Annotated in this window: 437 protein-coding genes, 4 tRNA genes and 4 pseudogenes (2 of these 445 cut by a window edge); 246 read left to right on the top strand and 199 right to left on the bottom strand. The window is 64.0% G+C overall.

Annotated features, from left to right (window positions below; translation table 11 throughout):
* Window positions 1-130, top strand: partial view of a sacsin N-terminal ATP-binding-like domain-containing protein gene (locus JLZ96_RS07875; protein ID WP_201010683.1) — the final stretch only. The gene continues 2,597 nt to the left of window position 1, outside the view; the window shows 130 of its 2,727 coding nt (coding positions 2,598-2,727); its start codon lies beyond the left edge, outside the window; it ends in the stop codon at window positions 128-130.
* Entirely contained in the window at window positions 120-671 is a 552-nt protein-coding gene (locus JLZ96_RS07870; RefSeq protein WP_236253856.1) for a phosphatase PAP2 family protein, read from the top strand. Before JLZ96_RS07875 ends, JLZ96_RS07870 begins: the two co-directional genes overlap by 11 nt.
* Here the strand turns inward: JLZ96_RS07870 and JLZ96_RS07865 are convergent.
* Together JLZ96_RS07865 and JLZ96_RS07860 are read right to left on the bottom strand one after the other, a co-directional pair.
* Window positions 640-783, bottom strand: a complete 144-nt coding sequence (locus tag JLZ96_RS07865; RefSeq protein WP_167327272.1) for a hypothetical protein — start codon at window positions 781-783, stop codon at window positions 640-642. The two genes, JLZ96_RS07870 and JLZ96_RS07865, sit on opposite strands and share 32 nt — an antisense overlap.
* A 141-nt stretch (window positions 784-924) precedes the next feature.
* Window positions 925-1,164: a DUF2530 domain-containing protein gene (locus JLZ96_RS07860; protein ID WP_201009809.1), complete on the bottom strand. Its 240-nt coding sequence runs from the start codon at window positions 1,162-1,164 to the stop codon at window positions 925-927.
* A 59-nt stretch (window positions 1,165-1,223) separates the two neighbouring features.
* Here JLZ96_RS07860 and JLZ96_RS07855 point away from each other — a divergent pair, with 59 nt between their 5' ends.
* From JLZ96_RS07855 to JLZ96_RS07845, 3 genes are read left to right on the top strand one after another with little or no spacing between them, the layout of a single operon-like run.
* Complete coding sequence (locus JLZ96_RS07855) at window positions 1,224-2,675, top strand: NCS2 family permease (protein ID WP_027495904.1); 1,452 nt, start codon at window positions 1,224-1,226, stop codon at window positions 2,673-2,675.
* Between the two features lie 52 nt (window positions 2,676-2,727).
* Complete coding sequence (locus tag JLZ96_RS07850; RefSeq protein WP_027495905.1) at window positions 2,728-3,156, top strand: MarR family winged helix-turn-helix transcriptional regulator; 429 nt, start codon at window positions 2,728-2,730, stop codon at window positions 3,154-3,156.
* Between the two features lie 57 nt (window positions 3,157-3,213).
* Window positions 3,214-4,485 (top strand): MFS transporter, encoded by a 1,272-nt coding sequence (locus tag JLZ96_RS07845; protein ID WP_032365881.1) that lies wholly within the window; start codon window positions 3,214-3,216, stop codon window positions 4,483-4,485.
* Window positions 4,486-4,491: 6 nt separating this feature from the next.
* Here JLZ96_RS07845 and JLZ96_RS07840 read toward each other — a convergent pair whose 3' ends face one another.
* From JLZ96_RS07840 to JLZ96_RS07820, 5 genes are read right to left on the bottom strand one after another with little or no spacing between them, the layout of a single operon-like run.
* A complete protein-coding gene (locus tag JLZ96_RS07840) occupies window positions 4,492-5,097 on the bottom strand; it encodes a response regulator transcription factor (protein ID WP_032385742.1) in 606 nt (201 codons plus the stop codon).
* Window positions 5,094-6,230 (bottom strand): sensor histidine kinase, encoded by a 1,137-nt coding sequence (locus tag JLZ96_RS07835; protein ID WP_094716697.1) that lies wholly within the window; start codon window positions 6,228-6,230, stop codon window positions 5,094-5,096. The genes JLZ96_RS07840 and JLZ96_RS07835 overlap by 4 nt, the downstream gene beginning before the upstream one ends.
* 36 nt (window positions 6,231-6,266) lie before the next feature.
* Window positions 6,267-7,040 carry an ABC transporter permease gene (locus JLZ96_RS07830; RefSeq protein WP_032385741.1) on the bottom strand — a complete coding sequence of 258 codons (774 nt, stop codon included), beginning with the start codon at window positions 7,038-7,040 and terminating at the stop codon, window positions 6,267-6,269.
* Window positions 7,037-7,987 (bottom strand): ABC transporter ATP-binding protein, encoded by a 951-nt coding sequence (locus JLZ96_RS07825; RefSeq protein ID WP_032381662.1) that lies wholly within the window; start codon window positions 7,985-7,987, stop codon window positions 7,037-7,039. The genes JLZ96_RS07830 and JLZ96_RS07825 overlap by 4 nt, the downstream gene beginning before the upstream one ends.
* On the bottom strand, window positions 7,984-8,211 hold the full coding sequence (locus JLZ96_RS07820; protein WP_027495910.1) for a hypothetical protein: 228 nt from the start codon (window positions 8,209-8,211) through the stop codon (window positions 7,984-7,986). The genes JLZ96_RS07825 and JLZ96_RS07820 overlap by 4 nt, the downstream gene beginning before the upstream one ends.
* A 167-nt stretch (window positions 8,212-8,378) precedes the next feature.
* On the opposite strand from JLZ96_RS07820, the gene JLZ96_RS07815 reads away from it, so the two are divergent.
* The 3 genes from JLZ96_RS07815 to JLZ96_RS07805 are packed head-to-tail and all read left to right on the top strand — an operon-like array spanning window position 8,379 to window position 10,717.
* Window positions 8,379-8,933, top strand: a complete 555-nt coding sequence (locus JLZ96_RS07815; protein WP_027495911.1) for a CcdC protein domain-containing protein — start codon at window positions 8,379-8,381, stop codon at window positions 8,931-8,933.
* Window positions 8,930-10,048, top strand: a complete 1,119-nt coding sequence (locus tag JLZ96_RS07810) for a sensor histidine kinase (protein WP_201009808.1) — start codon at window positions 8,930-8,932, stop codon at window positions 10,046-10,048. The genes JLZ96_RS07815 and JLZ96_RS07810 overlap by 4 nt, the downstream gene beginning before the upstream one ends.
* A gap of 21 nt (window positions 10,049-10,069) precedes the next feature.
* Window positions 10,070-10,717 (top strand): response regulator, encoded by a 648-nt coding sequence (locus tag JLZ96_RS07805; protein ID WP_201009807.1) that lies wholly within the window; start codon window positions 10,070-10,072, stop codon window positions 10,715-10,717.
* A gap of 4 nt (window positions 10,718-10,721) precedes the next feature.
* Here JLZ96_RS07805 and JLZ96_RS07800 read toward each other — a convergent pair whose 3' ends face one another.
* The gene (locus JLZ96_RS07800) at window positions 10,722-11,921 is read right to left on the bottom strand and encodes a GNAT family N-acetyltransferase (RefSeq protein ID WP_094716695.1); all 1,200 of its coding nucleotides are present in this window, start codon (window positions 11,919-11,921) and stop codon (window positions 10,722-10,724) included.
* A 75-nt stretch (window positions 11,922-11,996) separates the two neighbouring features.
* Between JLZ96_RS07800 and JLZ96_RS07795 the strand changes: the two genes are divergently transcribed.
* The gene (locus tag JLZ96_RS07795; protein ID WP_032385739.1) at window positions 11,997-12,800 is read left to right on the top strand and encodes an RNA methyltransferase; all 804 of its coding nucleotides are present in this window, start codon (window positions 11,997-11,999) and stop codon (window positions 12,798-12,800) included.
* Window positions 12,797-13,060 carry a DUF2537 domain-containing protein gene (locus JLZ96_RS07790; protein ID WP_201009806.1) on the top strand — a complete coding sequence of 88 codons (264 nt, stop codon included), beginning with the start codon at window positions 12,797-12,799 and terminating at the stop codon, window positions 13,058-13,060. Before JLZ96_RS07795 ends, JLZ96_RS07790 begins: the two co-directional genes overlap by 4 nt.
* A gap of 95 nt (window positions 13,061-13,155) precedes the next feature.
* On the opposite strand, the gene JLZ96_RS07785 is transcribed toward JLZ96_RS07790, so the two are convergent.
* From JLZ96_RS07785 to JLZ96_RS07765, 5 genes are all read right to left on the bottom strand, one after another.
* The gene (locus JLZ96_RS07785) at window positions 13,156-13,923 is read right to left on the bottom strand and encodes a DUF6928 family protein (protein WP_155290175.1); all 768 of its coding nucleotides are present in this window, start codon (window positions 13,921-13,923) and stop codon (window positions 13,156-13,158) included.
* Between the two features lie 63 nt (window positions 13,924-13,986).
* Window positions 13,987-14,886 (bottom strand): septation protein SepH, encoded by a 900-nt coding sequence (sepH, locus tag JLZ96_RS07780; RefSeq protein WP_032371303.1) that lies wholly within the window; start codon window positions 14,884-14,886, stop codon window positions 13,987-13,989.
* 111 nt (window positions 14,887-14,997) lie between these two features.
* Window positions 14,998-15,669, bottom strand: coding sequence for a rhomboid-like protein (locus JLZ96_RS07775; protein ID WP_094666164.1), 672 nt, complete (start codon window positions 15,667-15,669; stop codon window positions 14,998-15,000).
* Window positions 15,670-15,760: 91 nt separating this feature from the next.
* Window positions 15,761-16,882 (bottom strand): phosphoserine transaminase, encoded by a 1,122-nt coding sequence (gene serC, locus JLZ96_RS07770; protein WP_032365891.1) that lies wholly within the window; start codon window positions 16,880-16,882, stop codon window positions 15,761-15,763.
* A gap of 69 nt (window positions 16,883-16,951) precedes the next feature.
* Entirely contained in the window at window positions 16,952-18,070 is a 1,119-nt protein-coding gene (locus JLZ96_RS07765) for a citrate synthase 2 (RefSeq protein ID WP_201009805.1), read from the bottom strand.
* A 134-nt stretch (window positions 18,071-18,204) separates the two neighbouring features.
* On the opposite strand from JLZ96_RS07765, the gene pdxH reads away from it, so the two are divergent.
* From pdxH to JLZ96_RS07740, 5 genes are all read left to right on the top strand, one after another.
* Entirely contained in the window at window positions 18,205-18,822 is a 618-nt protein-coding gene (pdxH, locus tag JLZ96_RS07760; RefSeq protein WP_141214505.1) for a pyridoxamine 5'-phosphate oxidase, read from the top strand.
* A gap of 5 nt (window positions 18,823-18,827) precedes the next feature.
* A complete protein-coding gene (locus JLZ96_RS07755) occupies window positions 18,828-20,150 on the top strand; it encodes an MFS transporter (protein WP_052068960.1) in 1,323 nt (440 codons plus the stop codon).
* Window positions 20,134-21,063, top strand: coding sequence for an aldose 1-epimerase family protein (locus JLZ96_RS07750; protein WP_032385849.1), 930 nt, complete (start codon window positions 20,134-20,136; stop codon window positions 21,061-21,063). The genes JLZ96_RS07755 and JLZ96_RS07750 overlap by 17 nt, the downstream gene beginning before the upstream one ends.
* Window positions 21,060-22,031 carry a carbohydrate kinase gene (locus tag JLZ96_RS07745; RefSeq protein WP_201009804.1) on the top strand — a complete coding sequence of 324 codons (972 nt, stop codon included), beginning with the start codon at window positions 21,060-21,062 and terminating at the stop codon, window positions 22,029-22,031. Before JLZ96_RS07750 ends, JLZ96_RS07745 begins: the two co-directional genes overlap by 4 nt.
* A 70-nt stretch (window positions 22,032-22,101) precedes the next feature.
* Window positions 22,102-23,400 (top strand): citrate synthase, encoded by a 1,299-nt coding sequence (locus tag JLZ96_RS07740; RefSeq protein ID WP_027495925.1) that lies wholly within the window; start codon window positions 22,102-22,104, stop codon window positions 23,398-23,400.
* Window positions 23,401-23,702: 302 nt separating this feature from the next.
* On the opposite strand, the gene JLZ96_RS07735 is transcribed toward JLZ96_RS07740, so the two are convergent.
* Window positions 23,703-24,503, bottom strand: a complete 801-nt coding sequence (locus JLZ96_RS07735) for a carbon-nitrogen hydrolase family protein (protein ID WP_236253855.1) — start codon at window positions 24,501-24,503, stop codon at window positions 23,703-23,705.
* A 46-nt stretch (window positions 24,504-24,549) separates the two neighbouring features.
* Between JLZ96_RS07735 and JLZ96_RS07730 the strand changes: the two genes are divergently transcribed.
* Window positions 24,550-25,191 (top strand): GntR family transcriptional regulator, encoded by a 642-nt coding sequence (locus JLZ96_RS07730; protein ID WP_027495929.1) that lies wholly within the window; start codon window positions 24,550-24,552, stop codon window positions 25,189-25,191.
* On the opposite strand, the gene JLZ96_RS07725 is transcribed toward JLZ96_RS07730, so the two are convergent.
* Window positions 25,163-26,512: an MFS transporter gene (locus JLZ96_RS07725; RefSeq protein ID WP_027495930.1), complete on the bottom strand. Its 1,350-nt coding sequence runs from the start codon at window positions 26,510-26,512 to the stop codon at window positions 25,163-25,165. The genes JLZ96_RS07730 and JLZ96_RS07725 overlap by 29 nt on opposite strands.
* Before the next feature lie 130 nt (window positions 26,513-26,642).
* Here JLZ96_RS07725 and JLZ96_RS07720 point away from each other — a divergent pair, with 130 nt between their 5' ends.
* Together JLZ96_RS07720 and JLZ96_RS07715 are read left to right on the top strand one after the other, a co-directional pair.
* Window positions 26,643-27,317, top strand: a complete 675-nt coding sequence (locus JLZ96_RS07720; RefSeq protein ID WP_167326614.1) for a DUF2848 domain-containing protein — start codon at window positions 26,643-26,645, stop codon at window positions 27,315-27,317.
* Window positions 27,318-27,401: 84 nt separating this feature from the next.
* Window positions 27,402-27,761: an FKBP-type peptidyl-prolyl cis-trans isomerase gene (locus tag JLZ96_RS07715; protein ID WP_027495932.1), complete on the top strand. Its 360-nt coding sequence runs from the start codon at window positions 27,402-27,404 to the stop codon at window positions 27,759-27,761.
* 11 nt (window positions 27,762-27,772) lie between these two features.
* Here JLZ96_RS07715 and JLZ96_RS07710 read toward each other — a convergent pair whose 3' ends face one another.
* Genes JLZ96_RS07710 through JLZ96_RS07700 form a run of 3 tightly spaced genes read right to left on the bottom strand, consistent with a single transcriptional unit; the run spans window position 27,773 to window position 30,015 of the window.
* Entirely contained in the window at window positions 27,773-29,074 is a 1,302-nt protein-coding gene (locus JLZ96_RS07710) for a sensor histidine kinase KdpD (RefSeq protein WP_201009803.1), read from the bottom strand.
* On the bottom strand, window positions 29,071-29,799 hold the full coding sequence (locus JLZ96_RS07705) for a response regulator transcription factor (protein ID WP_032381674.1): 729 nt from the start codon (window positions 29,797-29,799) through the stop codon (window positions 29,071-29,073). The genes JLZ96_RS07710 and JLZ96_RS07705 overlap by 4 nt, the downstream gene beginning before the upstream one ends.
* Window positions 29,800-29,808: 9 nt before the next feature.
* The gene (locus JLZ96_RS07700; protein ID WP_032365896.1) at window positions 29,809-30,015 is read right to left on the bottom strand and encodes a hypothetical protein; all 207 of its coding nucleotides are present in this window, start codon (window positions 30,013-30,015) and stop codon (window positions 29,809-29,811) included.
* A 151-nt stretch (window positions 30,016-30,166) separates the two neighbouring features.
* On the opposite strand from JLZ96_RS07700, the gene JLZ96_RS07695 reads away from it, so the two are divergent.
* The gene (locus tag JLZ96_RS07695) at window positions 30,167-31,495 is read left to right on the top strand and encodes a deoxyribodipyrimidine photo-lyase (RefSeq protein ID WP_201009802.1); all 1,329 of its coding nucleotides are present in this window, start codon (window positions 30,167-30,169) and stop codon (window positions 31,493-31,495) included.
* Between the two features lie 6 nt (window positions 31,496-31,501).
* Here JLZ96_RS07695 and JLZ96_RS07690 read toward each other — a convergent pair whose 3' ends face one another.
* Window positions 31,502-32,404 carry a DMT family transporter gene (locus JLZ96_RS07690; RefSeq protein WP_201009801.1) on the bottom strand — a complete coding sequence of 301 codons (903 nt, stop codon included), beginning with the start codon at window positions 32,402-32,404 and terminating at the stop codon, window positions 31,502-31,504.
* A gap of 70 nt (window positions 32,405-32,474) precedes the next feature.
* Window positions 32,475-34,331 (bottom strand): propionyl-CoA synthetase, encoded by a 1,857-nt coding sequence (locus JLZ96_RS07685; RefSeq protein WP_201009800.1) that lies wholly within the window; start codon window positions 34,329-34,331, stop codon window positions 32,475-32,477.
* Between the two features lie 192 nt (window positions 34,332-34,523).
* Here JLZ96_RS07685 and JLZ96_RS25205 point away from each other — a divergent pair, with 192 nt between their 5' ends.
* Window positions 34,524-34,922, top strand: coding sequence for a hypothetical protein (locus JLZ96_RS25205; protein ID WP_201009799.1), 399 nt, complete (start codon window positions 34,524-34,526; stop codon window positions 34,920-34,922).
* Window positions 34,923-34,940: 18 nt separating this feature from the next.
* On the opposite strand, the gene JLZ96_RS07675 is transcribed toward JLZ96_RS25205, so the two are convergent.
* The 7 genes from JLZ96_RS07675 to JLZ96_RS07645 form a co-directional block, all read right to left on the bottom strand.
* Window positions 34,941-36,434, bottom strand: a complete 1,494-nt coding sequence (locus JLZ96_RS07675) for a carboxyl transferase domain-containing protein (protein WP_094694793.1) — start codon at window positions 36,432-36,434, stop codon at window positions 34,941-34,943.
* A gap of 10 nt (window positions 36,435-36,444) precedes the next feature.
* A complete protein-coding gene (locus JLZ96_RS07670; RefSeq protein WP_032390771.1) occupies window positions 36,445-37,644 on the bottom strand; it encodes an ABC transporter permease in 1,200 nt (399 codons plus the stop codon).
* A complete protein-coding gene (locus JLZ96_RS07665; RefSeq protein WP_201009798.1) occupies window positions 37,641-38,534 on the bottom strand; it encodes an ABC transporter ATP-binding protein in 894 nt (297 codons plus the stop codon). The genes JLZ96_RS07670 and JLZ96_RS07665 overlap by 4 nt, the downstream gene beginning before the upstream one ends.
* Before the next feature lie 16 nt (window positions 38,535-38,550).
* Complete coding sequence (locus tag JLZ96_RS07660) at window positions 38,551-39,102, bottom strand: hypothetical protein (RefSeq protein ID WP_027495943.1); 552 nt, start codon at window positions 39,100-39,102, stop codon at window positions 38,551-38,553.
* A 4-nt stretch (window positions 39,103-39,106) separates the two neighbouring features.
* Window positions 39,107-39,634 (bottom strand): hypothetical protein, encoded by a 528-nt coding sequence (locus JLZ96_RS07655; RefSeq protein ID WP_027495944.1) that lies wholly within the window; start codon window positions 39,632-39,634, stop codon window positions 39,107-39,109.
* Entirely contained in the window at window positions 39,631-39,903 is a 273-nt protein-coding gene (locus JLZ96_RS07650) for a helix-turn-helix transcriptional regulator (protein WP_032365905.1), read from the bottom strand. Before JLZ96_RS07650 ends, JLZ96_RS07655 begins: the two co-directional genes overlap by 4 nt.
* 64 nt (window positions 39,904-39,967) lie before the next feature.
* Window positions 39,968-40,423: a MarR family winged helix-turn-helix transcriptional regulator gene (locus JLZ96_RS07645; RefSeq protein WP_201009797.1), complete on the bottom strand. Its 456-nt coding sequence runs from the start codon at window positions 40,421-40,423 to the stop codon at window positions 39,968-39,970.
* Between the two features lie 81 nt (window positions 40,424-40,504).
* On the opposite strand from JLZ96_RS07645, the gene JLZ96_RS07640 reads away from it, so the two are divergent.
* On the top strand, window positions 40,505-41,335 hold the full coding sequence (locus JLZ96_RS07640; RefSeq protein ID WP_236253854.1) for an alpha/beta fold hydrolase: 831 nt from the start codon (window positions 40,505-40,507) through the stop codon (window positions 41,333-41,335).
* Between the two features lie 16 nt (window positions 41,336-41,351).
* On the opposite strand, the gene JLZ96_RS07635 is transcribed toward JLZ96_RS07640, so the two are convergent.
* Window positions 41,352-42,983 (bottom strand): ABC-F family ATP-binding cassette domain-containing protein, encoded by a 1,632-nt coding sequence (locus tag JLZ96_RS07635; RefSeq protein ID WP_201009795.1) that lies wholly within the window; start codon window positions 42,981-42,983, stop codon window positions 41,352-41,354.
* Between the two features lie 57 nt (window positions 42,984-43,040).
* Between JLZ96_RS07635 and JLZ96_RS07630 the strand changes: the two genes are divergently transcribed.
* A complete protein-coding gene (locus tag JLZ96_RS07630) occupies window positions 43,041-43,889 on the top strand; it encodes an aldo/keto reductase (protein WP_032385721.1) in 849 nt (282 codons plus the stop codon).
* A gap of 69 nt (window positions 43,890-43,958) precedes the next feature.
* Window positions 43,959-44,780 (top strand): uroporphyrinogen-III synthase, encoded by an 822-nt coding sequence (locus tag JLZ96_RS07625; protein ID WP_201009794.1) that lies wholly within the window; start codon window positions 43,959-43,961, stop codon window positions 44,778-44,780.
* On the opposite strand, the gene JLZ96_RS07620 is transcribed toward JLZ96_RS07625, so the two are convergent.
* Entirely contained in the window at window positions 44,777-45,850 is a 1,074-nt protein-coding gene (locus tag JLZ96_RS07620; protein WP_032371564.1) for an NAD(P)-binding domain-containing protein, read from the bottom strand. The genes JLZ96_RS07625 and JLZ96_RS07620 overlap by 4 nt on opposite strands.
* Window positions 45,851-45,905: 55 nt before the next feature.
* Between JLZ96_RS07620 and JLZ96_RS07615 the strand changes: the two genes are divergently transcribed.
* From JLZ96_RS07615 to JLZ96_RS07605, 3 genes are all read left to right on the top strand, one after another.
* A complete protein-coding gene (locus JLZ96_RS07615) occupies window positions 45,906-46,637 on the top strand; it encodes an enoyl-CoA hydratase (protein WP_201009793.1) in 732 nt (243 codons plus the stop codon).
* Window positions 46,634-47,968 carry an ammonium transporter gene (locus JLZ96_RS07610; RefSeq protein ID WP_032381687.1) on the top strand — a complete coding sequence of 445 codons (1,335 nt, stop codon included), beginning with the start codon at window positions 46,634-46,636 and terminating at the stop codon, window positions 47,966-47,968. Before JLZ96_RS07615 ends, JLZ96_RS07610 begins: the two co-directional genes overlap by 4 nt.
* A 192-nt stretch (window positions 47,969-48,160) precedes the next feature.
* Entirely contained in the window at window positions 48,161-48,835 is a 675-nt protein-coding gene (locus JLZ96_RS07605; RefSeq protein WP_027495954.1) for a hypothetical protein, read from the top strand.
* Between the two features lie 67 nt (window positions 48,836-48,902).
* Here JLZ96_RS07605 and JLZ96_RS07600 read toward each other — a convergent pair whose 3' ends face one another.
* A complete protein-coding gene (locus JLZ96_RS07600) occupies window positions 48,903-49,850 on the bottom strand; it encodes an alpha/beta fold hydrolase (RefSeq protein ID WP_201009792.1) in 948 nt (315 codons plus the stop codon).
* A 196-nt stretch (window positions 49,851-50,046) separates the two neighbouring features.
* Between JLZ96_RS07600 and shbA the strand changes: the two genes are divergently transcribed.
* Window positions 50,047-50,628: an RNA polymerase sigma factor ShbA gene (gene shbA / locus JLZ96_RS07595; protein ID WP_027495956.1), complete on the top strand. Its 582-nt coding sequence runs from the start codon at window positions 50,047-50,049 to the stop codon at window positions 50,626-50,628.
* Window positions 50,629-50,741: 113 nt separating this feature from the next.
* Window positions 50,742-52,388: a cytosine permease gene (locus tag JLZ96_RS07590; RefSeq protein ID WP_201009791.1), complete on the top strand. Its 1,647-nt coding sequence runs from the start codon at window positions 50,742-50,744 to the stop codon at window positions 52,386-52,388.
* A 70-nt stretch (window positions 52,389-52,458) separates the two neighbouring features.
* On the opposite strand, the gene htpG is transcribed toward JLZ96_RS07590, so the two are convergent.
* The gene (gene htpG / locus JLZ96_RS07585) at window positions 52,459-54,384 is read right to left on the bottom strand and encodes a molecular chaperone HtpG (RefSeq protein ID WP_032385717.1); all 1,926 of its coding nucleotides are present in this window, start codon (window positions 54,382-54,384) and stop codon (window positions 52,459-52,461) included.
* A gap of 94 nt (window positions 54,385-54,478) precedes the next feature.
* Here htpG and JLZ96_RS07580 point away from each other — a divergent pair, with 94 nt between their 5' ends.
* From JLZ96_RS07580 to JLZ96_RS07515, 14 genes are all read left to right on the top strand, one after another.
* The gene (locus JLZ96_RS07580; RefSeq protein ID WP_236253853.1) at window positions 54,479-55,594 is read left to right on the top strand and encodes an MBL fold metallo-hydrolase; all 1,116 of its coding nucleotides are present in this window, start codon (window positions 54,479-54,481) and stop codon (window positions 55,592-55,594) included.
* Between the two features lie 20 nt (window positions 55,595-55,614).
* Complete coding sequence (locus JLZ96_RS07575) at window positions 55,615-58,029, top strand: HAD-IC family P-type ATPase (protein WP_201009790.1); 2,415 nt, start codon at window positions 55,615-55,617, stop codon at window positions 58,027-58,029.
* A gap of 41 nt (window positions 58,030-58,070) precedes the next feature.
* Window positions 58,071-58,259, top strand: coding sequence for an antitoxin (locus tag JLZ96_RS07570; protein WP_032371276.1), 189 nt, complete (start codon window positions 58,071-58,073; stop codon window positions 58,257-58,259).
* Window positions 58,260-58,335: 76 nt separating this feature from the next.
* Complete coding sequence (locus JLZ96_RS07565) at window positions 58,336-59,961, top strand: Na+/H+ antiporter (protein ID WP_032373083.1); 1,626 nt, start codon at window positions 58,336-58,338, stop codon at window positions 59,959-59,961.
* Window positions 59,962-59,990: 29 nt separating this feature from the next.
* Complete coding sequence (locus JLZ96_RS07560) at window positions 59,991-61,172, top strand: S9 family peptidase (RefSeq protein ID WP_201009789.1); 1,182 nt, start codon at window positions 59,991-59,993, stop codon at window positions 61,170-61,172.
* Complete coding sequence (locus JLZ96_RS07555; RefSeq protein ID WP_201009788.1) at window positions 61,169-62,341, top strand: sensor histidine kinase; 1,173 nt, start codon at window positions 61,169-61,171, stop codon at window positions 62,339-62,341. Before JLZ96_RS07560 ends, JLZ96_RS07555 begins: the two co-directional genes overlap by 4 nt.
* Window positions 62,338-63,141, top strand: a complete 804-nt coding sequence (locus JLZ96_RS07550) for a LytTR family DNA-binding domain-containing protein (protein WP_201009787.1) — start codon at window positions 62,338-62,340, stop codon at window positions 63,139-63,141. The genes JLZ96_RS07555 and JLZ96_RS07550 overlap by 4 nt, the downstream gene beginning before the upstream one ends.
* Window positions 63,142-63,154: 13 nt before the next feature.
* A complete protein-coding gene (locus JLZ96_RS07545; protein WP_027495968.1) occupies window positions 63,155-63,514 on the top strand; it encodes a hypothetical protein in 360 nt (119 codons plus the stop codon).
* 6 nt (window positions 63,515-63,520) lie between these two features.
* On the top strand, window positions 63,521-65,263 hold the full coding sequence (locus tag JLZ96_RS07540; protein ID WP_201009786.1) for a cation acetate symporter: 1,743 nt from the start codon (window positions 63,521-63,523) through the stop codon (window positions 65,261-65,263).
* Window positions 65,264-65,464: 201 nt separating this feature from the next.
* Window positions 65,465-65,764: a DUF485 domain-containing protein gene (locus JLZ96_RS07535; protein WP_236254075.1), complete on the top strand. Its 300-nt coding sequence runs from the start codon at window positions 65,465-65,467 to the stop codon at window positions 65,762-65,764.
* Window positions 65,764-67,431 carry a cation acetate symporter gene (locus tag JLZ96_RS07530; RefSeq protein ID WP_236253852.1) on the top strand — a complete coding sequence of 556 codons (1,668 nt, stop codon included), beginning with the start codon at window positions 65,764-65,766 and terminating at the stop codon, window positions 67,429-67,431. The genes JLZ96_RS07535 and JLZ96_RS07530 overlap by 1 nt, the downstream gene beginning before the upstream one ends.
* An 84-nt stretch (window positions 67,432-67,515) precedes the next feature.
* Entirely contained in the window at window positions 67,516-67,947 is a 432-nt protein-coding gene (locus JLZ96_RS07525; protein WP_027495972.1) for an SRPBCC family protein, read from the top strand.
* A 20-nt stretch (window positions 67,948-67,967) separates the two neighbouring features.
* Window positions 67,968-69,599: a substrate-binding domain-containing protein gene (locus JLZ96_RS07520; protein ID WP_201009783.1), complete on the top strand. Its 1,632-nt coding sequence runs from the start codon at window positions 67,968-67,970 to the stop codon at window positions 69,597-69,599.
* A gap of 148 nt (window positions 69,600-69,747) precedes the next feature.
* Window positions 69,748-71,358 carry a VWA domain-containing protein gene (locus JLZ96_RS07515; RefSeq protein ID WP_230591951.1) on the top strand — a complete coding sequence of 537 codons (1,611 nt, stop codon included), beginning with the start codon at window positions 69,748-69,750 and terminating at the stop codon, window positions 71,356-71,358.
* 1 nt (window position 71,359) lies between these two features.
* Here the strand turns inward: JLZ96_RS07515 and JLZ96_RS07510 are convergent, their stop codons facing one another.
* Window positions 71,360-72,097: an energy-coupling factor transporter transmembrane protein EcfT gene (locus JLZ96_RS07510; RefSeq protein ID WP_032388623.1), complete on the bottom strand. Its 738-nt coding sequence runs from the start codon at window positions 72,095-72,097 to the stop codon at window positions 71,360-71,362.
* Complete coding sequence (locus JLZ96_RS07505) at window positions 72,094-74,124, bottom strand: DUF2232 domain-containing protein (RefSeq protein WP_236253851.1); 2,031 nt, start codon at window positions 74,122-74,124, stop codon at window positions 72,094-72,096. Before JLZ96_RS07505 ends, JLZ96_RS07510 begins: the two co-directional genes overlap by 4 nt.
* 39 nt (window positions 74,125-74,163) lie before the next feature.
* On the opposite strand from JLZ96_RS07505, the gene JLZ96_RS07500 reads away from it, so the two are divergent.
* Entirely contained in the window at window positions 74,164-75,420 is a 1,257-nt protein-coding gene (locus tag JLZ96_RS07500) for an MFS transporter (protein ID WP_032365954.1), read from the top strand.
* 29 nt (window positions 75,421-75,449) lie between these two features.
* Here JLZ96_RS07500 and JLZ96_RS07495 read toward each other — a convergent pair whose 3' ends face one another.
* Complete coding sequence (locus tag JLZ96_RS07495; protein WP_027495978.1) at window positions 75,450-76,832, bottom strand: DEAD/DEAH box helicase; 1,383 nt, start codon at window positions 76,830-76,832, stop codon at window positions 75,450-75,452.
* A 223-nt stretch (window positions 76,833-77,055) separates the two neighbouring features.
* Entirely contained in the window at window positions 77,056-78,411 is a 1,356-nt protein-coding gene (locus tag JLZ96_RS07490; RefSeq protein ID WP_201009781.1) for an HNH endonuclease signature motif containing protein, read from the bottom strand.
* Window positions 78,412-78,683: 272 nt separating this feature from the next.
* Between JLZ96_RS07490 and JLZ96_RS07485 the strand changes: the two genes are divergently transcribed.
* The 8 genes from JLZ96_RS07485 (at window position 78,684) to JLZ96_RS07450 (ending at window position 84,649) form a co-directional block, all read left to right on the top strand.
* Complete coding sequence (locus tag JLZ96_RS07485) at window positions 78,684-79,805, top strand: site-specific integrase (RefSeq protein WP_201009780.1); 1,122 nt, start codon at window positions 78,684-78,686, stop codon at window positions 79,803-79,805.
* A 715-nt stretch (window positions 79,806-80,520) separates the two neighbouring features.
* The gene (locus tag JLZ96_RS07480; RefSeq protein ID WP_201009779.1) at window positions 80,521-80,847 is read left to right on the top strand and encodes a hypothetical protein; all 327 of its coding nucleotides are present in this window, start codon (window positions 80,521-80,523) and stop codon (window positions 80,845-80,847) included.
* A gap of 40 nt (window positions 80,848-80,887) precedes the next feature.
* Window positions 80,888-81,580, top strand: coding sequence for a hypothetical protein (locus JLZ96_RS07475; protein ID WP_201009778.1), 693 nt, complete (start codon window positions 80,888-80,890; stop codon window positions 81,578-81,580).
* Window positions 81,581-82,071: 491 nt separating this feature from the next.
* Window positions 82,072-82,374 (top strand): hypothetical protein, encoded by a 303-nt coding sequence (locus JLZ96_RS07470; RefSeq protein WP_201009777.1) that lies wholly within the window; start codon window positions 82,072-82,074, stop codon window positions 82,372-82,374.
* Window positions 82,371-82,721 (top strand): hypothetical protein, encoded by a 351-nt coding sequence (locus tag JLZ96_RS07465; RefSeq protein ID WP_201009776.1) that lies wholly within the window; start codon window positions 82,371-82,373, stop codon window positions 82,719-82,721. Before JLZ96_RS07470 ends, JLZ96_RS07465 begins: the two co-directional genes overlap by 4 nt.
* Window positions 82,718-83,227, top strand: a complete 510-nt coding sequence (locus tag JLZ96_RS07460; RefSeq protein ID WP_201009775.1) for a hypothetical protein — start codon at window positions 82,718-82,720, stop codon at window positions 83,225-83,227. The genes JLZ96_RS07465 and JLZ96_RS07460 overlap by 4 nt, the downstream gene beginning before the upstream one ends.
* A 289-nt stretch (window positions 83,228-83,516) precedes the next feature.
* Window positions 83,517-84,353 carry a phage major capsid protein gene (locus JLZ96_RS07455; protein WP_201009774.1) on the top strand — a complete coding sequence of 279 codons (837 nt, stop codon included), beginning with the start codon at window positions 83,517-83,519 and terminating at the stop codon, window positions 84,351-84,353.
* Window positions 84,350-84,649: a hypothetical protein gene (locus tag JLZ96_RS07450; protein ID WP_201009773.1), complete on the top strand. Its 300-nt coding sequence runs from the start codon at window positions 84,350-84,352 to the stop codon at window positions 84,647-84,649. The genes JLZ96_RS07455 and JLZ96_RS07450 overlap by 4 nt, the downstream gene beginning before the upstream one ends.
* A gap of 164 nt (window positions 84,650-84,813) precedes the next feature.
* Here JLZ96_RS07450 and JLZ96_RS07445 read toward each other — a convergent pair whose 3' ends face one another.
* The 11 genes from JLZ96_RS07445 to JLZ96_RS07395 all read right to left on the bottom strand — a co-directional run bounded on the left by JLZ96_RS07445 (window position 84,814) and on the right by JLZ96_RS07395 (window position 93,855).
* On the bottom strand, window positions 84,814-85,068 hold the full coding sequence (locus tag JLZ96_RS07445) for a hypothetical protein (RefSeq protein ID WP_201009772.1): 255 nt from the start codon (window positions 85,066-85,068) through the stop codon (window positions 84,814-84,816).
* A gap of 94 nt (window positions 85,069-85,162) precedes the next feature.
* On the bottom strand, window positions 85,163-85,390 hold the full coding sequence (locus JLZ96_RS07440) for a hypothetical protein (protein WP_201009771.1): 228 nt from the start codon (window positions 85,388-85,390) through the stop codon (window positions 85,163-85,165).
* 339 nt (window positions 85,391-85,729) lie between these two features.
* On the bottom strand, window positions 85,730-86,263 hold the full coding sequence (locus JLZ96_RS07435) for a hypothetical protein (protein WP_201009770.1): 534 nt from the start codon (window positions 86,261-86,263) through the stop codon (window positions 85,730-85,732).
* Window positions 86,241-87,212, bottom strand: a complete 972-nt coding sequence (locus tag JLZ96_RS07430) for a hypothetical protein (protein WP_201009769.1) — start codon at window positions 87,210-87,212, stop codon at window positions 86,241-86,243. The genes JLZ96_RS07435 and JLZ96_RS07430 overlap by 23 nt, the downstream gene beginning before the upstream one ends.
* Before the next feature lie 62 nt (window positions 87,213-87,274).
* Window positions 87,275-87,634, bottom strand: coding sequence for a hypothetical protein (locus JLZ96_RS07425; protein WP_201009768.1), 360 nt, complete (start codon window positions 87,632-87,634; stop codon window positions 87,275-87,277).
* Window positions 87,635-88,114: 480 nt separating this feature from the next.
* A complete protein-coding gene (locus JLZ96_RS07420) occupies window positions 88,115-88,264 on the bottom strand; it encodes a hypothetical protein (RefSeq protein ID WP_201009767.1) in 150 nt (49 codons plus the stop codon).
* 141 nt (window positions 88,265-88,405) lie between these two features.
* Window positions 88,406-88,481, bottom strand: a tRNA-Arg gene (locus JLZ96_RS07415).
* 115 nt (window positions 88,482-88,596) lie between these two features.
* Window positions 88,597-89,223, bottom strand: coding sequence for an isochorismatase family protein (locus tag JLZ96_RS07410; protein WP_201009766.1), 627 nt, complete (start codon window positions 89,221-89,223; stop codon window positions 88,597-88,599).
* A 152-nt stretch (window positions 89,224-89,375) separates the two neighbouring features.
* Complete coding sequence (locus JLZ96_RS07405) at window positions 89,376-91,847, bottom strand: FtsX-like permease family protein (RefSeq protein ID WP_201009765.1); 2,472 nt, start codon at window positions 91,845-91,847, stop codon at window positions 89,376-89,378.
* Window positions 91,844-92,548, bottom strand: a complete 705-nt coding sequence (locus JLZ96_RS07400) for an ABC transporter ATP-binding protein (RefSeq protein ID WP_176456678.1) — start codon at window positions 92,546-92,548, stop codon at window positions 91,844-91,846. The genes JLZ96_RS07405 and JLZ96_RS07400 overlap by 4 nt, the downstream gene beginning before the upstream one ends.
* Before the next feature lie 74 nt (window positions 92,549-92,622).
* Window positions 92,623-93,855 (bottom strand): CdaR family transcriptional regulator, encoded by a 1,233-nt coding sequence (locus JLZ96_RS07395; RefSeq protein WP_027495984.1) that lies wholly within the window; start codon window positions 93,853-93,855, stop codon window positions 92,623-92,625.
* A 334-nt stretch (window positions 93,856-94,189) separates the two neighbouring features.
* Between JLZ96_RS07395 and JLZ96_RS07390 the strand changes: the two genes are divergently transcribed.
* Window positions 94,190-95,095, top strand: a complete 906-nt coding sequence (locus JLZ96_RS07390; RefSeq protein ID WP_201009764.1) for an acyl-ACP desaturase — start codon at window positions 94,190-94,192, stop codon at window positions 95,093-95,095.
* Between the two features lie 103 nt (window positions 95,096-95,198).
* The gene (locus JLZ96_RS07385; protein WP_201009763.1) at window positions 95,199-96,059 is read left to right on the top strand and encodes a universal stress protein; all 861 of its coding nucleotides are present in this window, start codon (window positions 95,199-95,201) and stop codon (window positions 96,057-96,059) included.
* Here JLZ96_RS07385 and JLZ96_RS07380 read toward each other — a convergent pair.
* The 3 genes from JLZ96_RS07380 to JLZ96_RS07370 are packed head-to-tail and all read right to left on the bottom strand — an operon-like array spanning window position 96,052 to window position 97,739.
* On the bottom strand, window positions 96,052-96,378 hold the full coding sequence (locus tag JLZ96_RS07380) for a cupin domain-containing protein (protein WP_027495987.1): 327 nt from the start codon (window positions 96,376-96,378) through the stop codon (window positions 96,052-96,054). The two genes, JLZ96_RS07385 and JLZ96_RS07380, sit on opposite strands and share 8 nt — an antisense overlap.
* Window positions 96,379-96,432: 54 nt before the next feature.
* Window positions 96,433-96,942, bottom strand: coding sequence for a dihydrofolate reductase (locus tag JLZ96_RS07375; protein WP_201009762.1), 510 nt, complete (start codon window positions 96,940-96,942; stop codon window positions 96,433-96,435).
* Window positions 96,939-97,739, bottom strand: a complete 801-nt coding sequence (locus JLZ96_RS07370; protein WP_308436820.1) for a thymidylate synthase — start codon at window positions 97,737-97,739, stop codon at window positions 96,939-96,941. The genes JLZ96_RS07375 and JLZ96_RS07370 overlap by 4 nt, the downstream gene beginning before the upstream one ends.
* Window positions 97,740-97,768: 29 nt before the next feature.
* On the opposite strand from JLZ96_RS07370, the gene JLZ96_RS07365 reads away from it, so the two are divergent.
* Window positions 97,769-98,635, top strand: coding sequence for a DNA-formamidopyrimidine glycosylase family protein (locus JLZ96_RS07365; protein ID WP_032390788.1), 867 nt, complete (start codon window positions 97,769-97,771; stop codon window positions 98,633-98,635).
* Here the strand turns inward: JLZ96_RS07365 and JLZ96_RS07360 are convergent.
* Window positions 98,628-100,172, bottom strand: a complete 1,545-nt coding sequence (locus JLZ96_RS07360) for a carboxylesterase/lipase family protein (protein ID WP_201009760.1) — start codon at window positions 100,170-100,172, stop codon at window positions 98,628-98,630. The genes JLZ96_RS07365 and JLZ96_RS07360 overlap by 8 nt on opposite strands.
* A 74-nt stretch (window positions 100,173-100,246) precedes the next feature.
* Between JLZ96_RS07360 and JLZ96_RS07355 the strand changes: the two genes are divergently transcribed.
* The 5 genes from JLZ96_RS07355 to JLZ96_RS07335 all read left to right on the top strand — a co-directional run bounded on the left by JLZ96_RS07355 (window position 100,247) and on the right by JLZ96_RS07335 (window position 105,475).
* The gene (locus JLZ96_RS07355; protein ID WP_032365947.1) at window positions 100,247-100,807 is read left to right on the top strand and encodes a molybdenum cofactor biosysynthesis protein; all 561 of its coding nucleotides are present in this window, start codon (window positions 100,247-100,249) and stop codon (window positions 100,805-100,807) included.
* 125 nt (window positions 100,808-100,932) lie between these two features.
* The gene (locus JLZ96_RS07350; RefSeq protein WP_201009759.1) at window positions 100,933-102,324 is read left to right on the top strand and encodes a GntP family permease; all 1,392 of its coding nucleotides are present in this window, start codon (window positions 100,933-100,935) and stop codon (window positions 102,322-102,324) included.
* Between the two features lie 29 nt (window positions 102,325-102,353).
* Window positions 102,354-103,565: a CaiB/BaiF CoA-transferase family protein gene (locus tag JLZ96_RS07345; RefSeq protein ID WP_032365946.1), complete on the top strand. Its 1,212-nt coding sequence runs from the start codon at window positions 102,354-102,356 to the stop codon at window positions 103,563-103,565.
* Window positions 103,566-104,489 (top strand): hydroxymethylglutaryl-CoA lyase, encoded by a 924-nt coding sequence (locus tag JLZ96_RS07340; protein WP_201009758.1) that lies wholly within the window; start codon window positions 103,566-103,568, stop codon window positions 104,487-104,489.
* A complete protein-coding gene (locus tag JLZ96_RS07335) occupies window positions 104,486-105,475 on the top strand; it encodes a D-glycerate dehydrogenase (protein WP_201009757.1) in 990 nt (329 codons plus the stop codon). The genes JLZ96_RS07340 and JLZ96_RS07335 overlap by 4 nt, the downstream gene beginning before the upstream one ends.
* Here JLZ96_RS07335 and JLZ96_RS07330 read toward each other — a convergent pair.
* Entirely contained in the window at window positions 105,463-106,236 is a 774-nt protein-coding gene (locus tag JLZ96_RS07330) for an IclR family transcriptional regulator (protein ID WP_228139160.1), read from the bottom strand. The two genes, JLZ96_RS07335 and JLZ96_RS07330, sit on opposite strands and share 13 nt — an antisense overlap.
* A gap of 90 nt (window positions 106,237-106,326) precedes the next feature.
* Here JLZ96_RS07330 and JLZ96_RS07325 point away from each other — a divergent pair, with 90 nt between their 5' ends.
* Entirely contained in the window at window positions 106,327-107,733 is a 1,407-nt protein-coding gene (locus JLZ96_RS07325; RefSeq protein WP_201009756.1) for an APC family permease, read from the top strand.
* 5 nt (window positions 107,734-107,738) lie between these two features.
* Here JLZ96_RS07325 and JLZ96_RS07320 read toward each other — a convergent pair whose 3' ends face one another.
* Window positions 107,739-109,169 carry an NAD(P)/FAD-dependent oxidoreductase gene (locus tag JLZ96_RS07320; RefSeq protein WP_201009755.1) on the bottom strand — a complete coding sequence of 477 codons (1,431 nt, stop codon included), beginning with the start codon at window positions 109,167-109,169 and terminating at the stop codon, window positions 107,739-107,741.
* Between the two features lie 29 nt (window positions 109,170-109,198).
* Here JLZ96_RS07320 and JLZ96_RS07315 point away from each other — a divergent pair, with 29 nt between their 5' ends.
* Window positions 109,199-109,957 carry an SDR family oxidoreductase gene (locus JLZ96_RS07315; protein WP_048319414.1) on the top strand — a complete coding sequence of 253 codons (759 nt, stop codon included), beginning with the start codon at window positions 109,199-109,201 and terminating at the stop codon, window positions 109,955-109,957.
* A 32-nt stretch (window positions 109,958-109,989) separates the two neighbouring features.
* Here the strand turns inward: JLZ96_RS07315 and JLZ96_RS07310 are convergent, their stop codons facing one another.
* The 3 genes from JLZ96_RS07310 to JLZ96_RS07300 are packed head-to-tail and all read right to left on the bottom strand — an operon-like array spanning window position 109,990 to window position 112,269.
* Complete coding sequence (locus tag JLZ96_RS07310) at window positions 109,990-110,235, bottom strand: DUF2630 family protein (protein WP_027496002.1); 246 nt, start codon at window positions 110,233-110,235, stop codon at window positions 109,990-109,992.
* A 16-nt stretch (window positions 110,236-110,251) separates the two neighbouring features.
* A complete protein-coding gene (locus JLZ96_RS07305; protein WP_201009754.1) occupies window positions 110,252-111,508 on the bottom strand; it encodes a hypothetical protein in 1,257 nt (418 codons plus the stop codon).
* Complete coding sequence (locus JLZ96_RS07300) at window positions 111,505-112,269, bottom strand: crotonase/enoyl-CoA hydratase family protein (RefSeq protein ID WP_094714937.1); 765 nt, start codon at window positions 112,267-112,269, stop codon at window positions 111,505-111,507. Before JLZ96_RS07300 ends, JLZ96_RS07305 begins: the two co-directional genes overlap by 4 nt.
* 60 nt (window positions 112,270-112,329) lie before the next feature.
* Here JLZ96_RS07300 and JLZ96_RS07295 point away from each other — a divergent pair, with 60 nt between their 5' ends.
* Window positions 112,330-112,932, top strand: a complete 603-nt coding sequence (locus JLZ96_RS07295; protein WP_027496005.1) for a TetR/AcrR family transcriptional regulator — start codon at window positions 112,330-112,332, stop codon at window positions 112,930-112,932.
* Window positions 112,919-114,535, top strand: a complete 1,617-nt coding sequence (locus JLZ96_RS07290; RefSeq protein ID WP_201009753.1) for an acyl-CoA dehydrogenase family protein — start codon at window positions 112,919-112,921, stop codon at window positions 114,533-114,535. The genes JLZ96_RS07295 and JLZ96_RS07290 overlap by 14 nt, the downstream gene beginning before the upstream one ends.
* A 10-nt stretch (window positions 114,536-114,545) precedes the next feature.
* Here the strand turns inward: JLZ96_RS07290 and JLZ96_RS07285 are convergent, their stop codons facing one another.
* On the bottom strand, window positions 114,546-115,556 hold the full coding sequence (locus tag JLZ96_RS07285; RefSeq protein WP_201009752.1) for a hypothetical protein: 1,011 nt from the start codon (window positions 115,554-115,556) through the stop codon (window positions 114,546-114,548).
* Window positions 115,557-115,695: 139 nt separating this feature from the next.
* Window positions 115,696-117,345: a glucose-6-phosphate isomerase gene (gene pgi / locus JLZ96_RS07280; protein WP_201009751.1), complete on the bottom strand. Its 1,650-nt coding sequence runs from the start codon at window positions 117,343-117,345 to the stop codon at window positions 115,696-115,698.
* Between the two features lie 83 nt (window positions 117,346-117,428).
* Here pgi and JLZ96_RS07275 point away from each other — a divergent pair, with 83 nt between their 5' ends.
* Window positions 117,429-118,880, top strand: coding sequence for an NAD-dependent succinate-semialdehyde dehydrogenase (locus tag JLZ96_RS07275; RefSeq protein WP_027496009.1), 1,452 nt, complete (start codon window positions 117,429-117,431; stop codon window positions 118,878-118,880).
* 44 nt (window positions 118,881-118,924) lie between these two features.
* Here the strand turns inward: JLZ96_RS07275 and JLZ96_RS07270 are convergent, their stop codons facing one another.
* The gene (locus tag JLZ96_RS07270) at window positions 118,925-119,215 is read right to left on the bottom strand and encodes a chorismate mutase (protein WP_027496010.1); all 291 of its coding nucleotides are present in this window, start codon (window positions 119,213-119,215) and stop codon (window positions 118,925-118,927) included.
* 328 nt (window positions 119,216-119,543) lie between these two features.
* On the opposite strand from JLZ96_RS07270, the gene pcrA reads away from it, so the two are divergent.
* The gene (gene pcrA, locus JLZ96_RS07265; protein ID WP_032388643.1) at window positions 119,544-122,033 is read left to right on the top strand and encodes a DNA helicase PcrA; all 2,490 of its coding nucleotides are present in this window, start codon (window positions 119,544-119,546) and stop codon (window positions 122,031-122,033) included.
* A gap of 73 nt (window positions 122,034-122,106) precedes the next feature.
* Here pcrA and JLZ96_RS07260 read toward each other — a convergent pair whose 3' ends face one another.
* Window positions 122,107-123,111 carry a M23 family metallopeptidase gene (locus tag JLZ96_RS07260; protein WP_201009750.1) on the bottom strand — a complete coding sequence of 335 codons (1,005 nt, stop codon included), beginning with the start codon at window positions 123,109-123,111 and terminating at the stop codon, window positions 122,107-122,109.
* 232 nt (window positions 123,112-123,343) lie between these two features.
* On the opposite strand from JLZ96_RS07260, the gene JLZ96_RS07255 reads away from it, so the two are divergent.
* From JLZ96_RS07255 to sucD, 3 genes are all read left to right on the top strand, one after another.
* Window positions 123,344-125,206: a hypothetical protein gene (locus JLZ96_RS07255; protein ID WP_201009749.1), complete on the top strand. Its 1,863-nt coding sequence runs from the start codon at window positions 123,344-123,346 to the stop codon at window positions 125,204-125,206.
* A 146-nt stretch (window positions 125,207-125,352) separates the two neighbouring features.
* Complete coding sequence (gene sucC, locus JLZ96_RS07250; protein ID WP_201009748.1) at window positions 125,353-126,516, top strand: ADP-forming succinate--CoA ligase subunit beta; 1,164 nt, start codon at window positions 125,353-125,355, stop codon at window positions 126,514-126,516.
* 8 nt (window positions 126,517-126,524) lie between these two features.
* Window positions 126,525-127,436: a succinate--CoA ligase subunit alpha gene (sucD, locus tag JLZ96_RS07245; RefSeq protein ID WP_027496015.1), complete on the top strand. Its 912-nt coding sequence runs from the start codon at window positions 126,525-126,527 to the stop codon at window positions 127,434-127,436.
* A 118-nt stretch (window positions 127,437-127,554) separates the two neighbouring features.
* On the opposite strand, the gene JLZ96_RS07240 is transcribed toward sucD, so the two are convergent.
* Entirely contained in the window at window positions 127,555-127,728 is a 174-nt protein-coding gene (locus tag JLZ96_RS07240) for a hypothetical protein (RefSeq protein ID WP_201009747.1), read from the bottom strand.
* Window positions 127,729-127,883: 155 nt separating this feature from the next.
* Here JLZ96_RS07240 and JLZ96_RS07235 point away from each other — a divergent pair, with 155 nt between their 5' ends.
* The 11 genes from JLZ96_RS07235 to JLZ96_RS07185 all read left to right on the top strand — a co-directional run bounded on the left by JLZ96_RS07235 (window position 127,884) and on the right by JLZ96_RS07185 (window position 140,717).
* Window positions 127,884-128,372, top strand: a complete 489-nt coding sequence (locus tag JLZ96_RS07235) for a hypothetical protein (protein ID WP_201009746.1) — start codon at window positions 127,884-127,886, stop codon at window positions 128,370-128,372.
* Window positions 128,373-128,381: 9 nt separating this feature from the next.
* Window positions 128,382-128,723, top strand: a complete 342-nt coding sequence (locus tag JLZ96_RS07230; RefSeq protein ID WP_094716660.1) for a DUF2200 domain-containing protein — start codon at window positions 128,382-128,384, stop codon at window positions 128,721-128,723.
* 65 nt (window positions 128,724-128,788) lie between these two features.
* Window positions 128,789-130,012: an acyl-CoA dehydrogenase family protein gene (locus JLZ96_RS07225; RefSeq protein WP_201009745.1), complete on the top strand. Its 1,224-nt coding sequence runs from the start codon at window positions 128,789-128,791 to the stop codon at window positions 130,010-130,012.
* Window positions 130,013-130,035: 23 nt separating this feature from the next.
* Window positions 130,036-131,160, top strand: coding sequence for a dimethylsulfone monooxygenase SfnG (gene sfnG, locus JLZ96_RS07220; protein WP_201009744.1), 1,125 nt, complete (start codon window positions 130,036-130,038; stop codon window positions 131,158-131,160).
* Between the two features lie 93 nt (window positions 131,161-131,253).
* Window positions 131,254-132,462 carry a DUF5336 domain-containing protein gene (locus tag JLZ96_RS07215; RefSeq protein ID WP_201009743.1) on the top strand — a complete coding sequence of 403 codons (1,209 nt, stop codon included), beginning with the start codon at window positions 131,254-131,256 and terminating at the stop codon, window positions 132,460-132,462.
* A 72-nt stretch (window positions 132,463-132,534) separates the two neighbouring features.
* Complete coding sequence (locus tag JLZ96_RS07210; RefSeq protein ID WP_201009742.1) at window positions 132,535-134,004, top strand: DUF6350 family protein; 1,470 nt, start codon at window positions 132,535-132,537, stop codon at window positions 134,002-134,004.
* A 79-nt stretch (window positions 134,005-134,083) separates the two neighbouring features.
* Window positions 134,084-134,698, top strand: coding sequence for a phosphoribosylglycinamide formyltransferase (purN, locus tag JLZ96_RS07205; RefSeq protein ID WP_201009741.1), 615 nt, complete (start codon window positions 134,084-134,086; stop codon window positions 134,696-134,698).
* The gene (purH, locus tag JLZ96_RS07200; RefSeq protein ID WP_201009740.1) at window positions 134,695-136,251 is read left to right on the top strand and encodes a bifunctional phosphoribosylaminoimidazolecarboxamide formyltransferase/IMP cyclohydrolase; all 1,557 of its coding nucleotides are present in this window, start codon (window positions 134,695-134,697) and stop codon (window positions 136,249-136,251) included. The genes purN and purH overlap by 4 nt, the downstream gene beginning before the upstream one ends.
* Window positions 136,252-136,399: 148 nt before the next feature.
* A complete protein-coding gene (locus tag JLZ96_RS07195) occupies window positions 136,400-137,107 on the top strand; it encodes a hypothetical protein (RefSeq protein WP_201009739.1) in 708 nt (235 codons plus the stop codon).
* A 278-nt stretch (window positions 137,108-137,385) separates the two neighbouring features.
* Window positions 137,386-138,771 (top strand): sigma 54-interacting transcriptional regulator, encoded by a 1,386-nt coding sequence (locus JLZ96_RS07190; RefSeq protein WP_201009738.1) that lies wholly within the window; start codon window positions 137,386-137,388, stop codon window positions 138,769-138,771.
* Complete coding sequence (locus JLZ96_RS07185) at window positions 138,771-140,717, top strand: VWA domain-containing protein (RefSeq protein ID WP_201009737.1); 1,947 nt, start codon at window positions 138,771-138,773, stop codon at window positions 140,715-140,717. Before JLZ96_RS07190 ends, JLZ96_RS07185 begins: the two co-directional genes overlap by 1 nt.
* Here JLZ96_RS07185 and JLZ96_RS07180 read toward each other — a convergent pair whose 3' ends face one another.
* The 7 genes from JLZ96_RS07180 to rpmB all read right to left on the bottom strand — a co-directional run bounded on the left by JLZ96_RS07180 (window position 140,718) and on the right by rpmB (window position 143,815).
* Window positions 140,718-141,290, bottom strand: a complete 573-nt coding sequence (locus tag JLZ96_RS07180; RefSeq protein ID WP_027496025.1) for a DUF1707 domain-containing protein — start codon at window positions 141,288-141,290, stop codon at window positions 140,718-140,720. It lies immediately after the preceding gene.
* 25 nt (window positions 141,291-141,315) lie between these two features.
* A complete protein-coding gene (locus JLZ96_RS07175; RefSeq protein ID WP_201009735.1) occupies window positions 141,316-141,780 on the bottom strand; it encodes a hypothetical protein in 465 nt (154 codons plus the stop codon).
* Window positions 141,781-141,826: 46 nt separating this feature from the next.
* On the bottom strand, window positions 141,827-142,753 hold the full coding sequence (locus JLZ96_RS07170; protein ID WP_032390811.1) for an AEC family transporter: 927 nt from the start codon (window positions 142,751-142,753) through the stop codon (window positions 141,827-141,829).
* Window positions 142,754-142,833: 80 nt separating this feature from the next.
* On the bottom strand, window positions 142,834-143,088 hold the full coding sequence (gene rpsR, locus JLZ96_RS07165) for a 30S ribosomal protein S18 (protein ID WP_008719028.1): 255 nt from the start codon (window positions 143,086-143,088) through the stop codon (window positions 142,834-142,836).
* 14 nt (window positions 143,089-143,102) lie between these two features.
* On the bottom strand, window positions 143,103-143,408 hold the full coding sequence (gene rpsN, locus JLZ96_RS07160; protein WP_032365916.1) for a 30S ribosomal protein S14: 306 nt from the start codon (window positions 143,406-143,408) through the stop codon (window positions 143,103-143,105).
* Between the two features lie 3 nt (window positions 143,409-143,411).
* Complete coding sequence (gene rpmG, locus JLZ96_RS07155) at window positions 143,412-143,582, bottom strand: 50S ribosomal protein L33 (protein WP_170944568.1); 171 nt, start codon at window positions 143,580-143,582, stop codon at window positions 143,412-143,414.
* Window positions 143,579-143,815 carry a 50S ribosomal protein L28 gene (gene rpmB / locus JLZ96_RS07150; protein WP_032365915.1) on the bottom strand — a complete coding sequence of 79 codons (237 nt, stop codon included), beginning with the start codon at window positions 143,813-143,815 and terminating at the stop codon, window positions 143,579-143,581. Before rpmB ends, rpmG begins: the two co-directional genes overlap by 4 nt.
* A 137-nt stretch (window positions 143,816-143,952) precedes the next feature.
* Here rpmB and mrf point away from each other — a divergent pair, with 137 nt between their 5' ends.
* The 5 genes from mrf to JLZ96_RS07125 all read left to right on the top strand — a co-directional run bounded on the left by mrf (window position 143,953) and on the right by JLZ96_RS07125 (window position 148,253).
* Window positions 143,953-145,185 (top strand): ribosome hibernation factor-recruiting GTPase MRF, encoded by a 1,233-nt coding sequence (mrf, locus tag JLZ96_RS07145; RefSeq protein ID WP_201010679.1) that lies wholly within the window; start codon window positions 143,953-143,955, stop codon window positions 145,183-145,185.
* Entirely contained in the window at window positions 145,182-145,442 is a 261-nt protein-coding gene (locus JLZ96_RS07140) for a type B 50S ribosomal protein L31 (RefSeq protein WP_032365913.1), read from the top strand. The genes mrf and JLZ96_RS07140 overlap by 4 nt, the downstream gene beginning before the upstream one ends.
* 3 nt (window positions 145,443-145,445) lie before the next feature.
* A complete protein-coding gene (rpmF, locus tag JLZ96_RS07135; protein ID WP_027496033.1) occupies window positions 145,446-145,613 on the top strand; it encodes a 50S ribosomal protein L32 in 168 nt (55 codons plus the stop codon).
* A 78-nt stretch (window positions 145,614-145,691) separates the two neighbouring features.
* Window positions 145,692-146,756 carry a VIT1/CCC1 family protein gene (locus JLZ96_RS07130; RefSeq protein WP_201009734.1) on the top strand — a complete coding sequence of 355 codons (1,065 nt, stop codon included), beginning with the start codon at window positions 145,692-145,694 and terminating at the stop codon, window positions 146,754-146,756.
* Window positions 146,757-147,071: 315 nt separating this feature from the next.
* Window positions 147,072-148,253 (top strand): RtcB family protein, encoded by a 1,182-nt coding sequence (locus tag JLZ96_RS07125; RefSeq protein WP_201009733.1) that lies wholly within the window; start codon window positions 147,072-147,074, stop codon window positions 148,251-148,253.
* A gap of 88 nt (window positions 148,254-148,341) precedes the next feature.
* Here the strand turns inward: JLZ96_RS07125 and JLZ96_RS07120 are convergent, their stop codons facing one another.
* Window positions 148,342-148,638 (bottom strand): hypothetical protein, encoded by a 297-nt coding sequence (locus tag JLZ96_RS07120; RefSeq protein ID WP_032373046.1) that lies wholly within the window; start codon window positions 148,636-148,638, stop codon window positions 148,342-148,344.
* A 444-nt stretch (window positions 148,639-149,082) separates the two neighbouring features.
* Between JLZ96_RS07120 and JLZ96_RS07115 the strand changes: the two genes are divergently transcribed.
* Window positions 149,083-150,801, top strand: a complete 1,719-nt coding sequence (locus JLZ96_RS07115; RefSeq protein WP_201009732.1) for a metallophosphoesterase — start codon at window positions 149,083-149,085, stop codon at window positions 150,799-150,801.
* Between the two features lie 64 nt (window positions 150,802-150,865).
* Here the strand turns inward: JLZ96_RS07115 and JLZ96_RS07110 are convergent, their stop codons facing one another.
* Window positions 150,866-151,882 (bottom strand): magnesium and cobalt transport protein CorA, encoded by a 1,017-nt coding sequence (locus tag JLZ96_RS07110; protein WP_027496037.1) that lies wholly within the window; start codon window positions 151,880-151,882, stop codon window positions 150,866-150,868.
* 78 nt (window positions 151,883-151,960) lie between these two features.
* Between JLZ96_RS07110 and JLZ96_RS07105 the strand changes: the two genes are divergently transcribed.
* Window positions 151,961-152,389 (top strand): VOC family protein, encoded by a 429-nt coding sequence (locus JLZ96_RS07105; protein WP_032373044.1) that lies wholly within the window; start codon window positions 151,961-151,963, stop codon window positions 152,387-152,389.
* Here JLZ96_RS07105 and JLZ96_RS07100 read toward each other — a convergent pair.
* A complete protein-coding gene (locus tag JLZ96_RS07100; RefSeq protein ID WP_032373043.1) occupies window positions 152,386-152,667 on the bottom strand; it encodes a PASTA domain-containing protein in 282 nt (93 codons plus the stop codon). The genes JLZ96_RS07105 and JLZ96_RS07100 overlap by 4 nt on opposite strands.
* A gap of 114 nt (window positions 152,668-152,781) precedes the next feature.
* Here JLZ96_RS07100 and JLZ96_RS07095 point away from each other — a divergent pair, with 114 nt between their 5' ends.
* The 7 genes from JLZ96_RS07095 to JLZ96_RS07065 all read left to right on the top strand — a co-directional run bounded on the left by JLZ96_RS07095 (window position 152,782) and on the right by JLZ96_RS07065 (window position 159,953).
* The gene (locus JLZ96_RS07095) at window positions 152,782-153,396 is read left to right on the top strand and encodes a trimeric intracellular cation channel family protein (protein ID WP_032373042.1); all 615 of its coding nucleotides are present in this window, start codon (window positions 152,782-152,784) and stop codon (window positions 153,394-153,396) included.
* 76 nt (window positions 153,397-153,472) lie between these two features.
* Window positions 153,473-154,159 carry a response regulator transcription factor gene (locus JLZ96_RS07090; protein WP_027496041.1) on the top strand — a complete coding sequence of 229 codons (687 nt, stop codon included), beginning with the start codon at window positions 153,473-153,475 and terminating at the stop codon, window positions 154,157-154,159.
* A 56-nt stretch (window positions 154,160-154,215) separates the two neighbouring features.
* Window positions 154,216-155,610, top strand: coding sequence for a HAMP domain-containing sensor histidine kinase (locus tag JLZ96_RS07085; RefSeq protein WP_230595145.1), 1,395 nt, complete (start codon window positions 154,216-154,218; stop codon window positions 155,608-155,610).
* Window positions 155,611-155,710: 100 nt separating this feature from the next.
* Window positions 155,711-157,234, top strand: a complete 1,524-nt coding sequence (locus JLZ96_RS07080) for a trypsin-like peptidase domain-containing protein (protein ID WP_080733202.1) — start codon at window positions 155,711-155,713, stop codon at window positions 157,232-157,234.
* Window positions 157,235-157,323: 89 nt separating this feature from the next.
* Window positions 157,324-157,821 carry a molybdenum cofactor biosynthesis protein B gene (locus tag JLZ96_RS07075; protein ID WP_197077495.1) on the top strand — a complete coding sequence of 166 codons (498 nt, stop codon included), beginning with the start codon at window positions 157,324-157,326 and terminating at the stop codon, window positions 157,819-157,821.
* 764 nt (window positions 157,822-158,585) lie between these two features.
* On the top strand, window positions 158,586-159,383 hold the full coding sequence (locus JLZ96_RS07070) for an MspA family porin (protein ID WP_032373040.1): 798 nt from the start codon (window positions 158,586-158,588) through the stop codon (window positions 159,381-159,383).
* 120 nt (window positions 159,384-159,503) lie between these two features.
* Window positions 159,504-159,953, top strand: a complete 450-nt coding sequence (locus JLZ96_RS07065; RefSeq protein WP_032373039.1) for a hypothetical protein — start codon at window positions 159,504-159,506, stop codon at window positions 159,951-159,953.
* A gap of 109 nt (window positions 159,954-160,062) precedes the next feature.
* On the opposite strand, the gene mscL is transcribed toward JLZ96_RS07065, so the two are convergent.
* The 4 genes from mscL to JLZ96_RS07045 all read right to left on the bottom strand — a co-directional run bounded on the left by mscL (window position 160,063) and on the right by JLZ96_RS07045 (window position 162,473).
* Entirely contained in the window at window positions 160,063-160,542 is a 480-nt protein-coding gene (mscL, locus tag JLZ96_RS07060) for a large conductance mechanosensitive channel protein MscL (RefSeq protein WP_032371230.1), read from the bottom strand.
* 94 nt (window positions 160,543-160,636) lie between these two features.
* Window positions 160,637-161,299: an RcpC/CpaB family pilus assembly protein gene (locus JLZ96_RS07055; RefSeq protein WP_032373038.1), complete on the bottom strand. Its 663-nt coding sequence runs from the start codon at window positions 161,297-161,299 to the stop codon at window positions 160,637-160,639.
* An 89-nt stretch (window positions 161,300-161,388) separates the two neighbouring features.
* Entirely contained in the window at window positions 161,389-161,733 is a 345-nt protein-coding gene (locus tag JLZ96_RS07050; protein WP_032373126.1) for an FmdB family zinc ribbon protein, read from the bottom strand.
* 143 nt (window positions 161,734-161,876) lie between these two features.
* Entirely contained in the window at window positions 161,877-162,473 is a 597-nt protein-coding gene (locus tag JLZ96_RS07045; RefSeq protein ID WP_045842041.1) for a 5-formyltetrahydrofolate cyclo-ligase, read from the bottom strand.
* Between the two features lie 106 nt (window positions 162,474-162,579).
* Here JLZ96_RS07045 and JLZ96_RS07040 point away from each other — a divergent pair, with 106 nt between their 5' ends.
* The 5 genes from JLZ96_RS07040 (at window position 162,580) to JLZ96_RS07020 (ending at window position 166,662) form a co-directional block, all read left to right on the top strand.
* Window positions 162,580-163,533, top strand: coding sequence for a UTP--glucose-1-phosphate uridylyltransferase (locus JLZ96_RS07040; RefSeq protein ID WP_027496052.1), 954 nt, complete (start codon window positions 162,580-162,582; stop codon window positions 163,531-163,533).
* 33 nt (window positions 163,534-163,566) lie between these two features.
* Window positions 163,567-164,826 carry a gephyrin-like molybdotransferase Glp gene (gene glp, locus JLZ96_RS07035; RefSeq protein WP_027496053.1) on the top strand — a complete coding sequence of 420 codons (1,260 nt, stop codon included), beginning with the start codon at window positions 163,567-163,569 and terminating at the stop codon, window positions 164,824-164,826.
* A gap of 37 nt (window positions 164,827-164,863) precedes the next feature.
* Window positions 164,864-165,511 (top strand): GNAT family N-acetyltransferase, encoded by a 648-nt coding sequence (locus JLZ96_RS07030; protein ID WP_032364078.1) that lies wholly within the window; start codon window positions 164,864-164,866, stop codon window positions 165,509-165,511.
* Between the two features lie 149 nt (window positions 165,512-165,660).
* Window positions 165,661-166,533, top strand: a complete 873-nt coding sequence (glpR, locus tag JLZ96_RS07025; RefSeq protein ID WP_032373037.1) for a gephyrin-like molybdotransferase receptor GlpR — start codon at window positions 165,661-165,663, stop codon at window positions 166,531-166,533.
* 56 nt (window positions 166,534-166,589) lie between these two features.
* A tRNA-Ala gene (locus JLZ96_RS07020) sits at window positions 166,590-166,662 on the top strand.
* Window positions 166,663-166,711: 49 nt separating this feature from the next.
* Here JLZ96_RS07020 and JLZ96_RS07015 read toward each other — a convergent pair.
* Window positions 166,712-167,260 (bottom strand): hypothetical protein, encoded by a 549-nt coding sequence (locus JLZ96_RS07015; protein WP_201009731.1) that lies wholly within the window; start codon window positions 167,258-167,260, stop codon window positions 166,712-166,714.
* A gap of 82 nt (window positions 167,261-167,342) precedes the next feature.
* Here JLZ96_RS07015 and JLZ96_RS07010 point away from each other — a divergent pair, with 82 nt between their 5' ends.
* The 10 genes from JLZ96_RS07010 to JLZ96_RS06965 all read left to right on the top strand — a co-directional run bounded on the left by JLZ96_RS07010 (window position 167,343) and on the right by JLZ96_RS06965 (window position 175,450).
* Entirely contained in the window at window positions 167,343-168,476 is a 1,134-nt protein-coding gene (locus JLZ96_RS07010; RefSeq protein WP_201009730.1) for a hypothetical protein, read from the top strand.
* A 261-nt stretch (window positions 168,477-168,737) separates the two neighbouring features.
* Complete coding sequence (locus JLZ96_RS07005) at window positions 168,738-169,580, top strand: glycosyltransferase family 2 protein (protein ID WP_141214811.1); 843 nt, start codon at window positions 168,738-168,740, stop codon at window positions 169,578-169,580.
* Window positions 169,577-170,197, top strand: a complete 621-nt coding sequence (locus JLZ96_RS07000) for a DapH/DapD/GlmU-related protein (RefSeq protein WP_235580006.1) — start codon at window positions 169,577-169,579, stop codon at window positions 170,195-170,197. The genes JLZ96_RS07005 and JLZ96_RS07000 overlap by 4 nt, the downstream gene beginning before the upstream one ends.
* A 149-nt stretch (window positions 170,198-170,346) precedes the next feature.
* Window positions 170,347-171,249: a glycosyltransferase family A protein gene (locus JLZ96_RS06995; RefSeq protein ID WP_308436819.1), complete on the top strand. Its 903-nt coding sequence runs from the start codon at window positions 170,347-170,349 to the stop codon at window positions 171,247-171,249.
* A 222-nt stretch (window positions 171,250-171,471) separates the two neighbouring features.
* Window positions 171,472-172,344 carry an SGNH/GDSL hydrolase family protein gene (locus tag JLZ96_RS06990; protein ID WP_201009729.1) on the top strand — a complete coding sequence of 291 codons (873 nt, stop codon included), beginning with the start codon at window positions 171,472-171,474 and terminating at the stop codon, window positions 172,342-172,344.
* Window positions 172,345-172,507: 163 nt separating this feature from the next.
* Window positions 172,508-172,960 carry a GyrI-like domain-containing protein gene (locus JLZ96_RS06985; protein ID WP_027496057.1) on the top strand — a complete coding sequence of 151 codons (453 nt, stop codon included), beginning with the start codon at window positions 172,508-172,510 and terminating at the stop codon, window positions 172,958-172,960.
* A gap of 116 nt (window positions 172,961-173,076) precedes the next feature.
* Window positions 173,077-173,394: a GyrI-like domain-containing protein gene (locus JLZ96_RS06980; protein ID WP_228139163.1), complete on the top strand. Its 318-nt coding sequence runs from the start codon at window positions 173,077-173,079 to the stop codon at window positions 173,392-173,394.
* A gap of 190 nt (window positions 173,395-173,584) precedes the next feature.
* Window positions 173,585-174,259 carry a ScbR family autoregulator-binding transcription factor gene (locus tag JLZ96_RS06975; protein ID WP_201009728.1) on the top strand — a complete coding sequence of 225 codons (675 nt, stop codon included), beginning with the start codon at window positions 173,585-173,587 and terminating at the stop codon, window positions 174,257-174,259.
* A gap of 70 nt (window positions 174,260-174,329) precedes the next feature.
* Window positions 174,330-174,473 carry a hypothetical protein gene (locus JLZ96_RS06970; protein ID WP_201010779.1) on the top strand — a complete coding sequence of 48 codons (144 nt, stop codon included), beginning with the start codon at window positions 174,330-174,332 and terminating at the stop codon, window positions 174,471-174,473.
* A 74-nt stretch (window positions 174,474-174,547) separates the two neighbouring features.
* Window positions 174,548-175,450 (top strand): SDR family oxidoreductase, encoded by a 903-nt coding sequence (locus JLZ96_RS06965; protein ID WP_201009727.1) that lies wholly within the window; start codon window positions 174,548-174,550, stop codon window positions 175,448-175,450.
* Here the strand turns inward: JLZ96_RS06965 and soxR are convergent.
* Window positions 175,366-175,866: a redox-sensitive transcriptional activator SoxR gene (soxR, locus tag JLZ96_RS06960; protein WP_135046493.1), complete on the bottom strand. Its 501-nt coding sequence runs from the start codon at window positions 175,864-175,866 to the stop codon at window positions 175,366-175,368. The genes JLZ96_RS06965 and soxR overlap by 85 nt on opposite strands.
* A 64-nt stretch (window positions 175,867-175,930) precedes the next feature.
* Here soxR and JLZ96_RS06955 point away from each other — a divergent pair, with 64 nt between their 5' ends.
* Complete coding sequence (locus JLZ96_RS06955; protein ID WP_201009726.1) at window positions 175,931-177,169, top strand: arginine deiminase; 1,239 nt, start codon at window positions 175,931-175,933, stop codon at window positions 177,167-177,169.
* Between the two features lie 13 nt (window positions 177,170-177,182).
* On the opposite strand, the gene arsC is transcribed toward JLZ96_RS06955, so the two are convergent.
* Window positions 177,183-177,530 (bottom strand): arsenate reductase (glutaredoxin), encoded by a 348-nt coding sequence (arsC, locus tag JLZ96_RS06950; RefSeq protein ID WP_201009725.1) that lies wholly within the window; start codon window positions 177,528-177,530, stop codon window positions 177,183-177,185.
* 63 nt (window positions 177,531-177,593) lie between these two features.
* Here arsC and JLZ96_RS06945 point away from each other — a divergent pair, with 63 nt between their 5' ends.
* From JLZ96_RS06945 to JLZ96_RS06935, 3 genes are all read left to right on the top strand, one after another.
* Window positions 177,594-178,262 (top strand): SDR family oxidoreductase, encoded by a 669-nt coding sequence (locus JLZ96_RS06945; RefSeq protein ID WP_032385673.1) that lies wholly within the window; start codon window positions 177,594-177,596, stop codon window positions 178,260-178,262.
* Window positions 178,263-178,269: 7 nt separating this feature from the next.
* Window positions 178,270-178,638, top strand: a complete 369-nt coding sequence (locus JLZ96_RS06940) for a GntR family transcriptional regulator (RefSeq protein ID WP_027496064.1) — start codon at window positions 178,270-178,272, stop codon at window positions 178,636-178,638.
* A 69-nt stretch (window positions 178,639-178,707) separates the two neighbouring features.
* Entirely contained in the window at window positions 178,708-179,130 is a 423-nt protein-coding gene (locus JLZ96_RS06935; protein ID WP_027496065.1) for a DoxX family protein, read from the top strand.
* Window positions 179,131-179,154: 24 nt separating this feature from the next.
* Here the strand turns inward: JLZ96_RS06935 and JLZ96_RS06930 are convergent, their stop codons facing one another.
* Window positions 179,155-180,666: a dolichyl-phosphate-mannose--protein mannosyltransferase gene (locus JLZ96_RS06930; RefSeq protein ID WP_094714988.1), complete on the bottom strand. Its 1,512-nt coding sequence runs from the start codon at window positions 180,664-180,666 to the stop codon at window positions 179,155-179,157.
* Window positions 180,667-180,773: 107 nt separating this feature from the next.
* Between JLZ96_RS06930 and rsmI the strand changes: the two genes are divergently transcribed.
* Window positions 180,774-181,598: a 16S rRNA (cytidine(1402)-2'-O)-methyltransferase gene (rsmI, locus tag JLZ96_RS06925; RefSeq protein WP_027496067.1), complete on the top strand. Its 825-nt coding sequence runs from the start codon at window positions 180,774-180,776 to the stop codon at window positions 181,596-181,598.
* A gap of 3 nt (window positions 181,599-181,601) precedes the next feature.
* On the opposite strand, the gene JLZ96_RS06920 is transcribed toward rsmI, so the two are convergent.
* Together JLZ96_RS06920 and JLZ96_RS06915 are read right to left on the bottom strand one after the other, a co-directional pair.
* Window positions 181,602-182,030 (bottom strand): SRPBCC family protein, encoded by a 429-nt coding sequence (locus tag JLZ96_RS06920; RefSeq protein WP_027496068.1) that lies wholly within the window; start codon window positions 182,028-182,030, stop codon window positions 181,602-181,604.
* A 14-nt stretch (window positions 182,031-182,044) separates the two neighbouring features.
* Entirely contained in the window at window positions 182,045-183,049 is a 1,005-nt protein-coding gene (locus JLZ96_RS06915; protein WP_201009724.1) for an alpha/beta hydrolase, read from the bottom strand.
* A gap of 187 nt (window positions 183,050-183,236) precedes the next feature.
* On the opposite strand from JLZ96_RS06915, the gene JLZ96_RS06910 reads away from it, so the two are divergent.
* Window positions 183,237-184,616, top strand: a complete 1,380-nt coding sequence (locus JLZ96_RS06910) for a wax ester/triacylglycerol synthase family O-acyltransferase (RefSeq protein ID WP_201009723.1) — start codon at window positions 183,237-183,239, stop codon at window positions 184,614-184,616.
* Window positions 184,617-184,668: 52 nt separating this feature from the next.
* On the opposite strand, the gene metG is transcribed toward JLZ96_RS06910, so the two are convergent.
* The gene (metG, locus tag JLZ96_RS06905) at window positions 184,669-186,219 is read right to left on the bottom strand and encodes a methionine--tRNA ligase (protein ID WP_032364126.1); all 1,551 of its coding nucleotides are present in this window, start codon (window positions 186,217-186,219) and stop codon (window positions 184,669-184,671) included.
* A gap of 21 nt (window positions 186,220-186,240) precedes the next feature.
* Here metG and JLZ96_RS06900 point away from each other — a divergent pair, with 21 nt between their 5' ends.
* The 3 genes from JLZ96_RS06900 to rsmA all read left to right on the top strand — a co-directional run bounded on the left by JLZ96_RS06900 (window position 186,241) and on the right by rsmA (window position 189,192).
* Window positions 186,241-187,068, top strand: coding sequence for a TatD family hydrolase (locus JLZ96_RS06900; RefSeq protein WP_032371220.1), 828 nt, complete (start codon window positions 186,241-186,243; stop codon window positions 187,066-187,068).
* Between the two features lie 102 nt (window positions 187,069-187,170).
* Window positions 187,171-188,298 carry a resuscitation-promoting factor gene (locus tag JLZ96_RS06895; RefSeq protein WP_201009722.1) on the top strand — a complete coding sequence of 376 codons (1,128 nt, stop codon included), beginning with the start codon at window positions 187,171-187,173 and terminating at the stop codon, window positions 188,296-188,298.
* 18 nt (window positions 188,299-188,316) lie between these two features.
* Window positions 188,317-189,192 (top strand): 16S rRNA (adenine(1518)-N(6)/adenine(1519)-N(6))-dimethyltransferase RsmA, encoded by an 876-nt coding sequence (gene rsmA / locus JLZ96_RS06890; RefSeq protein ID WP_032364124.1) that lies wholly within the window; start codon window positions 188,317-188,319, stop codon window positions 189,190-189,192.
* A 10-nt stretch (window positions 189,193-189,202) separates the two neighbouring features.
* Here the strand turns inward: rsmA and JLZ96_RS06885 are convergent, their stop codons facing one another.
* Together JLZ96_RS06885 and JLZ96_RS06880 are read right to left on the bottom strand one after the other, a co-directional pair.
* Window positions 189,203-190,018 (bottom strand): DNA/RNA non-specific endonuclease, encoded by an 816-nt coding sequence (locus tag JLZ96_RS06885; protein WP_201009721.1) that lies wholly within the window; start codon window positions 190,016-190,018, stop codon window positions 189,203-189,205.
* Between the two features lie 12 nt (window positions 190,019-190,030).
* Window positions 190,031-191,020: a YafY family protein gene (locus JLZ96_RS06880; protein WP_094622328.1), complete on the bottom strand. Its 990-nt coding sequence runs from the start codon at window positions 191,018-191,020 to the stop codon at window positions 190,031-190,033.
* A gap of 211 nt (window positions 191,021-191,231) precedes the next feature.
* On the opposite strand from JLZ96_RS06880, the gene JLZ96_RS06875 reads away from it, so the two are divergent.
* From JLZ96_RS06875 to JLZ96_RS06860, 4 genes are all read left to right on the top strand, one after another.
* On the top strand, window positions 191,232-192,167 hold the full coding sequence (locus JLZ96_RS06875) for a 4-(cytidine 5'-diphospho)-2-C-methyl-D-erythritol kinase (RefSeq protein WP_032364121.1): 936 nt from the start codon (window positions 191,232-191,234) through the stop codon (window positions 192,165-192,167).
* On the top strand, window positions 192,167-193,963 hold the full coding sequence (locus JLZ96_RS06870) for an ABC-F family ATP-binding cassette domain-containing protein (protein WP_201009720.1): 1,797 nt from the start codon (window positions 192,167-192,169) through the stop codon (window positions 193,961-193,963). Before JLZ96_RS06875 ends, JLZ96_RS06870 begins: the two co-directional genes overlap by 1 nt.
* A gap of 78 nt (window positions 193,964-194,041) precedes the next feature.
* Complete coding sequence (locus tag JLZ96_RS06865; protein ID WP_032364166.1) at window positions 194,042-194,725, top strand: DUF4166 domain-containing protein; 684 nt, start codon at window positions 194,042-194,044, stop codon at window positions 194,723-194,725.
* A gap of 45 nt (window positions 194,726-194,770) precedes the next feature.
* A complete protein-coding gene (locus JLZ96_RS06860; RefSeq protein WP_201009719.1) occupies window positions 194,771-195,769 on the top strand; it encodes an enoyl-CoA hydratase/isomerase family protein in 999 nt (332 codons plus the stop codon).
* An 11-nt stretch (window positions 195,770-195,780) separates the two neighbouring features.
* On the opposite strand, the gene JLZ96_RS06855 is transcribed toward JLZ96_RS06860, so the two are convergent.
* The 3 genes from JLZ96_RS06855 to JLZ96_RS06845 form a co-directional block, all read right to left on the bottom strand.
* Window positions 195,781-196,392 (bottom strand): hypothetical protein, encoded by a 612-nt coding sequence (locus tag JLZ96_RS06855; protein ID WP_201009718.1) that lies wholly within the window; start codon window positions 196,390-196,392, stop codon window positions 195,781-195,783.
* A 147-nt stretch (window positions 196,393-196,539) separates the two neighbouring features.
* Window positions 196,540-197,193 (bottom strand): nicotinamide mononucleotide transporter family protein, encoded by a 654-nt coding sequence (locus JLZ96_RS06850; protein ID WP_032364119.1) that lies wholly within the window; start codon window positions 197,191-197,193, stop codon window positions 196,540-196,542.
* A 9-nt stretch (window positions 197,194-197,202) separates the two neighbouring features.
* The gene (locus JLZ96_RS06845; protein WP_027496083.1) at window positions 197,203-198,885 is read right to left on the bottom strand and encodes a peptide chain release factor 3; all 1,683 of its coding nucleotides are present in this window, start codon (window positions 198,883-198,885) and stop codon (window positions 197,203-197,205) included.
* Between the two features lie 129 nt (window positions 198,886-199,014).
* Here JLZ96_RS06845 and JLZ96_RS06840 point away from each other — a divergent pair, with 129 nt between their 5' ends.
* Window positions 199,015-200,649: a fatty acyl-AMP ligase gene (locus tag JLZ96_RS06840; RefSeq protein WP_201009717.1), complete on the top strand. Its 1,635-nt coding sequence runs from the start codon at window positions 199,015-199,017 to the stop codon at window positions 200,647-200,649.
* Here the strand turns inward: JLZ96_RS06840 and pth are convergent, their stop codons facing one another.
* The 3 genes from pth to JLZ96_RS06825 all read right to left on the bottom strand — a co-directional run bounded on the left by pth (window position 200,650) and on the right by JLZ96_RS06825 (window position 202,781).
* Window positions 200,650-201,243 (bottom strand): aminoacyl-tRNA hydrolase, encoded by a 594-nt coding sequence (gene pth / locus JLZ96_RS06835; RefSeq protein ID WP_027496085.1) that lies wholly within the window; start codon window positions 201,241-201,243, stop codon window positions 200,650-200,652.
* Window positions 201,244-201,324: 81 nt separating this feature from the next.
* The gene (locus JLZ96_RS06830) at window positions 201,325-201,987 is read right to left on the bottom strand and encodes a 50S ribosomal protein L25/general stress protein Ctc (RefSeq protein ID WP_027496086.1); all 663 of its coding nucleotides are present in this window, start codon (window positions 201,985-201,987) and stop codon (window positions 201,325-201,327) included.
* A gap of 185 nt (window positions 201,988-202,172) precedes the next feature.
* Window positions 202,173-202,781 carry a TetR/AcrR family transcriptional regulator gene (locus JLZ96_RS06825; RefSeq protein WP_201009716.1) on the bottom strand — a complete coding sequence of 203 codons (609 nt, stop codon included), beginning with the start codon at window positions 202,779-202,781 and terminating at the stop codon, window positions 202,173-202,175.
* 74 nt (window positions 202,782-202,855) lie between these two features.
* On the opposite strand from JLZ96_RS06825, the pseudogene JLZ96_RS06820 reads away from it, so the two are divergent.
* A pseudogene (locus JLZ96_RS06820) lies at window positions 202,856-203,686 on the top strand (DMT family transporter); the annotation flags it as partial.
* Window positions 203,687-203,731: 45 nt separating this feature from the next.
* Here JLZ96_RS06820 and JLZ96_RS06815 read toward each other — a convergent pair.
* Window positions 203,732-204,901, bottom strand: a complete 1,170-nt coding sequence (locus tag JLZ96_RS06815) for an aminotransferase class V-fold PLP-dependent enzyme (protein ID WP_201009715.1) — start codon at window positions 204,899-204,901, stop codon at window positions 203,732-203,734.
* 143 nt (window positions 204,902-205,044) lie between these two features.
* On the opposite strand from JLZ96_RS06815, the gene egtA reads away from it, so the two are divergent.
* The 4 genes from egtA to egtD are packed head-to-tail and all read left to right on the top strand — an operon-like array spanning window position 205,045 to window position 209,303.
* Window positions 205,045-206,286, top strand: coding sequence for an ergothioneine biosynthesis glutamate--cysteine ligase EgtA (gene egtA / locus JLZ96_RS06810; protein ID WP_201009714.1), 1,242 nt, complete (start codon window positions 205,045-205,047; stop codon window positions 206,284-206,286).
* A complete protein-coding gene (egtB, locus tag JLZ96_RS06805) occupies window positions 206,283-207,587 on the top strand; it encodes an ergothioneine biosynthesis protein EgtB (protein ID WP_201009713.1) in 1,305 nt (434 codons plus the stop codon). Before egtA ends, egtB begins: the two co-directional genes overlap by 4 nt.
* On the top strand, window positions 207,588-208,328 hold the full coding sequence (gene egtC, locus JLZ96_RS06800) for an ergothioneine biosynthesis protein EgtC (RefSeq protein ID WP_201009712.1): 741 nt from the start codon (window positions 207,588-207,590) through the stop codon (window positions 208,326-208,328).
* Between the two features lie 9 nt (window positions 208,329-208,337).
* Window positions 208,338-209,303: an L-histidine N(alpha)-methyltransferase gene (egtD, locus tag JLZ96_RS06795; protein ID WP_201009711.1), complete on the top strand. Its 966-nt coding sequence runs from the start codon at window positions 208,338-208,340 to the stop codon at window positions 209,301-209,303.
* Window positions 209,304-209,410: 107 nt separating this feature from the next.
* On the opposite strand, the gene JLZ96_RS06790 is transcribed toward egtD, so the two are convergent.
* The 9 genes from JLZ96_RS06790 to JLZ96_RS06750 form a co-directional block, all read right to left on the bottom strand.
* Window positions 209,411-210,268, bottom strand: a complete 858-nt coding sequence (locus tag JLZ96_RS06790; protein WP_201009710.1) for a DUF559 domain-containing protein — start codon at window positions 210,266-210,268, stop codon at window positions 209,411-209,413.
* Between the two features lie 196 nt (window positions 210,269-210,464).
* Entirely contained in the window at window positions 210,465-211,847 is a 1,383-nt protein-coding gene (locus JLZ96_RS06785) for an ABC transporter permease (RefSeq protein WP_201009709.1), read from the bottom strand.
* A complete protein-coding gene (locus JLZ96_RS06780; protein ID WP_032364109.1) occupies window positions 211,844-212,599 on the bottom strand; it encodes an ABC transporter ATP-binding protein in 756 nt (251 codons plus the stop codon). Before JLZ96_RS06780 ends, JLZ96_RS06785 begins: the two co-directional genes overlap by 4 nt.
* Window positions 212,600-212,680: 81 nt before the next feature.
* A complete protein-coding gene (locus JLZ96_RS06775) occupies window positions 212,681-213,340 on the bottom strand; it encodes a response regulator transcription factor (RefSeq protein ID WP_032364108.1) in 660 nt (219 codons plus the stop codon).
* Complete coding sequence (locus tag JLZ96_RS06770; RefSeq protein WP_032364107.1) at window positions 213,337-214,536, bottom strand: sensor histidine kinase; 1,200 nt, start codon at window positions 214,534-214,536, stop codon at window positions 213,337-213,339. Before JLZ96_RS06770 ends, JLZ96_RS06775 begins: the two co-directional genes overlap by 4 nt.
* 18 nt (window positions 214,537-214,554) lie before the next feature.
* A complete protein-coding gene (locus JLZ96_RS06765; protein WP_027496099.1) occupies window positions 214,555-215,196 on the bottom strand; it encodes a hypothetical protein in 642 nt (213 codons plus the stop codon).
* Between the two features lie 148 nt (window positions 215,197-215,344).
* A complete protein-coding gene (locus JLZ96_RS06760) occupies window positions 215,345-216,328 on the bottom strand; it encodes a ribose-phosphate diphosphokinase (RefSeq protein WP_027496100.1) in 984 nt (327 codons plus the stop codon).
* On the bottom strand, window positions 216,325-217,797 hold the full coding sequence (gene glmU / locus JLZ96_RS06755; RefSeq protein ID WP_027496101.1) for a bifunctional UDP-N-acetylglucosamine diphosphorylase/glucosamine-1-phosphate N-acetyltransferase GlmU: 1,473 nt from the start codon (window positions 217,795-217,797) through the stop codon (window positions 216,325-216,327). Before glmU ends, JLZ96_RS06760 begins: the two co-directional genes overlap by 4 nt.
* A gap of 53 nt (window positions 217,798-217,850) precedes the next feature.
* A tRNA-Gln gene (locus tag JLZ96_RS06750) sits at window positions 217,851-217,921 on the bottom strand.
* 253 nt (window positions 217,922-218,174) lie between these two features.
* Here JLZ96_RS06750 and JLZ96_RS06745 point away from each other — a divergent pair.
* From JLZ96_RS06745 to JLZ96_RS06730, 4 genes are all read left to right on the top strand, one after another.
* The gene (locus JLZ96_RS06745; RefSeq protein WP_032364106.1) at window positions 218,175-218,813 is read left to right on the top strand and encodes a TetR/AcrR family transcriptional regulator; all 639 of its coding nucleotides are present in this window, start codon (window positions 218,175-218,177) and stop codon (window positions 218,811-218,813) included.
* A 188-nt stretch (window positions 218,814-219,001) separates the two neighbouring features.
* Window positions 219,002-219,646, top strand: a complete 645-nt coding sequence (locus JLZ96_RS06740; RefSeq protein ID WP_027496103.1) for a ScbR family autoregulator-binding transcription factor — start codon at window positions 219,002-219,004, stop codon at window positions 219,644-219,646.
* 186 nt (window positions 219,647-219,832) lie between these two features.
* The gene (mfd, locus tag JLZ96_RS06735) at window positions 219,833-223,498 is read left to right on the top strand and encodes a transcription-repair coupling factor (RefSeq protein WP_032364105.1); all 3,666 of its coding nucleotides are present in this window, start codon (window positions 219,833-219,835) and stop codon (window positions 223,496-223,498) included.
* 2 nt (window positions 223,499-223,500) lie between these two features.
* Window positions 223,501-224,415, top strand: a complete 915-nt coding sequence (locus tag JLZ96_RS06730; protein ID WP_201009708.1) for a MazG family protein — start codon at window positions 223,501-223,503, stop codon at window positions 224,413-224,415.
* On the opposite strand, the gene JLZ96_RS06725 is transcribed toward JLZ96_RS06730, so the two are convergent.
* Window positions 224,404-226,383 (bottom strand): heavy metal translocating P-type ATPase, encoded by a 1,980-nt coding sequence (locus JLZ96_RS06725; RefSeq protein WP_201009707.1) that lies wholly within the window; start codon window positions 226,381-226,383, stop codon window positions 224,404-224,406. The two genes, JLZ96_RS06730 and JLZ96_RS06725, sit on opposite strands and share 12 nt — an antisense overlap.
* 89 nt (window positions 226,384-226,472) lie before the next feature.
* Between JLZ96_RS06725 and JLZ96_RS06720 the strand changes: the two genes are divergently transcribed.
* Window positions 226,473-226,841 (top strand): metalloregulator ArsR/SmtB family transcription factor, encoded by a 369-nt coding sequence (locus tag JLZ96_RS06720; protein WP_027496107.1) that lies wholly within the window; start codon window positions 226,473-226,475, stop codon window positions 226,839-226,841.
* A gap of 114 nt (window positions 226,842-226,955) precedes the next feature.
* Here the strand turns inward: JLZ96_RS06720 and JLZ96_RS06715 are convergent, their stop codons facing one another.
* The 4 genes from JLZ96_RS06715 to efeU form a co-directional block, all read right to left on the bottom strand.
* Window positions 226,956-227,597, bottom strand: a complete 642-nt coding sequence (locus tag JLZ96_RS06715; RefSeq protein ID WP_032373013.1) for a dihydrofolate reductase family protein — start codon at window positions 227,595-227,597, stop codon at window positions 226,956-226,958.
* 202 nt (window positions 227,598-227,799) lie between these two features.
* On the bottom strand, window positions 227,800-229,050 hold the full coding sequence (gene efeB, locus JLZ96_RS06710) for an iron uptake transporter deferrochelatase/peroxidase subunit (protein ID WP_201009706.1): 1,251 nt from the start codon (window positions 229,048-229,050) through the stop codon (window positions 227,800-227,802).
* Window positions 229,031-230,170, bottom strand: a complete 1,140-nt coding sequence (gene efeO, locus JLZ96_RS06705; protein WP_201009705.1) for an iron uptake system protein EfeO — start codon at window positions 230,168-230,170, stop codon at window positions 229,031-229,033. Before efeO ends, efeB begins: the two co-directional genes overlap by 20 nt.
* A gap of 14 nt (window positions 230,171-230,184) precedes the next feature.
* On the bottom strand, window positions 230,185-231,066 hold the full coding sequence (efeU, locus tag JLZ96_RS06700; RefSeq protein WP_032373011.1) for an iron uptake transporter permease EfeU: 882 nt from the start codon (window positions 231,064-231,066) through the stop codon (window positions 230,185-230,187).
* Window positions 231,067-231,255: 189 nt separating this feature from the next.
* Here efeU and JLZ96_RS06695 point away from each other — a divergent pair, with 189 nt between their 5' ends.
* The 7 genes from JLZ96_RS06695 (at window position 231,256) to JLZ96_RS06665 (ending at window position 237,264) form a co-directional block, all read left to right on the top strand.
* Window positions 231,256-231,966: a lytic transglycosylase domain-containing protein gene (locus tag JLZ96_RS06695; protein ID WP_045842124.1), complete on the top strand. Its 711-nt coding sequence runs from the start codon at window positions 231,256-231,258 to the stop codon at window positions 231,964-231,966.
* A gap of 121 nt (window positions 231,967-232,087) precedes the next feature.
* Entirely contained in the window at window positions 232,088-233,374 is a 1,287-nt protein-coding gene (gene eno, locus JLZ96_RS06690; RefSeq protein WP_027496113.1) for a phosphopyruvate hydratase, read from the top strand.
* Window positions 233,375-233,408: 34 nt separating this feature from the next.
* Window positions 233,409-234,122 (top strand): septum formation initiator family protein, encoded by a 714-nt coding sequence (locus tag JLZ96_RS06685; protein ID WP_236253850.1) that lies wholly within the window; start codon window positions 233,409-233,411, stop codon window positions 234,120-234,122.
* Window positions 234,119-234,649, top strand: coding sequence for a DUF501 domain-containing protein (locus JLZ96_RS06680; RefSeq protein ID WP_027496115.1), 531 nt, complete (start codon window positions 234,119-234,121; stop codon window positions 234,647-234,649). The genes JLZ96_RS06685 and JLZ96_RS06680 overlap by 4 nt, the downstream gene beginning before the upstream one ends.
* Complete coding sequence (locus tag JLZ96_RS06675) at window positions 234,646-235,590, top strand: Ppx/GppA phosphatase family protein (protein WP_201009704.1); 945 nt, start codon at window positions 234,646-234,648, stop codon at window positions 235,588-235,590. Before JLZ96_RS06680 ends, JLZ96_RS06675 begins: the two co-directional genes overlap by 4 nt.
* Window positions 235,591-235,706: 116 nt before the next feature.
* Window positions 235,707-237,143 (top strand): short-chain fatty acid transporter, encoded by a 1,437-nt coding sequence (locus JLZ96_RS06670; RefSeq protein WP_201009703.1) that lies wholly within the window; start codon window positions 235,707-235,709, stop codon window positions 237,141-237,143.
* A gap of 44 nt (window positions 237,144-237,187) precedes the next feature.
* A tRNA-Leu gene (locus JLZ96_RS06665) sits at window positions 237,188-237,264 on the top strand.
* A gap of 151 nt (window positions 237,265-237,415) precedes the next feature.
* Here the strand turns inward: JLZ96_RS06665 and JLZ96_RS06660 are convergent.
* Complete coding sequence (locus JLZ96_RS06660) at window positions 237,416-238,843, bottom strand: short-chain fatty acyl-CoA regulator family protein (protein WP_201009702.1); 1,428 nt, start codon at window positions 238,841-238,843, stop codon at window positions 237,416-237,418.
* A gap of 180 nt (window positions 238,844-239,023) precedes the next feature.
* Here JLZ96_RS06660 and prpD point away from each other — a divergent pair, with 180 nt between their 5' ends.
* The 6 genes from prpD to JLZ96_RS06630 all read left to right on the top strand — a co-directional run bounded on the left by prpD (window position 239,024) and on the right by JLZ96_RS06630 (window position 245,889).
* Window positions 239,024-240,526 (top strand): 2-methylcitrate dehydratase PrpD, encoded by a 1,503-nt coding sequence (gene prpD, locus JLZ96_RS06655; RefSeq protein WP_201009701.1) that lies wholly within the window; start codon window positions 239,024-239,026, stop codon window positions 240,524-240,526.
* The gene (gene prpB / locus JLZ96_RS06650) at window positions 240,526-241,440 is read left to right on the top strand and encodes a methylisocitrate lyase (RefSeq protein ID WP_201009700.1); all 915 of its coding nucleotides are present in this window, start codon (window positions 240,526-240,528) and stop codon (window positions 241,438-241,440) included. The genes prpD and prpB overlap by 1 nt, the downstream gene beginning before the upstream one ends.
* A complete protein-coding gene (locus JLZ96_RS06645; protein WP_201009699.1) occupies window positions 241,437-242,549 on the top strand; it encodes a bifunctional 2-methylcitrate synthase/citrate synthase in 1,113 nt (370 codons plus the stop codon). The genes prpB and JLZ96_RS06645 overlap by 4 nt, the downstream gene beginning before the upstream one ends.
* 130 nt (window positions 242,550-242,679) lie before the next feature.
* A complete protein-coding gene (locus JLZ96_RS06640) occupies window positions 242,680-243,633 on the top strand; it encodes a LysR family transcriptional regulator (RefSeq protein WP_201009698.1) in 954 nt (317 codons plus the stop codon).
* Window positions 243,634-243,862: 229 nt separating this feature from the next.
* Complete coding sequence (locus JLZ96_RS06635) at window positions 243,863-244,834, top strand: putative oxygenase MesX (protein WP_201009697.1); 972 nt, start codon at window positions 243,863-243,865, stop codon at window positions 244,832-244,834.
* 26 nt (window positions 244,835-244,860) lie between these two features.
* Window positions 244,861-245,889 (top strand): methionine synthase, encoded by a 1,029-nt coding sequence (locus JLZ96_RS06630; protein ID WP_201009696.1) that lies wholly within the window; start codon window positions 244,861-244,863, stop codon window positions 245,887-245,889.
* An 84-nt stretch (window positions 245,890-245,973) separates the two neighbouring features.
* Here JLZ96_RS06630 and JLZ96_RS06625 read toward each other — a convergent pair whose 3' ends face one another.
* Window positions 245,974-247,572, bottom strand: coding sequence for an MFS transporter (locus tag JLZ96_RS06625; RefSeq protein WP_201009695.1), 1,599 nt, complete (start codon window positions 247,570-247,572; stop codon window positions 245,974-245,976).
* A gap of 97 nt (window positions 247,573-247,669) precedes the next feature.
* Here JLZ96_RS06625 and JLZ96_RS06620 point away from each other — a divergent pair, with 97 nt between their 5' ends.
* Window positions 247,670-248,209: a TetR/AcrR family transcriptional regulator gene (locus JLZ96_RS06620; RefSeq protein ID WP_032385632.1), complete on the top strand. Its 540-nt coding sequence runs from the start codon at window positions 247,670-247,672 to the stop codon at window positions 248,207-248,209.
* A gap of 344 nt (window positions 248,210-248,553) precedes the next feature.
* Here JLZ96_RS06620 and JLZ96_RS06615 read toward each other — a convergent pair whose 3' ends face one another.
* A complete protein-coding gene (locus tag JLZ96_RS06615; protein WP_236253849.1) occupies window positions 248,554-249,489 on the bottom strand; it encodes a LysR family transcriptional regulator in 936 nt (311 codons plus the stop codon).
* 26 nt (window positions 249,490-249,515) lie between these two features.
* Here JLZ96_RS06615 and JLZ96_RS06610 point away from each other — a divergent pair, with 26 nt between their 5' ends.
* The 3 genes from JLZ96_RS06610 (at window position 249,516) to JLZ96_RS06600 (ending at window position 252,366) form a co-directional block, all read left to right on the top strand.
* Complete coding sequence (locus JLZ96_RS06610) at window positions 249,516-250,544, top strand: nitronate monooxygenase (RefSeq protein ID WP_167329237.1); 1,029 nt, start codon at window positions 249,516-249,518, stop codon at window positions 250,542-250,544.
* 95 nt (window positions 250,545-250,639) lie between these two features.
* Entirely contained in the window at window positions 250,640-251,080 is a 441-nt protein-coding gene (locus JLZ96_RS06605; RefSeq protein ID WP_027496129.1) for an Rrf2 family transcriptional regulator, read from the top strand.
* Between the two features lie 35 nt (window positions 251,081-251,115).
* On the top strand, window positions 251,116-252,366 hold the full coding sequence (locus JLZ96_RS06600) for a globin domain-containing protein (protein ID WP_167329246.1): 1,251 nt from the start codon (window positions 251,116-251,118) through the stop codon (window positions 252,364-252,366).
* A 28-nt stretch (window positions 252,367-252,394) separates the two neighbouring features.
* On the opposite strand, the gene JLZ96_RS06595 is transcribed toward JLZ96_RS06600, so the two are convergent.
* On the bottom strand, window positions 252,395-253,030 hold the full coding sequence (locus JLZ96_RS06595) for a hypothetical protein (protein ID WP_201009694.1): 636 nt from the start codon (window positions 253,028-253,030) through the stop codon (window positions 252,395-252,397).
* Window positions 253,031-253,164: 134 nt separating this feature from the next.
* On the bottom strand, window positions 253,165-254,601 hold the full coding sequence (locus JLZ96_RS06590; RefSeq protein ID WP_167329235.1) for an MDR family MFS transporter: 1,437 nt from the start codon (window positions 254,599-254,601) through the stop codon (window positions 253,165-253,167).
* 86 nt (window positions 254,602-254,687) lie between these two features.
* Between JLZ96_RS06590 and JLZ96_RS06585 the strand changes: the two genes are divergently transcribed.
* Window positions 254,688-255,338, top strand: coding sequence for a TetR/AcrR family transcriptional regulator (locus JLZ96_RS06585; RefSeq protein WP_236253848.1), 651 nt, complete (start codon window positions 254,688-254,690; stop codon window positions 255,336-255,338).
* Window positions 255,339-255,723: 385 nt separating this feature from the next.
* Window positions 255,724-256,581, top strand: a complete 858-nt coding sequence (locus JLZ96_RS06580; protein WP_201009692.1) for a MerR family transcriptional regulator — start codon at window positions 255,724-255,726, stop codon at window positions 256,579-256,581.
* A 53-nt stretch (window positions 256,582-256,634) separates the two neighbouring features.
* On the opposite strand, the gene JLZ96_RS06575 is transcribed toward JLZ96_RS06580, so the two are convergent.
* Window positions 256,635-257,798: an epoxide hydrolase family protein gene (locus JLZ96_RS06575; RefSeq protein ID WP_201009691.1), complete on the bottom strand. Its 1,164-nt coding sequence runs from the start codon at window positions 257,796-257,798 to the stop codon at window positions 256,635-256,637.
* A gap of 299 nt (window positions 257,799-258,097) precedes the next feature.
* Here JLZ96_RS06575 and JLZ96_RS06570 point away from each other — a divergent pair, with 299 nt between their 5' ends.
* The 3 genes from JLZ96_RS06570 to phnA are packed head-to-tail and all read left to right on the top strand — an operon-like array spanning window position 258,098 to window position 261,770.
* Window positions 258,098-259,489 (top strand): cation:dicarboxylate symporter family transporter, encoded by a 1,392-nt coding sequence (locus JLZ96_RS06570; protein WP_179274201.1) that lies wholly within the window; start codon window positions 258,098-258,100, stop codon window positions 259,487-259,489.
* Complete coding sequence (locus JLZ96_RS06565; RefSeq protein WP_094718644.1) at window positions 259,486-260,415, top strand: LysR family transcriptional regulator; 930 nt, start codon at window positions 259,486-259,488, stop codon at window positions 260,413-260,415. The genes JLZ96_RS06570 and JLZ96_RS06565 overlap by 4 nt, the downstream gene beginning before the upstream one ends.
* Entirely contained in the window at window positions 260,412-261,770 is a 1,359-nt protein-coding gene (gene phnA, locus JLZ96_RS06560) for a phosphonoacetate hydrolase (RefSeq protein WP_094694670.1), read from the top strand. Before JLZ96_RS06565 ends, phnA begins: the two co-directional genes overlap by 4 nt.
* A 184-nt stretch (window positions 261,771-261,954) precedes the next feature.
* On the opposite strand, the gene JLZ96_RS06555 is transcribed toward phnA, so the two are convergent.
* On the bottom strand, window positions 261,955-263,694 hold the full coding sequence (locus JLZ96_RS06555; RefSeq protein ID WP_057473798.1) for an amidohydrolase: 1,740 nt from the start codon (window positions 263,692-263,694) through the stop codon (window positions 261,955-261,957).
* Window positions 263,695-263,991: 297 nt separating this feature from the next.
* Here JLZ96_RS06555 and JLZ96_RS06550 point away from each other — a divergent pair, with 297 nt between their 5' ends.
* From JLZ96_RS06550 to JLZ96_RS06535, 4 genes are all read left to right on the top strand, one after another.
* On the top strand, window positions 263,992-265,554 hold the full coding sequence (locus tag JLZ96_RS06550; protein WP_201009690.1) for an amidohydrolase: 1,563 nt from the start codon (window positions 263,992-263,994) through the stop codon (window positions 265,552-265,554).
* A gap of 547 nt (window positions 265,555-266,101) precedes the next feature.
* Window positions 266,102-267,160 carry a sugar ABC transporter substrate-binding protein gene (locus JLZ96_RS06545; protein WP_201009689.1) on the top strand — a complete coding sequence of 353 codons (1,059 nt, stop codon included), beginning with the start codon at window positions 266,102-266,104 and terminating at the stop codon, window positions 267,158-267,160.
* A gap of 39 nt (window positions 267,161-267,199) precedes the next feature.
* Window positions 267,200-268,699 carry a sugar ABC transporter ATP-binding protein gene (locus tag JLZ96_RS06540; protein ID WP_201009688.1) on the top strand — a complete coding sequence of 500 codons (1,500 nt, stop codon included), beginning with the start codon at window positions 267,200-267,202 and terminating at the stop codon, window positions 268,697-268,699.
* 73 nt (window positions 268,700-268,772) lie between these two features.
* Window positions 268,773-269,735 carry an ABC transporter permease gene (locus JLZ96_RS06535; protein WP_057473804.1) on the top strand — a complete coding sequence of 321 codons (963 nt, stop codon included), beginning with the start codon at window positions 268,773-268,775 and terminating at the stop codon, window positions 269,733-269,735.
* 242 nt (window positions 269,736-269,977) lie between these two features.
* On the opposite strand, the gene JLZ96_RS06530 is transcribed toward JLZ96_RS06535, so the two are convergent.
* The gene (locus JLZ96_RS06530; protein ID WP_201009687.1) at window positions 269,978-270,892 is read right to left on the bottom strand and encodes an SDR family NAD(P)-dependent oxidoreductase; all 915 of its coding nucleotides are present in this window, start codon (window positions 270,890-270,892) and stop codon (window positions 269,978-269,980) included.
* Between the two features lie 67 nt (window positions 270,893-270,959).
* On the opposite strand from JLZ96_RS06530, the gene JLZ96_RS06525 reads away from it, so the two are divergent.
* Window positions 270,960-271,370 (top strand): MarR family winged helix-turn-helix transcriptional regulator, encoded by a 411-nt coding sequence (locus tag JLZ96_RS06525; RefSeq protein WP_201009686.1) that lies wholly within the window; start codon window positions 270,960-270,962, stop codon window positions 271,368-271,370.
* A gap of 91 nt (window positions 271,371-271,461) precedes the next feature.
* Here the strand turns inward: JLZ96_RS06525 and JLZ96_RS06520 are convergent, their stop codons facing one another.
* The 4 genes from JLZ96_RS06520 to JLZ96_RS06505 all read right to left on the bottom strand — a co-directional run bounded on the left by JLZ96_RS06520 (window position 271,462) and on the right by JLZ96_RS06505 (window position 278,157).
* Window positions 271,462-273,015 (bottom strand): APC family permease, encoded by a 1,554-nt coding sequence (locus JLZ96_RS06520; RefSeq protein ID WP_201010676.1) that lies wholly within the window; start codon window positions 273,013-273,015, stop codon window positions 271,462-271,464.
* A gap of 23 nt (window positions 273,016-273,038) precedes the next feature.
* Window positions 273,039-273,923, bottom strand: coding sequence for a universal stress protein (locus tag JLZ96_RS06515; RefSeq protein WP_201009685.1), 885 nt, complete (start codon window positions 273,921-273,923; stop codon window positions 273,039-273,041).
* 144 nt (window positions 273,924-274,067) lie between these two features.
* A complete protein-coding gene (locus JLZ96_RS06510; protein ID WP_201009684.1) occupies window positions 274,068-277,178 on the bottom strand; it encodes an NAD-glutamate dehydrogenase domain-containing protein in 3,111 nt (1,036 codons plus the stop codon).
* Between the two features lie 142 nt (window positions 277,179-277,320).
* Complete coding sequence (locus JLZ96_RS06505; RefSeq protein WP_201009683.1) at window positions 277,321-278,157, bottom strand: alpha/beta hydrolase; 837 nt, start codon at window positions 278,155-278,157, stop codon at window positions 277,321-277,323.
* Window positions 278,158-278,569: 412 nt separating this feature from the next.
* Between JLZ96_RS06505 and JLZ96_RS06500 the strand changes: the two genes are divergently transcribed.
* Window positions 278,570-280,018: an APC family permease gene (locus JLZ96_RS06500; RefSeq protein ID WP_032385621.1), complete on the top strand. Its 1,449-nt coding sequence runs from the start codon at window positions 278,570-278,572 to the stop codon at window positions 280,016-280,018.
* A 4-nt stretch (window positions 280,019-280,022) separates the two neighbouring features.
* Window positions 280,023-280,859 carry an alpha/beta fold hydrolase gene (locus tag JLZ96_RS06495; protein ID WP_230591082.1) on the top strand — a complete coding sequence of 279 codons (837 nt, stop codon included), beginning with the start codon at window positions 280,023-280,025 and terminating at the stop codon, window positions 280,857-280,859.
* A gap of 72 nt (window positions 280,860-280,931) precedes the next feature.
* Here the strand turns inward: JLZ96_RS06495 and JLZ96_RS06490 are convergent, their stop codons facing one another.
* On the bottom strand, window positions 280,932-282,905 hold the full coding sequence (locus JLZ96_RS06490) for a GMC family oxidoreductase (protein WP_201009682.1): 1,974 nt from the start codon (window positions 282,903-282,905) through the stop codon (window positions 280,932-280,934).
* 281 nt (window positions 282,906-283,186) lie between these two features.
* Between JLZ96_RS06490 and JLZ96_RS06485 the strand changes: the two genes are divergently transcribed.
* From JLZ96_RS06485 to JLZ96_RS06465, 6 genes and pseudogenes are all read left to right on the top strand, one after another.
* A complete protein-coding gene (locus tag JLZ96_RS06485) occupies window positions 283,187-285,124 on the top strand; it encodes a primary-amine oxidase (RefSeq protein ID WP_167325245.1) in 1,938 nt (645 codons plus the stop codon).
* Window positions 285,115-285,630: a hypothetical protein gene (locus tag JLZ96_RS06480; protein ID WP_201009681.1), complete on the top strand. Its 516-nt coding sequence runs from the start codon at window positions 285,115-285,117 to the stop codon at window positions 285,628-285,630. Before JLZ96_RS06485 ends, JLZ96_RS06480 begins: the two co-directional genes overlap by 10 nt.
* A pseudogene (locus JLZ96_RS06475) lies at window positions 285,605-286,855 on the top strand (multidrug effflux MFS transporter); the annotation flags it as partial. The gene JLZ96_RS06480 and the pseudogene JLZ96_RS06475, both read left to right, overlap by 26 nt.
* Before the next feature lie 75 nt (window positions 286,856-286,930).
* Window positions 286,931-287,737 carry a 2-keto-4-pentenoate hydratase gene (locus tag JLZ96_RS24930; RefSeq protein WP_236254071.1) on the top strand — a complete coding sequence of 269 codons (807 nt, stop codon included), beginning with the start codon at window positions 286,931-286,933 and terminating at the stop codon, window positions 287,735-287,737.
* An 80-nt stretch (window positions 287,738-287,817) separates the two neighbouring features.
* On the top strand, window positions 287,818-289,341 hold the full coding sequence (locus JLZ96_RS06470) for an aldehyde dehydrogenase (protein ID WP_057473821.1): 1,524 nt from the start codon (window positions 287,818-287,820) through the stop codon (window positions 289,339-289,341).
* Between the two features lie 35 nt (window positions 289,342-289,376).
* Window positions 289,377-289,952 carry a TetR/AcrR family transcriptional regulator gene (locus JLZ96_RS06465; protein WP_201009680.1) on the top strand — a complete coding sequence of 192 codons (576 nt, stop codon included), beginning with the start codon at window positions 289,377-289,379 and terminating at the stop codon, window positions 289,950-289,952.
* Window positions 289,953-289,956: 4 nt separating this feature from the next.
* Here JLZ96_RS06465 and JLZ96_RS06460 read toward each other — a convergent pair whose 3' ends face one another.
* The gene (locus JLZ96_RS06460) at window positions 289,957-290,292 is read right to left on the bottom strand and encodes a ferredoxin family protein (RefSeq protein ID WP_032385615.1); all 336 of its coding nucleotides are present in this window, start codon (window positions 290,290-290,292) and stop codon (window positions 289,957-289,959) included.
* Between the two features lie 43 nt (window positions 290,293-290,335).
* Complete coding sequence (locus JLZ96_RS06455) at window positions 290,336-291,331, bottom strand: NAD(P)/FAD-dependent oxidoreductase (RefSeq protein WP_032385614.1); 996 nt, start codon at window positions 291,329-291,331, stop codon at window positions 290,336-290,338.
* A 255-nt stretch (window positions 291,332-291,586) separates the two neighbouring features.
* Here JLZ96_RS06455 and JLZ96_RS06450 point away from each other — a divergent pair, with 255 nt between their 5' ends.
* From JLZ96_RS06450 to JLZ96_RS06415, 8 genes are read left to right on the top strand one after another with little or no spacing between them, the layout of a single operon-like run.
* Window positions 291,587-292,855: a Rieske 2Fe-2S domain-containing protein gene (locus JLZ96_RS06450; protein WP_080731842.1), complete on the top strand. Its 1,269-nt coding sequence runs from the start codon at window positions 291,587-291,589 to the stop codon at window positions 292,853-292,855.
* A 42-nt stretch (window positions 292,856-292,897) separates the two neighbouring features.
* A complete protein-coding gene (locus JLZ96_RS06445; RefSeq protein ID WP_032385613.1) occupies window positions 292,898-293,851 on the top strand; it encodes a catechol 1,2-dioxygenase in 954 nt (317 codons plus the stop codon).
* On the top strand, window positions 293,848-294,744 hold the full coding sequence (locus JLZ96_RS06440; RefSeq protein WP_048319519.1) for an alpha/beta fold hydrolase: 897 nt from the start codon (window positions 293,848-293,850) through the stop codon (window positions 294,742-294,744). Before JLZ96_RS06445 ends, JLZ96_RS06440 begins: the two co-directional genes overlap by 4 nt.
* 22 nt (window positions 294,745-294,766) lie before the next feature.
* Window positions 294,767-294,910, top strand: a complete 144-nt coding sequence (locus JLZ96_RS06435; protein WP_155288885.1) for a hypothetical protein — start codon at window positions 294,767-294,769, stop codon at window positions 294,908-294,910.
* Between the two features lie 30 nt (window positions 294,911-294,940).
* Entirely contained in the window at window positions 294,941-295,816 is an 876-nt protein-coding gene (locus tag JLZ96_RS06430) for an alpha/beta fold hydrolase (RefSeq protein WP_032385612.1), read from the top strand.
* On the top strand, window positions 295,813-296,799 hold the full coding sequence (locus JLZ96_RS06425; RefSeq protein ID WP_228139169.1) for an alcohol dehydrogenase catalytic domain-containing protein: 987 nt from the start codon (window positions 295,813-295,815) through the stop codon (window positions 296,797-296,799). The genes JLZ96_RS06430 and JLZ96_RS06425 overlap by 4 nt, the downstream gene beginning before the upstream one ends.
* Before the next feature lie 5 nt (window positions 296,800-296,804).
* A complete protein-coding gene (locus tag JLZ96_RS06420; RefSeq protein WP_176458037.1) occupies window positions 296,805-298,124 on the top strand; it encodes a M20 family metallopeptidase in 1,320 nt (439 codons plus the stop codon).
* Window positions 298,108-298,878, top strand: a complete 771-nt coding sequence (locus tag JLZ96_RS06415) for an IclR family transcriptional regulator (RefSeq protein ID WP_201009679.1) — start codon at window positions 298,108-298,110, stop codon at window positions 298,876-298,878. The genes JLZ96_RS06420 and JLZ96_RS06415 overlap by 17 nt, the downstream gene beginning before the upstream one ends.
* A gap of 8 nt (window positions 298,879-298,886) precedes the next feature.
* Here JLZ96_RS06415 and JLZ96_RS06410 read toward each other — a convergent pair whose 3' ends face one another.
* From JLZ96_RS06410 to JLZ96_RS06385, 6 genes are all read right to left on the bottom strand, one after another.
* Window positions 298,887-299,663: an enoyl-CoA hydratase/isomerase family protein gene (locus JLZ96_RS06410; RefSeq protein ID WP_094693255.1), complete on the bottom strand. Its 777-nt coding sequence runs from the start codon at window positions 299,661-299,663 to the stop codon at window positions 298,887-298,889.
* Window positions 299,660-301,942, bottom strand: a complete 2,283-nt coding sequence (locus JLZ96_RS06405; protein WP_201009678.1) for a CoA transferase — start codon at window positions 301,940-301,942, stop codon at window positions 299,660-299,662. Before JLZ96_RS06405 ends, JLZ96_RS06410 begins: the two co-directional genes overlap by 4 nt.
* A gap of 10 nt (window positions 301,943-301,952) precedes the next feature.
* Window positions 301,953-303,494 carry an AMP-binding protein gene (locus JLZ96_RS06400; RefSeq protein ID WP_201009677.1) on the bottom strand — a complete coding sequence of 514 codons (1,542 nt, stop codon included), beginning with the start codon at window positions 303,492-303,494 and terminating at the stop codon, window positions 301,953-301,955.
* Window positions 303,491-304,516 (bottom strand): 4-hydroxy-2-oxovalerate aldolase, encoded by a 1,026-nt coding sequence (dmpG, locus tag JLZ96_RS06395; protein ID WP_201009676.1) that lies wholly within the window; start codon window positions 304,514-304,516, stop codon window positions 303,491-303,493. Before dmpG ends, JLZ96_RS06400 begins: the two co-directional genes overlap by 4 nt.
* Window positions 304,513-305,466 carry an acetaldehyde dehydrogenase (acetylating) gene (locus JLZ96_RS06390; protein ID WP_201009675.1) on the bottom strand — a complete coding sequence of 318 codons (954 nt, stop codon included), beginning with the start codon at window positions 305,464-305,466 and terminating at the stop codon, window positions 304,513-304,515. Before JLZ96_RS06390 ends, dmpG begins: the two co-directional genes overlap by 4 nt.
* Before the next feature lie 111 nt (window positions 305,467-305,577).
* Complete coding sequence (locus JLZ96_RS06385; RefSeq protein WP_094693263.1) at window positions 305,578-306,411, bottom strand: IclR family transcriptional regulator; 834 nt, start codon at window positions 306,409-306,411, stop codon at window positions 305,578-305,580.
* A gap of 238 nt (window positions 306,412-306,649) precedes the next feature.
* Between JLZ96_RS06385 and JLZ96_RS06380 the strand changes: the two genes are divergently transcribed.
* Window positions 306,650-308,095 (top strand): aldehyde dehydrogenase, encoded by a 1,446-nt coding sequence (locus JLZ96_RS06380; protein WP_032385791.1) that lies wholly within the window; start codon window positions 306,650-306,652, stop codon window positions 308,093-308,095.
* 87 nt (window positions 308,096-308,182) lie between these two features.
* Here JLZ96_RS06380 and JLZ96_RS06375 read toward each other — a convergent pair whose 3' ends face one another.
* The 5 genes from JLZ96_RS06375 to JLZ96_RS06355 all read right to left on the bottom strand — a co-directional run bounded on the left by JLZ96_RS06375 (window position 308,183) and on the right by JLZ96_RS06355 (window position 312,619).
* On the bottom strand, window positions 308,183-308,995 hold the full coding sequence (locus tag JLZ96_RS06375; protein WP_179275106.1) for an IclR family transcriptional regulator: 813 nt from the start codon (window positions 308,993-308,995) through the stop codon (window positions 308,183-308,185).
* A 201-nt stretch (window positions 308,996-309,196) separates the two neighbouring features.
* Window positions 309,197-310,003: a class II aldolase/adducin family protein gene (locus JLZ96_RS06370; RefSeq protein ID WP_032385607.1), complete on the bottom strand. Its 807-nt coding sequence runs from the start codon at window positions 310,001-310,003 to the stop codon at window positions 309,197-309,199.
* Window positions 310,003-310,836 (bottom strand): ABC transporter permease, encoded by an 834-nt coding sequence (locus JLZ96_RS06365; RefSeq protein ID WP_032385606.1) that lies wholly within the window; start codon window positions 310,834-310,836, stop codon window positions 310,003-310,005. Before JLZ96_RS06365 ends, JLZ96_RS06370 begins: the two co-directional genes overlap by 1 nt.
* Window positions 310,833-311,639, bottom strand: coding sequence for an ABC transporter ATP-binding protein (locus tag JLZ96_RS06360; protein WP_057473835.1), 807 nt, complete (start codon window positions 311,637-311,639; stop codon window positions 310,833-310,835). Before JLZ96_RS06360 ends, JLZ96_RS06365 begins: the two co-directional genes overlap by 4 nt.
* Window positions 311,636-312,619, bottom strand: a complete 984-nt coding sequence (locus JLZ96_RS06355; RefSeq protein ID WP_094718621.1) for an ABC transporter substrate-binding protein — start codon at window positions 312,617-312,619, stop codon at window positions 311,636-311,638. Before JLZ96_RS06355 ends, JLZ96_RS06360 begins: the two co-directional genes overlap by 4 nt.
* A 289-nt stretch (window positions 312,620-312,908) precedes the next feature.
* On the opposite strand from JLZ96_RS06355, the gene JLZ96_RS06350 reads away from it, so the two are divergent.
* Window positions 312,909-313,883: an ABC transporter substrate-binding protein gene (locus JLZ96_RS06350; RefSeq protein ID WP_201009674.1), complete on the top strand. Its 975-nt coding sequence runs from the start codon at window positions 312,909-312,911 to the stop codon at window positions 313,881-313,883.
* A gap of 80 nt (window positions 313,884-313,963) precedes the next feature.
* Here JLZ96_RS06350 and JLZ96_RS06345 read toward each other — a convergent pair whose 3' ends face one another.
* Window positions 313,964-314,629: an SDR family NAD(P)-dependent oxidoreductase gene (locus tag JLZ96_RS06345; protein ID WP_057473838.1), complete on the bottom strand. Its 666-nt coding sequence runs from the start codon at window positions 314,627-314,629 to the stop codon at window positions 313,964-313,966.
* Between the two features lie 118 nt (window positions 314,630-314,747).
* On the opposite strand from JLZ96_RS06345, the gene JLZ96_RS06340 reads away from it, so the two are divergent.
* Window positions 314,748-315,320 (top strand): TetR/AcrR family transcriptional regulator, encoded by a 573-nt coding sequence (locus JLZ96_RS06340; RefSeq protein ID WP_201009673.1) that lies wholly within the window; start codon window positions 314,748-314,750, stop codon window positions 315,318-315,320.
* A gap of 37 nt (window positions 315,321-315,357) precedes the next feature.
* On the opposite strand, the gene JLZ96_RS06335 is transcribed toward JLZ96_RS06340, so the two are convergent.
* Together JLZ96_RS06335 and JLZ96_RS06330 are read right to left on the bottom strand one after the other, a co-directional pair.
* Window positions 315,358-316,158, bottom strand: coding sequence for an MBL fold metallo-hydrolase (locus JLZ96_RS06335; RefSeq protein WP_057473840.1), 801 nt, complete (start codon window positions 316,156-316,158; stop codon window positions 315,358-315,360).
* Window positions 316,158-317,663 (bottom strand): cytosine permease, encoded by a 1,506-nt coding sequence (locus tag JLZ96_RS06330; protein WP_201009672.1) that lies wholly within the window; start codon window positions 317,661-317,663, stop codon window positions 316,158-316,160. The genes JLZ96_RS06335 and JLZ96_RS06330 overlap by 1 nt, the downstream gene beginning before the upstream one ends.
* 163 nt (window positions 317,664-317,826) lie before the next feature.
* On the opposite strand from JLZ96_RS06330, the gene JLZ96_RS06325 reads away from it, so the two are divergent.
* Window positions 317,827-318,474: a TetR/AcrR family transcriptional regulator gene (locus JLZ96_RS06325; protein WP_201009671.1), complete on the top strand. Its 648-nt coding sequence runs from the start codon at window positions 317,827-317,829 to the stop codon at window positions 318,472-318,474.
* 8 nt (window positions 318,475-318,482) lie between these two features.
* Here the strand turns inward: JLZ96_RS06325 and JLZ96_RS06320 are convergent, their stop codons facing one another.
* Entirely contained in the window at window positions 318,483-319,862 is a 1,380-nt protein-coding gene (locus JLZ96_RS06320) for a S9 family peptidase (RefSeq protein WP_201009670.1), read from the bottom strand.
* Window positions 319,863-319,961: 99 nt separating this feature from the next.
* Between JLZ96_RS06320 and JLZ96_RS06315 the strand changes: the two genes are divergently transcribed.
* Window positions 319,962-320,555 carry a TetR/AcrR family transcriptional regulator gene (locus JLZ96_RS06315; RefSeq protein WP_201009669.1) on the top strand — a complete coding sequence of 198 codons (594 nt, stop codon included), beginning with the start codon at window positions 319,962-319,964 and terminating at the stop codon, window positions 320,553-320,555.
* A gap of 28 nt (window positions 320,556-320,583) precedes the next feature.
* Here the strand turns inward: JLZ96_RS06315 and JLZ96_RS06310 are convergent, their stop codons facing one another.
* Window positions 320,584-321,330, bottom strand: a complete 747-nt coding sequence (locus tag JLZ96_RS06310) for a ferredoxin reductase (RefSeq protein WP_374758046.1) — start codon at window positions 321,328-321,330, stop codon at window positions 320,584-320,586.
* A 7-nt stretch (window positions 321,331-321,337) separates the two neighbouring features.
* The gene (locus JLZ96_RS06305; protein WP_057473846.1) at window positions 321,338-321,937 is read right to left on the bottom strand and encodes a sulfite oxidase-like oxidoreductase; all 600 of its coding nucleotides are present in this window, start codon (window positions 321,935-321,937) and stop codon (window positions 321,338-321,340) included.
* A gap of 167 nt (window positions 321,938-322,104) precedes the next feature.
* Between JLZ96_RS06305 and JLZ96_RS06300 the strand changes: the two genes are divergently transcribed.
* Together JLZ96_RS06300 and JLZ96_RS06295 are read left to right on the top strand one after the other, a co-directional pair.
* Window positions 322,105-322,593: a nucleoside deaminase gene (locus tag JLZ96_RS06300; RefSeq protein WP_057473847.1), complete on the top strand. Its 489-nt coding sequence runs from the start codon at window positions 322,105-322,107 to the stop codon at window positions 322,591-322,593.
* 60 nt (window positions 322,594-322,653) lie between these two features.
* Window positions 322,654-323,979, top strand: coding sequence for an alpha/beta hydrolase (locus JLZ96_RS06295; RefSeq protein ID WP_201009667.1), 1,326 nt, complete (start codon window positions 322,654-322,656; stop codon window positions 323,977-323,979).
* Between the two features lie 31 nt (window positions 323,980-324,010).
* Here the strand turns inward: JLZ96_RS06295 and JLZ96_RS06290 are convergent, their stop codons facing one another.
* On the bottom strand, window positions 324,011-324,886 hold the full coding sequence (locus JLZ96_RS06290) for a helix-turn-helix transcriptional regulator (protein ID WP_057473849.1): 876 nt from the start codon (window positions 324,884-324,886) through the stop codon (window positions 324,011-324,013).
* Window positions 324,887-324,987: 101 nt separating this feature from the next.
* On the opposite strand from JLZ96_RS06290, the gene JLZ96_RS06285 reads away from it, so the two are divergent.
* Window positions 324,988-325,683, top strand: coding sequence for an SDR family NAD(P)-dependent oxidoreductase (locus JLZ96_RS06285; protein WP_048319550.1), 696 nt, complete (start codon window positions 324,988-324,990; stop codon window positions 325,681-325,683).
* 21 nt (window positions 325,684-325,704) lie between these two features.
* Here JLZ96_RS06285 and JLZ96_RS06280 read toward each other — a convergent pair whose 3' ends face one another.
* The 7 genes from JLZ96_RS06280 to JLZ96_RS06255 all read right to left on the bottom strand — a co-directional run bounded on the left by JLZ96_RS06280 (window position 325,705) and on the right by JLZ96_RS06255 (window position 332,905).
* Window positions 325,705-327,150: an amidase gene (locus JLZ96_RS06280; RefSeq protein WP_201009666.1), complete on the bottom strand. Its 1,446-nt coding sequence runs from the start codon at window positions 327,148-327,150 to the stop codon at window positions 325,705-325,707.
* Complete coding sequence (locus tag JLZ96_RS06275; protein ID WP_201009665.1) at window positions 327,147-327,992, bottom strand: ABC transporter ATP-binding protein; 846 nt, start codon at window positions 327,990-327,992, stop codon at window positions 327,147-327,149. The genes JLZ96_RS06280 and JLZ96_RS06275 overlap by 4 nt, the downstream gene beginning before the upstream one ends.
* A complete protein-coding gene (locus JLZ96_RS06270; protein ID WP_201009664.1) occupies window positions 327,989-329,683 on the bottom strand; it encodes a dipeptide/oligopeptide/nickel ABC transporter permease/ATP-binding protein in 1,695 nt (564 codons plus the stop codon). Before JLZ96_RS06270 ends, JLZ96_RS06275 begins: the two co-directional genes overlap by 4 nt.
* A complete protein-coding gene (locus JLZ96_RS06265) occupies window positions 329,676-330,695 on the bottom strand; it encodes an ABC transporter permease (RefSeq protein WP_201009663.1) in 1,020 nt (339 codons plus the stop codon). Before JLZ96_RS06265 ends, JLZ96_RS06270 begins: the two co-directional genes overlap by 8 nt.
* Window positions 330,695-330,823 carry a hypothetical protein gene (locus tag JLZ96_RS25125; RefSeq protein ID WP_268963036.1) on the bottom strand — a complete coding sequence of 43 codons (129 nt, stop codon included), beginning with the start codon at window positions 330,821-330,823 and terminating at the stop codon, window positions 330,695-330,697. Before JLZ96_RS25125 ends, JLZ96_RS06265 begins: the two co-directional genes overlap by 1 nt.
* Before the next feature lie 34 nt (window positions 330,824-330,857).
* Window positions 330,858-332,387, bottom strand: a complete 1,530-nt coding sequence (locus tag JLZ96_RS06260; protein ID WP_201009662.1) for an ABC transporter substrate-binding protein — start codon at window positions 332,385-332,387, stop codon at window positions 330,858-330,860.
* A gap of 77 nt (window positions 332,388-332,464) precedes the next feature.
* Window positions 332,465-332,905: a DUF3237 family protein gene (locus JLZ96_RS06255; RefSeq protein WP_053068792.1), complete on the bottom strand. Its 441-nt coding sequence runs from the start codon at window positions 332,903-332,905 to the stop codon at window positions 332,465-332,467.
* A gap of 156 nt (window positions 332,906-333,061) precedes the next feature.
* On the opposite strand from JLZ96_RS06255, the gene JLZ96_RS06250 reads away from it, so the two are divergent.
* Window positions 333,062-333,736 (top strand): TetR/AcrR family transcriptional regulator, encoded by a 675-nt coding sequence (locus tag JLZ96_RS06250; protein ID WP_057473856.1) that lies wholly within the window; start codon window positions 333,062-333,064, stop codon window positions 333,734-333,736.
* A 1-nt stretch (window position 333,737) separates the two neighbouring features.
* Here JLZ96_RS06250 and JLZ96_RS06245 read toward each other — a convergent pair whose 3' ends face one another.
* Window positions 333,738-334,340, bottom strand: coding sequence for a TetR/AcrR family transcriptional regulator (locus JLZ96_RS06245; RefSeq protein WP_053068793.1), 603 nt, complete (start codon window positions 334,338-334,340; stop codon window positions 333,738-333,740).
* Between the two features lie 100 nt (window positions 334,341-334,440).
* On the opposite strand from JLZ96_RS06245, the gene JLZ96_RS06240 reads away from it, so the two are divergent.
* The 13 genes from JLZ96_RS06240 (at window position 334,441) to JLZ96_RS06180 (ending at window position 347,591) form a co-directional block, all read left to right on the top strand.
* Window positions 334,441-335,892, top strand: a complete 1,452-nt coding sequence (locus JLZ96_RS06240) for an APC family permease (protein WP_082519265.1) — start codon at window positions 334,441-334,443, stop codon at window positions 335,890-335,892.
* A 103-nt stretch (window positions 335,893-335,995) separates the two neighbouring features.
* Entirely contained in the window at window positions 335,996-336,673 is a 678-nt protein-coding gene (locus tag JLZ96_RS06235) for a TetR/AcrR family transcriptional regulator (RefSeq protein WP_057473982.1), read from the top strand.
* Between the two features lie 170 nt (window positions 336,674-336,843).
* Window positions 336,844-337,692: an ABC transporter substrate-binding protein gene (locus JLZ96_RS06230; protein WP_236253847.1), complete on the top strand. Its 849-nt coding sequence runs from the start codon at window positions 336,844-336,846 to the stop codon at window positions 337,690-337,692.
* Window positions 337,693-337,706: 14 nt separating this feature from the next.
* Window positions 337,707-338,492, top strand: a complete 786-nt coding sequence (locus JLZ96_RS06225; protein WP_094693289.1) for an amino acid ABC transporter permease — start codon at window positions 337,707-337,709, stop codon at window positions 338,490-338,492.
* Between the two features lie 23 nt (window positions 338,493-338,515).
* Window positions 338,516-339,295 carry an amino acid ABC transporter ATP-binding protein gene (locus tag JLZ96_RS06220; RefSeq protein WP_094693397.1) on the top strand — a complete coding sequence of 260 codons (780 nt, stop codon included), beginning with the start codon at window positions 338,516-338,518 and terminating at the stop codon, window positions 339,293-339,295.
* A gap of 49 nt (window positions 339,296-339,344) precedes the next feature.
* Window positions 339,345-340,946, top strand: coding sequence for a gamma-glutamyltransferase family protein (locus JLZ96_RS06215; protein ID WP_094693291.1), 1,602 nt, complete (start codon window positions 339,345-339,347; stop codon window positions 340,944-340,946).
* A gap of 126 nt (window positions 340,947-341,072) precedes the next feature.
* Window positions 341,073-341,873: an SDR family NAD(P)-dependent oxidoreductase gene (locus JLZ96_RS06210; RefSeq protein WP_094693293.1), complete on the top strand. Its 801-nt coding sequence runs from the start codon at window positions 341,073-341,075 to the stop codon at window positions 341,871-341,873.
* 87 nt (window positions 341,874-341,960) lie between these two features.
* Complete coding sequence (locus JLZ96_RS06205; RefSeq protein WP_201009661.1) at window positions 341,961-343,367, top strand: cytosine permease; 1,407 nt, start codon at window positions 341,961-341,963, stop codon at window positions 343,365-343,367.
* A 23-nt stretch (window positions 343,368-343,390) separates the two neighbouring features.
* Complete coding sequence (locus tag JLZ96_RS06200; protein ID WP_179274123.1) at window positions 343,391-344,479, top strand: histone deacetylase family protein; 1,089 nt, start codon at window positions 343,391-343,393, stop codon at window positions 344,477-344,479.
* The gene (locus JLZ96_RS06195; RefSeq protein ID WP_201009660.1) at window positions 344,437-345,123 is read left to right on the top strand and encodes a TetR/AcrR family transcriptional regulator; all 687 of its coding nucleotides are present in this window, start codon (window positions 344,437-344,439) and stop codon (window positions 345,121-345,123) included. The genes JLZ96_RS06200 and JLZ96_RS06195 overlap by 43 nt, the downstream gene beginning before the upstream one ends.
* Window positions 345,124-345,228: 105 nt before the next feature.
* Complete coding sequence (locus tag JLZ96_RS06190) at window positions 345,229-345,747, top strand: hypothetical protein (protein WP_143544763.1); 519 nt, start codon at window positions 345,229-345,231, stop codon at window positions 345,745-345,747.
* A 184-nt stretch (window positions 345,748-345,931) separates the two neighbouring features.
* A complete protein-coding gene (locus JLZ96_RS06185; RefSeq protein ID WP_082519267.1) occupies window positions 345,932-346,720 on the top strand; it encodes an N-acyl homoserine lactonase family protein in 789 nt (262 codons plus the stop codon).
* A gap of 115 nt (window positions 346,721-346,835) precedes the next feature.
* On the top strand, window positions 346,836-347,591 hold the full coding sequence (locus JLZ96_RS06180) for an alpha/beta fold hydrolase (RefSeq protein WP_201009659.1): 756 nt from the start codon (window positions 346,836-346,838) through the stop codon (window positions 347,589-347,591).
* A gap of 9 nt (window positions 347,592-347,600) precedes the next feature.
* Here JLZ96_RS06180 and JLZ96_RS06175 read toward each other — a convergent pair whose 3' ends face one another.
* On the bottom strand, window positions 347,601-348,887 hold the full coding sequence (locus tag JLZ96_RS06175) for a competence/damage-inducible protein A (RefSeq protein WP_094693303.1): 1,287 nt from the start codon (window positions 348,885-348,887) through the stop codon (window positions 347,601-347,603).
* Between the two features lie 140 nt (window positions 348,888-349,027).
* On the opposite strand from JLZ96_RS06175, the gene JLZ96_RS06170 reads away from it, so the two are divergent.
* Entirely contained in the window at window positions 349,028-349,435 is a 408-nt protein-coding gene (locus tag JLZ96_RS06170) for a DoxX family protein (RefSeq protein ID WP_201009658.1), read from the top strand.
* A 30-nt stretch (window positions 349,436-349,465) separates the two neighbouring features.
* Here JLZ96_RS06170 and JLZ96_RS06165 read toward each other — a convergent pair whose 3' ends face one another.
* The 5 genes from JLZ96_RS06165 to JLZ96_RS06145 form a co-directional block, all read right to left on the bottom strand.
* Complete coding sequence (locus JLZ96_RS06165) at window positions 349,466-350,953, bottom strand: FAD-dependent oxidoreductase (RefSeq protein ID WP_094693305.1); 1,488 nt, start codon at window positions 350,951-350,953, stop codon at window positions 349,466-349,468.
* Between the two features lie 63 nt (window positions 350,954-351,016).
* Entirely contained in the window at window positions 351,017-352,075 is a 1,059-nt protein-coding gene (locus JLZ96_RS06160) for a GGDEF domain-containing protein (RefSeq protein WP_094693307.1), read from the bottom strand.
* A gap of 49 nt (window positions 352,076-352,124) precedes the next feature.
* Window positions 352,125-352,658: a DUF6924 domain-containing protein gene (locus JLZ96_RS06155; RefSeq protein ID WP_094693309.1), complete on the bottom strand. Its 534-nt coding sequence runs from the start codon at window positions 352,656-352,658 to the stop codon at window positions 352,125-352,127.
* 42 nt (window positions 352,659-352,700) lie between these two features.
* A complete protein-coding gene (locus JLZ96_RS06150) occupies window positions 352,701-353,651 on the bottom strand; it encodes an alpha/beta hydrolase (protein ID WP_094693311.1) in 951 nt (316 codons plus the stop codon).
* A 45-nt stretch (window positions 353,652-353,696) separates the two neighbouring features.
* A complete protein-coding gene (locus JLZ96_RS06145; RefSeq protein WP_032393382.1) occupies window positions 353,697-354,491 on the bottom strand; it encodes an SDR family oxidoreductase in 795 nt (264 codons plus the stop codon).
* 79 nt (window positions 354,492-354,570) lie between these two features.
* Between JLZ96_RS06145 and JLZ96_RS06140 the strand changes: the two genes are divergently transcribed.
* Window positions 354,571-355,137 (top strand): TetR/AcrR family transcriptional regulator, encoded by a 567-nt coding sequence (locus tag JLZ96_RS06140; RefSeq protein ID WP_052053757.1) that lies wholly within the window; start codon window positions 354,571-354,573, stop codon window positions 355,135-355,137.
* A gap of 19 nt (window positions 355,138-355,156) precedes the next feature.
* Here the strand turns inward: JLZ96_RS06140 and JLZ96_RS06135 are convergent, their stop codons facing one another.
* From JLZ96_RS06135 to JLZ96_RS06085, 11 genes are all read right to left on the bottom strand, one after another.
* Window positions 355,157-355,738, bottom strand: coding sequence for a TetR/AcrR family transcriptional regulator (locus JLZ96_RS06135; protein ID WP_032393383.1), 582 nt, complete (start codon window positions 355,736-355,738; stop codon window positions 355,157-355,159).
* A 201-nt stretch (window positions 355,739-355,939) separates the two neighbouring features.
* Window positions 355,940-357,391, bottom strand: coding sequence for an APC family permease (locus JLZ96_RS06130; protein ID WP_032393245.1), 1,452 nt, complete (start codon window positions 357,389-357,391; stop codon window positions 355,940-355,942).
* A gap of 75 nt (window positions 357,392-357,466) precedes the next feature.
* Complete coding sequence (locus tag JLZ96_RS06125; RefSeq protein ID WP_094693313.1) at window positions 357,467-358,306, bottom strand: MoaF C-terminal domain-containing protein; 840 nt, start codon at window positions 358,304-358,306, stop codon at window positions 357,467-357,469.
* A gap of 305 nt (window positions 358,307-358,611) precedes the next feature.
* Window positions 358,612-359,148: a MarR family winged helix-turn-helix transcriptional regulator gene (locus JLZ96_RS06120; protein WP_032393384.1), complete on the bottom strand. Its 537-nt coding sequence runs from the start codon at window positions 359,146-359,148 to the stop codon at window positions 358,612-358,614.
* A 59-nt stretch (window positions 359,149-359,207) separates the two neighbouring features.
* The gene (locus tag JLZ96_RS06115) at window positions 359,208-360,614 is read right to left on the bottom strand and encodes an aldehyde dehydrogenase family protein (protein ID WP_094693315.1); all 1,407 of its coding nucleotides are present in this window, start codon (window positions 360,612-360,614) and stop codon (window positions 359,208-359,210) included.
* 35 nt (window positions 360,615-360,649) lie between these two features.
* Window positions 360,650-361,453, bottom strand: coding sequence for an HpcH/HpaI aldolase/citrate lyase family protein (locus tag JLZ96_RS06110; RefSeq protein ID WP_094693317.1), 804 nt, complete (start codon window positions 361,451-361,453; stop codon window positions 360,650-360,652).
* On the bottom strand, window positions 361,438-362,223 hold the full coding sequence (gene hpaH / locus JLZ96_RS06105) for a 2-oxo-hept-4-ene-1,7-dioate hydratase (RefSeq protein ID WP_094693319.1): 786 nt from the start codon (window positions 362,221-362,223) through the stop codon (window positions 361,438-361,440). Before hpaH ends, JLZ96_RS06110 begins: the two co-directional genes overlap by 16 nt.
* 34 nt (window positions 362,224-362,257) lie before the next feature.
* Window positions 362,258-363,409 carry a 3,4-dihydroxyphenylacetate 2,3-dioxygenase gene (hpaD, locus tag JLZ96_RS06100; protein WP_057473875.1) on the bottom strand — a complete coding sequence of 384 codons (1,152 nt, stop codon included), beginning with the start codon at window positions 363,407-363,409 and terminating at the stop codon, window positions 362,258-362,260.
* A gap of 45 nt (window positions 363,410-363,454) precedes the next feature.
* A complete protein-coding gene (gene hpaE / locus JLZ96_RS06095) occupies window positions 363,455-364,987 on the bottom strand; it encodes a 5-carboxymethyl-2-hydroxymuconate semialdehyde dehydrogenase (protein WP_032393251.1) in 1,533 nt (510 codons plus the stop codon).
* 37 nt (window positions 364,988-365,024) lie between these two features.
* The gene (locus tag JLZ96_RS06090) at window positions 365,025-365,696 is read right to left on the bottom strand and encodes a GntR family transcriptional regulator (protein ID WP_032385579.1); all 672 of its coding nucleotides are present in this window, start codon (window positions 365,694-365,696) and stop codon (window positions 365,025-365,027) included.
* Entirely contained in the window at window positions 365,693-367,189 is a 1,497-nt protein-coding gene (locus tag JLZ96_RS06085) for a fumarylacetoacetate hydrolase family protein (RefSeq protein WP_052053759.1), read from the bottom strand. The genes JLZ96_RS06090 and JLZ96_RS06085 overlap by 4 nt, the downstream gene beginning before the upstream one ends.
* 127 nt (window positions 367,190-367,316) lie before the next feature.
* Here JLZ96_RS06085 and JLZ96_RS06080 point away from each other — a divergent pair, with 127 nt between their 5' ends.
* The 6 genes from JLZ96_RS06080 to JLZ96_RS06055 all read left to right on the top strand — a co-directional run bounded on the left by JLZ96_RS06080 (window position 367,317) and on the right by JLZ96_RS06055 (window position 375,542).
* Window positions 367,317-369,242, top strand: coding sequence for an FAD-binding monooxygenase (locus JLZ96_RS06080; protein ID WP_201009657.1), 1,926 nt, complete (start codon window positions 367,317-367,319; stop codon window positions 369,240-369,242).
* Window positions 369,239-370,711 (top strand): NAD-dependent succinate-semialdehyde dehydrogenase, encoded by a 1,473-nt coding sequence (locus tag JLZ96_RS06075; protein ID WP_201009656.1) that lies wholly within the window; start codon window positions 369,239-369,241, stop codon window positions 370,709-370,711. The genes JLZ96_RS06080 and JLZ96_RS06075 overlap by 4 nt, the downstream gene beginning before the upstream one ends.
* A 227-nt stretch (window positions 370,712-370,938) precedes the next feature.
* A complete protein-coding gene (locus JLZ96_RS06070) occupies window positions 370,939-371,526 on the top strand; it encodes a TetR/AcrR family transcriptional regulator (protein ID WP_032393386.1) in 588 nt (195 codons plus the stop codon).
* A gap of 140 nt (window positions 371,527-371,666) precedes the next feature.
* Window positions 371,667-373,625 carry a primary-amine oxidase gene (locus tag JLZ96_RS06065; RefSeq protein ID WP_201009655.1) on the top strand — a complete coding sequence of 653 codons (1,959 nt, stop codon included), beginning with the start codon at window positions 371,667-371,669 and terminating at the stop codon, window positions 373,623-373,625.
* Window positions 373,618-375,057 (top strand): APC family permease, encoded by a 1,440-nt coding sequence (locus tag JLZ96_RS06060; RefSeq protein ID WP_201009654.1) that lies wholly within the window; start codon window positions 373,618-373,620, stop codon window positions 375,055-375,057. The genes JLZ96_RS06065 and JLZ96_RS06060 overlap by 8 nt, the downstream gene beginning before the upstream one ends.
* Complete coding sequence (locus JLZ96_RS06055) at window positions 375,054-375,542, top strand: hypothetical protein (protein ID WP_201009653.1); 489 nt, start codon at window positions 375,054-375,056, stop codon at window positions 375,540-375,542. Before JLZ96_RS06060 ends, JLZ96_RS06055 begins: the two co-directional genes overlap by 4 nt.
* Before the next feature lie 37 nt (window positions 375,543-375,579).
* On the opposite strand, the gene JLZ96_RS06050 is transcribed toward JLZ96_RS06055, so the two are convergent.
* The 3 genes and pseudogenes from JLZ96_RS06050 to JLZ96_RS06040 all read right to left on the bottom strand — a co-directional run bounded on the left by JLZ96_RS06050 (window position 375,580) and on the right by JLZ96_RS06040 (window position 378,499).
* Window positions 375,580-376,341 carry a hypothetical protein gene (locus JLZ96_RS06050; RefSeq protein WP_236254069.1) on the bottom strand — a complete coding sequence of 254 codons (762 nt, stop codon included), beginning with the start codon at window positions 376,339-376,341 and terminating at the stop codon, window positions 375,580-375,582.
* A gap of 403 nt (window positions 376,342-376,744) precedes the next feature.
* Window positions 376,745-378,142: pseudogene (locus JLZ96_RS06045) on the bottom strand (LLM class flavin-dependent oxidoreductase); the annotation flags it as partial.
* A 69-nt stretch (window positions 378,143-378,211) separates the two neighbouring features.
* The gene (locus JLZ96_RS06040; RefSeq protein WP_032383925.1) at window positions 378,212-378,499 is read right to left on the bottom strand and encodes a hypothetical protein; all 288 of its coding nucleotides are present in this window, start codon (window positions 378,497-378,499) and stop codon (window positions 378,212-378,214) included.
* A 301-nt stretch (window positions 378,500-378,800) separates the two neighbouring features.
* Between JLZ96_RS06040 and JLZ96_RS06035 the strand changes: the two genes are divergently transcribed.
* The 10 genes from JLZ96_RS06035 to JLZ96_RS05990 all read left to right on the top strand — a co-directional run bounded on the left by JLZ96_RS06035 (window position 378,801) and on the right by JLZ96_RS05990 (window position 391,148).
* Window positions 378,801-380,093 carry an alpha/beta hydrolase family protein gene (locus JLZ96_RS06035; protein WP_201009652.1) on the top strand — a complete coding sequence of 431 codons (1,293 nt, stop codon included), beginning with the start codon at window positions 378,801-378,803 and terminating at the stop codon, window positions 380,091-380,093.
* Window positions 380,090-382,657, top strand: a complete 2,568-nt coding sequence (locus tag JLZ96_RS06030) for a DUF2156 domain-containing protein (RefSeq protein ID WP_201009651.1) — start codon at window positions 380,090-380,092, stop codon at window positions 382,655-382,657. The genes JLZ96_RS06035 and JLZ96_RS06030 overlap by 4 nt, the downstream gene beginning before the upstream one ends.
* Before the next feature lie 58 nt (window positions 382,658-382,715).
* The gene (locus tag JLZ96_RS06025) at window positions 382,716-383,945 is read left to right on the top strand and encodes a cation:proton antiporter (protein WP_201009650.1); all 1,230 of its coding nucleotides are present in this window, start codon (window positions 382,716-382,718) and stop codon (window positions 383,943-383,945) included.
* 48 nt (window positions 383,946-383,993) lie between these two features.
* A complete protein-coding gene (locus JLZ96_RS06020; protein WP_236253846.1) occupies window positions 383,994-384,683 on the top strand; it encodes a response regulator transcription factor in 690 nt (229 codons plus the stop codon).
* Window positions 384,680-385,789 carry a sensor histidine kinase gene (locus JLZ96_RS06015; protein WP_201009648.1) on the top strand — a complete coding sequence of 370 codons (1,110 nt, stop codon included), beginning with the start codon at window positions 384,680-384,682 and terminating at the stop codon, window positions 385,787-385,789. Before JLZ96_RS06020 ends, JLZ96_RS06015 begins: the two co-directional genes overlap by 4 nt.
* 51 nt (window positions 385,790-385,840) lie before the next feature.
* Complete coding sequence (locus tag JLZ96_RS06010) at window positions 385,841-386,500, top strand: response regulator transcription factor (RefSeq protein WP_032385566.1); 660 nt, start codon at window positions 385,841-385,843, stop codon at window positions 386,498-386,500.
* A gap of 1 nt (window position 386,501) precedes the next feature.
* Entirely contained in the window at window positions 386,502-387,917 is a 1,416-nt protein-coding gene (locus JLZ96_RS06005) for a HAMP domain-containing sensor histidine kinase (RefSeq protein ID WP_236253845.1), read from the top strand.
* Between the two features lie 123 nt (window positions 387,918-388,040).
* Complete coding sequence (locus tag JLZ96_RS06000; RefSeq protein WP_032372988.1) at window positions 388,041-389,405, top strand: MFS transporter; 1,365 nt, start codon at window positions 388,041-388,043, stop codon at window positions 389,403-389,405.
* A 25-nt stretch (window positions 389,406-389,430) separates the two neighbouring features.
* Window positions 389,431-390,369, top strand: a complete 939-nt coding sequence (locus tag JLZ96_RS05995; RefSeq protein ID WP_201009647.1) for a TAXI family TRAP transporter solute-binding subunit — start codon at window positions 389,431-389,433, stop codon at window positions 390,367-390,369.
* 86 nt (window positions 390,370-390,455) lie between these two features.
* Window positions 390,456-391,148, top strand: a complete 693-nt coding sequence (locus JLZ96_RS05990; protein WP_032393394.1) for a ZIP family metal transporter — start codon at window positions 390,456-390,458, stop codon at window positions 391,146-391,148.
* A 31-nt stretch (window positions 391,149-391,179) separates the two neighbouring features.
* On the opposite strand, the gene araA is transcribed toward JLZ96_RS05990, so the two are convergent.
* From araA to JLZ96_RS05945, 9 genes are all read right to left on the bottom strand, one after another.
* Window positions 391,180-392,664 (bottom strand): L-arabinose isomerase, encoded by a 1,485-nt coding sequence (araA, locus tag JLZ96_RS05985; RefSeq protein WP_032393257.1) that lies wholly within the window; start codon window positions 392,662-392,664, stop codon window positions 391,180-391,182.
* Window positions 392,665-392,700: 36 nt separating this feature from the next.
* Window positions 392,701-393,378 (bottom strand): L-ribulose-5-phosphate 4-epimerase, encoded by a 678-nt coding sequence (locus JLZ96_RS05980; protein WP_032393258.1) that lies wholly within the window; start codon window positions 393,376-393,378, stop codon window positions 392,701-392,703.
* Window positions 393,375-395,048: a ribulokinase gene (gene araB, locus JLZ96_RS05975; RefSeq protein WP_201009646.1), complete on the bottom strand. Its 1,674-nt coding sequence runs from the start codon at window positions 395,046-395,048 to the stop codon at window positions 393,375-393,377. Before araB ends, JLZ96_RS05980 begins: the two co-directional genes overlap by 4 nt.
* A complete protein-coding gene (locus JLZ96_RS05970; protein ID WP_230591075.1) occupies window positions 395,038-396,099 on the bottom strand; it encodes a LacI family DNA-binding transcriptional regulator in 1,062 nt (353 codons plus the stop codon). The genes araB and JLZ96_RS05970 overlap by 11 nt, the downstream gene beginning before the upstream one ends.
* The gene (gene yjfF / locus JLZ96_RS05965) at window positions 396,096-397,121 is read right to left on the bottom strand and encodes a galactofuranose ABC transporter, permease protein YjfF (protein ID WP_080729065.1); all 1,026 of its coding nucleotides are present in this window, start codon (window positions 397,119-397,121) and stop codon (window positions 396,096-396,098) included. Before yjfF ends, JLZ96_RS05970 begins: the two co-directional genes overlap by 4 nt.
* An 8-nt stretch (window positions 397,122-397,129) precedes the next feature.
* Complete coding sequence (locus JLZ96_RS05960) at window positions 397,130-398,194, bottom strand: ABC transporter permease (RefSeq protein WP_080730100.1); 1,065 nt, start codon at window positions 398,192-398,194, stop codon at window positions 397,130-397,132.
* On the bottom strand, window positions 398,191-399,822 hold the full coding sequence (locus tag JLZ96_RS05955; protein ID WP_236253844.1) for a sugar ABC transporter ATP-binding protein: 1,632 nt from the start codon (window positions 399,820-399,822) through the stop codon (window positions 398,191-398,193). Before JLZ96_RS05955 ends, JLZ96_RS05960 begins: the two co-directional genes overlap by 4 nt.
* A gap of 10 nt (window positions 399,823-399,832) precedes the next feature.
* Window positions 399,833-400,834 (bottom strand): ABC transporter substrate-binding protein, encoded by a 1,002-nt coding sequence (locus JLZ96_RS05950; RefSeq protein WP_032368885.1) that lies wholly within the window; start codon window positions 400,832-400,834, stop codon window positions 399,833-399,835.
* 116 nt (window positions 400,835-400,950) lie between these two features.
* Window positions 400,951-401,961 carry an aldose epimerase family protein gene (locus JLZ96_RS05945; RefSeq protein ID WP_201009645.1) on the bottom strand — a complete coding sequence of 337 codons (1,011 nt, stop codon included), beginning with the start codon at window positions 401,959-401,961 and terminating at the stop codon, window positions 400,951-400,953.
* Between the two features lie 207 nt (window positions 401,962-402,168).
* On the opposite strand from JLZ96_RS05945, the gene fdhA reads away from it, so the two are divergent.
* The 4 genes from fdhA (at window position 402,169) to JLZ96_RS05925 (ending at window position 407,430) form a co-directional block, all read left to right on the top strand.
* Window positions 402,169-403,386, top strand: a complete 1,218-nt coding sequence (gene fdhA, locus JLZ96_RS05940; RefSeq protein ID WP_032385562.1) for a formaldehyde dehydrogenase, glutathione-independent — start codon at window positions 402,169-402,171, stop codon at window positions 403,384-403,386.
* A gap of 201 nt (window positions 403,387-403,587) precedes the next feature.
* Window positions 403,588-404,142, top strand: coding sequence for a nuclear transport factor 2 family protein (locus tag JLZ96_RS05935; protein ID WP_032385561.1), 555 nt, complete (start codon window positions 403,588-403,590; stop codon window positions 404,140-404,142).
* Window positions 404,143-404,313: 171 nt separating this feature from the next.
* Window positions 404,314-405,681 (top strand): MFS transporter, encoded by a 1,368-nt coding sequence (locus JLZ96_RS05930; RefSeq protein ID WP_094693349.1) that lies wholly within the window; start codon window positions 404,314-404,316, stop codon window positions 405,679-405,681.
* 48 nt (window positions 405,682-405,729) lie between these two features.
* The gene (locus tag JLZ96_RS05925; RefSeq protein WP_201009644.1) at window positions 405,730-407,430 is read left to right on the top strand and encodes an amidohydrolase; all 1,701 of its coding nucleotides are present in this window, start codon (window positions 405,730-405,732) and stop codon (window positions 407,428-407,430) included.
* Window positions 407,431-407,528: 98 nt separating this feature from the next.
* Here JLZ96_RS05925 and JLZ96_RS05920 read toward each other — a convergent pair whose 3' ends face one another.
* The 6 genes from JLZ96_RS05920 to JLZ96_RS05895 form a co-directional block, all read right to left on the bottom strand.
* The gene (locus JLZ96_RS05920; protein ID WP_201009643.1) at window positions 407,529-408,485 is read right to left on the bottom strand and encodes a PDR/VanB family oxidoreductase; all 957 of its coding nucleotides are present in this window, start codon (window positions 408,483-408,485) and stop codon (window positions 407,529-407,531) included.
* 9 nt (window positions 408,486-408,494) lie between these two features.
* On the bottom strand, window positions 408,495-409,235 hold the full coding sequence (locus tag JLZ96_RS05915) for an SDR family NAD(P)-dependent oxidoreductase (RefSeq protein ID WP_094718580.1): 741 nt from the start codon (window positions 409,233-409,235) through the stop codon (window positions 408,495-408,497).
* Window positions 409,232-409,744, bottom strand: a complete 513-nt coding sequence (locus tag JLZ96_RS05910; RefSeq protein ID WP_032385556.1) for an aromatic-ring-hydroxylating dioxygenase subunit beta — start codon at window positions 409,742-409,744, stop codon at window positions 409,232-409,234. The genes JLZ96_RS05915 and JLZ96_RS05910 overlap by 4 nt, the downstream gene beginning before the upstream one ends.
* A complete protein-coding gene (locus tag JLZ96_RS05905; RefSeq protein WP_201009642.1) occupies window positions 409,737-411,035 on the bottom strand; it encodes a Rieske 2Fe-2S domain-containing protein in 1,299 nt (432 codons plus the stop codon). The genes JLZ96_RS05910 and JLZ96_RS05905 overlap by 8 nt, the downstream gene beginning before the upstream one ends.
* Window positions 411,036-411,135: 100 nt before the next feature.
* Window positions 411,136-411,501: a hypothetical protein gene (locus tag JLZ96_RS05900; protein ID WP_032385555.1), complete on the bottom strand. Its 366-nt coding sequence runs from the start codon at window positions 411,499-411,501 to the stop codon at window positions 411,136-411,138.
* Window positions 411,502-411,518: 17 nt separating this feature from the next.
* Entirely contained in the window at window positions 411,519-412,673 is a 1,155-nt protein-coding gene (locus tag JLZ96_RS05895; RefSeq protein ID WP_094718579.1) for an acyl-CoA dehydrogenase, read from the bottom strand.
* A gap of 210 nt (window positions 412,674-412,883) precedes the next feature.
* Here JLZ96_RS05895 and JLZ96_RS05890 point away from each other — a divergent pair, with 210 nt between their 5' ends.
* From JLZ96_RS05890 to JLZ96_RS05860, 7 genes are all read left to right on the top strand, one after another.
* Entirely contained in the window at window positions 412,884-414,407 is a 1,524-nt protein-coding gene (locus JLZ96_RS05890) for a PAS domain-containing sensor histidine kinase (RefSeq protein WP_201009641.1), read from the top strand.
* A gap of 122 nt (window positions 414,408-414,529) precedes the next feature.
* Window positions 414,530-414,799: a hypothetical protein gene (locus JLZ96_RS05885; RefSeq protein WP_201009640.1), complete on the top strand. Its 270-nt coding sequence runs from the start codon at window positions 414,530-414,532 to the stop codon at window positions 414,797-414,799.
* Entirely contained in the window at window positions 414,796-416,073 is a 1,278-nt protein-coding gene (locus JLZ96_RS05880) for an amidase (protein WP_201009639.1), read from the top strand. The genes JLZ96_RS05885 and JLZ96_RS05880 overlap by 4 nt, the downstream gene beginning before the upstream one ends.
* Before the next feature lie 85 nt (window positions 416,074-416,158).
* Complete coding sequence (locus JLZ96_RS05875) at window positions 416,159-417,622, top strand: aldehyde dehydrogenase family protein (RefSeq protein ID WP_201009638.1); 1,464 nt, start codon at window positions 416,159-416,161, stop codon at window positions 417,620-417,622.
* 80 nt (window positions 417,623-417,702) lie between these two features.
* Window positions 417,703-418,323 carry a response regulator transcription factor gene (locus JLZ96_RS05870; protein WP_032385764.1) on the top strand — a complete coding sequence of 207 codons (621 nt, stop codon included), beginning with the start codon at window positions 417,703-417,705 and terminating at the stop codon, window positions 418,321-418,323.
* A gap of 126 nt (window positions 418,324-418,449) precedes the next feature.
* Window positions 418,450-419,643, top strand: coding sequence for a flavin reductase family protein (locus JLZ96_RS05865; RefSeq protein WP_201009637.1), 1,194 nt, complete (start codon window positions 418,450-418,452; stop codon window positions 419,641-419,643).
* 97 nt (window positions 419,644-419,740) lie between these two features.
* Entirely contained in the window at window positions 419,741-419,944 is a 204-nt protein-coding gene (locus JLZ96_RS05860; protein ID WP_027496168.1) for a zinc-ribbon domain-containing protein, read from the top strand.
* Window positions 419,945-420,000: 56 nt separating this feature from the next.
* On the opposite strand, the gene JLZ96_RS05855 is transcribed toward JLZ96_RS05860, so the two are convergent.
* Window positions 420,001-421,158 carry a beta-ketoacyl synthase N-terminal-like domain-containing protein gene (locus JLZ96_RS05855; protein ID WP_201009636.1) on the bottom strand — a complete coding sequence of 386 codons (1,158 nt, stop codon included), beginning with the start codon at window positions 421,156-421,158 and terminating at the stop codon, window positions 420,001-420,003.
* A gap of 191 nt (window positions 421,159-421,349) precedes the next feature.
* Between JLZ96_RS05855 and JLZ96_RS05850 the strand changes: the two genes are divergently transcribed.
* Both JLZ96_RS05850 and JLZ96_RS05845 read left to right on the top strand, forming a co-directional pair.
* Window positions 421,350-422,957 (top strand): diguanylate cyclase domain-containing protein, encoded by a 1,608-nt coding sequence (locus JLZ96_RS05850; protein WP_032408124.1) that lies wholly within the window; start codon window positions 421,350-421,352, stop codon window positions 422,955-422,957.
* Between the two features lie 112 nt (window positions 422,958-423,069).
* Window positions 423,070-423,972, top strand: a complete 903-nt coding sequence (locus tag JLZ96_RS05845) for an arabinofuranosidase (RefSeq protein WP_037220078.1) — start codon at window positions 423,070-423,072, stop codon at window positions 423,970-423,972.
* A gap of 15 nt (window positions 423,973-423,987) precedes the next feature.
* On the opposite strand, the gene JLZ96_RS05840 is transcribed toward JLZ96_RS05845, so the two are convergent.
* From JLZ96_RS05840 to JLZ96_RS05830, 3 genes are all read right to left on the bottom strand, one after another.
* A complete protein-coding gene (locus tag JLZ96_RS05840; protein WP_032364697.1) occupies window positions 423,988-425,007 on the bottom strand; it encodes a phosphotransferase family protein in 1,020 nt (339 codons plus the stop codon).
* Window positions 425,004-426,212 (bottom strand): acyl-CoA dehydrogenase family protein, encoded by a 1,209-nt coding sequence (locus JLZ96_RS05835; protein WP_032364698.1) that lies wholly within the window; start codon window positions 426,210-426,212, stop codon window positions 425,004-425,006. Before JLZ96_RS05835 ends, JLZ96_RS05840 begins: the two co-directional genes overlap by 4 nt.
* Window positions 426,213-426,294: 82 nt before the next feature.
* A complete protein-coding gene (locus tag JLZ96_RS05830; RefSeq protein ID WP_094718667.1) occupies window positions 426,295-426,924 on the bottom strand; it encodes a TetR/AcrR family transcriptional regulator in 630 nt (209 codons plus the stop codon).
* A 153-nt stretch (window positions 426,925-427,077) separates the two neighbouring features.
* Between JLZ96_RS05830 and JLZ96_RS05825 the strand changes: the two genes are divergently transcribed.
* The 4 genes from JLZ96_RS05825 to JLZ96_RS05810 all read left to right on the top strand — a co-directional run bounded on the left by JLZ96_RS05825 (window position 427,078) and on the right by JLZ96_RS05810 (window position 431,265).
* A complete protein-coding gene (locus tag JLZ96_RS05825) occupies window positions 427,078-428,715 on the top strand; it encodes a class I adenylate-forming enzyme family protein (RefSeq protein ID WP_201009635.1) in 1,638 nt (545 codons plus the stop codon).
* Window positions 428,712-430,004, top strand: coding sequence for an MFS transporter (locus JLZ96_RS05820; RefSeq protein WP_201009634.1), 1,293 nt, complete (start codon window positions 428,712-428,714; stop codon window positions 430,002-430,004). The genes JLZ96_RS05825 and JLZ96_RS05820 overlap by 4 nt, the downstream gene beginning before the upstream one ends.
* A gap of 70 nt (window positions 430,005-430,074) precedes the next feature.
* A complete protein-coding gene (locus JLZ96_RS05815; RefSeq protein WP_135046238.1) occupies window positions 430,075-430,410 on the top strand; it encodes a DUF2834 domain-containing protein in 336 nt (111 codons plus the stop codon).
* Between the two features lie 30 nt (window positions 430,411-430,440).
* The gene (locus JLZ96_RS05810) at window positions 430,441-431,265 is read left to right on the top strand and encodes a dienelactone hydrolase family protein (RefSeq protein WP_032364700.1); all 825 of its coding nucleotides are present in this window, start codon (window positions 430,441-430,443) and stop codon (window positions 431,263-431,265) included.
* 41 nt (window positions 431,266-431,306) lie between these two features.
* Here the strand turns inward: JLZ96_RS05810 and JLZ96_RS05805 are convergent, their stop codons facing one another.
* Window positions 431,307-431,672 (bottom strand): DUF1330 domain-containing protein, encoded by a 366-nt coding sequence (locus tag JLZ96_RS05805; RefSeq protein ID WP_201009633.1) that lies wholly within the window; start codon window positions 431,670-431,672, stop codon window positions 431,307-431,309.
* 159 nt (window positions 431,673-431,831) lie between these two features.
* On the opposite strand from JLZ96_RS05805, the gene JLZ96_RS05800 reads away from it, so the two are divergent.
* Window positions 431,832-432,731, top strand: coding sequence for a 3-hydroxyacyl-CoA dehydrogenase (locus JLZ96_RS05800; protein WP_080966328.1), 900 nt, complete (start codon window positions 431,832-431,834; stop codon window positions 432,729-432,731).
* 113 nt (window positions 432,732-432,844) lie between these two features.
* On the opposite strand, the gene JLZ96_RS05795 is transcribed toward JLZ96_RS05800, so the two are convergent.
* A complete protein-coding gene (locus JLZ96_RS05795; RefSeq protein ID WP_201009632.1) occupies window positions 432,845-434,047 on the bottom strand; it encodes a helix-turn-helix domain-containing protein in 1,203 nt (400 codons plus the stop codon).
* 128 nt (window positions 434,048-434,175) lie between these two features.
* Between JLZ96_RS05795 and JLZ96_RS05790 the strand changes: the two genes are divergently transcribed.
* The 6 genes and pseudogenes from JLZ96_RS05790 (at window position 434,176) to dctA (ending at window position 441,343) form a co-directional block, all read left to right on the top strand.
* Window positions 434,176-435,840, top strand: a complete 1,665-nt coding sequence (locus tag JLZ96_RS05790) for an FAD-binding dehydrogenase (RefSeq protein WP_201010671.1) — start codon at window positions 434,176-434,178, stop codon at window positions 435,838-435,840.
* 2 nt (window positions 435,841-435,842) lie between these two features.
* Complete coding sequence (locus JLZ96_RS05785) at window positions 435,843-436,772, top strand: MBL fold metallo-hydrolase (RefSeq protein ID WP_236254067.1); 930 nt, start codon at window positions 435,843-435,845, stop codon at window positions 436,770-436,772.
* A 114-nt stretch (window positions 436,773-436,886) separates the two neighbouring features.
* Entirely contained in the window at window positions 436,887-437,933 is a 1,047-nt protein-coding gene (locus JLZ96_RS05780; RefSeq protein ID WP_027496182.1) for an ABC transporter substrate-binding protein, read from the top strand.
* Window positions 437,934-437,992: 59 nt separating this feature from the next.
* Window positions 437,993-438,982 (top strand): annotated as a pseudogene (locus JLZ96_RS05775) (FecCD family ABC transporter permease).
* The gene (locus JLZ96_RS05770; RefSeq protein WP_201009631.1) at window positions 438,979-439,758 is read left to right on the top strand and encodes an ABC transporter ATP-binding protein; all 780 of its coding nucleotides are present in this window, start codon (window positions 438,979-438,981) and stop codon (window positions 439,756-439,758) included. The pseudogene JLZ96_RS05775 and the gene JLZ96_RS05770 overlap by 4 nt, the downstream one beginning before the upstream one ends.
* Window positions 439,759-439,912: 154 nt before the next feature.
* Window positions 439,913-441,343, top strand: a complete 1,431-nt coding sequence (dctA, locus tag JLZ96_RS05765; RefSeq protein WP_201009630.1) for a C4-dicarboxylate transporter DctA — start codon at window positions 439,913-439,915, stop codon at window positions 441,341-441,343.
* Here the strand turns inward: dctA and JLZ96_RS05760 are convergent.
* The 7 genes from JLZ96_RS05760 to JLZ96_RS05730 all read right to left on the bottom strand — a co-directional run bounded on the left by JLZ96_RS05760 (window position 441,265) and on the right by JLZ96_RS05730 (window position 447,491).
* Window positions 441,265-442,545 carry a PP2C family protein-serine/threonine phosphatase gene (locus JLZ96_RS05760; protein ID WP_080966330.1) on the bottom strand — a complete coding sequence of 427 codons (1,281 nt, stop codon included), beginning with the start codon at window positions 442,543-442,545 and terminating at the stop codon, window positions 441,265-441,267. The genes dctA and JLZ96_RS05760 overlap by 79 nt on opposite strands.
* A 17-nt stretch (window positions 442,546-442,562) precedes the next feature.
* The gene (locus JLZ96_RS05755; protein ID WP_032368860.1) at window positions 442,563-442,997 is read right to left on the bottom strand and encodes an ATP-binding protein; all 435 of its coding nucleotides are present in this window, start codon (window positions 442,995-442,997) and stop codon (window positions 442,563-442,565) included.
* The gene (locus JLZ96_RS05750; protein ID WP_027496186.1) at window positions 442,994-443,383 is read right to left on the bottom strand and encodes an STAS domain-containing protein; all 390 of its coding nucleotides are present in this window, start codon (window positions 443,381-443,383) and stop codon (window positions 442,994-442,996) included. Before JLZ96_RS05750 ends, JLZ96_RS05755 begins: the two co-directional genes overlap by 4 nt.
* A gap of 31 nt (window positions 443,384-443,414) precedes the next feature.
* Window positions 443,415-443,765, bottom strand: coding sequence for an STAS domain-containing protein (locus JLZ96_RS05745; protein ID WP_139278545.1), 351 nt, complete (start codon window positions 443,763-443,765; stop codon window positions 443,415-443,417).
* Between the two features lie 157 nt (window positions 443,766-443,922).
* Entirely contained in the window at window positions 443,923-445,515 is a 1,593-nt protein-coding gene (locus JLZ96_RS05740; RefSeq protein WP_032408119.1) for an NAD(P)/FAD-dependent oxidoreductase, read from the bottom strand.
* The gene (locus JLZ96_RS05735; RefSeq protein WP_052053773.1) at window positions 445,512-446,882 is read right to left on the bottom strand and encodes an APC family permease; all 1,371 of its coding nucleotides are present in this window, start codon (window positions 446,880-446,882) and stop codon (window positions 445,512-445,514) included. Before JLZ96_RS05735 ends, JLZ96_RS05740 begins: the two co-directional genes overlap by 4 nt.
* A 171-nt stretch (window positions 446,883-447,053) precedes the next feature.
* A complete protein-coding gene (locus JLZ96_RS05730; RefSeq protein WP_027496188.1) occupies window positions 447,054-447,491 on the bottom strand; it encodes an SRPBCC family protein in 438 nt (145 codons plus the stop codon).
* Window positions 447,492-447,729: 238 nt separating this feature from the next.
* On the opposite strand from JLZ96_RS05730, the gene thiD reads away from it, so the two are divergent.
* From thiD to JLZ96_RS05715, 3 genes are all read left to right on the top strand, one after another.
* On the top strand, window positions 447,730-448,521 hold the full coding sequence (gene thiD / locus JLZ96_RS05725) for a bifunctional hydroxymethylpyrimidine kinase/phosphomethylpyrimidine kinase (protein ID WP_032364704.1): 792 nt from the start codon (window positions 447,730-447,732) through the stop codon (window positions 448,519-448,521).
* A gap of 154 nt (window positions 448,522-448,675) precedes the next feature.
* The gene (locus tag JLZ96_RS05720; protein WP_032364705.1) at window positions 448,676-448,981 is read left to right on the top strand and encodes a membrane protein; all 306 of its coding nucleotides are present in this window, start codon (window positions 448,676-448,678) and stop codon (window positions 448,979-448,981) included.
* Window positions 448,978-450,483 (top strand): Mur ligase family protein, encoded by a 1,506-nt coding sequence (locus JLZ96_RS05715; protein ID WP_139278546.1) that lies wholly within the window; start codon window positions 448,978-448,980, stop codon window positions 450,481-450,483. Before JLZ96_RS05720 ends, JLZ96_RS05715 begins: the two co-directional genes overlap by 4 nt.
* Before the next feature lie 11 nt (window positions 450,484-450,494).
* Here JLZ96_RS05715 and JLZ96_RS05710 read toward each other — a convergent pair whose 3' ends face one another.
* From JLZ96_RS05710 to JLZ96_RS05685, 6 genes are all read right to left on the bottom strand, one after another.
* Window positions 450,495-450,710: a hypothetical protein gene (locus JLZ96_RS05710; RefSeq protein WP_032364706.1), complete on the bottom strand. Its 216-nt coding sequence runs from the start codon at window positions 450,708-450,710 to the stop codon at window positions 450,495-450,497.
* A gap of 28 nt (window positions 450,711-450,738) precedes the next feature.
* Complete coding sequence (locus JLZ96_RS05705) at window positions 450,739-450,996, bottom strand: lipopolysaccharide assembly protein LapA domain-containing protein (RefSeq protein WP_174557318.1); 258 nt, start codon at window positions 450,994-450,996, stop codon at window positions 450,739-450,741.
* A gap of 88 nt (window positions 450,997-451,084) precedes the next feature.
* A complete protein-coding gene (locus JLZ96_RS05700) occupies window positions 451,085-451,255 on the bottom strand; it encodes a CsbD family protein (RefSeq protein WP_008718579.1) in 171 nt (56 codons plus the stop codon).
* 114 nt (window positions 451,256-451,369) lie between these two features.
* Window positions 451,370-452,176: a transglutaminase family protein gene (locus JLZ96_RS05695; RefSeq protein WP_027496193.1), complete on the bottom strand. Its 807-nt coding sequence runs from the start codon at window positions 452,174-452,176 to the stop codon at window positions 451,370-451,372.
* Window positions 452,177-452,260: 84 nt separating this feature from the next.
* Window positions 452,261-453,280 carry an LLM class flavin-dependent oxidoreductase gene (locus tag JLZ96_RS05690; RefSeq protein WP_027496194.1) on the bottom strand — a complete coding sequence of 340 codons (1,020 nt, stop codon included), beginning with the start codon at window positions 453,278-453,280 and terminating at the stop codon, window positions 452,261-452,263.
* Between the two features lie 81 nt (window positions 453,281-453,361).
* On the bottom strand, window positions 453,362-453,943 hold the full coding sequence (locus tag JLZ96_RS05685) for a TetR/AcrR family transcriptional regulator (RefSeq protein ID WP_230074079.1): 582 nt from the start codon (window positions 453,941-453,943) through the stop codon (window positions 453,362-453,364).
* A gap of 93 nt (window positions 453,944-454,036) precedes the next feature.
* On the opposite strand from JLZ96_RS05685, the gene JLZ96_RS05680 reads away from it, so the two are divergent.
* The 4 genes in view from JLZ96_RS05680 to JLZ96_RS05665 are tightly spaced (at most 43 nt apart) and all read left to right on the top strand, a layout consistent with a single transcriptional unit that may run on beyond the window.
* Entirely contained in the window at window positions 454,037-455,179 is a 1,143-nt protein-coding gene (locus JLZ96_RS05680; RefSeq protein WP_032364707.1) for an acyl-CoA dehydrogenase family protein, read from the top strand.
* A gap of 43 nt (window positions 455,180-455,222) precedes the next feature.
* Complete coding sequence (locus tag JLZ96_RS05675) at window positions 455,223-456,833, top strand: acyl-CoA carboxylase subunit beta (protein WP_201009629.1); 1,611 nt, start codon at window positions 455,223-455,225, stop codon at window positions 456,831-456,833.
* Window positions 456,830-457,084 (top strand): acyl-CoA carboxylase epsilon subunit, encoded by a 255-nt coding sequence (locus JLZ96_RS05670; protein ID WP_201009628.1) that lies wholly within the window; start codon window positions 456,830-456,832, stop codon window positions 457,082-457,084. Before JLZ96_RS05675 ends, JLZ96_RS05670 begins: the two co-directional genes overlap by 4 nt.
* A 14-nt stretch (window positions 457,085-457,098) precedes the next feature.
* Window positions 457,099-457,819, top strand: partial view of an acetyl/propionyl/methylcrotonyl-CoA carboxylase subunit alpha gene (locus tag JLZ96_RS05665; protein WP_201009627.1) — the beginning only. 1,076 nt of this gene lie beyond the right edge of the window; the window shows 721 of its 1,797 coding nt (coding positions 1-721); the start codon lies at window positions 457,099-457,101; its stop codon lies off the right edge, out of view.

The following is a 457,819-nucleotide window of genomic DNA, read 5'->3' as shown; positions in this document are numbered from 1 at the left end:
GGTGGTGCACCGCGAACTCGTGGTGCGGTTGTCGGGGGCTGTCAGCGGTGACCGCGCTGTGCCGTGGTGGGTGACCGCAGACGGGACAGTGCATTGTGTGGAAAGTTGGGAGCGACCTCGTGGGGCCTGATCATGCCGTGCTGGAGTGGATGGTCGAGCATCGAGTCGGGTGGGTCACGACGATGTTCTGGATCATCACCACGGTGGGGAACACGTTCATGATGTTCGTGTTGTCCGCGGGAGCGTGGGGCGCGTTGCTGACGTCCAAGAGGACTGTCGACGCGTGGATGGTCGCGGGGTCGATGCTCACCGGGTGGGGGCTGATGAATGCGCTCAAGTTTGCGTTCGAGCGAGAGCGTCCACCGATTCCTGAACGCCTGGTGGAGATTTCGAGCCATTCGTTTCCGTCCGGCCACGCGACGATGTCGATGTTGCTTGCCACGGTGGCGATCGCGGTGATGCTGCGATCGTCCACTCCGTGGCTGCATCGGCCGGTGCTACTGACGTTGCCTGTGGTCGCGGCCCTGCTGATCGGATTCTCTCGGATCTATCTGGGTGCGCACTGGACGACGGACGTGCTGGCCGGCTGGGTGTTCGGTGCCCTGTGGGGGCTGGGTTGGATCTACGCCGAAAAAGCGATCAGCGCGAGAAATCCGAGCGCTGCGCGATGACGAGGAGCTCGTCACGCATGGCCGGGCTGGAGACAGCGTTGGCGCGTGCGTAAAGGGCGCGGAGCGAGCGGACGTGGTTGCGGCGGTTGCGGTACTGAGCGACGAACTTCATGGCCTGTGCTTTCGTGGATCAAAGGTTATCGAAACTGACATAACCTATGCTCCACGTTAACTCTGTGTTACTCAACCGGCTGAGGGGTTAGTTTGCCCACGTCAGAAGGGTTTTCGTGATCGGGCTAACGTGATCCTGATCTCAATCGAGGCCGCGTTGGGCGGTTCTGCTGCCGCGTCGTGACGCGGCTCTCTGCGCCAGGAACAGAGCGAACCCGACAGCGCCGACCGCGATGCCGGACCAACACGTCGCCACCGCGTCGCCGCTGCGGTCGCCGGTGGCGGTGAACACGACCAGCGCAACGATCCAACCGAGGATGCCGATCGTCAACACCGGCACCGGATCGGTGAGGCGGGGCGGGATCTGCGGGACGTCGGCCACGTATTCACGCTACGCCACCATATTTCGCCAACCCTCGCGGTGTGCTTTATCTTTCACTCATGCCTATGTCGTCGCGATTACTCGACAACTACTTCAAGATCACCGAGCGCGGCTCGACTGTGGGTTCCGAGGTTCGCGGCGGTGTCGTCACTTTCGTGGCGATGGCCTACATCGTCGTGCTCAACCCGCTGATCCTCGGTAGTTTCTCCGCCGACGACGCAGCTGCCAAGACCGACGTGCTCGGCAACATCCTGCCCGTCGCCCAGGTTGCCGCCGTGACGGCACTGGTCGCCGGCTTCATGAGCATCGCGTTCGGCATCATCGCGAACTACCCCTTCGGTATCGCGGCCGGCCTCGGCATCAACACTCTCCTGGCCGTCACCATCGCTCCTCAGGTCAGTTGGCCCGAGGCCATGGGCCTGGTCGTCATCGACGGCATCATCATCGTTCTGTTGGCCGTCACCGGCTTCCGGACGGCGGTGTTCAACGCGATTCCGCCCGAACTGAAGGCCGCGATCGCCGCAGGCATCGGTGCCTTCATCGCGTTCATCGGCTTGGTCGATTCCGGCTTCGTACGCCGGATCCCCGACGCCGCAGGCACGACGGTTCCCGTCGGCCTCGGCATCGACGGGTCCATCGCGTCGTGGCCGACGGTGATCTTCGTGTTCGGGTTGTTGCTGATGGGTGTGCTCGTGGTGCGCAAGGTCCGCGGCGGTCTGCTGATCGGCATCGTGGTCACGACGGTGTTGGCGGCCATCATCGAGGCGGTCACCGACGTGGGGCCGTCGAACGGCGTCGACCCCAAGGGCTGGAACCTGTCCGTGCCTCAGCTGCCCAGCGTTCTCGTACAGTCGCCGGACCTGTCGCTGGTGGGCAACGTCGACCTGTTCGGTGCGTTCACCCGCATCGGTGTGCTGGCCGCGAGTCTGTTGGTGTTCACGCTCGTCCTCGCGAACTTCTTCGACGCGATGGGAACGATGACGGGTCTGGGTAAAGAAGCGAATCTCGACAAGGACGGCACGCTGCCCAACATCGGCAAGGCGTTGGTCGTCGAAGGTGCCGGAGCCATTGCGGGCGGCGGCGCGTCCGCATCGTCGAACACGGTGTTCGTCGAGTCGGCCTCGGGAATCGCGGAAGGCGCACGCACCGGACTGGCCAACGTCGTCACCGGCCTGCTGTTCCTGCTGGCAATGTTCTTCACCCCGCTCACGGCTGTCGTGCCCATCGAGGCGGCTGCTCCGGCGCTGGTGGTGGTGGGTGCACTGATGATCGGTCAGGTTCTCCACATCGACTTCAAGCGCTTCGATTACGCGCTGCCGGCCTTCCTCACCATCCTGGTGATGCCGTTCACGTACTCCATCGCGAACGGTATCGGCGTCGGTTTCATAACGTGGGTCGTGCTCGCCGTCGGTTCGGGCCGAGCGAAGACGGTACATCCCCTGTTATGGGTCGTCGCGTTGCTGTTCGTAGCGTTTTTCGCAGTCGGTCCCATCACGGATGCGGTTACCTGATGCTGGGTCGGTACCAGGGCGTATTCTCTGCGCTGTGACGTCGGGAAACAGTGTGAAAGACAATCGGGAATTGGCAAGCGACCTGTCGCTTGCGGTGGTGAGGTTGACTCGCCACCTTCGAGGTAGGCGAGTGGACTCGCAAGTGTCGCTCACTCAGCTGTCGGCTCTGGCCACGCTGAGTAGGGAGGGCGACATGACGCCTGGCGCGTTGGCGGCTCGGGAGCGGGTTCAACCCCCGTCGATGACGCGGGTGATCGCGTCGTTGGCCGAGCTGGGTCTGGTGGAGCGCACGCCGCATCCCACCGATGGCCGTCAGGTGATCGTGTCGTTGTCGGCGGCCGGCAAGGAACTGATCGCGGACGAGGCGAGTGCTCGCGAGGCGTGGATGACCGCACAGCTGGCAGGCCTCGGACCCGAGCAGCTCGCGACGCTGCGAGATGCAGTGAGCATCATCAGCGCATTGGTCAGCGACTCCGAGTAGTTACCTAGGTTTATTATTTGACCTGTGGCTCCAGTTTCACGTACGTCCGGCGCGACGATGTTCGCTGCTCTGAAGACTCGCAACTACCGATTGTGGGCGTCGGGGCAGATCGTCTCGCTGGTCGGAACGTGGATGCAGCGGGTGGCCCAGGACTGGCTCGTGCTGACGCTGTCCGGCGGCAACGGCTTTGCCGTCGGCATCGTCATGGCCCTGCAATTCGGGCCGACGCTGTTTCTGTCGGTGTGGGGCGGAGTACTCGCAGACCGGTACGACAAGCGCAAACTCCTCATGATCACCCAGGTGTTCGCCGCAGTCTGCGGTCTGGTGCTGGGTGTGCTCGATGTCGGCAACATGGTCGAGCTCTGGCACGTCTATGTCATCGCCTTCATCCTCGGCTGCTCGTCCGCCATCGACGCGCCGGTGCGGCAATCGTTCACCATCGAGATGGTAGGCAAGGAAACTCTGTCCAACGCGATCGCGTTGAACTCGATGACGTTCAACATGGCGCGGATCGTCGGGCCTGCGGTGTCGGGAGTGCTCATCACCCTCGTCGGTACCGGCTGGGTGTTCCTGATCAACGCGGTGTCGTTCGCCGCGGTGTTCGGTGCCCTCCTGGCGATGAACGTCGGTCAACTCTTCCGTGTCGAACCGGCACCGCGCGCCAAAGGGCAGGTACGGGAGGGCTTTCGCTACGTCTGGGGGCGGGGAGACCTACGAGTGTTGCTGGCGACGGTGTTCATGGTCTCGACGTTCGGTCTCAATTTTCCGCTGAGTCTGTCGGTGCTGGCGCGCAACACGTTCGGCAGCGGAGCCGACGCATACGGGTTGCTGTCGACCACCCTCGCGGTCGGCACGCTCGCGGGAGCGACCCTGGCGGCCCGGCGCGCCACCGCCCCTCGATTGCGGCTCTTCATCGGTGCGGTCATCGCGTTCGGTCTGTTCGAGTTACTCGTGGGATTGATGCCCAATTACGTTCTCGTGGCAGTGCTGTTGGTGCCCACCGGCGCATTGACGCTGACGTTCACGACGTCGGCGATGAACATTCTGCAGATGTCGGTGCCGTCCGACATGCGCGGCCGCGTGATGGGCATCTACATGCTGTGCTTCCTGGGCGGAACTCCGCTGGGCAGCCCGGTGCTCGGCTGGCTCGCCGACGCCCTCGATCCACGCGCACCGCTGTTGTTCGGCGGTGTCATCTCATTGGCGACGGGACTTTTCGCTGCCGTGTATCTGCTGCGGCACAACAACTTGCGGATCACCGTGGTGCCGCCCGCCGACGGGCACCGGCTGCCCACCCTCGACACGGTGGCCGCAGCCGCCAAGGTCTGACGCTCCTCAGATCCACCCGTGGCGTCGGGCCAGTGCGCAGGCCTCGTGCCGGTTCGCCGCCCCGAGTTTCGCGGCCGCCGCAGACAGATAGTTGCGGGTGGTCCCGGGTGACAGATGCGCGCGCTGCGCGATCTCCGCGATCGATGCGCCGTCGGCGGCGAACTCGAGCACATCGGCTTCTCGCGGTGTGAGCGGTGAGTCCCCGGCCCCGATGGCTTCCGCGGCGAGCGTCGGGTCGACGTACCGCCCGCCGCCGTGCACGGTGCGCACCACCTCGGCCAGGGTGGCGGCCGAGGTGGTCTTGGGGAGGAACCCGCGCACGCCGGCCTCGAGCGCCTTCTTCAGGTAGCCCGGCCGACCGTGGCTGGTGACGATGATCGACGCGCAGGTGGGCAGTGTCTCGGCAATTTTCTGCGCCGTCTCGATGCCGTCGATCCCGCCCATCTGCAGGTCCAGCACTGCCACATCGGGTGCCAGGGTCGCGGCAACCGTCAGGGCCTTCTCGCCCGAATCGGCCTGTCCGACGATCTCGATGTCGTCCTCCAGATCGAGCATGGTCGCCAGCGCCGATCGAATGAGGTTCTCGTCGTCGGCCAGTAGAACTCGAATCATGGTGTGGTCCTCGGGTTCTGGGGCGATGTGGGCAACACTGCGATGAGGGTGAATTTCTCGGTTGTCTGCTCCGTGCGCAGTTCCCCTCCGACCGCGACCAAGCGTTCCCGTAGGCCGCTCAGACCCGTGCCGTCGTTGCGGCCGTTCGGCGCACCGGGGTGGTCGTTGGTCAGTCGAATACTGCTGTCGGTCAGTTCGATTCGGCAATAGGTGGCCGCGGAGTGACGCAGTATGTTCGTCACGCCTTCACGAACCACCCAGGCGGCCGCCTCGGCCGCGCGCTCGGACAGTGCCGAGGTCTCGCCGGTGAGCTCGGTGGATATCCCGGCCGCCGACAGGAGCGAGCGGGCACCGTCGAGTTCGCCTGCGACATCCACCGATCGATAGCCGCGCACCAACTTTCGGGCGTCGGTCATCGATTCCTGCGCCAACGCGCGCACCTCGTCCATCTGCGTCGCGGCGCGGTCGTCACCCCGACGGGCCAGCGTCGCGGCAAGTTCGCTCTTGACCGCGATGGCCGAGAGCGCGCGTCCGACGACGTCGTGCAGATCGCGCGAGAACCTCAGGCGCTCCTCGGCGACGGAGAGAGCTGCGGCTGCGTCGCGGGTGGCGTCGAGTTCGGTCACGATGCGCAGCAGCCACGCCGACAGTTGCACGGTGAAGGCCATGAAAGCGATGAAGAGGCCGAGTATTACCGTTTCCAGCGCCGGGGTTCCCACGGCCGCGGCAATCGCGGCGGCGGCCACGGCTGCCGCGAGAGACCAGCGCAATCGAATCAGGGTCGCGACCGCGGTGGTGACGAGTACCGCGGCCCAGAGCGCGTTGCTCGTCGTCCCTCCGGCAACCAGCACCACAGCGGCGACGGCCATGATCGCCAACGGGATTCGAGGGTTGGCCGTCGACTCGCCGCCGAGTGCCGGGGTGCGCTGAACGACCACGAAAGCGGCGGCGGCACACACCGCTGCCGCCACCGTCGATCGATAGTCGTCGTACTGAAGCGTCGTCAGCATCGCGCCGACGGCGACACCGACGGTGATCAGCAGGAACGATTGGCGGGTGTAGACGCGTACCTTCTCCACTGCACTGCTGTCGTTCCAGCCGTGCAGTGGATTGAGGTACTCGTACAGCTTCATGATCTCCAGCCTTGCAGACGGACGACGACAGTGCGATCAGGACCGCGGTTCCCAGCGGAAGTGGGTGCGAGCGATCAGCAGGCTGCCGAGAATCCAGGCCAGCATCACCGCCACCGGCATGGCGGCCTCGCCGAAGGTGGCGGCGAACCCGACCGACGCGTCGCCGGGGGTGGTGGTACCGAACCAGCCCAGATTCAACAGGTCCGACACCGCGGCCATGGGAGTCAGGTCGATGACGTTGCTCAGCGAATCCGGAAGAACACCGCGGAGCAGTGACGACCCTGCCATCGCGACCAGAATGACCGGCAGACTGGTGATCTGCGCTGCTTCCGCATTACGGGTGAAGGCAGACGTGATCAACGCCAGTGCGGCGAACAGTGCAGCGCCGCCGAGGAGGGCAACAGCAACGAGCAGGACGTTGGTGGGAACCGGGCCGCCGAAGGCCAGCACGACGGCCCCGACGATCAGGCCCAGTGTGACGGTGAGGATCAGCGAGGGTATCGCCGGGCCGAGCAGTATCTGAATGTCCGAACTCTCTCCGGTGCGAAGTCGCTTGAGTACCAACTCGTCTCGCCGCGTGGCGTAGATCGAGAGCATGTTGTAGTAGACCATGAACACCAGGAGGAACAGGGCGAAGATCTCGAGCGCCGCTCCGACTCCGGTATCGGTCAATCCGTTGTCGGACCGGCTGCCGACGATCAGCAGCACGATCGGGAAGATCAACGGCATGACGACCGCATTGAACAGCAGTACTCGGTTGCGTCCGAGCAGTGTGAATTCTGCTCGCGACAGGGCGGTCATCGTACTCATGCGCTCATCACCTCGGTCTTGTCGGTAGCTGGGTCGTTCACATCGGAGTTGTCGAATTCGTCTGCGATGGAGAGGAACACGGTTTCGAGCGATGCCGCGCGGGCGTCCAGGCCGTGCAGGGTGACGCCGTTGGTGCGAGCCCACATCAGTAGATCGGTCAGCGTCTCCTGAACCGAGGACGTCTGGATCGAGACCGTCTCTCCCGAGACGTCCATGGATGTGCCCGGCAGCGACGGCAGTGCCGTTCCAGGGGCCTTCAGTTCGATCTTCGCCGGATGGTCGGCGACCACCTCGTCCACCGTGCCGCTCCGAACGACTTTGCCGCGGTGCATGATCGCCAGTCGATCGCACAGCGATTCGGCCTCGTCGAGGTAGTGCGTCGTCAACATGATCGTGACGCCGGAGTTCTTCAACTCCTGGATCAACCGCCATGTGTTGCGGCGACTTTCGGGGTCGAGACCGGTGGTCGGCTCGTCCAGGAACAAGATGCGTGGACGGCTGATGATCGCGCATGCCAGGTCCAGCCTGCGCTGCTCGCCGCCGGACAGGAATTTGACCCGCGTATCGGCACGGTCGGCCAGGTCCACGCGACCGAGCACCTCCGCCACCGGCAGCGGATGGCTGCAGGTGCCGGCCCACATCCGAAGACTCTCGGCGGTGGTCAGATCCTGAGGCAGGCCACCCTTCTGCAGCATGATTCCCAGAGCAGGCCGGACCTTACGGCGATCGGCCACCGGATCCATTCCCATGATCCGCACCGTGCCCTTGCTGGGTCGCGAAAGGCCCTGAATCACTTCGAGAGTGGATGTCTTGCCCGCACCGTTGGTGCCCAGTAGGCCGAACAGCTCACCCTCCGCGACATGGAGATCGAGAGCCTGGACGGCCTCGTAGGCGTTCTTGCCCGATCCGTACCGGCGCGTCATCCCGTCGACGTCGATGATGGTCATGATTGCGTCCCCCAATGGCGCAGTCCGATGACGAACCGGACACCCATGAAGGCCACGATGACGCCCAGTGCGACGAACGCCGGAACGGACGGCCCCACAATCGCGAACAACACGGCGATGATCGCGATGCTGATGACGATGACGACGATCTCACGCGCCATCGTCGGAGCAGGCCCGAGCTCCATCAGATCGGTGAACAGATTTCCTTCGTCTGGTTGCTTCATGACTACGATCCTGCTGCGCGTCGAGCCCCGAAAACAGTGCAGCGCATCATGACCTGAGGTGACAGCGTCACGGTCCAGCCATGACAAACGTCATGCGCGCGTGTCTCCACCCGATCTCCACCCGTGGGTCGATGTGCCCCCACCGCGATCTTCGTAGCGTTGCTGCCATGAACATTGCAACGATTGCTCTCGTAGTCCTTCTGGTCGGATACCTGCTGGTGCGGCGCATGACCGGCCAGCTCATGGAAGCTCGGCGCATGCTGGTGCTTCCGGCGATCCTCGCCGTCGCCGGACTGGCGTCACTGAATTCGACGGCGCTCTCGGCCACGGCGATCGGGTTCTTGCTCCTCGGCTGTGTCGTCGGAGCCGTGTTCGGGGTGGTCCGCGGCTACACCGTCCGGATCGCCGAGCGGGACGGAGCGGCATGGATGCGTTACTCGTTGGCGTCGGTCGGCCTGTGGGTGGCCGCGATCGCGGTGCGCCTCCTCCTCGTGCCGGTGGAGAATGTCGTGGATCCGGCAGCAGCGTCGGTCGCCGGGCAGGCCACCATGTTGGCCGTGGGGGTCGGATTCCTCGCCGAGTCGGTCGTGGTGCTCTACCGAGCCATGCATTCCGAGGCCACCATCGTGTGGCGAGCCGACAAGTCCGGCAACCACACGTTGTCGCCTACGCTGGCCGACATGCACAGTCGGGTTCGCGAAGGACGGGCGAAGATTCGGTGACGTCGGCACCCACGCCGGACGTACGGTTACCCGCACTCGACAGCTTCCGGCTGTCGAGTCGGCCGTATGTCACGGCCGTCGTCGTCGTGGCGGCGTTCGCGACGTCGGATCTGCACGATCCGCTCGTGCTCACGCTGCTCGTCGTCAACAGTCTCGTACTGGCGGCCTCGACGGTGTCGCGACGGTCGACCGGTCTCCGGCTCTCGCTCGCCGGGGCCGGCATCGCACTGGTCGCCTCCGCCGCGATTCTTCCTCTGGGCGGAACCGGGGTCGCAGCAGCGTTTCCGTTCCTGTTCGCCGGACATGCCGGGTGGCGGTTCAAGCCGTCGATTGCGTTTCCGTATGCGGTGTCGCTCAGCGTGGCGTGCGCGTGCGCGCTGTGGATCGCCGATCACCACGGTGTCGACGGGTGGCCATGGGCCGCCGGTCTTTTCGCCGGGTGGCCGGTACTGATCGGGTATTCACGACGCAGTCGTCTGGACGCACTGCGCAATGCCCGGCGCGCCACCGACGCCGAATTGCGCGAGCATGCCCTGGCCGAGCGGGCCCGTATCGCACGCGACATCCACGACGTTCTCGCGCATTCGCTGTCCGGGGTCAACATGCAGCTCGAAGTCGCCGACGCGTTGCTCGACGCCGGTCGTGCCGACGAGGCCAGAGCCGCGGTGAGCAAGGCGCAGAGCCTCGTTCGCGAGGGCCTCACCGAAACCCGCAGGGCCGTGCAGACTTTGCGTCAGGACGTGCTGCCCCTGGTGCCGACGATGGCCGCTTTGGTGGACGCGGACGGGAACTTCCGGATCGAGGGCGAGGCTGTCGATCTCGATACGCCGCAGTCGCAGTTCCTGGTTCGGTGCGCGCAGGAGGCGCTGACCAATGCCCGTACTCATGCCCCCGGAGCGGCAGTCGACGTAGTGCTTCGCTTCGCGGCAGAACAAGTGGAGCTCTCCGTGACCAACGGCCCGGCTCCGTCGCCGCCGAAACCGGTCGACAGTACCGGAATGGGATTGGTCGGCATGCGCGAGCGCGCCGCACTGGTCGGCGGGTCGATCGCGGCGGGTCCGGACGGGCGAGGTTGGACGGTCCGTGCCACAGTTGCTGTGCCGCAACCACACTGAAGACAACACGAAGGTGAGGGTATGAGCATTCGGATAGTGATCGCCGACGATCAGGCGTCGGTGCGCGAGGCGCTGGCAACGATGCTCGATCTGATCGACGACATCACCGTCGTCTCGACCGCGACGGACGGCGACAGCGCGGTCGCCGCAGTGCAGGCCGCGATGAGTACCGAATCCCTCGATGTCGTGCTGATGGACCTGCGGATGCCGGGCACCGACGGGATAGAGGCGACCCGAATCCTGAAGGGGCTCTTCCCCGATCTACCCGTGGTGGTGTTGACGACCTTCTCCGACGAACGTTCGATACTCGATGCACTCGGTGCGGGCGCACGCGGATATCTCACCAAGGACGCCGGACGGGTCGAGATAGCGGCGGCATTGCGGGCAGCGGCTGCCGGGCAGGCGGTGCTGAATCCGGAGGTACAGGCGCGGCTGCTCGGAGCCGTCGAGCACTCCCGTCCGCCCGAGATCCCAGCTGGTTTGACCCCGCGTGAGGTCGAGGTCCTACGCGCGATCGCGGCCGGTTTGTCGAACCGCGAGATCGCGCAGCAGATGTTCGTCAGCGAGGCGACGGTCAAGACACACATCAACCATCTGTTCGCCAAGGCGCAACTACGTGACCGGGCTCAGGCCGTGCACTTCGCCTTCACGCACGGGCTGGCAGGGTAGTCGCTCAGAAACCCCAACCCATGACGGCGGGACGCGCTGTTCCGAACGTCAGATCGAGTGCGTGCAGGGATTCTTCGTTGCGGGCGGTGAGGCGATTGGCCGCGGCGAACAATCGGGCACGGTGCGTTCCGAAGTAGATGCTGGCGAGCACATCGATGTCGAGTTCGATGTCCGGCTCGGATTCCACCCGCGTGCAGGTGGCTCTGCCGTTCGTGACGGTCAGCGAATAGGTACCGCCTGCGTCGAGGAAGGGATCCCGGACGGCGATGATCAGTGATGTGTCGAGGGCATAGGTGCGCGCCTCGAGGGCAGCCTCGACATGCATGATCCGGGCCCACAGAGCGTCGTGGTGAGCGGTGACCTTCGGCAGCCGGTTGTTGGTCAGCAGGAACGGCAGTGCCTCGTCGCGTGCCTGCCGTACCTCGATGGTGTCTACCAGGTCCACGCCGACGAGGATCTGCCACAGCGCGGCGTAGGCGTCGTCGGTCACCGCGATGAATTCCTCCACCACGACCCGGCTCGGGTTGCGTCCGCGTCGGTAGGCGACGTAGCCGTCGGGATGGGCGATGAAGAACAGTGCGGTCAGTCCGCCGCGTCGGTTCTCGCGATCGGCGAAGAATCGTTCCCACCGAATCGGCGGCTTGGGCTGCGCGCCTGCGGTCTGCTGCTGCCACCGGTGGTAGATGTCCGGGAGCAGTTCGGTGGCCTCGGCCGATTCGATCAGCCGCACACCCGTCGCCGGGGGAGCGTCCTTGCGGAACTGCGCGAATCGACGGTCGATCGAGACGCTGATCTCCTCGGTCACCGGCCCGTACCCGAAGCGCCCGTAGATCGTCGCCTCGCTGGCCGTCAGCAGTGACAGCGGCGCACCCGCGTCGTTCAGAGCGCGGTGCTGCTGGGTGAACATCGATCGCAGGATGCCGCGTCGGCGATGTGTCGGCGCGACGGACACCCAGGACACTCCCGATGCCTCGACCTGAGCTCCGCCGGGAACGGTCACCGACATCGGGAAGTGCATGGCCACACCGACCGGGGTCTCGCCGTCCCACGCCAGGTAGACGTGCTCGGACTTCGTCAGGATCTGCGTCTCGGCCAGGTCCTCGGCGTTCTGGTGCTCGCCGAACGCATGGGCGTCGAGCAGCGCGACGGCATCCCAGTCGTCGTCGGTGGCGGTACGGATGGTGATCGATTCGTCGGTAGTCATCACTCACAACTTTTCCATACCGGGGTGGTGGTTCGCCGAGGGACTGCCAGAAATGCCGGGTGAGAAGATGAGCAGGTGGTGCATGTAATCGACATCGACGATCCCCTCGACCCGCGGCTCGACGACTTCCGCGACCTCAATTCCTCGGACAGGCGCCCCGATCTGCCAGAGGGCAAAGGGTTGGTGATCGCGGAGGGCGTGCTCGTCGCGCAGCGCCTGCTGAGCTCGCGTTTTCCGATGATCAGCCTGCTCGGCGTGGATCGACGGCTCGACGCGTTGCGCGAGGACCTCGCCGATTCGGACGTTCCGTTCTATCGGACGTCGGCCGAGGTGATGGCCGAGGTCGTCGGCTTTCACCTCAACCGTGGTGTGTTGGCGGCGGCGAACAGGCCGCCGGCCCTCGATCTGGACGACGTATTGGCCGGCGCGAACACGGTCGCAATTCTCGAGGGCGTCAACGATCACGAGAATCTCGGGTCCATGTTCCGCAATGCGGCCGGTCTCGGGGTGGACGCGGTGTTGTTCGGTGCCGCCTGCGCCGATCCCCTGTACCGACGGTCTGTCCGGGTGTCGATGGGGCATGTGCTCCGAGTGCCGTTCGCGAAGGTGCCCGAGTGGCCTCGTGGCCTCGATCGGGTGCGGCGGCACGGCTTTCAGCTGATCTCGCTGACGCCGAACCCGGAGGCGGTGTCTCTGGCGACGGCGATGACGGGGGAGAAGGTCGCGTTGCTGCTCGGTGCCGAGGGGCCCGGCCTGACCGAACATGCCATGCGCGCCACCGATATTCGCGCTCGTATTCCGATGGCTCCCGGTACCGATTCGCTCAATGTCGCGACGGCCGCGGCGATGGGCTTCTACGAACGGGTGCGTCTGACGTGAAGGATCCGGACGTTCGCTGGACCGGTGTCCCGGTTGCCGTGATCGCGGCGATCCTCGTCGCGGTGGCACTGACGGCGTTCGGCCTGGAACTGGCCAGAGTTCATCCGCTGCTCGCGATCGGCCTCAACCTCGTCGTCGTGGCAGGCGCAGCCCCGACGGTCATGCGGTGGTTCGGCGTTCCGGTATGGCGTTGGGCCGTGTACGGAGCGAGCGCCGGTGCGCTTCTGAGTTTCGTGGCCCTGGTGCCTCTGGCGTTCTGACCGCCCGGCCCGGGCATGGGTGCGCACTACCGGCGACGTTCGGCGGAATCCCGTCGATTGCCGGTCGTTGTGTGCAACGGTGCCCACCCGAGCCACTATTTGCGGGAGAACCAGCGCTTCTTCGGTCGCGGTGCGGGCTCGGCCGAGTCCGCTGCGGGCGCATTCTGGACCGGAACGTTCTGGGGCTGCGGCTCTTGGCCCGGTACGTACATGGTGAAGCCGCAGACAGGCAGCGCATTCGGGTCGAGCTCGCCGGGCTTCGGGGCACCGGTGTAGCGGAAGCCGAGCCATTCGGCGTTGGCGGCTTCGGCGAATTCCTGGGGGTGGAACGGTAGTGACTGCGGATCCGGCATCACTCCGGGAGGGTAGATCAGCGGGTGGTCACCGGCCCAGAACGGACGCTCCCACACCAGAGGCAGACCGACGTCCTCGTAGATGTAGACGGGGGTGGCGCTGAACGAGCGTCGGAATTCACCGCGCTCCCAGTAGGCGAACGCACCCCAGGCATGCTCGGGGTCCGAGGCGACGAGGTAGGTGTGCTCGGAGGCCAGTGGGCGGGTGACGGATTCGGGAAGGGTCGACGGCGTGGGCACCGACAAGTTGGATCCGCAGACGACGGTGACGCCGGGGTAGCACCCGATGAACACGTGATCGTCGTCCACGCCCGCCGAGGTCGAGATGGGACCCTGCTCGAGAGGGACGGCCGTGAGATGGGGGTAGAGCCGTCCGACGAGCGCACTGGCGGCGTTCCAGTCGGAGGTGGTGGCTTCTCGCAGTACCGATATGGGATCCGGCGCGTCCACGTACCAGATCGTTGATGCTTTGGCCCCCACTACCGGCACCTCTCTCTCCGTGACTTCCATCGAAGCCTACGGTGTGGGTGTCGACACTCCGACATCGCGCGGCACATCGGTCACACGAAGAACTCAGTTGTGACCGCTGCTGCGCACACCGAGCAGGACGTCTTCCCACGATGGCATGGCCGGCTTGCCGCGCTTGTCCTTGCCGCTGGTGTGACCGGCGGCAGGCTTGGGTGCGGGCCTGGGCTCCCTGGCCACAGGTTCGCGCGGCTGCTCGGGCTCGGGAGTCGGCGCATCGTCCACCTCGACCTCGATGGTCTCGGCGTCGATCTCGCTGTCGGCGGTGGTGCCGTAGTACTCGTCGAAACTCTGCTGCGAGGTCTCGTCGTCGGAATCCTCGGCGGAGGTGAGTGCACGTACCGGGGCCAGGCCGCGGAGTTGACGTCCGAAGTCCGGGTCGATCAGTTCGCGTGCGGTGTCGTCGAGTGGTGCGATGGTGCCGCCGTGACCGTCGGGCAAGAACTGCCAGTGCGCTTTGTTGGTGGTGCGACCTGCCTGCCACTTCAGCTGGGCGACCCACTTGTTGTCCTCGTCGCGCCAGGCGTCCCACGCCGCGTCGTCGAGGTTGTGTCCGCGAGCGCGGAAGGCGAGGGTGACGATGTCGAGCAGGGTCTGCACAGCCGGGCCGTCGTGCCGCAGCGGATGTCCGGCCTGGGCCATCGACGCTGCCTGCGAACGCTCGAGCAGTACGGGGTGCGCGAACACCTCGACTCGGCTGATGGCCATTCCGGAATCTGCGGCGACCTGTTCGATGGTCGCGCCGCTGCGGATACGGGCCTGAATTTCCTTCGGCCGGAGCAAGCTGTCCATTTCGATCTCAATCTGTCCTAGTCGAGCGATGTCTCCGCGTGAGGCTGCGCGGAGTTTGTCGTCGGCTGGAAGCCGGAATCTGTCGCCGGTTTTGGGATCTGCGCACACGACGAACTTTCCGTCGGCCTCGAGACCCACCACACGTAAGTCTCGCACCTTGACCTCCTCATCGCGCCGGCTCGCGATACCGTCGAATTCGAGCCTAGTTCACCTACCGTATTCGGCGGGTGTCCGACACGCCTCGCGGCGGTGGCGTCGGTTTCTTTCTCAGAGAGTAGACAGCTGCGCGCTCGGTTGCACCCGATCGGCCGAAGTCGAGTCGATTCGATTGCGCGACAACGGCATTGAATCTCGACGAAGAAAGAATACGCCGAGTCCGAGCCCGATGATCAGCGCCAGTGCGTGGCCGGCAGCGGTGAACGAGGGATCGGTGATGGCTCCGGCGGCGACAACGGCGATCCACAATGCGCCCCACACTGCGCGCCACGGCATCGTCAGGTATCGAATCAAGGACCCCGCCACCGCAGCTGCGGCATAACTGACCCCGACGTCGACGGCCACGGCCAACGAGTCGGCAAACCAGTCGACGTGAATGCCGACGAACAGCCCGACAGCCACCAGTGCCGTCGCGCCGATGTGCCCGGCGCAAAACGTGAGCAGAAACCGGCGCCACCCCGAGACCCACTCGGCGACGGCGAACAGGATGGCGACCGAGGCGAGCCACCACCAATCGGGCCGGCCTTCGGTGAGGAAGGCACTGGTGACGAGCGTGGCGAGATGACCGTCGGTGAGATTGTGCAGGTTGGTGCTCGCGGCGTGCAGCACATGCCAACGATCGTGCGGCCCGATCTGCCCGAGAGTGACGGTTCCTGCGGCGGTGAGCAGGCAGAACACGAGCGTCACCCGCAGTCGTAGAACAACGGAGAGGAGCCTGGACATACGAATGCTCCCTCCGAGGTCGTTACGCTTGCGTAATTGATAGCAAGTGTAGGCCTCGGAGGGAGCGCTGTAGCTGTGAGTTGGCTGCCGACTAGCTCAGCGTGGACACGACCCAGTCGATGCTCTTGGTCAGTGCGGTGATGTCGTCCGGCTCGATGGCGGGGAACATACCGACACGCAGCTGGTTGCGGCCGAGCTTGCGGTACGGCTCGGTGTCGACGACGCCGTTGGCGCGCAGGATCTTGGCGACCTGGGCCGCGTCGACCTTCTCGTCGAAGTCGATCGTGCCGACGACCTGGCTGCGGTGATCCGGGTTGGTCACGAACGGCGTTGCGAAGTCACTGTTCTCGGCCCAGTCGTACAGGCGTGAGGACGAGTCCGCGGTCCGCTTGGTGGCCCAGTCCAGGCCACCCTGGGAATTGAGCCATTCGATCTGGTCCGCGAAGAGCAGAAGCGTCGCCACTGCGGGGGTGTTGTAGGTCTGGTCCTTGCTGCTGTTGTCGACGGCGATCGGCAACGACAGGAAGTCCGGAACCCACCGGCCACTGGAGGCGATCTCGTCGACGCGGGCTAGCGCGGCAGGGCTCATCAGCGCGACCCACAGGCCACCGTCGGCGGCGAAGCACTTCTGCGGAGCGAAGTAATAGACGTCGGAATCGGCGACGTTCACCGGCAGACCGCCGGCACCGGAGGTGGCGTCGATCGCGATGAGGGCGTTCTCCGAGCCGGCCGGACGGCTGACCGGGATGGCCACGCCCGTCGAGGTCTCGTTGTGGGCCCAACCGATGAGGTCCACGGACGGATCCGACGTGGGCTCGGGCGCGCTGCCGGGCTCGGCCTTGACGACGATCGGATCGCCGATGAACGGGTTGTTCTTGGCCACCGAGGCGAACTTCGAGCTGAACTCACCGTTGGTCAGGTGCAGCGACTTCTCCCGGATGAGACCGAACGCAGCGGCATCCCAGAACGCGGTGGTGCCACCGTTGCCGAGCACGACCTCGTAGCCCTCGGGGAGCGAGAACAGGTCTTTCAGACCACTGCGTACGCGTCCGACGACGTCCTTGACGGGCTTCTGGCGGTGGCTGGTGCCGAACACGGACGCACCGACGTCGACCAGGGACTGCAGCTGCTCGGGGCGAACCTTGGACGGGCCGCAACCGAAGCGTCCGTCGGCGGGAAGAAGATCGGCGGGAATGATCGGCAAATCGGCCATGGAGTAGCGCGTCCTAGCGTCGATGGAATATGGCCTCCACAGGCTAGTCGGGTGTCATGACACCGTCGACTACCGGATCAGGTCCCAGCCGTCGACGGAGTCGGGGGTGCGCGGTTCGGGGCCGGTGTAGAGGGCAGCCGGGCGCACCAACTTGCCCAGGCGCTTCTGCTCGAGAATGTGAGCACACCAGCCGGCGGTACGCCCGCAGGTGAACATTGCGGGCATCATGTGTGCCGGGACCTCGGCGAAGTCGAGGATCACGGCGGCCCAAAACTCGACGTTGGTCTCGATGGCTCGATCGGGGCGGCGTTCGCGCAGTTCCGTCAACGCGGCTTTTTCGAGCGCGGCGGCAACCTCGTAGCGCGGAGCGTTCAGGCGCTTGGCGGTGGCGCGCAGCACGCGGGCTCGGGGGTCCTCGGCGCGGTAGACGCGGTGCCCGAAGCCCATGAGCTTTTCCTTGCGGTCGAGGATCCCGGTGATCAGCGCGCGGGCGTCGCCGGTCTTCTCGACTTCTTCGATCATGGGCAGTACGCGGGCCGGCGCGCCGCCGTGCAGCGGGCCGGACATCGCGCCGATGGCTCCGGAGAGACATGCTGCGACGTCGGCTCCGGTGGAGGCGATGACTCGGGCGGTGAACGTCGATGCATTCATGCCGTGTTCGGCGGCCGACACCCAGTAGGCGTCGATGGCGGCGACGTGGGCGGGGTCGGGCTCGCCCTTCCAGCGGACCATGAAGCGCTCGGTCACGGTGGCCGCCTGATCGATGCGGCTCTGGGGCACAGCGGGCTGGTAGATGCCGCGAGCGGACTGCGCGACGTAGGACAGCGCCATCACCGAGGCGCGGGCCAGGTTGTCGCGGGCGGTGCTGTCGTCGATGTCGAGTACCGGCTGATACCCCCAGATGGGAGCGAGCATCGCCAGGCCTGCTTGCACGTCGACGCGAACGTCACCGGTGTGGATGGGCAGGGGGAACGGCTCGGCCGGTGGCAGGCCGCGGCCGAATTCGCCGTCGACCAACAGTGCCCACACGTCGCCGAAGGTGACGCCCTGTGCAACGAGTTCTTCGATGTCGACTCCGCGGTAACGCAGTGCGCCGCCGTCCTTGTCGGGTTCGGCGATGTCGGAGGTGAAGGCGACCACACCTTCGAGACCGGGAACGAAATCTTCGGGAACGTGTTGAACAGCCATGGTCTGTGGACTCCCTCGTCGCGACTGCGCCCGGCTCTGCGCCGCATCCGGGCGTGCTTGCGGAAACCATAGCGAGCTTTTACGCGGGAGTAGCGTCTGGGTTCGTGTCTGCAGACGAACAGCGCCTGGCCACCATGCGAGTGGACTACGGCGAGCCCAAGGATCTCGACGTCGACGCCCTGAGCGACGGCTGGTTGCCACTGGCCCGGCAGTGGCTCTCGGACGCCGTTGCCGCGAATCTGCCCGAGCCCAACGCGATCGTGCTCGGCACGGTCGACGCTGCCGGTAGGCCCGCGACCCGCACCGTCCTGTGCAAGGACCTCGACGCCGAGGGCGTGGTGTTCTACACCAACTACGACTCGGACAAGGGCCGCGCACTGGCGTCGACGCCGTACGCGTCCATCACCTTTCCGTGGATCGGCATCGCCCGTCAGCTCACCGTCCGCGGACCGGTCACCAGAGTCGACCGCGACACCACCGAGGCGTACTGGCGGACGCGACCGCGCGGCTCGCAGCTGGGCGCATGGGCGTCGGAGCAATCGCGAACCGTCGTGTCTCGCGACGCCCTCGCCGCGCAACTGGCCGAGGTCACCGCGACGTTCGACGGACGCGAGGTGCCGGTACCGCCGAACTGGGGCGGCATCCGCGTCGAACCGGAGGTCGTCGAATTCTGGCAGGGTCGAACCAGCCGGATGCACAACAGAATTCGAGTGATGCCGGCGAGCGGTGTGATCGAGCGACTGCAACCGTGAGCGGGCTGCGCGGCATCCTGGCCGACACGACCCCGCTGAAGACTCCCGCATATCGCCGCCTGTGGCTGGCTAACATCGTCACCGTCATCGGCGCGCAGCTCTCGATCGTCGCTGTGCCGCAACAGGTTTATCAGATCACCCTGAGCTCGGCCTACGTCGGCTTGACGGGCGTGTTCGCTCTGGTGCCCCTCATCGTGTTCGGGCTGTGGGGCGGGGCCCTGGCCGACGTGATGGACCGCCGAACCTTGTTGATGATCACCACGTTCGGTCTGATCGGAACATCGGCACTGTTCTGGTTGCAGGCGTTCCTGGAACTGAACAACGTGTGGATAGTGTTGGTGCTGTTGGCAGTTCAGCAGGCCTTCTTCGCCGTCAATCAGCCGACCCGCAGTGCGGTACTGCCGCGAATCCTGCCCGCGGCGCAGCTGCCCGCCGCGAACTCTCTGAACATGACGGTGATGAACTTCGGTGCCATCGCCGGTCCGCTCAGTGCAGGCATCCTCATCTACTACATCGGACTGGAGACGCTCTACCTGATCGACACCATCGCACTGTTCGCCACGCTGTGGGCGGTGATCAGGCTGCCGGGCATTCCGCCGGCCAAGTCCGGTCAACGCGCCGGATTGCGTTCGGTGTTCGAGGGTTTCGCGTATCTCGCGACCCAGAAGGTGCTGCTGGCGTCGTTCGTCGTCGACATCATCGCCATGGTGTTCGGAATGCCTCGGGCGCTGTTCCCGCAGATCGCCCACGACAGTTTCGGGGACCCGGCCTCGGGTGGGCCGGTGCTGGGCATGCTGTTCGCGGCGATGTCCGCGGGAGCGGTGCTCGGTGGAGTGTTCTCCGGTTGGCTACCGCGCGTGCGGCGTCAAGGTCTGGCGGTGTTGATCTGCATCGTCGTCTGGGGCGTGGCGATGATCGGATTCGGGCTCGCCGTCGGTGCGGCGACCGACGGAGCGACGACGGTTGCCCTGTGGTTCGCACTGGCGTTTCTGGCGCTCGGTGGTGGTGCCGACATGATCTCGGCGGCGTTCCGCAGCACGATGCTGCAGACGGTGGCGACCGACGAGATGCGCGGCCGACTGCAAGGCGTCTTCATCGTCGTCGTCGCGGGAGGGCCCCGGATCGGCGATGTTCTGCACGGCGCGGCAGCGGCCTCGGTGGGGACAGCCGCGGCCGCCGCAGGAGGTGGTGTGCTGGTGGTCATCGGTGTCTCGATCGCGGCCCTCGCGCTACCGGCATTCATTCGCTACCGAGTCGGCGCAATCGTCGGTAGCAAGACGGTGGACGACACCGTCGTGGACAATGGCTCGCATGGCTCCCACAGCTGAGGCGCAGACGTATTCGTTGACGAGCGGCAAGTATCGCGCCGACGTCGCTGCTGTCGGAGCGGGCCTGCGGGTCCTCGAATACGACGGCTCACCGCTCACCGAAACGTGGGAGGCGGGCACCAAGCCGCCGCTGTCGGCGGGACTGGTGTTGGCCCCGTGGCCCAATCGAACGGCCGACGGAACGTTCACGTTCGAAGGCGTCGAACATCGGTTGGAGATCACCGAACCGGCCCGCAACAACGCGAGCCACGGTTTCGTCCGACGGGTGGAGTGGACTCTCGACGAGCACACCGAGTCTCGCGTCGAGCAGAGCGTGGACATCGGTACGCACGAGGGTTGGCCGTTCTCGTTGCGATTGACGGTGGCACACGAGCTGTCCGACGACGGTCTGACGGTGACCGCGTCGGCGACCAACACGGGCGAATCGGCTGCGCCGTACGGAATGGGATTCCATACCTACGTGCGTGTGGGGGACGTACCCCTCGACGAATGCACGCTCGAACTGTCCGCGGGTACGCGGCTGCCGCTCGATCCGGTACGCAATCTGCCCGTAGGGCTTTCGGTGCCGACGGCCGATACCGAGTACGACTTTCGGCAGCCTCGGAACCTCGAGGGCGTGCAGCTCGACACTCCGTTCAGTGCCTCGGTGCCGGACGTAGACGGACGCGCGAAGCACACACTGCGTGGCCCCGACGGCACCGCGACGGTGCTGTGGACCGACAGCAACTTCGGGTGGGTGCAGGTGTTCACCGCCGATCCCGCCAACGATCAGGCGTACCCGGATCGGGGACGCGCGTTGGCGATCGAACCGATGACCTGCCCGCCCGACGCGTTGAATTCCGAGATCGATCTGATCGTGCTCGACCCGGGGCAAACCTGGTCCGGCAGCTGGGGAATGGAGTACGAGAAGTGACGATTCTGGTGTGCGGCGAAGCATTGGTGGATCTGGTGCCGGTGCACGAGGGGCCGCTGCTCTCACCGAAACTCGGCGGCGGGCCGTTCAACGTCGCCATCTCGATCGGTCGGTTGGGGTCGCCGGTTGCCTATCTCTCCCGGATCTCTCGCGACTCGTTCGGCGAGCAGATCCTGGCGAGTCTGCGCGATGCCGGTGTCGACATCTCGTGGGTGCAGCGCGGTGACGAGCCGACGACGTTGGCGATGACGACCCTCGCCGAGGACGGCAGCGCCGAGTACTCGTTCTACGCCGATGGCACGGCCGATCGACTCGTCGCCGATCCCGGTGATCTGCCCGACGAGATCAGCGTTCTGTCCTTCGGCACGTTGTCGTTGCTGTACGAGCCCGGCGCGTCGGTGTACGCCGAACTGCTGCATCGAGCTCGGGCCGCGGGCAAGCTGACGATGCTCGACCCCAATATTCGTCCGGCCGCCATCGACAGCACCAGCGGCGACATCACCGCCGACGGATTCCGCGATCGCTTTCGCTCGTGGTTGCCGAGCATCGACATTCTCAAGGTGTCCGAGGACGACTCGCACTGGCTGGGGCTGGGCACCCAGGGCACCACCGTCGACGACTGGCTCGCCGCCGGGGTGACCGCGGTGGTGATGACCCGCGGCGGAGACGGAATCTCGGTGTTCACCGCGTCCGGGGAGACGGCGGCCACGGGAGTGACAGCAGCCGAGGAGGTGTCGGTACCGGGCGTTGCCGTCGACGTCGTCGACACGATCGGCGCTGGTGACACCGTGCACGGCGCACTGTTGAGCTACCTGGAAAAAGAGACCATTATCACATCGAAAGCGGTACAGGAGATGACCGGGGAGGATTGGCGGCAAGCTCTTTCGTTCGCTGCCACGGCAGCCGCGATCACGGTTTCACGACCCGGTGCCGACCCTCCCTGGGCGTCCGAGGCACCGAGAGACTAGTTTCACTAGCGACGTTAGAACTGTCCGTTTTAAGTACGTGTCCGTTACACGAGTTCGAGAGGGACCATTCGTGCCCGCTGAGAATGATGCCAAAGCCACCCTCACCTACCCCGGTGGCGAATATTCCATGTCGATTGCCGAGGCCAGTGAAGGCAACAACGGTATCGAGCTGGGAAAGCTGCTGGCGACCACCGGCTACACGACGCTGGACGGCGGGTTCGTCAACACCGCGTCCACCAAGTCGGCCATCACGTACATCGACGGTGACGCGGGGATCCTGCGCTACCGCGGTTACCCGATCGAACAGCTTGCGGGCAAGTCGTCGTTCATCGAGGTCAGCTACCTGTTGATCTACGGGGAGCTGCCGTCCGAGGACGAGCTCGAGACGTTCACCGACCGCATCCGTCGCCACACGTTGCTGCACGAGGACCTCAAGCGTTTCTTCGACGGCTTCCCGCGCAACGCCCACCCGATGCCGGTGCTGTCGAGCGCGGTCAACGCACTGTCGGCGTACTACCAGGATTCGCTCGAGCCCAACGATCCCGAGCAGGTCGAGCTCTCCACGATCCGTCTGCTGGCCAAGCTGCCGACGATTGCGGCGTACGCCTACAAGAAGTCGGTCGGTCAGCCGTTCCTCTACCCGGACAACTCGAAGAGCCTGGTCGAGAACTTCCTGCGCATGACGTTCGGCTTCCCCGCCGAGCCGTACGAGGTCGATCCCGAGATCGTCAAGGCACTCGACATGCTGCTCATCCTGCACGCCGACCACGAGCAGAACTGCTCGACGTCGACGGTCCGCCTCGTCGGATCCTCGCAGGCCAACCTCTTCACCTCGATCTCCGGCGGCATCAACGCACTGTGGGGCCCGCTGCACGGCGGTGCCAACCAGGCCGTGCTCGAGATGCTCGACAAGATCAAGGCCGAGGGCGGCGACGCCACCGACTTCCTGCGTCGAGTGAAGAACAAGGAAGACGGCGTCAAGCTCATGGGCTTCGGACACCGGGTGTACAAGAACTTCGATCCGCGCGCGACGCTGGTCAAGGAAACCGCACACACGATCCTGGGCAAGCTGGGCAACGGCGACGAACTGCTCGAGATCGCCCTGAAGCTCGAAGAGACCGCGCTCACCGACGACTACTTCGTCGAGCGCAAGCTGTACCCCAACGTCGACTTCTACACCGGCCTGATCTACCGCGCGATGGGCTTCCCGCCGCGCATGTTCACGGTGCTGTTCGCGATGGGCCGTCTCCCGGGCTGGATCGCGCACTGGCGCGAGCAGAACGAGGACACCACCGGCAAGATCGGCCGTCCGCGCCAGATCTACACCGGCTACACCGAGCGCGACTACCAGGACGTCAGCTCCCGCTAGTTCTTGCTGCACGACAACGCCGCCGACTCCCTCGGGAGCCGGCGGCGTTGTCGTTGTCGGCCTGCGTATCCCGCCGAGTTCGCAGTTACGCAGGCGATATGGGCTGTTTCGTCGACATAACTGCGATCTCGCTGTGTGACGGGCGCGTTCGCGCGCCGAGTTCGCAGTTACGCAGGTGATATGGCCACTTTCGGCTGCACAACTGCGATCTCGCTGCGTGACGGGCGCGTTCGCGCGCCGAGTTCGAAAGTATGGACGAGATTCGGCCGGAATTCGTCCATAACTTCGAGTTCGCGGCGCACTCAGGCGTCGAAGTGCTTGCGGTTGTTCAGCACTGGCAGGTTCTTGCGCACGGCGTCGACCAACTCGGTATGAATGTCGATCGTCAGCATTCCGGGTGTCGCGTCGAGTTGGCCGAGGATCTCGCCGGTGGGGGAGCAGACGATGCTGTGGCCGACGCCCAGTGGGGCATTGCCTTCGGCGGCAGCAGGTTCGGCTTGATCGCAGGCCGCGATGAATGTTGTCGAGTCCAGGGCGCGTGCGCGGGCGAGCAGGGTCCACTGCTCCACTTTGCCGTCACCCGATCCCCAGGACGCCGGTACCACGACGAGTTCGGCACCGAGGTCGCCGAGTTTCTGGAACAGGGCAGGGAAGCGAATGTCGTAGCAGGTCGCGAAGCCGACGCGGACTCCCGCGATGTCGAGCACGAGCGGGTCGGAACCCGGTGCGACGGTATCGGATTCGGCGAATCCGAACGCGTCGAACAGATGAATCTTGTCGTAGATCGCCTCGACGCCCGGGCCGGTGACGAGCAGTGTGTTGGTCACTCTGTCGTCGGGCGCGGGAGTGAACATTCCGGCGACGACGGTGATGCCGGCGTCGGACGCGATCCGACGAACGGTCTGTGCCCATTCGCCGTCCAGTGGCTGCGCGAACTTTCGGATGGGTCCGCCGAAGCAGCGCATCATCGCCTCCGGGAACACGACGAGGTCCGAGCCTGCGTGCGCCGCGGCGCGGGTGTGGGTCTCGATGAGTTCGAGGTTCTGGGTGGGATTTTCGCCACTGGTGATCTGGGCCAGGCTGATGCGGATAGTCGAGCTCACGGTGTGACTCCTGGTTTCGTCGGGGGAAGACAGGTATACATATCGTATGCAACCACTGTCGGGGAGGGACAAGGCGTACCAGTTCGTCCGTGATCAGGTGTTGTCGTCACCGGCCGCCACCGGCACTTTTCTGAACGAACAGGAACTTGCGACTCGAATCGGCGTATCGCGCACGCCGGTGCGTGAGGCGTTGCTGATGCTGCAGTCCGAGGGTCTGGTCGAGATGGTGCCCAAGCGCGGTGCCCATGTGCCGGCGATGTCCGGACGACAGATCGGCGAATTGATGGATCTGCGAGGCGTTCTGGAACGACACGCGGCATCGCGGGCGCTGCGTGCCGGTGACGCTCCGATCGCGGCGATGCAGCATGCGTTGCATCAGCAGGAGCTGCTGATGAATTCCGACAGCACCGACGCTCCCAAGGAATTCATCGACTGGGACGGAACGTTCCATCAGAGTTTGATCGATTCGGCGGGCAGTGATCTGCTCTCGCGCACGTATGCCGGTTTGCGGGCGCGTCAGCTCCGAGTGGGCTTGAGTGCGTTGTTCACCGCCGCCAACCGGCAGCACCGGGTGTGCGCCGAGCACCAGGCCATCATCGACGCACTGAGTGCCGGCGACGAGGGCCTGGTGCACGAGAAGATCGACGCTCACCTCGAGGTCACGCTTCAGACTCTGTTGCGCGCGTAGCGTTTTCGTGCTGCTGGCCCAGCAGCACGTAGTGCTCGTCCTCGGTGGGGTCCGGGTTGCGTCCGAGGGCGAGGCCGACGAGTGTCACGGCGCCGACAACGACGATGTACCCGGCGATCGGCACCCAGCTGTCCGTCTTGTCCAACAGGTAGACGAAGATCAGCGGGGCCATCGCACCACCGAAGACACCGGCGATCGTGTACGCCAACGAGCTGCCGGTCGAGCGCAATCGAACGCTGAACTGCTCGGTGACGAATGCTGCCTGTGGCCCGTACATGAACGAGTGGAACGCCAGGCCCACAACCACACCCAGGATCAGCAGCGGTAGCGATCCTCCGCCGATGACGAGGAAGAAGATCGCACTCCACGCGACACCGCCCACGGCTGCGACGCCGTAGACGAGGCGTCGGTTGATGCGGTCGGACACTGCTCCCGCGAGCGGGATCAGGCCGAGTTGGCATGCCGACCCGATCAGAATGGCGGTCAGTACCTCACTGCGCTCGAAGCCCAACTTCTGTGTGCCGTAGGTGATCGAGAAGACGGTGAACAGCGCGTAGATGACGTCCGGCGCGACACGAGACATGATGCCAGCCACCAGGGGTCGTAGCTCGGTCTTGAACACTTCGCTGATCGGTGCCTCGGAACGTTCGCCGCTTTCCTGCAGCGCCTTGAACACCGGGGTGTCCTCGAGCTTCAACCGGATCCACAGACCGAATCCGACGAGTACCGCGGAGAACAGGAACGCCACGCGCCATCCCCAGGACTCGAACTGCTGGTCGGTCAATGTCAGCGTCAGAACGGCAAGTGCGCCGTTGGCGAGCAGGTTGCCTGCTGGTGGTCCGATCTGTGCTGCCGAGGACCAGAATCCGCGTTTGCGGGGATCTCCGTACTCGCTCGACAGGAGAACGGCTCCGCCCCATTCGCCGCCGACGGCGACGCCCTGACAGAAGCGCATCGTGACGAGAATGATCGGTGCCGCGATGCCGATGGAGTCGTATCCGGGGATCAGACCGATGGCGAAGGTCGTGACGCCGATCAACATCAGGGTGATGACGAGGAGCTGTTTTCGTCCGATGACGTCGCCGAGCCGTCCGAAGACGAACCCTCCGACCGGACGAGCGACGTACCCGACGGCGTATGTCGAGAAAGCCAGCAGAGTCCCGGTCAGTGGGTCACTGTCCGGGAAGAAGACCAGCGGAAACACCAGAGCTGCGGCGGCCGAGTAGACCGCGAAGTCGTACCACTCCAATGCCGTTCCGGTGAGGCTGGCCGCAAAGGCCTTGGCCAGGCCTTTTCTATCTACCGAAACAGGTTCGGTCATGACGACTCCTTCGTGTGCCTGGGATCACTCTATCCGTTGTACGTGCTCCATACTTGCTGTATACAAGACGTATGCGCAAGCCTTTGGGCGCATCGGAAACAGAAAATTTACGAGGAGAGGGTCCTTACTGATGCTCACATTCACGCTGCCCGACGGCACCTCCGAATCGGTCGAGGTGAAGGCCTTGCTCAACGCCGGGTACGCCGGACGCAACCAGGAGGAGGTGGCGTCGCACATCGCGGAGCTGGCCGAACTGGGCGTCCCTGCCCCGACGGTGACGCCCGCGCTGTATCCGATTTCGCCATACCTGGCGCAGCAGACGGACGCCGTTGCCGTCCAGCACGGCCGTACGTCGGGCGAGGCCGAGTGGGCGCTGGTGATCCTGGGCGACACGGTCGACGACGTGCTTCTGACGGTCGCCTGCGATCACACCGACCGTGACCTGGAGGTGCACAGTGTCGCGTGGAGCAAGAACGCGGCTCCCGATGTGCTCGGCACCGGCGCGTGGCGTCTGTCGGAGGTCGCCGATCGGCTGGACGAGATCACCTTGACCGCGTGGGCGGACGGCGTCGCAATTCAGACCGGAACACTCGGTGATCTTCTCGCTCCGCACTACTGGCTCGACGTGCTCGCCGACCGTGGACTGTTCACCCGTGGAACCGTGTTGATCTCCGGCACCATCTCGATGCACCCCGGTGTGAACCAGTTCGCCGACACCTGGAAGGTCGAGATGGCCGACCCCGCAACCGGCAATACGCTGACCTGCGAATACAAGACGATGTTGATGCCAGCTCCGATCGGCTGACCGTGACGACGTAAAATCGGTGCCGACCATGCCCAGAACACCGCAGTCGGCGTCGGCGGGCCGGCACAACCGCAGGAGACTTCAGTGACGAAGCCAGTGATCGAATTTCAAGCCGGACCGGCACCGTTGGATCTGGTGACGGTCGACCTCGTCGAAGGTGACGGCGCAGAGGCAGTACCGGGCGGAAACGTAGAGGTGCACTACGTCGGCGTCGAGTTCGACACCGGCGAGGAGTTCGACTCGTCCTGGAACCGCGGCGAGTCCATCCAGTTCCCGCTCCGAGGCCTCATTCAGGGCTGGCAGGACGGCATCCCCGGGATGAAGGTCGGCGGACGCCGCCAGCTCACCATCCCGCCGGAGCTCGCGTACGGCCCCGCCGGCGCAGGTCACCGTCTGTCCGGCAAGACGCTCGTCTTCGTCATCGATCTGCTCGACGTCAAGTAGCAGATCTCTCGTCAGCGGTCCTGTAGCTCGAGCACCAATCGGGCACCCCCGAGGGGGCTGTCTGCCAGATATGCGCGGCCACCGTGCAATTCGGCCTGCTGGGCCACCAGCGCGAGACCGAGGCCGGAGCCGCCCTTCGCGGCTCCGGCTCCACGCTCGAAGCGTCCGAACACCGACTCGCGTTCGTCCATCGGAACGCCGGATCCATTGTCGTCGATCAGGATTCGGACCAGCGCGTCCGCGCGCTCGACGCGAATGACGACGGTGCTCGCCCCGCCGTGCCGGACGGCGTTGCCGATCGCGTTGTCCACCGCGAGTCGAACTCCGGTGGGGAGTGCGCGAATCGTGATCTCGCACTCCGGTTCCGACTCCACTCGAACGTCCAGACCCGGGTGCTGACGCTGCGCATCCTGCGCGGCGACGTCGCAGATGTCGATGATGTCGGTCTCGACCCGGTCGCCCTCGCTGGACAATTCACCCGACGCCAATCGTTCGAGCGCGGTCAGCGTCGTCTCGACTCGGCCTTGGGTGCGCTCGAGGTCGGTCAGAATTTCCTGTTGCTGCGCGCGCTCGAGGTCGAGGGTGCGCAACACTTCGATGTCGGTACGCATCGCAGTCAACGGGGTGCGCAGCTCGTGGGCCGACACGGCCGCGAAATCGCGCGCCGTGTCCAGGGCGGCATTGGTGCGTTCCTGTGCCTCGTTCAGTCGGGTGAGCATGCCCCCGATCGCGACCGCGAGCTCGTCGGCCTCGGTGACTCCGGTTCGGGTCTGCGGCGCCGACGGAGGCTGAGCGCTGACCTGCCGCGTCAGCGTCACCAGCGGTTTGACGGCACGTCCTCCGAACAGCCAACCCAGGCCCGTCGACACGGCGACCGCCGCCAGCCCCAGCAGGATCACCTGTCTCTGTTGCTCGTCGGTCACCTGCTGCGCCTCGATGGCTGGGACGCCGATGGAGATGGACACGGACGAGACGACGGTCGAGGTCGCGGTGTAGACCCGAAAACGCTGACCGTCCACATCCACTGTCTGAGAACCGGTGTCGAGGGCCGGCAACCGCGTCGGCGTCGAGGCGACGACGATGTCTCCGCTGCGAATGGTGACAGCGAACGCTCCGGACAGCTGATCGATGAAGGCTTCCAGCGTCGACGAGTTCGGGACCAGCACCTGCGATGCCGTCGTCAGACGCTCGTCGAGCTGGTTGACGTTGTTGCGGGAAATGGCCACCGACGTCACCACGGCCAGGGCCGCCACGACGAGGGTGGCACCGAGGGCCGTCGCCGCCGCGACCCGGGCGCGAAGCGAAAAGCTCATGCCGACTCCCGCACGACGAAGCCCACACCGCGGACGGTGTGCAGGATGCGCGGCGAGCCGTCGCTCTCGAGTTTGCGGCGTAGATAGCCGACGAACACGTCGACGACGTTGGTGTCGGCAACGAAGTCGTATCCCCAGACCAATTCGAGGAGTCGCTCGCGCGTCAGTACGACGCCTTTGTTGCGCGCAAGAATGGCCAGCAACTCGAACTCGCGCTTCGTGAGATCGATGTCGACGCCGCCGCGGTGCACTCGGTACCCGGCGATGTCGACGACCAAAGTGCCAACGGCGACAGCCGAATTGGGGATGCCAGGATCGGCTGCGGGAATGACCGGACTGGTGCCGCGCCGTCGGAGCATGGCCCGGATGCGGGCAACCAGCTCGGCGAGCACGAACGGTTTGGTGAGGTAGTCGTCGGCACCGGATTCGAGACCGGCGATGCGATCGTCCACGGAGCTGCGGGCACTGAGAACACAGATCGGAATGTCGTTCCCCATGGCGCGCAATGCAGTCACGACGCTTGCGCCGTCGAGCACCGGCATGTTGATGTCCAGCACGATCGCGTCGGGCGAGGTGCGCGACACCACGCCGAGCGCCTCGGCCCCGTCCGACGCCGTGATGACCGTGAAGCCGGACAGGCGTAGGCCGCGCTGCAACGACGACAACACATCGGTGTCATCGTCGACGACGAGGACGGTGGCGGGGGTGCTCGGCGATTCGGTCACCTCCCAATGCTAGGCAACCCAGCTGTCGACGGTGGTACGCCGCTCCTCGGGCGTCTTGGCAAAGAATTCTTCCAGGGCCGTGCGGCGATCGACGTCGGCGTCGAGGGTCCAGGCGAGGGCGGGTGCCTTGGCATAGAGCTGCTCGTAGTACTTCTCGAACGTGCAGGTGCTCTCGACGAGGGAGAGGGCACCGGGGAAGGGGCGGATGTTCGTCATGATGTTCTCTCCTCTGCTCGCGGCTGATCGGCGTATTTCCCAAGGTAGGGGCCGATGTTGCGGCGGCGGTGAGCATGGATTGGCGATTCTCTGAGAATCCCCGAAACAGCGATGGGGGTTGCTCGTAGCCGGGTTGGGTAAGACTGACGGCATGTCGCTCGTTTGGTTTCGCCGTGATCTCCGACTGGGGGATCTGCCCACCCTCACCGCCGCTGCCGAGTCCGGGGATCCGGTACTGGGGCTCTTCGTACTGGACGACCGTTTGCTGAAGCCCTCCGGCGGTCCGCGCAAGGACTTCCTGTTCCGGTCGCTCGAGGCACTGAACGAGCAGCTCGACGGCAGACTGATGGTGGTACACGGTGACCCCGAGACGGTGGTGCCGAAGGTGGCGAAGGCGATCGACGCCGACGAGGTCCACATCAGCGCCGATTACGGTCCGTACGGCCGGGAGCGGGACCAGCGCGTCGGAGAGAAGGTGACGCTGGTCGAGACCGGTTCGCCGTATGCCGTTGCGCCCGGACGAATCACCAAGGACGACGGTGAGCCGTACAAGGTGTTCACGCCGTACTCACGGCAGTGGATGGAACACGGTTGGCGTGGACCGGCCGATACGTCCGCGAAAACCGTGACGTGGATCGACCCCGACGACGTGAAAGGCGTGAAGAGGGCGAAGATTCCGAGCGAGACGGAAACCTCCGACGCCGATGCAGGCGAGCAAGCCGCACGGGCGCAGTGGAAGGATTTTCTCGAGGACGTCTCGAAGTACGACGACGAACGCAACCGCCCCGATCTCGATTCGACGAGCCGGATGTCGGTGCATCTGAAGTACGGCACCATTCACCCGCGAACCATGCTGGCCGACCTGGGCAAGCTCCGCAACGAGGGTGCCTCTGCGTATCGGAGGCAAATCTGCTGGCGAGACTTTTACGCCGACATCCTGTTTCAGCGCCCCGACAGTGCGCGCGAGAACTACGTCAAGAAGTTCGACAAGATCGAACTGGACTCGGGCAAGCACGCCGACGAGCTGTTCGAGGCCTGGTGCAAGGGCGAGACCGGCTTTCCGATCGTCGATGCCGGTATGCGGCAACTGAACTCGGAGAAGTGGATGCACAACCGGGTCCGTATGATCGTCGCGTCGTTCCTCGTCAAAGACCTGCACCTGCCGTGGTGGCGAGGTGCCCGCTATTTCATGCAGCATCTCGTCGACGGCGATCTGGCCAACAATCAGCACGGTTGGCAGTGGACCGCGGGCACCGGTACCGACGCCTCGCCGTACTTTCGGGTGTTCAACCCGATCACCCAAGGTGAGAAATTCGATCCGACAGGCGATTACGTGCGGCGCTGGGTGCAGGAGCTACGCGGTGAGGAGGGAAAAGCCGTGCACACGTTGAAGTTCGGCCGACCCAAGGAGTACGTGGATCCGATCGTCGACCACAAGCACGAGCGTGAGGTTGCTATTGCTCGGTTCAAGGCGCTGTAACGGCTGCTATTTCCTGCGGGACAATCCGACACCCACGAGGCAGATGACACCGCCGACGACGGCGAGAATGTGCGGTATCTCGCCGAGCAACAACCAGGCCAGAGTGATGGTGATCGGCGGCACCGCATACGTGGTGATGCCGAGCTTGCCTGCGTTCATGCGCGTCAGCGCGTAGGCCCAGGTGCTGAACGCCAGCGCGGTGGGAACCAGGCCGAGGTAGACCAATCCGCCGGTGGCTCCGGCCGAGGCGGTGGACAGGTCGTCGAGCAGAGCAGGCGCGAACGGGAGTGTGCAGACCGCGCCGATGGTGCAGGCCATCCAGGTGACCTGCAGCCCGGGGACCGTGCGCAGTACCGGCTTCTGGCTGAGTACTCCGATCGCATAGGTCACCGCCGATATCAGACACAGTGCGATGCCGAGGAAGTCGGCGTCCGTCCTGGTGGTCGAGGTGGTGGTGACGGCGGTGACGACGCCGACCATGACGGCACCGGCGAACGCGATACCGGCACCGATCACCAACCACTTCGGAAAGCCCTCGCCCAGAAGCAGACCGGCGAACAGGGCCACCAGGATAGGGCCGATCTGAATGATCATCGACGTCGTTCCGGCGTCTACACGTTGCTCGGCGGCGTTGAGGGCGACGTTGTAAACGCCGAACCAGAACACGCCGACGCTGGCGATCTGTAACCACTGCGTGCGGTTCGGCTTGACCCACTGTCTCCTGATCAACACGATCACACCGAGTGCGCACGATCCGATGAGCAGCCGGCCCAGAGCCAGTGGGCCGGCACCGAACGATTCACCGACGCCGCGGATGGCGACGAAGGCCGAGGCCCACGAGATCACCGTGACGGTGACCGCACCGAGGGCGAGCCAGTCGACGGCGGGGCGGGTGTCGAGATCTGTCATGCCGAGGACGCTATCGTGCGGGAGTGCCCCATGGCGCGCGGGTTTCGGCCATGGTTGCTTCTGTTTCCGCCTATCTGCCGAGGAGCTTCTCCAGTGCATCGAGGACCGCGGGATCCTCGATGGTCGACGGGACCCCGTACTGCTCACCGGCGACGATCTGTCGCATCGTCTTTCGGAGTATCTTGCCCGAGCGGGTTTTCGGCAGAGCTCCGACGATCGTCACATCGCGGAACGTCGCCAGTGCACCGATTTGATCGCGGACCATGGCCACCAGTTCGGTACGCAATTGCTCCTGGGAGATGTTCTCGCCGGCCTTGAGAACTACGTATCCGCTGGGACGCTGGCCTTTGAGGTCGTCGTGGATACCGATGACGGCGCATTCGGCGACGGCGGGATGGCCCGCGAGCACCGCCTCCATCGACCCGGTGGACAGGCGGTGGCCGGCGACATTGATGACGTCGTCGCTGCGACCGAGTACGTAGACGTAACCGTCGGCGTCGATGTAACCGGAGTCGCCGGTGAGGTAGTAACCGGGGAACGTATCGAGATACGAACGCTGGAAACGTGATTCGTCGTTCCACAGTCCAACCAGTGCACCTGGCGGCAGTGGCAGCTGCACGACGATGTTGCCCTCCGAGCCTGCGTCCACAGGATTACCGGACGCGTCGAGGATGCCCACCTGGAATCCCGGTACCGGTACGGTCGGCGATCCGGGTTTGATCGGAAGTGGTTCCAGCCCGCGAAGATTGGCGCAGATGGCCCACCCGGTCTCGGTCTGCCACCAATGATCGACGACGGGTCGATCGAGGGTGCGTGAAATCCACTCGTACGTATCGGGATCGAGGCGTTCACCGGCGACGAACAGTGTCTCCAGTGAGGACGTGTCGTACTTCTCGAGCTCGGCGGCGTGCGGATCGACCTTGCGGATAGCGCGTAGCGCGGTCGGTGCGGTGAACAGAGCCCGCACACCGTGGTCCTGGATCACCCGCCAGAACGCGCCTGCATCGGGAGTCCCGACGGGCTTGCCCTCGTAGAGAACCGTTGTGGCGCCAGCAAACAGTGGGCCGTAGACGATGTACGAGTGTCCCACCACCCACCCGACGTCGGAGGCCGTCCACATCACCTGACCGGCATTCACGTCGTAGATGTTGCGCATCGACCACGTCAACGCGACGGCATGACCGCCGTTGTCGCGCACCACACCCTTGGGTTTCCCCGTCGTACCCGACGTGTAGAGGATGTACAGCGGATCCGTCGCCGCCATCGAAACCGGTTGTGCCGCTGAGGCGTCGGCGATGAGGGTGTCCCAATCCAGCCACTCGTGTTCGCCGGGAATGCCCTCTCGTGCTTTCACGATCACGGCCGGTGTGTTCGCGGTCGTGAGCGTCAGGGCACGCTGCACCAACGGCAGATACTCGATGACGCGCCCCGGTTCGAACCCACCGCTCGCGGTGATCAGCAGTACCGGCTCGGCGTCGTCGATGCGGGCAGCGAGTTCTTTGGCGGCGAATCCGCCGAACACCACCGAGTGCACCGCACCGAGTCGCGCACACGCGAGCATCGCGATGACGGCCTCGGGAATCATCGGCAGATAGATGACCACGCGGTCGCCCGGTCCGACGCCCTGCGCGCACAGCACCCCGGCGAAGCGCGCGACCTGGTCGAGAAGTTCGGCGTAGGTGTAGCTCCGGGTGAGCCCGAGCATCGCAGAGTCGTAGATCAACGCGGTCCGGTCACCGTGCCCGGCATCGACGTGCCGGTCCAGAGCGTTGACGCAGGTGTTCAGGCGGGCTCCGGGAAACCAGCGCGAGCCGTCGAACGCCGTGGTGGGAGGGGTGTCCCAGTCGACTCCCGACGCGGCCGCCAGCCAGAAATCCTCGCGGTTGTCGATGCTGCTGTCGAACGCCTGCCGATACTCGCCACTCATGTCTGCGAGCGTAGTTCGAGGTGGGGTGGTCCGGGCCGGGTTGCGCACTACCGGCGACGACCGGCGGAATCCCGTCGACCGGCGGTCGTACTGTGCACTCCTGCCCACACGCCGTCAATATTCACCGCCGGGGCGTCAAGATTGCGTCAACACCCCTGTTCGACGCCACCGCCCGGCGCAAGACTTCTTCTCATGACTCTTGTGGACATACTTCCGTCTCTCGGTGCCGCCTACGTCTCGCGGTGCGATCCAGCGCTCTGGCCGGCGGACACTCACTGTGTGTGCGGCCGCATCACCGTCGACGGCGTCGCGCTCGAGGATGTGGCCGATGCCGAGGGCACTCCGGTGCAGTGGGGTCGGATTCTGATCACTCGCGTGCGGTCGGTCATTGCAGGCGAGGTGGGCGTCGATGCGGAGTTCGGTGATCTTCAGCAGGCAGTGGTGGTCAACCGGCACTCGGTGGGTCAGGTGGTCAAGGTCGACGTGCACGGTCCGGGGCGCAGTTGCGTCAGTCCGGTCGAGTTGCCAGCCGACCTGCGTGCGGGCGACGTAGTAGCGCTCGTGACCTCGCACGTGCGTGAAAGTTCGTAGCAGGGGTCGAGTTTCCACTCACAAGGCGACCCCGAGAGTGCGGTAGCGGCCGAGTCGCGCACTCGTCCGAGCTGCCGCTTCGAGGGTCGACAGCTCGCGTAGTTCGCGGACAATGGCATCGGCGATGCGACCGGAGAACGCGGCCGGTTCGTCGGCCGCGTCGGGGAGTTCGGGAACGATGGCGTCGACGATGCCGTCTCGCAGCAGGTCGACCGACCTGATGCCCTGAGCCTCGGCCATGTCCGGTGCATGGGCGGTGTCGCGGTGCACGATTGCGCTGGCTCCCTCGGGTGGAAGCGGTGCGAGCCAGGCATTCTGGGCACACAGGACGCGGTCCGCGGGCAGCAATGCGAGTGCTCCGCCGCCGGTGCCCTGGCCCAGTAGTACCGACACCGTCGGGGTGTTCACGGTGACCAGGTCGGAGATCGACCGCGCGATCTCGGGAGCGAGACCACCCTCCTCGGCTTCTTTGGACAGTGCTGCGCCGAATGTGTCGATGACGAGCACCAGAGGTAGCCGGAGTTCCTCGGCCAGGCGCATGCCGCGGCGAGCTTCTCGTAGTGCTGCCGGACCCATCGTTGCCGTGGCGGTGCTGCTGCTTCGGTCGTTGCCGAACAGCACGCAGGAGACACCGCGAATGCGGCACAGGGACAACAGGATCGAGGTGTCGGCCTCGCCCTGGCCGGTGCCGCTGAGCGGAACATGTTCGGCCGCAGCATGTTCGATGATCTGCCGAATCCCTGGACGATCGGCGCGGCGCGACGACTGCACCGAGTGCCAGGCCGATTGCTGGGGAATGCTCGTACGTTCGACTTCGGGAACGTCCGTCCACACGGATGCGTCGACGATCACTCGCAGCGTGCGGATCAGCAAGTGACGCAATTGCTCGACCGGCACCACACCGTCGATGACACCGTGCTGGTACAAATTCTCGGCGGTCTGGACGCCATCGGGAAATGGCTTGTCGTACAGGGCCTGATACACCCGCGGGCCGAGGAACCCGATGAGGGCCTCGGGTTCGGCGACGGTGACGTGGGCCAGTGAACCCCAGGATGCGAAAACGCCTCCCGTCGTCGGATTGCGGAGATACACCACATACGGCAGGTGCGCCGCTTTGTGTGCGGTGACGGCCGAGGCGATCTTGACCATCTGCACGAAGGCCAACGTTCCCTCCTGCATGCGCGTGCCACCGGAGGTAGGGGAGGCAATGAGTGGCAGGCCCTCTGCAGTGGCGCGCTCGATTGCGGAGGTGATGCGCTCGGCCGCCGCGACTCCGATCGATCCGGCGAGAAACGCGAACTCGCAGGCGATGAACGCGACGCGTCGGCCGTCGATGGTGCCCTCGCCGGTCAACACCGATTCGTCGACGCCACTCTTCTCGCGAGCCTTGGCCAGATCCTTCAGGTAGGACTCCCCAGGATGGACGTCCACGGGCGTGGAGTCCCACGACACGAACGATCCGCCGTCGAGAACGGAATCGAGAATCTCGGCGGCGGATGTCCGTGGGCTCATGGCGCGAACTCTATCGAGCGAAAGCTTCCTTCCACGAGACGGTCTTGCCGATCCGGAGAATGGAGCGCTGATAGATCTTCGCCGCGCCCATGGCCAGAATCGCGGTGGTGACGATCATCAGGACCGCCGAGCCGACGATCTGCACCGGCGAGGTCACGCCGGCCGCAATCCGCAGCGGCATCATGATCGCGGAGAACGGAGGAACCCAGCTCAGCGTGTTGGCGAGAGTGCTCTCCGGATCGCTGACGGAATAGAAGGCCGCGAAGAACATGGCCATGATCAGGATCAGCAGTGGCATGGTCGTCGAGTTCACGTCCTCCTGCCGCGAGACCATGGATCCGCCCGCTGCGTACAGCACCGCGAAGAACGCGAAGCCGAGAATGAACCACGCGAGTGTGGCCGCGAAGACACTCACCGCGGCACCGGTGACGGTGAGTACGCCTGTGCCCAATCCTGCTCCCACACCGGCGATTCCGTACAGAGCGAGCTGCAGGATGCCGACCGCACCGATGCCCAGAATCTTGCCCCAGAGCAACTGCAGGGGGCGAACGGTGGAGAGCAGCAGTTCGACCACGCGCGAGGACTTTTCTTCGACGACGCCCATCGCGACGTACATGCCGAAGCCGATGATCTGTGCGTACAACAGGAACACGGCCGACAGGGCCAGGGCGGTCCGCTGACCGGCCTCGGGGTCGGGCGGATCGATCGCGTCGACGGTGACCGTGGCGGCACTCGTCGCTGCCCCGAGCTCGTTCTGGTCGACACCCTGTTGCGCCAGTGCAGCATTCGTGGCCTGCGTCGCGACACTGCCCTCGACGACGGCGCGCAACGTGCCGGTCAGATCGGACTCGGTGACGGCGGTGTATGCGCCTGCGTTGCCGTCCGGAACCAACGCCACGTCGAGATCCCCGGATTCGACGCCACTGCGCGCGGCCGCCGCGTCGGCAACGTCACGGACTTCGACGGGACTTCCGACGGCGTCGCCGGTCGCCTCCAATACAGCCGCGATCGACTGATCTCCGGCGACGCCGATCACGTCGCGTTCCTCGTCGCCGCTGCCGGAGAAGATCGAGAACGCGATGATGCCGCCGACGATGACGGCCAGGATGATCACGTTGCTGATGACGAAGCTCTTCTTCATCACCTGAACGGTGAACTCGCGCTTGGCGATCAGTGAGACCGCGCTGAAGGAATTCAGTTGTGAGCTCATGCCACTACCGCCTCTCGGAACAGGTCGCTCAGGGAAGGTTTCTGGATCGAGAATTCGTGGACCGCTCCGGTCGCGAGAGCGGCCCGCAGGACTTCTTGATCATCGGCTCCCGGTGCCAGCCCGAGAACGGTGACGCCGTCGCTGTGCCCGAGTGTGCTCACTCCGGCGATGCCCGACGCCCATCCGGGCGCAGCGTTCGGTGCGTGGACGTGCAGGTGCGAACCTCCTGATCCGCGTAGTTCGTCGACGGTACCGACGGCTTTCATCGAGCCGGCGGCGATGATGCCGACGCGGTCGCACAGGCGTTGCACCAGATCGAGTTGGTGGCTCGAGAACACCACCGGCACTCCGGCAGCGGCCTTTTCGCGCAGTACCTCGCTCATGACATCGACGGCGATCGGGTCGAGGCCGGAGAACGGTTCGTCCAGCACGAGCACTGCGGGGTCGTGCACCAGCGCGGCTGCCAACTGCACGCGCTGCTGATTCCCCAGGCTCAGTGCGTCGACGGTGTCGTTCACTCGCTCGTCGATGCCGAGGCGTTCGGTCCAGCGAATCACTGCGGCTTTGGCATCCCTCGACGAGAGGCCGTGTAGCTCGGCCATGTACGCCAATTGCGGGCCGACCTTCATCTTCGGGTACAGCCCGCGTTCCTCCGGCATGTAACCGATGGTGCGGCGAACGTCGAGGTCGACGGGCTTGCCGCCCAACAGAACCTGGCCGGAATCTGCCGACAGCACGCCCAGCGCGATGCGCATCGTGGTGGTCTTGCCCGCGCCGTTGCTGCCGACGAAGCCGAACAGTTCGCCCGGCCGGACGTCGAAACTCAGGTTGTCCAAGGCGATCTTGTCGCCGTATCTCTTGGAGACGGAGTCGATCGTGAGGGTGCTCATGGTGCCCTTTCGGTCGTTACTGCTGTTCGAACTCTTCGGTGTCTTCTGGTTCGGGGTCAGGGGTTATCCACGCGAGAATGATTGCCGGGGTAGATATTCCGATCATCAAGGCTGCGAGAGTCCATCCGCCGCCGGCGTAGGCGAGACGGGGGAGGTCCGGAAAGGTCGTGGACAGGACGATCAGCGCGAAGGCCGCAGCCATGACCAACCCCTGCGTGACGGTGAGGCCGATGGATCGAGCTTCGTTGCGCTGCTGTACTTCCCATTCGTCCAGTGCTCCGACGGGTGCATCGCTGTGGCGGCCGGAGACCGTTTGTAGAGCGGTCCAGATCGGTATGAAGATGAGTGCGGCGGGAATCCAGGCGATTGCGGCCCACGAGAAGAACAGCGTCGAGATGCTTATGACGAGGAACGTCATGTCGGCAGCCATCACTGCGATGGCGAGAATGCGGCGTCGATGTTGCGTGCGCCATTTCGGAAGCCAGTGTCTCGTGTTGGCGTCGTTCTCGAGGAATCGCCGGGTGCGATAGGCCTGATAGCGGGTGAGGATGTCGGGTTGCGGGGTCATGGTCTCAGCCGTCCTCTGGGTCGTAGTCCGGAGTAGTCCACGCGAGAAGCATTGCGGGGGTGGCCCCTCCAGCGCTCAATGCGGTCAGCATCAGTGCGCCGCCGGAGATCCCGAAATTCGTTGCCCCGAAAATTGATCCGAGGAACAGGTACGCCGCGGCAGCGGTGCCCAACGCTTGAGTAACCGTCAGGCCGATGGATCGGGCTTCGTTGCGGAGCTGGACTTCGAGCTCGTCGAGCGCATCCACGGGGGCTTCGGCGCGCCGATTCGACACGATGCCGAGGACGATTGCCGCGAACGTGAACACGATGTAGCAGATCCCCCAGGATCCGATCGCCCAGTCGAACACCGGTTCCGAGAGTGCGAATCCCGCAGATGCCGCGAGCAGTACCAGAAGGAACGCAACGAAGGCTCGGCGTCGTTTCTGGGGTCGCAGTCCCGGTAGCCAATTCGCATAGGTCTTTTCGTTCTCCAGGAATACTCTCGTCCGGGCTTCCTGATATCTGCTGAAGATGCTGGGACCAGTGTTCATCGATCCTTTTCCTTTCGGAAGAGTTCGGCCGAGAGTGGTCCGAGTTCGGTGCGTGAGAACACCGCTTCGATCGGCAGATCGAAGACGTCGCAGATGCGCATCGCGAGGTCCAAGCTCGGGTAGTGGTCGCCTCGTTCGAGGGCTCCCACCGTCTGGGGATTCACTTCGACGAGTTCGGCCAGTTGCGCGCGGCTCATCTTTCGTTCTGCCCGCAGAACACCCACCCTGTTGTAGATCGGGAGCGCGGTACCGCGCTTGACGGGGCTCATGACAATGAAGTGTTGTATAAACCCAACGATGTGTCAACCGTTAATAACAAAACTGCTGATTTGTCTACGGTGTCTGCTGCTCCCGAGCGGAGGCGACGATGGCGCGCATCGTGGTCAGAAACTCATCGATCGTTGCCCGCTGCTCTGGCGTGAAGCGGGCGAGCTCGTCGACGGCCTGGCCGATGACGGGGCCGAAGAACGTTGTCCCGAGTTCCGACGCGTGCGCAGTCACGTGCAGCAGTACTCGCCTGCGGTCGGACGGGTCGGGTTCGCGTAACGCCAAGTCACGCTTGGTCATTCGATCGATCAGGGCAGTGATCGACGCGGATTCCAGACCCAGCTGTCCGCCGAGCCAGCCGGGTGTGGCACGCGTTCCGGCTCGGTCCGCGTCGAGGAGACAGATCAGCGCCCGGATATCCGTCGGGTGGAGCGCATGTCTCTGCGCGAATTCTGCGCCCAGAAGATCGAGGTCGACCGTCAGTGCGCGTAGCTGATGGACGGTGGAGGCGGGCTCGGTCATGTGCTGATCCCTCGGGAGATGCTGGACGAGATGTCTCTCCATTGTCTACTATCTCGATCATCGAGAGAATGGAGGGTTGCAGTGACGCTGGACGAATTCTTCTCCGCCTACGACCGGGTGCTGCAGAAGTGGCCGGCGGATACCCAAGCCATCGACGTGAACACGGTGCACGGTGCCACACGAATCAACGCTTGCGGGCCCGTCGACGGTCCGGCGCTGGTGTTGCTGCCGGGCGCGGGTGCGACGTCGACCGTCTGGTTCGCCAATGTCAACGCGGTCTCAAGGCACTATCGGGTGTACGCAGTGGACCTGATGGGCGACGTCGGACGGAGCGTGCCCGGTGAACGCGCCATCGACTCTGTCGAGGAGCTACTGGATTGGCTGTCGGCCGTCCTCGACGAGTTGAACCTGCCGACCGTGGCACTGTGCGGCCATTCCTACGGCGCGATTATCGCACTGGCCTATGCGCTACGTCACGAGAACCGCGTGGATGCGTTGACCCTACTCGATCCCAACGCATGCTTCGGCTCCATGAGTCCGCGCTACCTGCTGCACGCCCTACCGATACTGCTGTTTCGCAACGAGAAACGGCAGCGTGCTTTCGTCCGATGGGAAACCGATGGCGCGCAGTTGGATCCGGATTGGCTCGACGTACTTGCTCTGGGAGCCGCGCATGCTCCGACCACAAAAACCATTGTTCCGAAACGGCCGAATCCTGCTACGTTCGCGAACTTCGGTGTAGCGACAACCGTGGTGCTGGCAGGGAATGGCAAGGTGCACAATGCCGCTCGGATCGAATCGGCGGTCCGAACCGCCCTGCCTGCAGCGCGGACCGTGATACTCGACGGAGCCACGCATCACACGTTGCCGATGCGTCCCGCCGCCGAGGTGAACGAAATCCTGCTGAGCTGACGTGATTCAGCGCGACCTACTTCTCGCTCAGCTGCCCATCGTTCATCGTCCAGTGACGAGTGCTGCGAACGGTGTCGAGCATGCGGCGATCGTGCGTCACCAGCAGCAGGGTGCCCTCGAAGTTTTCCATCGCGCGTTCGAGTTGTTCGATGGCGGGCAGGTCGAGGTGGTTGGTGGGCTCGTCCAGAACCAGCAGGTTCACGCCGCGGGCCTGTAGCAATGCGAGTGCGGCACGGGTTCGTTCACCCGGCGACAGGGACGACGCCGGCCGCAGTGCGTCGTCGCCGCGCAGCCCGAACTTGGCCAACAGTGTGCGGACCTCGGCGTCGGGCCACTCGGGAACTGCTGCACTCAAGGCGTCGGACACCGTGCCGTCACCGACGAAATATGCGCGTGCCTGGTCGATTTCGCCGATCGCCACACCCGAACCCAGTGATGCCGTTCCCTCGTCCGGCGTCAACCGGCCCAGCAGTACCGACAGCAGCGTCGTTTTGCCGGAGCCGTTGGGTCCGGTGATGAGGATGCGATCGCCCCAGTCGATCTGCGTCGTCACCGGACCGAAGGTGAAGTCCGATCGGCGTACGACGGCTCCGCCCAACACCGCGACAACGGTCCCGCTGCGAGGAGCCGCCGCGATCTCCATCCGCAGTTCCCATTCCTTACGGGGTTCCTCGACCACCTCGAGTCGCTCGATGCGGCGCTGTGTCTGACGGGCTTTCGCAGCCTGCTTCTCTGTCGACTCGGCGCGGGTCTTGCGGGCGATCTTGTCGTTGTCGGTGGCCTTGCGTCGCGCATTACGGACGCCCGATTCCATCCAGTTTCGCTGCATCTGAGCGCGAGACTCCAACGCGGACTTGGTGTCTGCGAACTCGTCGTACTTCTCCCGTGCATGCTGGCGCGCAATTTCACGTTCCGCGAGATAGGACTGGTAGCTGCCGTCGTACACATCGATGTGACGCTGCGCTCGATCGAGCTCGACGACACCGGTCACCGTCCGCGCCAGAAACTCGCGATCGTGACTGACGACGACGATGGCCGCCCGTGTCGCGACGACGAATTGTTCGAGTTGCTCGAGGCCTGCGAGGTCCAGGTCGTTGGTGGGCTCGTCGAGCAGAAGAATGTCGTAACGCGCGAGGAGAATCGCGGCGAGACCGGCGCGGGCAGCCTGCCCACCGGACAGCGCCGTCATGAGCGCAGACCCGTCGACATCGAGGCCCAGATCCGCGAGCACCTTCGCCGTTCGCTCCGCCAGATCCGCGCCGCCGAGAGCCAGCCACTTCTCCAGCGCCGGGGTGTAGAGGTCCTCGTCACTCGAGCCCAACGCCTCGGCGGCTGCGTTCATGGACGCTTCGGCCGAAGTGACCCCGGTCCGCCGGCCGAGGAAATCCAACACCGTCTCCCCGGCGATGCGCTCGGGCTCCTGCGCCAGATAACCGACGGTCGCGTCGGGCGGGCTGGTGTAGATCTCACCCTCGTGATCGGCCGTTCCCACGCCCGCCAGCAGCGTCAACAGCGTCGATTTACCGGCACCGTTCGCACCGACCAACCCGATCACATCACCCTCGGCCACCGTCAGATCGAGTCCGGAGAACAGGGTTCGATCGCCGTGAAAGGCGGCCAGATCGTCGATGCGGAGCGTGGCAGTCACCGGACCAGTATCCCCGGGACCGGGAACAGATTCACAACGCCGTCCGTTGGCATTCGTATGACGTATTCAGCCGAGACCAGTACTGTCCCGACCATCGTGCTCAACGACGGCACGTCGATTCCCCAGCTCGGGTTCGGTGTGTGGCAGGTTCCCGACGACGGTGCCCAGGCCGCCGTGTCCGAGGCGCTGAAGGTCGGATACCGCAGCATCGATACCGCCAAGGTGTACGAGAACGAGGCCGGCACCGGCAAAGCCATCGCGGAGTCCGGCATCGCGCGCGACGAACTGTTCGTCACCACCAAGCTGTGGAACGACGATCAGGGCTACGACTCCACCTTGAAAGCCTTCGACGCCAGCATGGACCGTCTGGGCCTCGAGTACCTCGACTTGTACTTGATTCACTGGCAGCAGCTCGATCGTGACAAGTACATCGACACGTTCAAGGCGTTCCAGAAGCTGAAGTCGGACGGCCGCATCGGTTCGATCGGCGTCTCCAACTTCACCATCCCCACGCTCGAGAAGCTGATGGACGCCGTCGGTGAAGTCCCGTCGGTCAACCAGGTCGAGCTGCATCCGCGCTTCATCCAGGAAGAACTGCGCGCTTTCCATACCTCGAAGGGCATCGCCACCGAGGCGTGGAGTCCGCTGGGCTCCGGCACCGTGCTGGACGACCCGGCCTTCGCGCCCATCGCCGAGGCACACGGCGTCACCCCGGCGCAGGTGATTCTGCGCTGGCACATCCAGCTCGGCAATGTCGTGATCCCCAAGTCGGTCACCCCGGAGCGGATCGCGAGCAACTTCGACGTGTTCGGCTTCGAGCTGAGCAACGACGAGATTCAGCAGATCAACGCTCTGGACACCGCCGACGGCCGCACCGGCCCGGACCCGGACAAGTTCAGCAGCTGACCCGCCATGTGAGTGGAACTTCGTAGTGGACTACGAAGTTCCGTGCACATGGGGGCCTAGTCTGTATCCATGTCGGAACCGCTCGCAGGCAAGACCGTTGCCCTCACCGCCGAGCGGCGTGCAGACGAATTGGCCACCATGCTCGAACGCCGCGGCGCGAACATCGTTCACGCCGCGGCGATTCACGTTCTACCCCTGATCGACGACTCGGAGCTGAAGTCGGCTACCGAAGGCATTGTCGATCGTCCCCCGAAGATCGTGGTGATCAGCACCGGTATCGGCTTCCGTGGCTGGCTCGACGCGGCGGCCGAATGGGGTGTGCGCGACGACCTACTGGCAGCGCTCGGGCACACGCGAATCATTGCGCGTGGCCCCAAAGCGCGTGGTGCGATCCGGGGTGCCGGGCTGCGTGATGAATGGTCGCCCGCCACCGAAGCATCGCAGGAAGTCGCCGATCATCTTGCTGCCCAGGGTATTTCCGGTGCCGACATCGCCGTGCAACTGCACGGCGTCATCACCGAATGGGAACCGACGATTCACCTGAGCGATGCTCTGAGCGAACTCGGCGCGCATGTACGCCCGATCCCCGTGTACCGCTGGATCCGCCCCGTCGATCAGGCCCCGCTCATCGACTTGTTGGCACAGATCATCGAGCATCGAGTGGACGCAGTGACGTTCACGAGCGCTCCCGCCGTCGCCTCCCTGCTGTCGACGGCCAAGGACAACGGCATGCTCGACGCCTTCCTCGCCGCACTTCGAGGCCCCGTCGCCGCGATCTGCGTGGGGCCGGTGACGTCGGCCCCGTTGGATGCGTTGGGCGTTCCGACGTCGATGCCGGACCGTGCGCGTCTCGGCTCCCTGGCCAAGTTCGTCGTCGAGCAGCTGGGTTAACCCAGAGTCTCGAGCAACTCCGTCACCGCTGCTCGCCCGGCCCGGTTCGCCCCGATCGTGCTCGCGGACGGGCCGTACCCCAGCAGGTGGACGCGATGGTTCGCGGCCACCCGGGTGGTCAGCCTGCCGTCCATGACGATTCCGCCGCCGTGCCCGCGCAGTCGCAGCGGGGCAAGGTGATCGAGGGCGCTGCGGAATCCGGTGGCCCACAGGATCACGTCGGCGTGCTGGGTCGAACCGTCCTCCCAGACAACGGAATCGGCGGTGATCGAGGAGAACATCGGCTTGCGTTCGAGAGCGCCACGTTCGCGGGCGGCAGCCAGCGACGGGGTGAGCAACAGGCCGGTCACCGAGACGACCGAGCCCGGCGGCAGGCCCGCACGCACCCGCTCCTCGACCATGGCGACGGCTTTGCGTCCGGCGTCGTGGTCGAACTGGCTGTCCCGGAACACCGGTGGTCGACGCGTCACCCATGTTGTTGTGGTGACCTGCGAGATCTCGTCGAGTAGCTGCACGGCCGAGATTCCGCCGCCGACCACGACGACGTGTTTGCCGACGAACTCGTCCGCGGTTCGGTAGTCCTTGGTGTGCAGTTGTCTACCGGTGAAGGTCTCGGCTCCGTCGTAGTGCGGAACGAACGGCTTCTCCCACGTTCCGGTCGCATTGATGAGGCCCTCGGCCATGACGACCGTGTCCCCGGCCTCGACCCGAAAGAGTGGTTCGCGGTCGCACACGACCGTCACCGTGACGGGGCGTCGGACATTCAGTTCGAACCGTTTCTCGTACGCGCGGTAGTAGCGGGGAACCGCGTCGGCTGCCGCGATGGATTCGGGTGGCTCGTCTCCCAGCGTGTCGGCGAACGGCATCCCGGGCAGATCGTGCACTCCGTTGACGGTGCTGAGCGTCAGCGACGGCCACCGGAACTGCCAGGCACCGCCGGGTCCGGGGGAGCGGTCGAGCATGACGAAGCCCGCACCTGCGGCAAGTCCGGCCCGCCTGAGGTGGTAGCCGGCCGAGAGCCCGGCCTGGCCGGCACCGATGACAGCAACCCGAGTGTCGATCACGAGTATCAGTAGATCAGGCCCCGCCCTGTGACCGCCGCTACCAGCCGGTAACCTGCTCGGCGTGATCGGACACACTCGTGACGGCGATGTCGTCATCCTGGAATTGCAGCGACCGGACAAGCGCAATGCGCTGAGCACGGATCTCTGTGTCGCGCTACGACGCGAAGTCGAGCAGGCGGATGCCGACGGCGCGCGGGTCGTGGTGATCACCGGGCAGGGCAGTAGCTTCTGCGCCGGTGCCGACCTGACCGGAGATGCGTTTCCCGACGCGTTCGGCGAGACGCTGGAAGGCATGCTCACCGCCATCGAGCGAGTGTCCGTTCCCGTCGTGGCGGCGATCAACGGGCCTGCCGTCGGAGCGGGGACGCAACTTGCCATTGCCTGCGACCTGCGGGTGGTCGCACCCGAGGCATTCTTCGAGATTCCCTCCACGCGTCTCGGAATCGCAGTGAGCAACTGGACGATCAAGCGGCTGGCGGCATTGGCCGGCGGCGGCGTGGCGCGCACGATCCTGCTCGGCGCCGAACGGGTGCACGCCGATCAGGCGTACACGTGCGGTCTGGCCAACAAGCTCGGCGATCGCGATGTTGCCGTGCAGTGGGCGCACTCGATCACTGCCCTTGCACCCCTGGCGCTGCGACACCTCAAACTGGTGTTCAACGACGACGGCGCGCACGACGATCCGACGCCCGCACAGCGCGCGGCATTCGAGGCCGCGTGGAGCAGTGCGGACATGAAGGAAGCGCGCCGCGCGAGAGCCGAGAAGCGCGCACCGAAATTCGCGGGCAAGTGATCAACGGAGCGCCCGACGCGGGCGACACGGCCTGGTTGCTGGCGAGCACCGCGCTGGTTTTGCTGATGACGCCGGGCTTGGCCTTCTTCTACGGCGGCATGGTGCGCTCGAAGAGCGTGCTGAACATGATGATGATGAGCCTGTCGGCCATCGCCGTCGTATGGCTGCTGTGGTTGGCGTTCGGGTTCTCGATGGTGTTCGGCGACAACGTGATCGGCGGCTGGATCGGAAACCCGTTACAGTACGCCGGTTTCGAGGGTTTGCTCGGCGGCGTGTACACCTCGGCGGCGGGCACGGTGTCGATTCCGTTGGTGGGGACCGTTCCGGCGTTGGTGTTCGCAGCGTTCCAGGCAGGATTTGCCATGGTGACGGTCGCGCTGATCTCCGGTGCCGTCGCAGACCGGATGCGGTTCGTGCCGTGGGTGCTGTTCGCGGCCCTGTGGTCCACGCTGGTGTATTTCCCTGTGGCGCACTGGGTTTTCTCGCTCGACGGGCTCACCAGTGAGTTCGGCGGGTGGATCACCAACAGGCTCGGCGCGATCGACTTCGCCGGTGGCACGGCCGTGGAGATCAACGCGGGTGTGGCCGGGCTGGTGCTGGCCCTCGTGGTCGGCAAGCGGAGCGGGTGGCCGCGAGATCCCATGCGTCCGCACAATCTTCCGGCCGTCATGCTCGGAGCCGGACTGCTCTGGTTCGGCTGGTTCGGTTTCAACGCGGGCTCGTCGTTGGCGGCCGACGGCGTCGCCGCAGTGGCGCTGGTGAACACGATGGGCGCGGGCGCGCTGTCGATGGCGGCGTGGCTCGTCGTCGAGAAATGGAGGGATGGGCACGCGACGTCGTTCGGCGCGGCGTCCGGAGTGGTGGCCGGACTCGTCGCGATCACGCCGTCGTGTACTGCCGTCACACCGATCGGTGCAGCCGCGATCGGCATCGTCTCGGGTGCGTTGTGCGCGTTGGCGATCGGCCTCAAATATCGCTTCGGCTACGACGATTCACTCGACGTCGTCGGTGTGCATCTCGTCGGCGGTGTCGTCGGAACGCTGATGATCGGACTCGTCGCCAGTGCGCAGATGCCGGCGGGCAAGGACGGTTTGTTGTACGGCGGCGGTCTGCATCAACTCTGGGTGCAAGCCATCGCCGTCGTGGCGGTGTTCGCGTACACGGCAGTCGTCACCACCGCTATCGCGTTCGCAATCAAGGCCGTCATGGGCGTGCGCGCCGACGCGCAGCACGAGGCCGACGGCCTGGACGAGCACGAGCACGCCGAGTCCGCCTACGACTTCGGAGTGGGCCACGGAGGCAGCAACAAGCCTGGTCTTTTCGGTAAGTAGGGGCAAACCCTGCGCGTCCTTTACGAACCGATCGGTCGATGAAAGTCGTTCTGTCCCTTTCGCGTTGATGCGATCGATCGTTGTTCGGTTCGACCCCTCTCGTTCATCTTCGGTTCGCTCTTCACGCTCGTTGTGCCCATAGCTTTTCGCTGCTCGGTATCGAGAGATGGACACGACGAAAGACTGAGGAACATGAAGCTGACTCGATTCGCGGCAACGTCCGCATTGGTCATTGCAGCGATGACGACCGCCATGGGCACCGCCTATGCGGATCCGGCACCGGCTCCCGCCGCTGCCGTCGGGTGGAACGTCACCCAGGCCGGCAACCAGGTCCTCGTCGACACGACGGCCGGCACCCTGAGCAACGAAGACAACCACCTGGTCGTCCGTGACGCCAACGGCGCACTCGTCGACTCCGTACCGCTCGCCATCGCCGCCGACGGATTCTCGCACCCCGTCGCTGCCGACATCGACGGCAACCACGCCACTCTGACCGCTGATGTCTCGCCTGCCGCGGCAACCCCGGTCTCCACCTCCCTTCCCGGCCTGCAGCAGGTCGACCTGCCCGCCGCAGTCGCAGGCGTCAAGGACAACCTCAGCCTCACCGCCTCCGTCGGTGGATTCCTCGGTGCTGCAACCGGAATCGTCGGCGGGTGCATCCTCGGAATCATCACCGGAGTCGTCGTGACCGCACCGGTCGCGACTCTTCTCGGAGCAGGCCCCATCGGCGGCTGCGTCATCGGCGCAATCGCCCTCGGTGCCATCGGATCGCTCGCCGGCACCTCTGCCGGTGGTCTCGGCGCAGTCATCGGTAACGCCGGACAGTTCATCCAGCTGCTCAACGCTCCTCCCGCAGTGAAGAAGTAACACCGCCTCGACAACAGTGCTGTGGCCCGCATCGGATATCCGGTGCGGGCCACAGTCGTCGAAAGGTCTAGCGAGCCAAGGCGAGATCCCCCACGTGAGCTCGCCGAGCTGCCGTCACGAGTTCGACGATGGCGTCCGCCACCTCGTGTGCTCGTTCGAGAATCACCATGTGTCCGGCCTGCGCGATACTTACCAACCGTGCGTCGGGCAGGTGGGCGGCGAGGGTTTCCGAGTGTCGCATCGGCGTCATCAGGTCGTCCGAACCGCACAGCACCAGGGTGGGAATCGAGGCCAGCGCGGCCAGACTGGCCACCTCGTCGAGTCCGCGGAACGCGCCGAGGAAGCCGGCCATCGTCACGATGGACGTGTCGCCGAGCATCGCCGTCGCCAGAGTGACCACCCGCGGGCTGACTTTGTGGGAGCCGCATCCCGCCGTCCTGACGATGGGCGCGCACACCCCGCGACTGAGCCTCTTGGCACCCGACATCAATCGAGGGGCCCGTCGAACAGCTGCCTGAAACGCCGACACGGCCGGATGCGCGAGGCAGCGACCGAGCCCGTCGTCGGTGATCCCGCCTGCGGATGTCGCGATCAACCCGACCCCGACGAGGCGCGAGCCGACGGCATCCGGGTACTGACGCGCGTAGGAGAGCGCCGTCATGCCGCCCATCGAGTGTCCGATCAGAACGAACGGCCCGACCGGTACGACAGCGCGGATCACGTCGGCCAGGTCCTCGCCGAGCTGATCGATGGTGCAGCTGTCGGGCGTTGCGGCACCGGATTCGCCGTGGCCGCGGTGGTCGTACAGAACGATTCGCGTGTTCTCGCCCCAGACATCCTCGACGTGGGTGCGCAGCTCGGTCCACGACTGCATCCGCAGGCAGTGTCCATGGACGAACACCACGGTCAGAGCCGCATCGGGCCGTCCGAACTCGCGCACTGCGAGCGTGGTTCCGTCCCCTGCGGCGACGGTGCTCCGGCGACCGACCAGGTGGTTCTGCTCACTCGTACTCATGTGCGCTCCGCGGTGTCAGGGTCACGTGACGCGACGTGGATGTTGTCCGGTACGTCGCTCGTACGACACGCCGTGTTACCTGAGTCACGTTCTTCTCGATTGTGGTAACCGATTCGACCAAGCCGAACGGTCGGCTGCCTCGAAGTACTGGTGAGCGTTCAGGTGAGGGCGCGCGTTGCCAAGAAGGAGATCGGCCATGAGCACTTCCATGGACACGCTCGAAGACGTCGTACCGCGGGCCGTCGCGGGTGACCGCGCCGCACTCGAACGCGTACTGGTGTTGATCCAGCCTCCGATTCGCCGCTACTGCGCCTCTCGGATCGGCAATCTCGATGTCGCGGCCGACGACGTGGTGCAGGACGTCTGCCTCGCTCTGGTCACCGCGATACCCAAGTACCGCGACATGGGCAAACCGTTCATGGCCTTCGTCTACGGCATCGCTGCTCACAAACTGGCCGATGCCGGCCGACGATCGGCTCTGCGGCAGACGTTCTCGACGGCCGAGCTGCCCGAGGAAGTGTCGGGTGAGGACGGTCCCGAGCAGGTCGCGCTCGGCGACGAACTCCGCTCCCATGCGCAGGCCCTGATGAACACCCTGCCCCCGAAGTACAGCAAGATCATCCTGATGCGAGTGGTGTGGGGCCTGACCGCACCGCAGACCGGCGAAGCTCTGGGAATGACGGCCGGTGCAGTGCGGGTCGCCCAGCACCGGGCGATGAACATGCTGCGCGCCGAACTGTCGAACTTCTCGCTACTGGCGGCCCGCACAGCTGCCTGACACCGCCCGGTGGATGGGTGTCCGAGACGTATGTCCGAATCGCCGGATTGAGTAACACCAGCTACATCGGCTCAAGACACGTCGGCAACGTGGCGGTTCTAGGTTACTGAACCATGAACGCCGTACAGTCAGCGCCGACAGACACCGCGCTGAAAGAGACGCTCGAGGACTACACGCTGCGCTTCGCGCCGCGTAGCTACCGTAAGTGGGGGACCGGTGTTGTCGCGACGTCCGCGCTCGGCGGCATCGCGTATCTCGCGGATTTCGCCATCGGTGCCAATATCGGAATCTCGTACGGAACCGGCAATGCACTGTGGGGCATTCTGGTGTTCGCTGTCGTCATCTTCCTGACCGGCCTTCCGCTTGCCTACTATGCGGCCCGTTACAACATCGACCTCGACTTGATCACGCGTGGAAGCGGTTTCGGCTACTACGGATCGGTCGTCACCAACGTCATCTTCGCGACGTTCACGTTCATCTTCTTCGCGCTCGAAGGTTCGATCATGGCGCAGGGACTCGAACTGGGGCTGAGCATCCCGTTGCCCATCGGGTACGCGGTCTCGACCATCATGGTCATCCCGCTGGTCATCTACGGCATGAAAGCCCTTGCCAAACTTCAGGTCTGGACCACCCCGCTGTGGCTCGTCCTGATGGTACTGCCGTTCGTGTACCTGGTGATCAGCAATCCCGACTCGGTCGGGGAGTTCTTCGCCTACGGCGGTCAGGACGGGGCCGACGGCAAGGGCGTCAACATCGGATCGGTGATGCTCGCGGCCGGAGTCTGTCTCTCGCTCATCGCGCAGATCGCCGAACAGATCGACTACCTGCGCTTCATGCCGCCCAAGACTCCCGAGAACTCCCGACGCTGGTGGACCGCAGTGCTTCTCGCCGGCCCCGGCTGGGTCATCTTCGGTGCCCTCAAGCAGGTCGTCGGCCTCTTCCTCGCCGTGTACCTGATCGCCAACGTCGTCGACGGATCCAACATCGCCAACGAGCCGGTGCACCAATTCCTGGAGATCTACGAGAACTTCATGCCGGGTTGGCTCGCCATGACCCTCGCGGTGATCCTGGTCGTCATCAGCCAGATCAAGATCAACGTGACCAACGCCTATTCCGGATCGCTGGCGTGGACCAACTCGTACACTCGCCTCACCAAGACGTATCCGGGCCGCATGGTGTTCGTGCTGTTCAACCTGGCCATCGCGCTGATCCTGATGGAAGCCAACATGTTCGACTTCCTCAACAGCATCCTCGGCTTCTACGCCAACTGCGGTATCGCGTGGATCGCAGTGGTGGCCTCGGACATCGTGTTCAACAAGTACATCCTCAAGCTGTCGCCCAAGGTGCCCGAGTTCCGACGCGGCATGCTCTACAACATCAATCCGGTCGGCTTCGGATCGATGGCGGTGTCGGCGATCCTGTCGATTCTGGTGTTCTTCGGGGCATTCGGGTCTGCGATCAAACCATATTCGCCCATCGTGGCTCTCGTTCTCGCACTCGTTCTTCCGCCGATCCTGGCGGTGGCGACCAAGGGCAAGTACTACCTGCGACGCACCGACGACGGTATCGATCTGCCGATGTTCGACGAGCACGGCAATCCGTCCGACGAGCTCGTTATGTGCCACGTCAGCGGCATGGAATTCGAGCGACCCGACATGATCGCGTCCAACGTGCCGGGGCCCAACGGAGAAAAGCAGTACATCAGTTCGCTGTCACTGAGCACCGACAAGACGGGGGAGCACATCCTGCCTCCGCAGTGAGTGCGGCTGCGCCGCAGTGGTGTGGTTATGTGCCGCCTGGGGCACCTAACCACACCACTGCCGCAGGCACTCAGATGGTGCGCGTCAACCGATCGGCGAGCAACTTGGAGAACTTCGCCGGATCCTTCAGCTCGGTTCCCTCGGCGAGAAGTGCCGTCGCATAGAGCAATTCGGCGGTCTCGGCGAGGTGCGGATCGTCGCTGCGATCCTCGCGGGCCTTCTTCAGTCCCGTCACCAGGTCGTGGTTCGGGTTGAGTTCGAGGATGCGCTTGGAGGTCGGCACGAACTGGCCCGAGGCCTTGTACATCTTCTCGAGCTGCGGGGAGAAGCTGAACTCGTCGCCGACGACGCAGGCCGGTGACGTCGTCAGGCGCGTCGACAGACGCACCTCCTTGACGTCCTCGCCGAGGGTGTCGGTCAGCCAGGTGAGCAGGTCCGCGAATTCCTTGTCCTGCTCCTCGCGCTTGGCCTCGGACTCCTTCTTTTCTTCCTCGGTGTCGAGGTCCACCTCGCCCTTGGCGATGGACTGGAACGACTTTCCGTCGAAGTCGGTGACGTTGCCGACCCACACCTCGTCGACCGAATCGGTGAGCAGCAGCACCTCGAGCCCGCGAGCCTTGAACGCCTCCATGTGCGGCGAGCTCTCGATCTGCTGACGCGATTCGCCCGTCATGTAGTAGATCTGCTGCTGGCCGTCCTTCATCCGGTCCACGTACTCGGCGAGGGTCGTCAGACCCTCTTCGGAGTGGGTGGACGCGAACGACGAGATGCCCAACAGGGTTTCGCGGTTGTCGGAGTCGGAGATCAGGCCTTCCTTGAGGACCGTGCCGAACTGCGACCACAGCGTCTTGTACTTGTCGGGCTGCTCGCTCTGCAGCTCCTTGACGGTCGAGAGCACCTTCTTGGTCAGGCGTCGGCGGATCGCGCGGATCTGCCGGTCCTGCTGCAGGATCTCGCGAGAGACGTTGAGCGAGAGGTCCGCTGCATCTACGACACCCTTGACGAAGCGCAGGTACTCGGGCAGCAGTTCCTGCGAGTCGTCCATGATGAACACGCGCTTGACGTACAGGTGTACGCCGGCCTTGCTCTCGCGCATGAACAGGTCGAACGGTGCCTGCGACGGAATGAACAGCAGCGCTTGGTATTCGAAGGTGCCCTCGGCCTTGAACGGAATGACCTCGAGCGGCTCGTCCCAGGCGTGGCTGACGTGCTTGTAGAACTCCTTGTATTCCTCCTCGGACACCTCGTCCTTGGAGCGGGTCCACAGCGCCTTCTGCGAGTTGATCGTTTCCGTCTCGATAGTGACGGTGTCCTCGCCGCCTTCCTCTTCGCTCTTGACGCGCTTCTCGACGTCGATGCGAATGGGCCAGGCGATGAAGTCGGAGTACTTCTTGACCAATTCCTTGATCTTGCGCTCGGACGCGTAGTCGTGGAGGTGGTCTTCCTCGTCGGCGGGCTTGAGAGCGAGCGTGACCGAGGAACCCTGCGGGGCGTCGTCGACGTCGGTGATCTCGTAGGTGCCCTCGCCGGTGGATTCCCACTTGGTGGCAGTGCTTTCGCCTGCCTTGCGGGTGAGCAGCGTGACCTTCTCGGCCACCATGAACGTGGAGTAGAAGCCGATGCCGAACTGGCCGATCAGTTCCTCGGAGGCGGCGGCGTCCTTGGCTTCCTTGAGCTTCTTGCGAACTTCTGCGGTGCCGGACTTGGCGAGTGTGCCGATGAGGTCGATGACCTCCGAGCGCGACATGCCGATGCCGTTGTCCCGGATGGTGAGGGTACGAGCGGAGGAGTCGATGTCGATCTCGATGTGCAGATCCGAGACGTCGACGTCCAGATCCTTGTTGCGGTACGACTCCAGGCGCAGCTTGTCCAGCGCGTCCGAGGAGTTCGAGATCAGTTCACGGAGAAAGCTGTCCTTGTTGGAGTAGATGGAGTGCACCATCAGATCCAGGAGCTGACGCGTCTCCGCCTGGAATTCGAGCTGTTCGGTACTCAATGTCTCCCCTTCTAGCAGCAAAACCGACGCGAATATTCTACGGCAAGGCTACGGGTGAGCTGCGAAGACGTCGGCGCCGCCTACTGTGGTGCCCGTGACGAAGACGAAGTTGGCAGCAGGAGCAACCGCAGCGTTGGGCGGGGCATGGTTGGCGCGTGCGCTGTGGGGTCTTCCGTCGGCCATCGGTGCCAGACGCGTGCACATCACTCCCTACGCGGCCGGGTCGCCGCGCTACCGCGACCGCCGATTCCACAATTCGGACCCCAGTTCGAGTTACGTCCCGGGCCGCGGCGAGAAGGGGCAGAAGAACATGCTCGTCTCGCTGTTCACCGAGCGAGGTAAGGGCAGGCCGCAGCGGCCGATCCCACTGGCACCGCCGATCGCGCCGGTGGACGCGGGCGAGCTGGCGGTCACCTGGTACGGACATTCGAGTGTGCTCGTCGAGGTCGACGGGTATCGCGTTCTCGCCGATCCGGTATGGAGCAAGCGCGTGTCCCCGTCCTCGGTGGTGGGGCCGGCACGGCTGCATCCGACGCCGGTCGCCCTGACCGATCTACCGCGGGTCGACGCCATCGTGATCTCCCACGATCATTACGACCATCTCGACAAGGCGACCGTGCAGAAGCTGGCGAGCACGCAGTCGGCCCCGTTCGTGGTGCCGCTGGGTATCGGCGCGCACCTGCGCAAGTGGCGGGTGCCCGAGGAACGCATCATCGAGCTGGACTGGGACGAGCAGACGAACATCGGCGGCCTCACCGTCACCTGCACCGAAGCTCGACACTTCTCGGGCCGCGGTCTGACCCGGGACTCGACGCAGTGGGCGTCCTGGGCCTTCGCCGGTCCGATTCGTCGGGTCTTCTTCGGCGGCGACACCGGCTACACACCGAAGTTCGCCGAGATCGGCAGCAACTACGGACCGTTCGATCTGACGCTTCTTCCCGTCGGTGCCTACGACGTTCGGTGGCCGGACATCCACATGAATCCGGAGGAAGCTGTCACGGCGCACGTGGATCTGACGCCGGCGGGAATCTTCGTGCCGATCCACTGGGCGACGTTCAACCTGGCGTTCCATCCGTGGTCCGAACCGATCGTGCGGCTGCACGCCGCCGCCCAGGACGTGGGTGTGCAGGTTGCCGTACCGATGCCGGGTCAACGCGTCGACGGTACGAGGGCCGTGCACGACGATCGCTGGTGGACCCGTCTGGGCTGAGTCCCAACTAGGCTGCACCCATGTCTATCGACGCCGATGCACAGCGGGACACCGGGCTGACCGCGGCGGAGGTCGCCGCACTGCGGGCCGAGGGGAAATCGAACGACGTTCCCGCTCGTGCTTCACGTTCGGTTCGCGACATCGTCCGGGGCAATGTGTTCACCCGGATCAACGCAATTCTCGGGGTGCTGCTGATCATCGTGCTCTCGACCGGTTCGGTGATCGACGGCATGTTCGGGCTGTTGATCGTCGCGAACAGTGGCATCGGAATCATTCAGGAGATCCGCGCGAAGCGCACGCTGGATCGGCTGGCCATCGTCGGCCAGAACAAGCCGCAGGTGAGACGTGACGGTGTCTCGCAACAGATTCCGCCCGACGAGGTCGTCCTCGGTGACATCGTCGAACTCGGACCGGGTGATCAGATCGTCGTCGACGGCGAGGTCATCGAGACGGCAAGCCTGGAGATCGACGAGTCGCTGCTCACCGGTGAGGCCGATACGGTGCACAAACTCGAAGCAGCGCAGGTACTTTCGGGCAGCTTCGTCGTCTCGGGCAGTGGGGCCTACCGGGCAACGAAGGTCGGACGCGACGCCTATGCTGCCAAGCTCGCCGAAGAGGCCAGCAAGTTCACCCTGGTCAAGTCCGAGCTGCGCAGCGGTATCGACAAGATCCTGAAATTCATCACCTACCTGATGATTCCGGCCGGGGCGCTGATCATCTACAACCAATTGTTCTCCAGCGGGCAGGCTCTGCGGCCTGCCTTGAACGGTATGGTCGCGGCGCTGGTCCCGATGGTCCCCGAGGGTCTGGTGCTGATGACGTCGATCGCTTTTGCCGTGGGCGTCATCAGGCTCGGTCAGCGGCAATGTCTGGTGCAGGAGTTGCCTGCCATCGAGGGGCTCGCGCGCGTCGACGTGGTGTGCGCCGACAAGACCGGCACTCTCACCGAGAACGGCATGCGGCTCTCGGAATTGGTGTTGATCGACGAGCACGACTCCGACTCGGTGCCAAAAGTATTGGCGTCTCTGGCGTACGACGACCCGCGGCCCAATGCCAGTGTGCAGGCCGTAGCCGAGGCGTACCCCGACGCGCCGGGGTGGACGCAGAGCGCGGTGGCCCCGTTCTCCTCGGCCAAGAAGTGGAGCGGTCTGTCGTACGGCGAGCACGGTAACTGGCTGCTCGGTGCCCCGGACGTGTTGCTCGACCCGACCTCGGAGACCGCTCGACAGGCCGAAGATGCCGGCTCCAAGGGTCTGCGGGTACTGCTGCTCGCCAGCAGTGACCTCGCCGTCGACGACACCGCGGCGCCGGGAGTCGTCACCCCGCGGGCTCTGGTGATTCTCGAGCAGAAGGTGCGCGAGGACGCCCGAGACACGTTGGAGTACTTCGCAAGTCAGCAGGTTCAGGTCAAGGTCATTTCCGGGGACAACGCCGTGTCGGTCGGCGCGGTGGCCGGCTCGCTCGGACTTCCCGGTGGCGACGCCCCGATCGACGCACGTGACCTGCCCGAGGATTCCGAGCAACTGGCCGACTCCGTCCAGAACTCGACGACGTTCGGCCGCGTTCGGCCGGACCAGAAGCGTGCGATGGTGGGCGCGTTGCAGTCTCGAGGTCATACCGTTGCGATGACCGGTGACGGCGTCAACGATGTGCTCGCATTGAAGGACGCCGATATCGGTGTCTCGATGGGCTCGGGTAGTGCGGCCACGCGTGCCGTCGCGCAGATCGTGTTGTTGGACAACAAGTTCGCCACGCTGCCCTATGTGGTGGGGGAGGGGCGACGCGTCATCGGCAACATCGAGCGCGTGTCCAACCTGTTCCTGACCAAGACCGTGTACTCGGTGTTGCTGGCGTTTCTCATCGGGCTATCGGGAGTGCTGTCGCAGGTCTTCCATTTCGAGCCGATCCCGTATCCCTTCCTGCCGAGGCACGTGACCATCGCCGCGTGGTTCACCATCGGCATTCCGGCGTTCGTGCTCTCGCTGGCCCCGAACAACGAACGGGCACGCAGCGGGTTCGTCTCGCGGGTGATGCGGTTGGCCGTTCCGTCCGGGTTGATCGTCGGCTCGTGCACGTTCGTGTCGTATCTGCTGGCCTACGCGGGTCCGAACGCCACCGAGACTGAGGTGACCCAGGCGAGCACCACCGCACTGATCACGTTGATCATGATCGCGCTGTGGGTCCTGGCCGTCGTCGCGCGGCCGTACACCTGGTGGAAGGTGGTGCTGCTCGCGGGATCCGTCGGCGGATACCTGCTGTTGTTCGCAATCCCGTTCTGCCGCACCTTCTTCAAGCTCGATCCCTCGAACGTCGGTGCCACCACGAGCGCGTTGATCATCGGCGCTGTCGGTATCGCACTCGTCGAGATTGCCCACCGATTCGGATCGGTACTGCGTAATCGAACGACTCTGCGTAACGGACAGAACGAAACGTAGACTGGGGGCGTTCCGTTTCACCCGACTGGCAGGAGAGTTTCATGGGCTTCGCAGACAATTTGAAGGGCATGGTCGACAAGGGCAAGAACCTTGCGGCAGAGAACGCGGACAAGATCGACGACGTCGTGGAGAAGGCCGGGGACTTCATCGACAACAAGACCGGCGGCAAGTACGCCGACAAGATCGACAAGGCGCAGGAAGCCGCCAAGAAGGCAATTCCGGACAAGTAGGTCGATTCGGACCGTCCACCCGGTGTTCGGGTCGTCGGTGGTGCCGTAGGGCGCTGCGGGCGGCAGAATCGGGCGGGTGGACGGACCGGTACTTCTTCTCGTAGTCATCTTCGCGATCGCGGTCGCGGGATTCGCCAAGCGTCTGGACCTGCAGGTCCCGCTCGTTCTGGTGACCGTCGGATCCATCGCATCGTTCGTGCCCGGCGTGCCGCACATCAGTCTCTCGCCCCAACTCATCCTCGGTGTCGTGCTGCCGCCGTTGCTGTATTCCGCGGCGCTGAACTACTCCTTCGTCAGTTTTCGCCGCAACATCGGCCAGATCCTGCGCCTCGGTCTGGTGATGGTGATCGTGACGACCGTGGCCGTCGGGTACTTCGCCAACCTGCTCGTTCCCGAGCTGACTCTGGGTGCGGCCCTCGTGCTCGGTGCCGTCGTGGCCCCACCCGACGCGGTCTCTGCGATCGCCGTCGGCCGCAAGCTCGGCCTGCCCGCGAGAATGATGGCCATCCTCACCGGGGAGAGCCTGGTGAACGACGCGGCTGCGTTGACCCTGTTCACCTTGACCGTTGCGTCGGTGACGGGCAGTCGCATCGAACTCGGCTCACCGGTTCTGTTCTTTCTGTACGAGATCGTCGGCGGCGTGCTCGTCGGATTCGTCCTCTCGCGCATCGTTCGTTTCGTGCGAAACCGGATCGCCGATTCGGCGCTCGAGACTGTGCTCGGACTCGTCCTACCGTTCGCGGCGTATCTCGCAGCGGAAGAGATCCACGCGTCCGGCGTGTTGGCGGTCGTCACCGCAGGTTTCGTACTGGGCCGTGTCACGGCCGACGTGTCGGTCTCGACCCGGGTGCAGGAGCGCCAGGTGTGGCCCACGGTGGACTTGCTGCTGGAAGCATTCGTGTTCGCGTACATGGGTTTACAGCTGAAGTTCGTCATTTCCGAGGTGCAGCGCGAGGGTCTTCCGGTGCATCACATCTTCGGGTACGCGCTGCTGGTGCTGCTCGTGGTCATCGTCGTTCGTCCGGCCTGGATCTTCTTCAACTCGGGGAGAAACCTGCTCTTTCGCACGGTGTTTCGCCGCGAGGGGGTGGCCGACGGCCTGACGTGGCAGCAGAACCTGGTGCTGTCGTGGGCCGGGATGCGCGGGGTGGTGACTCTCGCCGCAGCCGCGGGTGTTCCGTTCACCACCGTTCTCGGCGACGAATTTCCCGGGCGGGCGGTGATTCAAGCCGTCGCGTTCGTCGTCGCAGTCGGAACGTTGCTGCTGCAGGGCCTGACGCTCCCGCTCCTTATTCGGAGGTTGGACGTCGCCGATCCACTCGAGCAGCAACGCAACGACAACCAACGATTGCTCTCGCAGGCCATCGCCCGCACGGCTGCCGAGACCTACCTCGAGCGGGCCGCGAAGGACGGCATCTCCGGCGTCGACAGTGACCGGGTAGCCGAGGTGATCGCGCGCGTGCGGCGGTCGGTGCGAGCCCGGATGGACGCGGACGAGACCGAGGACCGGGAGAAGCGAATCGCGGCGGCCGGCGCGCTGTTCGACACCCTGCGGCACAATGTCCTGGTCGCGCAGCGGGCCGCACTGATCGCCGCCCGCGACTCGGGGGAGTTGGACGACGAAGCCCTACGCGCAGTGTTGAATGGTCTGGACGTGGAAGAGATCGCGGCCGAGGCACGCATCGAACGACGCACGACGTAGACGACGAACACAGTGGGAGCGCTGAGACAGTGAGGTCGACCGGACTGGTGGCCGCCGCGGCACTCGTGTTCGCCCTCGCCGCGTGCAGTTCGCCTGCCGTGCCTCCCGTGGCTCCGGCACCCACGTCGAATCCGGCACCCGAGGGCTCCGACCGCGGGTCGATCGTGTCGTCGATGCCGCTCGGTCAGGTCGACATCGGTGTCGCCTTCCTGGGTGGATCCGCCACGAAGATCGTCTACCGCACCACCGACGGCGTCACCGGAGGCGGAACCGAGACATCGGCAACCGTGTTCGTGCCCAAGGGTTCTGCGCCTGCCGGTGGCTGGCCGATCGTCTCGGTCGGGCACGGTACCACCGGTGTCACCGACGAGTGTGCGCCCTCGCTGTATCCGAACCTGTTGGGCACCATCGGCCTGGTGACGCCCTTCCTCGAGCGCGGCACCGTCGTGGTGGTGACGGATTACCAGGGTCTGGGGACTCCGGGAGATCCGGCGTATCTGAACATCGATGCTGCGGCCTACGACGTCATCGATGCCGTGCGCGCCGCGCGTACCGTGGTGCCCGACGTCGGAACCCGATGGGGTGCCATCGGCACTTCTCAAGGGGGACAAGCGGTCTGGGCCGCTGCCGAGCGTAATGCGGAGTACGGCGACGGTTTGGAACTGGTCGGAGTCGCCGCGCTGTCGCCTGCAGCCGATCTGACGCGGTACTTCGCAGCCGACACCGAACAGACCCTGTCCCGTCAGTTGCTGGTGCCGTTTCTCTACGAGGGTCTGCACGTCACGGATCCGAGCGTCGAGCGCTCCGACTACATCCGCGGCACCTTCGCCGACAACGTGACCGCGCTGACGGCGTGCAGCGATCTGCTCGGTTTCTCCAAGGCCGACGCGGGTGCCGTCATCGATCCGGCCGATGCCGTCCCGGCCGATGACCGGGCCGCGAATCGAATGACGGACTGGCTCCGATCGGTGGCGCTGCCGACGTCCCGCACCGATGTTCCGCTGTTCGTTCTGGTCGGCGAGCGCGACGACCTGATCGATCCGCAGTGGACTCGCGACGCCGTAGCGAAAGCCTGCGGACTCGGCGACGACGTGGAACTGCGTGCGGAACCCGAGCAGGGGCACGCGGATCTGGCCGCCAACGCGATCGGCGTCGACTGGCTCGTCGAGCGTTTCCTGAACGTGCCCAACTCGACCACCTGCGCACGATGACCGCGGCACTGGCGTGGATGGCGGTGATCGTGGCGGCGATCGTCACCGCCATCGCGCTGATCAGCTTGCGTGGGCGACGCGATCTGACCACCCCGGAGGAGCGAGCGGTTCACGCCACCCTGCATACCGCGTCGTTGGCGGCGAAGCCGCTGCGGAACGGTCTCGATGCCCGCTCGGCTGCCGCCGCTGCTCCCCATCTTCGGGTCCTGACCGGGGCGGATGCATTGGGTATCTGCGATCCGAGTGCGTCGCTGCTCGCCTGGGACGGGCCGTGGCAGGAGTTGACGCCGGCGTTCGTGGAGGCGGCCAGACGCGCCGTCGACGGGCAGCGCCGCGTGCTCGTGAGGCTTCCGCTCGGCTCGATTCACGAGGTCAAAGCGCTGGTGGTGCAGCCGTTGATCGACGAGGATTCGCCGGTGGCGGGGGTGCTCGGTGCCGCGGTGGTGGCCGAACCAGGGCCGGGCATGCTCGGGGCCATCGCCGAGGTCGCGCGCTACGCGTTCGGTCAGATCGAACTCGCCGAACTGGACGCATCGCGGGCGCGGTTGGACCGAGCCGAGGTGCGTGCACTCCGGGCCCAGATCAGCCCGCATTTCATCTACAACGCGCTGGGCACCATCGCGTCGTTCGTCCGTACCGACCCGGATCGGGCACGGGAACTGGTGCTCGAATTCGCCGACTTCACCCGGTACTCATTCCGCAACGCCGGGGAATTCACCGTGCTCGCCGACGAACTACGCAATATCGATCGGTACCTGACGCTCGAACGGGCCCGGTTCGGCGATTCGCTGCAGGTCACGCTGCAGGTGGCTCCCGAGGTGCTCGGGGTGGCCCTGCCGTTTCTGGCGCTGCAGCCACTGGTGGAGAATGCCGTCCGGCACGGGTTGTCGGGCAAGGCCGACGGCGGTCGCGTCACGATCATCGCCGCCGACGAGGGCACCGACGCCGTGATCAGCATCGAGGACGACGGAGTGGGAATGGACCCCGAGGTACTGCGATCGGGCAGCCTGCACACCGAGGATGCGGCCCACGTCGGACTGGCGAACGTGGACGATCGGCTGCGGGCGGCCTTCGGAAACGACTACGGTCTCGTCGTGGACACCGCACCGGGAGCAGGCACGAAAGTGAGCATGCGGGTGCCCAAGTTCAGGCCGGGGGTGCGGGCATGACGCATCCAGCGAACTCCGGTTCGGCGCGCGGGCTGGTTGTGCTGGCGGTCGACGACGAGCGGCCTGCCCTGGACGAGCTGGCTTTCCTGCTGCGCGAGCAGGAGGCCGTGGCCGAGGTGTACACCGCGCAGGACGCGACCACCGCCCTGCGCCAACTCAAGCAGACCTCCGGTCAATCCATGGTCGATGCAGTGTTCCTCGACATCAACATGCCCGGCCTCGACGGCCTCGAGCTCGCCGGAATCCTGTCGGCGTTCGCTCGGCCACCTGCGGTCGTGTTCGTCACCGCGCACGACGATCGGGCATTGGCTGCCTTCGATCTGGGCGCGGTGGACTACCTCCTCAAGCCGTTGCGCGACGACCGCTTGGCCGAGGCCGTCCGACGTGTTCTGCTCGCCCGTCGTCGGCCCGCCGAGTCGGCCGAATCGGCTGCCGACGAGGTCATTCCGGTCGAGCTCGGTGGAACCACCACGCTGGTACATCGGTCGTCGGTGGCGTGGGTGGAGGCCGACGGTGACTACGCGCGGCTGCATACCGCCACCGGTTCGCACCTGGTGCGCATTCCCATCTCGGCTCTCGAAAGCCGTTGGGCCGATGCCGGTTTCCTGAGAGTGCATCGTTCGTATCTGGTGTCGCTTCCGTTGGTCACCGGAATCAGAAGCGTCGGTTCGGGCTTGGTGGTGTGTCTGCGCGCCACCGGCGCGCTGCCGGCCTGTGAACTCCCGGTGAGCCGGCGGCACACCAGAGAACTCAAGGACCGGCTCGTGCGCGGTCCGCTGCAGTCGTGGTCGTCGCGGTGACGAGAGGTGCGCGGTGAGTCAGCCGCACCGGGAGCGGGTGGTGCTCTCGCAGCGCCGCGGCGCGCGCCTGGTGCGCACCCGCGTCGAGGTGCAGGAGCAAACCGAGGTGGGCGACGCGCTGGTGCGAAGCCTGGTGCGTGCGCAACTCCTGCTGTCGCTGCGCCTGGCAGTGATGACGTTGTCGATCCTGTTCGCGATTCCCCTGCTGGGCATGCTGCTCACCCGTTTCACCGATGTCGCGCCGTTCGGTATCGGGTTGCCGTGGTTGCTGCTGGGGGTGGCCATCTATCCGTTGCTGTTCGGCGTCGGCCGCGCGTACGTGCGCCGCGCCGAGCGTAACGAGGCCGAGTTCGTCGGCCTGGTCGAGGACTAGGCGCCGGTGAACGGATCGATACCCGTCGCGACATTGATTGCGTTGATCGTGGCCGCGGTGGCCACCGTCGGCATCGGTGTCTACGGAGTTCGGTTGGCGCGCACCACCTCCGACTTCCTGGTGGCCTCTCGGACCGTCGGACCGCGATGGAACGCCGCGGCTATCTCGGGTGAATACCTTTCTGCCGCATCGTTTCTCGGTGTCGCGGGGCTCATCGCCAAGTACGGTGCCGATGCGCTGTGGTATCCCGTCGGCTTCACCGCAGGCTATCTCGGTCTGCTGCTGTTCGTCGCCGCTCCACTGCGCAGGAGCGGTGCGTACACGGTGCCCGACTTCGTCGAATTCCGGCTCGGCGCACCATGGTTGCGCACCGTGGCCATGCTCGTGGTGGTGGTGATCTGCGCGTTGTATCTGGTGCCGCAGTTTCAGGGCGCAGGTCTGACGCTGAACATCCTCCTCGGAGTGCCGGGCTGGGTGGGAGCACTCGCGGTCGGTCTGATCGTCATCGCGAACGTCGTCGGCGGCGGAATGCGCTCGATCACCTTCGTGCAGGCGTTCCAGTACTGGCTCAAGCTCACCGCGATCGCAATCCCCGCACTGGTGCTGACCGTCCACTTCGTCGCCGACGACCGCAGCGTCGGTAGCGCGGCCCCGCCGACCGTCGCCGAGCAGACCCGGGTCGACATCACTACCGACGTGCTCGTGCAGGTCGACTCACCGATCGTGGTGTCCGTGACAGGAACCCTGGACGAGCAGAGCGTCGATGGACGTGTGACTCTCGATGCAGGCGAACACCGGCTCGGGTCCGGGACACTGCTCACCCTCGACGCAGGCTCGCCGGTTCCGGTGGTCGCCGGCGCACCGACCACCGACCGCGCCTGGGCGATGCCCGGCGGGGGACTGGGCGGTCAGCACCCGCTCTACCAGGTGTATTCACTGATCCTGGCCACGTTCCTCGGCACCCTCGGGCTGCCGCACGTGCTGGTGCGGTTCTACACCAACCCCGACGGCCGAGCCGCGCGATTGACCTCGCTGACCGTGCTGGCCCTGCTCGGCACGTTCTATCTGTTCCCGACTGTCCTGGGAGTGTTCGCCCGGCTCTACGTGCCGCAATTGCTGATCACCGGTGCCTCCGACGCCGCAGTGTTGCTGCTGCCCGGCTCCGTGCTGTCGGGGGTACCCGGCCAGTTGCTGGCCGCACTCGTCGCCGCCGGTGCCATCGCCGCCTTCCTCTCCACGTCGTCCGGCCTGCTGGTCAGCATCGCGGGTGTCCTGAGCACCGACGTGCTCTCGGGCAAGGTCCGAGACTTCCGTGTCGCGGCCGTCCTTGCCGGCGCAGTGCCACTTGCACTGTCGATCGGCGTTGTCTCGCTGGATCTCTCGCGTACCGTCGGGCTCGTGTTCGCCGTCGCCGCGTCCACGCTGTGTCCGCTGCTCGTGCTCGGCATCTGGTGGCGCGGACTCACCGCAGCAGGAGCCGCGGCCGGGCTGTTCCTCGGCGGCGGACTCTCCCTCGTCGCCGCGTCGATCTCCGTCGTCACCCCCATCTCCGACGGCGTCCTCGGGGGCTGGGCGGCAGCGATACTCGGCTACCCGGCCGCGGTCAGCGTTCCCGTGGCCTTCGCCGCGATGATCGTCGTCAGCCTCGCCACCCGGCGAACGGTGCCATCGGACATCTCCCGAATCTTCGCCCGACTGCACCTGCCCGAAGGCCTCGACATGGGCAAAGACCGAGAGCGCGAGCTGTAGCGAGAGGAGGCCGTTCGTCGGGTCTGCGCTACCGCTCGTCGCACACTCCCGCAGCCCGTCGTGTGATCGACGCCACCCCCTGATGTTGTGACCTGACTCTCACTACTGTTCCGAGTCAGCTACAGCTCACATCAACTTCAGGAGTCCAAGGTGACCGCACCGGAAACCAATTCGCCACCGGACGCGCAAGCGTTCGTCGACATGCAGGCCAGTCCCGAGTTCCAGGAACTCCGGCACCGCCTGCGTAGCTTCGTGTTCCCGATGGCCGGGTTCTTCCTGGTCTGGTACGTCATCTACGTGCTGCTCAGCACCTACGCCGTCGACTTCATGTCGACCAAGGTGTGGGGCAACATCAACGTCGGTCTACTGCTCGGCCTCGGCCAGTTCGTCACCACGTTCGCCATCACCGGCATCTACGTGCGGTTCGCCAACCGTGAACTCGATCCTCGCGCCGCAGCCCTGCGCGCCGAAATGGAAGCCTCCCAGGGAGCGCAAAACTGATGATTGGTCATTCCGCAGGCTCCACTCCCTCCGTGATCACACTTGCCCAGGCCGCCGACACCACCGTCGGTGAACCGCTCGTCAATATCGCGATCTTCGGCGCGTTCGTCCTCATCACGATGGCCGTCGTCATTCGCGCCTCCAAGAAGAACGCGACGTCTGCGGAGTTCTTCACCGCGGGCGGCGGATTCTCCGGACCGCAGAACGGCGTCGCCATTGCCGGTGACTACCTCTCGGCCGCAAGCTTTCTCGGTATCGCCGGTGCCATCGCCGTCTACGGCTACGACGGCTTCCTGTACTCCATCGGGTTCCTCGTCGCCTGGCTCGTCGCGCTCCTGCTCGTCGCCGAATTGCTCAGGAACACCGGCAAATTCACGATGGCGGACGTGCTGAGCTTCCGGCTCAAGCAAGGCCCGGTGCGTACCGCGGCCGCACTGTCGACGCTGACCGTGTCGCTGTTCTACCTGTTGGCTCAGATGGCAGGCGCAGGCGGACTCGTCGCACTGCTGCTCGACATCTCCGATCGCACCGGGCAGTCCATCGTGATCGCCATCGTCGGTGTGTTGATGATCGCGTACGTGCTCATCGGCGGTATGAAGGGCACCACCTGGGTGCAGATCATCAAGGCCGTTCTGCTCATCGCCGGTGCCGCATTCATGACCGTGCTCGTGCTCGCCAAGTTCGGCCTGAACTTCTCCGAGCTTCTCGGTAGCGCGCAGGCGATGGTGTCGAGCTCGGCCGACCCGATCGTCGGCGCTCGCGACGTCATCGAACCCGGTGCCCAGTACGGCGGCAGCGCCACCTCGAAGATCAACTTCCTGTCGCTCGGCATCGCACTCGTCCTCGGCACGGCAGGTCTGCCGCACGTGCTGATGCGCTTCTACACGGTGCCCACCGCCAAGGAAGCTCGTCGCAGTGTCGTGTGGGCCATCGCGCTCATCGGTGCGTTCTACCTGTTCACCCTCGTGCTCGGCTACGGCGCCGCAGCGATCGTCGGACCCGACCGCATCCTGGCCTCCGCAGGCGGCCAGAACTCCGCGGCTCCGCTGTTGGCCTTCGAGCTCGGCGGCGTCATTCTGCTCGGCGTCATCTCTGCGGTCGCCTTCGCGACCATCCTCGCCGTCGTCGCCGGATTGACGATCACCGCGTCGGCGTCGTTCGCTCACGACATCTATGCGAGCGTCATCAAGAAGGGCCAGGTCGACGACAAGAAGCAGGTCAAGGTCTCGCGCATCACGGCCGTCGTCATCGGCATCCTGGCCATCGGCCTCGGCATCCTCGCAAACGGGCAGAACATCGCCTTCCTGGTGGCGCTGGCGTTCGCCGTCGCAGCGGCCGCGAACCTGCCGACCATCCTGTACTCGCTGTTCTGGCGTCGCTTCACCACCACGGGCGCACTGTTCAGCATGTACGGCGGCCTGATCTCGACGATCGTGCTGATCATCTTCTCCCCGGCCGTGTCGGGATCGAAGACGTCGATGATCCCCGGCTCGGACTTCGCGTGGTTCCCGCTGTCCAACCCCGGCATCGTGTCGATCCCGTTGGCATTCATTCTCGGTATCGTCGGAACGCTGATCTCGAAGGACACCGAGAACACCGACAAGCAGGCCGAGATGGAGGTTCGCTCTCTCACCGGCATCGGTGCGGAGAAGGCCAGCGCCCACTGATCCACCTGTAGAACTGTTCGCGAAGTGCCCGTGTGAGCAAGGCCTCACACGGGCATTTTTCGTCCAGCGGTTACCATCCCTGCTGTGGCCAAGCTGAAGGTTTCCCTCGACGTCCCGCTGACCCCCGAGCAGACGTGGGCGCATGCGTCCGATCTGTCCGGCTACGAGCAGTGGCTCTCCATCCACGAAGCGTGGCGCGGTGAGCTACCCGAGCAGCTGGCCGTCGGCACCACCCTGGACTCCATCGCCAGCGTGAAGGGCATGCGCAACCGCGTCTCGTGGAAGATCGAGTCCTACGACCCGCCCCGGAAGCTCGAGCTCAAGGGCAACGGCAAGGGCGGAGTGAAGATCGGTCTGGACCTGTCGGTGAAGTCCAAGGGCGACGGGTCCGAGATCACGATCGACGTCAATCTGGGCGGTGCCCCGTTGTTCGGACCCATCGGGTCCGGTGTCGCTCGCGCACTCAAGGGCGACATCGAGAACTCGCTGAAGACGTTCGTCAAGATCTACGCCTGACGGTGTAGGAGTGGAGATGCATGCCCGGTAGGCACAGTGCGCCGTCGTCCGCGACGGGCAACAGAGGGTTCGCCAAGTACGTCGTCGTTGCCGTCGTCCTGCTTCTGATCGTCGCAGGCGGAGTGTTCGTGGCGCAGAAGGTCTTCGGCAGCGACTGCGGTGACCCGTCGAACTACACGTTGGCTGCCGACCCCGCGATCACGCCGGTACTGCAGAAGATCGTCGACGACTCCGCGCCCGAGGATCTCGGTTGTGCCGAGGTGACGGTGACGGCGATGGAGTCGGGTCAGGTGTCGGCCGCAGTAGCCAAAGGCGACGACGTTCCCTCGCTCTGGATTCCCGATTCGTCGCTGTGGGTCGGCAAGACAGTGCGATCGACCGCGTCGCTGATCGACCTGGCGAGCCAGTCGGTGGCGAGCACCCCGGCCGTCCTCGCAACCCGCAAGGACGAGGTTCCGTTCTTCGACACGTGGCTCACCGCACTGAAGCTCGAAGGTTTGCGCATCGGTAATCCGTTGGCCAACACCATCTCCGACGCGGCGATCCTCGGGGCGGTAGCCGAGGCGGGTGGGGACGAGAAGGCCCTCGATGCGGTGTCCACGGCGCTCGTGCCGATCGCTCAGGCTCAGGCCGCCACCCGAGGCGAAGCCGATCCCACCACCCGGTTGGACGATCTGGTGGCCGACGGCGGCGTGGCCGTGGTGTCCGAGCAGACCATGTTGCAGTACCGAAACGACACCGGTGCCGAACTCGGTGCGACGGTGCCGCCGACGGGCAGCATCTTTCTGAACTTCCCGCTGGCCGTCACCGAGCCTGCAGGCGAGCGGCACGACAGCGCGAAGTCGGTCGGCACCGCACTGGCCGCGGTCATCGAATCCGATCGAGGTCGGGAGATGTTGTCCGAGGCCGGTTTTCGGTCGGACGACGACGCGCCCCTCGATTCGGATCGTGGTATCGGTGCCGTCGAGAGTCTGGCGATCGGCGACCAGCAGGCTGCCGAATCGGTGCTGCGTCAATACCAGGTGCTGGCGCTCCCGTCGCGAACGCTCGTGATGGAAGACGTGTCCGGCTCGATGAACTACAGCGCCGGGGCGAACACCCGGATCGCGATGACGGTGCAGGCCAGCGAGACCGGGAATCGACTGTTTCCAGACAACGCGTCGATGGGATTGTGGGCCTTCTCCATCGGACTCGGCGGCGGCGATCAGGATTACCGTGAGCTGGCTCCGATCCGGCGGATGGACGAGAAGGTCGGCAACACGACCCAGCGGGAAGTGCTGCTGCAGCAGACTCGCACCCTTCCGTCCCTGGTCGGTGGTGGAACCGGACTGTACGACACCACGTTGGCCGCGTTCCGCACCGTGCAGCAGGGCTACGACCCCGACGCGGTGAACAGTGTCATCATCCTCACCGACGGTGCCAACGAGGACCCGAACAGCATCTCGCTAGACGAGCTGCTGGCCACACTGCGTACCGAACAGGACCCGTCTCGTCCGGTCGTCATCGTCACCATCGGTATCACCGACGACGCCGATGCGGGTGTGCTGCAACAAATTTCTGCTGCCACCGGGGGCACCAGCTTCGTAGCGCGAAACCCCGCCGAAATACCGAACGTCTTCGTCAATGCACTGAGAAGCCGTTCCGGTCGCTGACGGGAGCGGCTATGCTGTGCGCCGCGTGCTCTCCGTCACGTGGGGTAGTGCGGAGAAGTCCCGCAACACAGTCGTGTCGGGGGTATAAGTAGGGGAGTCAGCGATGTCAGGACGTCACAGCGGCAGTAGTCGCAGGTTCAGTCCTGTCGTGACCTGGGGTGCGGCCGCGCTGGCAGTAGTCGTGGTCGCGGCCGGAGGCTGGTTCGGCGTCCAGGCCGTACGCGCAGCGGGTTCGGACTCGTGCGATTCGCTGGACACGGTCTCGCTCGCGGTGGACACCTCGATCGCCGAACCGGTGCAGCAGATCCTGGCCCAGGCGGGCGAGGTGGACCGCGGCTGCGTCGACTTCGAGGTGCGGGCCGAGCGCCCCACCGACACGGCGACCGAGATCGCAGGTACCGACGAGAACCGCCCCGACCTGTGGATCCCGGACTCGACGTTGTGGCTGCTCAAGACTTTGCGTTCGACCGGAGCCCTGCCCGAACTCGCCAAGACGTCGGTGGCGAACACACTGCCCGTGCTGGTGTCGGCCTCCGATACCGCCCCGGTGACCGACACCTGGCTCAGCGTGCTGCAGATGCCGGGCCAACGCATCGGCGATCCGCTCACCAGTAGTGCGTCCAACGCTGCGATCCTCGGTGCGCTAGCCGAGTCCGAGGTCGCGATCTCCGACGCCAAAGCCGTGTCTGCCGCTCTGGTGCCCATGGCACAGGACTTCGGCCGGATAGCCGACACGCCCCACGACACCCCGGACCTCGTCGCCCAGGTGGCGACCGAGGGCGGAACCAGCGTCGCCACCGAACAGGCCGTGCTGGCCTACGAGGCAGCGAACCCCGGATCGTCGCTCACCGAGTCGGTGCCGTCGACGGGCAGCTACTTCCTCAACTACCCCCTCGCCGTCACGGCTCCGGCCGGGCCGGAGTACGACCGCGTCAAGGCCGCCGGGGCCGCGTTGGCGTCGGTGCTGGCCTCGCAGTCGGCGACGGACACACTCGTTGCAGCAGGCTTCCGAACGTCGAGTGGAACCCCCTTGGCCGACGGCAGAGGCGTCGGCTCGGTCGCCGCGTTGGAAATCAAGAATCCGCTGTCGATCGAGACGACGCTGCGCGATTGGGCGGTGCTCGCGTTGCCGCTGCGGACCCTCGTCGTCGAGGACGTATCGGGTTCGATGGCGGCGAAGTCCGGCGACTCCACCCGCATCGCGTTGACCGTCGATGCGTCGCTCGGTGCCAACGATCTGTTCAGCGACCAGACCCAGATGGGGCTCTGGGCCTTCTCCATCGGACTCGGTGGTGGAAAGCAGGATTACCGAGAACTGGTGCCGCTCGGCCCGGTGAGCAACACGTTCGACGGTAAGCCGCAGCGTCAGGCCATTCTCGATGCAGTCCGTGGGCTACCGGCTCTGGTCGGAGGCGGGACCGGACTCTACGACACGACGCTGGCGGCGTTCCGACGTGTCAAGGAAGGCTACGACCCCGATTACGTCAACAGCGTCATCATTCTCACCGACGGCGCGAACGAGGACAACGGCAGCATTTCTCTGGACCAGCTTCTCGCCGCCCTGCAGAAGGAGCAGGATCCGGTGCGTCCCATCGTGATCATCACGGTCGGCGTCACCAGCGACGCCGATCCGGTTGCGCTGCAGCAGATCTCCGCGGCCACCGGTGGTACGAGCTATGTCGCGGAGGATCCCCGCGATATCCCGGACGTGTTCGTCAAGGCTTTGAACTCGCGCACCGAGCGTCTCGCGGGGGAGTAGCTCACCGCAGCAGGAAGCTGATCGTGATCGCGGCCGCGCAGGCCAGCGTCACCACCACCAGTGTCGCCGCGTCCGAGCCCTTGAAACGTGCCTCGGTGGCGGTGATCATGCCGGTGCCCCCGCGTGCGGTGATGGCCTCACCCATTTCGTCCGCGCGCCTGATGGCCACCGACATCACCGTGGTCACGATGTCGACCAGCGAATTGTCCGACGCACTGTTGACCACGGGTTTCGGTCGCAGCCGCCGGGCGGCGTTGAGGGTGCGCATCTCCTCGATGAGCAGCGGAAGCGACCGCAGGCTGAGCGCCACGGCGATCGCCCACTCGTCCACCGGCAGCTTCAGCTTCTTCAGCGGTGCACCGAGTTTCGACACCGCCGGAGCGATGTCGCTCATCGACGTCGTCCACCCGATCATCATCGATGCGCCGAGCAGAACGAACACGAACAGCGTGGCACGGAAGTACAGCAGAACCGCTGCGCCGCCGATGGGCAGATTGATCAGTGCTCCGACACCGAAGAGCGCCCAGATCCACCACGGTGGCCGAGGTAGAGCCGTGATCGGAATGTGGGCGATGACAGCCGCGACGACCAGCAGTGCGAACACGATGCCGAGGGCAGGCCACGTCGGAGCCACGACGAGGGTGATGCTGAGCAGCAACACCACGATGAGCTTGGTGCCCGCCCACAGCCGGTGAATGGGTGAGAACCGCGGAACCTGGCGCAGTACGACGGTCGTCACGAATGCACGCTCCCATGAATCGAATCGGAGACGATGTGGCCGTCGGCCATCGTGATGGTTCGACTGCAGACGGCGTCCATACCGTCCACGTCGTGCGAGATGACCACGATCGATACGCCGCGCTCACGCAGGCCGGCGAGGACGCCGATGATGTCGTCGCGTCCGGGCGGGTCGAGTCCGGCCAGCGGCTCGTCGAGCACCAAGATGCGGGGTCGACGAGCGATCAGACCGGCCAGCACCACGCGTCGCATCTGTCCGCCGCTGAGCGAGTCGACGTCGCGTGCGGCCAGTGACCGGTCGAGGCCGACGGCATCCATCGCGGCCGACACTGTGGCAGAACCGGTTTCGGGCCCCGCGGCCGCGGCGATGTCCTCGGAGACGGTCCGCCGCTGCAACTGCAGGCGCGAATGCTGAAAGGCCAACCCGACGTCGCCGACTCGCGACGTCATCGCCTTTTCGTCGAGCTGCGCGACGCCGGTGGTGGGCCCGGTAAGCCCGGCCATGATCCACGCCAAAGTCGACTTGCCCGAACCGTTTCCGCCGAGAACGAGAATTCCCTCGCCTCGCTTGACGGTGATGTCGACGCCGTTCAACGCCGATTGTGCCCACGGGGTGCGCCTGTTGTAGACGTGCCGCACGTCGCGTAGTTCGAGCAGGCGCGGGCTCGAATTGTCGTGCAGAACAGCAGCGTTGCCGGTCCTGGTCTGCATCCACAGAGTGTCGTGCTCCACCTGCATGCCCTCGTGTAGATGTACGACGCGATCAGCGGCAACAGTTTCCGAGACATGATGGGTGACGAGTACGACCGACATCCCGTGCCGACGGGGCAGTGCCGCGAGTAGCGAGACCAGATGTTCCCGGCCCGAGGCGTCGATCATGGCGGTTGCCTCGTCGGCAATCAGTAGAGCGGGACGCCGAGCCAGGGCCGCGGCGACAGCGAGTCGCTGCATCTCGCCGCCGGAAAGCGAGGCCGTGTCGCGAGCACCCATGCCGCTCAACCCCACCTCGTCGAGCAGGGCGTCGACGTCGGGGCGAGAGTCGCCGGGTGGCAGTCCCCATACGACGTCGTCGGCGACGCGGGTACCGAGGATCTGACTTTCGGGTCGCTGCAACACCACTGCGGTGCCGCCGTACCGTCCGAGTCCGGTGGAGCCGGGACGAGTCACCGAGCCCTCGGAGGGTTCACGGCCTGCGAGAATTCGCGTCAGCGTGGATTTGCCGGATCCGTTGTGGCCGACGATCGCGACGAATTCTCCCGGTTCGATGTGCAGGTCGATACCGCTCAACGCTGCCGATCTGCTGCCGGGATACCGGTAGCCCACGGCGGTCAGGGTGACGGGCAGTGGCGCGATCTCGTCGTCGATGCCCGAGACGAACGGCTCCGGGGTGGGGATGGCCGAGAGGCGATCGAGGATGGCGGTGAGGATCAGCCACGCGAACAGCGTTCCAGTGACGATGCCGAATGCGATGGATCCGCCGACCCACCACCACCAGTTGTCGAGTACCGCTGTGCTGCTGCTGCGAATCACATCGGGGATGGCCTGCGGGGCGGATACGCGCTCGAACAGTCGGGAGATGCCTTCGATGGTGTTGCGGAGCGTCTCGAGAAACAGCTGCCGTAGCGGGACGAGGATCAGCAGCAACAGCACCGCGAGGGCTCCGAGTGCCGGTCCGACGATTGCCGACGTGACGAGCACGCCGAACAGGCCTTGTTTCCGGCGCTTCGCCCGGCCGACCAGACCGCCCAGCAATGCCGCACTGGCCACGGTGAGCGCCGTCTGAGTGCCGGCCGCGACGAATCCTACGAGTATGCCCGCCACCGCTGAGGTGACCAATGCTCGCGTGCGATAGCGAAGGGCCACCACCGACATGGGAATAGCGGCGACTACCTGCAGAATCGCTGCCATCGGCACCAGCACGCCGATCACCGTCAGCGCGACGGTGAAGCTGCTCATCACCGCAGCGGTCGCCAATTCTTGCGGACCGAGGGGCCCGGACTCGGGACGGTGGGCAGCGCTGACGGTCACCGCTCCAGTGTGCCAGCTCGACTGAGGCACACTGTCTGCGTGACTTCCGAGATCGCGACCCGCAGGCGACTTCATCCGGCATGGATCGTCGCCGCGGTGGCCTTCCTCGCTCTCGTCGGTGCGGCCGGGTTCCGGGCCGCACCGAGTGTGTTGATGGTGCCGCTGCAGGAGGAGTTCGGTTGGCCGCGGTCGATGCTGTCGCTGGCGGTGGGCGTCAACCTGGTGCTGTTCGGTCTGACGGCACCGTTTGCCGCGGCGTTGATGGAGCGTTTCGGGATCCGAGCTGTGACGTCGACGGCGTTGGTCGTCGTGGCCGCGGGCAGCGCTCTGAGTGTGTTCGTGACCCAGGCATGGCAGTTGGTGTTGACGTGGGGCGTCATGATCGGGTTGGGCACCGGGTCGATGGCTCTGGTGTTCGCGGCGGTGGTGACGAATCGATGGTTCGTACAGCGTCGCGGGCTCGTCTCGGGCGTGTTGACCGCGGGCAGCGCGACGGGGCAGTTGATCTTTCTGCCGTTGATCGCTCAGCTGGTCGACCGATCCGGTTGGCGCGCAGCGTCGTTCCTCATCGCCGGGGGCTCGCTGATCGTGGTGCCGTTCGTGTTGCGGTGGCTGCGCAACATGCCGGCCGATGTCGGCGTGACTCCGTACGGCGCACCCGCCGACTACGTCCCGCCGGCGGCGGTGTCGACCGTGAACCCCGCGCGCGCAGCGGTGCAGGCTCTACGCGACGCGAGCCGAGTACGAACCTTCTGGGCGTTGGTGCTCGGATTCGCGATCTGTGGCGCAACGACCAACGGGCTCATCGGAACTCACTTCATACCGTCTGCGCACGACCACGGAATGCACGAAACCACCGCAGCGGGTCTGCTGGCGGTGGTGGGAATCTTCGACATCGTCGGGACGATCGCATCGGGTTGGCTGACCGATCGGGTGAATCCGCGGTATCTGTTGGCGGCCTATTACGGCTTTCGCGGAATCTCGCTGCTGTTTCTGCCGTGGTTGCTGTCGGCGACCATCCAACCGTCGATCGTCATCTTCGTGGTGATCTACGGATTGGATTGGGTGGCAACGGTTCCGCCCACGATTGCTCTGTGCCGAGAGGTGTTCGGCGACAAGGGTTCTCTGGTGTTCGGGTGGGTCTTCGCCTCACACCAGATCGGAGCGGGCATCGCGTCCGTCGTCGCGGGCATTGTGCGTGACGCCACCGGCGCATACACGATGGCGTGGTTCGGCGCGGCCGGCTTGTGCGCGGTTGCTGCCGTCGTGAGCATCAGAACAGGAAAGCCCTCGTAGCGAGGGCTTTCCTGTTTCAGAGGTTCGGGTCAGCGGCTGCGCTGGCTCGTTGCCGGGCCCGCTGCGCGACGGCTGTGGCCACCGCCACCGCTACGCGGCTGACCACCACTGCGCGGCTGGCCACCACTGCGCGGCTGTCCACCCGAGCGGGCCGGGCCGCCGCGTCGCGCGTTGTTGTTGCGCGGGGCTCCGGTGCGGGCCGGTGCCGGCTCTGCCTTCGGTGCAGGCTCGACGTAGCGGGCCTGCTCGCCGACGAGGTTCGCCACTGCAGGCGAGTCGGCGGTGACGCGGATCGGGGTGACCTTGATGTCGGCCTTGCGCAGCAGAACTGCGGTGTCCTTGCGCTGCTCGGGCAGAACCACGGTCACGACGTCGCCTGCGCTGCCGGCGCGCGCGGTGCGGCCGGAGCGGTGCAGGTATGCCTTGTGCTCGGCTGGGGGATCGACGTGGACGACCAGCTGAACGTCGTCGACGTGGACGCCGCGGGCTGCGACGTCGGTGGCGACGAGCACGCGGGCCTGGCCGGAGGAGAAGGCCGCGAGGTTGCGGTCACGTGCGGCCTGCGAGAGGTTGCCGTGCAGGTCGACGGACGGGATTCCGGCGTCGGTGAGCTGCTTGGCGAGCTTGCGGGCCTGGTGCTTGGTGCGCATGAACAGGATGCGGCGTCCGGTGCCGGAGGCGAGCTGGTGAACCAGCTTCTTCTTGGCTTCGACGCCGTCGACCTCGAACACGCTGTGAGTCATGGCCTCGACGTGTGAAGTGGCCTCGTCTACGGAGTGCGTGATCTGGTTGTGCAGGAAGCGCTTGACCAGTTTGTCGACACCGTTGTCCAGGGTCGCCGAGAACAGCATCCGCTGACCCTTGTCGGGGGTAGCGGCGAGGATCCGGGTGACGACGGGCAGGAACCCGAGGTCGGCCATGTGATCTGCCTCGTCGAGGACGGTGATCTGTACGCCGTCGAGCGTCAGGTGGCGCTGCTTCATGAGGTCTTCGAGGCGTCCGGGGCAGGCGACGACGATGTCGACACCCGACTTGAGTGCGGACACCTGGCGAACCTGCGAGACACCGCCGAAGATCGTCGTGACCTTCAACGAGTATGCGGCGGCGAGGGGTTCGATCGCGACGGCGATCTGGGTGGCGAGCTCACGCGTCGGCGCAAGGATCAGTCCGCGCGGGCGGCCGGGCTTGCGGTTGCCGGGGAGTTGGCCGGCGAGGCGCGCGACCATGGGGATGGAAAATGCGAGTGTCTTTCCGCTGCCGGTCTTTCCGCGTCCGAGTACGTCGCGTCCCTGCAGTGTGTCGGGGAGCGTGTCGGCCTGGATGGGGAAGGCCTCGGTCTTGCCCTGGCTCGCGAGTACGTCTGCGATGGCCTGGGGTACTCCGAGTGCAGCAAAAGTCTGTGGGGTCGTCATTGTGATGAAAAGTGCCTTTCGGGCAGGGTGTTGCACCTGCGGGCCTTCGGGCCGAGATGCAAGGTGGCGAGACTGCCGGTAGGCAGTTTCGATCGCCGTAAGAGAAGCCTGTGCGGGGTGCACATGGTGATTCGGGAGCATTCCACGACGTCTGACGTGCAGTTACGCGCGTCGATACCGAGTGTAACCGAGTGCGGACCCGATCTCTTCCCGCGGTCGACGGTCACGCGGCGTCGGAGCCGAACAGTCCGTCGATGTAGACGTTCTCCGCCGGCGAGCTGTAGAGCTCGACCACCGGCATCGGCGGCGCGCTCGAATCGTACGTGTGCCCGGTGGGTGAGATGAGCCTGTACCGATGTCGCGCGTTCCGTTTGTCTCGTAGTGCTTCGGCCGTCCAGCCTTCGCCTTCTTTCGCGTAATTGCATGCGGCACAAAGACCTGCGCCGTTTTCGGCGCTTGTCGCTCCGCCCGCGGTGTGTGCGGTGATGTGGTCGTGGTGCCGGATGGGCGCGTCGCACCACGGGGTGCGGCACGTGCGATCGCGGAGATCGATGAGGCGTCCCAATGCGGTGGGAAATGCGCGGGATGTGGATTCGACGGCTGTCAGTGCGCCGGTTTTCGGGTGGGCATAGAGGCGACGTAATGCGACGCGCGTCTCATTGCCCTGTGTGCCGTCGAGTGCGTCGCGCACGAGTTGGCGTGCGACGTCCGACGGGATGTCGCCGTAGCCGTGCAGATATGCGGACGTGTCGCCACCGGCGAGCAGGGCGGAATCCGAGATGACGATGTCGACGGTGACCGGTGGACCCTGAGCGGCCGATGCGCCGGTGACTCGCTCGAACACCAGGTCGGCCATGATCTGGTCGCGGCTGCGTGTGTCGCCACCTGCGTTGATGACGGTGTCGGCGTCGCGCCGCAGGGTCGCCCACATGCAGACGGTCTTCTCCATCGAGGTGAGCGCGGTGAAGAATCCCATCGATTCGGGTGCGGGGCGGGTGCTGACTCGGCGTGCTGCGTATGCCTTTGCACGCCGCTTGACCTGGGAGGCGGCGTCCAGTTCGTTGGCGAGTGCGCGGGCGCGACCTTCGATGGTGCGATCTCCTGCACCGGCGAGGGTGGCGGGGTCTGCGCACAGGCGTTCGTCGATGGTCCGGCGATCTTCGACGGTGAGGCATGCTGTTTCGCGGACGAGAATCATGACGCGCCACTCGTTGAGTTCGCCGGCTTTCAGGCGGGCCAGGGTGTGTGGCATTTCGTGAACGAGTGCACGAGCAAGCCCGAGATGAGTGCCGCCGCGGTTGGGTGACTCGCGTCGGGCCAGGCCGATCTGCGACGCAATTCCGGTGCGCCACTGCGTTTTCGGTTTGCCACGTTCACGACGTTCGGTGCTGATTACGGTTGCAACGGCATCGGTCACCACGGCTTGGGTTGCCACACTGACGCATTTGACGGTTTCGAGAGCAGAGATGAGATCGATGCCTGCTGCTGCGTCGACAACTATGTCGGACGCCTGAAGACGCGCAACGAACCTCAACACCTCGGCGGATGTGAGCGGTGATTCTTGTATAGCTGAGACCACGAGTTCCTCCCCGGTACTCGAATGCATGTTCGAATGTACGCCGGTTCGGAAGGTAGTGCAATAGGGCGGGGTGTGAAATCTGAGAGTGCGCGACGAAAAGCGGGGCTGGTGCCCTCGGCAGGATTCGAACCTGATTAGGATGCCTCGTAGCTTGGTGGTCCCACCAGGCTAAACAGGTTGTTTAGCTGGTAGAATGGCAATATACACGGATGACCGGATTGCACGCAATGTGACACATCTGCACTCCCTTATTGCACGAGGATTGCACGAATATGGCAGCCAAGAAGGGCATGCGTGGCTGGGGTCGAGTCCGGCAACTTCCGTCGAAGCGGTATCAGGCCAGCTACATCGGCCCCGATGGTCGGCTCTATAAGGCACCTGCAACGTTCGCGGCAAAAATTGACGCGGAGGGCTGGCTGAGCACCGAGCAGCGTAAGATCGAGTTGGGTATCTGGCGCGACCCGCGCGAAATGCCGAAAATGACACTCACAGTGCGGAATTACGCCGAACGATGGCTGTCCGAGTCGAGTTCGCGACTCAAGCCCAGAACTCGTGATCTTTATCTAAGTCATCTGAACCTAGTGATTCTTCCGGTTCTGGGTGACGTGGCGCTGAATCGCCTGTCTGCGAACGAAGTCCGAGCCTGGTTCGCCGGGCTGGAGTCGTTCCCGACGCGGAACGCGAATGCATACTCACTGCTGAAAACAATCCTGAACCAAGCGCTCGATGACGAGCTGATAGCTGTGAACCCATGCCGGATCAAACGTGCCTCTGTGAAGCACCGGGTAGCTGAGCCGGTTGCTCTGTCTGCCAACGAGATTCGGTCGCTCGCGGAGTCCATGACGGTTGACCGTTGGAAGGTATTGCTGCTCGTAGCTGGGTTCTCGGGGCTCAGGTGGGGCGAGCTTGCCGCGTTACGTCGCTCGGACTTCGTACTCTCGGGAAGCGAGAACTCGGTCACCGTTCGACGGTCTGTAACTAGGCAGGCGGGCAGGTTCGTCGTGGGCAGGCCCAAGTCGGCAGCTGCGCTGCGCACAGTCCCGCTGCCGTCAGGGCTGGCTTCCGAAATCGTTGCGCACCTGGAGGGGTTTGCTCTGGCTGGCAGCTCGGGCCTGGCGTTTCCGTCCCTTACGGGCGACTTTCCGCACGAGAATACTGTCCGACCTCATTTGAAGCGCGCAGCGCTGTTGATCGGTTACGACAGCTTCCGGTTTCACGACCTGCGACACAGCGCGGCCACACTGTTTGCGCAAGCAGGGGCAACCCTCGCTGACCATATGGCGCTCATGGGGCACACTTCGCCCGCCATGAGTGCGCGGTACACACATTCGACCGCCGCGAGAAACAAGGATCTCGTGGAGGGTATGTGGCCAACTGAGGCTGTCGCTCGGTAGATGTGTGATTTGCGTCATATCGATGTGCGGTTTCTTAGTACCCACCTTGCACTGACCTCTACAGAGCTTTCCGCAGCGTTACATGAGTCTGTGATCGCTCAGAATGAAAAGGTACCTCTTGACTCACTGTGACAGGCTTGTTCTGGAATGGCCTGGAACATCTGGCGGCGTCAAATGTCCTGTGAAATGCTAGAACTCGCAGAACAATGACACAACAGAACGGACGCACACATGGCACGCCAGAGGGCAAGACTTGCAAGCATTGAGGTGGCAGCAGAGGCATGGGTGCTGTCCCCCCGGACAATTCGACGCCGCATCGCAGACGGAACCATCAAGGGATACAAAATCCCTGGGACAAGGGCTATCCGCGTCGATATGAACGAGATTGAGGCGCTGACTCAGCCGATGGTCCACGCCGCCTGACAGTCCAGGCTCCCCGATTCAAGCTCGACCACACAACTGAATATCGAATGGACACAGCATGACTGCTTATGACGACGGTTACACCCCTGCTCGAATCCTTGCTGAGCAGTTAGGCGTCCCTCGCAGTAGAATCGTCCGCTTGGCGATTGGCAGAAAAATCATTGCCTTCCAAGGCGGTTGCGACTGGTACGTCCAGCCCGAGTCCTTGAGCGCGCACCTCGATGCGCTCGGACCCCAGTAACACACATTCTTCGCCGCATTATCGCGGCCCGCACACCCCGAGGTACCTACCGTGACTTCCCCTGCGACTTTCCCGACGATCACCGAGCTTGCACCGAACAGCCGAGTACTCGCGGTACTCGATCACTGCCCGCTCTGCGGTAAGGAAAACGTCAAGCTGCAATCCGACTGGTCGGCGTACGTGCACGGATCTGCCGTATCGGACGACATGTGCAACGGCCCGCACCCCGAGGCGATGTTCACGCTCGCACTGCGTGCCGAGGGGTTGGACGCCCGCACTGAGCGCAACCAGATCACCCACGCGGGATTCTGCGACGACGAGTGGACCCGCAAGCACCGGGAGGCCGTTGTCCGAATCGAGCAGGCTCGGAAGCGCTGACCGTTGACGATCACCCACAACTGAAGATGGACGACCAAAAATGACCGATGAAAACATAGTCGGCACGCCGGGTTTCTCGAAACTTCGGTGGCTCCAGACTGTCCACCGAGGGCCGAAACTCACGGCCTCTCAGTACCGAATCCTGGTGGAGGTGTTCAACCGGGTACAGAGAAATGGGCGGGGAGGCATGGTGTCGATGGACACGCTGATCTCTCGTGCGTCGGTGACGTCGCGCACTGCGAAGGATTCTGTGCGGACGCTTCAGGAACTCGGCTACATAAAAGTGACCAAACGTGGCAGCGCATACAGCGGCAAGGCGAACACCTACACGCTGGGTAGTCCCATGCTCGGTGCCGACAAGCGGCCCGACATTGCGTGGGAGGAAGTCGAGCACGGTGATTCGGACGTGTTCCCGAAGCTGCGATTTCTGGACACGCTTCACAAGGGCTCAACTCTCACGGCCAGCCAGTTCCGCGTACTTGTCGAGATCCTGAATAGCACCACTCCGTCCGGTGGCTATGCCGAATTGGGTTGCAAGGATCTCATGGCGCTGACCGAGGCTGCGCGGGGAACGGTAGAGGCCGCGATATCGGAGCTGCGACGGTCTCAGTGGATCGAAGTGCAGAGCGATGACAGAAAGGGTCTGAAAAATATTTACGCAATCACACGGCCTGACGCTCTGACCTGGGTTTATGACCAGATAATGGTGCCGAATGCGCTAGCGAATGCTTAAGCAGGTGCTAGCCGAAATGTTTTTTCCATGACCCACCCCACTTTTTTCCGCTACCCACCCCATTTTTTTCCATGACCCACCCCAATGAGGGGCCCTCTCTAAGGTATTACTCCGGTAATAGTCAGGTACCACTCAGGGTTCACGTCTTCGACGCGAACCGCGCGCACCTCGCACCGAGACTTCGATAAGTGAATCGAATACAGGAACTACACCGGACTGGGTAGGCGCAAACCCCAACCCGCTCGGTACAGAACAAAAACTCTCGACACAACTTTCTCCCCCGTCCAGGCATCTTTTCAATCAGCGACAGAGCAAGAGCACTTCGCTTCGCTCACCACCGAACCCCCAACCCCCTCATTGCGGCCGTCCCCCTTCCCCCGCTGATGCCGATTGCTGGGGTCCTTGGGAGGGGGTAGCGCCGCCCAGAACGTCGATTGGGCACCCGAGTCTCAGATTTCGATTCCAACCGCAGATTCCTACAGGGAGATCCCGTGACCATTTCCATGACAGTGCCACCCCGCTCACCGATTGCGTGGGCCGCTCGACTGTTCGACAGCCGCCTACCCGCCGATGTGAAGGGCGTAGGCGCATTCCTAGCGGAGCGGGCCGACGACAAACTCGTTTCTGCGCCTGGCATTGCTGCGATCCGAGCCGCGACCGGACTTCTGGAGTGGCGGTGTATCCGCGCTCTCCATGACCTCCAGATGACCGGCTACATCGTGAAGGTGGCGAGTGCGAAACCGTTCCAAGCGGAGTCCCACGACGCCTACCGACTCGAAGCGCCGAGCCGATGAACGACGACGCCGTACAGCTCCCGCCGAGGCTCACGAAACCGGACGGCAGCCCGGACGTTCGAGGCATCTTGGCGTTCGCGTCGCCACTGCCCGACGAACTCCAGAACGCCGAGGACTCGACCGCAGAGAACGATCTTTACGCCCGCCCTCGCAATCGCAGACGGCCCGCCACAGCCACAGAGCGAACGTTGTTGCGGCTGCTCGGCTTCACCCTCCCGGACGAAGTGCCGGGATACGCCGGTGTGCCGCTCAAAACCCACGTGACCTATGCGGGCAATACGGTGCGCATCCGCACCTGGCCCTCACTCAAAGACCAAATCCCCACCGCAGGAGTACACAAAGCATGATCACCACGACCCCCAACGTGACACCCTCACAAGCACCTAGCGCCGACGAAAATGGAGCCGACGACACCCAGGTAACCCCCGAGTCGTCTGTCAGCTCCGAATCCCAGGAGAGCGCCGACGACACAGCCGGCAAGGGTCCGAACGCCGAGGCCGCGAAGTGGCGCACAAAGCTACGCGCAGCCGAGGGTGAGCGAGATGCGTTGGCTGCGACGGTGGAGACGATGCAACGCGCCGAGGTGGCGCGCTTGGCGGGCGTCTTTCTGTCCCAGGGCAACGATCTGCTGGAGCTGGGCGGACACGAGCTTGCGGACCTAATCAGTGAGGACGGCACGGTCGATCCCGAGCGCGTCGCCGAGCTGGCCAAGGAACTCCAACTGTCCCGGCCCGGCCTGTCGAAACACGGCGTCGGGGCTACACACCAGAATTTTGGGCAGGTGGCAGTGGGACCGGCGGCGTCTCGTGGCGGCAGCAAAGCCAGCTGGGGCGCAGTGTTGAAAGGTCGCTAGAACATCTGGCGCGCGCCCACACAGTCATTAGAATGGTTCTAGCAGGTCACAGCGCCCGCACCTGAGCGTGCAGAGCAACCGGCCAATCCTTGAGCAGAGTCCACCGTGAATTGCTCGCGGCCTGCATCCCGAGTCCGACCCAACCGCACCGATTGACTCGGTAGCGGCTGGCGTCGGACTCGGTACAACTTCATAAAACGCGTCTGTGGCGCGACCGGATTGCCCTTGGTGGGAAACGGATCGAAGTTTCTTCAAATTCGTTACACCCCAACTTAATAGAGGCACAATCATGGTCAACACAACCGCCACAGCCGTACCACTTCTCACCGCAGCTCAGCTCCACGAGCTCCTGATCCAACCTGTGTTGGCCGAGTCCGTAGCGGCTCAGGTCAGCCGCGTCGTTCTCACTAATACCGCCGAGTACCGGGTACCCATCATCACCGATGACCCCGCCGCTAGCTGGGTGGCAGAAGGTGCCGAGGTGCCGATAGATGACCTCGGTGTAGATGAGCTTATCATCAAGGCGCACAAGCTAATTGGACTCAGCTTCGCAACAAATGAACTACTGGCTGATTCCGGCCCCGACGCCGCTGCCGAGGTTGGTCGGGGCATCGCGCGCGACATCGCAAAGCGGATCGACCTCGCCTACTTCGGCGCTTCGGTCGCCAACGGGCCTTCGGGTCTCGCAGGGCTGTCCGGTGTCCAGGCGGTCGACGCAGGCGATGACTTCGACGGACTCGACTGGGCAGATGACGCGCTCATGCTCGCTGAATCGGTCGGGGCTACTGTCGGGGCGTTCGTCACCTCGCCCGCCGTGGCATTGAAGCTCGCCAAGCTCAAGGCTGGCGCAGGATCGAACGTCAAGCTCCTCGGATCGGACCCCACCGCACCAACTAAGCGGCTCATTTCTGGTGTGCCGCTCTATGTTTCGGCGGCAGTTGGCGAAGGGACGGTCTGGAGTATCCCCACCGACCGCGCCATCGTCACGCTCAGAGAAGACGCTACCGTCGAAACAGACAAGTCTGTGGCCTTTACTAGCGACCGCACGGCCATCCGCTGCAAGACTCGCGTGGGTGTCGGTTTCCCGCACCCGCAGGCAGTGGTGAAGGTGTCTACGACGCCGTGACCCACCGCTCGCAACCTGTAGCCACCGAGGACGCCGTTCGGTGTCGAGTCCTACCGCCGTTCGTGGTGTTCGACATCGCGACTCAGCGGCAAGTCGGCCCCGGCTCACTCGTGGACGTTCATCCCGGCACCGTTCGTGGCTGGGTACGGAACCGATGGGTGGAGGTCGCGGACGACGACCCGACCGAAGCCGAGGCCGAGGATGACGACAAGCCTGCCCCGGCAGAGTCCGTCGCCAAGGCACCCACCGCACCACGCCGCCGCGCAGCGAACAAGAAACCTGCCAGCGGCAACTAGTAAGCCTCCTGGTCACCGTTGCTCATGCGGGCGACCAGGACCATCAGGAAGCGACCTCAGTCATCGCTCCCTGAACCCCGCAACGGCACGCACCCTGGTTTCCCTCCTGTTCCCGGGTGCGTGCCGCTTGTGGTTGAGGGGCGCAGAATTGTGCTCGGCTTTCCTCAGTATCCCATCGCTTTACGACGCTGGAGGACTTCGTGAGTCGCTTCGGCGTAGGCGTCGTTCATCGCTGCCACCATGTTCCAGCATTCGATCGCGTAGTCGTATTGCCCGGTCGCCGCTGCTAGTTTGGCTTCCTTCCGCCAGTGTTCGGCCTCGTCCTTCACATGCTGGCGAGCGCTTTGGGCGTAGCCGATCCGACGCTCCTGCGACGCCTTGGCCCGCTTCTTCTGGAGTCGATCTGTGTAGTACCCCATGGTGATTCACTCATTTCATTGGCGATGTCGGACTGTGGAAAAACGTGTCCAGGCAGGGAATCGAACCCTGCTGCAACCATTCGGGACTCTCCAGCTACAGCAGTTCCGTGGGGATTGGCTGTCCGAGCTGCATGCAGCGCAGGACAGTTCGTGTGATGTCCCGCGATTCGACGGCCTGGGCGTAAGCGATCGAGTCGATACCCCAGCGGTCGGCGCAGGTTTGGACCCACTCGCGGGCATCCCAGAGTTCTTCTTCCATCTCAGCGATGTCGGCAGCGGGGTAATCGATGAAGTCGGGTGTCTTGGCGAGAGAAACGGACATGCGGGGGCTCCTTCGTGAGCGGGAATGTGTCGGCAGGCACCGGAAGGTATTGCGTGGCAACGGAGTTCGACTCGGTGCCCAATAAACGTAGCAAGCCGGTCCCGGACGAGCCAAGGAACGGGTGGGACGGGTGAAGGAAACGCGCAGACACCCGTACGAAGAGCGAAAGCTAGGGGTGGGCGGGGGACCCCTCCCACCCGGTGCGATGCCTCTACGCATCGCCCACTGGCTCGGTGGATGTACGGGTTCCAAGGTTTTTTGGCCAGGCGCTCAGTGGGTACCAGATGTACGGGTTCCGAGGGCCTTTGGCCGGACCGGGTGTTTAGCCAGCGGTAGCTGCTACGATTTCTCGCGCCGCTGTCGTCGGGCTTCTTCCTCTTTCAGGTAAAGAATACGAGCAGACCGGGCCATGTGGCGTTTTGTTATCGAAATAAGGGATATAAAACCGAGGAGAACATAAAGTCCGATTGCAATATATCCCGAGGTCAAAATCACCAACGCCCAGGTGCCGCTAATAATTGTCGATATGAAGGCTAGTGCAATTGCATATATAGCAGCACCCACGCTTGCATAGATCACAACTAGATATGGACGCATGGCAGTCTTCAGATGTTTGTCGACAGTCGATCTGATAAGTGAGCCATAGTCGTCTTTTAAATGGTCGTAGAGCCAACGCGACAGCACCGCCGTCGCAAACGCTGCGGCAAGCCCCCCTGCGATTCCAGCAGCGAGATAGGGCGTTATGTTGTCGACGGTCCGCCCAGTTCCGAGAGTCGCCACGGCGAAAACCGCCGCAACTAGGACGCTCGTGGTGGCGTCCCAGTTCTGTCGCACCGCGACTATAGCCTTCCTAGCTTTCGAGTGCTTCATCATCGGATTGGTCCAAATCGACTGCTTGTGCGCCTGCTGGAACGCGCGTAAGTGCAATTCTCAGAGCTTCGAGCGGGGCTTCGGCACCCGGACCCAACGAAGGTACTTTGACGCGGGCTAAGGTTCTAGCCGTCGAGTTCTTTGGCTTAGTCCAAACGGTTTCGTTATTCGACTGGTCAGAGCCGGTAATAGTAGCTCGCCCATAGTTGCGGGAAACGTGATCCAAAGCCTGTTTAAAGGCGTCGGAGTCGGTGTTAAGACCTTTGCCTGACTGCGCCTGACCGGTGAGGCGAATGTACTCGGCTTCCGTTTCCTCGACGATTCTCTCCACTAGGTCGTCGTCGTGATAGTGGGGATTCGGCCGTTCGAGTGTGAAGTCGAATCGACTTACCTTGGCAATGTCGGTGACCCAGTTCGCATAATCGATCTCGATAGAGATTGGTGTAAGTATCCAGTCGAAGAGCTGGGCACCCTGATTGATGATCTCAGAGAATGCGCGGAGGAAAGTAGTTTCTCTAACGGTGCCCGATAAAAGCTGGTACGCCAACTGGCCCGAGGTGGTTAGAAAGAAGGGGACAACTACGCCGGAAGAAGTGGACCCCTGAATAAAGTCCTTGACTTCTTCATCGAACATCACGGTACTTATCTCGTCCTCTCGGACGAACCCCAACTTTCCAAAGTATCCATTGCCGGTGTCTTCGATGATTTTCGTTATAGTCCAACGGCGACCGTACAGGATTTTCCCGCCGCCCGCCGTCCAGGATTGCTTAACCGCGTCCGAGACGCTATCGGGATTGTCAAGCCCCTCGAAATGCACCTGAGCTAGTCCGATTAGGTAGTCACTTGCATTTCCCGGCAACGGCGCTGGCGCGGTCTCTGGCTCCAGGGCCGATTTTGCGACAGTCCCGCCCACGCCGTCGTTGCCTCCGGTGACGTCCACTTCGTTGCTCAAGTCTTCCTCGGCTCCTCGTTTTTCATGGGTTAACAGAGCCTACACATGTGTGCAATTGCGCTCTACTGTTCTGTAGCGCGCACTGTTTCGGTGATCTGATCGGCCAGCGTGTCAGCATCTCGCGGGGACAGTTCGATGTGGTCTGAGCATGCGTCCGACCACTCGATAATCACGGCGTGGATCTCCTCGAGCACAGCACTGCTCACACGGAGCGTTGCTTGCATTGCGGGGATCAACTGCGCGAACCCCGGTGCGGCGGCTGCAGATCGAAGTCCGTCGGCCAAGCTCAGTGCGTCGGGGCATTCATGCATCGTCTGGGTCTGATAGTTACCTTCCCAAGCGACAGTCACGAATCGCATGTGAGCGGCTCTTGCTTCACGGACCTCGACCAGCTCACCAATGCTGTTTACAACGGTATTCATCGTCTTCCTCCTGTTGGGATGGTATCGGTTCTAGAGATGGAGAGCGCGGAGCTTCGCCCTGTGTCTGATTGCCCCAGTGGAGCTGCCCCAGTTGTCCCGCCGACCGTTCGCACCCACGACTCCAAGCCGCTCCCGCGTGAAAGCGTGAGCGGCCGAGAGTTGACCGAAGCCGCGATGATCGGGCGAGGCTACGGCTCCCGCAGCCTGGACTGCGGGATTGTCGACACTTCAACAGGACGAGGCTGGTTTACGTCGGGCGCTCGCAGAGAACGACGTGGAGCGTCGAACTATCGAGTCAGGTTGCTGGGGTGCACGGCTTCGATACCGCCGTCAGGCCAGCGGACAGCGACGAGGACGCCGCGCCGCTCCAAGACGGTGCACGGCGTGCGGTGGCGACCTGAGATGCCGACGTAGACGGCGCGAAGGCGCGGGGTGCAGTCAGTGAGAGTGAGCCGGGCCGATTCAGCGGCTTTCGCGGCGTCAGGCACCGACGTACCACCCGAGGATGAGGACCATGCGCATCACGACGATGACGAGGGCGTAGGCGGCAATGACGCCGAGGCACATGAGAACGCCTGCAATGGTCTCAGGCTGGATCTGGGCGTGCAGTATTCTGCGAGCACGGTTCATACGGCTTACTCCGTTTGTTCCGAGGCTCCGTGCAAGTGCTGGAACACTTGCCGGGGCCGACTGGAGCCGGAGGCTCGTAACCGGATCTAATCGCACGGAGATTGCACGAATCGTCGCTCAGCATTAATTCTGCTGGTCAGATGGTGCCCTCGGCAGGATTCGAACCTGCGACCTACCCTTTAGGAGAGGGTTGCTCTATCCCCTGAGCTACGAAGGCTGGTGATCGAACGAGTGCGCCAAAGTCCCTGGCCAGCAAGGTCTTTCGATCAGTCGAACAATCGGGTTGCGGGTGGGTCACTGTGGTACTGCACAGCGGGCCCACATCGCGGTCGTCAGTCTAGCGGTCCGCACCGCAGATCGTGAAGCAGGTTCGCGCTGCTGGTCACCACACCGGTCAGTGATGTGATCAGATTCAGGGCGGTGCGGTGCTGGTGGGCGGTGTAATCGGCGACCGATTCGATGCCGACGAAGCACTGAATGTCGCGGGCAAAAGCGTCGAACGTCGTCGCGAGAATTCCCGCCGAGGCGAAGACACCCACAATGACCAGCTGGTCACGGCCTCGTCGGCGTAGTTCGACCTCGAGATCGGACGCGTAGAACGCGCTGTAGCTGCGCTTCGCGATCGGAACGAAGTCCGATTCGGTGACCGCCACGTCGTCGGCAGACGGGCCCAACCCCCACATCGGCCCCAGCAGTCCACGCTGTTCGATCGCCTCAGCCGCCCGTGGACCGCTCGCCAGAATCGGCACTCCGGCAGACCTGGCGCGCGCGACCACCGCCGACGCTTCCTCAGCCACCCGCGCACGAACCGAGGAGTGCAGCACGTTCAGGTAGTACGGCTGCATGTCGTGGACCAGAAGTGCCGCGCGCTCGGGCCGCAACTCCCACTCGGGACCACCCACACAGTCGCGCAGAGTCTCGACCGCGTACTTCTCTACTTCGACGCTGAATGTGGCCACGTCGGTCATCCTCGTACAAACGCGCGCGCATGTGCCAGACGCGCGCAGAGTCGTCAGCCGCTGGCTGTCTATTTCGCTCGCACCTGACGAACGCGCGCGCGTTTGCGGATCCCTAGGCCCCAGCACCCCAGAACGAGCCCGATCCCCACCACTCAATCCGCGGCAATAGCATCCACGATGTTCAGGCGTGATGCGTGTACCGCAGGCGGAGCCGATCCCAGTAGCGAGAGGCCCAACGCGACGAGTCCGTACAACAGCACCGTCCAACTGGCGTTGTACTGCACTGGAATTCCGATGCTGGCACCGAGGATCAGCGTGCTCAGGTATTGCAGGCCGGCACCGATGATGAGGCCGAGCACACCGCCGACGATGCCCACAGACAGTGCCTCTGCGAGCACCATGCGTGCCAGGGTTCCTCGGCCGCCGCCCATGGCGCGCAGTACTCCGAGTTCACGTCGACGTTCGAGTACCGACAGCGTCAATGTGTTCAGCAATGCGACGGCAGCGACCAGTGCGACGATCCACTGCAGTGCGATGGCCAGCGCACCGGATTGGCGGATGGCCGCGCTGGTGCCCTCGAGTGCCGCGGCGCCCGTGTACACGAATGCTTCGGGCGGCAGCGTCGACCGCAGCGAATTCTGCACGGCTGCAACGTCTCCGTCGACGGTGATCTCGAGGTACGTCGCACCCGGGCGGTCGTAGAAGCGCTGCATCGACTCCAGCGAGATCGCCATCGTGCCGCCGGCGGCGTTGATATAGTCCACGAGATCGAGCACGCGTACGTCCTGCACCCCGGTCGGCGTCGGTAGATCGATGGAGTCTCCCGCCGTCACGCCCAGCGTCGTACCGAGCGCCTTCGAGAGCACCACCCCGTCGCCCGCGAGCAATCCCGCGCGTACGTCTGCGGGGAGCGAGGCCAGCGTCACCGCGTTGCTTCCGTCGGCGACGCCTTGGATGGAGACCAGCTCGTCGTCGATGGTCGCGTAGGCCCACTGCCCTTCGACGACGCGGGAGACGCCGGCCGTCGCCCGCACGGCCTCGTCTACGGCGGTGGGAACGATCGGGCCCGACGGTATGGCGTCGGGTGAGCTCATCGATACGTACAGGTCCGTGTCGGCGAGCGACGACAGTGATTCGGCGGCGGAGTCGGTCATGTTCGTCAACGAACCGGACACTCCCACACTGACTCCCACGGCGATGACGATGGTCATCACCGTCGCCCAGATGCGCCGCGGGGCGCGTTCGATCGTCGCGGTGGCGAGCCGTCCGGCACCACCCCATCGGCGGGGCACAGCGCCGGTGGCCCAGACGATCGGCCCGGTTCCGCCGACGCACAGTGCGACGACGCCGAACATGAACAGGGCACCGGCACCGAGGGTCAGTTGCCCGTCGACGTTGACGGCGAACACGAACGATCCGGCGATGGCGAGCAGACCGAACACGCCGGCGGCCAACGTGAACGACAGCTTTGGGCCGCCGGATGTTTCTCCGCCGCCGACCGCCAATGCTTCGATCGGCGAGATGCGATACACCTGAACGGCAGCCAGAGCGGACGCGCCGACGCAGGCCAGCACGCAAGCCACGATCGCGACGGGAATGGCGAAGCTCGGCAACACGTATTCGATTCGCGCATCGAATGCTTGCGACAGGAACGGCGGCAGGCTCTCGATGGCGATGCGGCCCATGATGATTCCGAGAGGTACCCCGACGGCACCGCCGACGAGACCCACCAGCACCGACTCGAACAACAGGTCGCGGACGATGTCCGCGCGCCGACCGCCGACCGCTCGGAGCAGGGAAATGGTGGGGCGACGCTTGGCGATGGCCATGTTCATGACGTTGAACACCAGGAACGCCGCGACGACGAACGCAATGAGGGAGACCATCAGCGTCGCATTGCGCGTCAGACTCATGGCCTGATCGGCTCTGTCGGCCCGGAATTCCGGATTCATCACCGAGACTCGGCCGGCCAACGCTGCGTCCAGGTCGGACCGCAGCGAATCCCCGCCACCGAGAACGAAGATCGAATCGAGCTGGCCCGGCCGGTCGGTCAACGCCTGCGCGGTGGGCAGCAACGTGACGGCGAACATGCCTCCACCGATACGCTGCGTGCCAGGGCCGTCGATCACGCCCACTACCGCAGTGGGTCTGTCGGCGATCGTGACCGTGTCACCCTGCGTCAATCCCGTTGCTGCTCCGACCAATACGCCCGACGGGTCGGACAGCAGACCCGCCGCGTTGCCGACCGCACCCTGCAGATCGGACTGCAGTGCCGTGATCGATGAATCGACACCCAGTACCGTCAGCTCGCCGACATCGGATCGCACGATGCTGCGGAGCAGGGGTACCGCCGCATCGACGCCCGCAACACCGCGTACGACGTCGAGTTCGTTCTGGTCGAATCCCGAATCGGTCACGCCGACCACTTCGTACTGCGCATTGCCTGCGATCGAGACCGCCAGACGTTCGACGGATCCGGTCAGCGATCCGTAGGTGCCGAGGACGGCGATGAGCAAACCCGCGGCGACGGCCACGACTCCCGCCGAGACCAGCGAACGCACCCAGTGCATTCGGAGGTCTCGGAGGCTGATGACGCGAAATCTGCTGAGCGCGGTACCGATCACCGAGGTGTACCAGCGGTGTCGGTGTCGACGCGGCCGTCGATCATGCTGACGACGCGATCGGTCGACCGAGCCGCCTCGAGGTCATGGGTTGCCATCACCACTGCCCGACGCCCCTCGCTGCCGTGGGCTACGTCGGCAAGAATCTCGAGGACGTTGTGGGAGGTCTTGGAATCGAGGTTGCCCGTCGGTTCGTCGGCGATCAGCAGCGCCGGGTCCATCATCAGGGCTCGCGCGATGGCGATGCGTTGAATCTGGCCGCCCGACAGTTGTGCCGGGCGGTGTTCGGACCGCTGCGCCAGCCCCACCATGTCCAACAGCCGCATCGCGTCGGCTTTCGCCTTCTTGATGGGGGTGCCGTCGAGCAGCTTCGGAACGGCGACGTTCTCCCACGCCGACATGGTCGGCAGCAGGTTGAAGAACTGGAAGACGAAGCCCACCTGATGGCGTCGGAAATCGGACTGTGCGTTGTCGTCGAGGGTGGTGACCTCGACGTCGTTGAATCGAATGGACCCGGCCGTCGGAGTGTCCAGCGCGCCGAGCATGTGCAGCAGTGTCGACTTACCTGCTCCGGACGGCGCGACCAGCGACACGAACTGACCACCGTCGATCGTGAGATCGATGCCGTCCAACGCGCGGACCGGTTGTTCGCCGGTGGGGTACTCCTTGACCACGCCGGACAACTGGAGCTTCAACTTCGTCATGCATGATCCCCTGCTTCTCGAATACTTCCGACGCTACCTGCCGTCGGGTCGAGAAACCGGTCGGAGTTCTCAGATCACGCTGCGCCGCGCGAGGATTCGAGCCGCCTGGCCACCAGTGCCGCCTGGAGGTGGCGGATACCGGACGGACGAGTCGGGTCGAACCCGGTCAGTTGTGCGATTCGCTTGAGGCGGTAGTCGACGGTGTTGGTGTGCAGATGGAGTTGCCGGGCGGAGCGCTGACGGTTGAGGTCGTGCGAAATGTGGATCTCGAGGGTCTCGAGCAATTCGGGTGACGAATCGAGTGGCTCGAGGATCTGGGTGAGGTGGCGTCGACCCGGTCCGGGACGAGTGAGCTGGTACTCGAGCACCAGGTCGTCCATCCGGTACAACCCGGACGGGCGGTGCAGCTGATGAGCCAGGGACAGCAGTTCGTGGACCTGGTCTGCTGCGGTGGGAATGTCGGCTGTCGCAGCCTGCTCGGCGGTGGCGGTGACGGGGACCTCTGCGGCGGTACCGATGCGGTGCACCAGCGCCTCGACCCACTCGTCGTCGTGGACGCCGGGGATCAGGACGGTTCCGCCCTCGGTGCTGAGCAGCGACAGGGGAGTGCGTCCGCACACGGTGGCCAGTTCGGCCTGCACGCGACGCAGCTTGCGCCGTGCAGCCACCGTCTTCTGGATGTTGGGGTCGTTCTCGTCGGGGTGCGGCGGTACCGACAGTGCGAGCACGAGGTAACTGTCGGCGAGTTCGATGCCCGACTGGCGGGCCATCGAGACGGCGTTGTGTCCGCTCAGCAACGAGGTGACCAGCGTGTGCGCGGCTGTGTGATGCTCGCTCGCCACCGCCTGAAGCTCTTCGACGTAGCTCTTGCTGGCCGCGATCGAGACCTTCTCCGACAGCAGCACGAACATGCGCGCAGCCTCGATCAACTGGGCGGCGTCGCCTTCTCCTGCCCGCTTGGACACCAGATTCCAACCGATCTGAATGCCCTCGTGGTAGACGCTGAGGACGGACTCGAGCGGGACACCCTCACGAGCCCATTGACTGGCCTTGGCGCGCAGTTCGGCCAAGTCGGACTCGGCAGGTGCGCGCCGCTCGTCGAGCATCTGCACGGCGATGCTGATGCATTTGACGGTGAATTCGGTGACGTCTCCGTGGAGTTGTTCACCGGGAAGTGAACCGCAGGGAGTATTGGCGGCGAAGTGGCCTACCAGGAGGCGCGCCACTGCGCGAAAATCGCGAAGGGGAGCCGAAGCAGGCTGCCCTGCGACCATGATTCCGAGGCCAGTCGAGTTGTGAACGGTCACAGATCAACCCTTCGTGTTGGATTCTTCAGGTTTTGAGAGAGCTACCGTACTCACGCGTAGAAACGCGCTTCCTGTCGTGAATCTATGCAACTTCAGCCAAAATGGCAGGTTTTTCAAACTTCAAGTTTGTTTCCTGGCCTCTAACAGGATCGATCATAGGTTGTTATCTACGTGTGATCCATGGTTTCGGCAAAACTCGTTGTGATTTATCTCGAGCGGGCCACGAGAGGCCTTGCGACTTGCCCTAAACAATGCAGAAGGCGGTCCCATCGCCTGCGCTACGCGCCTACCTTGATCTCGGATCGGTCCGGACGAGCGGGGTGAGAGGACGAGTATGCGCAGCGACATCGGGCAGTTCACGGTTCTACGGGAACTGCAGCCGACGATCGACGACAACCTCGCGCGCCACCGCTCGACAGCTGTCTCCTGGCAGCCCACGGATTTCGTCCGGACCGAGATGTACTGGGGAACGCGTACGTCACCGCTGACCGAAGCCGCCAAGGCGGCACTGGTCACCGATCTCCTCACCGAGCAGAACATTCCGCTGTATCGGTGCGAGGTCGCGGCGTCGGGTACCGGCTCATGGCCTGCCTGGCTCGCCGAGTGGAGCGCCGAGCGCACCCGGCATGCTGCAGCCGTCACCGACTATCTGGTCGCCACGCGCAGCGTCGATCCGACGGCACTCGGTCGAGCTCGCGCACAGTGCAAGACGGTGGGATTCGACTCCCCGATGAACGGCGCTCACCTCCTTCGTTCTCTGGCGCAGGTGACCCTCGACGAAACGATCAGTAGCGTCTGCCATACGAATACCGCGCACCAGTGCCACGATCCGGTTGCCGATCGCTTGCTCGGCCGGATAGTCGACGACCAGAAACTGCACGTCACCTTCTTTGCGAATCTGGTGTCGGCAGCGCTCGACGTCGCCCCCGCTCCGACCGTCACGGCGATCACCGAAGTAGTCATGAACGCGCAGTTGCCGGGTACCAACCTGCCCGGCTTCGGTCGGAGCGCCATGCTCATCGAGCGGGACGAGATCTTCGATCTTCGACGTCATCTCGACGAGGTGCTGCTGCCGACGCTCGCTCGGTGGCGCGTCTTCGAGCGGACCGACCTGGGCGTCGGTGTCCGCAGCCGCGACCAATTGGCCGACTACCTGGTCCATCTCGACACCCGGGCCGCGGCAGCCGAGGCGAACCGCACCCGAACTCCGGGGTACGCAGACGCGCTGCGCGCCAGCTGAGGTGAGTGCATCACGCCTTCGGCGACCATTCATCGACTAGCCTGAACCCCTGTTCGTCATTCACCGAGCCACCGGGCTCGGGGCTACTACCGGAGGCCGACACGTGACAGGGCATCGACCGATCATCGTCGGCATCGACGGTTCCGCTGCGGCCGACAAGGCTGTGATCTGGGCGGCCCTGTGCGCTCGGCGACGGGATCGGCGATTGCACATCGTGACGGCCGTCGACATGCCAGGCGTTGTCGATCTGAGCGAATTCGCAGGCGAGGCAACCGAATTCGTCGCCACGGCTAAATCCCGGCTCGCAGCCGCGGAAACGCTGGCCGTGTCGGTCGTCGACGACCCGACGTTCGAGGTGACCTCGAGTGCCGTCGAAGGCGGCGTGATGGACGTACTCATCGGCGTATCGGCCCAAGCCGAGCTCCTGGTGATCGGAGCGAGCGAAACGGGCGCTGTCACACTCTCTCTGGCCGCCCACAGCGTGTCACCCGTCGCCGTCGTACGCGGCCGGGACATCGACGGCCGTCCCGTCGCCGAGGGCCCGGTCGTCGTCGGCGTGGACGGATCCGACGTCAATCAGGCAGCGGTCGAGTGGGCGTTCGCCGAGGCCTCGGCGCGTGATGCTCCGTTGATCGCGGTACACGTGTGGTCCGACGTGGATCTGACGCGCTCGTTCGGTCGCGCGCCCGCGGATTGGCAGGCCATCGCCGACACCGAGGAAGCGGTGCTGGCGGAAAGTCTCGCCGGGTGGCAAGAGCGGTTCCCGGAGGTCGACGTCCAACGCGTCGTCGCCCAGGATCGCCCCGTTCGAGTGCTCAGCGGACTGTCCGAAACGGCAGCGGTGATCGTGGTGGGTAACCGGGGGCGCGGCGGATTCGGGGGAATGCTTCTCGGGTCGACGAGCTTCGCTCTGGTCAACACCGCAGATTGCCCGGTGTTGGTCGTCAGGAAAGCGGTCACATAGCGACGGTCAGCAAGAAGCTGACGTCTTCGAGAGCTTCGACGCTGTGCCGTGCGTCGGGGATGACGAGGAGATCGCCGGTTGAGCCCTTCCAGGTCTTCTCACCGCTGATCAGTTCCAACTTGCCGCTGAGGACGAGGACGGTCGACTCACCGCTGAGATCGTGTTCGGCCAGCTTGTTACCCGCGGCCAGCGCCACGACGGTCTGCCTCAATTTGCGGCTGTGGCCGCCGTACACCGTCTGCGAACTGCGGCCACTCGACGCGCCGACTGCGAGCTTGAGTTGCTGACGGGCAAGTGCGGTGAGTGACTTCTTGTCCATAGCCGCCAGTATGACGCACCACCCGCAGCCGCGATGGGGGAATCATGAACGCGCTCAAACAGTTTGGGTAGGCTTCCCGTACTCCACATATCTGAACTGTCTACCGTCCACTCTGCTGGTGAGCCAGTCACCCGTCTTCTTGATCCAATCGCCTTCCACCGTTGGCGCATCCGTATCGCCCGGTACCTCGACATCGATTTCGGTCACATGCAGGGTTGTGGCGAATGGCATTGCCGATCGGTAGATTTCACCACCGCCGATTATCCACACGGTCTCGTCTCCGACCAGGGCCAGGGCATCGTCCACCCCGCCACAGGTCTCGGCACCGGGTGCCTCGAGCGAGCGGTTTCGAGTGACCACTATGTTGCGACGGCCCGGAAGCGGTCGAAACCTTTCGGGCAGAGATTCCCACGTTTTGCGCCCCATGATGACCGGATGATTCATCGTCACGGCTTTGAACCGGGCCATGTCCTCCGGTACTTCCCACGGAATCCTGCCGGCTTCGCCGATTTTGAGGTTGGAACTCTGCGCCCAGATCAGGCCGACTTCTCTCGATGCACTCACACCGCTACCGGGGCCTTGATTGCAGGGTGGTGCTGATAGTCGACGATCTCGACGTCGTCGAAAGTGTAGTCGGAGATCGAATCCCTTTGTGCCAGTTTCAGAGTCGGGTAGGGGTACGCCTCGCGGGAGAGCTGCTCGGCAACCTGGTCGCGGTGGTTGTCGTAGATGTGGCAGTCGCCGCCGGTCCACACGAACTCGCCGACGTCGAGGCCGGTCTGTGCGGCGACCATGTGGGTCAGGAGTGCGTAGCTGGCGATGTTGAAGGGGACGCCGAGGAACATGTCTGCGCTGCGTTGATACAGCTGGCACGAGAGCTTGCCGTCGGCGACATAGAACTGGAAGAACGCATGGCACGGCGGCAGGGCCATCTGTGGGATTTCGCCGACGTTCCACGCCGAGACGATCATTCGCCGCGAATCCGGATCGGTCTTCAGAGTCTCGATGACCTGGCTGATCTGGTCGATGTGCTCGCCCGACGGGGTCGGCCACGAACGCCACTGCACTCCGTAGACGGGGCCGAGTTCGCCGTCCGGAGCTGCCCACTCGTCCCAGATGCTGACGCCGTGTTCCTGCAGCCACGTGACATTGGAGTCTCCGCGCAGAAACCACAGCAGTTCGTAGACGATCGACTTGAGATGGACCTTCTTGGTGGTGATCAACGGGAAGCCCGCGGCCAGATCGAAGCGCATCTGATGCCCGAACACGCTGGTCGTCCCGGTTCCCGTCCGGTCGGATTTGGCTGTACCGGTGTCGAGGATGCGGCGCAGCAGATCTTCGTACGGAGTCGGAACCATCACGACGGCCATCGTAGCTGCATACTGGACGCATGCCGGAATTACCCGAGGTGGAGGCCCTTGCCGGCTTCTTGCGCGAGCATGCCGTCGGTGCCGTGATCGGCCGCATCGACATCGCGGCGCTCAGCGTTCTCAAGACCTTCGATCCGCCGATCACCGATCTGCAGGGTCGCGACGTCACCGATGCCGCGCGGTTCGGAAAGCATCTGGCGCTGCAGGCGGGTGACCTGTGGCTGATCACCCACCTGTCGCGAGGGGGTTGGCTGCGATGGGTGGACAACCCCAGTGTTGCTCCGCCGAAACCGGGTAAGGGGCCGTTGGCGCTGCGGATCCACTTCTTCACTCCCGAGGGCGCGACGCCCGCCATCGACCTGACCGAAGCCGGTACCAAAAAGCGATTGGCGGTCTGGGTGGTCCGTGATCCTCAGGAGGTTGCGAGCATCGCCCGGCTCGGGCCGGACGCGATGACGGTCACCGAGCTCGAATTCGCCGAGATTCTGGGCAGCACCACAGCTCGTCTGAAGACCTCGTTGGTGGACCAATCGTTGCTCGCCGGAATCGGCAACGCCTACTCGGACGAGATCCTGCACGTCGCCAAGCTCTCGCCGTTCGCGTCGTCGAGCAAGCTCGACGCGGAATCCGTCGCGGTTCTCTATGCCGCGATGCGCTCGGTCCTGTCCGACGCGGTGGACCGCTCGGCCGGGCAGGATGCGGCGCGTCTGAAGGGGGAGAAGCGATCCGGCATGCGGGTGCACGCCAGAACCGGGCTACCGTGCCCGGTCTGCGGAGATCCGGTGCGCGAGGTCGCCTACGTGGACCGCTCTTTTCAGTACTGCGCGACGTGCCAGACGGCCGGCAAGATTCTTGCCGACCGCCGAATGTCGCGGTTGCTCAAGTAGCCGGTTCGAGCGTCTGGCTGGCGTAGCCGCGATAGCCTTCCCACGCTTTGCGGCGATCGCTGCGCGGATCTTTCTGCACCCGAGTTCGCGTGTCGAAGATCAATGTCTTGCGCTCGGTTTCGTCGTAGGCCGGCCACGATTCCAACGGCTTTCCGTTGGTGGCGAACGCAATCCAGTGTGACTGCACCTGCTCGGTGACCTCCGCGAACGACTTTCGTCCCCCTGTCGCGGTCAGGGCCTTGCCGAACAACGTCTCGTTGATGCCGAAGACTGCGAACAACTCGAACCCGTGAGTAGCGTCGAGGCCCAGCAACTTCATCGACCGAGGGGCGAAGTCGAAGCGATAGAAGTACGTCGGTGCGTGACGCGAATGTCCTTCGGCCACTTCGAGAGACGGCTTCCAGAACGTGAAATCCCCGCCGAAGTCGATGGCGGCCCGCTCGCTTGGGTATCCACGGTATCCGCCGGTGACAACCGGTTCCGCCGAGGGATCGGTGAGGGAGAAGAGTTTGGAAATGCGTTCGGGGTTGGTGGGCAACGCGTCCAGAAACTTCGGAAACAGTGTTCCCTCACGGGCATTGGTGCCGATGATCAGCGGCACGTCGTGTGCGGTGCCGTTCGCGTACGCCTCGACCGGATCGACAGGAAGGAAATCACCGTCGATCACCGGGCCGAAGGGGAGCAGGCCGGGAGTGCGGTGCAGCGTGGTGAGTCCGAGCTTGGTGCCTGCTCGGCCGAGTGCCAGTACCTCGGCGTTCTCCAGGGTTTCCACCGCGGTCTCGGCGGTGCCTCCGAGGTACCCGACGTACTCGCTCGCCCACTGGTCCGCCCGGTGCTTGGCGGTCGTCATGCCCGGTGCCGAGCTTTCGGCAATTGCCTGGGCGAAAAGGCCGTTCGCGGCGGGCACTGTCATCAGGGTGGTGACGGCATTGCCGCCTGCGGACTCGCCGAAGACGGTGACGTTGTCGGGATCTCCGCCGAACTCGGCGATGTTGCGCTTTACCCACTCCAATGCCGCCACCTGGTCGCGTAGTCCCAGGTTGGAATCGAACGGCCGCTCGGGGGTCGAGAATCGCGACATGTCGAGGTAGCCCAAAGCGCCGAGTCGGTAGTTGACCGACACGTAGATGATGCCGTCGCCGTCCTGCAGCGAGCGCCGGACCAGCGAACCTCCGCCGTACAGCGGGGTGGCCGACGTGCCGAGGGTGTACGCACCGCCGTGGATGAACACCATGACCGGTCTGGGTGTCGTGCTCGGCGTGCTCGGTGCCAGGACGTTGAGTGTCAGGCAGTCCTCGCTCGACGGTTGGTACTTGCCGATTGCGAGCATCGTGCCCCGCTTGTGCTGAACGGATGCGTTGCCCCACTCGGTCGCGTCGCGCACGCCCTGCCACGGCTGGGTGGGTTGAGGTGCGCGGAACCGGAGCGGACCGACGGGAGGGGCGGCGTAAGGAATGCCCCGCCAGGTGGTGAGATTGCCGACCGGCTTTCCCTCGATCATGCCGTCCGTAGTGGTCACGCGTGTTTTCACAGCCATTTCGCGATACTACCGGGCGCTTCTTACCCGGTGGTAAGAACCGGCAGGGTCGGGTACCGGGCAGACTCGAAAGCATGCCTTTCGAGTATCGAGCCGAGATAGTGGAGCTGCTGCGAGCGCCCTCGCACGCGTACTTCGGGAGATCCAAGGACGGCCCAGCCGAGGTGCCGACCGAATTGCCGGACAGCGTCGAGATCGTCGCCCACAAGGGCATCCGCGGCGATCGGTTCTTCGGGGTCAAGGCTCATACCGAGGCAGCGGTGAGCTTTCTGGCACTCGAAGCCTGGGACGCCGTCGGCGAGGTACTGGGCGTCGACGTTCCCGACCCGGCCGTGGCCAGACGAAACGTTGTGGTCCGCGGGTTGGAACTCGACCCACTGCGCGGACTGGAATTCGAGCTCGATTCCGGTGACGGCTGGATTCGCTTCCGGGGCGGCCGACCTGCCCATCCGTGCGCGTGGATGGACCGCATGGTGGTCGACGGCGCTCGCAAGGCACTGATCGGTCGCGGTGGATTGCGGGTCGAGCCGCTCTCGGACGGAATCCTGCGAGTCGGGCCGCTGTCGGTGCGTTCCCCGGTCGAACTGGATGCCTCGCGAGCTGCGCTGTCGATTCGGCGCGCGCAGCCCATCTGACGCGAAGCCAGGGGTCGCTCTTGCTCACGAAGTAAATCTGTGCCCATAATGTGAGCAATGGTGCGACGCATCACACCGGCCCGTCATGCATGGCGGCGGTCACTCTCTGGTGGAAAGACCTACCGATGTCCGATTTGTGGATCGTGATCAACACCGTCGTCGCAGTACTGGCGGTGGTGGTCTTCATCGTTCGTTTCCATTTCAACCCGGTGATTTCGCTGGTGCTCGGGGCTGCGTACCTGGGCCTGGCGACCAAGCTGGGAGTGTCGACCACTGTCGACACGATCACTGGCGGATTCGGCGAGATCATGGCCGAGGTCGGATTGCTCATCGCGTTCGGCGTCCTGATGGGTTCGGTGCTGCAGGAGATGAGCGCCATCCAGCGTCTCGTCGGCACCTTGCTGAGAGCCTTCGGCCCCAAGCGGCTCCCGTACGCGCTGTCGCTGACCATCGCGACTCTGTTGCAGTCCATCTTCCTCGACGTGTTGCTCGTGATCTCCGCACCGCTCGCACGCAACCTCGCCCCTAAGATCGGCAAATACGGCACGGCGAGGATGGCCACGGCGCTGGCCATCGCCCTGGAGTGCGGCATCGTGTTCATGGTTCCCGGAGTCGCGACGCTGGCGCTGGCCGGATTGCTCGGCGTGCCGTTGGGCAAGATGATGATCTACGGACTGATCCTCATCGTTCCTGTCGTCGTGCTGTCGGTGGCCATCATGTCGTTCGTCTTCCGCCACGGTTGGTGGAACGAGGAGAAGGACGAGCAACAGATCGTCGCGGTGTCGGAGCCGGTGGTCTCGGAGCCCGTCGAGTCCGACGACGAGCCCCTCGGTGCCGGCGGCGGCGTGGCCCAGAAGGTGCGCACCGAGAAGCAGACCTCGCTGCTGGTGTTGCTCTCGCCGTTGCTGCTCGCGCTCGTCCTGATCGCGATCGGTGCCGTTCTCGAAGTCGCCGAGATATCGGTTCCGGTAGTCGAATTCATCGCCAGCCCGGTCATCGCGCTGCTCCTCGGACTGGTCGGGACGTGCCTCATCGGCCGTTACCACGTCGGCCAGCAGCGGGTGGAGAAAGCTCTCGCTCGTGGTTTCGCGGAGAGCGGTCAGATCCTCATTCTCACCGGTGTCGGTGGATCGCTCGCAGCCGTCATCAACGAGGCGGGTCTCGGCGACATACTGGGCCAGTACTTCACGGCCAGTACCGCGGCTCCACTGTTGATGGTGTGGGTCATTGCGGCCGCGTTGCATATCGCGGTCGGATCGGTGACGATCTCCGCCATCACCTCGGCCGGCATCCTCGCGCCTGTCGCGCCCCTGATCGGTCTCGACCCGGTGTTCATCGCGCTCGCCGCCGGTGCCGGATCATTGTTCGCCGTGCACGTCACCAGTAACACGTTCTGGCTGCTGCAGTCCTTGATGGGCCAGTCGACGAGGGGCACGCTCAAGACGTGCTCGGTGGGCGTGTCGGTGGCATCGGTCATCGCCATCGCCTTGATCGTGCCGATGAGCTGGATCCTGTGACCTCTTCCGCGAATACAGAAAGGAACACGATGGCATTGCCGCTCAGTGGAGTTCGAGTTCTCGAACTCGGCAACTACATCGCCGCACCCACGGCGGCCAGGATGCTCGCCGATTTCGGTGCCGAGGTGATCAAGGTCGAAAGGCCGGGTACCGGTGACGAATTGCGCAATTGGCGGCTGTATTCCGGTACGACGTCGATGCTGTACCGCACGATCAACCGGAACAAGAAATCGATCGTGCTGGACCTGCGCACCGAGCAGGGACGCAAAGATGTGGTCGACCTCGCCGCGCACTGCGACATCGTGCTCGAGAACTTCAGACCCGGCACACTCGAGAAGTGGGGGATCTCGCCCGAGGTTCTCAGTGCCGCCAACCCGGAGCTGATCATCACGCGTATCTCGGCATTCGGGCAAACCGGTCCGATGTCGCAGCGACCCGGATTTGCCGCTGTGGCAGAGGCGTACGGCGGCTTCCGCAACCTCGTCGGTGATCCGGACAGGCCGCCCGTGCGGGTCGGTGTGTCGATCGGCGACTCGATCGCCGGTCTCTATGCGGCGTTCGGATGTGTCATGGCGTTGTTCCAACGACAGACGCAGCGTGCAGCAGAGAAATCGGACCCGTTGTCGCTCGAACAGCGTTCCATCGACGTGGCCTTGAACGAATCCATTCTGTCGATGATGGAGTCGCTGATTCCGGATTATCTGGCGTACGGCGTCGAACGCGAACGGACGGGCGGCCGAATGGAGGGCATCGCGCCCTCGAATGCGTACCCGTGCAACGACGGTCACTCGATCATCATCGCCGGTAACGGCGACGCCATCTTCCAGCGCTACATGGAGACCATCGACCGTCCCGATCTGGGAGCCGATCCGGACCTGGCGACCAACGCCGGCCGGTGGCGTCGCCGGGACGAGCTGGACGCCGCGATCTCGGCTTGGACCGGATTGCGTTCGCGCGCCGAGGCATTGAAGATACTCGATGCCGCGGGGGTGCCGTCGGGTCCGATCTACACCGCTGCGGACATCGTCGCCGACGAACAGTACGCGGCCCGCAACATGATTCAGCACTTTCCGGTCGACACCGGCCAGGGAGAGCCCACCGACGTCGGGTTCGTCGGAGTTGTCCCGGTGATCGGTGATGCATCCCTGCCGATCCGTTCGGTCGGGCCGGATCTGGGCGAGCACACCAGAGAAGTACTGTCGACGCTGCTCGGCCGGACCGACGAAGAGATGGGCCTGTAGATGTACGGTTTCACCCCCACCGCGGAGCTACGCGACGTCACGATGCGCGACGGACTGCAGCTCACCGGCAAGATGCTCTCCACCGAACGCAAACTCGAGATCGTCAGGGCCCTCATCGAACTCGGCGTGCCGGCCCTCGAGATCGGTTCGATGGCACGCGGCGACAAAGTGCCGCCCATGGCCAACACCCTCGAGGTCATCGGCGAGCTGACCGCCGAGGAACGCGAGCGATGCTGGGTGTGGGTCGCCACTCCACGCCACGTCGAGAAGGCCGCTGCTGCAGGCGCTCGCAACTTCCAGTACTGCTTCTCCGCGTCGGACTCGCACAACCAGGCCAACATCGGGCGCACCACCGAGGTATCGCTGGCCGCGATGCCCGATGCCGTCGACATCACCCGCTCGGTGGGCGGACAGATCGAGCTGTGTATCGCAACGTCGTTCACCTGTCCTTTCGAGGGACAGGTACCGCCCGATCGGGTCATCGAGATCGCCAACGACGAACGAGCCACGGGCGCAACGGATATTGTCATCTGCGACACCCTCGGACAGGCAGTACCGGTTCAGGTGTCGTCGCTGATCTCACGGGTACGCGCGGAAACTCCGGACCGCCGGGTGGTGTTCCACGGTCACGACACGTGGGGTCTGGGCGTCGCGAACACTCTGGCCGCCATCTCGGCCGGAGCCGCGATGGTCGACGGTTCGCTCGGCGGACTGGGCGGCTGCCCCTTCGCCCCCGGTGCCAGTGGCAACACCTCGTCCGAGGACATTCTCTTCGCGACGAGGCCGGACTGGTTCGAGCCGAAGACGCTGGCACGCATGGTCTCTCTGTCGGAGGGCCTGCTGGCCGAACTGGAGGAGCCCATGCGATCGAAAACCGTGCAGGGTGCCAGGTCCGAGGCGCACGTGTTCGAGTGGGTCGTATGAGCCGCATTCTCGTCACGTCGGAAATCCCGGCTCCCGGCATGGACATTCTGCGGGCCGCCGGCGAGGTCGACCTCCGCGAGTTGGACCACGAGCAGTTGGTCGAGGCATGCGCCTCGGGGGATTACTCCGTCGTGGTCTCCCAGCTACGCGACCGGTTCGATGCGAAGCTGCTGGCCTCGGCATCACTCGTCGGGATATCCAACTATGCCGTCGGATTCGACAACATCGACATCGCGGCCGCCACACGCTACGGAATCACCGCCGCGAACACTCCAGGTGTGCTGACGGATTCGACCGCAGACATCGCGATGCTCCTCATTCTGTCCACGGCCCGCCGCGCCGTCGAGGCCGATGCCTTCGTTCGGTCCGGATCCTTCACCGGGTGGGAGCCCGAACTGTTGCTGGGCAGCGATGTCTCGGGCCGTGTGCTCGGCCTTGCCGGTTTCGGTCGTATCGCTCGGGCCACCGCTCGGCGGGCACTGGGTTTCGGCATGACGGTGAAGTTCTGCCCCCGGCCGCCCGGCGACCGAGAGGTCTCCGACGACGAACTCGGTGAGTTCGCCGGCCGCGTCGAACATGCGGCGTGGGACGAGATCGTCGCAACGAGTGACTTTCTGTCGCTGCACGTCCCGTTGTCGGACTCCACCCGGCATCTGGTCGATGCTGCCGTGTTCGAGGCCATGAAGCCGTCGGCGATTCTGATCAATACCGCCCGTGGGCCAGTGGTCGACGAGGCAGCGCTGGTGATTGCTCTACGTGAGAAATCGATCGCTGCAGCAGGATTGGACGTCTACGAACGCGAACCTGCGCTCGAACCGGGCCTGGCCGAACTGTCCAATACCGTGCTCCTACCGCACGTGGGCAGCGCGACGGTCTCGGTGCGCTCGGAGATGGCGCGCCTGTGCGCCACCAATGCCGTGGCGATGCTGCGCGGTGAGCTCCCGCCGCACCCGGTCAATCCCGAGGCCTGGGGTCACGCGGGGTAGCGGCCGCCGAGGGTCCGGGTGATCTGTTCGGCATGCGAGATCAGCAGGTCCACCCAGGCCTCGCACTGCGACTGCGGCATCCGTAATGTCGGGCCGCTGATGGTGACGGCACCGACGATGTCCGAGGCCGAATCGAACACCGGAGCGGACAGCCCCGATGCGCCGGTCTCGCGCTCACCGGTGGTGATCGCGTAGCCGTCGGACCTTGTCTGCGCCAACAGTTCCCGCATCGTCTCGGCCTCGGTCACCGTCTGCTCGGTCAGCGATTCGAGTTCGCGGGACAGAACACGCTCTGCCAGTTCCGAGTCCCAGGCCAGTAGGACACGGCTGGCCGATCCTGCGCTGAGCGGAATGACCTTGCCGACGTACATGTCTCGTCGCAACGCATGCCGCGTCTCGGCAATGGCCACGCATACACGGTAGTTCTGCTCGGGCCGAAAGAAGCACGCGGTCTCGGTCGTCAGATCGCGCATGTCCTTGAGGATCGGGTTGACGACCGACAACACGTCGAGATCCTTGGTCGCCGTCGCGGCCCAGTACGCCATCCGCACCCCGATGCGGATGCGATCGCCGCCTCGATCCAGAAAGCCCTGTTGAACCAGGTTGGTGACCAGACGCTGCACCGTCGAGGTGGGCAGCCCGGTGCTCTGCTGAATCTCGCCCAGCGTCATGGCCGGGCGATCGAACGAGAACGCATCGAGAATCTCGGTGATCTTGCCCAGCACGAGAAGCGGCTGCTGCTTCGGCGAATTCTCGGTCACTCGACCAATCTACTCGGCAACGCGGGAGACGACCCGAGTGATCGCGTTCGGTGTCAGCATTGTGCTCCCAGTACGGGTAGCGTCCCAACGATGTCCGAGCGACGTACTCTGACCACCGGGCGAGTGGTATTTCTGGTGGTTGCTGCCGCAGCACCGATGGCGGCCATGATCGGTAATGTGCCACTGGCCTTGATTCGCGGAAACGGGGCGGGATTGCCTGCCGCGTACGCGATCAGTTCCGTTGTGCTGCTCTGCTTCTCGGTCGGGTTCGCGGCGATCGCGCAGCAGGTCTACAGTACCGGGGCGTTCTACACCTACATCGGTCTCGCGTTGGGTAAACCGCCCGGAATTGCTGCCGCGTATGTCGCAGTTGTCGCATATACGTCACTTGCGTGCGGGCTTTCGGGAGCATTCGGCTATTTCACCCATCTGGTCTTCGCCGATTCGGGCATCGATATTCCGTGGTACGTCTTCACCGGCGTTGCCGTGGTGATCGTGGCAATTCTCGGGTTCCGAAATGCCGACCTCTCCGCCAAGGTCTTGGGGACACTGATGGTGCTGGAGTTCGCTTTTCTGGTGGTGTTCGACGGCTTGGTCGTCGTGCAGAAGGGTGCTGCCGCAGTGCCACTGGAGTCGTTCACACCCACTCAGGTGTTCTCCGGTTCGCTCGGTATTGCCATGATGTTCGCCTTCTCGAGCTTCATCGGGTTCGAGTCCGCAGCGTTGTACGGGGAGGAGACCAAGGACCCGCGGCGAAGTATCCCGCGTGCGACGTTCATTGCGGTGTCGATCATCGCGGTCTTCTACGTCTCGACGAGCTGGATCGTCGTCGGTGCGGCAGGCGGCGTCGACGCTCCGGCGCTGGCCCAGACCGAACTGGGCAACCTACTGTTCACGCTGGCGCGTGAGTACGGCGGAACAGTGCTGTACGACGGAACCGCAGTGCTGCTGTGCACCAGCGTGCTCGCGTCGTATCTGGCGGTGCACAACGCCGCCAGTCGTTATCTGTTCGCGCTGGGGCGTGAGCGGGTACTTCCGGTGTGGCTCGGCCGAATTCACCCGCGGCACGCGAGCCCGCATATCGGGAGCATCACCGCATCGGTGGTAGCAGCGGTATCGCTGACGGGCTTCGCGGTGGCCGGTGCCGACCCCTACCTGAGTTATGCGGCCGGTGCCATCGGCCTCGGCACTCTGGGTGTCATTGCGCTGCAGGCCGCCGCGGCACTGTCGGTGGTCGTGTTCTTCATCGGCCATCCCGATCGATCCGTGTGGCGCACCGCGATTGCCCCGGGCATCGGATTTCTCGGGTTCACGACCGGATTGATTCTCGCCGGAACGCATTACAGCGTGCTCACCGGATCCGATTCTGCCGTCGTCAACGCGGTACCGGTCGTGCTCATCTTCGCAGCGATCCTCGGAGTCCTGGTGGCTCTACGCCTGAGGCGAACCGACCCGACAACTTACGCCGGCATAGCTGCGGCATATGCGCGGAGCTGAACCTGTCACCGGCGCGATTCGAGTAGTCGGAGCCAGATTTCGCTGACCGTCGGATACGACGGCACCGCATGCCACAGATCGTCGAGCGATACCTTCCCGACCACGGCAACGGTGGCCGCGTGTACCAACTCGGCCACACCCGGACCGACGAAGGTCGCCCCGACGAGAGTGTCGGTGGCCCTGTCGATCACCAACTGCGCACGACCCGAATAGTCGTCCTGCTGTAGGGAGGAACCCGCGACGGCGATGTCCTGGGCCGCGATCTCGACGTCGATACCGGCTTCGCGCGCCTTGGCCTCGGTGAGCCCGACCGAGGCGACCTCGAGGGGCGTGAACACGACCTGGGGAATCTGTCCGTGGTCGGCGGTGGCGCGAAACTTTCTGTGATCGAGCGGCTTTCCCTCGGCCCGGGCGGCGATGACGTCACCGGCCACCCGTCCCTGATACTTGCCCATGTGCGTCAACGGTGCCCGGCCGTTGAGATCGCCGACGGCATAGAGCCAGTCGTGGTCCCCCACAGTGAGGTGGTCGTCGACGTCGACGTATCTGCCGTCGGGAAGACCGACGGTGGACAGTCCCAGATCCGAGCTCGCCGGGGAGCGGCCCGCCGCGACCAGCACCTCGTCCACGACGAGGTCCTCGCCGCCGACCGTGAGAGTGACCGGACCACCGTGGATTCGGCCGACGCCGGTGTCGGCGGGATCTTGTCGCGACACAGCCGTCAGGGACGCGTCGAGCATGATCGTTGCGCCGCGTTGTTTCAGTGCATCGGCGACGAGCTGCCCGGCGAACGGCTCGGAGCCGGCCAGCAGGGACGAGCCGCGCACGATCATCGTGACTTTCGCCCCCAGGGACAGCAGCCACGTCGCTGCCTCGCTCGCCACGACACCGCCGCCGATGATGGCCACGTGGCCGGGGGTCTCGTGAATGTTCGTGGCGTCGCGGGAGATCCACGGTCGGGCGTCGCGAAGGCCAGGCGTGTTCGGTACCGACGCGGTGGTGCCGGTGGCCAGAACCACTGCGTGCCGGGCCGTGAGCGTTCTGCCGTCGACCTCGACGGTCTTGACCCCGCTGAGCCGTCCGTGGCCCCGGATCACCGAGATGCCCGCGGACTCGGCCCACGACACCTGCGACGAGTCGTCGAGGCCGTGAGTGAAGGATTCGCGTCGGGCCAATACGGCGTCGGCGTCGAGGGGCTGATCGCCGACCAGTTCTTTCACACCCGGCATGTTTCGGGCGGTATCGAGCACCTCGCTCGGCCGCAGGAGCGCCTTGCTGGGCATGCATGCCCAGTACGAGCATTCGCCGCCGACGAGTTCGTGTTCGACGATGGCGGCGGTGCGGCTGCTGCCTTGTATCGCGTACTGCGCGGCATTCTCACCGACGGGTCCTCCGCCGATGACGATCACATCGAATTCCGAGCTCTCTGGGGCCATTGCTCCACAGTGACATAGGCTCCCCGCTTATGGCGACCACTCGGAGCAAGATTCTGATCACCGGCGCGAGTTCAGGACTCGGTGAGGAGATGGCGCGCCGCTTCGCGGCCATGGGCCGGGATCTCGCTCTCTGTGCGCGACGGGTCGAGCGGCTCGACGAGCTTCGTTCCGAACTGATGACGCAGCATCCCGGGATCACCGTGGCGGTACGCGCCCTCGACGTCACCGATCACGATGCCGTGGTGACGGTGTTCGGCGAACTGCGCGACGAGTTGGGCGGCCTGGATCGAGTTGTCGTCAATGCCGGACTCGGCAAGGGTGCGAAGATCGGATCCGGTCGCTCGGACGCCAATCTGCAGACCGCGCGCACCAATTTCGTCGGTGCGCTGTCGCAGGCCGAGGCTGCGTTGGCGATATTCCGGGCCCAGAAGCACGGGCACCTGGTGTTCGTCTCGTCCATCAGCGCCGATCGGGGTCTGCCCGGTGCCAAGGCGACCTACTCGGCCAGCAAAGCGGCGGTGGCCTCTCTGGGCGAATCGTTGGCCACCGAATTGGCTCGCACCGACATCGTCGTCACGACGCTTCTGCCGGGTTTCATCGCCACCGACATGTCGGCCGGCGCAGGCGACAGTGCTGCTCTCACAGCCACTCTGGACGAAGGCGTCACCGCGATGGTCCGGGCCATCGAGAGCGAAACGCGCCGCGCCGCGCTGCCCGGCCTGAAATGGCGAGGCATCGACGCGGCGCTGCGGTTCCTGCCGAACGTGCTGACGGATCGAATGGTCTGAGCGCAGGAGTGGAGCTTGGGGAATGACCGGAACTACTGCAGGTATCCCTCGACCTGGTTGACGCTGTTGGCCGTCGCGGAGTCGGGGTCCTTGCCTGCGTCGATGCGTGCGCGGCGCTGCCGGAGCAGGTCCCAGCACTGATCGAGAGCGTGTTCGAGTGACGCGAGCTGCGCCTTCTCGGTGTCGGGGTCGATCTCCCCGGCCTGGGTGTCGGTGCGCAGCTTGTGCTCGGTGGCGATCAGCTGCTGAATCTTGGTGTGGATATCGTGCTCGTTCATGGCTGCAACGGTAGACCTACCAGGGTGTACCGGCCAGGTTTCGCCGCGCCAGAGCGCGGTGCACCGCTGCGGTGAGCTCTGCCGCCGATCCGACCAGCGCGTCGTCGGTGCACACCAGGGAGAGTGTGTAGCGCCCGTCCATCCGGGACAGGTAGGTCGACAGCCTGATCGTCGACAGCGGGATCGGTCCCGTCGGTGCGGGGTGGATCGCGCGGGTGGCCAGACCGCAGGATCGATGCGGCCCGAGGGTCGTCAGCGCATGCGGAATGTCGCCGATGTTGGAGCACAACACTTCTCCGCGCCCCGGCGTCGAGGTCAACTTCGCCGCAAGGCGGTGGGGGAGCAGTTGGACAACCTCGGGTGGGTACCCCGCGGGCGCTCCGACGGGCGCGGCGAAGGCAGCTTTGCACGCCGCGCGCACTGCCGCCGGTGAGTCGTCTCCGCGAACGTCGACGGTGGCCATCCCGATCGAGTTCGCGTCGCCGGATCCGGTGCGGAAGGGGATGTCGACGGTCACCGTGGGTGAGCCGAGTTCTGCCATGGTCGCGGCGACGACGCACACGAACAACGAATTGGGTGAGCCACCACCGAGCTCGGCAGCCGAATCCCACTGCGCTGCATCGACGTCCACGACCACCGAGAAGGCCCGTCGAACACGTTGGGGGCGTGTGCGATTCGAGTCGGATGCCGTGAACGCGCGCAGCTCGGCCCGAGCCTTCGCGCTCACCCACAGTCGAGCGGTCGCGACGATCGACCGCACGAGCACGGTGACGATCATGCGCAGAGCGTCCGCTGCGTCGGAACCGGGGGAGGCGATCGGTTCGGTTTCTACCGAGCCCGAAAACGACTGTGCGGCAGCGTCGATGAGCCCACGGGCATCGGCGAGCGCATGCGAGCACACCAGCGATACGACGGTACCGCCGCCGGTCAGCGGAGCTGCCGTCAACCGCCAGCCCGGTCCGTATTGCGGATCCAACTGCACATCGGCCTGGTGGTCGGCCCACTCGATGGCGTCGTCGACCGGCTCGGAGGCGACCGTCAGCGGCAGCGAGGTGGAACAGACGTCCCATCGGAGCCTGGCACCGGGGATGCGAGGCACGCCGACCTGTCGACCCAGCTGCCCACGTTCGAGCGCAGCGTGTACCCGATCGAGTTCGTCCTGGGTCACCGACTCGGCAGTACGCCAAATACCCTGCAGTGCAATCGGTGTGCCGTACCCGCGGTGTGTGCGGAGAAAGATTTCGTCGATCACCGACAGGCGGGTCGAGGTCACGGACTGGGGGTACCGTGTCGCCCCGCGCCCGAGGCGAACCGACTCGCTCCGGTGAGCGCGTCGGCGGTGATCGAGATGGCACCGTGCCGAAACTCGTTCTTCAGCGCGGCTTCCTCGTCGAGGCCGTCCTGCTCGAGGACGGACAGTCGATCCTCGCGCATGCAGGTCTGGGGCAGCAATGCCAGTTCGGCGGCCAATGCCTCGGCCTCGGATCGGGCACGGCCGACCGGAACCACCCGGGTAACCAATCCGATGTCCAACGCCTCCTGGGCGGCCACGGCACGACCGGTGAGAATCATGTCCATCGCTCGTCCGGTACCGATGATGCGCGGCAATCGCACTGTGCCGCCGTCGATCAGAGGCACGCCCCAGCGCCGACAGAACACGCCGAACGTGGCGTCGTCCTCCGCGATGCGTAGGTCGCACCACAGGGCGAGTTCGAGCCCGCCCGCGACGGCGTATCCCGACACCGCGGCGATGACCGGCTTGGACAACCGCATTCGCGTCGGGCCCATCGGACCGTCGCCGTGTTCGGTCGCGTGGTTCGACCTGGGTGTGCCGAGCGCCTTCAGATCGGCACCCGAGCAGAAGGTTCCTCCTTCGCCCCACAACACGGCAACCGACGCGGATTCGTCGGCATCGAATTCCTCGAAGGCCTGGGTGAGTTCCTGAGCAGTGGGCCCGTCGACGGCGTTGCGTGCCTCCGGGCGTGAGAGGACCACGGTGGTGACGGGGCCTGATCGTTCGATCCGTACCGGCATGGTTACGAACCTACTCGAGTCCCCTTGCGTGAAGCACTGAATCAGTGCTTCAATCCTTCAATGCCCTACCGGCGAACACCCGCAGTGCAGGCCCGGCTCGATGCCGGCCGAACGAAACTGCTTGCTGCCGCCGTCGAGGTCCTGTCCACCAAGGGATACGCGGGCCTGTCGGTGGCCTCGGTCGCCGCGGCCGCAGGCGTGTCCGCGGGCAGCGTCTACACGCACTTCGACGGCAAGTCCGACCTGGTCGTCGAGATCTTCCGGCAGGTCTGCACCCGAGAAGTGGCTGCGGTGGTCGCCGTCGCCGCACACGGCAGCACATCCGAGCGAGTCGCCGCGGTGGTGCAGACCTTCGCCGGGCGGGCCCTGAAGAACCGCACGATGGCCTACGCGCTGCTCGCCGAACCGGTCGATCCAGCAGTGGACGCCGAGCGGTTGGTGTTCCGGCGCAAATTCACTGCTGCGTTCGCCGACGCGATTGTGGCAGGAATCGCGGCCGGGGAAATTCCCGATCAGGACGCGGCGATCTCGGCCGCCGGGCTCGTGGGTGCCGTCGGCGAAGTGCTGGTCGGTCCGTTGTCCTCGCACGAGTCCGTGGACGTGGTCCCCGGTCTCGTCGCTTATTCGTTGCGTGCGTTAGGAGTTCGAGATGAACACACATGAGGTCTTCAATCAGGCGACCGACCTGACGCCCTACGACGTGTCCGACGACGCCTCGCTGCTGGACGGTCTCGACCGAGCCGGCGGCGGCTGGGCGCGCGACGAGGTGCGTCAATTGGGCGCTCTCGCAGGCGGAGTCGAGGCCCAGGAGTGGGGCAGGCTCGCGAACGAGAACCCACCGGTGCTCAGAACACACGATCGGTACGGCCATCGCGTCGACGAGGTCGAATTCCACCCGCACTGGCATGATCTGATGACCGTCGCGGTGCAGCACGGACTGCACGCCAGCCCGTGGACGGACGACCGAGTGGGTGCGCACGTGGCCCGCGCCGCGAAATTCTATGTATGGGGACAGGCCGAAGCAGGCCACATGTGCCCGATCTCGATGACCTACGCCGTCGTACCGGCGTTGCGGCACAACCCCTCTCTCGCCGCGCAGTTCGAGCCTCTGCTCGCGTCCCGGGAGTACGACTTCGGGCTGCGCGAACCGTCGAGCAAACGCGGACTGATCGCCGGTATGTCGATGACGGAGAAGCAAGGCGGATCGGACGTTCGCGCCAACACCACCACGGCCACCCCGTCGTCGGACGGCACCTATTCGATCGTCGGCCACAAATGGTTCACCTCTGCGCCGATGTCGGACATGTTCCTCACCTTGGCCCAGGCACCGGGCGGGCTGTCGTGCTTCATGTTGCCGCGGGTGCTGCCCGACGGCACCCGTAACCGAATGATGTTGCAGCGCTTGAAGGACAAGCTCGGCAACAAGTCCAACGCCTCGGGAGAACTGGAGTACGACGGTGCGACCGGCTGGCTCGTCGGCGAGGAGGGCCGCGGGGTGCGCACCATCATCGAGATGGTGAACATGACCCGGCTGGACTGCGTCATCGGCTCTGCTGCCGGTATTCGCAACGCCACCGTCCGCGCGGTGCATCACGCACGTCACCGAGCTGCCTTCGGTGCGCAACTGATCGATCAGCCTCTGATGCGAAACGTGTTGGCAGACTTGACCCTCGAATCCGAGGCCGCCACCGCCGCCATGATTCGCCTGGCGCAGGCCACCGACGGTTCCGCCCGCGGCGACGAGCAGGAGAGCGCGCTACGCCGAATTGCGTTGGCCATCACCAAGTACTGGGTGTGCAAACGCGCACCGGCCCACGCGGCCGAAGCACTCGAATGCCTGGGCGGCAACGGTTATGTCGAAGAATCGGGCATGCCTCGGTTGTTCCGCGAATCGCCATTGATGTCGATCTGGGAAGGGTCGGGCAACGTCGCCGCACTCGATTCCCTCCGCGCACTGGCCCGTCAACCCGACAGTGTCGAGGCCTTCTTCGGTGAGATCGGCAAGGCGTCGGGTGTGGACTCTCGACTGGACGACGCCATCGCCCGCGTCGGGAAAGAACTCTCCGACACCTCCAACATGGAATACCGCGCCCGCCGCGTCGTCGAACTGATGGCACTGACCTTCCAAGGTGCGCAGCTGGTGATGCACGGGAATTCCGCTGTTGCCGATGCTTTCTGCGCCAGTCGACTCGACCGAGACTGGGGCATTGCCTTCGGCACCCTGCCCGTCGGAGTCGATACCTCAGCTGTGTTGACTCGGGTGTGATGCGGCGGATCTACGCCCCTCGTGGGAATTCGCACCGCCTGTAGGGTGCGCATATTCCTACGAGCGCCGTAGCTGTGGGGAGGGGTAGCTCGGCGTACCGTCCACTCGGCGGGCCGAGGAGCAACGCGCGCCGATAGGCAGCATCAAGCCGGTCGACGATGACGTGCGGAGTCGACAAGTCCCGCCAGTCGAATCTGAAGACGGTCCTGCCTTGCTCGGCGAGCCGGTTGTGGCGATTCTTCTCCGCGATGATTGCTTGCCGTGGCTGCGGACCGTACTTGTCTTCCCCGTCGAACTCGGCGATCACCTCGGCCAGGTCGGGAAACAGGAAGTCGGTACGGGCGATGCGTCGACCGCCTTCGTCGAAGATCGTCTGATTGGACAGCGGAGTCGACACTGTCTGCAGGATCAGTCGCGATCGACTTTCGCCGACACTGTCGCTGCGCGCACTCATCGCGCTGACAGCACGTCTGGCGCGTCCGGCACCACTTCGGTGTTGCGCTGCGTCGCAATACTTCTCGAGTTCCTCGATCGTGGTGAGGCCGTGGCGCAATGCCCGATCACCGAGACACACCGCAACCTCGAGTGGATGAGTCCTGGCGACGTCGACGACTGTGCGCGCTGGGCCTGTGACACGCATACCGTCGAGATGAAGCCACTCGTCGTCCAGTAGATCGGTGCCGTGGAGGAACCGGCGTCGACTGCGCTTGCCCGAGTGGCCGCGACGGTTGGTCATCGTCACCGTGTCGAGCGGCAACTTCCACACGTCGAGTCCGAGAACCACTGCTGCGGATACGTGGCTGAGTACGACGTCGTCGCCGGAATCGGTATAGGTCGCCTGCGCCAAGAGTGCATGCTGCTGCGCAGAGTTCAGTGTTGCGAACACATCCCCTCGAACGAACCAGCCTCTACGGATTGCAACGATGGACTTGTGTGCGCGTGCCCGGCGAAGGTCGTCATCGGTGAAGCCCGACGTGAGCGCGTCGGCACGGGTGAAGAGCCCACGTTGGTCGAAGTTCATGCTCGATTGGACGCACGACCGACCTGTTTGGATCCGCCGAGCGGCAATCTACGGCCCGTCCAGGAATCCGCACCGCCTGCAGGGTGCGTAGATTCCTACCAGGGCCGTAGATCCACCGACCGACCTCAGGCCGACCGACCTACTTCGCGCGACCCCGCTGATCGCGGTACCAGCGCACCAGGGCGTCGGTCGAGGAATCCGATTGCACGGCAGGGGCTTCGGCGTCGGTGAGTACCGGGGTCAGTTCGAGTGCCTGGGTCTTGCCGAGTTCGACGCCCCACTGGTCGTAGGAGTCGACGCCCCAGATGACGCCTTCGACGAAGACCTGGTGTTCGTACAGGGCGATCAATTGTCCGACGACGGACGGGGTGAGTTTGGGGGCGAGGATCGAGGTGGACGGTCGGTTGCCCGGCATCACCTTGTGCGGCACCACATCTTCCGGTGTGTCCTCGGCGGCGATCTCCTCGGCCGTCTTGCCGAAAGCGAGCACCTTGGTCTGGGCGAAGAAGTTGCTCATCAGCAGGTCGTGCATCGAGCCGCTGCCGTCGCGGGTGGGCAGATCGTCGGTGGGCTCGGCGAAGCCGATGAAGTCGGCGGGCACCAAACGTGTTCCCTGGTGCAGCAATTGGTAGAAGGCATGCTGTCCGTTGGTGCCCGGTTCGCCCCAGAAGATTTCGCCGGTGGAGGTGGTGACGGGTGAGCCGTCGGCCTTGACGGACTTGCCGTTGGACTCCATGGTCAGCTGCTGCAGGTAGGCCGCGAAACGGGAGAGGTCGTTCGAATACGGCAGCACTGCACGGGTTTCCGCGCCGAAGAAGTTGCTGTACCACAGGCCGATGAGGCCGAGCAGAACCGGTGCGTTCTCGGCGAGAGGCGTCAACCGGAAGTGCTCGTCGATCCGATGGAAACCGTCGAGGAATTCGGCGAACGCCTCTTTGCCGACGACGGCCATGACCGACAGTCCGATTGCCGAGTCCACGGAATAGCGTCCGCCCACCCAGTCCCAGAAGCCGAACATGTTGTCGGTGTCGATGCCGAAGTCCGCGACGCGTTCGGCGTTGGTGGACACGGCGACAAAGTGCTTGGCGACGGCGTCCTCACCGAGTGCGTCGACGAGCCATCGACGGGCCGCGGTGGCGTTGGTCAGCGTCTCGAGGGTGGAGAACGTCTTGGAGGCGATGATGAACAGCGTCGACGCCGGGTCGAGTCCGTCGAGTGCGCCGACCAGATCCGCGGGGTCGACGTTCGAGACGAACTTCGCCGAGATCCCCGCGTCGGCGTAGTGACGGAGTGCGTTGTAGACCATGACCGGGCCCAGATCGGATCCACCGATACCGATGTTGACGACGGTGGAGATCTTCTCGCCGGTGGCACCGACCCATTCGCCCGAACGCACGCGATCGGTGAATTCGCCCATGGCCGTGAGGACTTCGTGTACATCGGCGACGACGTCCTGGCCGTCGACGGTCAACGACGCGTCGGCGGGAAGGCGCAGCGCGGTGTGCAGAACAGCGCGATCCTCGGAGGTGTTGATGTGTTCGCCTGCGAACATGGCGTCGCGCTTGCCTTCGACGTCTGCGGTGCGGGCCAGTTCGATCAGCAGGGCGAGAGTCTCGCTGGTGACGCGGTGCTTGCTGTAGTCGATGTGAAGATCCGCGGCGGCGAGGGTGAAGGTGCGCCCTCGGTCGGCGTCATCGGCGAACAGAGTTCGGAGATGAGTATCGGCAATCTCGGAGTGGTGATCGGTCAGTTTCTGCCAGGCATCCGTGCCGGTGATATCGACGCTCATACGATCCAACAGTAATGCGGGCCGGTGCCGCGCGCGCGTCGTTTGTCGTTTGCGACGGGCACTGCGGAGGCATCATGGACGGTATGGACCAACGTGCATTGATCGAATCGATTCCGGCAAAACTGTGGATCGGCGGCAAGGCCGTCGACGCCGAGGGCGGTAAGACGTTCCCGGTGAACGATCCCGCTACAGGTAAGCCGTTGACCGACGTGGCCGACGCATCCCCGGCCGACGCGATGAAGGCCCTCGACGCGGCTGCTGCGGCGCAGAAGAGCTGGGCGGCAACACCTGCCCGCGAACGCAGTGAAATTCTTCGAGCGGCGTTCGAGAAGGTCACCGAACGTGCCGACGACATCGCGCTGCTGATGACCCTGGAGATGGGCAAGGCCCTTGCAGAGTCGAAGGCCGAGGTGAAATACGGTGCGGAGTTCTTCCGGTGGTTCGCCGAGGAAGCGGTGCGCATCGGTGGTCGCTACACCCCGGCCCCGGCGGGCAACGGCCGCATTCTCGTGACCAAGGCTCCGGTCGGCCCGGTACTGGCGATCACCCCGTGGAATTTCCCGTTGGCGATGGGCACCAGGAAGATCGGCCCTGCCCTGGCCGCCGGCTGCACAATCGTGGTCAAGCCGGCACGAGAGACCCCGCTGACGATGCTGCTGCTCGCGCAGATCTTCGACGAGGTGGGTCTACCGGAGGGCGTGCTCTCGGTGCTGACGACCTCGAAGTCCGGCGACGTCACCGGGCCGCTGCTCGAAGACCCGAGGCTCCGCAAACTCACCTTCACCGGATCCACCGGCGTCGGCAAATCGCTAGTCGAGAAGTCCGCGACGAGGTTGCTGCGGACGTCGATGGAACTCGGTGGCAATGCCCCGTTCGTCGTGTTCGACGACGCGAACATCGACGACGCGGTGGACGGCGCGATGCTGGCGAAGATGCGCAACGGCGGCGAGGCCTGCACGGCGGCGAACCGTCTGCACGTGCACAACAGCGTGCGTGAGGAATTCACCACCAAGTTGGTGGCGAAGATGTCCGAGATGAAGCTCGGACCCGGCGTCGACCCCGACACCAAGCTCGGACCGCTGATCAACGCAGACCAGCTCGAGACCGTGCAGGAGCTCGTCGACGATGCAGTGGAGAAGGGTGCGACGGTAGCGCTCGGCGGTAGCGCACCGGGTGGCGACGGCTATTTCTACCCGGCGACCGTACTCACCGACATGCCGACGTCGGCCCGCATTCTGAAGGAAGAAGTGTTCGGCCCGGTGGCCCCGATCGTCGGATTCGACACCGAACAGGAAGGAATCGACGCAGCCAACGCCACCGAGTACGGATTAGCGTCGTACATCTACACCGAGAGCCTGGACCGTGCGCTACGGGTGGCCGACGCGATCGACAGCGGCATGGTGGGTGTCAACCGCGGAGTGATCTCGGACGCGGCAGCACCGTTCGGCGGAGTCAAAGAATCCGGATTCGGCCGTGAGGGCGGATCCGAGGGAATCGAGGAATACCTCGAGACCAAGTACATCGCTCTGAAGTAGAGCATCGGTTGGGCGTGCATCCTGCGCGCCCAACCGGGGTTCGGTCAGTGGCCGAGGCGACCGCGGCCGAGGCGCAGCAGGAGCATGGCCAGCGTGTGGCCTTCCTGACCGAGGCTGCTGAAGCGCTCGAGAACTTTCATCTCACGGCTGTGCACGAGGCGCGGGCCGCCGGACGCCATGCGGGTGCGTCCGATGATCTGCGAGACCTCGGAGCGACGCCGCACTGCCGCGAGGATCTCGGCGTCGAGACGGTCGATCTCCTGACGCAGGTCGTTGATCTCGGCTTCGCTGGAAGGCAATGCAGTCTCTGAATCGATCTTCGTCGTCATAGCCATCGTCTCTCCTCGGGTCACATCTTGGATCGTTGCGTCGTCCGGCACCGTTACGCCTTTCGTATTCGGAACTGCAGCGGCTGTCGGCTGGGTTTCGTCTCGAAGGACCGAGATCGACGAGATTCCCGCCGGGAAAGCTGGGGCGTTACGACTGTCGACAGGCTCCCGCTCGTCCGGCTGCGCAGTGGCCGATCCGACGCAAGCGATGACGCACGACTTTTTCGATCACCGATCCAGTGTGCCACGGGGTAACCGTCCTGAAAAGTCGGAGATGACGCCGACGACCACGGGATGTGGGTTTGTCGGTACGCGCCGGTAGCCTGGCCAGACGATGAACACATTCCTCCAGGGCCTCGAGTCCCGTAAGAACACCTCGTCCGACGCACTGCTGGAGGGGCTCAATCCTCAGCAGCGTGAGGCCGTCGTGCACACGGGATCGCCGCTGCTCATCGTGGCCGGTGCAGGCTCGGGCAAGACAGCGGTGCTGACGCGTCGCATCGCGTATCTGCTCGCGGAGCGGGGGGTGTCGCCGGGGCAGGTCCTGGCGATCACGTTCACCAACAAGGCCGCCGCGGAGATGCGCGAGCGAGTGGCAGGTCTGGTGGGGCCGCGGGCGAACGCCATGTGGGTGTCGACGTTCCACTCCAGCTGCGTGCGCATCCTGCGCGCCCAGGCGGCATTGTTGCCGGGATTGAACTCCAACTTCTCGATCTACGACGCGGACGACTCACGCCGGCTGCTGACGATGATCTCCAAAGACCTGCAGATCGACACCAAGAAGTTCTCGGCTCGTCTGCTCTCGACGGCGATCTCCAACCTCAAGAACGAGCTGATCGGCCCGGACAAGGCCGCCGAGGACGCCGACGGCGACCCTGCCGAGCTGCCCCGACTCGTCGCGAAGGTCTACCGCATCTATCAGCAGCGTCTGCGCGCAGCCAACGCCATGGACTTCGACGACCTCATCGGCGAAACGGTGGGCATTCTGCAGGCCTTCCCGCAGGTGGCGCAGTACTACCGACGCCGGTTCCGGCACGTACTGGTCGACGAGTACCAGGACACCAACCACGCCCAGTACATGCTGGTTCGCGAACTCGTCGGCACGCCCGATGCAGACGGCGCGCTCGAGGGCACCGTCGCGCCGGGTGAACTCTGCGTGGTGGGTGACGCCGATCAGTCGATCTACGCATTCCGCGGCGCGACCATTCGCAACATCGAGGAGTTCGAGCGCGACTACCCCGACGCTCGCACCATTCTGCTCGAGCAGAACTACCGATCGACGCAGAACATTCTGTCGGCGGCCAATGCCGTCATCTCGCGCAACATCGGACGGCGCGAGAAGAAGTTGTGGACCGACACCGGTGAAGGCGAACTGATCGTCGGGTACGTCGCCGACAACGAGCACGACGAGGCGTCGTTCGTCGCGTCGGAAATCGATCGTCTCGTCGACAGCGGGGATGTGCGTTTCGACGAGGTGGCGGTGTTCTACCGGACCAACAACTCTTCGCGCGCGCTCGAAGAGATCTTCATTCGTCTCGGCCTGCCGTACAAGGTCGTCGGCGGCGTCCGGTTCTACGAGCGCAAGGAAGTCCGGGACCTCGTTGCGTACCTGCGCGTGCTGTCCAACGAAGACGACACCGTCAGCATGCGGCGCATCCTCAATACCCCCCGACGCGGCATCGGAGACCGCGCCGAGGCGTGTGTGGCCGTGCACGCCGAGCAACGCGACATCAGCTTCTCACGAGCGCTGCACGACGCGGCCGCGGGCAAGGTGGCGTTGCTCAACTCGCGGCAGCAGAAGTTGATCGCTCAGTTCATGGAGCTGCTCGACGAGTTGCGTGCCGTACTGACGGCCACCGACGGAGACGGCAACGACATCGCCGATATCGGCGACGTGGTCGAAGCAGTTCTGGACCGCACCGGCTATCGCGCCGAGCTCGAGGCCAGTAGCGACCCGCAGGACGGTGCTCGCCTGGACAACCTCAACGAATTGGTCAGCGTCGCACGGGAGTTCACGTCCGAGGCGCGTAACCAGGCCGCAGTGGCCGAAGAGGCGCTTGAGACAGGTGACGACCGAAACGACGACGACGGCGGGGTCGACGGTCTGGCCGAGCCGGGTTCGTTGGCCGCGTTCCTCGAACGGGTTTCTCTGGTTGCCGATACCGATCAGATCCCCGACTCGGGCACCGGCGTCGTGACGTTGATGACGCTGCACACCGCCAAAGGGCTGGAATTTCCGGTTGTCTTCGTCACCGGGTGGGAGGACGGCCAGTTCCCGCACATGCGTGCGCTCGGTGATCCGAACGAGCTGTCCGAGGAACGACGGCTGGCGTACGTGGGCATCACTCGCGCGCGGCAACGGCTCTATCTCACGCGCGCGATCATGAGGTCGGCGTGGGGTCAGCCCATCGCCAACCCGGAATCACGCTTCCTGCAAGAGGTTCCGCAACATCTGATCGACTGGCGTCGCGAAGACCCGGGCACCGGCGGCGGCCGCGCAATCGGCGGCGGTAGATCCGGCAGCTACGGATCGAACAGTTACGGCTCGGGCGGCGGTTACGGCTCGGGCAACTACGGCTCCGGTAGCTACGGCGGGTCGTCGAGTCGTGGCCAGAGTTCGTCTCCGAGCTTCGGTGCCGCGAAGGGCCGAAACTCCAATCTGGTTCTGGCTGTGGGTGATCGAGTCAGCCACGACAAGTATGGACTGGGTACGGTGCTCGAATCCACCGGTGCCGGAGTCAAGGCGATGGTCCTGATCGATTTCGGCTCGGCAGGTCGCGTCAAGATGATGCTCATCGGCGGCGTCCCGATGACCAAGCTGTAGAAGTCCCGACAACGCGAAAGCCGGGCCCTGCGAAAGCGGGGTCCGGCTTTGTTGTGAAGCGGTGGAGAAGGACTCAGTCCATTTCGGGTCCGAGGGAGATTCCTCGGGACGCGAGCCAGGGGAGCGGATCGATCTTGACCTCACCCGGGAGATGAACCTCGAAGTGCAGGTGCGGGCCGGTGGAGAAGCCACGGTTGCCCATGGTTGCGATCTGGTCGCCAGCCATGACGTCCTGGCCCACGGTGACTGTCGAGGTGTCGATGTGGCCGTAGACCGTGATCGTGCCGTCGGCGTGCTGCAGGCGAACCCACATTCCGAAGCCCGACGCGGGACCGGAATCGATCACCTTGCCGTCGGCGACGGCGTAGATGGGGGTTCCGATGGCATTGGCGACGTCGACGCCGGCATGCAGGACGCCCCATCGAGTGCCGAAGTTGGAGGTGTACGTGCCCTGAGCCGGGAGGGAGAACAGCGGGCGACGGGCCGCGGCCTCGCGGGCGGCACGCTCTTCGCTGAAACGCTGGCCCTTGGCGAGCAGGTCGTTGAACTGGCTGAGGTCGACCGGTGCGGCGACGCTGAGGATCTGCGGTGCCTGCGAGGGAGTTGCGCTCGAAACGTCGGCTACCGGCTCGTCGGCCTGCGGTGCGGTGGTGGCCGCGAGTGCTGCGGCGGCCGGTGCTTCACCCGCGGCGAGTGCGTACTCGGAGGTGGCGACTGCGGTGGGCGCATCGTCGTTGATGACGGCTTGCCCTGCGGCAACAACGGCACCGGCGGCCACGGCCAAGACGGCGGCGCGACCCTTCAGTGCAGTCGGAGGAACGGGGATGCGGTGCGCTCCGCCGCGACGAGCCACGGGTGCAGCGTCTGCAGTGGTTGCGTAGGTCGTGAAGACGGTCGGTGTCTCGTCGGCTGCTACTGCACCGGCGAAATCGGCTTCGACGTACTCGTACGTGGGGTAGGAATAGGCCTCGTATGCACTCGGCTCGGTGGTGGGCTCGTAGCTGTACACCGTGGTCGCGTCGTCCGCCGTCGGGCGAGAGAATCGGCTGGAAGTAAAGGACGCGCGGTGCTGCTGCAAGACCTACAACCTCCGATATCTGTGACCTGGCCGTTACTGAAAGACTCGGCAGACGGTAACGAAATGGTTGCGGCGCGCGCAAGTTAACAGCCGAAACCAGGGCAATATGTGAGATGGCTCACAGGGTGACCAGGGTTTATGTGGTGACACGCCACATCCGTAATCGGACACGAATGCGGCACGCACCGTGACCGACGGCTGGGGACGCGACCGAGCCGATACCGTCCTACGGGTGCCGACCCCCACCTTCGACGAATCGTCCGCCCACGGCTCCGACCGAGCCGAACCGCAACGTATCGCGCCGCAGGACGCCCGCGGCGGCGTGGAGGATCATTCGCCCACGTCGCGCATCGTCGTCGCCGTCGTGCTCGCTGTCGTCGCCGCACTGTGTGCCGCTGCAGCTCCGTTGATCGGCGTCGTCCAGGCCGTCGACGGTTCGCCGGTGGGCGACGGGGTCTCGTCGGCCGCTGTGCTGGCCGTTGCGCTCCCGGTCGTGGTGGCGGTTGCCGCCGCCGTCAGTGCTGCGATGCGACGCGTCGAATTCGGTGCCGCTCTGCTCTCAGGCTTCGGCGCGGTGACGCTCGGAATCGCGATCCTCGATCTCGCTGTGCTGTCCGATCCGATCGATGCGAACCGGCTCGAGCTGTTCCGTCCCCTGAGCGCCGCGATGCTCGACGCCACCCTCGGCTCTCATGTTCTGCTCGCCGGTCACGCTGCGTCGGTTCTGGCGGGTGCGGCGGGGTGGTCCGCAGTGCATCGCGCAGCGCTCGGTGACGGGTACGGACATTCGGTCTACTCGGAGCACGTGGGACGAGCGACCGCGGGCCGGGTGGGTCCGCTGTTGTCGATCCTGCTCGGAGTGTTCGGTGTCGTGGCCGCCGCAGCGGCATTCGCCTCGCTGTACCGGTCGGCCGATCCGGTGGTGATCGTCTCGGCGGTGGTGGAGTCGCCGGTGTTCGTGGCGGTGGGGTCCGCGCTGGTCGGAATCGGCGCACTCGTGGTCACGGCCTCGGCGTTGGCGTCGCTCTCGCCGGTGGTCGCGTCCGGTGCCGCCGTCGGCGCGGGTCTCGGGGTCCTCTCGTTCGCGGGTGTCGGTCTGCTCGCTGGAGTGGCTACCGGTGCTCGGATCGAGGCCGGCCTCGGGGCATACCTCGGCACCGTTGCCGGGCTCGGATTGACCGTCGGAGGCGCTGTACTCGCACCTATTGCCTCCGGCCGTGATCGCCACGCTCTGGCGGCGGCGCGATCCGTCGCCGAGGGTGGTCGGGGTCCGCGCGGGGTCTCGGGGCCCGGCACCACGAGGTGGCATGCGGCAGCAGGCAGTGCGGGCGTAGTTGCCGGCGTACTGCTGGTGGTGGGGTCGCTGCTGCCGATTCTCGAGACCGACGCCGCGGGAACTGCGCCCACGATCCTGGCGACCCGCGTGGTGCTCATAGCGGGCTTCGTCTCGATTCTGGCCTCGGTGCCGCTGCTGTTCTCCGAGTTCGCTGCGGCGGCTCGTCCGTTCTTGTCCGTCTTCTGGCTCGCCGCGGTGTCGGCCGCGGCGGCCGTGTTGCAGTCGGTGGTGCTGGCCGAGGACCTCGCGGGCGTCGATACCGGGACGGGTGCTCTGCTGATCATCGCGGGCGTCGTGTTCGCGGCCGTCGCCGGACTGCTGGCCCTGTTCGCCGGATCGGCCGAGCGTGACGACGTCGACACGTCCGAGGATGCGGCCACCTACTTCCCGGTGCTGGGAACTGCGCTCGTCGGGGCCCTTCTACTGGCAGTCGGATTGGCCCTGCCCCTGTATCGAGGCAGCGATCTGACCGCGGCGACCATCACCGAGTTTCCGTGGGGTTGGGACACCTGGGGGCAGCTGCTGCTCGCTGTCGGCGTCGTCGTCGCCGCCCTCGTTGCCGCCCGGGCCCGCCCCGCGCGTGGCAGCGTTCTGCTCGCCGGTGCGGCCGTCGCGGGTGTCGTTCATCTCGCGTCGTGGCCACTGACGTCCGCTCGCGCAGCCGACCCGGAGATGGGACCCGGTGTGGTGCCATCGGTCGCCGGAATCGTCGTTCTCGGTGTCGCGGCGGCACTTTCGGTTCGTCGCACCGATCGGTGACGCCGGTTTCACTGCGGCCGCAGCGGTGAGATAGACCACATAGCATCCATGCGCCCGATGCGCCGTCGGGGCACCTGGATAAAGTCCATGCTCAGACCCGCTCACACCCCTGGAGCGGGCGTCAACGTAGACGAGACGGTGAGCTGATGGATCTCTTCGAATACCAGGCGAAGGAATTGTTCGCCAAGCATGGCGTACCCACCTCCGCCGGTCGTGTCACCGACACGGTCGCCGGAGCAACACAGATTGCCGAAGAAATCGGCAAGCCAGTAATGGTCAAGGCGCAGGTCAAGGTCGGCGGCCGCGGCAAGGCCGGCGGCGTCAAGTACTCCAAGGACGTCGCAGCAGCAACCGAGAACGCAGAAGCGATTCTCGGACTCGACATCAAGGGCCATGTCGTCAAGAAGCTTCTCGTCGCAGAAGCCTCCGACATCGCCGAGGAGTACTACATCTCCTTCCTGCTCGATCGCACCAACCGCACCTACCTCGCGATGTGTTCGGTCGAAGGTGGAGTCGAGATCGAGGTGACGGCGGAGGAGAACCCCGACGCACTCGCACGTATCCCCGTCGACGCAGTCAAGGGCGTCGACCTCGCGTTCGCTCGTGAGATCGCCGAGAAGGGCAAGCTGCCCGCCGAGGTGCTCGACGCCGCTGCGGTGACCATCCAGAAGCTGTGGGAGGTCTTCATCAACGAAGACGCTCTCCTGGTCGAGGTCAACCCGCTGGTTCGCACCCCCGACGATCGGATCCTCGCCCTCGACGGCAAGGTCACGCTCGACGCCAATGCAGACTTCCGCCAGCCCGGCCACGCCGAGTTCGAGGACAAGGACGCAGCCGATCCCCTCGAGGCCAAGGCCAAGGAGAACGACCTCAACTACGTCAAGCTCGACGGACAGGTCGGCATCATCGGAAACGGTGCCGGACTGGTCATGTCGACCCTCGACGTGGTCGCATACGCAGGCGAGGCACACGGCGGCGTCAAGCCGGCCAACTTCCTCGACATCGGCGGCGGCGCTTCGGCCGAGGTCATGGCCGCAGGCCTCGACGTCATCCTCGGTGACGAGCAGGTCAAGAGCGTGTTCGTCAACGTCTTCGGTGGCATCACCGCGTGTGACGCAGTGGCCAACGGCATCGTCGGCGCGCTGAAGAAGCTGGGCGACGACGCCAACAAGCCGCTGGTCGTCCGTCTCGACGGCAACAAGGTCGAAGAGGGCCGCAAGATTCTCGCCGACGCCGCGCACCCGCTGGTGACGCTCGCCGGAACCATGGACGAGGGCGCCGACAAGGCCGCCGAGCTGGCAGCGAAGTAGAGGAAACAATGTCTATCTTTCTGAACAAGGACAACAAGGTCATCGTCCAGGGCATCACCGGCGGCGAAGGCACCAAGCACACCGCCCTGATGCTCAAGGCCGGCACCCAGGTCGTCGGTGGCGTCAACGCACGCAAGGCCGGAACCACGGTCAAGCACGTCGACGCACAGGGCAACGACATCGAATTGCCGGTGTTCGCTTCGGTTTCCGAGGCCATGGAGAAGACCGGAGCCGACGTGTCCATCGCGTTCGTGCCGCCGGCATTCTCCAAGGACGCCATCGTCGAAGCGATCGACGCGGAGATCCCGCTGCTCGTCGTCATCACCGAGGGCATCCCCGTGCAGGACTCCGCATACGCGTGGGCCTACAACGTGGAGAAGGGCAAGAAGACCCGCATCATCGGCCCGAACTGCCCCGGAATCATCACTCCCGGTGAGGCATTGGTCGGCATCACGCCCGCCAACATCTCGGGAACCGGCCCCATCGGCCTGGTCTCCAAGAGTGGCACGCTGACCTACCAGATGATGTTCGAGCTCCGCGACTTCGGATTCTCGACGGCCATCGGCATCGGCGGCGACCCCGTCATCGGAACCACCCACATCGACGCCATCGAGGCGTTCGAGGCGGACCCCGATACCAAGATCATCGTCATGATCGGCGAGATCGGTGGCGACGCCGAAGAGCGTGCAGCCGACTACATCAAGGCCAACGTGACCAAGCCGGTCGTCGGCTACGTCGCAGGCTTCACCGCTCCCGAGGGCAAGACCATGGGCCACGCCGGCGCCATCGTCTCCGGCTCGCTGGGAACGGCACAGGCGAAGAAGGACGCACTCGAGGCCGCAGGCGTCAAGGTCGGCAAGACGCCGTCCGAGACCGCTGCCCTCGCGCGCGAAATCCTGGAATCGCTGTCCGTCAAGTAGGACTCGCTTCTGAAAGAGCCCGCCACCGATTCGGTGGCGGGCTTTTTCGTGCCCCAATCCCTTGTGCGCGTTTTGCGTACCTGAAGGTACGCAAAACGCGCACGACGTATGGGCAGCGCTATTCGGTCTCGAACTTGTCCACTCGCCACAGGACGAACACTGTTATCGCTCCGAACAGCGCCGCCGCGAGTGCGTAGCAGAGCGATTCGAAAGTTCCTGCAGCCCATGCCAGGACGATCGCGGACATCAGAAACAACGCGACTTTGAAGTACTCGAACCTCTTGCGTGTCATGTCTTGCCCTCCCGTTCGACGATGTCGCTGCCCATTCTTCCTGAAAAGTGTTGTGTTGCATAGTAATTGAAATTCACAATGAAGGTAAAGGGGAGTCAATAGCTAAAGTAACGACATCATGTCACAATTTCTGTGACACCGTTCGGGGAGGGCTGATGTCGGAATTTCTGCACCGTCTGTATCGACAGGGGTGGCACGCGGACCCGGCTGTACGACCGGTCGGCCGGTTGATGATCGCGGCCATGGTGGTCTCGTGTCTGTATGCACTCGCCTCGGTGGCGCTGGCGAAGTCGCTGGCGGATTTCCAGATGCATCGACAGGGCATGGACGACGACTCCCTTCCGGCCTCGGCGAAAGCGATCGTCTACGGGGCCTACTCGCTGCGGGTGATCACTGCGGTCAGCCTGATCTTCGGCTACTCGTATCTTGTCCAGCGACTCTCCAGGCGCAGTCCATCCGAACATCGGCTCTTGTTGAGCTGGAGCATCTTCGGAGTTGCTGCCTACTCCTACCTGATCTTCACCCCGAATCTTCCGTGGACCCACGTGGTGCAAGCGATTCAAGTGGTCATCCTGCTGGCGGTCGCAGTGCTGCTGTTCACGCCTCGTGTGCGGGCCTACTTCGCGGGCGCGTCGGTGGACTAGATTGGCCCCGTGCACAACATCTTCACCACCGCCTTCGTGACGGTCCATCGGCTCTACATCAACAAGGTGGAGCGAAAGGGCCGCACCGAAGCGGAGGTCGACGAGATCGTCCGGTGGTTCACCGGGTTCGATCAAGCGACACTGAAAAAACACCTCGAGGCGGAGACGACATTCGAGGACTTCTTCGCGGCGGCGAACCTGAACCCGAACGCGACACTGATCACCGGAGTGGTCTGCGGCATCCGCGTCGAGAACGTCGAAGATCCCTTGATGAAGAAAATCCGATTGCTGGACAAGCTGATCGACGAGCTGGCCAAGGGCAAGAAGATGGAGAAAATTCTGCGTGGGTGAGCCCGTTAGAATCACGCTGAATCGAACTGTGGTCATTGCTTCGACGCGGGACTTCACTGTGCGTCATGACAACTACCGAAAATCGTGCACTTACCAAGGACTGGCCCGACGCTCCTACCACTGCCGCCGGATGGGTGTCCCGCGCAGGTGAGGTAGCGCAGCTTCTCGCTGTCGACGCCGTGGCCCGCGACAAGGGCCGCGAGCTTCCGTCCGCCGAGGTTCAGTTGCTCAAGGACGCCGGGCTCGTCACGCTGCTCGGTCCCGTCGAGCACGGTGGCGGCGGCCAGGATTGGCCCACGGCCTACCAGGTGATTCGCACCGTCTCGAAGGCCGACGGCTCGATCGGTCAGCTGCTGGGCTACCACCTTCTCTGGTTCTGGGCCGCGCGTCTGGTCGGTACCCCCGAGCAGATCGAGGCCGTCGAGGCCGACGCCACGAAGAACAAGTGGTTCTTCGGCGGGGCCGTCAATCCGCGGGACAACGACGTGTCGGTGACCGACGAGGGCGAGACCATCGTGTTCGACGGTTCCAAGACGTTCTCCACCGGCAGCCGTGTCTCGGACGTGACCGTGCTCGAAGGTGCGCTCGAGGGCAGCACCGATCACGTGTTCGCTATCGTGCCGTCGAACATCGAGGGTCTGTCCTTCCACGACGACTGGGACAACATCGGCCAGCGTCAGACCGAAAGTGGCAGCGTCACGATCGACAAGGTTCGCGTCGACTGGGCAAGTGCAGCGGGGTTCGTGGACAAAGTGTTTCAGCCACGTGTCTACAACACCCTCAACGTGCCGACCATTCAGTTGGTGTTCGTCAACTTCTACCTCGGGATCGCGAGGGGTGCTCTCGAGGAAGCCGCGTCGTACACCAAGGACAAGACTCGCGCGTGGCTGCACAGCACGGTGGACAAGGCCGTCGACGAGCCGTACATCATCGACATCTACGGCGATCTGACCGCCAAACTGTGGGCCGTCGAAGCGCTGGCCGACGCAGTGGCGTTGGAAGGCCAGAAGATTCACGACAACGCGTGGAACGTCACCGCCGAGGAGCGCGGTGACCACGAGGTCCGGGTGGCCGCAGTCAAGGCTCGCGCCACCGAAGTCTCGCTCGAGATCACCTCGACCGTGTTCGAGGCCCTCGGGGCCCGCGCCACGGCCAGCAAGTACGGGTTCGATCGCTTCTGGCGCAACGTCCGTACCCACACCCTGCACGATCCGGTTGCCTACAAGCGACGCGAAGTCGGCCGCTGGGTGCTCACCGGTGAGCTGCCCGAGCCCACCTGGTACTCGTAGAACACGTCCATAGGAGCAGAACCGTGAGCACCGAAAAGATCGCCGACGCAATCAAGTTCGCGTACTGGGTTCCCAATGTCTCGGGTGGCCTGGTCACCAGCACCATCGAGCAACGGACCAGTTGGGACTACGAGTACAACAAGAAGCTGGCGCAGACCGCCGAGAACAACGGCTTCGAGTACGCGCTCAGTCAGGTCCGTTACGAGGCGAGCTACGGGGCCGAGTTCCAGCACGAGTCGACGAGTTTCTCGCTCGCGTTGCTGTTGGCCACCGAACGTCTGAAAGTCATTGCCGCCGTGCATCCCGGGCTCTGGCAGCCTGCCGTGTTGGCCAAGCTGGGAGCGACGGCAGACCACCTCTCGAACGGCCGTTTTGCGGTCAACGTCGTCAGTGGTTGGTTCAAGGACGAATTCACCCACCTCGGTGAGCCGTGGCTCGAGCACGACGAAAGATACCGTCGCAGCGCCGAATTCCTGCAGGTACTGCGCAAGATCTGGACCGAGGACGACGTGGATTTCCGGGGCGATTTCTATCGGATCCACGATTTCACGCTGAAGCCGAAACCGCTCAACACCCCGGAACGGCCCAATCCTGAACTCTTCCAAGGTGGTAACTCGTCCGCTGCGCAGGAGAATGCCGGCCGGTACTCGGATTGGTACTTCAGCAACGGCAAGGATTTCGACGGCGTCACCGAGCAGCTCGACAACCTGCGTCGGGTCGCGCGCGATCACCGACGTGAGGTCAAGTTCGGGCTCAACGGATTCATCATCGCGCGAGACAGCGAGAAGGAAGCGCGAGATACGTTGCGAGAGATCATCGACAAGGCCAACAAGCCTGCCGTCGAGGGTTTCAGAGGTGCGGTGCAGCAGGCGGGCAATTCGACGGCCGACAAGAAGGGGATGTGGGCCGACTCGACGTTCGAGGACCTCGTTCAGTACAACGACGGGTTCAAGACGCAGTTGATCGGCACCCCGGAGCAGGTTGCCGAACGCATCGTCGCCTACCGACGCCTCGGCGTCGACCTCGTTCTCGGTGGCTTCCTGCACTTTCAGGAGGAAATCGAATACTTCGGAGCGAAGGTGCTGCCGCTGGTGCGGGAGCTCGAAGCGGCCGAATCGAACGACCACGAGTTGGTCGCGTCCCACTGACCTGGAGTTCCTCGAGCGGTCGGGTCCGTGCAGTAGCGTGAGATCTCGGACCCGACCGACCTGGGTACGGCACTATCAGGATGAGGAGACGCGATGACCTACTCGCCCGGCAGCCCTGACAACGGGGGCTCCAACTCTGGTGGCTACGGCGGAGGCGGACCGTCCTACGGCCCCCCGTCCACGCCGAATCAGTCCACGCCGAATCAGCCGTCATCCGGTGCCTACACACAGCCCGGTCAGAACCAGCCGTTCCACCAGCCGTCGGTATCCAACCCGTTCGGCCCGCCCGTGCCAGGAACCTCCGCACCGAGCGGGTCCGCGCCGGGCACATCCGGGCGCCCGACGAAGCCGTCCGGTGCCGGGCTGGCAAGTCTGCCGAGGATTCTGACCTTCGTGGTGCTGGGGCTCGGTGTCGTCAACTTCCTGCTCGGCCTGCTCGATTTCGTCACCGCCGAAGTGTCGTCGTCCGAGCAACTGCCCAGCGGCATCCAGACCTCGTTCAGCACCAACTTCTTCGAGTCCGGCGGAAGTGCGGCGTCGATCGCGTTTCTGCTCGCCGCCGGTCTGATCGCAGGTGCGTCGCTGCTGCAGAAGGACGCCCGGAACCAGGCCGTGATCGCGGCACTGGCCATCGCTGGATTCCTGGTGCTGGTCTTCCAATCGTTCAGCCTGCCCAGTGCCGAGGGCAACGAGTTCGCCAGCACCACCAGTTCGCTGGGGATCGGCGCGATCCTGGTGCTCGTGTTGGGCTTCGTGCAGGCGGCTGCCGCTGTGGTTGCGCTGCTGCTCGATGCAGGCATCGTCAAGGCCCCGGCACCCAAGCAGTCCGGCTACGGGAACCAGAGTCAGCAGTCCGGTTACGGCCAACAGAATCCGTACAACGCGCCGACGACGTCGTTCGGTGGACCGTCCGGACCGCAGAACTACAGCAACCCGCCGGCCTATGGTCAGGCCCCGTCGAACACAGCAGGCTCGTCGAATTTCGGGCAAGCGCCGAGTGGACAGACGTCCGGCCAGCATTCCTACGGTCCCAGCGCACAGTCGCCGTACGGCAATCAGCCTGCGCCGAACACCGGACCGCAGGGTGGCTATTCGCCGCCGCCCTACACCGGTCCGAGCGGTCCGCCCGCTGGGCAGGCGTACCCGCCGAACCAGTACCAGTACGGCAACCAGCCGTCCGGTTATGGTCAGCCGTCGAGCACACCCGACGAGTCCGAGTCGGGCTCACAGTCGACGCCGTACGGCGCACCGACTCAATCGTTCGGCGCGACTCCCGCGGAAGACGACAACAAGCGCGACTGATTTCGCACGTCACACTCGACTTCGCGGCGCGCCTGACCGGCGTGCCGCGTCGTTGATGCGAATCTCGTAGTGATGAGCGATCTATTGAACCGAGATACTCGACGCGCGGCCGCACGCAGTTCCCGTGTGAGCACCGGGCCTACGCCCGATCAGTCACGAACGCTCGCTGCAGTGGCCTTCAAAACCTCCGGGTTGGTGGTGGTCATCGCCACGACGCTGGTTCTGATCACCCTTGTCTCGGTCAACAGCGATCTCACCGGAACCCTCGGTGCCATCGCCGGTTCCTGGTTCGCGGTGCACCTGGTGCCGCTGAGTATCGGTGGCACGTCGATGGGCGTCGCCCCGATGCTTCCCACCCTCGTCGTCGCCTGGTCCGTCGCACGCACGGTTCACCACTCGGTGGACGAGACCACCGACCGCCGCATGGTCAGGTGGGTGTTCGCCGCGTCGATGGCCGGACCCCTCGCCGTCACGGCCATCGCTCTGGCCGTCGCCAAGGATGCGTCGACGGTCATCGGATTGTCGAGCCCCAACGCACTCGTCGCTTTCTCGTGGGTGGCCGGAGTACACGCAGCGGCGTCGGGCACCGGCCTGATCCTCGCTCGCTGGGATTCCCTGGTGATCGATCGACACCTTCCAGACTGGGTACGCGCACTCGTCGCACCACTCGTGCGGTCCGTTTCGGTGCTGACGGCAGGCGGTGCCGCCATCGTGCTGCTGGCTCTGCTCGCCTCCTGGGACACCGCCGGTTCACTGCTCGACAACGGACGCACCCTCGTCGGCATGCTGGGACTGACCGTGCTGTCGGTGCTGTACCTGCCGAACATCGTCCTCGGTGCCCTCGCCGTCGCGACGGGGTCCTCGGCGAGTTTCGGAGACGCATCGGTCAGCCTGTTCTCGACGACCGGCGGGCCGCTGCCACCGCTCCCGATCCTCGCCGTCCTCCCCGAAGGATCCGCGCAGACGATCTGGATCGTCCTGTTCGTCGTTCCCATCGCAGCCGGGCTACTCCTGGGACGCGACTGCGCGATCCGAAGCGTGGACGTCCAGGTCGCGGTCTCCTCGGTGTGGGCGGTAGCCGCCGTCATCGGTGCCCTCGCCGCGGTGTTCGGCTACGCCGCAGGCGGGAACCTCGGCACGTTCGGCACAGTCGAAGTCACCGTGTGGAGCTTCGCACTGCTGACCTTCGCGTGGCTCGGCGTCGTCGGATCCGCTTCGGCGGCCCTCGTCGTGTGGCGTCGAGCAGACCCGGAACCCGACCACGAACCCCACGACCGATCCGGTACCGAGCAGCCCGTGCCGGCGACCGTGCCCGCAGTAGAACTGGCCATTCGAGCGCCTGCGTCGGAACCGGACGAGGCTGTCGCGGACACCGTCGTCGAGGCCGAGGTCGTCGACGAGAAGCCGGTCGCGACAGTGGAAGCAGACGATCCGATCGCGGCAGACGCCGAATCCGAGGAACCGCTCGAGGCCGAGATCGTCGCTCCGCCCCCGGCCCAGGACGACGCGTCGAGCACTGCGGAGGACGGACCTGCCCGGTAGGGGCGCGGGTCGGAGCGACTAGGCTTTCTGCTGGCTCGAACGATCCCCTCGATACCTCAGGAGTAGTGCGCTGACTGCCTTGCGTGAGACACCCGCGCGGGTCGTCGTCCTCGCGTCGGGGACCGGCTCGCTCCTGCAGTCGCTCGTCGCCGCGACAACTGCCGAGGACTACCCGGCACGCATCGTGGCCGTCGGAGTCGATCGAGAGTGCGCGGCCGCTAGTCATGCCGACGATGCCGCGATCCCACATTTTCGTATCGGCTTGCGAGACTTCGCCGATCGGTCGGCCTGGGATGCGGCGCTCACCGACGCTGCACTGGGGTTCGAGCCCGATCTGATCGTCACCGCAGGGTTCATGAAGATCCTCGGCCCTCGATTTCTCGACGCGTTCGCCGGCCGGATAGTCAACACGCACCCCGCGCTGTTGCCGTCGTTCCCGGGTGCGCACGCCGTTCGCGACGCGCTGGACCACGGCGTGAAACTGACCGGTTCGACGGTGCATCTGGTCGATTCCGGCGTCGACACCGGGCCGATCCTGGCTCAGGAAGCCGTGCCCGTTCTCGACGGCGACGACGAAGCGGCATTGCACGAACGCATCAAGACTGTGGAACGACGGTTGCTGGTCGACGTGATCGCAGCGGTCGCAGCCAAAGGTGTCACCTCCGATGGACGAAAGGCTCAGATAATCCGATGAGTGAACGTAAAGCGGTGCGCCGCGCACTGGTCAGTGTCTACGACAAGACCGGACTGATCGAACTTGCGACCGGTTTGCATGCCGCGGGCGTCGCTCTGGTGTCCACCGGATCGACGGCGAGCAAGATCGCCGACGCCGGAATCCCGGTCACCAAGGTCGAGGACCTCACCGGATTCCCCGAAACCCTCGAGGGTCGCGTCAAGACGCTGCATCCTCGCGTCCATGCCGGGGTTCTCGCCGACACCCGCAAGCCCGAGCACCTGGCTCAGCTGGACGAGCTGGGCATCGAGGCGTTCGAGCTCGTCGTGGTCAACCTGTACCCGTTCACCGAGACCGTCGCCAGTGGTGCGACGCCCGACGAATGCGTCGAGCAGATCGACATCGGCGGCCCCTCGATGGTGCGCGCCGCAGCCAAGAATCACCCGTCGGTCGCGGTTGTCGTCGACCCGAGCCGGTACGACGACGTACTCTCCGCTGTCTCCGGTGGCGGATTCACGCTCGCCGAGCGCACATCTCTTGCCGCGCAGGCATTTCAGCACACCGCGGCGTACGACGTCGCAGTGGCGTCGTGGATGTCGAGCGTCCTGACCCCCGACACCGAGACGGTGTTTCCCGAGTGGATCGGCGGCACCTGGGACCGCTCCGCAGTACTTCGGTACGGCGAGAACCCGCACCAGAAGGCTGCCCTGTACGTCGACTCCTCCGCTGCTGCCGGCATCGCGCAGGCCGAGCAGCTGCACGGAAAAGATATGTCGTACAACAACTTCACCGATTCGGATGCGGCCTGGCGGGCAGCGTTCGATCACTCGGAGCCCACCGTCGCGATCATCAAGCACGCCAACCCGTGCGGCATCGCCGTCGGCACCGACATCGCCGAGGCGCACCGCAAGGCGCATGCGTGCGATCCGGTGAGCGCCTACGGCGGCGTCATCGCGGCCAACCGTGAGGTCACCGTCGAGATGGCCGAGCAGGTCGCCGAGATCTTCACCGAGGTCATCATCGCGCCGTCCTACGCCGACGGCGCACTGGGAGTGCTACAGCGCAAGAAGAACATTCGAGTTCTGCTCGCAGAAGCGCCGCCCACGTCGGGCGTCGAACTCAAGCCGATCTCCGGCGGGGCACTGCTGCAGCAGAGAGACGTCATCGACGCCGACGGCGACGATCCGGCCAACTGGACCCTGGCTGCGGGCGAACCCGCCGACGAGCAGACCCTCAAGGATCTCGAATTCGCTTGGCGCGCAGGACGAGCCGTCAAGTCCAACGCAATTCTGCTCGCTCACGACGGCGCGTCGGTCGGCGTCGGAATGGGCCAGGTCAACCGCGTCGACGCCGCCCACCTCGCAGTCCAGCGTGCCGGGGATCGCGTCGTCGGTTCGGTCGCATCCTCCGATGCCTTCTTCCCGTTCCCCGACGGCTTGCAGGTCCTCATGACCGCGGGCGTCAAAGCCGTTGTGCAGCCCGGTGGTTCGGTCCGCGACAACGAAGTGATCGCTGCTGCCCAGGACGCGGGCGTGACGCTGTATCTGACGGGTTCGCGGCACTTCGCCCACTAGCTGCTCCGTCGAGATCGCAGTTGTGCAGCCTTTTACACCATTTCCGCTCGCATAACTGCGATCTCGGCGATCTGTGGATGACCGAATAGTTGTCCACAGATCGCGCTGCTGGCCGTGTCGAGGGGCTCGACCCTGCCAGGGTTGAGCGATGGGGATCGAGTCAGGACCGTTTCGTGGGTCGGTTGCAGTGCAGTCGGGAGCATTGAGTCGTCATCGACTGAGCCGCGACTATGTACGAGTGTTCAGTGACACGTATGTGCCCGCGGGAACCACCCTGGATGCGCGGACCCTGGCTGCGGCGGCATCTGTGTGCGTCGGCAACAGCGCAATTGTCGCGGGTACTTCGGCGGCCGCCATACATGGCGCGCGATGGTTCGACGCCTCGGTGCCGCCCACTGTGCTTGCGCTGAAAAAATCACATCGAATACCAGGGCTGATCCTCCGGCGCGACTCGATCGAGCCTGCCGATGTGCTCGTTGTCGGCGGGGTGGCGGTGACCAACCCCGTACGAACCGCGTTCGATATCGGGCGATGGGTTTCGCCACCGCAGTCCGTGATCTTCCTCGATTCACTCATGGCCGCGACCGGCCTCGAGCGGGATGCGGTGAGTGCATTCGCGTCACTGCGTCCGAGGTGTCGGGGTATCCGGGTGCTGCTCGACGCCCTCGGTCGTGTGGATGGAGGCGCGGAATCGCCGCAGGAGACGCGCACACGCCTGTTGCTGATCGATGCTGGACTCCCGAAACCCACCACCCAGATCGACATTCGAGATGCGCGTGGTCGATTTGTCGCGCGGATCGACATGAGGTGGGAGAGGTGGCGTGTCGGGGTGGAATACGAGGGGGTGCAGCACTGACTCGACGAGCGTCAGCGGACCCGCGACATCGAGAGGTACGAGGACTTGCAGCAGTGCGATTGGCATATCGTTCGGGTCAATTCCGAACAACTCCGCCGTCGTCCCGACGAAGTCGTCCGTCGAGTTCGGGCCAAGCTCCGTGAGGCAGGAGCACCGATCTAGCGAGATCGCAGTTGTGCAGGGGAATTGTCCAGTTCGGGTGGCATAAGTGCGAACTCGACGGAACCACAACGGACCACTAGATGGCAGCAATCGTCAAACGCTCGTAGCGTGGAGAAGTGACCTCCACCAAACCTGGCATCTCCACTCTCGGCGAACTCAAGGCATCCGGACATCGGCAGCGGTCGATCAAGGAAGAGCTCCGCGAAAATCTTTTGACGGCGTTGCGTGACGGCGAGGATCCGTGGCCGGGGATCGTCGGCTTCGGGTCGACGGTGCTGCCGCAATTCGAGCGCGCGATTCTGGCCGGTCATGACGTCGTTCTGTTGGGTGAGCGCGGGCAGGGCAAGACGCGTTTGCTGCGTACCCTCAACCTGCTGCTCGACGAGTGGGTGCCGGTGATCGCCGGGGCCGAACTGGGCGAGCATCCGTACGAGCCCATCACCCCTGCGAGCATTCGTAGAGCGAAGGAACTGGGCGACGGCCTGCCCATCGAGTGGCGGCACCGCAGCGAGCGGTACGCCGAGAAGCTCGCCACCCCGGATACCTCGGTGGCCGACCTCGTCGGCGATGTCGATCCGGTGAAGGTCGCCGAGGGCCGCAGCCTGGGCGACCCGGAGACCATTCACTTCGGTCTGGTTCCGCGGAGTCACCGCGGCATCGTGGCCATCAACGAACTTCCCGACCTCGCGGAGCGCATCCAGGTGTCGCTGCTCAACGTCATGGAGGAGCGCGACATTCAGGTCCGCGGCTACACCCTGCGGCTCCCGCTCGACGTCATGTTGGTGGCCAGTGCCAACCCCGAGGACTACACCAATCGCGGACGCATCATCACCCCGCTCAAGGACCGCTTCGGTGCCGAGATCAGGACGCACTACCCGCTCGAGCTGGACGACGAGGTAGCCGTCATCGATCAGGAAGCGGACCTGCAGGCCGAGGTCCCGGCATACCTGCTCGAGGTGCTCGCTCGGTTCACTCGACTGCTGCGCGAATCGCCGTCGGTCGACCAGCGCTCCGGTGTCTCGGCACGATTCGCGATCGCCGCTGCCGAAACGATCGCTGCCGCAGCGGTTCACCGCGCCGCGATACTCGGCGAAGCGGACGCCGTGGCGCGGCCGGTGGATCTGGGAACGATCATCGAGGTGCTGCGCGGCAAGGTCGAATTCGAGTCCGGCGAAGAAGGCCGCGAAATCGAGGTTCTCGAACACATGCTGCGACGCGCGACGGCCGATACCGTCCGGGCACACCTGGGCGGCCTGAACCTCGCGGCGTTGGTGACGGCCGTCGAGACCGGCGACCCGATCGTCACCGGCGATCGCATCACCGCAAAGGCTCTGCTCGACGAGCTGCCCGACGTATCCGTGATCGGCGACATCACCGAGCGGTTGAAGGCGACCTCGGACGGCGAGAAAGCAGCCGCCGTCGAACTGGCGCTCGAAGGTCTCTACCTCGCGCGGCGAATCTCGAAGGATCCCGACGACGACGGCCAGACGGTGTACAGCTGATGCGTCGCTCCAGGTACGGGCGCTATCACGAGGGCCCGGATCCACTGGCTCCTCCCGTCGATCTGCGGGAGGCGTTGGATGCGATCGGCGAGGACGTCCTCGAGGGGGCGTCGCCTCGCCGGGCGTTGCAGGAGATGCTGCGGCGCGGAACGAAGAACATGCGCGGGCTCGACGACCTCGCGGCCCAGGCTGCCAAGCGTCGCCGAGATCTGTTGAAGCAGAACAACCTCGACGGCACGCTGCAGGAAGTGCGTGAGCTGCTGGACAAGGCGGTGCTCGAGGAGCGCAAGGCGTTGGCGCGTGCCCTCGACGACGATGCGCGGTTCCAGGAGATGCAGATCGGTGATCTCTCGCCGTCCACCGCGCAAGCGGTGCAGGAGCTCTCGGACTACGACTGGCGTTCGTCGGAGGGGCGCGAGAACTACGAGAAGATCAAGGATCTGCTCGGCCGCGAGATGCTCGATCAGAGATTCGCCGGCATGAAGCAGGCTCTCGAAGGTGCCACCGAGCAGGATCGTCAGGCCATCAGCGAGATGCTGAAGGACCTCAACGAACTGCTCGACGCCCACAACAAGGGCGAGAACACCGACGAGCAGTTCGACGAGTTCATGAACAAGCACGGTCAGCATTTTCCGGAGAATCCGAAGAATGTCGACGAGCTACTCGATTCACTGGCGGAAAGGGCTGCCGCCGCGCAGCGACTACGCAACTCTCTGACTCCCGAGCAGCGAGCCGAGTTGGATGCGTTGGCCCAGCAGGCCTTCGGTGATTCGAACCTGCTGGATCAGCTCGATCAACTGGATCAGAATCTGCAGCAGGCCCGGCCCGGTGAGGACTGGGACGGTTCGCAGAACTTCCGCGGCGAGAACGGAATGGGCCTCGGTGACGGTACCGGGGCACTGCAGGACATTGCCGATCTCGAGAACCTGGGAAACCAGCTCTCGCAGCAGTACAACGGCGCGGCGCTGGACGATATCGACGCCGATGCCCTGCTGAAACAGCTCGGACCGGAGGCTGCTGCCGATGCCCGGATGCTCTCGGAGCTCGAAAAGGCGCTGCAGCAGCAGGGTTTCATGGACAAGGGAGCCGATGGTCAGTGGCGTCTGTCGCCGAAGGCCATGCGTCAATTGGGGCAGTCGGCGTTGAAGGATGTCGCTGGAAAGCTGTCTCGACGCGGCGGCGAGCGAGATACTCGTAAGGCCGGCGCGATGGGTGAGCCGACGGGAGCGTCGCGCACCTGGGAATTCGGCGACACCGAACCGTGGGACGTGACCCGCACGGTCAACAATGCCGTCTTGCGTACGGCTGCACAGGGATCGGGCTTTCCGGTGCAGCTGCAGGTGACGGATGTGGAGATCAGCGAAGCCGAAACCCGAACGCAGGCTGCGGTGGCGTTGTTGGTCGACACGTCGTTCTCGATGGTGATGGACGGCCGCTGGGTACCGATGAAGCGCACCGCACTGGCTCTGAATCATCTGGTGAGTACTCGTTTTCGCGGTGACGATCTGCAGCTGATCGGATTCGGCAGGCATGCACAGACTTTGACGGCGTCGGAGCTGGCCGGCCTGGACGGTGCCTACGATCAGGGCACCAATCTGCATCACGCGTTGATGCTCGCAGTGCGACATCTGCGTCGTCATCCCAATGCGCAGCCGGTGGTCTTGATCGTCACCGACGGTGAGCCGACGGCTCATCTCGAGCCGGACGGCCATGCGTATTTCGATTACCCGCCGTCGTCGAAGACGTTGGGGTTGACGGTGCGTGAGCTCGATACCGTCGCGAAACTCGGTGCGCAGGTGACGATTTTCCGACTCGGTGACGATCCAGGTCTGGCCCGGGTGGTCGACAAGATGGCCGAGCGGGTCGGCGGCCGGGTCATCGCGCCGGATCTGGACGGATTGGGTGCTGCGGTGGTGAGCGACTACCTCAAGCGTCGACGGTCGTAGTCACTTCTCTGCTGCCTTGATGTCCACCGAGACTCCGCCCCAGAAGGCGAGTCCGGTGATGACCACTCGGGGCGCACCGGGGTGAGTGGCGCTGACGTGCTCGAATCCGCCCATGATTCCGGTGCCGCGGACCTCGACGCCGATGCCGGGCGGCACGGTGATCTCGATGCCGCCCATGATCGCGACGCAGTTGATCGTGGTTTCCTGGGCCGAGAACGTCGCTCGGCGTAGGTCGAGTTGCACTCCGCCCCAGAAAGCGAGGGCGTCGATGCGTGCGGCGACGGTCCATTCGCCTTTGCGTACCGATCCGCTCATGATCGCGATGGCCCGATCGGTCTGGGGCGCACCGGTCTGCGTCGTCTGCGGAGGTGGGGTGAGGGCCAGATCGTCGGTCAACAGGTCCAAGTCGCCGTAGGTCTTCGCTCGGTACGCCGCGGCCGTCCGCTCGTCGTACTCGGTGACGGTCAGTTGACCGTTGGCGAACGCGTCGCTCAGCAGCTGCGCCACGAGGTTGCGATCGGCATCGGCAGCGCGCACCGTACTTCGATTTCGGTCGGGTAGTTGGTCGCTCACCGGTCGGACATTACCGGCGACCGGGTCAGGCCGCATTCAGGATTGCGCGATGACCCAGCGGCGACGCCAGCGTGATCTGCATGGTGGCGTAGACGGCAACCATGATGCAGGACTTGTCCTCGGCGTCCGGTCTGGTCCCGGTCCGCAGTTCGATCGTGACGGCCGTATCGGTCTCGGTCACCGTCGCGTCGGCTCCGTAGCACTCGGGCGTGCCGGTGACGAAGTGCACCGCGATGGTGTTGGGGGACACCTGGCTCCACGACTCGAACGGAGTGGTCGTCGCACGGATCAGATCCGGGGTCGACTCGAACATCGTGCCGACGTCGCCGACGGGAACCTCGTGGGGGACGGGCGGCGCGCTGGGTTGCTGGACGAACCCGATGGGGGTGGTGGAGTTCGTTGCCGGTGTCGTCTCGTCGTCGTCACCGGCGGCGGTGCTGCAGCCGGCCAAGAGCAGGCACAGCATGACACCTGCAGCGAGAAACCTCATGAACCCAAAGTAGCGCTGGGAGCTGAGGAGAACCTTTGTGTTCGTCTCATGCCAGCAGCACCGTGACGAGTGCGATGACGGGAATCGAGACCAGGGTCGTGACGAATGCCGTGTCGCGGGCCAGAACGACCCCTCGCTGGTAGCGGCTCGCGAAGACGAAGACGTTCTGCGCCGTGGGCAGTGCCGAGACAACGACGATGGCGAACAGGTCGTGCCCGTCGAGGCCGAAGACGAATCGGGCCATCAGATACCCGAGCAGGGGCTGCAGCGCCATCTTGAACAGGGTCGCCAGAGCCACGTCTCGTCGCGGGCTGATGCCCTTCTGCAGTACCCGCGCGCCGTACAGCGACAGTCCGAACGCGAGCAGTGCACCCGGAACGGACAGGTTGCCGACGAGTTGGAACGGCTGCATGAGCGCCTCGGGGAGCTCGAATCCGGTGATCGACAGTACGAGACCCGCAGCCCCGGCCAGCACGATCGGGTTTCGGAACGGTGTCGTGACCGTCTTGAACAGTGAGACCTCGTCGATCTTGGTGGAGATGTCGAGGACGGTCACCGCGATCGGCGTGTAGATCATGATCTGGAACAGCAGCAGGGGAGCGACGAAGTTGGCGTCGCCCAGAACGAACACGGCGATCGGGATACCGAGGTTCGCGGCATTGACGTAGGAGCTCGCGAGTGCGCCGACGGTCGCGTCGGGCACGGCGCGTTTCAGCGCGAGCTTCGCGATGAGGAAGTAGATGGCCCCGACGAGCAGCGCAGTGGAACCGGCGACGGCAAGAACGGGGGACAGGATGACCGACAGGTCCGAATTGGCCAACGTGACGAACAGCAGCGACGGCGTCGCCACGAAGAAGACCAGTCGGCTCAGAACGAACTGGCCGTGTTCGCCGAGGATTTTCAGATGGGCGAGCAGGTAGCCCAGTGCGATGACGACGAAGATGACGGTGAAGCCTTCGAGAACGCCGGACATCGTAGAACTGCTCGTTTCTTGCTGGGAACGACAGAAAGGCCACGTAGCCCAGGGCTACGTGGCCTTTCTCGAAAGCTGATTCAGCGGCTGGTGAACGGCAGCAATGCCATTTCACGAGCGTTCTTCACTGCGACAGCGACCTGGCGCTGCTGCTGCGGGGTGAGCCCGGTGACCCGGCGGCTACGGATCTTGCCGCGGTCGGAAATGAACTGACGAAGAAGGTTGATGTCCTTGTAGTCCACCGTGGTGACCTTGGCGGCGTTCAACGGGTTCTTCTTCGGTCGACGACCCGCCTCTGCGCGGACCTTCTTCGACGGTGCTCTCTTGACTGCCATCTCTACCTTTTCCCTTACCAGCTCGACTTGTGGACGCCTGGCAGCTCCCCGCGGTGAGCCATCTCGCGCATCTTCACGCGGGACAGCCCGAATTTCCGTAGGTAACCGCGCGGACGTCCATCCGCAGCGTCACGATTGCGCAATCGTACCGGACTCGAATCGCGTGGCAGACGCTGCAGTGCCGCCTGGGCCCCCGCGCGCTCGGAATCGCTGCTCGAGGGCTTGCGAATGATCTCTTTGAGCTCGGCGCGACGCGTTGCCCAGCGGGCGACGACGACCTTGCGTTGCTCGTTCTTCGCGATCTTCGATTTCTTGGCCACCGGTCAGCGCTCCTCTCGGAAATCGACGTGCTTGCGGACGACCGGGTCGTATTTCTTCATCACGAGTCGGTCGGGATCGTTCCGGCGGTTCTTGCGGGTGACGTAGGTGTAGCCGGTACCCGCGGTCGACTTGAGTTTGACGATGGGGCGGACGTCGGTGCTCTTGCCCATCAGATCTTCTCCCCACGTGCGCGGATCTTGGCCACCACGGCGTCGATTCCGTCGCGGTCGATGGTCTTGATGCCCTTGGCCGAGAGCGTGAGGGTGACGCGGCGTCCGAGGCTGGGCGCGTAGTAGGTCTTGCGCTGGATGTTGGGATCCCACCTGCGGCTGGTGCGCACGTGGGAGTGCGAGACCGACTTTCCGAAGCTGGGGGTGCGGCCGGTGACTTGGCAGTGCGCTGACATGAGCACTCCTTTCTTGCCGTTATGACAATCGTTTTCGACAAAGCGTTCAAGCGAATGTAGCGTGCATCCTCAGAGAATGACAATCGTTGTCGAGAAGAAAGGCGCTCGTGAACACATCACCGGACGATCGAACCCCGATGGTCCTCGTCTCCGGCTGGACCGGAGCCATGGACGCTGTCGTGACATCGCTGCTCGCGCCGGGAACTGTCGCAGTCCGCCACGACCTGAGCCGCGTCACCGAGGGCGTCGTACGCCGAACGTTGTTCGTCCTGGGTGAGAACCCGCGCGAGACGATCTTGGAACTGGCGCACGGCTGTGTCTCCTGCACGCTGCGCGAGGACCTGCTGCCGCTGCTACGTGCACTGTCGAGTCGCAGCAGTGTCGATCGCATCGTGCTCGTTCTGGACCCTGCACTCGAGCCCGAGGCGTTGTGCTGGGCGGTGGACAACGTCATCGTCGCCGACGTGGTGGGGCAGATCGACGGACCGGCCTCGAGGGACGTCCGTATCGAGGCCGTGATCGGCTGCCTCGACGCCGCAACCTGGTTGGCCGACGCCACCGGCGACGACACCTTGGCAGACCGAGGCATCGTCGCCAGCGGCGACGACGATCGAACCGTGGCGCAGTTGGTAGTAGGCCAGGTGGACTACTCCGACGCGCTCGTCGTCACCGCAGGTCCCGATGTCGACGCGTGGGAGCGCGCCAGGCTCGCGGCTGTCCTCGCGCGGTTGGCGCCGAACGCACCCGTCGTCTGGGTTTCGCAGGACTCGATGGTCGACGGCCCAGCAGTTCTCGCGTCCGTTCCCTTCGATGCCCGGCGCGGTGAGATCACCGACGCCCACTCTCCGCTGTTGCGCGGCCAGCCGCCCTTGTCCGTCGACTGCGGAGTCGCACTCGTGGAGTTCACCGCAACTCGGCCGTTCCATCCCGAACGACTCCACGAGGCCATCGACGTGTTGCTCGACGGCGTCGTCACCGCTCGCGGACGGGCATGGGTGGCCACACAACCCGACGAAGCGCTGTGGATCGAATCGGCCGGCGGCGGACTACGGGTGGCGAGCGCCGGAAAGTGGCTTGCGGCAATGACTCCGGTGGAACAGGATCGCGTCGACACCACCCGACGAGCGATGGCTGCACTGCGGTGGGACGAGCAATTCGGTGATCGCGACACGTCATTGGTGATCTTGGTGCATCAGGCCGACCCCACCGAGATCGACCGAACTCTGCAGTGGGCGTTGGTGTCCGACGACGAGATGACCGATCCCGATCAGTGGGCCACGTGGACCGACCCGTTCGGCCAGTGGCACGAAGACCCCTGCGAGAGCAGCGAATCCCCGTACGCAGACCAGTCACGAGAGGCAACAGAATGAAGCCAGGCATCCACCCCGATTACCACCCGGTGGTGTTCCAGGACTCGAGCACCGGAAACAAATTTCTCACTCGATCCACCGTCACGTCCGCCCGCGAGACCGAGTGGGAAGACGGCAACACCTACCCCCTGATCGTCGTCGACGTCTCGTCCGAATCGCATCCTTTCTGGACCGGGGCGACACGCGTCATGGACACCCAGGGACGCGTCGAGAAGTTCGAGAAGCGCTACGGCCGTCGAAGCCGAAAGGAGGCGTGAGACATGGCTGTTCCGAAGAGAAAGATGTCGCGTTCCAACACGCGTAGCCGACGGGCACAGTGGAAAGCCGTCGCCCCGGATCTCGTGACCGTGCGTTTTCAGGGCCGAGAGTTCCGAGTGCCGCGCAGGTTGGTCAAAGCGGTTCAGGCCGGCGTCTACGACCCGAGCTGACCCCCCCGCTCGTGCGCGTTGTGCGTCCTTCCAGGTACGCACAACGCGCACGAGGGCGGAGCCCGGTACGTTTGCTCGATGGACGGAACGGAACCCTCGTCGAAGGACGTCAAGCGATGGCGGCAGTACCTCGCCGACGAGCGGGCCGAGGCCGCCGTCTATCGCGACCTGGCGGGTAGGCGCAGCGGTGAGGAACGCGACATTCTGCTCGAGTTGGCCGACGCGGAAGGTCGCCACGAACAGCATTGGCGCAATCTGCTCGGCGATCGCGTCGGGATGCCGCTCAAAGGCGACATTCGTACCCGGATCCTCGGCGTGCTGGCGCGCCGCTTCGGATCGGTGTTCGTGCTCGCCCTCGCGCAACGCGCCGAGACCCGATCGCCCTACGCGACCGACGCGGATGCCACCGACGCGATGACGGCCGACGAGCAAATTCACGCCGAGGTGATCCGGGCACTGGCTGCCCGTGGCCGAAATCGGCTGTCGGGAACCTTCCGCGCCGCGGTGTTCGGTGCCAACGACGGATTGGTCAGCAACCTCGCCTTGGTGCTCGGCATCAGTGGATCCGGAGTGTCCAACCAGATCGTGTTGGTCACCGGACTCGCCGGCCTGCTTGCCGGTGCGCTATCGATGGGAGCAGGCGAATACGTCTCGGTGCGCTCACAACGCGAACTGCTCGAGGCATCGTCGCCCGACAGCGCCGCGAATGAGGCCGTTCAACACCTCGACGTCGACGCCAACGAACTCGCCCTCGTCTACCGCGCTCGCGGAATGACCCACGAGGAAGCCGACGCGAAAGCAGCGGACGTCATCCGACTCCTCCCCGCCGTCGAAGAACCGGCCACCGACATCGACGAGCACGAATCCATCGGAACCGGACTCGGTGCCGCCGCAGCGAGCTTCTGCTTCTTCGCCTCGGGTGCCGTCATCCCGGTGTTGCCGTACCTGTTCGGTCTCGAAGGCTATGTCGCCCTTGCCGTTGCAGCGGTGCTCGTCGGACTGGCGCTGATCTGTACGGGCCTGATCGTCGGACTGCTCAGCGGCGGCCCGCCCGTCAAACGTGCACTGCGACAACTCGCCATCGGATACGGCGCGGCCGGGGCGACGTATCTACTGGGACTCGCATTCGGTGGGGGAGCGTAGGTTCCGCTCTGCGTTCTGGGCAGGAATGCACAAATGCGACGCACATCGACGGGATCCCGTCCGAGCGGCGCACTTCTGTGCATTCTGTCCCGTCTGCCATCCTCGCGTTCGAATTAATTAGCTCGCGTCGGAGACTTTCAGCTCGATAGGGTCATCGCCATGCGCGCCACTTGTCTGCCCTGCGCGGCTCTCGACACGAGAGTCCGTCCGAGCATTGTGCTGCGCGCATATTCATCCGAGCTGTGTGCTGCTCTCACCGGCAAACAGCGACCCATCGAATAGCTCTCTCTCGTCGAGGGGGCAGGAAGGAACATCATGCCCCCGAACAAGGTGGGCTTACGGCTGCTCAATTGGGCGTCACAGCTCGAGGACAAGACGCTCGAGCAGGCTCGCGAAACAGCATCGATGCCGTTCGTGCATCCGCACGTCGCTCTGATGCCCGACGCACACAGTGGAATGGGTAGTGCTGTAGGAACAGTCATTCCGACGTTGGGTGCCGTGATTCCCGCCGCCGTCGGTGTCGACATCGGCTGCGGAATGATTGGTGTCCGAACAGGATTCACCCTCGATGACCTCGACGGACGGAACCTGAAGGATTTGCGACTCGCCATCGAGGCCAGCATCCCCCTCTCGCCCGGCAACTACAACGTCGGTGTCGATCGATGGCAGTTCACTGCGCCAAAGCTGCTCGAACTCGAGGAGTTGGCGGTCAGGGACGGTGTAGAGCTGAACCACTCACCTCAGTGGCGGGAGCAGCTCGGTTCGTTAGGCGGCGGCAATCACTTTGCCGAGTTGTGCCTCGACGAGACCGATCGAGTGTGGCTGTTTCTGCACAGTGGGTCGAGGGGCGTCGGCAACAAGATCGCGAAGAAGCACATCGGGATTGCGCAGCGTCTGTGTGCGCAGTGGTGGATCTCGTTGCCGAACAAAGACTTGGCGTACCTGCCCGAGAGCTCCCGTGAATTCGGGCAGTACATCAGAGATCTGAGGTGGGCGCAGCGGTTCGCGTACCTGAACCGGGCCGAGATGATGGACCGGTTCGGCGCGGAGTTTGCCGATTGGATGGGAACGGACGACCATCGCGAGGTCGAGCGGATCAATTGCCATCACAATTACACGGTGAAGGAAACGCACTTCGGCAAGGACGTGTGGCTCACCCGTAAAGGTGCGGTGGACGCACACGAGGGTGTGAAGGCGATCATTCCCGGATCAATGGGAACGCGCTCGTACGTGGTGGTCGGAAAGGGTTCCAAGGCCGGCCTCTGCTCGGCTCCTCACGGTGCCGGTCGGCAGTTCTCTCGGACCGAAGCCAGGAAGCGGTTCACCCACGAGAACCTGCAGGAGCGGATGAAGGGGATCGAGTTCCGGGACAGTGCCGACTTCATCGACGAGATTCCCGACGCCTACAAGTCCATCGATGTCGTGATGGAGGACGCCCGCGACCTGGTGAGCGTCGAGCACGAGCTACGCCAGATTCTCAACGTCAAGGGGACCTGAGGGTGCAGGGCCCTGTTGAACGACGAAGGACGCGCACCGAGATCACTCTCGGTGCGCGTCCTTCGTGTCGTTCAGGGGAGGAGAAGACTCACTCCTCTTCGGGGCACGAGAAGGTGATGGTCACGTTGCTGCGGTCGATGGGCGCGAAGTACACCGAGCGCAGGGCAGTTGCTGTGCGATCTGCGAGTGCGCAATCGTTGATGGGGCCGTCGAGCTTGACCAGCATCAGGTTGCCGCTGTCCTTGATGATTGCTCGCGCGGCGGAGATCGACTTGCCCTCGATCTTGTCCTTGAAATCGGGCACATCGGCGGCCTGCGCCAGCGGGGCGAATCCGAGCGCACAGGCAATGGACAGTGCAGCTACGGTCAACGACTTCTTCAACATGACATCTCCTCGGTTTTCAACTGTTGGCTCCCGCTGACTGGCTGCAGCCACAGGGGCGCGTGCAATCACCGGAGGTGTATAACTCACGTCGAACTTCAGCCAACGGGCGCTGACCTCAAGTTTCGTGCTCACAGTAGCAGTGCGTACGGCCATCGGCGCGCTGGTTGTCCACTGAATGGGCAAGCAAATTGTCGCGATTATCCACTCGGATATCTCAAGAGCTCTGACTGGCGCTCGTGTGGCTGGATATCTACCGATCTTTACCGCAGTGTTGCGTGAGGTTGCGGCCTTTCTGAACCGCCGTTGCCCTTGGTCCGGTGGGGCCTTCCTTCTCGACGGGATTGTCCCCGTTCGTCCTGTTGTGCCTCGCTGTTCTCCGTCTGTTCACCTGCAATGTGCTCTGCTGTTCAGCGTCCGAGGGGGCTCGGCGGTCACCATCGATTCATGACGCTCAATCCCGCAGGCGAGACCGTCGCGACCGGAATTCCGGGGACGCTCGCCGAGAACATGACGATGGCCGAGCAACACGACTGGCATCGGTCGTTCCTGCGGCGGCACCCGGTGAGTCGACGCAACTTCCTGGTCGGTGCCGCAGCCACGGCAGCCGCGGTGGGCGTCGGTAATTCGGCGTTCACGCGCACCGCCTATGCGCAGGACGCCCCGCTGGCGGTGGCCGGTCGACACATGGGCTTCGGCAACGACCCGGCGACGCAGTTGCGATTCTCCGCTCAGCTTTTCCGTAATCCCGGCATCACCGGTGTCTTCCTCGATCACGGCCCGACGCCTGCGTTGGGAGCCACGACCTCCGCCGAGGTGCGCAACCTCGTCAGCCAGGTTCCGCAGACCGATGGCGGCATCCTGTCGGCCGAGCAGTACTACGTGCACGTGCCCGTCGACAATCTGACGCCCAAGCTGCCGCACTATTACCGATGGCGTACCGCGGACGGTTTCGTCAGCGACATCCGCAGCGCATCTCCGGCGCTGCCGACCGGACGCATCGCTCCGTTCCGCTTCACCATGATGGGGGACCAGGGCGTCGACGAAACCCCTTCGCAGCCAGCCGGTCTGGTGGCCGGTGATTACGACGACCTGTACTACAAGGCCGACAACGAACCGTCGGTCAAGCACGCGCGCAACATCAATCGCCAGATCGAGGCGTCGCGTCCGGACTTCCACATTCTCGCCGGCGATATCGCCTACGCGGACCCGTCGGGTGCCGGTCTGCCACCGCAGTTCGCCGGCCACGGCAAGACGCCGCCGAAGGGATTCGACAAGTTCAATCCCTTCGTCTGGGACGGCTACTTCCAGGCGATCGAGGCCAGCGCGTCGACGACACCGTGGTTGTTTGCCACCGGCAACCACGACATGGAGGCGCTGTACAGCCCCAACGGATACGGCGGCCACGCGGCACGTCTCGATCAACCGAGCACCGGGCCGAAAGGCTGCCCGTCGGCATATTCGTTCGTGTACGGCAACACCGCGGTGCTCTCGCTCGACGCGAACGACGTCAGCTACGAGATCAAAGCCAACACCGGCTACAGCGGCGGAGCCCAGAACACCTGGGTGGAGCAGACTCTCGCCAAGTATCGGGCGGACCCGAACATCGACTTCATCGTCTGCTTCTTCCATCACTGCGCCTACTCGACCACCTCGACGCACGCGAGCGACGGCGGCGTACGCGACGCGTGGGTATCGCTGTTCGACAAGTACGAGGTCGACGTGGTGCTCCAGGCGCACAACCACGTGTTCGAGCGCACCGATCCGATCCGCTCCAACCGTGCGACGCGGGTCGCCGGCGACAACGCCACGGTTCGCGGAAAGACCGACGGCACCGTGTACTACACCGTCGGCGGGGGTGGTCGTCCGCGTTACACGTTCCAGGACGGCGAGGGCGTCAGCTACCGGGGCCACGAATTGCCGGACACGGCTGTTCCGAACAGCTACGTCTGGGCGCCCGACGGCACCAAGTCGGCGGAGTCGATCACGTGGTCGCGAGTGAGATTCCTGAACTACTCGTTCGTGAGAGTCGATGTGGTGCCGGGTATTCCGGGCATCAAGGCCAGCGCGATGTCCATCGGAGCGATCGACGAATACGGCAACGAATTCGATCGCCTCACCTTCGAGCGCGATATCCCGGTGGGCCCGATCTTCGGTTCCTCCTGAGTGCCCATGTGAGTGGAACTTCGACCCCTGCTACGAACTTCCACTCACGTGCGGCGCAGCCGCTCTACAGCCACTTCTGACGTTTGAACACCACGTAGAGCGCGCTGGAGCAGATCACCATGGCGACCAGCGCCAGCGGATAACCCAAGTGCCACTTCAGTTCCGGCATGTCCTCGAAGTTCATGCCGTAGATCGCGGCGATGAGCGACGGCGCGAACAGGATTGCGCCCCAGGACGAGATTCGTTTGACCTGTTCGTTCTGCTCGAGGCTGACCTGCGTCATGTTCCGCATCTCTTCGTTCTGCTGCTGCGCCACCATGGTGGAGTGCACCGTCATCGCGTTCTGCAGGTTGGATCGGAACGATTCGATGCGGTCGGAGATGCGAATTGCGTGGTCCAACACGTCCCGAAGGTTTCGTTGCAGCTCGACATCGACGTGATACTTGTCGGACCCGCGCTTGAGGGATTCGATCATCTCCACCAGAGGTTTTGCCGCACGGTCGAATTCGGACACCTCACGCAGCAGTGAGTAGATGCGCCTCGATACGCTGGGATCGCCGGTGAACAGCTGATCCTCGATTTCGTCGATGTCGGTCTGCAGTCCCTTCACCACCGGGACGTACTCGTCGACCACCTGGTCGAGGATTCCGTACAGGATGGCCTCGGGCCCGAGCGCGAGCAACTCGGGCGATTCCTCCAGTCGATGTCGGACGAGACCGAGTTCGGGTGATTCGGCGTGGCGGATCGTGACGACGAAATCGGCTCCGAGAAAAATGTGCAATTCACCGAATTCGACCTTTTCGGTCTCGTCTATGTACCGCGCGGGTCGCAGAACGACGAACAATTGCTCGGCGTAGCGTTCGAGCTTCGGCCGCTGATGCGCCGCGATGGCATCCTCGACGGCGAGTCGGTGCAGCCCGAATTCCGTTGCTACTGCGTTGATTTCGCTGATCTCGGGACGGTACAGGCCGATCCACGCCATACCGTGGCGGTCACGCATGCACTCGAACGTGATGTCGAGACTCTCCGGATTCGCGGTCCGCTTTCCCTCGACATAGACGGCATTGTCGACGATCGGCACTTCGGGTCACCTCGGTTCGAGAACTTCTAATGTGCCGGACGGCACCCGACCGAGACTATCGCCTGAAACAATGGGGCGATGCAGCAGCAAGTTCATTTCACCACTCTGGCCACTGCGGATCTCGATGCCGCTCGAACGTTCTATTGCGACGGCCTGGGGTGGACGCCGTTGCTCGACGTTCCTGGCGAGATTCTGTTCTTCCAGATCGGGCCCGGTGCGGTGCTCGGTCTGTACGACGCCACCGCGTTCGACGGGGATCTGGGACGGCCGCCGCGCGAACACGATCTCGGCTCGGTCACGTTGGCGCACAACGTCGACGACGCGGCGGCCGTCGACGCGATGTTCGCGGCCACTCTCGCGGCCGGCGCGACACCGATCAAGGCACCGGAGCGGACATCGTTCGGTGGCTATCACGCCCACATCGCCGACCCCAACGGAGTCATCTGGGAAATCTGCCACAACCCCGGTTGGCGCGTCGACGACGACGGGACGGTTCGGCTGACTTAGCCGGCACCGACTATCAGTAGAAGGGAGGCGTTCTCACTGACCTTGTCGCCGGCTTGAAAGTTGGTTCCGACAACCGTCGCGTCAGGACGGTCGTAGTCACTGTTCACGTCGGAGAAGCCTGCATCCGACAATGCCTGCTCCGCGTCCGATTCGGTCAGTCCGGACACTGCGGGAAGCGTCGCGCGGTCGGGCGCTGCGTCGGCGATGGCACCGCCGCCGAGAGTGAGTGCCCCAGCCACCGCGAGGGTGGCGATCGTCTTCTTGAATCCGATGCCCATGTCTTCGTCCTTACTCGTCGGCCCTGTATGACAACGCAACCGTGCTCCCGAAGGCTGTGACGCCGTTTCGATGTTGCTGTGAAGCTGCTGTCAGTCGCATGACATGCTCGTTCGGTGCTTCTCGACCTCCTCGGATACATCGGTATCGCAGTCTTCGCGGCGTCCGGTGCCTTGGTCGGCGTACATCGACGACTCGACCTGTTCGGGGTCTGCGTCGTCGGAATCACGACGGGTATCGGGGGCGGCATCGTTCGCGATCTGCTGCTCGGTATCCATCCACCGACGTCACTGGACACCTGGCCGAACGTCACCGTCGGCTTCTTCGCCTCGCTGGTGGTGTTCGTCGCGCATCGGCAGATGGGCAAGGTGCGCCGAGGCGTGCTCGTGCTCGACGCGTTCGGGATGGGCCTGTTCGCGTCGACCGGCGCGACGATCGCCTTGGGTGTCGGCGGTAGCGCCCTATCGGGAGCGCTGATCGGGACGACGACGGCCGTGGCCGGTGGCGTCATCCGGGACGTCCTCGTCAACGACGTTCCCCTGCTGCTGCACCGCGACCTGTATGCCCTACCTGCGCTGCTCGGTGCGACGGCCGTCGTGGTGGCCGAGGCGCTCACCCTGCCGGAGAACGTCGGGTTGGTCGCGGGGACGGTACTGGCGACCGGCCTGAGATTGCTGGCCCTGTGGCGTAAATGGAACCTGCCCCAGGCTCGGAACCTACCTACGTTGTGAGCTTCGACTGCCGGTGCGCGTACCGACCGACCACCCCTCTCAGCCGTGTCTCAGTCGACCAGGACAAACTGTACCGATGCGGATACTGGTGGTCGACGACGATCGAGCGGTGCGCGAATCGCTGCGCAGGTCGCTCACGTTCAACGGGTACACCGTGGACCTGGCGGTCGACGGCCTCGATGCCCTGGAACAGGTAGCTGCGGCGCGTCCCGATGCGTTGGTGCTCGATGTGATGATGCCGCGTCTCGACGGCCTCGAGGTGTGTCGGCGATTGCGCAGCGTGGGCGACGACCTGCCGATCCTGGTGCTGACGGCGCGTGATTCGGTGTCCGAGCGCGTAGCCGGTCTCGACGCCGGTGCAGACGACTACCTGCCCAAGCCGTTCGCGCTCGAGGAGCTCCTGGCTCGGCTGCGGGCATTGTTGCGGCGCACAGCTATGGAAGCCGGCATCGACTCGGAGACCATGACGTTCGCGGACCTGTCGCTGGACCCGGTCACCCGTGAGGTCTCGCGCGGCGAGCGTTCGATCAGCCTCACCAGGACCGAGTTCTCGTTGCTCGAGATGCTCATGACCAATCCGCGCCGAGTGCTCACCAGAAGTCGCATTCTCGAAGAGGTCTGGGGCTACGACTTCCCGACTTCCGGCAACGCGCTCGAGGTGTACGTCGGGTATCTGCGGCGCAAGACCGAGGCCGAAGGGGAGTCGCGACTGATCCATACCGTTCGCGGTGTCGGATACGTCCTGCGCGAGACGCCCCCGTGATAGGCAGTTCGTTCGGGCGCAAGACGCCCGACGGCGGCGCACTTCCGCCTCCGCCGATGCGGCCACCGACGCCGTTGACGAGATCGGTGTCGTTGCGGTGGCGGGTGACGCTGTTGGCTGCGTCCGTCGTGGCGATCGCGGTGGCCGTCATGGCCATTGCGGCCTACACCGTGGTCTCGCGCGCGTTGTACGGCGACGTGGACACCCAGTTGCGTTCTCGCGCATCGGCATTGGCGGAATCGGACCTGGTGTCCTACGACCCACGGTTCGTGGCCGGTGCCACGTTGTACAGCACCGACGTCAGTGTGGCGTTGATCTACCCCGACATGACCAGTTACAATCCGCCCGGACCCAAGGTGCCCGTCGGCGATTCGGAACTTGCTGTGGTGCGCGGAGAGCAGGCCTCGTCGCTGCGCACACTCGACGATCAGCGAGTGCTCGCGCTGCGCACCAAGGACGGCAGCACCCTGATCGTGGCGCAGCGACTGCTGCCCACCGGGGAAGTGCTGGATCGATTGGCGTGGGTTCTACTGGTCGTCGGTGCGTGCGGTGTGGTGTTGGCGGCGGGTGCCGGCATGGCCGTGGCGCGCACCGGGTTACGGCCGATTGCACGATTGACCGCGGCCGCAGAGCGGGTGGCGCGTACCGACGATCTGACGCCGATTCCGGTGACCGGCGACGACGAATTGGCCCGATTGACCGAGAGTTTCAACACGATGCTCCGAGCCTTGGCCGAATCTCGCGGCAGGCAGAGCAGATTGGTCGCCGACGCCGGGCACGAACTTCGCACGCCGCTGACGTCGCTGCGCACCAACATGGAACTGTTGATCGCGGCGGGACGTCCGGGTGCACCGTCCATTCCCGACGAGGACATGGCCGAGCTGCGAACCGACGTGGTAGCTCAAATTCAGGAATTGTCCACGCTGGTAGGTGATCTGGTGGATCTTGCACGCGAGGACGCACCCGAGACGGTGTTCGAGCGGGTCGATCTGGCCGATGCCGTCGAGCGCAGCCTCGAACGAGCTCGCCGTCGCCGCAACGAGATCGACTTCGATGCCACGCTCATGCCGTGGTTCGTCTACGGAGATCAGGCGGGCCTGTCGAGGGCAGTGCTCAATGTGCTCGACAACGCGGCCAAGTGGAGCCCCAGTGGCGGAGAAGTGCGAGTTGCCATGCGGCAGATCGGTGACGGCCTGCTCGAGCTGACAGTGGACGATGCGGGCCCCGGCATTCCGGAGGAAGACCGCGAACTCGTCTTCGAGCGCTTCTATCGCTCGACGGCATCGCGTTCCATGCCCGGATCCGGTCTGGGACTTGCCATCGTGCGGCAGGTGGTCGTCAAACACGGCGGCACGATTGCCGTCGAGGTGTCCGAGCGGGGTGGAGCTCTCATTCGAATCGTGTTGCCCGGTGAGGGTGCCGCGGACCCCGAGACACTCTCGGCAAACTGATAGGCGAGTCTCAGCGCGCTCTCAGTACCGCCCTGCACAGTGAGTAGCAAGAAGGCGGGCGACCTCGAAGCCGAGGTCTCTATCGAAGGAAGCAACAGCGATGAGCGACGACCGTAACGAACCAGAACAGCCCGGACGGGATGCCGGTGCACAGCATCATCCTGCGGACCGGGCTTCACACGGCGGCGAGCACGATCCCTCGACTCAGCACCAGCCCACCCAACACCAGCCCACCCAGCAGCAGCCGGCTCAGCAGAATCCGACGCATCAATTCCCGCCGCAGCAGGCGCACCCCCAGCAGAGCTACCCACAGCAGTACGCGGGCTACGGGCAGAATCAGTACCAGCCCGGCTACGGCCCCTACGGTCAGCACGGCGACTCGCAGGCCGGTCAACACAACCCCGGTCAGCATGCGCAGCCCCAACAGGTTGCGCCGCAGCCTCATTCGGCATCGGGCACCGTCAAGTCCCGGCCGGGCCGTTCCGCTCTGGTGGCCGGAGCGATTGCTCTTGTCCTCGTGGGCGGCGGAATCGGCGGCGCGGTCGGTGCCATCGCGACCAACAACGCCAACGGCAACAACGCCGGTGTCACCAATTCGCTGAACTCGCCGATCACCGCCGCGCAACCGGCCGCCAACTTCCCCGACGGTTCCGTTCAGGCCGTCGCGAACAAGGTGCTGCCGAGTGTCGTGCAGATTCAGGTGAAGGGCTCACAGCAGGAAGGTGAGGGCTCCGGCGTCATCCTCAGCAGTGACGGCCTGATCCTGACGAACAACCACGTCGCCACCGGCGCAGGGGCCAACGGCAAACTGACCGTCGCGTTCGCCGACGGGTCGGTGGCCGACGCCACCATCGTCGGTGCGGACTCGGTCTCGGACATGGCCGTCATCAAGGCCGAAGGAAAGACGAATCTGACCCCGATCGAGTTGGGCAGCTCGTCCAACCTCGAGGTCGGCCAGCAGGTCGTCGCCATCGGCTCGCCTCTCGGTCTCGCCGGAACGGTCACCACCGGCATCGTTTCCTCACTCAACCGCCCGGTATCGACGTCCGGTGAGTCCGGCAACCAGAACTCGGTGATCGACGCCATTCAGACCGACGCGGCCATCAACCCCGGCAACTCCGGCGGCGCTCTCGTCAATACCGATGGCCAACTGATCGGCATCAACACCGCCATCGCCACTCTGGGCGGCAGTGAGGGCTCCGGCGCACAGAGCGGCTCGATCGGTCTCGGATTCGCGATCCCGGTCGATCAGGCCAAGCGGATCGCCGACGAGCTGACCACCACCGGCAAGGCCACCCAAGCGATGATCGGTGTGCAGGTGCCGTCCAAGGACGATGCCAACGGCGCAACCGTCGTCGAGGTCACCGAGGGTGGCCCGGCTGCGTCGGCAGGCATTCCGAAGGGCGCGGTCATCACCAAGGTCGACGATCGGATCGTTGCCAGTGGTGACGCGTTGATCGCCGCCGTGCGTTCGCACGCACCCGGCGATTCGGTGAAGATCACCTACACGGACGGCGGCAGCGAGAAGACCGTCGACGTGACGCTGGGCACGGCCGAGCCGGCTGCGGCACCGGCTGCGCAGGTTCCTTCACTGCAGATCCCGTCGTTCCCGGGCGGTCGCTGATGCTCAGGGAAGCCGGCAGGCAAGGCACCATTGCAACTATTTACGCACAGCGTGAGCCGGGTACGGGCCTTACTACTACGGTGAGCGGTATGGAACTCGACGCACCCTTGGCCGGCCGCGCGTTGGTCGTCATCGTGGACGACCGGACAGCTCACAGCAACGAGAAGGATTCGACGGGTCCGCTGGTGACCGAACTGTTGACCGAGGCCGGATTCTTGGTCGACGGTGTGGTGGCAGTGACGGCCGACGAAGTGGACGTGCGGAACGCGCTGAACACCGCGGTGATCGGCGGTGTCGATCTGGTGGTGTCCGTCGGCGGCACGGGTGTCTCGCCTCGCGACGTCACTCCCGACGTCACGGCCGAGGTGCTCGATCGCGAGATACCGGGAATCAGTGAGGCGCTGCGCTCTTCCGGCCTGGCAGCCGGATCGTTGGACGCGGGCCTGTCTCGGGGACTGGTCGGAGTATCGGGCAGCACGCTGGTGGTCAACCTTGCGTCGTCCCGTGCGGCCATCCGTGACGGCATGGCGACGCTGACTCCGCTGGCGAGTCAGGTCATTGCCGAGCTGTCGGGATTGGACGCGTAGTCACTGCGATGAACGACGAGCCGATCGAGAATCGACCGGACGACGAAGCGAGCCGGGCCCGAGCAGAACGGGCCCGGCTCGCTCGTATCTTCGGAGACGTGTTGCCGGACGCGACGGGAGACGACCGGGGCGACGGTCCCGATGGCGACTCTTTGTCGGTCGATTGGTTGAAGCAGCAGCGACCACCCCATTACTTTTAGTGTGATCCACAACACATTTCGCTGCCTGGAATGACAGCTCTGTTAGTTAGTCGTTTACCTGTCGTTAGCGACCTACCGGGCGGTATCGCTGGGCGAAGCCGCCGAAAACGGACACCACAGACCGGGTGTGGGCCGGGCTTATCGCGCAATCCGGACAGGGCTCTCGTCACGTCTTCCCATATCAGGGTCGTTTTACTCCTGATCGGCACCTGTAACGGTTTCGACTTCTCGGGAGATGCTGTGACGCAGGTTATCGCTAACACGGGTGTGAAAGATGTTCACGCCGACGAAACACATCACGAGATGGCAACGTTTGAGCGTCGATCGTAGGGATTGTCACGGTCAGGCATCTCCTCTAATGTTCCCCTCAGCTTCCAAGGGATCAGGGCGTGGGACCAACCGGTGCCGCGCCCTTCATCTCGGAACTGAACAAACGAGGATGTGGCCTTCAGGCTCCATCCGGCTCGGGCTCGCACACACTGACGCGTGCGATTCAGTTCGAGGGTGAAAGCCACAAGCTTCCCCGTGCGACACCGCGCTGGGACTGAACATGATGAGGAATAAATGACGGAGATCCAGAAGTCGCGGCGCAGCCGGGGACTCAAGTCCATGAGCGTCGCAGTTGCTGCCAGCGCTTCGGTAGTCGGCCTGGTGCTCGGTACCGGGACCGCTTCTGCCGCTGTCGACAGCGCGAAGTCCATCGTCGACGCCGATGGCAACACCGTGACGTTGACGCTGTCCGACTCCTTCGTCAGCGGCGTTGCGCCTCTCGACGGAAACCCGCTCACCCGTGAGTGGTTCTACGACGGCCGCGCATCCTTCGACGTTCAGGGACCCACGGCTGACGACTTCGAGGGCACCCTCACCGCCGGCCTGCAGATCGGCTACCCGTTGAGCCTCGATGGCGGCGTGTCGGTCGAGTGGGCTTCGCCTTCGGCCAACTTCGGCATCGGCTCGAAGAACACGACCACCGGAACGCTCGCGACGACTGCGGGCGACCTGCTCGACCCCACGGGCGCTCTCGAGGGTCTCGCTGACGTCCCGCTGACAGGCGTTGCAGAGAGCAAGTCCAACCTCGACGTCGGCGTTCAGCTGATCCCGCAGGCAACTGCGACCATCGATCTCGCTCCCGGCGGCGGCGTCGTTCAGTCCGAGAGTGCAATCGCCACCTTCAACGAAGAGGCGAACATCTCCAAGACCGAGGGTGACGCTGCAGGCGCTCAGGGCTCCATCCAGCTCGCCGGCGTCCACGGCACCGCTACGGGCATCCTGGGCAACGTCACGGTTCGTCCGTACGTCACCCTGCTCAGCGCAAAGGGTGACTCGATCACCACGTACGGCCCGGCAACTCGCCTCAACTGATCTCGATCGGTTGATTCTGGTTTCCTAGTTCTTCCGGTTCAGGCCCGCACGGATTCTCCGTGCGGGCCTGAACTATGTTCGGCTCGAACGCAGTTCGACATGTAGAGAGGCGCAGAAGCAGTGACTTACCCGAAAGCCCGTTTCACAGTGTTCGCCGCCGGAGCCGTCGTTGCTCTCGGGTTGCTCACCGGTTGCAGTGGTGGTGACGACTCGGCAGCCACCGATCAGAACACCGACGTGTGCAACTCTTTCGCCGCCGACCACAATGCGTTCGTCGGTCTGGTGAAGGCGGGCCCGGGGTCGGCAGCCAACATCGAGCAGTGGACTGCGGACAAGCAGGCGGCCGTCGACAAGGTGAAGTCACTGTCCGGCACCGCGTCCGGTGACGTCGCCAGCGCGATGACGACGTTCGCGGACGCCATTCCGGCTGACACGCTCGAACTGTCGGAACCCGACAGCGAGTCGGGCAAGGCGTTCGTCGACAACGGCGCAGCAGTGAAGTCCGCCTGCGAGGCGGATGGCACCTCGATCACGCTCGACGAGCTACCGCTGACCACGTTCACCAACTGATCGCCTGACGGGCCCTCTCGGCCTGTCGCACGCCCCACAACGAATGAATGCGCCATTAACGCTGTCAGACAGCGTGAATGGCGCATTCATTCGTTGAAGCAGACCGGTGTCAGTCCTTCGAGTGCTTGCCGAGGTCGGGGGAGGAGGAATCGATTGCTTCGCCGCTGCCGCCGGTGGTGTCGGCCGCGGTCGAAAGCTTCTGTCCTGCAGTGGTTCCACCCGCGAGAATGTCGCGGATCTGCACCAGCACGTCGACGTCGCTCAGTTCCTTCTCCGGCTGGCTGACGAAGCGCTTCTTCGCGGTGTTCACCGGCAGGATCAGCACGAAGTACACGACCGCGGCGATGATGATGAAGTTGATGATCGCCGTGATGACCGCGCCGATATTGATGAACGTGGCGTCGTTACTACTGAGGATCTTGATTCCCCACCCGAGTTCGTTGCTGCCACCGACAGCGGCGACCAACGGGTTGATGATGTTCGTGGTGAACGCCGTGACGATCGCAGTGAATGCTGCGCCGACGACGACAGCGACCGCGAGGTCGACCACGTTGCCTCGCAACAAAAAGTCCTTGAATCCCTTCAGCATGAGCCGCTCTCCGATCTCTTGGTATGTTTCGGTCTCGCCAGACGTTAACCCAGATCGATCGACTTCGGACTCCGTGAACCGCCCGGGCACCGGCTCAATGCAATGTCACCGTCAAAGCGCTCACCAGCGACGCGGCTGCCACCGTCGTCGCATCCTCGGTCGGTAGGGCGAGCAGCACCACCCGATCTCGTTGCCGACCTCCACCGGCCTCGGCGGAGACGAGCACCACCATCGCCCCCGATGCCAGTATCCGAGCCGCAGGTGGGGCGTCGGGATTCTCCTGAGTCTCGACGGTCAGGACGTCCACCCGATCGCCTTCTCTGAGTAGGTCGGTCACGCCCGCATCGGCGAGATGGACCGGTACGACGCGTGCCTCGGCCCCCAGCGCCGCGGAGGCTGTTCGCGAGCCCAACAGCCGGACGTCGGTGAGCAATTCGCCTGCTCGAACCGGTCCGGTCAGTGTCCGTCCGTCCACGTCGGCGGAATCGAGCACTGCGCCGTTGGGCACCGTGGCCGAATCCCATTCGGCGACGGCAACATCGGCCGGCGTCAGTATCGTTCCCGGCGTCAGGTCGCGGCCGGCCGTGACGACGCGGACGCGATCGTCGCCTGCGGCGTCGTCGACGAACAGCAGGACTGCGACGGCCACCAGAATGCCCGCTGCGATGCGTCGAACTTTCACCGATCCCACCCACGCGGGACGCTGAGCGAAGCGGTCGAGCAGCGTCGAGTCCAGTCGGTTCTTGCGGGCAGCCATGACCGGAACGGTAGCGGTCCCAACTGGCCTGAATAGACCGAAAAGGCCGGCCTGTGGATAACAGACCGGCCTGTGGATGGATCCGAAAACTACTGGCTGGCAGCAGCTTTCGTGGAGGAGGACGAGGAGGAGCTGCTCGACGAGGACGAATCCGACGACTTCTTCTCGGCCGGCTTCGAGTCGCTCTTGGTCTCCGACTTCGTGGCCGCGGCGTCGGACTTCTTCTCGCTCGCGCCTTCGCTGGCGGTGCCGGAGTTGCCCCGACTGTCGGTGCGGTAGAAGCCGCTGCCCTTGAAGACGATGCCGACCGAATTGAACAACTTGCGGAGCTTGCCGGAGCATGCCGGGCATACCGTCAACGTGTCGTCGGTGAAGGACTGGACGATGTCGAAGCGGTTGTCGCACTCGGTGCAGGCGTATGAGTAGGTGGGCATCGTGTTTCCTCCGCGCTGGTCACCGAGGAGGTTCGCGCTCTGCTGGCCGAGGCCGAACACCGCCGGTGTCTTGTCTGTTCGTCGAAACTGGGGAGAGCATTAGCACTCTACAGTCAGGAGTGCCAACGAATCGAATCGTAGCGTTATTCCGTACTCAAGCGTACGAGCCCGCCCCCGGGAGTCAGCGCGTGCGTCACGCGGCGGTCGTGCGGTTCGGCCGGTAGCCGGGAGAACAGCTCCTCGTCGCGCACGATGGCGACCAGCATGGCCTCGGGACCGCACAGGTCGAGAGTCCGGTCGTAGAACCCGGCTCCGCGGCCCAGCCGGACACCGCGGCGATCGACGGCCAGCGCAGGTAGCAGCACCACCGAGCATTGCCCGACGGCGTCGGGCTCGAGTAGTGGACCCGACGGCTCGAGCAGCCCGTACGGTGCCCGCACCAACGCATCGCGACCCGCGTAACGCGCCCACTTCAGCGGCCCCGGCTCATGGGCACTCGGCAGCAGAACCGTGGCTCCGGCCGCGGCCATCGCGTCGAGCATCTCGATCGACCCCGGCTCCCGGCCGATCGGAACGTACGCCGCCACGACCGAGTGTTCGGCCGCCAATTCGCCGACGGCATGGCAGAGTGCGGAGGACTCCATCGCGCGTTGCGCATCGTCGAGCAGTCGGCGTTCGGCGAGGACATGCTCCCGCCACAGATCCTTCGGCGTGTTCTCCGAAAATTCGGGAACGCTCACAACGGTTCACTCTCCCTCTCGTGCTGTCGTTCAACGATATGCACTCGGGGGTCGAACGGGGCACACGCCGAGCCAATCTCCAGAAACCACGGATAGGGTGAGCACCATGACAGAAGCCGCTTCAGCGACGACCGCCGCCACGCCTGTGCACTTCCGCACGGCCATCGTCCCCGCCGCAGGCATGGGTACCCGGTTCCTGCCGGCCACGAAAACCGTTCCGAAGGAACTACTTCCGGTCGTCGACACTCCCGGTATCGAACTCGTCGCCGGAGAAGCGGCAGATTCCGGTGCACAACGGTTGGTCATCGTCACCTCTCCCGGCAAGGACGGCGTCGTCGCCCACTTCGTCGAGGACCTCGTTCTGGAAAAGAAGCTCGAAGCGAGCGGAAAGCTCGAAATGCTCGAGAAGGTACGCGTCGCCCCCAAGCTTCTGGACGTGCAATCGGTCATTCAGCACGAACCGCTCGGACTCGGCCACGCCGTCGCATGTGCCGAGGAAGCACTCGACGACGACGAGGATTCGGTCGCGGTGCTGCTGCCCGACGATCTGGTGATGCCGCGTGGTGTGCTGGACGTCATGGCCCGGGTGCGCGCCAAGCGCGGCGGCTCGGTGCTGTGCGCCATCGAGGTTCCCGACGACAAGGTCTCGTCCTACGGCGTCTTCTCCGTCGAAATCGTGCCCGATGCCGTCAATCCGAACGTCCTCAAAGTCACCGGCATGGTCGAAAAGCCGAAGAAGGAAGAGGCACCGTCCAACTTGGCTGCCGCGGGCCGCTATCTGCTCGACCGCGCGATCTTCGACGCGTTGCGACGGATCGAGCCCGGTGCCGGCGGCGAATTGCAGCTGACCGACGCCATCGCACTTCTGATCGAGGAGGGCCATCCCGTTCACGTGGTCGTGCATCGTGGATCGAGACACGACCTCGGAAATCCCGGGGGATACCTACGCGCTGCGGTTGACTTTGCTTTGCAGCGCGACGACTACGGTCCCGCGCTGCGTGAATGGCTGAACGAACGCTTGAGCGACAGCTGGGCACCGGAACTGACGACGTACGAATAGCATCGCGGGTCGATGCCATAGAGGAAGGGCCAGATGCGCTCGGTCGAAGATCAACAGACCAGGGTGACCGCAGCGGCGGTGGCTCCACGGCCTGTTCGGGTCGCCATCTCGGAAGCGCAGGGTCTGCTCTGCGCCGAGGAAGTGGTCACCGAGCGTCCCCTTCCCGGCTTCGACCAAGCCGCGATCGACGGTTACGCCGTACGCAGTGTCGACGTCGCTTCCGCAGGTACCGACCTGCGTAACGAGGAAGACGAGCGCATCGACCTGACGCTGCCCGTCGTCGGCGAGGTCTCCGCGGGTTCGCGTCAGCCCATCCGGCTGCAGCCGCGTCAGGCCGTGCGGGTCGATACCGGCGCGCCGCTGCCCACGTTGGCCGACGCGGTCCTGCCGCTGGATCGCACCGACAACGGCCGCGCCCGGGTCAAGGTGTTCCGTCCGGTGCGCTCGGGCGACTATGTGCGCAAGATCGGCGACGACGTCCAACCCGGCGACGTCGCCGTGCGGGCGGGAACGATCATCGGTGCCGCGCAGGTCGGCTTGTTGGCCGCCGTCGGACGCGACAAGGTGCTGGTGCATCCGCGTCCGCGATTGTCCGTCATCTCGGTGGGCGGGGAACTGGTCGATACCGATCGGACTCCCGGGCCCGGCCAGGTGTACGACGTCAACTCCTACGCGCTCGCTGCTGCAGCGCGCGATGCCGGAGCCGACGTGAACCGCGTCGGCATCGTGAGCACCGACCCCAAGCGACTGCGTGAAGTGGTCGAAGGCCAGTTGATCCGCTCCGAGATCGTCGTCATCGCAGGCGCGGTCGGCGGAGGTGCGTCCGATGGCGTCCGTGAGGCTCTGGGCGAACTCGGCGACATGGAAGTCGAGCGGGTAGCCATGCACCCTGGCTCGGTGCAGGGATTCGGTCAGCTCGGACGCGACGAGGTGCCCACGTTCCTGTTGCCTGCCAACCCCGTCAGCGCGCTCGTGGTGTTCGAGGTGATGGTCCGTCCGCTCATTCGCATTGCACTCGGCCGTCGCCAGCCGCTGCGCCGGACCGTCACCGCGCGGACCGTCGCACCCATCACATCGATCGAGGACCGCAAGGGATTCCTGCGAGGACAGCTGATGCGCGACGAGGGCACCGGCGAATATCTCGTCCAGGCTCTCGGCGGTGCACCGGGCTCGTCGTCGCATCTGCTCGCGACACTCGCGGAGGCGAACTGCCTGGTCGTGATCGATCCCGACGTCACCGAGATCCGCACCGGCGAAGAAGTGAAGGTCTCGTTCCTCGCTCAGCGCGGCTGACGCACGCGCTCACACGCGCAGCGCATACGATCGACTGATGCCGCGAACGTGGTCGAGCCACCCGGGTTGGCCGGCGAAATTGGGTCCAGTGCGAGTGGCCGGGGGAACGGTGACCGTCCGGCCCGTCCGCATGCGCGACGCAGCCTCCTGGAGTCGAATCCGCACCCAGGACCGCGCACACCTCGAGCCGTGGGAGCCGAGCGGTGAGGGCAGTTGGAATTCCCGACACCACATCTCCTCGTGGCCCACACTGTGCTCGGGCCTGAAGTCCGAGGCACGCAAGGGACACATGCTGCCTATGGTGATCGAGGTCGACGGCGAATTCTGCGGGCAGATCACCACCGGAAACATCGTGCGCGGCGCGCTCCGGTCGGCGTGGATCGGGTACTGGGTGTCCAAGGAAGTCAACGGCAAAGGCGTCGCCACCGCGGCGCTGGCGCTCGGACTCGATCATTGTTTCGGACCGGTCGGGTTGCACCGCGTCGAGGCAACGGTGCGTCCGGAGAACCTCGCCAGCCAGGCCGTGCTGCGCAACGTCGGTTTCCGCGAAGAGGGCCTGCTCTACAAGTACCTCGACGTCGACGGCGAGTGGCGCGACCACAAACTCGTCGCGATCACCTCGGGAGAGGTGCAGGGTTCGGTCGTCGATCGATTGGTCCGCGCGGGCAGGGCTGCGTGGGCATAGCGCTCACTCCACAGTGTTCGGTTGCAGATGTTGTCAAAGTGACAGGAGTGTAATTCGAGTCGGCGCGTCTGCGGGGTTCTCGCACCTGCTCCACATAACCTGAGGGCGTCTCGACTGTCGCTGTCGCCTGAGGAAGGAGAACATCGCCGATGCCGAACTCGATCATCTGGATCGGTCTCGTGGCCGTCTGGCTCTTCGTTCTTCTTCCCATGCTGATGACCAAGCGTCCGCAGATCATGCAGACCACGGACGCAGCACTCGCCACGCGCGTGTTGCATCGGGGTGGCACCAAGCGCAAGCAGCGCGGCCCCGCGACCGGCCACCGCAGTGATCCCGACTGGCGGCCGGAGGACGACCTGCGGGTCTCCGCGCCCGCCAGCGAGATCTTCGGCCCGAAATTCGCGTCGATTCGTTCGGACTCACCCGATCTACCCGGTACCGCGGAGGACCCCATGGACACTCACGCTGAAGAAGAAAACGACCTCGAACACGACGAACCGGTCCACGACGCACCTCGCGCGAGCTCTCCCGCACACGAGCCGGGAGTCGTCGACGACGACTTCGTGCCTCGCCGACGCGGCCGCGGCGGATTCGATCCCGAGGCCGACGCCATCGCCCGGGCCGCCCGATACGCCTTCCGTCAGCGCGCGGTTCTCGGCTTGGTGTTCGCCGCTATCACGACCGCGGCACTGGCGTTCATCATCTCCCCGACGGTGTGGTGGCTGTGCGGGTTGTCCGTCGCAGTCCTCGTCGGGTACCTGTACTACCTGCGCAGGCAGGTGCAGATCGAAGAAGAGATTCGTCGACGACGACTCACCCGCATGGGTCGCTCGCGCCTCGGTGTGGAATCGGAGACCGACGAAGAGCTCGAACTCGTGCCGCAGCGTCTGCGTCGACCCGGAGCTGTGGTGCTCGAGATCGACGACGAGGATCCGGAGTTCGAGCATCTCGATCATTACGAGGAGCCGTTCCAGGCACGCCGCGACGATGACGGCGATTTCCGTCGGGCACAGGGCGCGTAACAGCGGTCCCGAGGGGCTTTGCTAGAGTTGCCCAGCCGGTCGAGACGACGGCAAACGGGGCTGTGGCGCAGTTGGTAGCGCGTCTCGTTCGCATCGAGAAGGTCAGGGGTTCGATTCCCCTCAGCTCCACCCGAAACGAAAGCCGCCACTCACCTCGAGTGGCGGCTTTCGTTGTGAATCAAGGCAATACAGAGCTCAGCGCACTCATTGCGATCGTGGTGACGGACAGTCCGCCGGTGCCGAATGCCGCTGCGGCGGTCATGCCGACCAACACTTCGTCCGCCGTTGGCGTCGGCGGTTCGAGCTTCGCGCGCAAGAACGTGAACGGTAGGCCCCAGAACGCGCTCACCCCGCCGTCGTACTCGCGAGTGAGGTCGCCGAAAGAGTCGTTGCCGTTGTCCCTGTCGCCGCGGATCAGTGCGCTGGACTCGAGATCTTTCGCGGCAAGTACCACTACCCGGTCTCGATAGGCCAGACGTACTCGATACGAGCGTTTCATTACTCGTGCGGACCCCAGTTGCACCGCAATCGGGTCACCGCCGACCGTCGCGCGAATATCTGTCGACCGTCGGGTGCCCAGGGGAGTTCTTTCCGCGGTCTGCGGTCCGGTGCGGACGAACGTGACGCGGCTGGATGGCGTCGACAGGTAGGAGCCGGCCACGAAGTCGTTCTGATAGACCAGTTCGACGTCGTCGTACAGGGCAGTCTCGATCCTGACCGTGTGCACACATCCGACCCTACCGACCAGCCGGTTCCGTAAGTTGTCGGTGCGGCGTTACGTCGCCAGCGCATGTGTCACACTTCATACGGTGACCAGCCAGATGACCGTGCATGTCGAGGACACCGAGGCTCATCGAATTGCGGCCCGGATAGTGACGCCTCTCGGCAAAGAGGCTGTGGTGACCACCGCGTCGAATTACGAGTTGGACCATTCGGCGACTCCGTGGCTTCCGCCGATGCTGGTAGCGGGAATGCGAAAGAACTGGAGTATCGCTTTCGACAGCCCGGTGGATTCGATGGCACTTCGAGGCGCTCCCGAGGCGCAGAGAGTGTTTCTCGACTGGTATCCCAGACGGTTTCATGGGATATCGGTATCGGCTGACCCTTCCGACGCATTGTCCGACGGCCGAGGGGTGGGTTGCTTCTTCAGTGGAGGCGTGGACAGCTTCTATTCGGCAATCACCGAATCCGATCGCATCACCCATTTGATATTTGTTCACGGTTTCGACATCTCCGCCGGGAACGAGGAATTGGCGGGTCGAGCACTGGCCAGTGCCCGAGACGCGGCCGCGGAGCTCGGCAAGCCGCTGATCGAGGTCAAGACCACGTTGAGGTCGGCGTTCGGAGACCGGTTGCCGCTCGATTGGGGATACGACCTTCACGGAGCCGCCTTGGCCCATGTCGGGCTGGCGTTGTCCGGTCACCTGAGCACCGTCATGATTCCGTCGTCCAACAGTCGCTGGGATCTGCTGCCGTGGGGTTCCCATCCCGATCTGGACCCGCTCTGGTCGAGTAGCAGTGTCACGTTCGATCACCACGAGTTGGAGGTGAATCGGCTCGGCAAGCTCCGGCGGATAGGTCTGGACGAGACGGCGATGAAGCATCTACGGGTGTGCTGGGAGAATCGCGACGGTCGATTCAACTGCGGAGTGTGCTTCAAGTGCATCAGGACGAAGATCGGGTTGGCCGCTGCAGGTGCGGAGAGCGAGGCCCTTCCTGGACCCATCGATCTCCATGCGGTCAGGTCCTTGACGTTGACGAACCGTCAGTGCCACCACCTGCGAAACGGGCTTGCTGCCATGGAAGAGGCAGGCGTGACCGACGATGGTGTGGTTGCGGCAGTGGACACGGCGATCCGCCGAAGACACTGGCGACAGGCCGTGTCGTATTTACGACGATCACGATCGATATCCATCGGCCTCATACGTCGTCGCGTGAGCTGAGGCATTTCCGGCAATATGGCGTATTCGGACAACATTCGATCATTAACGAGAATCGAATTCTTTCGAACGTCTTATGAGCACCATTGACTTGAAACGGTCTTTTGGATTGCTTAGCGCCTGTAACCGCGTCACGTTGCAGTTTTCGGTGCTCTGAGCTGGGGCTGCTTCTTCGGCTGACTTTAGTGTTCGCGTGGCTGATGTCGTATCTTTATACGCGTGCCTGCGCGTTCGGTAGGTGTCGAATTCAATCAGGGGATCGAAATGAACACTCTCAGTGTGGTAATTCCGGTGCTCGACGAGGTCGACCACATCGGCGAATGCTTGAATTTGCTGCTCGATCAGGGAAACTACATAGACCGTATCGTCGTGGTGGACAACGGCTCGACCGACGGGACGCTCGATCTGGTCGAGACCCTGTGCGAGGTCAATGACAAGGTCCAGTTGGTGCACGAGCCGAATCGGGGCGTCGTGCATGCCCGGAACACAGGCTTCGATCTCGTGCAGTCGTCCATCATCGGGCGCATAGACGCCGATACGCGCGTCCGGCCCGGGTGGGCCCGCTCCATCATCGAATTCTTCGGAGAGCACTCCACGGTTGCGGCAGCGGGCGGGCGAACCTACTTGTACGAGTCGCCGTGGGCCCGGCCTCTGGCGTGGCAACATGCACGAGCGGAGCAGCGTGACCCGTCGGTGCGCAGCGCCTTGGCGGTATCGGGCAACAATTTCGCGATCCGCGCATCTGCCTGGCACCAGGTTCGGGATGTGGTCAGCGACAAGACCTGCGTGCACGAGGACATCGATCTGTGCTTGTCGTTGGTCGGCCAGAAGTTGCCGCTTGCTCTGAACGGCCGTATGAAGGCTGCGGTATCCGGCCGGCGATCGGCTACGTCTCCGGTGAAGTACGTGAACTACGCGATCGCGGGCTACCGTTCCTACAAGGAGCATGGGCTCGCATCGGCCAAGCTGGCCCGGATCGTTGCGATGGATTGGCTCCTGCACACGCTGCGCTGGCCCATCTCGAGAATGTTCTCGGCGGTGCCCTCGCGCGCACTGCCCGTCGACGACCGTGCGCTGTCCGACGAACGGATGCGAGAGGCCGCGTGAACCTGCGCTCCCTGATCCCGACCTGGGCGAGCGACTCATCGAACGTCAAGTGGGCCCTCTTTCAAATGCGTCAGGCAACCCTCGTGTCGGTGGCGAACCTGCCGTTCGTTCCGGCGGTTCTGCGGGCGACCTTGCTGCGGCCGGCGGGGGTCCGGACGGACGGGCCGTGCTTGATATACGGCGGCGCGATGATCCAGGGTCGCGGGTCGGTACGGATGGGCACCGGGGTCTTCGTGAATTTCGGGTGCCACTTCGACACTGTTGCCGACATCGTGATCGGTGACGATGTGTTCCTGGCGGACCACGTTCGGATCATCACCAGTACCCATGACGTCGGACCGTCGTGGCGACGGGCAGGCTTGCTGAGGGGCGAGTCGGTCACCATCGGGCGAGGCACGTGGATCGGGTCCGGTGTGGTGATCATGCCCGGGGTCCGCATCGGTGAGGGATGCATCATCGGGGCGAACTCGTTGGTGACCAAGGATTGCGAACCGGACGCGGTGTACGTCGGCAGCCCAGCCGCTCGTCGCCGGGAGTTGAACGATCTACCCGACGCGCGAGCCATAGCGGGCGCGACGCCTGATTTCGAGAGCAATACTCTGACGAACGATCGATAAAGCACTTGCCGATATCGACAAAAGACTATTATCGATCCGAAATTGGACGACTTATTTCGTCTAATTGATGATGTAGCATCATCAGCGTCAGAGGCTCGGCACTCTTTGCATACGCTTCGGAAATTGTCGAGCTACGCATTGCCAAAAAGGTGTCAGGGGTTGGCGTTGTGAACACTCTTTCTGTTGTTGTGCCCGCATTCGACGAACAGGCGCATTTGGGTGGATGCCTGGACGCTTTATTGGCGCAACGTGAACACATTCACGAAATAATCGTGGTGGACAACAATTCCACCGACGATACCGCCGGCGTGGTAGCGAGCTACAGCCGACGGTTTCCGGAGATAGTTCTGGTCCGGGAGTCGAAGCGAGGCGTCGTTCATGCGCGCAACGCCGGTTTCGATCGGGCCGAAGGATCCATCATCGGACGTATCGATGCGGACACTCGGGTAGCTCCGGATTGGGCCGAGTCGATTCTGGATTTCTTCGACCGCAGACTGGACTACGCGGCGGTGACCGGGCCGATCTACCTGTACGACTCCCCGTGGGCTGCACCGTACGGCGCGTACGTGGACTACTCCACCAAGCGCAAACCCGACGAGTTACGGGTCTCGGCGGCCTCGGGTAACAACTTCGCCATTCGCCGCTCCGCTTGGGAAGCCGCCCGCGACCGCGTGAGTCTGCGTACCGACCTGCACGAGGATATCGATCTCTCGCTGTGCCTGTACCGCGTCGGTCTACAGATCGCTCTGATCAAAACGATGTGCGTCGAGGTGTCCGGTCGGCGGCTGCTGACTCCGCCCCTCGAATATCGTCATTATGTGCTGAGTTCCTACCGAACATGGGCCCACCACGATTTGGCGAACAAGGCGCTGCGTCGACTGTTGATCGCGGACATGATTCTGCATACCGTGCATTGGCCGTTGACTCGAATTTTGTCCGGATGCGAGTCGCGAATTCTGCCGGTGTCGCATTCGAACGAGGGCGTGACATCGCAACAATATTCGTCACCTGTTCGCGATGGCGAATATGCCACCACGGCGTCGGCCGAGTAAATTCACGGCTGATTCGAGCGGTACGCGACAATTGTCCGATCGGTAGCGCCGATCTACTCCTTGTATCTGCTGCCGCCCCCGGAACCGGTCCCACGGTTCCGATACAGGCCCGCGTGATCGCCGACGCGGTGTTACTGTCTCGTAGTTCTTCGACCCGCGGGCATCCGAGAGTCGAGTCGGGGTGGGCCGGTCGGGCGGCCGTGTAGCAGGCGGGGGCGTGTCGTGCGCTTCGATGTTCGGACGTTCGTCGTCGGTCTTGCCGTGTCTCTGCTGACGGGACAGCTCGTCGGGACAGCGTCGGCGGACGTCGTCGTCGACAACCCCGTCCACTACGTCGCTCTGGGCGACTCCAGGGCTGCCGGGCCCGCGTGGTTGTCCTATGCCGGCGGAGACGGTTGTGGACGATCCGACGCGGCGTATCCGGCCATGATCGCGAGCGCACTGCACCCTGTGTCCTTCGCCAGCGTGGCGTGCAGTGGGGCGACGAGCGCACACGTCGTGTCCACGCCGCAGAGCACGTACACGCCACTGCCTCATCGTGTCCCGGTTCAGATCGATGCGCTGCGGCCTCATACGACGCTGGTGACCCTCTCGATAGGCGGCAACGACCTGAATTGGGCGCAGTTGATCGGGCCGTGCCTGCAACCTGTGCCGCAGGAAGATCCTCGGTGCCGGAACAACCCCGTGGTCCTCCAGGAGATCGATCAGAGGCTCGGGCAGCTGGGGCCGGTGTTGGACGGGGTACTCGACGCCATTACGCAGCGTTCACCACTCGCCGTCGTCGTGCTGGTCGGTCACGGTGGTTACTTCGACCATCAGGGCTGTTTCCCGGACTCGAATCTGCACGGTGCCGACGCGGCGTTCGTGCAGGATTTCTTCGTCCGGTTCGATTCCGTGCTTCGAGACAGTGCCGTCAGGCATGGGGCGACGTTCGTCGATGTGGCGGGGCCGGCCGTCGGCCACGACGCATGCGCACCGATTTCCGAGCGCTGGTTCACGGGCTCGATGACGTTCGGTCCGACACCGTTCTTGCATCCGACCCCGCTGGGCAGCGCTGCGATGGCGGGATTGGTGCTCGACGCAATCGGTCGGTGATGTCGCGTCGTCGGTGACAATGCGCGGGGACAACGCCCGGTGACACATCCTGTTGAACAAACGATCATCTGCGTACCGGTCGGCCCGGTAGATTGACGGGTTATATCGTGAACCGACGATCCGAGCGCTGGATCTGCCCCTGCAACTTCCATACGGAGTGTGAATGTCGTTCGAGATCGTCGACCTCCCCGAAACGTGGGTCGCCGGTCTCCCCGTTCGCAGTCCCAAACGAGCACTCGGGCGGTTGAACGATCCTGCCCTCAACCAGGCGTGGTCCGCAGTGCTCAATCAGGAGACTGCCGGACCGCTCGCGTCGATCTACACGGACTTCGCCCCTGGAATCGGATCGTACAATACACAGATAGTCGGTTACCAGTGCTCGTCGCTCGGGCAGGTGACGCGTGGGCATTTGATCGCAAAAGTGCCGTCTGCAAAATATGCCCGATTCTCCGCGGTGGGTTATTTTCCCGACGTTCTCACTCGATTGTGGAATCAGATCGATCACGCCGAGGAGAACGGGGAGATAGTGCGATCGTTCACCGGTGATTACGAGTGCTACCCGCACGCCTACAAAGTCGACCTGTATTTGGCCATCACGCAGCCCGGCGGTTCGTGATGAGCTTTCGGATCACCGCGCGCAGTGCCGAATTGTTCGGTGGGTTGGTGGCACCGCGGGTGGAGCCCGGTGCCGAGGCCAGTTGCAGCGAATGGATGGGATTCCTCCGAGATCGTGTGCGCGAGAAGAACATCGACGCCACGGAGGTGACCACCGTGTATGTCCCCGATGCGCACGGCACCGTCAATGCACTCGTCGGTGTCCCGCTGGACTCGCCGAGTGACGTCGCTGTGGGAGATGTGTTCGTATCCATACCGACTGGTGTGTTTGCAGTGTTCGTGCCCAGTGGTGGTCTCGCGGATCCGATCGAAGACGTCTGGGCGCAAGTCGACGAGTGCGTTCGATCCGGGACGCTATTCCGTGCTTACGCCGAGGAAGTAGAAGTCGTTACGAATGCTGGAGAAGTGGAACTTTTCGTTTCGATCGTTTTGTAAACGAGGTCTTCTTCATGTTTTTGTCACTTTCGAATCACAAAATCGCCGACGAACCGGTTACTATTGGCAAGCGCTGACAAGCCCGTATAGGGAACGTGAATTCGAGTTCGTGGGTTCAGCACCCGGGAGCCAGCGCGGACCACAAGGTGTCGATGTCATCGCACGATCGACTGAGCAGGGGTGTAGCAACATGGTGAGACAACTCAGGGCAGAAGCCACTCGCGCGGCGGCGCTGCGCGCTGCAGCAGATCTCTTCCTCGACGTCGGGCATGCCAATGCCACGCTGAGTCAGGTGTCGGCGCAGTCCGGCGTGACCAAGGGCGCGCTGTACTTCCATTTCGCGTCCAAGGAAGAACTCGCTCGCGCCATCGTCGACGAAGGTCACGAGCGCGTGTCCACGGCCTGCGCGGGGCTGGTGGACAGCCGCAGCCCAGCCCTCGAGTCCGTCATCGGAATCTCGTACTCGGTTCTCGAACTGGCAGCGTCGGATCCGCTCGTTCGTGTGATGTACCGGTTGCAGATGGAGATCGACGGGTCCGATACCGCTCGCGGAAGCGTGTTCGGCACGTGGGGCAACATCTTCGAGCACCTATTCGAACGGGCCATCGAGCACGGCGACGTCGCCCACCACCTGGACGCCGGAAACGCGGCACTGCTGGTGTGCGAAATGCTGGCCGGAGTACTGATGGTGTCCGAGGCGCAGTCGCGTCTGGGGGATGCGCCGTCGCGTATGGAGAAGGTGTGGAACACCGTGCTGCCATCGTTGGTGCCCGCCGACAAGCTGGCCTACTTCCGTGAATTCGCAGCTCGCAGCCTCTCGAGCTTCGTGCGCGAGAACATCGACTCGAGCTCGGTCACCGTCTGACTTTCCTTCTCGCCCGGGGTGCTTGCTGCACGCCGGCGTGAGGCGCACACTGTGTGACATGGAACACAGGATGTCGGACACTGAGCTACGGAAAGCAATCGGCACCTTGCAGCACCGCGCGGACGATGCGCGAAAACGAGGTGCCGACGACGAGGCGACGCGTATCGAAAGCACCGTCGCCGATTACCGAGACGAGATGTCGCAAAGATTGTGACGGCCCTGTCGGTCGTCACCGCGTAGGGTCGGAATGGACCTGACACGTGGCAACCGGTGGGGGAACAAGCTTCGATGGCTACATACGATCTGCGCGGCAAGAAGACGTTGATCACGGGAGCGGGCAGCGGAATCGGCCGGGCGACGGCCATCGCGGCTGCGGCCGTGGGAGCAGAACTGTTCCTCACCGATATCAATGCCTCCGGGCTTGCCCAGACCGTCGACCTGGTCGGGCGTGCGGGCGGAACGGTGAGTCACTCCTTACCGTTCGACGTCTCCGACTTCGACGCGGTGACCGCCTTCGCAGATGATATTCACGCCGAGTTCGGCAGCCTGGACGTTGTGATGAACGTCGCGGGCATCTCGGCGTGGGGCACTGTGGAGAATCTGGAACATCGGCATTGGAAGTCGATGGTCGACGTCAACCTCATGGGTCCCATCCACGTCATCGAGAAATTCATGCCGCCGATGATCGAGGCGGGCCGCGGTGGGCATCTGGTCAACGTCTCGTCCGCGGCGGGATTGATCCCTCTGCCCTGGCACGCTGCATACAGCGCCAGCAAGTACGGCCTTCGTGGCGTGTCCGAAGTTCTTCGATACGACCTCAAGCGCCACGGAATCGGCGTCAGCCTCGTCGTGCCCGGTGGCGTCAAGACCGGTCTGGTGCAGACACTGCAGATAGCCGGCATCGATCGAGACGATCCTCGCGTGCAGAAGCTGCAGCACCGGTTCGAGAAGCGTGCCGTCGAACCGTCGGTGGTGGCCGATGCGATTCTCGCCGGCATTGCCAAGCGTAAGTACCTCGTCTACTCCTCCAACGACATTCGCTTCGGTTACTGGATTTCGCGAAAGTTTGCGCCACCGTACGAGTTCGTACTGCAACGAGCGAACGATCAGTTCTCCAAGCTGCTCGAGCCGCGTCGCGCCGACGGGGCGTCGAAGTCGACGTCCAGTGTGCGGGCACCGGGGCCGGAGTAGGAGAGCCGGTCGTGTGGGTTGGCCAGAGCGCAGCCGGCCAACGACAGACAACCACAGCCGATGCACCCGGTCAGGTCGTCCCGTAAGCGAACCAGTTGCTCGATGCGCGAGTCCAGTTCGCGATGCCACCGCGTCGACAGTCTGGCCCAGTCCTCGCGGGTGGGCGTTCGCTCGTCGGGAAGTTCGCTCAACGCCTGACGGATGGTCGCGAGAGGGATTCCCACCTTCTGTGAGATACGAATGAATGCCACTCTGCGCAAAGTCTCGCGGTGAAACCTGCGCTGGTTGCCCGATGTTCGTCGACTGCTGATCAGGCCCTGCTTCTCGTAGAAATGCAACGCGGACACGGCGACGCCGCTGCGCTCCGACAGCTGGCCTGGGGTCAATTCACGGACGTTCCACTCGGGCATCGGCACGACCTCGACATTACTTCAGGTCCGGATGCCAGCGCTGAACGACGAATGGGTTTACCGTTCGTTCATGAGCGTCGACTCCGCTGCGGGCCCGTTGGGAGCCAATTCCGAGGTAGGTGTGCTCCGCACTGTGATGCTGCACCGCCCGGGCGACGAGCTGCGGCGCCTGACTCCGAGAAACAACGACCAGCTGCTGTTCGACGGATTGCCGTGGGTGGACCGGGCACAGGACGAGCACGATGCGTTCGCGGAGTTGCTCCGGAGCCGCGGCGTGACGGTGCTGCTGCTCGGCGAACTCCTCACCAAAGCGATGACGGTCAGCGGTGCCGCTCGGATGCAGGGCATCTCGGCTGCCGTCGACGCCCGCCGGCTGGGACGGGCGCTCGCCGAGGATCTCGCGCAGTACCTGCGCGGTATCCCGGCAGCCGAACTGGCCCAGATCCTGATGGCGGGCATGACGTTCGACGAGTTGCTCGAAGCCGAGTCGGATGAGGCCGAGCCCAGTGGTGCCTCGCTGGTTCGCCGCATGCATCACGGGGGCGACTTCGTCATCGATCCGCTGCCCAATCTGCTGTTCACCCGTGACTCGTCGTTCTGGATCGACAACCGAGTGGCGATCACCTCCCTCGCCTTGCCTGCGCGAGTACGGGAAACGTCGCTGACCGACTTGATCTACGCATTCCATCCCATGTTCAAAGGCGTGCGACGTGCGTACGAATCCCGTACCGCTCCGGTCGAAGGCGGTGACGTGTTGCTGCTCGCTCCTGGAGTGGTCGCGGTGGGTGTGGGGGAGCGCACCACCCCTGCGGGCGCAGAAGCGTTGGCACGCAGTCTGTTCGAGGACGATCTGGCGCAGAGCGTGTTGGTGGTGCCGATCGCGCAGGAGCGTGCGTCCATGCATCTGGACACCGTCTGCACCATGGTCGACACCGACGCGGTCGTGATGTATCCGGCTATTCAGGACACGTTGTCCGCGTTCACGATTCACCGCGAGGATGCCGGCGTCAGTATTCGCGGCGCCGACCCGTTCCTCGAAGCCGCTGCCGATGCGATGGGAATCGGCAAACTCCGGTTGATCGACACCGGACTCGATCATGTGACCGCCGAACGCGAGCAATGGGACGACGGCAACAACACCCTCGCCATCTCCCCGGGGGTGGTCGTCGCCTACGAGCGCAACGTCGAGACCAATGCGCGGCTCGAGGCGTCGGGCATCGAGGTGTTGCGAATCTCCGGGTCCGAGTTGGGCTCGGGCCGGGGTGGCCCTCGGTGTATGTCGTGCCCGGTGTCGCGCGAAAGGCTGTGACGGACAGGCGTTTCTACAGGACGGCGAGGACCTTGTCGGCGGGGCGAGCCAACACGGTTCCCCTGTCGGTGACCACGATCGGGCGTTCGATCAGAATGGGGTGCGCCGCCATCGCCGCGATCAAGGTCTCGTCGTCGGCCACCGCCAGTTCGAGTTCCTTGTAGATGCTCTCGCGGGTGCGAACAGCCTGACGTGGTTCGAGTCCCGCGTCGGCGAGCAGCGTGCGGAGTTCGTCTTCGGTCGGCGGCGTCTCGAGGTACTTGACGACCTGGGGGACGATGCCTGCATCCTCGATCATCTTCAGAACGGTGCGGGAGGTGTTGCAGCGTGGGTTGTGATAGATGGTTGCGGCCCGGGTCATGTTTGCAATCCTGTCACGCGGGTAGCCAACGCGACAGATCACGCCAGGAACGGGAGTAGTCGCATGACCGACAAGCGCATTGTCATTGCAGGTGGGCACGGCCAGATCGCCCAACATCTCACGCAGGTTCTCACGGCGCACGGTGACCGCGCTGTGTCGCTCATCCGCAACAGCGATCACGTCGATGCCGTCACGGCCCTCGGTGCGCTGCCTCAGGTCATCGATCTGGAGTCTGCGTCCGTCGACGAGTTGGCCGACGTTCTCTCCGGTGCCGACGCAGTGGTGTTCGCGGCCGGTGCAGGTCCCAACAGCGGTCCCGAGCGCAAGGACACCGTCGACCGGGCCGGTGCGGTGTTGTTGGCCGATGCCGCTGAGAAGGCCGGCGTTCGCCGCTACGTGCTGATCAGTTCCTTCGGGGCCGGTGAGCCGGTCGCGGACGACCTCGACGAGGGATGGAAAGCATACATCCGGGCCAAAACTGCTGCGGAAGAAGATGTTTCGTCCCGCACGGGCTTGGACTGGACCGTTCTCCGTCCCGGCAAGCTGACCGACGAGGATGCGACGGACTCGGTTTCGCTCACCGAGCCTCCACTCGACCCCGGCGAGGTGACCCGTGCCGACGTGGCAGCGGTCGTCGCCCGTCTGATCGACACCGGCAGTGCCATCGGCAAAACGCTGATGCTCACATCTGGATCGACGTCCATCGCTGACGCTGTCGACGCGGTTCGATGAGGCGATCGTGCGCGTAAGCATCGATCCGTCGAACACGACCCCGGTGTTCGAGCAATTGCGGATGCAGATTCTGGGATTGGTGCGGTCCGGGGATCTCATCGCTGGCACAAAGATCCCCACGGTACGTGGGCTTGCCGAAGAGCTGAAGATCGCGCCGAACACGGTGGCGAAGACCTACCGGGAGCTCGAACAGCAGGGAATCATCGAGACGCGGGGTAGGTCCGGATCGTTCGTGGCGTCCGGCGGTGATCCGTCACGGGACATCGCAGCCAGGGCCGCAACGGAATTCGTCCGGGCCGTCAGATCTATCGGTCTCGACGACGACCAGGCGCGAACGTTTCTCGAAGCTGCTCTGAAAGGGGCAGGCGGCCGGTAAGTTGACGCTTCAACCTCCTTCTGTCAGGGTGGTGCTGCCCATTCAGCCGCGCCAGAAGGATGCCTATCAATGAACTCCACACTCGTCCGTGACGCCGTCGCCCTCGTAGCCCGTATCGGCCTGGGAGTCGTCTTCATCGCCCACGGGTGGCAGAAGCTCAACACCTTCGGCCTCGACGGCACTGCTGCCAGCTTCGAGGCGATGAACATTCCGGTACCCACGGCGTCTGCCTACTTCGCAACGTTCGTCGAGCTCATCGGCGGCGGCGCATTGGTTCTCGGCATCTTCACCCCGATCGCCGGTCTGCTGCTGTTCGCCGACATGTTGGGAGCTGCATTCCTCGTCCACTTCGAGAACGGGGTGTTCGCCACCGAAAACGGCTACGAGCTCGTCGTCGCCCTCGGCGTCGGCGCACTGATGCTCGCGGCGTTCGGTGCCGGTCGCATCAGCATCGACGGAATCACCAAGGGCAAGACCGCAATTCTGCAGTAGTCGGTAGCGAGCCGAGTGGGGCGCTCAGCGCCAACTCGGTAACCACAATTGTTCCTGCCACATCTGCGGGGTGATCGGCATCGCGGTGAGGATCGGCCACAGCCACACGAAGTTGGCGATCACCACCGCGATGTACAGGCACACCAGAAGCAGTCCGGTGCCGCGTCTCTCGGCCGAGGCGCTCGCTTTTCCGATGATGTCGCCCAGTACCAGCGCGAAGCCCATCACCATGAACGGCGCGAGCGCCACCGCATAGAAGTAGTACATCTGCCGGTCGAGGGTCGCGAACCAGGGCAACAGTGCGGCACCGTAACCGACGAGAACAGTGGCGTAACGCCAATCTCGTCGTACGAGAACGGACCACAGCGTCCAGGCGAGCATAGGCAAGGCCAACCACCACATCGCGGGCGTACCGATCAGCATGATCGCCTTCACGCACGACGACGCCGAACAACCCGACACGCTCTCGCCGTCGGCGAAGTAGTACAGCATGGGGCGTAGGCCCATCGGCCACGTCCACGGCTTGGATTCCCACGGGTGCCGATTACCTGCCGAATTGGTCAGTCCCTCATGGAAATCGAGCACACTGCCGCTGTAGTACCAGAGCGACCGCAGGGCACCGGGAACGAAGGAGAACGGCCCGCCGAATCCGATTCCGTTGCCCACCTCGTGTCGGTCGACACCGGTCTCGGAGGTGAACCACGCCCAGTACGTCATCAGGTACACGGCGATCGGAACGATCACCAGCGCGTACAGCGCGGGTCCGATGTCGCGCACCGCCGTTCCCCGCCACGGTCGGCGAACCCCGTACGAGCGACGAGCAGCCAGGTCGAACGCCACGCTCAGCAAACCGAAGAACGCGATGAAATACAGACCCGACCACTTGGTGCCACATGCCAGGCCCAGCATGACGCCGGCCCCGAAACGCCACCACCGCACACCCATTCGAGGGCCGAGATCGCTGACGTCCATGCGGCCCTCGGCCCGGACCGTCCACAGTCGCTTTCGCACGTCGTCGCGGTCGACGACCAGGCAACCCAGAGCCGCGGTGACGAACAGGGCCAGAAAGATGTCCAGCATGCCGATGCGGCTGCTGACGAACGTCACACCGTCGACGATGAGCAGAATGCCTGCGATCGCACCGATGAGCGTCGAGTGGGTGAGGCGTCGGACGATGCGAATCACCAGCAGTACCAACAGCGTTCCGGCGACCGCGGACGAAAAACGCCATCCCCAACCGTTGTAGCCGAACAACGCCTCGCCGACGGCGATCAGCTGTTTGCCGACCGGCGGGTGCACCACCAGTCCGTAGGCCGGATTGTCCTCGAGCCCGCCGCCGGTGAACACCTGATAACCCTGCGGTGCGTAGTGCTTCTCGTCGAACACCGGCGTTCCGGCGTCGGTGGGGTACCGAAGCATCGTGAAGCGGGTGATCGCGCAGATGGCGGTGACGACGAGGGTGACGATCCAGCCGCGTCGTACGTCGGTGTCGTGGAACCAGTCGCGCGCGGCAACGGTGGGCCCGGGACTGACCATCGACCGGTCGCCGGAGCGCTCAGAGGTCAGCAAGGTCACGTACCGATCGTAGGCGGTGTTCCGGAGTGGGCGGCAGGCCGCTGCACCGCATGGGAGACACTGGAGACATGCTCATCCTTGCTGCCACCCCGATGGGCGACGTCGGAGATGCCTCGCAGCGCCTGCGTGATGCCCTCGGTAGTGCCGATGTCGTGGCCGCCGAAGACACCCGACGCACCAAACAACTGGCGTCCTCCCTCGGCGTGACGATCGGGGGCAGGGTCGTCAGTTTCTACGACCAGGTCGAAACGGCGCGGCTACCCGCACTGGTCGAGGCCGTCGCCGAGGGAAAGACCGTACTGCTGGTGACCGACGCGGGCATGCCGTCGGTGAGCGATCCGGGCTACCGATTGGTCGCGGCCTGCGTCGACGCCGACCTGCCGGTGACCTGCCTGCCCGGACCGTCGGCCGTCACGACCGCGCTGGCGCTGTCGGGGCTGCCGGTGGAGCGCTTCTGCTTCGACGGATTCGCCCCGCGCAAGCAGGGACAGCGGCGCACGTATTTCCAGTCGGTGCTCGCCGAACCGCGTGCCATCGTCTTCTTCGAGGCCCCGCATCGGCTCGTCGCATGTCTCGAGGACGCGGTGCACGTTCTCGGCCCAGATCGCCGCGCTGCGGTGTGCCGAGAGCTCACCAAGACCTACGAGGAGGTCCGCCGCGGCGGACTGGGGGAGCTGCTCGACTGGGCACGTGACGGAGTGCGCGGTGAGATCACCGTCGTACTCGAAGGAGCGGTCGCCGTCGCCGAGGAACCCGAGGATCTCGTGGCCGAGGTGGAATCGCTGGTGGCGTCGGGCATGCGGTTGAAGGACGCCTGCGCTCAGGTGGCCGTCGCAGGCGTGTCCAAACGCGAGGTGTACGAAGCAGTTCTCGCCGCCCGCAAGGATCAGTGACGCTCAGCCCACCACGTGCTGGCGTAGCCCTTCGGTCGCTGCTTCGAGAATGGTCTTGGTGCCCTTCTTGACGAGGAAGCCGGGCAGGGGAGCCTTCGGGTCGACGGTCAGCTCGAATTCGACGTGCGTCCCGTTACCCTTGGGCGTCAACGTGTATCGGCCTTCCTGGGCCTTCTGCTGGGTGCTCTCCACCAAGCTCCACGACACCTCGTTCTCGCTCCAGGTGTACTGGACCAACTGCTCGTCGTTGATACCGATGATCGAGACCTTCATCTTGACGTGGTTCGGCCGACCGTCGTCGAAGCGGTCGACCACCTCGCACTTCTTGTGCACGGGAGACCACGAGGGGATGCCTTCGACATCGGCGAGGACGTCGAGAATTGTCGCTGCGTCCGCCTCGATGTCGACGGACTTGTTCACTGTGACTGCCATGGGGAGAAGGTATCTCAGCTTTCTGTACGGGGGCTGACGTTGCGGGCGAACTCGCCGATGGCGCGTAGTGCGCGTCGGGCTTCGGGGACGAAATCGGCTGCCTGGAACACGTGCACCTGATCCTCGAAGACCTGGAGTTCGCAGTCGACTCCGGCGACGGCGAGGCGCTGCGCCATGAGTTCGGCGTCGGCATAGACCATTTCGGTCGATCCGACCTGGATCAGCACCGGCGGCAGGCCGGCGAGATCACCGTCGACCGGTGAGACCCGTGGGCCGCGTTCACCTTCGATGACGATGCGTGCGTCGACACGATCGGCGAGCGCAGTCAGCGCAGGAACAGCATTGGATGGGAACACCGAACACTTGTCCGCGTTCTCGTGGGTGAGCTTGCCGGTGGGATCCATGTCGGTCAGCGGCGACATCGTGAAGATGCCGGCAGGTGCCGGAAGGCCGACGGTACGCAGAGCCAAGGTGACCATGAAAGCGAGATATCCGCCCGCCGAATCCCCGCCCATGATGATCTGGTCCGGGCGATAGCCGGAATCGAGGAGGAAGCGGTAGGCGTCGACCCCGTCCTCGACGGCGTGTGCGATCGGGTTACGCGGCATCATGCGGTAATTCACCGACAGGACTGCGCCGTCGACGCTCTTGGAGACGCGTGACGTCATCCGCCGATGAGTCCGCAGTCCACAGCACACGAAGGCGCCGCCGTGCATGTACAGAACGACACGATCGGTTCCGCTGCCCTCGGCCCGAATCCATTCGGCCTCGCATTCGGAGAGCATGACGCGACTGCGGGTGGTGCCGCTGATCTGGGGGACGAGCAGACCCGCGTAATCGACCAAACCCATCGGCCACGGCAGTGACGGTGCCTGCGCCCACACCGTCAGGAACGGGCGCACGGTGAACTGCAGGTATTTGGACAGGATCTGCGACTGCAGGCTTGCTCCGCGGATATCGCGGCGGCGCGCAGTGGCTGCCGCGTCGGACGTTTTCACTACGGTGAGCGCCGGATTCATAGCCGTCGCCTCCATCCCCGTTGGCTGTTGCAGGGCGCGTGTGCGCCGTGCGTCGGATCCCCGTTCTGTTTGGAACCCCTGGTAACGGACAATAGCGGGTGGGATTTCGTGAGCGCACGTAAGGTCGTGTTCTGAGTCACATTCGGTGCCGTACCGTGACATAAAACAAATGGAAAAAGGACAGCTCATGGCACTCATGCCCATCACCGAATCGATGTTTCTGATCGCCGAGTCACGGGAGCACCCGATGCACGTGGGCGGGTTGCAACTGTTCATTCCACCGGGGGATCCGCACGAGTTCGCGCAGGAGGTGCATCGCAAGTTCACCACTGGTGAGGTACACGAGTTGTTCCGCAAACGGCCTGCCCGGCCCGTGCAGATCATGGGAAACCTGGCGTGGGCATTCGACCAGGACGTCGACTTCGAGTACCACGTCCGACGGGCCGTCCTGCCCTCGCCGGGGCGCATCCGCGAGCTGTTCCAGTTCCTATCGCTCAATCACAGTTCCCCTCTCGATCGGTACCGGCCGATGTGGGAACTGCACATCGTGGAGGGTCTGGCCGACGGCCGAGTTGCGTTGTACACCAAGATGCATCACTCGCTGGTCGACGGCGTCAGCGCTCTGAAGCTGTCGATGCGCACGCTCACCGGTGATCCGGAAGACCGCAACGGGGTGGCCACCTGGGACCCGTCGCTGTTCCGCAAGCGCAAGAATCAGGCCGTCGCCGAGCAGCCCGGGCGGCTGGCGCAACTGGGTAGCGGGCTTTCGGTGGGACGCAAGATTGCCGGCGACCTGGTGGATTTCGCGCCTGCCTCCGCGCGAATCGGATTGCGCGCGTTGAAGAAACAGGGCGCACAACTACCGCTGCAGGCACCGCGGACGATGTTCAACGTGCCCATCGGCGGCGCTCGACGCTTCGCGGCGGAGAGCTGGTCGATCGAGCGTATTCGTAAGGTCGGTACCGCTCTCGATGCAACGCTGAACGACATGGTGCTCGCGATGTGCGCCGGAGCGTTGCGTGCCTACCTCATCGATCAGAACGCGCTCCCCGAGGAGCCACTGATCGCCATGGTGCCGGTCTCGCTGCGCAAGGAGGGTGACAGCAAGGACGCCGGTAACTCCGTGACGACCATTCTGTGCAACCTGGGGACCGACGAATCCGATCCGCTGCTCCGCCTCGAACGCATCAAGGAGTCCACCGTCCGAGGCAAGCAGATGATGGGGGAGCTCAACACCCTCGAAGCGCTTGCCGTCGGTGCAATCACCATGGCCCCGTTGTTGTTCGGGCCGGTGCCGGGATTCGTCGACTACACCCCGCCGCCGTTCAACGTGATCATCTCCAACGTGCCGGGTTCCAAGGAAGACCTCTACTGGAACGGCGCGAAACTCGACGGCATCTACCCGGCGTCCATCGTGTGCGACGGGCAAGCGCTCAACATCACCGTCGCCAGCAACGGCGATTCGTTGAACTTCGGGCTCATCGGGTGCCGACGCAGTGTGCCGCACCTGCAGCGGATGCTCACGCATCTGGAGAACACGTTGGAGGAGCTCGAAAAGGCGGCGTAGCCCCACGTGAGTGGAACCTCGTAGTGGGCTACGAAGTTCCACTCACAAGGGCTTACTTCTCCTCGTACTTGGGGAACACCGGCGTCGGGGCCGGGAGAGCGGTGCCGGGAACCGAACGTGTTGCGATGTCGGCGAATTCGCGGTTCGACGCCCCGAGCAGGTCGAGAATGCGCGACGCGGAATCGGGCATGACGGGCTGGGCCAGGATGCTCACGATGCGCAACACCTCGATCGTCACGTACAGCACGGTGGCCATGCGATCGGGGTCGGTCTTGCGCAGCACCCATGGCTGCTGCAGCGAGAAGTAGCGGTTGGTCTCGCCGAGTACCGACCAGATCGCTTCGAGCGCGGAATGGATTGCCTGCACGTCGAATTCGCGGCGGCAGATCTCCAGCAGCGCGTCCGCGCGGGCCAGCATCGCCTCGTCCTCGGCGGTGAAGTCACCCGGTGTCGGAAGCTGTCCTTCGAGGTTCTTCGCCACCATCGTCAGCGAACGCTGCGCGAGGTTGCCCAGTTCGTTGGACAGGTCGGCATTGACGCGGGCGACGATTGCCTCGTGGCTGTAGCTGCCGTCCTGCCCGAAGGAGACCTCGCGAAGGAAGAAGAAGCGCACCGGATCGAGGCCGTAGTTCTCCACCAACGAGTCGGGAGTCAGCACGTTGCCCAGAGACTTGGACATCTTCTCGCCCTTGACATTCAAGAACCCGTGCACGAAGACCCGCTTGGGTAGCTCGATGCCTGCGGACATCAGGAATGCCGGCCAGTAGACGGTGTGGAATCTCGTGATGTCCTTGCCGATGACGTGCAGATCGGCGGGCCAGAACTTCCGGTACGCCTCCGAGTCGGTCTCGGGGAAACCCGCACCGGTGAGGTAGTTGGTCAACGCGTCGACCCACACGTACATCACGTGCGCGGGATCGCCGGGTACCGGCACACCCCAGTCGAATGTGGTCCGAGAGATCGACAGGTCGCGCAGACCGCCCTTGACGAAGTTCACGATCTCGTTGCGGCGCGTGTTCGGCGCGATGAAATCGGGCGACGCGTCGTACATCTCGAGCAGTTTGTCCTGGTACTGCGAGAGCCGGAAGAAGTACGACGACTCCTCGGTCCACTCGACGGGCGTGTTCGTCTCGGTCGCGACGCGGGAGCCGTCCTCGGTCAGGGTGGTCTCGGCCTCGGTGTAGAACGCCTCGTCGCGGACCGAGTACCAGCCGGAGTAGGAGTCGAGGTAGATGTCGCCGTTCGCCTCCATCCGTCGCCACAGTTCCTGGCTGGCGGCATGGTGGTCGGCATCGGTGGTGCGGATGAAGCGGCCGTAGGAGCTCTGCAGCAGATCGTGCGCCGCCTGGAAGGCGTCGGAATTGCGCGCCGCGAGCTCGCGGACGTCGATGCCCTCGTTCTGCGCGGTCTGCTGCATCTTGAGGCCGTGCTCGTCGGTTCCCGTCAGAAAACGCACGTCGTAGCCATCGAGGCGCTTGAAGCGCGCGATCGTGTCGGTGGCGATGTATTCGTACGCGTGCCCGATGTGGGGTGCTCCGTTGGGGTACGCGATTGCCGTGGTGACGTAGAAGGGTGGCCGTGAGGCATCAGCTGGCGCAGTCATGGTGCGCCTACTCTATCCAGCGTGAGTAGAGAACGTCCCGCGCCACCGCTGCCCGATGCCGTCGGCACCCTCGTCGACGCCCACACCCACCTCGATGCCTGCGGAGCGACCGATGCCGCGAGCGTGGCCGCGATCGTCGATCGCGCCGAGTCGGTGGGGGTCACCCGGGTGGTCACGATCGCCGACGACCTCGACGCCGCGCGCTTCGCCGTCGACGCTGCATCCTGGGATCCGCGAGTGTGGGCGGCGGTCGCGATCCATCCCACCCGCGCGAACGTGCTCGACGACGCAGCAAAGGCCGAGATCGAACGACTCGCGGCCGATCCCCGCGTCGTCGCTATCGGCGAAACGGGTCTGGACTACTACTGGCCCGGCAAGCTCGACGACTGTGCGACGGTCGCGGAGCAGCACGAGGGATTTCGCTGGCACATCGATCTCGCCAAGCGCCTCGGGAAGCCGCTGATGATTCACAACCGCGAGGCCGACGAGGATCTGCTCGCGGTCCTGGTCGCCGAGGGCGCTCCGGAGACGGTGATCTTCCACTGCTTCTCCGGCGGGCCCGAGACCGCCAAGGCCTGCGTCGACGCCGGTTACGTTCTCAGCTTCTCGGGGACGGTCAGTTTCAAGAACGCGCATGCGCTGCGTGAGGCCGCAGTGTTGGTGCCCGACGAGTTGGTGCTGGTGGAAACGGATGCTCCGTTTCTCACGCCGCATCCGTTTCGCGGTGCACCCAACGAGCCGTACTGCCTGCCGTACACCGCCCGGGCGCTGGCCGAGGTTCGTGGCCAGGACCCGGCCGAACTGGCGGCGCATGCCACGGCGAATGCCGAGCGGGTGTACGGGCTCTAGCTCCTTGGGTTGCGGCGGAGGTACTAATTCGTTACCGTACCGTGACCGAACTCGGGCGTTTCGACCCCGAAGTCACGCTTGCAACCGCCAGGAATACGAAACTTGTCGACTATCAGACGCCTCAACTCCGCTCGTTCGACCACGCTCTACCTGGTCATCGCGGCCCTGTTGATGACGCTGGTCGCCGGGGGCGTGATGGCGGTGAGCCGTCACAAAACCGTGACCATCGACGTCGACGGCGACATGATTTCGCTGAGCACGATGAAGACCGACGTCAACAGCGCTCTCGTCGATGCCGGCTACACGCCGTCGGACAAGGATCTGGTCGTTCCCGCGCCCGACTCCGGGCTGAGTGACGGCGACACCGTCGTGCTGCGCCGCGCTCGCGAGATCACCCTGAACGTCGACGGCAAGCCGGAGGAGATCTGGACCACTGCGTTGACCGTCGAGGAAGCTCTGCAGCAGACGGGCCTCGCCGAGGACGTCCACGTGTCGGCGTCTCGCTCCGAGCGGTTGCCCCTCGACGGCACCGAACTGGACGTGGCCCTGCCCAAGCAGGTCTCGCTGGTCGACGGAGGCAGTCCGGCAACGCCGGTGACGCTCGCCGCTCCGACCGTGCGCGAATTCCTCGAAGCAGCGGGCAAGCCGTTGGAAGAGGCAGACACCGTGTCGCCGGATCCGGATGCCGCCGTCACCGACGGTGCCGAGATCGTCGTCACGCGCGACCGGACCGTCACCAAGACCGAGACCACCGACACCGATGCCCCGGAACAGCGCATCGAAGATCCGTCGATGAACATGAGCAAGACCGTCGTCGAGAACCCCGGCGCTCCCGGCGTCTCCGACATCACCTGGAAGATCAACATGGTCAACGGGGTCGAGGCCGGACGCGAGAAGATCGACGAAGTCGTCAAGGTGCCGGCGCAGCCGAAGACCGTTCGCGTCGGTGCCAAGCCCGGCACCGAGGTCCCACCCGTGGAGAACGGTGCGATCTGGGACGCGCTTGCTCAATGCGAGGCAACCGGCAACTGGGCCATCAACACCGGCAACGGTTTCTACGGCGGCGTGCAATTCGACCAGAACACCTGGGAACGCCAGGGCGGCCTGAAATACGCACCGCGCGCCGACCTCGCCACCCGCGAAGAACAGATCGCCATCGCATCGGTGACGCAGAAGTCGCAGGGCTGGGGCGCATGGCCGGCATGCACCTCGCGTCTGGGTTATCGCTAGTCCCGTAGAGTTTCCGCCGTGTCCGAACATGTGAGGGGAGCTGCGGCTCTGCTCGGTCCTGCCGAAGTCCGCTCTCTCGCTGCCGAGCTCGACGTGCGTCCCACCAAACAACTCGGCCAGAACTTCGTGCACGACGCCAACACCGTGCGACGCATCGTCGCCTCCGCCGGTGTCGGACCTCAGGACACCGTCCTCGAAGTCGGTCCCGGTCTCGGATCGTTGACTCTCGCTCTGCTCGATGTGGCCGACGCCGTTGTCGCGGTCGAGATCGACCCCAAGCTCGCGACCCGGCTGCCCATCACGGTGGCCGACCGCGCCCCCACCCTCGCCGAACGGTTGACGGTCATCGAAGCCGACGCGTTGCGCGTACGGGCCGAGGACATTCCGGGACACCCGACGGCATTGGTGGCGAACCTGCCGTACAACGTCGCGGTGCCTGTGCTGATCCACCTGTTCTCGGAGCTGCCCAGCCTGCGGGTGGCCGTGGTGATGGTCCAGGCGGAGGTTGCCGATCGCCTCGCCGCGGTACCGGGAAGCAAGATCTACGGCATTCCCAGCGTCAAGGCCCGATTCTTCGGTGACGTCAAACGGGCCGGGGCAGTAGGCCGTTCGGTGTTCTGGCCGGTTCCCAAAGTGGAATCGGGGCTGGTGCGCATCGATCGATACGCCGAGCCGCCGTGGCCGACCGACACTGCACACCGGAAGTCGGTATTCGCTGTCATCGACGCCGCATTCGCCCAGCGCCGCAAGACTTTACGAGCAGCCCTCGCGGGGTGGGCTGGTTCACCCGTCGCCGCGGAGCGCAGACTCCGTGAGGCCGGAATCGATCCCACAGCCCGCGGCGAAACGATCGACGCGGCTGCGTTCGTTCGTCTGGCGGCTACCGAGGCCTGACGTCTCGTTCTTACAGGTGAATGTCCGACAGTCGCGTCAGTTCGCTCCACTTCGACGCCTCGGCGCGTGCCGCTGCGACAGGTGCGTACCGGTCGGCCTCGGTGAGACTTCCCAGCTCCAAGCCGGTCGCCGACGCGATGTCTGCTACCGGAACCTGATACGTGCGGTACGGGCCGAGCGGTGGGGGATCGGTCTCGACCCGTAGCGGTTTGTCGAGAATCGGGTCGAGTGACGGCGACTGATCGAGCACGTATCCGGTACACGCCGGTGCCGAATCCTGGGACCACGCGGCAATCTTGAAGAAGCGACGCGGTATGGCAATGCCTCGGTAGATCGGATCGTCGTCGGCGAAGATGCAGCCACTGAACACCGAGAGTCGTTGCCCGTACTGCTCGGCATGGCCCAGTACGTAATCCTCGAGCCCCAGCCACAGAGTTTTCGATTGGTTCAGAGTGGCGGTCTGCGGAGCGCACACCGTGTAGTGGAAGGTATCCGCATTGGCGCGCGTCGCGACCGACAGCTCGCCCCACACCGGATCTCGTCGGCGAACGAGATGCCCACGGTCGAGGTCGTTGTTCGAGTACAACTCGTTCCCCGCCTGCTGCGCTGCCGGAAGCCGCTCGTCCAGACGCCAATCATCGCCTCGCTCCACGTCTTTCAGGCTCGAGCCGTCGATGTTCACGCCGGTGACCGCGGCGAGGCGTCGGGCAGGGTCCATGGACACCGAGAAATGCGTGTACGGAAGAACCACCAGGCCTGCTCGATCCGGAAGCGGAACGTCGATGTCGGCCAGGAAGGTCGGGTCGAAACCGAGTGGGGTCGTCATGGACCCATTGACTCACGCGTCGGTTACCGGAGGGTGAACCGCGGCGAGGTATCGCCGTTCGAGGGCCGCGTGACGCTCGGCGACCACGCGGCATTCCTCTTTCAGTTCCGGCGGGTCGAGCACGGTGAAGTCGGTGTCGAACGCCGCCAGCCAGCGGGCGATCGACGGCAGTGAGTCTCCCGAGAGCACCACCGCACACGAGGTGTCGTCGATGGATTCGAGTGTGCCCCAGTGCTCGTCGATCATCGGGGCGATCGTCTCGATCGGCGCATGCAAGCGAATGCGCGCCTGAACCTGGGTGAACGCGCGGTCGATTCCCTGCGAGACGTAGGCCGCCGCGCCGCCCGCAGGTAACTCCCGCGGCGTGAACCGTGGGCCGGTGGGAATCTTCGGAGTGAGCCGATCCACCCGATACGATCGCCAATCCTGGCGCAGCACATCCCAACCCAGCAGATACCACCGCGCTCCCGCCCGAACCAAGCTGTAGGGCTCCACCTCGCGCCGAGACTCCGAACCGTCGTGCTTGCGGTAGTCGAATCGCAGTCGCTCGTGACCGTGGCACACCGCAGCCACCGTCGAAAGCACCGCCGCATCCACCGCAGACCGCGGGGTGTGCTCCACCACGTCGATCCGGAGGGCGTCGAGCCGATGCCGGATGCGCGACGGCATCACCTGCCGCAGCTTCGTCAACGCACGCAACGACGCCTCGCCGATCCCCGCCACCGACCCACCGGCCGCCGACTGCAGGCCGAACGCCACCGCCAACGCCTCGTCGTCGTCGAGCAACAACGGGGGCATCTCGGCACCCGGTCCCAACTGATAGCCGCCGCCGACGCCCGGCGTCGCATTGACCGGATAACCGATATCGCGCAACTTGTCGACATCGCGCCGCAGCGTGCGAGGCGTCACGTCGAGCCGTTCCGCCAGCTCTGCACCCGCCCAATCGCGCCGGGTCTGCAGAAGCGACAACAGCCGCAACAGCCGGGCCGAGGTTTCCTTCATATCCACACAATGCCACCGAATGCGGACACCTTCGGTCCTCTTTACCGACCCGACCCCCACCGAAGTCCACTCAACGTGACATTGACCCCCGAAAAGTCCACTCAACGTGACATTGACCCCCGGAAAGTCCACCGAACGTGACATTGAGTACCCCCAGGTGGGCCGTCTGATGGTGAACCCGGCCCCTGTTTCTCCACTACTGTGGTTAAACGTGCTGTCTGTCGTTCCCACGCCCGTTGTCGTTCGGGCCCCGTCGAAGGTGAATCTGCATCTTTCGGTCGGTGACCTGCGTCCCGACGGCTTTCACGAGTTGACGACGGTGTTCCAGGCGCTGTCACTCTCCGATGAGTTGTCGGTCGTTCCGGCGAAGGCGTTGTCGGTTCGGGTGCGCGGCGACGACGCGAAGGTCGTTCCGACGGATGCGCGGAACCTGGTCTGGAAGGCCGCCGAGTTGTTGGGCCGTCGGGTCGGGCGCGAGCCGTCGGTGGAGATCACCATCGACAAGGGCATTCCGGTCGCCGGCGGCATGGCGGGCGGTAGTGCCGATGCTGCCGCGACGTTGGTTGCGCTCAACGCGATGTGGCATCTGGAGCTCTCGCGTGACGAGCTCGACGAGGTGGCGGCCGAGCTCGGTAGCGATGTGCCGTTCTCGTTGCACGGCGGTACTGCGGTCGGTACCGGCCGCGGTGAGAAGTTGCTTCCGGTGCTCTCGCGTAACAACTTTCATTGGGTTCTGGCGTTGGCTAAGGGTGGTCTGCAGACCCCTGCCGTGTACGGCGAGCTCGATCAGTTGCGGGCCAAGGGCGATCCGCCCAGGCTCGGCGGCACCGAGGATCTGATGCATGCCCTTGCGTCGGGTGATGCGCGGGCCCTCGCCCCGCTGTTGGGCAACGATCTGCAAGCCGCTGCGGTCTCGCTGATGCCGCAGTTGCGTCGCACACTGAGAGCGGGTGTCACTGCGGGTGCGTTGGCGGGCATCGTGTCCGGCTCGGGCCCCACCTGCGCGTTCCTGTGCGCCGACGCCGATGCGGCGGTGTCGGTGAGCGCTGAATTGTCCGGTGCAGGCGTGTGCCGCACCGTCCGTGTTGCGAGTGGACCGGTTCCCGGTGCTCGTGTGGTCACTAGTGAATCGAATGGTTTTTCCTGATGGTCAATCTCGTCAATCTCGAAAACGTCAGTAAGTCCTTCGGCGTCAAGCCTCTGCTCGACGGCGTCTCCCTCGGTGTGCAGGAGGGCGAACGCATCGGCATGGTCGGCCTCAACGGCGGTGGCAAGACCACCACCCTTGAGGTTCTCGCCGGCATCGAACCCCCCGATTCGGGACGCGTCAGCCGCGTCAACGGACTACGGATGGCCGTCGTCACTCAGCGTGGTGTGTTGCCGCCCGGGTCGACGGTCGGTCAGGTGGTACTCGATCCGCTCGGGATGGCCGAGCACGAGTGGGCCGGCGATTCGCGGGTACGAAACATCCTGACCGGCATCGGTATTGCCGATCTGGGTCCGGCCGGTAGCTCCGGACTGGACGCGCCGATCGACAACCTCTCCGGTGGCGAGCGCCGACGAGTCGCGTTGGCAGCAGCCCTCGTTCAGGATCTGGATCTCTTGGTGCTCGACGAGCCCACCAACCACCTCGACGTCGAGGGCGTGCAGTGGCTGGCCGCGCACCTGGTGAGCCGTCGGAGCGCGCTACTGGTCGTCACGCACGATCGGTGGTTCCTCGACACCGTCGCCAATCAGACGTGGGAGGTCGTCGGGGGTGGCATCGAAACCTACGAGGGTGGCTACAACGATTGGGTCTTCGCGCGTGCAGAGCGCTCCCGTCAGGCCGACGCATCCGAGGAGCGGCGTCGCAACCTCGCCCGCAAGGAACTCGCATGGCTGCGCCGCGGTGCTCCCGCGCGAACGTCCAAGCCCAAATACCGCATCGAGGCCGCCGAGGCATTGATTGCCGACGTACCGCCGCCTCGTGACTCCGTCGCGCTGTCCTCCTTTGCACAGCGCCGTCTGGGCAAGGTCGTCATCGAACTCGAGGACGCGCGCCTGGAAACTCCCGACGGCCGTGAGCTGGTCAAGGACTTCACGTGGCGTCTGGCTCCCGGCGAGCGCGTCGGTCTCGTCGGCGTCAACGGCTCGGGTAAGACGACGATGCTGCGTACGCTCGCCGGTGAACTGCAGCCCGCTGCGGGCAAGCGCATCCAGGGCCAGACCGTCAAGATCGGGTGGCTGAAGCAGGAATTGGACGACCTACCCAAGAAGCTGCGTGTCCTCGACGCGGTCAAGGAGGTGGCCGAGCGGATCACGTTGGGCGACAAGGAGATTTCCGCCGGGCAGCTCGCGGAAAGGCTGGGCTTCACTCCAGCTCGCCAGCGCACGCCCGTCGGAGACCTGTCCGGTGGCGAACGACGCCGCCTGCAGTTGACGCGAGTCCTGATGGCCGAGCCGAACGTGCTGTTGCTCGACGAGCCGACCAACGACCTGGACATCGACACCCTGCAGCAGCTCGAGGACATCCTGGACGGCTGGGCGGGCACGCTCGTCGTCATCAGTCACGACCGGTACCTGATCGAGCGCATCTGTGACTCGACGTGGGCACTGTTCGGTGACGGCAAGCTCACCAACCTGCCCGGCGGCATCGAGGATTACCTGCGCAGGCGGGCCGTCCTCGCCGCCGACGCGACGCCGGACTCGTTGACCACCGGCGGGGTGCCGCGGAAGGCAACCCGTGATGCGGCTTCGGAGCGGGCTGCCCGTAAGGAACTCAGCAAGCTCGAGAAGCTCGTCATTCGCCTGTCCAAGCGGGAGACCGAACTGCACGCCGAACTCGCCGAGGCTGCCACTGCGCCGGACAAGCTCGTGGCCCTCGACACCGAACTCAAGCAGGTCCTCGCCGACAAGGAGGTCGCCGAGGAACGCTGGATGGAATTGGCCGCCGAACTGGAGTAGAGGGCTTCGCCCATGTGAGTGGTAACTCGTAACCTGCTACGAAGTTTCATGCACATGCGCGCAGCGCATACTGTGGTCATGGCATCGGTCGTCGCAGAAGTGATGGGTTCGGATTTCGCTCGTCTGCATCCCAAGGTCCAATGGCGTTTCGGTTTGCAGTCCTCGGATCATCGGGCTCAGTTCGGGGTCGGTGTGATGGAGGAGATGACTCATTCGCGTCTCGTTCCCCCGCCGCTGCTGTGGGCGGGTCGTAAGCGAGGCCTGTTTCCTGCTGGGGTGGGCAAGGATGTGCCCTTCACCATCGCCAACTATGCGTACGTCGACGAATTAGGCCGAGAGACAATGTCTTTCGTGCGTCGCTTCGCGTTCGCTGCGCGTCCGCAGGGGATGAATTCGGTGATGGTGTCGTCCGCCGAATCCGACGCATATGCGCTCGACTATCTGGGGTTCTCGTCGGACATGGTGGTGCACACCACGTGTGCGGTCGACTCCGACGGTGGGTTGGTGCTCGAGAGCGAGGTGCCGCGGTTTCTGCTCGGTCCCATTGCGCCGAAGTTGCCGAAGGTGGCCTCTGCGGTCACGATCGGCCGGGAATGGTGGGACGCGGCGGAGGAACGGCACCGCATCGAGATCGAAGTCAAGAGCCCGGTGCTCGGCCAGTTGTTCCTGTATCGCGGGTGGTTCACCGCCGAGGAGCGCGAGTGCCGTCCCGCCGACATACCGTCCGACGCGCGGCCGCGCTCGATCGAATCACGCGAATAGCGTTACTGTTACGCGTCGATCGAAGCAGGTGAAAGGGAGTCCGCAGTGGCCGTAGTCGAAGCCGAGGTTGTCGGTGGTGTCGGGCATATCGTCCTGAACCGGCCGGAGGCCCTGAACTCGTTGAACGAGGCCATGATCCACGGCATTCGCGCGGCACTCGATGCGTGGCGGGACGACGACACCGTCGGTTCGGTTCTGGTGACGAGCAGTTCACCGCGCGCGTTCTGCGCCGGCGGAGACATCAAGGCCATCAGGCAGGCCGTGATCGACGGCGACCGAGAAGCCGGGCCGCGCTACTTCTCTGCCGAGTACGACCTCGACGAGATTATTGCGACGTACCCCAAGCCGTATGTGGCGGTCGTCGAGGCCGCGGCGTTCGGGGGAGGGTTAGGAATCTCGGTGCACGGCAGCGTGCGGATCGTGACCGAGAACGCTCTTCTGGCGATGCCGGAGACGGCGATCGGATTCGTTCCCGATGTGGGCTCGAGTTACTTCCTGTCCCGGTTGCCCGATCACATCGGACGCTACTTGGCACTGACAGGCACCCGGATCACCGGATCCGACGCTGTGACACTGGGATTGGCGACACACTTCTGTCCCAGCGAATCCGTTCAGGCGCTGAAGGACGACATTCTCGGTGGCACCGATCTCGGTGCAGCGCTCGATCGACACACCACCCCGCCGCCGACGACGGAATTGTCGTTCGACGCGAAAGCGGTGGCCACGGTGTTCGAGAAGACGTCGCTCGTCGACATCATCGATGCATTGGAGTGCGATACTGCGTGGTCTCGCACTACCAAGACTCAGTTGGCAACGCTGTCGCCGACGTCCTTGATGGCCACCGATGCCCTGATCGAGCGGGCTGCGGACAGTACGTTGCGGGAGTGCCTCGATCGCGAGTTGCGGCTGGCGACATGGATCATCACGGAACCGGACTTCGCCGAGGGGGTGCGCGCAGTGCTGGTCGACAAGGACCGCGCGCCGCAGTGGAAGCCTCTGGTGCTCGAGATGGTGCGACCAGAGGCCTTCCAGCAGCTGCTGTGACCGTCAGTGGGTCAGCGGTAACCCTTGGCGGGGTTCTGCAGGTCCAGCACGATGGTCTGGCCGTTGGAACGCACGTGGATCTCCGGGTTCTGCAGACCACCGGAGACGAGGTATTCGCCGAGGAGCTGAAGCAGCTCGTCGGGTCCGACGGAAGTGTCGGGGGTGCGGATGTCGCCGGTGCGGCTGCCGAGTTCGTTCTGGGTCAGCCGACCCGCGATACGAACCGAGGCGACGCCCATGGCGGTACGACGGTCGGGTGCCTGGCCGCGGCCGAGAGACGGCGACGTGCTGCCGCTGGAGGCGTGAGCGGTGGAACGGCCGTTCGTGGGCAGGCCGTGTTCTGAGATCTGATCGCTGGTAGTCACTTCAACCTCGTTCGATTCCGTGGCGGGCTTCTCTGATGCTGCGGGCTGTGGAGCGGATGCCGTGTCGGTGGACGTGACCACTGCCGCCGGGAAATCGGTGGTGGTTTCGGCCGCCTTCTCGGCGGGTGCAGCTACCGAACTGTCGGTGCGGGCGCCGTTGGACGGAGTGGAATCGGACTTCGGCGGCGTCGCCAAACGATGCGAGGGAGCGCCACCGACCTTGATCCCGGCCAATGGGTAGTTCGTTCCCTTAGTCATGTCGTTTTCCACTTCATCGTGATTCTCGGGTGGTTCCGCGCCGAGACGCCATGATCGGAGAACTCACATGACGCCCAACTCGGCGTCGAGCACGCCAAAACGTACTCGAAGTTTGTTCGGACCGCCTGAGAGTAGCATCACGATTGTTTAGATCGCCATTTTTTGGTCCAAAGGCTTGTTCTGAATCCTGAACCACACCACGAAACCCCAGGTCACAAACCCGGCGTATACCAAGTAGAGGACAGCGGACGGGTAGAAACCGGCAATCACCAGCAGCGGGACGCCCACGATGTCCACCGCGATCCAGATGAGCCAGAATTCGGTGAGCCCGCGGGCCATGCCGAACGTCGCCAGCATCGAGCCGGTGAATATCCACGCATCGGCCCACTTGCCGAACGAACCGAGGTACCCGAACAGCTGCGCGAACACGATCGTTCCGACGACTGCGACAGTGATCATCACCAGTCGCTCACGGGCAGTGCCCCAGCGCGGAACGACGGCGGCCCCCGAGTTCTTCGAGCCGCGCATCCACCGGGCCAGCCCGTAGGCGCTGACGGCAATGAACATCAGCTGCCGTCCGGCTTGTCCGTACAGATCCAACGCCTGCGGAGTGTGGAACACCCCGCCCATGAAGACGGTGAACAGCAGCGCATTTCCGATGATTCCCACCGGCCACGCCCACACGACTCGACGCATCCCGCCGACCGCGGAGAGCAGTCCGAAGCCGTTCCCGATCACCTCGCGCCACAGCACCGGGTGGCCCAGCACGCTGAATTCGGCGTCGAGCAGATCTGTCAGCACCGCGACAGGCTACTGATCGCCTGCGGCGACGAGGGGCTCGAGGGTGAGCTCGGGCATCTCCTTCTGGATGTACTGCAGTCGCCACTTGTCGCTGACGAGAGCCAGCAGGGCGCCGTCGGTCCGGGTGAAGATCTCGACGCCGCGCTGACGGCCCAATTCGACGGCCGACGCCGCGTCGGTGCGCCGAGCAAGTGAGTAACCCAACGGTTCCATCCGAGCGTCGACGCCGAATTCGGTCTTCATTCGTGCGGTGACCACCTCGAACTGCATCGGGCCGACGGCCGCGAGAACCGGGGAGGCGTCGCCGCGAATGTCGTTGCGCAGCACCTGAACCACGCCCTCGGAGTCGAGTTGTTCGACGGCTCGGCGGAACTTCTTGTACTTGTCGGCGCTGTCGACGCGCAGTGCCGAGAAGTGCTCGGGTGCGAACGACGGGATCGGTGGGAACTCGACCTTCTTGTCGGTGTACAACGTGTGGCCGGGCGCGAGCGCGGTGGCGTTGACCAGACCGACGATGTCGCCGGGGTAGGCGTTCTCGACCGTTGTCCGGTCACGCCCGAAGACGGTGAGCGCGTACTTGGTGGTGAACGGCTTCTTGGTCTGTGCGTGCGTGACGACCATGCCCCGCTCGAACACACCCGAGACCACGCGCATGAAGGCCAGGCGGTCCCGGTGCGCGGTGTCCATGCCGGCCTGCACCTTGAACACGACGGCACTGAAGGGATCGGTCACCGCGCGCACCCCGTCGGAGACGTCGGCCCGGGGGCCGGGTGCGGGGGCCAGCGCCACCAGGGTGTCGAGGATCTGGCGCACGCCGAAATTCAGCATCGCCGATCCGAAGATCACCGGCGACGTCTGGCCGGCGAGGAACATCTCCTGGTCGTGTTGCTGGCCGCTCGAGATCAGCAGATCGCTCTCCTCGACGGCGGTATCCCAGTCGACGCCCTCGCGCTGCGCGGCGGCCTCGGCCGTCATGAACTCCTCGGGCGCGATCGTGGCACCACCCGCAGTTCGGGTGAAGCGGATGTAGCTACCGTCCTGCACATCGAGCAGGCCGCGGAAGTCACCCGCGATGCCGACGGGCCAATACAGAGGCGTCGGCGTCAGGCCGATGCGTGACTCGATCTCGTCGAGCAGTTCGAGCGGGGACTGACCCGGGCGGTCCCACTTGTTGATGACGGTGATGACCGGGATGCCGAACTGGCGGCACACCTGGAACAGCTTGAGGGTCTGCGGCTCGAGGCCCTTCGCGGCGTCGATGAGCATGACGGCCGCGTCGACCGCCGTCAGGACGCGGTAGGTGTCCTCGGAGAAATCGGCGTGGCCGGGGGTGTCGACGAGGTTGATCACGTTGGTGACCTCGGCGTCGGGGGAGGTCTGGTAATTGAACTGCAGCGCAGTCGAACTCACCGAAATGCCGCGCGCCTTCTCCATCTCCATCCAGTCCGAGACGGTGGAGCGACGGCCGGCCTTGCCGTGAATGGCACCGGCCTCGGAGATGACGCGCGCGTGCAGGGCGAGGGCCTCGGTGAGCGTCGACTTACCGGCATCGGGGTGTGAGATCACCGCGAATGTTCGACGCCTCGCGACCTCGAAATCGAGTTCCCTGGCCGAGTGTCGAGCGGGGCCGGAGTTCGGTCCTGACCCGTCGAGTGCTGCATCGACGTCGGGGGAACTGGGCGGGGTACTCACGAAGGCCTCTATCTCGTAGTCACGGCAACGGCAAAGGTCAAGGATACGCGGCCGGTAACGGTCACCGGTCATCGCGGGATTGCTTAGGGTGAGGGACGCGGAAGGACCGTCGAACGAGGAGATGACGCGTTGAGCAAGTTCACCGACGAGATGTTCGAGACCGCGAGCAGCAGCAAACGTGGTTTGGTCACCGGCGAGCCCGAGGCGGCGTTGCGCCAGTCGTGGGGTGAGATCCACGAGCAGGCGCGGCGGATGGCGGGCGCGTTGGCCGACGCGGGGGTCGAACACGGCGACGCGATCGGCATTCTCGCCGGCCAGCCCGTCGACATCGCACCTGCGTGCCAGGCCACGTGGATGCGCGGAGCGTCGGTGACGATGTTGCATCAGCCCACCCCGCGGACCGATCTGGCCGTCTGGGGCGAGGACACCGAAACCGTCGTCCGGATGATCGACGCGAAGGCGGTGATTCTGGGAGCTCCGTTCGACATCGCCGCACCGGTGCTCGTCGAGCGCGGCATCACTGTGCTGAAGATCGACGACATGAAGTCCGGTCGCGACATCGATCCGGTGCCGACGGCCGAGACCGACATCGCGCTGCAGCAGCTCACGTCCGGCTCCACCGGGTCGCCCAAGGCCGTGCGCATCACGCACGAGAACTTCTACGTCAATGCGTACGCGATGATCGATCGCATCGAGTTCGACGTCAATTCCGACGTCATGGTCAGTTGGTTGCCGCTCTTCCACGACATGGGCATGGTGGGCTTTCTGTCGGTGCCGATGCAGGTGGGTGCCGAGGTCGTGAGCATCACTCCGTTGGACTTCCTGCGCTCGCCGCTGTTGTGGGCCAAGCTCATCGACAAGTACCGCGGAACAGTCACTGCTGCACCCAATTTCGCGTATTCACTGCTGGCGCGTCGGCTGCGTCAGGCGGAGGACGACCTGGATCTGGATCTGTCCACGCTGCGTTACGCGTGGAACGGTGCCGAACCCGTCGACCCCGACACGATGATCGCATTGGCAGAAGCGGGTGCGTCGTACAAGCTCGATCCCGCGGCCCTCGCGCCCGTGTACGGAATGGCGGAAACGACTCTCGCCGTGTCGATTCCGGACCCCGGCCAAGGGCAGGTGATCGACGTCGTCGACGCGGATCTACTCGAAACGCTCGGCCGCGCAGTCCCGTCCACCCGCGGCAACACCCGATCCCTGGCGACTCTCGGAAAGTTCGTTCCCGGTCTCGAGGGCCGCGTCGTGGACAAGGAAGGGCAGGTGCTCACCGCGCGCGGTGTCGGCATCATCGAGGTCCGCGGCAAGGCCGTCACGCCCGGATACATCACCGTCGACGGCCCCGTGCCGACACAGGACGCCGACGGCTGGCTCGATACCGGCGACGTCGGCTACATCACCGAGGACGAACTGGTGGTCGTCTGCGGCCGGGTCAAGGACGTCATCATCATGGGCGGCCGCAACATCTACCCCACCGACATCGAACGAGCCGCGGGCACCGTCGCGGGAGTTCGGCCCGGTAACGCCGTCGCGATCCGCCTCGACGCCGGCGACAAACGCGAAAGCTTCGCTGTTGCAGTCGAAACGAACGATATCGACAACCCCGACGAGGTCAAGCGCATCGAGCGTGAAGTGATCCACGCGGTGCATTCGGAGGTAGGAGTGCGCCCGCGCACGGTGGCAGTCCTGGGGCCGGGCAGCATCCCGAAGACGTCGAGCGGCAAACTGCGACGGGCCAATTCGGTGTCGCTGCTGAACTGATCAGCGCGGGTGCACCCGATTCTGGGCGGCCTCGAGACCGACCTTCAGCAGTAGCTCGGCGGCGTCGGCGGCTTCTTCGATCACGACGCCGAGGTCCTTGCGTTCGGGCGTCGAGAAGGGCTTGAGCACGAACGACGCCGGATCCATCCGTCCCGGCGGCCGTCCGACGCCCACGCGGACCCGCAGGTAGTCCTTGGTGCCGAGGTGCTGAGAAATCGAGCGCAGACCGTTGTGCCCGCCCTCACCGCCGCCGAGCTTGAGTCGCAGTGCGCCGAAGTCGATGTCCAGTTCGTCGTGCACCACCACGATGTTCGCGGGGTCGACGGAGAAGAACCGAGCCAGTGCCGCCACCGGCTGGCCCGAGAGGTTCATGAACGTTCGCGGCTTCGCGACGACGACCGAACGGCCGTCGAGCCGGGCCTGCACGATGTCGGAATTGGACTTCTTGTGCGACGAGAACGACGAGCCGACGCGCCCGGCGAGTGCGTCGGCGACCATGAAGCCCACGTTGTGCCGAGTCTTGTCGTACTGCGGACCGGGGTTGCCGAGCCCGACTATCAGGGCGGGGCCGTTTTCGGTGCTCACGGGCGTCATTCTTCCATCGATGGTTCGAAACGAACGGCGCGCCGTCTCCCGAAGGAGAACAGCGCGCCGCTCGAGATGCAGGGGAGAGAATCAGCTCTCGTCGGAGCTGTCTTCGTCCTCGGAAGCTGCTTCTTCCTGAGTCTCGGCCTCGCCGGTCTCGGAGATCGGCTCGGTGCCTTCGCCGTCGGCCTCGAGGTCTTCCTCGGACGGTGCCTCGACGACGTTGACCAGGAGGGTCTCGCCGTCGGAGATCAGAGTGACGTCGGACGGCAGATCCAGGTCCGCCGCGGTGATCTGCGTGCCGATCTCGGCACCCTCGACGGAGACGACGAAGTTCTCCGGGATCTCGAGCGCGTCGGCCTCGATCTCGACGGCGGTCGAGTCGGTGGTGACGAGGGTGCCCGGTGCGGCGTCGCCCTCGACGATGATGTTGACCTCGACGGTGACGCGCTCGCCCTTGTTCAGGACGAGGAGGTCGGCGTGCTCGATGCTGCGACGGATCGGGTGCACGACAATCGACTTGGTCAGTGCCAGCTGCGACTTGCCGGCGATGTCGAGGGTGAGCACAGCGTTGGTGCCGTCGTTACGCAGCACAGCAGCGAATGCGCGGGCGTCGAGTGCCAGGTGCTGGGGGTCGGTTGCGTGTCCGTACAGAACGGCGGGAACGAGGCCGTCGCGACGAGCGCGGCGTGCGGCACCCTTGCCGAATTCGGTGCGGACCTGTGCGGTGAGGTTGTTTACCTTCGATGCCATGGTGCTACATGCTCCTGATAACTGTGATCTGTGGTTCGTGCGGCGTACTTCGTCGGACTGTCAAACTCGTCGGGGCGGACACGAACGAGCGCGGCCAACGGGGCCGAGCCGCGTCGATAACGGTGGATCCTGATGAGCCGGATCTACCCTCGCCGAGACAACCTGGAAGACAATACACGACCAGGTCACGTGCGCGGAAGTTCGACCCCTGCTACGAACTTCCGCTCACGTGCGAGCGCAGCGAGCAACTCGGCGGCCACCGACCGGGCGACGGCGATGGCGTCGTCCCGACCGCCTGCGGTTCCCATGACCACCGCACCTTCGTGCAACAGTGACAATCGAGTCCCGAGTTCGTCTGAATCGGGGTATCCGGCATCGGCGGCCAGGCGTGCGAACAGCGATCGCGTCCACGCCTTCTCCGACTCGATGATGGCCAACACCGGGCTGTCGGTGCCGCCGAACTCGGCGAATGCGTTGACGAATCCGCAGCCGCGATGGTTGTCGCGCATCCACAGGTCGAGTGCGTCGTAGACCCCGAGTACACGCTGCTCACCCTGGTCGAGGGAGTCGACGTACTGCGTCACGTGCGCACACCAGAGGTCGTATCGACGCTTCAGGTAGCGCTGCACCAGGCCGTCCTTGGAGCCGAAGCGGTCGTACAGGGTCTTCTTGGTGGTGCCGGCTTCCTCGGCGATCAGGTCGACGCCGACGGCGCGGATTCCGCGGTCGTAGAAGAGCTCGCTCGCGACGGTGAGAATTCGTTCCGCTGCGGGGGTCAGTGGCTTGTCGTGCATGGCGACCTTTCGAAAGCGCTGGTCGGAGTGGGGTGCACTGCGAGTATACAGACCTGTATGTTTACATCGCTCTCATGACCTCACGCATCGATGTTCTCGCCGGTACAGCTCTGGTGATTCTGTGGAGTTCGGGCTTCATCGGAGCAGAATTCGGCACCGCCGAAGCTCCGGCCCACACGCTGCTGGCCTGGAGGTACCTGGTGGCAGTCGTGCTCCTCGTCGCGTGGTGCCGATGGCGACGACTCACCCCGACGTGGCACGCGCTGCGTATCCACGCAGTCCTCGGCCTCTTCTGCCAGTTCCTCTACCTCGGTGCCACCATCACCGGCATCGGCATGGGCGTCCCTCCGGGCGTCGCCGCCCTGATCGCTGCATTGCAGCCGCTGGTGGTCGCGCTGGCCTCGAGCCGGATATTCGGCGAACGCGTCGGATCGAGAGGAATTCTCGGCCTCGTCGTCGGTATCGCCGGAGTGACGCTCGTCGTCGTCGGTGACCTGTCCGGTGCCGATCTTGCCTGGCCCGTCTACCTGCTTCCTGCCGCGGGCATGCTGGCGCTGTCGGCCGGGACGATCGGGCAACGGCTACTGGATCCGAAAGAACCCATCGCGCTGGCCATGGCCATCCAATGTGGCATCAGCGCAGTCGGTTTCATGACGTGGAGTGCACTTGCCGGTGACGCGGTACCGCCGATGACGACGGGTTTCTGGGCTGCGGTGGCGTGGACGGTGGTGCTGTCGACCTTCGGCGCATACGGCGCGTACCTGTTCGTCGTGCGCCGCAGTGGACCGACTCGTGCCAGCGTGCTGCTCTACCTGACACCGCCGACGACGATGCTCTGGGCTTTCGTGATGTTCGGCGACGCGATCACCTGGTTCGGTATCGCGGGCCTCGCAGTCTCGGGGGTCGGGGTCGCCGCCTACCTCAGCGCACATCCGGACCGCAGGGCACGCTCACGCACCGGCGAGCACAGCGAGCATCGTGTCCAGCTCGGCGAAGGTGACGAAGTAGTGCGGGGATGCACGGACGACGGCGTCGAGCCCCCGGCCTGTCATGTCCAGTCGAGTGGAACCGCGATGGCTCACCGTGACCGTCACGTTTCGGTTGGCAAGTCGGTCGCGGACGGCCACTGGCTCCTCACCGTCCATGGTGAACGAGACGATGCCGCTCTTGCGGTCACCGAGATCGTGGACGGTGACCCCGGGAATGCGTCGCATGCCGGCACGTAGGTACTCGGCGCGCTCGGAGATGGCGTCCGCGACGTCGTCGATGCCCAGTTCGAGTAGATAGTCGACGGCCGCGCCGAGGGCGAGGCGGGCTGCGACGTCGCATTCCCAGAACTCGAAACGTGTTGCGTCGTCGGCCATCCGGTAGGTGGACGAGTCCTCCCACTGCGCGCTGTGCAGATCGAGAGCCGGTGGATGCAAGCTCGCGGCCAACTCCGGACGCAGGTACAGGAACCCGGTACCTCGGGGCCCGCGTAGCCACTTGCGACCGGTGGCCGACAGCGCATCGACGCCGAGTTCGTCCACGTCAACCCGCAGCTGGCCGATGGACTGACACGCGTCGAGCAGAACGAGGGCACCGTGTCGATGGGCGAGATCGGCCACCGCGCGGGCCGGGTTGATCAAGCCTCCGTTGGTGGGCGCGTGCACGACCGACACCACCCGGACTCGGTCGTCGAGCATCTGTTCGAGGGCGTCCACGTCGATGCACCCCGACGCGTCGCTCGGAATCACCTCGACGGTGGCCCCGGAGACCTCGGCGCGGTGCAGCGCGGAAATGGCGTTGCTGGCGTACTCGGCCTCGCACAGCAGGATTCGATCCCCGGCCGACAACGGCACCGAGTAGAAGAAGTCGGTCCAGGCACGAGTGGCGGAATCGCTCAGAGCGATGGTCGACGCCGGTGCCCCGATCAGGGTTCCGATCGACGTCTTGACCGCCGCGAGATCGTCGAGGCGTTCGCTCGCGGCCCGGTACCCGCCGATCTCCGCCTCGCGGCGCAGATGGGCGATCGCGGTGTCGACGACGACGGTGGGCGGCAGCGAGGAGCCGGCGCTGTCGAGAAATACCCGGCCCGACGCACCAGGGGTGTCGCGGCGAATGCGGTCGTGATCGAGCATCGATAGTCCTTCCGGTAGCGAACTCTCGGGCATCAGGGTTCCACAATCGGTAGCCTCGATACGACGCGGGATCTCGGCGTTTTCGATCCTGGCAGCTGGGTACATTGCGTAGTCGGATCGCGGTGAGTGGGAAAGAAGGAAATGTGTCCTCCAACGAGAAGTCCCTCGAGCTGAGCACGCGCCCAGCCATCGAGGCATATGTGTCGAAGGTGTGTTTCAAGCTGGGGCCACCGTCGCTCATCGGTGCCGAACTCGAATGGCTCACGGCCCTCGACGACGGTTCGCGGCCCTCCCTGTCAGCTCTGGCCGCTGCGCTCGGTGATCACTCCCCGCGCAGTATCGCTCCCGAGTCACCCGCCCTGACGTTGCCGGGCGGAAGTATCGTCACCGTCGAACCGGGCGGCCAAGTCGAATTGTCCAGTTCGCCTTCTATTTCCGTTTCCCAGCTCGAACCGCTGCTCGACGCCGATGCCCGACTGTTGCACGACATGCTCGGTCGCGATGGCATCTCCATCAGCGCTGTTCCCGCCGACGCCGTGCGAGATCCCGAACGACTACTGGTCCTACCGCGCTACTGCGCGATGGAAAACCGTTTCACCACCATCGGGCCTTTCGGCAAGCTGATGATGTGCAACACCGCCGCTACCCAGGTCAGTGTGGACGCCGGACGTGATCGGGCGGAGGTCACTTCGCGATGGCAGATGCTGCACGCCATCGGCCCGGCCTTCGTCGCCGCGTTCGCGCGCTCTCCCGAACTCGCCGGGGCACCGACGGGTGCGTGGGCATCGCAGCGAATGCGGACCTGGCTCGAACTCGATTCCAGCCGGACCACGGTACCGAACACGGGCGATCCGATCGCCGATTACGCCCGGTGGGCACTCGACGTTCCGCTCCTCTGTATTCGGGGAACCACCCAGAACTGGGAAGCGCCGTCCGGCATCACTTTTGCGCAGTGGCTCGACGATCCGAGCGTTGTCGGTCGCCCCGCAACCTACGCCGATCTCGATTACCACCTGACGACGCTGTTCCCGCATGTCCGAGCCTGCGGGCACCTCGAAATCCGTTACCTCGACACGCAACCCGACGGGCAATGGGTGATACCTGCCGCCGCGTTCGAGGCGCTGTTGTCCACTCCCGATCTGGTTTCCCAGGCCACCGAACTCGGTGCAGGCACAGCTGGTCGGTGGCTCGATGCGGCCCGGGCAGGTCTGGCCGATGGCGAGTTGCGCAGGGCCGCAAGCGAAGTGCTCGATCTCGCATCATCCGCGGGAGGAGAGTTCTCCCAGCAGCTGCGTGCGGCATCTCGGAGATGTCGCGCCGGTATTTCGCCCCACGAATTCGATGCGGTGTCGCCGACATCGCAGAGCCGAAAGGAATCGGTGTGAGCGCCGAAGAACTCAGGACCAGAATCGAGACCGTGCTGACTCGGAGCCGGTCCCGCAGCGCCTCGCTCACCGAGTGCGTGGACGAAACCGAACTGATGGCTCAGCATTCGCCGTTGATGAGCCCGCTGATCTGGGATCTGGCACACATCGGCAGTCAGGAAGAACTCTGGCTCGTGCGCGATGTCGGCGGCCGCGATCCGGTGCGGCCGGACATCGACGAGTTGTACGACGCGTTCAAGCACTCGCGTTCGTCGCGAACGTCCCTGCCGCTCCTGACGCCCGAGGAAGCGCGCGCCTACGTGCATACCGTGCGGGACAAGGCCTGGGACGTGTTGGAGCACAGCACGTTCGAGGGTCGGCCGGTCGAGAAGCACGGGTTTGCGTTCGGAATGATCGCCCAGCACGAGCAGCAGCACGACGAAACCATGCTCGCAACGCACCAGTTGCGTTCCGGTCCTGCTGTTCTCACCGCTCCTGCACCGCCGACGTCCACGATGCCGGTCGCGGGTGAAGCCATCATCGCCGGTGGGCCGTTCACGATGGGGACGTCGCTCGACCCGTGGGCGCTGGACAACGAGCGGCCTGCACACGCCGTGCACGTGCCGACCTTCGCCATCGACCGGGCCCCGATCACCAACGCGCAGTACATGAACTTCATCGCCGACGGCGGCTACGAGCGTCCCGAGTTGTGGACGGAGAAGGGGTGGGCGCACCGCGTCGATGCGCAGCTCAGCGCCCCGCAGTTCTGGGAGTCCGATTCCGACGGCACCTGGTGGCGTCGGAGCTTCGGGGTGCGCAGGCCGGTGCGTCCGCAGCAGCCCGTCGTGCACGTGTGCTGGTTCGAGGCCGACGCCTATGCGCGCTGGGCAGGCAAGCGGCTACCGACGGAAGCGGAATGGGAGAAGGCCGCGCGGTACGACGCGGCGTCGAACACCTCCCGCGCCTATCCCTGGGGCGACGCCGAACCCACTGCAGCACATGCCAATCTGAATCAGCGACATCTCGAACCGGCCGATGTGGGGGCGTATCCGCAGGGTGTGTCCCCGGCCGGGGTCCATCAGCTCATCGGTGACGTGTGGGAGTGGACGTCCTCGGATTTCGACGCGTACCCGGGATTCGAGGCATTCCCGTATGCCGAGTATTCGGAGGTGTTTCTGCGCGGCGATTACAAGGTGTTGCGCGGCGGCTCTTTCGGCACCGACGAGGTGGCTTGCCGCGGGACGTTCCGAAATTGGGATCACCCGATTCGTCGGCAGATCTTCAGTGGGTTCCGGTTGGCCCGCGACGTCGAGTCGCACTGAATGTGCCGTCATCTCGGGTACCTCGGAGCAACCACCTCGGTCGGGTCACTGCTGACCCGGGGCGATAACTCGCTGCGCACACAATCGTTCGCGCCCACCGACATGCGGGGCGGGGGCACCATCAACGCCGACGGGTTCGGCGTTGCCTGGTGGGACGGCGACGACACCGTACGCAGCTATCGCAATCCGATGCCCATCTGGACCGACCCTGCGGTCGACGATGCTCTGCCGCAACTGCAGTCGACGTCGGTGATCGCGGCGGTCCGATCGGCCACCGTGGGAATGCCGGTCGAACGCAGTGCCTGTGCCCCGTTCACCGACGAGCGATGGGCATTCAGCCACAACGGCGTCGTGTTCGGTTGGCCGGAATCGTTGGCGGAGCTGTGGTCGGAGATTCCGCCGACCGATGCGTTGATGCTGCCGGCCCCTACCGACGCCGCTGGATTGTGGATCGTGTTGCGAAACCTGTTGCGCACACACGATCCCGAGTCGGCATTGCGCATGCTGGTTCGAGAGGTTCTGGCCAGGTCGCCCAAGGCGCGCCTGAATTTTCTGCTCTCGGACGGCACGTCCATGTATGCCACGGCGGTGCATCATTCGCTGTCGGTACTGCAGACCGAGGATTCGGTCACGATCGCCTCCGAACCCGTCGACGACGATCCTGAATGGATCTCTATCGACGACCGCAGCATCGTCGTCGCGACAGCGACCGGTGTCACCGTTTCGACCCTGGAAGAATGAAGGAGAGTCATGAGCACGGTGGACGTACATCTGACCGATACGACGCTGCTGGACGAATTGCGCAAGGACGTGCGGGAGGGCTTGACGGCCGACCCGAAGTGGCTCTCGCCCAAGTATTTCTACGATGCCGTCGGCAGTGAGCTGTTCGAGCAGATCACGGTGCTGCCGGAGTACTACCCGACCCGCACCGAGCGCGCGCTGATCGAGGAGCATGCACTCGACATCGCCCGGGCCACCGAATCGACGATGCTGATCGAGCTGGGCTCGGGTTCGTCGGAGAAGACCAAGCTGCTGTTGTCTGCCGGCATCGAACACGGTTCGCTGAGAACGTATGTGCCTCAGGATGTGTCCAGTACCGCCTTGGAGGGTGCTATCGAGCAGATCTCGAAGGAGTTCCCGACGCTGGAACTGCACGGCATCGTCAGCGATTTCACCGACACCCTGCACAATCTTCCCTCCGGAACAGGCCGCACCATCGCCTTCCTCGGCGGCACTCTGGGGAACCTCATCCCGCAGGAGCGCGAGGAATTCCTTGCGGCCGTAGCGGACGCACTCGACCCCGGCGAGTTTCTGCTGCTCGGGGTGGGCTTGGTGATCGATCCGGACGTGCTCGTTCCCGCCTACGACGACGCGGCCGGGGTGACAGCGGAGTTCAACCGAAACGTGTTGTCGGTCCTGAACTCTCGGCTCGGCGCGGACTTCGACCCCGAGGCCTTCGAGCACGTGGCACTGTGGAACGCCGAGCACGAGTGGATCGAGATGCGCCTTCGGGCCACAGCTGCGCAGGAGGTGTATTTGCACGATCTCGACTTGCACGTGCACTTCGAGTCCGGAGAAGATCTACGTACCGAGATCTCCGCGAAGTTCCGGCCGGACGGCATTGCCGGTGAATTGAAGATGGCGGGCTTCGACGTCCTCCATCTGTGGTCCGACGCAGATTCGCGCTTCGCTCTGATCCTGGCCGGAAGGGTCTGAACGGACCGCTGGCATTGCGGGCACCACTGCACACTATGTTCGCCGATCGACGGGATTCCGTCGATCGGCGTCGGTAGTGCGCAACCCTGCCCGTCGATGACGCGTATTCACGGGAGTCGACGTCCCGTTGCTGCAACCGACTTCCGGCGACGACGCACCACCGTGATGATTTCGTCCACGACGCGATCGAGTTCGGCAAGTGCTGTGGCCGCCGAGTATCGCAGCACCAACCATCCGTCGAGCACCAACTCGTTCGGGCGTCGACGATCGTTGTTGAACGTCGCGGGATCCGTGTGGAACTCTCGTCCGTCGATCTCGACGATGACTCGTGCGGAAAAGTCGACCAGGTCGCCGTAGAACCTACCTACGCGCGCATTGATCTCCATTGTGAAGTGGCGAGCTTTCAATGCCCGCGCCACCACCCGCTCCGGCTCGGACAGGGTTCTCGGGCAACAGCTTCGAAGCTGCTTGCGCACTGCAGCCATCCCGTCCATGCCCTTTGCCGTGTCACACAGTTCAGCGACCCGACGCCACGGCACGTGATTGTCTATGGCGTTGTCGAAGAACTTCTCGAGATCGGGCGTCGACAAGCAGGTCGCGACATCGACGAACGTTTGCTCCAGGGACACCACTCGCATGCCGCGTCGCGTGGTGATGTCGCCGAGAACTCGGCGGTGAACTCGGATCCAGGGCACCGACCTCGACTGGCCGGTCGGGCCGACAGTGACGTCGACCAGACGCGGTTCGTATTGGATCAGTCCCCATAACCATGCCGCACTTTCGTGACTCAGTGCGGCGTCCGGTCTCCACAGGGTGGCCCCGAGGCACAGTCCGAAATAGTCTGGCTTCTCCGTCGCGTAGACCTTCGGCAGCAGTCGCACCAGCTCACCGGACCGCGACCGCCTCGAAATCGTGCTCGTGCTGATTCCTTGTGCGAGCAATTGCTGCACTGTGTAGACCCCCATTGCTACACCGTTGCGGCTGACGGGCCCACGCAACAGTGGCAATCTCGCAATTGTGGATAACTCGACGACGTTATCCACAGGACTGCCCGGCGGAGCGGGCACGGTTGCACGCTACGGTCGCCGATCGACGGATTTCCGTCGATCGGCGTCGGTAGTGCGCAACCATGCCCCTGGTAGCCAACCCGAAGCCTCGAGGTCAGGTGTCCGCCAACGCAAGTACCGGCGAGATCTTGTTCGCCCGCCGCGCTGGTGCCAACGATGCTCCGAGCGCGAGAAGCCCGACGCACAGTACCGTGCCTGCGATGACGGCCCAGGGGAGTGTCGGAGCAGACACGCCGCCGCCGCTCAGCGAACCCAGCAGCGATTGTGCTGCGGCCCAACCGTATCCGATGCCGAGGATCAGCCCGAAGCCCATCGACGCGACCACCATCTGGGTGCTCTCCGAGACGATCATGGAACGAATCTGCTTGCGGGTGAATCCGAGTGCGCGCAACAGTCCGATTTCCCGGGTACGTTGCAGAATGCTCAGCAGCAGGTTGTTCACCATGCCGACCGCGGCGATGACGGCCGAGAAACCGATGAGGCCGGTCATGATTCCGACGGTCACCGTCAGCACTTGACCAATGGTCTCCTCGTCGTACTCGTCGACGAGCATCGATCGATAGCTGTACATCGCGACTGCGAACGTGACCACCAAGGTCACCCCGATGAGCAGGCCCACTGCAGTGCGGGTGCTGCGATCCGGATAGCGAATTGCGTTGGCGGACGCCAATCGTGCGCCCGGCCCGCGGCCCGCCATCCTTCCGACGAGTCGGAGCACGCCGGGCAGGATGCGGTACGCACCCACCATGATGCCGGTGAACGATGCCACACCGCCGAAGAACGCGACCAGTACTCCGCCGGGGTTGACCATCCCGATCAGCACACCGAGGCCGAGCAGCACGACACCGCCCGCGATGAGCACGATCGACAACACCGTCCGTACCCGCCTCGACCGTGGGGTCTCGATCCCGGTGTCGACGGCACCGCCGGTCGCCTGAATCGGAGTGACGTCCAGAACTTTCCGTGATCCGACGTACGACGCCAGCGTCGTCGTCAGAACCACGGTGACGACGGGAAGGACCACCAGCGGTTGTACGGACGTGTACTGCACGTCCGGCAATTGGCGGGCCGATACCGCGACGGCGCGGGCCAGGTGACTGACACCGACACCGAGCACCAGACCGACTGCGCCACCGAACAACCCGACGAGGAAGCCTTCCCGGGCGACCGATCGACGCAGATCACGAGCCCGGGCACCCAGCAGGCGGAGCAGCGCGATGGTGCGGGTGCGGCCGGCCACGATCGTCGCGAACGTGTTCGAGGTGACGACAGCCGCGACATACAGGGCAAGGCCGATGAACACCAGGGCCACGCAGTACAACGCCACGATTCCGGTGCTCTCGCTGCCGTCGTCGAAGATGTCGACCAGAAACGCAGTGGCCTGGATCAGCACGACACCGAAGAACGACGCGAGCGCCGTCACCAGAATGCTCGCACCGTGTTCCCGCGACGCTCGAGCAGATGTGGACACGCTCATCGGAGAACACCTTCCATTCCCAGCATGTAGTTCGAGATCTGTTCGGGCGTCGAGCGTCCCAGTTCGTCGACGATGCGGCCGTCGGCGAGGAAGACGATGCGATCGGCGTAACTGGCCGCGACTGGATCGTGGGTGACCATCACGATGGATTGACCGTACTGATGTACCGCCGCAGCGAGGAGGCCGAGAACCTCACGCCCGGTGCGGGAATCGAGGTTTCCGGTGGGCTCGTCGGCGAAGATCAGCTGCGGCCGAGTGCCCAGAGCGCGAGCGATCGCGACGCGTTGCTGCTGGCCACCCGAGAGCTGATGGGGCCTGTGCCCAACGCGGCTCTGCAACCCCAGGGTGTCGATGAGTTGCTCGATCCAGGCCGACTCCTCGGCGGTGGGCGCGCGGCCGTCGAGCTCGAACGGCAGCAGTATGTTGCCCCTGACGTCGAGCGTCGGAACGAGATTGAACGACTGGAAGATGAAGCCGACCTGCTTGCGGCGCAACGTCGTCAGAGCGTCGTCGCCCGCCGACGTGATGTCGGCTCCGGCCAGCATGAGCTGCCCGGAACTGGGGGTGTCCAACCCTGCCATGACATGCATGAGGGTGGACTTGCCGGAACCCGATGGCCCCATGATGGCGGTGAACCGGCCGCCGTGAATGTCGAGAGAGACGTTGTCGAGCGCGCTCACCGGGTTGGACGAGTCGCCGAAATACTTGCTGACTTGGAATGCCCGTGCAACAGGGCCTGCTGTGATGGTCATGGCACCAACGCTATGAATTCGCCGGACCGAAGTAATCAGGCGCGAGTCTTCGCGTCGTACATCTGCAGGATGACTTCGGTGTCAGTCTCCAGTCAGTCCGTGCTCGAAGGCGTAGACCACCAACTGCACCCGATCACGCAGGTGGAGTTTGGCGAAGATGCGGCTGATGTGTGTCTTCACGGTGGCTTCGCTGAGATACTCCAGCTCGGCGATCTCGGAGTTGCTCAACCCGCGTGCGGTGAGCCTGAACAGCTCCTTCTCCCGCGCCGTGAGAGTGGCGAATTCGGCCGGTGCCTTCGGTACAGCGGGAGTCGGGGTGAAGTGCGCGAGCAGGCCGGTCGTCGCCGACGCAGCAATGACCGAGTTGCCCGCGTGCACCGTGCGGATCGCCGCGAGGAGGAACTCCGGGTCGGCGTCCTTGAGGACGAATCCGCTTGCACCGGAACGGATTGCACGTGCAGCGCTCTCGTCGAGATCGAACGTCGTCAAGACCAGAATCCGGGGCGGGTGCTCGGATGCGGCCAGGATCTGCTCGGTGGCGGCGATACCGTCGAGCACCGGCATCCGTACGTCCATGAGCATCACGTCCGGCGTTGCGGACGCAGCGAGCGCAACGGCCTCGACGCCGTTCCCGGCTTCCCCGACGAACTCGAGGTCGGACTGAGAGGAGATGAGCATACGAATGCCCGCCCGGAACAGTTGCTGGTCGTCCACCAGGGCCACTCTGATGCGCTCGCTCATGACACTTTTCCCTTGCTGGCTTCGGACGCGGCAGGCAGCCACGCAGTGACGGTCCACGACGAGTCGTCACCGGACGCGATGCACGTACCGCCCGAGAGGCCGGCACGCTCCTTCATGCCGGCGACACCGTGGCCGGAGGATTCGGTGACCGAACGGCCGGGACGGACACTGTTGCGGACCGTCAGTTCGATGCCGGCAGAATCGGATTCGATGGTGACGGACACCGGCTCGTCCGGGTCGCCGTGGCGCAGCGCATTGGTCAACGATTCCTGTGCGATGCGGTACAGCGCCAGGTGCGCTCCGGCCCCCAACGACGAGCCGGTGGTGTCGATGGTGGCGTCGATCTGCAGACCGGTGGCCCGCATCGAGGCGAGCAGTCGATCCAGATCCTCCGATGTCGGGTTCGGCAGGTCGCCTTGGCTGTGCCGCAGCTGGCCGAGTAGCACCCGTACATCGGACAGCGCGGCGCGAGCGGTATCGGAGATGGTGGTCAGTGCGGTGTCCACCGCGGCGGGATCGACAGCGCGTACGTACCGCGCGCCGTCGGCCTGTGCGATCACCACGGCCAGCGAATGCGCCACGATGTCGTGCATGTCGCGGGCAATTCGGTTGCGCTCCTGCTCGATTGCCACCTCGTGCTCGGCGCGGGCCTGATGAACCTCCGCGAGCTCACGGGCGTGCGCGGATTCGATCGATGTGCGCCGCGCGTAAGCCAAGCGACCCAAGGCCCAGGACAACCCGAGTATCGCCCACAGGCCCGCGAGGAGGAAAGCGAACTGTAGGAGTCGGGGTTCCTGAAAGCCCTCTTCCGTGGGTGGGCCGAACGGATTTCCGTCCACGTAGGCCAGATACACCGCTGCGATCACTCCGCCGCCGACGGCGGACGCGAGCCCGAGGCGTCGAACCACGTTGTCGCCGTACGCGGCCGTGCAATACAGAATTGCGAAGATCGCAGTGTCCGCAGACAGCGGCAGCACTCCGGTGACCATCTGCACGACGGCCAGCACCCAGGCGAGCGCCAAGGACCATCGTGGTGATCGGCGTCGGATGGCCAGTGCAACGCCGAACCCGACCAGAACGCCCACACCTGCGGTGCCGGCAACTCCGTTCACGGTGGACGCCAGCAGCAGCAGGACGAACACGACCGCGTACGCGGCGTCGAGTACCTGCCGTGAGATCGATAGCTTGCGCAGCACTCGATCAGACTACGTGCATCAGTTGGTGCGGCGACGCGCCTTCTCGAGGGCGGCCAGCGTCGTCAGAACGGTCGTCCGCTGCTTCTCGAGATCCTTCATACGTGCGCGTGCCGGTAGGCCCTGCGCGCCGTCCAGTGCGCTGATCTGTTCGTCCACCGAGGTGAGTTGAGTCAGCAACTTCTCCACCCGCGACTGCAGTTCGATCGCGTCGATCCCGGTGACACCGGCCTGCGACTTCTTGGTGGGTGCCTTCGCCGGAGCAGACCCCGACGTCGTCGCCGACGAAGACGCCGCTGCGTTCACTGCAGCAGCGGCTCTGGGCCGCAACGCTTTGCGGACCGCGGCCGGGTCGGGGAGCTTCTCGAGACGAATGCGGTTGAGCACCTCACGCGCATCGCGGGCGGTGACGCGGTACTCGCGCTCCTCCTCGTCGTCGGACGCGAGCGTGCCGCCGAGAGGCCGCAGGCCGTACATGCCGATGAAGTGCTTCGCCTCGTCGATGACGGCTTCCTTCTCTCGGCACAGGCCGCACCGCGGCTCGTTGCGGAAGGTTTCGACGCTGTCGGTGCTGCCGCACCAGACGCACCCGCCCGGCGTCCATCGAGCGATTCTGACGGTAGTAGTTCCGGCCGGGGCGTTGAGAGAATGTGCGTCGATCACGACGAGTCATCTTAGGTGACAACAAAACCCGCCCCGCACGCCCCCGTCTCGCGAGCTGCATATTCCGGCCACGGGCGTGACGTAGTTCATGCAGTGCAGGTGGGGAGCGGGCGGAGCGGGTTCCGGATCGAGCGAAACAGACCTACTGTTACGCGCTGCCGTTGAAAAGGCTGGTGACCGAACCGTTTTCGAAGACCTCGCGGATGGTGCGGGCGAGCAGCGGTGCGATCGAGAGTTCGGTCAGCGTGTCGAAGCGCTTCTCGTCGCTGATCGGCAGGGTGTTGGTGACGACGACTTCCTTGGCACCGCAGTTGGCGAGGCGCTCGGCAGCCGGGTTGGACAGCACGCCGTGGGTGGCGGCGATGACGACGTCACCCGCTCCGGCTTCTTTCAGTACCTTGACTGCGCCTGCGATGGTGCCGCCGGTGTCGATCATGTCGTCGATGAGGATGCAGGTGCGGCCTTCGACCTCGCCGACGACGCGGTTGGACTTGACCTGGTTGGGCACCAGGGGATCACGCGTCTTGTGGATGAAGGCGAGCGGTGCGCCGCCGAACGAGTCGGCCCACTTCTCGGCGACGCGCACGCGGCCGGAGTCGGGGGATACGACGGTGATGTGTTCGAGGCTGTACTTGCCGCGGATGTGATCGGCGAGCTGGCTGTGTGCATGCATGTGGTCGACGGGGCCGTCGAAGAAGCCCTGGATCTGGTCGGTGTGCAGATCGACGGTGATGATGCGGTCCGCACCGGCGGTCTTGAGCAGATCGGCGACGAGGCGAGCGGAGATCGGCTCGCGGCCGCGGTGCTTCTTGTCCTGGCGTGCGTACGGGTAGAACGGGAGGATCGCGGTGATGCGCTTGGCGGATCCACGCTTGAGTGCGTCGATCATGATGAGCTGTTCCATCAGCCAGGTGTTCAGCGGGAACGGGTGCGACTGCAGAACGAATGCGTCCGATCCGCGGACCGACTCCTCGAAGCGCACGAAGATCTCGCCGTTGGCGAAGTCACGTGCCGTCTGCGGGGTGACGTCGATTCCGAGTTCCTTGGCGACCTGCTCGGCCAACTCCGGATGTGCTCGGCCAGAGAACAACATGAGGTTCTTCTGGTTGTCGATCCAATTAGGGGTGGTCACTGCTTTTCGCCGTCCTTTAGTTCTTGCCGAGCACGATCTGCGCGCGCCGCTGCCTGTGCAGCTTCGGTTCCGGGCCTGTTGTGAACGACCCAGCCTTCGATATTGCGTTGCTTGCCACCGGACACGGCCAGTGCACCGGGAGGAACATCGTCCCGAACCACTGTTCCTGCACCGGTGTAAGCGCCGTCGCCCACGTGCACAGGGGCGACGAACGTCGAGTCGGATCCTGTGCGTACGTGGGATCCGATTTCCGTGCGGCTCTTGTTGACGCCGTCGTAGTTGGCGAAGACGTTGGAGCAGCCGATGTTGCTGTGCTCCCCGATCGTGGCGTCGCCGACGTAGGTGAGGTGCGGGACCTTGGTGTGGTTGCCGATCGTCGCGTTCTTCGTCTCCACGTAGGCACCGAGCTTGCCGCCCGTGCCGAGGACGGTCCCGGGGCGCAGGTAGGTGAACGGCCCGACCGTCGCATCCGGTCCGATGACGGCCTGCTCGGCGTGGGTACGGACGACCGAGGCGCGCTCGCCGATCTCGACGTCCCGCAGTGTCGAGTCGGGACCTACGACCGCGTCGTCGGCGATGTGCGTCTTGCCGTGTAGTTGAACGCCGGGTTCGATGCGTACGTCCGCGCCGAGGGTGACGTCGATGTCGATCCAGGTGGTCGCGGGATCGACGACGGTCACGCCTGCGCGCATGTGCCGTTCGATGATGTGGCGGTTGAGCACGGACGTGACGTGCGCCAGCTGAACGCGATCGTTGACGCCCACCACCAGGTCCGGATCGGCGAGCTGGGTGCCGTAGACGGCCTTGCCGTCGGCCTTGCTGATCTTGACGACGTCGGTCAGGTACAGCTCGTGCTGCGCATTGGCGGTGCTGAGCTTGCCCAATGCCGTGCGCAGAGCGACCGCGTCGAATGCGTAGACGCCGGAGTTGACCTCACCGATGAGGACCTGAGCGGGGGTGGCGTCGGCATGTTCGACGATCTCGGCCACCTCGCCGTCGTTCGTACGCACGATGCGGCCGTAGCCGTTGGCATCCTCGGGGAGGAAGGTCAGTACCGTCGCCGCCGCCGGGCGGGGAGCGCTCAGGTGCTCGTCGAGCAGAGCTTTGAGGGTATGGCCGTCGAGCAGCGGGACGTCGGCGGCAGTGACGAGGACGGTGCCCTCGAAGTCGTCCGGTAGCGCCGCGAGGCCGCACTGGACGGCGTGCCCGGTACCGAGCTGTCGGTCCTGCACTGCGGTGTGGATGGTGCGGCCGAACGTGGCGGCCAGATCGTGAACTGCGGCGCTCACCCGTTCGCGATCGTGGCCGACGACGGTGACCAGGTGGTCCGGGCCAAGATCGGCGGCGGCGTGCAGCGCATGGGCGAGCATGGTGCGGCCGGCCAGGGGATGCAGAACTTTCGGAGTCTTGGACCGCATTCGGGTACCTGCACCCGCAGCGAGAACGACCACGGCGGTCTGCACAGGCATTGAGCTCCTCGGGGCGATGACGCAAAACGGGAATGCACGAATGGTCTTGCTCGCTCCGCCGCCAGGACTCGAACCTGAACTATCTGAACCAAAATCAGAGGTGCTGCCATTACACCACGGCGGATAATCGACCAGCGGTGGCAGCAGTGGCCGACGAATCGAACGACGCCTTCGTTAGCCGCTGCGCTCCCACTGAGCGCACCGATCCTCGCATGAGAGGTGGCGGTGAGTCGAACCGCGACGCATAACAGACCACTTGCGTCGTTCCGGCGCGGCCCCTGCGACGGATAAATCGGATGGATCGGGCATCGTTAGTCTGTAGTAGGCGTCGATTCGACGTCCAGATTGCCCACGGTCGGTGACGGAAGCGGTTTTCGATGACAGGCGCAGCCTCCGAGCAGGAACGCACACCTCGTGTCCGAATGACGGGGACACAGAGACGCGAGCAGTTGATCGAGGTGGGGCGCACGCTGTTCGCCGAGCGTGGGTACGAGGCTGCGTCGGTGGAGGAGATCGCCGGACGCGCGAACGTGTCCAAACCGGTGGTCTACGAACACTTCGGGGGCAAGGAAGGCCTCTATGCAGTCATCGTGGATCGCGAGATGTCGACGCTGCTGGGCATGATCACCAGTTCACTCGAACTCAACCGGTCGCGTATTCGGGTCGAACGAGTCGCGCTTGCCCTGCTGACGTACATCGAGGAGCGCACCGACGGATTCCGCATTCTGGTCCGCGATTCGCCGGCATCGGCCGAGGACGGCAAGTACTCGTCTCTCCTCAACGAGGCCGTGGGACGCGTCGGACACATGCTCGCGGGGGATTTCTCCCGGCGCGGTCTGGATCCGGAATTCGCGCCGATGTATGCGCAGGCGTTGGTCGGCATGGTGTCGATGACGGCCCAGTGGTGGCTCGACGTGCGAACGCCGCCCAAGGAAGTGGTTGCGGCCCACGTGGTGAACCTGTGCTGGAACGGGCTGACGAATCTGGAGGCGGACCCTCGACTGACCGAGGAATGACAACTCTGTTTCGGCTCTCACCGAGGAAAAAAGGGGGTATCGTCCCCTTTGTCGGGCGGGAGGGCCGCAACACATCAGGGGCGATTGTCATCCGGACCGATGCATGTTGACGTCAAACGTAATGCTGCTCAGTGGTACCGTTCGGGCGTAATTTGCGCAGTGGAAGTTCAATCGCAGAGGCGGATCCTATGGTCAGGCAGGCTCGCGCTGAGATCACTCGCGACACCGTGCTTGCAGGCGCAGCGAATGTCTTCCTGCGCCTCGGGTACGCGAACGCAAGCCTCAGTGAAATCATCTCTCAGTCCCAGGTCACCAAGGGCGCGTTGTACTTCCATTTCGGCTCGAAGGAAGAACTCGCACGTGCGGTTATCGACGAGGGCAATGCGCGTCTGAGCACGGCTTGCATGCAGTTCAACGACGGGCGCATCCCGGCCCTGGAAGCTGCGATCGGGATCTCCTACATCGTCGTCGACCTCTCCGTCACCGACCCGATGGTGTCGGCGATGCTGCGTCTGAGCCATCAGATCGGTGATTATCGCGGCACCGAGGGCAACGTCATGGCCGGCTGGAGCGTCGCGTTCGACAAGCTCGCCGCCAAGGCCATCGCACAGGGTGACATCGACCCCAGTTCGGATCCGAGCACCATCGGTTCGCTCGTGCTGGAAATCCTCACCGGCGTTCACATGGTCGCCGTCGCCACCTCCACCACCGAGGAACTGCCCTCGCGCATGGAGCGACTCTGGTACTACCTGCTCCCCGCGCTGGTGCCGACCAACAAGTTGGACTACTTCCGCGAATTCGCGGCCCGTCGCGTCATTCGCTTCGGTCCGTAGTTCGGGCCCCCAGTCCCAGGCTCTGATTTCGAGGCTCTGATTCTCGGGCTCGGTCCTGGTTCGACGGCATCTCCCGCGTGTCACGGTGTCGGTGCGCTCCCATAGACTTGACGGGACTGTGCGTGCGCAGCCATCGCCTCGACTCGTTCAGGAGCATTGCTGTTGTCTTCCGATTCCCTGCCTGCCATGACCACGTCCGGGCCGGCCCCGATCGTTCCCGACGCGGCGCTTCACCTTTCGGGGCTCGCCAGTGTCGCGTTGACGGATGCGTCGATGGTCGCGGTCGCCGACGCGATCGGAACGGCCGAGCACACGTTGATCGGGCCGCACTCGGTGCGCCCGTTCGTGGCCGCCGCAATCGCGCAGCGCACCCAACTTTTGATCGTCACCGCGACGGGACGCGAAGCCGACGACCTGACGAGTGAACTCACCCAGATTCTCGGTGACGGCGTCGCCATGTTCCCGTCGTGGGAGACGCTGCCGCACGAACGGCTCTCCCCGAGCGCCGATACCGTGGGCAAGCGGCTCGATGTGCTCCGTCGTCTCGCCCGCCCCGGTGACAGCGACTACGGCGATCCGCTGCGTGTCATCGTCACTACCGTTCGCTCGCTGGTGCAGCCGATGGCCCCGGGTCTCGGCGAGATCGAACCCGTCACGCTCAAAGTCGGTCTCGATCTGGACTTCGACGGGCTGATCCATCGCCTCGTCGAATTCGGCTACCTGCGCGTCGACATGGTGGGCAAGCGCGGCGAATTCGCCGTCCGCGGCGGCATTCTCGACCTGTTCTCGCCGACGGCCGATCATCCGGTCCGCGTCGAATTCTGGGGCGACGAGATCACCGAGCTCCGCGCATTCGCGGTCTCCGATCAGCGATCGCTCCCCGATCACGAGGTCGATCTCGTCATCGCGCCGCCGTGTCGAGAATTGCTTCTCACGCAGGAGGTTCGCGATCGCGCGGCCGTGCTCGCCGCCGACAATGCCGGTGACACCGCGTTGGTCGAGATGCTGGACAAGCTGTCGGCCGGAGTCCCGGTGGAGGGCATGGAGGCGCTGCTGCCGCTGCTGCAACCCGGCGAGTTGCAACTGCTCGCCGACACATTGCCCGCCGGGACCCACGTCCTGCTCTGCGATCCCGAGCGAATCCGGACTCGCGCAACCGATTTGGTCCGCACCGGACAGGAATTCCTCGAAGCGTCCTGGACTGCGGCATCCATCGGTGGAGCCGCGCCGCTGGATACGTCCACCCTCGATACGTCCAGCCTCGAGGGGGCCTCGCTCGATCTCGGTGCCTCCGCGTACCGCTCGCTGCGGCAGGTACGCGAATCGGCCCAGGTCCACGGCCGGCCGTGGTGGACCATCAGCCCCTTGGCGTCGGGTAACGGCGAAGAAGTGGAGCTCGCCGTCGATCCGGTGCCCGAGGTGCGAGGTTCCGAGGAAGCGTTGACGGCGCTGTATGCCACCCTGCGAGCTCACATCGCCACCGGGGGACGGGCCGTCATCTCCGTGGCCGGAGCCGGTACCGCCAAGCGCATCATCGAGCGCCTCGCCGAGGCCGAAGTGCCTGCTGCACACCTCGATTCCGGTGCCGTCCCGGTTCCGGACGTCGTCAACGTCCTGTGCGGATCGTTGCACGACGGCCTGGTGTTTCCCGACGCGAAGCTCGTGGTCGTCACCGAGAGCGATCTCACCGGCAACCGTGTCGCGGCGGCGGGGGAGGGGCGCAAGCTACCGGCGAAGCGTCGCAATCAGGTCGATCCGCTGGCTCTCGTCGCCGGTGACAGTGTCGTCCACGATCAGCACGGCATCGGCCGGTTCGTCGAGATGGTCGAGCGCACCATCGGCGGTGCCCGGCGCGAATACCTCGTCGTCGAATACGCGCCGAGCAAGCGCGGTCACCCCGGCGACCGCCTGTTCGTGCCGATGGATTCGCTCGATCAACTCTCGCGCTACGTCGGCGGCGAACTGCCGACACTGAGCAAGCTCGGCGGGTCCGACTGGGCGAACACCAAACGCAAGGCGCGCAAGGCGGTTCGCGAGATCGCCGGCGAACTCGTGCAGCTGTATGCCGCTCGCCAGGCGGCTCCGGGACACGCCTTCGGGGCCGACACTCCGTGGCAGCGCGAGATGGAAGATGCGTTCGGGTTCACCGAGACGGTCGATCAGATGACGGCCATCACCGAGGTCAAGGCCGACATGGAGAAGGCCGTCCCGATGGACCGCGTCATCCTCGGCGATGTGGGTTACGGCAAGACCGAGATCGCCGTGCGCGCCGCGTTCAAGGCAGTTCAGGACGGCAAGCAGGTAGCCGTCCTGGTCCCGACAACGCTTCTCGCTCAACAGCATCTGCAGACGTTCACCGCGCGGATGGCGTCGTTCCCGGTGACGGTCAAAGGGCTCTCGCGCTTCACCCACGGTGCGGATTCCAAAGAAGTGATGGCCGGATTGGCCGACGGCACCGTCGACATCGTCGTCGGCACGCACAGGTTGCTGCAGACCGGTGTCGCCTGGAAGGACCTCGGCCTCGTCATCGTCGACGAGGAGCAGCGTTTCGGCGTCGAGCACAAGGAGCACATCAAGTCGCTCCGTACTCACGTCGACGTCCTGACGATGTCGGCCACCCCGATTCCGCGAACTCTGGAGATGAGCCTGGCGGGCATTCGCGAGATGTCGACCATCCTCACCCCGCCCGAGGAGCGGCATCCGGTGCTGACCTACGTCGGTGCCTACAACGACAAGCAGGTTGCCGCCGCCATTCGGCGCGAATTGCTGCGCGACGGCCAGGTGTTCTTCGTGCACAACCGAGTGAGCTCGATCGACAAGGCCGCCAAGAAGATTCGGGATCTCGTCCCTGAGGCGCGAGTGGCGACCGCACACGGTCAGATGAACGAGGAAACACTCGAACGCACCGTGCAGGGTTTCTGGCAACGCGAGACCGACGTGCTGGTGTGCACCACCATCATCGAGACCGGTCTCGACATCTCCAACGCCAACACGCTGATCGTCGAACGCTCCGATTCGCTCGGCCTGTCCCAGCTGCATCAGCTGCGCGGTCGAGTGGGTCGTAGCCGCGAACGCGGGTACGCGTACTTCTTGTACCCGCCGGAGAAGCCGCTCACCGAAACCGCCTACGACCGTTTGGCGACCATCTCGCAGAACTCCGACCTCGGAGCCGGTATGGCCGTGGCGATGAAGGACCTCGAAATTCGTGGTGCCGGAAACGTTCTGGGAGCCGAGCAGTCCGGCCACGTCGCCGGCGTCGGATTCGATCTGTACGTGCGGCTCGTCGGTGAAGCGGTCGAGGCCTACCGCGCTGCCGCCGACGGTAAGCCGATCACGACGGACGAGGCACCCAAGGAAGTGCGTATCGACCTCCCAGTCGACGCGAACATCCCGCCGGATTACGTCACCAGCGATCGGCTCCGGCTCGAGGGGTACAGGAAGCTCGCCGCCGCGGCCGACTCCGAAGGCATCGACGCCGTCATCGACGAACTCGTCGATCGCTACGGCCCGCTACCCGAGGAGGTCGGCCGCCTGGTCTCCATCGCGAAGCTGCGCCTGATCGCCAAGGAATACGGCCTGACCGACGTCAATGTGGCCGGGACACAGGTGAAATTGGCTCCGATGGACCTGCCCGATTCCAAGCAGATCAGGCTCAAGCGCCTGTACCCGAGTGCGACGTATCGTGCGACCACCGGAGTGGTGCAGCTGCCGTTGCCCCGCGTCGAAGGCGGCGGTGTCGGAGCGGCGCGCGTTCGCGATGTCGAATTGGTGCAATTCATCGCCGATCTCATCCTATCCTTGGACGGGAAGCCATCTCGGTCCGTCCTGTTGGAGCAAACTGTGGGGGTGTAGCGGTGACGATCGTTCTGCTCGACCCTGTTCGTCCTACTCAGGTACCGGTGGACGCCGTCGAATTTCTGGGTGGCGCAGTGCAGTTCACCGAAGAGGTTCCGGTGAAGGTGCGCTGGTTGTTCTCCGGCACCTCCGCGCCCGACGACGTCGATGCCGTGTTGGTGAGCACCGACCGGACCAATCCCGATGTACAGAACCGGATCGCCCGCGGCGAACGCGTCGTCGCGGCCGAGAAGCTTCCGGGCGACGACGTCATCGCGGCGGTCCAGCTGATGGACCGTTTGCGTAGCGTCGGCGGCTGGGAAGCTCAGCAGACGCACGAGTCGCTGCGCGGCTATCTTCTGGAAGAGACCTACGAGCTGCTCGACGCCATCGCCGCCGGCAACTTGGTCGACCTCCGTGAGGAGCTGGGAGACCTGTTGTTACAGGTGCTCTTTCACTCCCGGATCGCTCAGGATGCCGCGGAGGACCCCTTCGACGTCGATGACGTTGCCGCAGGTCTGGTGCGGAAGCTGACACACCGCAGCCCGCATCTGAGCCGAACCGACACCGGACCGATCGACATCGTCGAGCAGGAGCGGATGTGGGAGGAGAAGAAGGCGTCGGAAAAAGCCAGGGGCTCCTGTCTGGACGGCATCGCGATGTCTCAGCCGTCACTTGCATTGGCGCAGAAGGTGATCGGACGCGCCAGCAAAGCAGGATTGCCCGACGAGCTCGTTCCGGACGGTCTGCGGGTCGTCCACATCGGCGTCGACCACTCGAACGGCGGGGACAGTGCCGAGGACGCATTACGGCGTCGAGTACTCGATTTCGCGGCGTTGATCCGTAATGCCGAGGCATCGGCCCGCAATGCGGGCGTCACGCCGGGAGAGATGAGTGCGTTGGATTGGATCGAACACTGGGGTCTACGGGGCTGACCGGGACGCTTTCTGCTTCCAGGCACGCGAAGACAGCAATCGCATCCCGTTCAAAGCGACGATGACCGTGGAGCTTTCGTGACCGGCCACGCCGATCGGTAGCGGTAGGGTGCCGATCAGATCCCAGGCGACCAGCACGACGATGAACGTCGCCGCAATCACCAGGTTCGCGACCACGATGCGGTGAGCTCGCCGCGAAAGCGCGATGACGGACGCCAGGGCACCGAGGTCGTCGCGGATCAGGACGGCATCGGCGGTGTCGAGCGCGAGATCGGATCCTCGACGTCCCATGGCGACACCGATGTCGGCCGTGGCCATCGCCGGCGCGTCGTTGACGCCGTCGCCGACCAACAGCACTCGCCGCGGGGTCTCGCCGTCGGTACGTTCGTTCTGCAGTTGTGTGACGGCCTCGGCCTTGTCCTGGGGCAGCAACCCCGCGCGCACGTCGACAATTCCGGCGCGCGCTGCCACTGCTCGAGCAACGCGGTCGTTGTCGCCGGTGAGAAGCACCGCTGGGGTGCCGACCAGTTCTTCGAGACCTGCGACCGTGGTGTCGGCTTCGGCGCGAACGATGTCGACGAGTCCGATCACCGCGATCGCTTCTCCGTCGAGGTGCACGATCACCGCCGTCATGCCCGCGGCTTCTCGGTGGGCGGCCGTGCGCGCCGCCGATGAGTGCAGATCGTGCTGTGGGGCTTCGGGTTTGGTGACCGTGACGATGCGGCCGTCGACCGTTGCCGTGACTCCCATGCCGGGTGTCGAATCGAAGTGCGTTGCCGTGGTGATCGCGACGCCCCGGCTCGTGGCGTAATCGACGACAGCGAGTCCGATCGGGTGCTCGCTTCCGTTCTCGGCCGCCGCTGCCAGGCGCAGCACCTCGAGCTCGGTGAACTCACCCAGCGTGTCGATGCGTTCGACTCGCGGTGTTCCCTCGGTCAGGGTCCCCGTCTTGTCGAAGGCGACCGTGTCGATGGAGCGCAGCTGTTCCATCGCCACGGCAGACTTGACCAGCACGCCGTTTCTGCCCGCGGTGGCCATCGCTGCGAGTAGGGGCGGCATTGTCGCCAGGACCACCGCGCACGGCGACGCGACGATCATGAACGTCATCGCCCTCAGCAACGACGATTCGAGGTCGTTCCCGAGCAGCATCGGCACCGCGAATATCGCTGCGGTACAGAGCACGACGGTCTTCGAGTAGTACTGCTCGACTTTTTCGATGAACAGTTGCTTCTCGGCCTTGGTCTCGGACGCATGCTCGACCATGGTGACGATGCGCGCGATGATCGTGTCGGACGGGTCGACGTCGATCCTGATCCGTAGTGCGCCGGTGCCGTTGATGGTTCCGGCGAACACCTCGTCGCCCACGGATTTCGAGACGGGTACCGATTCCCCCGTGATCGAGGCTTGATCGATGTCGGATGCGCCGTCGACGATGGTGCCTTCACCCGAAATGCGTTCGCCGGGGCGCACTGTCACGATGTCGCCTGGACGAAGGTCGGATGCGTCGACCGTTCGTTCGTGGCCGGAGGTGTCGAGCACGGTCGCGGTCTCGGGTGCCAGATCCAGCAAACTCCGAATCGAGTCGGCGGTGCGTCTGGTGAGCACCGCTTCGAGGGCACCGGACGTGGCGAAGATGACGATCAGCAGTGCGCCGTCGAAGATCTGCCCGATCGCGGCGGCACCGAGTGCGGCGACGATCATCAGCAGGTCGACGTCGAGAGTTCGGTCCCGCAGCGCCCGGAGTCCTTCGAGCGCAGGCTCCCACCCGCCGGTGGCGTAGCAGGCGAGGTACAGCGCCCAGTACGTCCATGCCGGCGCGTCGATCAATTGCGCGAGAAGTCCGAGGGCGAACAGTGCTGTCGCGGCCAGCGCCCATCTGACTTCGGCGATGTCGACGAGACGGGTGCGGCTTGCGCCGGCTGGATGTCGCACGTCGGCCGGTGCCGGGGCGGTGCTGGTGGAAGTCATGCGGGCCTTCGTTCCGTCGGACAGTGCGAACATCACCGTACAGGATTACATGAAGACCTTTACATGTGTACATAAACTATAGTTGTCGCATGGGACATGGAGTCGAGGGACGCAGCACGCCACCTGCGCAGCTCGATGCCGAATCTGCCGCCACGGTGGCCGCGACCCTCCAGGCTCTGGCCACGCCGAGCCGACTGCGCATTCTGACGCAGCTACGGCAGGGGCCGAGTGGGGTCAACGATTTGGCCGACGCAGTGGAAATGGAACAGTCGGCGGTATCTCATCAGCTCCGTTTGCTACGCGCCATGGGGCTGGTCACCGGTACACGCTCGGGCCGAAGCGTCATCTATCGCCTGTACGACAACCACGTCGCGATGCTGCTCGACGAGGCCGTCTATCACATCGAGCACCTCGGAATGTCGGCATCGGATTTCCCCTCCGACGCCGACTCCGCCTGAGTTGTTGTCACTCGCCCCAATTCTCGCGCTGGCGGTATTCCTCGTCCCTCGGGTCGGGATCAATGTGGGTTTCAGTCGGTCAGAGTGCAACAAAGGCGCATTGATCCGGCCCGGCTACCTACGCCAGAACAGATGATGAGTCATACCGCTGCTACTCGGGACAACTTCGTGCTCAAATCTGTCGTTCAATTCGTCGGGTGAATCCCACAGCTTCAGGCCCGAGCCGAATTCGATGGGTGTGACGGCGATGTGCATGGTGTCGACCAGATCTGCGTCGAGGAATTCGCGGATACTCGTGACGCCACCGCCAAGTCGTACGTCCTTCCCGTCGGCCGCCTCCTTCGCCTGTTTCAGTACGTCGCCGGGCTCGCCGTCGACGAAGTGAAACGTGGTGTCGGAGAGTGTGATCGACGGCCGTTCGTGGTGGGTGAGCACGAAGACGGGCGTGTGGAACGGCGGCTCGTCGCCCCACCAGCCCTGCCACTCGTGATCGGCCCACGGTCCGCGTTGTGGCCCGAACTTGTGTCGGCCCATGATCTCGGCACCGATGTTGCGGGCGAAGTCGCGGGCGAAGTAGTCGTCGAGTCCGCGGCTACCGCTCGATCCGGCGTTTCCAGGAAAACTGGCGGTGGCGAAGTACCACCTCATCAGTGCCAGATGGTCGAGACCGAACGGGCTCTCGAGGCTCTGGTCCTCGCCAGCAGCAATCCCGTCGCTCGAGACGGTGAAATTCTGTACCCGAACCAGCTGACCCATTTGTGCTCCCGATGTCGATGACGAAAACATACGACGGTGTAGACCGAACCGCGTGCACGAACTCACCGCCCGCCCGCCCGCGTCAATGGACCCTTGCAGTGCGCCATTCACGCGGACCGGGCTTCCGCGTGAATGAACTCTTGCAGCGGTCAGACGTATGTAAGGGTCCATTGACGCGGACGGGGTGGGGCCGGCGATTGAATCACTCGAACAGCGTGGAACCCCAGTATTCGGATTCTCCGACGCCGGGTGGGCATGCGAATACCGCAGACCCCACGTGTTGGATGTATTCGTTCAGTGCGTCCTTGCGAGACAGGGCCAACTGCATCGGGACGAATTGGGTCAGGGGATCGCGGCAGTAGGCGATGAAGAACAGTCCGGCGTCGAGGTGGCCGAAGCCGTCCGATCCGTCGGTGAAGTTGTATCCCCGACGGAGGATCTGGATGCCGCCGAGGTTTTCCTTCGACGCCAGACGCACGTGCGCGGTTTTGTCGATGAAGGTGCCTTCGGGTCCCTGTGACTCGAAATCGAGTGCGTCGAATTCGTCCTTCTGGCCGAGCGGTGCGCCGGTTCCCTTGCTGCGTCCGATCACTCGCTCTTGTTCCTTGAGCGTGGTGCGGTCCCACGATTCGATGAGCATGCGGATACGGCGGGCCACGAGGTAGGAGCCACCTGCCATCCATTCCTGATCGTCGTCAGGGGCAACCCAGACGTTGTCGTCCAGCAAAGACGGGTCCTCGGCCTTGAGGTTGGCGGTCCCGTCCTTGAAGCCGAACAGGTTTCGCGGGGTGTCCTGGGTGGTCGAGGTGGACGAGGTGCGTCCGAAGCCCAGCTGAGACCACTTGACCGACACCGTGCCGAAGCCGACGCGGGCGAGGTTGCGAATGGCGTGCACGGCAACCTGCGGGTCGTCGGCGCAGGCCTGGATGCACAGGTCTCCGCCGGAGCGGCGGGGATCGAGGTTGTCGGCCGGAAAATGCTGCAGATCGGCAAGCGACGCAGGCTTTTTCGACGCCAGATCGAACCGGTCGAACAGCGCCGGACCGAACCCGATCGTCAGCGTCAGCGACGATGCCGTCAGGCCGAGAGCCTCGCCGGTGTCCGTGGGCGGGTTGTACTGGCCGCCGTCGACAGCTCCACCGTCGAACGTCTCCTCGCCATGCACCAACCGCTCGGCCATCAGGGTCCACTTCTTCAGCAGCGCAACGAACTCGTCGCGAGAGTCGGTGGTGACGTCGAACGCGACGAAGTGCATGCGGTCCTGTGCCGGGGTGACGATGCCGGCCTGATGGTCGCCGCGGAACTCGACGACGTCCGACGTCGGCACCTCGGCTCCCGAGGCCGTCGCGTGTCCCGCGATGGCCCCGACTCCGACGAGTGCAGCCCCGGTCCCCACGGCACCGAACAGGCGCCGCCGGGAGAACTGTCCAGTCTTACTGTCCGGCAACGACACCCTGCACCTGGCTCACTTCGGCGGACAGTGCGTCGATCTTGTTCGACAGTTCCTGTCGCTGCGGTTCGGTCACGGTGTCGTAGAAGACGAAGCCGTCGCCGCTGCGGTACTTGGCGAGTTCGGCGTCGAGTTCTGCGAAGCGGGCGTCGATCGCGGTGCCCAGTTCGGCGTTGCGCTCGTCGAGGATCGGACGCACGGCCGCGATGGCTGCCTGCGAGCCGTCGACGTTGGCCTGGAAGTCCCACAGGTCGGTGTGCGAGAAGAAGTCCTCTTCTCCGCTGATCTTGGTCTTGGCGACCTCGTCGAGCAATCCCTGTGCGCCACCGGCGACCTGGACGGGGTCGATGGTGAAGTCGTCGGCCTTGATCTTGTCTGCGAGTTCGGTGATGTCGGCGTCGAGCTGATCGGCCATCGCGTTGGTGTCGGGCTGCAGTCCCTGCGTCCACAGGTCCTTCTCGATGCGGTGGAAGCCGGTCCACTCCGCGCCGGGCTCGACGTCGGGCTCGCGCAGGTCGATGCGCGGATCGAGATCGTCCGGGAAGCTCTCGGCGACCGGCTCGATGCGCTCGTAATAGCTACGCGCGATGGGGAACTGGGCCTTGGCGGCGGCCACGTCGCCGCTCTTGACCGCGGTGACGAACGACGTCGTGGTCTCTTGCAACGCGTCGATCTGACTGACGACGTAGCGCTTGTAGCCCGCAGCCGCCTCGGTGAGCAAGCCGTCCTCGTCCGTCTGGCGAACCGAATCGCCGGTCACGACGAAATCGGCGCGGACGCCGTCGCCCACCATGCCTGCCTTGCAGGCGGTTTGGTACGTGCCGGGGTCGGGCAGAGCGACGATGAGCTGACGCGTGAGACCCGGTCCGATGTTCTCGACCTCGCCCATGACGCGGTCGCCCTCGCCGTAGACGTAGAACTCGGTGACCTTGCTGCCGTTGTTGGTGATCTGGAACGTGGAGTTTCCGGTGGTGCCCTCGGTTGCACCGACGTCGCAGGACGAGTCGGTGGCCGTGACGGCGATATCGCCCGATGCGGCCTCGGTCGAGGACTTCTCGGTGCATCCGGCCAGGGCCATCGGTAGAACCGCGACCGCGGCCAGAGCGTAGGTGGTACGACGCATGGTGGTGGTGCCTTTCAGGAGTTCTGAAGTACAGGCTCGGGAGCCGCGGGAACGCGGACCGGGCGGAGGAAGAGGAACAACACGACGACGATGTACAGCACCCACGCGATCGCTTGGAAGACAGTGGGTTCGGGGCGGAAGTTGAAGATGCCGGCGAGCACGGTGCCGTACCAGCTCGAGGCATCGAAGTGTGCGGTGATGTCGAAGGCGACAGCGCTGCCACCGGGTAGGACTCCGCCGATCTGCAGGGCGCGGATGCCGTAGGCCAGGATTCCGGCGGCGACCACGATAAGGAAGATGCCGGTGTACTTGAAGAACACGGCAAAGTTGATGCGCACCGCGCCGAAGTACAGGAACACCGTCAGTACTGCGGCGACGACGATGCCGAGTAGAAGTCCGAGCAGCGGCCACAGGCTGCCGTTGGTGTTCTCGGCGTACCCGACCATGAGCAGTGCCGTCTCGACGCCCTCACGGCCGACGGCGAAGAACGAGAGCGTCAGCACTGCCGCAGGCCCGACGGTGAGAGCTTTCTCCATGTTCGCCCGCAGCTCGCCGGAGATGTTCTTGGCGGCGGTGCGCATCCACAGGACCATGGCCGTGACGATGACGACGGCGACCAGCGAGGCTGCTCCCGCGATGATCTCGGCCGTCAGTCCGGTGACGGTGGACGTGCCGTAGTGGATCACGAAGAAGATCGCCGCCACCATCGCGACGGCCAGGCCGACTCCCAGCCACACCCACTTGAGGGCGTCGCGGCGGTTCGCCTTGACGAGGAACGCCACGAGAATCATCACCACGATGCCGGTCTCGAGGCCCTCGCGAAGACCGATCAGACCGCTGCCGAACATCTGGGTAGCGATCGACGGCGCAGATCCTGCGGCAGCCAGTACGGACACGGAAGGTGCTCCTGTTGTGCGTCGAACATTGGTACGCCTTGCCTCGCGAAGGGTAGGCGACCCTCATGCGTGAAGGTTGACAGAAACATACACCCTGCAACCTGGTCCCTATGCACGTTGTACTGGGGTTTTATCGGTCTTTAGCTTTCTATTACCTTCCGTGTGCAGGATGGTGAGGTGATCTCACGAATCTGCGTGCTCGCCACCGCATCGGTACTCCTTGCGCTCACCGCATGTGGCAGCAGCGAGCCGAAGCGTGAGATTCCCGAGGGCATTCCGCCCGGCCCGGGCACGGAGGTGCCGATCATCGACTTCAATGCGCCCGGCCGAACGGCCGATCTGCTCATTGCCTGGGCAGAGCCGCAGACCGATGCGCTCGGTATCTCGGTGACCGCACTCGCGTCGTACGGGCACGCTGCCGCGATCATGGCCGAGACCGACGCGGACTGCGGCATCGCCTGGACGACACTGGCCGGGATCGGGTACATCGAGAGTCGGCACGGCACCTACCAGGGGTCTTCCGTGCAACCCGACGGACTCGTCGCACCGCCGATTCGCGGAATCCCACTCGACGGCGGACCGGGCGTCGCCGAGATCCCGGACACCGACGGCGGATCGATGGACGGCGATGCCGAGTTCGATCGTGCGATGGGACCCATGCAGTTCATCCCCGAGACGTGGAAGAAATGGGGTGTCGACGCCAACGGCGACGGCATCGCAGATCCGGACAACATCGACGACGCCGCTCTGACGGCGGCGCGTTATCTCTGCGCGCGCGGCGGTGATCTGCGGACGGCGCAGGGGTGGGAGAGCGCGTTGATGGCGTACAACCTCTCGGGCCAGTATCTGCGTGACGTGCGAGATCGAGCGGCCGCGTACTCGGTGGGCACCAGGCCGTAGAAGTCCGTGCATCGCGGGCACTGCCGCGGGAGTGGAGCCTGCGGAACGACCCAGCCAGAGCGGAGCGGCTAGTCTTGCACCCGGCACAGTCCGCCGGTCCCCGTTACTAGGAGAAGCATTCGTGGCCATCATTGAGCAGGTCGGAGCTCGCGAGATCCTCGATTCCCGTGGCAACCCCACGGTTGAGGTCGAGGTCGCATTGGACGACGGGACGTTGACCCGTGCAGCCGTTCCCTCCGGCGCATCCACCGGTGAGCACGAGGCCGTCGAGCTTCGTGACGGCGGAGACCGCTACGGCGGCAAGGGCGTCGAGAAGGCCGTCAACGCGGTGCTCGACGAGATTGCACCCGCCGTCATCGGCCTCGACGCCATCGAGCAGCGCACCGTCGACCAGGCCCTCCTGGACCTCGACGGCACTCCCGACAAGTCCCGCCTCGGCGCGAACTCCCTGCTGGGTGTTTCGCTCGCCGTCGCCAAGGCTGCTGCGGAGTCCACCGGACTCGAGCTCTTCCGCTACCTCGGTGGCCCGAACGCCCACATCCTGCCGGTGCCGATGATGAACATCATCAACGGTGGCGCGCACGCAGACAGTGGCGTCGACGTCCAGGAATTCATGATTGCGCCGATCGGTGCGGCCACGTTCAAGGAGTCGCTGCGCTGGGGTGCCGAGGTCTACCACGCACTCAAGGCAGTGCTCAAGGCCAAGGGCCTGTCCACCGGCCTCGGCGACGAGGGCGGCTTCGCTCCCGATCTCGCCGGCACCAAGGCAGCTCTCGACCTGATCCTCGAGGCCATCGGCAAGACCGGTCTCAAGCCCGGCCAGGATGTCGCGCTCGCCCTCGACGTGGCGGCCACCGAGTTCTACACCGCGGGCACCGGCTACGCCTTCGAGCGTGAGACCAAGTCCGCCGAGCAGATGTCGGCCTTCTACGGCGAGCTCGTCGACGCTTACCCGCTGGTCTCCATCGAGGATCCGCTCGACGAGAACGACTGGGACGGCTGGGTCGCACTCACCGAATCGATCGGCGACAAGGTTCAGCTCGTCGGCGACGACCTGTTCGTCACCAACCCCGAGCGTCTCGAAGACGGCATCGTCAAGGGTGCGGCCAACGCACTGCTGGTCAAGGTCAACCAGATCGGCACGCTGACCGAGACCCTCGATGCAGTGGATCTGGCCCATCGCAACGGCTACAAGACGATGATGAGCCACCGTTCCGGCGAAACCGAGGACACCACCATCGCTGACCTGGCAGTTGCCGTCGGCAGCGGGCAGATCAAGACCGGTGCCCCCGCCCGAAGCGAGCGCGTCGCCAAGTACAACCAGTTGCTGCGAATCGAAGAAGCTCTGGGTGACGCGGCGCGTTACGCGGGCGAGCTGGCTTTCCCCCGGTTCAATTACGAGGGCTGAGTCAACCGATACGTATGCACGAAGTGGAGAGTGAATGATGGCACGACGCGGAAGGTCCGGGACCAGTCCAGGTGGACGGGATCCCCGACCCCGCGGCCGTCCTTCCTCTCCGAATCGCTCGAAGCCGACCGGGGGTGCGTCTCGCGACGAGACCGCCTCCGGCCGGCCGGCCACTCCACCGGAGCCGTCGGATCAGGCGCGTGACGCCGTGGTGGGTGGCAAAGCTGCTCCGAGGCGCGTCGGTGTTCGTAGGCCCAAGATGCCCGAGCGCACGTTCTTCGGGCTGTCCACCGGACGCGCAGTCATTCTCGGTGTCGTGGTGTGCGCGTTGGCGTTGACGCTGGCCGTGCCGCTCAGGACCTACTTCTCGCAGCGCGGTGAGCTCGAGTCCGTGTTGGCCGAGCGTCAGACCCTGCAGGACGAGGTCGACGCGCTCGAGACCCAGAAATCTCAGCTCAACGAACCGTCCCGCATCGCCGCCGATGCTCGCGAGCGGCTGCGGTTCGTCATGCCGGGGGAGACGCCGTATCAGGTGCAGCTCCCCGGCGACTACTCGCCGAGCTCCAAGGATCTCGAGGTGGACAACACCCCGACCGGGCCGTGGTACACCGACCTGTGGAACACCGCGGTGCAGCCGCAGGGATCGGACGAGCCGTCGGAGCCCACATCCGCGCCCATGCCCGTCGTACAGCCAGAACCCGCTCCGGCCCCGCCGGTGCCAGAACCAGAAGGGGGACCCGTCGGGTGAATTCCTCGGCAGTCTCGCAGGAAGATCTCGATGCGGTCGCATCGCAGCTCGGACGTGAACCGCGTGGCGTACTCGAAATCGCGTATCGATCTCCGGACGGCAGGCCGGGTGTGGTGAAAACTGCCCCGAAGTTGCCCGACGGCACTCCGTTTCCCACTCTGTACTACTTGACCGACCCGCGATTGACGGCGGAAGCCAGTCGGCAGGAATCGGCCGGAGTCATGCGTGAGATGACCGAACGCTTGGGCACAGACGCGGAATTGGCTGCCGCCTATTTGCGTGCACACGAGTCGTACCTGGCTGAGCGCAACGAGATCGAATCTCTCGGAACGGATTTCACCGGCGGTGGTATGCCCGACCGCGTCAAGTGCCTGCATGTGTTGATCGCGCATTCGTTGGCCAAGGGGCCAGGAGTCAATCCGCTCGGCGACGAGTCGGTGGCATTGGCAGCCGAGAACTCGTTGCGCGGCAAAGCTATTCCGGCCGATTGGCCGACCATCGAAGAACTACGTGCGGAGAAATCATGACCAGGGTTGCAGCAATCGATTGCGGCACCAACTCCATCCGCCTGCTCGTCGCAGACAACAACGGTAAGACGCTCGCCGACGTCGCTCGTGAGATGCGGGTCGTGCGCTTGGGGCAAGGCGTCGACGCGGCCGGAGCCTTCGTGCCCGAGGCTATCGAGCGGACCCGTGTTGCATTGGTGGAGTACGCGGAGATCATCCGTAAGACCGGGGCCACCGCGGTGCGCATGGTCGCCACCTCCGCCACCCGTGATGCGTCGAATCGGGAGGACTTCTTCTCGATGGTGCGTGAGGTACTGGGCAAGGTCATTCCCGGTGCCGAGGCCGAGGTGATCACCGGAGACGAAGAAGCGCGGCTGTCTTTCGCCGGAGCGGTCGGTGAACTCGATTCTGCCGCAGGACCTTTCCTGGTCGTCGATCTGGGTGGCGGTTCTACCGAGCTCGTACTGGGCGACGCCAAAGGCGTGAAAGCGGCGTTCTCGGCGAACATCGGCTGCGTGCGTCTCACCGAACGGTTCCTGCATTCGGACCCTCCCACCGCAGACGAGATCAACGGTGCGCGTGAGTACGCCCGCGAGAAGTTGGCGGAGGCATTCGAGGACGTCTCGATCGGCGACGCGTCGAGCTGGGTGGGTGTGGCCGGCACGATGACGACCATCGCGGCCATCGCCAAGGAACTACCCGAGTACGACGCCGACGCAGTGCACTTGTCCCGTGTGCCCTTCTCGGAGTTGTTCGCGGTATGCGAGGACCTGATCGGCATGACCCACACGCAGCGAAGTGCGTTGGGGCCCATGCATCCCGGACGGGTCGACGTCATCGGCGGCGGAGCGATCGTGTGCAGCGTGCTGGCCGAAGAGTTCGAGCGACGCGGGGCTGTCAGCTCGTTGACGGTCAGTGAGCACGACATCCTCGACGGCATCGCGATGTCGATCAAGATCTGATCTGCAATTCTGCAGACCCGTTCTGCGGCGATGTAGGTTGCATCGCTTCGTGTTTCGGTGAAGCCTGATAGGCGCTGTGGCTCACGTCACTGCTCCCGACGAGGCTAGGACCACCGATGACGACACCCGCCCAGCAGGCCCCGGCCGAGAAAGGTTTGGCGCGCGTAGCGCAAGCGCTCGCCAAGGGAACCGAGAAATGGTTTCCCGACGCGTACATCTTCGCCCTCGTCGGCGTGGTGGTCGTTGCTGTTGCTGCCTTCGCCAACGGGTCGTCTCCGCAGAATGTGGTCGACGCATTCGGAAACGGTTTCTGGGACCTGACGGCCTTCACGCTGCAGATGGCGATGGTCGTGCTCACCGGGTACGTCGTGGCAACCTCTCCACCGGTCGCCAGATTGATCACCCGATTGGCGCAGGTGCCCAAGAGTTCCAGTAGCGCCGTCAGTTTCGTTGCACTGCTGTCTTGCTCGGTCTCGTTCCTCAACTGGGGCTTGAGCTTGGTGTTCGCCGGTCTGCTGGCCCGAGCCATCGCGCGTCGTGACGATCTGCGAACCGACTACCGAGCACTCGGGGCTGCGGCATTCATGGGACTGGGAGCCGTCTGGGCGCTGGGAATGTCGTCCTCGGCTGCTCAGCTCCAGGCTACGGCGAAATCGCTTCCGGCGACACTGCTTTCGGTCACCGGTGTACTCGACTTCGGCACCACCATCTTTACGTGGCAGTCGTTGCTGATGTGCGTCATCATCATCGTGTTGACGGTCGTCATCGCACACGTGTCTGCTCCGAAGGGTGCCGCGATCAAGACTGCCGCCGACATGGAGGTCGATCTCGACGACACCGTCGCGGAGCCGGCACCGCGCACCAGGCCGGGGGAGTGGCTCGAGTACAGCCGCATCCTGCCACTGTTCGCTGGCGCGATGACGCTGGGATGGCTTGTCTCGCAGCTGTTGACGCTGCCGGTGCTGTCGGTGGTCAGCAGTCTGAACGGCTATCTCTTGGTGTTCCTGATGCTCGGTCTCGTGCTGCACGGCACCCCGCGGCGGTTCCTCGATTCGGTCAGCAAGGCGGTCCCCGCCACTGCAGGGATCTTGGTGCAGTTCCCGCTGTACGCCGCGATGGCGGCCATGCTCACCAAGGCGGAGGGTAGGGGAGGCGTCACGATTTCCGAGCACCTCGCCAACTTCTTCACCGACATCGGTAGCGGCGGTGGATTCGCCGTGGTCATCGCGGTCTATACCGTGGTGCTCGGGCTCTTTGTTCCGTCCGGCGGCGGCAAGTGGCTCGTCGAAGCGCCGTACGTCATGCAGTCGGCCACCGACGTGCAGATGAACCTGGGCTGGACCGTCCAGATCTACAACGTGGCCGAGGCGTTGCCGAACCTGATCAACCCGTTCTTCATGCTCCCGTTGCTGGCGGTGCTAGGCCTGCGAGCGCGGGACTTGATCGGATTCACGTTCCTGCAGTTCATCTTCCACTTCCCGGTGGTCCTGCTGCTCGTGTGGCTTCTTGGCATGACCTTCGACTTCGTGCCGCCGGTCATCCCGGCGCAATAGCAGCCCGATATGATCGTCACCGCTGGAGCGAGTCTCCGGCGGTGGCCCCTATAGCCCAATTGGCAGAGGCAGCGGACTTAAAATCCGCACAGTGTCGGTTCGAGTCCGACTGGGGGCACCAGTGCCGCCGAACTCGAAGTTAGGGATGGATTTCGGGCGGATTTCGTCCCTAACTTCGAGTTCGACTGAGTTGAGTTGACATACGGGCCAAGGCGTTCCTCGCCGCGTCTGTCGGCTGTCGGCTGTCGATCTCGGATCGTCCCGCACCCTGTTCACGTATAGGGGTAGGGCAGGTCGGTGTCGACGTCTTCGTCGACGAGTAGCTGGCGTCCGAGTTGTGGGAATGCGCGTTGTGAACACGAGGTGCGTTCGCACACCTTGCATCCGGGACCGATGGGAATCGATGCGCCAGGGGAGTGCAGCGGTAGGTTGTCGGCGTAGACCAGTTTGTGAGCATAGGCGATGTCACATCCGAGGCCGATCGCGAAACTTTTCCGTGGTGATCGGTATCCGAGTCCGCCACTGTCGGTGGCGCGCGCAATCCACAGATAGGAGCGGTCGTCGGGCATGGTGGCGATCTGTGTGAGAATTCGCCCCGATGCCGCGAATGCGTCGTGCACCACCCACAGTGGACAGCTTCCACCTACACGTGAGAAGTGGAATGCACTGGCGGACTGACGTTTCGAGATGTTTCCGGCTCGGTCGGTGCGGATGAAGAAGAACGGAACGCCCTTCGCCCCTGGTCGCTGCAGCGTGGACAATCGGTGACACACGGTTTCGAAGCCGACCTCGAAGGTCAGCGACAGCAGATCGATGTCGTATCGCAGCGACTCCGCAGCGGCGAGGAACCGTCCGTAGGGCAACAGCAGGGCTCCGGCGAAATAGTTGGCCAGCCCGACGCGGGCCAGCTCTCGGGCCTGAGTGCTCAGGTTCGTATCGGCATCGACGATCGTGTCGATTGTCGTCGACTGCGAGAGAAATGCCAGCTGGGTTGCGATCTGGTAGGCGCGTTGCCCGGCGGTCAGTCGACGCGCGAGCAGGAGAGTCCCGCCGGTGTCGTCGAAGATTCGTTTGGGGCCGAGTGCGCCGGGATCGTCGTCGCCGATAGTCACCGTGATGCCGTGGTCCGCTTCGATGACCCGTGCGAATTGTAGATCGAGCGCCCCGATACTGAGCCCACTTCGCTCGAAGAGTTCCTCAGCCGCAGTATCCAATTCGGGGATGTGATTGCGCCGGTCATAGAAGAAGTCTCGGACTTCCTCGTAGGGCATCGGGGCGTGACCGCCCGTCGGGACATCGGGTTTGGGCCCGTCGAGTCCGACCGTGAGCCGATCCACCTGGTCGGTCGCTGCATGGAGCTTGCGGTGCAGCGACACGAGGGTGCGCCCGATGTCCGGCATGCGCGCGACCAATTCCTGGATGTCGGACATCGACACCTCGCCTCGGTCGGAGGTTTCGGTGAGTACATCGTGCAGGTCGGCGACGAGGCGAGCGTCGGTGTCGGTGGCGAAGAACGAGGGGTCGAGCTCGAACATTGTGTTGAGCTTGAGCAGTACCTGGACGGTCAGAGGTCGTTGGTCGTTCTCGAGTTGGTTGAGGTAACTCGGCGAGAGCTCGAGTGTCTTCGCCAGCGCGGACTGCGTCAGCTGTCGTTCCTCGCGTAGGCGACGCAGCCGCCCGCCTGCGTAGATCTTCTGCATCTTTGTCGCTGCCTCCTTCGGGTGTCGACACTGTAGCCGAACTGGACTTCGCAACATTTGCCGATTTGCAGGAATTGCCTCGCAAAAATAGGCATTTGCGATGTCTTCCGCAGGTCCGGACTCGTGCGTAGCTTGTGAATGAAGCGTAGTAAGCCCTTTCATCAGCACGGAGGATTTTCTGTGAAGACCCATCTCGTACGCACCCGTACATCCGCCGAGGACTTTCCCCAGTCCGAGCACCTGGCTTGGAAGGTCGCCGAGGTCGCCACCGACGCAGTGGAGGTACCCGAAGCGACGGCCGAGATGATCGTCAACCGGATCATCGACAATGCCTCGGTGGCTGCGGCCTCGCTGGTGCGCCGTCCGGTGACGAGTGCTCGCACACAGGCGCAGGCGCACCCGTACAGCCCCGGTGCCACTGTGTTCGGAATCGGTGGAAAGTACTCACCCGAGTGGTCCGCGTGGGCCAATGGGGTAGCGGTGCGAGAACTGGACTTTCACGACACGTTCCTCGCCGCCGAGTACTCCCACCCGGGGGACAACATTCCGCCGATCCTCGCAGTCGCCCAGCAAGCCGGGCGCTCGGGGCGCGATCTGATCCGCGGTCTGGCCACCGGGTACGAGATTCAGATCGACCTCGTTCGCGCAATCTCGTTGCACGAGCACAAGATCGACCACGTTGCCCATCTCGGTCCCTCTGCTGCCGCCGGTATCGGCACCCTGCTCGGCCTCGACACCGAAACCATCTACCAGGCCGTCGGGCAAGCGCTGCACACCACGACAGCCACCCGTCAGTCCCGCAAGGGGTCGATCTCGAGTTGGAAGGCCTACGCCCCTGCGCTCGCAGGGAAGGTTGCCGTCGAAGCCGTCGATCGAGCACTGCGCGGCGAGGGTGCTCCGTCGCCGATCTGGGAGGGTGAGGACGGGGTCATCGCGTGGCTTCTCGGGGGACCGAACGCGGAATATCATGTGCCGCTTCCCCGCCCGGGTGAAGCCAAGCGTGCAATTCTCGACAGTTACACGAAGGAACACTCCGCCGAGTACCAGAGTCAGGCCCCGATCGACCTCGCCCGACGAATGCGGGAAAAGATCTCCGATCTCGAACAGATCGAGACGATCGTGTTGCACACCAGTCACCACACGCACTACGTCATCGGCACCGGCTCGAACGATCCACAGAAGTTCGATCCCACCGCCTCCCGGGAAACCCTCGATCACTCGGTGATGTACATCTTCGCAGTCGCGCTCGAGGACGGAATCTGGCATCACGAGCACTCGTACGCCCCCGAACGCGCGCAGAGGCCGAACACCGTCGCGTTGTGGAACAAGATCTCGACCGTAGAAGACCCCGAGTGGACGCGCCGATACCACTCTGTCGATCCGGACGAAAAGGCGTTCGGTGCACGCGCGGAGATCACGCTGAAAGACGGCACGGTCATCGTCGACGAACTCGCGGTCGCCGACGCGCACCCCCTCGGTGCCCGCCCGTTCGCTCGCGAGCAGTACATCGCGAAGTTCCGTTCGTTGGCCGATGGTGTGATCGCACCCTGGGAACAGGATCGCTTCCTTCGCGCAGCCGAGCGGGCTCCCGAGCTCGCCGCAGGTGAACTCGATCAGCTGACCTTCACCGTCGCCGACGATGTCCTCGGGAGGGCTCCTAAGACCCCGAAGGGCATCTTCTGATGCCGGGCCTCATTGCGGCCTCGACGTCGGCCGCGGACAAGCGTATTGCGTTGCGCGCCGGGCTTGCGTCGACGTCGATCACTCGGCTTCCCGGCGCTATCAACCCGCTGACCGCAAAGTTGATTCAGGAGATCGGCTTCGAGGGGGTCTATATCTCCGGTGGCGCATTCTCTGCCGGGCTCGGTCTGCCCGACATCGGACTCACCACGTTGACCGAGGTCATCACCCACAGTGCGCAGATCGCGGCCGTCACCGACTTGCCGGTACTGATCGACGCCGACACCGGATTCGGTGAGCCGATGTCCGCGGCACGCACGGTGCTGGCGGCCGAGGATGCTGGGATCGCTGGGCTGCACCTCGAAGACCAGATCAACCCGAAACGCTGCGGGCACCTCGACGGCAAAGCGATTGTCCCGATAGAGGAGATGGTGCGACGCCTCCGCGCGGCCATCACCGCGCGGCGAGATCCGAACTTCGTCATCTGCGCCCGCACCGATGCAGCGGGTATCGACGGAATCGACGCCGCGATCGAACGAGCCAGATCTTATGCCGACGCCGGAGCAGACCTGATCTTCACCGAGGCGCTCGCCGAGGAAGCCGACTTCGTGAAGTTCCGTGCTGCAGTGGACATCCCACTGCTGGCGAACATGACCGAGTTCGGCAAGTCCGAGCTGATCTCCGCGCAGAGACTCGAGGACATCGGCTACAACGCCGTCCTGTACCCGGTCACCACGTTGCGACTGGCCATGGGTGCCATCGAAACCGGAATGCGTGAAATCCACGACCGCGGAACGCAAAAGGGACTCCTCGACCGGATGCAGACCCGCTCACGTCTGTACGAACTGCTCGAGTACGACAAGTACAACGAATTCGATACCGGAATATTCAATTTCACGTTAGGGACGAAGTCATGACCGAAGCCATCTACAAGGGGCTGGCCGGTGTCGTGGTCGACACCACCGCCATTTCCAAGGTCGTCCCCGAGACGAACTCGCTGACCTACCGCGGATACGCCGTGCAGGATCTCGCCGCGCACTGCAGCTTCGAGCAGGTCGCGTATTTGCTGTGGCACGGCGAGCTCCCGTCCCTGCAGCAACTCGAACTGTTCGTTCAGCGCGAGCGGGCCCAACGGCGAGCAGACCGCTCGTTGCTCTCGCTCGTGACGAAAATGCCCGACAATTGTCATCCGATGGATGTCGTGCGCACCGCGATCAGCTATCTCGGTGCCGAAGACCCTGCCGAGGAGGATAATTCGGTGTCGGCGAACCTGGCCAAGGCGCTGCGCATGACGGCAGTGTTGCCGACCATCGTCGCCGCCGACCATCGCCGCCGACACGGCCTCGATCCCATCGCCCCTCATTCGCATCTTGGGTTCGCGGAGAACTTCCTCTACATGTGCTTCGGCTCCGTTCCCGAACCGGAAATCGTCAAGGCCTTCGAGGTTTCCCTGACCCTGTACGCCGAGCACAGCTTCAACGCCTCCACCTTTGCTGCCCGCGTGGTCACCTCGACACTGTCGGATATCTACAGCGCCGTCACCGCCGCCATCGGAGCGCTGAAGGGTCCGTTGCACGGCGGTGCCAACGAAGCTGTCATGCGAGACATGCTCGAGATCGACGACCCCGAACGGGCCGCACAGTGGCTGCAGAACAAACTCGCAGCCAAAGACAAGGTCATGGGGTTCGGTCACCGTGTCTACAAGAACGGCGACTCACGCGTACCGACGATGAACGCAGCATTCCGCGACGTCGCCGCGGTGACCGGCGGAGACAATTGGGTGCGCATGTACGATATCCTCGAAAAGACCATGCACGATGCCACCGGCATCAAACCCAACCTCGATTTTCCTACCGGTCCGACGTACTACCTGATGGGCTTCGACATCGACGTGTTCACACCGATTTTCGTCATGAGTCGCATTACCGGTTGGACGGCTCACATCATCGAGCAAGGTGCGTCGAATGCGCTGATCCGACCACTGAGCCAGTACTCGGGAGTGCCGCAACGCGCTGTCGTCGCCTGACGCCGGCCAACCCGTTGGTCCGATTCCCCACTGCACGTCGGGTGGCCGCTGTTCTCGACCTGGTCGCTGGATCGAGCCCGCTTTCGACGGCTCGGGTGCGGAGAGATGAACAAGTGCGATGATTTCTGTCATGGCACGGGACGTCACGGGCACGGTGCGAGGCATTACCCTTCAGCAGTTGCGCTACTTCGTAGAAGTGGCCGCCGAGGGGTCCATCAGTGCCGCGGCGGACTTGCTCTACATCGCGCAACCGACCATGTCTGCGGCATTGAAAGACCTGGAACGTCGCGTGGGTCGGACCCTCTTCGTTCGCTCGACCCGTGGGGTCACACTCACTGAGGACGGCGCCGAATTTCTCGGCTACGCGCGCCAGGTGGTCGATCAATCAGAACTCTTGGAACAGCGGTACCTCGGCCGGGGGCCCGCCCGACGACTCTTGGCCGTCTCGACTCAGCACTACTCGTTCGTCGTCGACGCCTTCGTTCGCATGGTGAAAGCATCTGAGGCTCCGGAGTATTCGTTCAGTCTTCGAGAGACCCGTACGTGGGAAATCATCGAGGATGTCCGTACGCTCCGCAGTGAACTCGGTGTCCTCTATCGCAACGAGTTCAATGCAAGCGTGATCGACAAGCTGATTCGCGAAGCAGGTCTGGTTTTCACGCCGCTGTTTCTGGCATCGCCGCATATTTTCATTGCCCGCACGAACCCCCTGGCGGAGCGAAAAAGTGTGGAGCTGAGCGATCTCGAAGAACTTCCGCGTCTCACGTTCGACCAAGGCGCGAACAATTCGTTCTACCTCTCCGAAGAGATACTCTCCACCCGTTCGTCCAAACAAGAGATCCGGGTGAGCGATCGTGCCACCATCTTCAACCTCATGATCGGTCTGGGCGGATACACCATCTCCACCGGCATTGTCTCGGATGATCTCGATCCGTCCATCATCGCTGTTCCACTCGACGTCGACGATCGCATCGAGATCGGTTGGATCGGTCATGCCTCGGTGTCTTTGACCGTCCAGGCCCAGCGCTTCGTGGCGGAGATGCGTGACGTCGTGTCTGGTTTCGGCGTCGACCTACTGGCATAGCCCGTGCCTATGGTCAGCCATAATCTTGAGTGATTAGGCTATGGCGACTGGTCCAATTAGGCTCGCGTTCAGGCCGCTTCGGACAGCAGCCTCCCGGTTTTCTCGACCTGAGAATCGGCCCGACCATCGAGTAGTTCGGTCGAAGTGCCGCGAAGACTCAGGCTGTGAACCCGCGTGGTGACGCGTTCGTCGCCACACTCAGCGCACGTGATTGGGGTTACTGGTCAGCATGACGAACGACTGTACTTTCAGCATCAGCACGACGCGCTTCGACGAGGACTACACCCCGTCGACGAACTCGCGTCACACGACCAACTTCGCGAATCTTGCACGCGGCGAGCATGGTCGACAGAACCTGCGTAACGCGGTGACGATGATGAACACTCGTCTCAACGAGGTGGTTCACTGGGACAATCCACATGGCGACCGCTACGCACTCGAACTCGACATCATCTCGGTGGATCTGCATCTCGTGTCCGTCGGGGCCGACGCCGCGTTTCCGGTGATCGAAATGCTCGATGTCGGAATAGTCGACACCACTACCGGCTCCCGCGCAGAGGGCATCGTCGGAAACAACTTCTCCTCGTACATTCGCGACCACGATTTCGTTTTTCGGCTCCCGAAACAACGAGCGTCGGTTATTCCCAGCGACTTCGGCGATGTGCACGGTCAGGTCTTTCAGCGTTTTGTCGATTCTTGCGACTACCGTGAACGGTTCTCGCAACCACCTGTCATCTGTATCAGTGTGTCGACCTCCAGTACCTACCGTCGCCTCACGAACCACCACCCGGTCCTCGGGCTCGAATACGAGACAGAGGACAAGTCGATCACCGATCAGTACTTCCAAAAGATGGGTCTCAGGGTTCGCTACTTCATGCCCCACGGGTCCGTCGCTCCATTGGCGTTCTACCACCGCGGTGACTTGCTCAACGACTATTCGGTCTTGGCACTGGCGGGAACGATCGCGACGATGGAGACCTTCCAGAAAATCTATCGTCCCGAAATCTACAACGCGAACACTGCCGCCTCGGAGGTCTACCAGCCGAGTCTGGACAACCAAAACTATTCACTACCGCAAGTGACCTACGACCGTGTCGAGCGCAATCGACTTGCAACGACACAGGCAGAGTTCGCCGACGTGAATCTCATGCAACCGTATGGCTCGGTCCTGAAGCGGTGGGCCACCGAGCAATGCGCCTGACCGTTCGAGACCGAAAGGTACAAGAGATGAACCCACTCCTGCCGACCTCGATCGTCGGTAGCCTACCCAAGCCCTCGTGGCTCTCCGAGCCGGAGAAGCTCTGGTCGCCGTGGAAATTGCGAGACGACGAACTGCGCGAAGGAAAACTCGACGCTCAGGCGCTCGCAGCTGACGAACAGCGTCGTGCGGGGCTCGACATCGTCAGCGATGGTGAACAGACGCGTCAGCACTTCGTGACCACGTTCATCGAGCATCTCGAGGGTGTCGACTTCGATCGGCGCGAAACTGTGCGAATTCGTGACCGATACGACGCAAGCGTTCCGACGGTTGTCGGTGCAGTGAGCCGCAAACGATCAGTGTTTGCCGCAGATGCGACGCGCCTTCGAGCAGTGACCGACCAGCCGATCAAATGGGCACTGCCTGGCCCTATGACAATGATCGACACGCTCTACGACGACCACTACAAGAGTCGCGAGAAGCTCGCATGGGAGTTCGCGACTCTTCTGAACCAAGAGTCAAAGGACTTGGAAGCGGCAGGCGTCGACATCATTCAGATCGACGAGCCCGCATTCAACGTGTTCTTCGACGAGCTCGAAGACTGGGGAATCGCGACACTCGAGCGTGCAATCGAAGGGCTGAATTGCGACACTGCCGTACACATATGTTACGGCTACGGCATCAAAGCCAACACCGATTGGAAGGCAACTCTCGGGGCCGAGTGGCGCCAGTACGAACGGTCGTTCCCACTATTGCAACAGTCTTCGATCGACATCGTGTCGCTGGAGAGCCACAATTCGCGCGTACCTGTCGACATGATCGAACTGCTTCGAGGTAAGAAGGTCATGCTGGGTGCGATCGATGTAGCGAGCGACACCGTAGAGACCGGCGAAGAAGTCGCTGAAACACTCAGGCGCGCACTCCCGTTCGTCGACGCAGACAAGCTCTACCCGAGTACCAATTGCGGTATGGCACCACTCGACCGACGCGTCGCACGAGACAAGATGGTCGCGCTCACCGCCGGCGCGGAAATCCTGCGACGTCAGTTGTCCGAGTAATTCTCTGCCGAACTCGAAGTTGTGGATGGATTTCGGCCGGATTCCGTCCACAACTTCGAGCTCGACCGAGTCGAGTTGCCCGTGTCAGGTCACCCGGGTAGTTCCGGGTACCTCGATGTCGGCGTGATCACCGGAGTCTTCGCGTTGGCCGGCTGGAATTTTTCGCATGATCAGCCAGGCGGCACCGCCCGCGACGACCATCAAGCATGCGGCGATGCCAGACGTGATCGTTACCCCACTGGTGAAGGCGTCTGCGGCCGAGTCGAGCAATCCACGGGCCTGTTCGGCCGGCAGTCGGTCCGCTACGGCTTGGGCACCACCGAGGGTTTCTCGAGCCGCGGAAGTGTCGAAACCGGCGTTCTCGGGCGTGACGACGTTGGCACGGTACTGCGCCAACAGGATCGCACCGAGCACGGACGTACCGGTGACGGCACCGAGTTCGTAGGCCGTCTCGGAGATAGCGGCTGCGGCACCGGCCTTTTCCGGGGGAGCTGTCGACAGGATCATGTCGTTCGAGATGGTCTCTGCAACCCCGATACCTGCTCCGAGGACCGCGAACGCCGCAACGAACGACCACACCGATGTCGGCTCGGTGAACACCGCGATCGTTCCGTATCCGAACGCCGCCAACATCATTCCCCCTGAGATGATCGTGGCAGGCCGCAGCATTCGTGCAAGTACCACTGCCAGGAGGCCGGCGGTGATCATCGCCAGAATGCCGGGCAGCAAGCGGAGCCCGGCTTGCATCGGGCTCAACCCGACGACGAGCTGAAGGTGTTGCGATACGAAATACAAGAATCCGACGAGCGCGAATATCGCGAGCAGGTTGACCAATACTGCGCCGGCGAAGGCAGGCACGGTGAACAGGCGAACATCGAGCATCGGGTCGGGTCGGCGGAGCTGCCTGCGTACGAACATCCACACTGCCAGTGCGCCGATCAGCGCGGGCAACGCTGTCCCGGACCAACTTCCTCCGGTCGCCAAGTCCTTGATCGCATAGACGATCGGGGTCAGGGCGATCAACGACAGGGCGATGCTGATGCCGTCGATACGCGCAGGATCGGGGTCCTTCGATTCGGGTACCAGTACCGGGGCCAGTAGCAGCAAGGGCAGCAGAAGTGGAATCGCGAACAAGAACACCGAACCCCACCAGAAGTGCTCCAGCAAGAATCCGCCGACGACAGGTCCCATGGCTGCACCCGCTCCGATGGACGCTGACCAGATCGCGATCGCCAGACGGCGTTCGGAGCGATCGGTGAACAGATTGCGCAACAGAGACAGGGTCGCGGGCATCAAGGTGGCTCCGAAAAAGCCGAGGCCGGCACGTGCGGCGATCAGCATCTCGGGCGTCTGCGAGTAGGCCGCAACCACGGACACCGCTGCGAAGCCGGTCGCGCCGATGAGCAGTAAGCGTCGTCGTCCGATTCGGTCGCCCAGGCTACCCATCGCGACGAGCAACCCTGCCAAGACGAGGGGGTAGGCGTCGATGATCCAGAGTTGTTGTGCGCCGGATGGTTCGAGAGTTTCGGCGATCGAAGGTAAAGCGAAGGACAGCACTGTGTTGTCGATCGCGATGATCAACACGGGCAGCATCAAGACAGCGAGCGCGCACCATTGGCGAACCCCCGCCGTTCTGCCGTGCGAGAGGTGGCCCGGAGTGGGCGGACTTGTGAGTTCAGGCATGTGCCGTCTTCCGATGAGATTGGGCGGGACTTCGTTACTGTACCAACCAGACGGTGCAGTAACGAGTCGACGTCACATTCGCCCGTAAACTCTTGCTGTGCCTCCTCCTCCCGTAGCGCGTGACAAGTCGTTGAACGCTTTCGTCAAGCTCGTGCTGGAGCAGGGGGAGAAGGCGGCGACCCTCGACGCGGTTGCCGCTGCTGCCGGGATCTCGAAGGGCGGCTTGATGTACCACTTCCCCAGCAAGGAAGCCTTGGTGGAGGGGTTGATGCGTGTCGTCGAGGAGCTCGCGGCCGACGATGTTCGACGGATGAGGGAGCATCCAGAGGGCCCAGCGGATTACCACATACGCACATCGACGTTCCACGACACTGCTGTCGATCGTGCCGTGGTTGCCACGATGCGGCTGAGCCAGGGTGCGAACGAGGTTGCGCAGCAGACCCTGGAGCGAATCCGGCAATCCTGGTTGGATGCGTTGAACGAGCAGATCGCTGATCCGGCGGTCGCAGAAGCGGTCCTTCTGATGGGCGACGGCCTCTACTTCGCCGCAGCATCGGCCGGAACGGACCACCGATCGCCCGACCACATCGAGGCGTTGGTAGGCGTTGTACACAGGCTCATCGACTCTCGTCCCTGAAGGAGCCACGTGGCTCATCGCCCGACGCTGCATTCACACCGTGCTCGCAGTGCTGGGTGGTGACTTCAGAAGGGCGTCCCTCCCGCTTGCGGGGCGAACGCTGCCCGATGCACGCCATGAATGTGGACAAGCACTGATCGGGTCGAATTCCGCAGCACCCCTGACCGCCGTCTATGGCTTGGGGCAGATGCTCGGACCGCTGATGGTCGCGCCGGTCATCGGCGATGGCTAGGGAGTTGCATTCACCATTGCGTTTGTCGTACTCGCCTGTGCTATCGCGCTTTCCGTGATCGTCGCACGGAAAATCCTGCCCCGGAGATCAGACTGGAAGGCGGTCGGTCAGTTCAAGTATTTTGCCAATCGGTGAAAGCAACGTCGAGAAACCAACGAACGGCTCGTGGCGGCATCGGTCCATCACGCCACGCCAGCCGCACCTGGGTCGGCGGTGCGCCGTCGATAGGGAGAAACCGTAGTCCGGGGTGAGAGATCCGTCGTGCGGCCAGTTCCGGAACGATACCGATTCCGCGTCCAGCAGCGATATTCTCGAGCCACTCCTCGAAATTTCGGCAGGTGATCACCACTCGCGGTACACCGTTTTCGGCAACCGGAATGGAGTCGGCTGTTGTGGAACCGGACAGCGTGTTGACCACCAATGGACCGGGTGGGAGCGAGTCCCACCGCACCTCGGTGGCATCACCGAAGGAAGGGTTCGACCGGCTCACCGCAAGAGTTCGTCGTTCGGTGCCGACCTGACGAGTCACCGTGCCGGCGGTCAAATGATGTGGGCGACTTCGGTAGAGCGCCACATCGACGTCGCGCGCATCCAGAGCTGCAAGAGGGTCGTCGACGCGGCGCACGTCCACGTCCGCGGCGTATTGACGTACGAGAGAGGCACGCGTGGCAGCGAACCATCCGTCGGGGAGCAACCATGCAAAGCCCAACCGCACGACCGGGTGGTCGTCGAGATCTGCGATCAGCGAATCCACCTCTCCCAGGATTCTGCGTGCACGCCTCAGCACGACCAATCCGTCCTCGGTCAGTTCGGCAGTACGGGACTCGATCAATCGACGCCCGCAACGCTGTTCGAGTTGACGAACCGAACGCGTCAGTGTCGGCTGCGAAACGCGCAGTTCGGCGGCTGCGGCGGTGTGAGTGCCACAGTCCGCCAGAGCGACCAACGCGCGCAGGTGTCTCAGCTCGACCTCCATACGTCCAGCGTATATCCACCGGTGCTCGGCGTATTGGCCTGCTGCGCCGATGGCTCCTACTCTCGGACTCACTGCCCCACCCTTCACTAGGAGTTTCGATGTTTCGTTACGAGTCGTTGCAGGTGCCTATCGTCGGAGCGCCGATGGCGGGAGGCCCGACGACCCCTGACTTGGTTGCAGCAGTACGGAATTCAGGTGGACTGGGGTTCCTTGCCGCGGGTTATCTCACCCCGGAAAGGTTGACCGCGGACATCGTTGCCGTTCGCGGTGCTGGCACACAAACGTTCGGGGTCAATCTGTTCGTCCCCGAGGACGGGCAGGTTGTCGACACCGAGGACATTGCGCGGTATCGCGCGCTGCTCCAGCCCTACGCCGATGATCTCGGCGTCGAACTCCCCGCCGACAGCACCCTTGCCGAGAATATCGACGACCACTGGGAGGAGAAGCTCGACATCGTCGTGGCCGAAGCCATCCCGGTCGTGTCGTTCACCTTCGGGTGCCCGAGTGCCGACATCATCGCCCGCCTGCACGACGCCGGGAGCGCCGTCACCGTCACCGTCACCGATGAAGAGGACGCGCGTGCGGCGGTCGATGCAGGTGCCGACTCCCTGTGCGTGCAAGGCCCCGATGCCGGCGGGCACCGCTCGACCTTTCGCATCGATGCCGAGAGTTCGGACATTTCCCTCGACGAGTTGATTCCTGCGATACGCCGAGCAGTGTCGGTCCCCCTCGTGGCGGCTGGCGGGATCACCACCGCGTCCGATGTCCGTCGAGTCCTGGGCTACGGGGCAGTGGCGGCTCAGGTCGGAACCGCCCTGCTCCGGTCGCCGGAAGCCGGGACGAAGCCTGCCCACGCCGCCGCCTTGGTCGATCCTCGGTTCACCGAAACGGTGGTCACTCGAGCCTTCAGCGGCCGTCCCGCCCGAGCCTTGCGCAACAAGTTCGTCGATCGGTTCGATACAGGATCGTCACGCCAGTACCCCGCCGTGAACACGCTGACCGGCGGCATCCGCAAGGCCGCAGCGAACGACCCTCACGGCATCAACCTGTGGGCCGGTGCCGGGCACCGCAGCGCTTCCGCTGACCCGGCAGCGCGAATTATCGAAGAATTGGCCTCGGAGTTGTGAGGAATGTCCAGGTGTAAAAACCGCACGGATCGTGGTGTTTGAACCCACGCTCCAAAACCCGCATCGGGTGTACGGGATTGAGTACCGTCGTGGACATGCAACTGACTCGCTTCAGCGATCTGGCCCTACGGGCGATGATGTTGCTGGCAGCCGCCGGCCCGGACGGCCCACGGATGACCACCGGAGCCATTGCAGTTCGAGTCAACGCGTCCGAACACCATGTAGCGAAAGCGATTACACGCTTGGTCGGATTGGGCTGCGTCCGTGCGCAGCGCGGCCGCACCGGTGGGCTCTTCCTCACCGACACGGGCCGATCGATATCGGTGGGCCACCTGATCCGTCAACTCGAAGGCGATCGCGAAGTCGTCGAGTGCGTAGGGGACCGGCCCTGCCCACTTCTTGCCGCCTGCCGATTGCGGCATGCCCTGGCCGTCGCCAAAGAAGCGTTCTATGGCGAACTCGACCGCTACACGATCGACGATCTAGCCGCGTCCCCGACCATTCCACTCGCAATGGTCGCTTTTCCCTCACCCTGACCCGCCATTTCGACGTCGGCGGTCCATTGGAAGGAATACCTGTGTCCACGTTCGGTCCCCTCACTGTCGAGCACGAGCTCCAACCCGATCACGTCGACGTCGTCAGAGCGACGTTGCCGTTGGTGGGTGCCAATATCGACGCCATCACAACAAACTTCTATGCACGCATGTTCGCCGCACGACCGGAGCTGCTGCGAAATCTGTTCAACCGCGGGAATCAGGCACAGGGAGCGCAGCAACGAGCTCTGGCCGCGTCGATCGCAACGTACGCCACCCATCTGGTTGACCCGACGCTGCCGCACCCGGACGAAATGCTGTCCCGGATCGGACACAAGCACGCATCTCTCGGAATTACCGCCGACCAGTACTCGATCGTGTACGGGCACCTCTTCGCTGCGATCGTCGACGTACTCGGTGCCGAGACAGTGACGACCGAAGTCGCCGAAGCCTGGGACCGGGTGTATTGGATGATGGCCGACACTCTCGTCGATCTCGAGAACCGCCTTTACGAGAGCGCGGGAGTGGTTGCGGGACAGGTCTTTCACCGCGGAATCGTCACTACGCGCACCGAAGATCCGTCCGGGGTAGTGGTGATCGGTGTGACCGGCGACTGGCCCGAGCTTCGAAAGGAGCACCCGGGTGGGTACGTCTCGGTCGGAGTGACTCTGCCCGACGGCGCGCGACAGATCCGCCAGTACAGCCTCATCTCCGGCAGTGACACAGGCGAATTGACGTTCGCCGTCAAGCCTGTCGTCGCCAGCGGTGGCTGCCCGGCAGGTGAAGTGTCGAACTGGATCTCGAGCACGCTACGCCCGGGAGACCTCATCGACATCAGCATCCCGTTCGGTGATCTGCCGACAGCCGACATCTCTGCGGGGTCCGCCGTATTGATCTCGGCCGGCATCGGCATCACGCCGATGAACGGGATTCTCGAACATCTCGCTCTGTCGGGTACGCAATCCGAGGTGTTGGTTGTCCACGCAGACCGTAGCCCCGCCGACCATCCGCTTCGGGCCCGTCAGCGACAACTGGTCGACGCCTTGCCGAACGCCGTCCTCGAACTCTGGTACGAGGAGCCCGGCGATGTGGCCGATGCACACCATGGGCGGTTGGATCTCACTCTTGTCGAACTTCCTCAGGGTGCGACGTTCTTCGTCTGCGGCGGTATCGGTTTCGTGCGGGCCGTCACTTCGCAACTCGTCGACTGTGGGGTCGACAAGTCGCGTGTCCATTGCGAACTGTTCGCCCCGGACGAGTGGTTGCTCGGCGCAAGCGTCGGCCGGTAGCCGCGCCGGCGTCCCGGGCTACCTTCGGTCAAAGTCCGTACTTGCCGTCGGCCCAGTACGGTCGCACAGTAACGCTGCGCCTTGCCAAGCCGAGCCCCTCGATGAGTGCTTTCCTGTGGCGTTGGATCGATTGGGCGTGGCCGAGCAGCCAGGCTCCACTGATATGCCCGAGGTCCCCGGCGACGATGGCGGTCTCCAGCCATGACTGCAGTGCATCACCGGGTGCGTCGGTTGCGGGCACGAAGCGATACTTCGGCCATCGTATTGCCAAGTAGGGGAGAGCTTTCGCTCTCACTTCGATGACTATGTCGGCCCCTGGGTTGTCATGGCCGTAGGCATCGAGCGTGCCGAGAGAGCACGCGTCACCGAGACAGAGGTTTCGGGTTCCATTCCTGAACGACGAACGGTGCCTGCCCGCCAGCAAGGTCGTGTCGTCGCCGGGCCGCAGCCGGCTGATCCATGCGGCTCCCGGTCCCGATGGCGTGGTGTCCACGAGGATTCCGATGCGTTCCAACTCTTGGCTGTTGTTTACCGTTCGGACGGTGTAACGGCGTCCGAGAGTGGGAGTCACTCGAAATTGGATCTCGTGGCCTGGGTGCCACCCGCCCGGCGGCGCGTCCGCAGCCAGCTGTAGTTCGATGAAGCCGGGGGCCGGAGCACTCACGTCGAGCACGCGAGCCCGTCGACCCAACGCCGATTGTGCCAAATTTCCTATGAATGCTGGTGATTGGGGCACGGGGGTCCTCGATTCGACTGGGTGCGCCGATGCTTCGTGGCGCGGGGTTGGTTGACGGGTTTTCACTCGACCGACGCAGGAGGTGCCGGTTCGTTGCTTGTTTCGGCTGCCGGCAGAAAGAAGGCGATGAGTAGGGGGACAGCACTCAAACCTATTGTCCACCAGAAGCTATGGGCGAAGGCCGCGAGATGGCCGGCCTGAGTCGTGGCATCGTCGAGCAGATTTTGGAGGATGATTGCGATGACTGCGACGCCGAAGGGCGCCCCAACACGTTGGACCACGCTGAATGCAGCACTGCCTCTCGGCGCTTCGTCGTGACCGAGGCTCGCGAAGGCGAGGGTCATCACCGGGAACGTTGCGGCACCGAAACCGATACCCTGCAAAACCTGGCCGGCCAGCATCAACGCAGTCCCGCCTTCCGCACCCGCGAGAGCGAACGGCAGGATCCCGATCATCGTCATGAGCACCCCTGCGGCGACGACGATCCGGGCGTCCACGGCGGCAGCGAATCTGCGTAGGACGACGAAGAACAACATCGTTCCGAGCCCCTGCGGGATGAGCAACAATCCGGTGGCGAGCACCGACTCGCCACGGACCTGCTGATAGAAGAGCGGCAGCAAGAACATGACGGCATACACCGAAAATCCGCTGACGAAAGTGACGATGCTGGTCAAGCCGAAACTGCGTCGCGTGAACAACCGGACGTCCAGCAGCGCCGGGCGTCGGGCGTGCAGGGAGTGGAACGTGAATGCTGCCAGTAGTGCAATCCCGCCCGCGATGGGCGACCACGCCGCGACGGCGAGGAATCCCCCGTGTTCGGGTGCCTGACTGATGCCATAGGCGATGGCGACAATTGCTGGGGTGAGGAGAGCGAAACCGAGAGAATCGAACCGATGATGACGGCTGCCCGAAGTGGCGGGGAGAACCCACGGTCCCAGTGCGAGCGCAGCGAGGCAGAAGGGGACGTTCACGAAAAAGAGCCAATGCCAGTGCAGTGACTGCAGAATCAGCCCTCCGAGAACCGATCCGAGGATGGGCGCGAGTTGGGCAGGCAGCGCCACTGCGATCATCGCACGGCCGATTCGGGGTTTACCCGCCGCGCGCGTGAGGATCGAGATCGTGATGGGGAGGACCATTCCTCCGCCGATTCCTTGAAGCACTCGGAACCCGATGAGCGCCGGCAGCGAGTCGACCAGTCCGCAGAGGATCGAGCCGGCCAAGAACGTTCCGACGGCAACCATCCACGCATTACGCGAACCGATTCTCTCGGAGAACCATCCGCTGACGGGGATCACCGCGACGAACGCGAGTAGGTAAGCGGTAGTGACCCATTGGGTTTGCGCCACCGATGCGCCGAAAGCCGTATGCAGGTGATCGAGAGCGATATTGACGATCGTGGTGTCGAGAAGCGTAGTGAAGGCACCGAGGACCAGTACCAGGCTGATCGCATTCAGCCTGCGGTCGGTTACCGCAACAGAAGTGGGGGAAGAAGTTGTCATGTCGCTAAACTAGACGGTTCAGTTTAGTTGCGCAAGACTGTACGGTACAGTTCACTTCGCAGGCAGATTCGAAGGAGATGACGCGGGTGAACGACAGCAAGGCTGCGAAGCCGGTCCGTGAAGGATCCCCACTCAAGCGCGCGGCGATCGTCGCCGCAGCGCGCGAGCTGTTCGTGCAGCAAGGAGTCGATCGCGTCAGCATGGATGCCGTTGCGTCAAGTGCGAAGGTGTCCAAAGCGACTGTCTACGAATACTTCGGCGACAAACGCCGCCTTTTCCTGGCCATACTCGCCGATGTTTCGCAGTCCCTACTGACGACAGTGCAGGTCACGCTCGACAAGCATCTGTCGGACACGGCGCTCATCACGACCGTGCCGCAGTTGCAGCAGACGCTCACCGAGGTTGCCATCGACTTGGGGCAATCTGTTGTCGGTTCGGCTGACTACAGCGACGGATTCGCACTCGTCGCACAAGAACGACTGCGTACGCCATCGACCGAAGACGACATCGCAACGGACGCCGTTGTTCTGGCCCTCGCCGAGCGTCTCGGGCATTTCGTGGACGTTGGGTTGGTAGAGACCGACCGTCCAGAATTGGCGGCAGAGCATTTCTTCGCATTGACTGTTCTGTTGGCATTCGACCGACACCCCGGCCCAGCCAATCGCGACGCTCAGGGCATTCGCCAGACAATGATCGACGGTGTGCACGCCTTCGTTCGTGCGTATTCCCCGCGTTAGAGACCGTTGCTGTCCAGTCGGGTCCAGTCGTCAGATGGAAACGCCGTGGCGGCGATCTCCGAGAATCCGTTCGGCCACAAGAGCTTCCATAGCGGCGGAGAAGGGCTCATGTCTGCCCTCCGTGATGGCAACATTGCCTGTGTATTCCGAGTCGTTGTTCGTAGTCGAGGTCATTGTCAGGCATCTCCATCTCGTTCGGTGTGCTTCACAGGATCGACGATATCGTGTGAATAAGCAAGAATGTTTGCTGTTTCAGCAAAGAGGGAGGGCAATGTGAGACTTCGGTGCGGCGTTGCCCGACGCGCGAAATCAGGCGGCGAGTTGCACCTTCCGTAGGGTCATGTGGTGCAGTGAGCATATTCCGCCCAATGAGGAAGGCTCGCACATGTTCTCGTCCTTCATCCCGCCGCGCCAAGTCACGATCGGGGCAGCCGCCGCCTTTGTCGGCACCACTCCGCGAGCGATTCGCCACTATCACCAGATCGGTCTGTTGCCGGAGCCCGAGCGGGGGAGCGACGACCGCCGCCGCTACGGCTACGACGAGATGATCCGGCTGATGTGGATCCGCCGAATGGCGGACGCCGGCATTGCCCTCGACGATATCCGCGAGGCGTTGGCCGACGCGTCCGGCACCTCCGACAGCGACGTCGCGCGCATCCTCGACCGACTCGAAGGGGTCATTGTCGCCAGGCAGGCCGAACTCGAGCGGCAACGGACCGCCGTGCAGCGCATGCGTGCGCGGGGGAGCAGGTTGGGCCTGCTCTCCGATGTCGTGAGTGAGCGCCTCGTCGACTTGCCCCAGGGAGCGGTGCGGCAGGACGACCTGGACACCCTGCTCGTGACCGAGCGGATCTTCGGCGAGCTCGGCGCGTCGGTCCAGGCGTCGCGTGTCATCGCCCTGGCCACCCACCTGGACTTGCGGGAGTATTCCGACCGAGTCGACGCCGCCGAAGGGGCGCTCGACGACTCGGTCTCCGTCGACGACCCCCGCGTGGCGGAGGTCGCGGCCGAACGGCACGCCTTCGAGACCGCCCTCCATGCGGTCATCGAGAGCTCCGGCCTGGCGCAGGCCGACGACGCCCGGTTCGACGCCTGGGACGAGTCGCACCCCGCTCCCGCCGACGCCGGTCCGGCGTGCGGGTCGACGAGCCTCACCGAGGCCGTCCGGATGATGCCGTACGACTTCTCTCCTGCACGCCTGCGGTGCATGGAATTGGCCCTGGAACTCGGCGAACCCCGGTAGCGCTTCGGGAATCAGGTGCTGGGCGCACAGGAATTCAGGTGTGTTGGGGCGCTCTACGCAAGGGCTGCGCGATACGGTCGGAAGAACTCGCGTAGTTCTCGGGCGTACAGCTCGGGCTCCACGAACGGAGCGAAGTGCCCACCGCGCGGAAGTGCTTTTACACGAACGACATTCGCGACGCGGTCGAGCCATGCGCGGGGCGGATTCGTGAAAAGGTCACCCGAAAAGAACGAGAACCCTGACGGCACCTCGACGCGGCGGGCGTGCTGCTCCGAGGGAATGGACGCGTTGGCGCTGTACATACGCATCGACGAGCCGATGGTCTCGGTGAGCCAGTAGAGGGTGACGTTCGTGAGGATCTCGTCCTTGGTGAAATTGCGCTCGATGTCACCGTCGCCGTCGGTCCACCCTCGCAGCTTCTCGACGATCCATGCGGCCAACCCGGCCGGGGAGTCGGTCAACCCGACGGCAGCGGTCTGCGGTTTCGTGCGGTGCATGGCCGCGTATGCACCCTCTGTACTGCCCCACGCGGCGGACCTGTCGAGAAAGTCCTGCTCCTGCGGTGACAGTTCGGCGCGGTCGCCGGTGAACACGGGCAGTCCCGCATCCATACGGTGGACGGCCACGACAGAGTCGGGGTGATCGAGTGCCAGGTAGCGGCTGACGGCGCTGCCGATGTCGCCTCCGGCAGCCCCGTAACGGGTGTACCCCAAAATCTGCATCAGCTCCGCCCAAACGCCGGCTACCGCAATCGAATTCAAAGGGGCACCTACCGGTGTATCCGAATAGCCGTAACCCGGCATGTCGGGCACGATGACGTCGAAGGCATCGGCGGGGTCGGCACCGTGTGCGCCCGGGTCGGTCAGCAGCGACACCACTTTCGAGTAGCGCCAGAACGAGTCCGGCCATCCATGGCTGAGAACCACGGGAAGAACCGGGCCCACAGGTGCCACTGCCCGCGCGTGCACGAAGTGGATGCCCAGATCGCCGACGTCGACCCGGAATCGAGGGTGCTTCGACAGGGCAGACTCCTGCGCTCCCCAGTCGAATTCGTCGGCCCAGTATTCGACGAGTTCACGAAGGTAACCGACGTCGACACCGAGTGACCACCCAGCATCGGCAGGACTGTCCGGCCACCGTGTTGCGCGAAGTCGTGTTCTCAGGTCATCCAGCGCCGCAGCAAGAGTCGTCGAAACGAATGGTTCGGGACGCGTCATGAAGGGGAGTCTACGTCCTGATGTGGCCGGGGTCAGGGGAGTCGGTGGGACCACGTGGTCACGTCCGCCGCTGTGCCAGAGTCAGTTTCGTCGCTACAGAGCTTCGGCCACTACCGATCGATTCGATACCGAAGGGGTCGAAGTCCTCGGCCATCCAGTTCGGCGATAGGGGCCCATCGGGTCGTCGGTCAGATTGGTTGTCCCGTTCACGCTCCGGCCATTGTTCGTTCACTGGTGTGCCCGATTCGGTTCGGACCATGGTCACAGGCGGTACCGAATCGCCACGAGGAGGACTGGCCATGTCATATCCATCGAGCGCGGAACGGGTTGTGGTCGCAGCGCGACGAACCCCGTGGTACCGACATCTGTACATCTGGGTTCTGATCGCCATGGCCCTCGGCACCTCGGTCGGCCTCCTCTGGCCCACGACCGGCAAAGCCCTCAAACCACTGGGCGACGCCTTCGTCAGCCTTCTGACGATGACGCTCGCACCATTGGTGCTGTGCATGGTCGTCGCAGGCATCGGCGCGGTCGCGAATCTCGGTTCGGTCGGAAAGGTCGCTCTGCGGTCGCTTCTCTACTTCGAAGTTGTCACCTCGATCGCACTCGGCCTCGGCCTCCTTGCCGTCAATATGATCGAACCGGGCGCGGGCCTGAACACGGAAGTCGACTCGCTCGAAGTGACCGACAAGGTCGCGGACGGCATCGCCGCCGGCCAGGACCTCTCCTGGTACGACTACATCCTTCAGATCATCCCGTCCAACATCATTGCCAGTTTGGCAGACGGTGCCATCCTCCCGATTCTGTTCTTCGCAATTCTCTTCGGCATCAGCCTCCAGCTGATGGGGGAGCGCGGACGCGACATCGCTCGCGGTGTGGAACGGCTGAGCGAGGCGCTTTTTCAGGTCGTCAGAATCGTGGTGTGGGCGGCACCGGTCGGTGTATTCGGGGCCATGGCCTTCACCGCAGGAAATTTCGGTGCCGCTTCGTTGGGTGCGCTGGCCAAACTGATTGCGACGTTCTATGCCACGTCCCTGGTGTTTGTCGTCGTCGTCCTGGGCGGCATCCTCATGCTGGTCGGCTTGCGGCCGTGGCGAGTGCTGCGTTACTTCAAAGACGAGGTTCTGCTCGCTCTCGGTGCGTCGTCGTCGGAGGTCGCGTTGCCGGGGATCGTGCGCAAACTGGAAAATATCGGCGTCACGAAAGGCACGGCAGGCATCAGTGTCACCGCCGGATACTCCTTCAACCTCGACGGCACGTGTATCTACCTGACTTTGACGACGGTATTCATAGCTCAAGCACTCGGCATCGACCTTTCGTTGGGCCAACAGGTAATCCTGCTCTTGGTGATGCTGTTGGCCTCCAAGGGAACTGCGGGGGTCACCGGCGGGGGATTCGTCATGCTGACCACCAGTGTTTCCGCGACGAACCTGATACCGGTGGCCGGTGTCATGCTGGTGTTCGGGGTCGACAGGTTCATGTCCGAGTGCCGCGCGGTGGTGAATTCGCTCGGCAATGCGGTGGCGGGCATCGTCGTCGCCCGCTGGCAGGGTGAAATCGAGCCGGACAAGGTGCACGCGATCATGGCCGGACACCAGCCGGGCTTCGTGCTCGAATCAAACAAGGTGACAAAGGATTTCGACACCACGGCACTCGTGCCGGATCCACAACCTGTCCCCTCGGCACGATGACGCTCACCAGTCTGCAACGGCTACGAGTGTACGTGGGCATCGTGGATGCCGGCAGCGTATCCGCTGGGGCGCGCGCTCTGGGCATCACCCAATCCACGGCGTCGACACAGCTGCGGCAGCTCGAAGTCGAAGTGGGATCACTGCTCATCGAACGAACCGGCCGGCGCTTCGCGCCGACCGAGGCAGGCAACGTCCTGCTCGCACACGCCCGTCGCCTGATCGTTGTCGCCGACGAGGCTGTGGACGATTTGGCCAAGATGAGCCTGCGGCCGTTGACCGGGGCCCTCGTCGTAGGGGCGACGACGACAACCACCGAGGGCTCTTTCCTTCCCGCTACGTTGCGAAAATTCACAGCTGCCTACCCGGAGGTCACTCTCGATCTGCGGGTGGAGAACTCGACCACATTGCTACGCAAAGTGTTCGACGGTGATGTCGGAGTGGCAATTCTCGCCGACGAGGTGGACAGCCCTTTGCTCACCGTCGTGCCACTCGCGCCGGAGGAACAAACAGTCATCGTCTCCCGTGCGCACCCGTTGGCAGGGTTGTCGGGTGATTCTCGAACCCTGCGGGGCTCGGTTGTCCTCTTGCGTGAAGAGGGATCTGCAACAAGGCGATTCCAGGAATCGCTGCTGGAAAGTTGGAAAATCCCACTTGTTCGCACATGGACTCTGGCGAGTACCGGTGCGATCGTATCCGCAGTGGCGGAAGGTTTGGGTATGTCCTTCCTGCCGCGAGTGGCATGCCAAGATGCGTTGGCGTCGAACAGGATTGCCGAGCTGAACCTGGACCCGCTGCCATCGCCCCGGCCGGTCTCTCTGATACATCGTAACGACCGCCACCTGAGCCGAGCCGAAGAGCATTTCCTCGCTCTCGTCGCCGACGGCATTCCCACCACGACACATTCACAACAAGGAGTTACACCATGAAGTCCCGTACGTTCAGCGTCAATTCCCGTACCTACGTCCTGCCGGAGGCGCCGGTGGTGGTGATCTGCATCGACGGCAGTGAGCCCGACTATCACGTCGAGGCGATGAAGGCCGGACTGATGCCGTGGCTGAGCAACATCCTCGATGGTGAGTCGAGTTCGTGGCCCGCGCACTGCGCTATGCCGGCGTTGACCAACCCGAACAACATCTCCATCGCCACCGGACATCCCCCCAAGGTGCACGGAATCAGCGGCAACTACATCTACGACACCGCGACCGGCGAAGAAGTACTCATGAACGACAAGCGGTTTCTCCGGGCACCCACCGTCTTCGCAGCAGCCAACGACGCCGGCCTCGACGTCGTGGTGGTCACCGCGAAAGACAAGCTACGACGCCTGCTCGGTGCCGGGCTCGTCGAAGAGGGACCAAGCATGAACGGCAGCGGGACATTCGAAATGCCGTCCCGGACCGGCATCTGCTTCTCGGCGGAGAAGGCCGATCAGGCAACTATCGCCGACAATGGAATCGACGACGTCCTCGAACTGGTCGGAAAGCCCTTGCCGCAGGTGTATTCGGCGGACCTCTCGGAATTCGCGCTCGCCGCCGGAGTCGAGATCCTCGAATCCCGTGGTGCGGACCTGATGTATCTGACGTTGACCGACTACATCCAGCACAAGCACGCCCCCGGGACCGACGTCGCAAACGCCTTCTACGCGATGATCGATTCCTATGCAGCGCGACTCGACGCGTTGGGAGCAGTTGTCGTGCTGACTGCCGACCACGGAATGAGTGCAAAGACCGACGCCGACGGTGTCACGCGTGTGGTCTATGTAGAGGACGAGGTGCGTCGCATTCTCGGAGTCGCTCCGACAGATGCCAATAGCGAGGGCGCAGAGGGCATTCGCGTGATCCTCCCGATCACCGACCCGTACACGGTGCACCACGGGGCACTCGGTTCGTTCGCCAGCATCTACCTGCCGGCCGACGCGGACAGGAATTTTGTCATCGAACAACTGCGGAAATTAGACGGGGTGCAGGCAGTCCACACCCGAGATGAAGCTGTGGAGATCTACCACCAGCCGGCGGACCGGATCGGAGACATCATTCTGCTCGCCGAAGCCGGGACAGCGGTGGGTCGATACGCTGACTGGCACGATCTCAGCGGATTGGACGCACCGCTCCGCTCGCATGGAGCGCTGGGTGAACTGCAAATCCCATTCATCATCAACCGCCGATTGCCGCAGCCCGAGCAACTGGACGAGCCCTACGGCGAGCCGGCGGTGGTGCACAACTACGACGCGTTCTGGATAGCAACAACATTGGTCGCCGAAGCAGAGGCTCTCGCCGCCGGCTGAGCAGCAGGCAAGCAACGACTCGAGGACCTCGTTAGGCCGATCACGCCGAGTGCAGAGTCTCGGAGGCGCCCCGTCGGACACGTCATGCCCGACGGGGCGAACCAGCATCCGGCCATGGCCCGTCCCGCCGAGTTCATGCCGGGTTGAGCGCTGGCCTCAACTTCGACAGCCCCGGGCTCTATTGTCAAGCAGTGTAGACAGTTTCGCCATCGATCAAGGTGCGTAATATTCTACGGTCGAGCAGCGATTCGACGTCCTCATCACTCGGCCATTCACCCTCGAGCACTGCCAAGTCGGCGCGTTGCCCGACAGCCAGCGTCCCGCGCCACAGTTCCGCACGGTCTCGGATGGCTGCACCACCGGTCAACAGCGCAAGGGCGTCCACGGTGGTTATGCCTTCGTGGTCCTCTGCCGGCACAGGGCCTTCCCAGCAATGGGCACGTGTCACAGCATTGACAACTGCGGGGCGCCAGTCGGGCGGTACCACTGGAGCGTCCGAGGTAATCCCCGGACGAACGCCGGCGTGAAGGGTCGATTTGATCGGCTCCGTACGCAAAATTCGATCTTTGGCAAGAAATCGCACGAAGGTGCCCATGATCACAGGATTGAAGCACGCACCAATTCCGTTGGCAGCCAGCGTTTCCCATCCGCTGGGGTACAACTCGGTGGTATGAATGAGGTAGTGCCGCAACGGGCTGTTCGGAGCAATTTCGGCGATGGTGTCGATAACGGTTTCGACTGTTTGATCGCCGATTGCGTGAATGGCGACTTGAAGTCCGGCCTCGTCGACGATCTTGATGATCTCGCGCAGCTCTGCGACCTTGTCGACATCGGTGTCGCCGGTTATTACCATGTGTCCGCAGTGATGCCCTGGAGGGTTCTGCTCGTGAACGGGGTCTTTGTGCCAAGTGGTGCCGTTCTGCGGTGTGCCGTCCGCGAAAACCTTGACGCCGGCGATCGTCAACCTTCGTGGGTCGACGTCGCGGTCCTCGTAGCGATGGGCGAGACCCGCGTCCAGGTGAAATTTCACGTCTGCGGCGTTGGCTCCACCTGTTCCATTGGGCAGGACCAGTACTGAAATTCGCATAGTCAAGTCACCGGCCTCGGCAAGGTCGGCCAGCGCGTCCAATGCCTCGACCGAACCCGATCCGTCCAACAGTGCCCGATGGCCAGGACCGAGACCAGGTTCGGTAAGGGCCGTGATTCCGAGTGCGTGCAGATCGGCCTGGCCCGCGCGGTAGGCATCGAGTAGCTGTTCTCTCGGCACTGGTGGAACCACTGCGATCAACAATGAAATCGCTGAGTCGGTGAGAAACCCTTCCGGGTTCCCGTCAGCGTCGCGTTCGATGACACCGCCGGCCGGGTCGGGTGTGTCGGCGGTGATACCTGCGAGCGAGAGAGCAATGCTATTCGCCGTGAGCGAATGACCGCTCCAGTCGAAAAGTACGACGGGGGTGCCGGCGATGCCGTTGACCGTAAGGACGCTGTCGATGTCGGACGCAGTCAGCTTACGGCCGAGGGTGAGGGCGTCCCAGCCGTGCCCGCGAATCCAGCCGCTTTCATCGATCCGGTCCGCGGTCAGGAAGCCGGCCAGCTGATCGACATTGGTAAAGATGTCGGTACCCAGTTTTACATAGGTGTGGCTTGTGACCGAGTAGGCCGTGAAGTGCAGGTGACCGTCATTGATTCCGGGAATCACAGTATTGCCGTTCAGTTCGACGACCTGCGTATCTGGCCCGATCAGATCTTCCGCGGCGGTTCCGAGCGCGACGATATTGCCTTGCCTGATCGCAATTGCGCGAGGCCGTTCTCCCCGCCAAGGCTGAGTTACGCGATCGCCCGGCTTCCAATCGGACAGATCGAGCACGGGGCCACCCCGTAGCACTGTATCGGCGTAAGCAACTTCGGTCACGAGTGCAGTCATAGGTACATAGTGGGCTCGTCGTCACCGGCGTCAAGCGAGAGAGTTCACTGATCGGACCGTCTGGCGAATAAGTCGATCGGTTCGCTCACCGAAACAATCGGGCCAGTATTTCGTGCCAGGCGTGCAACGTGGCAGCGGTATGGTTCGTGAAATGTGCGAGTGAACGCGATCGAATAACGAAGTGGTAAAGCGTAATTCGGGGCGAGACGGTTGGATTTGTACGTCATGAGCCCTAGCTGTGCACAACTGCGAATCGACACCCGACTGCCATGAACGAAATGAACGGGAGAAGTTTTTATGCAGAAGGCTTACGTGAATGCGGCCGTATACACGGGGCAGTCACCCGCATCTTGGGCTTCGGTTATTCTCGAAAGCGAGGGCAAGATATCGGCTGTCGGTGACTCGGCTTCACTGGCGGAGGAAATCTCCGAGGCATACGAGGTCATCGACTTGGGTGGACGTATGGTCATGCCGGGAATTCACGATGCCCATACCCACTTGGTCAGTGGTCTGAATCGCTGGGAAGTAGCGCTGCCGCACGGCGCGGGAGAGGCCGAAATTTTGGACGCCCTTCGCAGCTGGAACGGGCCGAGACCTGTTGATCGTCAGGGTAACCGGTGGCTGATCGGTGGACGGTATTGGCCTGATTCGTTCGGTGACAAGGGCCCTGACCGTGCCTTCCTCGATCGCGAATTCCCGGACGAGCCTGTTGTTCTCCACGACAGATCGGCGCACAATGTGTTGGTCAATTCCTGTGCGCTGAGGATTGCGGGCATCGACGACGGAACACCGGATACCGAAAACGGTGAAGTCATCAGAGATGCAACGGGTCGGGTGACGGGAGAGCTTTACGAACAGGCCCGTTGGCCGGTGTTTCGTGCGCTTGGCACACATGCAGACAGTGTCATGTCGCAAGCAATTCGCTACGCCCGCGATCTCAACCACAGGTACGGGGTGACCTCTGTACAGGATGCCTCGTCAACGGAGCAGCTGCTCAGGGTGATGGGCCAGCTCGACTCCGCCGACGAACTGCAGCTTCACGTGGCAGCGCATCTTGTTTGGCGGGAAGAGTCCTTCGGAATGGCCGGGCTTGATGTCCTCGATCATATGATCGATCACCACGAAGATTTCGCGTCGAACCACGTCGACACCCGCTTCGTGAAGTTCTGGCTCGACGGGTCACCGATTCCGCCTTACTGGACTCAATCGTGCATTCACGACGATGGCACCGTCGATGAAGACAATCTCTTGATACCGCAGGATGAAATGAATGCTGCCTTGGTGCGCTTCGATGCTGCGGGTCTGATGGTGAAGGTGCATTGCGGTGGCGAGGGAGCCATCCGGCGAGCGCTCGACGCTGTGGAACACGCACGCTCCGTCAACGGACCTGATGGACCCCGGCATGAATTGGCGCACTGCTGTCTGGTCCACAAAGATGACTTCGAGCGTTTCGCGGCCTTACGAGTTGGCGCCGAAATGTCGCCCGCCGTATGGCATCTCCCCGAGCACGGGGTCAGTCACCTGTACGAATTCGACTCGGTGGCACGAGCCGGAGCAGAAATGACGTTCGGGACAGACTGGAGTATCGCCGAGTCTCCCAATCTGTTCCCAGCATTGCAGGGTGCCATCGAACATGGAGAACAGTCGATCGACCTCGAGAGGGGGTTGGCCGCGATGACGATAAACGGGGCCAATGCCGTTGGCCGAAGCGAGCAGCGTGGCACGATCGAAGTCGGCAAGGATGCCGACTTTATCGTGCTCGACCGCAACTTGTTCGAGATCCCGACCAGCTCGATCGGCGAGACACAAGTGCTTCGCACGGTATTCGGTGGACGTACCGTATACGACGCAGAGAACTAGGTCGAACTCGATGGCTCGACATGGCTTGGTACGTGCTTCGGTTTCCGCTCGCAGGGACTGGAATTCGGCCACGAGCACTGTCCGGTAGTTCTACGTCTCAACAGGTCCGCGCCGTTCGCAGTCCCGCGGCCGAATGGTTCGATTTCGGACCGATACGGCGTCGAGATGCATATCTGGGTCTCGCTTCGATGGCCTGGCCATCGTCTGGTGCAGGAGTGGCTGTGTCGCAGTAACCGGACGAGCTCCGAATCTCCGCCGGTTCGCAGCGACCTGAACGGCTGGAAGCACGCACGACCGCTAGGTGGTGAGGGTTGCGGGGGCGTCGGAAATGTACGTGTTCTCGGAACGTTCCAGCTCCGCCGTTCGAGCTTTGCCGCCGGTGTGCGTACGGCCCGGCAATTCTGTTCCGGGTGGTTTCGGTCAGTGAAACTTCGCCGTGGAGCGGGCATCGAACACGTGTTGTACTCGTCACACCTCGACCGCAGTTTTTTCGCTCAGAGTGACTCGCATACCACCGGAAAACGTTACGGCTCTTTGGAGGAACCAATTGACGAAAACAACCCGCCGCTCTGTAGCCGCGATCGCGCCGATCGTCCTCACCGCAGCGTTGGTCTTGGGTGCATGCGCGTCCAATCCTGGCCCCGAGGAAGACTCGAAATTCACCGTAGGAATCTCGAACCCGCAAGGTGCCCAGCCAATTCTGAAGATGACTCAAGATGCGTTCACTTCGGCTGCTGCCCGGGACGGCATCGCGGTGAAGGCCCTCGATGCGCAACTGGATCCCGCGAAGCAGGTAACGGACGTAGACCAGCTCATAGCACAACAGGTCGACCTGATTGTCGTCTATCCGTTGGACGCAAATTCGCTGAAGCCGGCTCTTCAAAGGGCGAACGCCGCGGGCATCAAAGTTGTCGGTTGGGCCGGTCTGGAATCGCCAGAGTCCGATCCAGGAGTCCTCACGTCGAACGTAGATACCGGCGGCAGCTATCGCGGTTCCAAACTGCTGTCCGATTTTGTCAAAGATAAACTGGGTGGCAAGGGAAATGTACTGGGAGTTGGCCTTGGTGTGCCGGTTCCCATCCTCGAGACGATGATGTCACAGTACGAGAAGAACACGACAGAGGGCAGCGCCATCGACTGGCTCGGCCGTGTCGACGACCCCACCGATGATATCGCCGGCGGCCAGAAGGTGGTTGCGACTGCTCTCACGAAGTACCAGAACGATATTCAGGGAATCATGGCTTACAACGATGCCGCTGCCATCGGAGCTGCTGTTGCAGTCAAGGCTGCCGGCCTCAACGATGTGGTAATTGTGGGCCAGAACGGCGACGAAGACGGAATAAGGGCGGTCGAGGACGGCCGACTCAGTGCGACGATCGACCTGGTTCCTTGGCGCACCGGACTGATTCTCGAGGCGATCTCGCGCGCTGTGCTGAACGGGCAGGAAGTTCCTGCGTTCGTAGAAAGTCCAACCGAGCTTTACACCGCGGGCAACGCCGGAAATCGTTTGCCGTGGGCCGACGCCGGGGCACAGATCGAGTCGGGAGAAATCACTTGTGCGCAAGGCGGAGGTTGCCCGGGTAACGTTGTATCCCTTGCCAAATAGCCTCGAAGGCGCATGGAAATGATTCCTGAGGAGATACGCATGGAACCACCGCTCTTACAGATGCAGTCAGTTCACAAACGCTTCGGTCGAACCCACGCTTTGAAGGGAGTCGACTTCGAGATCCGCGCTGGAGAAGCGCACGCATTGTTGGGCGAAAACGGGTCCGGTAAGTCCACCCTGATGAAGATTGCCTACGGTGAAGTCACTGCCAGTAGCGGTCACGTGTTGCTCCGGGGTGAGCCGGTGAAGTTCGCCAACCCACTTCAGGCCTCCCGGGCCGGCATCGCAATGGTCGCGCAGGAGGTGCCCGTTGTGGAAAGCTTGACGGTCGCGGAGAACATTGCGTTGGGGAACCTGCCCGGCTCGCGATTCCGAATCGATTGGACCAAAGCTCACCGGACCGCGACCGAGGCCTTGGGCGAGCTAGGTTCCGGAATCCGGTCCGACCAAATAGTAGGCACTCTTGGTCCGGGTGATCGTCAAGTCGTTGCAATTGCCCGGGCAATTGCGTCGAAGTCTTCGGTTGTCATTTTCGACGAACCTACGAGTTCGCTCACAGCGGAATTGACGGAATCCCTGTTCGACATCATTCGTAAAATGAAGAGTTTCGGCTTGGCCATCGCATTCATCTCTCAGCGGCTTCAAGATATCGAACCCGTGGCGGACCGCGTCACCGTGCTTCGTGACGGCGCGCTGGTGAAGACGATGGACCTGGCCGAAGCCGATGAAGGCACAATTACCCGATTGATGGTCGGCAGGCCTCTCACGGACTACTTCCATCGAGAAATTTCCAAGACTCGAATCACATCGGACAAGCCGGCCCTATCGGTTCGGCACCTGTCGGCTCCGGGCGTCATGGAGGACGTAGATTTCGACGTTCGGCCCGGGGAAGTAGTGGGCCTTGCGGGTCTGGTGGGTTGTGGCCGAGTCGAGGTCGTCCGGTCCATCTTCGGTGCAGATGCAGGTACAGGAGATGTGACGGTTGCGGGCGAGACCTACACCCGTCGGACACCCCGTCGGTCCATCCAGCGGGACCTGGCGTTCGTCACCGGCGACCGTAAAGGCGAAGGGCTCGTTCCGGGCGCAAGCGTGTTCCACAACTTGAGTCTCATTGCAAACAACAGGCTGAACCTCCTGCCCATCAACAGAGGAAGTCAGCGCGTAGCTGCTTCCAGCGCCATGCATGAACTGCAGGTTCGACCAGCTGACATGAGTCTGCTTGCGGGCAGCCTGTCGGGTGGGAATCAGCAAAAAGTGGTCATAGGCCGCTGGCTGTCGAGCGCGCCCAAAGTCTTGCTGATGGACGAGCCCACGCGAGGTGTGGATGTAGGTGCCAAGTCCGAGATCTATCGGCTTCTGAGGGAGCTCGCGTCGCAGGGCGTGGCTGTTCTCATCAGTTCTTCCGAAAACAACGAGCTGCTCGGTGTGTGCGATCGCGTACTGGTGATGTTTCGTGGCCGAATTGTCGCCGACCGCCCATCCGATGAGCTCGATGAATTGACAATTGCTGAACTCGCCGCAGGAGTTATTAATGTCTGAACCTACCGTTGCCCCGCCGAAAGATTCGTCCGACGCGGAGATGCCTACGCCCGACCGGGCGGAACGTCCGGGGATGTCGACGTCGGCGGGTGCTGTATTGAAGAACTTCCGCGGGTTCGGTGGAGCGTTGGCCGCCCTTCTCATCATGGTCGTCTACCTATCGGTAACGCAGGAGTTCTTCTTCACGAAAGCGAACATCCTGAATGTGCTGTCCGGAAACAGCGCGTTGATGATTACGGCTATAGGTCTCACGTTCGTAGTATTGTCTGCAGGTTTCGATCTTTCCGTTGGAGCAATCTATGCCGCGGCCGGGTATGTCGCCTACCGCGCTCTGGAGTCCGGACTCCCGGAGGTGATAGCTCTTGTGCTGGGCGGTCTCACGGGAATTCTGCTGGGCGGAGCGGTGAACGGAGTGCTGATCGGACGTATTCGTCTCAACTTCTTCGTTGTCACTCTCGGCACCACGTCCCTTTTCACCGGTGCGCTGAACGTTGTGACGAACGGTAAGACCAACACGATACCCATCGAGGAGGGGAGCCTTCTATACGCGCTCGGAAACGGCACTATCATGACAATTCCGGTGCCGGTTGTCCTGAGCCTCGCGGTTCTGGTGTTGAGCGGCTACTTGCTCCGCTTCACGTCGTTCGGGCGCGCCGTCTATGCAGTGGGCGGTAACCCGGAAGCCGCCCGATTGGCGGGTATCAACGTTTCTTGGGTATACGTGTGCGTGTACGGTCTCGGCGGACTTTTCGCTTCGGTGGCGGGCATGGTGGATGCAAGTCGACTCGCATCAGCGTCACCGACCGCTGGTGCGAGTTTGGCTTTGACTGCCGGTGCCGCCGTTCTACTCGGGGGAACCAGTTTCTACGGCGGCCTGGGTGGAGTCTTCGGGACGGTAGTAGGAGTGCTTCTCATCGCCGTCCTGCAAAACGGACTGGGTTTGATGGGAGTTTCCGCATTTTGGCAGGGCGTTGTTACTGGCACCGTTCTGGTCGTGGCTGTGCTGCTCGACAAACTTCAGTCTCGATCGACCTGAGGACGCTGCGCGCATCTGCGGACGGTGCTTTTGCATCCGCAATGGGTGTGCGTGGTGGGATGTCGACGACACGAATCTCTTGACAATCGGATGCCATGCTCGGGATCGAGGCAGGCTTACAACATGATTCGCGGCAGTGTGCACCACGCATCAGCTCTTTGTTTTCGGATATCCGACGCCGATCGGAAGCCGATATTCGAATCTGGGGAGCTGATCATCGTGGGGGACATTGTCGGGGCACATCACGCGACGATGGAGGCACCGATGATGCGTTCGGTTTTGTTCCAGAGGAATGCGCCCAATTCCGGATCACGGCTCGTACGAACGGGTTCGGTGATCACCGGTGGGCCCGAAGCATTCCTTCGCGGACCGAGGTAGACCTGCCCGAGCGGTAGATCGCGAGCTGCGATTGCCGCTACCGCTGATTCGGCAGCCGAGTCCTTACCCTGCACCACGGACGTGAATGCGGGCCCGAGGACTCGGGCAGCTGCTCGGACAACGACAGGTCGAGTGTGGATCCCCGGCCGATCAGCGGTCAATGCGTCGATTGCTCCGCCTGGATGGGCAACGATCGACGCGACCGAAGAATGCCGGCTCCGAAGTCTGCGTGACAGCTCGAAACCCAGAATCTCCGTCGCGTGTTTGGACATGGCGTACGCCGCACGCGGGCGATAGGACTGCTGTGACAGCCAGTTGTTCGGATCGAACGAAATACGCTGCGTCAGCATGCTTCCGATGCTCACGACTCGGGCACCCGGTGCCCGTTCAAGGGATGGAAGGGCGAGACGGAGTAGCTCGACATGTGCGAGCGCATTCGTGCCCACAGTCAGCTCCACGCCGAAGGGGCCACTCTCGAACGACCCGGGTGCAGCAACCAAGCCTGCATTCATGATCAGACCGTCGAGCTGTGCGGTGCTGCGTAAAGCTTCGCCCGCCCGACGGACAGAATCGATGTCCGTCAGGTCCATCTCCAGGAACCGGTGGCGACCGGAGTGGGGTAAGAGCCCGATTGCATGTCGTCCTCGTTCCGGAGAACGGGCCACCACGATAACTTCGGCACCCAGGCCCGCGAGCCGTTCGGCAATGAAATATCCGATTCCTGACGTAGCGCCTGTGATGGCGACCGTGCGCCCGTCGAGTCGATCCAGTTCCAACATCCGCATCTCCTTCAAGTCTTGAACTATCAAGGTACTTCAAGACTTGAAGGAGTGCTAGTCTGCAGATGTGGACATTCTCGAGGCGACCCTGCGCCTTCAAGAACTTGCGCTTCGGATCAACGACGATTTTCTGCCGTATGCCACTCGGGAGGGCCTGACGCTCGTTACGGCGCATGCCCTCTGGAAAGTTCACCCGGATCGAACCGACCTGACGATGTCCGAGGTTGCCGCACAACTGGGATGCAATGCCTCCAACGCCACATTCGTCGTCAAGCAATTGGAAGCCCGCGGTTTCGTCGAACGGACCCCCGACCCGGTCGACGGGAGGCGCAAATTCGTCGGATTGACCGATGAAGGCGCGCGCGCACGAGGACGCCTCGGCCAGGCGCTGACGTCCGTCAGTCCGCTGAAGAGCCTGGCCGAGGAGGAACTGACGTTGTTCGTGAGCACTCTGGAGGTACTCAGCAAGGTGCGGTAATCGCGCAGGCTACAGCGTCGAGCGTCACCTCGTGCGCGAGTGCCCGACCCCACAACTGAGGTCGGGCACTCGAGCCGTTCTCGGGCCTCGGCTATCTGCCCGCCAGATCGCTTTCGTCTCGCAACGCGGAAGTATTGCGATCGAGGGTTTTGCCCTCGAAGAATGCGGGATGGCGGAACCTCATGACGATCATCAGCACAGCGCCAAGGACGAGGATGCCGAAGCCGAGGAAGAACACGAGTCCGATGCCGCCGATCGAGGCTCCGCTGGCGTTGTCGGGATTCATGCTCTCGCCGAGTGATATGACGAAAACGGCGAGCAGCATGAGGCCACCGAGAAGTGGAAACAGGAAGCGGAAGACGGTGTTACGCACGCTGTCGAACAGCCTGCCGCGGAAATACCAGATGCAGGCAAAAGCCGTGATGCCGTAATACCAGCAGATCATGATGCCCAGGGCCGCAATGGTGTCGATCAGCGTGCGCTCGGACAGGAATGTGACCACTGTGTAGAACCCTGCGGTGATGGCCCCTGCGACGACGGTTGCGTAGGAAGGCACCAGGAAGCGAGGTGACACTTCGGCGAACTTCTTGGGGAAGGCACCATAGGAACCCATCGCCAGCATCGTTCGCGCGGCCGGGAGGAACGTGGTCTGCAGGCTCGCCAGTGAGGACACCAGCACGGCCAGGAACAGCAGCAGCCCGCCCCATTTGCCGAGCACCGGGTCGGCCAGAGAGCCGAAGACGTTCTCGGCGTTGTCCGGGTTACCCAGGCCCAGGCCGTCCTCGCCTACCCCTGCGTACATCATGGCGGCCACCGCGACGAGGAGGTACGTGAGCAGAATGGTTGCCACGCAGAGCAACCCGGCGCGGCCGGGCGTCGTCTTGGGGTTCTTCGATTCCTCGCCGAGCGTCAGGCACGTATCCCAACCCCAGAAAGCGAAGATCGACCCCGTGAGTCCGATGACGAACGCACCGACGGCCACGCCTGTGAACGGGTTGAACCAGTCCAAGTCGAAAGTGACCTCGCCCGGAGCGTCGCCTTCGCCGACATGAATCAGCGCAACGACGGCGAAGACGACGAGTAGAACCATCTGGAAGCCGACCGTGACGATCTGCAGCTTTTCGCTCGTGGTGATGCCTCTGCTGGCAATCCAGGTAGCCGCTGCGATGAACACCAGCGTCGTACCGACATTGACGAACTTGTTGCCCGGTAGATCGGCGATCGACGGTGTGTCGAACAACTTCGCTATGAACAGATAGAAGAACTGCACCGCGATGGCCGCAAGGTTGGACAACACGATGATCGTCGCAATCACCATGCCCCAGCCGCACATCCATCCGACGTAAGGTCCGAATGCCTTGGTCGACCACGTGAACGACGCACCGCAATCGGGAGACTCGGAGTTCAGCTCGCGGTAGGCATATGCGGTGAGGAACATCGGAACGAAGCCCGCGATCAGGATTGCCGGCATCTTCAGGCCTACGGCAGCGACGATCAGGCCGATGCTTGCCGTCAGAGTGTAACCCGGTGCTACAGAGGAGATTCCGAGTATTGCACCCGAGAAGGTGCCGACTGTGCCTGTCGCCAGCCCCTTGGCGCTGACTTCACCGGCAGCGGGCGAGGGCCCGCTTGCGTTCTTGCCCATGTTCGAGCCTTCCGTCGACGGATTCATGATTCGAACTCCTGCTTGGGGACGACCACCATGGGGACGGGCAGGACGCGAAGCATCTTCGCTGCCGTCGAACCCAGAAAGAGTCGGCGCGGTTGGGCAAGGCGGCTGGAGCCGACCATGACGAGGTCGCCGTCCTGCCAGTCGAGCGTCCGCACCGCAGACTCGACGGACGACCCGTCCGCGATGGTCACCGATAACGGAAAGTCCTCCGGCAAGGTGGATTTCGCCTCGTCTACAAGGGCACGTGCGTGCGCGACGGCACGATCACGCGCGCTGTCGTAGCTGTCCCGGGCATCGCGAAGATCGTTGCGGGGGTCGAGCGCAACCAGGGACACGAGCCGCAGTGGAGTGTGCATTCTCTCGCACGTGCGTACCGCGGTCCGGAGCAACACATCCGCTCCCGTCCTGGTCCCGAGTGCGCAGGTCACCTGACGAATCTCGCGAGCAGACGAGTGCCGGGTGCCGCGCGGCGCGAGTGCAAGCGGCACGTGTGCCGAATGCAGCAGTTCGGTCGAGACCGAGCCGACGGAATGCCGTCCGAGCAGGCCGTCTCCGGACGCACCCACCACGATGGCCGAGGCCCCCAGCCGAGCCACCTCGTCGAGCAGTCCCTGGGCGAACGAATCGTTGAAACTCGCATGCACGGCGACCTCGATGTCGGACGGCACCAACGATTTTGCCTCCTCGAGCCAGCCCTGCGCTCGGGTGACCAGGACGTCCTCGTAGCCGGTTTCGGCGGGGACTCTCGACGCAACAGTGCGGTCCGGCGGTAGCACCATGCAGATGTCGAGCTGAGCACCCAGGCTCCGGGCGAGCTGCACCCCGAGGGTAAGACCGTCCTTACCGCTGGGGGTGGCGAGATATCCGACGATCAAGCGCATGGGGACGGCTCCTTCGTTTCGATCGAACAGGTAGAGGTAGTGACGAAATGGTCACTCCGCAGGCTTCGCTCCTGCATCAAATGGTCACTCCGCAGGCTTCGCTCCTGCATAAAATGGTCACTCCGCGGGCTTCGCTCCTGCGAATCATCGGCACCGAGACAGGGCGAGCGACAGTTCTGCGCTCACCACGCAGACTTGCGAATTGTTCAGCCCTTCCACGCTGTGGAGTTCACCGACCATCTGGGCCAATCGTTCGACGGATTTGGTGTGCACAGCCTGCCACGCTGCAACGGCGTCGGTAGCAGATTCGGTGTGCACCGCCTCCGACAGGACCTGCTCGGTCATGTTGTGCCAGTGCTCACGAATCGCATCGACCAGAATCGCGCTTGCCATGGCGTCCCAGTAGTCGGCTCCACCGGAGGCGACAGAGGACCGTTCCACCAACCGGTCCAGACCCACGACGCGGCCGAATTCGAGATACGTCTGCGCCACGTGCGCTACCGGTCGGGCGAGCGACCGGGCTGTCGTCTCCAATGCGAATGCTTCGGAGAGGATTCGAAGTGTGCTCTGATCGACGACTAGATCGCCGGTCAAGTCCGGCAACGCTGCTCGGAGTTCACGTACCGGCTGCGTGAAGCGTTCGATCGTCTCCAGCGGCGTCGAATGTTCGTCGCGGTTCCGCAACAACCACGACGTTGTCCGCTCGATCAGATCCTGGACACCGAAGTGCAGGTCGAGCCTGATGTTCTGCGAGATTCCGGGTAGATCGGCAACGACGTCCCACAGGTGATCGATGTCGAAAACTTGGCGCACCACGGCATACGCAACCGCGATATCGGCAGTGCCCACACCCAGTCTTTCCTCCAGCCGGTGAATCATGCCGGGCCCGACGCGGTCGATCATGTGTCCGGTCACGACGACCGCCACGATCTCCCGCGCCAGTGGGTGCCTGCGGATGTGGTGAGGAACCAGGACACGAATCGATTCTGGAAAATAGCCGGCCAGTACCCCGTCGAACACCGGGTCGTCCAGTAGGGGAGAGGCGAGCAATTCGGTGGCCACCAGGTTCTTCGACTGCGCCAACAGCACCGCGATCTCGGGCCGAACCAATCCCTGCCCCAGGCGATGTCGAGCCCGCAACTCGGCAGGGGAGGGAAGAACCGCAGCGACTCGATTTATACCCGCGTCGCGTTCGAGGTTGTCGATCAACCGTTCGTGCCGGCCCAGCAAGAACGGCGCGTGGGCCTCGGCGAGGCTGATCGCGAGGGTCTGCGATGCAGCATCGGCCAGCACCGACTCGGCGACCTCGTCCTGAACCTGGGACAGCGCCCTGTTGCGCTCGGTGACGGACAGTTCGCCGTCCGCGACGGCCGCGTCCACCGCGATTTTCAGATTCACCTCTCGATCGGAGGTGGCGACGCCCGTGGCGTTGTCGATGAAGTCGGCGTTGACGCAACCCCCGGCAAGGGCGAATTCGATTCGAGCACGCTGCGTGAGGCCGAGATTGCCGCCCTCGCCGACGACCCGGGCATGCAGTTGGGACGCGTCGACGCGAACGGAATCGTTGGCCGGATCGGCGGAGTCGGAGTGTCCCTCGGTCGAGGCCTTGACGTAGGTGCCGATCCCTCCGTTCCACAGTAGATCCACCGGGGCGGTGAGCAGCGCCTCGACGAGTGCGTTGGGGGAGAGGGTGCCGACATCGATTCCGAGTCGTGCCTGCATCTGCGGTGACAGTTCGATGGACTTGACCGAACGGGGCCACACCGCACCGCCCGACGACAGTGCCCTGGTGTCGTAATCTGCCCAGCTGCTTCCGGCGATCGATGCCAGCCGTTCCCGTTCGCGGTACGAGACCTCGGGGTCGGGGTTCGGATCGAGAAAGATGTGCCGGTGATCGAACGCGCCGACGAGTCGGATGGCGTGGCTCAGGAGCATGCCATTGCCGAACACATCACCCGACATGTCTCCGATACCGACCACCGTGAACGCATCGGTATCGACGTCGATCCCCTTCTCGGCGAAGTGGCGTCGTACCGACAGCCACCCGCCGCGTGCGGTGATTCCCATGGCCTTGTGGTCGTAGCCCGCCGAGCCTCCCGAGGCGAACGCATCCCCGAGCCAGAAGCCTCGGCGGACTGCAATGCTGTTGGCGAGATCGGAGAATCGCGCAGTCCCCTTGTCGGCGGCGACGACGAGATACGGGTCGTCGCCGTCGCGGATCACCGTGCGCGTCGGATGCACCACCGCGCTGTCGACGACGTTGTCGGTGACATCGAGCAGAGCCTCTATGAAATCGGTGTAGGCGTTGCGGACACCTTCGGGAGTCGTCTCCGTTCGAACCACGAAAGCGCCCTTGGCACCCATCGGCACGATCGGTGAATTCTTGACGTGTTGCGTCTTCATCAGATCGAGTACTTCGGTGCGGAAATCGTCGTGCCGGTCCGAATGACGCAGGCCCCCGCGAGATATCGCACCGCTCCGAACGTGACTCCCCTCGACGATCGGCGAGTGCACGAAGATTTCGCGGTACGGGGTGACGGCCGCGGCGAGGGACAATCGTGCCGGGTCGATCTTGAACGCTGCGGGTGGGGCGCCTACCGTGCGGTCGTGCTGAAACCAATTGGTGCGCAACACTGCCGAGAGGAAAGAACGCAGTCCTCGTAACAAGCGATCCTCGTCGAGTGCCGAGGTGCGCTCGACAGCGGTGTCGAGAATGTCCTCGGCGGCAGACGTCAGCCTGTCGCGGTCGGTCACGTCGGGATCGAATCGTGCATGGAAGAGTGCGCAGAATCCTCGGACGAAGTCGCTGTGCCGCAGCAGTATCGAGACCACAGTGGGTTCGGACAGCTCCAGCCCTACCTGGCCGAGATAGCGGGCTGCGGCGCGAACGAGAACGGCGTCGGTGAACGGGATGGACGCCGATGCGATGAGGCGAGTGAAGCCATCGACCTCGAGATCGCCCGATGCGGCGGCCTCGAATGCAGCCCGCAGCAGGTTCGGAGTTGCTGCGGACCAATCGATTTCATCGGTACTGAAACCGAATCTGTGAACGAAGGCGTCGCTGTCTTCGCCCGACGGCAACAACTCGTGGTTCGCCACACGTAGCCCGAGATCGGCGAACAATGCGACCAGATCGGCGAGAAGTGGAGCGCGACGCTGCCACTCCAGGATGGCAACGGGCATCTGTTGGTCCGCAGTGTCGATGAACCGCAGCCGCACACCGCTGTCCTCCCGGACTGCACCGGCACCGCTCATTTGTTTCTCCTGACCATGCTCGACGAGGGTGAGGCGACGCTCACTGTCGGCTAAGTCTGGCTGAACGAGACGCACGACACAGCTGACGAAATGGACAGCCGACGTCGTCGGACCGCTCCATTCCGGTCCTTGCGCTGCTTCATCACCCGTTCCGCAGCGCCTCGTCGATTCGTGCTCCCACGGCGGCGGCACCGGCCGAGGTCATGATCGTGCCGGCATGGTCGAGTTCCATCATCGGGGTGATCGATGTCAGGTCGAGCGCATCGATGTCTTCGGGCGAGTACATCGGTGCCGAGTTCTTACCAATGCTCCACTGCGCGTGTAGGAATCGAATCGGCATCGTCAGTTCTCGAAACCGTGACTCGCCGAAGAACACATCCTCGGCGTCGGAGACGACTGCCTCGGTCGACAGCCGCACCGACCCGTCGACCAGATCGTGTTCGGCGTACGTCCGCAGGAGTGGATCCGCCGGGTCGAGAAGCGGCAGCGACGTCGACACCAAGAAGTCGACGTATTCGTCGACGGCGTCGAAATGCTTCTGAGTTCGAGCAATTCTGTCCGCGAACACAGCTCCGACGGTCTCGCGGGTGAGACCGGCGGGCGGTGCCACCGGAACGCCTCCGTCGACGAGAACGAGACTCTTCACTCGAGATGGATACCGGGCCGCGAACTCGACTGCCACGAATCCACCCATGGACATTCCGCACACGTGTGCAGCGTCGAGTCCGAGGACATCCATGACGGCGTCCAGGTCGTCTGCGTGCCGAGCGAGCGACGACGGCCCCGTGACCTCGACGCTGTCGCCCCTGCCGCGCAGATCCGGTGCGACCAGTGTCAGGTGTGGCGATTCCGCCCGCAGCCAGCCCCACAGCACGCGCTGGCTGGACACGCCGTGCACCACGAGGACGGGCTCGCTGGTGCCGGTGTGTGTTTCGACGACGAGATCTCCGCCGGGTACAGGTACTCGATCGATGGTCATGGTGCCGACAGTAGGGGAAGCAGGCTTCAGGGGGGATGGATTCTTCGCCCACTGCGCACGCCGAAATATGGATGAGTCGTCCGCATCGGGGAGGGCACCGTCGCCTGGACGGAGTAGGGGATGCAGAACACCGAGCGGTACACGTCCGGGCCACACGACCAGGCGGGTACGTTGCTGGTGTGGACCACCCGGGCAAAGGATCGAGGTGCACGTAATTCCGGTCAGCGAACCGCTGGCCAGCGGTTCGAAAACGTCGAAACCGGGTGCTCATGGCGGGTTCCAGCTGGGTCGAGGCCGGCCTCGGTGTCACTGAGCGGACCTTTCACATGGCGACCAGGTGAATATCTCTCCACACTGATCGCTATTCGACGGCGCTCGTCGTCCTTGGTGTTCGCAGGAGGAGTTGAAATCTATGGTGCCACGTACGCAGAGCAGCGCATCGACGACTGAGGGGTCGACCGAGCTCGCGCAGGGAAGTCTCAATGTCGCGCACATCGTGTTCATGGTGATGGCCACGGTTGCGCCCGCCGGAGGCGCTGTGGCAATTCTGCCGCTCGCCATCGGACTGGGGGTAGGTATCGGTACACCCGGAATGTACGTGTTCGTACTCGTCATCATGCTTCTGTTCGCCGTCGGTTTCACCCGGATGGTTCCCTATGTGCAGAACGCCGGAGCCTTCTTCGCCTACATCGTGCGAGGGCTGGGGCGTCCCGTCGGCTTGGCCGGTGCCTACATCGCTACCAGTGCCTACATCGCGCTGGCATGCGCCACCAGTGGCGCGATGGGTTTCTTCGCCTCGGGTAGCGCCAACAAGATTTTCGGCATCGATCTTCCATGGTGGGTCTATACCTTGGTGGGCCTGGTGATCGTGTTCCTGCTCGGCTATCGCAAGATCACGCTTGCTGCAGGCGTACTCGGAGTGGCCCTCGTCGTCGAGCTCGTGGTCATTCTGGTGCTCGACATTGCGATCATCGCGCGAAACGGGATCGGCAGCTTTCCGATGGAATCGTTCAGTCCCAGTCAGGTTTTCGTTCCCGGAGCCATCGGCGTCGCGATGATTTTCGCGTTCTCGTGCTACCAGGGCTTCGAAGGGACAGCGATCTACGCTGAGGAAGCACGCGATCCGAAACGCACCGTTCCTCGTGCGACGTACATTTCGATGGGATGCATCGGCTTCTTCTTCGTCCTGACGTCCTGGGCATTCCTGGCCAGTTCGAGTGGCGCCACCGCCGCGGCAGCCGCAAGCCCGGGCACATTCGTCTACGACCTCAGCGACGAGTTCGTCGGTTCCGCGTGGACAACGACACTCGAGGCGTTGATCGTGACGAGTTGCTTCGCCGGAGTGCTTGCCTTCCACAACGCAGCGTCACGGTATTTGTTCGCACTGGGCCGGGACGGCTTCCTGCCGCGGTCGATGCGAACCCTGCACCCGCGCCATCAGTCGCCGGTGGTTGCCGGTTCGACGAGCTATGTGATCGAGACGGCGGTCGTCATCGTCTTCGCCGTCGCCGGGCTCGACCCTCTGACGACCCTCACGTCCGCGCTGACCGGTTTCGGAGCGGTCGGTCTGATGGTCTTGATCACCACGACATCGCTGGCAGTGCTGGTGTTCTTCGCTCGGCAGCGTCGATTCGGTTGGGGCCACACGGTTGCGCCGGCCCTGGCGCTGATCGGTTTCGGAGCAATCACATATTTCGCGCTGTCCAACTTCTCGGCCATCACCGGTACCGATTCGGTGATCATCAACGGTCTACCGTTGCTGCATCTCGCGACGATCGTGGTGGCAATCGGGGTTGCGCTGTACGCACGCAAGAACCGGCAGGACACCTACGCGAACATGGGCCGAACCCTTGTCGACTGAAGCCGTGCTCGACGACACCACGACCCTCGTGCGCTTCGGCTACGCCGACACCCCGCTCGGTCAACTGCACTATGCAGAAGCCGGAGTCGAGGGAGTCCCGTTGATCTGCCTGCACCAGACCCCGCGTTCGTGGGACGAATTCGCCGAGTTGATGCCCCTCGTCGGCCCGTCCCGTCGCATCATCGCCATGGACATGTACGGATTCGGTCAGTCCGCCAAACCTGTTGGCCCGCAAACGATCGAGCAGTATGCCTCGGGTGTTCTGCATCTAGCGGATGCGTTGGGTCTCGATCAGTTCTCGGTGATGGGTCACCACACCGGGGCCGTGGTCGCGGTGGAGGTCGCCAGTGCGGCACCAGGTCGGGTGAAGTCCGTGATCCTGTCGTCGCCGTCCTACACCGGCCCCGAATACCGTGCCGGTCACGCTGACGGCCCCGGCGTCGACGTCGCGGAAATCGACTCGCACGGTGGCCATCTCACGACGTGGTGGGGCCAGCGAGAACCGTATTATCCGCCGAATCGTCCGGACCTACTCGATCGCTTCGTGCGCGACGCGCTTGCGCCGGGGGTGGATCCGGCCGAGGGACATATCGCGTGTTCGCGGTACGTCATGGAAGATCGGATCGGCGAGGTGACGGCCCCGGTACTCATCCTCGGTGGCGACGCGGACCCGTTCTCCTTCCCCGATGTCGGCCTCGTGCGGGACGGTCTCGTGCAGGCAGCGACGGTCGACATCGTGGTCATCGAGGGCGGCACCATTCCCATGGTGGAGCAACTACCGACACCGGTGGCCGACGCGGTCGTCGGCTTCCTCGACACGCACACGCCCAAGGATCGCTGAAACCGACGTCGACAAGCTCGAACGCTGGTGTGCACAATGCACACCAGCGTTCGAGCTTGTGCGCTGCGACGGTCAGGGGATTTCGGAGTCCCATTCCTGCACAATGAATTCCGCGGTTCTGCGTGCGTAGGCTTCGATCGACACCATGGGGTTCACCCCAGGCGCAGTGGGTAGCGCGCTCGCATCCGCGACATAGACTCCGGAACAATCGTGGAGGCGACCGCGGCCGTTCACCACCGATGTCGTCGGGTCGAGGCCGGTAGGGCAGGAGCCGCTCTGGTGTGCCGACAACGTCAGGATGTCCGTGGCGTCCAGGCTGCCGAGCGTGTCGAGAAATGCATCGAAGTCATCGCCCTGACGCCAGCGAGGGTCGGACGGAAGAAACGTGAAAATTTCTTCGGCACCCGATGCCCGGAGGATGCGCGCGAGTTCCTGATGCGTACGGCGGACGACTGCCAGGTCGACCGGATCGTCGAGACCCCATGTGACGACCGGCATTCCGTGCGCGTCGCCCTCCACCCGTCCGGAGCCGTGATCTCGAACGAAGCCCCAGACTCCGGAGACGTGTTCGAGGCGTAACTGCTCCTGCTTGTGTTGCTCACCGGAGTGCCACGGTGTGAGACCCGTCCAGAAGCCGAGGCCCATGGGCGCGGCTTCCACGACGAATCCGTGTTCGCCTTCCACGTGCTCGAAGTCGTGACTGACGCTGGTGAGAATCTGCCCGGCCCAACCCTTCACGACCTCGTCGTACACTCCGCTGACGAAGTACGAGGGGTGAACGTGCAGGTTTCGACCGACGCTCGGCCCACCCAGCCCGGAACGTTGCAGCAGAACGGGCGAGGCGAGCGCGCCCGCGGCGACCACGACGATCGGTGCCTCCACGAGTACGTCCCGGTCTCCGTCGGGAGTGTTCACCACCGCTCGGACGCCGACTGCGCGGCCATCGGCGTGCACGATTTCCTGGACGTCGCACTGGGGTAGCAACTGCGCACCCGAGTCGCTGGCATCCTGAAGGAAAGTTTTCATCGTGGATTGTTTGCATCCTACGAGGCAACCGGCATTGCACTCGCCGCAGAATCGGTCGTCATTGTCTTTGGCGTTGCGTGCCAAAGTATTTCGTTGGAGTCCGGCAGCGTCGAGGCCGCGATTGAGAATTCGGTTGACGCTGTTGTGCACGGTATTGGCGGGTACAGCGTTGATCCGCTGCATCACCGATTCGATGTGCGGGCCGAACTCGTCCGAGGACGCGCCCTCCATGCCTGCCTCGACCCATTCGTCCAGTACGTACTCGGGCGTCGGGAGACACGCCATGGAGTTGACCGTGGTTCCGCCACCGACAGTCGAGCCTGCCAACAGGCCGACGGTGGCATCGGTCGACCAGACGAAGCCACCGCCGAGATACAGATTCGGAAACGACAACGCCTCCAACTGAGGTAGATCGGGCTCGTTCCGATAGCCACCTTTCTCCAGTACGAGTACCTTCATACCCGCGGCCGCGAGACGGGCCGCGGCAACGCCGCCGCCCGCACCGGAACCCACGACCACCGCATCGACCGTCAACGTGATCGACCCGTTGTCGGGTAGCTCGGCCACGGTCAAGGTCTTCGGAAACTGCACTGCGGTCGGCGGTTCGAGCAACGGACCGGCAAAGCCGAGGGCCGGCCACGTCGGGTTCTTCGACGCCTCGTCCGGCACGGTGTAGAACATTGCCAACACCGTGCTCTGCACTATCAGAGCGCCAGGACGAGTCGACGGGTCGGCGAGCACCGTCAGCCACTGCTCGTCGCGGCGATCGGGCGAGCTGTCCGCGAACGATTCCGACAGGGCGTCGAGGGTGCGGCCTACGAGGATGTGCACATGTGGGGCCCAGAGTGGGAGGACCGAGTCGAGAATCTGGTCCACGGCGAGATCGGAGGCACTCGTGCTCCAGAACACCTGCTCGTCCGTCGAGGCCGAATGTGGCGCAGAGATTCGCGGAATCAGAGTGTCGCAGAGTGCGGCCAAAACACGGCGGTCCCAGGATGATCGTGCGGAATCGACAGTCACCAGAACTCCTTTCAGTCAGAATTCGCCAGTGTCCACCTGGACCATCGATCGCAGGGCCCGCAGTCTCGGTGAGCGAACCGGCACAGCGTGATCGGGGCAGATGCCCCGCGATACTGCGTGCGGCGGCCGCCCGGGCGGAGCTCGCGACACAGAGGCCCGGCTGCCTCGAGGACCGCTGAGCAAAACATCGAGCTGCGCGCTCGACCGCACACTGGTTGTGTAGGAAGCACACGCTGGCGACTCGAGATCTCGACCAGATGAATGCTATGAAAGGAACACCCGTGCGTCATCCGCTCTTCGATTCCCTGACATCCGACGAGTTTCGCCGCGTCGCAGATGTCGTTCGTCGTGAGGCCATCGCAGAAAGGCCGGGGTTCGCCGCGGTCTACACCGACGAGCCGGACAAGCGACTGCTCCGCGAAGGTCACGAGATCGCCCGTCGCGCAAGGGTTCTGTTGGTCGATCGTGCGTCCGGAACGACGCACGATGTCGTCGTCGATCTCGATGCCGACGCCGTGGTCTCGTCCTCCGTTATCACCGACGGTGCTGCACCCGTCCTGCTCGAGGAGTTCGATCTTGCTCCCGACCTGATCAAGCAGGATCCGCGATACGTCGAGGCGCTTGCGCTGCGCGGCATCACCGACATGGACAAGGTCCAGATCGATCCGTGGGGCGTCGGCAACATGGCCGTGCCCGGCGTGCTCGATTACCCCGTCGACGGCAGGCGTCTGGCCGGCTCGGTCTCCTACTACCGCGATTTTCCCGACGACAACGGGTACGCGCACCCCATCGAGGGTGTCATCGCTGTGGTCGATCTGGTGGCGCTGAAGGTCATCGACGTCCACGACTTCGGCGTGCGGCCGATGAACGTCGAGCAGGCCAACTACACGGCGGACGCGAACCAGCCGATGCGCTCCGACGTCGCCCCGCTCGTCATCACTCAGCCCGAGGGCGTCGGATTCAAGATCGACGGCCGCGAGCTCACCTGGCAGAAGTGGCGCTTCCGGATCAACTGGCATCCGCTCGAGGGACTGGTGCTGCATGCGGTGGAGTACCTGGACGGGGACGAGTACCGCTCGGTTCTGCACCGCGCGTCCCTGGGCGAAATGGTCGTACCCTACGGCGACCCGTCCAAGGAGCACTTCTGGCGCAGCGCATTCGACGCCGGCGAGTTCGGCCTCGGAAAGCTCGCCAATTCGCTTCGACTCGGCTGTGACTGCCTCGGTGAGATCGTCTACCTGGACGCGGAGAATGCCGGCGAGAACGGTGAACCGACCACTATCGAGAATGCGATCTGCATCCACGAAGAGGACGCGGGCATTCTGTGGAAGCACACCGACTGGATGACCGGCAAGGTCGACGTACGTCGCTCGCGTCGCCTGGTCGTCAGCTTCATCGCCACCGTCGGCAACTACCACTACGGCTTCTACTGGAACTTCTACCAGGACGCCTCCATTCAAATGGAGGTCAAGCTACTGGGGATCGTGCAGACCCGCTCCGTCGAAGAGGGTGAGACCTCTGCGCACGGCACCCGGATCGCCAAGAACATCGTGTCCAGCTACCACCAGCATCTGTTCTCGTTCCGGCTCGATACCGAAATCGACGGATGGCAGAACACTGTCGTACAGAACGATGCCTACGGGGTGCCTGTCGGCCCGGACAATCCCTACGGCAACGCAATCGGAGTCAAGAAAACGGTCATCGACCGCGAATTGACCGGTGACGACCACACCAACACGCAGTCGTCTCGCAGTTGGCAGATCATGAACACCGCCAAGAAGAACGCCTGGGGCAATCCGGTCAGTTACAAGTTCCTGCCCGGTTGGTCGTCGGCAACGATGCTGGCGCAGGATCCCTCATTGATTGCCAAGCGAGCCGGTTTCGGCACCCGCAACATGTGGGTGACGCCGTACTCGCCCGCTGAAATGCGCCCCTCGGGTGACTTCCCGAACCAGAGCCGCTCCGGTGACGGTCTTCCCCGATGGACTGCGGAAAATCGCGCGACCGACAACACGGATGTGGTGCTGTGGCACACCCTGGGAGTGACACACATTCCGCGCGCCGAGGACTGGCCGGTCATGCCGACCGAGGTCGTCGGTTTCCACCTGCTGCCGGTGAACTTCTTCGACAAGAACCCGGCGCTGGACGTGCCTGCTTCGTCGAGTGCACACGGCGGGAGCACTGCAGACGACCAGCCGGGCGAAGCGTCGTGTCACTGACCCTCGGGCCCGTGGTGGGCATGCCGCCCGGGCGCGAAAGAACGAGGGCTGGAGTCGATCTCGTCGATGCCGTCCTCGCCGCTGTTGCCATTCTGTGTCTGGTGGTGCACGTCGTGTTGCTCATCGTCACGGGCACGGCGATGCTCGGCATGGTTGTGCCGATGCTCGTTCTGTCCGGCCTGTGCGTGGCGTTCACGTGCAGGAAAGGCAACGGCCACCGCGTACGCGAGTACGCCGTGACCGCCGGTTTCGGTATCGCGATGCTCACTGTGCACTGGGCGTTGATGTCGACGTCGCTGGGCCACTCGAGCCACACGGCGGCGGAAAGCGGCACCATGGATCACGCTGCGATGGGGCACGGGGCGATGGACATGGCAGGCTCCGGCAGTGTTCTGTCCGCGCAGTCGTTCGAGGGATTGATGCAGGCCGGGTTGTTCTTCGCAGCCCTTCAGGTCGTGTTGGCAGTGGGCGCATCGGTGCGTGCACTGCGTGCCGGCGGTGAATAGATCCATCGCCGCGACCGAGAGCGAACACGGAAACTCCGGTGCCGACGGCACCGGAGTTTCCGCGTCCGCGGTGACGGCACCGTCGGGTCGGGGCCGTCTTCGCTTGGTCGTGATGCTCGGTGCGCTCACCGCACTCGGTCCGTTCACCGTCGACATGTATCTGTCGGCTTTTCCCGTCATCGCAACCGAATTCGCGATATCGGAGACGGCGGTGCAGTTCACCCTGACCGGCACTCTGATCGGCTTCGCCGTCGGCCAATTGGTGATCGGTCCGATGTCGGACGCACTGGGTAGGCGACGTCCACTGATCGTGGCGTCGCTGCTCCATGTTGCGGCCTCTCTCGGGTGCGTGGTCGCGCCGGGTATCGAGGTGCTGGCAGTGCTTCGGGTCCTGCAGGGTTTCGGAGGTGCAGCCGGGGCGGTCCTCGCCATGGCCGTGGTGCGAGACCTCTACCAGGGCAACGCCGCTGCGGTCATGATGTCCCGGCTGATGTTGGTGATGGGCGTGGCACCGATCCTGGCACCGTCGATCGGTGGCCTGGTCGTCGAAGTGTCTACGTGGCGCGTGATCTTCGTGATCCTCGCGGCTCTGGGACTGACGGCGGTCGCGATCGGTGCGTTCGCGATGCCCGAGACCTTGCCCCCGGCGGCGCGGCAGCAGAACAGTGCACGCACGGTTCTGCGGAATTACGCGCGCCTCGGCACGGATCGAGCCTTCGTCTCGATGGTGCTCGTATGTGGCCTGGGCCGGGTGGTGATGTTCGCGTACATCTCTGCCTCGCCGTTCGTCCTACAAGGTAGCTTCGGACTCACTCCGCAGCAGTTCGGAATCGCTTTTGCCGCAGGCGCAGTCGTCTTGATCGGAGCTTCGCAGCTCAACGTCGTCGTTCTTCGTCGATGGACAACTCGAACCGTTCTGCTCTCTGCGCTGCTGATCGGCACCGTCGTTGCCGTCGTGTTCGTGGTCTTGGCGGCGACCGATACGGGCGGGTTGATCGGTTTCGGGGTGCCGGTGCTGCTGATCTTGGCGGTGATGGGCACGGTCCTACCGAACGCTCCGGCGCAAGCACTGGCAGGCTACGGGTCCCTGGCCGGTACCGCGTCGGCCTTGATCGGCGGCGTCCAATTCGCCTTCGCAGCGGCAGCCGCACCCGTCGTCGGTCTCCTCGGCAACGACGCCCTCGCAGTGGCGACCATGATGGCTTTCGCGGCGTCGGTTGCCTTGGTGCTGGTTCTCGTCGGCACCGGACCGACGGTGAGGACCGCTGAGCGAGACGCAGTTGTTGCCGGTGACGCCCCCGTGTCCGAAGCTTGCGTCGTGACTGTGAGCCAGAACAACATCGAGGCCGCCGCCGAGCGGCTGAATCACGCTGCGAACAGCGGCGAGCCCTGCGAGCCGGTCCGCGACTTGATCGGCCGTGACGACGTGACGGCGGCCTATGCGGTACAGGAGATTCTCAACAACGAGCGTCTGGATTCCGGAGCGGTCGTGGTCGGCCGAAAGATCGGTTTGACGTCGAAAGCCGTTCAGGCGCAATTGGGTGTCGACCGTCCCGACTTCGGAATGCTGTTCGACGACATGGCCTACGGTGCCGACGCCGTCATTCCCGCCGAGCAGGTGTCACAGCCGCGGGTCGAGGCCGAGATCGCCTTCGTATTGCGCGAAGATCTGGCCGACGGGCCTCTCGACGCAGATCGCGTCAGACGAGCCACCGATTACGTGGTCGCCGCCCTCGAGGTATGTGGTAGCCGAATCAGCAACTGGGACATCAGCTTTGCAGACACCGTGGCCGACAATGCGTCGGCGGGTGCCTACGTACTCGGTGATCGGAAAGTGTTGCTCGGGGATCTGGACCTCACCGAGGTGCAGATGACCATGTCGATCGACGGAACTCAGGTGTCCGAGGGCACCGGTGCCGCCTGCCTCGGCGATCCGGTCGCAGCCGTCGTCTGGCTGGCACAGACCGCGGCAGACCTCGGTCGGCCGCTGCGTGCCGGCCAGGTCGTTCTGTCCGGAGCTTTGGGACCGATGCGGGCGGTCGCAGCAGGACAGTCGGTCACGGCCACCCTGACCGGCCTCGGATCGGTGAGCGCTTCCTTCCAGTAGTAAACCGGGACAACCCTTCTCCGTGTATCGCGCTACGGAAGCGGGTTGTACTCGCAACGTGTCACGTCAGAAGGAGAACAATGTCGTCCATTCTCTCGTCGGAAACAGCCCGCGCGGCTTTCGTCCCCAACGGGGACTATCAGCAGTTCATCGGTGGCGACTGGGTGAGCGCCCGTAGCACCTTCGAAGCGGTCGACCCCAGCGTCGGAAGCCCGTGGGCGGTCCTGCCGCAGGGCACGGCCGAGGACGCGGAGTCCGCCGTGGCGGCGGCCGTCCGCGCCTTCGGGCAGTGGCGCAGGACGACGCAGGATCAGCGACAAGCAATCCTGCTGTCGATCGCGGATCGCTTCGAGGCCGACGGCGAACGTTTCGGTGCCTTGTTGGCGACCGAGAACGGCCGACCGGTGCGCGAAGCAGGAATTGCCGACATCCCTACGGTGGTGGCAATTTTCAGGTTCTACGCCGGCGTCATCCGCGCATTCAACGGCGAGCAGATTCCGCTGTCGAACCCCGACACCCTGCTCTACACCAAGCGCGAACCTCTCGGCGTGGTCGCGGCGATCATCTCGTGGAATTCGCCGTTGATCACCTTCGCCAACAAGGTGGCACCCGCGCTGGCCGCCGGCAACACGGTCGTCGTCAAGCCCTCGGAGTACGCGTCTGCGAGCATTCTCGAGTTCACCCGGTTGATCGGTGACCTCTTGCCGGCGGGTGTGCTGAACATCGTCACCGGTCTCGGCCCCGAGACGGGAGCGGCTCTGGTCTCGCACCCCGACGTCGCCAAGATAACGTTCACCGGTGGTCCGGACACTGCCCGGGCAATTCTCGGTTCCGCAGCGCGCACACTGCGGCCGAGTTTGATGGAGCTCGGCGGCAAGGGACCGATGATCGTCGCTGCCGATGCGGACCTCGAACTCGCGGTTCAGGACGCGCTGATGGGGATCTATCTGGCCAACGGTCAGGCGTGCATCGCAGCCTCGCGTCTACTGCTGCACGACGACATTCACGACGAATTCGTCGAGCGGTTCGCTGCGGTGGCCCGAAAGATCAAGGTGGGCGACGCGACGGATCCGAGCAGCGAGATGGGACCGCTGGTGTCGGGTCGTCAACTCGAACTGGTCAGCGCGCACGTCGAGCGGGCGCGCGCGGAGGGTGTCTCGGTGGTCGTCGGAGACGAGCCACTCGACCTGGACGACTCTTTGCACGGTGGGTTCTATCGTCGTCCGGTACTGCTGGCCGATCCGAAGGGCCAGGCCACGATCGTGCGGACCGAAGTCTTCGGTCCGGTGACCGTCGCGGAACGCTACCGAACCGACGAAGAAGCGATCACTCGCGCGAACGCATCGCCGTACGGCTTGGCGGCCGGAGTCTGGACACAGAACCTGCGCCGCGCGCATCAGTTCGCAGATCGCCTGGACGCGGGAATCGTGTGGGTGAACCGATGGTTCGATCTGCCGCCCGGGATGCCGATGGGCGGCCGAGGTGACAGCGGGTTCGGACGTGAGTTGTCGTTCGAGACGCTCCGTGAGTACTCCGCAGTCAAGTCGGTCAACATCGATCTCGGAGGCGATCGACCACCACTGTGGGGATTGGCCGGGCAGTAGCGACGCGGTCGTCGGTAGCGTGGTTTGCTGTGAGGATGAACGCTGCCGACGACTCGACGGAACATGAATCCGATCAGTCCACCAGGGATCGACTGCTGGATGCGGCCATCGATATCGCCGGTGAGACCGGTGTACAGGCCGTCACCTACCGGGCCGTGGCTGCCCGGGTGAGCATGGCGCACGGCTTGGTCCGGCACCATTTCGGCACCCGGGAGCAGTTGCTGATCGAAGCGTTTCGCCGAGCGGCGGAACAGGATTCGGACGACGTCGGGCTGGAGGCGAACTCGATCGACGAGTTTGCCTCCAATCTCGTTCCAACACTCAATAATTCGCGTAAGCGCCAGTTGCTTCAATACGACGAGACCACTCAGGCGGTCCGCGGTAATCTACCGATCGAAAACGTGCGTGGACTGTACCGGCGGTATGCGGCTCAGGTCCGACACACGCTCGACAATGCCGGCGTGCCCGACCCCGACGGCAGCATCTCGGAGCTGGTGTTCTCGGCACTGGACGGACTGGTGATGCAGCACATGGTCTTCTCCGACGACGACAGGACCTCGCAGCTGCTGGAGCAGCTGCGAGAAGTCCTCCGGCGTCTGGTCGCGAGCTGATCGCTCAGTGATTCGCCGTGAATTCGGTGTCGACGCCCAACGGTCCCAATTTCTGAGATCCGCCCGGATCACCGATCGGCTCGCTTCTTCCCGGCAACGGCTCGTTGAAGAAGGCGATGGAATCTGCGACGAATTCTGCGAGCTCGGGATCCTTGCGCGCTTTTCGGTCGACGAAGACGGCGTCCACCGGGCACTCCACTTCGCATGCCCCGCAGTCGATGCACTCGTTGGGGTTGATGTAGCTGCGGCGGTCGCCGATGTAGATGCAGTCGACGGGGCACACTTCGATGCACGACCGATCGAGCTGATCGATGCAGTTGATTCCGATGACGTAGGACATGCTGGTTCCTCCTGGTGTGGTGAGGTCTGGTGTGGTGAGGCGCTCAGGCGCCGTCGGTCGAATGTCCGGGGAAGAGCACGAGGTCGGGGTCGAGGTCGACCGCAACGTGATTCATCGCGGTCGCGACTTCACCGAATCCGACCGACATGAGCTTGACCTTTCCGTCGTAGTCGGTCACGTCACCGGCGGCGTAGACGCGGGGCAGGTTGGTTCGACCCGAACGGTCGACGGCGATGGAACGGCCTCGCAGTTCGAGGTTCCAGTCGCGGATGGGGCCGAGATTGCTGATGAAGCCGAGAGCGGCGATCACATGATCGGCCGCGACGACGGTTTCCTCGCCGTTCTTCGCCCGAAGCGCCACCTTCGACAACGACCCGGTTTCCAGATCGCCCACCAGGGCAAGGACTTCGGTGTCCGTGTGGATGGCGACCTTGCCCGAACGCACGCGTTCGAGAGTCGCGGCGTGACCTCGGAACGTGGCTCGGCGGTGGACCAACGTGACCGATCGGGCGATCGAGGCCAGTGCATCTGCCCAGTCGAGCGCGGAGTCACCGCCACCGACGATGACGACATCCTGGTCGGCATGGACCGTGGGATCGGTGACGAAGTAGGAGAGTGCGGATCCGAGCCATTCGGTACCGGTCTCCATCGCCCGCGGCGTCGGGGTACCGATACCGGCGGTCAGCACGACGGCACCGGCACGAACGATCGTGCCGTCGTCGAGGGTCAGGACCGGCAGGCCGTCCTCGTGGGTCAGCTCGATGGCCTGACGGCCGAGTAGATAAGTCGGTGAGAAGGCACCGGCCTGCTCCACGAGATTGGCGACGAAGTCACGACCCCGTATCGACGGCAGCGCGGCCACGTCGCGAATCTGCTTCTCCGGGTACAGGGCCATCACCTGCCCTCCTGCCTGGGGGAGAGCGTCGATGACTACGGTCTCCAGCCCGCGAAAGCCGGCGTAGTACGCGCCGTAGAGTCCGGTCGGGCCAGCACCGACGATGGCGACGTCGGTCGTGACGACCGAGGGCTGAATGGTCATCGGGTCTCCTTCGAGTTCGTTGGGTCCTAGGGACAGTAGGCGCCGCCGTCGGATACATCACGTGGATTGGACCGCTGAGCGGAACCGGGCGGGGTTCTCGGTCCGAGAAAGCCGGGCGCGTGGACAAATTCCGGTAGGCGGACCGCTTCGATTGTGGTGTCCGCAACGCAGTGATGTGCTGTGCCGACTCGGAGCGATCGGTCGAGAAGTCGATCGCTTCCCACGACACGAGTGAACTGCACCTGGAGAGCACATATGAGCGAGACGCTGGAACCCCGCGCGGCGTCGACGGTATCGCGCCCTACCGTCGCGACACCGCCGAAAGAAGCGGACCGAGTGAAGACGCCGGCCCAGAAGAAGAAGGACGGCAACCTGCCCGGTAGGCAGGACTGGTCGAGTTGGCCCCTGTATCAGGCAGCCGGAGCAGGCTTTCGCGGCTACTGGTACCCGGTGGTGTTCTCGTCCAAGGTCGGCGAGCGTCCCGTACGGGTCAAGCTGCTCGGCGAGGACATCTTCGTCATCCGCGACCGCGGTGTCGTCCGAGGCATGGCCAATCGGTGCCCCCACCGCGGAGTGCCGCTGAGCTACGGCAACAAGCAGTTTCCCGGCACGATCTCGTGCGTGTACCACGGCTGGACTTTCGATCTCGAGACCGGAGACCTCAAGGCCGCCATCACCGACGGTCCCAAGTCGCCGATCTGCGGCAAGGTCACCCAACCGACCTACCACGTCGAGGAACGACTGGGAATGGTCTGGATTTTCGTCGGCGACGGTGAAGAGCCACACCCCATCGACGAGCAGCTGCCCGAGGAACTCGTCAGCAACGCTGCCGTGATCGGATCGCGAATCATGCCGCGAGAAGGCAACTGGCGCTTCGCCTGCGAGAACGGGTACGACGAGGGACACGCGAAGTACCTGCACCGAACTGCGCTGTGGCGGCTGTTCAAGGCGATGCCGGTGTGGAACACCACCAAGATCGTCAAGCGCGGTCGCTGGATCTACCGAGTTCAGCTGGAACAGTTCTGGGATGCGGACTTCCCCGGCCTCGGCAAGTGGACCGGGAAGGCGTGGTTCAAGAGCAACCCGCCGAAGACCACCACGAACATCGGCAACACCGGTTCACACCGTGAGGTGAACCCGGTGATTGCGGCGCAGGAGTTCCCGGGTTTCGCGTCGGTGAGTATGCCGGGTGTTCTGCGTATCGCCTACCCCACCTTCATTCACTACGAGTTCTACGTACCGGTGGACGAGGACAACCACCTCTACGTGGGAGTGATGGCGGATTTCCAGAAGGGGCTCAAGACCATTCCCTTCTACTTCAAGTACCTCGGAGCGGTCCGTTGGCTGTTCCACGGTCAGTTCTCCAGCCAGGACAAGTGGATGGTCGAGGTGACCGATGCACCGCCGGAGAAGCTGTACCGGCCCGACGACTCGCTTCTGCAGTGGCGCAAGCTCGCCGAGGACACGACAGAGGATCGGATCGATGCGTTGGCCGAACAGGGCATCGACGTACCGACCCCGTAATGATCTCACCCTCTGATTCGAGCTCGACCTAAGGAGCAAAACATGTCAATCGTGCTGGGAATCGGGGCATCTCATTCCACGTTGATGAACACCCACTGGGACAAGGTCGTTCACACCGACCGTGCCGAGGCGTTTCGAGAAGGACTCGCGACGGCCCGCGACCGCATCGTCGAAGCACGTCCGGATGTCGTGGTTCTGGTGGGATCCAATCACTTCCGGGGGTTCTGGCTGGACATGATCCCGTCCTTCACCATGGGCGTCGGCGAGGTCGTTGCCGCAGGTGACGGCGGAACACCGAAGGGCCCGCAGAAGACCGATCCCGAATTCGCTCGTGCGTTGGCCCAGTACCTCGTCGATGCCGGCACCGAAGTCGCCATTTCGGCACGCCTGCAGATCGACCACGGTCAGTCCCACGCAATTCAGTACCTGCTCGACGGGATCGACGTCCCGGTGGTGCCGTTGGTGGTCAACGTGTTCGCCGCGCCCCTGCCGACACTTCCTCGTGTCGCCGAGCTCGGTCGCAATATCGCCGCGGCAATCGAGAGCTTCGGTGACCGCCGCGTCGTGGTCGTCGCCTCGGGCGGACTGTCACACCAGTTGCCGTGGCCCAGTGACTGGACCGCTCCCGAGGGCGAGGACGAGGAGTTCCTGGTCGAAGCCTGGTTGAACGGGCGCGGCGAATGGGAACGCTACGACAAGCGGCGACGGGAAATCATCGTCGGAGCGAAGCCGACCATATTCCCGGAATTCGACGAACAGTTTCTGCGCGATCTCGAACACGGAGATCTGCAGAAATACACACAGTGGACGTCCGAGCAGATTGCCGAAAACGCAGGAAACGGTGGCCAGGAGCTACGAACGTGGCTGATGATGGCTGCTGCTCTCGGCTTCGCGCCGGGCAAGACCCTTGCGTATTCGCCGATGCCCGAATGGTTGACGGGAATGGGCGTGGCAGTGATCGAACCCCACACCTTGCCAGGAGAGAAGAACTCATGACTGTCGCATCACCGGTTGCGGTCGGGAAGTCGCCCGCCGCTTCGGCACCCCCGGAAAGCCGCTTCATCGAAGCGGACGGTGCCACCTACCACTACTACGACATCGGCACCGGGCAGGACACGATCTTCCTGCACGGCGGCGGCCCAGGATGCACCGCGTGGAGTGACTTCGGCCCCGTCGCACCGTATTTCGAGGCAGACCGACGTTGCGTGCTGGTGGATATCCTGCAGTACGGGCAGTCGGAGAAGTGCCTGATCGATGGCCCGATGTGGGATTTCCATGCGGCCAAGACGGTGGCGCTGATGGACGCACTCGGCATCGAGCAAGCCGACTTCGTCTGCAACTCGTGGGGTGGAACGATCGCCCTGAACTTCGCTGCCCTGCACCCCGAGCGTGTTCGCTCACTGGTGATCACCGGAAGTATGCCGGTGTTCTACGGTCCACTGGCACCACTTCCCGAGCGCGGTCATCGGGGACGGACCGCACGGGACGTCTACTACGGCGGCGAAGGACCCACCCGGGAGAAGATGCGGACGCTGATCACCCGCCTGGAATGGTGCGACCCCGATCGTCTCCCCGAGGAGACCCTGGACATGCGCTACCAGCAGAGCCTCGATCCCGAGGAAACGGCACTCGCTGCGATGTCGGACAGCCCACGCGGCGAATGGCAGGACCTGACACAGCAATTGGGCCTGATCGAGGCGCCCACCTTATTCATCTGGGGCCGCGAGGATGCATTCCTCACGCCCGACTATCCAATGATGCTCGCGCGCATGATCAAACGCGGCAATCTGCATGTGATGGACAACGTCTCGCACCATCTGCAGGAAGAGCGGCCCGCTGCGTACCACGCGGTGGTGTCCGGATTCTTCACTGCCAGCCAACATCCCTGATCGAGCGAACGAGGACACCGTCGTGAAGATTCTGTACATCCCGCTGGCCATCGGTACCGGGATCGGCGCGCTGCGCTACTTCAGCGGGCGCCTGGCCACCCACCAGCGTCTGATCCCGAACCCGTTGGCACGCGTCAACACCCAAGTACATCGCATCAATCAATAGCACAGTATCGACTGAGTAGGAGCATCCAACGTGACGCAGGAACTCGCACGAACAATTTGGACGGAACTGGCGGGGCTCGACTTCAGTGTCAGCACCATCGACGCAGGTGGCATCCCCACCCGATCGCTTCGGGCAGGTAACGGTGCCGAGCACATCGTGTTCTTGCACGGCACCAGCGGGCACCTGGAAGCGTTCGTCCAGAACATCAAGCCGCACGCGGAGCGCTACACCGTTCACGCGATCGACATGCTCGGCCACGGGTACACCGGAAAGCCGGACTACCCGTACGAAATTCCGCGCTACCGGGATCACTTGCTCGCGTACTTCGATGCCGTCGGTATCGACAAGGCGCACATCGGCGGAGAGTCACTGGGCGGTTGGGTGGGCGGTCGGACCGCAATCGACAACCCCGATCGTGTCGCTTCGCTGCAGATGATCGCGGCCGGTGGAACAGTGGCCAATCCGGAGGTCATGGATCGCATTCGCACGAGTACGCGAAAGGCCGTCGAGACCGACGACGTGGAGCTGACGCGCCGTCGGATGCAGTTACTGATGCACGATCCGGCCAACGCGAGCGAGGAATTGATCTCGGTTCGGCACACCATCTATCACCAGCCGGATTTCATCGCAGGTATCGACAATCTCCTGTCGCTGCAGAACATGGAGACTCGGCTGCGGAACATCCTCACACCCGAGGACCTCGCTCAGATCACCGTTCCCACCCTGGTCGTGTGGGGGCGCAACAACCCGTTCGGCGACATTCCGGAGGCACACGCGATGCACCAGAACATCGCCGGATCCGAGCTTCTGTTGTTCGAGAACTGCGGCCACTGGCCCCAGCGTGAGCACGCGGACGAGTACAACGCGGCCAGCCTCGCGTTCCTCGAGAAGCACCCGATCGCATGAGTGCGACGATGCGCGCAGCCCGGGTGCACGCGTGGGGCGAAGCGCCGGTCGTCGAAGACGTCGACGTGCCGGTGCCGGCAGCGGGCGAGGCACTCGTCCGCGTCGAGGCCGCATCGGTAGCGCACCTCGACGTGACCGTCGCCAGTGGTGAGTTCGGTATCAAGCCGACGTTGCCGTACACCGGAGGCGTGGAGGGCAGCGGCGTCGTCGTCGAGTCCGCCGTGTTCGAGCCCGGCACCAAGGTCGTTCTGCGCGGCGGTGGCCTCGGACTGTTCAAGAACGGAACGTGGGCCGAGTACGTCGTCGTCAAGGACAAGGCTTTGGTCGAGGTGCCCCACGGTCTTTCACCCGAGGTCGCAGCGACATTCTGGGTTCCGACGACGACCGCCCGCGCTGCACTGGTCGACGTCGGTCGACTCGGTTCGTGGTTGCCCGACGTCGGCAGTGCTGCCGAGGAACACGTCATCGTGGCCGGTGCCGCCGGTGCCGTCGGCTCGATGGTCACCCAGCTGGCCCTGCGGTACGGAGCCACGGTGACGGCCCTCGTAGCCGACCGCGAGCAGGCGTCGCGGGTCCCTGACGGTGCCACCGCATTGGTCGCCGGTGACGACGAGCAGTTCGCCGTACTCGCCGAGCAGCGCGCGGCCACCCTGCTGGTGGACACACTGGGCGGGTCGAATCTCATCGTCAGATCCCGTTGGGTGCGCCCCGGCGGCCGCGCGGTATCGATCGGATACGTCACCGGCAACGACGTGTCGATCGGGCTGTCGAACTGGCTGCTCGACGACGTTGCACTGTTGCCGGTCAACATGATTCGGCGCGAGGAGTCCGCGCGTGCCACGGTTCCCGAACTCGCTGCACTGTTGGCTGCAGGAGATCTGACGCTCGACTACGAGAGTTTCTCGTTGGACGAGACCGGGATTGCGCTCGACAAGCTCGGCGCGGGAAAGGTCCGTGGACGAGCGGTGGTCATTCCCCAGTGACGACCGTGAGCAGAAGGGACTCCGCCGACGAGGCCATCGAGCGCGTTCTCGCACATCTCACGCGAGAACGACTGCTCGCTGCCGTTCGGGCAATGGTGGACATTCCCAGCCCCACCGGCGGGGAAGCACCGCTGGCCGAGTGGATCACGTCGGATCTGGCCTCGGCCGGGGTCGACGCCGAGGTCCAGCGCATCGACTCGAGCCAGGCGAATGCCGTCGCGACCATCCCCGGCGGCGACGGACCGTCCCTTCTGCTCTACGCCCCGATCGACACGTTCACCACCGGTGATCCCGCGCTGGACATCCCCGGCGCGGCCGTGTCGTGGCGGCCGGATCTCGCACCGCGGTCGGTGGTCTCGGGCGACATCGTCGAGGGACTCGGAGCCGGTAATCCCAAGGGCCACGGCGCAGTGGTGCTGGCTGTACTGCATGCGTTGCACGCAGCCGGCGTCACTCCGCCCGGTGACGTCGTGGGCGGCTTCGGAGCCGGCGGCATGCCGAGTTTCGCGGTGTCGGGAGTCGGTGCGCCGGACCGCACGAACACCGGTCACGGTGTCGGCGCGGGGTTCATGCTCGAACGTGGGTACACCACCGACTTCGCCGTCATCGCCAAGCCCGGTTGGACGGTGCTGCACGAGGAGGTCGGGCTCGTGTGGATCGACGTGACCGTACACGGTGGACACACTTATGTCGGCAGTCGCCACCGCATTCCGTACAGCAACGCAGTTGCGTCGGCCGGCCGCGTGGCCGTCGCCCTGGAAGACTGGCTCGAGGAATACGCACAGCGCCATCGATATTCGACGATGACGCCCCAGGGGATTGTCTCGTCGATCAGCGGCGGCCTTCGCCGGCTCGCGGCGTCGACCCCTGCGGCAGTGACGCTTCGGCTCGATCTGAGGCTGACGACCCGACAGACGCCGGCCACGGTGCTGCGCGAAGTTCGCGCCATGCTGGCCGGGGTGAGCGAGCAGCTCGGCGTGGAGGTGTCGGCACGAGCGGTGGCGGCCATTCCGGCGACCCACACGCCCCCCGAGTCACCGGTGATTCTGGCGGCGGTCGACGCCTTCGAGACGGTCTCCGGTTCACCGCACCAGATCATCATGGACAACAGCGGTGCCACCGACGCGAACATTCTTCGCATGCGCGGTGTGCCCACGGCTCGGGTCGGAATGCCGAAAGTGGCTGCCGTTCCCGATGGCTCGAGCATCGACTTCACGCGTGGCATGAACCTGGTGGACGTCCGAGAGATGCAGCGGTTGGCAGAAATTCTGATCCGTACCGTGTTCCTCCTGCCCTCGAAAGACGACAGTGCCCGAGCAGGATGACTGCGCCGCACCCAGCGTCGCGAACTCGGTGCTGGGCAAAACGCGGTTGATTCTCGAAGCGTTTCGACTCGACGACGACAGCCTCACGTTGACCGAATTGGCGCAGCGCACCCAGATATCGAAAGCATCGGTACACAGGCTCAGCCGGGAACTCCTCGAATGGGGAATGCTCGAGCGGTCCGGTCTCGAATATCGCCTCGGCATGCGGGCTTTCGAGTTGGGGAGCCGCGTCCCGAGATTACGTGTTCTGCGTGACGCCGTCCGACCGTTCATGGAGACCCTGCATCACCGGACCCACGAGACAGTGCATTTGGCGGTGCTCGACGGCCACGAAGTTCTGTACCTCGAAAAGGTCGCCGGCGGCCCCGCTTCCGCCCGCCCGTCACGGATCGCGGGTCGGCTTCCGCTGCACTCGACGGCCACCGGGAAGGTGCTGCTCGCGTTCGGGCAGCCGAAGCTGTTCAACGATCTGCTCGCCAGGGGCCCGCTGGAGCGGGTGACCCCGGCGACGATCGTGCTACCCGGCATGTTGGCCGAGCAACTTCGCCGAGCGAGGGCCGACGGGTACGCCTCCGAACGGGAAGAGATGACCGCAGGCTACTGCTCGGTCGCTGCGCCCATCTTCGGGCCCACCGGCCTGCTGTTGGCGGCGGTGTCGTTGACTGCGTCGGCCGCCCGATCGGACCTGCCGCAGCTGGCCACGCTGGTGAAGTCGCTGAGCGAGAGCGTCTCTGCTACCGGCGTGGTCAACTGACCTCTAGCTCACCGACCCTCGAACTGCGCAGCACGCTTGTCGAGGAACGATCCGATGCCCTCGGCGGCGTCGCGTAGCTCGAGGTTGGCCATGACGTGTTGCTCCTCGACCGCCATGGCCTCGTCGATGGGCAGGTGCAGGCCGCGATCGATCACGGACTTCACCAAACCGATCGTGGCGGTGGGACGGTCGGCGAGTCGACGTGCTTCGCGGGCAACAACGTCCTCGAAATCGTCACCGGCGACCACGTCGACCAAGCCTTCTCGTAGAGCTTGCTCCGCCGTGAACTTGGTGGCGTCGATGATGAATCGTTTGGCCCGATGTGCGCCGACCAAACGGGGCAGCCGTTGCGATCCACCGGCACCGGGAAAGATCCCGAGATCTGTCTCCGGAAATCCGAACATGGCCTTTGCGTGCAGGATTCGCAGGTCGCAGGCCAGCGACAGTTCGGCACCTCCACCGAGTGCATGGCCGTTCAGCGCTGCGATCACCGGTTTGGGAGCCAGTTCGAGCAAGCGTTGCACCACCACCCATCGACGCATGTCCCGATAGGTATCGGGATCGAGTCGTTGCATGACCCGCAGATTCGCTCCACCGACGAAGATTCGGTCCTTGCCGCGAACCACCACACATCGCACCGTCGGGTCGTCCAGCACGGTGGGAAGATGTGTGATCATCGATTCGATCAGTTCCGGATCGACGATGTTGATCGGCCCGTGGTCGATCACCACGGTGACGATGTCGCCGTCGCGCTCGTAGCGGTGGCCGGTCGGTTCGGTACTCATGAAAGAACTCCTTCGTTGTGCAGGTCGACCAGCTCGTCCGGAGTCAGACCCAGCTGTTCGACGAGGATGTCGTCGGTGTGTTGGCCCAGAAGTGGTGCTGCTGTGCGTAATCCGCCCGGGGTAGCGGACAGGTGGGCGACGAGACCCTCGTGCGCAACGGATCCCGCCAGTGGGTGTTCGAGGGTGGGGTAGAAATTGCGGGCGCGCAGCTGTGGGTCCGTGTCCACCAGGTCTCGTCCGTCGCGGACGGGATATGCGGCGATTCCCTGGCGCTGCAGGCGCTCCGCGAGCACGTCGGCGTCCGTCGTCGCGGCCGTCTGCGTCAGCGTTTCCCATGGATCATGCTCGACGGCCGTCCCGATCGACGTGAGCGCGTCGTTCAGCGCGTCGGAAGTGCAACTCCCGACCGCTATCCATCGATCGTCACCGAGACTCTTCAGGATTCGTGCCGAATCGGTCGGAACATTGCCTGCCACTTGACTTTCGAGAGCCGCGGTGCCCAAATTCGAGGCCATTGCTTCGAGCTGCGACAGGTCGACGTGGCCACCTTCACCGCGATAGAGCAGTTCGAGTGCGCCGATGACAGCCGAATTCGCAGCGACCATGTCGCCGAGTCCGAACGTCAGCCCCTGTGGATCGCGATCGGCCCGTGCTGTCTCCGCTGTCAGTCCGGACATGGCCGCGAGGGTGTCGGCGAAGGTCACGGCATCGCGCCACGGTCCCGTCTGGCCGGTCCCGGCCATGGACACCAACACGACGCCGGGGTTGATCTTGCGAAGTTGTTCGTAGTCGAGCCCCCATCGCGCCAGGACGCCCGGGCTGAAATTTTCCACGACGACGTCGACATCCGCGGCAAGGCGACGCAAGAGATCCTGGCCGGCTTCGGTTTTCAGATTCAACGCAACGCTTCTCTTGTTGCGGTTGAAGTTGAGGAAGTAGCCACCGTCGTCGAATCCGGCGTCGGGGCGCAGTTTCATCCCCGGCGAGAAGCGGGTGGGGTCCTTTCGGTGGTACGACTCCACCTTGAGAATGTCGGCGCCGTGTTCGGCGAATGTCTTGGTGACGTACGGGCCGGCCAGAACCCAGGTCAGATCGAGAACGCGGACTCCGTTCAGTGCGCCTGTGGTGCTCGCCCCGTCGGCCGGCGCGCGCTCGTCGCGACGTACCTCGGCCGCGTCGTCGCGCGGGTTCGGTCGCGGAACGGCCCAGGCTTCGGCTGCCGTGACATCGCGAGGCTCGGCGAGGCGGACGGGTCTCGGTAGCGCGGGTGACTCCCAGCCGAAGCCGACGTCCCGGTAGCTGCCCTTGCTTCCACTGTGGACGAAGAACTGTCGATCCAGTAGCTGCGGATTGTCGAGCAGCGCAGGTCCGTTCGCCACCTCGGCCCAGGGCAATGCTCGACGACGGGCCTCCTCGGCGAACGGTCCGGCCGAGCGTCGACCGGTGAAGCGGGACACCACTGCATCCACATGTGCTCGCTCGCGCCACCGAATCTCGTTGTCCTGCCAGCGGTCGTCCGCCAGGTCCTCGGCCTCGCCCTCTTCGACCATCCAGGCAAGAAGGTCCGTCCACATACGGGGGGATCCGGAATAACCGCCGGCGAGGAACCCGTCGGATGCCCGGAACACTCGGTGGGCGACGTGACCGTAGATGCCCGAGGTGCGCCCGGGAATCGTCCCGCCGTGGATCCACGAGATGGCACCGATCTCGAGGGTGGCCGCGACGGCCTCCTGCGCAGAGATCTCGACCAATTGTCCTGCGTTCGTTCGACGTCGTGCAATGAGGGCGAGCAATGCGCCGATGGCACCGTGGGTGCCGGCGAGTTGAGTTCCCTGCTCGCGTGGCGGTGGCTCGGGGGCCTGTCCGGCATCTCCGCAGAGCCACGCCATCCCGCCTGCTGCGGTGATCACGGTGTCGTCGCCGAGCCACTCTCGGCGTGGGCCCGAATTGCCGAACGGGGTGATCACCGTGTGCACGACCGCGTCCCACAGCGACGGCCTACCCTCGCGCAGAGCAAGGGTGCGAAGCCTGGGTGCGGGGCCGGACTCGAGCACCACGTCGGCCTGGGCGATCAGTTCGATCAACGTGGTGTCCGAGACGGTCCCCGAATGTCGAAGGACCTTCTTCCCGGCGTGCCAGTGCAGTCGGTCTGCCGCCGAATCCGAACTATCGTGGAGGGCTACCCGTACCACGTCGGCACCGAGGCCGACGAACACACGCGCGGCCTGGTATCCGAGCCGGTCGGTGAGGTCCAGTACGCGAATCGCAGGAACGGACAAGTGAAAGCTCCTAATCTTGTTGGTGCGCTTCGGCATCGAACGCGGAGGTCGGAATACCGCGATCGCGCAGTGCGCGCCGGTTCAGTTTTTTACTGGCCGTGGTCGGCAAGGCCGTCTCCACGTTGACGTACCGGGGGACCGCGTGGCGCGGTAGTTCCTGCGCGCAGTATCGGAGAAGATCGCGCGGGCAGATGTGTCGTCCGTGACGGGGGACGACGGCGAGCAGTACCTCGTCCTCGGTCAGCTCGGACGGCACGCCGACCGCAGCAGCCTGGGCAACGTCCGGGTGGCCGGACGCCACCCACTCCACTCGTTCGGCATCGACGGTCAAACCCCGGCGTCGGATCGTGTCGGCGGTTCGCCCCTCGTAGTAGAGCCACCCGTCGACCAGACGCCCACAGTCACCGGTGACGAACCAACCGTCACGCCAGGCTCTTCGGGTGATCTCGGGTTCTCCGACGTATTCGGTGAAGGTCAGGTTCTCGCCACACGGCCGTACCTCGAGCGAGCCGGGCGTTCCGTCGTTCACCGTACGTCCGTCGTCGTCCACCACGCGCACTCGATAATCGTCGACGACTCGACCGGCCGCGCCCGGGCGCGGCGCCACATCGGTCGTGGCCACGTCACCGAGCTCGGTCGATGCATACGCCTGCCGTAGCTCGACACCGAAGCGCTCCGCCACGCTGTGGAACATCCAGTCCGGTGCAGGTCCGCCGTAGGCGCGCGAAATTGTATGAGCGCGATCGTCTTCGGTGGCGGGGGAGCGAAGCAGTATCGCGCACACCGCACCCATGAAGTTGAAGGCGGTGATGTGCTCTTCCCTGGCGGTACGCCAGAACCGTCGTGCGGAGAAGTCGTCGACCACCAGGCGGGCTCCGGACATCACCGCGGGCAGGAACGCGGCATGACGGGCATTGACGTGTTGCCAGGGAAACACATTGAGCAGCACGTCGTCGGAGCCGTAATGCATGGCGCGGCAGACACGTCGGGCCTGACCGAGCCCGACGCCATTGCCCAGAAGAGCGCCTTTCGGACGCCCTCCGGTACCCGACGTGACCATGATCGCGGCCGGGTCGCCCGGGGACGTCCGATGACGCGACGGTGTGGTCCCGGTTCCGTCCGTCACCGCAGCCAGGCCGTCGACGTGGCCGTCGACAGTCATCGTTGCGACACCGACGGATTCGCCGAGCCGAATCAGATGCGGCTCCGTGGCCAGCCGCGCCGGAGACGCGACAACGAGCACAGCGGAGCCCGCAGTCATCAGCTGACGAGCGACATCGGGATCCAGTGCCGTCGGGATCGGCAGCTCGATCGCTCCGAGCCAGGAGATGGCCGTGGTGAGTGTCGCGGCCGCGGGTCCGGACGAACACGCGGTCGCGACAACGCTGCCGGCACCGACGACACCGGCCATCGAGCCGGCCATGGCCAGGGCGTCCTCGAGTAGCCGACCGGCGCTGATGCTCGGCCCGCCGACGCGACGGATCACTTCACCGTCGGCGTCGGCGTGGGCGCGGAGCTCGACTGCTTCGGCCCACGAGGTCGGGTCGATCACGCCGGGAGTGCTTCCCTTTCGGCCACGAGACCGAGAGCGATGTCGATGATCATGTCCTCCTGGCCACCGACCAGTCTGCGACGGCCACATTCCATCAGTAGGTCACGAACGTCGACTCCGTAGGCACTCGAGGCAGCCTCCGCATGCCGAAGGAAGCTCGAGTACACGCCTGCGTAGCCGAGCGTCAGCGTCTCGCGGTCGACGCGGACCGGTCGATCCTGAAGCGGACGAACGATGTCGTCGGCGGCGTCCTGCAGCGCGAACAGGTCGCTTCCGTGAGTCAGTCCGGTCAGGTTCGCAGCAGCGATGAAGGCTTCGATGGGGCAATTTCCTGCCCCGGCTCCGTGTCCGGCCAGCGACGCGTCCACTCGGTACGCGCCGTTCTCGACCGCTACCAGCGAATTGGCAACGGACAGAGACAGATTCTCGTGGGCGTGGATGCCGATCTGGGTTTCCGGTTCGAGCACGTCGCGGTATGCGCGAACTCGAGCCTGGACGTCGCCCATCGTCAGGCGACCACCCGAGTCGGTGACATATACGCAGTGGGCGCCGTACGACTCCATCAACTTGGCCTGCTGTGCCAGAGCCTCGGGTTCTGCCATGTGCGACAGCATCAGAAAGCCGGACACATCCATCCCGATCTTGCGGGCCGCCGCAATGTGCTGGGCGGAGATGTCTGCTTCCGTGCAGTGAGTGGCAACGCGTACCGACCGGACCCCGAGCTCGTATGCCCGCTTCAGATCGTGGATAGATCCCACACCGGGGAGCAGGAGAGTGGTGAGGGTGGCGCGCTGGATCACCGACGCGGCAGCCTCCAACCATGCCCAGTCACTGTGCGATCCCGGCCCGTAGTTCAGCGACGAACCTGCCAACCCGTCGCCGTGCGCCACCTCGATCGCGTCGACGCCGGCAGCATCGAGCGCGACGACGATGCGGGCAACGTCGGTGGGGGACATGCGGTGCCGAACGGCATGCATACCGTCCCGCAACGTGACGTCCTGGACGTAGATGGGGGTGCTCATCGGAGTGCCACCTTTCGGCTTGCGATGCGTTCGGCGACCTGGATGCCTGCGGAGGTCATGATGTCGAGATTGCCTGCGAAGGCGGGGAGATAGTCTGCAGCGCCTTCGACTTCGAGAAACACCGAGACCTGATGTGTGGGCCGCGGTGCGGACGGGGCGGCAAGCAACGTCTCGACGGGCTGATCGTCGGGGACCGCGACAACCTGGACCTCCTGCTTCAACCGATAACCGGGCACGTAGGCGGAGACATCGGCCACCATCGCGGACACGGATTCGCGGATACGTTCGGTGAGAGCCCCACGGCCGTCGTCGGTCACGAGGGCAAACACGGTGTCGCGCATGATCAATGGCGGCTCGGCCGGGTTGAGCACGATGATCGCCTTACCGCGTGCTGCGCCGCCGACGGTCACGATCGCCGCGGATGTGGTCTCGGTGAACTCGTCGATGTTCGCGCGGGTTCCCGGCCCCGCAGATCGGGATGCGATCGACGCCACGATTTCGGCGTAGGCGACGGGAACGACGCGGTTGATGGCCGCGACCACCGGAATGGTTGCCTGCCCACCGCAGGTGACCATGTTGACGTTGCGTGCGGCGATGTGGTTTTCGAGGTTGACGGCCGGGATGACGTACGGCCCGATCGCGGCCGGGGTCAGGTCGATCATCGTCTTTCCCAGTGGTTCGAGCCGAGCTGCATTGGCCTGGTGGGCTTTTGCCGACGTCGCGTCGAACACGATGTCGATCTCGTCGAACCCGTCGAGCTCGATCAATCCCTCGACTCCACGATGGGTGACGGGTACGCCGAGTGCTCGGGCACGCGCGAGGCCGTCGGAGTCGGGATCGATCCCGACCATGGCACCCATCTCGAGTACCTCGGAGCGGCCGATCTTCATCATCAGATCGGTCCCGATGTTCCCAGATCCGATGATGGCGACTCTGGTGGCGATTGGCATGGGCTTACCTCACTCACGGACTGCGGCGTCACTGCCGTTGTGGCAGAACTGCTCCAGCTTCACAGCTGAACGGCGATCGACGCACGAATCGGGTCCGTTGAGCGATACGGCCTATGCCAGACGTTGCGCCGGAAAAGCGCTCGGCGTGCTCATGGCCGCGTGGGTGTGCTGCCGAGTGATGGCGTGCGAGGCGAGCCTCAGTGCGTTGATCAATGCGGCGTCACCGGTGTGGTCCACCGGCACGGTCAGGGACAGTGCCGCAATGGCGTTGTCGCCGGAATCGTAGATGGGCACGGCGAAGCTCTTGTATCCGACCAGAGCCTCTTCGCGCTCCGTCGCCAGGCGCTGATTACGGATCGACACCATCTCGCGGCGGACGGCGTGCATGCTTCGCGCGCTCTGTGCGGTCAGCCGTGGAAAGTCGCTCTCCACCAATTGGTCGAGCAGCCGATTGGAGTCGGGAGCCATTGCCAGAAGCAGCTTTCCGGACGCTGTACACGTCAGTGGGAGGCGGCCGCCGACACGGGAGAGCGAGTGCACGCTCCGCGTTCCTCCCAGCTTCTCCAAGTAGCACGTGTGCGTGCCCTCGCGAACCGCCAGGTGTGCGGTTCCCCGCGTCGACGCGACGAGATCGACGAGGACCGGCCGGCCCACTCGGCGAAGCAGAGATGTGCTGCCTGCGCGCTGGCTCAGGGCGAACACGCTGAACCCGATTCGGTACTCGTGACCGACCCGCTCGAGCAAGCCGAGTGCCACCAACTCCTGTGCCAACCGATATACCGACGGCTTGGGAACGCCACTGCGCTCACAGAGGTCGACCAGACGAAGCGAGTCGCTGTCACCGTCGAAGGCCGAGAGTATCGAGAAGGCCTTCCCGAGGACAGAGTTGGGCGGAGCCAGCGATGAGTCCTCATCCAGGTCGAACGGGTGTGCCAACACGGACATGGTTGCCTCCTGCGCTCACGGGTGACGGATGTGCGGCCCATCACATCCACCATCATTATCCAGATGGATAACAATGTCCAGCCCGGTGAGCGGATCGAAACGCGTTGTTTACGACGCGTCGAATATCTGGGGTCGGTTCGGTCACCGAAACTCCCCGACACGGCGTCGCTCCGCGGCTGGCACATTGGACCGTCGAAGTCCGATATGGCGCTCGCCGAACGAGATGTTGAGGGAACACATGCACAACACGCAATTGCTCATCGCAAACGAGTGGGTCGATGCCTCCGATGGCCGTACCGGCGAGACCGTGGACCCGGCTACCAACCAGGTGATCGGACGGTTCGCCGAGGCCACGATCTCGGACGTCGACGCTGCGGTGGCCTCCGCACGTGTGGGGTTCGAGTCCGATGCCTGGCAGGGGATGAGCCCGGATGCCCGAGGGCAGCTACTGTGGCGGATCGCCGACTTGCTCGACCGAGATGCCAAGGAAATAGCGGCACTCGAAACCGCCGACCAGGGGCAGCCGACGTTCATGAGCGTCGGCGTCAACCTGCCGCTGACCGCTCAGGTCTTCCGGTACTACGCGGGCTATGCCACCAAGATCGAGGGCACCGTCTCACCCGTGTCCATTCCCGGGAACCTCAGTTTCCAGCAGCGGGTACCGGTAGGTGTCTGCGCGCTGATCACCCCGTGGAACTTCCCGCTGGCCATTGCTGCGTGGAAGTTGGCACCGGCACTGGCCACGGGCAACGCGGTGATCCTCAAGCCTGCCGAACAGACGCCGCTGTCGACCATGAAGCTGGTGGAACTGTGCCTCGAAGCGGGAGTGCCCGCGGGCGTGGTCAATCTGTTGACCGGAGGACCCGAAGTCGGTAAGGCGCTGGTGTCCCATCGCGGTGTCGACAAGGTGTCGTTCACCGGATCGACCGAAACCGGGCAGCACATCGTTCGAGCCTCGGCCGGAAATCTCAAGCGCGTATCGCTCGAGCTCGGGGGCAAAGCCCCCAGCATCATCGCTGCCGACGCCGACATCGACGCTGCCGTCGCAGGCAACCTGCAGGGCGCTGTGTTCAACACGGGTCAGGCCTGTGGTGCCTACACCCGGTTCTTCGTACACAGCTCGCGCGCAGAGGAATTCACCTCCAAGATCGCCGCGGCAGCCGACGCGTTGCCGATCGGTCCGGGATTCGACCCGTCGACGGTCATCGGCCCCCTGGTATCCCAGGAACATCTCGATCGAGTGCATTCCTACGTCGAATCCGGTCGGTCACAAGGAGCCGAATTGGTGACGGGCGGAAGCCGCGTCCAGGGCGATCTGGCCGACGGATTCTTCTACAAGCCAACGGTATTCGCCGGAGTGCGCGACGACATGACCATCGCCCGAGAGGAAATCTTCGGGCCGGTGCTGTCGGTCATGGCCTACGACGACGAGGACGAGGTCATCGCTCGGGCGAACGATACCGAGTACGGGTTGGCTGCGGTGGTGTGGACCAAGGCACTCGACTCCGCACTCACACTCCCGCCCAAGTTGCGCTTCGGCACGGTGTTCGTCAATCAGCTGCCCCTGCTCGACCCGGCATCACCCTGGGGTGGTTTCGGGATGAGTGGCTGGGGCCGTGAATTCGGTTCCCATTCGATCGATGCCTACACCGAAGTCAAGACGACGTTCATCAACCTCGCCTAGCCGGATGAGCGGCTTCGCTGCACGTGCACGGAAACTCGGTCTCTACTACGAACTTTCACTCACATGCGGCGAAGCCGCTCTTCCCAACTATTTGCCGCAGCCGTTGAACGAACACACGGTGGGATGACACGTCCCGTCTCCGCGCGCAGCGCCCGCCGGTTGGAGGCACCGCATGGCCTGCAGGCTGCGGGAGATGCCGATTCCGGCGGTACGCAGCGCTCCGGCAACGCGATTGACGTTCATCCTCGAGGTCGGTGCGGTGACCGACAGTGCGCCGGCCAGAACAGCGTTACCGCTGAACACCGGAACTGCAACGCTCATGTAGCCCAGTCGCGTTTCTTCGACCTCGACGGCCAACTGGTCCTTACGCATTCGCTCGAGTTGCTGCGCCAGGACTGCGACCGACATCGTGGTGCGTGAGGTGTGTGCGACGAAGCCCTGCGCCACGACCTCGTCGAAGACCTCTCGTGGCGAGAACGCCAACATGATCTTTCCGGTTGCCGTGCTGTACAGCGGAAGTCGTCCCGCCACCCGCGAGTTCTCGTTCAAGCCCCGATGGCCCACAATCTTCTCGATGTAGAGAACGTCGAAACCTTCACGCACAGCGAAGTGGACGGTCTCCTGGGTGGCGAGAAGCAAGTCCTCCATGTACGGCAGGGCAGCGTCGCGAAGAATGCGCTGTCGGGGGACCATCTGGCCGAGCTCGAACAGCCGCAGCCCCAATCGGTACTTCGTGCCTGCACGTTCGAGCAAACCCCATTCGACCAACTCGCCGGCCAGCCGATGCACGCTGGCTTTGGACACACCGCTACGACGGGTGAGTTCGGTCAGCGAGAGGTCGGTATTCGTACTGTCGAACGCGTCGACGATCAGCCTGGCCTTGGCCAATACCGAGGTCATGTCCGCAGTCGGCTCGATGTCCAGCGGTCGCGGACTGGTCGCAGATCGTGCGGAGAGTGCGGAAGACATGCTCACCTCTATCGTCGAAATGTCTGAACCCCCCTCGACTTCGACGTTATGCCCTTGTTCACCTTTTGTTCGGGTTTCGGGGTCCACTGGGTGAACCTGTTTCGGGATGTTAACAATTGCGGGCGACAGCGATCATTCGTCGAACAGAGGTCGAGCGTCGAAGATGTCCGGCTCTGCTGCAGCAATACTCTGAATGATGGTCGAGTAGGCGAACCAGCCCACCTTGTCCACCCCGACCGCCTCGAACGTCTGCGCCGCGATCTTGTCGTGCAACACCACCGGATCTCCGGCGGCACACGCCGCCAACTCGGCCTGCATCGACCGTTCCATCGAGACGTACCACCACACGGCCGCCTCGACGGATGTTCCCACGGTGAGGTGGCCGTGATTGGACAGGATCACGGCCTTGTTCGTACCCAGCGCCGCGGCAATTCTTACCCCTTCTTCGGCGTCGAGAGCCACTCCGTGGTACTCGTCGTACAGTGCGTGGTCCTGGTGAAAAGCGCAGGCGTCCTGGGTGATCGGCTGCAGTAGCCGGTGCAGGGACGAGAACGCTTTTCCGTGCAGCCCGTGTGCGTGCACGGCTCCGATCACGTCCGGGCGGGCTTCGTGCACCGTGGAGTGGATGACGAAGGCTGCTCGATTCAACGGTCCCGATCCGGACAGAACGGTGCCGTCGGCACCGACGTGCAACAGCTCCTCGGGCCGCACCTGGGAGAAGTGGCGTCCGAACGGTGCGGTCCAGAAGGTATCGGGATCTTCGGGGTCACGGGCGGTGATGTGGCCGGAGATGCCTTCGTCGAGGCCGAATTTCGACAATATGCGGTAGCCGCCCACTACCGCGATCTTGCGACGCGTCCGCTCTTCTGCGCTGCTCAGACCATCGGGCGCATCCGGTATCGAGGCGAGTTCGGCAATCGATGCTGCCGAGCCCGGCATCACTTGACTCCGTAACGGCCGAGGAACCGCCTGGACAGCAACCGGAGTACGCGGTCGAACAGAAAGCCCATGATTCCGAGAGTGATGATCCCGACGAACGTCCAGTCGATGCGGCCGTAATTGCGCGCCTGCCAGATCATGGAGCCGATGCCGGCATCGGCAGCGACGATTTCGGCCGACACGATGGTCAAGAAACTGTTACCCATGGCCAACCGAGCTCCGGTCACGATTCCCGGGACCGTGGACGGCAGCACGACGGTCTTCATGATCTGTAGCCTGCCTGCGCCGAGGTTCGTCGCCGCCTGCAGCTTGTTCTCGCTGATCGCGACTGTCGCAGCGATCGTACTCACGGTCACGATGAACACCGAGGTGTAGAAGATGAGAACTACTTTGGATGTTTCGCCGATGCCGAACCACACCACCGCCAGCGTGACGAACGCGATGGGCGGGATGAACCTGAAGAATTCGATGTACGGATCGAGCAGCTGGCGGACGATATTGATGCGGCCCATGAGGATTCCCACCGGCGCGCCCACGATCACACCCAGAACCCACCCGATGAGGATGCGTTGCCCGGACGCCTGAATCGATGTCCACAGGACCCCGGTGTCGGACAGTTCTTTCGCAGCCGAGACGACAGCCGCGGGCGACGCCATCGTCGTCGGTCCGTACCACCACGCCAGGAACGACCAGAGTGCGAGACCGATTGCGGCCGAGACGACGAACAGAGCAGCGGTACGCATCGCAGACTTTCCCGCACCCCACGCTCGATTGCCCCGACCAGGCTTGGCCGGCGACGCAGCCTCGGTGCGTCCAGCGATCACGGCGGTCATAGCGTGTCCTCCTCGATACCTTGATTGCGAAGCGAGGCAACCACTTCGGCTCGAATGTCGTCTCGTAGTCGTTCGTAGAGTTCTACGACGGCGGGATGATTGCGGTCACGCGGACGTGGAGCATCGACCTCGTACACGCTCTTGATGCGAGCGCTCGGACCGGCTGTCATGACGACGACACGGTCGGCCAGGGTGATCGCTTCGTCGATGTCGTGGGTGACGAACACGACGGTGCATCCCGTACGCCGCCAGATTCCGTCCAGTTCGGTTTGGAGAACTTGACGCGTCTGGGCGTCGAGGGCACCGAACGGCTCGTCCATCAGCACCAAGCGGGGTTGATTGGCGAGTACGCGCGCGATCTGGACACGTTGCTTCATGCCACCGGACAATTGCGTCGGGTACTTGCTACCCGCGTGCTTCAGGCCGACCATGGCCAAGTACTCGGCTGCGATACGCGCCTGTTCGGACTTGTTCGATCCGTGCATGCGGGGGCCGTACGCAACGTTCTGGCTGACGGTCATCCACTCGAACAATGCTTCGGAACTCTGGAACACCATGCCGGCGTGGGTGTTGTTTCCTTTCACCGACTCGCCGTCGCAACTGATGTCGCCTGCTGCCACCGACACGAACCCGGCCAGGGCCGACAGCAGTGTCGACTTACCGCACCCACTCGGCCCGAGCAGGCAAACGAACTCACCCGGTCGGATGTCGAGGTCGATGCCGCTGACCACCTCCAATTCGCCGAATCTGATGGCTACGTCGCGTGCCTCGATCGGAACGCCCTCCACTGTGTCCACACTCATCGTGATCCCTCCGTCGACCAACCGACGAGGAGCGCCGTGTTCAGGTCGGGTTGGTTGTTCATGGCACCGATCTCGGTGTAGAAATCGACCACGCTCTGGGCATCGGCAACGCTGGTCGGCGTCAAATCCTCTACTGCGTAATCGATTTCGTCGATCGACTGCACCGTCTGGGCTTCGTCGACGTTCACTGCGGTCTTCGTCGCCGCCGCCGCGGCCTGCGGATCTGCTTCGACCTCTGCCGTTGCCTCCGACAGCACGTCTCGAACGGCGCGTGCGGTGTCTTCGTTGCCATCGAGCCACGACTGGGTCGTGATCGCCCAATGGTGGTAGAACCAATCGAAGTCGCCGGTGGTCGCCACGACCTTGCCGGTTCCCTGGTCGATAGCAGCGCTAGGCCAGGGCTCCCACATCACGTATCCGTCGATGTCACCGCGACTCAGGAGCGCAGGCATGTCGGTCGGGGTTGCCGAGATCATCTCGACGGAGTCGGGAGAAACACCGTTCGCTTCCAGGTACTTGACGGTCGAAATCTGGCTGAGTCCGGCGACGATGCCCAGCTTGCGTATCGATTGCGGACCGTCGACGCCGTTGCGGAGTACGACTTTGATGTATTTGCCCGACGACTCGTACGAATACATGGCACGTAGCGCCGGGTTCTGTTGGAGCTGGGCGATCGTGGTCGTGTCCGAACTACCCGCCATCTGTACCTGGCCGGTGGACAGTGCATCGACGGCTTCGCCACCTCGGCCGAACTGAACCAATTCGACGTCGAGACCGGCTTTTTCGAAGAGGCCTTGCTCGTCGGCCACGAAGAACGGCGCGTACGACGCGTCGATACCGACCGCGATGCGAATGCTGCCGGTGGAGCTGGTTGCAGCCGCGGATTCGGTCGCCGGGCGGGTGCACGCACCCGCGAACAATGCGGTGATTGCGGCGAGTGCAACAAGACTCGATGTGGTCACTGTCGATCGTGGGGCCATGGGCGCACGCTTTCCTTGCTGTGATCTGGACCGCATTTCGCGGCGGTGTGAGGCAAAGCTAGTGGCGGTCCGACCCTGCGCCCACCAACGCGGTCCACCGTGCGGACCCGACCGATGTCTTAACGTGGCCGAAACCCAGCGCAACGATGTCGGATGAATTCGTAGTGGGGTCTGGTGGCCGGACCGTCGGACGTACACGTCAGCGCGAACACCGACATCATCATGTCTTCCGATACATGGGACTGCTGCCGCATCCGTGTCGACCGCACTCCACATCGAAAGGCACAACATGCTCTTGAAACGCACTTTTCCGACCGCCGGTCGGGCGCTGGCCGTCGTCGTGGCCTCGGTGGTCGTGCTCGCCGCAGGCTGCTCGCGACCGGCCACCGAAGCAGCGGCGACCGCCGATCTGGTTCGGATCTCGGTCGGTGTCGATCCGTCGTACGCGCCGATCTTCCTCGCCGACAGTGAGGGAATGTTCGAGGCCGCAGGCCTCGATGTCGAGGTCATCCAGACGGAGGGCGGGGCGGCCGGTGCGCAGAACGTGGTGGCGGGAACGTCGGAGCTGTCCGGCAACGCCGATTCCACTGCGCTCACTGTCATGGCCGCGAACCCGAGCCTTCGCGCACTCGGAGTGTTCCAGGATTCGGACCGCTACTTCCAGGTCGTTCTCCGGGACGGGGTCGCACCGGCGGACATCAAGACAATGGGGGTGTTTCCCGGAATCGGTTTGTACTTCACCGATTTGTACCTGCGGAGCCTGGGGATCGACCCAGCTGCGGTGACTCTGGTGACCACGAGCCCGCCGGAGCAGCCGGCGCTGCTGGCGCGAGGTGACATCGACGGGTTCATCTCCTTCGACCCGTGGGTCGGGCAAGCGGAGGATGCCGGGTCGACAGTCGTCGCGACGACCGGTGATTTCGGCGCGAAGTACTCGCAGTGGATCATCGCATCCGAGGGTTGGCTCACAGCCAACGAAGAACTTGCAGGCAAGGTGTTCTCGGTCATTGCCGAGGCATCTGCCATCGTCAACACCGATCCGGCTCGTGCAGCGAGGGCGGTGTCCTCGGAAATTCAGATGGATGCCGCCGAAGCGCAGGATCGGGTGTCGCAGATCGACTTCGGCGGTCGAGACTTCACCGATGCCGACGTCCAGCAAGCTGGGAGCCTGATCGACTTCTTCACTGCACAGGGCAAGTTGGCAGGTCCGGTCGACCCGTCGGCGGTGCTCCTCAGCGGCTGGGTTTCGCAGCACGCAGGCTGACAGCGCTGCCGCGGCCTCGGCACATGCGGGGCCGCGGTAGTGCCGCGCTTCCTCTCGGTCTCAGATACTCGAGCGGAATGTCACGCGTCGTACGCGACGTAGTGCAATTCTGCGTCGCGGCGCTCGTCGTACAACGTCGTGTATGCCTTCGCAATGACGTCCGGTTCGGCCTCCGGATGACCTGCCCCGATGAGGGCAGTGATGCCGACGTGGGCAACGTAGACGCCCTTGGGTTCGAGAGCGTTGTGCAGATTCAGCACCCAGTTGCGAAGGCCCGCAGCGGCGATGTTGACGTTCCCCAGGAACGGCATCGGACTGATCGAACCGCCACCGGTGGTCACCAGGATCGTTCCGTTGCCGGCGGCGACCATGTCGGGGAGGACGTCGCCGATGGCGCGCAGCGCACCGCCGATATAGAAGTCGATCTGCGGCTGCAGGTTCTCAGGCGACACCTCGAGCACGTCCACGGGAACGAGTGTCGGGTCCGCCGGGGAGAATTCCAGCACGTCGATCGGTCCGAGGTCGGCCTTGATCCGGCCGAGGGCGGCTGTGATCGTGTCGGGCCGGCTCACATCGGCGGCAAAGCCGCGAGCGCGGAACCCTTCACCGGTCAGAGTGTCGGCGAGGGCATCGAGCTTCGCCTGGGTGCGAGCGACGAGGGCGATGTCGAAACCCTTGCGGCCGAACGCGCGAGCGATTTCCAGACCGAGGCCTGGGCCGGCTCCGATGATGGCGATGAGGGGCATGAGGGTCCTTTCGAGAACCGCCGAGTAGTCGGTGCAGACGGGTGATGGGCTAAGTTGAGGTCAACCTCATCTAATTCATACCCTAACTTGAGGCCGTACTCAACATCTAGGAGTTGGCATGGTCCCCGACAAAGGACTTCGGCGAGACGCACAGGCGAACCTGGACAAGCTCCATTCCGCAGCTCTGCGGGTGTTCGCCGAGCACGGGTTGGGGGCACCTCTCGAAGACATCGCTCGAGAAGCAGGCGTGAGTATCGGCACGCTCTACAACCGCGTCGGATCACGCGAAGCGCTGATCGACGCCGTCGTTCCCGCCGTCGCGGGCGAGAAACTCATGACGCTCACCGAGCACACACTGGCTCAGGGATCGCCCCGTGCAAGACTGCAGACATTCGTCGACACCATGATCGAGCTCCAGCTGAGCGACCCGGCGCTGAACGACGCCATGCTCCGACGGTTCCCGAACGCGACCACGTTGATCGACGCCTGCGAGCGCTCGACGGCTCTGGGTGCGAAACTCGTCGACGAAGCACACGCCGCCGGCGTGCTCTCGACGTCGTTCACGGCGGACGACCTCATGGCGATGTTGTGGATAGCAGGCACGTCGAGCCGCGACGGGGCGGCACCCCCCGGCTGGCGTCGCATCGTCGACCGCGGTCTCACCGCGGCCTGGACGACCCAGTTGGATTAGTCGCTGCGCTGCACGTTTCCGCGCGGCGTCGAGACCATCACCTCGACTCGTCCAGGTAGATCTGCGTCAGTGTTCGCAGGCGATTCCCATCGAAGCTGTCCCCGTGCCCGGCATAGGCCCTGGCGACGTCGAGGGCCGCGAGCTCTGCCATGGATCGGCGGTAGTCGGCGACGTTCGAGCCGTGGCAACGATCGATCAGAATGTCGTCGTACACAACGTCTCCGGAGAAGAGTGTGCCGTCGTGTTCGGAGTACAACGCGATGCCGCCCGGAGTATGACCCGGTAGGTGCAGGACCGTGTAGGTGACGTCGCCCAGATCGATCGTCGCGCCGTGCTCCACAGGGAGAACGGTTGACGCGGGCCTGAGCCGATAGAGGTCGATGTCGTAGTCCGGTTCGGGTAGTGCATCGAGAAGGATTGTGTCGTCGGTGACACCGAACTCGCGCAAGTCCATTCCGAGTTCGACGCCCAGCGGGGCACCGCGCAGACTTCCCGGTGGTGGAGACGTCAGGTTCTCGTCGGCGTGAGCGAGGCACGTGTCGAACTCGTGTGCTCCTCCCATGTGATCGAGGTGTGCGTGTGTGACGACGACGATCGGATCGCGATCGAACAGGTGGGGGAGGTGTCCGCGCAGAGATGCGACACCGAGTCCGGTATCGACGATCAGATCTCGATCGCGGCCGCGAAGATGCCAGACGTTCGCCTGCAGGAGTGGATGAACAGAAGGTTCATCGATCCGCGTCAACGTGGCCGTCTCCGAGCGCGATCTGAACCAGGGGCCGACACCGGGGCTGTCCTTCGCGGTGCCGGCTGCGGGCGTCGACAAGCTGGTCGGCATCAGATCTGTTCCTTTTCTCGTACCCCGGTCGTCGTTGCGGCGTTCCGCGCCGGCTGTTGTGCCCGTTCCGGGCGCGCTGGTGCCGGTTCGGCGGCATCGGTGATTCGGGGGCGATCCGTCAGTGCTGAAAGTGACAGGTAGACCGCGGTGGTCACGACCGGTCCGACGATCCAGGACACGTCCGCTCCGCCGAGAGCCTCGGCGATCGGCCCGGTGAAATCCGTCGTACTGACGCACAGGAGCGCCGACGCAGCTCCGATCAGGAAGGCACTCATGCCGGCAATGCTGAATCCGCGGTGAAACCAGAAGCGGCCACCGGGGCTCAGGTCGTTCAGTTCCCAGCCGTCGTAGGCGTTGTGGCGTCGCAGCTGATCGACGACGTAGATCGTGATCATCGGAACCAGGAGAACCACGGTCAGCTCGAGCAGTGCGCTCAATGCATCGGTGAAGTCTGCGACGAACAGTGCGTAGGCCGCGAATGCCACACCGAGTGCGCCGTCGAAGAGCACCGTGACCGATCTCTTCAACTTCAGGCCCACTGCCTGCAGGCACAGGCCCGAAGAGTACATGGTCAACACGTTGTTCGCCATGGAGCCGATGACGATGACCAGCAACAGAATCGGGTAGAACCAACCGTCGACGATGGTCCCCAGGCTGGTCTGCGCGTCGGACATGTCCACGGCAGTGCCGGCGAGCGCACCCACGGCACCGAGTGCCACAGAGGGCAGGTATCCGCCCAATGCGGTCCACGATGCGACTGCCACGCGGGAGGCGTCCGGCGGCAGATACCGTGCGTAGTCGGGACTCACACCCCAGGACAAGGGGCATGCAGCGATCAGAGCCACACCTGCCGCCATGGTGGCCAGGGTTGCGCCGCCGGTCAGAGCTTCCGGCGGCTGGTAGCTCCAGTTCGTGTTCGCCACCACGAAGACCCCGAGTACGACCATGGCGACAGTCAGGGCAAGGGTGATGATTCCGCTGACGCGCATGATGGTCGCGTGTCCGTACACGCTGACGACCAGCGTCAGGGCAGCGATGACGATGAGGATCGCGGCCTCGCCCCACAGGGGTAGATCGACTCCGAGCTGATCCAGGATCGCGACGCCGGCAAGGGTGCCCAGACACAGATTGATCGCCTCGTAGGCGATGAACACCGGCCACGAGAACACGCCCAGGCTGATGCGATTTCCGCGGGTACCGAACTGCGACCGGGTGATCACGCTGCTCGGCGAGCCCGACACCGGACCGCTCGTGGCCATGAAACCGATTGCGACCCAGAACAGGTTGCCCACGGCCACGACGACGATGGCTTGCCACAGGTTCAGTCCCAAGACGATCAGGAGTCCGCCCAGAACTACGTACAAGAAGTTGATGTTCGATGCCGCCCACACCGCGAACAGGCTCCGCGGGTGTCCGAAGCGTTCGTCGTCGGGTATTCGGTCGATGCCGTGTGCTTCGACCTTGCCGACATCGTTCGTGCCTGGCCCACCGCGGGTGTCCGTCACGCGTTGCTCCTTATTGTCACCACCACCAACAGCTTGTTGGTGGTGGTGACAATACGCGTGACCCACGTCTCCGCAACCCGAACGATCGAACTCCTCGCGACGAATTTCGTTGGGTCTCGATATCCTCCTGGCGCGCGCATCTACCGGTGGTAGCGTCGTCGTCATGACGCTGTCGGCGACCAGCACGCACCGCCGGAAGGATCCGCAGTCCAGGCGTCGGGAGCTCGCAGAGGTGGCCGGGAGGCTGGCGATGTCGGAGGGGTTGGGGCAGCTGACGGCCAAAAAAGTTGCCGACGAGGTCAAGGTGTATCCCGGCCTTGTGAACCACTACTTCAAAACCTCGGACGGGCTGATCGCTGCCGGGTTCGCGGCAGCGGTGGAGGGCCGTCGCTCGCAGCGAGTCGGTGCTGCAGCCGATTCCGCCGATGCACTCGACCGTCTCAGAATCTTCCTGGACGAAGCGACGGACCCGAGCCACGATGAATATGCGCTGCTGTGGCTCGACGCTTGGCGTGAGAGCACCCGCCGCCCGGCACTGCAGCAGGAGGTCGTGAGCCAGATGGAAGTCGATATCGACACCCTGATCAGAATTCTCGAATCCGGTTGCGAACAGGGTCGTTTCGCGCCGCTGGACTGCGCTTCGACTGCGATGCGCATCCTCGCCCTCATCGACGGAACCTTCGCGCAGAGTGCCGTCAGAACAGCGTTGTCGGAGACCTCTGCCATCAACTACCCGATCGCGACGGACATGGTCTTCCGGCACACCGAGCTCGAATTAGGGCTTGCGCTTGGAACTTTGGTCTCCAGCTGACCCGGTCGTCATAACGAATCGGATGTTCGCGGCGTCGTGTCGTTCCGGTTCCCGTTCGGCGCATCGACCAGATGCTCTCGCAGAAAGCGGGTCGACAAGGCCGACCAGTGTACGGCGTTTCCCATCGCGCAGTGATCGTCGTCGGCGTACAGAACCAATTGGGCGTTCGGTGCGTCGACGGCGAGTTCGATCGAGTCACGGGTGCTGGCCAACGTGTCTGCGGCTCCATTGATCACCAGCAGTGGGATGTCGATATCCCGGTAGCGATGCCGTAGGGACATTTTCGAGGTCTTGCGCGCCAAGTCCAGGATTCCGGTCGCGCCGAGTGTGCGGATGAGCGTCGATATCATCACCTCGGGCATCCCGATCGAGTTGATCGCGCCGAAACTGCGGTGCGTCAGCGGCCCGTTGGACACCGCCACTTTCAATCGTGGATCCGACGCGGCCATGCGTGCGGACCAGTATCCGCCGAAACTGAAGCCCATCATGCCGATTCGGTCCGCGTCGATGCGCGCATCGGCTGCGAGGAAGTCGATCACTGCCGAGTACACGTTCTCGGACGCAGCTGTCATGGGGTCGTCGTACGAGTAGGTTCCGGGCATTTCCATGACGAACGTGCCCAGTCCTGCATCCCGTTGCGCCAGTAGGGGTAGCAATGTTTCGGCAATGGTCCCTTCCAGACCGTTCGTAACCAGGACTGTCGGAACGTATCTCGCGTTCAGCGGTAACGCGAGAATTCCGTGTACCCGGTCGGAGGTACCGGGCAGGGCGATGTCGACCACCTCCACGACATACCCCATAACCGGTGCGAGAGCGAGCAACAACGACTCCGACAATCGAGTCGACCTGTGATAGGCGTCCTGGCGTCGCGGCGTCCCGCCCGGCCATGCGGCGACGAAGTAATACACCAACGCCTTGATCAACCCGTCGACAGCGCCCGCCGCGTCGGATGCGTCGGGGTGCTCGGCGATGAAGCGTGCGGTCGCGTGTGCATCGGCTACCGTTCCGCGGTCGGCGAGGATCGACGCCGCTGGGGCGAGTGCGCCGCCCAATTCGGACAGTTCCGCGCCGGTCGGAGCATCTGTGTCGAGCAGCCGAGTACTCACGGGCGCATGCAACCGTGACAAGGCCGCATCGGCGCGTTCGAGGTGCTCGGTGGCGAAAGTCGACCAGTAGGAAACCCACCTGTCGTCCTCGAAGGAGCGGCATCGAGCCAACTGGCCGCGGAACTCGTCATCGGGTATGCCGCCGAGGTGGGTGAAACGGTCGACGAACAGACGAGGCAGAAACGGCGCGACACCGCGGCTGTGCGAGGCCCTTTCGGTGGTATGGGTAAATGCTCTCGCGCTGACTCGTGCCCGCTGTCCCCATTCGATCATCGACGCCATCGTGTAGCTCCCCGTCTCTTAACGCAGATAGATCTGCTTTAGACGCACGGTAAGGCGCTCGATCGGTAAATGCAAGACTTTCTGCTTTAGCCTTGGGGTGTGGAGTACACACCTACCGATCCTCGAATACGGCGGCGACCCGGCGGTCGAGCCGCGCAGGTGACGGACGCTGTCCACGAGGCTGTGCTCGTTGCCGTCGTGGAGGTCGGTGTCGACAAGGTCGGCATTCCTGATATCAGTCGACGGGCCGGAGTGCGTGACACCACGATCTACCGGCGGTGGGGGACACGCGAAAACCTGATTCTCGACGTCATGCTCACCGGGAGTGAGCGGATTCTTCGGGTGCCCGACACGGGCGCGCTGAAGGACGACTTGATTGGATTCGCTACTGCGCTCGACGAATATCTCGCATCTGCACTGGGGCAGGGCCTGATTCGAGTGCTCGCCTCGATCACCGACTCGCCTGCCACCGCAGAAGCACGCACTACGTTCTGGTCGCAACGGTTGCGGTCCGTACAGGTGATCATCCATCGCGCGGTCGAGCGTTCCGAGGTGCCAGCTGATGTCGATGCCGGCCTCGCGATCGAGCTACTGATTTCACCGATTCACTTCCGCCATCTGCTGACCCGGCAACCATGCGACCGCGAGTTCATCGACAGCCTGGTGAATGCCGTGATGGCTTACTGCGGGTAGCGCTGTGAGCGCCGCTGATTCGGGGGTATCAGCTCGGTCCGAAACGCTCCGTACGAATGTTCCCAGCCGAGTGACCCCGCGCCACCAACATGTCCGCGACCGTGTCGACGAAGCTCGTGGGCCCGCAGATGTAGCAGCGCGGCTCGAACTCCGCCGGCCATCCGTGAGCGTCGATGTCTTTCAACGTGATTCGACCGAGTGGCCGTGTGCTGCCGGCAGGAGCGCGCCGCGTGTGGATCATGGTGACGTCCACTCCCGCCGGCGGGTGAGCCCACTCGTCCGCGAAATAGACCTCCGCGGGTTCGCGCACGGAGTACAGCACCCGGAAGGGCACCCGTCCGCCCGTCGCGGACGCCTGTGCGCGAACCATGGCGCGGAGCGGGACGATGCCAGAACCACCACCCACCAACAGAATCGGCGGAGACGGGGTCTCCGACGGTTGGGGCGGCCGCCAGACGAACCATCGGCCCACCGGCCCTCGAATTTCGATGCGATCGCCGACCTCGACGGACTCGACCAAGTAGGGCGACACCTCGCCGTCCGCGACGTTCTGTACGGCGATCTCGATACGCGTCGTGCCGTCGGGTGCCGAGGCCAAGGAATAGCTGCGCTGTGCGCTGTAGCCGTCCTCGGCGGTGAGCTTGACGTCCACGTGTTGCCCGGCGAGATGGCCGGGCCAACCGTCGACGTCGAGAACAAGGGTGGACGCGGTGGGTGTCTCACGCCGCACGGCCGCAGCCGTGGCAACGAGCCAGGGTTTCGCCCCGGCCGTCACGGCCACGTCAGTCGCCCTGGTAGCGCTGCTCGCGCCACGGGTCTCCGTAGTCGTGGTAGCCACCGCGCTCCCAGAAACCTTGTTCGTTCTCCAGGGTGAGCTCGATGCGTGAGATCCACTTCGCCGATTTCCAGAAGTACAGATGAGGAACGAGAAGCCTTGCCGGACCGCCGTGTTCGCGAGCCAAGGGAGCGCCGTCGAATTCGGTGACCAGCCAGGCCTTCCCGTCCCTGAGATCTTCGAGGGGGAGATTGGTGGTGTAACCGTCGAAGCCGTGCACCACGACGTACCCGGCATCGGTGTCGAGACCGTCCAGCAGAACGTCCAGGCTCACGCCCTTCCACGTGGTGTCGAGCTTCGACCACTTGGTGACGCAGTGAATGTCGACGGTCGGAGTCTCGTGTGGAAGTGCCGCGAATTCGTCCCAGGTCCAACTGCGAGTGTCGCCGCGTTCGGTGGTGACCGAGAACGACCAGGTGTCGATCGCGACCACGGGCGCAGGCCCGATCGCGAGGACGGGAAAATCCTTGGTCAGATACTGACCGGGGGGAGTGCGCCCGTCGTCGCCGCGCCGTCGGCCCACGAAGCCCTTCGAGATCAGTGCCATGGTGAAGAATTGTGCGCTCGTCGTCGGGAGTCTGACAAGTCGGGTGACGGTGTCGGCTACCTGCGCTTCGGCGGGAGCACATGGGATCGATGCGGAGTTCGCCGTGCTTCGTACCGGTACGGTCGAGGTGTGGACACTTCTATCGTCGACGCACCATGTGGTGCGTCATGAGTATCTCCGCCGCCGACCGTGCATTTCTGGCGCGTGCTGTGGATCTGGCGGCGGCCGCAGTGAGTACGGGCAACGATCCGTTCGGTTCGGTGCTGGTGTCGGGAAGCGGTGAAGTGCTTGCGGAAGATCGCAATCGCGTCGGCGATCGACACGATCCCACCCAGCACCCCGAGATCGCTCTGTCACGGTGGGCTGCGACCAATCTGAACCCCAGTGAGCGACGATCGTCGACGGTATACACCTCCGGTGAGCACTGTGCGATGTGCGCGGCGAGCCACGGAATTGTCGGGCTCGGACGTATCGTCTACGCCACCTCGACAGCCCAATTGCTCACGTGGCTGGAAGAATTCGATGCTGCGCCGCTCGCGATCACGCCGCTCACCATCACGCAGGTCGTGCCGGGAGCAGTGGTCGACGGGCCGGTCGCCGAGTTCAGCGACGCTGTCCGTGACCTGCACAGGCAACGTCACACGTCCACGGCGTAGCTAAGGGTGAGCAAAATTTTCGAAGGCCGGCGAACGAGAACGTCGACATCGGCACTCGTGATGACCGGTGGTATCGGTGTTGCACTCGCGTGGCTCCAGTGTCTTCTGATCCGTCAGCAGTTCGCGGTGGGATTGTGGGTCATCGTGGTGGCCGTCGTGGCCACCTGTCTCGTCGCGTCCGATGCCAGAAAGCATGTAGCCGTAGGAATTTCGCTCGGTGCAGTGACCGTGGTCGCTCAGGTCGCCTGGTTGGTGACGCCCTTTCACGCGCTGTGGGTCGTGAGCGCAACCGCGGGGACTGCGCTCGGGTTCTTTCTGCTCGGATCGGCGTGGGCGGGCTCCTCGGATGGCACTCGCCGGGTGGTTCTCGCCGTACCGGCCGGCCTCGCTGCCTCGATTGCGTTGGTGGTTTCCGCAGTGACGATCACTACGGCCGCCAGTCCGGCGCCGCTGGTTCGAGCGCTGCACTCGTTGGGGCAGAGTAATTCCTTCGTTTCTGCCGCGCCGACAGCGACGTCGGTAGTGAACGGGGCAGGTCGCACCAGTGACATCGAATACGGCTCGACGCTTCCCAATTCGTTTCTCGACATCTACATCGCCGACAACGATCCGTCGGTCAGCCGTCCCACGTACGTCATGGTGCACGGCGGGGGATGGATAGCGGGGGACAAGGCCGACGGTGATTCCGAACTCGGCGCGGACGACCCGTACTTCGCGTCGGGGGCGGGCCCCGTACTCGACGCCGGTTTCAACCTGGTGTCGGTGAATTATGCCTTCGCACCGGAATACCGTTTTCCCACACAGACGATCCAGCTGGGTGAGGCTCTGCAGTTCTTGGAAACGAACGCCGACCGATACGGCTTGGACATGAGCCGCGTCGTGCTCGCCGGAAGCAGCGCGGGTGGTCAGATCGTGGGTAGCTACGCCAATGTTCGGACCAACCCCGACTACGCACGGGCGCTGGGCATCGAACCCACGATGGATCGAAGCGCTCTCAAGGCCTTGGTGTTCGACAGTGCAGTCCTCGATGTGGGGAGGGCCGGCTCACCGCAATCTCCGAGTCCGTCGAACGGCTTTCTGTACGACATCGGTGCACGCAGCTACCTCGACACCACCGATGCCGATTGGCTGGCGCGCGCAAACGTCACGGAGAACGCCACCTCCGACTTCCCGCCGAGCTTCATCGCCGACGGAAACACCGGCACGTTCCCCGATCAGGCGGCCGAACTGAGCGCGAAGCTGGACAGAATGGGCGTTGCCAATCGCTTGAATCTGTACAGCAAGAACGAGGGGACCCTCGAGCATGCATTCATGACCACGGGCTCGCAGTGGACCAACGAGTACAACCGGCTCAGGATCGAGTTCCTCCGCGGCATCGTCGGATAGCAGAGCAGTCGCTGACGCACTCGACTGGCCGCTACTGCACTGGCAACCGCAGCTGGTCGACGGACCCGGAAACGGCGGCCAACCGGAGTTTCGTGTCGTCCTCCGATCCGGGGGCGGCTGTCATGATGACGATTTTCAGCTCCGCGTCTCCGTCGGTGAGTACGTCGCAGTCGACGGTGATCGGTCCGACGGTCGGATGGTGGACCACTTTGTGATCCTCGCGATGTGAACCGACAGCACCGACCGACCACAGAGACTCGAATTCTGGACTGCCGGTGCGTAATTCTTCGATCAGACCCCTCAGTCTCGAGTCTCGGGGAAACCGCCCGGTGGCCCGCCGAAGGTCCGATACGACTGCTGCGCGGACCGACCCGTCGCCGCCGGACGGCGTCACCGGCCATGCGGACATTCCGGGTGCATCCGTGCCGACAGGGAAACAGTCACGAGCGAAGTTTCGCTTCGAGGGTGAGACGGACGACGGATCACCGACCAGCGCGGCCCAACTCCGGTTCCACCAGAGCAGTTGCCAATCGGCGGCGAAGACGGCAACCGCACCCTCGTCGAGTCGGCCGACAACCCGCCTGACCCCAGGCGGGATGTGGTCGGAAATAGTCCCGTCGGCCGGCGGAATGTGGCCGGCCAAGCGGTAGAGATGGTCTCGCTCGGGAAGAGTCAGCTGGAGAGCCCGCGCCACGGACGACACCACCTGCACCGACGGTGTCGTCGCTCGTCCCTGTTCGAGCCGCACTACGTAGTCCACGGAAATGCCCGCGAGATCGGCGAGGTCCTCGCGTCGGAGCCCCGTGGCCCGTCGAGAGCGTCCGGTCGTCAGTCCGACAGCATCGGGTGAGAGTCGATCACGCCACGATCTGATCGTCGCGCCGAGTCCGTCCGTTGTCGAGGTCACGACTCCATTGTCACTCTTCGAGCGGGTGTGAGGGTGGTACCGATTGTCCTACCGTCCAGGCGTGCCTGGAACACGCGCCGGTCGACCTGAACACTGGGGCCATGACCATCACATTCATCACCGGAGCAAACAAGGGCCTCGGTTACGAAACCGCGCGCCGACTGATAGATCAGGGCCACACCGTGATCCTCGGAGCACGTGACGCCGAGCGGGGTAGGAATGCCGCAGCAGCGTTGGGTGCTCGGTTCGTTCGGATCGACGTCACCGATGCCGAATCCGTCGCATCGGCAGCGGCGGACGTGGAACGGCAGGAGGGGGTTGTCGACGTACTGATCAACAACGCGGGCATTCCCGGACCGCACAGCGCCATCGAAGAACTGACCGCCGAGGATGTGCAGTCGGTACTCGATGTCAACGTCCTCGGAATCGTCCGCACCACAACAGCATTCCTTCCGCTACTGCGCCGCTCCACCGATCCCGTCATCGTCAATGTCAGCAGTGGAATGGGTTCGTTCGCGGCGACACACGATCCGTCTCGCGTCGAATCCAGCGTGATTGCTCCGGCCTACACCGCGTCGAAGTCGGCTGTCACGATGTTGACGACGCAGTATGCCAAGGGCCTGAGCGACATTCGCATCAATGCCGCCGATCCGGGCTACACCGCAACCGAATTCAACGGAAACAGCGGGCCGCAGACCGTCACCGAGGGGACCGACGCCATCGTGCAGCTCGCCACCGAAGGGCCCGGCCACGGATCCGGGCGGTTCATCGACCGCCACGGAACCGTCAGCTGGTGACCTGTTCCGTGGCAGTCGGAGTCAGCCGATCACGTTCTGCAGGTCCATCCCCGCCGGCTTCTTCAGCGGAGTGAACGTTCCGACGGTCTGCTCGACGGCTCGGGCCGCCGCGAGTGCGATGTGGTCGCCGTTGCGCGGAGCGATCAGCTGAACGCCGGACGGGATGCCGTCCGAGTCGAGCCCGGTGGGCACGGCGACCGAGGGCAGGCCGAGGAGGTTGACCGTCACCAGTAACCGGTGATCACGCCACAGTTGCGTGGTCGCTTCGGGACCGGACAAGTCGTAGCCGACGGCAGTCATCCGCCGCGCCGAGACCGGGCCCAACACGATCGGGTACTGGGCGTGGAACCTCTCCCACGCTGCCGAAATCAGCACACGCTGACCCCACGCAGCCTTGTACTCGGCGATCGACTCGTAGACCTCGGTCTCCGAGGAGTTGTCGAGGAAATACTGCGTTGCGCCCGCGCCGAGGGGCTCGGCACCGCTGTCGGGTTGGAAATTGCTGACGAACTCGGTGACCGAGAGTCGACGCCACAGCACTGCAGCTTCCTCGATCATGGGTGCCTCGGCCTCGACGACCTCCCACCCCGCAGCGGTCAGAGCATCGGCAGCTACCGAGATTGCTTCGGCCACTTGCGGATCCACACCCCAGCCGGCGGGATCGCGCGTGACGGCGACGCGTCGTACGCCGTCGTAGGTGGCCGGGTGGGGAATCGAGGACGCCATCGGATCCAGGCCGTCCGACCCGTGCATCAGCGAGAAGGCGGTGTCCAGGTCGTCGACCCGACGAGCGATCGGTCCGTTCACAGCGAAGAACTGTTCCGTCAGGGGCCAGGCCTCGACGGGTGAGGGTGCAGGCACTCGGCCCGCTGACGGTCGCAGTGCGCAGATGCCGGCAGCGTAGGCCGGCAATCGCAGAGATCCGCCGTAGTCGTTGCCGAGTCCGATGACGGACATGCCGGTGGCCACGGCGACGCTGTCTCCGCCGCTGGAGCCGCCGGCGACTCGGTCACGATCCCAGGGGTTATAGGTCCGCCCGAAGAGTTCGTTGTCGGTGTCCCAACGCAATCCGGTGTCGGGCATGTTTCCCCGGCCGATCGGGATCGCGCCTGCGTCCATCAGCCGTCGGACCATTGTCGAATCCGACGTCGGAATCGCATCCGCGAGGAAGGTCCAGCCTTGCGTCGACGCAGACCACGTCAGGTCGATGTTCTCCTTCACGGAGATCGGTACCCCGGCGAGCTCACCGACATCCTCACCCTCGGCGATTCGGCGATCGATGGTGTCCGCGAGTTCGCGTGCGCGGTCGTGGAATACGACGGTGAGAGCGCCGAGGTGACCGTTGACCTCGGCGATGCGGTCCAGGTGCGCGTCGATCACCTCGCGTGCGGCCACTGTGCGAGTTCGAACGAGTCGTGCTATCTCGCGGGCGCCGAGCGTCCAGAGAACGGGGTGTGCCTGAGTCATGCTGTGCCTCCTGTGGAGTGGGACGGGGAGCCGAGTGGTGCAGGTGCCGCGAGGGCGAGGCCGAAGGCCGGGCCGCCGGGGACCGAATCGATCAGTGTGCGTGTGTATTCGGACTGCGGATCGGCGAATACCTGCTGCACCGAGCCGGATTCGACTACGTCACCGCCCAGCAGCACGACGATGTCGTCGCAGATCTGGCTGACGACGGCAAGGTTGTGCGAGATGAAGAGCACGGTCAGCTGCAGTTCCTGACGCAATCGGGCGAGTAGATCGAGAATCTCGGCCTGCGTCGAGACGTCGAGAGCCGACGTGATTTCGTCGGCGATCAACACCTCGGGATCGGTGGCAAGCGCACGGGCGATCGCGATCCGTTGGCGCTGGCCACCCGAGAACTCGTGTGGGTAACGGGTGATGGCCGAGTCGTCGAGGGCCACCATGGCAAGTAGGGAGGAGATGCGCTCGCGATTCGGCCCGACCCGTGCCAGTACCGGATCGATTGCCTCGGCCAGTGTTTGTCCGATGGTTCGGCGTGGATCGAGAGACGAGTACGGGTTCTGCGGAACGAGCTGAATCCGACGCCGCACAGATCGACGGGTTCGGCGACTCGCACCGACCAACTCGGTCCCGGCGAATCGGATCGATCCTCGATCGGCTCGATGAATTCCGATGACGGTCTTGGCAATCGTGGATTTTCCGGATCCCGATTCGCCGACGAGAGCGACCGTCGACCCACGTTGGAGGGTCAGGTCGATCCCGTTCAGGATTTTCGTCGCCTTCGATCGCTGTCCGAGCGTGACATCGAGTCCGCGCACTTCGAGAATGGGGTTGTCGATCGCGGTCATCGCAAGACTTCCTCGGTGGCAAGGGTGGGGGTGGCCGGTGAAATGGTGGGCAGTGAAATTGTCGGCGTTGCCGCGAGAAGTGTTCTGGTGTAGGGATGTCGGACGTCTCGAGCGGCCAGCTGAGCGCCCGTGAGTCGTTCGACGATCTCCCCCTGCTGCATCACCAGAACTCGATCGCAGAAGGCCTCGACCACGCCGATGTCGTGCGAGATGAACAGGATGGCGGTGCCCTCGCTGCTGTTGATCTGCTTGAGTTGGCGTAGAACTTCTGCCTGGACGGTGACGTCGAGTGCCGTCGTGGGTTCATCGGCGATGATGAGCTTGGGGTTGGTGACGAGTGACGAAGCAATGATGGCTCGTTGCAGCATTCCTCCCGACAGTTGATAGGGATGCTGGGTCATTCGTTCCTCGGGCTTCTTGATCCGCATGCCCCGTAGTGCCTCCACCAGGGTCGCGTTCGCCTTCGCGCGAGACATCCCGAGGTGCACTCTCGCGACCTCGGTGAGCTGAACACCCAGCCGGAGAGCAGGATTGAAGGTCGAGCCCGGGTCCTGGTAGACCAGCCCGATCTCCTTGGCCAAGCGGCTCTGCTGCTTGCAGGAGCGGAGATCGAGCTCGCCCAGTCGCATGAGACCGACGTCCACCGCAACACTCTCCGGGTGCAATCGAGCCAGGCTCATCGCCGTCATCGACTTGCCGGAACCCGATTCGCCGACCAAACCGAGAATTTCCCCGGGCGCGATGTCGAAATCGATACCCTTCACGAGCTGTTTGCCGTTCGCGGCCGTGACCTTCAGATCGCGAACTTCGACCAAGGAGTCGGGGGAAAGGGAAAGAGCTTCGGTCGGCCGCGGCTTGCGCACCAACCGGGGCTGACGTCCCCACGGATCGATGCGCGCGGCCAGACCGTCACCGGTCAGCATCGCTGCGACTCCGGCGAAGATCAGCATCGCGGCGGGTGCGGCGACGGCCATGGGCTGTGAATAGATCGCAGGAAGGCCCTCGTTGAGCAATCGGCCCCAGTCGTAGTCGGGGCTCTGCACACCGAGTCCGACGAAAGACAGGCTCGAGATATCGAGCAGCGACAGCGCAAAACTCGACGCGATCAGTACGAGCAGCGGACCGCCGATGTTGGGCAGCAAGTGTCGAACGAACAGCATCCAACCCGGTACGCCCAACAGTCGAGCCGTTCCGACGAAATCTTTCTGCGCAACCGACGCGGTCATGTTCGAAGTGATTCGGGCGAAGCCTGGAATACCGGCAACGCCGATCGCGATGATCGCCGACGACGTGGCAGGCCCGAGGATCGCGGCTATCACCAGCGCCAGGATGATCGACGGGAAGGCGACGGTGGAGTCGATGATCCGGAGGACCGCCTCCCGGAGCCGACGCGGCGCAAGCCAGACCAGTGCTCCGACAAGCACTCCCGCGACTACCGCCATCGCGGTTGCGGCTGCAGCCATGAGCAGTGTCAGACGAGCGGCGACCAAAGAGCGGGCCAGAATGTCGCGGCCGAGGTCGTCGGTGCCGAACCAGTGTTCCGCCGAGGGAGTGGCGCGGGTATCGGTGGTCAGCGTGTTGGCCGCGCTGCTGAGGAAGACCGGCGCAAGGATGGCGGTCAGGACGAGGATTCCCAGCATGACCAAGCCCGCGATCAGCGGTGCCGGCATGCGGCGGTGTGTTTCAGCCATTGGTCGGCCCACCCAGGGTTCGGGGGTCGATGAGACCCAAGAGGACGTCGATTACCAGGTTGATGACGATCGCGATGGTTCCGATGGTCAGGACGATCCCTTGAATCACCGGATAGTCGCGGTAGATGATCGCCTGGACCACCTCCAAACCGAGCCCGGGCAGGCTGAAAACGGTTTCGATGATGACTGCTCCGCCGAGGAGTCCGGCGAGTATCAGGCCCGTGAGCGTCAGCGTCGACGCCATCAGGTTCGGCAACGCATGGCGCAGGTACAGACGGGCCGAGGAGATTCGCCGGCCGCGGGCGGTGCGAACGTAGTCCTGCTGCAGTACCTCGAAAGTTTCCTGTCGGACCACTCGTGCGACCGCGAAAGCGGGACCTGTTGCGAGAGCGGCAATGGGAAGGATGAAGGAGCCGGTGGACGACACCCCACCTGCAGGAAGAACTCGAAGCCAGATGGCGAAGACGATGACCAGGATCGTGCCCGCCACATAGGCCGGGAAGGATGCGAAAAGGCCTGCGACAGATCCGAACCCGGTTGCGAGTGCAGGTCTGCGTCCACCGCGGGTGAGGACGCCGATCGTCATGCCGAGTGGAATCGCGACGAGAATGACCACTGCAATCGAGCCGAACGCCAGAGTCGCTGTGTACGGGAGTTTCGTCGCGATCGTCTCCGTGACAGGCGTCGAATACCGGAAGCTGTCGCCGAGATCGAACGAGAACAGACCTCTGATGTAGAGCTCGAATTGACTCCACAGCGGAAGGTCGAGATGAAGCCGTTCGTGCACGGCCGCGATCGCGTCCGGCCGCGCGTCCGGGCCCAGAATCGCAAGTGCAGGATCACCGGGAATGAGCGGCACGATGAGGAAGGTGAGAACGACCAGCAATGCGAGGGAGAGAACGAGTCCCCCGAATCGGCGGAGCGCGAAGCCACTCCACGAGTTCTGTGCGATTCGACGTCCGAAACCGAGCGCGGGCGCGCCGGTCGGGAGAGTCTGTTCGGCTATGGACATCAGCGGTTCCCTGCTCTGTGGACCAGGGGCACACGCTCGTTCTGCCAGCGGAACGTCGGTGCAAGAGGGTCGACCACGACGTGGTCGCGGGTCGTCCGAGCGGACGCGGAGTGCCATCGGTCGGTCATGTCTGCTCCTGAGGGTTCGGTTCGCGGGAGGGGCTCATCCGGTGATACGAAAGATCGGGTCGTCGAGCGAGCCGCCGCGCATCTGCACGGTGAAGCCGGGGCGCTGGACGTAGATGAAGGCGTCGTTGATCAGTGGGAGTGCATCGACATCGTCGACCAGTGCCGAGACCGCACTGTTGAGGTAGCTGCAGCGTTCCTCCGGCGAGGATGCAGTCAGTGAGGCGGCGAAGGCTTCGTCCGCGGCGTCGTTCGTTACCCCGCCGACGTTTCCACCGCCCTCCTGGATCGTCGGTCCGACGAAGCTGCCCAACGGACTGGTCAGCGAACCGAGGAAGTTGAGGTCCGCGAACAACGTGAGGTCCCACGCGTCCGGCTCACCGAAGACCGTGCCGATCCAGCTTCCGACGTCGGTGTTCTGAATCGTGACCTGAGCGCCCGCAGCCCGCAACGCCTCGGCAATGTACTCGTTGCCGGCACCGGCGGGACCGGCAATGGACGGGCCGATGAAGCGGATGTTCAGACCGTCGAGGGCCTTCGAGGCAGCGTCGGCGTCCTGCTCGGGAAACGTGGTGTCTGCGGTGGGAACGCAGGGGGTCAGGTTCGATGCGAGCGAGGTCGCGATCTCACCCGTTCCTGCGGACGTCACCTTTTCGAGCATGCTGCGATCGATCGCCTGTGCGACGCCCCGTCGGAGGGCGGGGTCGGCGAGAACGCTGCTGGGGCGTTCGTTGAACACGAGGTAGAAGTCCGAAAAGCGATCGACCGATACCCTGTACCCGTCCATGCCGTCGAAGCGTTCCATCGTCGTGGCTTGAATCTTGGCTATGTCGAGCTGTTCGCTCATCACCAGATTCGCTGTCGCGGTGGAGTCCTGAGATACGAAGTACTCCAACGTTTTTGCGGGCGTGCCGTCTACCGGTGTCGCCCACGCAGGCCAGCCGTCGTAGTTCTCACGCAATCGGAAGGTGTACTTCACTCCCGGCTGGAACGAGTCCAGAACGTACGGTCCCGACTCGCTGCCCTTCACGGTGCCGCCACCGAGTCCGTCCGGATCGGCAAGTCCAGCGGGACAGATGATTCCAGTCGAAGAGATGCTCAATCCGATCATCAGGTCGGGCCAGGGCGCGCCGAGGTCGATGACGACCGTCCCGGCGTTGTCGTCCGCGGTGATCGTCGGCGGTGTTCCGCCGAAGACCTGACCGGGGACGGTCGAGCCGGAGTCCGGACGCGCGAAGTAGTCGAGCGAATTCTTGACGACCCCCGGAGTGATTGCGGTTCCGTCGGAACAGGTTGCGCCCTTGCGGATGGTGAGCGCCGCTTGGGTCGGTGTCGCCGTCCAGTCGGTTGCCAGACCGGCAATCAAGCCGCCGTCGTCTCGGCGGACCAGTGTGTCGTAGGACGTGCGTGCGAGCAGATTGTCGGGAAGCGACAGTGTTTTGGTGGGGTCGAACGTCGACGGCGGATCGATCGTCGTCCGAATCGTGTCTGCGGATGCAGGATTGCTCCCGCCGACACAGGCCGTCGTGAAGAGCGCGCATGCGGCGGTGAATGCGATCGCAATCATGCGAGTATGTCGTGTTGACATCTGGGTGCCTCTCGGGCGGATGCGTGCGAACACGCGTGCGGCGGTGAGATGAGTGATCAGGCCAGAACTTCGAAGACGTCGATCGTGGTGCCGGTTGCGTCGGATGTCGCGCGCCCCACGAACACCGAACGCGTGAGCCACTGAAGTCGCGGTGACGTCGTCCGAAATCGGGGGGTGGACTGGAAGTAGCCCATCTCTTCGCCGGACTCACCGGGGAGGTGGCGGACTATCCCGAGGTTGACCACGTCGACGATGTCGTCCTGATCGGTACGAATCAGGTATCGCGCTTCGACCTGGTATGCGTCGTCTGCGCGAGTCAGGCACCAGTCACCACCGCCGGGAATGATCGTTCCCGAAACATCTCCTTCCATGGTTCCGCCGGTGATGGGAATGAACTCGAGCAGCTCGGCGGCTCGTTGTTCGAGAGGTAGATAGGGGCCGGTGTCGGCGACGATGCGGAATGTGAATCGCAGCTCCGGTGCCGTGGGGGCGTCCATGGCTCGTCCAATCTCGGGTCGTATCGTTTGGTGTTGCAGTGACTATGGTCATAGTCAAGGCAATAGTCAATGGCATTCACTAAAAGAAATGTCGTCGGAACAAGACGGAAACACGTCTGGACGCGCTCGACGCGTCGGACGCGAAGGGATGTGCCGATGAGTTCGGACGTGCGCAAGCGCCGCAAGAGGGGATCGCTGTCGCAGGAGGAAATTGTTGCCGCAGCGCTGACGATCCTGGACACAGAGGGCGAGCCGGCGCTGAAGTTCTCGCGCTTGGGTGACGAGCTGAAGTCGTCCCCGACTGCGGTGTACCGACATTTCGCGAGTCGTTACGACCTCCTCATCGCGGTGGCCGATCATCTCGACGAGCTGTCTCTGGACGGCTACGAGCCGACCGACGACTGGCGTGCGGATCTCGAAGATCTTGCCTGGCGCGCGTGGCGAACCACGACTGCGCACCCGGCAGCCGCCGCTGCAACGTTCTCCCTCGTCACCAACGGCCCGAACGAATTACGGGCCGTCGAGTGGGTGTTGCGGGCGATGCACATGGCAGGTCTGCGAGGCCGTGCCGCCGTGATCCAGTATCAGGTCTTCGCGAATCTGGTTCTCGGTTCGGCCAGTGCCGAGGGTGCTCGGCTCAGTGCGTCGGACCCGCGCGAAAAGGAGGACGGGTGGGTGCAGGTGTACGCCCCGAAGCATCCCGAGAAGTTTCCGTATGCAGAGCAAGCCAAAGCCGAACTGGCACTGATGAATTACGAAGAGGTGTTCGCCAAGCAGGTCGAGATGTACCTCGACGCGCTGCAGGCGCTTGCCGCGAAGGGCCGCGAGTAGGTCAGCCCCGGATCGTCGGACATCCCAGTTGCGCTGCAACTGCACGCATTCCGTCGGCCGCTACGTCGTGAGTCGTGATGTGATCGGCCACGATGTGCAGGCCGTATCCGTCCTCGAGGGCGACCATCGTCGTCGCCACGAGGTCGCCGCTCGGGGTCGGAGTGAACACTCCAGCACGCTCGCCCGTAGCGATGATGTTCCGGTACGTCGCGGCCTGACGTCGGTCGAGTTCCTGCACCAGCTTTTCGTGCAGCGCAGAGCTGCCGGCGAGTACGTCGAGCTCGAACAGTAGCCGCATCAGAGCATCGTCGGGCCCTGTCGGTAAGCCGGCGTCGATGGCGATGTCCAGTTGTCGACGCGGGTCCTGTGTCGCCGCCACCAGTTCGTCGCGCTCGTCGCAGAACCGCGAGACACCGGCGGCATGAGCCTCGACCAGCAACGAGTCCAGGTCGTCGTAGTAGTAGAGCACGGCACCACGGGTCAAGCCGGCTTCCTTGGCGACGTCGGTTAACGACAACGCGCGCAGCCCGTGCTCGCGACCCGCTGCATACGTCGCTTCGATCAGCGCATTGCGCCTGGCCATCTGGTTCCGCTGGCGTGCCACCTGTTGACAGTACCGAGCGCGCGTGCCAATCTCCTAAGAATTCTTTGACACTTGAGTCAAAGAATATCTCGGCTTCACACTCCAGGAAGCAGGCCGTGTCATGCCCGAAATCCCCAATTCTCCGGTTGCCGCCGATGCACGCTCCGGTCCGCCGCTCGGCGTTTCTGGCACCTACGACAGGGAACTGGCGCGTTCGCTGGGCGTCAGCGGCAACGTCATGCTCACCCTCTCGTCGATCTCACCTGCAGCGAGCGTGTTCATCCTCGGCGGAGCGGCATTGACGGCCTACGGCACCGGGGTGTTCTGGGGCTTCCTGATCGGCGGCATCATCAGCTTGCTCATAGCGCTGTGTTACGCCGAGCTCGGTTCGCGGCACCCCGTCGCCGGTGGTGACTACGCGATGGTCAGTCGAACGCTCGGACCCGCATCCGGGGTTGCAGTCTTCTTCCTGGGGCTCGTCGGTCTTCCTCTGGCGCAGGCGATCTTCGCCCTCGGTGTTGCCGACTACCTCGGAGTCGCGATCTCCGGCGTCGACCCACTCGTCACAGCCCTGGTCGTCACCCTCATCGCAACAGTGGTGGCCTGCTTGAACATTCGTACCAACGCGTGGGTGACCGGGTCGTTTCTGTTCGTCGAGATGGCATCGTTGGTATTGCTCACCGCACTGGGATTGGTACACATCGAACGCCCGATCACCGATCTGCTGAACCCGCAGGCGCTGGACTCGAGCGGGGCTCTTGCCCCCATCGGGATCGCCGGGCTTGTACTCGTCGTCACTCAGGGAGTGCTGTCGCAGTTCGGATACGGCGGCGCGGTGTATTTCGCTGAGGAGACCAAGAACCCGCGTCGAAACGTGGCACGGGCGGTGTTGTATTCCGCCTTGATCACCGTGGTGGTCGAGCTGGTCCCTCTCGTGTCGGTGATGCTGGGAGCGGACTCGATCGAGGGCCTCGTCGGTTCCGATCTGCCGGTCCAGGAGTTCCTCGAGCAACGTGCAGGTCATGCGGTAGCCGTATTCGTATTGCTGACAATGGCTTTGGCCATCCTCAACGCCAATATTGCTCTCGGGCTGCAGGCCGGTCGGTTGTTGTTCGCCGCTGCCCGTGATCAGGCACTGCCTGCTGTGTTGGCCACGCCCCTCTCGCGTGTCTCCGGCTCCGTCAGCATGCCGCGGGTGGCAACGATCGTGATGGGTGTGATCTCGGGTGCCTGCTGCCTCATGCCGATGACCCTGCTGGTCAACGCGACGGGATCCACAGTTGTCGTCGGCTTCGCCTTCATCGCACTGTCGGCTCTCGTCGTTCGTCGACAGCGTGGCGTGGAGCATCCGGAGTTGTTCCGAATGCCGTTGTGGCCGTTGCCTGCACTGGTCGCGCTGATTGTGATCGTCGGCATCGTGGTCATCGGTGTGATGGATCCGGAGCAGTGGTTGAGTCTGGGTATCGCACTCGGCATCGTCGCAGCCGGCTACGCCTACTACTTCGGGTATCTCCGCTCGCGCGGTGCTACCCACCTGTTGTTGCTCGACGCGCAGGACGACGATCGGGTGTGAGTCCCGCGCCCAGCGCTCGTCTCCGCTGAGGCTCGGCTGCTCCGAAGTCGCAATCGAACGCGCGGGTTTGACGTGCGCGGTGTTCGAGGCAAAGGTGAACCGCGTGACGTACGGAGGCGACTGGCAGCCCAGCTCGGTGGATTGGTCGTCCACGCGTGGAAAAATCCTGTTGGCGGCGGCTTCGTTGTTCGCGCAGCGCGGTTACTTCGGTACTTCCACGCGTGACATCGCCGAGGCGGTGCACATTCGCCAGCCGTCGCTCTTTCATCATTTCGAGGCCAAGCACGCAGTCTTTCGGGCACTGGTGGAGATGGACCTCGGGGCTGCGATCCACCGCTTGCAGTGCCGGTTGGCAGAGGACAGCTCGTGGGCGGAGAAGCTGCACCTGACAGTAGCCGGGGACGTGCGGGTGTCGCTGTTGCAAACTTTCGACTCGCGCGGCCTGTATCAAGATGCTGTTCTGACGCAACCGGAGTTCGAAGCCGAGCGCCAGGGCATAGCTCTGTTCCACGAGTTGATGGAGCAGCTGATCATCGGCGGACAGAAAACTGGTGAATTCGTCGATGTGGAGCCGAGTTTCGTGCAGCGAGCGGTGAACGGAGTGCTGTTCGAGACGGTGCGCGAGCAAGGGGGGCCCAATGGGCCCGTCCGCCACGCGCGTCCGCTGCAGGCGGGCGATTTCGTGTTGCGCGCAGTACTGGTGGACCCGGCCGCGCTGTCCGCGGTACGTGAAACGACGCGTCGTCGGCTGGATGACCTCGAGGGCGCAACGGTCGGCTGACCGCACCAGCCCGCCGTTTCTGCATCGTTAGCCGACCGATTTCGCGCAATCGACACAATTCGTAACCCGGTTGACACAGAGTCGGCCTATCGTTTGATAGTCACCACCTATCGAGTGATAGACGACAGGTGGCAAGAGTTCTCGTTCCCGCCCGATCTGGAGGAAGAACCGTGTTCAAGACCGCATTTTTCGTCGGCGCCGGTGTCGTTGCCCTGCTGGCCACAGGCTGTTCGTCGTCGGATTCGGCAGAGGCGAATGCCCCCTCGGGCCCACCGAAGGTGGCTCCGCCCGCCCTGCAGGAAGCCGGCACCTTGAAGGTGTGCGCCGCAAACGACGGCGCCCCGCCCAGCGTCTACTTCGACGAGGGCGGCGAGTTGGTCGGCAGCGAAGTCGATCTGGCCAAAGCCCTTGCGGCGCAGATGGGATTGAAGACCCAGTTCGTGCAGGCCGGATTCCCCGCCCTGATTCCGACACTGCAGGCAAAACAGTGTGACGTGATCATGGCCGCGCTCTACATCAAACCCGAGCGCGAAGCGATCGTCGATTTCGTGCCGTATCTGTACTCCGGTACCGGAATTGCGGTCAGCGAGAAGGACCCCGCCGACGTGACAGGTCTGGACGACAGTCTGTGCGGCAAGAAAGTCATGGTTGCCGTCGGAACCACCGCCGAGGCACTGGCGCAGGAGCAGTCCGACACGTGCGTGACCGAAGGCAAGCCCTCGGTGGACATCAACCGCAACAACAAGCCGGACGTATCGATTCAGCAGGTGCTGAACGGGCAGATGGACGCCTACATGGACGCCGCCGAGACACTCGGCTACTACGAGACCAAGACCGGGGCACAGATACAGACCGCAGGAAAACCGTTCGGCACCATCAAGATCGGTGCTGCAACGCTGAAAGGGAATGACGAACTGCACGATGCCATCGCAGAGTCGTTGAGTGCGCTCGAGGCCGACGGTACATACAAGAGCATCATCGACCAATGGGGCCAGGGCGACCTGAGCATCCAGGAATAGCGGCGGTCGACGACATGCAGTTCGATTGGCAATTCTTTTGGCAGAGCTTGTTCACTCCGACCGATCGCTTCCTCGACGGACTCGTATTGACCATCGCGATCTCCGTGGTGGCAATGATATTGGCCATCATCACCGGGCTGGCGATTGCCCTCATGCGACGATCTCGTATCGCTGCGGTGCGCTGGGTTGCAGGCGTCTACATCTGGGCCATCCGTGGAACTCCGTTGCTGGTTCAGCTGGTGCTGATCTACACAGGCTTCGCGGCCGTCGGTCTCTATCAGTTCGATGATGTGTCGCTACTGGGGCTTTCGGTGAAGGCGGCCGTGCAAGCTGCGATCCTCGGATTGATGATCAACGAGAGCGCCTACATCGCGGAGATCGTTCGCGCCGGACTCGATGCTGTTCCCAAGGGGCAGTTCGAGGCTGCCGCTTCCCTCGGAATGCGACCGGGCAAGCTCATGCGGTGGATCATTGTGCCGCAATCGCTGCGGGTCATGGTTCCGCCCTTGGGCAATTCCTTCAACGGAATGATGAAAACCACGTCGATACTGAGCGTCATCGGGGTGAGCGAGATGTTTCAGGTCACCCAATCCATAAGCTCTGCAACGTTTCACACGTTCGAGATCTTCATCGTGGTTGCTATCTACTATCTGGCACTTACCACGGTCTGGACGGTCATTCAGTCGGCCATCGAGAACCGGCTGGCCCGTCAGGTGGGCATCGAACAGCCGGTACGAATCACCCAACGCCTGTTGGGGGCGCGGCGCTCGGTAGCCGCCTCTCAACCTGCCCACGAATGACGACAGCAGTCGAGGAGAGCGACATGACAGTCAAGACCGAGGATGCCGAGCCCATCGTTCGGGTCCGCAACGCATGCTGCACGCTCGGTGGCCGCCGAGTGCTCGATGAGGTTTCGCTCGATGTTCTGCGTGGTCAGGTCGTGGTGTTGATCGGGCCGTCCGGCGCAGGAAAGACGACGCTGCTGAGGTCGTTGAATCACCTCGAGCAGATCGACGAAGGCGAAATACTCATCGACGGCGCGTCCATCGGCCACCGGGACCTGACCTCCAGGAAGAAGGTCGGGACCACCGAGCTCGCTCGTCGACGCCGCGAAATCGGTTTCGTCTTTCAGCATTTCAATTTGTTTCCGCACATGACCGCCGCCGAGAACATCTGGAACGCCCCGGTGCGTGTTCTCGGAACTCCCAAGCAGACGGCGGTTCGTGAGGCGGCTGCGCTCCTGGAACGGGTGGGGCTGGCAGACAAGGCCGAATCGCGTCCCAGCCAGCTGTCCGGCGGCCAGCAGCAACGCGTGGCCATTGCGCGTGCACTCGCCATGCGGCCCAAGGTGATGCTGTTCGACGAACCCACGAGTGCACTCGACGTCGAGATGGTCGGGGAAGTGCTGGCGGTGATGCGCGAACTCGCGCAAGAGAACATGACCATGGTCATCGTCACGCACGAAATGCGCTTTGCCCGTGATGTCGCCGACCGCATCGTCGTCATGGACGCCGGTCGGATCATCGAGGACGCACCGCCCGAGAAGCTCTTCTCCGATCCGGTTCACGAGCGCACGAGGTCGTTTCTGTCGACCATCGACTGAACGGGCCTCGTCGTCACCAATCAACTCGAGACCAAGGAGTATCAAGGCCGTGTCGGAATCGACTGCCACCAGACGTTTCACCGGAGCAGTAGCCACACCTCACACATCGGCGACCGATGCTGCTCAGCGGGTCTACCGCGATGGCGGCAGCGCCGTCGACGCGGCCATCGCCGCTGCCGCGACCCTGACGGTCGTGTACCCGCAGAACGTAGCGCTGGGAGGCGATCTCATCGCCTTGGTGCGTAGTCCGGACGGTGTCATCCGGTGTGTCAATGCGTCCGGGTGGGCACCGTCGACGACCGACGCACACGCGCTGCGATCTCGGCACAGCAGCGGGCACCTACCGTTCCGCGGTGTCGAGACGATAACCGTGCCCGGGGGAGTGGGCGGCTGGGAGCGCATGCGCAGGCTGGGCGGTCGCCTACCGTGGGAACGGTTGCTGCACGATGCGGAGGAAGCCGCCGAACGCGGTGTCCCGGTGTCGGCCTCGCTGGCAGACCACATCGTCGACCCCGAACATGCAGACCTGTTCGGTATGCCGGATTTCGATCGGGTCTTCCGACCGGGTGGACAGCCCCTTCACGCCGGAGAGTCGTTCGCGCAACCCGCACTCGCAGAAACGTTCCGCATCTTGAGAAGCGAGGGACCGGAGAGTTTCTACGAGGGCACTCTCGCCCGCCGCACCGTTGCATTCCTACGCAGTCGGGGTTCCAGCCTCGACGAGGACGATTTCGTCGAATTCGCCCCGGAGGTGACCGAACCGGTCTCGGTGACATTTCGTGGATTGACCGTGTCGACGAGTCCGCCGAACACCCACGGTTTCGTTCTTCTCCGCGCGTTGCGCGCACTCGACGAACTCGGTTCGAACGACCCTTTGGGCGACGATCTCGGTGCCGTGATGCGAATCTTCCATCACGCCAACGGCCTACGGTCGAAGTACCTCGCCGATCCACGCCGGAGCATCGTGGACGTGGGTGAGCTGGTGCACGCGGACCTGTTGGCAACCTCCGCACTGGGAGCGGTGTCCGAGCGCACGGCACCGGTGCCGCACGGTGACACGGTCGGCATATCCACCGCCGACAGCGACGGATACGCGGTGTCCCTCATTCAGAGCGTCTACGGCGGTTTCGGGTCGGGAATCATCGATCCGGAAACCGGTGTCCTGTTCCAGAACCGAGGCACCAGCTTTTCCCTCGACGAATCTTCTCCCAATGTCATCGGACCTCGAAAACGCCCGGCCCACACGCTGATGCCGACAATGACCACACAGGGTAGTTCTGTCCGTCACATCCTTTCGACGATGGGTGGTCAGGGTCAGCCGCAGATCATCGCTCAGTTGCTGCTTCGAATACTGAGCGGCGTCGGCCCCGACATCGCCGTGGCTGCACCGCGGGCAATCGTCGGAGTCCAATTCGACGGCAACACAGACGAATCCGTTTCGGTCGAACCAGGATTGTCCGCGCCGGCATGCGCATCACTCGAACGAAGCGGCCTGAACGTTCGACATGTTCCGGCCTTTACCGAAGCTATGGGTCAGTCGAACGTCGTAGTCGTGGGCGATGACGGGTCGATGACCGCGACCTCGGATCCTCGGTCGGACGGATCCGGGTCCGTCGTCCACTACTCGCGCCACGCGAGTCCCGCAATGTGAAACGGTCGACCAAGAACGCAAACATCAGAGAACTTCAATGGACAGCAATTTTATTGCCGAAAAGCACATTCGGCTGTTCTTCTGGGCTAATCTTGGTCGATCGTTCAACTTTGGAGGTAGTAGCTGATGGTGTTCACTCCGGTCGATGTTGCAAGGCCCGTTGCCGTGGTGACGGGTGCAGGTGGCCCCGACGGCATCGGCTTCGCCTGCGCCCGAGCGTTGGCGTCGACGCATTCGCTCGTGATCGCGGCGACGTCGTCGCGAATCGACACCCGCGTCGCAGAGTTGACCGCTACCGGTGCGCAGGCGATCGGTTTCATCGGCGATCTCACCGACTCATCCACGGCGAAACGCCTGGTGGACGAGGCAATCGAACACTTCGGTCGAGTCGACGTGCTGGTGAACAACGCGGGCATGACCGCGACCACGGGTAGCGAAGAGCAGACTCCGGCCGAACTCACCTCGGACGACCAATGGCACGCCGCAATCTCACGCAACCTCGACACGAACTTCTTCGTCACCCGCGCTGCGCTCGCACCCATGGTGGAACAGCAGTTCGGTCGAATCGTGAACGTCGGTTCGGTCTCGGGTTCGGTGATGGCCTACGGGGGAGACGCCTCGTATCATGCTGCCAAGGCGGCATTGGTGGGCTTGACGCGGTCGATCGCGATCGACAACGCTCACCGCGGCATCACCGCCAATATCGTTGCCCCGGGCTGGATTGCGACGGGATCGGCAACCGAGCACGAGAACACGATGGGTGCTGCCAGCCCCCTCGGACGTTCCGGTCGACCGGACGAGGTGGCAGCGCTCGTATCATTCCTCGCCTCGGCATCGGCGTCGTACATCACCGGCCAGGTTCTCGTCGTCGACGGCGGAAACTCCATTGCCGAAGAGCGAGGCGTCACCACACCTGCAGTGAACTGATACAGCCGTCGAAAGATACCCCGACACAGTGCATCCGAGGTCCCCTTCACTGGGCAACTTCGCCTCAACCAAGGATCGGAACAACGAATGACGCAGTCGGCCGACATAGCTTCAGCACTCGAAACGCATCACATCGACCCGGTGCCCACCACCGAACGCATAGGAACTGCGCGAGACCTGTTCGCAGTGTGGTTCTCGGCTAACCTCAATGTGGGCAATGCCGTATTCGGCCTGGTCATCTTGACGATCGTTCCCAACTTCTGGGTGGCGCTGGTTGCGACTCTGGTCGGCAACGTGATCGGGACGGCGCTGATGGCCCTGCACTCCGTGCAAGGGGCGAGACTCGGTATCCCACAATTGATTCAGAGTCGCGGACAGTTCGGTTACAACGGTGCTCTCATACCGGTGATCGCGGCCTTCTTGATGTACGCGGGATTGACTGCATCGGTCACCATAATCGGCGGGCAAGCATTGACGGCCGCAACCGGCATAGCTCTGCCGGTTGCCATGACGATCGTGGCAGTGGCAAGTCTGCTGATCGCGGTCGTCGGCTATCACGCCATCCATGCGGTGTGCCGATGGGCGCAGATTCCCCTGACCGCGATACTTCTGACGGTGATCGTGGCTGCCTTCCTCCGCGATGGGGCTCCGGTGACCACGTCACAGGACGTGTCGTGGGGTGCCTTCCTCACCGGCACCGGTGTCGCGGTCACATTCGCTCTGACATACGCACCCTTCGTGTCGGACTACTCCCGTTATCTGCCGGAAGACACCTCGGGACCGGCCATCTTCGGGTGGACCGCCGCGGGTGTGTTCCTTTCCGCGACGGGGGTGTGCGCCCTCGGCTTGCTGCTGACCGCGAAGTTCGGGTTCGGAGACATCTTCCAGAGTGCCGACGCGGCGCTCGGAGGCGGCCTACTCGGTTCGGTCGTTCTCGCGGCAACTGCTGCGGGCCTTGCCGTCACCAATGTCCTCAACATCTACGGCGGGATGCTCAACCTCGTCACCGGTCTGTCCACCTTCGTTCGCGTACCTGCTTCGCTCCGCACACGGGTTCTGATGATGATGCCAACTTTCGTCCTCGGGACGGCCGCCGCCACCATCGCGTATCAGAGTTACGCGCAGAACCTCCAGGCGTTCCTGTCCGTTCTGTTGCTGCTGCTCACTCCGTGGGGTGCGGTCAACCTGGTCGACTACTACGTGGTCCAGCACGGCGCGTACAACGTGTCCGCCATGTATGCGAAGGCAGGTCCGTATTGGCACGACCCCGTCAATTGGACCTACTACGGGCTGAACCTCAAGGTCCTGATCGCATACTTCGCCGGCGTTGCCACCGGGATCCCGTTCATGACCAGTGCATGGTTCACCGGGGCGTTCAGCACGGCGCTCGGGGGTGCCGACGTGTCCTGGATACCCGGGCTGGCCGTCACCGCAGGCGTCTACCTCGTGCTCGCGCGCAAGCGATCTGTCCAGCCGACCACCGTAAGCCGCTGAATCCCTACATCTTCGGAGACTCGATGACGTCAACTTCCGCCCGTCCGATCCCCGTCGTGACCAGTCCGGAACACCGGGGCCATGCCCCGCCCGTCGAGGTGCAGTGCGGGCGACCGATTCCGGCGTTCGACACCGTCGCACGAATGGACGCGATCCACCATGCTCTCGCAGGTGAACCGAATGTCGAGTTGATCGGACCGGACGTCGATAGTGCTGTCCTTGAGAGCATTCGAGGCGTACACGACACGGCACTCGTCGACTTTCTCGGGCAAGCATGGTCGGCGGCCGATGTGCCGGACGACGGCGTCGAGCTGGTGTTCGCAGACACGTTCATCCACCCAGGTCTGCATGCTCCGACCGTTGCCGCGAAGAAGCCCCAGGACGCAGGTGCTTTCGGACAGTACTGCTTCGACACCATCACCGGTATCGGGCCGGGTACCTACGACGCTGCGATCGGGTCGGTGAGTACTGCACTAACCGCCATGAGACGAGTCGCCGACGGCGCTCCTCTGGCCTTGGCATTGTGCCGGCCTCCGGGCCATCACGTGTCGGCGGATGCGTTCGGAGGTGGGAGCTACCTCAACAATGCCGCGATCTCCGCGCAGTCGTTGCGAGACAGCGGTGCCGACAGGGTCGCCATCCTCGATGTCGATTTTCATCACGGCAACGGGACACAATCGATTTTCTACGATCGGGCAGACGTGCTGTACGCCTCGCTGCACGGTCACCCGGACCGTAGCTATCCGTACTTCACCGGATATGCGGGAGAAGCGGGATCCGGTCACGGACGCGGAAGCACGCTCAATCTTCCCTTCGCGGAAGCGATCGAGGGTCCCGCGTACCTCGCCCTCTTGGACGGCGCGCTGTCGGCGATCTCGAAGTTTACTCCCGACCTCATCGTCGTGTCCCTCGGCTTCGACACCTTTCGCGGGGATCCGGGTGGGGATGCCGCGCTCGATCGTGCCGATTATCGCGAGATGGGTCGTGCGATCGCTGATGTCGGCGTACCAGTGCTCGCGATTCTCGAGGGCGGCTATTCTGTGTCCGAGCTCGGCGACAACGTCGGTGCGTGGTTGTCCGGCGCGACGAACGCGTCCACAGTGGGAGGGTAGCGATCACCGAACACGGCGGGAACGGTTCTGCGGATCTGCCCGATGCCCTGAGCAAGATGCCGCCGAGTCGCCGCGGCGTCGCCAAGAAGAACGCGATCGTGGACGCAGCTCTCGAGGTGGTCAGTGAGATGGGGATCGCAGGCCTGTCGATGCGAGTGGTTGCTGCTCGAGCGGGGATACCGCTCGGCGCCGTGGGCTACTACTTCGCGGGAAAAGACGACCTGATTCAGGCAGCGTTCGACCGTCACATTCAGCGCGAAACGGCGCGGGTCACCTCGGCGATCGCTCGCATCGGCGAGCACCCATCCACAGACGATCTGGCCGATCGGTTGGCCGATCTCGTTATCGATGGTCTGACGCACAAGCGTTTTCGGCTTCTGGCCGAATACGAATTCACCGTCGAGGGTGTGCGGCGTCCCGCGTTGGCGCGTGCATCCGCAGCCTGGCAGGCAACGCTGAACATCCAGTTGCAGACCGTTCTGAAGAACATGGATTTCACGAGCCCGAGGACGGATGCTCGTCTGATCCTGGCGGTGCTCGCCGGTCTCGAGGTCGATCACCTGCCGAACGAGCTCCGGCCCGCGGATGCTCGAACTATCAGAGAAGTGCTGAGGCGACTGGTGCAGTCGCTCGACAAAGGTTGAGGCACAGCAGAACCTGAGAGTTCGAGCGAATACCGCGCTCGAAGTCATCCTCTACATCTGTCGCCGGCACCTCGGCCGGTGACCCCGACATGAAAGGTGCCGACTGTGGCACGTGTTGAGATCACTCGAATGACGAAGGCCCTCTCGGACGCGGCATTCATCGCGATCGCCGAGGCCACCAAGTACTCGATCGGAAGGCGGGTGTGCGGCAAAGAGCCCAGCGAGCTCGAACCGGTAGACGTCACCGTATTCACGCAGGTGCCGTGGATCGGTACCGAGTCCGGCTACGCCGTCGAAATCATGCCCCAGCTTGCGACCGAGGATCAACCGGCGACGGTCGAAGCCTGCGATCGACTGGCAGCAGACATACTGAGCGACGTCGTCGCGGTCGTTCCCCGCGGCGCTCCGTTCCATGTGTGGGTCAACAACGGTGGATTGACTGGATTCGCCGAGGGTTTCGGAACCTCGACGTCTCCGATTCTGACCCGGGACAGCTATGTCGCAGTTCTCGGTCACACCGTCACGGACCAGGTATGGGAGTCCGCGAGCGCGCTCGCCGAGGAGGAGGGGCAGTGGGCGTTGCTTCAACACCCCGAGTCCGTCTATCGAGCGCTTTCCATGTGACGGCTCCGCAAGTTGGACGTTCGTCTCACAAACGCATAGCGTGATGCTCACGTGAAGCCCTCTACTACGTGTAGGGTCGGACAAAACTTGGTCGAACGTTCCACTTAGCAGGTAGGAATTCAATGGATGCCATGAGGCTGGACCCAACAATGGCCCTGCGAAGATCATGTGAGCACGGTGCCCGATGACTACACCTACCTGTGAACGCATGTTCTGTCTGACCTTGGCCTTCGACGAGATCCCCGAACACATTTCGATCGAGGGTGGCTCCGACCGCGTTCTCGTCGAGCCGGTGTGCGCCATCCTCGTCAAGACGACCATCGGCTGGGTCCTGCTCGACACCGGAACCGATGCGCGACGGTTCCGCGGTCCCGATCCCGACGATTCCTACGCGCCGTGCGCTCCTCCCACCTTCCCCACCGACGGGGATCCGTTGATCGATGCCCTTGCAGTTCATGGACTGACGCCCGCCGACCTCGCTTTCGCGTCGATCTCTCATTTGCATCTGGACCACTCGGGAGGACTTCGGCATCTCGCCGACGCAGGTGTCGAAGTATTCGTGCAACGGCGCGAACTCGAATTCGCAATGGACACGGCCGGGCGGGCCGACGCCTACTTGCGCGAGGACTACTCGAACCCGAACATCAAGTGGCGCATCCTCGATGGTGACGCAGAGCTCGCCCCGGGTATCGACGCGATCTCGACGCCGGGACACACCCCGGGGCACATGTCGTATCGGGTTCGGATGGCGAAGTCAGGAACGTGGATCTTCACGATGGATGCCATCGATCTGCAGGCCGGCATCGATGAGAACCGTCTGGTCGGAACCCATGCAGTGCCGGAAGATGCTCCGCTGGTACGTCTGTCGCACGATCGGCTGATCGACCTGGCGGCAGCCGAGGGGGCTCGCTTGGTCGCCGGGCACTGCCCGGTCACATGGCCGAACGTAGCCACCGTCGCCGGTCACGAGTAGGTCGGGGTCGAGCGAACAAAACGGTGCGGCGTGTAGCGTCTCGAGCTGCGCGGCAACCGAGTTTCGAGTGGTGGCGCGTCGGGGCATGTCACCGTCGACGAAACGAGAGCAATCGATGAGCACCAAACCTCCACTTCTGTTGCTGCACGGAGTGACGATGTCGGCTCGAGCGTGGGACACCGTCGCACCGTTGCTCGAGAGGAACTACGACCTCGTCGTCCCGACCGCAGCGGGTCATCGCGGTGGACATCGTCTCGATCACGCGAGCATCGGTGCTCTGACCGATGTGACAGAGCAGCTGCTCGATGATCGTGGTCTCGACACCGTGCACATCGCGGGCAATTCGATGGGAGGGTGGATGGGTATCGAGCTCGCTCGCAGAGGCCGGGCCCGGTCGGTGTGCGCGCTCTCGCCCGCCGGTTTCTGGGAGCCCGACGCCGATCCCGGTAAGAGTCGGGCGACGTTGATCCGGACCAAGAAGCTGGCCGACGCCACCAGCTCACTGATGCCGCCGCTGATGCGGTTCGGGTTCGTTCGCCAGCTCGCCATGCGTGATATTGCGTTGCGCGGCAAGCAGATGACGCACCAGCAGGCTGCCGCATCATTCGAAGACCTCGTCGGATGCGATGCGGCTCACGACCTGTTGAACACCCGCGAGAGCGTGGCACCGTTCACCGAAATGCCATGCCCCGTCACTGTGGCATGGTCGAGTGGAGACCGCATCTTCCCGCCCGAACATTTCGTCCCTGCGGCCCGTCAGCGGCTACCCGGGGCGCGTTTCGTCACGCTGGCAAACGTCGGCCATGTGCCGATGATCGACGATGCGGCACTGGTGGCGAAAACGATCGAGGAGTCCATAGTCGGTCGTTGACCACAAGAATCAGATCGTCGGCTCCAGGGCGTCGGCGAGCATGTGCATCGCTGCGGTGGTGGAAAGCGAACGCACACTTGCCCTGTCACCGGGCAGTCGAAGTGTCCGGGTGACGGTCGGCTGATCGCGGACGGCAATCGCGAAGCATACGGTGCCGACGGGCTTGAGTTCGGTGCCACCGCCGGGGCCTGCGATGCCACTGGTCGAGACAGCGATGTCGACGCTCACCCGGTTCAGCGCGCCCTCCGCCATCAGTGCAGCCACCGGTTCGCTCACGGCTCCGTGCTGGTCGATGACCTCGGCTGGAACACCGAGAAGTTCGGTCTTGGCTTCGTTTGCGTACGACACCACCGCGCCGATGACATATGCCGACGACCCGGCACGGTCGGTGAGACGCGCGGCAATCATGCCGCCCGTGCACGATTCTGCCGTTGCGATGCGACGGCCCGTCAAGCGACTCGCCACGATGTCGTCGATAGTGGATCCGTCGGTCGAAAAGACCTGTGCTCCATAGTGTTTATCGATGAGTGCTGCGACGTCGGCGTATGCGGCCGCCGCTGATTCTGGATAGCGCGTCACCATTTCGAGTTCACCGAGACGCAGGCAGGTGGTGATCTCGAGGTCGCCGAATCCCGCTACCTCGCGCTCCGCTGTTCGTAAGGTCGCCGCGAGGTCGGCCTCCGACAGACCGTACGCGCGGATGGTGTCCTGGCGAACCGCGGCACTCCTGGCCAACACTCGCGAGACCGGCGCTGTCTGGACAGCTTCGGGCCACATGGCCTGTAGTTCGCGCGGTGGGCCCGGCAGAATCAGAACCGCAGGCAGCATCCCGGAGTCGCTCGCTGGTATCGCGACGCCGGGAGCAGTGCCGGTCGGCGAAATGGACTGCGCGCCTTCCGGAATCATGGCTTGTTTGCGGATGCCCGCGAGAAGGGGCTCCGAATCGGGCGAGGAACTCAGGCGACTCCGCCAACGCTGAACGATTGTGTTGATGCGCTCCTCGAGTTCGACGTCGAGCCGAAGTTCTCGACCGTACAGCGCGGCAACGGTCGCGACCGTGAGATCGTCGGCGGTCGGCCCCAACCCGCCAGTGGTGACGATGAGGTCCATACGCTGATCGGCGAGGAAACGAAGTTGTGCGGTGAGATCATCGGGCCTGTCCCCGCACACGGTGATGTGGGCGACGTCGACGCCCAGTTCCAAGAGACGTTGGGCGACCCATGGGCCGTTCCTGTCGGACACCCGACCCGAAAGAACCTCGGTTCCCGTGACCACAACACCTGCTCGCACTGACATTCTTCGACTTTACTGTCACCGGGTTCGAGTGGACTCGCGACGGTGGCTCGATCGACACCGAATCCGGGGCCGCGGTGAGTTTCCGTACCGACGGCAGTCGATACCGGCGACATCGTGCATCTCGAACATCGGAGAACATCATGACCACGACGACCACTCCTGCAACCACGTCACGTACCGCTGCACGCGTCGGCTGGGTCCTCACCGGCCTGCTGGCGCTGTTTCTGATCTTCGATATCGTCGGCAAACTGCTGAATGTGCAGCAGGTGAAAGACGCGACGGTGGAATTGGGGCTGCGCGAAGAGATGACGCCCGTCATCGGCGTCGTGCTACTGGTGTGCTTGGTGCTGTACTTGGTGCCGCGCACCGCATTTCTGGGTGCCGTTCTCCTGACCGGCTATCTCGGTGGTGCCGTTCTCACCAACTGGCGGGTCGACAAGCCGCTCTTCAGCACGGTCCTGTTCGCGGTCTACGTCGGGATTCTTGCATGGGGTGCGCTGTACCTACGGGATCCGAAGGTGCGTCAGGTCATGCCGATAGTGCGGTAGCGAGACGCCGCCTGTCGACACATGTAAGGGTCAGGACAACGGATTCAGACCCGACGTGACGGGACCCTCCAACACGGAGCCGTCGGCAGCGAATCGCGAACCGTGCAGCGGGCAGTCCCAGGACTTCTCGGCATCGTTCCACGCCACGATGCCGCCGAGGTGTGGGCACACCGCAGACACGCGGTGGGTGACGCCGTCGACGGTGCAGACAGCCTTCGGTGCGATGCCGGGCTCGACGTGGCCCTGGCTCTCGACCGGTGGGGGTTTCGTGCCCCCTGTGATCGGTTTCGCCCATCCTTTCGTCATGTTCAGTCCCACGTTGGCATTGATACGGATCGCGTCGACGATGCCGGTGAGTTGGCGCAGATTCCAGCTGTCGTACGCGCCGGCCCAGTCGGTTCGACCGCCGAACGCCCGCTGTGCAAGAACGAGCGCGGACGCCGCGGCGTTCGTCATTCCCCATTTGTCGTACCCGGTGGCGACCCAGATGCGATCGTCGCCGGGCAGCAGTGGTCCGGCGTACGGCAGCGCGTCGATCGACCCGTAGTCCTGCGCGGACCATCTGTATCGTCGTCGGGCCCCGGGGAAGTTCTCTGCGGTCCATTCGTCGAGGTCGTTCACCTGGACCTGCGGAGAAGACTCGCGCCCGACGACGTGATCGTTTCCACCGATGAGGAGTAGATCGCCGGCCGGGGTGGGCGCATACCGGATCGATCGGCTGGGGGAGTCGGCCGAGAGGTACATTCCGCGTGGAACGTCGCCGTCGATCTCGTACGCGGCGGCATACGACCGCATCGGTTCCATTCGAGCGAAGAATGCACCACGATCGAGAATGGGTGTGCCAGTAGCCAAGACGACCCGCGACCCGCGGAGTGGACCCTGATCCGTCTTGACGTCGACGTGACGAAGCCTTCGTCTCACACCGAGTGCTCGGGTGCCCTCGGTGATGTCCGCACCCGCGCTCGAGGCGTCCTGGGCCAAGGCAATGAGGGCGTCCATCGGATCGAATTGAGCTTGGTCCGGAACAGACACGGCACCGGCGACGTCGAAGGGAAGTTCGGTGTCGGTGCCGTAGGAGGCGTTCAGTCCGGCACCGAGAGCGACGCGCAATTCATCGCGAACGGCGGTGAGACCGGAGCTGGTCGTGGCGTACGTGTACGCCGTCTCACGTTGGACCGCTATCCCCCGCTCCGCGCAGTAGTCGAGCAGCCATTGCTGCCCAGCAGTGTTGCCCTGCACGTAACGTCGCACCTGCTGTTGCGAATGTTTCGACGCTATCGACGACAGCTTCGTGCCCTGCAGAACACTGATCTTGGCTGTCGTGTTTCCCGTCGCGACGGCACCGATCGTGCGGGCTTCGAGCACCGCGACGCGTTCTCCGGCTCGTGCGAACAGCAGGGCGGTGACCAAACCTGTGAGTCCGGCCCCGATGACCACGGTGTCGTACTTCTGGGTGAAATCGATCGCGCGGTAGGGCGTGCGGTCGGGTCGGTCGAGCCAGAGCGAGTTGGGCGGCATACAACCGAGTTCCCGCCTTCGTCGTCGCGAAACCCGGAAAAACCAGATCGCCGCACGCCGTCGTCAGTGAACGATATCGCCGGGCGGACGCGCAAGAGCGACGCAATTGCGGCCGTTGCTTTTCGCGCGATACAAAGCCTCGTCGGCGGCGGCGAGTGTTCGGTCGAACACGGTGCGGGTGGAGCGTGGATCCACCTGTGGCAGTGCGGCACCGACGCTGACGGTGATCGGTATGTCGTCTGCGACGTTATGGACGGCCTGTCGAAGGCGCTCGGCGAATTCGCCGAGCGTCGGTGTCGGATCCGGTACGAGGACGACGAATTCGTCGCCGCCCAGTCGTGAGACCGTCGCGTGTCGGCCGGCGCTCATGGTCAATCGCATCGCCGTCAGCCTCAACGCGACATCGCCCGCGGAGTGGCCGTGGTGGTCGTTGACGGCTTTGAAGTGGTCGATGTCGATCAGCAACAAGGCCGGGCGAACGGGGTCGTTGCCGGCACCGACTGCTCTGGCTTCCAGGCCTCGCCGGTTGAGCACTCCGGTCAGTGGGTCGGTCATCGCGTCGGACAGATGAACCCGAGAGGAGTGCAGTACTGCTCGTGAGAACGCCGACAGCAGCGTGACAGCGCCGTTGATCACCGTGATGGCCACCACGACTCGTAGGACGACCGATACGGTGTCGGTAGGGGTTGTCGCCAATGCTGATGCTCCGAGTACGAGCACGTACACCGTGCTCCACCCGACGTGGAACCAGATCACTTTCGGTCGAGCGAAGTGCGCGGCGTACGCACCGACCAGTGCGAGAAGCATCGCACCCTGAAGCGCTGCAAGAGGATCAGCGTAGGTTGCCGTCACCACGGTGACACCGAGTTCGCAATACACGACGAACCAGTTGTTGACGGGTGCGCGGCGAGACCACCAGTCCATCCCGAATTCGGCTTTGCTCATGATCCGGGCGACGGGAATCGTGCTGATGCACACGGCGTAGGTCAGTACGGTGCCGAGTCCTTCGGTGGGGCCGTCCTGCGTGAACGTGGTGCCGATGCCGAGCAGCCCGAACAGCAGAGTCTGAACGACAACCCCCGTCCGCAGCAGCGGGTCGGGTGTCTCGTCGTTCGCCCGCATGCCGGCCGGTCGCTCGGTGGGCGCACGTCTTGCCGGTGAGTCCCGATGTCTACCCACCGAAACCGTCTCGTGTCATGTCCGATCGCCAGCGTAGACTGGCTCGGACTGCCTCCCCGACACGGTCGGCGAGGTCGGCGGCGAGGGGCTCGGAGTGGTGAAACGTAGTCGCCTGTTTCGGTTTCGACAACCGGGCCGGTTCGATCTTCGGTGCATGCCCGTCGATGCCCAACCTGAAGGCACCGTCCGGAGTCATTCGAGTCGAGGGTATGCGTTCGGCGTTGCGCGGAACCGCCGAACAGTCGATGGTGAGCAGCGTTCGATCCGGGCGCGCGAACGTCTGCTTGTCGGCAAGCGCGACATACAGTCCGTCGTTCGCCTCGGCGCGCGTCGCCAGTCGCGCGACGACCCGTCGAATACGCTGCTGGCACTGTGTTCGGTCCGACGACACGACCAGCTCGGCACCCGGGACGGCAGATCGTGTGCTGCGCGCCGACTCTGTCAAGGACGTCCAGATTGCGTCGTCGTCCTCACCGAAATATGTTCGCAACAGCCAGAGTTCGGAGCTGCTCGCGCCGTCGGGCATGGTGATCCAATCCGAGAACTGTGGGGTGCGCCGAACGTGCGGTCAGGCGGAGGGGACAGCCCGGAGTTGCACGGGCACAGTATCGGCGAGGAAGGTCAGCTGATCTCCGATCACCGAGGAGAACAGCGGCTCCACGTACGGGTCGAAATGACCGCCTACGTAGGTTCGAACCGTCGCACCGCGGACTTTTGCCGCGGCGCGTTGTGCGACGGACGCCGGGGTCACTGTGTCTTCGGACGCAATCTGCACCAAAGTGGGGCAGTCGATACGTGACATCGTTCTCCCGGGGGAGTAGCGCCAGATCTTCAGAAGGATTCGTGCAGCGACGGTTTCGGGGTAGTCGCCGTCGGACAGTCCGGACTCGAGGACGAGACGGTCACGCCCCTTCATCGCGTCGGGCGAGACCATCACGGCTCGTTGGCCGGGTAGTCCGACGCTGTCGACGTAGCGCGGCGATCGGCCGAGGACAGCGCGCACACCGTCGGACATAGCGGCCGGAGCCAGCCGCACAGCCTGTCGCAATCCGGTTGCGCGAACGGCAGCAATGCCGTCGATGTGGGGTACCTGGGCGATGACGGCTGAGAATCGAACCCCGTTGCCCGCCAACGTCAGTACGTGGCCACCGGCGAACGACGTCCCCCAGCCGACGACCCGATTGTCGTCGACTCCGTCCAATGAGCGAGCGAAGTCGACGGCGTTTCGCCAGTCGATAAGCTGTTCGTTCACGTCCAACAGCTGGCGCGGTTCGCCCTCGCTGTCCCCGAAGAACCGGTAGTCGAAGACGCACACCACGTAACCGGCCGCGACGAAACGCTCCGCGTAGGCGTACAGGCGCATGGCTCGGGGACTGCCGAACCCGTGGGCCATGACAATCACCGGCAGACGGTTGGAGGCCGGGCTGCGTGGCCGGAAAACCGTAGCAGCGCAACGAACTCCGTTCGAGTGGAATGACGTCTCGGTACGGGTGAAACCGGTGTGGTCGTCGGTGATCATGCGATTGTTCCTCTGTTCAGCAAAGACTGTATGGATCGAAACTCGTTACTTGAAGGGATTGAGTGTCCTGCCGAGGTAGTACCCGATACGTGTCGGAATCGGTTTGGCTGCAACAGCAGTCGCTTTGTTGACCAACCCGGGCACGCACACCGGAGTGCCGTTCTCGACCGCGCGCCATCCCTCGCGAACGACGTCCTCGGGGTTCTGCCACAGGATCGAGGGGAGTTTGGACGTGGCCGCCTCCCTGGTCCCCATGACGTCGTGGAACTCGCTGTGCGTGAAGCCCGGGCAGAGCGCGGTGACGTGAATGCCGTGGGGACGCAGCTCCATGTCGAGTGACTGCGACATGTCGAGTACGTAGGACTTGATGCCGGTGTACAGCAAACTGGCCGCGGGGGGAAGCAGGGCCGCCAGCGACGAGAGGTTGACGATGCGCCCGTATCCTCGCTCTTTCATGCCAGGAACAGTGAGGTGAGCAAGTTCGGTCACCGCCGTGATCATCACCTGGATCTCCGCGGCCAGCGACTCGAATGAAGCGTCGGCGAACTTCGAATTCCCCGACATTCCAGCATTGTTGACGAGTATGTCGATGTCGACACCCAGGGCTCGCGTGCGCTCCATGATCGCGCGGGGAGCGTCGCGATCGGCCAGGTCGGCGGCCACCACGTCGCACCGCACGCTGTGGCGCGTGGTGAGCTCGTCTGCCAGTGCAGTCAACCGATCCTCGCGACGGGCTACCAGAACGAGGTTGTGTCCCTCGGCGGCGAGGTGACGTGCGAAGGCCGCGCCGATGCCTGCGGATGCGCCGGTGATCAGGGCTGTGCGTCCGGTGTTCGACATCTGCCACGTCTCCATCTCTTGAACGGTCATCAAGAACGGTAGCAGTGTCTTGAATGGCATTCAAGATAAACTCCGGGACATGCCCAAGAATCGCGGACTGCACGACAGGGAGAGCAAGCGCGACGACATCGTCGCCGCTGCCCGCGAGATGTTCGTATCCGACGGTTTCGAGCGCGCATCGATCAGCCGTCTGGCGAAAGCTGTCGGGATCACCCCGAACACCGTGTACTGGTACTTCGACGACAAGGACGACATCCTGGTCGCAGTGCTGACCGCTATCGCGGCCGAGGATGCGGCAGATTATGCGACCGTCGCGGATCGATCCCTGGCCGACCGTTTGGTCTGGCTCGTGGAGCAACTTCAGAGGGTAGGCCCTCTGGTATCGACGGTGCACGACCGAGTTGCCAAGTCGGCAGCAATCGAGCACTGGCACAACGGTTTCCACCACTTCGCGGAATCGTTGTTCGTTTCCGATATCGAGAAGGCTGGACTGTCCGGGTCCGAAGCCGATGCGATGCTGCGCATCGGGACGTTCGTCGTGGAGGGATTGCTGACGCACGCCCCAGCTCCGGAGGTCGTCCGTTCGGTGATCGATCGATTGGTCGCGACCATACCTCCGGCTACGCATGCCTCCGCGGCCGAATAGGGCGGCACATTCGGTCCGGCTACCGCTCGCGGGCCCGGCGGGGTACGAGTAATCGACGAAGGTGGATCAACGCGCTGTCCGTCGCCTGTCGGTCGTCACCGGTGATCTGCTCGAGTATCAGGCCCTCTGCAGCCGAGTAGACGAGGTGGCTCAGAGCTGGATCGGGGTCGATTCCTGCCAGCGTCAGTTCCGCGCCGATGGCATCGACGTACGCGTCACGTACGCGCCGGATGTGGGGCCTCAGCTTCGGACGACGGCGTGACTCGAGCATCAACTCGAATTGAAACGCCTGATCGATCGCATCGTCGTCCGCAAATGTGGACAGCCCTGCGAACAGCGCGTTCAGATCGCCGCTACCGGGCCGGGTGGTGATGGTGGCGACACTGCGAACGTAAGAACGGTGCAGCGCCTCCTCGACGAGAGTGTCGATCGATCCGAAGTGGTGTGCCACCAGTGTGTGACCGACACCGGCCTCCGAGGCAACCCGCCTGTAGGTGAGGCGACGAAGCCCGTCTTCGGCGACCGCTCGAACGGTCGCGTCCAGCAGGGCGTCGCGGCCGGTACCGTACCGGGACTCGTGAACTCTCTGCTCGACGGCCATGTGCGGTGTGCCCCTTTCTGTCGGCTCGAACTCGCGCTCCTCACCGTACCCAGCTTGCGATCCGAGATGTGGTCGAAGCAACGGTGATTCGGAGAGCATCGCTGGTGCGGCCTCGGGCACGCTGTGCGGTGTCATACCCTCGAATGCGGCGAACGCCGACCGATCCGCGAGGCGAAGCGGTGGCGTCCGGATCGATGGAATTCAGACCAATTCGGCCTCGTAGTTGATGGCGGGACGCATTGTGGCCCAAGCGAACCCGGCGACCGACGCCGCGGGAATCAAAAGGAGCAGCCACTGAGCAACTCCGCCCTGGCCACCGAGCAGGACGTCGTAGTTGGTGACCGCAATGTAGGCCACGGATCCGAATCCGGCGATCGAGAGCCCAGGCGCGATCTTCGTCGTCCACGGGTTGGTCTCCAACGTGTTCCGTGCGAAGAACGCGATGATGGACACGGATGTGAGGATCAGGATCACGATCAGCGCCACGGTGCCCAGCGAGAGAAGCCAGCTGAAGGTGACGGTGATGGGATCTGCGCCGGCGAGTCCGAAACCGGCGACGACGACAGCGATGAGTACACCTACGCAGAGAGCGGCGGTGGCAGGTGTACCCGACCTGGAGGTGACGGTACCCAGTCGAGCGGGCAGAACGCCTGCTCTGCTCAGTGCATAGAGATAGCGAGCGAACATGTTCTGAAACCCGATGAGCATGGCGACGAAACTCGTGACGACGAGAACCTCGAGGGAGGTCGCGAGCCAGGACCCGACCTCGGTCTCCGCCACTGCGAACACGAGTCCGGCAGGGTCATCGGTGGCTGCAGCCTGAACCGAATCCGATCCGACCGAATTGCCGATCGCCCACACGGTCAGGGCGTAGAACAGACCGATGAAGGCGATGGATCCGTAGACGGCGCGGGGAATGGTGCGACGTGGGTTCTTGGCCTCCTCCGAGAACACCACCGTTGCCTCGAATCCGGTGAAGCACGCGAAGGCGAACAGGAACGCCACGCCGAGACCCGGGCCGACCAGGTCGGATGGATCGAACGCGGCCAGAGAATTACCGGCCGGCCCGCCGCCACCGAGGATGATGGCAACGTCGAGCACGAGGAGCGCCGCGATCTCGAGGGCCACCAGAACGCCGAGAACTTTGAGGCTGAGGTCCACCCCGACGGCTGTCAATGTGGTCACTGCTGCAAGGACGACCAGGACGATGACCAACGGCGGAATGTCGATGCCGAGTTTGTCCGCAATCAATGCGTTGGCGAATACGGAGAACTGCGACCACAGAGCCGCCTGCAGACTCCCGTAGAACAAGATGGCCAATCCTGCCCCGGCGGTGGCGATTCGGGCACCCAGACCCTGAGCGATGTAGGCCACGAACCCGCCGGCGTTGCGTACGTGCCGACTCATGGCGACATACCCGGAGGAGAAGATCACGAACAGTGCAGCAGCGAGTAGATAGACCAGCGGTGCCGTTGCGCCGTTGGCGGAGAACACGACCGGTGAGGCACCGATGACTGCGGCCATGGGTGCCACGGCGGCAACGACGAAGAAGATGATGGCCCCGACGCCCAACGTGCCCGGACGCAATCCGGATCGTTCGGAGGAACCTGACTGGGGTGCTGCGTTCGACGAAAAGGGTGGTGTGGTGGACATCGGGCATCTCCGGGGTGGCAGGTGGAGCAGGATCGAATAGGTGGTGTTCGGCCGAATGCGTAAGAAAACGAGCGATCAGGCCGAGGGGCCCGGACGCGCAGCGTCGATCGACGGCGTGCGCTCGAATTCCTGGGCGTAGGAGCCCATCGTGAGATTCACCAGTTCTCCGCTGTACTGATCGAGGGCGAACTGGATGCCGACCGTGCGGTGGGCCGCCAGGTCGATGAGAACCATGCCTTCGACGCCCAGGTTCTTTTCCAGCCAAGAGAAGAGGTACGTGTTGTCGCGCAGCTTGAAGTAGGTGCAGCGTTCGGTGTCACCGACTCCGAGCTCGGTACCGCCGACACACAGCCACGTGAAGATGTTCTCGTTCAGGTAGACGTGGTCGTAGACGTCCTCACCGCTGTATGCGTACCGGACGCGGCGTCCGATCAGCTCGTCGGTGACAGTGTGCGCGTCCTCGGGCGTGGCACCGGATCCAGCGATCTGGCCCTGGAACCACTGCTGGCGCGCGGCTTCAGGTCGGGGGTCGAGTCCGAGTTCGCCGATCGCTCCGGTGACCTGTCCGCTGGCGGTGTCGATCGCGGCGCTGAAGGCTACGGGGTGATCCTCCCCGGCCCGCAGGTAGTGGATGTAGAACAGTCCGGGCTGCATCTCGAACAGCTCGTAGCTGTCGGTTCCGCGCGCGGTCTCGGTGCCGTTCTCGAACACGGCCCACTCGACTGCCGAACTGGAGAATTTCTGGGACAGAGTGAAGTCGCTACCGCCGTCGAGGTACCGGGCGTCCAGCACGATCTCCTCGCCATCGAGTGCCCGGCTGAGGTCGGGCAGGTACTCGTCGAAGCCGTCGGCCATTTCGGTGAGCGGAGCCCAGTCTTCTTTGCTCCAGCTGAACGGTGTTGTTGCAGTCTTCATTTCATACCTCTCGAAGGTGACGGCGCGTCGTGTTCGGTGACCGGCGGGTGATCACCGCGCAAACTGAACAGATGGTCGATTGTGACCCGTGGCACAACTATGACGGATCGTGGGCAAATAATCAAGGGTTTGATCGATTTGTTTACGCGTGAAACACGCTGGAAACAGCAATCGGACATATCTGTCGGAACTGCGCGCCGAATCGAATCCGCGAGGTGTCTGTTACGCCCTGCGTCGGAACGGTTTTCGTGATGCTGAGCGTGCGGCGAGGGTAGATGCGGAACACTTGCTCCGTAGGCGAGCGGTCAGCGCCGCTTGATGCCGTCCTGGTCGATCGCGGTGGCCAGCTTTTGCAGAAGGCCGGTGAGAATCTGGCGTTCTTCGCCTGTCAGAGCATCGGCCCAGAGTTGTTCACGACGATTGTGAGCCGCAAAAGTGTCCGTGATGGCGGAATGCCCGGATTCTGTCAGCGAGACGGTCAGGGCTCGGCCGTCGGTGATGGACCGTTCCGATTCCACCAGACCGTCCTTGATCAAGGTCTTGACCAGAGCGGACGTGGCAGAGCGGCTGATGCCTGCCAGCTCTGCGATGCGCTTCGATTCGCTCGGCCCGACGAGCCACAGAACGAACAACACTCGGAAACCCGACCATGTCCAGCCACTGGGGCGATGAACACTCGATTCCAGGTCGTAGACCACGGCACCGGTGACTCGATGCAGCTCGAGCACCAACCGCATGGCAACCGGATCGACCTGTTCGAGTTCCGTGGACGCCTTCTCGACGGCGAACTCGACGAACGACATGAAGTCGAGCTGAGTGGGGTCGATGGAGTCGGCGGTCACCGTCCCACGGTATCGGACCGGCATCGGCGTGCCCGGCCGAGCACGCCGATGCGGTTCGATCAGCCGTTGATGACCTGTGGTGCCGAGACCGATTTGAGTCCGTCGACGCCGAATTCGAGGCCGTAGCCGGACATCTTGATGCCGCCGAACGGAACCATCGGGTGTACGCCACCGTGGCTGTTGATCCATACCGTGCCGGCTTGAATCCGAGCGGCTATCTTTCGGGCAGCATCGCGGTCGGAACTCCACACCGAAGCTCCGAGTCCGACATCGAGGCCGTTGGCGAGTTCGATTGCCTCGTCGACTGTTTCGTATCGAACGATGGGTAGGGCCGGGCCGAACTGCTCCTCGGTCACCAGAGCGTTGTCGTTGTCGATGTTCGACACCAGAGTCGTGGGGTAGAAGTGCCCGGGGGCGTCGGCGTCCGGGTTTCCGCCGACCAGCATGGTGGCACCGGATTCGCGGGCGCGCTCGACAAGATTCGCGACGATGTCGTACTGCGCCTTGTTCTGCAACGGGCCCAACACGTTGTCCTCATCCAGACCGCGGCCCATCGGCATCGCCTCCGCGACTGCCGCGAGTTCGGTGCAGACCGCGTCGTAGACGTCGGTGTGCACGTACAGGCGCTTGAGGGCGGCACAGGTTTGTCCGGTGTTGATGAAGGCACCCCAGAACAGATCCTGCGCAATGGCTTTGGGATCGACATCCGGTAACACGATGCCGGCGTCGTTGCCACCGAGCTCGAGGGTGAGCCGCTTGACCGTGTCGGCGGAGCTCTTGATGATCGCTTGGCCGGTGCGGGTGGACCCGGTGAACATCAGCTTGTCGATGTCGGGGTGCGACGACAGGCGTGCGCCCAGGTCTCCCTCTCCGGCGACGACGGTCAGCACATCCTCGGGTAGCGCCGAGTTGATAACAGTGGCGAGCGCCAGCACACTCAACGGCGTGTATTCCGACGGTTTGACGATGGTGGTGTTACCCATCCGCAATGCGGGAGCGATCTGCCAGACGGTGATCATCATGGGCCAGTTCCACGGTCCGATTGCCCCGACGACTCCGAGCGGACGGTAGTACATCTCGGCGTTGCCGTCGTCACCGTCGAGGAGGGTGCGGCCGGGGAGTTCGGTTGCCGCGGTGGCACGCAGCCAGTTGGCACAGGCACCGACCTCGAACCGCGCATTGGGTCCGTTCAGTGGCTTGCCCTGTTCACGTGAAAGTAATTCTGCGAGAGGCTCGGTGGCTGCATCGATGGCATCGGCTGCCTGGAGCAGGCGCGCCGTGCGGTCCTCGTCGGTAAGCGCCGCCCACGCAGGCTGTGCTGCTTTGGCGCGGGCGATCGCGGCGTCGAGCACCTCGACACCCTCCACAGGGGCTTTACCGACGACGTCCCCGGTTGCCGGGTCGAGGATCTCGCGTCCGTTCGGATCGGTGATCTCGCTGAGAAGCGAATCGAATGTGATGGTCACTGTCTGTCCTTTCGACGGCGAACTGGGTTGGAGGATCAGTAGCTGGCGCGCGCGCTGTGCGCCGATGGATCGATGTAGCGCTGAGCGAGGGCCTCGGAACCCCGCGCCAAGATTGCGGCGTCGGCACCGACGAGCAGGAACTGCGCGCCGTCCTCGGCGTAGGAGTCGGCACGGTCGGGATCGAAAGCATTGACTCCGAACGGCTTTCCGGTGGATGCGATCGCCGTGAACGCATCGTTCACTGCGGCCACGACGTCGGGGTGGTTCTGCTGTCCGAGTAGTCCCATCGAGGCGGACAGATCGCTGGGTCCGAGGAAGACGCCGTCGATCCCCGGCGTTCCCGCGATAGCCGCTGCGTTGGATACCCCTTCGGCCGTCTCGATCTGGACGAAGACGGACACGTGATCGGCTCCGTCCGCCAGATAGTCCTCGACCCGGTTCCAGCGGGCCGATCGTGCCAGCGCGCTACCGACGCCGCGCCGCCCCACCGGTGGGTACTGTGCCGCGAGGGCCACCTCGCGCGCTTGATCGGCCGTCGAGATCATCGGGACCAGGATGTTCTGAGCGCCCAGATCCAAGACTTGCTTGATGATCACCGCGTCGCCGACGGGTACCCGCACCACCGGCGTCACAGGGTAAGCGGAGACCGCATACAGCTGGGCGAGAACGGATTCGAGGCCGTTGGGTGCGTGTTCCATGTCGATGAGCACCCAGTCCAGGCCCGAGCCGGCCATGATCTCGGCGGCCACCGGCGACCCGGTGGTGATCCAGCCGCCGTACAGCGGCCGGTCCGCCTCCGCCAACGCCTCCCGGAAGGTCTTGTTCAGTCGAAGCGGCATGAGATCGTTCCCATCGGTCCGTAGTCGGCGAGCACGCTGTCGCCCTGGTGCACCCACATCGGGCGGGTGAAGGAGCCGGCCAACACGATTTCACCGGCCTCCAGCCGGTCGCCGTGCTGAGAGAGCTTGTTGGCCAACCACGCCACGCCCGTCGCCGGATGATTGAGCACCGCGGCGGCGACGCCGGACTCTTCGATCGTCTCGTTCCGATAGAGCAACGCCGATATCCACCGCATGTCCACAGTCGAGGGGTCGGTGGGGTTGCCGCCGTAGACCATCGCGCCGAGTGCGGCATTGTCGCTGATGGTGTCGACAATGGTGCGGCCCTCCATCTCGATCCGCGAACTGAGAATCTCGAGAGCCGGCACGACGTACTCGGTTGCCTTCAGAACGTCGAAGATCGTCGCGGTCGGACCGGCCAACGGCCTACCGAGAACGAAGGCGAGCTCGACCTCTATCCGCACATTGGAGAAGCGCTCGTGCTCGATCACCGAGCCGTTGTCGAAAACCTGGTCGTCGAATATCGCGCCGTAATCGGGCTCGGTGATGCCGGTCGCGACCTGCATCACCTTGCTCGTCAAACCGATCTTGCGGCCGACCAGGCGTCGACCGGACTCGACCTTGCGTCGACGCCACTCGTTCTGCACTGCGTACGAATCCTCGAAGGTCATGTCGGGATAGCGAGCAGTGAGCCGCGGAATCATCGTCCGCGTCCGTTCGGCTTCTTCGAGTTGGTCGGCGATGGCCGTGATGGTGTTCGGGGGGAGCATGAATTCTCCTGTGCCGTAGGGGAATGAGTCGTTACTACAGCTGTGCGCCGAGCTTGAACTCGCCCTTCTTCCAGTCCGGCATCTCGTCGGTGTCCTCTTTGCGGGTGTACGAGAAGCCGTCCGCCCCGATGGTGACGGCCATTTCGGAATCGTCGGTCCGCGCGATGACCGGCTTGGGGTTGCCGTCGAGATCCAGGACGATCGAGGCGTCGGTGTACCAGCTGGGGACCACCGGGGTGCCCCACCAGTCGCGGCGTTGGTTGTCGTGCACGTCCCAGGTGACGACCGGGTTGTCGGGATCGCCGGTGTAGTAGTCCTGGGTGTAGATCTCGATGCGGTGGCCATCCGGGTCGCGGAGGTAGAGGTAGAAGGCGTTCGAGACGCCGTGCCGTCCCGGTCCGCGCTCGATGTGGTCGGACATCCGCAGGGAGCCCAGTTTGTCGCAGATCGCGATGATGTTGTGCTTCTCGTGCGTGGCGAAGGCAACGTGGTGCATCCGTGGTCCGTCGCCCCCGGTCATCGCGGTGTCGTGCACAGTGGACTTACGACGCATCCAGGCCGCGTACGTCGTCCCGGCCTCGTCCTGGATGTCCTCGGTGACGCGAAAGCCGAGATCCTCCATGTACGCCACGGCGCGGGGGACGTCGGGGGTCACCTGGTTGAAGTGGTCCAGACGCACGAGCGCGCCCGGGGTGTACAGGTGGTAGTGCCACGCGAGCCGCTCGACGTGCTCGACGTCGTAGAAGAACTCGTACGGGAAGCCGAGAGGATCCTCGACGCGCACCGAATCACCGATGCCCTTGTTGTACCCGTTGGGGTTTCGCTCCACGCGGCAGCCGAGTTCGGTGTAGAACGCGACCGCTTTGTCGAGATCCTCCGGGCTGCGTACCCGATAGGAGAACGCTGCTACACCGGCGACAGGGCCCTTGCGCAGGACCAGGTTGTGGTGGATGAATTCCTCGAACGAGCGAAGGTAGACGGCGTTCTCGTCTTCCTCGGTCACGACGAGGTCGAGCACGTCGACGTAGAACTTGCGTGAACGCTCGAGGTCGGTGACGACCAATTCCATGTAGGCGCAGCGCAATACATCCGGGGGAGTGGCCCGCGGGGTGGGAACCGGGTCGGCCGAGCGGATCGGGCTGGTGCGCGTCACGACGGGCTCGGGGGCATCGGGGGTGATGGTCATGTCATGGTCCTTGTCGAAAGGTGAAGGGAGTCGGTGCTGTCTGCGTCAGTGCTTGGCTGAGTCGGCCTTGCCGAAGGTCGGGTTGTGTACCTCGCCGAGCGTGATGTGCACGGCCTGCTGCTGGGTGTAGAAGTCGATGGAGCGGTAGCCACCCTCGTGCCCGAGCCCAGAAGCCTTGACCCCACCGAACGGGGTGCGTAGGTCGCGGACGTTGTTGGAGTTGAGCCACACCATGCCGGCATCGATGGCCTGGGCGAAGTTGTGCGAGCGCTTGAGGTCGTTGGTCCAGACGTATGCTGCGAGACCGTATTTGACACCGTTGGCCAATTCGAGAGCTTCGTCGTCGGTGTCGAACGGAGTGATCGCCACGACCGGTCCGAAGATCTCTTCCTGGAAGATGCGGGCGTCGGGTGCGACATCGGCGAACACCGTCGGGGTCACGAAGTTGCCCTGCTCGAAGCCTTCGGCCCGGCCGCCGCCCGCAACGAGGCGGGCTTCGGTCTTGCCGATCTCGATGTAGCTCATCACCTTGTCGTAGTGCTCCGGGTGTACCAGCGCGCCGACCTCGGTCGAGGGATCGTGCGGGTAGCCCACCTTCACGCGCTTTGCTTGTGCGGCATAGCGTTCGACGAATTCATCGTAGATGGACCGTTCGACGAGGATGCGGCTGCCCGCGGTGCAGCGCTCCCCGTTGAGGGAGAACACACCGAAGATCGTGGCGTCCACTGCTGCTTCGAGATCGGCATCGGCGAACACGATCGCCGGGCTCTTTCCGCCCAGTTCCATCGACAGGCCCTTGAGGAAGGGCGCGGCGTTGCCGAAAATGAGCTGACCCGTGCTGGATTCGCCGGTGAAGGAGATCAAGGGAACGTCGGGGTGCTTGACGAGCGCGTCGCCTGCGTCTTCGCCGAGGCCGTTGACAAGGTTGAACACACCCTCGGGGAGGCCGGCTTCCTCGAAGATGCCCGCCCACAACGATGCCGACAGGGGAGTGAACTCGGCGGGCTTGAGGACGACGGTATTGCCGGTGGCCAGTGCTGGGCCGAGCTTCCACGATTCGAGCATGAACGGGGTGTTCCACGGGGTGATGAGGCCGGCGACCCCGATGGGGGTGCGATTGACGTAGTTGATCTGCCGTCCTGGGACCTTGTAGGTGTCGTCGGCCTGAGCGACGATGAGGTCTGCGAAGAAGCGGAAGTTCTCGGCGGCGCGGCGAGCCTGACCGAGTGCCTGGGTGATGGGCAGGCCGGAGTCGAAGGATTCGAGTTCGGCCAGCCGGGCGTCGCGTGACTCGACGATGTCGGCAATGCGGTGGAGGATCCGGGAGCGCTCGCGCGGCAGCATGCGCGGCCACGGGCCTTCCTTGAAGGCTTTCTTGGCGGCCTCGACAGCGCGGTCGATGTCGGCCTTCTTGCCGGCGGCGGCCTGCAGGTAGACCTCATTGGATACCGGGTCGAGAACGTCGAAGGTGTCGCCGTCGATCGAATCGACGAACGCACCGCCGATGTAGTGCTGGATCTTGCTGGGAAGGTCGGTGGGGACGTGGCGTTGTGCCTGTTCGGCGACAGTGTTCGTCATGAATGCTCCAATATCGGGATCGGTTGTCTGATCTGACTCAGTAGGCCGGTAGGCCGATGGTTTCGTCGGGGTGCTCGTGGACCAGGTAAGCGTCGAGCGTTGCGGATCGGTGTCGTCGAGCCGCCTTCTCGATTTCGCCGAGGGGCGCACCGATTTCGATGAGCCGCACGATGTTTTCGTGTTCGTGCACCGATTCACGTGCGCGACCGGGAACGAACGCGAACGTCGATGCGCGCAAGTGTCCGAGACGGCCCCACTCGGCTTCGACGAGTGTCAGCATTCGCGGGTTCACGCATTTCGCGAACAGAATTTGGTGGAACTCCTTGTTCAGCGACGTGAACAGGTGCGGATCGAAATGCTCGAGGGACTCGATCATGCGTTCGTTCACGGCACGGGCTTTCCGAATGTCGTCCTCCGACAATCGGCGTGCGGCCATGGCAGTGGCAGCGCCCTCGAGAATGCTCAAACTCTGCATGCTGTAGCGATATTGGGTGTCGTCCACCATCGACACGTGGGCACCGACGTTCCGCTCGAACGTCACCAGACCTTCGGCCTCGAGTTGTCGGATCGCCTCACGAACCGGAACGACACTCATGTCGAGATCCTTCGCGATCGAGCCGAGTACGAGGCGGTAGCCGGGCGTGTATTCCTGCCGCGCTATCCGGTCCTTGATGTAGTGGTAGGCGGCCTGCGATTTGCTCTGTGTCACTGGGAAACTCCCTGATCCATACGCCACTGCTCGTACTTGCTCTTCCACTCCGCATTCGGTGGGAAGAGCCCGTCGAGTGGATGTCCGGCCGCGACTTGGTCGGCAACCCACGCGTCCTGCTCTTCCTGAGCGAGCGCCTCGTCGACCACTTCCTCGGCCAACGCCGGCGGAATCACGATCACCCCGTCGCTGTCGCCGACGATGACGTCGCCGGGCTGTACCGTCGCTCCACCGCAGGCGACGGTCAGGTCGAAATCCCATGGGACGTGGCGGCGGCCCAACACTGCGGGGTGGGCGGTCGCGGCGAACACAGGGAGGCCGATCTCGGCTACGGCGTCGCGATCGCGGACTCCTCCGTCGGTCACGACGCCGACGGCGCCGCGGGATCGGGCCCGCAGGGCGAGGATGTCACCCAGAGTGCCGGAGCCGAGTTCGCCGCGGGCCTCGATGACGATGATCTCGCCGTCGTTCACGGCGTCGAACGCTCGTTTCTGGGCGTTGTAGCCGCCGCCGTGGGAGACGAACAGGTCTTCGCGGTTGGGTACGAACCGCAGTGTCCTGGCCGTTCCGACGATCTTGTCGCCGGTATTCAGTGCGCGAACACCGTCGATCGACACGTTGTTCAGTCCCCGCTTACGAAGCTGGGCCGACAGACCCGCCACCGGTACCCGGGTCAGTTTGTCTCGTAGCTGGGGGCTCAAACCTGTTCGAGGCGGGATGATTCCGGCCGCCTCGGCCGAGCCCCACGCGTCCTCGCGCTGCGCATCGTCTGCCGCCGGCAGAGAGCCGAGCCCTGGGTCGAAATCGTTCTCGCCCTGGGTGACTGTTGTGATCAACCGGCCGGTCGACGACGAATCGTCGATCGTGCTCACCTCGACCTCGACGACGTCGCCGGGAACGACGACCGACGAGCCGGCGGGTGTACCGGTGAGGATGACGTCGCCGGGCTCGAGGGTGAAGTGCTGCGACAGGTCGGCTATCAGCTGGGGCAGCGAGAAGATGAGGCCGGCCGTGGTGTCGTCCTGGGCCACGGTTCCGTTGACCCACGTCCGGATTCGCAGTGCAGTCGGGTCGACCGAACGCGCGTCGATGACGTCGGGTCCCAGGGGTGTGTACCCGTCTCCGCCTTTGGAGCGGACGTTGGATCCCTTGTCGTTGGCGCGCAGATCGTAGAGGCCGAAGTCGTTGGCGGCCGTGATGCCCGAGACGTGGTTCCAGGCGTTCTCTGTCGTTACCCATCGCGTTGTCGACCCGATGATCAGGGCGATTTCGCCCTCGAAAGCGAGAAGTTCGGTGCCTGCCGGCCGCTCGACCGTGTCGCCCGTCGACGCCACAGAGCTTGTCGGCTTGAGGAAGTAGGACGGATGAGCCGGGCGGCGACCGCGCTGATCGGCTCGTGATGCATAGCTCAGATGCACCGCGACGATCTTCCCGGGCCTGGTCAGTGAGTTGTTCGACTCGATGACGGCAGCATCGTGGCTCTCGGTCTTCATGTTCCTCCTCGATTGCGACCCTTGCATCATATCTCAGATCGTATACGATGAGTGACGCAGATCGCAATAAATACCGTCGGTGCTACACAGCACTCGAGCACACGAGAGAATCGGCGAAGGTCCAGCAATGCAATTTCACCACCATGGCTACGTATCCGGTGACCCACGCGTCCAGCAAGCATCGGGGACCGGTATCGACCGGCCGGACGAGCTTCCGGAGTACGTCGATGTGCTCATCGTCGGCACCGGTCCGGCAGGAATGATGACCGCCGCACAGCTTTCCCAGTTTCCCGACGTGACGACGCGCATCGTCGAGCGCCGCACGGGACGTCTTGCGATAGGACAGGCCGACGGGATTCAGGCTCGTAGTGTCGAGACCTTCCAGGCGTTCGGATTTGCGGATCGCATCACAGCAGAGGCATATCGAATTACCGAAATGGCCTTCTGGAAGCCCGATCCCGAGGATGCCTCGAAGATCGTGCGCACTGCGCGGACGCCCGACGACGCAACCGGCATCAGTGAATTCCCTCATCTGATCGTCAATCAGGCTCGCGTCCTGGATTACTTCGCCGAGGTCATGGCTCTGTCGCCTACTCGAATGAAGCCGGATTTCGGCTACGAATTCTGCACTCTGGAGATCGGGGATGGCGACTACCCGGTCACGGTCACACTGGAGCACACCGGCGGCGATCAGGTGGGGCAGAAGCGAACGGTTCACGCCAAATACGTCGTCGGCTCCGACGGTGCACGCAGCGCCGTGCGCGACACGATCGGATGTAAGCCGGTCGGAGACAAAGCGTTCCATGCCTGGGGTGTGATGGACGTTCTTGCTGTCACCGATTTTCCCGACATTCGCCTCAAGTGCGCCATCCAGTCCGGCTCGGGCGGGAGCATCCTGCACATTCCACGCGAGGGTGGTCACCTGTTTCGCATGTACGTCGACCTCGGGGAAGTTGCCGAGGACGACAACGGCAAGGTGCGCACGACCAGCATCGACCAGATCATCGCGCAGGCCAACGAGATTTTGCATCCCTACACCCTCGATGTGAAAAATGTTGCGTGGCATAGCGTCTACGAGGTCGGCCACCGCGTGACCGACCGCTTCGACGATGTACCGGCCGACGAGGTCGGGGTGCGTATGCCGCATGTCTTCATCACCGGCGATGCCTGCCACACCCACAGCGCCAAAGCGGGTCAGGGAATGAACGTGTCGATGCAGGACGGGTTCAACCTCGGCTGGAAACTCGGGCACGTACTCGAAGGCCGCGCGCCCGAGAGCCTGCTCGCAACCTATACCGCCGAACGCCAGGTCATCGCGCAGAACCTGATCGACTTCGACAAACAGTGGTCGGCCATGATGGCGAAGCGCCCGGAGGACTTCGACAATCCGTCCGAGCTCGAAGAGTTCTACGTCAAGACCGGAGAATTCCCGGCCGGCTTCATGACCGAGTACCGGCCGTCGATGATCGTCGGCGATACCACCCATCAGAATCTGGCCACCGGATTTCCGGTGGGCAAGCGTTTCAAGTCGGCACCGGTGGTGCGAGTATGCGATGCCAATCCGATGCATCTCGGTCATCATCACCGTGCAGACGGACGTTGGCGGATCTACGTTTTCGCTGACGCGGCCGCCGCCGGCCTTCACTCGGCCAGCGTGGCGTTGACCGAATTGTCGTCGTGGCTCATCGAATCACCCGATTCGCCGATCGTGCGGTTCACCCCGCAGGGCACCGACATCGACAGTTTCTTCGACGTCAAGGTGATCTACCAGCAGGACCACGCCTCGGTCGATATCGGCGCGGTGAATCCCGTGTACCTCCCCGTCGGGGGTCCTTTCGGACTCGTCGACTACGAGAAGGTCTTCGCCACCGATCCCAGTACCGACATCTTCACCGAGCGCGGAATCGATCGCGACGGCGCAATCGTGGTCGTCCGGCCCGATCAGTATGTGGCACAGGTTCTTCCACTCAGCGCAACCGACGAGCTGGCGACGTTCTTCGCCGGAAACATGCTGCCGCGCACCACGGCCTCCACCCCGAAGGAACTGGTATGACCGATCTCGAGAAGAAGCTCCTCGACTCCGTCCCGAACGAACTGTTCATCGGGGGACACTGGCGCGGGTCGTCTTCGAACACAACTCTGGCGGTACATGATCCGGCAACGGGGGAGGTCGTTCGTGACATCGCCGACGCCACCCCCGAGGACGGGATGGCTGCGCTCGATGCGGCAGTCGCCGCTGCCGACTCGTGGGCGTCGACCCCCGCGCGTGAGCGAGCCGAAATTCTGCGACGTGCTTTCGACCTCGTGCAGGCTCGAAAGGAGGACTTTACGCTCCTGATGACCATCGAGATGGGCAAACCGTTGGCCGAGGCCAGGGGAGAGGTGGCGTACGGAGGCGAGTTCCTGCGGTGGTTCAGCGAGGAGGCCACCCACGTCCAGGGTCGGTACGGCGCAAACCCGGAGAACACCGGGCGGATGTTCGTCACTCAGCATCCCGTCGGTCCGTGTTTTCTCATCACGCCGTGGAACTTCCCCCTGGCCATGGCAACTCGTAAAATTGCCCCTGCTCTGGCTGCGGGGTGCACTGTCGTGGTCAAACCGGCTGCGCTCACTCCGTTGACGACTCTGCTCCTGGTGAAAATTCTGCAGGAGGCAGGCCTGCCCGACGGCGTAGTCAACGTGGTCACCACCTCGTCCTCGTCGGCGGTATCCGGCCCGATCATTGCCGACCCCAGATTGCGGAAGCTGTCGTTCACCGGTTCGACTCCCGTCGGTCAGGCTCTGCTGCGTCAGGCCGCCACCGGGGTTCTCCGTACCTCGATGGAGCTCGGCGGTAACGCCCCGTTCGTGGTTTTCGGTGACGCCGATCTGGACAAGGCCGTCGACGGAGCCATTGCCGCGAAGTTCCGCAACATCGGTCAAGCCTGCACGGCGGCAAACCGTTTCATCGTGCACAGTTCGATAGCAACCGAGTTCGCCCGGCGAGTCACCGAACGAGTCGACGCCTTCGGCGTCGGGCGAGGTACCGAGGACGGGGTGACGATCGGTCCGCTCATCGACGGCAAGGCCGTGGCCAAGGCCGAGGAGCTGGTCACCGACGCCGTGCAGCGCGGCGCAACGGTCACCACCGGCGGCGCAGCGATCGATCGGCCCGGGACTTTCTTTGCCCCTACGGTTCTGACCGACGTTGCCCCGGGTAGCGAAATCCTGCATGAGGAGATATTCGGTCCGGTACTCGCGATCGCGACTTTCGATACCGACGACGAGGCAGTCTCACTGGCGAACGACACCGAGTACGGGCTCGTCTCGTACGTCTACACCGAGGATTTCCGTCGCGGTCAGCGCATGATCGAGCGTCTGCAGACCGGAATGATGGGACTGAACGTCGGTGTGGTGTCCAACGCCGCGGCACCGTTCGGTGGCTGGAAGATGTCGGGTCTCGGACGTGAAGGTGGAGCCGAAGGCATCCATGAGTATCTGCAGACCAAATACACACTGACCCCGTCACCCTTCGCAGACTAGACACGCCGTTGTGGGGGTCTCGGACCCCCACAACGTGTGATCGCAGTGAGGATCCGGTAACGCGAAATTCACAGCGCCAACGAGGATTCGTAACGCAGGAGGAGCAATCTTCTTTCAACGGGCGTAGAACAACGAACCGTTCACCGAGAGGAGGTAAAGCGTGAGTCGAGACTTGCGACCGTCGACCGGAGCGTCGGGCCCGCCCGGTGAGCCGTTACCGTGGCCTCATGCCCAAGCTGGTCGACCACGATGAACGCAGGCGAGCCATCGCTGCGGCCACGTGGCGGCTGATCGCGGCAAAGGGGATCGACGCCGCGAACATGCGCGACATCGCTACCGAAGCCGGCTACACGAACGGCGCGCTGAGTCACTACTTCTCAGGCAAGGACGAGATTCTCAGAACCTCGTTCGAGCTCGTCTTCGAGGCTACGAACGCCCGGATCGACGCGCGAATGCGTGACGCCAAAGGTCTCGCCGCGCTTCGCATCTTCTGTCGGGAGATCATGCCGACGACGCAAGAGACGCTGCTCGAAGCCCGTATTGCGATCTCTCTGTTTCAGCGGGCGATGTACGACGAGCGGATGGACGAGATCAATCGCCGTGCATTGAGTCTGTGGCGTGGGCAGATGGCCGGTCACCTCGAGGATGCACGTGCGACAGGCGAGGTCGGCGACATCGATGTCGCGGTCGTCATCGAGCAGTTGCTCGGCATGATGATGGGCGTACAGCTCCTCGGTGTTCTCACTCCATCGGAGAGTTCTGCGAAGATGCAGTTGGCGATGCTCGACAACTTCCTCGCGCTGCTGCGTTCCTAGCGCCCGCGCTCACTGGCTCGATGCCAGAAATTTTTCGGATCGTCTTTCGAATGTGATCTGTACAGCCGTTACCCACAGGTGTAGCGTCCGTCACATCTTTTTTCCAACGTATGTAGAACCAACCTACTCGAGGACTGTTCATGCCGACTCTTTCTCCCACAAGAATCGATCACCCTCTGGCCTTGCCCACCGCCGAAGAGATCGCGGACGTACGTGCCGTCCTCGATGACGCAGGACTGCTGGGTGAGCACACCCGCTTCGTCTATGTCGGTCTGGAGGAGCCGCTCAAGTCGGAGCTGTACCCCACTGCGGCGGGTATCAACCGCCGCTTTCGTGCCTTGCTGCACGACGTCTCCACGCCGAACGCCGTCGACGTCGTCGTATCGGTCACCGAGCGAGCGGTCGTGTCGTCGGTGACTCTCGACGCAATCCGTGACGGCCAGATGCCGGTACTCGACGAGGAATTCGGACTCGTCGAAGAAACGCTGCGAACCGATCCCGAATGGTTGGCTGCGCTCGAGCGCCGTGGTCTCGATGTCGACCACGTCCGAGTGGCACCGTTGTCGGCCGGCGTCTTCGACTACCCCGGCGAGGAAGGGCGAAGGATCCTGCGAGGCTTGGCATTTCGCCAGGATTACCCGACGGATCACGCATGGGCGCATCCCATCGACGGCCTGGTCGGGTTCGTCGACGTCATGAACAAGACGGTCGAAAAGGTGCTCGACACCGGAGTGGTGCCGATCCCCGAGGAGTCGGGCAACTTCACCGATCCCGAGGTCACCGGTCCGATGCGCACGACGCAGAAGCCGATCGAGATCACCCAGCCTGAGGGGCCGAGTTTCGAGGTCACCGGTAATCTCGTCGAGTGGGAGAAGTGGAGCCTTCGCGTCGGTTTCGACGCCCGAGAGGGCCTGGTGTTGCATCAGATCGGCTTCGACGACAAAGGGGCGACCAGGCCGATCATTCACCGCGCATCGATCGCGGAAATGGTTGTTCCGTACGGTGATCCATCACCGGTCCGCTCCTGGCAGAACTATTTCGATACTGGTGAGTACCTCGTCGGCAGGTACGCCAATGCCTTGGAGCTCGGGTGTGACTGCGTCGGCGACATCACGTACTTCGACGTCGTCATCGCAGACGAGCTGGGTAATCCGCAGACGTTGAGAAACGCGGTCTGCATGCACGAAGAGGACTTCGGCATCCTGTGGAAGCACACCGACCTGTGGGCCGGTTCGAATGAGACGAGACGTCAACGTAGACTGGTCATTTCGTTCTTCACCACCATCGGCAACTACGATTACGGCTTCTTCTGGTACCTGTACCTCGACGGCACCATCGAATTCGAGGTCAAGGCAACCGGTGTCGTGTTCACCTCCGGTCATCTCGGAGACGACTACCCGTACTCCTCGCAGATCGCCCCGGGTCTCGGCGCTCCGTGCCATCAGCACCTGTTCAGCGCGCGGCTGGACATGATGGTCGACGGTGCCGTCAACTCGGTGGAGGAAGTCGAGACCAGACGCGTCCCGATGGGCCCGGACAACCCGCACGGCAACGCTTTTGCTCTGTCCACGACTCCACTGACGACCGAGGCCGAGGCCGCTCGCTGCGCGAACGGATCCACGGGACGTGTATGGCACATCAGTAACCCGGATTCACTCAACCGACTCGGTAAGCCTGTCGCATACGTGTTGCATCCGGAAGGTCAGCCATTGCTGCTCGCCGACGACAATTCGTCCATCGCCAAACGTGCCACCTTCGCCACCAAACACCTGTGGGTCACGCAGTTCGACGCGGCCGAGCGCTACGCGTCGGGAGACTTCGTGAATCAGCATTCCGGCGGAGCAGGGCTGCCCAGTTACGTGGCCGATAACCGGGACATCGAGGGCAAGGACATTGTCGTATGGCACACGTTCGGCTTGACCCACTTCCCGAGACCGGAGGACTGGCCGATCATGCCGGTCGACTACACCGGCTTCAAACTCAAGCCGGTCGGCTTTTTCGACCGGAATCCGACGCTCGACGTCCCCGCCTCGACCTCGGCACACTGTGCGCCGTCGAGCACCCCGTGCCATTCTACGAACGGAAGCTCCCATGTCTGACACACGAGACGGAAAGCTGAAGGGCTCGATCGGCGTTGTCGGCATCGTCTTCCTCGTGATCGCAGCCGCGGCTCCGCTCACCGCGATCGGCGGTGCACTGCCCATCATGATCGCGACGGGCAACGGCGCGGGTGCGCCCATGGCGTACATCGTCGCGGCAGTGGTGCTGCTGGTGTTCAGCGTGGGGTACGCGGCAATGAGCAGCCACATGACCGACACCGGCGCGTTCTACGCATACGTCGGAAAGGGTCTGGGCGAAAACGTCGGTCTCGGAGCGGCGGGACTCGCATTGCTGACGTACACCGCAATACAAGCGGGAATCTACGGACTGGCGGCGTCCACGTTGCAGGGACTCGTCGTTTCCTACGGCGGCCCGGACCTACCGTGGTGGCTGTGGGCGCTGGTGCTCATCGGCATCGTCTCGGTGCTCGGCTACCGAAGCATCGATCTGGGCGCGAAGGTTCTCGGTGTTCTGCTGGTACTGGAAATCGGTATCGTGCTGGCGTTGTCGGTGGCGGTGTTCGCTCAGGGCGGTGCCGACGGTATCGACGTCCAGTCGTTCACGCCGGACGCGTTCCTGTCCGGATCTCCTGGAATCGCGCTGATGTTCGCGATCGCGTCGTTCATCGGATTCGAGGCGACCGCGATCTACGGCGAGGAGGCCAAGGACCCCAAGCGGACGGTGCCGATCGCGACGTACGCCGCGGTCATCGTCATCGGAGCCGTGTACGCGGTGTCGAGTTGGGCGGTCGTGCTGGCATTCGGTAGCAACTCGGTCGCCGACGCGGCCGCCGCGGATCCGGCGGGTCTCACCTTTGCCGCGGCCGCACAGTTCCTCGGAGCGACGTGGTCGGACATCATCCAAATAATGCTCGTGACAAGCCTTTTCGCAGCACTACTCGCCTTCCACAACGCGATCTCACGGTACGTCTTCGCGCTGGCAAGACGAGGCGCAGCGCCGAAAGTACTGGCGCGGACACATGCCCGACACGGATCGCCACATGTGGGCTCGATCTTCCAGACTCTCTCGGCCGTTCTGGTGGTCGGAGTGTTCGCATTCGCGGGCGCAGACCCGATACTTCAGCTGTTCACCTGGATGTCCGGATTGGCAACAGTGAGCATTCTGGTGCTGATGATCCTCACCGGAGTTGCGATCTACACGTTCTTCGCCCGAACCCGAGTCGACTCGCGGACGTGGCACACGAAGATCGCCCCCGTGCTCGGAACCCTCGGGCTCCTCGTCGTTCTCGGGCTCGTCCTCGACAACTTCACTCTGCTCATCGGAGGTTCGTCCACGATCGCTGCGATCCTGCTGCTCATCGTTGTGGGATTCTTCGTCGCAGGTCTGCTGCGGGGTATCTCCACTCGCCGTTCACGATCGACCGAGGCTTCTCGGGCGGTCGAGCACGAACCCGGCGAGCTGGCCCAGTGAGCGCCGCCGACGCGCTGATGGCCGCCGGCGCTGTCGGCGCATTTCTCCCTCTGGTGACGCAGCGCGCGATGTCACGTTCGATGACGATCGCGCACGGCTCCATGGCCGTCCTGATGGTGGTCATGGTGGTGGCCCATGTGCCGCAGTGGATCTACCTGATCGCCGCCCTCGGATTACTGGGCCAGGCGTTCCACATGGTGGGGTGTACCAACGGCAGTCGAGCCAGACGACTGTGCACCGTCGACCTCACCGCCATGGGCGCGCTGCTGCTGGCGATGCCGAGCTCGGGCACCTCAGGGGTTTCGTCACTGGGTCACCACCACGCAGCGAGCAGTACGCAACTGCCTTGGGGGCCGGCGATCGTACTCGTGTGTTGGCTTGCAGCAACCACTCTCGTGGCCATGTCGGACCGGCCGCAGGCGAGAAGGGGAGCGACAATCGGTTCGGTGTTGATGATCCTCGGGATGACACCGATGGCAGTGTGACAATGCCATCGGTGTCCGAGCATGGGGCGACACCGAATTACTTGCGGCCGCCCCGCACGAACATGCTGTCGTCCATAGCTTCGTCGACGGCGAGGATCGTCACGTCGATGTCGCAGTCATCGGTCGGACCCTCCGTGGTCGGACCGACATAGACACAGATTCCGGTCTGTACGTCGAGTCTCACGGATACCGGCGGCCCGGGAATCCAGTGCCCGGTATCGAAGTCGTAGTGCCCGCTCAGTAACGCGCAGCATTCGCATCGGGCGTCGTACTCCGAAGTGGTGCAGACGGTGGCCTCCCACGCTTGACGGCCGCCGTGCTCGACAAGCTCGACCTCGGATATGGCGGTGCCTGTCGCGGCGGACGAATGGTCGTGCGGTGAACGAGTGAGTTCGATCGGGTTGAGCATCGCGATCCACTGGTAGTTCTCGTAGAACGGATCGTCCCAGTCCACGAACCACGAATCCGTTTCCGATGGTAACGCCGACACCAGCCCATCGGCGTCGAACACCGGTGTCGTATCCGATGCCCACAGTGCACTGGGACGGTCGGCATCGGCTCCGTTCGAGTACACAGCTGCCCTCCCGTCGAACGGGATTGCCGCGGAGGATAATTCGACGACTTCACCAGCGGCGTTCTCCACGCGAAGATAACCCGGGCGTCGAATCCATGCGTGCACCGGAGATGTGTGACCGGCGCGCACGAATGCGAGCTCGACAGTTCTCCACCGCCACGGAGACGACTGTGCCAATCGACGGAACTGTTCGACGGACGGGGTGACAATCATGTCTTCGATCATGTCAGCCACGTCCAGTCATTTCTGGTATCAGCAGAATCCAGTTGCTGACGTTCGTGGATCAGACCGTCAACAGGGATTTGACTGCGAGCAGGTCCACCTGACGGATGGTCGGCGGCTCGGCCAGAAGCTCCTGCTGGCGTTCGCGGAGCGACTTCACGATGCTGCCGTGCAGGTGGTCTTGGCGTCCGTCCTCGTCGGGGAACGTGTCGTAGATCGCGAACGTGTTCTCGCTCAACTTGATTGCATACCAGGTTGTGGTGCCCGGCTCGTCGAGTGCGTGGGTGTGCATCTCGGTGAGCCAGTTTTCCAGGGCGTCTGCCGTGTCGGGTTTGGCGGTGAGGGTGACCAGGAGTCCGACATTGCGGGGTGCGACGCGAATGGTCGTCGGCGGGGCCGGACGGGGACCCGTCGTCGCGGCGGGCCGAAAGGCCGCGCCGGGATGGTCGTCGCGCAGACGGGGCTGCCCCAGCACCAGTTCACGCAGGGAGGTGGGTTCGGTGCGGTTGGTGTCGGGAATCAATCCGCGGCGACGGAGTTCGGGGGTGATCAATTCTCCGAAGTCGCGGAACGTTTCGAAGTTGGTGACGCGAGCGATGTTGAAGCCATCGACATCGGCGATCTCGATCCACTCCTCGAAGTGATCGACGATCGTCTTCGGTGAGCCCACGATGCTCGCGCTCATGCCGCCCACGCACAGCCACTCCGCCAGTTTGCGTGGTGTCCATACCAATTCGCTGTCGACCCGAGTGAGCATGTCGCTGAACGCACGGATGCCGTCGCCTCGGAACTGGTCCAACGGCTTGTCGGGGTCGGCTCCCGAGAGATCGACTCCGGTCCATCCGCCCCACAGTGCCAGAGCGGCGTCGACCTGGGCGTGCTTCTGAACCTGCAGCAGTTTCTCGTGCGCGGCCTCGTCGGTCTCGGCGACGATGGGGGTGAGCATCATGATGATCTTCAGGCTTCGCGGATCGCGTCCCTGCTCGGCGGCCAACATGCGGTACTGGTCGACGATGGGGCGAACGTCGTGCGGGTTGACTCCGACGAGGAAGACCGCTTCGGCGTGCTTGGCGGCGAACTTGCGCCCCCGGGCCGACGCCCCGGCCTGGAACAGGAACGGCGTGCGTTGCGGGGACGGTTCGCCAAGATGCGCACCGGGAACGGTGAAGTACTTACCGGCATGGTCGATGTCGTGCACCTTGGACGGCTCGGTGTAGACGCCACGAGCTCGGTCGCGCACCACCGCGTCCTCTTCCCACGAGCCCTCCCACAGCTTGTAGCAGACCTCCATGAACTCGTCGGCGATCTCGTACCGTTCGTCGTGCGAGATCTGCTGCGTCAGGCCGAGATTGACTGCTGCGCTCTGCTGGTAGGACGTCACGACGTTCCACGCCACACGGCCTTTGGTGAGGTGATCGAGTGTCGTCATGGTCTTGGCGAATTTGTACGGCAGCTCGTAGGTGGACGAGACCGTCGCACCGTAACTCAGCGTCTTCGTCGCCGCGGCCATGGCCGAGATCGTCAACAGCGGATCGGCTACGGGCGCCTGCGCAGCGGTACGCAGTGCGGCGTCTCGGTTGCCGCCGTACACGTCGTAGAACCCCAGGACGTCGGCCAGGAAGAGGATGTCGAAACCCGCCGCCTCCAGCGTCTGGGCCAATTCCACCCAGTACTCGATGTCGGTGTAGCGGTGAGTCTGGTCATCGGCGTCGGTCCACATGCCGGGGTTCTGGTGCACCACGCACGCCATGTCGAAAGCACTCAGTACCAGCTGCTTGCGTGCGGTGTCGGGCCCTGCGTTCATGTTCGGCTCTTTCGATCAGCGGGTCGGAGTACTGGGGTGAACCTGCTGCTCATCGCAGGTCGGTCGACATCAGACCTTGGAGGCGAGCACGTCGAACGACTGCACCGACGGCGCGTGCGCGAGTAGGTCGTCGGACAGTCGGGTGAGCACCGGATGCCCGTCCTGGCCGAGGGGTGCCTGACTCTCGGACGAACCGAAGATTCCGAACTCGGTGTTGGTGATTCGATACGCGTACCACGTCGCGGTCTGCGGATCCCGCGCCACCGATCCGAGTGCTTCGCCCAGGATCGCGGCGACCTCGTCCTGCTTTCCCTCTCGTGCGACCAGGTGGATCAGAGTTCCGTTGTTGAGCGCCATGCGGTGCGACTGTCCTCACTGTTGGGCAGACCGACGTCCACCACGAATCGAGCATCGTTACCGAAGCTAACCCGTCCGAGTCCGTGCAGCGACGGTTCGAATCACCCTGATTCGAAGCCTGGCCAACGGTCGCCGAGCGTGCGAGACGCGATTGGTGGGCGCGCGTGTGCGCCGACCGACGGCCATATCGATCGAAAACTCCCGCCGATCGGCGGGGACGGAGCAGACCTTCGGTGGATGTCCTTCGGCCGCGGCCGACACCAGGATCGAAGGACAGGAAGTCGATGATCGGAGTGGCCGGGTGCAGTGGTTCGAGGACGTGTCGTTGATCGACGGTTGGCTGGTGCCGGTCCTCTGGGGCATCGCTGCGGTCGGCGCGGTCGCGCTGCTGGCCGTCAGGTCGGCGTGGTACGCGCAGGTCGTCGTCCCGATCGTGGCGGCAACGGCCGCGGTCCTGACCGGCGTCGGTTACGTCGTCATCGAGCATTGGTGGCATCCGTTTCCGGACAGACTGCCCTTCGTCGTCTACCTGTGGGCCGGTGTCGGTGTAATGGCGGTCGGCTTGGCGGTGTACCGCTCGCTTGCCGGTCGCAGCATCGGGACCGCGGTCGTCGTGGTGCTCGCTGCTTGTGCGGTGCTCGTGCAATCGGCCGCTGCCGTCAACGGGTACTTCGCCTACTTTCCGACTGTCGGCGCGGCTGTCGGGACCAGTCGGGTGAACGAGATCCCGTTGCTGTCGTTGCCGGCGCACCATCGGGAGCCCGTGCCCGTCGCACAGTGGCAGGACCCCGGTGGTCTACCGGCAGGCGGATCCGTCGTCACCACCGACATAGCCGGTCGGACATCGAGTTTCTCGGCCCGTCCCGCAAAGATCTACCTGCCGCCCGCGTATTTCGCGGCCCGTCGGCCGTCGATGCCGGTATTGGTCCTACTGGCCGGCCAGCCCGGCAGCCCGGGGGACTGGCTGCGAAGTGGAGGGTTGGTGAAAACGATGGACGCGTTCGCCGCTCGTCATTCCGGGCTCGCACCCGTCGTCGTGGTTGCCGACGGAACCGGGTCGACGCTCGCCAACCCTCTGTGCGTCGATTCCCCGCGAGGAAATGCTGCGACGTACCTGGCAGTCGACGTACCGGCGTGGGTCAGAACGTTCCTTCAGGTCGACAACTCCGCGTCCTCCTGGGCGGTGGGTGGGCTGTCCTACGGCGGAACGTGTGCACTGCAGCTGGCGACCAACTATCCGTCGGTGTTCCCGACGTTCCTCGATATTTCCGGTCAGGCCGAGCCGACGTTGGGCGGCGATCGTCGACGCACTCTCGACGCAGTCTTCGATGGGGACGCAACGCTTTTCGAGAAGGTCAATCCCCTGGACAAGCTGCGGACGAATTCGTACGCGAACAGCGGTGGTGTCTTCGTGGTGGGGGCGTCCGACAACGACAACAAACCGGGCTTGCAGGCGCTGTACGAGGCGGCCCGGTCATCGGGGATGCAGGTCTCGTACCAGGAGATTCCGGGCGGACACGACTTCCGGGTGTGGTCGGGCGGCTTGTCGAGCCAAATCGATACCATCGCAGCACGATTGGGAATACCCCGATGAGTACGGGAATCGAGCCGCGTCCCGAGATCGTGCGTGCGTCGACCGCCCCGGCCTGCGCCGCAAAAAGGTGGACTGCGGGCGCGCCGATCACGATCGTGATCGCGGCGACGACTGCGGTCGCGACCGTGACGGTTCACGCTCTGACAGCCGATCCGGACTTCGTGGAACACCATCTGAACCTGAGTATTTCGGCGCTCTCGCAGATGCATTGGTGGACGCTGCTCACTTCTGTGGTCGTCGCACCGAATTTCCTCGTGCTCTCGCTGTCCGTCGTGCTGTTGCTCCTGTGTGGGGTGCCGTTGGAACGACACATGGGCTCGGCCAAGTTTCTGGCGGCCGTCGGAATCGTTGCCGTACTCGGGGCCATTGCCGGACTGAGCCTTGCCGTCTCGGTCGATTCGTTCGACGAGGACTGGGGCAGTCGGCTCGGCACGTCCGTGGTGTTCGATCCGGCGGCGTGGGTCGCTGGTGTCGCCATGGCAGCGAGTGCATCGATGCCCGTCCTGTGGCGCCGCAGAATTCGCGTGGGTCTGCCGGCCGCTGCGATCGTGCTCGCCCTGTTCCACGGCGGGTTGTCGGATCTGGTGGGGCTGGCATCCATCATCGTCGGCCTCGCGGTCGGCCGGGTGATGTACGGCCCAGTCGATCCGGAGGACGCGGTGGCGGGGACGCGCCGCGAGAGCCGCTTGCTGGTAGCGCTGATCGTGCTGGCAAGCGCGCTGGGCCCGGTGCTCGCGCTCGTGTCGAACGATGCTGCCGGTCCGTTCGGGGTCCTGGAGGCATTGCTGCGGGCCGATCCGTGGACCGCCGAGGAAGTACGGGCGGTCTGCAGTTCGGCGGCCCAGAGTTCCGAATGCCGGCAGGGATTGTTCGCCTTGCGGTTCGATGGGCTCGGGTTCACGGTGCTCGCCGTCGCACCGTCCCTGTTTCTCGTCACGATCTGCGACGGCCTCCGGCGGGGCAGGCGAGCGGCATGGACGTCGGCTCTGACCGCGCAGCTGTGTCTGACGGCATCGGCGGTCCTCAACGTCGCTCAGTTGCACGAGTCCTGGTCCGAATTGTCCAATACCGGTGTGCAGCTGGACGGTTCGTATCTGATCCGGGCGGCCGCGCCGCTGTTGACCCCGGTAGCGGTGGCTCTGGTCCTCGCCTTCACCCGATCGTCCTTCACGATCGCCTCGCCGAACGGAGCTGCACGATCGGCCATGCGATCCGTCGGTCTGGCGCTGCTCACCTTGGGCACGCTCTACGTCGCCACGGGGTCGATGTCGGCGCGGACGATCGCATACGTTCCCGAATTGGCCGTCGACTTCGTTCAACGCCTGATTCCCAGCGTGTACCTGCAATGGTTCGAGCCCGCTCTGCTTGCCGGGGAGTTCGTTCCGTCCTGGATGTACCAGTGGATCGGCGTCGCGTTCTGGGTGACGCTGTGTGCGACCGTCCTGGCGATGTTTCTGCGGCCCACCTACGACGACGAGCCGGACGATGCTCGGCGGGCTCGCGACGTCCTCGTGCGCAGCGGTGGGTCGAATCTGTCGTGGATGTCGACCTGGAGCAGCAACAATTATTGGTTCACGCCGGACGGGAACAGCTTCGTGGCCTACCGCGTCGTGGGCGGCATTGCGTTGACCACTGCCGGCCCGGTCGGACCGAGACAAGACCATGCCGCCGCGGTACGCGCATTCGCGGACTTCTGTTCCGACAACGGGTGGACACCGTGCCTGTACTCGATCTCGGCTGACACCCGTCGCGTCGCAGATGCATTGGGCTGGAACTCCGTTCACGTGGGGGAGGAAGCCATCCTCGACCTCACCTCGCTGAAATTCACCGGTAAGAAATTCCAGGACATCAGGACGTCGTTCAACCGAGCGACGAAATCCGGAATCGCTGCCGAGTGGACAGCGTATTCCGACGTATCACCGGTGATACGCGATCAGATAGTGGCCATTTCCAGAGAGTGGGTGGCGGACAAAGCGATGCCCGAGATGGGATTCACCCTCGGTGGATTGACGGAGATGGAGGATCCGGCCGTCCGATGCCTGATAGCCATCGATGCCGATCGAACGGTGCACGGTGTCACATCCTGGTTGCCGGTGTATCGAGACGGAGAAGTGGTGGGATGGACGCTCGATTTCATGAGGAGACGATCGACGGGATTCGGACCGGCAGTGGAATTCCTCATCGCGTCGGCAGCCGTGTCGTTCGCGTCGGAGGGTTTCGAATTCGTGAGCTTGTCCGGCGCACCACTCGCCAAAAGCCCGCGAACGATCGAGGCCGACGGTCTCTCTGCGACAGTATCGAGCCCGGACCCGGTGGAGAAGCTCCTCGATGCCGTCGGCCGAGCACTCGAACCCGTCTACGGATTCAGGTCTCTGCTGGCATTCAAATCCAAGTTTCAGCCGCGGTACGAGTCCATGTACATGAGCTTCCCCGACAGTGCCGCACTTCCGGGTATCGCCAATGCGGTCGGTCGTGCGTATCTACCGCGAATGACGTTGAGCCAGAGCGCACATCTGATGTGGACTGTCGCTCGCTCCCGGGCAACGAAACGCGACCGGCAGTGAGGCCACCCGCCGACAGGATCGACTGTGTCCGGCCGAGAAAGAACGAGGGGGTACACCGATGACCGCACTGGCTCAGTCACTGCTGTGCTGCGTCGGCGTTGTCGCACTGTGGTCACTGGTGTCCGCGAAGCTTGCGTCGTGGCGAGTGAGCGCACCTTTGGCGATCGCGTCGGCGGGCGCAGTGGTCGGTTGGTTCTTCGGCCCCGAGATCGTGACGGTGCTGAACTATCACGTCACCGAGCAGATCGTCGAACTCGTTCTGGCCGCACTGCTGTTCTCCGATTCCCTCAGGGTCGAGGGAAAGATGCTGGGGAGCTCGCCCTCGGTGTCGCTTCGGCTACTTCTTCTCGCACTACCGCTGAGCCTTGCGCTGGCGGCGAGTGCCTCATGGTTCCTGTTGCCCGAGTACGGCTTTGCCGTCGCACTGCTGATCGCGTGTGTGATCATGCCCATCGACATGGCTCCAGCGACGGCAATTCTGACCGACAATCGGCTCACGCGTGGCGTGCGGTCGGCGCTCAACGTCGAGTCCGGGTACAACGACGGCGTCGTCGCTCCGATCTTCGTGTTCGCGCTCGCCATGATCACCGCGACGAGTGTCGACAGCGTGACCACATCGATCGGAGAAGCGCTGCTCGCCAGCACCGTGTCGCTACTCGTCGGCAGCGCCATCGGCCTTACCTTCGGATGGGCGATGAAGGTGGCCCTGCGACGGGGGTGGACCACCACGAGCTCGTTGTCCATCGGCGTGCTCGCTGTCCCTCTCGTGACGTTCTCGGTGGCAATCCTTCTGCACGGCAACGGTTTCGTCGCGGCATTCGTGGCAGGAGTTGCCGTGCACCTGTGCGCGCGCTCCGAACTCCACCCGCACACCGCCCTCACCGAACAGTTCGTGGAATGCACGTCCCTCGTAGTGTGGTTCGTATTCGGCGCGGTGGCCGCGTACATCGTCTACCTCGGTCTCGACTGGCGCATCGTCGTCATCTCGGTGCTGGCCTTGACCGTGGTGAGACTGGTGCCGGTGTGTCTGGCGCTCGTGGGCTCACGATTGGGCGTCGTCGATCGGCTTGCGTCGTCGATCCTCGGTCCGCGCGGGATCACGACCATCGTGCTGGGATTGTTGGCGTTCAACGCACTCGACGACGACATCGGGTTGATCGTGTTGCAGGCGATGATCGTCACCATCTCCCTCAGCCTGCTGATGCACGGATTGGGCTCGTCCTTCATGGTCCGGGTGTTGTCGCGTGCACGGTTTCGTTCGCCGCACACCAGCAGCGCCCTATGCTGATCGTGTTCCCGGGCCCGTGACTGTTCGATGATCTACAGGAGTGCTGTCGTGGGTGATACCAAGAACGTCAGAGTCGTCGTCGTGGACGACGAGGCGCTCGTCAGATCGGGTTTCGAGCTCATCCTCGGTGCCGCGCCCGGCATCGACGTGGTTGCCACGGGCGACGCGGCCGACGCCCTCGATCTCGTCGTCGGAACGGAACCCGATGTCGTGCTGCTCGATATCAGGATGCCCGGTCGCAACGGGCTCGACGTCCTCGCCGACATCCTCGCATTGCCGCAGCCGCCCGCAGTGGCGATGCTGACCACCTTCGACTCGGACGACTTCATCATGCGTGCACTCGACACCGGTGCCGCAGGCTTCCTGGTCAAGGACACCGATCCCGAAGAGTTGCCGAGACACATCAGATCGCTTGCCGCTGGTGGAATCGTCCTGTCGCCGACCGTCGGACGCACCGTCGTTCGTGGGTTTCTCGGAGCGGCCCGTGATTCGACCGAAGCCCGAAAGATCGCGCGGCTCACCGAGCGTGAGCGTGCCGTTCTCGTGCGCGTGGTGCACGGCGACTCCAATGCGGAGATCGCCGCCGCACTGTTTCTCGGCACCGGAACCGTCAAGGATCACGTCAGTGCGATCTTGTCGAAGTTGGAGGTCTCGACGCGGGTGCAGGCGGCCTTGATAGCCGAGCGGGGTGGATTGTCGGCGGGCGGGTCCCCTTCGGTTGGGGGCGAGTCGCAGTGAGCACTGTGCAGGCTGTTCGGCGTGCGACCGAGCGGCGATCGGGTGTGATTCTCGATGCGGTGTTCGTCGTTCTTTCTTTCGCCGATGGACTGCTCACGTTGCCGGATCCGACCACGGCGGAAGTTGCCGTCGCCCTCCTCACCCCGGTGCTGTTGTTCGGGCGCAGACGATTTCCGGTACTCGTATTCGTACTGACGCTGCCCGGTCTGGCAATGGGCGTCACGTTGCTGGCGGCAGTGTTCTCACTCGGGACGGTGGCGTTCGTCGTTCGCAGTCGCGTGGCCGTGGGTTGTTGCGGCGCAGGTATGTTCGCGGCCAGCATGGCGTGGGTGACGACGGACTCCTCGTTCGAGTCGGTCGTCGCGATCACCCTGGCGGCCGGCGCGTACGCCTCGGCCCCGGTGGCCCTCGGTCAGCTGATTCGAGCGCAACGCGATCTGAAGCAGCAATTGAGCGAGTTGCACCAGGCTCGCGAGCGAGATCGGACTGCGCAGGCCGAACTGGTGCTGTCGACCGAGCGCGCACGTCTGGCGCGAGAAATGCACGATGTGGTCTCGCATCAGGTGAGTTTGATCGCGGTTCAGGTCGGTGCCCTGATGGTCAGCAACGACGATCCTGCGGTCAAAGCCGCCAGCCGGACCATTCGGTCGCTCGCGGTGCGAACACTCGAGGAGCTGCGGCAGATGGTCAGTGTCCTGCGGGCGTCGGGCGGCGAGGCCGACGGAATCGATCCGCAGCCGGCCATTTCCGATCTCTCGGCGCTGGCGGCTGAATCCGAGTTGGACGTCGAATTGACCGTGCACGTGGAGTCGGATGTGCCGAGTTCCGTTCAGCGTGCTGTGTATCGAATCGTCCAGGAGGGGCTGACCAACGTTCGCAAACATGCTCCGGGCTCGAAAGTCGATGTCACCGTGAATGAAGTCGACGAATCGGTGACGGTACAGGTTGCGAACACGGCTCCCACGCTGCCGCCGCTCGCATTCCCGTCGTCGCGGCACGGACTCGTAGGACTCGCCGAGCGGGCGGAATTGTTGGGTGGGCACGTCTCGGCCGCCGCGACGGTGCACGGCGGTTTCACCTTGCGGGTCGTCCTTCCGATCGACTGATCAGCGTCGGCCTGCAACGCCCGTCGGCCGTCGTGGCCTAATCTCGAGGCGATGCGAATAGCGGTGGTGGAGGACGACGACGGCGTCGGCGACGCGTTGGTAGACGCGCTGACCGAGGTGGGGCACGACCCTGTCCGGATGCGCCGCGGTGCCGACCTGCTGCTCGGGTACCACGGCATGGGTGTCGTTCTCCTCGATCTCGGCTTGCCCGACATGGACGGCCTCGAGGCGCTTCGTAAGCTGCGGACCCTGAGTTCGGTGCCCGTGGTGGTGCTGACCGCGCGGGACGACGAGCGGTCGGTGGTCCGAGCGCTGCGCGCGGGGGCGGACGACTACGTCGTCAAGCCCGCTCGGTTGGGGGAGTTGCACGCGAGGCTGGAAGTGGCGGCGCGGCGTCGGAGCGCAACGAGTGATGCGGCGGTGGATCGGCTCGAGTTGGGCGACGTGGTCGTCGATCTCGTCGGGCGCAGCGTCGAAGTCGACGGGCGAGACATCGGGCTGACCACCAAAGAGTTCGACCTGCTCGCGCACCTGGCGACTCGGCGTGGCGAAGCGGTGAGCCGCGAACAGCTGATGGATGCGATCTGGGGCGATGCGTACGTGGCGATCTCGCGATCGCTCGACGTGCACATGACGACGTTGCGTGCCAAGCTCGGCCGACCCGGGACCATCGCCACGATCCGCGGCTTCGGCTACCGCTGGGACGGCTGACGTGCGGCGCCGGGTTCTCGTGGTGCTGATGGTCTACTCGGCCGTCGTCGTTCTCGCGCTGTCGGTTCCGCTGGGATTGTTGCTGGGGCGCGAACGCGCCCAACGATTCGGTGAGAATCGAGCTGCCGCTGCAACGTACTTCGCGGAACTGAGCTCCCGGGAGGACGAGTCGGGTGATTCTCGAATCCGAGAGTCGGTGCAGCGCTACAACGATCTGTACGGCGAGGGGATCGTGGTGGTCGACCGCACCGGAGCGGTCCGTGCTGCATCGGGTCTGGATACGACGCGCGCCGACGTCCAACAGGCGGTGGCCGGTGCGCTACGCAATCAACGCGGTGGCCTTCCGTCGAGTGTGACGCCGTGGTCGCCGTCGTCGGTACTGGTGGCTGCACCGATCGGTGGGGGAACGCAGGTCGACGGTGCCGTGGTGATCGCAGCCTCCACCGACGCGGCCCGCCGGGATGTGGCGATCGGGTGGGCGGTGATCGCTGTCGGTGCGCTGCTGATCTTGGCCACGGTGGCGCTGATCGCAGCTGCGTTGTCGCGCTGGGTCGTTCGTCCACTGACGTCGTTGTCGATGCGAGTCCAATCGTTCGGCGACGCCTTTCACGATCGCCGGCCTCTCGACGACTCGCCACGTCTCGAGTCGGACGCACACGTCGGTCCGCCCGAGGTTCGAGCGCTCTCGCGTGCGTTCGACGCGATGGCAGACGATGTGGAGAACGCGACCGCTGCGCAGCGCCGTCTGGTGGCCGACACCGCTCACGCGTTGCGTAACCCGCTGGCGGCATTACGGATTCGACTGGACGTGTTGGGAATGCGGGTGCCCGAATCGGTCGCCGAAGCGCACCAGCGAACGACACTGGAGGTCGATCGGCTCGACTCCGTCGTCGAGGATCTTCTCGTTCTCGCTGCTGCCGAGACGCCGGTCCTGCATCGCGAGACCGCGTGCGACGTACTGTTCGTGCTCACCGACAGAGTCCGATTCTGGTCGAGCGCACTGACAGTGGCCGGGCTGACCGTCCATGTCGCGGATCCCGACCCGGGAGCCGATCACACTGCTGCGGTACCGGAGGAAGACCTGGTGCGCATGCTCGACGCGATCCTGAGCAACGCGACCAAGTACGCCGGTTCGGGAGCGGATGTCGACATCGACTGCCGAGCCGGCGACAATCACGTCGTGGTGTCGATCACCGACACCGGCCCGGGTGTATCCGCTGCCGAATTACCGATGATCGCGGACCGGTTCTTTCGGGCATCTAGTGCTCACGGGACCGGAACGGGGCTCGGCCTGGCAATAGTCGCGGCCCTGATCGAACGAGTGGGAGGACGCCTCGAGGTCGACGCTCATCGACCGTCCGGTTTGATCGTCCGAATGCTGCTCCCGCGTCACGGCTCGAGCGGGTCCTTGTCCTAAGGGAGTGTTAGGAAACGCGAAACAGCTTGGTTCTCGCTGTGCTGGGGGTCACAGTAGAAGGACTTCGGTTGCCGTCACGCGTTCGGCGACCCACCCGCAAGCTATCTGTGGAAGGACCTGCCCATGGCCAACGAGGCCACTTCGACCGCTGGTTCGTCTCGTGCGAACCCGCCGGTCTCGTCTCCCGCAGCCACCCGCCGCGCCGTCTACAACACACTGCGTGGGTCGTCGGGCAACCTCGTCGAGTGGTACGACGTGTACGTCTACACCGTCTTCGCGACGTATTTCGAGAATCAGTTCTTCGATTCGGCGGACAAGAATTCGACCATCTACGTCTACGGGATCTTCGCGGTCACGTTCCTGATGCGTCCGGTCGGTTCGTGGTTCTTCGGACGCTACGCAGACCGGAACGGTCGCCGAGCTGCACTGACATTCAGTGTCTCGCTGATGGCGGCCTGCTCGATGGTCATCGCGTTCACCCCCGGCCGGGAGAGCATCGGTGTATGGGCCGCGGTCATTCTGATTCTGTGCCGTCTGGTGCAGGGCTTCGCCACCGGTGGTGAGTACGGAGCGTCGGCGACATACATGTCCGAGGCCGCCACTCGTGAGCGTCGCGGATTCTTCTCCTCGTTCCAGTACGTCACGCTGATCGGTGGCCACGTTCTGGCGCAGGTCACGCTGCTGCTCATGCAGGTCTTCTTCGAGCGGGAGCAGATAGAGGACTTCGGTTGGCGCATAGCGTTCTTCATCGGTGGCGTCGCCGCAGTGGTTGTCTTCTGGCTGCGCCGCAGCATGGACGAGTCCCTGACGAAGGATCAGCTCGAGGCAGTTCGTAGTGGTGCCGATCAGGCGTCCGGATCTCTCAAGGAATTGGTCGGAAAGCATTGGCGCGCTCTGCTGATCTGTTTCATGGTGACCGCCGGTGGCACCATCGCGTTCTACACCTACAGCGTCAACGCACCCTCGATGATCAAGGCAGCGTACGAGGACCGCGGAATGACCGGGACCTGGATCAACCTGTTCGGGCTGATCTTCCTGATGTTGCTGCAGCCCATCGGCGGCTTGATCAGTGACAAGGTGGGACGCAAGCCTCTGCTGGTCTTCTTCGGCGTCGGTGGCGTGCTCTACACCTACGTGCTCATCACGTATCTGCCGTCGGCGACGTCGGTGGTGCAGTCACTGGCGCTGGTCTGCGTCGGCTACGTCATCCTCACCGGCTACACCTCGATCAACGCGATCGTCAAAGCCGAATTGTTCCCCTCGCACATCCGCGCCTTGGGAGTCGGCCTCGGTTACGCGCTGGCGAACTCCGCGTTCGGTGGTACCGCTCCGTTGATCTACCAGGCCGCGAAGAACGGTGGGCACGTCGGGTGGTTCATTCTGTACGTGACCGTCGTCATCGGTATCTCGCTCCTGGTGTACATCTTCGTGCTGCGGAACAAGACCGAGACCGTCCTCGACAGGGAGCAGGGCAAGGCCTTCGCGTGACCTGTGACGACTTACAGTGAGTGACATGCTCCGGCCCGCTGCGTTGTTCTCCCGAAGAACAGCTCTGCGGGCCGGTGTCGTGTCGCTGACCGCGGTGGCCATGGGAGCCTGTGCCACGGACCCGCCGATGCAACTGCGCCTGGCGGCGGGCGAGGTGGGCGGCTTCTTCTGGGAGTTCTCCGGCTTGCTGTCCGACGCGGCTGCCGGACTGTCGGAGGTCGAGGTAGTGCCGCTCACGACATCCGGTTCTCTCGACAACCTCGACGCGTTGATCTCCGGTCGTGCCGAACTGGCGATGACGCTGATCGACGCCGCCTACAGCCACCCGAGTACCGACCTGGCCGCGGTCGGATGTGTCTACGAGAACTACTTTCAGGTCGCTGTGCGGGCGGACTCGACCATCCTCGCAGCGAGCGATCTACGGGGACGACGAGTGAGTACCGGCGCGCCCGGATCGGGGGCGACGGTTCTCTCGCATCGGATCCTCGACGCGGCCGGCGTCTCGGGACCGGATGCAGTTCGTGAAGTTCAATTGTCGATGAAGGCGGCTGCGACCGCGTTGTCCGACAACGAGATCGACGCGGTGATGTGGGCGGGTGGATTGCCGACCCCGGCTTTCGCCGAGCCGAGTAGCGAGATCCGGTTGCTCGAATTGGGCAGTCTCGTTCCGAACCTGCGTCGGGCGTTCGGCACCGCGTACGAGGCGGTCCCGGTTCCGGCGAACGTGTACGGCTCGCACCCGGAGGTGACGACCGTCGGAATTCCGAATCTGCTGTTGGCCCACCCCGATGTGCCGAACCGAGTTGTCGCCGCACTGGTGAGCGTTCTGCTCGACCGATCGTCGGCCCTGGTCCCCGGGCAAGCGATCGGCAGCCAATTTCTCGACGCACGCTCACTGGTCATGACGGGCGGTATTCCTCTGCACCCCGGGGCCGAAGAGGAATACCGCGCTCGACACGGTTAGACGGCCGTGCACGGTTTGTATCTCGGTCGCTCCGGACATCCACAGTGGGTGACCGAGCAGTCTTCGTTCGACCGAGTGAGGCACGCGTGAATGCGTTCGGAGCAGCACTGTACGGGGCCGGAACGGCCCTGCCGTTGGTGATCGGGGCCGCTGTCGGCCTGTGCTGGTCTCTACCGAAACGAGTACTCGCGGCCATGATGGCGTTCGGCGCGGGCACGATGATCGCGGCGGTGTCCTCGGAATTGTTCGAGCCCGCCTTTACCCAATCCGGCATCATCACCGCCGGTGCTGCGTTGTTCGCGGGTGCGGGGGTGTACGTGGTCGCGAACCACCTCATCGAGAATCGGCTGGGGCCGGCGGCAATCGGGTGGGCATTGATGCTTGGAACAGTGCTCGACGGCGTTCCGGAGAACACCGCGTTGGGTGTGTCACTGACCAGTGGCGGTGGCCTCGTGCTCCTCGTCGCCGTCGCCGTCGGCAATGTTCCCGAGGCTGTCGGCGGTGCCGCTCTGATGCGAGATCAACACAACTTCGGCCGAGCCCGCGCCCTCGGGTTATGGAGTGTGACTGCGGTTGTCCTGGTACTGGTGACCGTGGCGGGGTTCCTGCTCTCGGACGTCATCCCTGCTACCGGGATATCGGCAGTGCAGGCATTCGCCGGCGGTGCGACCTTGGCGGTGCTGGCCGATTCGTTGATGCCCGAGGCGTACCGAGACGGCGGCTGGTGGGTGGGAATGGCCACCGCCGCGGGTTTTCTCGTCGCTTTCGGTCTGGGCTGACCGCCGCGGCCGTAGCCGCGGCGGCCCGGACTCACAACCTCGCTGCGAGTCGGTGGTAGGCCGCATTCCATCGGAGAGTCTGCTGGAACCCACGCGTCGTGGTGCCGGAATCGATAGCGAGCAGCTCGACACCGATCATGTCCGAGAATGCCTCCAGCACAGGCAGACCGATGGCGGTGCTCAACACCGTGTGGTGGGGTGCGCCTGCAGTCAACCACGATTCGGCCGACACCGACAGCGAGGGCTGCGGTTTCCACACTGCGCATGCCACGGGTAGTTTCGGCAGCGCCTCGTCGGGCTCGACCACGTCGATCACGTTGGCCGTCAATCGGAATCGCTCACCGACGTCGGACAGTCCGACGACGACGCCATGCCCCGGATCGGCGGTGAATCGCAGCCGCACCGGATCCTCGCGGCCGCCGATCGAGAGTGGATGAATTTCCAGTGTGGGGCGAGACGTCGTGATGGACGGGCACACCTCCAGCATGTGTGCACCGAGGATCTTCTCCTCACCGGGGACGAGGTGGTAGGTGTAGTCCTCCATGAAGGACGTACCGCCCTCCAGTCCCTCGGCCATCACCTTCATGCCGCGCAACAACATCGACGTCTTCCAGTCGCCCTCGCCGCCGAAGCCGTAACCGTCGGCCATCAGTCGCTGCACCGCCAATCCCGGCAACTGACGCAGGCCGCCGAGGTCCTCGAAATTGGTGGTGAACGCCTTGAACCCGCCGTCGGTGAGGAACTGCCGCATTCCCGCTTCGACGCGTGCGCCGTAGCGGAGGGAGTCGTGACGATCCCCGTCCTTGTCGAGGCTCGGTGCGATGTCGTAGAGCGACCGATACTCGTCGACGAGTTCCGAGACGGCCGACTCGCTGACGCTGTCGACCACGTCCACGAGATCGTTGACGCCGTAGGTGTTCACGGAGACGCCGAACCGCAGCTGCGCCTCCACCTTGTCGCCCTCGGTGACCGCGACGTCGCGCATGTTGTCGCCGAAGCGGGCCAGTTTCAGCGAACGCAATTCGGCCCGGCCGAGTGCCGCGCGCGCCCACTGCTCCGCCCGCGTCCGTACCGACGGATTGTCGACGTGGCCCGCGATGGTGGTGCGCAGTACGCCGACCCTGGACTCGATGTGCCCGAACTCGCGATCACCGTGCGCAGCCTGGTTCAGATTCATGAACTCCATGTCGATCGTGGACCAGGGCAACGACATTCCGGCCTGCGTGTGCAGGTGCAGCAGTGGAACATCGAGCGCGTCCAAGCCTGCGATCCACATCTTGGCCGGCGAGAAAGTGTGCATCCAGGTGACGACGCCGATGCAGTCCTCGGCGGCGTTGGCCTCGCGCATGCACCGCAGGATCGCGGACGCGTCGAGCAGCACCGGCTTCCAGACGACGGATACCGGTAGTGCGCCGTCGAGTTTGTCTGCGATCTCCCGTGACTGGACTGCTACCTGCTCGAGCGTCTCGGGACCGTAGAGGCCTTGGCTGCCGGTGAGAAACCATACTTCGGACATGGAGAATGTACCTTCCGTGGAAAAATGTGGCGCTGATCAGCGCTGGCCGTAGACGTTCTGGTAGCGGTCGTAGAGTGCGTCGACCGACGCGCGGGGGATGGGAAGTGGTTGTCCCAGTTGATATGACAGGTGCACCGATCGGGCCACGTCCTCGCACATGACCGCCGCTTTCACCGCAGATCGGGCCGACGGGCCAACGGCGAAGACGCCGTGGTTCTGCATGAGTATTGCCGGAGAGCGGCTGCCTGCGAGGGTGTCGACGATGCCGCGCCCGATCGAGTCGTCGCCGATCACGGCGAACGGACCCACCGGAATGTCGCCGCCGAATTCGTCGGCGCACATCGTGGTCACGACCGGAATGGGTTCTCCTCGTGCGGCCCACGCCACCGCGTAGGGCGAATGAGTGTGCACCACACCGTTGATATGGTCGAGGTGCCGATAGACGTATGCCTGCGCCTCGGTGTCCGAGGACGGCGCGTGGTCTCCTTCGACCACTCGACCGTGCAGATCGCACACCACCATGTTGCCCGGTGTCAGGTCGTCGTAGGAGACGCCGCTCGGCTTGATGACCATGAGGTCTCGACCGGGAACGCGCGCGGACACGTTGCCCGCCGTCCACACGACCAAACCGTAGCGCACCAGTTCCGCATGCAGTGCGCACACGTCCTTGCGAATCTCCTCGACGACCTCGCGAACATCGTCGACAACTGTCATTTCGCTTCCAGCTTCCTCGTCAGGGCTGCGCGACGCAGTGATCGCAGCCGGCGCATGGTCGGTACGTCCCGACCGAAGCGATCGTGCAGTTCCAGGTAGATCTCGTACAGCGAGTCGTATGCCTCCGAGCGGGACTCGTCCGGAACGAATGCACCGCGGCGGACCTTGCCCATCGACTTCGACGCCACCGGCACGTCCGGGTAGCAGCCTGCGGCCACTGCCGCGTGGATGGCGGAGCCCAAGGCGGGGCCCTGTGCGGACGCGATGACGGACAACGGCATACGTAGCACGTCGGCGTAGATCTGCATCAGCAGTGGGTTGCGGGCCAGACCTCCCGCCACGACGAATTCTTCGACGGGAACGCCGCTGTCGCGGAACGTCTCGACGATGACGCGGGTGCCGAATGCCGTTGCCTCGAGCAGTGCGCGGTAGGTGTCCTCGGGCCGCGTCGCAAGCGTCGATCCGATGACCAGGCCGGACAGTTCGTGATCGACCAGGATCGACCGATTGCCGCTGTGCCAGTCGAGCGCGACCAGACCGTGCTCGCCCACCTCTTGGGCCGACGCGAGCCGCGTCAGGTATTCGTGCACGGACTCGCCTGCGGCAGTTGCCGCTTCACTGTAGGACGCGGGAACTCCGGTGCGGGTGAACCACCCGAAGATGTCGCCGACCCCACTCTGGCCGGCCTCGTACCCGTACGACCCAGCGACGATGCCGCCGTCGACGACGCCGCACATACCCGGAACGTCGTTCAACACGGTCGAACTCATGACGTGGCAGGTGGATGTTCCCATGATGGCGACCATGCGGCCCGATTCGACGGCACCCGCAGCCGGGGCCGTGACGTGCGCATCCACGTTGCCGACCGCGACGGCTATCCCCTCGGGCAATCCCGTCCATGCCGCGGCCTCGGCGGTCAACGTGCCTGCACGCGAGCCCAACTCGCCCAGCGGTTGGTCGAGTTTCTCTGCCACGAACCCACCGAACCCGGACGCGAGCTCGGTGAGGAAATCGACGGAAGGATACTTGCCGTCCTGATAGATGCCCTTGTATCCCGCGGTGCAGGCATTACGCACGTAATTTCCGCACAGTTGCCAGACGATCCAGTCGGCCGCCTCGACCCACCGGTCCATGGCCTCGTAGATCTCGGCGTCCTCCTCGTGAATCTGCAGCGCCTTGGCGAATTCCCATTCCGAGGAGATCAAGCCGCCGTAGCGGGGGAGCCAGCTCTCTCCGCGACGGGCGGCCAGTTCGTTGATCCGGTCGGCCTGTCCCTGCGCCGCATGGTGTTTCCACAGTTTGACGTATGCGTGTGGGCGATCGACGAACCGCGGGTCTTCGCTGAGCGGCGTGCCGTCCGCGTAGGTCGGCACCATGGTGCATGCGGTGAAGTCGGTCCCGATGCCCACCACCTGCTCCGGCTCGATGCCCGCGGCGGCCATCGCAGCGGGGACGGCGCGGCGTAGGACGTCGAGATAGTCGTCCGGCACCTGCAGAGCCCACGCGTCGGGTAGTCGGACGGTACTGCCGGGCAGGGTTTCCTCGAGTACGGCGTGACTGTATTCGTGTACGGCAGATGCAATTTCGGCACCATCGGACACACGGACGACTACGGCACGGCCGGAGAGAGTGCCGTAGTCCACTCCTACCGTGTAGCGGTCATTGGACATGCGATTCTCCTTGTTGCGGTGCAACGGTTGTGGTCGGTTTCGGTGCAGTGGTGCTGGACGATCGAACGACGAGTTCAGGATCGATGGACGCCTCGGGCGCGGCAGTGTTGTCCAGTGCCGCGCGCAGGACGTCGATCGCGCGTCTGCCGACTTCGGTGAAGTCCTGGCGGACCGTCGTCAGTGGTGGAATCAGGAAAGCAGCCTCGGGGATGTCGTCGAATCCGACGACGGCGAAGTCCTCGGGCACACGGCGGCCGCTCTCGTGGAAGGCGCGCAGCAAGCCGAGGGCCATCTGGTCGTTGGCACAGAATGCGGCCGTGACGGTGTGGTCCTCGGCGAGGCGGAGCCCGTTCTCGTAGCCGCTGCGTGCGGACCAGTCGCCGCGCAGGACCGGTGTCCACGCCAGCCCGGCCTCGTCGAGCGCATCCTGCCACCCTTGTTCACGGCCGCGGGATTCGGTCCATCCCTGCGGTCCGGACAGATGCACGATGCGTTCGTGGCCTGCCTCGATCAGGTGTCGGGTGGCCAATCGAGCGCCGCCGACCTGATCGATGCCCACGGTCCAGGTCGAGGTGGTGGGGTCACCTTCGACGACCACGACGGGTACCACGGACTCCTCGGAACGAGCCGCTGCCACAGCGTCGTCGGTGGCGGCGATCAACACGATGCCCTCGACGCCCTGGTCGTGCAGGTGATGCAGTGCGCCGACGAGTTCGTCGTGTGTCAGCGTTGCGAGACTGACTGCGCTGACGGAGAATCCGGCATCACGTGCCGCGCTCTGCACGGTGCGATGCGTGGTGCTCGGCCCCCAGAACCCGCCTTTGGAGCCGATGATTCCGATCGACGCGGACCGTTTGGTGACCAACGCCCTGGCGGCACGATTGGGACGATAGCCCAGTTGATCGATGGCATTCTGTACCCGGTCGCGGGTTTCGGGGCGTAAGTTGTTCTGGCCGTTGATGACCCGCGAGACCGTCTGATGGGATACCCCGGCCAATCGGGCGACGTCGGTCATGACGGGTGCCTTACCGTCGATCCCTGTGTTGGTCACCTCTTTCTCGCCGTCAGCAGACGTTGGGCGAGAACGAACACCAGGAGCAGCACTCCGATCGTGATTCGCGTCCACCACGAGCTCAGGGTTCCGTCGAAGGCGATGAAAGTCTGTATGGCACCGAGGATCAGGACTCCCACCAGCGATCCGAGGACGTACCCGCGCCCGCCGGTGAGCAGCGTTCCGCCGATCACCACCGCGGCGATAGCGTCGAGCTCCATGCCGACGGCGTTGAGGCTGTAGCCCGACAGTGCGTAGAAGGAGAACAGTAGGCCGGCGAGCGCTGCGCAGAATCCGCTGATCGTGTAGACGCCGACTTTCACGGCCGCCACCTTGAGCCCCATCAGCAGCGCGGACGCTTCGTTGCCACCGATGCCGTAGACCGAACGTCCGAAACGAGTGCAGGCCAACACGTATGCAGCAATCGCCACCGTGACCAGCGCGATCACCACGCTCCAGGTGATGGTGTAGCCGCCGGGTAGTTCGATGACGGCGAATGCGATCGAGGAGAACGTGTCGTCGGTGATCGGGATCGACTCGACACCGATCATGTAGCACAGGCCCCGGGCGAGGAACATCCCCGCGAGTGTGGCGACGAACGGCTGAATCTGCAGATAGTGGATGAGGGCACCCATGACGGTGCCGAGCACGGCACCGCACAGCAACACCACGGCCATGACCAGCAGCGGTGGCCAGCCCAATTGCAGTGTGCGCGCTGCGATCATCGTCGACAGTGCGACGACGGACCCGACGGAGAGATCGATTCCGCCGGTGAGGATGACGAAGGTCATCCCTACCGCGAGGACGATGAGGAACGAGTTGTCGATCAGCAGTGACAGGAACACCTGTGGATCGGCGAAGCCGCTGTAGCGGAATTCGCCGAGTCCGAACAGACCGACGAACAGCGCGAACGTGGCGATGACCGGCAGAAACCGAGACGGTGGGGAGTACCGCTTCACGCGGTCCCAGGTCGAGGGCGCGGTGCTCGGTGCTGCCGCGGTGGTCGTGGGGGGAGCAGTCATGAGGTCGCTCACGGTCGTACCGCCTTGGTGGAGTCGGTGCGGAACCACGTCCGCAGTGATGCGCGGGCTCGTGGTGATTGCAACAGGCAGACCACGATGATGACGACCGCTTTGAACAGGTAGTTGGCCTCGGAGGGGATACCGACATTGGTGATGGTGCGCGTGAGCGTGCCGATGAGCAGGGCACCGACGACGGTGCCGGCGATGGAGAATCGACCACCGGTCAGAGCAGTACCGCCGATGACGACAGCGAGGATCGCGTCGAGCTCGATCCACTGGCCCAGACTGTTCGCGTTCACCGAGTTGGTGTTCGCAGCGATGATCAGACCTGCCATTCCCGAGCACACCGCGGCGAACACGTAGACCGTCCAGACGATCGTCCGCGACTGGACGCCTGCCAATCTGCTTGCCTCCGGGTTGATTCCGACGGCTTCGACGAGCATCCCCAGTGCGGTCCGCCGGGTCAACAGTGCGGTTGCTGCCACGACCACGAGGGCGATGATCAGTGCCAGTGGAAGTCCGAGAAGCGTGCCCGACGCGAGCGTGCTGAAGGCCGGGTTGTTGACTGTCGTGATGTTTCCGTCGGTGATCAACATGGCCAGGCCACGTCCGGCGACCATCAGAATGAGCGTCGCGATGATGGGTTGAATCCCGAAGACCGACACCAGAAGGCCGTTCCACAGACCCAGCAGCAGACATACTCCCAGTGCCCAGACGACAGCCATGATCATCGTCGTGGTGGCACCCTCGTCCGGTGCCGCGACGATGCGAGTACACGCAACGGCGGCAGCGATGACTGCCACTGCGCCCACGGAGAGGTCGATGCCGCGGGTTGCCACCACCAGCGTCATGCCGACGGCCACCAGAATGAGCGGCGCGGAGTTGCGTGCGATATCGACGATATTTCCGAACAGGCCACCGTTCTCGATTCGAATGTCGAGGAAGTCCGGTGTCACAACGACATTGACGACGATCAAAGCTATCAGAGCCAGCAGCGGCCAGACGACCGGCTGGGCGAGGGCGGCACGTGCGCGAGCGGGCGCGCCGGCCGATGGTTCGAGGGTTTCGGTCATGATGCGACATTCCTGTCGGTGGTCGAAGTGGCGGCCGCGACGGGTTCGTCGGTGCGCACCCCGGCTGCGATGGTGGCGAGCACGTCGCCGACCGACACACCGTCGTTGATACGTTCGTCGATCTTGCGGTGATCTCGCATGACCACGATGCGGTCACTGAGGCGCAGGATCTCTTCGAGCTCGGCGGAGATGAACACCACCGACATTCCGCGCGCGGCCAGGTCGGCCACCAGGGTTTGGATCTGCGCTTTGGCACCGATGTCGATTCCGCGTGTCGGTTCGTCCAGAATCAGAAGTTCGGGTTCGGTGATGAGCCAGCGGGCGAGGAGCACCTTCTGTTGGTTGCCGCCGGACAGGTTGCGCATCAACGCGTTCGGATCGGCGGGCCTGATGTCGAGTGCAGAGATGTACTCCTTGACGAGCTTGGTGCGGGTGGCACGGGGGATGGGACGAAGCCATCCACGCTTGGCCTGCAGAGCGAGCAGCATGTTGTCGGCCACCGTCAGATCGGCCACCACGCCGTCGGCCTTGCGATCCTCGCTGGTGAGGGCGATGCGCTGATCGGCGGCCTGGCGTGGACTGCGAATGCGGTGCTTGGTCGCATGCACTTCGATCGATCCCGAGTCCGATCGATCGGCTCCACCGAGCAGGCGAGCAAGCTCGGTACGGCCGGACCCGAGCAGACCGGCGATGCCGACGACCTGTCCCGCATGAAGACGCAGATCAGTTGCTTCCAGTGCGCCCTTGCGTCCGATGCCCAACACTTCCACCACGGGCGTCTGTTCGTCGGAAACCGTCACCGGCTCGCGGCTGTCGAGTTCGCGCAAGGTGTCCAGTTCCCGACCGATCATCAACTCGACCAACTCGAACTGCGGAGTGTCGGCGACCAGGCGCTCGGAGACGAGCTTTCCGTTGCGCAGGATCGTCATTCGATCGGAGATCCGATAGATCTGGTCGAGGAAGTGCGACACGAAGACGATCGAGGTTCCGTCTTCCCTCAGCCGTTCGATGACGGAGTACAGGGTTTCGACCTCGTCCTTGTCCAGGCTCGAGGTCGGCTCGTCCAGGATGAGGACGCGGGCGTCGACATCGACTGCGCGGGCGATGGCGACGAGCTGTTGCACGGCGATCGGATGGTCCCCGAGGACCGACGACGGCTCGATGTCGAGGCCCAGCCGGTCGAGAGTCGTTCTGGCACGGTGGTTCATCGCTCGCGTGTCGATACCGCCGATGGCCCCCAACAGTTTTCCGGGTAGGCGTCGGGGCTCGCGGCCCAGGAGCATGTTCTCTGCGACAGTCAGATTCGGAAGTAGGTTCACTTCCTGGTAGACGGTGCTGATACCTGCAGCCTGGGCCGCGCTCGGCGTCGCGAACTCGTGTTCGGTTCCGTCGATCGTGACCGTTCCGCTGTCGATCGAGTAGACCCCGGTCAGTGCCTTGATCAACGTCGATTTACCGGCACCGTTCTCACCCATCAGCGAATGCACCTCGCCGGGGAAGAGCCGCAACGACACCCCGTCGAGGGCTCGGACGGCACCGAAGGTGATCGAGATGTCTTTCATCTCCACGAGCGGAGTCGGCTCTGTGCTGGTGATCGGCTCCGCGGTGGGAACGGTGTCGGTATGCATGCGTCGACTTTCAGTACTGGCGGTCGGCGAGTACTGCTGCCGCCTGGTCGGGCGTGAAGGTGGTCTCCTCGGTGACGACCCTCTTGGGAACGTCCTCGCCCTTGACGACCTTGTCCGTGAGCTCCATCAGCTGCGGTCCGAGAAGTGGGTTGCACTCGACGATGAAGTCGATCTTCTTGTCCGCCAGTGCTTGCATTCCGTCCTTGACGGCGTCGACGGTGATGATCTTGATGTCTTTTCCGGGTACCAGCCCGGCTGCTTCGATGGCTTGGATTGCGCCCAGGCCCATGTCGTCGTTCTGGGCGAAGACGACGTCGATCTGGCCTCGATTGGAGTTGAGGAACGACTCCATCACCTGCTTGCCGCCGTCACGGGTGAAATCGCCGGTCTGTGACGCGGTGATCGCGATGTTCGACTGGCCGCCGATGGCGTCGCGGAATCCCTCGGCCCGGTCGATGGCGGGAGCGGCTCCGGTGGTTCCCTGCAGCTCGACCACGTTGATCTTGCCGTCGCCGGTGGTGTCCGCAGTGGCGCTGTTCTGCACCAGCCAATCGCCTGCCTTCTTGCCCTCCTCGACGAAATCGGAGCCGAGGAACGTGGCATACAGCGAATCGTCGGTGGTGTCGACGGAGCGGTCGGTGAGGATCACCGGGATGTTCGCGCGCTTGGCTTCCTGGAGGACCGGCTCCCATCCCGTCTCGACGACGGGGCTGAAAGCGATGACGTCGACCTTCTGCTGGATGTAGGTGCGAATCGCCTTGATCTGGTTTTCCTGCTTCTGCTGCGCGTCGGAGAACTTCAACTCCATGCCGGCTGCGCTGGCTGCGTCCTGGATGGAGGTGGTGTTGGCCGTGCGCCATCCGCTCTCGGCACCGACCTGGGAAAAGCCCAATACCGTTGCGCCGTCACCGCCGCCGGACGCGTCGCCGCCGCCTCCGCTACTGCACGCACTCAGGACGATCGCACCACTCAGAATGAGCGCGCTCGCCGCAAAAATTGTCTTCGACGCCATGGTGATCTCCTCAATGTCGCCACTCCACTGTGACGTGTGCAACACAGTGTGAGCGTTAACATCGGGCCGCGTCAAGACTTGAAACGTTTAATTTCCAAAATTTTGTGAGCGCTCACTCAAGCGCGAAGTGCAGAAAATCTCCACTCGATCACGGACCGGTACGTCTGGCCCGGTCGCAGCACCGCAGAGGGAAAGTTCGGGTGATTCGGTGAATCAGGGAACAGCTGGGGTTCGAGCGCGATGCCGTCGCCTTGGCGCAGCATCGAGCCGCGTCGAGACACGTCGCTGCCGTCCAGGAAGTTGCCTGTGTAGACCTGCACTCCGGGCTGATCGGTCCACAGTTCTAGTGTCGTTCGACTGCGCTCGGAGCTAAGGATCGCCGCACGCCGAAGCCCCGTACCGTCGACGACGAAGTTGTGGTCGACACCGCGGGCGGTCCGCAGCTGCGGATGAGTGGCTCGGGCCAGGTCTCCGACCCGTCCGGGCCTGCGCAGATCCAGCGCGGTGCCGTCGACGGAATCGACGGCACCGGTCGGGATTCCCTCGGTGTCGACCGGGGTGTACGTCGAGGCGAACACCTGCAGGGTGTGATCGTCGATGCCGTGTCCGTAGAGATCGAAATAAGCGTGCGAGGTCAAGTTCACCACCGTCGGCGCGGTGGTCGTCGCCGTCGACTCCAACCGCACGCGATCGGTCGTGACGGAGAAATGGGCCCGCGCACGGACTTCACCCGGGTAGCCCTGATCACCGTCGGGGCTGATCAACTCGAACTCGACCGAATCCGGTGATCGCCCGATCACCGTCCAGGGTCGTGAGTCGAAGCCGTCGGTTCCGCCGTGCAGGTGGTTGGTGCCGTCGTTGATCGTCAGTTGCACCGCTTGCCCGTCGATCTCGAACCGGCCGTCTTTGATCCGGTTCGCGTACCGGCCGACGGTAGAGCCGAAATAGGCGGTGGACGAACGAAGCTCACGCTCGCCCGCCACGCCGACGAGAACGTCGCGGCGCTCGCCGTCTCCTCCGGTCACCGACATTCGTTGCAGGGTCGCGCCGTAGGGGAGTACCTCCACCTCCACCCCGGGCGAACGTCCGATGGTGATGGTCTCGTTGTGATCGTCGTCGGTGGGCACCGGTCGACGATAGCTCCGGGGAGTGAGATCGGTCCCCGGATTGCTTCGTGCGGCGGGCGACGCACCGTGTATTCGTAGGTGCGCATACTATGGTGTGATGCAGGCCACATCACTGCGCATTGATCGTCTCGATGAGATGAAAATAGCTGTCGCGCAGGCGATCTCGGTCTGTCGAACGCAGCCGGACACCGTCGAACAGGAGAAATCGTGGCAGACAACAGAGCAGTGACGTACGCCGGACCAGGAAAGGTAGAGGTTCAGGACATCGCTTTTCCGGGCCTGGAATTGACCGATGGCCCCGGCGTGAATCCGGCCAATGTCGGCCGCAAATGCGAACACGGCGTGATCCTGAAGGTCGTCTCGACCAACATCTGCGGCAGCGACCAGCACATGGTCCGTGGACGCACGACGGCACCCGAGGGTCTGGTGTTGGGCCACGAGATCACCGGCGAGATCGTCGAGGTCGGACGAGACGTCGAATTCTTGAAGGTCGGCGACATCTGCTCGGTACCGTTCAACATCGCCTGCGGACGGTGCCGAAACTGCAAGGAGCGCAAGACCGGCATCTGCCTCAACGTCAACCCGGATCGACCCGGTTCTGCGTTCGGTTACGTGGACATGGGCGGATGGGTGGGCGGCCAGGCCGAGTACGTCATGGCACCGTACGCGGACTTCAATCTGCTGAAGTTCCCCGACCGCGATCAGGCGATGGAGAAGATCCTGGACTTGACCATGCTCTCCGACATCTTCCCGACCGGATATCACGGCGCGGTCACCGCGGGAGTGAAACCCGGTGCGACGGTGTACATCGCGGGTGCGGGCCCGGTCGGTCTGGCGGCCGCGGTCGGCGCACAATTGCTGGGCGCGTCGGTGGTGATCGTCGGCGACATGAACGCCGACAGGCTGGCGCAGGCACGAACGTTCGGCTGCGAGACCGTCGACGTGGGCAAGGGCGCGCCGCAAGATCAGATCGAACAGATCCTCGGTGTCCCGGAGGTCGACGCTGCGGTGGACGCGGTGGGATTCGAGGCTCGCGGACACGGCGGAGACTCGTCCCACGAAGCACCGGCCACGGTGCTCAATTCGCTGATGGACATCACCACCGCGGGCGGTGGCATCGGAATTCCCGGGCTCTACGTCACCGGCGATCCGGGCGGCGTGGACGAGGCCGCACAACGCGGCGCTCTCTCGCTCAGCCTCGGCACCGGTTGGGCGAAGTCGCTCTCGTTCGCCACCGGACAGTGCCCGGTGATGAGCTATCACCGAGAACTGATGAATGCCATTCTCAAAGAACGAGTCTCGATTGCGAAAGCGGTGAACGCAACGGTCATCACACTCGACGACGCACCGCGCGGCTACCGTGAATTCGACAGCGGAGTCGCACAGAAATTCGTCATCGACCCGCACGGCATGATCGCCGGCTGACACCGCGGCGTAACTACGGCCGCCCTCGCTCCGATGGATGCGAGGGCGGCCGTTCTCGTGTGCGGTCGAAAGGCGGTGGAGCGCAGGGGGTGACGGACGAGCCCGACAACGCTGAAGGATTTGCGTATATCGCCGATTTCGGAGTCGACATAGCGTCGAGTCGTACCCGTCCGTGATCGTGGTGTTTACCGAGGAGATCGAATGACCGACACAACCATTGCTCAACTCACCGCCCGACTCGAGGTGCTCGAGTCCGAGGCGGACATTCGACGCATCCAAGCTCGCTACATGTTCCTGTGCGACACTCCGTGTCCCGAATTCGGCGTGGACGACGACGCTCGCCGAATCGAGCTGGTGCTGGACCTGTACACCGAGGACGCGGTCTGGGAAGGCGTGGGCGAGTACTACGACGGCCAATTCGGCCGCGCCGAAGGCAAGGATGCCATTCGGGCGCACTTCAACCGCTTCTGGGGTGAAAAGACCGATCCTGCGTTGTTGCTCAACGCCCACTACCTCACCTCGGAACAGATACACGTCGACGGCGATACGGCCGAAGGCCAGTGGATTCACATGCAGCCCTGGCTGTTCTCCGACGGTAGGAGCCTGTTGCGTTCGAGCCGCCTCAACAACGCCTTTCGTAAGGTCGAAGGCCGGTGGCTCATTTCCAGAACTCGCACCGAAAACGTGTTCGTGGCACCGCTACCGAACCATTTCGCCGAAGCGTTCCCCAGCTCGTCGGTGTTGTTGAAGCCCTGATGCATCGAGGTCGAAATGTCAATAGGGATGTGGAGTCGCCCGCCTAGGGGAACCTTTATTCAGGCCCGGTTGCGCTGAAATTCTTCTTGGGATGGTCGACAGTGTTCTCTACAACGCCGCGAGAATCACTCTCCAGTCCGGCGGTCGTCCAACCGAACAGGATCGATACCGATGTCCGAGAAGATAGTTGCAACCGAAGCCGAGTCACCGCCGAAGCGTTCGAGTCTGGGAAGAATTGCATTCGCCAGCGGCGTCGGAACGTCACTGGAATTCTACGATTTCGCTATTTACGGAACCGCTACAGCACTCGTGTTCACCGATACGTTCTTCCGCACGGGTAATGCATGGTTCGGCACATTCATGGGTCTGGCCACATTCGGCATCGGATTCTTGATGGCCCCGCTCGGGGCCGTGCTCTTCGGCTGGGTCGGTGACACCTACGGTCGCCGCCGCGCCCTGCAGTTGACGTTTCTCGGGATGGGCGCGGCCACACTGATCATCGGCGTGCTCCCCACCTACGCACAGGTAGGCGTCGCGGCCCCGGTCTGTCTGGTTCTACTCAGGCTCGTTCACGGACTGTGCCGTGGTGGTGAGACCGGTGGCGCTGCCGTGCTGGCCATCGAGCATGCCCCGGACGACCGAAGAGCACGCTACGGAGTCTTCACCGCTCTGGGGTCCCCGATCGGCACGATCCTCGCGAACGCGTCGTTTGCATTGGTTCTGCTGTTGCCGGCAGAGACGGTGCAGGAGTGGGCGTGGCGTCTGCCGTTCCTCTTCGGCGGTCTGGTTCTGGTGTTGGGACTGTGGGTTCGCAAGGGCGTTCACGAGAGTCCGGTGTTCCGACAGATGGTGGCCGAGCGCGGGGAAGAGGCCGTGCGGGCCCAGATGCCGTTCAAGACCGTCGTGAAGAGCAGTTGGCGTCGCCTCGTGCTTGCGGCGGGGGTCAACGTCGGGCTGAACTCCACGACCTTCGTGCTCGCGATCTTCATGCTGTCGTACGCCACTGCCGAAGCTCCGGAGGGGCTCGGTCTCCCACGTACCGACATCGTGTACGGCAGTATCGCCGCGTTGGTACTGCACGGCGCGGCGGTGGTGCTTGCATCACTGCTGTCCGATCGGATCGGACGCCGCCCGGTGATGATGGGCGGTGCGCTGGCCACTATCGCGGCGGTGCTCACCATCTTCCACATGGCCCAATGGGGCACCGTCACCTCGGTTGTGCTCGGTTTGATGATCGGGTTCACCGCCACCGGGTTCCTGTTCGGCCCGATGTACACGTACTTCACCGAGCTGTTTCCGAAGGAACAACGCCAGACCGGGATGGGCATCGCGTTCCATGTCGGGGCGGTGCTGGGCGGCGGCATTGCACCCCTGATCGCGAACCGGATCGTCGCATTCACCGGTGATGCCTCGAACATCGGCTACTACCTCGCCGGTGCCTGCATCATCTCACTGACCTGCCTGTGGATTCTTCCCGAGACTGCGCCGGTTCGGCTGGAGCGCAATCGGATTGCGGCAGGCGCGGCTCGTACGTCCTGAACACGATCACAGTGGCCGGATCCGGCCACCGAAGAACAGAGGAATGTCATGACCGACGCCGATTCTGTCTACATCAACGGCCGTATCATCACGATGGACGCCGCTTTCGGTATTGCGTCGTTCGTCGCAGTCACCGGTGATGTCATCACCGCTGTCGGCATCGACGACGACGTTGCGGCGCACATCGGGCCCGACACCGTGGTGATCGATCTCGCGGGCAACACCGTCCTACCGGGGATCAACGACTCTCACCTACACGGGATTGCCTTCGGCTTGGATACTCCGCCGTTGTCCCTGGACGTGGCGTACCCGACGGTGCAGTCGATCGCGGATGTCGTTGCAGCTGTGAAGGCAGCCGTCGACGCCGCGCCCGAAGGCGAATGGATCATCGGAACCGGCTGGGACGAAGGATATCTCGATGAGTGCCGGGGGGAAGCAGGGCGATCGCCGACCCGTTGGGATCTCGATGCGGTGTCTGCGCACAACCCGGTGTTCCTACAGGACTTCTCTCGGCACACGTCCTGGGTCAACTCGGCTGCGCTACGGCTCGTGGGTGTCGACGAGAACACCGTCGTTCCCGAGGGCGGCCGCGCGGTGAGGAACGCCGAGGGAGAGCTCACCGGCATATTCATGGAGGGGGCGCAGACTCTGGTGCAGGCAGGCCTCCCACTTCTCGACGACGCACGACGCGAGAAAGCCGCACGATCGGCAATCGCCTCACTGCAGCGCGAGGGCATCACGAGTTTCACCGATCCCGCCCTGGGGCCCGGCGGAGAATCGCTTGCGGGAGGTGCGATGGGCAGTGGGGGCCTTGCCACGTACGCGAAGCTGGCGGCCGCCGACGAACTCGGAATTCGCGTATCCGTACTGCTGCTGCCGTGCGGAATGAGTGGTACGGCAGAGGAATTCGCAGAAAATCTGGCTGGTATCGAACCACCGGCCGGCCCGGACTCGCGTATGTTCCGGGTGCTCGGCGTCAAGGTGTTCGCCGATGGGATACCGCTGAGCAAGACGTCGTGGATGCACGGGGAGTATGTGGGTGGCGGCTGCGGATCGCTCTGTGTCGGTGGTGAAACCGACGAACGCCGCGTCGAAGAAGTGACCGAGATGATTCGACGAGGCCATATCGAGGGCTACCAGGTAGGCGTGCACGTCACCGGTGACCGAGCGATCGACACGGTGGCGGCCGCACTGATCGCAGCACAGCGTGATCACCCGCGACCCGATCCGAGGCACTACTTGATTCACGGCGACTTCATTTCTCGAGAAACGCTGGACAGGTTGGCCGAGGCAGGAATCGGCGTCAACATGAATCCGACGATCAAATGGACCATCGCTGATCTCGAGCCGGAGTTCGTCGGAACCGAGAGGGCAGCATACGAATTCCCCTATCGAAGTGCCGTGGACTCAGGGGTTCGACTGATGAGTAGTTCGGATGCCCCTGTCACGATGCCCAGTTGGCGACAGGGGCTGTCGACGATGATTCTTCGCGAGAGCAAGGCCTCTCGGGCCGTCAGCGGCCCGGACCAGACGATCTCGTTGGAGCAGGCGCTCCGCACCTACACGATCGACGCGGCGTGGCAGGACTTCGCCGAGGACTGGAAGGGATCGATCGAGGTGGGCAAGGTTGCCGACCTGACCGTCATCGAGGGTGATCTCCTCACCGTCGACCCTCATGACATACCCGCAATGGCAGTGCTGCGCACCGTAGTCGGCGGTACCGCTGTGTACGAGCGGGCGCAGCAGTAGCGCGTGCCGGGCATGGTGCGGACCTCGCGCCGAAGCGGGTGATACCGACTGGCCTCCCCCCGCCGACATTGCGGGGGGAGTGGGCCGTTCAGCTGCGATCAATACAGCTCGATGACCAACTTGCTCGATTTCGCACGCGAGACGCAGAGCGCGATCTGGTTGCCCGCGGCCTTGTCTGCAGCCGACAGGCAGTTGTCTCGGTGCTCGGGTTCGCCCTCGAGGAGGCCGGACACACACGAGCCGCAAATACCTTCCTCGCACGACTTGAACACCTCGATGCCGTTCTCCTCCAGCACGGAGAGAATCGATCGGTCGGCAGGTATCTCGAAGGACTCACCGGTATCCATTTCGACGGTGAACCCGGTGTCACCAGAGGTGTCGATGTCGGAGGCGACGAAGTGTTCGATATGAACGTTGTTCGGCCCCAACGTCGGTGTGAAGATCGAGACCACAGTCTCCATGAAACCTTCCGGACCGCAGGTGTAGACGGCCGAGGAAGCGCTCACGGAGCCGGCCAACCCGTCGAGAACAGCCTTTTGCTGTGTGCGGGAGAGACCGATGTGGAGATGGACACTGTCACGGAATTCGGCCCGATCCTCCAGCAACTCGAGAAACGCGGTGTGCTCCCGACTGTGCGAGAAGTAGTGGAGCTGAAAATCGGAACTGCTGTGGTGCAGTTGATACGCCATGCTCAGCAGGGGAGTGACCCCGATACCGGCCGCGATCAGCACATGGGCGTCGGCGTTCGGTGCCACCCCGAGGATGTTGCGCGGTTCGCTGATCTCGATGACGTCGCCTTCCCGAATCCGGTGCAACGCTTCGGATCCGCCGCGGGACTCCAGCTCGCGTTTGACCGCGATGAGCAACGAATCGGGTTCGGCAGGGGGACCGCACAGGGAGTACTGCCGCAGTACGCCCGTCGGACCTGTCACGTCGATGTGGGCACCGGCCTGATAGGGGCCGAGTGCGCCCCCTCCGTCGCGCACGAGACGAAGGGAACGAATGTTCGGCGTTTCGTCGACGATCTGCGCTACGACAACTTTGACACTGGACACGGCGTCTTCCTAACGCATGTAGATTCCGCCGTTGGCATCCCAACAAGCACCCGTGACCGACGCTGCGGTCGGCGATGCGAGCAGAGACACCATTTCGGCGATGAATGCCGGGTCGCCGAGACGACCGACGGGGATGGTCTGTGCGTAGGACTCGATATTGGCCTCGCCGACGATCTTCCGCACGATGGGGGAATCCTGGGGCCCGGGTGAGACCGCGTTGACGGTCACTCCGGAGGGTGCCAACTCTCGGGCGAAGACTTTCGTCAAAGACATCACCGCGCCCTTGGCCGACGCATAATGTCCACCGGTTGCCGTTCCACCGTTCTGTCCCGCCAAAGATGCCATGTTCACGATGCGGCCGTACCGGTTGCCGGCCATGTAAGCACCGAATATCTGGCAGGCCGTGAAGGTGCCTTTGAACCCGACGGACATGACCGAGTCCAGTTCTTCGGCCGTGATGTCCATCAGCGGACGTGCCTGTGTCTTGGCGGCGTTGTTGACCAATACCTCGACCGATCCGAAGTCGATGATCACTGCGGACAGAAGACGCTCGATCGCAGACCTGTCACCGACATCCACCTGGTAGCTGCGGACCGAGTCGGCAGAGCCGAGTTCGGCTGCCAACGAATTCGCGGACTCCAGGTCGATGTCTGCGACAGCGACTCGGTGACCGGTGGAGTGAAGTTTGCGCACAATGAGCTCGCCGAGCCCGCTCGCGCCGCCGGTGACGACAGCAACAGGCGCGTTCACAGCAGGAATCCGGCTGCGGGAACGGCGTCCTCGCTGTCGACGAGCCGAATCACCTTGAGAGCGATCCGGTCCGCTGCGCCGTCGACTCCCAGTCGGATGCGGTATTCCACGTCGCCGGCCCACAGATCGTGCTTCCCACGTTTGAACGCGACGACGATCTGTGCGGCCCTGAGGTGAACAGTGTCGTCCGCACAGGATTCGACGACGAAACGGGAGACGGTTCGGGTGGTGATCGCAGCGTCGACGGCGGCGATCGCGTACCCCTCGGTCATCCGCACCACCCGCATGTCACGCATCCGAGCGTCGTCGTAGATCATGTTGAGACGATTGTCGAAGTCGTCTCCGGTCGAGCCGATCGGGACGACGTACAGGCCGTCCTCGGAATACAGGCCCTTCCACGTCTCGTATTGCTTGCGATCGAGCAGATCGGCCTCGCGCCAGATCAATTCGATGGCTCGTACCACACGCGTGTCTGCGATCGACAGCGTTTCCACGGCGGTATCAGTCATGGCTCATCATCTCTTTCCACTGTGCGTAGGCGGCGCGCATACCGGTTTCGTCGGTCACGTGCGAGGTGGGCCATCCTTCGGCACTCGGCTTCTCCCGAGCAGCACCACGATTGACGAGAATGGGCATGTCGGGAGCGCCCTGAGCGCCGCGTTGCACGCGATCCCATCCTTCTGCGTCGTCGGGTGTACCGAAACCGAACGGACCCTGGAAGTGTTCGTGCACTCGTAACCGCGCCCTGTTGACCGGATTCACCACCTCGGCCGGCCCGTCGGGACCGATTGCCAGATGCTCGATGGTCGTCGCGTCGACTGCGGTCGGCTCGAGAACACGGAAGAAGGCAGCCGACATCGACACGTTCGGGAAGAGATTGAGGTTGAAGCCGGTGCCGTGCATGGCGCGAACGATTTTACGGATCGCCGGCTCGTCGAGACCCGCAGCGGACAGCTCGGCCACGAGATCGTCGAAACGCGCCTGCAGCGGCTCGGATCCATCGTCGGCATCGAGATCGGAGTGCTCGGGCACCATCTGCATGACGCTGTGACCGTTGCCGAGATCGTGGGTGACGGCTTCCGGGTTGGTCATGAACGACATCATGTCTGCCGTCTCGGCGTCGACCGATGCCATCCAGGATCGATGAACGATGGGGAAATGATAACCGTCCGTGGTGTTCTCGAGCTGGATCTTCCAGTTGCCGTTGAACCGGAATCGGTGCGTACCCAGCACCTTGATGGGGTAGCCACCGCCCTGTTTCATGAATCGATCGATCCACAGCTTGGCGTCGCCAAGAAAGTCTTCGAGGGATTCGATGTCCTGGGCGAACGTGGCGAACACCATTCCGCCGTAGGACTCCGTGCGCAGTTTCCTGAGCGAGAGTTCGCCCTTCTCGATGACGCCCTCGTACCCCTCGGGGTACGGAATGCCGCGCAGCTGCCCGTCGAGGCTGTAGGACCAGGCGTGGTACGGACACGTGAAACCGTTTGCGAAGCCGGTCTTCTGCTCACATATGCTGGCACCACGATGCCGACAGCGGTTGAGCAGTGTGTTGATCTGTCCCTTGCGGTTCTTGGTCACGATGACCGGCTGCAGGCCGACGTGAGTGGATTTGAAGCTGCCCGGCTTCGGGAGCTCCGATTCGTGAGCGACCCAGATCCAGGTGCTCTCGAAGATCTTGGTGATCTCCTCGTCGAACACGTCCGGGTCGGTGTAGATCCGACCCGCGACACGATCGCCCATCACCAGATCGGACGCCGGGGACTTCGGTGTTGTCTCTACGGTGTCGTGCACGGTCATCGATATCTCCAAAGCTCTCACGTTGTCGAGGTTGTCAGTGGTGGCCACCGAACGACGCAGCTGTGCAGCGTCGTTCGGCGGAGCATGAGTACGCGGTGGTTCAGTACGTGCGGGGCGTGAGTGCGCGGCCGATGCGGGCCTCGATCTTCACGTACTTCCACAGCTTCCAGTCGCTGGATCCGACTTCGATCGTCCGCAAGAAGTTGCACGCCTGCTTGACGGTGTCGTGGGAGTCGACATCGGCGAGCAAGTAGCACGTCCACGGCCAGGAATCCGAGGGGCCGACCATCGTGGCGTCGTCGTCGATATCGCCGATGAAGTCGACACCCTCGAGACCCTTGATGCCGTCGGACAGGGCGACGAACGCAGTCCAGACGTCTCCGGCTGTCACTCCGGACTCGGGGAGATCGAAGAAGTTCTGGTTGATGCCGATACAGAACAGAACGCGAAGCGGAGTAGTGGTCATGTGTTGTCCTTCGAGGGTCATTTGAAGCCGGGGACGGTGGGCGGTAGGCCCATCAGTACTGCGCCTGCGGCGTCGAGAACGGCCGGGCCCAGGAATGCGTGCTGCTGAGGAACGAGTGCGTCACCGGTCCACTGCTGAAGCGGATGCGATGCGTAAATGGCTCCGGTGCCCGAGATTTCGACGACTTTCGCTGCAGTCGCCGCCGAAATCTTGGCGAGGTGGGTCGATGCCAGACGGAGGTGAGCATTCTGAGCGTCGGTGGGTTCGAGCCCGTTCAGCACCGCGCTCCACACCTCGTCGGTGACCTCGTAGAAGTACGCTCGCGCAGATCGCAAGGCGGCTTCCGCCTCGGCGACGGCAATGCGGTAGTAGGGCCGGTCTGCGAGCTTGGGGGCTCCGGTGATGCCGGACTTGCCGGCACCGACCTGCACTGCGTAGTCGAGCGCGCTTCTGGCGACGCCTGCACCGACCACTGCGAGAACCTGTGCGGCGTAGGCGATCGTCGGGTAGCGGTAGAGAGGCTCGTCGATGGTCGCCGAGCCGCCGCGAATGAAGGTCCACTCACGCGCTACTTCGACCTTGTTCACCACGAGGTCGAAAGACCCGGTGCCGCGCATACCCACGACATCCCATTCCTGGACGATCTTTACGTCTTTCGGGCGCAGCAACGCCGTTCGGGGTTTTCCGCCGGTCGAGTCGTCACCGGGAATTCCGACGCCCAGAATGTCGGCACCCATCGAACCACTTGCGAATTTCCAACGCCCGTCGACCAGGAATCCCCGGTCGGTCGTCGCCGCCGGCTGTACCGGAAACAGGCCCCCTGCGAACACGACATCCGGTCCCTCGGCGTACAGCTCGGCCTGAGTGTCCACCGGTAACGCGGCGAGGTAGATCAAGGCAGAGCCGAAGCTCGCCACCCACCCGGTCGAACCGTCGACAACGGAGATCTTCTCGATGGTCCGCAGAAAGTCCGCCGGGGCCTGCGGATCGCCGCCGAAGCATCTCGGGGTGGCGGCCCGATAGATGCCGATTTCCTTGAGGCGTGCCACGAAGTCGGGGGAGACGAAACGCTGGTCGCGAAACTCCGTCCGCCGCTGAGCCAGTTCGACCAACACGTCGTCGAGAGTGGCCGTGCTTCCGGCGTCGGGTGGAGCGTCCTGAGTGACGGTCATGATCGGTCTCCTTGTGCAAGGTCTCGTGCCTCGTGCCTCGTGGCCTGTTCGTTGGTTCGACCGTAATGCGAGTCACGTGCGGCCAATATCGGTAAAGAGTGCGGTCGGCAGGGGGTGCGTCCATCAGTCGTATAGGTAATTTCTTCAGTCCAGGTGTGAGATTCGAACCTTCCGCACATCGTTCGGTTCACCGCGCATACGCTCGTGAAGATGTCCATGGACTCACGTGTTCCGGAATTGGTGCCGGCCGATTTCGTCGAGATGATGAATGCCGCGCAGGTATGTGTGCTCGTGCACGACGGGGCGACCAAAAGCATCCTGTGGGCCAATCCCGCCGCCTGCGCGATGCTGGAATTCGATCTCGACGAAATGCGTCCTCTCAAGGCGAACGACATGAGTAGTTCTGCGCAGCAGTACGACCGAGTGGTCGGACGAGCGTGGTTGCACGAGGCCGTCGAATTCGGCAGCAGTCGTATCGAGTGGCACTATCGGTCGAAATCCGGCCGTATCATCCCGACCGACGCCATTGCGACCAGGATCGAATTGCGCCAGGGCCCCGCAGTGATGGTGCAGTTCCGTGACATTGAGAACGAGCAGCGCACCGAACGTGCGTTGAGGTTGACCACCACGTACGTCGACGCACTGTCGAGGAATACGTCCACGATCGCGTTCGTGCTCGACGAGACCGGCGCGATCGGATTCGCGACCGACACCGCGATGGAACACCTGGGTATCGATCCCAGTGTCGAACCCCCGGCAGGCAGGTCCCTCGCCTCGTACGCGTCGTTTCATGTAGCCGGTCGCCGATCCACCTGGAGCGACCTGGCACGGGACGCGAGTCCGGTGGCCTCGGTCCGTCTGGAAGTGCTTGCCGCAGAAGGCAGAACACGGTGGCTGGACGGCAGTGTCGAGCGACTGCAGGAGGACGAGGTCAGCGCCTATCTGATGTTGCTGCACGATGTGTCCGATCGCGTGCGCACCGAGGAGATGCGCGGGCTGGAACTTCAGCGCGAGAACTATCTGGCTCGGTACAACGCCATGGGCGATATGGCCATGGCAATCGCACACGAGTTGGGGCAGCCGCTCGCGGCGGCGGGCAACTTTCTGGCGGGGGTCGAGACCATCCTGACCGGCGACGGTCATCTCGCGTCGCGCGTGGAGTACGGTCTCACATCGGCTCATCGGCAAATCGAAAGGGCAGCAACGATCGTCTCCACACTGAGGACGTTCGTCGGACACCTCGAACAGATCGATCAGACGGTAGATCTCAATACCGTCGTCACCGAATGTCTCTACTTCATTCGCCTCCGCGCGGAACAGAATTCCGTCCGAATCGACTTCGAGCTCGCCGACGATCCGGTGCGGGTGCGCTGCGAACGCGTACTCACCGGCCAGGTCATCATCAATCTGTGCTTCAACGCGATCGACGAAATGGCCCAGTGCGCGCTCCCGGACCGCACGATCACCCTGTCCACCGGGAACCGCGAGGACGGTGGTGCCTTCACCGTGACAGATCGAGGAAGAGGGCTGCAGCGCAACCCTTTCGAGGAGTCGTTCACCACCAAGCAGTCGGGCAGCGGGATCGGTCTCGCACTCAGTTATCGGATCATCACCAGGCAGCACGGCTCCATCTGGTACACCCCCGGCGCGGAGGGCGGTTCGGTGTTCGGGTTCGTACTCCCGACGGTCGATCGGGACTCGGCTGTTGCGGGCGAGCAGGGCCCGCCGGCGTAGGGAAAATCTTCAGGGTCGGCAAGGAACTCTTCATTCCGGTTCGACCGCCCAACTCGTAGCGTCGACCCATGATCTTCGGTTGCTGAGCAGTGCGCAGCCGGACCTATCCGGGAGAGCGACGTATGGACGACACACGCGAACGCATGACACTGATGTGCTACAACGACACTCACGGGTACGGATGGCGACACGTGGACCTGTTCGTGCACGACCATGAGGGCAACGAGCTGAACTGGGTGCATTGGCAGGTCCGAGCCGATGGCCCGGATGCGGCAGATCGGGCGACCGAGCGCGCCGAGCCATCACTGCGGCGCGTCTCGGAGTGGCGACATTTCGTCAGTGCCGGTGGAATGGACTATTGGACAGCCGACGCAGTGTGGGGCGACCGATGAGCATCGGCTCTCCCCTGTACGAGCCGTGGTCGCTGGCCGATCTCGTGGCCGACCTACGGGCCGGACGCAGCACCGTAGAGGATGCATGGCGGCGGTCCCAGCGCCGCATCGACGACACAGAAGATGATCTTGCGGCATGGGTAGTGCACGGGCCTCCGGTCGAGCTCGAGGATCCGCCCGGCCTGCTGGGCGGAATTCCGTTGGGAGTCAAAGACATCGTCGACGTCGCGGGACTCCCGACGAGATGCGGAACGGATCTCTATGCCGCGCGGGGGCCGGCCGAGGCCGATGCCGCCGTAGTGCAGGCATGGCGCACTGCAGGTGCCGTGCCCGCGGGCAAGACCGTCTCGACCGAGTTCGCATTCTTCGCCCCCGGACCGACTCGCAATCCTGCCGATCCGTCGCGCACCCCGGGGGGATCGTCGAGTGTTTCGGCAGCCGCGGTGGCGTCGGGGCAGGTGCCCTTGGCTCTCGGTTCTCAGACCGCCGGATCGGTGACTCGACCCGCCTCGTACTGCGGCGTCGCGTCGATGGTCATGACTCGGGGGCGGCATTCGACCGAGGGCGTGACCGGCTTGGCGGCCAGTCTCGACAGTCACGGATTCTATGCCGCCCAGGTACGCGACCTTGCATGCGCGTGGTCCGCATTCGTCGGGCAGGAGGTCGTTCTGGGTTGTATGTCTGCGCCGCCACGGGTACTGCTCTGGGACGCAGGCGAACTCGGCGTCGTCGAGCCCGACATGGCAGATGCTCTCGCCCGTCTCGGTCGTGGGATTCGAGCGGATGGAGCCGGACAGTCGGCATTCCCCGCGGGTGATGCCGTTTCGCTCGCCACCGCTGCCCATGCGGTGGTCATGTCCTACGAGGCAGCACGCGAACGGAGCGTACTCTTCGCTGATGTCGACCGACTCAGCGCTCCGCTGACGGCACTGTTGCAACGCGGAGCAGCAACCGCCACCGCGGACTACCACGCTGCGTGCATCACCGTCGCCGAGACGCGGGAGCACATCCTGCGTCTCTTCGACTGCGTCGACGTCATCGTGGGGCCCGCGGCCCCGGGCGCTGCCCCCGAAGGTCTCACCGCGACAGGGGATCCGGCACTGAGCCGGGCGTGGCAAGCCTGGGGACTGCCTGTTGTCACCGTTCCCGGCCTGACCGATGGCAGGGGCCTGCCGCTCGGAATTCAGGTCATCGGACCGCCGAACTCGGAAGCAGAACTTCTTGCCGGCGCGTCGTGGATCTCCGCGGTGATCGCCTCGCAGCCCGCGGCGTGATCGCCGGCATCACCGATGCCGGTTTCGGCATCGATTTCCTTTCGTCATCGAGCACCATTCACTTCGACCAGCACAGGAGGCGGCCATGACCGCAGTATCGAATTTCACCACCGATCTTTTCATCGACGGGGGCTGGAGCAGCGGCGGCGCCGGTACATTCGAGACTTTCGATCCTGCGACCGGTGAGAAGCTCGCCGACATCGCCTCGGCGGACGCCGCAGACGTCGATCGTGCAGTCCGCGCAGCGCAGTCCGCGTCGACCGGAAGCTGGGCCGCGGTGTCGCCATCGCACAAAGGACAGTTGTTGAACAAGCTGGCCGACTTGGTCGAACGTGACGCCGAGCAACTGGCCCGCCTCGAATCGCTCGACATGGGTGGGCTGTTCTTCCTCGGCAAGATGATGTTCATCCCCAATCTTGTTGCCTCGCTTCGCTACTACGCGGGATGGGCAGACAAGATCAACGGCGAGACCCTGCCGAACGACGGCTACATGGGCCGTCCCACGTTTGCCTACACCCGCCGCGAACCAGTCGGGGTCATCGCCACGATCATTCCGTGGAACGCCCCACTGATGATCCTCGGATGGAAATTGGCACCGGCGCTGGCCACGGGTAACACGGTGATCGTCAAGCCGGCCGAGGACGCGTCGTTGTCGATCCTGCATCTCGCGCGTTTGATCGAGGAGGCCGGATTCCCAGCAGGCGTCGTGCAGGTTCTTCCGGGTATCGGTTCGATTACCGGCGAGGCGCTCACGACACACCCCGGCGTAGCCAAGGTGTCGTTCACCGGATCCACCGCCGTCGGCCGTCGAATACTCGTGAACTCCGCTGCGGACTTCAAGCGCACCACGCTGGAGCTGGGAGGCAAATCGCCGCAGATCATCTTCGGCGACGCCGATCTCGAATCGGCAGTTGGCGGTGCCGCAATGGGACTGTTCACCAACTCGGGCGAGGTGTGTGCCGCGGGAACGCGTATCTTCGCGCACCGCTCCGTGTACGACGCGGTAGTGGAGGGACTCGGTGCGGCCGCCGGAGCGCAGGTGCTCGGCAATCCCTTCGACGCCTCGACGACAATGGGCCCGTTGATCAACGCGAAGCAGAAGAACCGCGTGCTCGGCTATATCGAGAAGGGCAAGTCCGAGGGTGCCCGCCTGGTAGCGGGTGGTACCGACGGCGACGCAGACGGAAACGACCGCGGCCACTTCGTACGTCCGACGGTGTTCGCCGGCACCAACGATCTGACCATCGCCCGCGAAGAGATCTTCGGGCCTGTGGGCATCGTCGTTCCCTTCGACGACGATACCGACGCAATCGCTTTGGCCAACGACAATCAGTACGGCCTGGCGGCCACGCTCTGGACGACCGATCTGGGGCGGGCCCACACCGTGTCGGCGGCATTGCAGGCGGGAGCCGTCGCGGTCAACGGATGGTCCCCACTTGCTCCCCAATTGCCCTGGGGCGGAGTCAAAGCCAGTGGTCTCGGCCGTGAGCTCGGATACGAAGGAATCTTGGCCAACACCGAGGCGAAAACCGTCACGATCGTTCTGTGACCGACCACGTCGACTCCGTCGGCCGATCGGTGGGCGGCTTCCGCTGTGCCGAGGCCCGTCCACAGCTAGGCTCGGAACTCATGGAAACCGTGAAGCCCACCGTCGTTCACGTGGTGGACGACGACGAAGATCTCAGGCAATCACTGGCGTTTCTTCTGCAGAGTGTCGGAATAGAGGCGCTCACCTATCCGACCGCTACCGCATTTCTCGAGGAAATGGATGCGGCCGAGCCCGGAGTGGTCATCGTCGACGTCAGAATGCCGGGCATGAGCGGATTCGAGCTACAGGACGAATTGATCCGACGCGATTATCCGGCTCCGATCATTTTCTGTTCGGCGCACGGGGACATTCCGATGTCGGTACGTGCGCTGCGTGCGGGAGCCGTCGATTTTCTCGAGAAACCGTACGAGCCGCAGCGCATGCTCGAGGTCGTTCAAGAGCAACTTCGGCTGGCGTCCGGTGTGTTCTCCGAGCGTGCGGAGCGCGACCGGGTACACCGGCGCCTCGATGCTCTGACGCCGCGCGAGCGAGAGGTGTTGCGGCTGGTGGTCGAGGGTATGGCCAGTCAACAGATCGCACGCCGCTTGGGTACCAGCGTCAAGACCGTCGATGTGCATCGAGCGCGCATCAAGGCCAAGACGGAGGCCGAAAGTCTCGGCACACTGGTCCGTGACGTCCTGGCATGGCGAGTAACGGTCTGAGGGCTGTGCACGTCCTTGTCCGACGGTGTGGCTAAAGGTTTCCCGCCTACCAGTAAGAACAGGTGGGAAATTAATTTGGGTGCAATACCGAATCGGTCCACCGTCGACAATGCTCAGGAGATCGGCATGCCTCACACAGTAACCACGGAGGAAACGCAGAGAACGTTTCGAGAAGTCACGGGACACTATCCCACGGGCGTCGCGGTGGTGACCGGCACGGATCCGACAGGGGAGCTGCTCGCGTTGGTCGTCGGCACCTTCAGTTCGGTCTCGCTCGACCCCCCACTCGTCTCGTTCATGCCGATGAAGACGTCGCGTACTTTTGCGCGAATGCAGGATTGTTCATCCTTGTGCATCAACATCGTCGGCGGCGATCAGGAACGTGAGGTGATGTCCATCGCGCAGCGCTGGGAGAACAAATTCGCCGGAATCGATTGGTACGCATCACCGAACGGAAGTCCGGTGCTCACCGACGCGATCGGCTGGATGGACACGACGATCTGGAAGACCGTGGACGCGGGCGATCACTGGATCGTGCTGTGCGAGGTTCAGGACATGGCCATCACGAACCCGGTGTCGCCGCTGATCTTTTTCCAGGGTGGCTACGGCAGTTTCGTGTGCACGTCTCTGCTCGCTCGAATGGACCACGAAATTCTTCCGGCCATACACGCTGCCCATGCTGCGCGCGCCGAGGTCGACGCTCTCGCCGCCGAGATCGGCTGCGAAGTGTCGGTCCTGACGGCCGTCAGTGCCGACGAAATGGCGACGGTGCTGTCCGCAACGGCACCCGGCGTCGACCGCGATGCCGCTCTGGCTCAACGTATACCGATCGTGCCACCGATCGGTGACTCCTACGTCTTCGCGTTGCCCGAGGCCGATCAGAACCGCTGGATCGACAAGCTGAAGGGTGCGGACAAGGGGACCCAGGTACATCGTGACCGGCTCGATTTCATTCGTGAACACGGTTACGGGATCTCGTTTCTTCCTGCGGCGGGATCGGACGCGTACACCGAAATGCGGCAGGCCACCAAGCAATACGAGTCCGGCCGCCTGACTCCGCGGCAGGAACGCGAGATCAGAGCGCAGATCGGCCGCACCTCGGTCGACTATCGGCCGCAGGTGCTCGACGACACCGGCACGTACAACGTGGGATCGGTCGTGCTGCCGGTCCGCGATCCGTCCGGTCGACACACACTGACACTTCGGCTCGCGCAGGTTCCGCAGAACGTGCCCGGACGTCTGGTCTCGGACTGGATCCGACGCTCCAGAGCCGTGGTGGCGGTACTCGAATCGGCTCGGGGCTCGAGTACTGCAGGGTAGCGACGATCGATGGCGTCAGGTAGGGGTCTTCCTTGTAGGCGACCACGGTTGCATCGGAATCGAGCGCCCTCGGTGCCCGTACCTCTAGGCTGGTCCGATGTTTCTCCTCTTCGGATTCGGCAGCAAGCGCAAACACGTCGGCCCTGGCGCAACGCGAAACTGCCCGCGGTGCCACAACACGACCCAGTGGGCGAGAATGAAGCAGTACCAGCAATTCACGCTGTTCTTCGTCCCGGTTGCGCGGTGGAAACGCGTCGAATTCGAGGAATGCGGAATCTGTGGGGCCGGCGTGTCGATCTGAACGGGCTCGCGCGCCCGTGACGGTGCGGGCGCGCGAACCATCCGGCAGACCGTCTCTCACGCAGGAGCCAGCACCACCACCGAATTGTGTCCTCCCATTCCCAGTGAGGATTTCATCGTCAGACCTGGTTCGGCTGCGGTGAATCCGTCGAGCAACAGCGGGTGTCCGTTGGAGACCTGTGGGGCCGCAGGAACCAGTCCGCGATCGAATCCCATGACGGCAGAGATGGTTTCGACGGCCGACGCCGCGCCTTGGCAATGCCCGGTGAGCGGCTTCACCGAATACACCTGCGCGTGTGAGCCGAGCACCGTCTCCAGCATTTCCGTTTCTGCGGCATCGCACTGAGCGGTGCCTGGCCCGTGTGCATTGAGGTAGCGCACCTGGCGCGCCGTGGCACCGGCGTCCGTCAAGGCGGCTTCGAAGCAGTCTCGTACCTGCGTGAGGGCCGGGTCGATGGACGTCGCGTGGAACGCGTCGTGAGTCATCGAACCGCCCAGTACCCGCGCGTACGCAGCATCGCTACGGTTGGTGAGTACGAAAGCTGTTGCTGCTTCGCCCATTCCGAACCCACGACTACCTTCCTGGAACGGTCGGCAGCCCTCCTGAGGTTCCACGTCGACCACCCCGACGCCGAGCGCGACGAAATGGTCGATGTTCTCCGGCGTCAGAGACAGGTCGGTGGCGACGAAGACGACGTCGTCGACGAAGCCGGTATCGAGCCACATCTTGGCGGTGAGAAGGCCGGCGTTGCCCGACGCGCACATGGCCGAGACGTTCATCGCCGGGCCGTGAAAGCCGTGCTCCTGCATGAGCAGTGATACCGGGGTCGACGGCATCAGCGTCAGGTAGTCGCGCACCCGCCGCACACCGCCGTCCTCCATATAGAAGTTGCGCCACTCGTCCACTTCACCCAGGACGACCGCATGCACCAGACCGACCCGCCGACCGGGCCGCCAGCCCCGAGCGAGTGCGTCGTCGATGGCCTCGCGTGCGGCGCCGCGCAGTGCGCGGCCGAAGCGGCTGGTGCCGTCGTCGGTCTGTCCGCCGTCGGGCACTTTGGCAAGCCACACCGGGTTGCGGCCCGGGTGTGACCGGTTGTGGTGCAAGGTGGCGGCAGCCTTACCGCTGGCCAGACCGGTCCACAATGCGGCCGTACCCCAGCCGTAGCCGGACACTGCGCCGATCCCACTGATGTCGATGCCGTGAGATGTCATGATCGATTCCCGTTCCTTCTCGAGTTGTACGAGCCGTTTTCGGCTGGTTCCTCGATTTAGCCCCGCAAACAAGCACTGGGTCCAGTCGGAAAACGGACATAAGCATCGAACCGTGCAGAAGATTCCGGCTCGGCCCACAAAAGTGGTTGAATCGAGTGTCGACAGACCGCCTACGAACGCGAGGACCACAGATGGCCCCAGGGGAGCGCGACGTCGTCGGCGACCCCGAAGCCGATCCCGGGTCGCCCGGTCTCGCAGATCGTTATCGGGTTCTGATCGAACACTCGCCCGACGCGATCGTCGTCCACAGGCGAGGCAACCTTGTCTACGTCAACCCTGCGGGGCTCCGGTATCTGCGCGCCGACAGTCTCGGTGCGGTGGTGGGCCGTCCGATCACCGACTTCATCGCGGCCGCGTCGATCGGGCCGATGCTCGAGCGCATCGCCGCCCTGGACGTGCACGGAACCGCCAGTTCGGCCTCCGAGGCGGAGGTACTCGCCCTCGATGGATCGACTCTGACCATGGAGGCGGTCTCGGTCCGCACGGTGTGGAACGGAGAACCTGCATTTCAGGTCATCCTTCGCGACCTCACCGAACACAAGGCCGCACAGAAGGCGCTGCACTACCAAGCCGCGTTGGTCGAGCACGTCAGCGACGCCATCGTGGGGGTGTCCTCCGACGGGGTCGTGTCCAGTTGGAATCCTGCCGCGGAGTCGGTCTACGGACGGCGCGCAGCAGATGTGCTCGGCCTCTCCGTATCGAATGCGGTGGGGGTGCCCTGCGACCCGGTGGCCATCCTCGCGGCCGGCGGCCGGCTGTGGGACTCGCATCTGCGCGCGGACGGGACGGCGTTGGCGATGGTGGTCTCCGCGGCCCAGATGCCCGACGGGTGGGTGTTGGTCTGCGCCGACCAGAGTGCCGTCCGCCGGGCCGAGGAGCATTACACCGCCGTGGTGGAATCGCTGGAGGCAGGTGTCGTCGTACTCGACCACGCCGGTCGCATCACGTCGGCGAACCTCGCGGCGAAGACGATCCTCGACATCCAGGTGGGATCGGCGACGACGGGACAGTCCGCTGTGCTGCCGTTCCGGGTGTACGGCACCGATCAGCAACCCATTCGGCGACTCGAGCACCCCGTGGCCGTCACCGGCAGAACCGGGAAGCCGAGCCAGTCGGTGATCGGAGTCGAACGTCGTCGGGACGGACGACATTTCTGGCTGTCTCTGACTGCGACCATGCTCAACTTCGGCGGCCCGTCACCCTCGATCGTGGCAACGTTCGTCGACGTCACCGATGCCTATCGGACGAGCATGAAGCTCGAACACGCGGCAACACACGACGACCTCACCGGGCTTCCCAATCGCCCGCTGATTCTGGCGCGGCTCGACCAGGAGCTGTCCCGGTCGAGTCGGGAGGATGCCATGGCGGTGTTGTTCATCGACCTCGACAACTTCAAGACCATCAACGACCTGCACGGACATACGGTCGGTGATGCCGTACTCGGTATCGTGGCCGCGCGGTTGACGCGGGCTCTGCCCGACGACGCATTCGTCGGACGCATCGGCGGTGACGAATTCGTGGCTGTGGTGCCGTGCTGTGTGGGGTCGGAGGCGGACGACGTCCGGGCGGAACTCGCAACCCCGATCACGACGGCAGACCGAGAACTGACGGTGACCGCCAGTATCGGCTGCGTGACCGTCGGCAGTGGTGATTCTCGCACTGCCTTGGACATTCTCGACGATGCCGACCACGAGATGTATCAGGCCAAGCCGGTGTCTCAGTACTCGGCACAGTCGTAGGGTTCGGTAACGAACAGGCACGACTGTGCACTGTTGTTACTCGTGGGGCTCGTGCGTCGTACATACTTCAGCGGTGATCAGGCCCCTGCGCAAGCACACCCTCGCCATTCCCATGACGCTCGTCGCCGCCGTCGGACTGCTGTTCGGCGCAGCAGGGACGGGTAGCGCTGCGCCTGCGGTCACGTACACCATGGTGGCCTTCAGTAACGACAGCGATCGCAACATGGACGTGTACCAGTCCAGCAACGGAACGGACTTCACCACGGTCGAGACCGCCGCGTACACGCCGCCCTCCGGTGTGGTTCGTGACTCCAGCATCTTTCGAGCCGCCGACGGTATGTACTACGTGACATATACGACGGGCGGCGGCGCGGAAATCGGCTTTGCGCGCAGCGCAAATCGGGTGGATTGGGAATTCTTGCAGAACCTTCCGATCCCGTTCTGCTGCCTGCTGCTGCCCGGGACCGGGGCGGGTACCGGCTCGGCGGGGTCCTCGGAACTCCCGTCTCTGTCCCCGTTCACCACCAAGGCGTGGGCACCGGAGTGGTTCGTCGAGGGCGACCGCGTCAGCATCATCGTGTCGTTGTCTGCCGGCGGAGGGTTCGTGCCGTATCTCATGACGGCGACCGATCCCGGCCTGACGACGTGGAGCTCGCCGGTTCCGTTGGTGGGAATCATCAACGACCACATCGACACCACGGTGGTGAAGGCCGGGTCGACCTACCACGCCTTCACCAAAGGTGAGAGCAACAAGGTCATCGAACACTGGATCGCGCCCGCTCTGGGTGGTCCCTACGTTCGGGACCTCACCTTCCGCGATTTCGGCCCGTTGAAGGAAGGGCCCGCCGTCGTCGAGTTGCCCGACGGTACCTGGCGGTTGTACTACGACGACTACACGAACCAGAAGTACTTCTACTCCGACAGCGCCGACCTGAACGGCTGGTCCGCACCTCAGGAGCTTCCGGCGCTGTCCGGAATCGTTCGCCACATCGGCATCATGAGAGAAGCTGCTTAGCAACAGCTTCTGCGGTCAGCCCGCCGACAATGCTCGGAGGCCGGCCGCGATGAATTCTCCAGTTGCTTCGGCGGCGTTGCGTGCTCCGGCACCGGTATCGGAGCCCGACAGTGCGCGGTGGGTGATGCCCTCGCCGATCACACCGAGCTTGAAGTTGGCCAACGCCACGTAGAAGCCCCAGTTGTCCACCTCACGGCCCGATCGAACGGCGTACTGCTGCACCAGATCCGCCGCCGATGGGTAGCGGTCGCTCGTCCAGGCTGCGTCGGCACCGAGAACGGCATCGAACACGGGTTGCCGGTACACGCACATCAGCGCCACATCGGTCAACGGATCGCCGAGTGTGGACATCTCCCAGTCCACCACGGCTGCAACAGAACTTACGTCCTGGGCATCGAGAATCGTGTTGTCGACCCGGAAATCGCCGTGCACGATGGACGCCGCCGATCGGGTGGGCACCGCGGCTTCGAGGGCGCGGTGAAGTCGGTCGACGTCGGGTAGTTCCCGTGTCTTCACCGTCTGCCACTGACGCGCCCACGTGGCTACCTGTCGAGCAACGAAACCGTCGGGGCGACCGAACTTTTCGAGACCCACGGCCGCAGGATCGACGGCATGCAGCTCGGCGAGCACTCGCACCAATTCGGCGGCGTTGTCGGCGACCTGCTCGTCGGTCAGATCGCGCAGATCCTCGCGTGTGCGCACGACGCGCCCGGGAACGAAACGGACCACCGTCATCGGAGCACCGAGTACGGCACCTTCTCGGTCGAAGGCCACGGTCTCGGCCACCGGCACCGCGGTGGACGCGAGCGCGTCGGTCACTGCCCACTCCCTGGCCATGTCGTGCGCCGACGGGGTCAGGCCACTGGTCGGGGGCCGACGAACCACCCACGTCGAGGTGTCGTCGTACACCTTGTACGTCAGATTGGAGCGACCGCCGCTGATCATCTCGACCGTCAGCTCACCGTCGACATCGATGCCCTCGGCACGCAGGAATCGTTCCAGAGCAACGCGGTTCATGCCCGGTAGGTCACTCATGACTGCTCCTGTGCGGCGCGCTTCGCTGCCCCGACCGCTCGTTTTGCGATGGCCCAGCGATGCACTTCCGACGGGCCGTCGTAGACCCGGAACGGACGTACTTCGCGCGAAAGCCGTGCCAGTGGCAGGTCGTCCGATACCCCGAGCCCGCCGCACATCTGGATGCTGCGGTCCACGATGCGAAAGATGGCCTCGGCTGCGAACGTCTTGGCGATGGAGGTTTCGTTGCTCGCGTGGCCGCCGCGATCCAGCTCGAAGCAGGCCTTGATCAACAGGGCACGGGATGCGGCGATGTCGATCTCGTTGTCGGCGACCATCTTCTGGATCATGCCGAGATCGCCGAGCTTGCCGCCGAACCCTTCGCGCTTAGCCACCTGGGCGACGGCGATGTCGTGCGCCCGTCTGGAGGCTCCGAGCCACCGCATCACGTGGGTCATACGGGCGGGCCCCAATCGCACCTGGGCGTAGGCGAAGCCCTCGTCGACGGCCCCGAGAACGTTCTCGTCGGGCACGAAGACGTTCTCGAAGAACACCTCGCAGTGCCCGCCGATCATGGCTTTGTCCAGGGTGCCGATATGACGGCCGACCGTGATGCCCGGTGTGTCGGCCGGGGCGAGGAACATCGTGGCTCCGCCTCGGTCACCCGGCTTTCCGGATGTACGGGCCATGATGATGAAGAACCCTGCGCCGTCGGCTCCGGTGATGAACCACTTGTGTCCGTTGATCTTCCATCCGCCGTCGGTCCGTTCGGCCGCAGTGGTGAGGGCCGAGGGATCGGAGCCGGCACCCGGTGCCGGCTCGGTCATCGCGAATGCAGATCGTTGATCGCCGCGGGCGAGAGGGGCGAGGAATTGATCCTTCTGTGCCGGCGATGCGATGTGCGCCAGCATGTGGACGTTGCCCTCGTCGGGTGCACCGAGATTGAGTGCGATGGGGCCGAACAGGGAGTAGCCCGCTTCCTCGAACACCGGTGCGCGGTCGCTCATCGACAGACCGTGCCCGCCGTATTCGACGGGTGCGTGCGGTGCGAACACGCCCGCTTCCTTGGCTGCGGACTGCATCTCGACCCGGAGGCCGTCGCCGCCTGCGTCGGCGATATTGCCCAGAAACCGATCCTCGATCGGGAGCACGTATTCGCGAGTGAACGTCCGCGTTCGGTCGATCAGCTTCTCGACGTCTGCGTCGAAGGTAAGGTCGATGGCCATTCTGCACTCCCTGGTCGATACCGACCGAACACTCGCTCGGTCCCTTGAAGACTGGCATACACGCAGGTTCCGGTCAAGGAACTCATGTCCTCTGTGCAGTGCCTCTGCCGGTCGCGGCACCGACCGTTCGGCGTGCGATATCGAGGTACACCTCGACCAGTTCGGCCGGCGTCAGCGGGCCATCGGGTCGGTACCAGGTGGCCACTCCGATGCACATCGTGGTGACGGCCCGGCTAGCATCCGCGGGGTGCGGGGTGTCGAAGACCCCGGACTCGACTCCGTCGGTGACGATGGCGTCGAGCAGTCGTTGCTCTTCGTCGCGCTTGGCGATGTAGGCGGCGCGGTTGGCCGGCTCGAGACTGCGAATCTCGGTGGAGCACACGAACGCGGCATCGCGGCGATGGATATGGAACAGCAGCAAGGACTCCACGACCGCGTCGAATCGGTCCTTCGGCGACGAACCCGCCCCGTCCATGGCCGATCGAGTCCGGTGCAACAGTTCGTCCATCGACGCATTCATGATGCCGACCAGGAGGGCCTGCTTCGACGGAAAGTGGTGATACAGACCGGGAACCGACAAGCCGGCACCCGCGGCGATCTGCCGCACCGACGTGCCGTGGTAGCCCTGCTCGACGAAGATGCGCAAGGCCGACGCCAGCGCTGGGGACAGTGCCGCGCCCTCGTATGTTCGCCAGTCGCCGATCGAGGTCATGCGATCACCGTAGAGGGCGCAGCGAACTGGGCCGGGCGTTCGCACCGGGTTGACACCAAAGTTGTGATCCGCAACACTATCGAGACAGCAGACCGAACGAGTGTTCGGTCGGTCCGCATGGGCCGAAAGTCTGCTCGAGCGGAAGGGCCGTTCATGACCCTCGACAGCGCGACCGGGCCTGCAACTGTCCTCGACGCCTGGCGTAGCCGAGTCGCCGACACCCCGGACCGGCCGGCGCTGGCGTACTTCGACGCCGTGCTCACGGTGCGCGAGGTGGACGAGGCGTCCGATGCACTTGCCGCCGCACTGTTCGATCGAGGAGTGTCACAGGGCGATCGCGTCGGCATCTATCTGCAGAACATTCCGCAGTACGCCTTGACGTTCCTCGCGCTGTGGAAGATCGGGGCGGTCGCGTTGATCCTCAACCCGATGTACCGCAACCGTGAACTTCGCACCTTGATCGACGATGCAGAACCTGTCGCGCTCGTCTGCGACGAACACGATCTCGATTCTGTGGGGGCGACGTTGCGCGGCAGTTCGATTCGACTGCTCGTGAGCACCAGCGGACTGGACCTGCAGACACGCGACGACCCACGAGTCTTTGCGTCGACGTCACGCGTGACACCCCGGCCCGACGACGATCTGATGGGTCTGATCGACCGCTACCGTGGTCGATCTTTCCCCGAATTCGATCCCAGGCCGGACGATCTCGCGCTACTGGCCTACACGTCAGGAACCACGGGTCCGCCGAAAGGCGCGCAGATCTCGCACGCGAACGCCTTCGCGACTGCCCTCGATTTCGGGGAACGGGCCGGTCTCGACGACGGCGACGTCGTGTTTGCCGTCGCGCCGCTGTTTCACATCACCGGCGCAATGCTCGACGCAGCGGTGGCCCTGATCCGCGACTGCATGCTCGTGTTCGCGCATCGTTTCGACGCGGCAGTCACTCTCGACGCTGTCGTCGAGCATCGTGTCACCTACACCATCGGTTCGATCACGGTGTTCAACGCGATCTCCGCAACCGAGGGTGCGACGAGGGCCCACTTCGAGTCGGTGAAGGCGTTGTATTCCGGAGGCGCACCTATTCCGCCCGCCACCGTCGCCGCGTTCGAGTCCCAATTCGGTTGCTACATCCACAACGCATACGGGATGACCGAAACCACGGCGGGAGTCATTGCCGTGCCACCCGGCGTGCGCGCGCCGGTGGACGCGGCCAGCGGTTCACTGTCCGTCGGGTTGCCTCTTCCGCGCGTGACGTTACGAACGCTCGACCCATCGGGGGAGCCGACGGCCGCGGGAATCGCAGGGGAACTGGAGATCTCGGGTCCGCAGGTGGTGTCGGGCTACTGGCGCAATCCGGACGCGTCCGAGTCGACGATGCCAGAGGGACGTCTGCGCACAGGCGACGTGGCAATCATCGACGAACACGGCTGGGTGTATCTCGTCGACCGACTCAAGGATCAGATCAACGTGTCGGGATACAAGGTCTGGCCCAGGGAAGTCGAGGACACCCTCTACGAACATTCAGCGGTGTTCGAGGCCGCTGTGGTGGGCAGGCCGGATGACTATCAAGGGGAATCGGTGGTGGCGTACGTGTCACTCCGGCGCGACGCCACCACGACGCCGGATGAACTGATGGCCTTCGCGCGTGAACGACTGGCCGCGTACAAGCGTCCGAAATCCATCCACATCATCGACGAACTTCCCAAAACCCAGACCGGGAAGATTCGACGTGCAGCACTCAAACCTGTTCCTGTGAAAGATAATTCGATCGAAAGTGGCACTCCATGACTGTCGGATCATCGCACGACACCCGCTCGGCACCGGATATTTCCTCACGGAAGAAATCGTTGTTCGCCAGCACGATAGGCAACGTACTCGAATGGTACGAGTGGAGTGCCTATGCAGTGTTCGCGCCGTTCATCGCGGCGGCCATGTTCAGCCAGGCCGATCCTGTCTCGGCATTGCTGTCCACGCTTGCGGTGTTCGCCGTCGGATTCCTGATGCGGCCCCTCGGCGGCATCGTGTTCGGACGAATCGCGGACAAGAAGGGCCGTAAGTTCGTCCTTGTCACCACGATGCTGATGATGGCAACCGGCAGCTTGCTGATCGGCATCATGCCCACCTACGGTGCGATCGGGGCCTGGGCCTCGGTACTGCTGTTGCTCGCACGCGTCATGCAGGGTTTCGCGCACGGCGGCGAGTCGGCGACGGCGTATTCCTACGTCGGCGAGATCGCACCACCGAACCGACGTGGCATGTGGGGCAGCGTCGCGTTCGTCGCCATCTTCGGTGGATCGGCTCTCGCATACACAGTGGGTGGCGTCATCACCTCCACCCTGTCGGATTCTGCTGTCGGGCAATGGGGTTGGCGCATCCCCTTCCTCCTCGGCGCGCTCCTCGCTCTGTTCGCTCTCTACCTGCGCAAGAACATGGACGAGAGCGAGGTGTTCGACTCGGAGCAGAACAAGGTCGAACAAGAACGGATCGCGCGTAAGACCGTCGTCAAAGCGATCGTGTTGATGATCGGAATGACGTCGGGAATCACGGCGGCGCACTACACCTGGACCTCCTACGTGTCGACGTTCGCCATCACGCAGCGCGGGATGAACCCGGACACCGCCTACTGGATGCTCGTCGTCGCGCAGTTGATAGCGCTGGTGTCGCTACCGTTCTTCGGTCGCCTTTCGGATTCGATCGGTCGGCGGCCGATGCTGGCGGCATTCGCCGTGCTGATGTTCGTGCTGCAGATCCCGCTGACGATGCTGATCTCGACGCAGTGGTGGTCATTGCTGCTGCCGTCGACGGTGGCCCTGCTCGTCATCGCCGTCCCGGCCTCGATTCTGTCGTCGACGTTGTCGGAGAGCTTTCCCACCCGACTCCGCACGCAGGCAATCGGATTCGCCTACTCGTTCTCGGTTGCGGTGTTCGGCGGAACGGCACCGTATCTCAACCAGCTGTTCCTCGGGTTGGATCTGGGCTGGGTCTTCGGCGTGTACATCATGTTCCTCGCTGCCCTGACCGGAGTCGCCTGCTTCTACATGAAGGAGACCAAGGGCATCCGGCTCGAGGACGTCTGACTCGGACCGACCGACTCGGTCGAGTCGAACGACACGCCGGTGGTGTTGCGCGGTGCTCTACGTTGAGGTCATGAGAACCGCAGACGCCACTCGTCGACGCCTCCTGCTGCTGCTGACCGTCATCGGCTTCGTCGTCCCCAATGCCTACGTCGTCGGCTACTTTCGCGAGCACGGGGTGAGCGCGGGCAGCGCAGCGAAGTTCTTCTCCGAATGGGTGGCGTCCACGCCGACGCGAGCCTTGACCGCCGATCTCGGTATCACCAGTATCGCTTTCGGGATCTGGTCCAGAGGGGATGCGAAAGATCACGGCGTCAAACATTGGTGGCTGGTTCCCGTCGGTACCGGCTCGGTGGGAATTTGCTTCGCGCTTCCGCTGTACCTGTTGCTGCGTGAGTATTCGCAGTGATGTCGCCGATCGAGAAAGAGGACCGCTTCGATGACAGATGACGCCCTTGCCGACTTCGAGCGAACCGAGTTCACCGCAGACGGGCGCACGGCGCCTGTCTATCGAATCGGCACCGGGCCGGCGGTCATCGTGATGTCCGAAATGCCGGGCATCACGCCGAGAGTGGCGGATTTCGCGCGCACCGTCGCCGGGATCGGATGCACCGCGATCGTGCCGCACCTGTTCGGCGTCGACGGTAAAGATCCTTCGACCGCGCCCCTGGGCGTGCTCGGGACGGTGGCAACGATCTCTCGCGCCATCGTGCCGGCGTGTATCAGTCGAGAATTCACCATCCTGGCCACCGGCAAGTCGTCGCGAGTCGTGGTGTGGCTGCGTGCTCTGGCGGCCGAGGAACACGAGCGGTGCGGCGGACCGGGCGTCGGTGCCATCGGAATGTGCTTCACGGGCGGGTTCGCCCTGGCCATGGCCGCCGACGATCGATTGATCGCACCGGTGCTGTCGCAACCGTCACTTCCGTTCGCGGCATCGAAGTCACGCAGTCGTTCCATCGACATCAGTGCCGGCGACCTTTCGAAGGTGAAAAGCCGTTGTGCTGCGGGAGATCTCACTGTTCTCGGTATGCGGTTCCAGGGCGACACGATGTGTCCCCCTGCACGGTTCGAGTTTCTGAGGGAACAACTCGGCGACGCATTCGTCTCCGTGGAATTGCCCGACTCCTCGTTCAATCCGGAAGCCTTCGGACCGCCGCACTCCGTCGTGACGGAAGGACTCATCGACGAGCCGGGTCAGCCGACGCGGCAGGCACTGGACCAGGTACTCGATCTGTTCCGCAGTAAGTTGCTCGCAACGCCGTGAAGCCCCGCGGCGCGAACACGATGCGAAGCCGAAGGTCGAATTCACGACCACGGAATCGTGGCCTGCAGAACCGCCTCCTTCAGCGCGGCGGTCCGTAACGCCGTCACCGTCTGATATTCGGGATCGGCCACCATCTCGCTGAACGCCTTACGTGACGGGTACTGGACCAGGAGTACTGCATCCCAGGCCTGCCCGTCCTCCGCGGCAAGTGCGGTCGAACCGTCGCCCGCGTACAGCACCGTCGCGCCGTAGCGCGGGAGGAAAGTCTCGTCCAGTGCTTTCGCATATTCTGCGTAGGAGTCGCGACCACCCTCGGCGAACCGAAGCAGGTTGAGCATCACCACCGGACCGCCGGGATCTTCTTCGAGGTAGCGCTTCAGGTCTATTCCGCGGGGATCGACAGCCATAGTTCGAGTATGCGTGAGCCGTCGATCCTGTGGAGTGCACAGCGCCGTTGTCGGTCGAGTCGATCCGCTGTCGGCCCCCACGAGACGGTGGCTCCGCGCTCAGCGGTAGAACTGGGGGAGCGGGAAACCAGTAACTCGATAAAGGGAAGTGTGTCGTCAATGTCCGATGTTGAGAACGTGACCGTATTCGGAACCGGAGTGCTCGGTTCACAGATCATGATGCAGGCTGCCTACCACGGAAAAACCGTTGTGGGATACGACATTTCCGACGAACTTCTGGCCAAGCTGCCGGACCGCTGGGAATGGATGCGCGGATACTACAAGCGTGACCTGAAGACTTTCGACGAGGCGCGCTTCGACAAGGCCATCGAATCCATCACGACCACCACCAGCGTCGCGGAGGCTGTTTCGGACGCCGACCTGGTGATCGAAGCAGTTCCGGAGGATCTCGACCTGAAGAAGAAGGTCTGGTCGGATATCGGCGCGTCCGCCCCGCCGAAAACTATCTTCGTGACCAACTCGTCGTCGCTACTGCCCAGCAGTTTCGCCGAGGCCACCGGGCGGCCGGAAAAGTTTCTCGCATTGCACTTCGCCAACCTCGTGTGGCGATACAACACCGGTGAAGTGATGGCAACTGCTGCAACAGATCCTGTCTACTTCGATGTCGTCCTGAGCTTTGCTTCGGAGATCGGTCTCGTTCCCGTTCCGGTCCGAAAGGAAATTCCTGGATACGTGCTGAACAGTCTTCTGATCCCGCTGCTGCAGGCGGGAGCCAACCTCTACGTCGGCGGGGTTGCCAATCCGGCGGACATCGACAACGTGTGGCGCATAGCCACCGGGGCACCCGCCGGTCCGTTCCAGATATACGACACTGTCGGCTTCAACGTCGCAGCACATATCGCGCGCGCACACGGTGGCGAGGATCAGGTCAAATTTGCCGACATACTGCAAAAGGGTATCGACGCGGGAAAGACCGGTCTCGGGGACGGTGAAGGCTTTTACACGTACGACTCCGACGGCAAGCGACTCGATGCTGTCGAGTCGTGGAACATCAACTGAATCACTCGATCCCGCCTGTCGGTGATCCTGGGATCGACGACCCGGGCTCGAGTAATCGGTCATGGGCGCATGTGCGCATGACCACCGGCGACGCCGAATTCAGCCGAGCCGGGTCAACCGAGTTGGCGTAGTTGTATCGCGGTGTCCAGCGCCAACCGATGCCACGCCGAACGCGGATCCCGTCCGGTCAGTTCCTGAGCCCGGCGCAGTCGATAGCGCAAAGTCTGCGGGTGCACCTGCAGTCGGGCGGCTGCAGCCGTTGCTGTGCCGGTGGAGATGAAGGCCGAAAGACCCAGCAGGATATGCTCGTTCGCTGCCTCGGTCAGCGGGCCGAGCACGCTACGCACCACCTCGCTCGTGTCGGCGGTCGGGCGCGCTGTCAACAGTGCCAACAGCTGACCGTCGCCCTGATCGAGCAGTGCCCGGCCGTCGAACGCGTGATCCGGTGCGGTCTCGAGCGCTTCCGAGGCGAGTCGCCACGAACTGCTGATATCGGTAACGGTCGATCTCTCCACGAGGCATCCGCGCAGCCGCAGATCCCGACACGCGAGGTCGACCTCGGCGCGATGGATCGACGGCGGCAGCAGCGCGATCGCGCGTTGTTCGCGCCGAGTGCACAAGTGCGTCCGTTGATCCGCCGTTGTGGTGCGGTCCGGAGGGACGAGGCCCATCGCAAGCACCAGAGACTCGACGGTGTCGTCGGACATGGGTCGGCCCGGATCGGTGGACTGCACCACGAGCAGGTTCGGGTGCGTGGGCAGCTTCAGGTCTAGTTCGCGAGTACGGTCCGACACCGTCCCGGGTGAGTTGTGTCTGGCAGCCAGCAAGTCGTCGAGCAACGCGGCGTGCGCCTGCGCACGGTTGGACGTGAGCTGTTCGCGCGCAATGACATACGCACCGATGATCTCCTCGGATATGGCGTCGATCGCGTCGAGCACGCCCAGGCCGAGTTCGGCGATGTCCGGCGGGTCGAGTACTTCCAGATGCTCCGTTGTCACGTGCCGAACGAACACGCTCGACGCGACTCGATACGCGCGCAGCACATCGGCCAGCGGCCGCCCGTCTGCCGCGCGTGCGGAACCTATGGCTCGGAATCTCTTGTGGTCGCGGTCGTCGATCGTCCGATCGCCGTGCGCCCACAGGGGCATCAGCCGCCTCAGTGACCAATACGCGATGGCCTCGACATCGGCCAATTGTGGACCCTGCAGTGACTGGTAGACCGGGATCGCGTCGCGAATCGCGTGTACTGCGGATGCGACGACGGGGCCCAGATCCGATTCGATCTTCGCGACCACGGCGACCCGCGCCGGGTACATCGATCTACCTCGCACTCTTTATCAGCACCTGATAAATCCTATACTCATTCGACTCGATTTCCTTGAGTTCCGACGCCGACGACAGCACAGTCGAGGGAGACACCCGGGTCGAGCAGAAGAGTGGGGCAATGGACGCAGACGTGATCGTGGTGGGGGCCGGCTTGGCCGGACTGGTGGCAACCGCCGAACTGGCCGACGCGGGAAAGCGCGTGCTGCTCCTCGACCAGGAACCCGAGCAGAACCTGGGTGGTCAGGCCTTCTGGTCCCTCGGCGGACTGTTCATGGTCGACACGCCCGAACAGCGTCGAATGGGCATCAAGGATTCTGCGGAGCTGGCGTGGCAGGACTGGCTCGGCACAGCGACGTTCGATCGCGGCATCGACGACCCTGCAGGGGAAGACTACTGGGGTCATCGGTGGGCCAGGGCATACCTCGATTTCGCGGCAGGTGAGAAGCGGTCGTGGCTCCACGCTCAGGGAATGCGATGGGTCCCCATCGTCGGATGGGCCGAGCGCGGCGGCTACCTGGCCGAGGGGCACGGAAATTCGGTTCCGCGATTCCACCTGACGTGGGGCACCGGGCCGGGTGTCGTCGCGCCGTTCGAGCGCCGCGTACGTGAGGCTGCCGACAAAGGACTGGTGCGTTTCGGTTTTCGGCATCGGGTCGACGGATTTGTCGTCGACGGGGGAGCGGTGGTCGGAGTTCGCGGTGCGATGCTCGAAGCCAGTGCAGCGGAGCGAGGGGCAGGAAGTACCCGCGTCGAAGTGGGTGAGTTCGAGCTCCGCGCCGGTGCCGTGCTGGTGACGGCAGGTGGAATCGGGGCAAATCACGATCTGGTGCGCGAGAATTGGCCGGCGCGGCTCGGGACGCCGCCGAAGTCGTTGATCTCCGGAGTGCCGGAACACGTCGACGGCCGAATGCTCGGCATCACCGAAAAGGCCGGCGGCCGCCTGGTCAACAAGGACCGAATGTGGCACTACACCGAAGGCATCAAGAACTGGAATCCGATCTGGAAGAACCACGGCATCAGAATCATTCCGGGCCCGTCGTCGATGTGGTTCGATGCCCGCGGGCAACGGTTTCCGGTTCCGAACTTCCCCGGATTCGATACGCTGGGAACGCTGAAAGCGATCCAGGACAGCGGTTTCGAGTACTCGTGGTTCGTATTGACCCAGAAGATCATCGAGAAGGAATTCGCGTTGTCCGGGTCGGAACAGAACCCGGACATCACCGGCAAGAACCTCAAGCTCGTTCTCGGGCGGGTATTGCCCGGTGCCAGCGAACCGGTGGAGGCATTCAAGAAGAACGGCGAGGACTTCGTCGTCGCCGATTCTCTCGAAGAATTGGTCCAGGGCATGAACCGAATCACCGGCGAGGACTTGATCGACGGTGTCGACCTCAGGCGTCAGATCGAGTCGCGAGACCGTGAGGTGGACAATCCTTTCACCAAGGATCTGCAGATCTCTGCCATTCACAATTCCCGGCGCTCGCGCGGTGAACGCATCGCGCGGACCGCTGCACTTCACAAGATTCTCGATCCCAAGTCGGGTCCGCTGATCGCGGTGCGGTTGAACATCATCACTCGAAAGACGTTGGGCGGCATTCAAACCGATCTCGACGGTCGCGTTCTCGACTCGATGGGCACTGCCGTCGAGGGGCTGTGGGCTGCCGGTGAGATCGCCGGATTCGGCGGCGGCGGTGTGCACGGCTACCGGTCCTTGGAAGGAACCTTCCTCGGTGGATGCATCTTCGGCGGACGACAGGCAGGGCGAGCCCTGGCGGCGCAGGCGTGAGAGTGCCGCGTTCGCTCGGTAGACCCCCACTGCCCGATGCGGCCGAGATCGCCACCACAGCATCGGCGAATCCCCGATCCCCGGTGTCGGTCTCGTTTCTCGGGGTGAGCACAGTGCTGTTCGACGACGGCGAGTCGGCGATCCTGACCGACGGTTTCTTCTCGCGTCCGTCCCTGCCGAAAACCCTTCTGCTGCCGCTACGTTCGGACGGCCCGAGAATCGACAGTGCGTTGCGTAGGGCGGGCATCGGGACGCTCGACGCGGTGGTGTGCGCGCATTCTCATTTCGATCATGCCCTCGACTCCGCAGCGGTGGCACTGCGCACCGGCGCTGCCCTGGTCGGTGGTGCTTCGACGGCACAGATCGGGCGGGGCGCGCGGATGCCCGAGGGTCGCATCACCGTCGTCGCCGACGGTTCCGCGGTCGAACTGGGTCATTTCACTGTCACGTTCGTCGAGTCGGTTCACTCGTATCCGGACCGAGCTCACGGGACGATCGACCGGCCACTGCGGCAGCCTGCTCGGGTGCGAGCGTTCCGGTGCGGTGAGGCGTGGTCGATGGCAGTCGAGCACCGTCCGAGCGGCAGGCGGGCTCTCGTCCACAGCAGCGCCGGGTTCCGAGCGGGCATGCTCGACGGCCTTTCCGCCGAGGTGGTGTACCTGTCCATCGGTCAGCTGGGGCGCCGAACACGCGAGTACATCGGCGAGTATTGGCGGGAGACGGTGTTGTCGGTGGGGGCTCGGCGCGTCGTGCTGACGCATTGGGACGACTTCTTCCGGCCCCTCGACAGGCCGTTGCGGCCGCTGCCCTACGCCTTCGACGACATGCGCACCTCGCTCGACGTATTGACCGCCTGTGCACGCAGAGATGGGGTCGACCTGCAGTTGCCGACGCTGTGGCGGCGTGCGGACCCCTGGGCAGACATGGTCTGAGGCACCGAACGGGAGCGACCGAAATGCGCGGCGGTCGTCGAGCAAGATAGGGCAGGGTATCCTCTCCTCTTGTTCGTCCTCCCGCTCAGTACGTCGAGAAAGTTCGGTCACCCCGTGAAAAAAGGTACGAGGCGCGTCGCTGCCCTCTCGTCGCTGGTTCTTGCTGCAGGTCTGATCACCGCATGTGGTGAGTCCGAGGAGGTGTCGCAGACCGCGGCCACGGGCGGCGACGGCAAGACCGTCTACCCGCTCGTACTCGACAATTGTGGCCAGTCGGTGACCGTCGACGCTCCGCCGCAGCGAGTGGTGTCTCTCGATCAGGATTCCACCGAGATCCTGCTGTCGCTCGGTCTGCAGGATCGCATGGTCGGGACAGCGTCGTGGACGGATCCGATCCGCGAGAATCTCGCCGAGGCGAACGCATCCGTTCCGCGGTTGGCAGACAACGCGCCGACCTACGAGGTGGTGCTCGACACCGACCCGGATTTCGTCACCGCGTCGTTCGGCCGCCATTACAAGCAGGGCGGTGTCGCAGACCGTAGCCGCTTCGCCGAATCGAACATCGAGACGTATCTCGCACCCACCGACTGTGACAACGGCCTGAGCGTCAACGGTGGCAATCCCCGGACGACCCCGTTGACCATGGACGCGCTGTATCAGACCATTCGCGAAACGGCCGAGGTGTTCGACGTCCAGGAACGCGGTGAGAGCTTGATCAGCGAACTGCAAGGCCGTCTGGACGCGGCCACATCGGGCAACGACAAGACCGGTGAGAGCATCGCGTTCTGGTTCGCAGACACCAAGAGCCCGTACTTCGCCGGCCGCTCCGGAGCGCCTGCCCTCCTCGCCGATCAGGTCGGTGCCACCAACGTCTACTCCGATCTGCAGGACGACTGGGAAGCGGTCGGGTGGGAAACAGTGGTGGACCGCGATCCGTCCGTACTGGTGCTCGGAGACCTACTCCGCAATCGCTTCCCCGGGGACAAGCTGGAGGACAAGATTGCGTTCCTCGAATCGGACCCGGTCACCAGCACGATGGACGCGGTGAAGAACAAGCGGTACATCTCGCTGCACGGCGCCGAGATGAACCCCTCGATTCGGCTGGTCGACGCCGTCGAGAAGCTGACCGCAGGCCTGAACCAGATCGGGCCTCGGTCCTGAGCGCCACCACGGCCGAGCCGAGCGTCTCGGCGAAACGACAGATCGGCCTGCCCGCCGTCATGATCGGCGGGGTTCTCCTTCTGGTCGTCTCCGTGGCGATCGCGATGACGCTCGGGCCGGCCCAGATCTCGCTGGTCAACGTGCGTGACGTCGTGCTCAACCACCTGGGACTGGCGGACATCCCCGTCCGGGTGTCCAAGAACGCGATCGTGTGGGAAGAACGGCTCCCACGCAGCCTCGTGGCAGCTGCATGCGGCAGCGGCCTCGGGATCTGCGGGGTCATCATGCAGTCGCTGCTCCGCAATCCGCTCGCCGACCCGTTCGTGCTCGGCATCAGTTCCGGCGCGTCCACAGGCGCGGTGCTGGTCGGGATCCTCTGAGTCGGTGGGGCCGCGCTCGGACTGTCCGGTGGCGCGTTCATCGGGGCACTGGTGGCATTCGGACTGGTGCTGCTGCTCGCTCAACTCTCCGGCGGCAACAACGACCGCGTGATTCTGGCCGGAGTGGCGTCGACCCAGTTGTTCTCGGCATTGACGTCGTTGGTGATCTTCGCGTTCGCCGATTCCGACGAGACCCGCGGCGTCATGTTCTGGCTGCTGGGCTCGCTCGAGGGTGTTCGCTGGGACGACGTGATTCTGTGCGCCGCAGTCGTCGCGGTCGGGACAGCCGTCTGCTTCTACTACGCATTCGTGCTCGACGCGTTCTCGTTCGGCAACGAGGTCGCGTCCTCACTGGGCATCCCGGTACGCAAGGCTCGCATCGCACTTCTGGTCGTGACCGCCCTCATCACGGCCACCTTGGTGAGTGTGGCAGGGGCGATCGGATTCCTCGGGCTCGTGTTACCGCATGCAGCGCGGTTCCTCGTCGGCTCGAGGCACGGTCGGCTCGTTCCGGTCACGGCGTTGATCGGAGCGGTCTTCATGGTCTGGGTGGACGCGGTGTCGCGCGTCGCGTTCGCGCCGACGCCGCTGCCGGTCGGCGTGGGTACCGCACTGGTGGGCGTCCCGGCATTCATCGCCATCCTGTCCAGACGGAAGAAGGCGTCATGACACTCTCGGCAACCGATGTCACGTGGCGTCGAGGCGGTGCGCTGGTCGTCGACGGGGTGTCCCTCGAGCCCGGCCCGGGCGATACCGTCGGGCTGCTCGGGCCCAACGGATCCGGCAAGTCCTCGCTGCTGCAGCTGATGAACGGTGCCGTCAGGCCGACGTCGGGTGTGGTGACCCTCGACGGAACCGAGCTGTCCGCGATGCGTCGCAAGGACGTCGCGAAGATCGTGGCCGTGGTGAGTCAGCACGCCGACACCGACTTCGACATCACCGTCGCCGACGTCGTACGGCTCGGCCGCATTCCCCATCGAGGAGCGTTCGGCGGAGACGCAGCTGCAGATGCGGCGGCCGTGGATTCTGCACTGCGGCACACGGGTCTGGCAGGAAAGGCCCATTGCCTGTGGCATCAGCTGTCCGGCGGAGAACGGCAGCGCGCGCAGATCGCGCGCGCCCTGGCTCAGGAGCCGCGGGAACTGCTGCTCGACGAACCGACCAACCATCTCGACATCCATCATCAGCTCGAATTGCTGGCGTTGGTCGCACGGTTACCCATCACGAGCGTCATCGCACTGCACGATCTGAACCTGGCGGCGATGTTCTGCACGCAACTCGTGGTGTTGTCCGAGGGCCGGGTGGTGGCAGCAGGCGCACCCGCCGACGTGCTCACCGAGGAGTTGATCGCGCGGGTGTACCGCGTGCGTGCCCATGTGACCCTCGATGGACCGAACAACAGTCCGTCGATCCGATTCGAGCCCGGCCTCGGGGTGCACGTGTAACTCGACCTGCCGATCGAGTCGACTGGTTTCACCATCGACCATCACCGTCAACATCGACGAAACATTTCTCGCGCACGATGGTCGCGCCGAAACATGGTGCGATGCGACGGAGGTGTCGCCGAGCACGACGGAAACTCGATCGAACGGTGAGCGCATGACAGAACGACCGACCGCAACGGACCGGGAAGCCGAACCCGATGTACGCCGAAAGCCTTGGTATGCATCGCTTTTCGTGCAGTTACTGATCGGCATAGTCGGAGGCATTGCGATCGGGTGGCTCTGGCCGGGCCTGGGTGCGGACCTCAAGCCACTGGCCGACGGCTTCATCAAGCTCATCAAGATGCTGATCGCCCCGATCATCTTCTGCACCGTCGTCATCGGCATCGCCCATGTGGGCGACCTCAAGTCCGTCGGCCGCATCGGCGTCAAGGCCCTGGTCTACTTCGAGCTGATCACGACGTTCGCGCTCGTGTTCGGTCTGGTGGTCGGCAACATCGTCAAGCCGGGCTCCGGGTTCTCCATCGACCCGCAGACCTTGGCCACCGGTGCCGAGGCCGTCGACCAGAAGACCGGCAGCGGCGAGTTGCCGCACACCGTGGACTTCTTGCTGAACATCATTCCGACCTCCGTGGTGTCGGCATTCGCGGAGAACGCGCTACTGCAGGTGCTGTTCTTCGCCGTGCTGTTCGGCTTGGCCTTGGCGAAGTTCGGTGAGAAGGGCCCGCCGATCGTGCTCGAACTCGTCGATCACATCAGCCACATCTTCTTCACGATCATCGGTTGGATCATGCGCCTGGCACCCATCGGTGCCTTCGGGGCGATGGCATACATCGTCGGCCAGTATGGCATTTCGTCGCTCGGTAGCTACGGGAAACTGATCGCGTGCTGCTACCTGGCTGCCGTGTTGTTCATTCTCGTTCTCACGGCCGTCGCGCGGTACTTCGCCGGAGTCAACCTCTGGAAGTTCTTGCGGTACATCAAGGACGAGTTGTTCCTCGCCCTCGGAACGGCGTCGACGGAGGTGGTACTGCCGCGCATCATGGTCAAGCTGACCGAGGCAGGGTGCTCCCGCACGACCACCGGTCTGGTGGTTCCGACGGGATATTCGTTCAACCTCGACGGAGCAACCCTCTATCTGTCGATCTGCATTCTCTTTCTCGCGCAGGCTCTCGGCGTCGACCTGACACTCGGAGAGCAGATCGCTGCGGTGTTGATCCTGATGCTGACCTCCAAAGGCATGGCCGGAGTACCGGGGTCGTCGTTCCTCGCATTGTCGGCGACCGTTGCGGCCATCGGGCACGGGTCCATCCCGGTTGCGGCCGTGGCGTTGCTGCTCGGTGCCGACCGGATCATGGACTCCATGCGAGTATCGGTGAACCTTCTCGGCAACTGCGTCGCGACATTCGTCGTGGCGAACTGGGAGGGCCAACTCGACAAAGACCGAATGCGCAGAGTGCTCGACGGTGAGGAGGTACCGCCGTTGGAGGCGATCGAGGAGTCGAAGGACTACGAACCGGTCGGATCGGAGCCGGAATCGGTATCGATCGGGGGAACCTCGAAGGCGAGCAACGCCACGTCGTCCTGAAGTCCGTCACCGAACGAGGCCAACAATTCGGTCAGATCGTCGACGATCTTTGCCGCGGAGGTCCGGCCTCGTTCGGCGGCGAATGCGCGCAGACTGCCGTCGTCGTCGAAACGAGTTCGGCCCGGGCCGACGATCGCCTCGGTCAGCCCGTCGGTGTAGAACGCCAACACGTCACCGGGCTGCATCGTCACCGTCGCCGAGGCGAAGTGCGGTTCGGTGAGGGCTCCGACCAACTGCCCCCCGGTGGTGTCCACGAATTCGACGACGCCGTCGTGCGCGATACGAAGAGCCGGCGGGTGGCCTCCGCTGGCGAGGTGCACCACGGCACCGTCGGGTCCCGGCGCGACGGTACCGAAGACCACGGTGCAGAAACGCGGATCGTCGCCGTGAAACTCGTGGTGGAGCACCGTGTTGAGGTTCTCGAGTACGGCGATCGGATCCCGATCGAAGACCGCTGCGGCCCGCAGCGTGTATCGAGTCAGGGACGTGACGGCAGCCGCGCCCGCTCCTTTTCCGCTCACGTCGCCGAGGAAGAAACCCCACGTCGCGTTGTCGAGGGGAAACACGTCGTAGAAGTCGCCGCCCACTTCGTCGATGGACGCGGGGTGGTAATGGGCCGCCACCTGCATGCCCGTCGGCGCGGACAGGATCGGCGGCAACAGTGTGCGTTGCAGAGTCGACGCCAGAATCTGTACCTGAGTCTTCTCTGCTTCCGCCAACTTGCGGGCTTCCTCCGACGCGCCCAATGCATCCTGAGATCGGTCGAGAGCTGCTTCGGCGTCGTCCTGAGCTGCCTCGGCATATATCCGCGCATCCATCAGGTGCTGCTCGCGGACTCGGCGCTCGGTCTCGTTGTGCAGCGTCATGGTCACCGTCGTCGCACCGGACACCGCTCGCAAACTGTTGGCGAGCATCGACACCGCCGTCTGCGAGCCCGATGCGGGTGCGCCGGTGAGTTGCGCCGTCACTCCGATGGGCGAGTCGGAGTCGGACGACGTGGCTGCCGCGAGCAGTTCGCGCAAAACCGGTGCGAACTCGGGGCTGAAAAGATCCGTGACTGCGGTGCCGACCAGATCGTCCCGACTCAGTGCCGTGATGCGAGCGGCCGCCGCGTTGGCGTAAAGGATGTCGCCGGACGCAACGTCGATCGAAAAAACCCCGCACGGTGCGGAGTCGAGTAGTTCGGCAGCCGAGGCGGTCATGGCTTCTCCTACCAAGATTACGAGGGGCGGCCGGTTGATTCGGCCGTGACTGGGTTCCGCCACACTGCGGTGACCACGGTGCCCAGACCTGGACGGTGGTCGACGGTGAGGTCGTCGGACACTGCCTCGGCGAGCTGAAGCCCGTGGCTTCGTGTGGTCGTCGGTGCCGGCGGACGCCACGTGCCGGTGTCCGAGACGGTGACGGTCAGCGTCTCGCGTTCGTACGCTGCGGTGATCGTCATCGTCCCCGGTTCGGGCGCGGAGCTGTAGGCGTGTTCGACGACGTTGGCCAGGGCTTCGTAGGCCCCGAGAGCGATGTCGTCCACGAGGGTCCGATGCACGCCCAGGTCGAGCGCCCAACCCTGGAGTCGGCGCCGAGCGGCGCTGGCAGCGGCAGCCTCAGCGGTCGCAGTGTGACTCCATCGACTGGCGGGCTGCGAGTGGGACGTCATCGGCCACCCTCACTGTCGACCGCGCTCGACTGCACATGCGCCACAGCCTCGGGAACGGTGGTGAACGTGGCCATCACCCGGTCGATTCCGCTGAGCTGAACCGGGCGAACGACCACCCCGTCGACGGCGACCAGTGCCATTCGCGACGATTCGGGCAGCCGGTCGGACACTCGGACCAACACGGTGATGGCGCTCGACGACAGAAAGCTCACATCGGTCATGTCGACCACCAGTCCGCGTTCCGCGGCGTCGGCCGCAGGGAACGCAGCGGCGGACAAGTGGGGAATCGTATCCAGGTCGAGTTCGCCTCTGACTGTGATGACGGTTGTCGCGTCGTGCACATCCGAAACGATCTCGAACTGTCCTCCGGTCGGGTCGTCAGACATACGGCCGAGGTTACCTGTCATCGTGTCCGATTCACGATCCAGGCGCGTCGACGAACAGCTCGCCTGCACCCAGTACGTCGAGGACCATGCGCACCGAACGGGCCGGCGCGTGGATGACGATCTTGCCCGGGTGGGTGTAGGTCGCGTCGACGATGGCATTCGCGACTCCCGAGTAGACGAACGACACCTCGGACAGGTCGATCGTGACCACGGAGGAAACGGCGGCCAGGCGATCGAGGCCGTGTACGAATTCGGCCCGGGTCGACATGTCGAGTTCACCGAAGGCGCGCAGGATGTTGTTCCCGTCGGAACGGACGATGGTGTCGAGTCGGAACTCGGCTTCGTCGTCGCGAACGGCGTTGTCCATGGTGGCAATGCTCATCGACATGTCGAGACCTCTTCCGGAGAAGTGCGCGGCCGGCTGGTGTCTCCGCCTGCTCGCTGGTTTGTTGTGTAGTCAACGATGCCAGTGCGAGATGTCGGACGGTGATGTCGACGATCTCGAGTCGGTAACGAAAGATCTCGTTTCGATAACGCCGTCATCGGGTCAGGAATTCGATCAGTGCACTGGTGACTTTCTTTCGCGCCCATCCGCGCGCCCCTCGCTGGCCGAGTGCGGCCCGAGCGGCGTTGGCCCCGGCCGCACCGTGGACTCCGCCCCCGGGGTGGGCGGACGCGGACCCGAGGAACAATCCTTCCACCGGGGTCTCCGCGCGCCCCAATCCTGGCGTGGGACGAAAGATCAACTGCTGCTGCAGTTGTGCGGTACCACCGTTGACCGCACCGCCGTGCAGGTTGGCATCGGCGCCGTGCAGATCACTCGGTCTCTGCACCACCCGTCCCACCACCGAATCGGCGAATCCCGGGGCGTGCTGTTCCAACACCTGATCGACGCGGTCGGCGACGGTCTCGGCGGCCGAGTCGTCGACGACGCCGCGCGGCAGATGTGTGTAGGCCCAAGCGCTTTCGGTGCCCTCGGGCGATCTGGACCGGTCCGCTGTGGTCATCTGGCCGAACAACATGAACGGGCTCTGCGGGAGAACCCCGGTCGTGAGATCGGCCGCCCAATGGACCAGGCCGTTGTCGTCCGCACCGAGGTGGACGGTGCCTGCGTCGGCCAAAGATGCTGAGCGCCAAGGTATTCGACGGTCGAGAGCGTAGTTGAGCTTGACCACCGGGGTGTCCCACTCGAACGTACGTAAGTCGTCGTGCACGCGACGCGGGACCGCATCGAAGGGCAGCAACGACCCGTACAGCGCGGGGGCCGACACGTCGGCAACGATCGCTCGACGAGCGCGGAACGTCTCGCCACCTGTCGTGTGCACGGCGCGTGCACGACCGCCCCGCACGTCGATGGACTCGACGGGTCGACTGCACGTCAGCACAGCACCCGAAGCCTGAGCCCGGCGAATCAACGCGTCGGTCAATGCCGACGATCCACCTACGGGTGCCGGATACCCGACGTCCTGCGCGAGCATCGTCAGCAGATATCCCATCATTCCGCTCACCGGCGCGTCGGTGGGAACGTCGCCGTGCATCGCATTGCCCAGGAGCAGGCACCGCGCGGCCTCGCTGTGGAACAGCTCGTGGGCCATCACCCGTGCAGGCAACGCAGCGAACCGGACGAAGCGCAGTGTCTCGGAGACGCCGAGAGTGCGCGCCAATCGTGCTGCCGGCAGTACCGGTGGAAACGGCCCGAAGAGCGAACCGAGCAGGGGAGTGCGAATACGTTCCCACTGCTCGAACAGGCGCAGCCACGTGTCACCGTCGCGTACGTCGTGCTCACGCAACAGAGCAGCGGTCGCCTCGACGTCGTGATGGACGACCGGAGCGTCGGTGTCCTCCGGGGATCGCGCGTGGCCGTAGACCGTCGGCGAGTGAGACCACGTCAGTCCGTGACGCTCGAGCTCGAGTGCCGTCATGGCGGGCGAGGACACAGCCAGCGGATAGAACGCGCTGAACAGGTCGCTGGTGAATCCAGGAACCAGTTCGGCACTGCGGACGGCACCGCCGGGTAGTTCGGCCGCCTCGAGAATCACGACGTCCCACCCCGCGTCGGCCATCGCCGCAGCGGCGACCAATCCGTTGTGACCGCTGCCTATGACGACTGCGTCGACCTCTGTGGTGGTCATCGGGTGATGCTCCTGGGTTCGGTCGCGGTCTTGTTGCTCACAACCCTACCGACGTAGTACAGCGCGATTCCGACTGCGAGCAGCAGCCCGGCGCGGAGCCACGTGGCTGCGGACTGCTGAGTGAGCAGCACGGCGCACGTGATCAACGCCAGGACGGGAAGCGCCGTCGGCGTTCGAAAGTGGTCGGTGTCGGATCGGTCCCGACGCAGCACGAGCACGGCAATGTTGGTACTGATGAAGACGAACAACAGAAGCAGCACCACCGTTTCGGCGAGTGCGGCCACGGAGCCGGTGGTGCACAACACCATTGCGACCGCAGTGGTCGCGACAATGGCCGCCCACGGAGTCTTGCGGCCGGGCAGCACCTTGGCCAGGGCGACCGGAAGCAATCCGTCGCGGGCCATGCCGAAGGTCAGTCTCGACGCCATGATCATCGTCAGCAAGGCGCCGTTGGCGACGGCCACAAGGGCGACCAGACTGAAGACCCATGGTGGGATTCCGGCGTCGGCGGCGTCGACGACCTCGAGCAGCGGACCGGTGGACTGGGCCAGCGTATCCGCCGGAACGACCGTCGAGACTGCCAGACCGACCAGCACATAGACCGCTCCGGCCGTCGTGACGGCTCCGAGCAGAGCCCGGGGATACACCCGCCGCACATCCTCGACCTCCTCGGCGATATTGGCCGAAGTCTCGAACCCCACGAACGAGTAGAAGGCGAGCAGAGCCGCCCCCAGCACTGCCAGCGTCGGCGTGGTGTCGTCGGTGAATTCGAGCACCCGTGACGGCGCGCCGTCGCCGCGGCTCAGAACGAGCCCGGCCAGGGCGATGATCACGACGAGACCGGACACCTCGATCACCGTCATACCGAGGTTGGCCCGAAGAGATTCGGTGATCCCGCGGGCATTGAGAAGTCCGACGAGAAGTAGGAAGACGACCGCCGCAGGCACGGCGGGCACATCGAGGAACACTGCGAGATAGTCGCCCGAGAAGGCCAGCGCCAGACCTCCCGCGCTCGTCACGCCAGCCGCGAGCATCGAGAATCCGACGAGGAACGACACTATCGGTCGCCCGAAGGCTCGCTGCGCGAACACCGCCGCCCCGCCTGCTCGCGGGTACTTCGTCACCAATTCGGCGTATGACGCCGCAGTGAGCAAGGCCATCAGGAGAGCGAGCAGCATCGGCAGCCAGATCGCTCCGCCGACCTCACCCGCGATTTCCCCGACGAGAGCGTAGATCCCGGCACCCAGCACGTCACCGAGAATGAAGACGAACAACAACTTGCCCGAGATCGCCCGGCGCAGTGGCGTCGACGACCCGTCGGACTCGGAGCCGTCCGGGTGGACGCTCGGACTGTGGTCGGACGCCATCAGTGCCGGTTCCCGCTTCGGGGGCCGGTGCTGGAGACAGATCGAATCGATCGACGAAGTGGGGGAGTCATGTGAATCGCATGCCCGCTGCATTCGGTCTTCAATCGTGTTCGGCCGTTCCGTTGCGGCACAGAGGTTTCGGTGAGCGGGCCGTGCCCGACCGGGCAGGTTCTACGGGTTCGATGCGCGCTCCGCCAACAGTGCGAGACGCCTGAGTGCCTCGGAATTTCGGGGGTGAGACAGCGCATGTTGAACCCGGTTGGGCACGAGCTCGAACGGCGGTGTGCTCGCGTGCTCGATCATTTCGATCGTGCAGCCGGTCGCGGTCGGGTGCAGCCGGACGGTGATGGAGGCGCGTCCGAACGGCATGGCCCGGGCTTCCAGCTGTAATTCGCGGTTCTCGTGAACGGCGACCGAGCGCGTGACGTCGCTGAGCACGAGCGGCCAGGCCCCGACCGAATGGTGGATGACACTGCCGGGAGCAGGCCACGCCGCGTCGACCGCTCTGATTCGGGATGCACCGACCACCCACATTGCGTAGGACCAGCCATCGGCAAGAACGTTCCACACGTCCTCGCATCGAGCTGTGGTGTCGCGTTTCGTCGTCACGCTCGGACCTCCGTCGTCATCTCGGTACGCCGCTACGCCGAACGAAAAGCGTTGGTATGCCGCCGTTCTCGGGGCACACGTACGGCGGTTGCGCAGTGGGGGACCGGCCTGGACTCGACTCGGATATCGGTGACGCTACCTGCCGCTGAGCCGGGGCACAACGCGGCAGCGGGCCCGGCGCACGCGGCTTCTCGACCACCCCGGCGCGGTATGGGGCGTCGGTTGCCATAATGGGCCGATGTCGACAATCGCTTACGTGATCGCAGGTTCGGAAGCCACCGGCGGGGCCGGTCTGCAAGCAGATCTCAAGACGTTCGAGCGGTTGGGGGTCTACGGGGTCGGCACCATCACGTGCATCGTGTCCTTCGATCCGAAGGCCGAATGGGGCCACCGCTTCGTGCCGATCGACAGTTCGGTGATCGCAGATCAAATCGAAGTGGCCACCGCCGCTCACGATCTCGATGTCGTCAAGATCGGCATGCTGGGCACCCCCGCCACCGTCGCCACGGTCGCGGAATCACTGCGCCTGCAGCCGTGGCGTCATGTGGTGGTCGATCCCGTGCTGATCTGCAAGGGCCAGGAACCCGGTGCGGCTCTCGACACCGACAATGCGCTCCGTCGCGACATTCTTCCGCTGGCCACCGTCATCACACCCAACCTGTTCGAGGCAACGACGTTGTCCGGAATGGACTCCATCGACACCGTCGAGGATCTCGGTGAGGCAGCCAAGAGGATCGCCGACCTCGGCCCCCAGTACGTCGTGGTCAAGGGTGGTGCCGGCCTACCCGGAGACGAAGCCGTCGACGTCGTGTTCGACGGACAGGACCTCACCGTCCTGCGCGCCCCGAAGATCGGCGACGAGAGGGTGTCCGGCGCAGGATGCGTGTTCGCAGCTGCGATCACCGCCGAGCTGGCCAAGGGATCCGGCGTGCTCGACGCAGTGGCCACGGCAAAGGACTTCGCGCATGCCGGCATCGTCGGCCGGTTGTCGAGTCACGCTCCGTTCGCTGCCGTCGCCTGGCAGAACTGAGCCCGCCGGCCCGGATATCGATCACGGGTCTACCTCGAGTGCTGCGAGGCTTCATGTTTGGACGGGTTCGCCGCGGGGACACTGACGTAATCGACGTGTTCCTGCAGGCCCGGAATGCGTCGCCGGTGAAGCGAACAGCAGTCGAGGAGACACCATGGCCCAACATGACCCCGCCGACTCCGGTGCCGAAGCGAACGACGACGACCGCACGATGCGCGGGCACGCCGGGGAAGCGATCGTCGACGCGCGCAACTGGCCCGGCTACATCTGTATCGGTCTCGCGCTGGTCAGCCTCGGACTGACCTTGACCGCGGCCGGCTACGGGTTCGAGGGGTGGGCGTGGACGGGCGCGGTCCTCGCGCCCGTTCTGCTCGTCGCAGGCACGGTTCTGGTGTTGCTCGAGCGTCGCAGGGTCAAGGCACAGGAAGGTAAGAATCTGACCGACCCTGCGGGGCATTGATCGAGCCCGATCTCGGCAGGGGTGGCACGTCGTCGATCGGCGTCGGCGTGGAACTGAACGAGCTGGCACTCTCGATCGGCGCTGCGCCGCCGATTCGTTCCGTGCGAGTGACCGGGGCAAGCGACGACTCGCGAACGGTTCGTCCCGGTGACCTGTACGTGGCTTTGCCCGGCCGCCGAGCGCACGGCCTCGACTTCGAGCTCGAGGCCAAGGCCCGAGGGGCAGTGGCGGCGTTGTCGGACCGGGCCTCGACGGTTCTGCCGACACTCGTCGTGCCGAACCCGCGCCGCCGGGTCGGGGAGGTGTGCGCTCGAATTCATCGGTTCGCGCACCGAGACCTGGATCTGTACGGGGTCACCGGGACCAACGGCAAGACGAGCACCACCCTGCTGCTCGGAGCCGGGCTCGCTGCGGCGGGCGACTCCGTGGCGACTATGACCGGAATCGGTTTGGCGGGCCCGCGCGGCGCGGAAGAATCGGCCAGAACCACACCCGAGGCCGCCACCGTGCATCGGACTCTGCGCCGTTTCCGGGACGAGGGTGCTACGGCGGTTGCCCTCGAGGTGTCCTCTCACGCCGTCACCGAGCACCGCGTCGACGGCCTCCGTTTCGCGGTGATGGGGTTCCTCAATCTCACGCCGGATCACCTGGATTACCACGGAGACATGGACAGTTACTTCGCCGCGAAGGCCGAACTGTTCTCGGCGCACCGATCGACACGCGCTGTGGTCAACGTCGGCGATCCGCACGGCAAAATCCTGGCGGGACGCCTCGATATTCCCTGTTGGACGTGGTCCACGGCCGATCGCGGTGCCGATGTTCGCGGCGAGAACATCGAGTGCACCGACGTCGGAACGTCCCTGACAGCGCGAACCCCGATGGGCGATGTCGAGATCCGCCTACCTCTGCTGGGTCCGCACCAAGCCGAGAACGCTCTGGCCGCACTGACCATGGCGTTGGCGGCCAGCCGCGACATCGCAGCAGTCGCGGCAGGACTCGAACGCCTCGACGCCGTTCCCGGCCGCCTCGAACGTGTCGACGTCGGACAGCCTTTCCTGGCCGTCGTGGACTACATGCACAACACGGCAGGTCAGCGGGCGCTGCTGCCGTTCGTCCGCAGCGTGGTCTCGGGTCGACTGATCGTCGTCGTCGGGGCAACGGGCGAACGTGACCCGGGTAAGCGGTTTCCACTCGGGCGAACGGCAGCCACGTTGGCCGATGTGGTGATCGTCAGCGACGAGAGTCCGCTGTCGGAGGACCCCGGCACCATCCGAGCCGCAGTGGAAGAGGGAGCTCGGGCTGCACGCTCGGCGGTGGTGGTAGTGGAAGCCGACCGGCGGCGTGCCGTGGAGCATGCTGTGGCCATTGCTCAGCCCGGGGATGCCGTGGTCGTGGCGGGCCGGGGCTGCGATGCCGAACAAGTGTACGGCGACCACATCCTGCGATTCGACGACCGTGAGGTGTTGCGCGACGTCCTCGCCGCCCACGTCGCGCGGAGTTGAACGCGCTACCGCTACTGCGCCGCGGACGTACGTTTCCGAGCGGATTTGTCTGCTCGACGCTGCGCGAACCTGCCGGCGGACTTCAGGGCCTTGGATACGACATTGGCTCTGCCCGTTCGCTTTTCGAGGCTCACGCCGGCAAATGCCAGGAGCCGGGCAATGACGGGCAAGCCGATCGCGACGACGAGGTAGCGGTAGAGATACTTGCGAGCCAGCAGCGGGATCATGCGAGAAGTCCTGTCGTGGGGGAGGTTGTCAGCGGACGGCCCGTCGAACCTTGACTGCTGCTGTTGCCGTCAGCGCGATGATCGCTCCGACGACGGCTGCACCGAGCATTGCGACGCCCTGCCCGAGATCGAAGTTCCAGCCGAGGAAGTTGATCGTGCTGTGAACGGTGTTCTGCAGCACGAAGATGACCAGTGCCGCAACGAGCACGACCGTGACGAGGAGGGCCAACTTCGAGGCGAATCCGCCGCGGCGCTTGGTAGTTGTGGTGTCCGATGTTGCAATCATGAGGGTTCCGTTCTGTGAAGTGGAAGGTGAGCAGAAACCGAGTGCCGCCGATCGCGGTGACCGGCGGCACTCGATGCGGGGCTGCTGGTTACTTGAAGGTGTCCTTGATGTTCTCGCCGACCTTCTTGACGCCGGCCGAACCCTGATCCTTCTTGCCCTCGGCTTCGAGGTCCTTGTTGTCGGTTGCGTCGCCGACAACTTCCTTCGCCTTGCCGATGGCGTCTTCTGCTGCGTTCTTGGCCTTGTCGATGAAGCTCATGGTGTGCACCTTTCGGGTGGCTGTGATTGTTGGTAACGGATAGATAGTCGGTTTTCGAGGCCGAAAGCAAACGTCGCGCGAAAGTGATCTGTATCACTCGGACGACCGCGGCGGTCAGGTGAGGGAGACCAGCTCGGTGATGTCGTCGTGCGGGAGTTCGCCGTCGACCACGGCTGTGACGACGGAGCTGTTCAGCGTGATTGCACCCTTGTGGTTGTCCAGGAATGCGGTATCGGCGGCATCGCGGCCTACCGAAATGCGAACCAGAGTGGACCGCGGTGCCAGGCACGTGGCGTCGACGACACGCCACTGGCCGCCGACGAACGCCTCGGCGACGGCATGGAAATCCATCGGATCGCATCCGGGCGCGTACACGGCCACGAGGCGGGCAGGAACATTGACAGCGCGGAGCATCGCGACGACCAGATGCGAGTAGTCGCGGCACACTCCCTGGCCTGCGAGCAGCGTGTCGACGGCTCCGTCGATCGGATCACTGCTTCCTGGAACGTAATTCAGGCGTGCGCCCACCCAGGCGGAGATCTTGGCCAGCAGTTCCTCGGAATCGGCGTAGTCGCCGAATTCTGTTGCGGCGAAACCGTAGAACTTGTCTGCTTCGGCGTAGCGACTGGGCCGAAGGTAGAGCGACATGTCGTAGTCGGTGACGGGGGCCGGGGTGGTGTTGCCCAGGATGGTGGCGTCGTACGAGACCTGTAAGTTGCCGACGTCGGCGGGCATGACGTGAATGCGGTTGCCGTGCGGTCCGCTGACCTCCTTCGCCTCGACGGGATTACCGTCGAGAACGAAGGAGAGCGATTCGGTGACCGTCGTACCGGGGTGCGGTGCGATGGCGATCTGGAATTCGAGAGTGGTGGCGGCGGTGATGTCTACATCGAGGCGCGCGGATACGTCGCGTTTGAGCATGAGGACTCCTGGCAGGTGGGGGCGGGTGAACCTGCTGCCAGTACCCGTATCCGCCGAAACCAATCGCCCCTGGTCACCGAGTGATCAACGCCACCCCAGTGCGGGGGCCACGTCGCGCAGCAGCGTCTCCAGAACGTGTGCGCAGTACTCCACACCCAACTGGTTCGGGACGGTGAGCAGCAGAGTATCCGCGGCGGCGATCGCCTCGTCCGCTGCCAGTTCTTCGATCAGCCGATCGGGCTCACCCGCGTAGGTCTTGCCGAAACGAGCCTTGCCGCCGTCGAGGTAGCCGACTTGGTCGTCGCCGCTGCCCTCTCGGCCGAAGTAGGCGCGGTCGAGATCGTTGACGATCGGAAAGATGCTGCGGCTCACGGATGTTCGAGGAGCGAAGTCGTGGCCCGCGTCGCTCCACGTCTTGTGGAAGCGTTCGATCTGTTCGGCTTGCAACTGATGGAAAGGCACCCCGGTGTCTTCGCTGAGAAGTGTGGAGCTCATCAGATTCATGCCCTGGCGCGCCGTCCACTCGGCCGTCTCGCGGGTGCCTGCGCCCCACCAGATTCGTTGGCGCAGACCCGGTGCGTGAGGTTCGAGGCGCAGCAGGCCAGGCGGGTTGGGGAACATCGGCCGCGGGTTCGGCTGAGCGAAGCCCTTGCCTTCCAGTAGATCGAGGTAGATGCGGGTGTGCTCGCGAGCCATGTCCGCGTGGTCGGAGCCCTCCGCGGGGGAGTATCCGAAGTGGCGGTACCCCTCGATGACCTGTTCGGGCGATCCCCGGCTCACGCCGAGTTGCAACCGCCCGCCCGAGATGAGGTCGGCAGAGCCGGAATCCTCGGCCATGTAGAAGGGATTCTCGTACCGCATGTCGATGACGCCGGTACCGATTTCGATGGTGCTCGTCCTGGCTCCGACGGCGGCGAGCAGCGGAAACGGTGACGAGAGCTGATTGGCGAAGTGATGGACGCGGTAGTACGCGCCATCGGCTCCGAGTTCCTCGGCCGCGACCGCGAGGTCGATCGACTGCAACAGCACATCCGATGCCGATCGGGTCTGCGACTGCGGGGACGGTGACCAGTGTCCGAAGGACAGAAATCCGATCTTCTTCATCGTGCGCTCTTTCGTTGAAGGATCAACTATGTTCGTACGACTCAGCGCTCAGCCGGGTCGATTCATTCCCCGGTGCCAGCACTACGCCCCAATGCCCGCCGTCAACAACTTCGCCAGTTCGAGGTAGGCGTCGCCGTCACTCAGACCGGTCAGGCGGAACACCTCGCGCGTCTGGATGCGCACCATGACCGAGGATGCGACGTCACCGACGAATGCCGCGTGGACGTCGCGTACCTCGCCACTCGCCACACCCTCGCTGATCAGCTCCTGGACCCGTCGTGCCGCGATCGCGGTGTTGCGTTCGTACACCGATCGTGCCGATTCGAGCGACGCGAGATCGGTCATGAATTGCTCGGACGCAGATTCCAGAGCGGCACCGACTGCGGTGAGATACGTGGTGATGCGGTTGCGGGTTCCGTCGACCTCGGCGACCGCATTCTCGACCTGGGTGGTCATGGACTTGAAGTAGTGCACGGTTGCGCCGCCCACCAACTGATCCTTGCTCGACGCCAACGTGTACAAGGTGGATTTTGAGCAGCGGAGGCGAGCCGCGATGGTGTCGAGCGTCAGGTGAGCGAACCCCTCGGCCAGGAACAGGCTGACGAGTTGGTCGAACAATTCCGAACGGCGAGCCGTGGCATGCGAGGTCACGGGTGCGTTCACATCCAGGATGGTACTGCATCGTCTTGTGCAGTACTGTGCATCAGTACTGCGGATCATTCTTCAGTACTGATGCCGAACATCCCGGAGGTTCTAGTGCCCGTCGCTCGTCTGTTGCCCACCGCCGAAGCGCGCGACCTTCTCGCGCTGACCCGCGATGTGGCAGACAAGGTGCTCGACCCGATCGTCGACGAACACGAGCGCAACGAGACCTATCCGACGGGAGTGTTCGCCACTCTCGGCGAAGCCGGACTGTTGAGCCTGCCGTACGCGGAGGAATGGGGCGGCGGAGGTCAGCCGTACGAGGTGTACCTCCAAGTACTCGAGGAATTGGCATCACGATGGGCGGCCGTTGCAGTCGCGGTGAGCGTGCACGGTTTGGCCTGCTATCCCGTGATGGCGTTCGGTACCGATCAGCAGAAGGCCGACAAGCTTCCCGACATGCTCGGCGGATCGCAGATCGGTGCCTATTCGCTGTCCGAGGCGCAGGCCGGTTCCGACGCAGCGGCCCTGAGTTGCAAGGCGAGCGCGGCCGACGGTGGGTACACGGTCAACGGGTCCAAAGCATGGATCACCCACGGCGGTGTTGCTGATTTCTACAACCTGTTCGCCCGCACCGGCGAAGGCTCCAAAGGTATCTCGTGTTTCCTCGTTCCCGACGGGACCGAAGGCCTCAGTTTCGGCAAGCCCGAGGAGAAGATGGGGTTGCATGCGATCCCGACCACGTCGGCGCACTACGACAACGTGCACGTTCCCACCGAATGGCGCATCGGAGCGGAAGGCCAAGGACTGCAGATCGCCTTCAGTGCGTTGGATGCCGGAAGGCTCGGAATCGCCGCTATCGCAGTAGGAATCGCCCAGGCTGCACTCGACGACGCCGTGAAGTACGCGCAGGAACGCACTGCGTTCGGCAAGAAGATCATCGACCATCAGGGTCTTGGGTTCGTGCTGGCGGACATGGCCGCCGCAGTCGACTCCGCACGCGCGACCTATCTCGACGCGGCTCGCCGTCGGGACGCCGGACTTCCGTACTCCCGCAACGCTTCTGTGGCCAAGCTGATCGCTACCGATGCGGCCATGAAGGTGACGACCGACGCCGTGCAGGTGTTCGGCGGGTACGGCTACACCAGAGACTTCCGCGTCGAGCGCTACATGCGCGACGCCAAGATCACGCAGATCTTCGAGGGCACCAACCAGATTCAGCGTCTCGTCATCGCCCGATCACTCGCGACCAACTGACCATCCGCACCTTGCTTTCCACACACACGTAGGGGACATCTGCATGACGACAACCGAACCCGATATCCATACCACTGCGGGTAAATTGGCCGATCTTCGTAAACGTCTCGCGGTTGCGGAGATTCCGTCCGGTGAGGCAGCGGTGGAGAAGGTCCACGCCAAGGGCAAGTTGACCGCCCGGGAGCGGATCACCGCCCTGCTCGACGAGGGCTCGTTCGTCGAACTCGATGCGTTGGCGCGGCACCGATCACAGAATTTCGGATTGGCCGACAACCGTCCCTTCGGTGACGGTGTCGTCACCGGCTACGGCACCGTCGACGGCCGTGATGTGTGCGTGTTCTCCCAGGACGCGACCGTTTTCGGCGGCAGTTTGGGGGAGATCTACGGCGAGAAGATCGTCAAGGTGATGGACCTGGCGATCAAGACCGGACGACCGTTGGTGGGCATCAACGAAGGCGCCGGGGCCCGCATCCAGGAAGGGGTGGTCTCCCTCGGGTTGTACGGGGAGATCTTCCACCGCAACGTCCGCGCCTCCGGGGTGATCCCGCAGATCTCGGTGATCATGGGCCCCGCCGCCGGTGGGCACGTCTACTCCCCGGCGTTGACCGATTTCGTGGTCATGGTCGATGGCACCAGTCAGATGTTCGTCACCGGCCCCGACGTCATCAAGACCGTCACCGGGGAGAACGTGACGATGGAAGAGCTCGGTGGCGCGCACACCCACATGGAGAAGTCCGGGGTCGCGCATTACGTCGCGTCCGGGGAGCAGGATGCCCTCGACTACGTCCGCGACCTCCTGTCGTATTTGCCGTCGAACAATCGGGCCGATGCGCCGCGGACGGTCGCGTCGGATCCGATCGTCGGGGCGATCGAGGATTCGTTGACGGCGGAGGATCTCGAACTCGACACTCTGATTCCGGATTCGCCGAACACTCCGTACGACATGCACGAGGTGATCCGCCGGATCCTCGACGACGACGAATTCCTGGAAGTCCAGGAGGGGCGGGCCCGCAACATCATCGTCGGGTTCGGGCGGATCGACGGTCGGTCGGTGGGGATCGTGGCCAATCAGCCCACCCAGTTCGCGGGCACGTTGGATATCGATGCCTCGGAGAAGGCGGCCCGGTTCGTCCGCACGTGTGATTGTTTCAACGTTCCGATCATCACGTTGGTCGATGTGCCGGGGTTCCTGCCCGGGACGGGGCAGGAATACAACGGCATCATCCGGCGGGGGGCGAAGTTGTTGTATGCCTACGGGGAGGCGACGGTCGGGAAGATCACCGTCATCACCCGCAAGGCGTACGGCGGGGCGTACGACGTGATGGGTTCGAAGCACATGGGTGCCGATGTGAATTTGGCGTGGCCGACGGCGCAGATCGCGGTGATGGGTGCCTCGGGTGCGGTCGGGTTCGTCTACCGCAAGCAGTTGCTCGAGGCGGCGAAGAACGGTGAGGACGTCGATGCGTTGCGGCTGACGTTGCAGCAGCAGTACGAGGACACGTTGGTCAACCCGTACGTCGCTGCCGAGCGTGGGTATCTCGATGCGGTCATCCCGCCCAGTCACACCCGCGGGCAGATCGTGACCGCGTTGCGGCTGCTCGAACGCAAACAAGTGACCCTGCCCCCGAAGAAACACGGAAACATCCCACTATGAGCGGCGAAGCGAATCATGACGCAGTGAGCGGCGAAGCGAATCATGCTGCTGCGTCCGCCAGTTGGTCGTTTCGCGGAAGTCCGACGGACTCCGAGATCGCTGCTGTCGTTGCGGTTCTGACTGCCGCGCAGTCGTCGGTGGCCGACGACGTGCCGGCCCCGATCGATCTGTGGGGTCGACCGGAAGATATGCATCGTTACGGACTCGCCAGTGCCCCAGCTCTTTTCGTCAATGCCCGATTCGGCCAGTGAAGGACTTCGCACAGATGACCACCTCTACCTCCCATAAGAAGATTTCCAAGGTTCTTGTTGCCAATCGTGGTGAGATCGCGGTTCGGGTGATCCGGGCGGCCGCTGATGCCGGGCTGGCCAGTGTCGCTGTGTACGCCGAACCCGACGCCGATGCACCGTTCGTCCGCCTGGCCGACGAAGCATTCGCACTCGGCGGACAAACCTCCGCGGAGTCGTACCTGGTGATCGACAAAATCTTGGACGCCGCCGCTAAATCCGGAGCCGACGCCATCCACCCCGGCTACGGATTCCTCTCCGAGAACGCCGACTTCGCCCAAGCTGTCATCGATGCAGGTCTGATCTGGATCGGACCGTCCCCACAGTCGATCCGCGATCTCGGCGACAAGGTCACCGCCCGCCACATCGCCGCCCGCGCCAAAGCCCCCTCGGTCCCCGGCACCTCCGAACCGGTCGAAGACGCCGACGAGATTTTGGCGTTCGTCGACGAACACGGCCTCCCGATCGCCATCAAAGCCGCGTTCGGTGGCGGCGGACGCGGCATGAAAGTGGCCCGCACCCGCGAGGAAATCCCCGAACTGTTCGACTCCGCCACCCGCGAAGCCGTCGCCGCATTCGGGCGCGGGGAATGCTTCGTCGAACGCTACCTCGACAAACCACGCCACGTCGAAGCCCAGGTCATCGCCGACCAACACGGCAACGTCATCGTCGCCGGCACCCGCGACTGCTCCCTGCAAC

Source organism: Rhodococcus sp. NKCM2511 (genome assembly GCF_014905595.1).
Taxonomy (GTDB): domain Bacteria; phylum Actinomycetota; class Actinomycetes; order Mycobacteriales; family Mycobacteriaceae; genus Rhodococcoides; species Rhodococcoides fascians.
The sequence above is the reverse complement of the archived record's forward strand: the minus strand, read 5'-3'. Positions and strand labels throughout refer to the sequence as shown.

What these genes read in the sequence shown, in the direction of transcription:
- JLZ96_RS07865 (WP_167327272.1), bottom strand. Translation starts at nt 783, where the DNA reads ATGAAGTTCGTCGCTCAGTACCGCAACCGCCGCAACCACGTCCGCTCG.
- JLZ96_RS07855 (WP_027495904.1), top strand. Translation starts at nt 1,224, where the DNA reads ATGCCTATGTCGTCGCGATTACTCGACAACTACTTCAAGATCACCGAG.
- JLZ96_RS07845 (WP_032365881.1), top strand. Translation starts at nt 3,214, where the DNA reads ATGTTCGCTGCTCTGAAGACTCGCAACTACCGATTGTGGGCGTCGGGG.
- JLZ96_RS07840 (WP_032385742.1), bottom strand. Translation starts at nt 5,097, where the DNA reads ATGATTCGAGTTCTACTGGCCGACGACGAGAACCTCATTCGATCGGCG.
- JLZ96_RS07835 (WP_094716697.1), bottom strand. Translation starts at nt 6,230, where the DNA reads ATGAAGCTGTACGAGTACCTCAATCCACTGCACGGCTGGAACGACAGC.
- JLZ96_RS07830 (WP_032385741.1), bottom strand. Translation starts at nt 7,040, where the DNA reads ATGAGTACGATGACCGCCCTGTCGCGAGCAGAATTCACACTGCTCGGA.
- JLZ96_RS07825 (WP_032381662.1), bottom strand. Translation starts at nt 7,987, where the DNA reads ATGACCATCATCGACGTCGACGGGATGACGCGCCGGTACGGATCGGGC.
- JLZ96_RS07820 (WP_027495910.1), bottom strand. Translation starts at nt 8,211, where the DNA reads ATGAAGCAACCAGACGAAGGAAATCTGTTCACCGATCTGATGGAGCTC.
- JLZ96_RS07815 (WP_027495911.1), top strand. Translation starts at nt 8,379, where the DNA reads ATGAACATTGCAACGATTGCTCTCGTAGTCCTTCTGGTCGGATACCTG.
- JLZ96_RS07805 (WP_201009807.1), top strand. Translation starts at nt 10,070, where the DNA reads ATGAGCATTCGGATAGTGATCGCCGACGATCAGGCGTCGGTGCGCGAG.
- JLZ96_RS07800 (WP_094716695.1), bottom strand. Translation starts at nt 11,921, where the DNA reads ATGACTACCGACGAATCGATCACCATCCGTACCGCCACCGACGACGAC.
- JLZ96_RS07785 (WP_155290175.1), bottom strand. Translation starts at nt 13,923, where the DNA reads ATGGAAGTCACGGAGAGAGAGGTGCCGGTAGTGGGGGCCAAAGCATCA.
- JLZ96_RS07775 (WP_094666164.1), bottom strand. Translation starts at nt 15,669, where the DNA reads ATGTCCAGGCTCCTCTCCGTTGTTCTACGACTGCGGGTGACGCTCGTG.
- serC (WP_032365891.1), bottom strand. Translation starts at nt 16,882, where the DNA reads ATGGCCGATTTGCCGATCATTCCCGCCGATCTTCTTCCCGCCGACGGA.
- JLZ96_RS07765 (WP_201009805.1), bottom strand. Translation starts at nt 18,070, where the DNA reads ATGGCTGTTCAACACGTTCCCGAAGATTTCGTTCCCGGTCTCGAAGGT.
- pdxH (WP_141214505.1), top strand. Translation starts at nt 18,205, where the DNA reads ATGCGAGTGGACTACGGCGAGCCCAAGGATCTCGACGTCGACGCCCTG.
- JLZ96_RS07750 (WP_032385849.1), top strand. Translation starts at nt 20,134, where the DNA reads ATGGCTCCCACAGCTGAGGCGCAGACGTATTCGTTGACGAGCGGCAAG.
- JLZ96_RS07730 (WP_027495929.1), top strand. Translation starts at nt 24,550, where the DNA reads ATGCAACCACTGTCGGGGAGGGACAAGGCGTACCAGTTCGTCCGTGAT.
- JLZ96_RS07725 (WP_027495930.1), bottom strand. Translation starts at nt 26,512, where the DNA reads ATGACCGAACCTGTTTCGGTAGATAGAAAAGGCCTGGCCAAGGCCTTT.
- JLZ96_RS07720 (WP_167326614.1), top strand. Translation starts at nt 26,643, where the DNA reads ATGCTCACATTCACGCTGCCCGACGGCACCTCCGAATCGGTCGAGGTG.
- JLZ96_RS07710 (WP_201009803.1), bottom strand. Translation starts at nt 29,074, where the DNA reads ATGAGCTTTTCGCTTCGCGCCCGGGTCGCGGCGGCGACGGCCCTCGGT.
- JLZ96_RS07700 (WP_032365896.1), bottom strand. Translation starts at nt 30,015, where the DNA reads ATGACGAACATCCGCCCCTTCCCCGGTGCCCTCTCCCTCGTCGAGAGC.
- JLZ96_RS07695 (WP_201009802.1), top strand. Translation starts at nt 30,167, where the DNA reads ATGTCGCTCGTTTGGTTTCGCCGTGATCTCCGACTGGGGGATCTGCCC.
- JLZ96_RS07690 (WP_201009801.1), bottom strand. Translation starts at nt 32,404, where the DNA reads ATGACAGATCTCGACACCCGCCCCGCCGTCGACTGGCTCGCCCTCGGT.
- JLZ96_RS07685 (WP_201009800.1), bottom strand. Translation starts at nt 34,331, where the DNA reads ATGAGTGGCGAGTATCGGCAGGCGTTCGACAGCAGCATCGACAACCGC.
- JLZ96_RS25205 (WP_201009799.1), top strand. Translation starts at nt 34,524, where the DNA reads ATGACTCTTGTGGACATACTTCCGTCTCTCGGTGCCGCCTACGTCTCG.
- JLZ96_RS07675 (WP_094694793.1), bottom strand. Translation starts at nt 36,434, where the DNA reads ATGAGCCCACGGACATCCGCCGCCGAGATTCTCGATTCCGTTCTCGAC.
- JLZ96_RS07670 (WP_032390771.1), bottom strand. Translation starts at nt 37,644, where the DNA reads ATGAGCTCACAACTGAATTCCTTCAGCGCGGTCTCACTGATCGCCAAG.
- JLZ96_RS07665 (WP_201009798.1), bottom strand. Translation starts at nt 38,534, where the DNA reads ATGAGCACCCTCACGATCGACTCCGTCTCCAAGAGATACGGCGACAAG.
- JLZ96_RS07660 (WP_027495943.1), bottom strand. Translation starts at nt 39,102, where the DNA reads ATGACCCCGCAACCCGACATCCTCACCCGCTATCAGGCCTATCGCACC.
- JLZ96_RS07655 (WP_027495944.1), bottom strand. Translation starts at nt 39,634, where the DNA reads ATGAACACTGGTCCCAGCATCTTCAGCAGATATCAGGAAGCCCGGACG.
- JLZ96_RS07650 (WP_032365905.1), bottom strand. Translation starts at nt 39,903, where the DNA reads ATGAGCCCCGTCAAGCGCGGTACCGCGCTCCCGATCTACAACAGGGTG.
- JLZ96_RS07645 (WP_201009797.1), bottom strand. Translation starts at nt 40,423, where the DNA reads ATGACCGAGCCCGCCTCCACCGTCCATCAGCTACGCGCACTGACGGTC.
- JLZ96_RS07630 (WP_032385721.1), top strand. Translation starts at nt 43,041, where the DNA reads ATGACGTATTCAGCCGAGACCAGTACTGTCCCGACCATCGTGCTCAAC.
- JLZ96_RS07625 (WP_201009794.1), top strand. Translation starts at nt 43,959, where the DNA reads ATGTCGGAACCGCTCGCAGGCAAGACCGTTGCCCTCACCGCCGAGCGG.
- JLZ96_RS07605 (WP_027495954.1), top strand. Translation starts at nt 48,161, where the DNA reads ATGAAGCTGACTCGATTCGCGGCAACGTCCGCATTGGTCATTGCAGCG.
- JLZ96_RS07600 (WP_201009792.1), bottom strand. Translation starts at nt 49,850, where the DNA reads ATGAGTACGAGTGAGCAGAACCACCTGGTCGGTCGCCGGAGCACCGTC.
- shbA (WP_027495956.1), top strand. Translation starts at nt 50,047, where the DNA reads ATGAGCACTTCCATGGACACGCTCGAAGACGTCGTACCGCGGGCCGTC.
- JLZ96_RS07590 (WP_201009791.1), top strand. Translation starts at nt 50,742, where the DNA reads ATGAACGCCGTACAGTCAGCGCCGACAGACACCGCGCTGAAAGAGACG.
- JLZ96_RS07575 (WP_201009790.1), top strand. Translation starts at nt 55,615, where the DNA reads ATGTCTATCGACGCCGATGCACAGCGGGACACCGGGCTGACCGCGGCG.
- JLZ96_RS07570 (WP_032371276.1), top strand. Translation starts at nt 58,071, where the DNA reads ATGGGCTTCGCAGACAATTTGAAGGGCATGGTCGACAAGGGCAAGAAC.
- JLZ96_RS07555 (WP_201009788.1), top strand. Translation starts at nt 61,169, where the DNA reads ATGACCGCGGCACTGGCGTGGATGGCGGTGATCGTGGCGGCGATCGTC.
- JLZ96_RS07550 (WP_201009787.1), top strand. Translation starts at nt 62,338, where the DNA reads ATGACGCATCCAGCGAACTCCGGTTCGGCGCGCGGGCTGGTTGTGCTG.
- JLZ96_RS07535 (WP_236254075.1), top strand. Translation starts at nt 65,465, where the DNA reads ATGCAGGCCAGTCCCGAGTTCCAGGAACTCCGGCACCGCCTGCGTAGC.
- JLZ96_RS07530 (WP_236253852.1), top strand. Translation starts at nt 65,764, where the DNA reads ATGATTGGTCATTCCGCAGGCTCCACTCCCTCCGTGATCACACTTGCC.
- JLZ96_RS07520 (WP_201009783.1), top strand. Translation starts at nt 67,968, where the DNA reads ATGCCCGGTAGGCACAGTGCGCCGTCGTCCGCGACGGGCAACAGAGGG.
- JLZ96_RS07495 (WP_027495978.1), bottom strand. Translation starts at nt 76,832, where the DNA reads ATGACGACCCCACAGACTTTTGCTGCACTCGGAGTACCCCAGGCCATC.
- JLZ96_RS07485 (WP_201009780.1), top strand. Translation starts at nt 78,684, where the DNA reads ATGGCAGCCAAGAAGGGCATGCGTGGCTGGGGTCGAGTCCGGCAACTT.
- JLZ96_RS07475 (WP_201009778.1), top strand. Translation starts at nt 80,888, where the DNA reads ATGACCGATGAAAACATAGTCGGCACGCCGGGTTTCTCGAAACTTCGG.
- JLZ96_RS07465 (WP_201009776.1), top strand. Translation starts at nt 82,371, where the DNA reads ATGAACGACGACGCCGTACAGCTCCCGCCGAGGCTCACGAAACCGGAC.
- JLZ96_RS07460 (WP_201009775.1), top strand. Translation starts at nt 82,718, where the DNA reads ATGATCACCACGACCCCCAACGTGACACCCTCACAAGCACCTAGCGCC.
- JLZ96_RS07455 (WP_201009774.1), top strand. Translation starts at nt 83,517, where the DNA reads ATGGTCAACACAACCGCCACAGCCGTACCACTTCTCACCGCAGCTCAG.
- JLZ96_RS07445 (WP_201009772.1), bottom strand. Translation starts at nt 85,068, where the DNA reads ATGGGGTACTACACAGATCGACTCCAGAAGAAGCGGGCCAAGGCGTCG.
- JLZ96_RS07440 (WP_201009771.1), bottom strand. Translation starts at nt 85,390, where the DNA reads ATGTCCGTTTCTCTCGCCAAGACACCCGACTTCATCGATTACCCCGCT.
- JLZ96_RS07435 (WP_201009770.1), bottom strand. Translation starts at nt 86,263, where the DNA reads ATGATGAAGCACTCGAAAGCTAGGAAGGCTATAGTCGCGGTGCGACAG.
- JLZ96_RS07425 (WP_201009768.1), bottom strand. Translation starts at nt 87,634, where the DNA reads ATGAATACCGTTGTAAACAGCATTGGTGAGCTGGTCGAGGTCCGTGAA.
- JLZ96_RS07420 (WP_201009767.1), bottom strand. Translation starts at nt 88,264, where the DNA reads ATGAACCGTGCTCGCAGAATACTGCACGCCCAGATCCAGCCTGAGACC.
- JLZ96_RS07400 (WP_176456678.1), bottom strand. Translation starts at nt 92,548, where the DNA reads ATGACGAAGTTGAAGCTCCAGTTGTCCGGCGTGGTCAAGGAGTACCCC.
- JLZ96_RS07390 (WP_201009764.1), top strand. Translation starts at nt 94,190, where the DNA reads ATGCGCAGCGACATCGGGCAGTTCACGGTTCTACGGGAACTGCAGCCG.
- JLZ96_RS07380 (WP_027495987.1), bottom strand. Translation starts at nt 96,378, where the DNA reads ATGGACAAGAAGTCACTCACCGCACTTGCCCGTCAGCAACTCAAGCTC.
- JLZ96_RS07365 (WP_032390788.1), top strand. Translation starts at nt 97,769, where the DNA reads ATGCCGGAATTACCCGAGGTGGAGGCCCTTGCCGGCTTCTTGCGCGAG.
- JLZ96_RS07360 (WP_201009760.1), bottom strand. Translation starts at nt 100,172, where the DNA reads ATGGCTGTGAAAACACGCGTGACCACTACGGACGGCATGATCGAGGGA.
- JLZ96_RS07355 (WP_032365947.1), top strand. Translation starts at nt 100,247, where the DNA reads ATGCCTTTCGAGTATCGAGCCGAGATAGTGGAGCTGCTGCGAGCGCCC.
- JLZ96_RS07350 (WP_201009759.1), top strand. Translation starts at nt 100,933, where the DNA reads ATGTCCGATTTGTGGATCGTGATCAACACCGTCGTCGCAGTACTGGCG.
- JLZ96_RS07345 (WP_032365946.1), top strand. Translation starts at nt 102,354, where the DNA reads ATGGCATTGCCGCTCAGTGGAGTTCGAGTTCTCGAACTCGGCAACTAC.
- JLZ96_RS07340 (WP_201009758.1), top strand. Translation starts at nt 103,566, where the DNA reads ATGTACGGTTTCACCCCCACCGCGGAGCTACGCGACGTCACGATGCGC.
- JLZ96_RS07335 (WP_201009757.1), top strand. Translation starts at nt 104,486, where the DNA reads ATGAGCCGCATTCTCGTCACGTCGGAAATCCCGGCTCCCGGCATGGAC.
- JLZ96_RS07325 (WP_201009756.1), top strand. Translation starts at nt 106,327, where the DNA reads ATGTCCGAGCGACGTACTCTGACCACCGGGCGAGTGGTATTTCTGGTG.
- JLZ96_RS07320 (WP_201009755.1), bottom strand. Translation starts at nt 109,169, where the DNA reads ATGGCCCCAGAGAGCTCGGAATTCGATGTGATCGTCATCGGCGGAGGA.
- JLZ96_RS07315 (WP_048319414.1), top strand. Translation starts at nt 109,199, where the DNA reads ATGGCGACCACTCGGAGCAAGATTCTGATCACCGGCGCGAGTTCAGGA.
- JLZ96_RS07310 (WP_027496002.1), bottom strand. Translation starts at nt 110,235, where the DNA reads ATGAACGAGCACGATATCCACACCAAGATTCAGCAGCTGATCGCCACC.
- JLZ96_RS07300 (WP_094714937.1), bottom strand. Translation starts at nt 112,269, where the DNA reads ATGCCGGTACGGATCGAACGATCAGGCCCCGTCACCACCGTGGTCCTC.
- JLZ96_RS07295 (WP_027496005.1), top strand. Translation starts at nt 112,330, where the DNA reads ATGCCCTACCGGCGAACACCCGCAGTGCAGGCCCGGCTCGATGCCGGC.
- JLZ96_RS07290 (WP_201009753.1), top strand. Translation starts at nt 112,919, where the DNA reads ATGAACACACATGAGGTCTTCAATCAGGCGACCGACCTGACGCCCTAC.
- JLZ96_RS07285 (WP_201009752.1), bottom strand. Translation starts at nt 115,556, where the DNA reads ATGAACTTCGACCAACGTGGGCTCTTCACCCGTGCCGACGCGCTCACG.
- pgi (WP_201009751.1), bottom strand. Translation starts at nt 117,345, where the DNA reads ATGAGCGTCGATATCACCGGCACGGATGCCTGGCAGAAACTGACCGAT.
- JLZ96_RS07275 (WP_027496009.1), top strand. Translation starts at nt 117,429, where the DNA reads ATGGACCAACGTGCATTGATCGAATCGATTCCGGCAAAACTGTGGATC.
- JLZ96_RS07270 (WP_027496010.1), bottom strand. Translation starts at nt 119,215, where the DNA reads ATGGCTATGACGACGAAGATCGATTCAGAGACTGCATTGCCTTCCAGC.
- pcrA (WP_032388643.1), top strand. Translation starts at nt 119,544, where the DNA reads ATGAACACATTCCTCCAGGGCCTCGAGTCCCGTAAGAACACCTCGTCC.
- sucC (WP_201009748.1), top strand. Translation starts at nt 125,353, where the DNA reads ATGGATCTCTTCGAATACCAGGCGAAGGAATTGTTCGCCAAGCATGGC.
- sucD (WP_027496015.1), top strand. Translation starts at nt 126,525, where the DNA reads ATGTCTATCTTTCTGAACAAGGACAACAAGGTCATCGTCCAGGGCATC.
- JLZ96_RS07240 (WP_201009747.1), bottom strand. Translation starts at nt 127,728, where the DNA reads ATGACACGCAAGAGGTTCGAGTACTTCAAAGTCGCGTTGTTTCTGATG.
- JLZ96_RS07235 (WP_201009746.1), top strand. Translation starts at nt 127,884, where the DNA reads ATGTCGGAATTTCTGCACCGTCTGTATCGACAGGGGTGGCACGCGGAC.
- JLZ96_RS07225 (WP_201009745.1), top strand. Translation starts at nt 128,789, where the DNA reads ATGACAACTACCGAAAATCGTGCACTTACCAAGGACTGGCCCGACGCT.
- JLZ96_RS07215 (WP_201009743.1), top strand. Translation starts at nt 131,254, where the DNA reads ATGACCTACTCGCCCGGCAGCCCTGACAACGGGGGCTCCAACTCTGGT.
- JLZ96_RS07210 (WP_201009742.1), top strand. Translation starts at nt 132,535, where the DNA reads ATGAGCGATCTATTGAACCGAGATACTCGACGCGCGGCCGCACGCAGT.
- purH (WP_201009740.1), top strand. Translation starts at nt 134,695, where the DNA reads ATGAGTGAACGTAAAGCGGTGCGCCGCGCACTGGTCAGTGTCTACGAC.
- JLZ96_RS07195 (WP_201009739.1), top strand. Translation starts at nt 136,400, where the DNA reads ATGGGGATCGAGTCAGGACCGTTTCGTGGGTCGGTTGCAGTGCAGTCG.
- JLZ96_RS07185 (WP_201009737.1), top strand. Translation starts at nt 138,771, where the DNA reads ATGCGTCGCTCCAGGTACGGGCGCTATCACGAGGGCCCGGATCCACTG.
- JLZ96_RS07175 (WP_201009735.1), bottom strand. Translation starts at nt 141,780, where the DNA reads ATGAGGTTTCTCGCTGCAGGTGTCATGCTGTGCCTGCTCTTGGCCGGC.
- JLZ96_RS07170 (WP_032390811.1), bottom strand. Translation starts at nt 142,753, where the DNA reads ATGTCCGGCGTTCTCGAAGGCTTCACCGTCATCTTCGTCGTCATCGCA.
- rpsR (WP_008719028.1), bottom strand. Translation starts at nt 143,088, where the DNA reads ATGGCAGTCAAGAGAGCACCGTCGAAGAAGGTCCGCGCAGAGGCGGGT.
- rpmB (WP_032365915.1), bottom strand. Translation starts at nt 143,815, where the DNA reads ATGTCAGCGCACTGCCAAGTCACCGGCCGCACCCCCAGCTTCGGAAAG.
- mrf (WP_201010679.1), top strand. Translation starts at nt 143,953, where the DNA reads ATGGTCCTCGTCTCCGGCTGGACCGGAGCCATGGACGCTGTCGTGACA.
- JLZ96_RS07140 (WP_032365913.1), top strand. Translation starts at nt 145,182, where the DNA reads ATGAAGCCAGGCATCCACCCCGATTACCACCCGGTGGTGTTCCAGGAC.
- rpmF (WP_027496033.1), top strand. Translation starts at nt 145,446, where the DNA reads ATGGCTGTTCCGAAGAGAAAGATGTCGCGTTCCAACACGCGTAGCCGA.
- JLZ96_RS07130 (WP_201009734.1), top strand. Translation starts at nt 145,692, where the DNA reads ATGGACGGAACGGAACCCTCGTCGAAGGACGTCAAGCGATGGCGGCAG.
- JLZ96_RS07125 (WP_201009733.1), top strand. Translation starts at nt 147,072, where the DNA reads ATGCCCCCGAACAAGGTGGGCTTACGGCTGCTCAATTGGGCGTCACAG.
- JLZ96_RS07120 (WP_032373046.1), bottom strand. Translation starts at nt 148,638, where the DNA reads ATGTTGAAGAAGTCGTTGACCGTAGCTGCACTGTCCATTGCCTGTGCG.
- JLZ96_RS07115 (WP_201009732.1), top strand. Translation starts at nt 149,083, where the DNA reads ATGACGCTCAATCCCGCAGGCGAGACCGTCGCGACCGGAATTCCGGGG.
- JLZ96_RS07105 (WP_032373044.1), top strand. Translation starts at nt 151,961, where the DNA reads ATGCAGCAGCAAGTTCATTTCACCACTCTGGCCACTGCGGATCTCGAT.
- JLZ96_RS07100 (WP_032373043.1), bottom strand. Translation starts at nt 152,667, where the DNA reads ATGGGCATCGGATTCAAGAAGACGATCGCCACCCTCGCGGTGGCTGGG.
- JLZ96_RS07090 (WP_027496041.1), top strand. Translation starts at nt 153,473, where the DNA reads ATGCGGATACTGGTGGTCGACGACGATCGAGCGGTGCGCGAATCGCTG.
- JLZ96_RS07085 (WP_230595145.1), top strand. Translation starts at nt 154,216, where the DNA reads ATGCGGCCACCGACGCCGTTGACGAGATCGGTGTCGTTGCGGTGGCGG.
- JLZ96_RS07080 (WP_080733202.1), top strand. Translation starts at nt 155,711, where the DNA reads ATGAGCGACGACCGTAACGAACCAGAACAGCCCGGACGGGATGCCGGT.
- JLZ96_RS07075 (WP_197077495.1), top strand. Translation starts at nt 157,324, where the DNA reads ATGGAACTCGACGCACCCTTGGCCGGCCGCGCGTTGGTCGTCATCGTG.
- JLZ96_RS07070 (WP_032373040.1), top strand. Translation starts at nt 158,586, where the DNA reads ATGACGGAGATCCAGAAGTCGCGGCGCAGCCGGGGACTCAAGTCCATG.
- mscL (WP_032371230.1), bottom strand. Translation starts at nt 160,542, where the DNA reads ATGCTGAAGGGATTCAAGGACTTTTTGTTGCGAGGCAACGTGGTCGAC.
- JLZ96_RS07055 (WP_032373038.1), bottom strand. Translation starts at nt 161,299, where the DNA reads ATGGCTGCCCGCAAGAACCGACTGGACTCGACGCTGCTCGACCGCTTC.
- JLZ96_RS07050 (WP_032373126.1), bottom strand. Translation starts at nt 161,733, where the DNA reads ATGCCCACCTACTCATACGCCTGCACCGAGTGCGACAACCGCTTCGAC.
- JLZ96_RS07040 (WP_027496052.1), top strand. Translation starts at nt 162,580, where the DNA reads ATGACAGAAGCCGCTTCAGCGACGACCGCCGCCACGCCTGTGCACTTC.
- glp (WP_027496053.1), top strand. Translation starts at nt 163,567, where the DNA reads ATGCGCTCGGTCGAAGATCAACAGACCAGGGTGACCGCAGCGGCGGTG.
- JLZ96_RS07030 (WP_032364078.1), top strand. Translation starts at nt 164,864, where the DNA reads ATGCCGCGAACGTGGTCGAGCCACCCGGGTTGGCCGGCGAAATTGGGT.
- glpR (WP_032373037.1), top strand. Translation starts at nt 165,661, where the DNA reads ATGCCGAACTCGATCATCTGGATCGGTCTCGTGGCCGTCTGGCTCTTC.
- JLZ96_RS07005 (WP_141214811.1), top strand. Translation starts at nt 168,738, where the DNA reads ATGAACACTCTCAGTGTGGTAATTCCGGTGCTCGACGAGGTCGACCAC.
- JLZ96_RS06985 (WP_027496057.1), top strand. Translation starts at nt 172,508, where the DNA reads ATGTCGTTCGAGATCGTCGACCTCCCCGAAACGTGGGTCGCCGGTCTC.
- JLZ96_RS06975 (WP_201009728.1), top strand. Translation starts at nt 173,585, where the DNA reads ATGGTGAGACAACTCAGGGCAGAAGCCACTCGCGCGGCGGCGCTGCGC.
- JLZ96_RS06970 (WP_201010779.1), top strand. Translation starts at nt 174,330, where the DNA reads ATGTCGGACACTGAGCTACGGAAAGCAATCGGCACCTTGCAGCACCGC.
- JLZ96_RS06965 (WP_201009727.1), top strand. Translation starts at nt 174,548, where the DNA reads ATGGCTACATACGATCTGCGCGGCAAGAAGACGTTGATCACGGGAGCG.
- JLZ96_RS06955 (WP_201009726.1), top strand. Translation starts at nt 175,931, where the DNA reads ATGAGCGTCGACTCCGCTGCGGGCCCGTTGGGAGCCAATTCCGAGGTA.
- arsC (WP_201009725.1), bottom strand. Translation starts at nt 177,530, where the DNA reads ATGACCCGGGCCGCAACCATCTATCACAACCCACGCTGCAACACCTCC.
- JLZ96_RS06945 (WP_032385673.1), top strand. Translation starts at nt 177,594, where the DNA reads ATGACCGACAAGCGCATTGTCATTGCAGGTGGGCACGGCCAGATCGCC.
- JLZ96_RS06935 (WP_027496065.1), top strand. Translation starts at nt 178,708, where the DNA reads ATGAACTCCACACTCGTCCGTGACGCCGTCGCCCTCGTAGCCCGTATC.
- JLZ96_RS06930 (WP_094714988.1), bottom strand. Translation starts at nt 180,666, where the DNA reads ATGGTCAGTCCCGGGCCCACCGTTGCCGCGCGCGACTGGTTCCACGAC.
- rsmI (WP_027496067.1), top strand. Translation starts at nt 180,774, where the DNA reads ATGCTCATCCTTGCTGCCACCCCGATGGGCGACGTCGGAGATGCCTCG.
- JLZ96_RS06920 (WP_027496068.1), bottom strand. Translation starts at nt 182,030, where the DNA reads ATGGCAGTCACAGTGAACAAGTCCGTCGACATCGAGGCGGACGCAGCG.
- JLZ96_RS06915 (WP_201009724.1), bottom strand. Translation starts at nt 183,049, where the DNA reads ATGAATCCGGCGCTCACCGTAGTGAAAACGTCCGACGCGGCAGCCACT.
- JLZ96_RS06910 (WP_201009723.1), top strand. Translation starts at nt 183,237, where the DNA reads ATGGCACTCATGCCCATCACCGAATCGATGTTTCTGATCGCCGAGTCA.
- metG (WP_032364126.1), bottom strand. Translation starts at nt 186,219, where the DNA reads ATGACTGCGCCAGCTGATGCCTCACGGCCACCCTTCTACGTCACCACG.
- JLZ96_RS06885 (WP_201009721.1), bottom strand. Translation starts at nt 190,018, where the DNA reads ATGACGACCCCACTCGGTTTCGACCCGACCTTCCTGGCCGACATCGAC.
- JLZ96_RS06880 (WP_094622328.1), bottom strand. Translation starts at nt 191,020, where the DNA reads ATGAAGGAAACCTCGGCCCGGCTGTTGCGGCTGTTGTCGCTTCTGCAG.
- JLZ96_RS06870 (WP_201009720.1), top strand. Translation starts at nt 192,167, where the DNA reads ATGGTCAATCTCGTCAATCTCGAAAACGTCAGTAAGTCCTTCGGCGTC.
- JLZ96_RS06865 (WP_032364166.1), top strand. Translation starts at nt 194,042, where the DNA reads ATGGCATCGGTCGTCGCAGAAGTGATGGGTTCGGATTTCGCTCGTCTG.
- JLZ96_RS06855 (WP_201009718.1), bottom strand. Translation starts at nt 196,392, where the DNA reads ATGACTAAGGGAACGAACTACCCATTGGCCGGGATCAAGGTCGGTGGC.
- pth (WP_027496085.1), bottom strand. Translation starts at nt 201,243, where the DNA reads ATGACGCCCGTGAGCACCGAAAACGGCCCCGCCCTGATAGTCGGGCTC.
- JLZ96_RS06830 (WP_027496086.1), bottom strand. Translation starts at nt 201,987, where the DNA reads ATGGCATCGAAGGTAAACAACCTCACCGCACAGGTCCGCACCGAATTC.
- JLZ96_RS06825 (WP_201009716.1), bottom strand. Translation starts at nt 202,781, where the DNA reads ATGCACGACAAGCCACTGACCCCCGCAGCGGAACGAATTCTCACCGTC.
- JLZ96_RS06815 (WP_201009715.1), bottom strand. Translation starts at nt 204,901, where the DNA reads ATGCTCGATCACGACCGCATTCGCCGCGACACCCCTGGTGCGTCGGGC.
- egtC (WP_201009712.1), top strand. Translation starts at nt 207,588, where the DNA reads ATGTGCCGTCATCTCGGGTACCTCGGAGCAACCACCTCGGTCGGGTCA.
- egtD (WP_201009711.1), top strand. Translation starts at nt 208,338, where the DNA reads ATGAGCACGGTGGACGTACATCTGACCGATACGACGCTGCTGGACGAA.
- JLZ96_RS06790 (WP_201009710.1), bottom strand. Translation starts at nt 210,268, where the DNA reads ATGGGGGTCTACACAGTGCAGCAATTGCTCGCACAAGGAATCAGCACG.
- JLZ96_RS06785 (WP_201009709.1), bottom strand. Translation starts at nt 211,847, where the DNA reads ATGAGCGTGTCCACATCTGCTCGAGCGTCGCGGGAACACGGTGCGAGC.
- JLZ96_RS06780 (WP_032364109.1), bottom strand. Translation starts at nt 212,599, where the DNA reads ATGACCATCACAGCAGGCCCTGTTGCACGGGCATTCCAAGTCAGCAAG.
- JLZ96_RS06775 (WP_032364108.1), bottom strand. Translation starts at nt 213,340, where the DNA reads ATGAGCGAGCGCATCAGAGTGGCCCTGGTGGACGACCAGCAACTGTTC.
- glmU (WP_027496101.1), bottom strand. Translation starts at nt 217,797, where the DNA reads ATGCCTGTGCAGACCGCCGTGGTCGTTCTCGCTGCGGGTGCAGGTACC.
- JLZ96_RS06745 (WP_032364106.1), top strand. Translation starts at nt 218,175, where the DNA reads ATGACAGGCGCAGCCTCCGAGCAGGAACGCACACCTCGTGTCCGAATG.
- JLZ96_RS06740 (WP_027496103.1), top strand. Translation starts at nt 219,002, where the DNA reads ATGGTCAGGCAGGCTCGCGCTGAGATCACTCGCGACACCGTGCTTGCA.
- mfd (WP_032364105.1), top strand. Translation starts at nt 219,833, where the DNA reads ATGACCACGTCCGGGCCGGCCCCGATCGTTCCCGACGCGGCGCTTCAC.
- JLZ96_RS06725 (WP_201009707.1), bottom strand. Translation starts at nt 226,383, where the DNA reads ATGACTTCCACCAGCACCGCCCCGGCACCGGCCGACGTGCGACATCCA.
- JLZ96_RS06720 (WP_027496107.1), top strand. Translation starts at nt 226,473, where the DNA reads ATGGGACATGGAGTCGAGGGACGCAGCACGCCACCTGCGCAGCTCGAT.
- JLZ96_RS06715 (WP_032373013.1), bottom strand. Translation starts at nt 227,597, where the DNA reads ATGGGTCAGCTGGTTCGGGTACAGAATTTCACCGTCTCGAGCGACGGG.
- efeO (WP_201009705.1), bottom strand. Translation starts at nt 230,170, where the DNA reads ATGCGTCGTACCACCTACGCTCTGGCCGCGGTCGCGGTTCTACCGATG.
- JLZ96_RS06685 (WP_236253850.1), top strand. Translation starts at nt 233,409, where the DNA reads ATGATGGCACGACGCGGAAGGTCCGGGACCAGTCCAGGTGGACGGGAT.
- JLZ96_RS06675 (WP_201009704.1), top strand. Translation starts at nt 234,646, where the DNA reads ATGACCAGGGTTGCAGCAATCGATTGCGGCACCAACTCCATCCGCCTG.
- JLZ96_RS06670 (WP_201009703.1), top strand. Translation starts at nt 235,707, where the DNA reads ATGACGACACCCGCCCAGCAGGCCCCGGCCGAGAAAGGTTTGGCGCGC.
- JLZ96_RS06660 (WP_201009702.1), bottom strand. Translation starts at nt 238,843, where the DNA reads ATGCAGAAGATCTACGCAGGCGGGCGGCTGCGTCGCCTACGCGAGGAA.
- prpB (WP_201009700.1), top strand. Translation starts at nt 240,526, where the DNA reads ATGCCGGGCCTCATTGCGGCCTCGACGTCGGCCGCGGACAAGCGTATT.
- JLZ96_RS06645 (WP_201009699.1), top strand. Translation starts at nt 241,437, where the DNA reads ATGACCGAAGCCATCTACAAGGGGCTGGCCGGTGTCGTGGTCGACACC.
- JLZ96_RS06640 (WP_201009698.1), top strand. Translation starts at nt 242,680, where the DNA reads ATGGCACGGGACGTCACGGGCACGGTGCGAGGCATTACCCTTCAGCAG.
- JLZ96_RS06635 (WP_201009697.1), top strand. Translation starts at nt 243,863, where the DNA reads ATGACGAACGACTGTACTTTCAGCATCAGCACGACGCGCTTCGACGAG.
- JLZ96_RS06630 (WP_201009696.1), top strand. Translation starts at nt 244,861, where the DNA reads ATGAACCCACTCCTGCCGACCTCGATCGTCGGTAGCCTACCCAAGCCC.
- JLZ96_RS06625 (WP_201009695.1), bottom strand. Translation starts at nt 247,572, where the DNA reads ATGCCTGAACTCACAAGTCCGCCCACTCCGGGCCACCTCTCGCACGGC.
- JLZ96_RS06610 (WP_167329237.1), top strand. Translation starts at nt 249,516, where the DNA reads ATGTTTCGTTACGAGTCGTTGCAGGTGCCTATCGTCGGAGCGCCGATG.
- JLZ96_RS06605 (WP_027496129.1), top strand. Translation starts at nt 250,640, where the DNA reads ATGCAACTGACTCGCTTCAGCGATCTGGCCCTACGGGCGATGATGTTG.
- JLZ96_RS06590 (WP_167329235.1), bottom strand. Translation starts at nt 254,601, where the DNA reads ATGACAACTTCTTCCCCCACTTCTGTTGCGGTAACCGACCGCAGGCTG.
- JLZ96_RS06580 (WP_201009692.1), top strand. Translation starts at nt 255,724, where the DNA reads ATGTTCTCGTCCTTCATCCCGCCGCGCCAAGTCACGATCGGGGCAGCC.
- JLZ96_RS06575 (WP_201009691.1), bottom strand. Translation starts at nt 257,798, where the DNA reads ATGACGCGTCCCGAACCATTCGTTTCGACGACTCTTGCTGCGGCGCTG.
- JLZ96_RS06570 (WP_179274201.1), top strand. Translation starts at nt 258,098, where the DNA reads ATGTCATATCCATCGAGCGCGGAACGGGTTGTGGTCGCAGCGCGACGA.
- JLZ96_RS06565 (WP_094718644.1), top strand. Translation starts at nt 259,486, where the DNA reads ATGACGCTCACCAGTCTGCAACGGCTACGAGTGTACGTGGGCATCGTG.
- phnA (WP_094694670.1), top strand. Translation starts at nt 260,412, where the DNA reads ATGAAGTCCCGTACGTTCAGCGTCAATTCCCGTACCTACGTCCTGCCG.
- JLZ96_RS06555 (WP_057473798.1), bottom strand. Translation starts at nt 263,694, where the DNA reads ATGACTGCACTCGTGACCGAAGTTGCTTACGCCGATACAGTGCTACGG.
- JLZ96_RS06550 (WP_201009690.1), top strand. Translation starts at nt 263,992, where the DNA reads ATGCAGAAGGCTTACGTGAATGCGGCCGTATACACGGGGCAGTCACCC.
- JLZ96_RS06540 (WP_201009688.1), top strand. Translation starts at nt 267,200, where the DNA reads ATGGAACCACCGCTCTTACAGATGCAGTCAGTTCACAAACGCTTCGGT.
- JLZ96_RS06535 (WP_057473804.1), top strand. Translation starts at nt 268,773, where the DNA reads ATGTCGACGTCGGCGGGTGCTGTATTGAAGAACTTCCGCGGGTTCGGT.
- JLZ96_RS06530 (WP_201009687.1), bottom strand. Translation starts at nt 270,892, where the DNA reads ATGTTGGAACTGGATCGACTCGACGGGCGCACGGTCGCCATCACAGGC.
- JLZ96_RS06520 (WP_201010676.1), bottom strand. Translation starts at nt 273,015, where the DNA reads ATGGGCAAGAACGCAAGCGGGCCCTCGCCCGCTGCCGGTGAAGTCAGC.
- JLZ96_RS06515 (WP_201009685.1), bottom strand. Translation starts at nt 273,923, where the DNA reads ATGCGCTTGATCGTCGGATATCTCGCCACCCCCAGCGGTAAGGACGGT.
- JLZ96_RS06510 (WP_201009684.1), bottom strand. Translation starts at nt 277,178, where the DNA reads ATGAGCGGTGCCGGTGCAGTCCGGGAGGACAGCGGTGTGCGGCTGCGG.
- JLZ96_RS06505 (WP_201009683.1), bottom strand. Translation starts at nt 278,157, where the DNA reads ATGACCATCGATCGAGTACCTGTACCCGGCGGAGATCTCGTCGTCGAA.
- JLZ96_RS06500 (WP_032385621.1), top strand. Translation starts at nt 278,570, where the DNA reads ATGGTGCCACGTACGCAGAGCAGCGCATCGACGACTGAGGGGTCGACC.
- JLZ96_RS06470 (WP_057473821.1), top strand. Translation starts at nt 287,818, where the DNA reads ATGTCGTCCATTCTCTCGTCGGAAACAGCCCGCGCGGCTTTCGTCCCC.
- JLZ96_RS06465 (WP_201009680.1), top strand. Translation starts at nt 289,377, where the DNA reads ATGAACGCTGCCGACGACTCGACGGAACATGAATCCGATCAGTCCACC.
- JLZ96_RS06460 (WP_032385615.1), bottom strand. Translation starts at nt 290,292, where the DNA reads ATGTCCTACGTCATCGGAATCAACTGCATCGATCAGCTCGATCGGTCG.
- JLZ96_RS06455 (WP_032385614.1), bottom strand. Translation starts at nt 291,331, where the DNA reads ATGACCATTCAGCCCTCGGTCGTCACGACCGACGTCGCCATCGTCGGT.
- JLZ96_RS06450 (WP_080731842.1), top strand. Translation starts at nt 291,587, where the DNA reads ATGAGCGAGACGCTGGAACCCCGCGCGGCGTCGACGGTATCGCGCCCT.
- JLZ96_RS06445 (WP_032385613.1), top strand. Translation starts at nt 292,898, where the DNA reads ATGTCAATCGTGCTGGGAATCGGGGCATCTCATTCCACGTTGATGAAC.
- JLZ96_RS06440 (WP_048319519.1), top strand. Translation starts at nt 293,848, where the DNA reads ATGACTGTCGCATCACCGGTTGCGGTCGGGAAGTCGCCCGCCGCTTCG.
- JLZ96_RS06425 (WP_228139169.1), top strand. Translation starts at nt 295,813, where the DNA reads ATGAGTGCGACGATGCGCGCAGCCCGGGTGCACGCGTGGGGCGAAGCG.
- JLZ96_RS06410 (WP_094693255.1), bottom strand. Translation starts at nt 299,663, where the DNA reads ATGAGTACCGAACCGACCGGCCACCGCTACGAGCGCGACGGCGACATC.
- dmpG (WP_201009676.1), bottom strand. Translation starts at nt 304,516, where the DNA reads ATGAGCACCCCCATCTACGTCCAGGACGTCACGTTGCGGGACGGTATG.
- JLZ96_RS06390 (WP_201009675.1), bottom strand. Translation starts at nt 305,466, where the DNA reads ATGCCAATCGCCACCAGAGTCGCCATCATCGGATCTGGGAACATCGGG.
- JLZ96_RS06385 (WP_094693263.1), bottom strand. Translation starts at nt 306,411, where the DNA reads ATGTCCGTGTTGGCACACCCGTTCGACCTGGATGAGGACTCATCGCTG.
- JLZ96_RS06380 (WP_032385791.1), top strand. Translation starts at nt 306,650, where the DNA reads ATGCACAACACGCAATTGCTCATCGCAAACGAGTGGGTCGATGCCTCC.
- JLZ96_RS06375 (WP_179275106.1), bottom strand. Translation starts at nt 308,995, where the DNA reads ATGACCTCGGTATTGGCCAAGGCCAGGCTGATCGTCGACGCGTTCGAC.
- JLZ96_RS06370 (WP_032385607.1), bottom strand. Translation starts at nt 310,003, where the DNA reads ATGCCGGGCTCGGCAGCATCGATTGCCGAACTCGCCTCGATACCGGAT.
- JLZ96_RS06365 (WP_032385606.1), bottom strand. Translation starts at nt 310,836, where the DNA reads ATGACCGCCGTGATCGCTGGACGCACCGAGGCTGCGTCGCCGGCCAAG.
- JLZ96_RS06360 (WP_057473835.1), bottom strand. Translation starts at nt 311,639, where the DNA reads ATGAGTGTGGACACAGTGGAGGGCGTTCCGATCGAGGCACGCGACGTA.
- JLZ96_RS06355 (WP_094718621.1), bottom strand. Translation starts at nt 312,619, where the DNA reads ATGGCCCCACGATCGACAGTGACCACATCGAGTCTTGTTGCACTCGCC.
- JLZ96_RS06350 (WP_201009674.1), top strand. Translation starts at nt 312,909, where the DNA reads ATGCTCTTGAAACGCACTTTTCCGACCGCCGGTCGGGCGCTGGCCGTC.
- JLZ96_RS06345 (WP_057473838.1), bottom strand. Translation starts at nt 314,629, where the DNA reads ATGCCCCTCATCGCCATCATCGGAGCCGGCCCAGGCCTCGGTCTGGAA.
- JLZ96_RS06340 (WP_201009673.1), top strand. Translation starts at nt 314,748, where the DNA reads ATGGTCCCCGACAAAGGACTTCGGCGAGACGCACAGGCGAACCTGGAC.
- JLZ96_RS06335 (WP_057473840.1), bottom strand. Translation starts at nt 316,158, where the DNA reads ATGCCGACCAGCTTGTCGACGCCCGCAGCCGGCACCGCGAAGGACAGC.
- JLZ96_RS06325 (WP_201009671.1), top strand. Translation starts at nt 317,827, where the DNA reads ATGACGCTGTCGGCGACCAGCACGCACCGCCGGAAGGATCCGCAGTCC.
- JLZ96_RS06320 (WP_201009670.1), bottom strand. Translation starts at nt 319,862, where the DNA reads ATGGCGTCGATGATCGAATGGGGACAGCGGGCACGAGTCAGCGCGAGA.
- JLZ96_RS06305 (WP_057473846.1), bottom strand. Translation starts at nt 321,937, where the DNA reads ATGGCACTGATCTCGAAGGGCTTCGTGGGCCGACGGCGCGGCGACGAC.
- JLZ96_RS06300 (WP_057473847.1), top strand. Translation starts at nt 322,105, where the DNA reads ATGAGTATCTCCGCCGCCGACCGTGCATTTCTGGCGCGTGCTGTGGAT.
- JLZ96_RS06295 (WP_201009667.1), top strand. Translation starts at nt 322,654, where the DNA reads ATGACCGGTGGTATCGGTGTTGCACTCGCGTGGCTCCAGTGTCTTCTG.
- JLZ96_RS06285 (WP_048319550.1), top strand. Translation starts at nt 324,988, where the DNA reads ATGACCATCACATTCATCACCGGAGCAAACAAGGGCCTCGGTTACGAA.
- JLZ96_RS06280 (WP_201009666.1), bottom strand. Translation starts at nt 327,150, where the DNA reads ATGACTCAGGCACACCCCGTTCTCTGGACGCTCGGCGCCCGCGAGATA.
- JLZ96_RS06275 (WP_201009665.1), bottom strand. Translation starts at nt 327,992, where the DNA reads ATGACCGCGATCGACAACCCCATTCTCGAAGTGCGCGGACTCGATGTC.
- JLZ96_RS06270 (WP_201009664.1), bottom strand. Translation starts at nt 329,683, where the DNA reads ATGGCTGAAACACACCGCCGCATGCCGGCACCGCTGATCGCGGGCTTG.
- JLZ96_RS06265 (WP_201009663.1), bottom strand. Translation starts at nt 330,695, where the DNA reads ATGTCCATAGCCGAACAGACTCTCCCGACCGGCGCGCCCGCGCTCGGT.
- JLZ96_RS25125 (WP_268963036.1), bottom strand. Translation starts at nt 330,823, where the DNA reads ATGACCGACCGATGGCACTCCGCGTCCGCTCGGACGACCCGCGACCAC.
- JLZ96_RS06260 (WP_201009662.1), bottom strand. Translation starts at nt 332,387, where the DNA reads ATGATTGCGATCGCATTCACCGCCGCATGCGCGCTCTTCACGACGGCC.
- JLZ96_RS06255 (WP_053068792.1), bottom strand. Translation starts at nt 332,905, where the DNA reads ATGGACGCCCCCACGGCACCGGAGCTGCGATTCACATTCCGCATCGTC.
- JLZ96_RS06250 (WP_057473856.1), top strand. Translation starts at nt 333,062, where the DNA reads ATGAGTTCGGACGTGCGCAAGCGCCGCAAGAGGGGATCGCTGTCGCAG.
- JLZ96_RS06240 (WP_082519265.1), top strand. Translation starts at nt 334,441, where the DNA reads ATGCCCGAAATCCCCAATTCTCCGGTTGCCGCCGATGCACGCTCCGGT.
- JLZ96_RS06225 (WP_094693289.1), top strand. Translation starts at nt 337,707, where the DNA reads ATGCAGTTCGATTGGCAATTCTTTTGGCAGAGCTTGTTCACTCCGACC.
- JLZ96_RS06220 (WP_094693397.1), top strand. Translation starts at nt 338,516, where the DNA reads ATGACAGTCAAGACCGAGGATGCCGAGCCCATCGTTCGGGTCCGCAAC.
- JLZ96_RS06210 (WP_094693293.1), top strand. Translation starts at nt 341,073, where the DNA reads ATGGTGTTCACTCCGGTCGATGTTGCAAGGCCCGTTGCCGTGGTGACG.
- JLZ96_RS06205 (WP_201009661.1), top strand. Translation starts at nt 341,961, where the DNA reads ATGACGCAGTCGGCCGACATAGCTTCAGCACTCGAAACGCATCACATC.
- JLZ96_RS06200 (WP_179274123.1), top strand. Translation starts at nt 343,391, where the DNA reads ATGACGTCAACTTCCGCCCGTCCGATCCCCGTCGTGACCAGTCCGGAA.
- JLZ96_RS06185 (WP_082519267.1), top strand. Translation starts at nt 345,932, where the DNA reads ATGACTACACCTACCTGTGAACGCATGTTCTGTCTGACCTTGGCCTTC.
- JLZ96_RS06180 (WP_201009659.1), top strand. Translation starts at nt 346,836, where the DNA reads ATGAGCACCAAACCTCCACTTCTGTTGCTGCACGGAGTGACGATGTCG.
- JLZ96_RS06175 (WP_094693303.1), bottom strand. Translation starts at nt 348,887, where the DNA reads ATGTCAGTGCGAGCAGGTGTTGTGGTCACGGGAACCGAGGTTCTTTCG.
- JLZ96_RS06170 (WP_201009658.1), top strand. Translation starts at nt 349,028, where the DNA reads ATGACCACGACGACCACTCCTGCAACCACGTCACGTACCGCTGCACGC.
- JLZ96_RS06165 (WP_094693305.1), bottom strand. Translation starts at nt 350,953, where the DNA reads ATGCCGCCCAACTCGCTCTGGCTCGACCGACCCGACCGCACGCCCTAC.
- JLZ96_RS06160 (WP_094693307.1), bottom strand. Translation starts at nt 352,075, where the DNA reads ATGCGGGCGAACGACGAGACACCCGACCCGCTGCTGCGGACGGGGGTT.
- JLZ96_RS06155 (WP_094693309.1), bottom strand. Translation starts at nt 352,658, where the DNA reads ATGCCCGACGGCGCGAGCAGCTCCGAACTCTGGCTGTTGCGAACATAT.
- JLZ96_RS06150 (WP_094693311.1), bottom strand. Translation starts at nt 353,651, where the DNA reads ATGATCACCGACGACCACACCGGTTTCACCCGTACCGAGACGTCATTC.
- JLZ96_RS06145 (WP_032393382.1), bottom strand. Translation starts at nt 354,491, where the DNA reads ATGTCGAACACCGGACGCACAGCCCTGATCACCGGCGCATCCGCAGGC.
- JLZ96_RS06140 (WP_052053757.1), top strand. Translation starts at nt 354,571, where the DNA reads ATGCCCAAGAATCGCGGACTGCACGACAGGGAGAGCAAGCGCGACGAC.
- JLZ96_RS06135 (WP_032393383.1), bottom strand. Translation starts at nt 355,738, where the DNA reads ATGGCCGTCGAGCAGAGAGTTCACGAGTCCCGGTACGGTACCGGCCGC.
- JLZ96_RS06130 (WP_032393245.1), bottom strand. Translation starts at nt 357,391, where the DNA reads ATGTCCACCACACCACCCTTTTCGTCGAACGCAGCACCCCAGTCAGGT.
- JLZ96_RS06125 (WP_094693313.1), bottom strand. Translation starts at nt 358,306, where the DNA reads ATGAAGACTGCAACAACACCGTTCAGCTGGAGCAAAGAAGACTGGGCT.
- JLZ96_RS06110 (WP_094693317.1), bottom strand. Translation starts at nt 361,453, where the DNA reads ATGCCGCTTCGACTGAACAAGACCTTCCGGGAGGCGTTGGCGGAGGCG.
- hpaH (WP_094693319.1), bottom strand. Translation starts at nt 362,223, where the DNA reads ATGCTCCCCCCGAACACCATCACGGCCATCGCCGACCAACTCGAAGAA.
- hpaD (WP_057473875.1), bottom strand. Translation starts at nt 363,409, where the DNA reads ATGACCATCACCCCCGATGCCCCCGAGCCCGTCGTGACGCGCACCAGC.
- hpaE (WP_032393251.1), bottom strand. Translation starts at nt 364,987, where the DNA reads ATGACGAACACTGTCGCCGAACAGGCACAACGCCACGTCCCCACCGAC.
- JLZ96_RS06085 (WP_052053759.1), bottom strand. Translation starts at nt 367,189, where the DNA reads ATGAAGACCGAGAGCCACGATGCTGCCGTCATCGAGTCGAACAACTCA.
- JLZ96_RS06080 (WP_201009657.1), top strand. Translation starts at nt 367,317, where the DNA reads ATGCAATTTCACCACCATGGCTACGTATCCGGTGACCCACGCGTCCAG.
- JLZ96_RS06075 (WP_201009656.1), top strand. Translation starts at nt 369,239, where the DNA reads ATGACCGATCTCGAGAAGAAGCTCCTCGACTCCGTCCCGAACGAACTG.
- JLZ96_RS06070 (WP_032393386.1), top strand. Translation starts at nt 370,939, where the DNA reads ATGCCCAAGCTGGTCGACCACGATGAACGCAGGCGAGCCATCGCTGCG.
- JLZ96_RS06065 (WP_201009655.1), top strand. Translation starts at nt 371,667, where the DNA reads ATGCCGACTCTTTCTCCCACAAGAATCGATCACCCTCTGGCCTTGCCC.
- JLZ96_RS06060 (WP_201009654.1), top strand. Translation starts at nt 373,618, where the DNA reads ATGTCTGACACACGAGACGGAAAGCTGAAGGGCTCGATCGGCGTTGTC.
- JLZ96_RS06050 (WP_236254069.1), bottom strand. Translation starts at nt 376,341, where the DNA reads ATGATCGAAGACATGATTGTCACCCCGTCCGTCGAACAGTTCCGTCGA.
- JLZ96_RS06040 (WP_032383925.1), bottom strand. Translation starts at nt 378,499, where the DNA reads ATGGCGCTCAACAACGGAACTCTGATCCACCTGGTCGCACGAGAGGGA.
- JLZ96_RS06030 (WP_201009651.1), top strand. Translation starts at nt 380,090, where the DNA reads ATGAGTACGGGAATCGAGCCGCGTCCCGAGATCGTGCGTGCGTCGACC.
- JLZ96_RS06025 (WP_201009650.1), top strand. Translation starts at nt 382,716, where the DNA reads ATGACCGCACTGGCTCAGTCACTGCTGTGCTGCGTCGGCGTTGTCGCA.
- JLZ96_RS06010 (WP_032385566.1), top strand. Translation starts at nt 385,841, where the DNA reads ATGCGAATAGCGGTGGTGGAGGACGACGACGGCGTCGGCGACGCGTTG.
- JLZ96_RS06000 (WP_032372988.1), top strand. Translation starts at nt 388,041, where the DNA reads ATGGCCAACGAGGCCACTTCGACCGCTGGTTCGTCTCGTGCGAACCCG.
- JLZ96_RS05995 (WP_201009647.1), top strand. Translation starts at nt 389,431, where the DNA reads ATGCTCCGGCCCGCTGCGTTGTTCTCCCGAAGAACAGCTCTGCGGGCC.
- araA (WP_032393257.1), bottom strand. Translation starts at nt 392,664, where the DNA reads ATGTCCGAAGTATGGTTTCTCACCGGCAGCCAAGGCCTCTACGGTCCC.
- JLZ96_RS05980 (WP_032393258.1), bottom strand. Translation starts at nt 393,378, where the DNA reads ATGACAGTTGTCGACGATGTTCGCGAGGTCGTCGAGGAGATTCGCAAG.
- araB (WP_201009646.1), bottom strand. Translation starts at nt 395,048, where the DNA reads ATGTCCAATGACCGCTACACGGTAGGAGTGGACTACGGCACTCTCTCC.
- yjfF (WP_080729065.1), bottom strand. Translation starts at nt 397,121, where the DNA reads ATGACTGCTCCCCCCACGACCACCGCGGCAGCACCGAGCACCGCGCCC.
- JLZ96_RS05960 (WP_080730100.1), bottom strand. Translation starts at nt 398,194, where the DNA reads ATGACCGAAACCCTCGAACCATCGGCCGGCGCGCCCGCTCGCGCACGT.
- JLZ96_RS05955 (WP_236253844.1), bottom strand. Translation starts at nt 399,822, where the DNA reads ATGCATACCGACACCGTTCCCACCGCGGAGCCGATCACCAGCACAGAG.
- JLZ96_RS05950 (WP_032368885.1), bottom strand. Translation starts at nt 400,834, where the DNA reads ATGGCGTCGAAGACAATTTTTGCGGCGAGCGCGCTCATTCTGAGTGGT.
- JLZ96_RS05935 (WP_032385561.1), top strand. Translation starts at nt 403,588, where the DNA reads ATGACCGACACAACCATTGCTCAACTCACCGCCCGACTCGAGGTGCTC.
- JLZ96_RS05930 (WP_094693349.1), top strand. Translation starts at nt 404,314, where the DNA reads ATGTCCGAGAAGATAGTTGCAACCGAAGCCGAGTCACCGCCGAAGCGT.
- JLZ96_RS05925 (WP_201009644.1), top strand. Translation starts at nt 405,730, where the DNA reads ATGACCGACGCCGATTCTGTCTACATCAACGGCCGTATCATCACGATG.
- JLZ96_RS05910 (WP_032385556.1), bottom strand. Translation starts at nt 409,744, where the DNA reads ATGACTGATACCGCCGTGGAAACGCTGTCGATCGCAGACACGCGTGTG.
- JLZ96_RS05905 (WP_201009642.1), bottom strand. Translation starts at nt 411,035, where the DNA reads ATGACCGTGCACGACACCGTAGAGACAACACCGAAGTCCCCGGCGTCC.
- JLZ96_RS05900 (WP_032385555.1), bottom strand. Translation starts at nt 411,501, where the DNA reads ATGACCACTACTCCGCTTCGCGTTCTGTTCTGTATCGGCATCAACCAG.
- JLZ96_RS05895 (WP_094718579.1), bottom strand. Translation starts at nt 412,673, where the DNA reads ATGACCGTCACTCAGGACGCTCCACCCGACGCCGGAAGCACGGCCACT.
- JLZ96_RS05890 (WP_201009641.1), top strand. Translation starts at nt 412,884, where the DNA reads ATGTCCATGGACTCACGTGTTCCGGAATTGGTGCCGGCCGATTTCGTC.
- JLZ96_RS05885 (WP_201009640.1), top strand. Translation starts at nt 414,530, where the DNA reads ATGGACGACACACGCGAACGCATGACACTGATGTGCTACAACGACACT.
- JLZ96_RS05880 (WP_201009639.1), top strand. Translation starts at nt 414,796, where the DNA reads ATGAGCATCGGCTCTCCCCTGTACGAGCCGTGGTCGCTGGCCGATCTC.
- JLZ96_RS05875 (WP_201009638.1), top strand. Translation starts at nt 416,159, where the DNA reads ATGACCGCAGTATCGAATTTCACCACCGATCTTTTCATCGACGGGGGC.
- JLZ96_RS05870 (WP_032385764.1), top strand. Translation starts at nt 417,703, where the DNA reads ATGGAAACCGTGAAGCCCACCGTCGTTCACGTGGTGGACGACGACGAA.
- JLZ96_RS05865 (WP_201009637.1), top strand. Translation starts at nt 418,450, where the DNA reads ATGCCTCACACAGTAACCACGGAGGAAACGCAGAGAACGTTTCGAGAA.
- JLZ96_RS05860 (WP_027496168.1), top strand. Translation starts at nt 419,741, where the DNA reads ATGTTTCTCCTCTTCGGATTCGGCAGCAAGCGCAAACACGTCGGCCCT.
- JLZ96_RS05855 (WP_201009636.1), bottom strand. Translation starts at nt 421,158, where the DNA reads ATGACATCTCACGGCATCGACATCAGTGGGATCGGCGCAGTGTCCGGC.
- JLZ96_RS05850 (WP_032408124.1), top strand. Translation starts at nt 421,350, where the DNA reads ATGGCCCCAGGGGAGCGCGACGTCGTCGGCGACCCCGAAGCCGATCCC.
- JLZ96_RS05845 (WP_037220078.1), top strand. Translation starts at nt 423,070, where the DNA reads ATGACGCTCGTCGCCGCCGTCGGACTGCTGTTCGGCGCAGCAGGGACG.
- JLZ96_RS05840 (WP_032364697.1), bottom strand. Translation starts at nt 425,007, where the DNA reads ATGAGTGACCTACCGGGCATGAACCGCGTTGCTCTGGAACGATTCCTG.
- JLZ96_RS05835 (WP_032364698.1), bottom strand. Translation starts at nt 426,212, where the DNA reads ATGGCCATCGACCTTACCTTCGACGCAGACGTCGAGAAGCTGATCGAC.
- JLZ96_RS05830 (WP_094718667.1), bottom strand. Translation starts at nt 426,924, where the DNA reads ATGACCTCGATCGGCGACTGGCGAACATACGAGGGCGCGGCACTGTCC.
- JLZ96_RS05825 (WP_201009635.1), top strand. Translation starts at nt 427,078, where the DNA reads ATGACCCTCGACAGCGCGACCGGGCCTGCAACTGTCCTCGACGCCTGG.
- JLZ96_RS05820 (WP_201009634.1), top strand. Translation starts at nt 428,712, where the DNA reads ATGACTGTCGGATCATCGCACGACACCCGCTCGGCACCGGATATTTCC.
- JLZ96_RS05815 (WP_135046238.1), top strand. Translation starts at nt 430,075, where the DNA reads ATGAGAACCGCAGACGCCACTCGTCGACGCCTCCTGCTGCTGCTGACC.
- JLZ96_RS05810 (WP_032364700.1), top strand. Translation starts at nt 430,441, where the DNA reads ATGACAGATGACGCCCTTGCCGACTTCGAGCGAACCGAGTTCACCGCA.
- JLZ96_RS05805 (WP_201009633.1), bottom strand. Translation starts at nt 431,672, where the DNA reads ATGGCTGTCGATCCCCGCGGAATAGACCTGAAGCGCTACCTCGAAGAA.
- JLZ96_RS05800 (WP_080966328.1), top strand. Translation starts at nt 431,832, where the DNA reads ATGTCCGATGTTGAGAACGTGACCGTATTCGGAACCGGAGTGCTCGGT.
- JLZ96_RS05795 (WP_201009632.1), bottom strand. Translation starts at nt 434,047, where the DNA reads ATGTACCCGGCGCGGGTCGCCGTGGTCGCGAAGATCGAATCGGATCTG.
- JLZ96_RS05790 (WP_201010671.1), top strand. Translation starts at nt 434,176, where the DNA reads ATGGACGCAGACGTGATCGTGGTGGGGGCCGGCTTGGCCGGACTGGTG.
- JLZ96_RS05770 (WP_201009631.1), top strand. Translation starts at nt 438,979, where the DNA reads ATGACACTCTCGGCAACCGATGTCACGTGGCGTCGAGGCGGTGCGCTG.
- dctA (WP_201009630.1), top strand. Translation starts at nt 439,913, where the DNA reads ATGACAGAACGACCGACCGCAACGGACCGGGAAGCCGAACCCGATGTA.
- JLZ96_RS05760 (WP_080966330.1), bottom strand. Translation starts at nt 442,545, where the DNA reads ATGACCGCCTCGGCTGCCGAACTACTCGACTCCGCACCGTGCGGGGTT.
- JLZ96_RS05755 (WP_032368860.1), bottom strand. Translation starts at nt 442,997, where the DNA reads ATGACGTCCCACTCGCAGCCCGCCAGTCGATGGAGTCACACTGCGACC.
- JLZ96_RS05750 (WP_027496186.1), bottom strand. Translation starts at nt 443,383, where the DNA reads ATGTCTGACGACCCGACCGGAGGACAGTTCGAGATCGTTTCGGATGTG.
- JLZ96_RS05745 (WP_139278545.1), bottom strand. Translation starts at nt 443,765, where the DNA reads ATGAGCATTGCCACCATGGACAACGCCGTTCGCGACGACGAAGCCGAG.
- JLZ96_RS05740 (WP_032408119.1), bottom strand. Translation starts at nt 445,515, where the DNA reads ATGACCACCACAGAGGTCGACGCAGTCGTCATAGGCAGCGGTCACAAC.
- JLZ96_RS05735 (WP_052053773.1), bottom strand. Translation starts at nt 446,882, where the DNA reads ATGGCGTCCGACCACAGTCCGAGCGTCCACCCGGACGGCTCCGAGTCC.
- thiD (WP_032364704.1), top strand. Translation starts at nt 447,730, where the DNA reads ATGTCGACAATCGCTTACGTGATCGCAGGTTCGGAAGCCACCGGCGGG.
- JLZ96_RS05720 (WP_032364705.1), top strand. Translation starts at nt 448,676, where the DNA reads ATGGCCCAACATGACCCCGCCGACTCCGGTGCCGAAGCGAACGACGAC.
- JLZ96_RS05710 (WP_032364706.1), bottom strand. Translation starts at nt 450,710, where the DNA reads ATGATCCCGCTGCTGGCTCGCAAGTATCTCTACCGCTACCTCGTCGTC.
- JLZ96_RS05705 (WP_174557318.1), bottom strand. Translation starts at nt 450,996, where the DNA reads ATGATTGCAACATCGGACACCACAACTACCAAGCGCCGCGGCGGATTC.
- JLZ96_RS05700 (WP_008718579.1), bottom strand. Translation starts at nt 451,255, where the DNA reads ATGAGCTTCATCGACAAGGCCAAGAACGCAGCAGAAGACGCCATCGGC.
- JLZ96_RS05695 (WP_027496193.1), bottom strand. Translation starts at nt 452,176, where the DNA reads ATGCTCAAACGCGACGTATCCGCGCGCCTCGATGTAGACATCACCGCC.
- JLZ96_RS05690 (WP_027496194.1), bottom strand. Translation starts at nt 453,280, where the DNA reads ATGAAGAAGATCGGATTTCTGTCCTTCGGACACTGGTCACCGTCCCCG.
- JLZ96_RS05675 (WP_201009629.1), top strand. Translation starts at nt 455,223, where the DNA reads ATGACGACAACCGAACCCGATATCCATACCACTGCGGGTAAATTGGCC.
- JLZ96_RS05670 (WP_201009628.1), top strand. Translation starts at nt 456,830, where the DNA reads ATGAGCGGCGAAGCGAATCATGACGCAGTGAGCGGCGAAGCGAATCAT.